The sequence below is a fragment of the Thermocoleostomius sinensis A174 genome (assembly GCF_026802175.1).
Classification (GTDB): Bacteria; Cyanobacteriota; Cyanobacteriia; order Elainellales; family Elainellaceae; genus Thermocoleostomius; species Thermocoleostomius sinensis.
Window position 1 is genome coordinate 3,341,677 of sequence record NZ_CP113797.1, and the last position, 461,373, is coordinate 3,803,049.

The window sequence follows — 461,373 nt, forward strand, 5'->3', positions numbered from 1 at the left end:
AGGCGGAAAGTTACTAGTTCCTCTGTTGCCATTTGGCTCAATTGTGCTTGGTTTGTTTCTTTACTTTAGAACACCATCTCTTTATGTTGGATATACCTGGTGCTACTGTTTCTTAGGAGCATTGATCCGCCGCATCATTGATTATCAAAGCGGATACATTACGCCAGGTAGATGGGGCTTAATCTCTATGTTGGTCTCATCTATATGCTTTATTACATTGGTACAACAGCTTCCCAAAGCTCATCGACAAGGCGGACTACCGTTCATTCTCAGTGCAATCAGTGTAATATACGCATATGTCATTGGAGTTGCCTATAGAAAGATCCATTTAGCATATCTAGTCAGTATCTTTGAGTGGTTAGGGCCAATCACTTTTGGATTTTATTTGTTTTCCAACTGGCGTCTTTACCCTATCTATCGGCAAGTTACTGAACGTGTCTTTGTCTGGGGAGTCTTAATTATGGGTATCTATGGCATATTTCAGTTTTTTGTTGTTCCAGATTGGGATCGTTTCTATCTCGAAAACTTGTCTGCAACCTCCTTTGGACACCCTTTACCGTTTAAAGTCCGAGTTTTCAGCACACAAAGCTCCCCTCAAAGTTTTGCCTCTGTGATGATGGCAGGATTAATTCTGCTATTTGGTAGTTCAGGTTCCTTACGTTGGCCAGCATCTGGTGTGGGATACTTATCGTTTTTGCTATCTATGGCGCGATCGGGATGGTTAGGCTGGGCAGCCGGAACTGTTGCATATTTTCCATTCTTGAAACTTCGTTTACAAATGCGATTTGTCTTAACACTGCTCATTATGGTGATGCTAGTTGCCCCATTAGTTAACATGGAACCATTCTCAGCAGGTATTAATGAACGTCTGGAAAGCTTGTCAGATCCTCAATCAGATAGAAGTTTTGAGGCCCGCTCAGAGGGGTACAGCACAATTCTTGGACTTGCTCTATCCGAATTTATTGGGAGGGGGCTTGGAAGTACAGGTCCTGCCAGTTCTCTAGGAGGGGGAGATAGTGGCATCATTCCCCTCTTATTTTCGCTTGGATGGTTTGGCTTAATCCCCTACATGGCAGGAATTGTTCTAATTGTATTTCGAGTACTGCAGAGTGGAGATGGAGGTCGCGATTCTTTTGTCAGTGCTACTCGCGCCATTGTGTTAGGAATGCTAGGACAGGTTTGGTTAAATAATATTTTTTCAGATGTTTTTGCACTAATATTTTGGGGTTTCTTGGGCATTGGAATGGCTGCTAGTAAGTATTATGCATATTATCAAAAGCATTTGTAGATCATTTAGATTAATTTAAGGAAATTTTTATGAAGCTCTGCATTGCAACTCAGACTGTAAACAAAGGCAATGGTCAAGGTCGAGTTAATTACGAAATCGTTCGAGAAGCCATTACTCGTAGTCACACGGTAACACTTCTTGCCAGCAGTATTGCCCCGGAACTACAAAAGCATCCCTTAATTGAATGGGTGCCAATTTTGACTGATCAATTACCAACAGCAATACTCAGAGATTTATTTTTTGCTTGGAAAAGTACTCGATGGCTGCATCAACATCATTCTTCAATTGATATCATAAAAGTAAATGGAGCAATTACTTTTGCAACCGCAGATATTAATGCAATTCACTTTGTACACAGTGCTTGGTTGAAGTCAGGTTTTCATACTATTCGTTATCGAAAAGATTTTTATGGACTTTACCAATGGCTCTACACAAATATCAGCGCTCAGTGGGAGGTTAAAGCTTTTTATCAAGCCAGGTTGTTGGTTGCAGTATCTGAACAAGTCAAGCGAGAACTAATAGAATTAGGTTTGTCTGCTAGTTCAATTCAGGTTATTCTCAACGGCGTCGATTTAGCGGAATTTCAACCAGGTGCAATTGATCGAGAATCCCTGGGATTGCCAAGAGACGTTCCTATCGCTTTATTTGCAGGTGACATCCGAACACCGCGCAAAAACTTAGACATGACACTGTTTGCATTGGCACGTGTTCCAGGTTTGCATCTTGCTGTTGCAGGCGATACGGTAGGTAGCCCATATCCTCAAATAGCTGCTGACTTAAAAGTGGACAAACGAACCCATTTCTTGGGATACAGGAGTGACATTGCAAAGATTATGCAAGGAGTGGATTTTTTTGTCTTTCCGTCTCGCTACGAAGCGTGTTCGTTAGTATTATTAGAGGCACTCGCCTCTGGTTTACCTGTTATTACAGCAGCAACAACGGGTGGATCTGAACTGATAACGTCAGAATGCGGAATAGTTCTAAGCAATCCAGAAAATGTTGATGATTTGACAAATGCAGTTGAGCATCTCGCTAATAATTCTGATATTCGTTCTGTTATGGGGAAACATGCTCGAAGATTAGCTGAGCAGTACGCCTGGAATAAGCAGGCTAAAAACTATGTTGATTTATTTGAAAAACTTAGTTTATCAAAGCACTGTTCAAAAAAACGTCACTCTACCAATGCTGTTTTAACAATCGACAAGTAACTGCCCATGATTGATAGAACAGAAATTGAACATTAAGGAGTTAGATTAAATAATGTTAAAGGGCACTCGTAACATTTTGTTAATGACAGCAACAATTACTCCGAAATCAGGTGTTCCAAATTTAAAGAGAATAGATCCTTCTACGCGCATGCAGGACTATAAGAAAGCACTTGAATTTTATCTTTCGATCGTTAACAAAGGTTGTGATGGTATTGTATTTGCTGAAAACTCGAATTCAGATATTACTGAATTGAAGAGTTTAGTTGAAGAGCAGGGTTTGACTGAGCAAGTCGAATTTATTGTATTTGATGGCTTAGATTATCCTCCTCACTACGATCGTGGCTATGGTGAATTTAAGCTACTTGACTATGCAATGGAGAATTCCAAGTTCATCCACAATCAAACTAATAGAACAGTGATTTGGAAGGTCACTGGCCGTTATATAATCAGCAACCTGCAACACATATTTTACAGTCAACCAAATCAATTTGATGTTTACTGTAATTGTCGTAACTATCCAAAACGTTGGGTTGACACCTATTTTATGGCATGGACACCAGCAGCGTATGAAACCTGTTTTCGAGATGTCTATCATCGTCTTAAGACCAACGTACCCGGCATTCCTCAAGGTATTGCTGCTGAAGAACTTTTAAGAAGTTGGCTTGACCAAAAATTTCTAAGACAAACCATTAAGTTTGTTTATCGTTTTTATATGACCCCTGAAGTTGAAGGGATTCGCGGTGCTGATAATAAGGGCTACTCAACTGATGAAATTTGGAAGCTTCGAATACGAAAAACTTTACAAAGAACAATGCCTTGGTTATGGGTTTGATTTCTCAGCCATCTGAGGTTGATAGATTAGGAGGCAGACTTGTATGAATCGATTGCACATAGCTATTTTTCAACCCCCGATGCACGGAAATGGACTCGATCGAGTTGTGTTAAACCTCGCAAAAGCCTTTGTCGAATTTGGCTTTTGTGTTGACCTTGTTACTCCCGAGATTAGCAAGTATCAAAAGCAGGCAACCCAGGGTTATCCGTCACAAATTCGTAACATACGACTACTAGATGTATCTATTACGAAACCTATCTTTCTGGAGAAGGTCATTAAACTCAGTCAATATCTTAAAGAAGTAAGACCAGATATTTTGTTAGCAAATAATGATTACGTTGGCGTGGCAAATCTCGCGAAATCAATTTCTAATAGTCCCACTAAATTAGTTCACGGAGTGCATATTAATGTTTCTCAATATTTTAGTAAACTTTCAGGCATTCGAGCTACTATAAGGCCTTTTTTACTGAAACATTCCTACTGCAAGGCTGATGGCATTATTGCAGTGTCTCAAGGCGTTGCCAAGGATCTTGCACAACTTATCAACATACCTACAGAGAAGATTCAAGTAATTTATAATCCAGTAGTTACACCTGATTTATTGCTCAAAGCTAACGAATCTTTGGAACACTTGTGGTTTGCGCCTAGTGAACCACCTGTCATTTTAGGCGCAGGAAGATTATTTCATCAAAAGGATTTTGTTACCTTGATTAAGGCTTTTGCTAAAGTAAGACAGAAACAAAATTGTCGACTAATTATTATTGGGGAATGGTCTCCTTACAAATTTGAGTTAGATACTCTAATTAATGAACTTAATCTAGGAGACGATGTTGATTTTCCAGGATATGTACACAATCCCTACGCATATATGGCTCATGCTTCTTTGTTTGTAATGTCCTCGAAATATGAAGGCTTTGGTAATGTGCTAGTGGAAGCTATGGCTGTTGGCACACCCGTTGTTTCAACTGATTGTGAAAGCGGACCTGCTGAAATTTTGGATCAGGGTAGGTATGGCAAATTAGTTCCAGTTGGCGATTCTGATGCTTTAGCGAGTGCTATTCTCAAAACTATTGAACATTCAATAGATGCTAAGATTCTTCAAGAGCGCGCTCAAAAATTTTCGCAAGAGAAAATTGCCCGGCAATACTTAGATTATTTTGAGATATTATCGAAGTAGATTTTCTGAAATCAAATTTAGTTTTAGAATTAGCCAAGGTGTAGATTCTTACAGAAATGCACGAGCTTGTTCATGAAGGTGTAAATTTTCCTCTGAAGAGTATACTTCAGACAACACATGAAATCCACAAAATTAAGTCTAGCGAAAGATTTTCTAAACAAACATTGGCTTACTAAGACATAAAGCTACGGTAATACTCTCTTCTTCAATTTATATTGTTGTAGTAGGACGAGTTATGTTTACAGTTTTTCCATTACTCATCGCGTTGTTACCTGCGAAATTTAAGCCATTCTTGTATAGACGTTTGTTGGGATGGCAAATTGGAAGCAATGTTCACATCGGACTAAGTTATATTAATGGACAACATGTAATAATTGGAAGCAACGTCACTATAGGTCACTTCAACATTCTTACAACTTTTCGTTACTTGAAAATCGGTTCCTATACCTTCATCAAAAATTTTAATCACTTTTCTGGTCGATGTGATCACCCGAAATGGCCAGGGTATTTGGAAATCGGTGAAGGTGTAAACATTATGAATCATCACTACGTAGATTCGCACGGAAAAGTTGAAATTGGCAACAACTCTATTTTGGCGGGAAGAGATACGCATATTTGGAGTCATAGCCTTAGCTATGAACAAGCTAAACCAATGCTGTCACCGCTCGAAATCACAGTTGGAGAGAACGTTTACGTTGGTGCCAGATCAACATTGGTACAGTGTTATATTCCTGATTACTCAGTCATTGGCGCAGGTAGCGTTGTCACACGAGACTTTCCGTCGGAGCCAAACTGTCGCTTGTTGATTGCAGGCAATCCTGCTTGTGTCAAAAAACGTTATCCTCTTAAGACACTAAACCGCGTTAGAGAACCCTTAAATAAGGATGCTTTCAGCAAGGACCCTAGTATAACCTTTAATGATGAGCAAAACAGATAGTCAAACGGCATCCATTGTATGTGTTGGAAATCGATGGTTCCCGATAGCTTCTGGCGGAGCAGAACGTTACATATATGAACTGATTCATTATTTGGTAGGAAGTGGCGACCTTGTTGAATTATGCGCCACTGACCTGCCAGCGTCTGAGGCTCACTCATCCCCTTTGTTAACCAAGCTGGCTTCTGCTGAACAAGTGCTTTTGCAGCGACTGTGGAGCTGTTATTTTCAGTTTCAGGAGAGGGGCTTTACTATACCTGATGCCATCAACATTCACTTCGCCCTTTACGGTCTAGCTGCGTTACCTCACTTACCCAAGGATATTCCCATTACTTTTACCTTTCATGGACCCTGGGCATTGGAAAGTCAGCAAGAAGGCGAAAAGAAATTTAGCATATTTTTCAAACAACAGATCGAGAACCGAGTTTATCAACGCTGCGATCGCTTCATCGTTCTCAGCAAAGCCTTCGGCAACATCCTACACAAACACTATCGCATTCCTTGGGATAAGATTCATATCATTCCCGGTGGCGTTAACACCACTCACTTTCAACCAAACCTATCGCGTGATCAAGCTCGTACTCAGCTAGGTTGGCCCACCGATCGCCCGATTCTCTTCACCCCGCGTCGATTAGTACAACGGATGGGAGTAGACAAACTCCTGGATGCTATGACACAGGTTAAACGTCAATTCCCAGAGGTTTGGCTGGCGATTGCTGGTAAGGGACTACAGCGAGATACTTTAGAGCGACAAGCTCAAGCGCTAGACTTGCAGCAGCATGTTAAATTCCTAGGATTTTTGCCAGACGAACAGTTGCCCATTGCTTATCAAGCTGCCGATCTCACCGTTGTTCCCAGCCAAAGCTTAGAAGGATTTGGGTTAATTTTAGTGGAGTCTTTAGCCTGTGGCACGCCTGCTCTCTGCACTCCCATTGGCGGAATGCCTGAAATATTACGTCCCTTCTCTCCCGAACTGATTACCGAAACCCATCACGCAGATGCGATCGCTCAACGCATCATTGACCTGTTAAATGGAGCTATTGCCTTACCCTCTCGCCAAGCCTGTCGCGACTATAGCTGCACTCGGTTTGACTGGAACATCATTGCACCTCAAGTGCGACAGGTATTACTACGCTGAGTGAGTGGGGTGTGAGTAACTGGTGTGATTCGCTCCGGGCTACATCCCAGTCAGGCTGAACGATTTAACCAGTAAAGCCATAACAAGCGAGTGACCTCAGTGAGTCTCTGAGCATAACACTTTCTCAAACTTTGCCATCGATCGTCCTCTCTGTTTTTACAATCAACACGGTGCACTACCTACGAAAGGAGCAACGATCAATTCATGATTGAACAAAATGCCACCATGCGAAAAGAACTCCTGACCGGGCTACAGGGCTTCATGGCGTTTGTGAAGAATCCAGGTGATACCGAATCAGTGTTTGATATTGCCGAAGCAATGGGACAAACCGAAGCCCAAGCAGCAGCCATGGAATATCTCAAATCGATTCCGGAAGTAGCACAGATAATTGCAGAACGCTACATTGCTCCTACACCCAACCTACAGAAATTGCTAGCCTTGCCCACCGATTCCTTGGGGTATGTGTACAGTTCGCACTTGACCGAAGCAAACTTTGACCCGGAGTTCTATCGCAAGGTGGTGATTCAAGATGACTTTACCTACATTGCGCTGCGGATGCGGCAAACTCACGATATTTGGCACACGGTGACGGGGTTTGGCGTTGATGTCATGGGTGAAATTGGGCTACAAGCATTTCAACTGGCACAAAACCGATCGCCCTTGGCGGTGATGCTGATGGCAGGAGCGCTGCTCAGCACGATTCGAACCTCCGGTAATCTCAATACCCTGATGCAAGTGATGGATCGGGGCTATCGCATGGGTGTCCAGGCAAAACCATTTTTGGCACAGAAGTGGGAAGAAGCCTGGGACAAACCTCTAGCAACATGGCGATCGGAACTGACGGTCGAAGCAATCAACGCTTAAGCTTAATACACTGAACCCTTGACAATTTCACATAGAGTTCATATCGCTCCGGATAAATCTCCTTTAAGTTGGTGGTAGTAACATAGAGACCCAAGCAAAAGTAGTATACTGAATGACTCTACGTAAGCCGCCATCTTCAGATTCTTCTTTCTATGGTCGTGCTCCCTCCAGCGGAGGACTGCGCCTATTTTCGGGAATTCGTACTCGTCTAGGATTGTGGCGAGGCAAGAAAAATCTGCGGGGCATTAATCTGCGAGGAGCCGATCTCACCCGAGTCGATTTTATTGGTAGTTTGTTGCTGTGGGCAAATTTTGTCTGGGCGATCTTGCTATGGACGATGCTCAGCCAAGCAGGAGTGATCGGCATTATCTTGATTTGGGCCAATCTGCTCTGGACAATTCTGGTGTGGATCAATTTGCGCGAATCGAGCCTGCGTCAAGATGACGATCGCAGCAAGAACCTCAGAAACGCCATCCTGGTTGGCATCATCTTGATTTGGGCGACACTGATCTGGTCAATTTTGATCTCAAATAGTTCCAACCGAGGAGCGCTGGTGTTATGGGCCAACCCGAATATGGCTTTTATTCTTTGGGCAATTTTTGGCCGCGTCGATCTGACGGACGCCGATTTGCGCGAAGCCAACCTCAGCAAAGCCAACCTCAGCCGGGTAGACTTCCGAGATGCCAATCTCAGTTATGCTAACCTGCGCGGAGCCAACCTCCGAGAAGCAATCTTGCGCGGAGCCAATCTCAGTTATGCAGATTTGTCTGGGGCCGATCTCAGTGATGCCGACCTACGCCAGGCAGTCTTGCGCGGAGCCAACCTCAACAGCGCCGATTTAAGCAGTTGTGATTTAACAGACACAGACCTGCGAGAGTCTACACTTAATCAAGCTAGTTTGAGTGCAGCCAATTTAAGTTGGGCTAAACTGAGTAGGGCTAATTTGAGCACGGCCAATTTAAGTTGGGCCAACCTCAGCCGAGCCAGGCTGCATGGTGCCAATCTGAGTCATGCGGATCTCAGTGGAGCCGATTTTCGTGAGGCCAATCTCAACGAAGCCAATGTCCAGGGAGTCGATCTCAGCGTTGTATTGGTTCGGGGTGCACGGTTTGGTCACAATGCTGGATTAGATGCAAGCGAAAAATTTAACCTGAAAGCGCGTGGAGCGATTCTTGATGAATCAGCAATTTCAGGGATCGAAAATTTGGAGAAGCAGTAGAATTCAGTATCACTATTTGATTGAGGGTAGAGATTTGATACGCAGTCAGGTGGAACATCTCGCCGAACCTATCATTTCCGACGATCGCGCAACCATGATCGCTGCTGCCGAAGCTTTCATGCCCGCCATGCGCGAATTGGTTCGAGCTTATCAAGCATTCGATTCTTATGCGGAACGGCACATTCGGCAGTTGGGTCTGACGCCACCGCAGTTTGATGTAATTGCCACGTTGGGTAATACTCCCGGTATGAGTATGGGAGAACTCGCCGAAAAAACATTGGTGACAAAAGGCACGCTCACGGGCATCGTCGATCGCCTTGAAGCGAAACAACTCGTGCGGCGGGAAGTGCCAGAGGGCAACCGACGCAGCTTTACGGTTGTGCTAACGCCTGAAGGTGAAGCGGTGTTTCGAGAGGTGTTTCCAATTCATGTGGCACATTTAAAGCAGCGGTTTGAACAATTAGAGCCGACGGAATTGGAACGGTTGCAGGTGTTGCTTCGGCGGTTGCGGGAAGTGTTTGATTAGGGAGTTGGGAGTTGGAGTTAGGGGTTGGGAAAGCGGGATTGACGATAGCTCAGGAGCCAGTTGACGATCGTGGCGCGGCGAGTTTTGCGGGGCACGAGTTCATCAACGGTGTAGCCGGCAAAGCCGAGTTCTTGTTTGAGTAGTTGCTTATGTTCTTTGGGAATCGATCGCGTTAGCTTCACCGTAGCAGGACGGCTATCAATAAAATTGGGCGGGGTAGGATAATCAATGCGCCATTCTTCTGCCACGAGGGTATTGTCCCAGCGATCGGTGGTTGCATCATGGCGATACCCTAAGCAATGCCACACAAGCTGATTCACTGTGGCATCATCGATTTCGTCTCTCAAAATTGCCCAAAGGGTGTCGTCGGTTAGGGGAAGCATCGTCAAGAATTCAAAACGAGGACTATGGCAACAGAATGGCAGCGGTGGATCGGTTTGGATCATCTCAGATTGTTAAAACCCAACACCGCTTTGAAGTCTAAACTTATCTGAATCATCCCTCATCCTGCTATAGAAGATTGCCATAATTGCCATAAAAGAAAATTGGGCCTTGCTGAAGTCAGACATGCCTGACTAATTTTGCTTTCAAGGGGTGGGGCGTTTCGCGAAACGCTCTGACGGGAGCCATCCATCAACTCATAGGTCAGGGAACACTGACATGAAAATATTGCTCTCTAGCCTTTAACCGTCAGCTTTTGACCTTTCCTCAATATGGACACTGAAGAAATCGTCACAAAGATAGAGGGCGATCGGAATTCCCTTCCACAAACTGGAATTAAGCGTTTAACTGTCCCTGCCCTGCAACTCAGTTGTGGGGCTTTTATTTTGTTGCACCTGCTTGGCGGATGATAGTAACCAATGTTGATATTTTGCAAAATGTTACAAAAGAACTCGATATTCTAGAAGAGTCAAGCTACAGTGCAGCAAGTAGCAGCGAGGTCAGCCATGAAGATTGTTTGGGAACAAAGCATTTATGTTGGCAATGCACCTGTTTTTTGTTCCATTTGCGGTTGTCAGTCTTATCCTGTGCGTAACCAAAACAATCAACTGTTGCTAGCGGTCATTTACAACAAACAAGGCGTTGCGCTGGGGGAAGCCTGTCGAGATTGTGTAGCATCGGGTTCGGTTGGGATTCGATCGCGGCTAGAAGAACGCATTCAATCGCTTCAAGCCAAAATTGCAGAACTTCAGACATTAGCTGAAACTGAGATCCAGACGCCTTCACTTGAGCAAGAGTTCCAAGCCTATCGTAGAGACACGGTATGAACGGAGATTTCATCCAGGTGGCGTCACGGTAGGGGCAAGCGCTACAATCGACGGCGCTGATTCAATAGCAAAACGACAATCAAGGCAAAGCTCCCGACCAGCAGTCCGATCGCCAGTGTACTGCCAACCACATCAAACCAATCAATTGCCACACTATCCATGCGTGTTCATCCAGGTGCGAGTGTCTTGGCTAGACCAGTGACTGGCAAGGGCAACGGCCACCAAGTTAATCAGCAGGCAAAGGCTACCCAAACCAGTCAGAATATAGGTTGGTAGCATCACCACCCCGATCGCTAACCAGGTCAGCACGTGTAGAATCAGCAATAGCGCATACAAGCTAGCTGCCAGTGACATGGCATAAATTTGTTTGGGCGATCGGCGGAACCAAATCAACAATAGGGTTTGCAAGGTAGCTAGCAAATTGGCGGGAACCAAGACCGCGCAAATTGCTACACAGTGAGTTCGAGAAAATTCAAATAAATCAGGCATTTGAAGTTCAATCCCTGTGGGTGGATGTCCCTAGAATACCTGTTTACAATCATTTTTAGTGTTCACTCACACGTTTCACTTGCTACTGTAATAAAACGCAATCTCTTTGTCTTTGAGAGGGGCAAAGTCGGCATCTACTAACATCTGGTTGAGTTCTGCTTGGGGAATATGCTTCGCTCCAATGCGGACAATACGAGAGCGCATGGTGTTGCTGACGCCACTGCGTTGCCGACCAGCTTCTAAGGCCATGACTTTGTTGTAAAGTTCAAGTTTTGCAGATGGAATGGGCGATCCGTCTAGGTCAATACCACGGGCGATCGCTTCATCGACGGCCTCTGCTCCTGTGGTGCTATCTAAGCCTGAATTTGCTTCCGTTGTCATATAACTGTTACAGACGTTACCACTACCTGTACAGGAGCATTGTATCAGGGTGAGTTTCGATCGCGAGTACGAGAGATGATTTGATGAGCAAAGTAACAAAGTGAGGTAACAATATTTCTCAACTTCCTAAACTTCTTAACCGATTCAAACGAAGGTAGCGTACGCTGAAATTAGAGCTTCAGGCAAATTCTGAGTATGAAACAATCCTGGCTCCACTGGCTTCCGCTGTGGCAACCTCCGAGTTTGGGTAAGAGCGCAATTAAAACTGCCCCCTCGGCTGGGTCTAGGACAACTCCTGATACACTTGTACCGATGTTGACTGGTGTGGCCTCCGGTGCAGCGATCGTGGCTAGTGGGATCACCATGCAGTTTCAGGCCGGTGAAGAGCGCTTTTGGATTTTGCAAGGCATCGATTTAGAGATTCCTTGCGGTTCGCTTCAGGTGTTGCTGGGGCCATCGGGTGTAGGCAAAACAACGTTGCTGTCTATCTTGGCAGGCATTTTGACGCCCACCGCTGGCACGGTCATCTTGTTGGGACGATCGATCACCGCCTTACCGGAATGTCAACGCTCTTCCTTGCGGCTGCAACAGGTGGGGTTTGTCTTTCAAGAATTTAATTTGATTTCAGCGCTGACGGTTTTTGAAAATGTGCAACTGGCGCTAACGATGAAAGGCATCCACGGCTCGATCGCTCGTCAACAAGCACGAGAGTTGTTGAACCAGGTGAATCTCAGTGACAAATTTGATCAATTGCCGCGCCGCTTATCGGGGGGTGAAAAACAGCGAGTGGCGATCGCTCGGGCCTTGGCGGGTAAACCACGCTTAATCTTTGCAGATGAACCCACGTCGGCGTTGGATTCCCAAAACGGCTATACGGTTGTGAGCCTGTTCCGACAACTCACACGCAATCATGGCTGCACGGTGCTGATGGCAACTCACGACCAACGCTTTATTCCCTTGGCCGATCGGGTGTTACAGCTAGAAGATGGGCGAATTGTGCAATAGAGTGAAACACACAGCGACGCAGGCTCATTGCGACACCAGTTCATTAAATAGCGGTTGATACCAATCTCCATCCGGTTGTACAGAATGCTGACCCCTCCCAACCTTCCCTTGGCAAGGGGAGGGGCCGCCGGCAGTGGGGGGAATGCGATGCCGCATGACCAAGAATGGGGATGAGATGTTCGCATCCATTTAGATAGCGTTGCTGATCGGATGGATGAATCACTGTTAGGACGTTTCGCGAAGCGCCATGACAGCCGGAATCAAGGTCAGCAAATCATGCTTGAATTCAGCCATACCTATTTGATGATTGCGACTGGATAATCAGGATTGGCTGGATTGGGAATCAGTTGTTGATTCTTGCAATCTACAAGCAAATCTAGCTTTTCTAGAATCACTTGCCCAATTAACACTTCATCTCCCACCCACCAGCGCCTCGTCGATCGTTTGTCTCCCTAAACACTCGATCATAATTGCCCCCGCCACCACACCCACTCTTTCTTCTCGACCATTGGCATAGTGAGCTATTGGTTGTCCTAAAGTCCGAATTCCTAATGCTTCAGCAACTGACTGAGGAATTGTCAACATCACAGCCCCCGTATCGACAAGAGCTTGAGTTTCCAGTTATCGTAGCAGCTTTGGCGCAAGTAGTTCTCGGCGCACTAGCTCATCATCGACGGTGTTGGTGAGTTTAATCTGTGGATGAACTGCTCCCATCGAATTCGCTGCCATTTGTCTCTCCCTTGACAAGATTTCCCTACTTGACGGATTTCCCCACCCTCTTCATCATTTGTAGCAACTTTGTTGCAAGATAGAATGAATTCAACGATCGTGCTTACTGGGTTAAGAGGCGAGGAGTATCGCAGCGCATGGGAAAAGTAGTCGGCATTGACTTGGGGACAACCAATTCAGTCGTCGCGGTGATGGAAGGCGGCAAACCTGTGGTGATCGCGAACTCCGAAGGGATGCGGACTACTCCGTCTGTCGTGGCGTTTTCTAAGGAGGGCGAACGACTGGTTGGGCAAATGGCACGACGACAAGCCGTTCTCAATCCGCAAAATACATTTTTTGGTGTTAAACGATACATTGGTCGGCGCTACAACGAAGTCAGTCCAGAGGCGAGGCGCGTTCCCTATACTATCCGCAAAGACGAATTTGGAGCCATTAAGATTAAGTGCCCACGCTTAGAGCGAGATTTTGCCCCTGAGGAAATTTCGTCGATGGTGTTGCGCAAACTGGCGGAAGAAGCGACTCGCTATTTGGGTGAACCCGTCACTGGAGCGGTGATCACCGTTCCTGCCTATTTTAATGATTCACAGCGCCAAGCCACCCGCGATGCCGGGCGCATTGCTGGGCTGGAAGTGCTGCGAATTCTGAATGAGCCGACGGCGGCTTCGCTGGCCTATGGACTCGATCGTCGGGATCAACAAACGATCTTGGTGTTTGACCTAGGCGGTGGTACGTTTGACGTGTCGGTGTTGGATGTGGGTGACGGCGTGTTTGAGGTGCGCGCTACCAGTGGTGATACCCAACTGGGCGGGAATGATTTTGATAAGCGCATTGTCGATTGGCTGGCGGAGCAATTTTTGGAACGAGAGGGTGTAGACTTGCGGCGCGATCGCCAAGCGCTACAACGACTCATGGAGGCGGCCGAAAAAGCCAAGATTGAACTTTCGGGAATGAATGTCGCCGAGATTAACCTGCCGTTTATTGCAGCCACTGAGGATGGGCCGCTACATCTAGAAACGCGCTTGAGCCGATCGCAGTTTGAAGGGCTATGTACGGATTTGGTCAGTCGCTTGCGCGGTCCTGTGCGGGAAGCCCTCCAAGATGCAGGCTTGACAGCCAACGAGATTGACGAAGTGGTGTTGGTGGGCGGTGCCAGCCGAATGCCAATGGTGAAGCAACTGGTGCGGTCTTTGGTCGATCGCGAACCCAACGAGAATGTGAACCCCGATGAGGTGGTGGCGGTGGGGGCTGCCATTCAAGCGGGCATTCTTACCCAAGAAGTGAAAGACATTTTGCTGCTGGATGTGGCTCCCCTGTCAGTAGGGCTAGAGACGATCGGCGGGGTGATGAAGAAACTGATTCCGCGCAATACTACGATTCCGGTGCGGCGATCGGACACGTTTTCTACCTCAGAGAATAATCAAACGATGGTAGAAATTCACGTGGTGCAGGGTGAGCGGGAAATGGCGGCAGATAACAAATCGCTGGGTCGCTTCAAACTGATGGGCATTCCCCCGGCTCCGCGTGGCATTCCCCAGATCCAAGTGTCCTTTGATGTAGATGCCAACGGCATTTTGCAGGTGACAGCACTGGACAAAACCACCGGACGTGAACAAGGCATCACGATTCAGGGCGCATCGACTTTGAGTGAAGCCGAGGTACAGCGCATGATTCAAGAAGCCGAACTGTATGCCGATGAAGATCGGCAAAAACGCGATCGGATTGAAAAACGCACCAAAGCCGAGGCCCTCACCTTTGAGGCCGAACGACAACTGCGGGAAGTGGCGCTGGACTTTGGTATGCAGTTTGCTAGCCCCTATCGCCGCAAGATTGAAAACCTGATTCAAGAATTGCGCGATTGCCTTAAGCAACAAGACGATCGCGGGATTGATATGGCTCAGGCCGATCTACGGGATGCCCTGTACGAGTTGCAGCAAGAAGTCTATCAAGTCACCAAAGAGGACGAAGACGAGAAAGATTTCTTTGGTTCGATTCGCCGCACATTGTCGAATTTGGGCGATGACTTGTTTGGCGACGACGACGAGTACTATGACGATCGTCCTTACAGCCGTGACCCTTATGCGCGTGACCCCTATGCCCGCGATCTGTACAATCGCGAGTACTCTAGAGATAGTTGGGGGGCTTCCTACGAACGACGCGATGTGCCGCCACGACGCGACTATTACGATCGCACTGATTACGATCGCAGTGATTATGATCGTGATCCTTATTCGAGCCGCGAGCCTTACCGAGACTCCTATTCGCGAGCCGACCGTCGCCCCGATCGCGATTCCGATCGTCGCAGCCCATCAGATTTCGATCGCGATCCTGTTCCGCCCCGGCCACAGCCTCGTCCAAATCCGGAACCTCGTCGCCCCGCTGACGAGTATGACGATTACAATGACTACAGCGATCGAGATACCTACAATTCCACGCGCGATCGCAATAGCCGCAATTCGTCCCCTCGGCGCAGTTCAAATTCCTACGATCGCGATCTCTATGATCAGGGTGGGTACGATCAACCCAACAATCGTCGAAGTGGCGATCGCAGCCGCAATCTCGATCGGCGTTCCTACGATAACGGCTATAGTAATGCTCCCGATGAAGATTGGGGCGATGATGATGAATGGCTGTAGCGGGCGGAGATACGCTCAAGGATAAAGGCTAAGATCCTACTTTCTAATCCCCTATCCCCCCAACTCCCAACTTCCTACCCCCAACTCCTACTCACTGACTTCTTCCATGCAGAACTTTCGTAACTATTACACTATCTTAGGAGTTACTAGAGACGCCACGATTGAAGAGATTAAGCAGTCGTACCGCAGGTTGGCACGAAAATATCATCCTGACTTGAATCCGGGCGATCGCGAAGCTGAGGAAAAATTCAAAGACTTGGGCGAGGCCTATGAAGTGCTGGCGGATGCTGAAAAACGCGCTCAATATGACCAATACAGTCGCTTTTGGAATAAGAGTGGGTTCCAAGAGGTGGCATCACGGGTCAAAAATTGGGGCGGGCGCAACGGCAGCCGGGACGATATGGACTATGGTCAATATCGTGACTTCAACTCGTTTGTGGATCAACTGTTGAATCGGCGTACCGAGAAAGGAAACGGAACTGCCGATCGCGATCCTTACCGACCGGGCACAACCAAAAAATCATATACGGTTCCTCGTGCCAATGCTGCACCGCGATCGAGTTCTCGTCCGGTGAACCCTCGTCATGCCGAAGCCGAACTCACAGTTCCCTTAGAACGGGCCTATACAGGAGGGCGAGAGCGCATCCGGCTTGAAGATGGGCGATCGCTAGAGGTGCAAATGCCCGCTGGAATGCTGACGGGACAAAAAATTCGCTTGAAGGGACAAGGGGTAAATGGGGGCGATCTCTATCTCACAATCACCGTCTCTCCCCATGACTTTTTCAGAATTGAGGGAGCCGATTTGTACTGCCAAATTCCCATAACCCCCACCGAAGCAGTATTAGGAGGACCGATCGAAGTGCCTACATTGGATGGGCAAGTTAAGATGATGATTCCCCCAGGGGTGCGATCGGGGCAGCGGTTGCGGCTGGGGGGGAAAGGCTATCCAATTGAAGGGGAACGAGGCGACCAAATTGTTGAGGTACAAATTGTGTCTCCCAGAGACCTGACGCCGCCAGAGCGAGAACTGTACGAAAAATTGCGGCAGATGGAAAGCTTCAATCCTCGTGCTCATTTGCTCTAAGCTGGATTCACTCGCATCAACACCTGTCCAAACTCCACTGGTTGGGCATTGTCAACCAAAATTTCTACCACTTCCCCTGAGACCTCTGCTTCAACTTCATTCATGAGCTTCATGGCTTCTACAATACAAACCACCTGACCCGGTCGAATGCGATCGCCCACATTGACATAGGACGGTTCATCCGGGGATGGGGCCCGGTAGAAAGTTCCCACCATGGGCGAAATGATATCCACAAGGCGATCGTTAGCCAGAGAAGCCACGGCTGGCGGCGCAGATGAGTTCACAGGACTGGGGGCTGGCATTGGGGCTGGCAAGGTTGAGATTGGCATTCCCTCAGTTCCAAGTGGCATGGATTGAGCACTACCAACATTAGATGATGCGCCTTTGCGCACAATTAACTCAAAATCACCGCTTTTTAAGGTAAATTCTGCAACATCGGTTTGATTAATCGCTGCAAGCAACTCACGGAGGGCATGAAAGTCTAATTCCACAATTGATAGACCTAGTTGTACAACTGAAACGCTTACAAAGAATTTTTATAGCTAAGGCTTGAGGAATGCCGTCAATCCTTGCTCATTAGTACCTGAAACCTTCAATCTTGACCATTGATTTGACCATTAATTTGACCAGATACCAGATAGAAGTAAACCTGATCGGATTTATTCTCGTCCTAAGTAACTATCCGTCCGCGTGTCGATTTTAATACGCTCACCGACGGAAATAAACAACGGCACCATTACCTGGGCCCCGGTCTCTACGATCGCAGGTTTGGTTCCCCCAGTGGCCGTATCGCCCTTCACACCTGGATCGGTTTGTGTCACCTCTAAAACTACAGAATTCGGTAATTCAACGCCCATGACCTGGTTATTCCACCGAACCACACTCACTTCCATCCCTTCTTTCAGGTATTTGACTTGATCCCCAATTTGATCGGCGCTCAGACGGCCTTCTTCATAGGTTTCCATGTCCATGAACACATACTCATCAGCGTCTTTGTAAGTATGCTGCATCGTGCTTTTCTCTAACACGGCTTGCGGCACCGTTTCTCCAGCGCGGAATGTGCGCTCTACCACATTGCCAGTTTGGACATTTTTGAGCTTGGTTCGTACAAACGCAGATCCTTTGCCAGGTTTAACGTGTAGAAACTCCACCACGCGCCATACCGATCCATCAAGCTCAATGCTGACACCGGGTCGAAAATCATTACTGGAAATCATGAATTTTGCTGTTATTGGGAGAACAATCGGCAATCCATTTTACCGCTACATCGGGTGCGGTATCACGATCGTCCAGTATTTTGTTGGGGATTGGGGTTAGGGGTTGGGAGTTGGAGAGAGGAGGGGAAGATGAGGAAGGTGCGTTTGTTGTGGGAAGATGATGAATGGGGTTTCTCCACGAATGAACTGCACGAATGAACTGGCTGATGCTGGACGAAGCGGTTTGAGAAATCCAGAGATGATTATTGCTGAGATCTGCGTGTACCTTCATGACTAGTCTTCTCGCGAACTGTATCAGCGCATTGCACAGAAGCCAATCAACGCCTTGGGGTCTGCCTGCGGTGAGGGTTGAATGGCTGAAGCTCCGTCTTTTTCGATCAATCGTGCTGACGGGATTGCTCTTGCTCTGCTTCACAGGGTGGAGCGCAATTGGTTGGATTCATCCAGCGATCGCCCTTCCTCCTGGCAATGCCATTACCGATGGCAAGGCCCTATTGCGCTACTCTCTCCCAATCGACAATAAACCTGTGCGCCAGATTCAGCGGGAACTGGAGGATATGTCGGACATTCTTCGTAGCCGTCGGAGAATTGGTGCTATTAATAACAGCCTCAACGCGGCAAATCGGGTACTGACCATCAAGCGTTCAGACTTGTTGTCCAGTGTTCCAGAGGCTCGCAAACCCGAAGCTGAGGCATTGATTGCTCAGTTACAGTCAGGGATTGAAGCGTTGCGACCAGCCGTAGATGCCAATGATAAGGAAGCGGTCTGGCAAGGACGATCGCAACTGCTCGACATCGTGGGAGAACTGGAAAGCTTAATGGTAGACAAGTTCCCCTTTGAGGTGCCGTCCGAATATAGCCATCTACCCCAACTGAAAGGACGAGCCACGATCGAAATAAATACCTCTAAAGGGCCCTTAACCGTGGTGGTCGATGGATATAATGCCCCGGTGACAGCGGGCAACTTTGTAGATTTGGTGCAGCGCGGCTTCTATGACGGGCTGGAATTTACACGAGTGGAAGATTATTATGTGGCGCAAGTGGGCGATCCACCCGGCAAAGATGACGGTTTTGTTGACCCAGACACGGGGAAATATCGTGCTATTCCCCTAGAAATTATGGTAGAAGGAGACGACAAGCCGACCTATGGTATTACCCTCGAGGATGCTGGACGCTTTCTAGAACAGCCAGTTTTGCCTTTTTCGGCCTTTGGCACGCTGGGGATGGCGCGTCCTGGAGATGATGTCAATGGTGCGTCGTCACAGTTTTTCTTTTTCCTATTTGAACCAGAACTGACCCCAGCCGGTTTAAATCTCTTAGACGGACGCTATGCCGTGTTTGGGTATGTCACTGAAAACAAAGACGTGCTTGACAAAATTGAGGTGGGTGACAAAATCCTTTCGGCAAAAGTTGTAGATGGACAGGAGAATTTAGTCGAACCGCGATCGACTTAACCATTACAATCGTTGACGTTCATTTCATCCGTAAAGCAGGGGCGCATTCGTGCGCCCTTACCAGTTTTATTCATGCAACCATGAGCAGTGAACCACAAGTTCGAGAACTAGGGGAACAAGCGTTACTCAAACGACTATATGCCTTTTGTCCGCCGGAGTTGGTGGGGGATGACGCAGCGTTGTTGCGGGTAGCGGAGGATCACTTTCTGGTGGTTACAACAGATTTGCTCGTCGATCGGGTTCATTTTAGCGATCGCACCACCTCGGCAGCAGATGTTGGCTGGCGAGCAACCACGGCTAATCTATCCGATCTAGCCGCGATGGGAGCAATGCCGCTGGGCATCACGGTGGGACTAGGGCTACCCGGCGAGTTATCAGTTGCTTGGGTAGAGCAGCTTTATCAAGGTATCGTAGCCTGCTTGCAACCGTTTAAGGCAGCGATCGTTGGTGGCGATGTTTGTCGCTCCTCGGTGACAACCGTATCAATCACTGCATTGGGGCAAGTTCCTACCAATCGAACCATCACCCGCGACCAAGCGAAACCGGGTGATGTCATTCTAGCAACTGGCGTTCACGGCGCATCCAGAGCCGGACTGGAACTGCTGCTGCACCCAGAGCAAGGGCAGTCTTTGGAACCACTGGAGCGATCGCGCCTGATTCAAGCCCACCAGCGCCCCTATCCCCGGCTAGATGTCATCAAAACTTTGGCGTGTCTTTATCCTGCGTTTCGTATCGCTGGTATGGATACCAGCGACGGCTTAGCTGATGCAGTGTTACAAATTTGCCAATCGAGTCAGGTCGGTGCCCAATTACAGCGCCGTCAAATTCCCTTGCCGCCTGGCATCACCGACTGGATTACAGAGACCCAAGCGATCGATTGGGCCTTGTATGGTGGCGAAGATTTTGAACTGGTGCTCTGTTTACCCATGCCGTTAGCAGAAACATTCGTTCAGCAATTTAAAGAAGCAGTTGTAATTGGTGAAATCGTGGAAGAACCGATCGTCGTTTTGCAGGATTGCTTGGGTCAATACCCTGACGAAATCCTCAGTCTTGACAAAGGATTTCAACATTTTTAGTCAGCAATAGAAGCGGCAGGATTAGTTTGACATCATAACTTTACGTTGTTATCAACACACAGCAATTTAACAAGGCATCCCTACGTCGGGCGGAAGCTATGTACTGTTCTCCCTCGGTATGGTTGAGAGTGAGTTTTGCAGACACCGTTTGTGCTGGTGGCTATCTTGTTCAGCTTTGTGTTCAAACAAGTTTTGTCCAATTGATTTTTGTCTAAATTATTCAGAGGAAACACGCGATTATGGCGTACACCAATAATCCCCAAGAGCGCATTGTCAGTAACGTACCTGTTATGGTTGACTATCACGATCGAGTGCGGTGGGGTCCGATTCTAGCGGGACTAGTTGTGGCTATCAGTACTCAGCTTGTATTAAGCGGACTGGGGGCTGCTATTGGTTTAACAGGATTGGCCAATTCGGGCACTCCTCAAGCAGATGCTGCCGGAACTGGCACGGCTGTCGGGATTTGGTCAATTATCAGTCTATTCATTTCGTTGTTTTTAGGTGGCTGGGTAGCGGCTCGTGTTTGTGGCCCGATGAATCGATCGACGGCCTTGTTGAATGGTGCCATTCTATGGGCAACCACATTGGCTGTAAGTGCTTGGTTGCTCACAACTGGAGTAGCTGGGGCATTTGGAGTGGTTGCTTCTAATGCAGGTGAAATTATTAACCAAGCACAAACTGGAGGAATCGCTGTACCGAACCAAGCCCAAGGATTGACGCCTGAGCAAACACGTCAATTGGCAGACAATGCAGCACGAGCAGGCTGGGCTTTTGCTTTAGGCTCACTGTTAGGACTAGTAGCGACGTTGATTGGTTCCTCTCTGGGAGCACGGCAACCGCATACTGCTGTGGCACAAGCACCAGCCGATCGCCCCTATGTGCGATAGAAACATTTAATTGGGCTATTTAGAGGCTGTAATTGCAAGTTCAACTGGGAGATGAGTCGCTAAATAGCCGTCACTGTTTGAGAGAATCTATAGCCACCTCAACCATCATTGCATTAAAACTCTACAGTTTCTGATTCAACAGGTGCTGATCGTTCGGCTGTGGCGGTCAAGTCCGCTGGAATCAATCCTTGCACTGTCAGAACAGAGCAGGGGGCATGATGCAGTACATAGTTGCTAACGCTGCCTAGCAGTAATTCATTGACGCCAGAGTGTCCCCGACGCCCCATCACGATCAAATCGGCTTGCCAAGCACGAGCAATCTGGCAAATTGTGCGACCAGGGCTACCAGGATTTTGAGTGAACTCAGCCGTCACACCAGCAGCATTGGCTTGCTTTGCGTAGGACCGTAGCAGTTCTAGGCAACGATTTTCATAGTCTGTCCATTGCTTTCGGTGTAATTCTGTCATTTCACTAGCCAGCATTGGATAATACTCCAATCCAATTAAAGAAAGAGTAGGGCTACCCTCTTCTTCACCAGACAACACATGCAGAATCATCAAGTTTGCGGCTGTTGCCTTCGCCAAATCAAGCGCCTTGTCAAACACAGCTTGGCTTCGTTCAGATGCATCGATCGCCACTAAAATTTTGTGAAACATGTTTACACTCCTATCAAAAATGATGTAAAAATTCAGCAACTAATGAATGCAATCAAGTAAAGGTTGCTACTTTGAAATTAAGAAAACAATTTGAGGAATTTGTGAGATTTCAATCAGGTTATCTCGGGTTGCAATTGATGAACAACAGCTTCACACGTTCCTCAGCTTTTTGCTCTATGCTGAAAATAGAAGCAGCAACGATTGCTTGGTTGACAATCTAACAATCTAAAGTGTTGCTACCTCTATTCCTTCGCTGTCAAGTGCTTTGAGTCAGGTGATGAAGCCATGCTGCAATCCGTTCGTTACTCGATAGATGCAATTCGAGACGAAGCTTGTGAACTAGTACGTCAAGGCAAAGTTGATCGAAAGCAACCCATTTACGTTTTGTGTCGCTACTTTCCGACGAGCACATGGGATGCCATTGAATGTGAACTTGAACAACATGATTTTTTGTTAAGAGACCAGATTTCAGATTTAATTGGCTGTGAACATTGGTGCGAAGATTGATGGTTCCAGAACGAAAACGTGTTTTCAGAGCTTCAAAAAGCTATCAGGGCACCTGATTGACTGAGAAACTGACTTAGTGATTTTGATGGATATTCCACCAGCTACGTAGAGGTAGTAGCTAGAGATAACTACTCATCTGTCGGTTAAACATAGTGTAATAGGCTCCTGCCTTATCCATCAGTTCTTCGTGATTTCCTGCTTCTACAATCTTGCCGTGCTCTAGCACAATAATTCGATCAGACATTTTGGCTAAAGCGAGGCGATGGCTGACTACAACTGACATTCGTCCTTTGGCAATCGATCGAAAAATTTGATAGATTTCGTGTTCATTTTTGGGATCGAGGGCAGCGGTTGGTTCATCAAAGACCAGTAATTCTGCTTGTGACAGCCGAATCAACGCCCGGGCAATTGCTACTCGTTGCCACTGCCCTCCGGACAGGTCAATGCCATGCTTTAGGTGCTTACCCAGCGGCGTTTCTAGCCCTTGAGTGAGTTCAGACATGAGGTGGGGTAATCCAGCTTCTTGAAGATTTGATTTCTACATAAATTGATGGGATTGCGGCTGCCATCAGCACGAGAGGAACCCACCAAGCGATCGAGGCTGAAACCGCCACAGAAGGAATAAACAAGAATACGCCGACTAAAGTGGCTGCCACAATGAAAGAAAGACGTTGCAGTCGTTGAATGCCCTTTTCGGTCAATTCCAGTAGATTTAATAATTCTGGGGTCTCAAATAGAGCAATGTCATCAAAATAAGCAACTTTGTGAAGAACCTGACCTTGAACATGTCCTTGAACACGCTCGCGCAATGCAGCAAACAAACTAGTTCCAATAGAATCGACTGAATCAACAAATAAATTGAGTAATACAACAGCAATCACGCTCCATAGCAGAATTGGTTGAGATAGTAAAAGTGCGATCGCCTCTTCTGTTGAACGAGTTCCTAATAATCGGGTGGTTTCATCAATCACAACTTTGCTCAATAACAGAGCCAGGGATGGCCCAGTACCTGTCACCAAATTCAGAAGTGCCAAATTTCGGAGTTCCTGTGGTGCTGCGCGTATCACCATCCATAAGCTCCGTCGTAACGCTTGCATCGGCGTCAATTCGGTAGGATTCATAGTGAAGAAACCATCTTGTTATTCTCTAATAAAAACACATTCAGGTTCTGCGATTTCTGAATGGTGAGATAGAAATAACAGATTTAGTACTGGGTCATTCACTACGATCGCCCATGTTGCGTTATGTAAGCCGTTTCATTTCAATCGTTTGCGGTAGCTGAAGGGGTTCTGACAAACCAGGAGCCATGAGTTTCCAGCCGTTAGCTAAACTGAAAACTCGTCCGTCACTTGTTTCAGACTCTGAGATAACTTCTTCTTCCAAATCTTTTTTAGCAACGTATACCAATAAGGTTCCTGACGAAGCACGACGCAGCATTACTTTCATAGCTAATCTCAACTCAACCGTTATCTGTTTGTATCAAGTTTCTATGTCAATTTGAAGGGTATCAGTCTGTGTCTCAACCCGTTCTAATTCCTTCCGCCGACAACCCACAACAAAACCTGTTTCCAGAAAATGCACTGCATAGATATAGGAGGATTGCAAAAATGTCCCAATGCTGACTACGTAACCAATCTCACCTTTTTTTACAAGCGTTGCGCCAATATCTTGTCCTGGAAATGTGCCGTCGTTGCGAATCAGTTTTCGTGTTTGTACTTTTTGACCAATTTCAAAGTAGGGAGGTAAATTTAGCTCTAATTCATCGGGTTGCATGGGCCGTATCCTTGACAGGCGTCACTAAACTCAATAATTCATCAGTGGTCAGACCGCGTTTGACTTGCATCGATCGATCGCGAATCGCTTGTAGTATCGTTTGCGTTTCATCTGCATTGAGAGTGATGCCATTCTGCTGTAAAACCTTCTGAACCAAATGTCGTCCCGAATGTTTTCCCACAACAAAATGATGCGTCCAACCCACTTCTGCTGGATCGAAGGGTTGATAGGTCATAGGATTCTTCAGAACTGCATCTGCATGAATTCCAGATTCGTGAGCAAATGTATTCTCGCCGACGATCGCTTTCCAAGGAGGAACTGGATAATTAGCGGCCTTGGCGACTAACCTAGATAACTCAAGTAAGCGTTTTGTATCAATTCCCAAAGACATACCATAAATTTGCTTCACTGCCATTACCACTTCTTCCAAAGCTGCATTACCAGCCCGTTCACCAAGTCCATTCACAGTTGTATTTACCGATAATGCGCCTGCTTGAATTCCAGCTAATGCATTGGCTGTTGCCAACCCTAAATCATTGTGAGTGTGCATTTCAACTGGAATAGACAGCGTTTGCACTAACTGCCTTACTTGGTGAAAAGTTGTCAAGGGATCGAGAATGCCAACCGTATCGCAGAAACGGAAGCGAAAAGCTCCCAAACTCTGGGCATAGTAAGCCACATCCAGTAGAAACAAAGAATCTGCCCTAGAAGAATCCTCACCCCCAACAGCAACAGATAAGCCGTGATCGAGCGCAACATGAATCACATCCCGTAACCGTCCCAGCATCACGCGCCACTGCCCATGAAATTTTGCTGCAATCTGAATATCGGAAACGGGAACAGAGACATGAACGCGCTTGAGTCCGCAAGCCACCGAAGCTTTAATATCGGCAATATTGGCTCGATTCCAGCCAATTAGTTCAGCCGCTAAACCCAACTCACCGATCGCCCGAATCGCTTCTATTTCCTGTTGCCCCATCGCTGGAATGCCAACTTCTAATTCCTGTACTCCGATCGCATCTAGAAATTGTGCAATGGCAACCTTCTCTTCAATGGTAAAGGCAACCCCTGCGGCTTGTTCACCGTCTCGAAGGGTTGTGTCGTTAATTTGGATGAGTCGGGCGGCAATAGAATTACTCATCGTATCTCCTTTTGAAGAAGTAAAATTCAAAGAATCTCAAGTAACAGCTCATAGATCATCTGAGTGGACTGAGTGAGAATACTTCGTTGGATAATTGGTTTGTTTGAACATACGATTGAGAAGATAGACATGAGCAAAATAATAAGCAGAGAACAGACAAAGCATCCAAAAAACCATTAGCATAGCGATAGACCTCTCAGTAGACGAACTGCACAGGAAAATGATAGGAGAGAGATAATGAAAACAAAACTTGATTTGAACCCAAGGCTATAACAATCGTTTTGTTTCGTTTCTAAGCTTTTTTACAAACCTTGAACCAAACTGTCCTCTGCCAAAAAATGATCAAGATGAAAAGCTCGATCCTCAGTTTTTAGTAAAATTTGCTCGTAGAGATAGCGAGTTGCTCGATCGCCAATACTTTCCGCCTGGACTGCCTGTCGTCGAATTAGATCAACAACAGCCTGCTCAGCCTGTAAGTCGTGCTCTACCATCAGCCGCGTCGCGAAGATTCCATCTGGTTCTGGGGTGAAGCAACACAGTTCCGACAGCTTGCTGAAGCTAGCCACAGGAACACCTCCTAGCCCGTTCAGTCGCTCTGCCAAATCATGCCCATGCTCCTTAACAGCCTCGTGAGCGGCTTGAAAAAATTCGTGCAATGAATAAAATTCTGCCCCCTTTACCACAAAGTGATGTTTTTGGTATTGCAAATACAGTGCTTGAAAACTAGCAAATACCAAATTTAACCCTTCACAAATGGGTAGTGTTACTTCTTGCGTTAAACCAACAGGATTATCTCCAACATGACCAAATTCTTGAACTGCGACTTGTAGCTGTGTCATTCTATATCTCCAGTTAAGGTGTATTGTTTGTATGAATGTTTACATCTCATCACATCGCGACTTATATCAACGGTGTAGACCAACATCGTTCTAACCAACTCACTAATTCCTGACGAGAAGCCGTGAACTGTTGAACAATACTGCGAACTAAAATTAACTCAGTGCTATCATTGATTTCTACTCGCAAAGAACCATCAATCGGACAAGAACAAGAAATCATAAGTTCTTGCAAACGATAGTAAATTCGCCAGCGATCGCATCGGGGAATGGCGATGATATGTTCTACGGGAAGGTTAAGATTAAGAGACGGTTGCATTGATGGGGTTCCTGGAGAATTCTAGAGATTGTTGTTTTAAGGCTTGTACTTGTTGTTCAAGCTGTTCAATTCGATGCACTATCCTATGTAAGGCAGTTGCATCTGGATCGGGCAATTGATTGTGCTCTAAACAATGGGTTTGTGATTTGGTAGAATCCTGCGGATTGGTTTGACAAAGGTTACGTCCGGGGACACCAACGGCTGTACAATAGGCAGGAACATCTCGCAGCACGATTGATCCGGCTCCAATCCGGGCGTAGCTGCCGATGTGAATATTGCCAAGCACCTTTGCGCCGGCACCAATTATGACATGGTTGCCAACGGTTGGATGGCGTTTGCCACTTTCTTTGCCTGTACCACCCAGCGTGACTCCTTGATAAATAAGGGTATAATCTCCAACGATCGCCGTCTCACCAATCACAACCCCTATACCGTGATCAATCACGATTCCTTTACCTAAAACGGCGGCTGGATGAATCTCAATTCCAGTAAATAATCGTGCTAGATGAGATATTAAGCGCGGAAAAAAGAAAACATTATGAAGATGCAGCCAATGAGCAAAACGATAGCAGAGGATGGCATGTAATCCCGGATAGCAGCATACAGCTTCTAACCAGTTTCGGGTGGCTGGATCGCGCTCAAAAATCATTTGAAAATCTTCAAACAGTGGAATCGCTGTCAATCTTTGTTGAAGCAATAAAATTGATTGGGTGAGAAGACGATCGCAAAACTGTAGCATTGCTATTTCGGATGAAGAACACGTTGTGTCTTCTGTATAGCAGATGCTGTTTAGCTGCAAGCTTAGGAATAGCAATTGAATTTATTAGAGTATTAGCTTTGCACTCAGCGCTTACAATACTGTTGCCATGGCTTTTTACAAATTATTTAGGGATAGGGGAACTAGAATTTTAGAACCCAGGGATTAGTATTTACAGTAAAGGGGACTTGCAATCTTACACTCAAGCTAAATCTGCCTAGCGCAGGTATTTCAAGAAATTTGAAAGTGCCTCTAGTATCGCTGCGATTTGCACTCAATGTTGTACTTGATCATTTCCATACGAGTCATGATCGAACTAGATTGTGTGTCTCAATTGAGCATCTTGAGTTTTGGGATTGCACAACGTTTCTGTCATTTATACTACCAACTAATTAATTTGATTAACTATTAAATTTAGCTAAAAGTATCCAAAGTTTCAAAAAAGTTGATAAGAATGCTAATTTAGATACAGAAACAATACTAGAGCAATTAACTAACTGCTTGATTCAACCATTGAAGATGGTTTGAGTACTCAATCAAGCTCACACTAAACTAATTTAAAAATGTCTGCAAGACCTTGCTGGTTCTGAGAACTGGCTGAGTGCAAAAAACAAGCCTCTCACCCCATAAATACTCATACCTGCTTCTAGAAATACTCAGTCCCCTACCCAAAAAAATACTTTAATGCAGATGATAAGGGGAATACAGCGGTTGAGTACCTTCCTAATAATTCAATAATTCTGAGCAGCCATCGTAGAGTAGTTCCTCAGCAAACGGCTGATATAACCCTATTAACGCCAGCCATTCAATCTTCCAACTGAGAACGTCTAATTATTCTCATCTCGGAGTTTAGGTAAGTGGAGTAATGCAGTAGCGTTTCCACAGTGGCGGATTGTTCACCTAATTCCTTAAAATTCGATGACATCACCCACTACTCTCCTAGCTTCAGCGACTGAACATATATCAGAGCATCGAGCCAACACGAGTAAAAGCAGCTGTGGATGTAGTTCTAGTCAAGCAGTAGACAATCTTGATGCGAACATACGGGCGCGGATTGAAAAACACCCCTGCTATAGCGAAGAAGCTCATCACCACTATGCTCGGATGCACGTTGCTGTGGCTCCCGCTTGCAACATTCAGTGTAACTACTGTAACCGCAAATTTGACTGTGCCAACGAAAGCCGTCCAGGTGTAGTAAGTGAGTTGCTCACACCTGAAGAAGCGGCACATAAAGTATTGGTCATTGCTGGAAAAATTCCACAAATGACAGTATTGGGTATTGCTGGTCCGGGTGATCCATTGGCAAATCCAGAGAAAACGTTTGAAACCTTCGAGCGAATTGCTGAGCAAGCACCAGATATTAAACTTTGCCTGTCTACAAACGGGCTGATGCTGCCAGATTATGTCGATCGGATTAAACAACTCAATATTGATCATGTCACTATTACAATCAACATGATTGATCCAGAAATTGGGACAAAAATCTATCCTTGGGTGCACTATAGACGAAAACGATATAAAGGACTAGAAGCTGCCAGAATTTTACATGAGCGGCAAATGGAAGGATTGCAAGCATTGAAGGAGTCCGATATTCTTTGCAAAGTTAATTCAGTGATGATCCCTGGCATCAACGACGAACATTTAGTAGAAGTTAATCGAATGATTCGTGAAAAGGGCGCATTTCTACACAACATCATGCCCCTAATTTCAGCGCCAGAGCACGGCACCTATTTCGGTTTAACTGGACAGCGTGGTCCTACTCCCAAAGAGCTTAAATCAATTCAAGACAACTGCTCTGGTTATATGAAGATGATGCGCCATTGCCGACAGTGCCGTGCTGATGCAGTGGGGCTTTTAGGCGAAGATCGTAGCCAGGAATTTACAAAAGACAAGTTCATGGAAATGATTCCACAATACGATCGTGAATTACGGCAGGAAATTCATGCAACTATTGAGAAAACCAAAGCAGCAATTCAGTTAGCGAAAGCTCAGAGCAAGCCTAGTCAACAGGTAGAAAACAGTCCCAAAGTTTTAGTGGCCGTAGCAACTAAAGGAGGGGGAATGGTGAACCAACATTTTGGTCACGCTAAAGAATTCCAAATCTTTGAGGTGGATGCGAACGAAGCAAAATTTGTAGGACATCGCAAGATTGATCAATACTGTCAAGGTGGTTATGGCGAGGATGCCACACTAGAGTATGTGATTCAAGCAATTGCAGACTGTAAAGCTATTCTCGTATCTAAGGTAGGAGAATGCCCTAAAGCTGAACTGAGGGAAGCCGGATTACAGGTAGTAGAAGCCTACGATGTAATTGAAACAGTAGCGAGAGCATTCTACAACCAATACATACAACAATAGTAAGTTTATTCAGGAGGTAAGTCATGGCTTACTCCATCACAAATCAATGTATTCAGTGCGATCGTTGTCTATCTGCTTGTCCAACTGGTGCTGTTCAAAAGCTTAATCAACTGTACAATATTGATCCATTAATTTGTAATCATTGTGTTGGTTACTATACGGTTGCTCAGTGCTGGTCAGTTTGCCCCACAAATATGGGTTGTATTTCTGGTATCACACTTTCTCGCCTGGTACCAATCAATTCTGAGGAGTATTGGCAACAATGGTTCGCCACCTATACCGCTTTAATTGCTCGATTGCATAGAACTAAAAATTCTAACTATTGGAGCAATTGGTTTGATCGCTATGCTCAAACGCTGTCTAGATTACTTCAAACTAAACATCAAGCAGTAGGAACAAAAGCGTGACTATTTACCTCGACAACAATGCCACCACAAAAATCGATCCTATCGTGTTAGAGGCAATGCTGCCTTACCTGCAAGAGTATTATGGTAATCCTTCCTCAATGCATACGTTCGGTGGACAGGTTAGTAAAGCGATTAGGAACGCTCGATTACAAATTGCAACCCTGATAGGGGCTGAAGAAACAGAACTGATCTTTACTAGTTGTGGTACTGAAGGAAACAACACGGCTATTCGTGCGGCGATTGCTGCTCAACCTAACCGTAAACACATCATCACTACTCAAGTTGAACATGCCTGTGTACTAAACGTGTGCAAACAGTTAGAAAAGCAAGGCTATACTGTCACCTACTTATCTGTTGACTCACAAGGTCAAATCGATTTGTTGGAGCTAGAAGCTGCCCTCACTGGAAATACAGCCCTTGTTTCTACAATGTATGCCAATAATGAAACAGGGGTCATTCTCCCGGTTGAGAAAATCGGTGCATTGGCAAAAGCCTACGATGCAATCTACCATGTGGATGCAGTACAAGCAGTGGGCAAACTGCCGCTAAATCTTCAATCTAGCCAGATTGATTTGTTAACGTTGTCTGGACATAAACTTCATGCTCCTAAGGGCATTGGTGCATTGTATGTTCGGCGCGGTTTTTGCTTCCGTCCGTTTCTTCTGGGTGGACATCAAGAGCGAGGGCGACGGGCAGGGACAGAAAATGTTGCTGGCATCATTGGCTTGGGAGCAGCCGCTGAGTTAGCCCAACAGCACTTCGGCAAGATCACTCAACAAACACAACTTCGCGATCGTCTCGAACAAGGATTACTGTCTACCATTCCTGACTGCCAAGTGAATGGAGATCGCACCAAGCGCTTGCCCAATACCACTAATATCGGCTTCAAATACATTGAGGGAGAAGCCATCTTGTTTTCTCTTAATCAGTATGGCATCTGTGCATCCTCTGGGTCTGCCTGCACCTCCGGTTCTTTAGAACCCTCCCATGTGTTGCGAGCTATGGGCTTACCTTATACCATCTTGCACGGTTCCATCCGGTTTAGCCTTTCTCGATATACCACCCTTAGGGAAATCGATCGAGTTCTTGAACTCATGCCAGCAATTGTAGAACGCTTACGGGCCCTTTCTCCCTTCAACACAGATCAAGCGGATTGGCTTCAAGACCGTGAAGAAGCAATCATTGTTGGTAGCAAGTGATTAGCAATGTTAATCAACAGTCATTAGATTGCACCCTCTTATTCACTCACTCCTCCTAAAAAGCTATGTGGGACTACACCGATAAAGTACTAGATCTCTTTTACAATCCCAAAAACCAAGGGACAATCGTTGATACGAACGAACCTGGAATTGCCGTAGTATTCGGCGAGGTTGGTAGCATTGCTTGTGGAGATGCATTACGTCTGCATCTGAAGATTGATATTACTTCGGATAAAATTCTAGATGCTCGCTTTCAAACCTTTGGATGTACCAGTGCGATCGCCTCCTCATCTGCTCTCACTGAATTGATTAAAGATTTAACACTAGATGAAGCCTTGAAAATTACAAATCAAGAAATTGCCGATTATTTGGGAGGATTGCCAGAAGCAAAAATGCATTGTTCTGTTATGGGACAAGAAGCACTGGAAGCTGCCATCTATAATTATCGTGGAATTAAAGTTGAACAGCATGAAGAAGATGAAGGCACATTAATTTGTACCTGCTTCAGCGTTAGCGAGAATAAAATTCGTCGAGTTGCGATCGAAAATAATTTAACGACTGCTGAACAAGTGACTAGCTATGTGAAAGCTGGTGGAGGCTGTAGCGCTTGTTTAGCTGCGATTGAGGATATTCTGACAGCGGTGCAGCAGGAGACAACGGCAACGTCTAAGCGATTGGCAACAGAAATTGCAATGGCTCAAGAAAAAGCTCTAGATCGCGATCGAACGGTAAAGCCGCTCACAACGGTACAGAAAATTACATTGATTCAGCGTGTACTAGAAGAAGTTCGCCCGCTTCTACTAGCAGACGGAGGCGATGTTGAACTTTACGATGTAGATGGTAACACAGTAAAAGTCTTGCTGAAAGGTGCATGCGGTTCCTGTTCATCCAGTACAGCAACCCTCAAAAGTGCAATTGAGGCTCGTTTGCAGGAGCAGGTTTTACCCACTCTGGTTGTCGAAGCGGTCGAAGCGATATAAGGCAGCATCAATCAATAGATATTAACTGGCTAGTTCAGTGAGCTTACTTACCTCAGTTATTACCGCTTAGTTATTACTTATTCAACCACTTAATGTTCCTTTGCTAATCTCCATTGCATCACCTCCCGCTTTCACGTTTAGCTCACTCACTGTTCTAATTCAATCAGCTTTCATGATGAACTCTACTACACTGATTGTTGAACGATCGCCTCCTGTTTCTAGGTTGTTCAATTTCCCCAGTCAGGATTGAAATATCTGAGTGACTGGTTGCTACCTCGTAAAAAACAACTTGAATCAATATTCCGACTCACTTATAAGGAGAATCTCCCATGACGGACAATATTAGACAGATTGCATTCTACGGCAAGGGTGGTATTGGCAAGTCTACGACTTCACAAAACACGATCGCGGGCTTAGCAGAATTGGGACAACGCATCATGATTGTTGGATGTGATCCTAAAGCCGACTCCACTCGCCTGATGCTACACAGCAAAGCACAAACTACGATTCTTCACTTGGCTGCTGAGCGAGGGGCAGTTGAAGATTTGGAGATTGAAGAAGTGCTGCTGACGGGCTACAAAAACGTGAAGTGTGTAGAATCTGGTGGACCTGAACCCGGTGTTGGCTGTGCAGGTCGCGGTATCATCACCGCCATCAATTTCCTTGAGGAAAACGGAGCCTATGAAGATCTAGATTTTGTGTCCTACGACGTTCTAGGTGATGTGGTTTGTGGTGGATTTGCCATGCCAATTCGTGAAGGTAAGGCACAAGAAATTTACATTGTTGTCTCCGGTGAAATGATGGCAATGTATGCAGCAAACAACATCGCGCGAGGCATTCTTAAATATGCTCATTCGGGTGGTGTTCGATTAGGTGGCTTAATTTGCAATAGCCGTAAAACCGATCGAGAAATTGAACTGATTGAAGCGCTAGCAGAGAAGTTGAATACTCAGATGATTCATTTTGTGCCGCGTGATAATGTGGTGCAACACGCAGAACTTCGTCGAATGACTGTAATTGAGTACCGTCCAGATCATCCTCAAGCGGATGAGTATCGTACATTAGCCAACAAAATTCTTCACAATGACAAGCTCACCATTCCTACTCCAATTTCAATGGACGAGTTAGAAGATCTGTTGATTGAGTTCGGCATCCTGGGCGGTGAAGAAGATTACTTAAAAGCGATCGCTGAAGATCAAAAGAAAGCTGCTCTTGCTGTGTAACACCAGTGGAATAGAAGGGAGACAAAAATCATGACCTAATTAGAACGTTGAATGGTTTTTTACTCCCTTTCATCTCTCCCGTTTACGTTCCACAATTTCCCTTACCTTTTTATCCTACAGCTTGAGAGGAAAACCATGACCTATACCGAAGAGACACAAGCACCTAAAATTGAGAAAAAGCAGATCATCAATGAAGTCCTAGAAGCCTATCCAGACAAGGCTGGGAAAAAGCGCGCGAAGCACTTAAATGTGCACGAAGAAGGTAAATCGGACTGCGGGGTCAAGTCTAACATCAAATCTTTGCCTGGGGTTATGACTACTCGCGGTTGCGCTTATGCCGGAGCCAAAGGAGTAGTTTGGGGTCCCGTTAAGGACATGATTCATCTTAGCCATGGCCCCGTTGGTTGTGGGTACTATTCTTGGTCTGGACGACGAAATTACTACATTGGTACAACTGGAATAGATACGTTTGGTACGATGCAGTTCACGTCTGATTTCCAAGAGCGAGACATCGTTTTTGGCGGAGACAAAAAACTGGCAAAGCTGCTGACCGAGATGAATGAATTGTTTCCACTTGCCAAGGGGGTTACGATCGAATCAGAATGCCCTGTCGGATTAATTGGAGATGACATTGAAGCCGTTGCCAAAAAGTCTGCTAAAGAAATTCAAAAGCCTGTCATTCCTGTCCGCTGTGAAGGATTTCGAGGTGTTTCCCAATCCCTTGGACACCATATTGCTAATGATACTGTTCGCGACTGGGCTTTACCGATCGCCGACAAGAAAGCCAAAGAAGGTACATTGAATTTTGAACCATCTCCCTATGATGTTGCAGTCATTGGTGATTACAATATCGGCGGTGATGCTTGGTCATCCCGAATCTTGTTAGAAGAAATGGGGTTGCGCGTCGTTACCCAGTTTTCTGGGGATGGCACCTGGAACGAAGTGTTGCTAACAACGCAGGTGAAGCTCAATTTGATTCACTGCTACCGCTCCATGAACTATATTTGCCGTCACATGGAAGAGACCTACGGCATTCCCTGGTTGGAGTTTAACTTCTTCGGTCCGACTCACATTGCTGAATCCTTGCGAGCCATTGCCAATCGATTTGACGACAAAATCAAAGAAGGCGCAGAGCGTGTAATTGCTAAATACCAAGCCCAAAGTGAAGCTGTAATCGCTAAGTATCGTCCTCGTTTAGAGGGCAAAACGGTCATGCTGATGGTGGGTGGTCTGCGTCCTCGTCACGTCATTCCAGCCTTCAAAGATTTGGGAATGCAAGTGATTGGAACGGGCTACGAATTCGGTCATAACGATGACTACAAACGCACTACCGAATACATAGATGACGCTACCCTCATCTATGACGACGTGACAGGCTACGAGTTTGAACAATTCGCTCATAAGCTGAAACCAGACCTCATTGCCGCAGGTATCAAAGAGAAGTACGTCTTTCAAAAAATGGCTCTTCCCTTCCGCCAGATGCATTCCTGGGATTATTCCGGTCCATATCACGGCTATGACGGATTTGCTATCTTTGCCCGCGACATGGATTTGGCTCTCAATAGCCCCACTTGGGGGTTGGTGAAAGCTCCTTGGAAGCAAGCTGAAGAGTAGATAGATCATTGGATTGATGGGTCGCTATCTACTTATCCACTCCATCTTCTACTTCCGACCCTCTATCCCCCGCCTATCCCCACAGGAGATAATCATATGGCTCAAAATGTTGACCAAATTAAAGACCACGTTGAACTATTCCATCAGCCAGAATATCAGGAGCTTTTTCAAGGCAAGAAGGAATTTGAAGACTGCCATAGTGCTGACGAAATTACGCGAGTAGCAGAGTGGACGAAAAGTTGGGATTATCGCGAGAAGAATTTTGCCCGTGAAGCACTCACAGTTAACCCGGCTAAGGCGTGTCAGCCACTTGGAGCAATTTTTGCAGCATCTGGATTTGAAGGAACCTTACCCTTTGTTCATGGTTCCCAAGGATGTGTAGCATACTTTCGTACTCATCTAACTCGCCACTTCAAAGAACCTTTTTCTGCTGTTTCATCCTCTATGACAGAAGATGCAGCCGTATTTGGAGGGTTGCAAAATATGGTGGATGGACTAGAGAATGCCTACACGCTGTACAAGCCCAAAATGATTGCTATGTGTACCACTTGCATGGCAGAAGTGATTGGGGATGACTTGCAAGCCTTCATCAAAACATCCAAAGAAAGGGGATCAATTCCAGTAGACTTTCCAGTTCCCTATGCGCATACACCTAGCTTCGTTGGTTCCCACATCACGGGCTATGACAATATGCTTAAAGGAATTTTAGCGAATCTTACTGAAAACAAACAATCAGAATCAAAAAACGGCAAGTGGAATTTCATTCCAGGATTTGACACTTATACGGTTAACAACCGTGAATTAAGGCGAATCTTGAATTTGTTTGGTATTGATGCCACGATCTTAGCGGATAACTCCGATACATTTGATTCTCCTAATGAAGGTGAATTTGTTATGTATCAGGGTAAGACAACGCTAGAAGAAGGTGCTGATTCTATCAATGCAGAAGGAACGATCGCTCTGCAAGCTTATTCCACCACCAAAACACGCGAGTACATTGAAAAGGAGTGGCAACAACCAACACTCGTATTGCGTCCCGTTGGCATTCGAGGAACGGACGCCTTTTTGCAAAAGCTATCTGAAATTAGTGGTAAACCCATTCCCAGAGAACTAGAAATTGAGCGAGGACGCGCCATTGATGCCATGACTGATTCTCAAGCTTGGATTCATGGCAAGAGCGTGGCTCTTTACGGCGATCCTGACCTAGTCTATGGATTAGTGAGCTTCTTACTAGAGCTTGGTGCAGAGCCAACTCACATCGTTGTCACCAATAGCAACGAAGTCTTCGAAGCAGAACTGCAAACTTTGCTCGATTCTAGCCAGTACGGAACTAACGCCAAGCTTTGGTCAGGCAAGGACTTGTGGCATCTTCGATCGCTCATGTTCACAGAACCCGTTGATTTGCTAATCGGCAATTCCTATGGTAAATACCTTTGGCGAGATACCGGCACTCCCCTAGCTCGGATTGGTTATCCTCTTTTCGATCGCCATCATCTGCACCGATACCCAACCCTGGGTTATACCGGAGCGTTGAACTTACTCAACTGGACAGTGAACACCATTCTAGATGATCTTGATCGTAAAACCATCGTTCCTGCCAAAACTGATATCTCCTACGATTTGATTCGATAAGGCTCCGCGTAGAGATGTTGCCTGCTCAACATCTCTACTTTCTTCCTTCACCCCTAAGGTGCTTTCTATGTTCATCAGAATCTACAATCATCTACCTCCATTATCATTTACTGGGCAATCAAAGTTTGACTTATTTGCTCCATTACGACGATGGATTAACAGTATCGAAATCCATCATCCCAAGACTGCTCATTATTTCTGCCAACTTATTCCTTGTCAATGTGCATTTGAGAGAGACATTCGAGTCTTTGGAAAGACCTATCATATTCCTGCACTTTGTAAACTCAACCCCCTTTACGAGGAATTAATCAGCTTGAGACTTCGATCTCTCACATACCTCACCGATGTATGTGCAGAGAATGTTAACAAATACATTTGTTAGGTAATCAGTAATTGCCGATCGGCAATTTGCGATCGTATCCTTCCCCTTTCCGACTTCCAACTCTCAACTTCCCACTCCCTCTTCCCGATTTCCTAATCCCTTACCCACTAGGACTTGAGCCATGAAAATGACCCAAGGCAAAGTTAAAGAACTACTGGCTGAACCCGGTTGTGAACATAATCAACATAAACACGGTGACAAGAAAAATAAGACTTGTACTCAACAAGCTCAGCCTGGTGCTGCCCAAGGAGGTTGTGCCTTTGACGGAGCCATGATTGCACTTGTTCCAATTACTGATGTGGCTCATATTGTGCACGGACCAATTGCCTGTGCAGGAAATTCCTGGGGCAGCCGAGGCAGCCTTTCTTCTGGTTCGATGCTTTACAAAATGGGCTTCACCACAGATTTAACTGAGAATGATGTGATCTTTGGTGGCGAAAAGCAACTGCATAAATCTATTTTGGAAGTACATCAGCAATATCAACCAGCCGCTATTTTTGTCTACTCTACTTGCGTCACCGCATTAATTGGAGATGATTTGGACGCTGTTTGCCAAAAAGCAGCCGAACAAACTGGCACTCCTGTCATTCCTGTCAATTCTCCTGGCTTCATTGGCAGCAAAAATCTGGGGAATCGAGTTGGGGGTGAAGCTCTACTAGAGTATGTAATTGGTACAGCAGAGCCAGAATATACCACTCCTTATGACATTAATCTGATTGGAGAATACAATATTGCTGGCGAATTATGGAACGTATTGCCCCTGTTTGAAAAGGTGGGAATTCGAGTTCTATCTAAAATTACAGGAGATGCTCGTTATCACGAGGTTGCCTGTGCACATCGGGCTAAGCTCAATGTCATGATTTGTTCCAAGGCACTGATCAATATGGCTCGCAAGATGGAAGAACGCTATGGTATTCCTTACATTGAAGAGTCATTCTACGGTGTTGAAGATATGAATCGCTGCTTGCGGAATGTTGCCTTAAAGTTAGGTGACGCTGCTCTCCAACAGCGTGTTGAACGCCTGATTACTGAGGAAGTGAACCAACTTAATGATGTGCTAGTGCCCTATCGCGATCGATTACAAGGAAAACGAGTTGTTCTATATACCGGAGGTGTAAAAAGTTGGTCAATTATTTCAGCAGCAAAAGATTTAGGAATGCAAGTTGTTGCAACTAGCACCAAAAAAAGCACTGAAGAAGACAAAGCCAGAATTAGGGAATTGCTTGGTCAAGATGGATTAATGTTGGAAAAAGGCAACGCCCAAGAACTACTGCAAGTCATTGCTCAAACCCAAGCAGATATGTTAATTGCAGGAGGAAGAAATCAGTACACAGCCTTGAAAGCTCGAATTCCATTCCTTGACATTAACCAAGAACGCCATCACTCCTATGCAGGGTACGCAGGTATGGTAGAAATAGCCAAAGAGCTAGAAGAGTCCCTTTATAGTCCTATTTGGCAGCAGGTGCGGCAGATGGCGCCTTGGGAAATGCAGCAGATAGGGAAAAATGAAGATAGGAAAATGCCTTGTAATAATTCGATTGCTCAAGTTGTCACCTCTAAAAAGGTAATTGCTGTTAATCCTCTCAAACAAAGCCAGCCTCTGGGTGCTGCACTGGCTTTTTTGGGACTCAAGGGCATGATGCCATTGTTTCACGGTTCGCAAGGATGTACAGCCTTTGCCAAAGTCATGCTTGTGCGACATTTCCGGGAAGCAATTCCGCTCTCTACAACTGCTATGACAGAGGTTAGCACGATCTTGGGAGGAGAAGAAAATGTAGAGCAGGCGATTCTTACCATTGTGGAGAAATTTCAGCCGGAAATCATTGGGCTTTGTACCACCGGACTCACTGAAACTCGTGGAGATGACATGGAAGGGATACTACGCAACTTTCGCAAGAAGCATCCTCAACTTCATCATCTACCGATTGTTTTGGTTTCTACAGCTGATTTTAAGGGAGCACTTCAGGATGGTTTTGCTGCCGCCGTTGAAGGACTAGTTAAAGAATTACCACAACTAGATGATGCTAAACCAGATCAAATTACGGTTTTAGCAGGTTCACTATTATCTCCTGGGGATGTCCAGGAATTGAAAGAAATCATTGCTAACTTCGGATTGACACCAATCATTATTCCAGATTTATCAGATTCTTTAGACGGTCACCTAGAAGATTCTTACAGTGCTGTCACTACTGGAGGCACAACTGTCACAGAGTTGCAGGAGATTGGGCGATCTGTCTACACTTTTGCGATCGGCGAAAGTATGCGAGAAGCTGCTGATATTTTAGAACGACGATTTGGAATCCCTTATGAAGTCTTTCCTCAATTAACCGGATTAACGGCTGTCGATCAATTTCTGCAAGCCCTCGCTGATTTAAGTGGAGTAGACATACCTGAACGCTATCGCCATCAACGTCGTCAGCTTCAGGATGCGATGCTTGACACTCATTTTTACTTTGGTCGGAAGCGAATTGCTTTGGCTCTCGAACCCGATTTGCTATACACCATTGCGGGATGGTTGAAGGTAATGGGAGCCGAAATTCAGGTGGCTGTTACAACAACGAGATCTCCCTTATTGGAGCAAATACCAATTGAAACAGTGGTGATTGGTGATCTAGGCGATTTTGAACAATTAGCCGTTGGCTCCGACTTGATTATTACCAATTCCAATGGAGCAGCGATCGCCCAGCGTCTCAATATTCCTCTGTATCGACTAGGTTTTCCAATCTTCGATCGGCTCGGCAATGGACAACGATGCACAATTGGTTATCGCGGAACAATGCAACTGTTATTTGATATTGGCAATCTGTTCTTGGAAGAACAGGAGAAGATGCTCCGTGCAGATAGAGCGAAATAGTTAGCTAGGTAATAAAGTATTAGCGATCGCTAGTAATCAATACTCTTTTTTGTTCTCTACAGCGTTACGCCATTACCTCTTCCCTTTACTTCCTTCTCAATGACAACAAGGAGGCTTACGATGAAAATTGCTTTCACCACCAATGATCTTGTTCATATTGACGCTCATTTCGGTTGGGCTAAGAAAATTGTAGTTTATGAGGTTACGCCAAACGGATACGAGTTTTTAGAAACATTGGAATTTTTTGGCAATCTTCAAGAAGACGGCAACGAAGACAAGTTAGTCCCTAAACTAAATGCGCTATCTGATTGCACCATTGTCTATGTTTCAGCGATCGGAGGTAGTGCAGCCGCTCGATTGATTCAGAGGAATATCACACCGATTAAAGCTCGATTCGAGGAGGAGAAAATTGATGAAGTATTGAACAAATTTGTAAAACTTTTGAACAGTAATCCACCCCCTTGGCTACGAAAAGCATTGCGAACCGATTTGGCAACCTTACCAAACTAGAAATCACTGCAAATTCTGTACTTTATCCAGAGAAGATTATCTTATGAGTGCAACTGAAATTACCACCTCTACAATTGTCACCGAACTGTTAGAGTCTGATTTTGCTAAAGCATTAGTACAACAAATTCGAGTGAATGATCCCTATGGCACTTATCGCCATTGGTCAGATGAATTACTGCTCAAACCTTTTGTTGTCAGCCGCGCTCAGAAACGGGAAATTTCTGTTGATGGAGACGTCGATCCAACAACAAAAGGCCGGATCTTAGTGTTTTATCGAGCGATCGCTGCTCGTATCGAGCAACAAACTGGACAATTGTCCCAAGTTGTCGTTGATCTGAGTCATGAAGGATTTGGTTGGGCTTTGATCTTTTCCGGTCGATTACTTTTGGTGGTTCGCACGTTACGAGATGCCCAACGGTTTGGATTTGATTCCTTCGAGAAACTCATCGCGGAAGGGGACAAATTAGCCAATATGGGGATAGAAATGGCAACACGCTATAGCGACGTTTGTAAACTCTAGCTAGTGAATAGCTGAGTTAAACAGCACCCAGTTATTCACCTACTTTCTACTGTCCTATGCAACTCTGTAGGTTACAACCAATGGAATCATCCTTTACTCAAGATGAACTGAAGATTCAGATTAAACGTCTCAATAGTAAAGCAGGTCAACTCAAAATGGACTTGCACGATCTTACTGAAGGATTACCTACTGACTTTGAAAATCTCATACCATTAGCCACTGAAACCTATAGCATCTATCAACAACTTAGTGAACTGAAACAACAACTGAAAAAACTGGAGTTGTGATCATGAGCAGAACACTATCAGAATTCAATCAACTAACCGATGCAGAACAATTTTTTGATTTTTTTGATTTGCCCTACGATCCCAACATTGTCAATGTCAATCGCTTGCACATTTTGCAGAAATTCTCGGCTTTGATCAAACAGTTGAATGATGATCAATTTAGTGAAATTGAGAAACTCGATTACTATCGATCGGCACTTCAGCAAGCATATACCCTATTCTTAACGTCTAATTCCTTGGAACAGAAGTTATTCAAGGTTTTTAACGACAAACCACAAAACCTTGTTTTGCTTTCAGACATTGGGTCTGATTGACGATCGATTTGAGATTTTTCTCATTCCCATCTTTGTTCAACCTATCTGTCAACTAACTTATTCACTAGAGAATAGCTATGTTCAATCTGACTCCTACGGAATTGGAACGCTATCGTCGCCAAATCATGCTTCCTGGCTTTGGAGAAGAGTCACAGCAACGACTGAAGGCAGCTAGGGTCTTAGTGACAGGGGTCGGTGGTTTAGGAGGTACGGCGGCGCTCTATTTAGCAGTGGCTGGTATTGGCAAATTGATTCTAGTACGAGGCGGTGAATTGCGGTTAGACGACATGAATCGTCAGATTTTGATGACCCATAATTGGGTAGGAAAGCCACGAGTGTTTCAAGCAATGGAGACACTTCGAGCAATCAATCCAGATGTTGAAATTGAAGCTATTTGCGAATATGTTACTTCTGAGAATGTCGATCGTCTTGTTCAATCCGTTGATATCGCACTTGATTGTGCCCACAACTTCGCCGAACGTGATCGACTCAACGCTGCCTGTGTTCGTTGGAAAAAGCCGATGGTAGAAGCAGCAATGAACAATATGGAGGCATATCTAACAACAATTGTTCCTGGACAGACCCCCTGCTTGTCCTGCATCTTTCCTGAGAAACCAGAATGGAACCGACGCGGATTTGGCGTGATTGGAGCCGTATCTGGCACATTAGCCTGTCTGACCGCTCTAGAAGCGATCAAACTCCTTACAGGGATTGGTCAACCTCTGCTGTCCCAACTGTTAACGATGGATCTCAACCAACTTGAATTTGCAAAACGGCGTCCTTATCACGATCCCAATTGTCCAGTATGCGGCAGAGTTAGTCAAGAGAGCGAGCGATCTGCTCCAAAACAGAAGAATCCTAGAGCAAATGCTCTGACGTTTACTAAGTAACTAAAAAAACATGATGGTTTCTCTGTTGATGTTGGGATTGACGCTTGTCTCGGTTCAACTGACAAATTGGGTTAAGGGTGAAATTGAGAAGATTATTCTTGCTCTGTGTGGGCTGTTTTTTCTGCTAGCATTCCTAGTTTCTATTTTCTGGTTTCTTCAGGCTTTGATTGTTATCGCTCTTTTCACGTTACCAATCTACTGCCAAAAGCAGTACCAAATGTTTCTCTGTCCTCGACTTTGTCTGTTGCGATCGCAGTGTTCAAGTCGGAAATAATGAACTACAAACAACTCATCAAATTATCCGGGAGATGATATGACAATTATCCTGACCGAAGTTGCAGAATTGCGTTTGCGTACTTTCCTTCAAGCTACTGGCAAAAGTGAAAATCTGGCTCAAGGAATACGAATTTCTGTAGAAGATGGCGGATGTAGTGGCTATCAGTATGCACTTAATCTCGTCTATGTTCCGAAACCAGGAGACTTACAGGTACAGCAGGGTAGAGTGAGTGTGTATGTTGATCCTGACAGCGCTCCTTTGTTAGATGGGGTTGTAGTTGATTACGTTGAAGGACTAACACAAAGCGGCTTCAAGTTTACCAATCCCAATGCAACAGATACCTGTGGATGTGGACAATCGTTTCGGACTGGAGATTGCACTCCCACAGGCGTTCCATGCAGTTAATCAAGCTCAAAATCTTCGCCTACCTACTCTCTATTTCGTCTAGTCAAGGTGATGAAAATGACAACCTATCAAGTTCGTTTAATGAACAAAAAACGTAATATTGATATTACTATTCCTGTCAATGATAATGTTACCGTTCTGGAGGCGGCCGAAAATAGCGGATTGGATCTACCTTTTTCTTGCCATTCTGGCTCATGTTCCAGTTGTGTTGGTAAGCTCGTCGAAGGAGAAATTGATCAATCAGAGCAAGTATTCTTAGATAACGAGCAAGTTGCAAAAGGTTTTATCCTGCTTTGTGTATCGTATCCCCGATCGGACTGTACGATTCGAACCCATCAAGAAGCTTACTTAGTTTAAGGCTAATGCAAATGCTACCACTACGATATTAGGAGAAAGAGATGTTCAATCGAGAGTTTTCTATTTCTGGTTCTTCGTTAAAGTTACTTAAGCTTGGAGAGCGAGGGGTTGTTTCTCGGTTGAACAATGTCAACGATCGCATCACGCAGAAATTAAGCGCAATGGGAATTTTCCCTGGTGTATCTATTAGTCTAGAGCAACGGTTCCCGCGCTTTATTATCAAGGTAGGATGCGATCGATTTGCCCTCAGTCAAGACTTAATTCAGGCAATTTATATTCGCATTCTCGATAGCTAAAAGGAGAACCCATATGGCCGTTTTAACAGGCTCAACCTTTGGACAAAAAACCTGGACTCCTCAATTTGTACAGGCAATCAATCATGCTAAATGTCTGGGGTGCGGTCGGTGTTTTAAGGTTTGTGGACGCAACGTATTACATCTGCAAGCCATGAATGATGAAGGAGAGTTTGTGGAAGATGAAGATGAAGATGAAATTGAGCGAAAAGTCATGACAATTGTTCATCAAGAAAACTGCATTGGATGTCAAGCATGTTCCCGCATTTGTCCTAAAAATTGCTACACTCATATCCCACTAGCTTTGAATTAAGCTTTGAAGAAGATTGATATGCTGATATCTTTGTCCCTTCATCCTCTACCTCCTTCTCTCAGATAGGGTGAAGGGAAGTCGAAACAACTGAGGGATTTAGGGTGAGGGCAGTGCGCGTTTTGTTAGTCAATCAGGATCAATATGACACATCCTATTGTTGGTCACAGATGGACGGATTATTATAATGCAGTTGCCGGACGTCCCCCTCGTGAAACACTACTGGTAGCATTGGCCGAATTTGAGATGGAACAGGAACCTACCTCTCCCCGCTTTGCCATAGATCTTGGTTGTGGAGACGGACGTGATACGATCGAATTACTTAGACGAGGATGGCGCGTCTTGGGAATCGATGCAGAAGCGCAGGCGATCGCCCGCCTCCGCAACCGTTCTGGTATTTACCACGAGCAATTAGAAACTCGCATAGAACGCTTTGAACAACTAACCTTTCCTCAAAACGTTGATCTAGTAAATGCCAGCTTTTGCTTACAATTTTGCCCACCTGAAGATTTCCCAAGCCTTTGGCAGGCAATCGTAATGGCAATTCGTCCAGGAGGTCGTTTTTGTGGACATTTGATTGGCGATCGCGATTCGTGGGCATCATTCCCGCATCTCAATCATCATCGTTGTGATCAAGTTACAGATTTACTTGTGCCCTTTGTGGTGGAATGGTTGAAAGAAGAAGAACACCCCGGCAAGACAGCTTTGGGCACAGAAAAATACTGGCATCTTTTTCACATTGTTGCGCGAAAAAATTCTTGAACGTTGTGTAGTTCCGGTAATAGCTTGGACAATTTCCCTGATGTGTCGCCTTTCCAGCCTTTGATTTATTGAAGGCTGGTTTTTTATTAAGAAAATTCATACTCAATAACGCTTTGGTTAAGAAAATTAAGAAAATATTGTTTCGCTCAATCCGAACAAAAAAGGATCTGGGTCTTCGTTAAGACTGTGACTAGTTAAGGTTATCAGCATGTTTCTAAAGCTAGATTGGTAGCTCTAAGTTTATAAAATTGACTCCTTAAAACAAGAACGATTGTCCGCAAAAGCTAGCAAAGAGTAGATGTTACTAGGATCAACTCAAGGTTGAGCAAGCTATGCCATACGCCATCACTAATCGCTGTATTCAATGTGATACATGTCTTCCGCTGTGCCCAACAGGGGCGATCGCTGTGATGGATGATCGTGAGTTTTGGATTAATCCAACTCTCTGTAATAATTGCGACGGTTACTATTCTCAACCACAGTGTGCTCTGGTTTGTCCAGTTGATTCTCCGATCCCATTCCAAGCAAAGAAAGGCAGATGCAAAGTCAACGAACAAATCGCTACAAGCCCCGATCTATTTGCCAATGGAAAAACTAACGTTTTTGCCTCTGCTATTGTTGTGTGGGAACTCTGTAACATTTTGGCGCAACGCCGATCGCTTCCCTGGCAAGTCGATGCAAAGGGGCAGTTGTATTACCAGCGTCAAGTTAATCAAGGACGTGGTTTAGTTACCTTTCATGTAACGGATGCGCTTGATTCTCCTCATCCTCCTCTGTTAAGAGCTACCGATGCCTTGGCCACGATCGATACCTTTGATATTCGCGCTGCTTGTCTACATCTAATTTATGCGGCCTACGCTTCCTCATTAGAGAGACCGTGGGAGCAAGAATTTGTGATTAACGATCGCCAAATCGAAGAATATTTAGGGTTGGACAAACGAAAAGATTTGAGCAAAACAGCCAAGCTTGCTTTGATCAAAACCCTAGTACAACAGCCCTGCAACCTCACAGTGAGTCTAGACTGGAATCAGCAGGGAAAAGTAAAAGGATTTTCTTCAGATGCCACGCATTTATGGCATTTGCTCAATATTCAACATCACTTTCAACCGGATCAGCGGGGATATAAGCACCTGACTGGTCTCACATTTAGACTGAAGGCAGGAATCTGGGCGAGTTATTTTTTGAATCGAACTGGTTATAAAACTCATACAGCCTTTTATCAATATGGAACCTTACCAAAATCGCTCTTGACAACAGTAATGAGTATTTGGCAACAACACGAAGGAGCAGCCAGAATCTTATTGTGGCTATTATTTAAGACTAAGATGGGACACGAACAACGCCTAACTATTCCTACTCTGATGCGAATTGCCTATGGTGAACCCAAATTAACTCAAGTGTCTTCCCAGGTAGAAGGGCGAAAGCGACTACTCCGTACCTTTGAAAGTGATTTGGAAGTACTCAATGAGTATGGCATTAAGCCAGTCTTTGATCCCGTTACTTATCCAACTGAGATTCAACCGCTGTGGGCTAAACTTGCGGAACTGCCGGACGATGCGGAAGCGGCATTGGAGTTTTGGACCAAGGATGGCAGCAGTGACTGTCGGTTAACGGATGCGGCTCCCAGAGGCAAATGGAATCGAGTCATCAATGCGCGTCTGCTCCATTTTCAACTACCCAATGATTGGCAGAAACCCATCTCTAAGAAACCGAAAACGAAACATCATCGACAATCTCATCAGCAAGTACCGTTTGCTTCGCATTCCACCCTTTCTGGGCAACAAATTCTTGCAGCGCGACAGAAGCTTCAGCTTAGCCAACGGGCACTGGCCCTTCGGATAGGGAAAAGTCAAAGCTGGGTGCGAGATGTAGAACGGGGACGATTTCGACCCGCTTCACAAGACCAAGCGCTTTTGCGCCAAGTTTTGATGATTGAAACGCTAGACTGATCTGATATTGGCTCGAATGCTCCACAAGACGGGAATGGCAGCGAGTTGGATCACTATTGAGAAACTCACCAACATGACTAGGGAGCGATCGTACAATATCCCCATCAACGCACTACCCAAAAACCAGGACAGGCCATAGCCAGTATTGAAAATCCCATAGGCCGATCCACGCCGCTCTGGTGGCACCATAGCCGCAACCACTGCCTTCAAAATGGATTCCTGTGCTCCCATACCAATGCCCCACAAAATCATGCCCACTAGCGCGGCACCAGTCCCACCCCAAAAAATCACCGGGGCAAACCCCAGAGACAGCACAACTGCCAAAATCAACGTGGCAATTCCAATTCGGTCAAACCAGTAACCAAAGATCAGAGCGGCGATCGCATCCACCCCCATTGCCAGTGCATACAGCAGCGGAATCTGAGTTGGCTGACTCAGTCCGGACTGTTGTAGGTGAAAAGCAATCAAGGGAAAGTCTACAAACCCAGCGGCAATCAAGGACACAGCAAACAGGTAAAGCCAGAAACGGCGCGGCAGTCCTTCTCCATGCAGATCTTGAGTCAGGGGTTCAAACTCACGCGGGTTCGGATAAATTTTTTGACCCACAAGCAACACTATCAGTCCCAGAAGGGCTGGAATCACAAGAACTGCAAAACTCGCTTGATAACTTCCCCAAACGGCTAAAACAACGGTCACTATCAACGGCCCCGAAACAGCCCCAATCTGATCCATCGCCTCATGAAGTCCAAAGCCAAACCCTTTGCCGACCCGGATAGCAGCATGGGACAGCAGCACATCTCTGGGTGGAGTCCGAATGGCTTTGCCTGTGCGTTCAGCAATCATCAGCCCTGCCAGTATCTCCCAACGTCCTGCTAGGGCCATTAGCGGAACAACCGCAGTATTAATCACATAGCCTAAGGTCGTGATGCGCCAATATTGGCGAGTGCGATCGCTCAAATAGCCCGTAATTAGCCGTAAGCCATAGCCAATTAGCTCTCCTAACCCCGCCGTTAAGCCAACCACTGTCCCACTGGCTCCCAAAACTGCCAGATAGGCCCCTGTGATGCTGCGTGCTCCCTCATAGGTAGCATCGGCACAAAGGCTGACAATTCCTAATAACACAACAAATCGGAGGGCTGCACGAGATTTAGCCATTAATAATCCTGGTTATTTTTACTGCTGACCTTGCTGAACGCAGAGATGAATTGCCCTCATCCCCAACCCTTCTCCCTAGAAGGAAGGAGAGCCGGATCGAGTTCTTCGCGCCTGGGTAAGGAATTTAGGTGAGAGCGGTAAACGTGACAGGCTCTCGATCGCAACTCTATCCACATGGAATCAATCCGTTGCAATCATGACATCTGACGCTTTCACAACAGCATAGACCTCTTTGCCCTCTGCCAGTCCTAGTCTCTCGGCTGAAGATTTAGTGATCACTGCCACAATTTCAATCCCCGGAGCCACTTCAACCGTCACTTCTGCATTCACAGCCCCAATCACTAGCGCTTTAACGTTACCCTTCAGAGCATTCCGTGCACTAACTTCCATTATTTGAGAACCTTCCTTGTTATGAACAAGCCAATTTCTAATCATTTGCTAACTCAGCTAAAAAATTTTGATGTTCAAGCTACAGAATATTGAGTAAGCATATTGGCATAGTGTTAATAATACTTGCCTAAAGCGTTGAGTTTGCCAAGGAGTTGTCAGGAGATGATCAAAAAGCGAAGGTGGTTTTGGGGGCTGGTTTTGGTGGGGCTGTTGACCACATGCAGCGTGGCTACAGTAGAGCGATCGTCTTCATCGTCTGGGACTTCCACGGCTGAGCCAATCACCTTAACAGTTTCTGCGGCGGCTGATCTGAATTACGTGTTTCCAGAGATCGGCAAACTGTGGGAGCAGGAAACGGGGCATCGGGTGACGTTTAACTTGGGTTCTACAGGGCAACTCGCGCAGCAAATCGAACGCGGTGCGCCAGTGGATTTGTTTGCGGCAGCTAATAAGAAATTCGTTGAGGATTTAGACGAAAAGGGGTTGGTGCATTCAGACACCAAGGAACTATATGGTGTGGGACGACTTACCTTGTGGCAACCGGAAGAGGGCACTCACGAAATTCAGGACATTAACGACTTGATGAAACCCGAAATCAAACGGGTGGCGATCGCCAATCCCGATCATGCCCCCTATGGCGTGGCAGCACGGGAGGCGTTGCAATCGGCAGGCATTTGGGAAGACATTCAACCAAAACTAATTCTGGGTGAAAACATTAAGCAAACTCAGCAGTATGCCCAAACTGGCAATGTGGATGTGGCGATCGCGGCACTCTCGATCAGTGTGGAGAAGCCTGGAAAATGGGTGCTGGTCCCTGAGGAACTCCACAATCCTTTAGAACAAATGCTAGCAGTTCCCCAAAGCGCCCTCCATCCAGAGGAAGCAAAACAGTTTGCTGCTTTTATTAATGGTGAGAAAGGAAGACCCCTCATGCGGAAGTATGGTTTTGTCCTGCCGGGAGAGGAGCCGGTGTCATAGGGCAAATGCCAATAGGAAAAGGATAAAAGGGAAACAAGCAAATGATTTGGGAACCAGCGCTTTTGTCATTGCAGGTCACAATTGTTGCCAGCATTTTGATTCTCGTCTTTGGTTTGAGTCTCGGAATTTTTCTAGCAAGAACACAATTTCTGGGACAGGTTTTTGTTTCCACTCTGCTCAACTTGCCGCTAGTTTTACCTCCCAGTGTGGTGGGCTATTTTTTACTCTTGGTGCTAGGTCGGGGTAGTCCGATCAAGGAATGGTTAGGTATTGATTTGCTATTTACTTGGCAAGCAGGCGCGATCGCCTCGGCTGTGGTAGCGTTACCTCTGATGGTGGAATCGACTAGAGCCGCGATCGCCAACGTTAACCCAGAACTGGAAGCGGCTGCACGTACATTGGGATCAACTGAGTGGGAAGTGTTACAGCGAATTACGATTCCCATCGCATATCGAGGCATCCTAGCAGGATTCGGACTAGGGGTGGCTCGCGGACTGGGAGAGTTTGGCGCGACACTGATGGTGGCAGGCAGCATCCCTGGACGCACTCAAACCCTTCCGTTAGCCATCTACGATGCTGTACAAATGCAGCGCTACGGACTCGCCAATGTCATGGTGCTGATTATGACCACGATCGCTTTTGTGCTGCTGTGGTGGGTCAGGCTGTTGGAACGGCAAAAAGCAAAAGGAAGAATAGAAAAGTTAAAGGAAAGAAGGCAAAAGGCAAAAGGGATACAGGATAGGTGGGAGAGGGCATTTGAATTTGCTGTGCGGATTATTAAAGCCTACTAGGTTTTGGGTGAGCAACCTGGAGCCAATCTCTCAACATGGGAGAAGGATTGAGGGTGAGGGCTACAATGAGGGCTAAAACTGTTGGCATGTCCAGGGAGTTCAACGTTTTCACACAACTGTCCAAAGGGATGCTCAAAGAAGCACGAGAAACTCATTATTGACTGAAACTATTAAGCGCCGCAGAAACAAGTGCCACAACAATTCTCCCGAAGCTGGTCTTAAATTTTTAAAAACCAAATCAGCAGAAATTACAAGAAATATAAAAAGTATCGGTGCAATCATCATCTCAAAAAATAAATATTTCTTTTTCTTTTTGCGTTAAATGCTTATCGTCGATATTCACAAACAGCTTCCCCAGTATGACCTAGAAGTCAGCTTTACCGTTGAAGGAGAAACCTTGGGATTGTTGGGCAGTTCTGGTTCCGGCAAAAGCATGACGTTGCGTTGTATTGCCGGAATTGAAACTCCGACTCAGGGAACGATCGTGTTGAACGATCGCATCTTGTACGATTCTCACAAAGGAATTAACTTGCCCAGTCGCGATCGCAAAGTCGGTTTTTTGTTTCAACACTATGCCCTGTTTCCTCATCTAACTGTTGCTCAAAATATTGCCTATGGGTTAAGAGGTTTGTCGAAACATGCCACCCACCGACAAGTCATCGAGCAACTGGAGCGGGTACAGTTATTGGGATTTGGCGATCGCTATCCGCATCAACTCTCCGGAGGGCAACAACAGCGAGTTGCTCTGGCTAGAGCATTAGCCACCCAACCCGATGTGCTGTTATTGGATGAACCCTTTTCCGCCCTGGATACCCATCTCCGGAATGAACTGGAAAAGCAACTGATCAAAACCCTCTCTAGCTATCAGGGACTGACGCTTTTCGTCAGCCACAACTTGGAAGAAGCCTATCGCGTTTGCCAAAAATTACTGGTACTCGATCAGGGAAAAGTGGCAGCGGCAGGAGATAAACAATCAATTTTCGATCGTCCTAGTACGCTCGCTGTTGCGCAACTAACAGGCTGCAAGAACTACTCTCGCATTCAGCCGATCGATCGCCATACTCTTCACGCTCTGGATTGGAACTGCACACTGCAAACCGCGGATTTCATCTCCCCTTCACACACTCACATTGGCATTCGCGCTCATCAAATTACCTTTTTGGATGCTTCTCAACATCTCCCTGATCAGACCAATACATTCCCTGCCTGGGTGGTTTGGACGAGCGAAACCCCTCACCGAATGACCATCTATCTGAAACTGGGAGAGTCGCCGATCGATACCGATGATTATTCCCTGCAAGCAGAAGTGTTCAAAGAAAAGTGGGAGCAACTAAAAGACCGGCCAATGCCCTGGTTTGTCAGTTTAGACCGATCACGACTGCTCCTGCTCTGCCAATGAAAACCCAGAGGCAATTGATAGCTGACTGATTGATAGCCGACTGGAAGTCATATACCAGTGACAATATTGCCCACTTCGTTCCTACCTGAGATTGCAGACCCTAGCCGCTTTACTTAGTCCCTTCGTGAAGCAGTCTGACAGCCGTACGGAGGCATGCTAGTTTTAAGACAAAATGAATGAGTGCCTTGAACTCCTTCCAGAGGATGATTACTTTGCTGCAAAATAATTGGTATCTCTTAAGAGAGAGGATTAACAAAACTAAATAATTCTCATCAAATTCTCATGATTGTTTCATTCACCTGCCTCTACGATACCTACAGCAAAGAACAAAGGGTTGTAGCGTTCGTAGCGCCAAGCTGATTGTATGGAATTGGCATTAGACGTGTTTTGTTTGTTCCGTTTGCTCCTTTCACTCTCATAGAAACGTGCTTAAATTAACCGCTATCTCTGTTGCAGTGGGACTCCTCTTGACTACTACAGGGTGTAACCTGCTGCCCAGTCAAGAAGCCCAAGCTCAGTCAGACGCTTCTGCTCAAGGTGAACGGGGTGCAGCGGCTGTGGAAACAGCGATCGCCGAGACGGGAACTCTGTCCGACCCAATTGAATACACTGGCACAACCGGGCCAGTGCGCCGAGTCTCTTTACGCTCCCAAGTCGAAGGGCGGTTGTTAAACCTGAATGCAGATGTGGGCGATCCAGTTTCTCAGGGACAACCCCTCGCTCAGTTAGACAATCGCCTCTTGACTGCTGCACTGAACCAGTCTGAAGCGGAACTGGCTGCTCTTCGATCGGAGGTCGTCCAAGCGGAAGCGGAAGTCAGCGATGCTGAGTCTCGCGTTGCCCAGGCGCAAGCAGAATTGCAGCAAGCTCAAATTGAGGCCGATCGGCTTCAGGGACTAGCAGCAGAAGGTGTGATCTCTCAACAAGAAGCTGAACGAGGGCGAACAGTTGCCATAACTGCCGAACAAGCGGTTCGTTCAGCACAGGAGCAGGTACGAACTCGCCAGCAGGCGGTCGTAGCGGCTCGGGGACGGGTAGAAGCACAGCGAGCCGTGGTAGCCGAGGAGTTAGAGCGGCGTCAGTTCAGTTCACTCACGGCTCCGATCGATGGCGTAGTTTTAGAGCGAGTGACAGAACCGGGAAATTTGGTGCAACCAGGTGATGAAGTGCTCTCGCTGGGAGATTTCAGTGCTATCAAGGTAATAGTACAGGTTTCCGAACTGGAATTGGCGACAATCCAAACTGGGCAAGCTGTGCAGGTTCGTCTGGATGCATTTCCCAACCAAACCTTTGAAGGGCGAGTGTCCCGCATTTCTCCGGCGGCTGATCCAACAGCGCGGCTGGTTCCAGTCGAAATTACGATGCCCAATCCGACAGGACAAGTAGGTAGTGGCTTGCTTGCCAGAGTTACTTTTCAATCAATGCAAGCGCAGCCTATTATTGTGCCAGAATCGGCGTTGACCACGGCTGAAGAAGAGAAGGCATCGACTCTATTTGTGGTGGAAACTCAAGACGGGGCGGCAACGGTTTTAGCTCGTTCGGTGCAGATTGGCGATCGCGCCAACGGTCAGGTTGAAGTTCGCGCTGGGCTGCAACCTGGAGAGACTTATGTGGTGCGGAGTAGTGCCCCACTTGAGGATGGACAATCGGTGCGGCTGAGTATTCTATCTGAAACAGCACCGCAATGACACTGCCATAGCCAAGGTATAGCGATGTGACGTGTTATCTTAGCGCTCCACCTTGGTGAATCTCACCTTTGTCATGTCTAACTTTCAGCAATTCAGACTGTTAGCCATTTCACCTGTGCACGATGTTTGGATGACCACTGCTAGAGGGACGTTAAAACCATGACCCAATCCGGAATGAGTGTGAGTTCCGTCGCCATTCGTCGGCATATTGGCACACTGATGTTGACGCTGACTGCGATCGTCTTAGGCGTCTTTTTCTTAGTAAGGCTGCCAGTTGATTTGCTACCCTCAATTACCTATCCCCGCATTGGTGTACGCTTGGCTGCTCCGGGGATTTCTCCGGAAGTGGCCGTCGATGAAATTACTCGTCCCCTAGAAGAAGCACTGGCTGCCACCGATGGCGTCGAGCAAGTGTACTCGCAAACTCGCGAAGGACAAGTCAGCATCGATCTGTATTTTCGACCCGGCGGCAATATTGACCAAGCACTGAATGACACGACGGCAACCTTCAACCGTGCTCGCGGCACGCTGCCGGATACGGTACAAGAACCCCGCTTGTTTAAAGTTGATCCGTCACAGTTACCTGTGTACGAATTTGCCCTGACCTCATCGCAGTTACAGGGAGTCGATCTACGAGTCTTTGCCGATGAAGAGTTGGCACGAGAATTGACGGTTGTACCCGGTGTGGCCAATGTGGATGTGTCGGGTGGGGTACGGGAAGAAGTGCAAGTCAACCTAGACTTGAATCGCTTGCAGGCGCTTGGAGTGGGCTTAACTGACGTCTTGAATGAGTTAACCGATCGCAATCAGGATGTATCGGGTGGGCGAATCAGTGGTGGCAGCAGCGAAGCCCTAACTCGCACAGTGGGTCGGTTTCAAGATGCCGAAGAAATTCGCAATTTGTCGTTTGAAGTCAACAGTCCCGCTTCAAGTCAGGCGTCGAATTCAGACAGCAGTGCTGCTGCGCGATCGTTGCAGTCTACCGCGCCGCGCCGAGTCTACTTGCGAGATTTTGCTGAAGTGGTGGATGGCACAGAAGACGAACGCGTGTTTGTGTCGCTGAATGGTCAACCTGCCGTCAAAGTCAGCATTCAGAAGCAGCCCGATGCCAATACCGTCACTGTCGTCGAAGGTGTCAAACAGCGGCTGGCAACTCTACAGTCCTCTGGATTAATTCCAGAAGACGTGTCGTTTATTACGACATTAGATGAGTCACGATTTATTCAAAATTCCATTCGAAATGTGGCGACGGCTGGGTTAATTGGTGCGGGGCTAGCAGCCATTTCGGTGCTGTTATTTTTGGGTTCGTTGCGGCAAACGCTGATTGTGGTAGTGGCCATTCCTCTGGCTACGCTGCTGGCCATTCTCTTAATGGGATTGTTTGGACTCTCGCTGAATGTATTTAGCTTGGGCGGGTTGGCCTTGGGGGTCGGAATTGTCGTAGACAATTCGATCGTCATGCTGGAGTCAATCGTCATGGGCGTCAATGAAGTACGACTCCGCCATCTTCATCAGAACAACGACCAGAATAATAGCCGAAATAACGGTCAAAATAACAGTCAAAATAACAGTCAAACCAGTAGTAATGGTAACGGGCATCATCCTACACCTGCTAATCACGATCATCATCCCGATCGCGCACACTTTAATCAGTCATCTTCTCAAGCCATCATTGGAGTTGCAGAACAAAGTAGTCAACAACTAGAATCGGCGCTGCTGGCTTCTACTACTACTAATCTCGTTGCCGTTCTCCCGTTTTTATTGATTGGTGGATTCGTCTCGCTGTTGTTTAATGAACTCATTCTCACCATCAGTTTTGCGGTTGCGGCTTCCTTGGTGGTTGCCCTAACAGTGGTGCCCATGTTTACCTCCCGACTGTTAGCGGTGCGCTGGTCAAGTGGCATTGGCAACTTTTGGCCGCTGCGGCAATTTCGGCTACGGTTACAAGGTCTCACCCGGCACTATCAACGGCTGTTACGTTGGGTGTTGCGGCGTCGGATTTGGGTTATTGCCTTAGTGTTAGTCGTGTTTGGCGGTGGTAGTTTCTTGATGGTTGGAAATATTCCCCAGGAAATTCTACCCAGCATTAACACAGGGCAGGCGCGGCTGTTTGCCCAATTTCCCCCCGGAACACCACTGCAAGACAATCGCAAGGTGATGCAGGCGATCGATCAACTGCTGCTGGAGCAACCCGAAGTAGACTATGTGTTTTCAACGGCGGGAGGGTTTCTGTTTGGCAACAACACCAGTGAAAATGCCCTGCGGGGTTCCAGCACGATTACGCTGAAGTCTGGCACGGATGTCCAAGCATTTACCGATCGCATGAACGGCGAGTTTAATCGCTTGAACCTTGTTAATACTCGCCTCCGGTTGACACCCGAATCTGTGCGGGGCCTAATTCTCAACAACTCTCCAATTCGCGGCGCAGAAGTAGATGTCGCGTTGCAAGGACCGGATGAACGGACTCTGAGGCAGGCAGGTGCCCAGGTGTTGGCTGCCCTCGATGAGCAGGCCACGTTGGCGCGCTATCGTCCTGATGCCGATCAACCCCAACCGGAAGTGCAAATTCGCCCCGATTGGGAACGAACCGCTGCCTTGGGGCTAACGGCTCAACAGATTGGCGATACGATTCAAACGGCGATCGAAGGCGACGTTCCCACCCAGCTACAGCGCGGCGATCGATTGGTGGATGTACGAGTGCAACTACGGCAAAATACGATCAAACAACCAGGGCAACTGCGCCAGTTGCCTTTGTTCACCCGCAATAATCAGCTTGTGCGTTTGGGAGATGTGGCGACAATCGAACTTGGGCAAGCACCAGGTGAAATTCAACGCATTAATCAGCGACAGGTCTATCTGATTGCGGGCAATTTATCAGATGGAGCCAGCCTAGGGGCCGCCTTGGAAGAAATGAACCGTATTGTCAATAGCATTGATTTTCCAGAAGGCGTTAGTTTACTGCCCAGTTCCAGTGCCGAAAGTAATCGCCAAATTCAGTCTTCCTTGGGGACGCTAGGCGGGTTAGCAGCTTTTCTAGTGTTTGTCGTCATGGCGGTGCAATATAATTCACTGATCGATCCGTTGGTAATCATGGTGACGGTCCCCTTTGCCCTTGCGGGTGGCATTTTGGGTCTATTTATTACCCAAACGGCGATTGGGGCAACGGTGATTGTGGGGGCAGTGCTGCTGGTGGGAATTGTGGTGAACAATGCCATCATCATGGTAGAGCTAGCCAACCAAATTCGATCGCAACACCAAGTTGATCACGCTACAGCAATCTTGCGCGCCGCACCCGAACGCCTGCAACCCATTCTCATGACCACCATTACGACCGTCCTGGGCATGTTTCCGTTGGCGCTTGGACTGGGCGAAGGCTCAGAATTTCTTCAGCCGCTGGGTGTTGTGGTTTTTTCTGGACTGTCGTTGGCGACGCTACTGACACTGTTTATCATTCCCTGCTTCTACACGCTGTTCCATGATCCTCGCTTGCCCCGACTAGTGAAACGCATGTCGAAGGAACCGCAAAAACTGCTGCGATCGAAACCCAAACAGAAAACCAACGTATAGGACCTAACCGGATACTGACAAAATCTGTGGATCGTCTTCCTTGGCGATACAGGGAAGGCTTTGGCTTTCTCGTAAAATGGAACAGGATACGACTAGCAATCACCTTTAACCACAAGAAAATTTTTATTACCACAAACATTTCTGGAGACTTATGCAAGAGTTTTTTGAAAACGTTTCTCGTTATCCCCGGTATCTCATTAGCTTCATTCTGGGAACCTTGTTGGTTGCCTTCAGCCCACTGTTGCCACTGTTTAAACGCCCGGTTACGGCTGTGGCTGCGATCGGATTTCTGATCGCTGGCTTTGCATTCATTGCCTTTACCTTGCGAGCGATGTTGGCTCTTGATGCCGTGTGAGTCGGAAGTCGGGAAGAGGGAATCGTCGGGAATGGAGTCGGAAGTCGGAAGGTTGATAAGGGGTGAATTTGGCAATTGACGGACTTCTGAGGTATTTCTAAAGAGAGTCACCAACCAATTGCCAATAGGACAGAATAGAATGATGAAGCAAGTTGCGTCACCTGATTGTGACAGGTAGTGGCTTGGATGAGTTGCATTGAGTTGGAGGAGTTTTATGGCTACCGATCGGCGAGTTGCCCGTGTTGCGGAACTGATCAAACGGGAGGTCAGCCAACTCCTGTTTTCTGGAATTAAAGATGAGCGTGTAGGCTTAGGCATGGTCAGTGTTACGGATGTAGACGTTTCGGGCGATCTGCAACATGCCAAAATCTTTGTTAGCATCTATGGCGATGACGCCACTAGGGCTGAAACGATGGCAGGCTTGAAGTCGGCCACGGGTTATGTCCGCAGTGAATTGGGGCAGCGCATTCGTCTCCGCCGTACCCCAGAAATCATCTTCCTGGAAGATCGATCGATCGAACGGGGAACCCGCGTTTTGTCGCTAATTAATCAACTGAGCCAAGAACGCAAACCCGACGAAGATGAGGTAGAATAGTGCTTCCGTCTTAAGCGAGAAAATAGAACTTGTGCGGGTAAAGGTAATAGGTAATCGACGAGCGAACAATCATCGAATAATAGAAAACGATCGATTCGTGACTCACACCCATTCCCAATTACCAATTACCGCTCCTTCCCAATTCCTATTCCCCAACCTCTAAACACGGCCTTGCTTCCTGACTGGTCAACCCTTCCCCTAGCTCAACAAGTTGCTCAGATGGTCGTTGTTCGCGCCTCTGGGCATTTGTTTGATCAGCAGATTGAGTATCCCATTTGGGAGCCGCCTGCCGAGGTTTTGCAACGCTGGGTGCAGGAGTTGGGGGTGGGTGGGGTGATATTGTTAGGAGGCAGCACCGTCGAGGTGAAGTGGCGTACCCAGCAGCTTCAAGCATGGGCCACAGTGCCGCTATTGATTGCGGCTGATATTGAAGAAGGCGTGGGACAACGGTTTGCTGGAGCAACGTGGTTTCCGCCACCATTGGCACTGAATGCAATCGCTCCGGTCAATTTCGATCGGGCTAGTCAATACGCTGAACGCATGGGAGCCGCGATCGCCCAGGAAGCTCTGGCGATTGGGATTAACTGGGTACTGGCCCCGGTGGTAGATGTCAATAATAATCCGGCGAATCCGGTAATTAACGTACGGGCGTTTGGCGAGACAGCCGCCACCGTTAGTCAGCTAACTACCGCATTTATTCGGGGAGCACAGCCCTATCCGGTCTTGACCACCGCTAAGCACTTTCCGGGGCACGGTGACACAGCGATCGATTCGCATTTAGAAATGCCTATCTTGCCGCATTCCCGATCCCGCTTAGCCAAACTAGAATGGGTGCCGTTTCAGGCAGCCATCGCAGCAGGGGTAGACGCCATCATTACCGCTCATGTGCAATTACCTGCCCTAGATGATACTTATCCGGCAACGTTCTCTTCTGCAATTTTGACGGAAGAATTGCGGCAAATGCTCGGCTTTGAGGGGTTGATTGTCACCGATGCGTTGATGATGGGCGCGATCGCCAACCGCTATGGCACTACCGAAGCTCCAATCCTAGCCGTCGAAGCCGGAGCAGATATTGTGCTGATGCCAGTCGATCCTGCTGCTGCAATCGCAGCTATCTGTCAGGCCGTGACCTCTGGGCGCATTCCTCTGTCCCGAATTCATGCTTCCCTAGCACGCATTTGGCGATCGAAACAAGCTGTCTGCTCGCCGCCGATTATAGAAAATGCAGCATCTGCCATTCACCCGCTGATTGAATCATTGACCCCTAAAGCCGAAGCGATCGCCACGGCGACGGCGATTGTCCGAGAGTCGTTGCAGGTACATCAGCCACTCGATCGAATCCATCCCTTGCAGGCTAGCATGTCAGAGGCGAGCCGACCGAGTCGAAATCTGATTCTGGTAGATGATGCCCTCAATAGCGCTTTTCTAGCTAAACAGGTTCCAGCCATCACCTATCCGAAGCATTGCGGATATGAATTACAACTGGTCGATTGCCACACTCCTTCTTTCCATCCCTCTATGTTGCCGGTGGAGCAACTGACGCAACCTACCTTACTGCAACTGTTTGTGCGCGGCACACCCTTTCGAGGAACATCGGAACTGATTCAGCTTGCCTACAGTTGGGTGCAAACGCTGGTGCAACGTGATAGCCTGCAAGCACTAGTCATGTATGGTAGTCCCTATGTCTTGGAATCATTGGTGTCATTGTTGCCAGCTAACATTCCCTATGTGTTCAGCTATGGTCAAATGCCGCTAGCACAATCGATTGCCCTAGAGACTTTATTCGCAATTTCTCCAATGTCATCGTCGGACAAGCAAACCAGCGATCGTAGATTTACGGATTAAAGTTCAAAGAATTCTATCCGTATCTGTAGATTTTCAATATCTGATAGCAATTCCTCAAGGCAATTGCTATACAAGCATTAGGGATGATTTCAATTTGTATGCGGCGTTAGTTGTTTGTCCAAATGTGGAACTCTAAGCGTATAAACGGATAGTCCGGTGTCGCTTCATCTCTAAATTCAGTAACTTTTCTGACTTCGAGTGGAGTTTGCCGATGCCTTCATTCAACTTCGACTTAAACTTCAACGTCTAAACAATCGTCTTACATGAGTATCACCAGCAGCCAGTTGGATGGATTACAAGCACTGGTCAATCTTGGTGTGAGTCAGTCCGCTAGCGTTTTAAATGACATCCTGGGAACTCCGATCGGATTGCAAGTGCCAGCGGTGCAAGTGCTTTCGCTGGCAGAAACCCATCAAGAATTAGATTATCGAATTGGCAAAATTGTGGTTTCAGCCATGCGTTTATCTTTCAGCGGACTTTTGGGCGGAAGTGCCTTATTAATCTTTTCGATCGACAATGCAGCACAGTTGGTGGCTGTTTTAATGGGCGAAGAAACCGATCTGCCAGATTTAGACGCTGTGAAGCGTGGCACCCTGACCGAAGTCAGCAATATTATTCTCAATGGCGTGCTTGGTGAAATTAATCGAGTTCTGCACCAGTCCCTACGCTATACCCTGCCATTTTATCTAGAAGCAACCGTTCGAGATTTACTCAATGCCGAACTAGACGACGAAACTTCTGTGCTGCTGGCTCAAACGTGCTTAAATTGCGCCCCCCTACAAATGGTAGGCAACTTGATTCTGGTGTTGACCGTTCAATCGCTCAACACTCTGTTACTGGCATTAGATCTAGCGTGAACACCTATGGATGAGCTATTTGTTCCGAGAGGACAGACCGTGATTGCTCTGCAAAAACAATTGAATCTCCTAGATCACATCCCAGTAGGAGCCTGTGTAGTTCGACGAGACGGTACAGTGTTGTTTTGGAATGCTTGTTTAGAAAACTGGACGCACATCTCCAGAGCGCAAATTGTAGGTCGCAAGCTCGATCACTATTTTCCTCATCTTAGCCAACCCAAATACACGCGCCGGTTCCAAGAAACCTTTGATGGTGGCTTCACCATTATTTTCTCGGCACAATTACATCCTCATCTAATGCCTTGTCAATGTGCCAACGGACAGTTGCGCGTGCAGCATACCATCGTCACAGCAATTCCAGCCGCCAGTGGTATTGGGTTTGATGCGTTAATGTCCATTCAAGATGTCAGCGATTTGACTCAGCAAATTCAAAATTACAAACAAATTCAAGCCCGCGCTTGGACGGAGGTAAAACAGCGCCAATCGATCGAAGAACAGTTGCGCACCGATCGCGATTTATTGAATACGATTTTGAATAACAGTGCGGCTGCGATCATCATGACCACGACGGAGGGCGCAATCGTGTTCGCTAATCGGCGGGGCGAGGACATTCTGCGGTTGCTGAAATCTGGTGTACCGGGGCAAGCTTATAGCCCCCCTCAGTGGCAAGTGACAGATTTTGCAGGCAATCGTCTGTCCGAGGAACCGCTACCCGTTGCGCAGGTGATGGCGGCTGGCAAGGCGGTGTTTGATCTGCAACGCTGCTGGGAATGGGCAGATGGCACGCGCTGTTTCTTATCGATTAATGCGGCTCCCCTTTGGCATAACCAACCGGATGATCAGATTACCCATCTGGTTTTTTCCATTAGCGATATCACGCTGCAACAGCACGCTGCCATTGAATTACAACATCGCTATGACAAGGATCGCTTAGTTGATCAAATTGCCCTACACATTCGTCAATCGCTAAACCTGCGCGACATTTTGCAAACCACGGTGTCAGAAATTCGCACATTTTTGGGAGCCGATCGGGTCTTAATTTACCGTCTCGACTCTACAGAGGGACATGGGCGAGTGGTGGCTGAAGCGTGCCATCCCGATTTTCCATCGCTGTTGGAATGGTCACGCCGATCGGACTTTATGGCAGCGAATGACGATGATTTCGCTTGGCTAGACCCGTATCGCCATCCTGTCATTCAAGCAATTGATGACATTCAGCAATCAGGGCTGAATCCCAATTACATCAATCTGTTACAACGCTTTAGCGTCAAAGCTAGATTGGCGATTCCAGTCTTCCTCAGTCGAGATATTTTGCCGAGCCATGGCCGTTCAAAACAAGATCTGACTTCTACCTTATGGGGATGGGTGATTGTGCATCAATGCCAAGATATACGACATTGGCAATCTAGAGAAATTGAATTGCTGCAACGTCTAGAGAATCAACTAGCTGTCGCGATCCATCAATCTGAATTGCTTCAGCAAGTGCATCATCTCAACATCAACTTAGAACGACAGGTTCATGCTCGCACTCTAGAACTACAGCAAGCGCTGACACTGGAAGCAACGCTAAAACGCATTACAGACAAAGTCCGAGATTCGCTAGATGAAAATCAAATTTTGCAGTCGGTCGTACGAGAACTGGGCGAAGCCCTGGAGGTTCACTATTGCAATACAACCCTCTATGGATCAAATTCAACAACACCCAACCTGCCCGGCATTCATTCTAACCGATGCATTGCTACTAACGTTAGTATTCAACATCAATACAGCAGCCCCAATATTCCTCGATCTAGTGAGTATAATCATCAGCTACAGGTTGAGGAGTTGTTTAACATTTATGACCAGTTGTTTCGGGGGCAACCTGTGGTGTTTTGTCAACTGGCTGTGCGATCGCCAGCTATTTCCCAATCGTTGCATGATTATCCCCATTTATCAGCCATCTTGGCGTGCCCAATTGTAGATGATCAAGGCGTACTCGGAGATTTGTGGCTCTTTCGAGTTTCGGCTTCCAGCTTCAGCGATCGAGAAATTCGGCTCGTACAACAGGTTGCTAACCAGTGTGCGATTGCCATTCGGCAGGCTCAGCTTTACAAACGTTCGGAACAAAAAGTGGAAGAACTAGCGCAGTTAAATCACCTCAAGGATGATTTCTTAAACACCATTTCCCATGAATTGCGTACACCGATTGTTAGTATTCGCATGACACTCCAAACATTGGAAATATTATTCAAGCGATCGGATGGACTACAAGATTTGAAGCAAGCACATCACTATTTCCATATCTTGGAAGACGAATGTAAACGAGAAGTTAACTTGATTGATAATTTACTCGATTTAACCCGCATGGAGGCAGGAACAGAACCGCTTGTCTACACGTCAGTCAATCCCAAGAACTGGATTCCGCACGTAGCCGAAGGGTTTGAGCGAAGAATGCAATTGCAGCAACAACATCTCCAGTTCAATTTACCGGATGATTTACCAACGTTAGTCACCGATTTAACCATCTTGGAACGAATTCTAACTGAATTGTTGAATAATGCTTACAAATACACTCCAGCTGGAGAAACAATTACGATCGCCGCGCAAGTTGAAGCAGAACGTTTCCCCGGCCAACACCAAGACAAGCGGGGCTGCCGGGCCCAGTTACCGAACCAATGGAATCACGAGAATGGGATGCCTGGTCATTTCTCTACCAGTCTGTCTGCCAATTTGACTGACCCGTCTCGCCCTACCGCCAAACTAGCGTTTGTTACGCCGACTCTGCCACAGTTCCGCATCAGCATCACTAACACAGGAATCGAGATTCCACGGGCAGATCTCGATCGGGTGTTCGACAAATTCTACCGCGTGCCCGGTATTGACGCGCGACAGACAGGAGGCACTGGACTGGGGTTAGCATTGGTCAAACGAATGGTGGAATATCTAGGAGGCAGAATTTGGGCAGAAAGCGAACAGAATTACACGCGCTTTGTGTTGGAACTAGCCCTCGTTGGTGAGTCAGGACAACCTTGACCACAGATAGCGAATCCTGCTCTGGGAAAGAAATTTAGGGTGAGGGCGGAAACCTTGGGTCAGTCAATCAGGATCGAGATCTCGAACCCCGCTCAAAAAGCAGTTGACCAGAACACTTCATTGAAACTAATGGGGTGTATTCTGGTAGGGGTGAGTTTTCGAACGCGCAGCCTTTCAGCCTGGCTTAACCTGCTGGAAACTAGAGCCGTTCATTGGTGAGGTGGTGGGGAAGCATGACGAATCCTCGAAACTCGGGACCTGACCCCGAGCACCGTTCGCAATCTCGACGACAAACGTTGCTTCGAGCTGGTGCAGCCGTGGGTAGTGTGGTATTAGTAGGGGCAGCAGCAGGAGGGTGGTGGGCCTGGCAATTTGTGCGCAATGAATTGGCACCGCTGGTTGCTCGCAATTTAAGTGACCTGTTCGATCGCCCAGTGGAAGTGGGTAATTTGGAGGGGGTTTCGCTCACCAGCATGACGTTTGGCGAATCGTCGGTTCCTCCAACTGCGACCGATCCCGATCGCTTGACAGTATCGCGGGTTGAGGTGAATTTCAACTTGCTGGAAATTCTTTGGGATCGAACCCTAAGTCTGGATGTCACCCTCGATCGCCCCGATGTTTACATTGAGCAAGATGAGGACGGACTGTGGGTCAGCACTACCATCCAAGAGCAAGATGATCCATCCGAACCGATCGTCAAAATTGAGTTAGACACGTTGCAGCTACGCGATGGGCGGCTGAGTTTAGCACCCTATGTTGAACCAGCCAACGACGCAGATACCTTAGAAATTCCCTCCAGCATCGAGATTGCTCCAGATTCTGAGGAAACCGACGCAGAGGAACGCACCACCGCTTCCGATACGCCGATTACGCCAATTTTGGTTGTGAATCAGGTGAATGGAGCCGTGACTTTCCGTGAAGATAACCAATTGATTGGGCTGGATATTACGGGCAATCCCCAGACAGGCGGCGATCTACAAATTGCAGGCACGGTTGATCTGCGTAACAATCAGGTGTCTTTGGATATTGACAGCAATGACATTCAGGCGGAGGATATTGGGCTGCTCATTCCCCTACCCATTACTCCGCAAGCCGGACGAATTGATACAGATTTAAATGTGCAATTTCCGGTCTCTACACAAGATGGCTCCGACGAAGCTTCAGCGTCTGAGGACGACCCCGATCCCTTTCTGTCGCAGCTATTTCTCAATGGCATGGTGCGGTTTCAAGATGCCACCGGACAACTGGAAGCCCTGCCGCAACCCTTCACCCAAACGAATGGCGTCCTGAATTTTCGCGATCAACAGATTATTTTTCAAAATTTACGCGGTCGCTACGGTGATATTCCTGCCATTGTCAGCGGTAGTCTCCATTTATTGGAAGGCTATGATCTAACGGTGCGTGCTCCCAATGTCACAGTTGCCAATCTGCTCAATACCTTTGAAGTTGAGGAAAATAGTATTCCGATCGAGCTAACTGGCGAATTTCGAGGCGAGTTGCAAGTTACGGGCGAAATTGAGGAACCTATCCTCACCGGAACGGCTGAAAATACCAGCAGGGTACAGGTCGATCGAGTCGCGTTTGATGCAACTTCAACGCGATTCACAATCACGCCTGATGCATTTACCATCAACCGGCTGGAAGCACTGCCTCAAGCGGGTGGCATCATTACAGGCACAGGCGAGGTGCGGTTCGGCGAAGCGGGCGGGCTGGTTTTTGATCTGGTGGCCGAAAATTTACCGGGGGATGCATTGGCCAGTGCCTACGGAGCCGCTCAACCTAACTTAGTGCTTGGCAATGTTGACGCGACAGCGCAAGTTTTCGGCTCGCTGGATGCTCCAAATGCAATTCAAACCGTTGTTCAGTGGCAAGCTCCCCAAGCGACCTATCCAGGGCGGGGGCAAATTGCGATCGGCGGCGACACGATTCGCTTTCAAGACACGTTGCTGTTGGTGGCGGGTGGGTTGGTTCGCGGCGAGGGGATTATTCAGCAAGGGCAATGGCAAGCGGATGTCCAGGGAACAGGGATTGCGCTCAGCCAGTTCAGCCCAGAGTTGCGTGGACTGTTGAGCGGTGATTTTCGGCTATCGGGCCGGTTAGACGATCTTAGTCCCGAAGCCATTCGGGCAGAAGGCGATGTGGCGTTTTCAGAAGGGTTAGCGGTGATCACCGAGCCGCTGACAGCTTCGGTGCGTTGGCTGGGCGATCGACTGCAAATTGTGCAAGCCACCGCCCCTGGGTTTGATGCCAGCGGTTTTGTCGGTATACAGTTTGCCGATGCGCCAGGCATTGCCGATTTGAATGTAAATGTGCGGCTGCAAGACTATGCTTTGACAGATCTGCCCGTCGAGATTCCGCCCACGGTTCAGCTAGCGGGCACCGCCGATTTGGATGGGCAAATTACGGGAACGCTGGATGCGCTGAACGTAGCTGGCAGTTTAGGGCTAAACAATCTAGCAGTCAATCAATTGGCATTTGAGCCGCGTTTGGCTGGTACGGTCACTTATCGCACGGCCCAAGGACTCAATCTAGATGTAGCAGGGACACAAGACCGCATTGCCGTCGTGTTAGACGATCGCAATCGACCTGTGTCTTTCTTTGTGCAGCAAAACGAAACCATTGCTGAAGGTCGCACGGAGGGCGATCGACTGTTGGCAACGCTGCAAAATTTTCCGCTGGAAATCTTAAACTTGACCCCGGCGGCGGATTTGGGTTTAGGAGCCGTGGGGGGTATTGCCAATGGGCGGTTTGATGTGAACATTGCCGATCTGTCGCGACCGATTGTTACAGGAGAGGTCGCGATTGCCAACCCATCGATTGATTACATCACAGCCGATACCTTGACGGCCCGCTTCCGTTATTTTGATGGGGTGGCTGTTCTTGATGAGGGCGAACTGCGGCGAGGCGGCAGTCGTTACCAATTAGCCGGAATCTATAACCCCCAAGCAATTACTCAGTTTCAGGGAAAAATCACCGCTGCACCAGGGCGGGTGGAAGACATTTTTGCAGCGCTGCAATGGTTTGAACTCGCTGATTTGGGTCGCGGCGTAGAGCGTCCTGTTTACGATGCGGCGGCCGATGTCCAGCCCCTTCCCATCGGAATGCCTAATGCCACCGTACTCAACCAACTGCGGCGCTATTCCGAGATTGTGGCACTGCACAATCAACAAGTTGCAGCCCGCGCAGAGGCAGAGATTTTGCCAAATCTGGCTACACTTCAGGGCGAATTTAGAGGCGATATTAATATCGAGTATTCGGCTCAAGCTGGACCGGATGTCAGCTTTGAGTTAGCCGGGCAAGATTGGGTTTGGGGAGACTATCAGGTGAATCAAGTGGTGGCACAGGGTGGTTTTGAAAATGGGATTCTCACCCTGCGACCGCTGTTACTTCAGTCTGACGATTCGTTCTTGCGATTCACTGGACAGGTGGGTGGCGATCAGCAATCGGGACAGTTAATCGCTGAAAATGTTCCGGTAGAGGCAATCCAGGAATTAGCTAGATTACCGCTGGATGTGCAGGGCGGTATCCTCAATGCTAATGCGTTTGTGACGGGCAGCGTTGCTAACCCACAAGTCATTGGTGAGATTTTGCTGGTAGACGTCACCTTGAATCAAGTCACGGCTCCTCCCGTGCGATCGTTGTTTGGTTATAGCAATGCGCGGCTGGAAGTAGAGAGCCGGGTGGTGGGTGATGAAGCGGATGACTTTCAGTTTACCGCCAGCATTCCCTACCAGTTTCCGTTCATGACCGTTGCGCCACAAAGCGATACATTTAGTTTGGATCTGAATATTCGCAACAACGGCTTAGCATTGATCAGTTTATTCACCGATCAAGTAGCTTGGCGCGGCGGCGAAGGGCTGGTGCAACTACAAGCCCGCGGCACACTAGATCCAACTAGTCAGGGGTTGGCCTTTGCAGGGCTAACCACGACAGGTAATGCTAGGTTTGAAAACGCAATCTTTTCAGCTAGTGCGTTACCTGAAAATATTACGAACATTACTGGTGATATTTTGTTCAATGGCGATCGCATCCAGGTTCAAACCCTAGAAGGACAATTTAGCAATGGGCAAATTACCGCTCAAGGAACCTTTCCGATTCTACAACCCCTTAATCTTAATGATCCCAATGAAGAAATGCCATTAACTATCAGCTTGAATAATTTAGGACTAGAATTAGACGATCTCTATGACGGTCGCGTAGATGGTCAAGTTATTCTACAACGCACTGCCTTGGCTCCGGTAATTACAGGCAACATCAGGCTTCGAGACGGACGGCTGTTTATCCCGGGAGGCGACAATCAAGCAACAGCAGAAGCGGCGCTTGTAACTCAGCCTGACGCTCCAACGCCAGGAGGCTTCAGTCCGCTTGAGTTTGAAGATTTGCAGTTGGTCCTGGGCGATCGCCTGCGCGTGGTACAACAACCGTTGTTGAACTTCTTAGTGGGAGGTGAGTTGTTGATTAATGGCACTCAAGATGATCTGCAACCCGAAGGCACTGTCCGGCTGCGCAGCGGTCAGGTGAATCTGTTTACAACAATCTTTAATCTCGATCGCGACTATGAGAACACAGCCGTATTTACTCCTAATCGCGGACTTGATCCTATCTTGAATGTGTATTTGGTGGCCTCGGTTCCTGAAGTAACCCGTGCGCCGATCGCCAGCACCTCCCCCTTTACCACCTCAGAAATTGCTGAAACTCCTAGCTTTGAGTATGGTGCGTTGCAAACAATTCGCGTGGAAGCTAGTGTCGTTGGCCCAGCCAGCCAAATTTACAATAACTTGGAGCTAAGCAGCAGCCCTCGCCGCAGCGAGTCTGAAATCGTGGCGCTGTTGGGTGGTAATTTCATCAATACCTTGGGACAAGAAAGCGGAGCACTAGCAATCGCTAACTTGGCTGGTTCTACCCTCTTGACCAACTTACAAAACCTGATCAGCAATGCCACTGGACTCACGGATTTTCGCCTATTTCCCACCAATGTTCTTTCAGATAACAATCGCACTTCAACCCTAGCCCTCGCCGCCGAACTAGGCTTCGATATTACCAACGATCTGTCGGTTTCTGTCTTGCAAATTTTAACCGTGGAAGCCCCTACTCGGTTTGGACTGCGATATCGCCTGACGGATGAATTTACGCTGCGTGGCTCTACTGATACCGAAGGCAATAGCCAAGCGGTGTTGGAGTTTGAGACAAGATTTTAAGAGCAAGGAGCAAGGACAAAGCGTGCAGGATAACGAATCTAAACATTGGTCGGATCATGATGTAGTTCAACCGATGACTCTGAGGGTGAATCGATGAAAGTTGTTTGCAGTCGATCGAGCACATCTTTCAACAGCAGTTCTTCAATCCAAGTCTTAGCCACAACGGCTAATGGCAGAGCCAAGATGAGTCCTAAAGGTCCTAAAAAGGTGGCGAAAAAAATTTGAGCAACCAATGTAGCGGCTGGCAGCAGCGACACTTGTTGTTTCATGATGAGGGGGCTAATCCAATAGCTTTCTAGCGTTTGAATCACAACATACAAAATAACAACTGCGATCGCTTTCCACACCGAATCTAATAGAGCTACCGAAACAGGAAAAATAACGCTCAATGTGGGGCCAACGTTTGGAATTAAATTAAAGACTCCTGCTAGTAACGCATGGGCAAACACAAAGGGAACGCCTAAGATTGTCAAGCCAATTCCACTTAGGGCCGCAACAAAGAATGAGCTAATGGATACGCCGCGCATCCAACTCAGTAATGTGGTTTCGCATTCTTGTAGGATTTCATCTGCTCGCGATCGGTAAAAAAACGGAAACAACCGCAGCAACAACTGGCGATAGGCAAGCGGATCAGCCAGAATCATCAGGGTTAATGCTAAAACTAACCCAAACTGGAGGGCAATTGTTAACGACCCAGAGAAGAAATCGAAGAAGTTACCAAAGATTTTACGAGCCAGTGATAAGCCCTGTTCCAAAAGATCAGGAAAGCGAGGTAATAAGGACGGATCAAGGTCTGGAAACCAATGGGGAGGCTGCTCAATCCATTCATTTGTCCAAAGCACCAAATTATCAAAGCCTCGAGGAATCAAAATAATCAGTTGTCCAAACTGCTCCACAAACGGTGGCACCACTAAACCAATAAACAAACCAATGACAACGAGGACCGTCAGAAACGCTAGTATAACCGCTCCAGACCGGGGTAGCTTAAACCAGTGCATGATTTGCCGCACTAAACTATTGAGTGCCAACGCCAGCACGATCGCCAAAAAGATGAGCAACAGAATTTCGCGAAACTGCCATAGTGCTAGCAGTATCACCACAATTCCAAGCAGAATCAACCAATCAATCAGTTTCACAGCTAAACGTGATCGCCTGCCAACACTCAAATATCATACCGCTTGCTCACTGTAGCGATCAGTCAGAGTTAACGACATCTATCAAACGATGGCTTTCAATTTGTTTTGATCACCTCAACTCAGCTTCAGGCTTTGATTCCGTAACCGTTAGCGATTTGATTTTGAGAGTACAGCGATCGTCCTGCCCCTCGGTTAGGCGTTGCACCCCTAGCTGTAAATACGCTGCACCGATGCCATTAAACTCAATCGTCAATGGAGCCGTTTGAATAAAATCAATCGATCGGGCAGGTTGGGTCGGACGCCCTTGTTCATCAAGCGGCGTAACGCTTACAACCGCATCCTGATAGGATTGGGGCATCACAACTCGCCCACGCACCAGGGCTTGATCCGGCAGATCTCCCACATACACTAGCGTTGTTTGCTCGGCTGAGGAGGAGGTAAGGGCCGGCAGTTTCACGGTATACTGACGCTGACCCTGGTGCTGAACCCTCGTTCCCGATCGCGGAGTGAGCACCACCCAGTCCAATTGCGCCCCTAAAGGCTTATTAACACGAGATTGCATCGTGTGCAAAGTACGAATGGCCCGATCGATCGATGTTGGATGAAGACGCTGATAAATGCGAGTGATTGCCCCCGTTTGCAGATCAAAAGCCTGCGGCAACAACTGAAAATCTTCGGCAATTTCCCACGGCTCCGTAAATGCAGCGAATGCGGTTTGAATAGCGTCCTGTTTACCTTCATGCCACGCTAAAAACGGATCAGTGACAACTACAAATTCTGCTTCCAATAACTCTTGAATTGGATAAAATCCGTTTGAATCGGTCAATGCGGCGCTTCTCAAATTTAATAGTTTGCCTTGAGTACCATATACGGTTCTTTCGGCGGCTGATACTAAATACGCTGGCAAATGACCTGAATACACCACAAAAATTGGCTCTTGATTAGGGGCGATTTGACGCAGAAAGTCAACCACTTGAATAACAGCGCCATAGTTTGTGCGCACAATAGGTGAGTAGCTAGCGGCAAAGGCCGATCGCAACCTAAATTGAGCTTTCCCAATCGGAGTCAGCCCCATCAGAATATTACTGAGTAAATACAGACTGATACAAGTTAGTAAAATGATTCTTTTTCGATTGTAAATCGTTAAAATAATGCTCCAAAGTAGCGCCGTTATTCCTAGCACAATCAACGGAACAAAATGAATGGCATAATAGGTTTCGGTATAGCGCAATTTCACAAGCCAAACAGTCAGCGACACCCCCCCAAAGGTTAGGATAAACAGCACGATGGGAACAGCCAGAATTCGCGTTAACAGTCCAGCCAAAAGTCCTAACCCTACCAATAACCAAACGCCCCAGCCATATAGCCTCACATAAAACGTCAACGCTTCTGCAAACGATCGGCTCCAAGATTCATACAGCGCTACATAATCCGAGGTGACAACCCGCTGGGCAAACTCGGTTGCCAACAGCACAACGATACTCACCGACGTAGCCAGCACTAACACCAGCCGTAGCCCAAACTGCCACAGGTGATGCCATGCTTGCTGAGGAGATTGACGTACCGCCAGCCCAAACCCAATCGCCGTGTGCACCAACAGCGCCACCAACAGCGCCACCACCGCATAGGCAAAATGCCGACGCAACAATATTGCCGTAGCCAGCAATCCTCCTAAAACTGGGACTTGCCACCGCTGAACTAATAGCGACTCAAACTGTGTCCCAACGCCTCGGAGTGCAACCCATATAGCCATTGATATAACTAGCGTACCGCTAATGTCGGGATAGCCTTGAAAAATCGTTACCCAGTTCGGCGTCAACAACACCGTGATCAAGGCAGCTGATGTGAATACAGCCTTGGAATGGATTGGAATGAGTTGGGTAGCAATGGCCCCCATAACTAACGCAAATGTCAGCAAATAAACGATCGCTAAAGCAATTACATACACTAAGTATGAATTACCAAACAACAGAAAGAACGGAATCAATGGCAAACTGAACAACTTATTGTAGTTTTGATTGAACGATTGATAAATTAATTGCAGTGCTGCGATCGGTGATTGCCGAAATGATTCTATGACTCGTAGCGTTAGTTGATAAAATCCATCATTAATATCCCCGCCTAGAAATACGCGCTGGCTCCGAAGATAGGGAATCGTCATCACCATTGTTAGCAAAACAAGGATGGCAATCAATTTAGTATAAAAACGCCAAGTTGTTTGAGAATTAGAGGCAAAAATTGTAACCTTCATTGTGGCATTTTCAATCTATTCAATTTAGTAGTTCAACGGTTCAACAAGTTGTCGCATGCATTTCCTATGATTCGGCGTATAAAACCGCGTCTTACCTTATCAAACTTAATGATTGATCTCAAGCTAAACAGAGCATGTTAAGTTGAATTTCACGTTGATTCCCTACAGGGTGAGGGGAATCGTGGTTTGTCAGTTAATCAGTTAATCAGCGTTGATTCCTCTCCCTGCCCTGCAACCGTAAAAGTATTTTCCATCACGTAATACAGACAAAACTAATAAAGGAGCAGCCCTATGAGGCTACTCCTACGACATCGATTCCAAACTAAATGGTGAGTCTTTATTCGTTATCCAGCCATGCGCTCAATAATTCGTTGCACAATTTGCATTCCGGTTACTGCTTGCCAACCAAACAAAACAACCAAAACTAGATTCAGCCCAATGTGGGTATATCTAGCCCAATCGTGCCCTTTCTGCAGAAAGGGCGTCAGAGACGCGGAAGTGGCAATTAACCCAGTCATTCCTAACCCAACTAGCAAATGCGGATTGACAAATAGCTTACCGCTATTGATATAGGTGACAGCCATCGCGCCAATGCTTCCCAACACCATGAGTGCCAAAAGCAACGAGCCAACCTGGTGATGTTTAACGTTATACCGTCCCTTGATCAATTCTTTTTTGACATCGCCCTCGGCAGTTCGCGTCCGACGAATTTGTATTCCCAGGTAAAGGGCATACAGAGTTGCTCCTAACAGCACCCACATCAGGACCGGATGGGCAAACTGACTCCAAACCTTGACGGACTCCGGAATTTCCAAATTCATAGTTTTTGGCAATAATAGACTCAAGACTTCATAAAAATTAGCATAGCGGCTATTCTGACGCTAGAAATTATCTTGGAGAAAAAGTATTAAGAAAATATAAAATTGCCCTAATAGCTGACCAAGGCTGCTTCCGAACAAGACAAGGCAGCCACGAGAGCACGGTAGCCCCAACGTCCGAATTTGCTTATGACGCCAGCAGAAGTAGAAGCATTGCTACAAGCCGCCTTTGCTGCCTGTGATGCAGCGGGACGATCGTTGGATACTCAGCAACGAGAAATTATTTTTCGGATACTCATTAGTCGGTTGACCGCCGGCCCCTTGGCAAGTGATTCTTCGGCATCAGGAGACTCGAGTTCCAACCGCTCAACCACAGCAACCGCCTCTACGGCATTCGAGTCGGCGAATGTAACCCGTGCGCTGAATACATCTGGCAACAATCGTGTCAATCCGCTAGATGCCCTCACTCCAGACCAACGTCAAGTTCTACTGCAATTTATTCAGGAGCAGAAGCGCCAAAATCGATCTTGGAAGGCACAACTGCTCAACGATTGGCTCTATGAGCGCTCCTCAAGTGTGCTTGAATTTGTTCGACAGCAATATGGGCTGGTGTGGCTAGAGCAGATCCAACCTGAAGATATTGCCGCCTATGCTGATGAAACCACAATGCTGCTGAAAGTGGGCGATCGCATTGAAATTTCCAACGGTCTATGGGAATGGGTGCAAGAGAACGGCCCATGCCAGCGAGAATGGTTTCCCTGCACCATTGTTCAAGTCGTAGAAGTGTCTGATGGAAGCGGCTCCCCTGGCACTGGATATAGTCGCCAAACAAACTGCATCATTCGATTTGACAACGGCATGGAGTATGAAATTCAAGGCGTGTATGAGTGGAATCGCTATAACTGGCGCTGGGCTAGGCATTAGGAGGCAGCGCACCAACAGAAGTACTGCCATACCACTCGATTAGTCGCTGTTGCAAAACAGCCTGAATTTGTTGAGCGACGCTTTGCTCATCGCAACTAGCATCAATGCGCACAATGCGATCGGGGTACTGCTGGGCTAGCTCTACAAAACCTTGTTGAACGCGACGATGAAATGCGAGTTGTGCCTGTTCCATCCGATCGCTCCTTCCCCGTCGTTGTGCTCGTGCCAGCCCAATTTCCACATCTACATCCAGCCACAGAGTCAGGTCACTGGTCAAACCCTGGGTTGCAAGGTGATTCAATTGGTCAATCACTGCTCGATCGAGTCCTCGACCATAACCTTGATAGGCAATGGTCGAGTCGGTATAGCGATCGCAAAGGATGAGTGCTCCTTGATTTAAATGAGGTTTCAAAAACCCTTCAACGTGTTGCGCTCGATCGGCTGCATAAAGCAACAACTCAGTGCGAAATTGCATTGGTTCATCGTCAACGGCATGATGCAGCAACAACCGCCGAATTTCCTGCCCCAATATCGTTCCGCCTGGTTCACGGGTCACGACCAGTGAAGAGAGAATTCCCTGCTTCTGCCCTGCTTCAATGAAGCCGTTGGTTTGAAGCCAATCCTGAAGCCGGGCAAGTTGAGTGGTTTTGCCACACCCTTCTACCCCTTCAAAAACGACAAACCGACCGGGTATTCCAGATGGATCTGATACGGCAAATTGACCGGACATATGCTTCACTCAAAGCTAAGTCTTTACGCGGAGACAATCTACAAAGATAAGCTCTATAGACGATAGCACCCTTTGCCGCTGTTGTTTGAAGCTCGCGATCCAGCCGCGGAGGAATCCCATTCACCGTTGTAGCAAGAACTACAAAACTGGTACGCTATTTCGGTGTCTGCATTGGATTCTTGAACGGCTTCTTGGAGGAGTTCTTAAACTGTCCTGATACTCGATCGCGTAGCAGTAATAAAGAAACTTGCTTGCTCTTTGTTCCTCGTGTTTTCTGGTAGGTTTGACGGTTGCTATCGGTTTGAGTTGGGTTCAATCTAAACGGTTCCATCCATCACTCGTGAATGAGAATGCCTATGGCTCGTTACACTAGTTTATTTAAAGTTGTAGTGCCGATCGATCGGTTCCAAGAATTATTGATCGACAGTTTGCAGTCCTGTAGTTTGGATGTCATTTATACATCCGAAGATTACTGGATGGCTCGCGAGATTCCGGGTCATGTTTCTTACGCCCAGTTAGTCACGGTAGAGGTGTTAATTGAACAGGCAATAACCCGCGACACGGAAGTCACGATGAGTTTTGTGGTCAAGAATGAAGAATTGCCACTACAAGCTAACAATCACTGCCGCCAAGTCTTCAACTTGGTCAATCAAGTTATGACCGAAAACCGACAGTGGCGTTTAATTGAAGGGGTGGCTACTTAAGGGACGCTCTTCCCCAAAGCCTTCATCCAGCGTGCTCTAGCATCGCAAAATTATTTCGGCAACGCTTAATTCGACACAACTCAGTCGTAAGAATAAGGAAAATAATGGGAGAAATAACTATGACTATCGAGCCATCAGCCCTCATCTACTTGCATGTTTTCCAGTCGCTTCTTTCGGTTCTTCCAACATCTTAATGTCAAGACTATTCGCAAAACGATCGTCGATGCAACCCGGCAGCGTCTTCCGGGGCTGGCGGCAGAAATGGCTTACAATGCCATGTTGTCTTTGTTTCCGGCTATTTTAACGGTTTTAACCGCGATTGGCTTGTTCGCCCCGCTAAACACCACGTTTCAAAGCTTGGCAGCACAACTGAGCGAAGTTGCCCCGGAAGAAGTGTTTGGATTGGTGCAAAATTTTGCTGAAGCCATCAGCACTGGACAAAATAGAGGCTTATTTTCCCTTAGTTTTGCCCTGGCGCTATGGGCTTCGTCAGGAGCACTGGGTGCGGCAATGGTGGCACTGGACCAGATTCACCAAACACCGACTGGGAAAGTACGCCCCTTTTGGCAAGCTAGATTGGTAGCACTAGGATTGACGATCGGTGCTGTGCTTTTGCTGATTGCCGCGGTAGGGTTAGTGTTTGTCAGTGATATCGTTGTTCGCAACATTGCTCAAAACAGTGGTACGTTTGAACGAGAACTCTTGCGGCTTTGGCAACTGCTGACGTTGCCCTTGGTTCTGGGCATCATGTCTACGCTATTTGCCTTTATCTATCGCTTTGGCCCAAGCCGTTGGAACAAGGGACAACCAATTATGCCAGGAGCCGTCCTAGCAGCAATTTTCTGGGCCATTCTGTCTAACTTGTTTCGGCTCTATGTACAGCATTTTGGCAATTACAACCAAGTGTATGGAGCCGTGGGAGCTGTGATTGTGCTGCTGCTTTGGCTTTATATGAGTTCGCTGGTGTTGTTGATTGGTGGACAATTAAATGTGACTGTAGGAAATGCAATGCAGCGATCGACCCAACCCAACCCAATCAAAATGAAGCGTTGATTTTTTCAACAATTACCCAACGAACAATTACTCAACGATCGATCGCAATCGTTTTCGGGAGTTAGGAGAGGCAAAATCAATCCACCTTACAAGATGCACGTTTGCAGCAATGCATCAATCGACTGAATTCGCCAAATTTTAGTGTCAAGTTGGCAGGCTAGCTCATCCACGGTCATATCATCCAAGAAGGTATCCTCGCCATGTTTCAGCATCAGCGTTGGCAGTAACAACCCATCACCCAAGTCGCGCTCGCGCAATCCTTGCAGCAAATCCTGTCCGGTCAATAATCCTGTAACGGTGATTTGTTGCCCCCAATAGTCGCTGCGCAAAGCCGCCATCGACACATCCAGCCCTTTGACTTGATTTAACCGTTGCACCACGGGCTGAAAGGCTTGTTCAACTGCATTACCCACGACCCACACCAGTTTGCGAGGAGGAGAAACATGCGTGGGTAAAGAGCTAGCGGCCGATCGAAATTCTTTCAAAAATTGTCGAATTGAACCGACGCCATTCCCAAGTTGCGGATAGTCTTCATAGTGCGATTCAGGCGGTAACGGTTGATTGCCAATCAAAAACCACTCGTCAGCTAGCCAAGCAAACATTGTGCCAAACTGCCGACGAAACTTTTCCTGAAGGACTTGAACCTGAGCAATCACCTCCCGCGCTTTTTCCGGCGTGACGGGAATCAGTTCATCCTCGGCTGGACGGAAGCGCGTTAGCCCCACTGGAACCACCGCTGCTGATATTACAGCCGGGATTTCGTCTTGGTGAAACTGGGCAAGATCGAGTAAGGTACGCTCCAGGTGGATTCCATCATTCATGCCCGGACACACCACTACTTGGGCGTGAATTTGCAGGCGATGTTCCTGAAACCAGTGCAGGCGATCGAGAATTTCTCCAGCACGTGGATTCTTCAACAAGCGATGGCGTACATTAGGTTCAGTGGCATGAACTGACACATATAGCGGCGACAAGCGCATTTGAGCAATGCGATCCCACTCGCGCTGTGTCAAGTTGGTTAAGGTTAAGTAGCTGCCGTAGAGAAAACTGAGGCGATAATCATCATCTTTAAGGTATAAGCTATCTCGCTTGCCAGGTGGCTGCTGATCGATAAAGCAGAACGGACAACGGTTGTTGCATTGAATTAGCCCGTCAAACAGAGCAGACTCAAACTCTAACCCTAAATCCTCGTCATAGTCTTTCTCGATCTCCACATGATGTGTCTTACCATGGGCATCTAAGACTTCCAACTGCAACACTTCATCGGCACAGAGAAATTGATAATCAATTAAATCGCGTGGACGCTGCCCATTAATAGACACTAGCCGATCGCCTGCTTCAAAGCCAATTTCAGCCGCGATCGAATCGGACAACACTTTGGTAATTAAAGCAGGACGAATGGAAGAGGCAGACATGGGAGAGGCTAGACGTTAAAGAAACGATACGAGTGAAGAACAGGGGAACACTATCCTTCGTATTCTCCATCTTTAGCGCAAAACCGCGAATTTGGCCGAGAAGATTGGGGACGAGCCAAACCGATGTAGCATGGAGAGAGTCTCGATCGCTTATTTAACTAAGCCAAACCCTTCCAACTTAGCTGGGTTTAAGAAATTGGTGTACTGTTGAGACATTTCAGGAGTCAGTAGCTCGATCATGAGCCGATTTTCGATCCAAAATTCGAGAACTTCAAAATACTCATTGCTGCTGCGTAGACCTCGTGTGCAATGTAAAACCCGCCAACCTTCACGCCGAGCAATGATTTCGACTTGTTCGCGGCTCGCAGGAACTGAAACCGCCGCATGAGTTGCTGTAAATCGAGATTGAGCTTGATTATGACGGGAATCTGCTTGATCAGTTCCTCTGCCAGGAATCAGTTCTGTTCCTAGCGGATAAACCTCAATCGCAGTTCCCTGACGATCGCGAGCAAAGGCAACATAGCTTCCTAACGCATAGCCACCGGAATTAGGTTGAAAGGGAATCACACAACCGTTCCAAAGTTCAGCTAACACAGTGGCCACATGGCGAGGATCTTCAGCCGGAATTGAAATGTGATGGATCATAAACAAAGAAGAAAAAAAGGAGTCAAGACTCAAAGAAACCGAGATCGCAGGAAACCTACAGCACTAGTAAAATAGCGGACAAGAATATTAAAAAAATCTTAAGCTGTAATTTGCAACCGTAGAATATCTGATGTATTCACTTACTAAATCTGGTACTGTGGGGGATTGAGAAGTTTTTAGCGAATGTGCTCCGATCGCCTCATCAAGCAGTTCTCGTCCCAACATTCATTGCCTTGACTGCCCGTTGAGTGAACTGATCGTGTTGACAATGTTGACAAACCCTCTAGAATCTCTAAACCATTGAGCCGTAGCGCCGACAAAATCTCTGACAACGTGCAGGTATTGAGATATTAACGTGCTCAGTGAATTGACCGTGTTGACAATGTTGACAAACCCTCTAGAATCTCTAAACCATTGCACAAAGAATTTTTCTAGGATGCAATGACCGGTTTTCAAAGAGCAAGCAAGATCAACCTACTTTTGCTCTAGAATTTGCAGACCATTGTTTTTTGTGTGCTGCTCATAGCAAGCCTTTTCAACACTGTTGACAATCTGATCGGGCGACGTAGTTCACCCTGTTGACAGCAACGGTGCAGTCACAAAGGGTGTGTTATCACAGATCGAACTTCAACTCCATTCTGTGTCTAGAACGGGGAGGTTTTGGCATGTCAACAACTCAAGTTCGATCGCCGTCATCATCTGTCTTTGCTGGAATTTGTGAATGGGACAACGAATTTTTGGCACTTTTTCCACACCGATTTGACTACATTTATGCCAACCATCCTGAACCGGGTTGTACACCTGCTTGGCAAACCGAGCGACGGCATCCTTTGTCCGATCGCTTGATTCAGCAGGGTGGGTATTTGTATGGTGTGCGGTTTGGCTCCTATACGCGCTATTGTCTGCTGGATATTGACGTGGGCAGTCCTTATCACCCCCAATCCGACCCACTGGCGATCGGGCGCGTTGTGGCAACCTTAGAAGCGATTGGGTTGGTGAAATACGTAGCCTGTAGCAGTTCCTACAGTGGTGGTGTGCATCTTTATTTTCCCTTTGATTTGGCCCAAAGCTCTTGGGAACTAGCGGGAGTAATCGCTGCACTGTTAGAAAATGCTGGATTTGCCCTACAACCTGGACATCTGGAACTCTTTCCCAATCCCAAGCCTTACAGCAGTCAACACCAACCAAGTCTGTTTAATGCCCATCGATTACCGCTACAAATGGGGTCTTATTTACTCAATGAAGACTTTCAACCAATCTGGAGTAGTCAGCAGCAATTTGTGCAGCAATGGCAATGGGCGCAAGCCCATAACACGATCGATTCACAGACCATTAAACGCCTACTCAAACAGATTCGGCGGCAATCCTATCAAATTTCTGGAAAAGCAGACAAATTCATTAACGATTTAAATGCAGAAATCGAATTAGGTTGGACAGGTTTTGGTCAAACCAATCGGTTGCTGGGGCGTATCACCATGAGGGCTTATATTTTTAACCATATCCTAACAGGAAGCAACCCCTTATCTGGACAAGCGTTAGTAACCGAAATTGTGAACGTTGCTCGATCGCTACCAGGATATCAAGACTGGTGCCGACATCAACACGAGATTGAACAGCGCGCTCTAGAGTGGGCCAGGTGTATTGAGAACAGTCATTATTATCCCTATGGGCAAGAACATGGAAAGCACAAAGCACCAAAAGTGACGAAAACAACAACGACTGCTATCAAAGAATTACCTAGTTGGAACCAACAACAGGCTGCTGGAGCTAGAGAAAGAATTCATCATGCAATCGCAGATTTACTTGAAAAGAATAGTCTCCCGATCAGTACAACCGCGAGATTCCGACTGTTAACTCAATATGGTATCGGAGGTGGCTCTCTCTATCGTCACCGCGATCTGTGGCATCCTAACTACCTAACAGAACATACAGCTGAATCTACAACCTCTGAGGTCTCGAGAACGCACAAAACGATCGAAGACTTTATGCCTAAACCTATCGACAAAGAAATTGAAGAGAAAACAATCAACGAGTCTCAAGAAGAGTCAACTGGACGACACAAGCAGCCCGATCGATCGATTAGCCCAGTACAGGATGTAGCATCTAGTTCAAGCACCAATCAAGCGTTGAAACAATCTCCTCATCAAGACGCAGAACACCCAGAAGGTTCAGCAGTATCCCCAAGCTTATTCCCTATCACAGGCGGTAATGTGGCTTGTGCGCTAGCGTTTGACCTGTTGTCCTTGATTGCGATCGATCGAATAGGCGGTAATGTCCGGCGTTGGTTAAAGTCCTCCGATGGCGACAGTTAAATATAAAGGGGCTGTAGCTTGGCAAGGTAGACAGCAATGCCCTTTTCGTAATAAGCCGCTTCGTTGATGAATACGGGATAGACTGTCAGTTCCCCTTTGTAGGCGATTGTTTGATTGTCAAAGGTAAGAAATAGAGGATCACCCGGACGGAGAGGTTCATAATCCTTGCCTTGCAGTTTAGGATGAATCATGGCTTGAATATCTCCCTTTTCGTCTCTGGGATAATCGATCGACCCAATGAATTGATACAGCGTCAGATTGCGGGCGATCGACGGTGGGTTTCCTTGATTCGTCCTCTCCAAATAATCCAAAATTTGGTGCACCAGCGCTTCGGTTCGCTGAAAAAATTCGGCGTGAAGAACACCCTGTGCCACGGGACCGACTTCAATGGCCAACCCTTGTTCGCATAACGATCGCAGTAAACTGCTGTCTTGACTGGATTGTCCCCAACTAAAAACCCTGATTTGTGGATCTAACTGACTGAGATAAGCTGCAAGTTGCAAGTTGAAGGGATGGTGGCTACTTAAAATCAGGGTGATCCCCATATTCGCTGTAGTGCTGTGCAAATCCAAAATGAGATCAACCGCTGGGTGTCCCTTGGGTCCAAGCAGGTGGTGGATGGTTTTGGCACGCTGGTCTTCGTAGGTGGAAAGGGTGGGATTCAACAAATCTTTGGTCAAGAAGCAGCGATTTAGGTCTTTGTCGAGATATCTCCGACCCATCTCAAATGCTCGAGGATTGCCAAATAGGGTAATGGTTTCAAACGTCGATCGCCTCACTAGTGCCGGAAATTGCTCGAACTTCTTGATTAGATAAGCACCTGTAAGCTCATTACCATGCGTTCCTCCAATGATGGCGACGCGCTTGATTGGTTCCATACTTCCCTCAATGCTTGGTTTAAAGCAGAAATTGGCGTGGCTGAATTCAAATCGGATTTGCCTTCATCCCCAATCCTTCTCCCTCCGGAAGCAGAGAGCCAGATCGCTAGGTTAGGGTGAGGAGGGGATCAACGTCAGATCTCGGATTCAGCCATGTCCAGCAATCTATAGAATGACTCTAACCGTGACGCCGCTGAATGAGTCATGCTTCAACTGTTCTATCGATATATTACGTAATTATAGAAAAAGGTAATAATAACGGCATTCGTTCTCGGTTCTGCGGTTTTACTGTTACGATAGCTAAAGCTTATTAAAGATTCGTTCAGGGCGGTCGCGCAGCCGCTCGTTGATATAGCCGACCTGGATCTGGTGTTCCTCACTGTTAAGGGTTCGATGAAGCATGCCGTCTTCACGAACTTTATTCTCTAGATCAGGTAAAACTCATGGCTTCTAATCTTGCGATCGCACATTCGTCTACTGTACGACAGTTCAAGTTCAGTCGTCGGGAACTCATACCTTCCGATCGGGTTGGTTTGTGGCAAATTCATGCGGGCTGGGTGCGGACATTAACTTGGAATGAAGACGGGGCTATTGTCACCCTTGGATTTTGGCATGCTGGTGATGTGGTTGGGCAACCATTGTGCAATCTGCATCCTTATCAAATTGAATGCCTGACTCCGGTAGAAGCTGCCCCCCTACCAGACGATTATCCATTTTGTCAACAAGCACTGGTAGCCCATTTACAGCAAACGCAAGAGTTGCTAAGGATCATTCATTACAGACGAGTGGAATTACGTCTGGCGGAATTATTAAGTTGGCTAGCTCAACAGTTTGGTCGCAAGGTGACCCAAGGATACTTGGTAGAACTGCGCTTAACGCACCAAGATATTGCCGATGTCATTGGCACAACGCGGGTTACGGTGACACGTTTATTAAACTTGTTTCAACAGCAACATCGAATCAATTGGTGCAAAGAAGGATGGATTTGGCAAGCCGATCGATTGGTTAGTTAGGGGCTATGCCCCACAGCCGCTAACGTTGCGACCAACTGATCCTTAAATAGCAAATAGCGCTAGAAAATCAGCCATTTGGATGGGACCTGCTCGATCGCAACCTAGCGTTTCCTTCGATAGACTAGGAGGGTAGATATTAAGTTATGTAACTATGAATGCCATTACCCTTGGTTCTAATGGCCCTACCATTGCGCCGTTGGGAATTGGTGCGTGGGCCTGGGGCGATAAGCTGTTCTGGAGCTATGGCAAAGATTACGACAAGGCTACGCTATACGATGCATTTAAAACGGCCCTAGACGTTGGCATTAGTCTGTTTGACACGGCAGAAATTTATGGTTTTGGCGAATCAGAACGACTGCTGGGCGAATTTATGCAGCAAACCGATCGCTCTCGTTCCTCGGTGCACATTGCCACGAAGTATTTTCCGCTGCCGTGGCGCTTTAATGCTCAGGCGGTGGCTGATGCTCTCACTGCTAGCTTGAAGCGGTTGCAATTGCCAACAGTGGCACTATATCAGGTACACCAGCCGTTTGATTTTTTGATGGGGCAAACAACGCTATTGAACGCGCTGGCCGATGAAGTGAAGCAAGGACGCACCTTAACCCTTGGGGTCAGCAATTACTCGGCTGAGCAAATGCGACAAGCCCATCGTATCCTAGCCGATCGGGGAATTGCACTGGCGGTGAATCAGGTGCCTTACTCACTACTAACTCGGCAAATTGAAAGCAATGGCGTTTTAGATACTGCTCGCGAACTTGGCATCACAATTTTGGCCTACAGCCCTCTGTCCCAAGGCTTGCTCACTGGAAAGTATACAGCCGACAACTACACTCCTCCTATAGGGGCCCGCCGACTAAATCCTCAGTTTAGCCAAAGCAGTTTGGAGAAGCTGGCTCCCACCATTCGCTTATTGACAGAGATTGGTGAAACCCACGGTAAAACCCCGGCTCAGGTGGCGTTGAACTGGCTGATTGCTCAGGGCAATGTCATCCCGATTCCGGGTGCTAAGAATGGCGACCAAGTGCGGCAAAATGCAGGAGCGCTGGGTTGGTCGTTGTCTCCAGATGAACGGGAGCAACTCGATCGATCGACTGCTACGAGTCGCTGAACTCATCGGGCAGGTTTCTCGCGTCTAGCTTCTAGCTGGTCACACCTGCCCTTATTCCGCTTCAGCCGGAGCGTTAGTTGAATTCTCTGCACCCAGATGAGCGGGGTTTACGCTCCTGAAATACCACAGCACCACCAGCAGCGGCAGCAAGTACTTGTCCCAGGGATAGGCTTTGATCATGAGTCCAGCGTTGATGAGAACCAGCCAGAACCCCAGGTTAAATCGTGAGAAGCGAATGACGGCTAGCAACCCTGGAATGTACAGCATGGGCAATTTAAGGATAAAAGCGGGCATGATGTTGACCACCTTGATCAGCAGTCCGTGGGCTTGAAACGGCGGGAAAATGATCAACAGCAATAGCAAGACAAACGCCAGCACGTAATTTTTTTCCCGTAAGAATCGATGCGGCTTCCATTGGCGATCGAAGAGAATCCACTCTGGAATCACAAAGTAAATCCCTAAACAAGCAAGAGAATATAAACTGGCGCTTAAGTCCACCAGCCATAGCTGTTTCTGTACGGTTGGAACGGGGATAGCTGTGTTGGAGATAGCACTGGCGGGCGTTAAGCCATTAAACAACAGAATCCAACCGCCGATTGTGGCACTAGCCAGCAACGGAGCTACCCACCTAAATTTGGGCCTGAGGCCAGTTTGCTTGACCGTCAGCAGAAATTCGTGGGTGGCGATCGCCACTGGAAAAGCCAGCATGTATTGCCGTGTAGCAATGGCCAACGCAAACATAACGGCGCTCCACCCATGTTGCTGGCGTTGATAGAACCAACAGCCGAAAAACACAAAAAAGGCTGCCATGATATCGGTGTACAGATAGCCACTCAGCAACAAATAATAGGGAAATATCAGTAAGCCAATGGCTGCCAGTAACGACGTGGTTTTCTGGATGGGATGGGAAGTGCCAATTAGCCACACGATGGTCAGCGACAACCCAACATTGAGCAACCGTCCCACGACAACGCCACCTTGAAAAAGGTATTCCAGCATACCAAATATCACAAACGGCAGCGGAGTATTGAGAGCGCCATAATTCTGCAATTGATCGATTGTAGGAAGCAGGCGGTGGCTGAATTGTAAGCTTACTTCCCAGAAATGAGGTTCGTCCCAAGTCAGCGGAAATTGAAGCCCTTCGAGATAGACGAGTAATCCACCATAGAGAGCAGCTAGCAAAACAACAAAGCAAAATCGAGGTTTAGACGCAATAGCATAAACCAGCTTCATACGTTAAAAGCCTGCCAGCTTCAAAGAACTTCGCTTCTACACAATCCTGATAAGATTTCGAATTTCAGGAAACATTTGAGGAGAGGTGCTTGCCGTTGGGGCGAGTCAAAGCACAAACCGCTCCCTCAATTAACCTCAGCCAATCAGAGCAAACTGAGGGAGATGGGACAACTCCAAGGATAGACATATTAAACGGAGAGGGAGGGATTCGAACCCTCGGTACGGACTTTCGAACCGTACAACAGATTAGCAATCTGCCGCTTTCGACCACTCAGCCACCTCTCCAGAGGTTAGAGCTTTATCATCATAGCAAAAAATTGCCTAGGAGCAAGATAGAAATACAAGAAGTGCGAGAAGCCGTGGACAAATCGATATAAAGAAAGATGGCACGGGCTGATTGACTGACACACCTCGTACTGCCTTCACCTCAATCTCTCCTGCGGCTATATAATGTAGATTAAGGTGTCAGATTGGGACGCAGGGCCGCGACGATCGAGGGGTTGATGCCGAGGTATTTCACCACTAATCGATTGAGCCACACGTTCCACAGGATCATCGATAGGGCAGTGGCCACGGCTGCGCCAAAGGTGCCCAGTATGGGAATCCCGATCAGGTTGAGGCTAACATTAATCAGCGCACTACAGGCAAATACAAAAGCGCATTGATTTTGATGTCCTGTCATCATCAGTAAATATCCGACCGAACCGGCACCTACGTTGACTAATTGCCCCAGCGACAAAGCCAGTAGAGACCATTTCGCAACAACAAATTCTGAGCCAAACAGCGATAGTAGTGGATCTGAAAAAACGAATAGACTGATTGTGACAATGAATGCTGGATAAAACATCCATCGAGCAATGATAGAAACCAACTGCTGAAGCGTGTGACGATCGCCTTGAGCATAGAGTGTACTAAACATTGGGGCTGCGATTGCATTGATAGACGCCAAAATAAAACTGACCCACGTTGCAGTTTTAAACGCCGCCCCGTAAATTCCGACTGCCTTTGTTCCTAGCAATGCTCCAATCATTAAGGTATCTGTTTGGTTTAACACAATAAAGGAACCATCAATAAACAAAAGTGGTAAAGATACTAACAGCCATTGCTTCAATCCAAAACTTGGAGGGCTACTTCGGATCGATGGTAATAAAGCACGTTGAAAAAACCACTGCTGACCGATTAGAATGAACACTAGTATGAATCCAGAAATAACGATTGCTGTAATACTGGTGAGTGATTGTTGAGTATAGACCCAGCCAAATGCAGTTCCTGTCAGCAGCAGTGGAAACATCACCAAGGAGGGAAAGTAGGCAAGTACTATTTGACGAATGCTTCTAGACATTTCTAGCTGTAGTTTTAATAGTGCCAACAGGGGAATTAACCAAACACCAAGTAATAGCGACGATCGTAAACTGTTTAAGCTTGTCGATCGACCGACGACTCCAATAATCACTATGGCGATCGCCGCCGTGATTAAGCCAGCGATGGCTGTTTGCCACCAACTGGTTAACAGTAAACCACGCAGCCGAGACCAGTCTTGCTTGACGGTGTATTCTGGCACAAAGCGCAACACCGCTCCCGATAATCCCAGTCCTGCCAGCAATGCCAGAATGGTACTCAACGTCATCACATAATCGTAGGTTCCATACTCAGCGGCCCCCATCCAACGAGCCAATCCAATTTGCATTCCATAGTTGATGCCTGCCCCGGCCGTTTGAATGAGAAGAGCCGCACTCGCTCCTCGAATCAAGGTGGCAATTAGGTCAGGGTGCTGAAGTTTCTGCCAAAGAGTTTCTAGCTGGATCAAATGCCACAGTTTCATGAATTCCCGACGTCGTTAAAGAGCAGATGGTACAGTCTATCTCTCAATGGATCAATTCTGCTATGAACCCGGCCATATTTGATCTTGCATTCCGAACCCCCCTCATCCCCCAGCCTCTGCTTCTAGAAAAGGCGCAGGGGGGCGGATCGGAAGTTCCTCACCCAAAGGGCGGGGGATCGAGGGTGAGAGGGCAGATGTCGTGACAACGGTTGCCGGGTTAATAGATGGTTGCCGGGTTAATAGATCGGTATTTCTTCTACCAAATTTCTTCCACCAAGATTAGCGGACGCTTGCAAGCGTTTGCTTATCTTCTACAATCAAAACTGGAAACGGACTTGTTTCTAATACGGCTTGAGACACTGACCCCACCAACACCTCAGCTAAAGACCGATGGCCGCGTTTTCCCATCACAATTTCGGTAACGTTATAGTCTTGAGCCGTGCGAATAATTTCTTCAGGAACTGAACCAGCAGTAGTGATAAATCGATGCCGAATATCTGCCAGAAGCTGTTGCGTTTGTTCCCGCAATTTCTCAACTCCTCGAGGATCATGAACTCGAATGACATGCAACACAATCACTTCACCATCTGCCCGTCGAGCTAAGTCAGCGGCTTTAGACAATACCTGTGTGGATAAGGAAGAGGTATCGATAGCAGCCAATAGAGTAATGCGACGAGCGATCGCCACTTTGGTAGGATCAACCTCACCCTTTTGCAGCAGCCTAGGGGCAAAGGTTGGAATGGCCCACGCCCCTAACGGGGCCGTCACCAAAATCGACAGAGCCGCCAATGCCAAGATTGTTTCACCCCCAGCAATGCCCTGTGCTAGCGGAATGGCACCAATTGCTGCTTGGACAGTGGCCTTGGCAGAATTTCCTGGCAGCAAAAACAACCGCTCTTTCCATGTCCAATTACTACCCAATGTCGAGAGATACCAACCTAACGATCGTCCCAACAGGGTTCCAATGGCCAATACTAACAATCCAATCCATGCTGTGTTGCCCAAAACATTCAGTTGAATACTAGCGCCCAGCAGCACAAACAAAATGATTTCGGCGATGACCCACACACTGTCAAAGCCACCGCGCAACCGTCGCGCCAGTGGGGTGTCTAACTCAATCAAGAAAAACCCGGTGGCCATCACCGCTAAATAGCCAGAAAAGATCGGTATGTCTTCGGCTAGGACCACCAACAGCAGCGCAAACCCGGCTGCTACTAAGGTATCTTGCACAGCATTTTGAGTCCAGTTTTGTTTGCCCAGCAGGGAAACCAACATTCGAGCCGTCAGCCATCCTAACAGCACTCCCAAAACAATTTGCAGGACGACCTGAAACGGCAACAACTGCAACGGACTCAGCGTCACTCCACCGGGAAGGGTGATTCCAGTGGCAGCCGTCTGAGAGAGAATTGCCAACAGCAGACTAAATACCAGCAGCAACAATACATCCGATAGAGCACTACCTGTCAAGATGGCATCGGGAATCCCTTTTTGCACGCCCCATCCTAAGCTTTTTAGCCGCAACATGCCAGGTACAATCACGGCCGGAGACTCTGCTCCCACAATGCATCCCAGTAACAAACCCGTCGCGAAATCAAACTGCAAAAGCCACATCGCTGCCAAGGCTACGGCGATCGCCTCAAACGCTGCTGGTAAAAACCCTAACCGTAGGGCCACACTACCCTGTTGAGCCAATTTCTCGCGATCTAGCCCTAACCCAGCCTTCATCAGAATCACCATGACGGCGATCGTTCGGAACGAACCCGCTGCTTCCAAGATGGCAGGACTAAGAATATTACCGACTTGGGGCCCCAAGAGAATGCCGACCAGCACCATCCCCACCAATGCTGGAGCCTTGAACCGTCGAGCAATTTGCCCAACAAAAAATCCCATCAGTAAAATCCAAATGATGCTTTCTAACATGTCATCCTTGCCAATAACGTCAGTTCCTCTATGAAGCTATGAAGCAATGTGACTGGCAGCAGAAAGCTTAATGAAGGCAACAATGACCCACCCTTCCGCTGCAAGTCGGAACAGTAGGAGCCATCAGCCTCTTCAACGTAATAGAAATAGCTAACAAAATTCCTTAACGCTGGGCGGTTTCGGCGAGCTCCATCGCCATCTCTATCACTTATAGCATCCTATAGCCGTACGGGGAAGAAGCGGTGGTGAAATACTCCAATGCAAATGGGCACATCAACAGCGGAGGCGGTTACGGCACGCAATCAAACAAGCTGTTAGTGTCCCCCCATCTGACTGGAACGATGCTGTCCATTCGCCGGAAGTTCGATCGTTAATAACTGATGCTTCTGCTACCTATCTACGCCATTGCTTCAGCGGCTCAGAGGTCCCCGCGTGACTCCTAACTGATTGTGCAACTTCAGTTCACGCCACAGTTGCGATCCAGTAATTTCGCCGCGCAAAAGCCGTTGATAGCGATCGATCGTTTGGCATACTTGAGTTGCAGTTTCATTGACAAATTCAATCCGAAATTGTTGTACGCCCAAGTCAATTAACCGTTGGACTGACTCGGCCCCAGTTTGCGCAATGCCGTTAAATACTGTATTGCGACAACCGACATCCGCTTGCAAAATATGTTCCGTTCCTACACGGTCTTTCAGGGTGACACGATGCTTCTCGCAGGGACGACCACAGTTGGTATAGTCAGTTCCCTCAGATAAGAACGCACAGAAGACGCAATGTTCCATGTGAAACATCGGCATGTGTTGGTGAATTGTGATCTCAAACCAGTGTGTCGGACAAAGGTTTAACAGATCTTCGAGTTGATGAATGTTCAAGTCATAGGAGACGGTTAAGCGCTCTAAGGAATATTGCTGAAAATGATTGGCGGTAATGGGATTCGCCACATTCAGCGAAAAGTCGCCAATGCAACGATCGCCTTTGAAAAATTCCAAGTGATCATAATTGCGAATTAAGTATCCGTCTGCTTGAGCCGATCGCACCTGTTGCAAAATCCAGGTTTCATTGGGTTTAGTGATGCGGGGTGGAGCAATGTAGACGGTTGGAGGTTGGGGGTTGGGAAGTAAAGAGTGGGACTTTGTCTGCGATCGAACCTGCTTAACGAGAGCGACGGCTTGGCGATAGTTGCGAGGATCTTCAAATTCGCAGTAAAGGGTTTGAATCCCAGCGTGGAGTGCGGCGTGAAGTTGGTCAAGGTTGCGAACGAGGACGATGAGGGTAGGGGTGAGGGAAGGGGAGGGGAGGGAAGGGCGCTGGGGAAGCAGGTCTTGGAAGGATACGTTCGATCGCAGTTGCCAGCGTTTGGGTTGGGTACGCTGGTGTTCAAGTTGCTGCACGATATCGCGGCGCAGTCGGTTCAGTTCGCTGACAGGTAACATAACGGCACCGTCTAAGGTATTGGTGAGGTGTTCTAGTGTGAAGGGGGTGTTGCCTAAACGCGCAAATTGGTCATGCAGGCGCTCGGTGGTCAGAGGTTGACGATGGGCTTCCACTAGGGGCATCGTAGATTCCATTTGCACAATATGTCCCAGTGAATCACGGGCAATGGCGACAAGGGGCTGTCCCACGGCTCCATGAATTTCGACGGTAATGGGGCGTTGAAACTGAGGAGTATCGCCAGCAAAGGTTTGCCGCAGTTGCCGATCGAGTTCTGGGTCGCTGGTTTTCCAGAGTTTGTCGCCCACTCGAACCCGTTGAAGATTGAGGTCGCGTTTACCAAAAGACAGTACAGCGTCAGAGCCATTCTGGTGCACCGCATACACTCGTCCCCCTTCCTCCTTAGCTTCGGGATGACCGCTGTCAAATACGACTCCATCGCCCGCTTTTACCGGAGCCTGAAGTCGTACCACAATCTGCTGGCGCTCAATTCGCTTCACCTCTCCCAGATAAACCCCCCGTTTTTTGCCAAACCGGGCGTGCACTAATTCCTGGTTATTAATGCCGCGAAACCAGCCGGTATAGAGACCGCGAGAGAAAGCCATTTCTAGGTTGTAGCGATTAGGGCTGGGGAGTGGGGAGTGGGGAGTAGGGGGTGGAGAGAGGGGAGGGGAAAGTGGAAGGGTGTTGACGATTTGATCGATGGCTTGGCGATAGACGCGGGTGACGTTGGCGACGTATTCAGGAGATTTTAAGCGACCTTCAATTTTGAGACAGTGAACTCCTGCTTTGACGAGATCGGGCAGAACGTCCAATCCGGCTAGGTCTTGGGGGCTAAGCAGATAGCGCCGATCGCCCAGATCTACAACGTTTCCATCGGCTATTAACTCGTAGGGCATTCGGCAAGCTTGGGCACATTCGCCTCGGTTGGCCGATCGGCCACCCAAGGATTCGCTGGTGAGGCACTGCCCGGAATAGGCGACGCACAACGCCCCGTGCACAAACACTTCCAGTGGAAGCGAAAGCTGGCGATCGGCAAGCTGTTGTTGAATTTTATTGATTTCTTTGAGGGAACATTCCCGCGCCAACACCACTAGTTGACAGCCCAGCGATTGGGCAAATTCGACTCCTGCTGCACTGGTGATTGTCATCTGCGTGGAGGCATGAATGGGAAAATCGGGCGACAAATGCCGAATCAGCCGACAGATGCCCACGTCTTGCACAATGACCGCATCCACACCAGCCGTAATGATTGTGCGCAGGTATTGCTCGGCTTCAGCCAGTTCACCCGAAAACACCAGCGTATTCAACGTCACATAGCCCTTGACACCCCGACGATGCAGAAACTCGATCAGACGTGGCAACTCTGCCTCGGTGAAGTTCTGTGCCCGCATCCGCGCATTAAACCGCTCTAACCCGAAATAAATGGCATCGGCTCCGTTTTCCACGGCTGCTTTGGCACAATCCCAGGAACCAGCCGGGGCCAAAAGTTCTGGGGCTGAGGGCACAACGGGAGCGATCGAGGGAGACGAGGAGAGGTGCGATGCAGTGCTCATAAAGGCAAGAGAGTAAGGGCGTGGGCGCTAAGTATCCCATTGCCTATGATATCGTTTCTCCTCTTTTCACTAGGCAGCACAAGCAACTGGGTTAACGCGGCTGATCAATGGCATAGGTAAAGCCGAACAGTTCTCGCACCCGCACCCGTTGGCCGCGTGGTGGATATAGCAATGTATCCCGCCGGCTAGAGGTGGCATAGCGATCGGCAGCGGTGATGATTTCCAGGGCTTGCGATCGAGAAATTCCGTTGGGATAACGGGCAAAAACCTCCGACAGACAATCACTGCGACGACCACTGCGCTTCAATCGCTGTGGGTCTTGGTACAGTTGAATCACATCTTCTAAGCAATTGCTGTAGGACAAAATATCAAAGAAATTGAACTGTGGCGCCACAGCCAGTGGCGTGGGATCATCAATCCGTGACTGGGCAGAATTAGTTGAAGTCGCTTGAGATGGGTCAGGGGGAGCGCTGCGCAGCGCATTGATTGCTGTCCCTAAGCGGATGGCTAACTGGCGGGCATTGTCGCGGCTACTGGCCGTCAAAATCAGTCCATCGGGATCACACACCCCCGGAGCGGTACCCGCGCACACGACGGGTAAATTCTGCAAGCGCCCTGCCGTAATGGCAAAATTGCGCCCTAATCGCCCATGCACCGTATCTAGATTACTGGCTACTCGGCGACAACGCTCAGCCGCCGACAAATTGGGCAAGGCCAAATCTTGTGTCCATTCAATGAGTGGACCCACTACGCCGTCTTTTCGGCGTGCTTTTGTGATCGGTGTGGTGCCGCTTTCATCGCAAAAATAACGCGGTAAAGCCGTCGAAGTAGCCACCGTGGGTGTTGAAGCGTCCGCCGCCTGTAGCTCAATTTGATAGCTTCCTGCTTGTCCAGTGGAGTAGGCATTGGCATAGACAGTATAGCGGCCATCAACGGGCAGCGTATACACAATTTGGGCATCTAAATTACCAGCGCTGTCATCATCCTGCACCAAACTGTTGCCGTTGGGATCGAGCAGTACTAGGTAGGAATCGAGTTGGGTGCTGGTCATGCGAATTAAAACCCGCTCTCCAGCCCTGCCTTCAAACGTGTAAACATCAAAAAAGCTACCATCGGCAGACAACTGACTATCGCCTTCGCCCAATGTTCCAGAGATAGGAGCATCAAACTCCAGAACTGTGGGTTCTTGTGCATTGACCGATCGGGATGTACCCACCGACAGCAGCATGATGATTGCAATCCCCGATGACAAAAGACTGAGAAACTTAGATGGCTTCATAGGTCGATCTCAAAAATCCATGCAATGGCTCAATGTTCTACGACGGCTCGATTATTTTATTAGTCTCAACGATCTGGAACCGGAAATAAAGCGATCCCCCTCGCCACTACGCCAATACGATAGAATCTAGCTATTAAGAAATGTAAATATAGAAATGAGTTCTACAAAACGTCACAGGGCGCCTAACAATTCATGCGCTTCATGCGCCGAGTCTGCTTCCCAAGCTCCTCCGTTCCCTCAGATAGGGTCTAAGAACTCTACCGTGATTGTTGTGGGAGCAGGCATAGGGGGGTTGACTACTGGAGCACTGTTAGCGCATCGAGGATACCAGGTGCGGGTGTTCGATCAGGCGATCGTTCCCGGCGGTTGTGCGTCTACTTTTAAGCGTAAAGGATTTACGTTCGATGTGGGAGCAACTCAGGTGGCCGGGTTAGAGCCAGGGGGTATTCACTATCGTATCTTCTCCGAATTAGGAATTGACCTCCCTACCGCAACGCCCTGCGATCCTGCCTGTGCTGTGTTTCTTCCAGGTGAAACCGAACCGATCAACGTCTGGCGTGATCCGCAACGCTGGCAAGCCGAACGTCAACGGCAGTTTCCTGGCAGCGAACCATTTTGGCAACTGATGGCAGCGTTGTTTCACTACAGTTGGGCGTTTCAGTCCCGCGATCCGGTATTGCCGCCGCGCAACCTGTGGGATCTGTGGCAGTTGATGCAGGCGGTTCGTCCCGATACGGTGCTCACCGTGCCGCACACTTTCTCTACGGTAGGTCAAGTCTTGCGTTGGTACGGCTTACAGGACGATCGGCGGCTCAAAACGTTCCTGGATTTGCAGCTAAAACTCTACTCACAGGTGGGGGCAGACGAAACGGCTCTATTGTATGCCGCAACGGCGCTGGGCGTATCGCAAGAACCCAGAGGGTTGCATCATTTGCACGGCAGTATGCAGGTGTTGAGCAATCAACTAGTAGAGGCGATTGAACGAGGCGGTGGTGAGGTGTTGATGCGTCACACGGTTCAACGGATTCACACGAAAGCTGGACGTGTCATTGCGGTGGAGGTTTGTCACCAAAAAACCGGACAGGTGTGGACAGAATCTGCTGATCATATCGTCGCGAATGTCACGGTGCAAGACCTCGTACGGTTACTAGGAGAGGATGTTCCCTCCGGTTATCGGCGTCGCGTTGACAAATTACCGCCATCTTCAGGTGCGTTCGTCATTTATCTGGGAGTGACGCAAGCGGCGATACCGCCCAACTGTCCGCCGCATCTGCAATTTTTGTTCGACTACGATGGTCCGATCGCTGAAAACAACTCGCTGTTTGTCTCGGTCAGCCGTCCGGGGGATGGGCGTGCTCCTGATGGACATGCCACGCTGATTGCTTCGACCTTTACTGATCCGGCAATTTGGTGGAGTGGGGAACAGGAAACCGGGGACAGAGAGTGGGAAAAATCACCCCTGTATGCGGGGCTGAAGCAGCGTTACACACAGGAGGCGATCGAACGGTTATCGTGCTATTTCACCCTGACGCCAGAGACGATCGTGCATGTGGAGGCGGCCACTCCGCGCACATTTGCCCGTTATACGGCTCGCGATCGGGGGATTGTGGGTGGCATTGGACAACGGTTAATCACCTTTGGCCCGTTTGGGTTTGCTAACCGTACCCCCATTCAGAACTTGTGGTTGGTGGGTGACTCAACTCATCCTGGTGAAGGCACAGCAGGCGTAAGCTATTCCGCCTTGACCGTGGCCCGACAGATAGAAGCTAGCTCTAGATAAAAAACTCCACCTGGGGCTGGGGTGGAATCAGTTGCCGCTGTTCCAGTTCTGCTAGCAGCTTGCAAATGCTTTGCGTTGGTGTTTCCTCGGCGGTATGACAAACTAGATCGGGGTGAAGCGGCGCTTCATAGGGATCATCGATTCCTGTAAATGCTAGCAACTCTCCGGCTCTGGCCATGGCATATAGCCCTTTTAAATCTCTGGCTTCGCAAACTTCCAGCGGTGCATCTAAGTAGACCTCAATAAAATCAGTGCTGCTCTGCTGGCGAATGGCGTCTCGGGCTTCGCGATAGGGGGCAATTGCCGCAACGATTGCAATCACACCGTTACGACTTAGCAGATTGGCGACAAAGGCAATACGGCGCATGTTCGTGATTCGATCGTCGCGGTTATAGCTCAGCCCCTTGGATAAGCTAGTGCGAATGGCGTCTCCATCTAGTACTTCTACCAAACAGTGCCGCGTCTTCAGTTCTTGCTCCAGCCCTTTGGCGATCGTCGTTTTACCAGATGCACATAGCCCAGTTAACCAAAGTATGCAGCCTTTTCTATCCATACCCTTGTGTCCTTAATCGACTCAGTCATGCACTCGTCTTGTTATCTTAGCTGTCCATCCTAGATTGTTTGTAAAATGGACAGTTACTTTGCCCAAACTTCATTCTCTATTTTCTAGATCAACCCCAGCGCCAACACAAATTCTAGAAGATCACACATCTAGAGAATGACATATGAAGTAGGCTACCTTCACGTACACAGTTTGAAGTGCGGCATGGGTTTCTGGAGATGAAGAAAATGATTACCATTCGTCAAGCAACGGTGTCCGATCTAGCAGACATTCTTGCTTTGTATCGGCAACCCGCTCTCGATGACAACGCAACCCTTTCAATGCCCCAGGCAGAAGAGCAATTCGCACGTATTCAAACCTACCCGAATTACCATCTCTATGTTGCTGAGTTCAATGGTGCAGTTGTAGGCACCTTTGCCTTACTAATTATGGATAATTTATTACACCTAGGGCGTCCATCTGGCATTATCGAAGCTGTGGCCGTTGCGTTGTCACACCAGGGTCAGGGAATTGGTAAAGCGATGATGCAAGTTGCGATGGAACAATGCCGACAGGCTAACTGTTACAAACTAACTTTATCAAGTAACCTCAAACGTTCCAGTGCCCATGCTTTCTATGAATCTCTAGGCTTTGTTAAACATGGGTTCAGTTTTGTTGTTGATCTCACACCCTAAACATCTCACGGCAAAAACTCCTCACTTCAACACTTCGGACAGTTTTTGTGGAAAGGCTGGGAATCCTTGCCACGCCGCAAATTTCGTCCTTCTCCCTCAATCCCTCCCTCGACGGGGGAGAGGCACGTCAATCCGGCTTCCCTTTGGTCTTTTTGGGGAGCAGAGGTTAGGGGATGAGGGTGGTTTGGCACAAAAGTGTCCGGACTATTATCACTGAATACCTGTTCCGTGGGTTCCCTCATTTTCCTGTTCTAAGCCCTCCACAACCATTACGGCTTCGATCGCCTGGATTTGCTCTTGCAATACGCTCATCTGCTGCTGAAGTTGACGCAGGGATTGGTGCATCTCTGGCAGGCGATTATACACTGCCGAGGCTTTGAGGAAGGTTTTGTATGGACTCGCCGGGTTCCCCATCATCACGCTGCCTGGTTCGATCGTACCGTGTAACCCAGCTTTGGCTCCTGCTTGCACCCGATCGCCAATTCGGGTTTGGTTAGCCACACCCACTTGTCCTCCCAAAATGACCCAGTTACCAACCTGTACCCCACCCGCTAACCCCACTTGGGCTGCCATAATGCAGTTTTCCCCCGTTTGTCCGTTATGCCCCACATGCACCAAATTATCTAGCTTGGAATTATGGCCAATCCGGGTTTCCCCCACTGCTGGGCGATCGATTGTAGTATTACAGCCCACTTCTACCCGGTCTTCTAGAACCGTGACGCCCGACTGCTCCATCTTCACCCAGCCGTCTGCGGATGGCACGAAGCCAAATCCTTCCGCACCAATCACGGCTCCGCTGTGGATCACACAGTCGGCTCCAATCTGAGTACGTTCATGAATGGTGCAGTTGGCATGAAGAATGGTTCGATCGCCAATTTGTACCTGTGGATAAATCACCACTTGCGGATGTATACAAACCCCGTCTCCGATGGTGACATCCGCTTGAATCACCGTATAGGCTCCGATGCTGACGTTTTGACCGAGGCGGACAGATGGGTCAATGATAGCTGTGGGATGAATGCCGATCGCCGGACGGTAGGGCTGATAGAACAACGGTACGGCTTTGGCAAACAACAACTTTGGATCGGGAGTGCTCATCCAAGCGATTTGTCGTTCGGTGGCTTTAGCTTGCAGCGTTTCATCCAAAGGCAAAATCAGGGCACTGGCTCCGGTGGTCTCGATGGTCGAGGCAAATTTGCCCCCATCAATGTAGGCCAGACTTCCCGATCGGGCTTGTTGAACCTGAGCAATTCCCGTAATTTCGGGATTGCACCCTGGTTTTACCCCCAAGCTGTGATGATGATCGATGCCCAACTGTTGAAGTAATTCACTGAATTTCATTTTCTCCTCACCCCTCTCACCCAGAACGCGCCAACCTGCGATCGCCCTCAGTGCACCACTTGCCAAAACGCTAGCATACTTTGTTGAGATTATTTAGAGTGTTGGGTGGTGATAAGCAAGCAAGTTTAAGGCGATGAAACTCCTGATTCTCTTGGCACTGCTCTGGGTTGTGTGGCTCTTGATGCCCCGCCGCTGGGGACGGTTTTGGCAACTGCCGCTGGTGGGCTTGGCGGGTGCTGCAATTCTGCTCACCTTTACCAAGGTAGATCTTGGGCTATGGGGACTAACGGCTTTCGTGCCGCCCGATTCGGGTGAACCGGCTGAAGCGATCGTGGTGTTGGGGCGAGGCGAAGCGTTTCGTGATTCGCGCGTGGCTGCGGTGAAAACCCTCTGGCAGTCCGATCGTGCTCCGCGCATTTTTGCCAGCGGTATGTCTGATGCTCAATCAATGATTCAAGCACTAGAAGCGGATGGAATTCCTTCAGAGAGCTTATTTGGGGAAGAATGTTCCCAATCAACCGAAGAGAACGCCGTCTTCACTCATGCCATTCTGCGTCCGCAAGGAATTCGATCGGTTATCCTTGTCACCGATCCGCCCCATCTGTTGCGATCGTTTTTGTTATTTCGTAGTTTTCGGTTTCATGTCATTCCCCATGCCAGCCCCATGCCTATTTTCTCATCTCCCCAAATTCAAGATCGGTTGGAACTGAGAGAATATCTAGGTTTGCTTAAGTATGCGGTAACAGGACAATTTTTTCCGCGTTCAACGGCGAGCCTGCGCCAACCGTCACCAGATGTGGTTCAAAAGCTCCAAAATTGGCAGTGCCTTAGAATGGCGAATTAAATAAAACTGGAGATCAGGTAATTTGCAATACTCAAATCTCGATCGAGACTTCATTGAAGCAATCTTAGCGATCAATCTAGTCTGGTTTGCAAATCGATGCTGTTGCTTGGGAGGATTGAGCAAAACTGAGTGTATGGGGGGGAATAGTCAAAGCTTTGGCATAGGAAGCTTTGAGATACAAAAAATAGGGTTCTTCTTCGGCAACGTGTGCCTTGAAAAAGGCCACGCTGAAGGCATTCTGATAGTTTTGAATAATGGTTCTCAACTGTTGCCAGTCTCGCTCTTGATTGGTCAGGCTGTTGATTAGATCGAGCGTTACCCGAGCGTGAGGTAATCCTTGCGCCACCACCAGATATTGATTAGGAGCCGACAACCAGCAAAAGGTTGGGAGTTGTTCAATAACTAATGGCGTGAGAAAATCTTCATTCGTTGCTTCCCACAAGACTGGAATTGTCACCTGACGGATTTGTGTTTCTCCAAATAAACTACGACCAAATGGTAAGAATAAATACGCTGCGCTAATCCGATCGTCTTTTAAGATTGGCGTCGATCGTGGTAATTCTAAAGCGCGACATTGGTACAGTAGTGAGATATTTGTAATCGCAATTTCAGTGTTGCAATCGTGCTGAAGCTGTTCAAAATCAAAGGTCGCTCCTGCCAAACTGAGGGCTGTTGTACCACCAAACGAATATCCAAATATCCCCACCTGATGGAGATTAAGCTGCTGCTGCCACTCGGTTCGATTGAGATGTTCTAACTGATCGAGCAAAAAGGAAATATCCAACGGTCGATCGATAAACTCCTCGGCCGCAAAATTCTCGCGATATAGCCCTCGATAAAAATCCTGTAGGCGTTGTCGATCGCTGCCAGGATGATCGGGAATAATCACCGCAAACCCATAGGAAGCAAGATGTTGGGCCAATTCCATAAATCGATCGCGCCGTGCTCCTAACCCATTGGACACCAGAATGGTAGGAATGCGAACTCGATCGGGCAGTTTCGGGAAATACACATCTGTCGTCAACGATCGATTGCGGCTGGCATCATAGAAAGTGAGCGTTTGCATTGAAACAGAGAAGTTGCCTGGTTGTCGTAAATCTGGACGAGCCGCATAATCGATCGATACTTCAGACGCCGCGAGGATATCGCTTTGTTGTTGCAACAGCGCTACTGATTGCTCGGTTTGTTGCAGTAGCGAGGCGATGTATTGTTGAAACTGCAAAACGTTGCCCAAATTGATCTGAATATCGGTTGGAAATAGCCGCATCCAATGGAGGATAGATAATCCCACTGGATTGGCGGCGGCCAAAATCGAAGCCGATCGAATGCCATAGAAGCCGTTTTGACGGGCAGGTGTTCTCACCAGTTCTCCGGCCTCTTGCAACAACTGTTCACCCGCTGAGGTATAGCTGAATTGAGCCACCGTAACGGGATCAAGCGGATAGCTAGTCTGCAATGCTGCACGAACCTGATTCTGTTGAGCAGTGCTTAACCGCCTGAGAATAAAATCAAGCGAGCCGTCTGCTTCACCTGTTTGGGCAAAACGTTCTAGATCTTCCACCGCGATCGAAAAGCCCAAGGGTCCATAGTTGAAATAAATTCGTTCTGCCGCTTGAACTGGGTGCATCGGTAAGAAAGCCGCAAGCAGGCTGATGCTAATCAATGGCAACCGCCAGTGGTTCCGATGAGTAGAGTGAGTCACCATTCGTCTATAACGTTTCAACTGATAGCCATTGCTAGGATCGCACAAATGAGCGCAAAATGCGTCTGAACCGGCCTTTTGATAGCGCCAGATATCGATACAAATGTGTTAGCGGGTTCAAGTAGTAGTGAATCAACGAGTGTATATCGCTGGGGCGATTATCGTCCGATTGCCATTCATCTAGCACTTCCAATTCTTGATTCAGAAACTTTTTCCGGCACAGATGTCGTTGAATTTTGCCGCTAGGTGTTTTCGGTAAGCTACCGGGCTTTAATAATGCAATCGCATATACATCTAAAAAATGTTCCTGAAACAATGCCCATCGAATTGATTCCACCACATCACCGATTGGTAATCGATCGCGGTACTGGCGTTCTATTTCTTGCACAACCACTAACCGATCATCCCCGTTGACAGAAATTGCAAACGCCGCTGCCCCGTGTTCGTGAAAACCTGGATGACAGGCTGTTACCGTGCGTTCGATTGCTTCAGGGTAATGATTAAAGCCCCAAAACACCAGCACATCCTTGAGCCGCCCTGTGATAAACAAGTGTCCGTCTTGCCAAAATCCTAGATCGCCTGTGCGCAAAAACGGCCCGTCCCCGGTGTCGGTTAAATAAGCGTGAAAGGTGCAATTGGTAGCTTCGGGTTGTTGCCAATAGCCCCGGCCCAAGCCACTGCCAGTCACCCAAATTTCGCCTACGGTTTGAGGCGGACAGACCGTACACGACTGGGGATCGGCGATTACAATCTGGTGATCCAGCCACGCCCGACCACATCCCACCATTGTCCGAACTCCACGATCGTTGGGTTGAGCCAGCACGACCCGATTTTCTTCCAATGCCGTCTCTTGAACATGAGCCACGGCCAGCGGTTTGCCCTTATCTCCGCCTGTGACAAATAGTGTCGCCTCGGCCATGCCATAGCACGGGTAAAAAGCTGAACGCTGGAACCCGCACGGTGCAAACTTGTGCACAAACCGCTCGATCGTCTCTAGACGCACAGGTTCGGCTCCTGAAAACGCCAAGTTCCAGCAGCTTAGATCCAAGGTTTGTTGTTGAGCCTGTGTCACCTGACGGCACAGCAAATCATAGGCAAAGTTGGGTGCACCGCTGGTTGTAGCCTGATAGCGGGAAATTGCTTGTAACCAACGCACGGGCTTCTGAATAAAGGCGATCGGCGACATCAGCACACAAGACGTACCCAAGTAAATTGCCTGCAACGCATTGCCGATCAAACCCATGTCGTGAAACAGTGGTAACCATCCTACACCAATCGAGTCGGATGTATGCCCAAACGCCTGCTGCAACATTTGCTGATTGTGCAGAATGCTAGTGTGGGGAATCAGGACTCCCTTTGGGGCACCCGTGGAACCTGACGTATATTGCAGAAATGCCAGCGTCTCGCCTTCGATCGAGGGTTTGACCCAGCGATCAGCTTGGGTTAACAAAATTGCTTCCGTAGTGCACCAATTCAGTGGGGTTGTCGTTGCCGAGGAACTCAGTTGCGCCGTCAGTTTTGCCGCTAGACCCCTTGTCGTTAGCCCGATCGCCGCTTGCGAATCTACCAACCGTGCTTGCAGATCACTCCAACCGAATCGATTGCGGGGCGGATGACAGGGAACCGCCACCACCCCTGCATACAGGCAACCCAAAAACGCTGCAATGAAATCCAATCCCGCTTCGTAGGGATAGACCAGCAGCGCCCGATCGCCAGGTTTTACCTGGGTTTGTAGGTATGCAGCAATCGCCTGTGCCTGCTGATTCAATTGGTGATAGGTCACTCGACCCGCTTCTGCCTCTCCATCTTTGAGAAAAATGAAGGCCGTGCGATTGGGTTGGTGCTGCGATTGGTGGCGCAACAATTCAACAAAATTAGCTGGTTGCATGGAGTCTTCCTGGGGGTACAACCGACGGTTTTGTTTGATCAACTTGCCCTAGAGATATCCAACTTAGGACGGGCAAAACGCCCATCCTAGCTAATATTGTTGGATTAGGAAACGTAGCGTTTATAAATTCGCATAATTTCACCCGGCGCTCTCACCGTGGCTTGCTGAATCTGGGCATAGGGCAAGGCCCGCGACCAGTGCTCCACTCGGCAAAACCCACAGTGATGCAGATGGGCGATCGTGTGCTCCACCTCTTCGGGTGGTCCAATCAGCAGCATTTTCACCGATCGCCGAGACGACGCCACGGGGCGATTGTCCCCTGTGGACACACTCATGAACTCATCAGTCATGCTTAAACTCCTTTAGGTCTAGGGTAAGAAACCCTAGAGACTCGCTCTCAGCAGACTCAGACAGCACCAGGCCGCACAAGCTGAAAGCAGGGGCGCTATAATGCACCCTAGCCTTTAGACTAGTGGACATAGTCTGAGGTTAGCTAGCTCAGGTGTTCAGCTTGCCCGGCAGACACCTAGCTAGCGCTAGAGAAGGGGGTCTCTAGGTAGCCAGGTTACTCTTCCTCTAACAGATGAATAACCATAGTCACCCACCCTAGCAGAAGCTGATTACAGAATCAAGTCATATTTGTTACCGTCTTGTCTGCATAGAATAAACCAGCCCCCCAACGCTTAAGGTGGCAACCTTGCTGGTCTGTGGTAATTCATCGCAAGATTTTGACAATACCACAAGAATTAGATAGCTGAAGCCCGTTCGATTATTTAGGCTTAAATGGTCATTAATATAATACCGGTGAACGCTATGGCTCATTTACTGCACATTGATGCTAGCCCACGTGATAAACGATCGCGATCGCGAAGCTTCACTCAAGAATTCGTTGAAATGTGGAAAAAAGTTCATCCTAGAGATATCATCACCTATTGCGATCTTGGTCATCATCCTGTACCTCATATCAATGAAGCCTGGATTGCAGCGGCGTATACACCTCCTGAACAGCGCACTCCAGAACTGTGGGATGCAATTCGTGTCAGTGATCAGTTGGTAGACGAATTTTTAGCTGCCGATGTTTATGTGCTTGGTGTTCCTATGTATAATTTCAGCATTCCGAGTATGCTCAAAGCCTATATTGATCAAATTGTGCGAATTGGTCGCACCTTTGAGTTTATGCCAGAGAATCTTGAAAATCCCTATAAACCCCTGGTTTTAGGAAAGCGAATGGTTATCATTACGGCACGCGGTTCGTCAGGTTATGGACTAGGAGAACGTTACGAGAGGTTGAACTATCAAGATCCATATTTGAGAACTATTTTTAGATTCATTGGCGTCACAGATATCACCGTTATTTCCGTTGAAAATGACGAATTGGGAGGTGCAGCGTTGGAACAGTCGATCGCCTCTGTGCGGGCCCAAATTGCTCAACTTGCAATCCGGTAACGAACGATGGTCATTCATTTCTTAGCCGCGATCGGCTGTGGGGTGATAGCAGGCGTTTTCTTCGCTTTCTCGACGTTTGTGATGAGTGCTCTAGCTCAACTTCAACCTAGGGAAGGCATCGCCGCGATGCAATGGATTAACCTCACTGCCATCAACCCGCTGTTCATGGGTGCTTTGTTTGGCACAGGAATAGCTTGTTTATTCCTGGTGGGTTCATTACTGCATAAGTGGCAACAACCCGGAATGATCTATCTGCTGCTTGGCAGCTTGCTGTATCTAATTGGCGCAGTTGGAGTCACGATCGTCTTCAATGTACCGCTGAATGATGCCCTCGCCACAGTCAAACCCGACAGCCCTGAAGGCGCAAATCTATGGAGCACCTATCTAACAAACTGGACACGCTGGAACCATATCCGCACGGTGACCTCCTTGGCGGCCGCTATCTTGCTGTCCATTGCTCTTGGCGCTCGATCGACACCGTAGCCATGTCTCGATCCCCAATCTCCAACCCCTAATCTCTAATTTCCGATCTCCTCTTGACATTCTCAACTAGTACATTTAACCTAATAGTTAATTAACTGCGCAGTTAAATAGAAGTTCCTCCATAGATGTCCACTGATTCGCTGAGCGTCACGTTTGCTGCCCTGGCCGATCCCACCCGACGAGCAATTTTAGCCTACCTCGCCAAAGGCGAAGCCTCGGTGTCGGAACTTGCTCAACCGTTTAAGATGAGTTTGCCTGCTGTGTCCAAACATCTCAAGGTGCTAGAGCGGGCCGGCCTAATTACGCGCAGTCGGGCAGCACAGTGGCGTCCTTGTCGATTGGAAGCGGAACCGCTGAAAGATGCCGCAGACTGGATTGATCTCTATCGCCAGTTTTGGGAACAGAGTTTTGATTGCTTAGATGAATATCTTCAGGAATTGCAAGCAGGAGAACATCAAACCGATCGCGAACCGTGAGTGGCGATTGTCCTACTTCTAGGAGAAATAACATGTTAAAACACAAGCTCTCCGTTAATACGCGAGGCGATTGCGATATTGTGATCACTCGTGTCTTTAATGCTCCGCGTTCACTAGTTTTTGCAGCATGGACTCAGCCAGAACACGTAAAGCGCTGGTTTAGAGGATGCCGTCAACTGGAGTTAATTATTTGCGACATCAATTTGTACGTTGGCGGAACGTGGCGCTATGTCTTGCACGATCTCAACACAGGTACCGATTTTGCGCTAAATGGAGAATACCGCGAGATTGTACCACCTGAACGTTTGGTTGCCACCGAACGATATGAACTGATTCCTAACAGCGATCGGTTGAACACGCTGACACTGACCGAACATGACGGCAAAACAACACTTTGTATCCACGTTCAACATGTGTCTAAAGAACAACGAGATGGGCATTTGCGATCAGGTTTAGAAATAGGCCTATACGGAACATTAAACCGTTTGGAAGAATGCCTTCAGACAATGATGTGAATATCTAGAAATATTTGTGCTCGATCGAGAATAAGATCATTAAATCTGTATTCTGAATATAGAAGGATATTGGTTGTACGAGGCTTTTATTCCATATCTCCTATGCCGTCGGAACGTGAATTAACAATCATTCGCGTGGTTAATGCTCCACGCAAACTGATGTTCAAGGTTTGGACTGAGCCAGAGCACTTTGATGACGTTCCATCAAGTTGCTTTCGAGTCGATGGAATTGCGGAATTTGCACCAATCAGGCTGGTCTGAATGTTTCGATCGACTAGTCGCGTATCTGGTGAATGTCATGACAGGAGAAAATCAATGAAAAAGACCTATAGAGGAAGCTGTCATTGTGGTGCAGTGCGCTACGAAGTAGACCTCGATTTGAGTCAAGGTACACTTAAATGTAACTGTTCGATTTGCACTAAGACACGGGCTTGGCTGACTACGGTTCAGGAAGATGCCTTTCGATTATTGTCTGGCTATGCAGATTTGACTGAGTATCAGTTCAATACTAAAACTATTCATCATCTATTCTGCAAGCATTGCGGAGTACGCTCATTTGGCTGGGGTGAAGATTCGGAGTCAGGCAGGTTCTATGCAATTCACATTAGTTGTTTGGATGATGTACTGCTTGATGATTTGATCAATGCACCAATCGGATATGTTGATGGTCGCCAAGATAACTGGAAAATATCACCGATCGCGATTCAACATCTTTAACCACTAATAACTCCACTTTGTAGATTTTCTCAACACAAAGCTTGCTAATTTGCTAGTAAAACAGTACAATTGAACTACTCAAAACAAGTGCATCTTTGTACGAAGTTTATTCAAGATTAGATTTCCATAACCATCGGTTCTCTATCTATCTCGCTTAACTCATCGAGTTCTGAATTCGTTTTTTGTTTATTCACATCTTCATGTGAAGGAGTTTGCTATGCAGTTAACCCCTTATCTAATGTTCAGTGGTCAGTGCGAAGAGGCATTCAAGTTTTATGAGCAGTGCTTGAATGGCAAAATTACAGCAAGGATGACCTATGCAGAGTCCCCTGAATCATCTATGCTTGATCAGATGCCGATGGAATGGCGCGATAAGATTATGCATATCGGACTCACGGTTGGCAATCAGGAATTGATGGGATCTGATGGCCCACCCGGCTGTGATGAAACCCCCAAAAGCTTCTCCGTATGTCTGAGCTTGAACGATCCAGCAGAATCAGAGCGTATCTTTCACACTTTGGCAGAAAACGGCACTGTGCAAATGCCTTTTCAACAGACTTTTTGGGCGTATCGATTTGGCATGGTGATTGATCAATTTAGTGTTCCGTGGATGATCAATTGTGATCAAGTCGTTTGAGTACAATTTTTGCTGAGAAATGGGTATGGGTTAGCCATGAAAGAGAGCTACAACTATCCGGTCATTTCAACCATTTAATGCTTGTAATAGAACTTGGAGGTAAATCATGGAAATGAACCAAGTGCCACAGGAAGCTATGCTCAATCCTGAACCTCAATCGGAACATCGTTGGCTACAAAAATTAGTGGGCGAATGGACATACGAGTCTGAGGCACTGATGGACCCCAATCAACCGCCGGAGCGATCAACCGGAACAGAGATTGTGCGATCGCTGGGTGAAGTTTGGATTTTGGCGGAAGGACAGGGCGAAATTCCGGGTTGTGGTAGTGCCACTACACTGATGACGATCGGCTATGACCTGCAGAAGCAGCGATATGTGGGAACCTGGATTGGTTCAATGATGACTCACTTATGGATCTATGATGGTGAATTGAATGCTGCCGAAAACGTGCTAACGCTCAACAACAAGGGACCGTCTATGAGCGGTGATGAAAAGCTGGCAACGTACAAAGATGTGATTGAGTTGAAGGATGACAATCATCGGGTCATGACATCGCATAGGTTAGATGAGAATGGACAATGGCATCAATTTATGACGGTAACCTATCAGCGCAAGCTGTAAATAGGAATCTGATCTAGTCATCGCCATTCAATTACCCTCACCCTCAAGCTCTCTCCCAAAATGGGAGAGAGACTTCTGCTCTGGTTCCCCTTTTCTGGTTGATAGGAGCAGAGGTTAGGGATGAGGGCGGTTGCTGATGCACGATCAACGGTTGCTAGGCTAATGGTTTACTCTAATGGGAACCAGATCACTAGCTAGATGAACAACCGCTCAACGAACATAGTTAAGTAATCAAGTTGAGAATTCGATTAGGAACATAGACGACACGGCGAATCTCCTGATTCTTGAGAAACCGTTGAATGGATTTTGTTTGATTTGCAATCTCAATCGCTTCTGCTTCAGAGGCGTCGGGCGCAAGCGTAATGGTGGTGCGAGTACGTCCATTGATTTGTACCGCGATCGTCACTTGCTCTGTGGTCAAGAATGTTGAATCAGCCTGCGGAAACCTTTGTCGATGAATTGACTCTGTTTCTCCTAACTGATGCCATAATTCTTCAGTGATATGGGGCGCAAACGGAGCCAACATCAGCAAATACGCTTTCACTTCTACCTCGGAAAGAAGGGGTTGATTCTGAAGCACATTGAGATACTCCATCAACGCTGCAATTGCCGTATTGTATTTGAGTGCTGCAATCGCTTGGGAAACTCGATCGATGATTGGGTGCAGTTGCCGTTGGGATACTTCATTGGGTGAACGAGAAAGGCTATTTTTATGAGTTATGACAAGTTGCCAAACTCGCTGCAAAAATCGTCGCACCCCAACAATGCCACGATCGGAAAAGACGCCGCCCTGATCAAAGGGGCCCAAAAACATCAAGTAGGTACGCAAGGTATCTGCCCCATAATCTTCGATATAGCGATCGGGATTTACTACATTCCCCTTAGATTTGCTCATTTTGATTCCATCTTTGGTGAGCAAGCCATGGGCATAGAAACGCTGAAACGGCTCTTCAAAAGAAATGTAACCCAAATCATGCAATACCATAGTGATAAACCGACTGTACAAAAGATGAAGTACAGAATGCTCAGCACCACCAATGTACATAGCGACAGGCAGCCATTTTGCTGTAATTTGTGAATCGAACGGAACATCGTGTCGATTGCTTGACGGATAACGAAGAAAATACCAAGCAGAATCCAAGAAGTTATCAAATACATCCGTTTCTCGCCGTGCCGAATTACCACACTGAGGACATGTAGTATGCACAAATTCTGAAATATCTGCCAATGGAGAATTTCCGGTTCCCTGGGGCAACCAATTGTCTGTTGCTGGTAAGAGCACTGGTAACTGATCGTCAGGAACGGGCACGATGCCACAGGCGTTACAGTAAACGATCGGAATTGGTGGACCCCAATAGCGTTGCCGTGAGATTAACCAGTCCCGTAAATGGTAATGTACCCCATCCTCCGTTTCAGAGCGACCGATCCAGTTGCGCTGGGCTACTTTTACCCTCTCTGACCAATCTAATCGATCGAGGTTTTCTAATAACCGTTGGGCATAATCAGTGATTTTGAAAAACCATTGCTGCAACTCGCGTTGTATCACTACGGTGTTGCAGCGTTCACATTCCCCCTGAATAACCTGCTCATCGGCAAGGACAGTTTTGCAGGACGGACACCAGTTCACTGGTGCTGTTTTGCGAATCGCCAATCCAGCTTTAAACAACTGCAAGAAAATCCACTGTGTCCACTTGTAGTAAGCAGGATCAGTCGTTTGTACTTCATAACTCCAGCAAAAACGGTTTCCGATGCGTTTTAACTGTGTTTCACGAAACCGTTCTACATTGCGTATTGTTAATTGGTTGGGATGAATTCCTTGTTTAATGGCAAAATTTTCGCTGTGAATCCCGAAAGCATCAAACCCCATTGGTTCAAATACAGAGTGCCCCTGCATGGACATGAAACGTCCGTAGATGTCGGCTCCAGTGAACGCATAGACGTTACCAACATGCAGTCCTTCAGCCGAAGGATAGGGAAACATCATTAAGTTGTAGAAAGGGTTTTGAGCCGTGGCTACATCTACGTCATAGACTTGATTCTGCTGCCACACTCTTTGCCAGCGGGCTTCTACAGAGCCATGATCGTAATTTGGCGGTGGTACAAAATGGTGTGAAATCTTGGCAGTAGCCGGATCACCATGATCCGGCTTTACAGGTCCCAGTGATTCATCTGAGTCTCCTTAAAATGTAGTATCAGTGTAGCACGAGAGGAGGCAACGTCAACCTTCCCCGATCGAATGACCCCGATTGACTTAAGAGCCGACTAGAGCAGACTCAATCAATTAACTGAGTAATTTGGCTGGGTACATTAAGAATGCTGCTGTATAAACGGCACAATCGCCTCAACAAAAGCGGCGGTTGATTCGTAGGGCAATACGTTACGTCCAGGAACAAATTTCCCCTCCGCTTGCGGCAGGTGCTTCAGATAGTCTGCCATGCGTTGATCGGGGGGTTCTGTTTTAGCCGATCGACTGATGTTGGAAGCGGTATTGCCAATCAACACTAAGGTCGGAGTCGTGAGGGACTCGATCGCCGTTTGCCAATCTCGTCGCCAAAAGCCAGCTAAAAAGGAAAACACCGCATAACGGCTGTCAAGATGGCGCGAGCCAGCCTCCAAGGCACTCAGCCATTCTGCATCTACCGCGTCGGGATCGGCAAAAAGTTGACGCACCGAGAAAGAGCGAATGAACTGCTGGCGACGGGCATAGCGATAAAACGCTTTTCCTAAGGGAGAAGCAAACAGGCTCCAACTCACCTGATCCTGCCAGTCTGCGGTTGGTTCACTCATAATCTTCCAGGCTGGCGGTCCAGCCAAGATCAAGCCTTGGATGAACACAGGTGCCTTTTGCCACAATGAGATAGCGATCGGAAAGGATGCACCCTGCACAATTAGAATGACGGGTCGTTGAATCACCGTTTGCAGCAAGACCAGGAGTTGATCAGCCCAGTCCTCTGGGCTGTAGGGACGTTGCGGCATGTCACTCTCGCCACAACCTGCCAGATCAGGATTGTAAATTTGATTTGGTTGTCTGGATTGCAACCAAGCACGGCAAAACCGATCCCAAAATCGGCGCGAAAGCCCCACTCCGATCGGCTGAATTAACAACAAGGGAGGTTTGTTGGCATCGGCACAGTCGTTGGACTGCACTTCATAGGCACAGTGCAGATGGTTCCAGGTGTAGAATTGAGTCTCGGACTTTGCAGGGGATTGGCTTTGCATCGGTGATACCAGTGGGCGTTAGGCTTCCATAGCAAACGATCAACTGTGGCTGGTCAACCGTGGATATTACTGTGGATATGATTTACTGGACAACATTCTATAGCTCATTCTAGTGTTCTCACTCTAGCGCTGATTCACCCTGTATTTATGCAGGCGTTGCTGACTGCACCTGTGAATAATCTAGATATGCTTGCTGTGTGTTGACAGCTTAGGGGCAGGAACAGGGAGGAGCGATCGCTGGGTAAAATAATGCTTCGCTTTCATCAAGTAGTTCATGCCAAAGCCCATCACTAAGTTACTGGTGCCTGTCTTCATCAATTAAAAAATTGTAAAAAAATTGGTACCAATGAAGTATAAAATTGGTGCTTTAGATGACAAACTCTGTGGCAAGGAAAAATAAACTTTGCCCTGAAGAGCTTTAATAGCAACACTTTCACACCTCTGGCTTGATCTGTTTTCGTTGCGAAAAACCCGATTGAAATAGTCACATTGTGATCACTTTGCGCTGCAAATATTTTGCCGGGATAATTCCATGCATTCTTATCCTTGCTTGATCCGGGTAAATAATCTCAGAGGAGAACTTAACGTGAATAGTAAACGGAGCCTACGTCAGAAATATTCTCGCCTTGTTCGAGGAGAAGGCAATTGGGAGCATACCTCTTCGGCACGATCGTTTGACAATGATGGTGAACCAATCTGCAATCGTTCTAATAATCGTCCCTTCTCATCGATCCTCAGTACCCGCTTGCAACGACGTCAAGTTCTACGTGGAACGCTGGCCGCTGCTGTGACATCAATGTTTGCTGGGCCTGTGCTAGATGGGCTAAAAGCTCGTCCTGCTCAGGCTAGTAGCCCGCTGCTAGGCTTTCGTGCCATTCCAGTCAGTGAGGCAGATGTGATCACTGTCCCAGAAGGCTACACGGCGCGTGTTCTGATTCCCTATGGTGAACCCATCACTGGTGATTTTCCCCGCTACAGCCTCAACAATACGGGGGAAGAACAGGGCATGCAGATTGGTCATCACCATGACGGAATGCATTTCTTCCCGATCGAAGGTGCTTCACCTTATGAAGGTAGTTCAACCGATGGGCTGCTAGTGGTCAACCATGAGTACATCGAGCCACGCTATACCCATGCGGCGGCGGTGGGGCAGCCCCTCAGTCCTGATGATTTTCCCAGGAAAGCCGATGGCACTCGTGAAGCCGATCAGGTGCTAAAGGAAATGAACGCGCATGGGGTCAGCGTTGTTCGGATTGCGCGCCAGAATGATGGCAGTTGGAGCGTTGTGCCCGATGAGCGCAACCGTCGCATTACTGCCTTGACTCCGATGGAAATTCAAGGCCCAGTGCGAGGATCTGAGTTGGTTAAAACAAAGTACAGTCCAGATGGAACGAGAACTCGCGGTACGATCAACAACTGCGCCCACGGGGTGACGCCCTGGAATACCTATCTCACCTGCGAGGAAAACTGGGCAAGATATTTCCTCAACAGTGATGAAGTAGTGCCTCGTGAGCTAGAGCGGTATGGCACCTCGACAGATGGCACGTCCCGCTATGGCTGGGAATTGGCAGATAGTGGTGCAGATGAATATGCTCGCTTTACCGCCTCTGCACTGGCTGGCAGTGCTACAGAAGACTATCGCAATGAGCCAAATAATTTTGGGTGGGTGGTTGAAATTGATCCGTTTGATCCTACCAGTACGCCCCAAAAGCGCACCGCCTTGGGACGATTTGCCCATGAAAATGTAATCTTTCAACCTCCTGTTGAAGGACAGCCGATCGTCTGCTATTCCGGCGATGATGCGCGATCAGAATACATTTACAAATATGTCTCGGCGCAACCCTACTTCCAGGCAACCGCTAGCGGCGCGCTACTGGATGACGGCACGTTGTATGTCGCTCGCTATCACGAAGACGGAACCGGAGAATGGCTGGCGCTGAAGTTTGGCGAAAATGGGTTAACGCCTGAAAACGGATTCCGCAATCAGGCTGATATTCTGGTGAATACTCGCACAGCCGCTGACTTTGTAGGAGCGACGCCGATGGATCGCCCAGAATGGGGAGCCGTTGATCCGCGTAATGGCATGGTGTACTTTACGTTGACCAATAATACCCGGCGCACTCCAGAGGAAGTTGATGCTGCCAATCCTCGGCCGGAGAACAATTGGGGGCACATCATTCGCTGGGACGAGGGAGCCGATTTGGCTGCGCCATCCTTCCGATGGGATTTGTTTGTGTTAGCTGGCCCAAAGGACGATAGCCGCAAGCTGTCCGGTCGTGCACTTAACGAAGACAACATTTTTGCTTGTCCCGATGGATTGGGGTTTGATGCGGATGGTCGCTTGTGGATTCAGACCGATATTGGTGAGTCGGTGATGAATCAGGGTGAGTTTGCTCAGTTTGGCAATAACCAGATGTTGGCAGCCGACCCAAATACGGGCGAGATTCGCCGCTTCTTGACAGGGCCGATCGGTCAAGAAATTACAGGCGTGACGTGGACACCGGATCAGCGCACGATGTTTATCAATGTGCAACATCCAGGTGCAACTACATCTGAAGAGGAATTTGCAGCGGGCAATGTTAACTCACGTTGGCCCGATCAAAACCCAGAGATCTATCCTCGATCGGCCACGGTGGTGATCACAAAAGACGACGGTGGCATCATCGGAACCTAATTCGTTGACGCTTGCGTTTACGCGATAGACTTTACGCGATGAACTAAGCCTGCCTATGTTTACTATTTGAGTGGTTGCTATTTGAGTGCACTCATGCCTATCAAGTAGTAAATATGGGCAGGTTTCTACAATTGCCCTTCAAGTGACTACGGTCAAATTCAGTTTGACGCAGTTGAACGTACCAGTCCAGGTACCGATCACAGCCCAACTGAGTAGAGTTGGTTCGGCTCCAAGACTAAATTAAACGCTGGGCTGCCGCTGCTCTAAAGTGTGTCGATCGTCAGTTCTATCCTAGATTTCTGTTTTCAGGCGAGTAATGCACTGAGCCTTCACCTCCCCAAAAATAGTCCCCAAACATAGTATTTATGTAATTTATTAGGACGTAGCTGTGCCACAAAATTTCCTAATTGGTTATCGCAATAATTCTCAATAAAGGTAGGGGTGTGGGTGACCATCCTTTGTTCGTCAGCTTGTTGCTATGCCAAAACGGGGCGAATGCGAGTCATCACAAGGTTATCTTTGGGCCGATGCCTCTGACAGGAATCATGAAATGAAACTCTTTGTTCACCAAAATGAGCGATCGACGTAACGAGCGACATCGGGCATAAGCAAGACTGAATCTGGCCACCACGTCATCCGATCTGAGTTTCTGTTACAAAACTTAAAATATACAAGCGCGAATTAATTTATATTTTGTTACATTTCTTGTAGAGCCACAGCTACTTGGCAAAACGCTTAGGTCAAAATTAGTAGGCATCCTGAGCAATTCTTAAAAAAATCTAAAATTTACAAATGGAAAAATCATCAACAAGAAATTCAAAGAAATATAACAAGCTGTGTATGCTTTTTGCGCTCAACCCATTGATTTCTAAAGGTTTCGTTGAATCTTCTATAGTCGTTGATACAACTAAACAACTCGTAACAAATAATGCTCCGACCACGTTGTATAAGAGTACCTGGAGGGTAAAAACAACAGACAAAAGTTATCCAAACGACTGGTATATCAAGACTTTTTGTTCTCTCATACAAATGTGAAATTTTCTCAGATTTCTCTAGATGTCAGTACTCCGCCTCAGGGGCACGCATCAGAGAGAGCGTCTTGAGCCAGGATGCGGATGTTTGTTGGTTGCTCCTTCAGGTTGCACCGAAGTATTTCTGAGCAGCTTGAATTTGGATCGTTAAAGTCTCAAGGTTTGAACCGAAACCGAACTTAACCAAAACAATTAGGAGATTGAGTCCATGCTAGACGCATTCGCTAAAGTTGTTTCTCAAGCCGATGCCAAGGGTGAATTTCTGAGCAATGCTCAACTGGATGCCCTCAGCAACATGGTGAAGGATGGCAGCAAGCGTTTGGATACGGTTAACCGCATCACCAGCAACGCTTCCACAATTGTTGCTAATGCCGCTCGTTCTTTGTTTGAGGAGCAGCCTCAGCTAATCTCTCCGGGTGGAAATGCTTACACCAACCGCCGTATGGCTGCTTGCTTGCGCGACATGGAAATCATCTTGCGCTATGTCACCTACGCTACTTTGGCAGGCGACCCCAGCGTTCTTGACGATCGTTGCTTGAATGGTCTGCGCGAAACCTACCAGGCTCTTGGTGTTCCCGGCGGCTCTGTGGCGGCTGGCGTTCAAAAGATGAAGGAAGCAGCGATTTCGATTGCCAATGATCCCAATGGTATTACCCAAGGCGATTGCAGCCAGTTGATGTCTGAAGTGGCTAGCTACTTCGATCGGGCTGCTTCTGCGGTTGGTTAATTTGTTTTCCACGTCTTTTGTTCTTTAGTAGTTGGTGATTGAGCCGCAGGTTATTATTCTGTAGCCGTTGGGTTCAATGACCTATAGCAAGTGACAAAGGGCAAACGAAGATTCCTTTTCAACGCAAACTTTTGAACGACAAAATTTAGGGAGATAACTCAACTATGAAGACCCCCATTACTGAAGCGATCGCTGCTGCTGATACCCAAGGTCGTTTTCTCAGCAACACCGAGTTGCAGGCTGTTAATGGTCGGTTTGAGCGTGCCGTTGCCAGCATGGAAGCTGCTCGCGCATTGACCAACAAGGCTCAGCAGTTGATTGATGGTGCGGCAAATGCTGTATATCAAAAGTTCCCCTACACCACTCAAATGCAGGGTGCTCAGTATGCAGCAGATTCTCGCGGTAAGTCCAAGTGTGCTCGTGACATCGGCTACTACCTCCGCATGGTAACTTACTGCTTGGTTGCCGGCGGAACTGGCCCGATGGATGAGTACTTGATTGCTGGTTTGGATGAGATCAATCGGACGTTTGATCTGTCTCCAAGCTGGTACGTGGAAGCTCTGAAGCACATCAAAGCAAACCACGGTTTGTCTGGTCAGGCTGCTAACGAAGCCAATACCTATATCGACTACGCGATCAACGCGCTTAGCTAATTGATCGTGCAGCCCGGAAAGGTATGCGGTTGCTGGAGGTTCTGGCAATGGTTTACTTTTCCGGGCATGTTTTATCCAAGTGCCCTTGGCGATCGGTGGATAGCAAAATTGCTCTCTGTCTGAGGTTCAGCGCTTGACACTGATTGCTGACTGCTGACCACTTCAAAATATTTTTAGTAGTCGATGGGGGAAATGCTATGGCTAGTCTAACTACGGCAAGCCGGTTAGGAATTGAGGCTTTCTCTGACTGCGAGCCGATCGAACTTCGCACAAATTTTACCGAAGAAGAACTTCAGGTTGTGATTCGGGCTGCCTATCGGCAGGTGCTAGGCAATGATCACCTGATGGCGTCTGAGCGCTTAGTAAGTGCCGAGTCCCTGCTCCGTCAGCAGGAGATTACCGTTCGAGATTTTGTTCGTGCCATTGCTCACTCCGAACTGTATCGAGAGAAGTTTTTCTACTCCAATCCCCAAGTTCGTTTTATTGAGCTAAATTACAAGCATCTATTGGGACGAGCGCCCTACGACGAAACTGAAATTAGCTTTCACGTCGATCTTTACAACACTCAAGGCTACGATGCCGACATTGACTCGTATCTAGACTCTCCAGAATATCGAGAGAGCTTTGGAGACTGGGTTGTGCCCTATTATCGCGGCTTTGAAAGTCAGCGTGGACAAAAAACTGTTGGCTTCAATCGCATATTCCGGCTCTACCGGGGCTATGCCAATAGCGATCGATCGCAGTTTGGCAAAAACCGGGCCCGCTTAACGCAGGAAGTGGCGCGCAATCTGCCGATGCCAATTCAGTTTCCAGCGAGTGGTGGTGGAATTGGTTCGTCTGCCATGAGTGCTAGCTTGGTAGGCGCCGTTGGAGGCGATCGGGACAAGCTTTACCGAATTTGTGTGGTGCAGCGAGGAACGCCTGGCTCCCCACAAGTACGGTTAAGCAACACCGAATACCTCGTGCCCTATGAGCAAATGTCTACAACGTTACAAAAAATTAATCGTATGGGCGGCAAAGTCGTGAGTATTACGGCAGCCTAAGCCCATTTGTTAGCTGTCGGCTATCGGCTTTTGGCTAACGAGATATTTTGGGTTTTAGATTTTAGATTCTAGATATGATTGCGTTGATTGTCGCGATCGAAACAAAGCTTTCCGTCGTGGCTCTGAGCGTGAGTAAATCCAGGATCTAGGATCACGAACTCTAAGATCACTTGGGGGCTAACTGCTGATAGCGGATGTCTAACTCCTATCTACTTACAATCTGGTTGACTACTCGTTGTTAGTTGGGAGAATTCACGTGCCTATCACAGCCGCCGCCTCTCGCTTAGGAACATCCGCCTTTAGCGATGCCGCACGAGTTGAGCTACGTCCAAACTATACCGAAGCAGACGTTGAAGCCGTTATTCGTGCGGTCTATCGTCAATTGTTGGGGAATGATTATTTGATGGCCTCCGAACGGTTGACCAACGCTGAATCGTTATTGCGCAACGGCAAGATTTCAGTGCGGGAATTTGTTCGATGCGTCGCTAAATCTGAGTTGTACAAGAAGAAGTTCCTGTACAACAATTTCCAAACTCGCGTCATTGAATTGAACCACAAGCATTTATTGGGGCGTGCCCCCTATGATGAGTCGGAAGTGATTCGTCATTTGGATATCTATGAAACTCAAGGCTTTGACGCTGATATCGATTCCTATATTGACTCTCAGGAATACCAGTCTGCCTTTGGCGAAAACGTCGTACCTTACTATCGGGACTTTCAATATCACACGGGGGCCAGAACGATCGGTTTCACTAATATGTTCCGGCTTTATCGCGGCTATGCGAACAGCGATCGGTCTCAAACCGAGGGAAACAGTTCGCGGTTGGCACGGAACTTAGCTCAAAACCGTTCCTCGTCAATTCTCAGCCCTTCTGGCAGTTCCGGTAGTTGGGCTCACTTCAGCGCTAGCAACGATGTGGCTCCGACGAAAGCGTTGGGTGGATCAGTCGCAGGCGAAAGCGATCGGGTGTACCGTATTGAAGTCGCAGGCATCAAGGCAGCAGGCTACCCTAACGTGCGGCGCAGCAGTGTCGCCTATTTGGTTCCCTACAACCAGTTGTCTTACAAGATGCAACAGATTCAGCGACAGGGCGGTCGAATTGTCAGTGTGTCGCCAGCCTAGCTGAAGTGGGCACTAGGTAATGGGTAATAGGTGATGGGCTTGATGGGCTATCTGGCAATCAGTCTCGATTACCAATCACCCATTCCCGCTGCTCCTGTCTAAGTGATTCACCCGTTGATTTAGGAGGCAATATCTAATGTTTGGACAAACAACTGTCGGCGGTGCGGCCAATTCTCCTTCCGGTAGCCGGATGTTTCGCTATGAGGTGGTTGGACTGCGCCAAAATCAGGAGACCGATCGCAACAACTATGACATTCGGCGGAGCGGCAGTGTTTTCATCACTGTACCCTACAACCGCATGAATGAAGAAATGCAGCGGATTCTGCGCATGGGTGGCAAGATTGTCAACATTGAACCGCTCAGCAGCGAAGACTAACAATATCTGCTCAATTCAGCCGTTGAGGGTGCCTTGTGCGAATCTACGGCTGAAGCACTGTGTTTAGACTGTGCTTTGTCGGTGCGTTGTCAAAGGTTACTTTTGTTGCTTTGGATACCTGTTTATTCTCTCAATGGAGTCATTTGAACCCCAGGACCGATCGCCATCGGATGAAGCCGCTGCTGCCCTAACCGTTGAACAAGCAGTGGCCAATTTAACTCATTCTGATTTGAGTTTGCGATATTATGCCGCCTGGTGGTTAGGCAAGTTTCGGGTGAAAGACTCAGCGGCTGTGGCTGCTCTGGTTGCGGCACTCGAGGATGAATCCGATCGCACTGAGTTGGGTGGGTATCCACTGCGGCGCAATGCGGCTCGAGCATTAGGTAAATTGGGCGATCGACGGGCAGTCCCAGGATTGACTCAGTGTCTGATGTGTGAGGACTTCTACGTTCGTGAAGCCGCTGCCCAGTCCTTGGGAATGTTAGCTGATGCAAGTTGCATTCCTGCCCTGTTGCCCTTGCTGCACGGAGGACTCGCTGCTGCCCAATCAGTTCCGGGGCGTCCTCATCTTGCTCAACCCTATGAAGCAGTGATGGAAGCCTTGGGGATGCTAGCGGCTGGTACAGATTGGCAGGCAGAGGCGATCGCCCTGATTCGGCCATTTCTAGAGCACCCAGTCGAACGGGTACAATATGCTGCCTCTCGAGCCATGTATCAATTGACCAATGAGCCACAGTACGGCGATCGATTAATACAAGCGCTGTCTGCCGATGATATCAATCTTCGACGGGTGGCGCTGTCAGATTTGGGAGCCGTAGGCTATTTGCCCGCTGCTGATGCCATTGCCACTGCGGCGGCTGAAAACAGCTTCAAGTTGTTTTCCCTCAAGGGCTTGCTCGAACGGCAAGTCGATCCGTCTCGGTCCGACCTGTCCGCCGATGCTGTGCGGCTAATGGATCTTATGGACCGTCTCCTGTGATCTCGAATGGTAATGACCCTGAGCCAACCCACTTTCCCCCTTTTGCTGTTTTGATGATGCCTGTGACCGACCTCTCTGTCTCCTCTCTCATTGATGCGGTTGAGCAAGCAGACTCGCCGGAACGACTGATTCAAGCGGTTCAGTCGTTGGCGGCGGCTCGATCGGAATTAAGCATTCCAACGTTAATTCGGGCGTTGGGGTTCAATAATCCTGCTGCTGCTGCTGCTGCTGTACAGGGGCTTATAGAGATGGGATCTCCAGCCGTTCGACCGTTGTTGGATTCCCTCGATGATTACAACTATGGAGCCAGGGCATGGTCAATTCGCGCCTTGGTGACAATTGCTGATCCAGAGGCACTGGCAGTCTTACAGGCAGCGGCGGCTCACGATTTTGCACCTAGTGTGCGGCGTGCAGCAACGAAAGGGTTAGGGGCACTGCGATGGTCGCTGTTACCCCTCTCCCAGCAAGTGGCGGCCCAACGCTCAGCAGCGGATATTTTGTTGACTGTGACTCAGGATACCGATTGGTCACTGCGATATGCGGCTGTCGTTGGGTTACAAGCGCTGGGTTTGGCCGCCGTTCAGCCCACCCTGCGGACTCAAATTGTTGATGCCCTTCAGCAGTTGGCTGAAACTGAATCAGACTTGGCGGTGCACGCCAGGGTTCGCAGGGCGATGGTGCAACTCGCGGACGTTCTTTCTCGCGATCGGGATCTAGACAATCTACCCCTGTTACCTTAACCGCTCCGATCTCTACTCATCCATCTAGATAGGTACCTACTGATGTCGATTCCCATTCTTGAAGTTAAGCCCAAAACTCAGAATCAACGAGTCGCTGGCTATGATGTGCTCGATGAAGATGATCCCCAGATTTATCGGTTGACAGACGCGATCGATGAGACGGATGTCACTGCGATTATTTGGGCAGCCTATCGCCAAATCTTTAGCGAACACTTAATCCTACAGAGCTATCGTCAGCCGCATTTGGAATCCCAGTTGCGTAATCGGGCCATCTCTGTCCGGGAATTTGTGCGCGGACTGGGTAAAACCGAGGTGTTTTGGGAGCAAATTGCTGAACTGAACTCTAATTACCGAGTCGTAGATCTGGTGTACAAGCGGTTTTTGGGACGCGCAACTTATGGAAAAGATGAGCAAATTGCCCAATCAATCGTCATTGCCACCAAGGGGCTGCACGGATTCATTGACTCAGTGGTAGATAGTGACGAGTACACTCGCAACTTCAGCGACGATATCGTGCCCTATCAGCGCCGCCGCATGGAAGGCCGTCCCTTTAACTTGGTGAACCCGCGCTACAGTGACTACTGGCGCAACCGTCAAATGGAACTGGGCTTATCAAGCCGATCGTACTATCAGGTGCGACAATATCAGGCAGGCGATCTCGATAAGAAAGTGATTCGCCAGGCGATTCCCAGCGCCTTTCTCAACATGGCGCAAAGCATGTTGATTCCGCAGCTAAACTCGCAACGAGATGTGGCGCGATCGACCTCAAGCAGCATCAAAATTCCTGACATGACCCGCGACGCCAGCACGGTCAAACCAACCGTCAAGCCTGTAGCTGTGGCACTGCCCTATCGCTATTTGCCATCCGATCCCAGGAAATAATTTCGATTCTAGTTTGGGTAGCTTTCCATATTAGCCTCGTCCAAGGCAGACCTACACACCTGCACCTGCGATCGAACAGTTCAACCAGCCCGATTGCCTTTAATCTCCATTTCGGATACCAATTATGTCTATTCCTCTACTCACCTACCGTCCATCCTCCCAAAACCATCGGGTAGCGGGGTATGAAGTTCCCAACGAAGATACTCCCTATATTTATCGCCTAGAAGACTGCACTGATAACAACGATCTCGAAGCGTTGATCTGGGCAGCCTATCGGCAGGTATTCAGTGAGCATGTGATTCTTAAGAGCAGCCGTCAACCAGACTTAGAGTCGCAACTGAAGAACCGATCGATTACCGTGCGCGATTTCATTCGGGGATTGGCCAAAACCGACACCTATCGCAAGCTGGTGATTGAAACCAACTCCAACTATCGGATTGTCGATTTGACCCTAAAGCGGCTGTTGGGCCGTTCTTCCTACAACGAAGACGAGCGCATTGCTTGGTCGATCAAAATCGCGACGGAAGGATTTGATGGCTTTGTCGATCAACTACTGGACAGTGAAGAATACAGCATCAACTTTGGCGACTTCACTGTGCCCTATCAACGTCGTCGCTTTAAAGATCGCCCCTTTAACCTAGTGACGCCACGCTATGGTAACTATTGGCGCGATCGGCTGGAAGAACAGCGCTATAAGCCAGGGAAAGTCAGCAACTTCCTGGATATGGCCCGATCGATCCAGATTAAACCCGTGGAATATCAGCCAGTCCAGACTGCCAACATTCAAATTCCCGATATGACCCAAACCGGCAAAACGGGAATTCCAGTTTCCATCAATCCAGTCGCCAGCTTTCCCGTGCGCTAAGTCGCTGAACGGTTGGCGATCGTTGCCTCACTGAAGCGACCAAATTACCTAACCCAAAGGGAGGTTTAGTATGACGTTGCCCTTACTGGAATACAAACCCACCACGCAAAATCAGCGGGTGCCAAGCTTCGGGATTGCTGATTTCAATGATGATACGCCCTATGTCTATCGCCTAGAAGATGCAACCTCCGCAGCAGATATGGACGAGTTAATTCAAGCTGCCTATCGCCAGGTGTTTAATGAGCAAGAAATGTTGCAATTTAATCGCCAGGTTGCGCTAGAAACTCAGCTAAAAAACCGCAGTATTTCGGTGCGCGATTTTATTCGCGGTTTAGCCAAGTCAGAGCGATTTTATCGCTTGGTGGTGGAACCCAACAACAACTATCGTCTTGTGGAGCTATCTCTAAAGCGCTTGCTGGGTCGATCGCCCTATAACCAGGATGAGGAGATTGCGTGGTCGGTTCAAATTGCTACTAAAGGCTGGAGCGCGTTTGTCGATGCGCTGATTGATAGTGCTGAATATGGACAAATGTTTGGAGACAACATTGTTCCTTACCAGCGCAAACGCATGAATGATCGCCCCTTTAGCTTTACGCCGCGCTATGGAGCCGACTATCGCGACAAGTTGCCTGTCGCTAAGCCCTATGTGCCTGAAGGTCGGTTTAACCTGAATTTCGATCAGCCGTTCCACCTACAAACCTTCCTTAAAACCACCCATTGGGGACGAGTGGCAGGCGTGTTGGTGTTGCTGACACTGGTATGCAGTTTCATGCTGACGATCGCCGCTTTCTCATCAAACGCTGGTGGTTAAACCGAGCCATGAAGTTGGATAAGTAAATGTAATTACCCGTCCCAATCCTTGAGATAATAAACCTTAAAGGATTTTTGCAACTATTAATCTGCCAATTCAACCAATAACAAGGGAGAAATTTGCATGGCACTGCCGTTGCTTGACTACAAACTATCAACTCAAAATCAAAGGGTTGCCAGCTTTGGTAAAGCGGATGAAGACGAAGATACGCCTTACATTTATCGCCTTGAAGACGCCGCTTCCAATCCCGAGATGGAAGAAGTCATCTGGGCTTGCTACCGGCAGGTGTTTAGTGAACACCAAACACTGAAATTTAACCGCCAGGCAGCGCTAGAGTCGCAGTTGAAAAACCGGGCTGTGACCGTGCGCGATTTCATTCGCGGTTTGGCCAAGTCTGAGCGCTTCTATAGCCAAGTTGTAGAAGTGAATGATAATTATCGTCTCGTGGAAATCTGCTTGAAGCGTCTTTTGGGTCGCGCCCCCTATAACCAAGATGAGAAGATTGCCTGGTCGATTAAAGTGGCGACGCTGGGCTACTATGGCTTCATCGATGCCCTATTGGACAGTGAAGAATACACCAATGCCTTTGGCGACTTCACGGTTCCCTATCAACGCAAGCGCATGGAAGGTCGTCCGTTTAACTTGGTGACGCCGCGCTACGGTGAAGATTTTCAAGAGAAAGTGGGTACGGTCAAGACCGATTGGCGATTTGTGGTGGAGAAGTTCTACTCGCGCAAATTCCAGGAACGTCAGCTTCCCGAAGGCGATCCCCGCAAGTTCCGCGAGATTGCTGCGTCGATCGCTCCCAAAGGCAATTATGCGCAAAGCATCCGTTCCTCTGAGATCGATTACCTCAACAAAGTGCCGTATCGAGGTAGACGGTAATAGAGAGTAGGGAATCGAGAATAGGAAATCGGGAGTAAGGTAGAGTCTCAAGCTAGTGGTTTGCTTCAATGCTTGGTGTATTGCTCCCTAAGACCTGACAACTGGCCCTAGAGCTTAGTTTCTCCACTCCCTAGACTGGATCTTGTGGCTGTTTCATCTGGCGTTTGCGATCGCTTCGCAATTTGTTAGTTGGGGCAGGGACAAGATCCAGTTGTTTTTGTTTTGTACTTTTTCTCCCATCATTTTGTTCACTCATTGGCGAAATGACACTTAGAACTTCACGGAGTTGAGATGAACGACTTGCTGAAACCCGACCCCGACATGCAATTCTGACTCATCATTATTGATAGCGTAATCTGTTAGTTTTCCATTCAGCTAAACCATGTCTGCTCCCCTCCCGACTTCCGACTTCCGACTTCCGACTCCCCGCACCTACGCCATTCTCGGTACGGGCGCACTCGGCGGCTTCTATGGCGCACGCTTGCAGCAGGCTGGCTGTGAGGTGCATTTTCTGTTGCGCAGTGACTATGAGCAGGTACAACAGCATGGATTAGTGGTGGAGTCGATCGACGGTGATTTCACGTTACCGCAAGTGAAGGCATACCGGACTGTGCAGGAGATGCCTACCTGCGATGTGGTCGTTGTGGCACTAAAAACCACTCAGAATCACCTGTTGCCAGAACTGTTGCCGCCGATCGTCAAACCAACCGGTGTGGTGCTAGTGCTGCAAAACGGCTGGGGCATTGAAACTCAGGTGGCAGAGCTTGTCGGAAGCGATCGCGTTATGGGTGGGTTGTGTTTTCTCTGTTCCAATAAAGTAGGACCGGGTCACATTCGTCACTTGGACTATGGGCAAATTACCCTAGCAGATTATGCGGCTGACTATGCGCCCTGTGGTATTACCGATCGCCTAAAACAAATTGCCAGCGATTTTGAGCAAGCAGGAATTGCGATCGAACTGGCGGAGGATCTATTGATTGCGCGCTGGAAAAAATTGATGTGGAATATTCCCTTTAATGGCTTGTCGGTGGTGCTGAATGCCACAACCGATGCTATGATGGCTCATCCGCAAACCCGCAGTTTGGCAAAATCGCTGATGCAGGAAGTTCAAGCAGGCTGTACGGCCTGTGCACGGTTTTTATCTGGCAGCGATCGATCGATCTCCTCAGACTTTATTGACACCATGTTGGACTACACGGCTAAGATGAAACCCTATCGAACGAGCATGAAGATCGATTACGATGCAGGGCAACCGCTAGAAGTAGAGGCCATTGTAGGTAATCCGCTGCGTATGGCTCAGCAAGCGGGCTTGGAACTGCCGCAAATGACTATGCTCTATCAGCAGTTAACATTTCTTGCTGCGCAGCAATCAAGCTAGTGGCGCATCTCCGTCCCTTTACAATTTGTCTTAGGATTTGTCATCTAGGGTTTTATCTTGGAAACCGCGCACAATCCGCGACAGTTCGTTCTTTTCATCTACCGAGACACGAGAGGGTGAACCACTGATAATCCGCTCGAAGTTGCGGAACGAGTCTCTGATTTCAGGTCCTTGATCGCTAATGACATACTCACGAATGCCCTTGTCATGCCAAGAGCCGCGCATTTTGAAGACGTTGATAGCCCGGGCCATTTCACCGCGAATTTCCACGTATTGCAGCAAAATGATAGTGTCGGTGATAGTGGAAATGTGAGAGTCGGTGATGGAGTGCGACCCCATGAACTGATCGGTAGTGTTGGTGAAGAATCCGGTAATTTCTTCCTGCTTAGCAAAGCCCGTCACGCCAATGACAAACTGCCGGAAGGCATTGTTACTGACCCCTCTGGCGAGGGCAGACAACGAGTCGATCGCAATCCGAGATGGCTTAAACTCAGAGATCTCAGACTTGATAATCTGTAAGTGATCTTCAAGTCCTGCCGATTCGGGATAAGCACAAATGATTTTGAGTAGGCCCTTTTGCTCCATATCTTCAAAATCAATGCCCCATGAGTAGGCATTGCGCGATAGCTGCGCCCGCGATTCTTCATAGGCAAACAGCAGGGCTCGTTCATTGATGATACAGCCGTCTTGCAGAAACTTGCTCACCAACAAGGTTTTGCCGGTTCCCGTTGCTCCGGTCGCCAAGATAATTGAATCTTTGAAGAAGCCACCGCCACACATTTCGTCCAAAGTTTTGACCCCAGACGACACCCGCACATTCGACGATCGCTGGGTGAGGCGCATGGCTCCCAACGGAAAAATATTCACACCCTGATTGGTGATAGTAAAGGGGTATTCGCCCTTCATGTGAGTGGTGCCGCGCAATTTCAAAATTTCGATTGTGCGGCGGCGGCGCTCCCCTTCTAGAACATTGCGAACAATCACGACATTATCCGAGACAAACTCTTCAACGCCAAACCGAGCCACTGGCCCATATTCTTCAACCCGCTCGGTGGTCATAATCGTAGTTGCCCCAACTTGCTTTAAGCGAGCCACTAGCCGAAAAATTTCTCGCCGCACCACCGACACCGCATCATACTGCTGAAACACCGCCGTCACCGAGTCGATCGACACGCGCTTGGCTTTATATTTGCGAATGGCGTACTGAATGCGTTCAATCAAGGCCGACAGATCAAAATTGCCGATGACATCCTGTCCTTCGGGATCAGGAGACGCATCTAAAATGAACAGCTTGCCTTCATCAACGAGTTTCTGAAGGTCCCAACCAAAGCTATAGGCATTCTTGATAATATCAGCGGGGGATTCTTCAAAGGTGACGAAGATCCCGGCTTCATCAAACTGAGTGATACCGTTATATAAAAATTGAACCGCAATGAGGGTTTTCCCTGTGCCCGATGTCCCACTCACCAGGGTGGTTCTGCCGACGGGTAATCCACCATGACTGATGTCGTCAAATCCTTCGATCAAAGTGCGGATTTTTTGGACACCTACTACCGTAAGACTTCGTTGCTGTCCATCCTGGTTTGCTTGGGTCATTTGTCGTAGCCTTTTCTGGAGAAGTGTTTAGATAGAAGTGTGCGATAGAATACAAATTGTGGATGCAAAGGTTGCTATAAGGCTGTAACAATTAAAGAGGGATGGTTGCTCGAAATGCTGAGAAAGGCTTGAACAAAGTTGCTTCATAGACTAAGTAGGGTCTGTCATCTAGTAGAGTTTTCAATAGGATGAATTAGCGTTGCTGGGGCATTTCTCGCCAATTGCACAGCCAAGCCATCATCTGCTCAACCAAGCGGGTTCATCCGTCAACGGAACGACTGCGATTGCCCATTCACCGGAACCAGAAGATTGGATAATTTACAAAAGGCTAGTTTAGCAGATGATTATGCCAATCAGATTCTTCTTAAATAACCAGGGCACTGGCTCTGGTTAACATAGCCAACACTAATGGGATTCAGTCATCAGAACCGAGCAAATCGCAAAATTTTATTGGTCTTGAAGTTCTTCTAATTCTTCCTCCTGTAACTCATCATAAAGAAGATCTAGACCAATTAAGACTCTTTCGCGATCGGAGAGATCCCCAATGATTTTGCGGACTGGCGGCGGTAGAATTTTAGCTAACGTGGGGGTTGCTAAAATCTTGTCTTCCTCTGCCAATTGCGGGTTTTTTAAAACATCAATAACCTTTAGCGCGTATACGCCTTGAAACTCTTTCTCCAAGATATTATTCAGCGTCTTAAGTGCCCGCACTGAGTTGGGTGTATTGCCAGCGACATAGAGCTTGAGAATGTAAGTTTTTTTTAATGGACTCATGGGTTTGGCGTAGACACCTTAGGTTGAGGATAAAGAATAAGCAGCGTCTTGGGGCATCATAATACTGTTTTATCGAGATCGCCGAATCACCACACTTTTTTGTAATACTTAGATGTGTAATTTCTTTGCTGGTAAGACGTAGTTGGATTGAACCGGCGAGTTATTGCTTAGAAGGTTTCCCTCTTATGATTCTCGAGGAATTGAACGTCGATACATTTCACACAGGTGGGCAATAGTATCAATAAGGGTTAGACGATAATCAAGAAGGATTTCTTCGCTACGCCCTTCTAGCTTGAGTTGCTTAGCAAATTCGTCCATCAAATCCATGTGAATTTCGACAATCTGTGAAACTGGAACATCGGCAAAAAACGCAACATTAACAAAGTTATCAATTTTTTGGTTTAGATCTGGTTCATCAGAGAAGTATGTCAGGATAATTTCGCGATACTCCTGTCTCAATTGCTGCAACAGTTCTTCTCGTTGAGGCTGAGCCATATGGCGAAGAAAGTTTTGCGGGTTTCTTTTGTAGTACACGCCAAGGTATCCGAGCCGTTCTTTTAGTTTTTCAGCTAGGCGTATTTGTTGAGCCTTTAAAGAAAGAGATTGTTGAGTAATCGATCGCTCTACCGAATCGGCAGCCGGGAAGGCAGCGACGGGTTGTTGGGTGGAGGAAAGCTGAATGAATTGACCAATGGCATGATTGATCGCCCAGCCTAGTTGATGCAGTTGAGTCTTGGAAAGATAGACCAGCGCGGAATGATATGTGGCTTGCAGCTTAGCCAAGAGTTCAGCATGAGATGAACCCGTCTCTGCTACCACCACCACTGGAAATAACAAAGCCTGATGTTGCAGATCAGCCAACAACTGGATTAGCTCAGCAGAGTCTTGTAGAATCAGACAGTCAATATGACGTGTGTCCCGTCCAATGAAGCGATAAAACTCCTGTGCCGATCGAAAAGACGTGATATGATAGCGCCCATCGTCTTGGTGCCCAGACGCCACACTCAAGAACTGAGGAAGGGATTGAACCAAGTCATCGGACGTATAGAAAATGCAAATTGACAGAGGAGAGCGCAAAGTCTTGACTTAGAAATGAACAGCAAACTAGACAACATGGAGACACAAGGTTGCACCGCACAACCCAGTTACAAATCTTTGCTATTTTAGAATACTTAACAACTATTGTAGTTGAAAAGTTACGGTTCTCTAGCGGAGATAGCCATAATTAAAGTAGCTCTCTACAATGAGGATCTACGCGATTGAAAGGAGATGAATCGAGAGCGGCTGATTCTATTGAGTGATGCTGTTGAATGGCAGTGTATCGGCACTGTACTTATATTGCACTGTTCTTGGGAGTTTGGGCTGGGCGCTAGAGCATTGAGTTTAAAAAAATTCTTCTACTCATTGGGTCAGGGTTGAGCATCGATCGGGTTATCGTCGATGGTCGCCATCCCAACGGCAACGTAGGGTGATTTCGCATTAATTTTGGATGCAATATTGGCTCCTGTACGAGCAACCACACACCATGAACACGGTCTCACTGCGGGAATTTGTTCTTTCTGTCTCAGCTTGTGTTGAGACGACATCTCTGATTGACGTGTGGCAGTTGTTTCAGGCTGGGCACCATCAGCTTGTGGTTGTTAATACCCAACAGCACCCTCTAGGAGTCTTCACGCTGCAACATTGGCTGCATTTTTGTTTGTCCGATCGGCCATCAAAGACCCTCCATCTTCAAGACACTGGGCTTCAAAACAGTCGAACTCGAAGAGTTGAACGCGCTGAACAGCTTACTAGGGACAGCAGGTTAACGGGTGTGCAGTCTGAAGTGGAATTATTTCGCTGTGTGCTTGATCCTAGCAGTACACTTGCCCTTGTTTTAGACTACTTAGATCCCGTCGTGGTGTTGCCGATGGACTGGCAACTCGAGCAACTTCAACCCTACTTTGCTGCCATCGATCAGCCTTGGGTGTTGATTGATGCCATTGGACAGTATGTTGGAATGGTCGATCGGCTGCGGCTTTTACAACGTTTGACGAGTCCTACATTATCACCTGGGTTTTCTTCAAAGTTAAGCCCAACCTCCCCCACTCCGATTGCGAGGGAGATGACCGTATCCCCATCGGCGATCGATCCTCCTGAAGCCCTTCACCCTTGTGGTTCAACAATGCCAGCGATCGATCCATTAATCGATCTACTAGAGCGCATTCCAGTTCCCCTCATGCTGCAAACGAGTAATGGGCGAATCATTACCCAAAATTTGGTCTGGCGGCAACAGGTGAGTAGTTTACAAGATCCCACCCACCTAGGGCGAGAGGTGGCGGTTGTGTTAGAGTCTACCCACTGGGAACAGTCTGATGCGCCTACCGATTCAATGGCTCATCCCCTTACCCATCTTCAGGATGCTGCCGTTGCGTCGGATTTGGACATGTTACAGCCGAGTAGTTGGCAAAAGCCGAGAGGGACTGCCGCTTCTCGTCATGTTGGGGTTTGTCGGCTGAGCAGCGAACCAAACGGCTGTGTCTGTGTGTGTCCGCTTAAAAATGGTCAAGAGCGTATCTGGAAATTCTTGAAAGTGCCGATGGGGTTGACCTCAGCCCGCACAACGGAGCATTCACTCGATCCTCAAGCGAGGGGCACTCAGACTGACAGCACCAATAACCTGACCCAATTTAAGCTGGCAACTTTAGGCTTTAATCCTGATCCGGAGTGGCGATCGCTGGCGCAGACTGAATTTTTGTGGCTAATTTTGGCGCATGACATTACTGAACAACATCAAATTGCTAGGGAACTGGCTGCCAAGAATGCCGATTTGGTACAACTGAATCGCCTCAAGGATGAATTTTTGTCGTGTATTAGCCATGAACTTAAGACCCCCTTAACGGCTGTGTTGGGGCTATCAAGTTTGTTAAAAGACCAGGCCTTGGGGAAACTGAATGAGCGCCAGTCTCGCTATGCCCGCCTCATTCACCAAAGCGGCCGTCACCTGATTTCGATCGTCAATGACATTTTGGATTTGACACGCATTGAAACCGGACAGATGGAGTTGACGCTGGAACCTGTGCGCATTGAAACCATTTGTCGCAGTGCTTATCAACAAGCTCGGCAACTTCATTCCGCCGGAAACAGCACCGATCCAGCCAATCCTACTGATACTGTCAGTCGGTTCCATTTGGAAATTTGCGATCAACTGGAAACATTAGTAGCCGATGAACTGCGCTTGCGACAAATGCTGTGCCATCTGTTGTCAAATGCCCTGAAATTTACGGCTCCAGAGGGAGAAATTGGGCTGCGTATTGAGAAATGGGAAGGTTGGATTGCCTTCACTGTTTGGGATACAGGTATTGGCATTCCAGTCGATAAACAGCATTTAATTTTTCAGAAGTTTCAGCAACTTGAAAGCCCCATGACACGCCAGTTTGAGGGAACTGGCTTGGGGCTAGTTTTGACGCAACGGTTGGCTCGCTTGCACGGTGGCGATATCACCTTTACTTCAATCGAAGGTCAAGGCAGTGAATTTACGCTGTTGCTGCCGCCTAGCCCCCCTCAAGCTACGGCAGAACAGAAGGAAGACGCCAAGCGCCACACGCCTTCTCCAAATCTCATCACTTCTCAAAATCGCTTAATGCTGGTTGTCGAAGCTGATCCATCGCTCATTGAATCAACCTCCCATCAAATTTTAGAGTTGGGCTATCGGGTGGCCATTGCCCGATCGGGAACGGAAGCTTTGGAGAAAATTCGTCGTTTACAGCCTGCAATTGTGTTTCTCAATCCATTGTTGCCGCTGCTGTCGGGTTGGGATGTGCTGACGCTGCTGAAAGCGGATGAAGAAACTCGCCATATTCCGGTCGTTATTACCGCAACACGAGCCGATCGTGAGCAAGCCTCTCAAAACGGAGCCAATGCGTTTTTAAGCTTACCCATCCGCGCCGAGGCATTGCAGCGATGCACAAATCGTCTAGTGGAACAGTTTACGGCTGAGCCGTCTGCTAACTCCCCCAGTTTGACCGTGTTGTATCTCAATGGCAATACCCTGCCGTCTTCAGAGGTATCTACGGTAGAGATCACCCCGGCGGCGTCTGATGATTCGCTTTCAGACTTGCAAGATCTAACCAGTTTGCTACATCCCTATCAATGTCGGGTTCTGGAAGTAGAAGATCTAGATCAGGCCGATCTGCTTGCCCAGGTTTGGAATCCTAATGTGATAGTGATTGGAGGTACGTTCGCTGAACCGCTGTTGTATATGCGACAACTGGTTAACTATCCCGAACTGGCAGCCTTGCCGATCGTCACCTTAACCGTCGAAATTACCCATGCAGCTAACGTTACTCCAGGGTTATCGGTATTCCCCTGCTTAGTCTCTGCTGAACGATCCGATCCGCCTACCCAACCCCAACCGATTCAACAACCTACCAGTTCAGCCTTGTGGCAAGTGATTCAGATGGCGGCTGGAATTCATTGGACACCGCACATTTTAATTGCTGATGTCTCAGCCTTAGAAGATGCGTGGGCCAGCGCCGCCCCTTCCGATTTGTACCCGCAGGCCCACTACAGTCCCAATCCACCTAGGTCTTTGAATTCAACCCAGGCGTTGGTGCACTATATGCAAATGGCTGGATTTCGCAGTTCCGTAGGGCATTCTTGGCAACAGGTCGTCCAACAGTTAGAACATCACAGTGTTGATTTGCTACTGCTTTGCGTCCATTCTTCCAGTAACTTGCATCCTCTGTTTCTCGACATCATTGAGACGATCGAACGTCTCAATCCGAAACCGCCAATTTTGGTTTGGAACTGCCGTTCGGATGCTGATCCTGCTAGCCGTGAAGACATGCAACAGTTTCAACAGCGTTGGAGTACGATCGCCACCGACATTTTGCCTGCGTCGCTGCCTGTTCCAGAGTTGCTTACCCGAATTAATCAAGTGCTCACCGAGCGGTAGGATGAGGGGAGGGAAATAGGGAACAGGGGAGATGAGGAATTAAAATCTATCCATTCCGCTACTACGTTGCTGGCTTTGTTTCAAGCTCACTTTTTCCACCACAATCCAGTTACCCGATCGATTCAGTCTACCCTGAAGTTGGAGGTGGTCTCCGGTGCGGTAGTGCTGTAGCTGCTGATTGATGTCATGCCATAGGGTGACTAAGCAAAAGGTATGCCCTGACCACTCGATTGGCTCCGAGAGCAGAATTGTATAGGACTGGAATGCTTGTTGTCGGAACACTCCGATGAAAGTTTGGACAGAAGCACTGAGGGGCAAGGTAGGGGCAGGAACGGCTGCTGGACACAGACCATCGGCTGGATAGCGATCGGGATGGGTAAGATAATACTGCTGCCACTGCAACCAGTCTGGATGATGGGGCGGTAAGTTAAACAAGGGTACGATCGCGGCCGGAGCAACTGGATCATGAAGCAGGGCCATTTGGAGGTCTTCCACGGGTAACGATCGCGGTTGGCATCGTCGTTCGACACATAGGGCGGCTGCCATACCAGCCGCTTGCCCGATCCCTAACACAACAGGCTGCAAGCGCGTTGCACCGTTGGCAATATGAGACACCGAAATATTCTTTTCGCCAACCAACAAGCCATCTATAGTGGCTGGAATCAGGCAACGGTAGGGCAGGGTAAACGGTGTGCCTGTCCAACGCCCTCCCCAACGAACGGATTTTGCGGTCAAGGAAAACTCATAGCCCGGATAGTGATGATCGTTAGCATAATTACCGAGGGCGATCGGCTCGGCTCGTCCTGAAGCGTCGATGGGTAATTCAGCAACGTGGCCGTTAGGCAAAGGCAAAATATTCTGTTCACATACTGTCACCAATCCTTGCACTCGTCGGCTTTCTCGGTAGTAGGGGTGCAGCGCAAAGGCTCCCCCTCCAATTCCGGTTGCCAATCTGGGGAAGGTGGTTTCCGCCAACCCATAGCGTCGCCCCAGTTGAGCTTGCAAAAACTGAGCATAGCGCTGGCTGTGCCAGTGGGCCTCTTGCAAAAAGTCTGCGCGGGCGGCTGTTGATTCGACTAACCGATCGAGCTTCACTCCATAGTCATTGCCGTGCTGCGGCCAGTTGATCATGAATCGATCGCTCGGCAACCGACCGTAATTGAGGAACTGCTCGGTTCCGTAGCCGTCCCAGGTCTGAGTAAACGATTGCAGTCCGAATGATTGCAACTCTGGCGGCATAGCGGGATCAAGAACTATAGCTGGAGCCTTATCCGTACTGCCAAAATCTTGTAGCACAAACACCCACGTTGGAGCTTGCACAGAATACTGTTGCGTTAAGTTGTTAGGTCCTGAAGGGGCACTGGGTTCTTGCCATTGCGATTGCCACTCCCATCCCCAACGATAGGGCACATCAGCCAGTGCCAGCACATCCCCCAGTTCTGTCGCATCGATCGTTAGTTTCGAGCGCACGACATAATCGGCAAACCGAACACCGACAATGCGATTGCCCGATGTCAAGACCTCTAGGGGAACTTGTCCTGAAATCCAATGTAAATTAGGTAATGCCTGTACCCAATCGGCAAAAATAGCCGCGCCAATCTGAGGCTCGTAGGTGAAGAAGCTCACCCATGCATGATCTAGTCCATGAGGCTGTCGCTGCTGTAATGCTTGTAAAAACGCTCCCCACAGTCCCGTTTGAAAGGCAGCTAGTTCATTGCCATCGGGAGCCGCTACGCCCGCCGCTGTTAACATTCCTCCCAACCAGGAAAATTCACTGACTAATATTGTGGTTGCTCCCCGACGCGCCGCTTGAATGGCTGCCGTCGTTCCTCCCGTTCCTCCACCCACAATCAGAACATCGGCTTCCAGTGCATTCATCTTGAGTCTGTGTTTTCAAACTTGTTGCGCTAAGCACGGCACACTGCTTTCTGAAGCAATGTAAAGCGCCAGAACCAAATTGGTGGCCCCAGCGCTCTACAGTTAGGTATTCACAGGGATTTATAATTAGGGTCTTTATATCGGCTGACCCCATTTGAACACTTTTAAGTGTGACAGAAACTTCGAGATTTCTTCGTTTTTTTAATGTTTCCTTAATTCGGGGCGATCGCTATCTAAACATAAGCTAAAACACCAGGGATCAAAGCAGAATGAGACAGCGACGATCGTTGTCAATCCCCAAAAAATCTCTCAAAGCGCAAGAATCCAAACCAGTTCTGGTTGATATGTTCTGCCTCGATCGGACAACAGAAACAACTAAACTAGAACAACAGCTAAACTAGTACCAACGCGGCAGGTTGCTTAGTTTCGCTGTCGATAGGAGTTGTTACTAACACGATGGGTCTCTGAGTGAAGAGCAGAGGGTTGGGGAGGTGAGGGCCAGAGCGTCGCACATCGTGGTAGGCGAGTTTTGATTGGATGGTTCATATTGCTAGGGTAGTTGGTTCTGAGCCAAGGGCTTGTGCAATAAAAGTTGTCGGGGACGCCCCAGCACCCAGCCCAACGGGTTCGCGTCGATTGACTTCAGTCGATAGCCCGCCTTCCAATACAGCCGTCGCGCTCGATGGTTATTTTCCAACACATGCAAATATAAATCGTGAAAGCCCCAGTCTGATGCGACCCGTTCTGAGGTCTGCAAAAGTTGTTGAGCCACTCCTTGACGCCGATACTCTTCTTGCACCGCCAAATTAGAAAGATACAGATAGCGATTACGACAAAATGGATTCAACGATGGGCGTCGCAGCGAAATTTCGACTGTGCCAATAATACGATCGCTTGCCTCTTTCACAATCTGGTGCGTCTCGGTCAGATCAGCGCTAGTCGAATACGTTCCATTCAAACTAGCTCCAATAGGCAACACTGCGACCAAGCAAGTGTAGTATCGCTTGGGTGCTTGCAAGCGAGTCCGCAAGTCTTCATAAATACCCACTCGCAGCACTGGATATAACCATCCCAGCACACCCTCTTGACGGTGAAAACTTTGCGCCAACAGTTCTGCCAAATGGAATAGGTCGGTATGGCGAACAGTTCGGACAAAAAAGGGTAACTTGAGAGGAGGCAACGGCTCCCACCTCTGGGGTAAGGGGAAAAGTGACAAGGCTTTGATAAAGGTGATGATCTGGCGATCGTGGGAAAACATAACCCTATTTTAATACTGACACTTCTCAGGTGGGGACGGGTTACTCGTTGCTTGAACATGGGTACTCTAACGTCAGAGAACCTCATGAACAGCATAGTCTACATGGGGAAATCCGCGGCTGTTCTTTAAAGATGCTGTTTTAGAGCTAAATCATCCAGTAACCCTAGGTGAAATCATTGGCGTGGCTTTATCCCTCCACCTCTTTGCCCAAGGAGGGCATTTGATTCCGGTGCTGCAATCTTGCTTGCTAGTGCAGTTTCAACGCACCTGCTTCGCGATCACCAAACTGCTCTTACCCTAAATCTCTCAGGTTTGGGAGAGACTTCAAACCTATTTGGCTCCCCTTTTCCAAAACTTAGGAGTAGGGGGTGGAGGATGAGGGAAAAATGCAGCTTGCACAACCGCTTTCCTGAAGTTTCACTAGGGGGGTGAAAGAAATCAAACCGATCGTTGACAACTTGGCTCTTAATAAAGCGCGGTTACTGGGGCGCAATGGTCATCCCTACTAGCTATTTCTGTTCGCTGTTTTTAGTTAGTTTCTGGTCGGTTGCACAGTTTTATCCCAGGTCATGAATCACTGGGCGTTGCTGCTACTCATGACCAATGCTTGGGTTGTCCCTCGGGTTGCATCACAATCAACTGTTCAAACCGTTATTTCAAGCGTAGTTGTGTCTTTGCTCAAACAATGGATAGATTGCATGACATGCCTGTCACCTCGTCCGAGCGAATTCAATCCTTCTATTTCCCCTCAGCCATTATCCTAACCCTCCCAGGGATGGCTTGCCTGAGACACACTTGTCTTGTCATTTGCCTGCCCCCAAGGAGAACGGTGCATGAAGCCATCAGATGACGAAAAACCAAAGATTTTAGTTGTAGACGATGAACCAGATAATCTCGATTTGCTCTATCGCACCTTCCACCGAGAGTTTAAAGTGTTGCGAGCCGAGAGTGGGCCCGTTGCCCTAGAAATTTTAAAAAATCAAGGTGAGGTGGCCGCCATCATTTCCGATCAGCGGATGCCCTACATGAGTGGGACAGAGTTTCTCAGCCTTACAGCCACGCAATACCCCGATACCATTCGCATTATTTTAACGGGCTATACCGATGTAGAAGATTTGGTCGATGCCATCAACGCTGGCAAAGTGTTTAAGTATGTCACCAAGCCTTGGGACGATAATGAACTGAAAGCTGTAGTACGGCAGGCCGTTGACACCCACAATGTTTTAAAAACTCGTACACAAGAGCTACGCCGCACTTTACGGCAAGAATCGCTGCTCAATGCTGTCACGAATACCATTCGCAGTGCCCCCAATTATCGGCAAATTTTGCAGACGATCGTCGAAACCGTTGGGCACATGTTTGAAGTCGATCGCTGTATTCTCCGTCCGTTTCAAGATGGACAGTTGGTTGATGAATGGTTTGTGTACACAGCCCGATCCACAACATCCTCTCCGCTATTGAAGCTAGACCCGGCGATCGACAGCGCAGCCTGCGCACCCGTGGACTCTCAACCAGATGGCGAACTTCATCAACTGATGCAAACGGTTTGGGAAACCCAGGATGTGCTGGTGATCCATGACGTGCAAACCGATGCCCACATCGATGCTGATCCGACTGGACGCCGTCGCCGCGCTTACGAGCACACACACATTTCCTCTAGTTTAATTGTGCCGCTATTACAGCAGGAACTTATGGCTGTTTTGGCGCTGCATCAGTGTCACCGACCTCGCCGTTGGCATGATGACGAAGTGCAACTCGTGGTAATGGTGGCCGATCAAGCCGCCTTGGCGTTATCACAAGCTCGTGCCTACGAACAAGTACGAGCGTTGGCCAAGCGGGAAGCGCTGGTTAATACCATTACCGCTGCTATTCGTTCTAGTCTAGACCCGCAAGAAATTTTTGCCGCCATCACGCAGCAATTAGGGCAAGCCTTACAAGCAGACGGTTGTGCCCTCTCGTTGTGGACCGCAGACGACGAGTTTGTTCATTGTGTTGGGCTACACGATGTTACTCCGGCGATCGACAAGCTCACCGAGAGCAGTGATTCCGTAGCATCGGTGACATCAGCCGCGTCTGTGGATTGGCTCTCTGCAATGCCCCAGCCGTCTAACCCGCAGACAATGGCAACCAATCATCTGCCCCAGTCGTTTGCTCCGATTGCGGGTAATCCCGTTCTTCAACAAGTGCTGCAAACCCAAGCCCCAGTTATGATTGCTGATTTAAGTCAGCATTCAGAGATGACCCTGCCAGACTTGCCCCTACGCTCACCCGCTCGATCGCTGTTGGTTGTGCCTCTGCTCTACGATGGCAAAATTATTGGCAGCATTTCGCTGCGACAAACCCACACGCCCCGTCACTGGCAACAAGCTGAAATTGAATTGGCCCAAGCGGTGGCCGCCCAAGCTGCTATTGCTGTGCAACAATCTCGTCTTTATCAAACTACTCGACAACAGGCTGAACAACTGCTGGAACTCGATCGCCAAAAAACTGAATTCTTTCAAAACATCTCTCACGAATTTCGCACCCCCTTAACGCTGACGATGGGCCCGTTAGAGTCTGCTGTTGCTCAGCAGCAAGGGCTTTCTTATGAACAATCAGTCATTGCGCTGCGCAATTCCCGACGTTTACTGAGATTGGTCAATCAACTGCTCGATTTACAGCGACTTGATGCGGGGCGGATGCAGCCCCAGTTTCGCCCTTGTCATCTCTTAGAATTGGTATCTGACATTGTCGATTCGTTTCAGCCCTATTGCGAGAAGAAACAAATTCAGTTAACGACGGCATTGCAAGAGTGTCCGTTAGTTTACTTAGATGTCGAGAAATTTGACAAAGTTTTGTATAACTTGTTGTCCAATTCCATTAAATTCACGGCCGCAGGGGGTAGCATTTGCGTGACGCTGACCCCATTTCCCGATCGCTGTTTGATTGAAGTACAAGACACGGGTATCGGGATTCGGGCCGATCAACTGCCTTACTTGTTTGAACGCTTTCGGCAGGCAGATGGTTCGGCGAGTCGTAGTCATGAGGGCAGCGGATTAGGCTTGGCGCTGGTCAAGGAACTGGTCGAGTTGCATGGTGGTAATGTCTGCGTAGAGTCTACCTACGGTTGTGGCACTCGGTTTACAATCGAACTGCGAATAGGCAAAGAGCATCTGCCCGTCGATCAAGTCAGCGAGCAGGGGCTTGGGATTGAACCCAATCGTGCCCCGATTGAATTAGCCGATATTGAAACAGACCTCCAGGAACTGACAACACACCCATCGCTAGGGTCTGTTGAGCCAATTCAACAAGTGGCTGAGGTAACAAGCCCATCTACTGCAACTGCGACTTCAGCGCTCAGCAAATCCAGTCATCAATCAACGAGCAAAATTCTGGTAGTTGAAGACAATGCTGATATGCGCCACTATGTTTCAAGTGTGTTGCAGCGATCGGGGCACGAAGTATATACCGCTCGACATGGTGCGGAAGGGTTTCAACTGGCTCAAACCTTGGCTCCACATCTAATTGTCACTGATTTAATGATGCCATTGGTATCCGGGTTGGAAATGATTCAAATGATTCGGCAACACGAAGTTCTTAGAGGAACACCGATCGTACTATTAACCGCCAAAGCTGACGAAGATACTCGCATTGAGGGAGCCGAGACAGGTGCAGATGCCTACTTGTCCAAACCGTTTAACGATCGCGAGCTGTTGGCCGAAGTGCGAAATTTGCTGGCGCTGAAGGAAAACGAACGCAAGGTGGCAGATTTAAACACCTATTTAACTAAATCGGTGCTGCGACGATTTTTGCCCCCGGTGTTGGTAGACAAGGCCAGCCGAGGAGAATTGTCATTGGATTTGCGCCCCGAACCTCGCATGATCACGATTCTGTTTAGCGACATTATTGGGTTTACCCAGCTTTCCAACACGTTGCGATCCCGCAAAGTATCAGAACTGCTCAATGAGTACCTAACAGACATGACCCATGCCATCTTTGAACATGGCGGCACGGTCGATAAATTTATGGGCGATGCGATCCTGGCAATTTTTGGGGCACCCGAAGAAATGAGTCCTAACGAACAAGTGAAACGCGCCATTGCAGCGGCTCGGCAAATGTATCGTACACTCGCCCAGTTAAACGATCGCTGGCAGGCTCAGGGCATTACTCAACGGGTGCAGTTTCGGTGTGGCATTCACCAAGGAACGGCTGTGGTTGGATTGTTTGGTGGAGAGGAACGGGCCGACTATACGGCGATCGGACCTAGTGTCAACATTGCGGCCCGCATTCAGGAAGCGGCTGAACCCAGCACGATTCTGGTTTCTGCGGCCGTTGCTGATTACCTGGAACTGGAAAAGGACGCCATTACAAAATGCAGTCCACTGAAACTGAAGGGCGTGGATGAGACAGTACTCACCTTTGCTATTCATCCTGACCCATTACAAAAGCAGACCATCGAACGCTCCAAGGCGTAAAGTACCCCAAGGTATAAAGTAAATGAGTAGATCTAAGTGGGCGGCGACTGATCTCCAGCAATCGTTTTTTGGCGGGATTTTGGGCGGGATTAGAAGATGCCTAGTAGTTGGGCTGCTATGACTTGTAGCAGAATTGCAATCACAATCGCTGCGATCGCCCCTAAAAAGGTATTGACAACATTGACCAATTCATTCGTTAACCAATCATATTTTGCTTGCAGGGTTGCTCCAATTACACTCTCTAAGTTAGTTGCAATAAAGGCGGCAACGATACAAATTACGATACTGAGATAGCCAATCAAACCTACCGCCCAACCCACAGAAGCAATTGCCGCAGACGCCACAATACCGGCAAGCGTGCCTTCTAAACTGACTGCACCTTCTGTACCTCGGGCTACTGGTTGCAGGGTCGTAATCAAAAAGGTGCGTTTTCCATAGGCTTTGCCTACTTCACTGGCGCAAGTATCTGACAACTTAGTGCTGAGACTGGCCACATAACCCAGCAGCAACAGAATCACTAGTTCGGGTGTCCAAGCAGAAGCGATCGTAGAAGCAAAGTAAGCACCCAAAGCACAGAGCATTGCTGTGAGAGCAGATCCCCAGACATTTTCTGGTCCTCTGGCTCCCGATCGTTTTTCGGCAATCCCTGCTGCCTCTTTTTCGGCCATGCCAATGCGCGTCACCGCTGACCCCACCAAGAAGTAAAACATCATGACCGTATACCCTCGCCACCCCAACGTGCCCCAAATCATGATGCCTAAGGCCCAGGCATGAAGTAGACCCGCAGGCGTCAGTAATTTTTTGGGTACAAACCAGGCGATCGCCAGCAATACGGAATTTAAACCCACTGCAATCAGCCAGGGCATGAGGACATCGAGAATTTCAATCGACATGAAGGTAGTCACAGATCTTAACCATAGGACTTGAGTTGTGCTTGTCTTGGTCTCAAGATACCCCTCGATCAGGGTATCTCGCTGAATGTTTATAAATAAGCTTTGTTGCGTTAGTTCAACTTTGATTGCAAAGTTTAGCGATACATCAAGAATGGGAAACCTAGCAGATACGCAATCAAGTAGCTGCACTATGACCATCTCGCCTTTGCCCAATTGCCAACTTCAGGTAGAGCAAGAAAATTTACTGCGTCACGTTACCGATCGAATTCGGCAATCTCTGGAATTACAAGAAATTTTGGATGCCACGGTTGTTGAAGTTCGGGCATTTTTGCAAACCGATCGCATTTTGATCTATAAGTTCTACCCCAATCACAATGGTCAAGTGGTGGCAGAGTCAGTCGATCGAACCCGATTGCCGTCCCTTTTAGGGCTAAATTTTCCGGCTGATGATATTCCCCTCCATGCACGAGAATTATTTATACAAGCAAGGGTGCGATCGGTGGTGGATGTGGAATCTGGTCAAATTGGGCAAAGTTCCGCTAATAACCTGAACGTAGGAGAATCTTCTCTTCAATATCGTTCGCTTGATCCATGCCATGCGGAATATCTCACAGCGATGGGAGTGAAGTCTTCGATGGTTGTGCCTGTGTTTTACCACGAACAACTTTGGGGATTATTAGTGTCCCACCATGCCGACTCAAAAGTTATCTCTGAAGCCCTGTTGCAAGGTATTCAACTAGTTGTCGATCAACTTTCAGTGGCAATTACTCAATCAATGTTGCTGCAACAGGTACGAGAGAAGGCTGACCGTGAAGCCACAATCAACCGCATTACTACCCTTCTGCATTCATTGCCGACGATCGAATTACAAAAAGCGTTGGATGAAACCGTGGCAGCCTTACAAGGCTCTGGTGGGAGATTGTTTGTGCAGGGTGGTTTTTTCAAAGGGCAGTATAACGCTGAGGGAATACTGGCAGGTTCCTCACCCAATTTGTATATCAGTGGTGCACAACCTACCCTTCCTGATCGAGCCAAGTGGCCATACATCGAGCAATATAGCGGTTGGACAAATCACTTTCAAACCGTTGGTGATTTTCAACCTTGGGCCATTACCGATCTGTATGAAACGCCTAGTCTGCGTAATCTGCAATCCTTTTTTCAAACGACCCCCATTCGATCGCTCCTCATTGTGCCACTGTGGATACGCCAACAATGGGTAGGCTATTTGAGTCTTTTTCGCAATGAAATTGAAACAGAAACCTTGTGGGCTGGACAGTTCGATCCCGATGAACGTCAACGCTATCCACGGTTATCGTTTGATGTTTGGCGAGAATCTAAGAGTGGACAGGTACACCCCTGGAGTGATGGAGATATTCAACTTGTAAAGAATTTAGGACATCAGTTTGCGTCAGCGATCGAACAAAATGAATTATATCAGCGCATTCAATCGCTCAATTTGACTTTAGAAACCCAAGTGCAAGAGCGCACAATAGAATTGCAGCAAGCAACCGAACAGCAAAAAATTCTGTTTGAAGTTGTCACTGAAATGCGTAAATCTCTTGATCTAAGTACAATTTTTGCAACGGTCACTCGGAGAGTAAGACGAATCTTACAGGTCGATCGCGTGGGAGTGTATCAGTTTGATTTAGATTCAGACTGTACAGATGGTAAGTTTGTCGCCGAAAAAGTATCATCTAAGTTTTCCTCAGCATTGGAAATCAGAATTCACGATCATTGCTTCGGTGAACTTTATCAGTCTCTCTATCAACAAGGTCGTTTACTGGTTATTAATGATATTCATCATGCAAATCTACAAAATTGTCATATCAGCATTCTCAATCGGTTTCAAGTAAAAGCCTTGATCGTTGCTCCGTTGCTGAAAGGAGAGTTCCTTTGGGGATTATTATGTATTCACCAATGTGCCCACGTCAGGGAGTGGAAACCCAGCGAAATTCAATTTGTCAGTCAAGTGGCAGAACAGCTAAGTGTAGCCCTTGCGCAAGCCGATTTGCTAGCTCAAACGCAATCTCAAGCGAACCAGCTAGCTCAAACACTGCGGGAGCTACAGCAAGCCCAAGCGCAACTGATTCAAACCGAGAAAATGTCGAGCTTGGGGCAGTTGGTGGCAGGTGTAGCCCATGAAATCAATAATCCTGTGAATTTTATTTATGGCAATCTCAACTACATTGCCAGTTATACAGAAGATTTACTAAGCCTGACCCAACTGCATCAGCAGCATTACAGTGAGATAGATACAACCATTCGGGAAAAAGCTGAAGCAATCGATCTAGATTTCATTAGCGAAGATTTGCCTAAAATTATTGCGTCGATGAAAATAGGAGCCGATCGGATTCGACAAATTGTGTTGTCGTTGCGCAATTTCTCTCGTCTTGACCAAGCTGAAATGAAATTAGTCAATATTCACGAGGGTATTGATAGCACGCTGTTAATTTTGCAACATCGACTGCGTGGTAAACCAGATGTTGCAGGAATTGAACTCATTAAAACCTATGGAGACTTGCCGCTGGTTGAGTGTTATGCCGGACAGCTAAATCAAGTATTCATGAATTTGATCAGCAATGCCATCGATTCACTAGAGGAATGGAATTTGCAGCGATCGCCTCAAAGCATTGCCCAGCAGCCAGCTATTATCCGCATTTGCACCGAGGCATTGAACAATGAGCGCGTTGCCATTCGCATTTCTGACAACGGCATGGGAATGTCAGAAGCGGTGCGGAGCCACTTGTTTGATCCATTTTTTACCACAAAACCTGTGGGCAAAGGCACTGGATTAGGACTCTCCATTAGCTATCAAATCATCACCGATAAACATGGTGGGCAACTTCGCTGTGTGTCGGCTCCGGGGCAAGGGGCAGAATTTATTATCGAAATTCCAATTAGGCAGCCGTCCCCCACAACTCTGATATAGGCAGTTCCCAACCTGGTAGTAATTCGGGGATGGTCAACAATTGGCCGTCCTCTAGCACAGATTCTGCGGCATTCGATCGATACACAGTCACAGTGCGCTGGTCTGGATCAATCAACAAGCCAATGCGGATACCTTGGTTCACAAACGACAGCACTTTTTCCCGCACAGGGGCAATTCGATCGAACGCCGACTTAATTTCCATAATCAAATCTGGCATCAACTCTGGGTAAGTCCGTGGTGCTCGCTTCAGGCGTTCCTTGAGAATAAACGAACAGCGCGGGGCCACCACTTCACCATTGGTCAAACGGTAGCCAACGCTGGAACTGAGCACATATCCTAACTGACGCGGCTCTACCCAGGCAAACAAGCGGGCACAAAAGCGGGTATTGATTTCACCAGAGGTAAAATCGGCTGGAGAATCCGTCATTGATTCGTCTGAGAGGATTGGAGCGGGCGTTGAAGAGGTCATCGTAGCGGAACCGGATGCGATCGGGGATAGTTCATTGAGTACCTGCTGCCTCAAATTCGATACGTTGACGCCTAGAGCCTCTAAAACTCTCACCGCCACTCCATCAGGAACCCGCAGCGTACCAAGCAGTAAGTGTTCAGTGCCAATGTAGCCTAGCCGCAGCTGCCGAGCTTCTTGTTTAGCGTAGTTCAAAACCATTTTGGCTTTTGGCGTAAACGGAATTTCAACTCTGTCTTCCTCGTTGCCCCGTCCAATGATTTTCTCGACTTCTCGACGAGCATCTTCTAGTTTGACACCAGCTGCTTTCAGTACTTTGGCGGCAAGTCCTGTGTTTTCGGCCATCAGCCCCAGCAAAATAAACTCGGTTCCTACAAAGTTATGCCCTAAGCGGCGAGATTCTTCTTGGGCAAGCGTGATTGACTGAATAGCTTTTTCCGTAAATCGCCTAAACATTGCATGATCCTCTGGAGTTTCAAGGGGGTCTGGAAGAAAAACGGTTTCGATCGAGCAATCAAACAAATGAGCAATTTTGATCGCTAGCGGCAAACTGGGATCATATCGTCCCACTTCCAGGGCGTTAATGGTTTGCCGACTGACTCCGAGACGTTTTGCCAGTTCTGCCTGCGACCAATGGCGATCGGCTCTAAGAATTCGTAAGCGATTGTGCATGGTTAGGGGAACTTTGCATCGATAGAACGGCTCTCCATCACCATAGTCGCATGGTAAAGTAAATGAAACAGTGTGTCAATCTTGCTTTACACGCATGTTGTAAACTAAGTTTGTCAAATTTTGACAAAGTTGCGGTGCCATTTCTGATGCCCGTCTAGCTGCCTACAACTGGTTTGGTTGCCTTGCTAACACAATCAGGCGAGTTCGTTATTCTATAACTACAGTTCTTATTTATAAGCCTGTCTTAACCAGGTTTTCATCAGTTGCTATGAACCACGTGCTATTTCACCTTGCCTTTCCCGTGACCGACATTGCCGCAGCCAAAGCTTTTTATGCCGATGGTTTAGGGTGCAGTGTAGGTCGAGAAAATGCTAATTCGGTCATTTTGAATTTGTATGGGCATCAGTTAGTGGCCCATCTAACGCACGAGACATTGACACCACAAAAAGGCATCTATCCGCGTCATTTTGGACTGATCTTTACCAGTGAATCAGACTGGGAGGATCTGCTAAGTCGAGCGCAACAACGAGGATTGAAATTTTATCAATCTCCAAAGTATCGCTTCACGGGTTTACCGTTAGAACATCGCACTTTCTTTCTAGAAGATCCGTTCCATAATTTGATGGAATTTAAGTACTACGCCCATGCCTCTGCGATTTTTGGTGAAGCGGAATATACTCAAATTGGCGATCGAGCTTAATGCTGCTATGTTTAAAAAATCTAGCTATTTATGAGTTCATTGTGGAATGTTTTTCTTCATGTGCAGGCGTATTTTTTCTATGCAATAAAGCAAAAAATTCAGTTTTATTTAGAGGATATTGAAACGCCAATCGGCCGATTGATAAATTTGTCGATCGCAGGTTTAGTATTGCTATCGTCTGCTATTTTTATTGCTGAAACCTATTCCATTCCTGAGACCATCAAAATTTACTTAGATACAGGCAATCAAGCAATTTTAGCTATTTTCACGATCGAATATCTTTTGAGGTTTTGGTGCGCTGAAAACAAAATTCGCCACCTTTTCAGCCTTTATTCATTAATTGATTTATTCGCTATTCTGCCCTTTTTGATTGTCCCACTTCATATTGATGTTGGTTTTTTAAGGATTTTTCGCTGGTTCCGCATTCTGCGACTGTTGCGCTATGTGGAAGGCAAAACAATTTTTGGATATGTCACTCGCGAAGATAGCGCGATTTTAGTGCGAATTCTGTTCACTTTATTTACGATTATTTTCATCTTTTCTGGATTAATTTATCAAGCCGAACACCCTAGTAATTCTGGACGTTTCAATACATTCTTGGATGCTATATATTTTTCGATCGCGACAATGACAACGGTCGGTTTCGGCGATTTGACCCCAACTACACAAGTGGGTCGGCTGCTAACCGTATTGATGATTTTGACTGGAATTGCACTCATTCCTTGGCAAATTGGAGAATTAATTAAGCAACTTTTGAAAACATCTAAACAGATCAATCAAGAAATTCTTTGCATCAATTGCGGATTGTCAATTCATGATACCGATGCTCGCTTTTGCAAAATTTGTGGAAAGCCACTGGTCAAAACAGGAGATGCCTGTGAATTACCAACATTGAATGAGGAATTGACCGTCCAACAAAAACGGCAGCTAGACTGAACTACCTACCTGCTAGACTGACAATCCTCGCACTGCCCTCACCCTAATCCCTCTCCCAGCGTGGACAAGGAGTGTTCGATCTAGGGTTTGGGGTTGCAGTCCCTTCGCCCCTGGAAGGAGGGAGTGAGGAATGAGGGGAATGGTTCAGTCAGCTAGTTAGAACAACTCTTCCAGCCTAAACATGGGGTAGGGGGTTGAGTAATTTGGTGGTTTTCAGCAGACTTCCCTTCCCTGCTCTGAATCTATAGCCCACGCAATCTAGCACGTAATCTAGACAGTGGGGAAATTTCTGCCTTTTCAGGTTTGCAATGCTTTTTTGAACACAGTAGGCTAAAGATAAACCTACATTCATTGTGCGTTATTCAAACTTGGAGTAGCGCCCTCAACGAGGACATTGAAGATGAGTCAAACTGTTACACCGCCCCAAGCGAATCTGGACGAATCGACCCGATCGTCTGGATCATCTACTGGAGCGATGACGACTTCATCACGCTTCAGCGAATTTACCCAAGAAACGTTTGCCCTTACGCGGCGGCTATTTATTCAGCTTCAGCGGCGCCCCTCCACGCTGATTGCGGGAATTATTCAACCTGTGATGTGGTTAGTGCTTTTTGGAGCTTTGTTCCAGAATGTGCCCCAGGGCTTGTTTGGCAGCAGTCAAAACTACGGACAGTTTTTAGCGGCTGGCGTCATTGTCTTCACAGCATTTGGCGGAGCACTCAATGCTGGCTTGCCAGTAATGTTCGATCGCGAGTTTGGGTTTCTAAATCGCTTGCTAGTAGCTCCGCTCACGTCTCGACTTTCCATTGTGCTTGCGTCTGCTCTGTTTATTGCCACTATGAGTTTGGTGCAAACAGCCGCAATTGTTGCGATGAGTTCTGTTTTGGGAGCCGGACTGCCGGGCGCTGCTGGTTTGGCGCTGGTGACGGCGATCGTGTTGCTGTTGGTGCTAGGTGTCACGGCTCTAAGTCTGGGGCTAGCGTTTGCCTTACCAGGGCACATTGAACTGATTGCGGTCATCTTTGTCACGAACCTGCCTTTGCTGTTTGCGAGTACAGCACTTGCGCCCTTGTCCTTTATGCCAACTTGGTTGCAAGTTGTTGCTAGCCTTAATCCTTTGAGCTATGCGATCGAGCCAATCCGCCATATTTATACCCATGCTCACTGGTCCCTGGGCGATGTGGTCATGCAGACCCCGTTTGCAGATATCACGATGGCGACGGCCCTGCTGGTTCTATTCGGTTTCAGTGCGATTGTCTTTTTCAGCATTCGCCCCTTGTTGCGTCGATCGATCGCTTAAAAATTTGGCAAAGGAATAGCCTAAAAGGTGAAACGTCCCGCCTGACAATGGTGCTGTTACGGAAATAACGCAATGTGCAAATATCTTGTTCTCCGCTCTGTTTCCTAATCTGCACGAGGAGGGAGCTAGAAGCAGGTTCGGTTCCCTCTTCTCCTATGCGCGGAAATAGGGGTGGGGATGAGGGTGATGCAGGATTCATCCACCTTGTTCAAACAATTACACGCCGCGTGAAATAGGTAATTGTGAAATAGGTAATTATTGATCTACTAAATCGTATTCGCACCAAATTATCCCTCACCTGCCTGCGGCACTTTTCTTAAGTCAGGGAAGGTTAGAGGGAGTCTCATCCATCGCGTTCACAACTGAAACTGGTACGAGTTTAGGCTGTGTCTAAGTTGTTATAGAGTAAGCTTGAGGCTTAATATCTCTACCTAACGTTAAAATCGATGTATTTCAGGAGCAAACAGGAGCAAATTGATTTGGTCAGTCGTCTTTAGGCGAAATTGCTTTAGTCAAATAAACTGAACTAAGCATCCATGTCACCGAGTGAAAAAATTAAGTGAAGATCAAATGGTAGTTAAGCCCTATTCTATGCAAGCTATGATCAAGCAAATTTATCAATCGGCTACTCGCCCTCAATGTATGTTGCGATCGGTTTCTATCCTTCTATCTGCGCTAACAGGAACCCTGTTGCTTTCGACAATGCCAGCAATCGCGCAATCTGCCAATAGCGATGCACTTCAACGAACGGGCAGCAGTGACCAAGATCCGAATGCCTTTGGAGACACGGGGCTAGATATGTTTGACTTGATCCATCGGGCCCAGCAGGGAGCGATTCGCAATCCCTACGAATTTTCGCGAGAACAGCAAACCAATATTAATAGCGAAGCCGAAAATTTTCGGACAAGGCAGCGAGAAGCGTTAGAGCAGCAGCCTGGAAATATGCCTACTACAGTTCCAGTCACACAACCTCAAGCTGATTAGAGTAGAATCAACTGATTGTGATGGCTCATTTACCGTCGTCGATCGAGTCCGTCTTGCAGTTTTGGTTTGGCATTCCGAACACGCCAGATGCGCACTACTCGCAACGACGCAGACTTTGGTTTGGCAAACATCCTGAATTCGATCGAGAAATCCGCGATCGGTTTCATTCTCTTTATGAACAAGCGGCGAATGGAGAATTAGAAGGCTGGCGAGACACGCCCCAAGGAAATCTAGCCTTGATTTTGCTGTTGGATCAGGTTCCTCGCAATATGTTTCGGAATATGCCTCGGGCGTTTGCGACGGATACTCAGGCTCTCATCATTGCAAAGCAGAGTATTGCTCAGCATGTCGATCGGGCGTTGGAGCCAATCCAGCGCATTTTTATCTATCTCCCTCTAGAGCACAGCGAGAACTTGGACGATCAACACCAGAGTGTTCAGTTGTTCGAGGCATTAGTTGCTGACACCCCCGACTTGGCAGATTGTCTGGACTATGCCCAACGCCATCAAGCGATAATTGAACGCTTCGGTCGCTTTCCTCACCGCAATCGCATACTGGGACGCCCTTCGACGCCAGCCGAAATAACCTTTCTGCAACAGCCCGGTTCTTCGTTTTGAGCTAGCATGTGAACCAAACAGACATACCCCAACGGACAAATACTCAAGACGGATATACACAAAAAAGGGAGGGACCCCTCCCGATGTCGTTTCAGTTTCTTAAATCGGTCTTTCCAAAATCTTCTCAGTTACTAAACTCTCGCGGGCCTTGGTATCCAGATGCATCTGCTAAAGCCTGAAGTGATTGAGTTCCCACTAGATATCGACCATTCACTTCCCAAGTCGGAAATCCAAATTCTCGCCCCGTTGCCGCTTTAATATCAGGGGCAACAGCTTGACAGGTTGAAGCTTGAGAATTTTGTCCGTCTGGGGCACACTCAATATAGGTAATCAAGGCTGCCGCCTCTTGCCCGAACAACTGCTTCTGGTCGTGACAGTGTGGACACCAGTAAGCTCCATACATTTTGGCACCAATATTGGTAAGATGCTGCGCAAGTGCAATTTCAGAAGCCCCCGATACGGTCGTAATTTGTGGCCCTGTCGCGCCTGCTACATCCGCCGAGGCAAGCTGTCCACCATTTCCACCAGAATAAACGCCTAATGTGCCAACGATCGTTACCATCGCCACAATGATGCCGGTGAAGAAAAGCTGTCCCCGATCCTCCCACGCGCGTCCCAGGAGAGTAAGCACAAATAATGCTAAGGCAAAAATTGCCGATGCTAAGCAATAGTAACAAATGCCTCCTGGTCCGTAGTTGGCTACAAACTGGGAAAACATAATGTACATGAGATAGGCGCTGAACACTAGCATGGCCGTAGAGCCAGCAAACAGCAGCATCCAAGTCCAATTTTCCAAATTCGTACGCAGTTGCTTGTTTCTATCTGGATTTACAAACAACGGTGCGAGCGCAAACGCAGCCATACTCAAATAGGCCAACAGCCCAAACAGAGCCAGCGGCACACCAAACACTTCCGCATAAGAGCTAGAGAGCACCTGCTTGCAACCATCTGTAGGGCAAGTGGTTTCTCCGCCAAACAGCTTTGTTGCAGTGAGATAGGCAGTATTTAGCGCTCCCAGACCTGCAACGCCTGCAATCAAATAACGAGACCGACGATGCATCCAAGGCGCTTGACGGCGACGGCTTCTCATAAACCCCACCCATAATTAAACTTCAATTGAACTTAAAAGTTCTGACGTTTCTATTCTGTCTCAAAGTGCCCAAAATGGTTGATTTCAAATTCAACAATTTTGATTAATTCCTTCAGTTTAGCCAACCGAACCGGGCAGCTACCAACTTTGATTGCCCAAGACAGAACTCTTCATGCCAATTAACCCGTTTGTGAAGGCACTGGATGCGACGTTCGCATAGGCGATGATTCTTTCACAGGTAGACTGCGCCGCATAGCTTCCACAAACTGACTCACGCGAATGGGATCGATCGGCTGCTCAATTTGCCCGCGACGTTTCAGAGAACTTGAAACAATTACCCCATCTGCTGCCTGAATTAAGTGAGGAATATTCTCCCAATTAGCCCCGCTGCCAATAAAAACAGGAGTACCATTAGCGGCAGCACGGGCAAGCTCTAGATCTTCAAGATTAGGTGGGCTACCAGTGGCCCATCCTGACAAAATGATGCCATCTGCCAAGCCCCGCTCGATCGTTTCTTGTACAGCGGTGGTCAGATTCGGCGAACCGAGTGGACGGGCATGTTTAACCAATACATCTGCCAGGATTTTGACATCACTGCCCAACTCGCGGCGATATCGTAGCAGTTGATGTGCTTGTCCTTCAATCAATCCCTGATCTGTGGCCATGACACCGGTCAGCACATTGACACGAATAAACTGAGCTTGGACACAGGTAGCGATCGCCATCGCGCTGTGGGCATCATTGCGTAATACATTGATCCCAATAGGTAACGTCACCAAATGCTGTAATCGTTGCACGACGAGACTAATGGCGCTGACCACCGCTGGATCAACACAGTCTTTCGGAAACGGAGCGTCAAAGAAATTTTCCACAATAATGCCATCAACGCCGCCCGAAGCCAGTGCGGTTGCTTCTTGTTCAGCCCGATCGATCACTGACTTCAAACTTCCTCCCCAGCGCGGAGAGGTTGGCAGCGGCAATAAATGAACGACTCCAACAATAGGATTAGTAGTTTTAAAGATTTGGTTTAAGTCCACGTGTTTAGCTAGGTCAAAACGGACTCACAAATAAACGGTTTCATACAACCGAGTACACAAGTGCAGGAAATTTCATGCAAAAACAGAATTTTCCTACCCTACTAAATGTACCTTAACAGCTTGTCGGTTTCCGATCGATCTAAGGCAGATTCCAGTTAGACGGTCTCGCTTTCTAGCTTAGACTAGAAAACAACCCCCTTTCTTACAGACCCGCGGACTACTTTTTGCCAGTTTGAGTCTTTGAGTCATTTCTATAACAGCACGGTTTTTGCTGATCCCAAGCTAGGAATCGCCCATTCTTGTCGAAACAAGTGAACAAAACCCCCCTGTTCCCCTCTAATTTTGCAAAGATGTGTAGGAATGTTACAAGAATTTGGGTGGGTTGTGTTAAGATAGTTAGCATCTCGTAGGAACGCGATTGCGATTGACGGTATCCGCTGGGCATGCGTCGGGCATACGTCGGGCAACTGTCAGGATTCGGACATATGTCGAGAAGCGTCGGAAGACGTTGTCGGGCACATTGTCGAAGCGGATGATGAGGCAAAGGTCTAGTCCGTTGATAACAGCGATCGCCACGGTTTCGCCAATTGACTACCATTTTGTCTCATTTGTAGAGCGGATATTTGCATGGGCAACAAGCCAACGATTGCCATCTCTCATTTAGGCTGCGAAAAGAATCGAGTTGACACTGAACATATGCTAGGACTGCTAGTGCAGGCGGGCTATCAAGTGGACTCGGATGAGGAACTAGCCGATTACGTTATTGTTAATACCTGTAGTTTTATTCAGGCGGCACGCGAAGAGTCGGTTCGCACTCTGGTTGAGCTAGCAGAAGCTAACAAGAAGATTGTGATTACGGGCTGTATGGCGCAGCATTTTCAGCAAGAATTGCTGGACGCTTTGCCCGAAGCAGTGGCCTTGGTTGGAACAGGAGACTATCACAAGATTGTTGAGGTCGTACAACGAGTCGAGGCTGGAGAACGAGTCCAAGCCATTTCGCAAGAACCAACTTACATCGCTGATGAAACCGTTCCACGCTACCGTACCACAACCGAGGGTGTTGCCTATCTGCGCGTGGCGGAGGGGTGTGACTATCGCTGTGCTTTCTGTATTATTCCCAAATTGCGTGGGAATCAACGATCGCGCTCGATTGAGTCGATTGTGTCCGAAGCTAAACAACTAGCGGCCGAGGGCGTACAAGAGATTGTTTTGATTTCACAAATTACTACCAATTACGGCCTGGATCTTTATGGAGAACCGAAACTAGCCGAGCTATTGCGGGCGTTGGGTGAAGTCGAAGTTCCTTGGATTCGGATGCATTATGCCTATCCAACCGGATTGACGCCCAACGTCATTGCTGCTATTCGCGAAACTCCTAATGTCTTGCCTTATCTAGATCTGCCACTGCAACACTCACATCCTGAGATTTTGCGGGCTATGAATCGTCCTTGGCAAGGTCAGGTCAATGACAACATCATTGAGCGGATCAAAGCGGCATTGCCCAATGCAGTCTTACGCACAACGTTCATTGTGGGTTTTCCTGGAGAAACAGAGGCACACTTTGAACATTTACATCGGTTTGTTCAACGCCATGCTTTTGATCACGTAGGTGTCTTCACCTTTTCTCCCGAAGAAGGAACCCCTGCTTACAATTTGCCCAATTCAGTGCCGCAGGAACTCATAGACGATCGGCGCGACACCTTGATGCAGGCGCAACAGCCGATCTCGTTGCGGAAGAATCAAGCCGAAATTGGTAAGGTCGTCGATGTGCTGATTGAGCAGGAAAATCCAGAAACTGGAGAATTGATCGGTCGTTCTGCTCGATTTGCCCCTGATGTTGATGGTTTGGTATACGTCCACGGAGAAGCCCGTTTGGGTGCAATGGTTCCAGTTGCGATCGATGATGCCGATGTATATGACCTGTATGGTCACGTTGTAGACTTCACACCTCCAGCCTTAACCTCTCATGTTCAAGGAGCGCTGAATCGCGTTTCTGTCCACACTCATTAAGGAGCCTCAATGACTCTTTCATTTCATAGCCTTGGTCTATCTGAAGCCAGAGTTCGCCACCTAGAAAAAGTTGGGTTTACTGTTCCAACCGCGATTCAGACACAGGCGATTCCACATTTGTTGTCCGGACGAGATGTCGTTGGACAAGCTCAAACGGGAACTGGCAAAACAGCCGCTTTCTCGCTGCCAATTTTAGAGCGCATCAACTTAAATAATGGTGCGGTTCAAGCTTTAATTCTGACTCCGACTCGTGAATTAGCTATTCAGGTTTATCAATCCATTCGGGCTTTTAATCACGATAAACGGCTGCATGTACTGCCAATTTATGGGGGGCAGTCGATCGATATTCAAATTCGGCGGTTGCAGCGTGGCTCTCAAATTGTAGTGGGCACACCAGGACGAGTTCTAGATTTACTCAATCGCGGTGATTTACGCCTCGATCAGTTGAACTGGATTGTGTTGGATGAAGCCGACGAAATGCTAAACATGGGCTTTATTCAAGACGTAGAAAAAATTCTTAGCCAAGCCCCAGCAGAACGGCAAACTGCGTTCTTCTCGGCCACCATGGACCCCTCTATTCGGGAACTGGCCGCTAAGTTTTTGCGATCGCCCGTCACGGTTACAGTTGAGCAACCCAAAGCGGCGCCAGCCCGGATCAACCAAGTTGCCTATATTGTGCCGCGTGGGTGGACGAAGGCTCGCGCACTTCAACCCATTTTGGAAATGGAAGATCCGGAATCGGCATTGATCTTTGTGCGCACTCGCAAGGCAGCGGCAGAACTAACGCGTCAACTTCAGGCGGCGGGACACAGCGTTGACGAATATCATGGCGATCTCAGTCAGTCGCAACGAGAGCGGTTGTTGTTAAGATTCCGGCAACGACAAGTGCGCTGGGTGGTTGCCACCGATATTGCGGCTCGTGGCTTGCATGTGGAAGATTTGACCCATGTGATTAACTACGATCTGCCTGATAGCGCTGAAAGCTATGTGCACCGCATTGGACGGACTGGACGAGCCGGCAAAGAAGGAACCGCAATCTCGATCATTCATCCATTAGACAAGCGTAAATTGCGCGATATTGAGCGACACATTCGCCAACGTTTGGAAATTGGTACAATTCCAACCCGGGCTGAAATTGAGGCGCGCCATCTACAGAAATTGCAAGATCGTTTGCGGGAAACGCTTTCTAGTGAGCGCATTGCCTCCTTTTTGCCGATTGTAGCCCAACTCAGCGAAGAGATCGAGCCTCACATGATTGCGGCAGCGGCTCTGCAAATGGCCTATGACCAAACACGTCCTACTTGGATGCGGTTGGAACCAAATTACGAAGAAGTGCCCGTCGATGAACCTCGTTCGTCCCGTTCTTATCCCTCTAAATCCAAGCCAATTAAGCGCAAAGCTCCTGTTTCTTCCTAGTGCAAACTGAAATCGGGATAACGGATAAAACAAGATAGAATTTGATTCCGAATCCCTCACCTTTCAGTTTCATGTTGTCTACTCAACTTCTAACTCACTACCGCCAGTTAAGTCAGCAACCCTTCACGGTTGTAGATGTGGAAACAACGGGTCGATATCCCAGCCACGATCGCGTGATAGAGCTTTCGGTTCTTCGCGCGACGCTGGTTGATGGTATTTTGCAACAACAAACCGATTTGGTTAATCCACAAATGCGCATTCCTAGCAATATCATTCAATTCACAGGGATTACGCAAAAAATGGTGGAGTATGTGCCAGCGGCGGCTGAAATCTTTCCCTCCTACTGGCCGCTGTTGAATGCTGGCGTGCTCACGGCCCACAACTTAGAGTTTGACTACCCCTTTCTGCAAGCAGAGTACGATCGCCTAGGGACTGTTTTTAACCGACCGGAATCGCAACAACTCTGTACAGTGCAGTTGTCGCGGCTAATGCTGCCCGATCTGCCCTCGCGCCGTTTACCAAAACTCGTCAAACATTTTCGATTCAACGTCGATACCTCCCATCGAGCAGAAGCCGATGCCTTGGCCTGCTGGTTACTACTAGAGCGGTTGCTAACCGAAATCTTAAATGAATCCGATGAGGTACTATTAGCTCGTTTCGCCAAGCAATGGATGCCGCTGAAATATGCTGCCAAGTTATTGGGTTGCTCACCTCAGGAAGGGCAAATTCGCTTAAATATGGCAGGTATCTCTTCTCGGTTTGTGGGGCGTGGCAAAATGGGGACGTTCATGTATCGTCGTGGCGAGGTAGAGCAAGTATTTTACGAACAACTAGGTAATGCTCAATTAACGTCTTTCTGAAGAAGTTTGAACATTCATGAGTGAACGGTGGTTGGAATGGGCCCAAAAGCTGCAAGCGATTGCCCAAAACGGTTTAACCTATAGCGAAAATCCTTTTGATATCGATCGCTATCAACAAATTCAAGCATTAGCGGCTGAGATTTTGTCTGCCCATACTGACGCAGACCCTGGTTATTTTTTAGATTTGTTTGCGCAAGAAACGGGATACGCTACGCCCAAAGTGGATGTACGTGCTGCCGTGTTTCAAGCAGACCAAATTCTGTTGGTGCAGGAACGGTTAGATGGAGGGCGTTGGACGTTACCGGGTGGTTGGGTAGATGTAGGTGAATCACCTAGCGTGGCTGTGGAGCGGGAAGTCTGGGAAGAAACGGGCTATGAAGTTAAAGCCTTAAAATTAGCGGCATTGTACGATCGCAGCCATCCCCGCCATGGTCATCCACCGTTTATTCATCACACCTATAAAGTATTTTTCCTCTGTGATCTATGGGGTGGCACCCCCACCGAAAGCTATGAAACTGGAAAATCAGCCTTTTTTAAGGAGTCCGAGATTCCAGAGCTTTCCTTGACGCGGGTTGTGCCTTCGCAAATCGCACGCTTATTTGAACATCATCGTCATCCAGATTGGCCCACTGATTTTGATTAACCCTGTATCAGGTGACATAGAAGCAGATTCAACCAGTAGATAGAGTGTGTCACCGATACAACTCTGATAAGTTGAATAACAACTTACACTTGCATTCATGCCTTAAATCATTATGTTGGGAATTAATCAACTTAAAACGGTTGCACTCTTGGGCTTACTGAGTGGTGTAATTGTTTTGGCCGGCTATTATTTGGTCGGTAATGAACAGGGATTAATCCTTGGATTAATTTTTGCCGCCTTCACGTCGATCGGCTCCTGGTATTATTCCGATCGAGCCGCACTTGCTTCGTTTCAGGCGCAGCCCCTCACTCGTGAACAAGCTCCTGATCTCTATGATATGGTGGCAAAGTTAAGCGATCGGGCTGGAATTCCCATGCCGAAACTGTTTATTGCACCAAGTAAATCTCCGAATGCTTTTGCAACAGGGCGCGATCCCAATCATGCGACGATCGCAGTGACAGAGGGAATTTTAGAACTGCTTTCGCCTGACGAATTGGAAGGCGTGATTGCCCATGAATTAACCCATGTCAAAAATCGCGATACTTTGATTCAGGCTGTAGCTGGAACTTTGGCGGGTGCGATTACTTTTCTGGGTCGGATTCTCACCTTTGGGGCGCTATATGGGCCAGTTGGGCCAGGCAACCGTCGGGGTAATAATCCGCTGGGGCTATTGTTTCTAATTATCTTAGCTCCGATTTCTGCAACCTTAATTCAGCTTGCCATTTCTCGGACACGAGAATATGCTGCTGACCAGGGTTCCGCTGAAATTACGGGTAATCCATTGGCTCTGGTTAGGGCGCTAGAGAAGCTGCAATCCATGGGGCAGAAAGTTCCAATCCACGGTAATCCTGCATTTTCGCCTCTATTAATCATCAATCCTCTTTCAGCCGACGGACTGCGATCGCTGTTCTTGACGCACCCGCCCACGGAGGATCGGATTCGCCGTTTGCAAGAACTAGCTCAGCAATTGCAGCAGCAGCCTCAAACGGCAGCAGCTTAAGTGTACTTGAGGTTAGTATGATTGAGGCTATTTATCAATTAAGCCTTGATGGGGCGGGATCATCTCGCCCTTCGCTGTTAGGATCAGATGACTGCCTTTTACCTATCTCTACGCTGAGGCAATGCCAGAAGGACCTGAAATTAAACGAGCCGCAGACGACATTACTGACGCGATCGGTCACGAAATTGTCACTGATATCTTCTTTGCGTTTGATCACCTTAAAGTCTATGAATCTGTTTTACAAGGTCAAACGATCGTTTCTGTAAAATCTAAAGGAAAGGCACTTTTAATTCGCTTCGATAATCAACTCAGCATCTATAGTCATAATCAACTGTATGGTAAATGGATCATCCGCAAAGCCCACTCCTATCCGAAAACCAATCGCCAGTTGCGGCTAGCCATTCACAATACTAAAAAATCGGCCCTACTCTATAGCGCCTCAGAGATTGCTGTGCTCACTGAGGCTGAAGTGGCTACCTATCCGTTTCTAAGCCAACTTGGATTAGACGTGCTAGATGATGCAACCACGGTAGACCAAGTGATTCAACGTTTTACCCTTAAACCGTTTTCGCGACGCCGCTTAAGTGGGCTTTTGCTCGATCAACGATTTCTCTGCGGACTAGGAAACTATTTGCGCAGCGAAGTGTTGTTCGTTGCTAAAGTGCCACCCATCCACCGCCCACTCGATTGTTCCTCTGAACAGATTGCTCAACTTGCTGCCGCCGCGATCGCCCTACCCCATCAGTCCTATAATCATCGTGGTATCACCACGGATTTGCAGCTAGCTCAATACTTGAAGGAACAGGGACACCCCCGCAAAGCCTATCGTCACTGGGTATTTAATCGTTGGGGCAAACCGTGCTACGTCTGTGGAACAGCGATCGTTAAGGAAGTCCTAAGTGGACGACGATTGTATTATTGTCCTTACTGTCAACGATCGGATGATGAGGGGTAATTATTAGTAGATCGTTTTAGTAGATCGTTTTAGTAAATCGTTAACCGGTAGCGCCCCCGTCCAGTAGCGTTGCGTGAGTTCACAATCACATAATATTGACCATCCTCAGGGAGTTCTATCGAAATGCGAGCGTTTAAATTACCGCCGCTGTTGTCGTCTTCGGCAATTACCTCTCCCTCTGCATTGACCAAGAAGATATAGGGGTCAAAGTCAGGGCTAGTGAGATTAATATGAACTGTTTGTCCACGATTACCAGAAAACTGAGCCGTACTGAAGGGGCTATTATCGATGTCAAGGGTCGCATTTTCGTCCGAAAGGACACCTGCGGTATCAACAAAGTAGCGCGTTCGATCGCGGCTGACTTGAAGTCCATAGCGTCCTTCCATGCCAGGGTCTGTATAAACCACAATGCCATACTCGCCCGTTTCTGGTAGCCGCAGGAAAAGCTGATTGTCTACTGGAATGAGGGGATTCTCAGTAGGAATGCGAGCCTCCCCAGGGGTGATTGTCCCACCAAGATACTGTTGGTCTTCAGGCGCAGACAGATTGAGCACTCGCATATAGGGGTTGAGGCTTAAGCCATTGGGACGCGGATCATTACTGTTCGTCAAGGTGATGACGATCGATTCGTTAGCACGACCGGTGAACTGATATACTTCGACGCGGCGATTTTGTTCATCCAGATAATCGGCTCGTCCCAACACTCCCGGCACCACGTCTCCAATGCTGATTTTGGTAAGAACTGGCTGACTGGGCGGGCCAGCAACAGGTCGCGGAGGAGGCTCTGGTGCAGGGGCAGCTTGAACAGGGGGCTGAACTGGTGCAACAGGCCCCGGATCAACGGGCGCTGGCTCAACAAACGCTGGCTCAATGGGGGCTGGTTCTGGAGGGAAATCAAACGTTTCAGCCGGTTGAATCGCTGGCGGTTCTGGGGGAATAATTTCTGGTTGGGGCGCGACTTCGGCGGGTGCTCGATCGATTTCATTGAATTCGCCGCCAAAGTCTTGAGCGATAACCCTGGGACTTGAAAGCCCTTGAATTAAAAGAACACTGACTGTCAGCCAAGATTGAAGTGTTGCATTCTTTAAGAGAAAGCCGTGAAGTTTGCAATTTTTATTTGGTTTTGGCATCGGCAACATCGAATTCTCCGCTATGGGTTTTTAGATCTGTTTCTGACTCTACAACACTCGATTGCATCATCGGTTGGCGACTTGAATCTGGGCCTTTAGCCGGTCTTGCAATTCAGCTAACGACCGTCCTGCTCCTTTCTCGGTGAGATAGGTTTGCCAGTAATCCGAGCGCAGGATTCCTTGTTGATCCCCTTGCCGAGGATAAATGACCAATTGAGTGAAATCTGTGTAGACAGGAGCTACCTCTTCCCCATTTCCTCTCAATAATTCCATCAATAGAGCGGTAGTTCGCCGAATTGATTCTGGTTCCGCCCGACGAGGGTTAGAAGCACTGTCATAGCTGACGGTTACTTGTTCAGATGTCACCTCTTCTACAGCCAACTTAAATGAAGGCAAGGTTTCTGAAAGCCTAGGATACCGTTGAGGAACCTCATTCTGTAAATAATTTTGCAGCACGTTTTTCTGCCAGCCGTGAATAAATTTCTCGGCATCTGGGTAAATCACAGAAGTCTCAGGAATTTCTCGGGCTTTGTCGATTGCCTGCTGCCAGTTTGGGTTGGCTTGAGAAGCAATATTGACAGCGGCTTGCAGCGTTGCTCGGTCTTGCGCCGACGCACACGTATTTGCAATCGATGTCACCTGAGCACGCAAATCTTCCGAAAAACCGCTTTGGACAGTACTTTGTAGCGATCGGGCTGCACTGAGACAGGACTGATAATCTCCCTGGGACTGAAACATCTCTAGTTCTTCCAGCTTCGCCTGCACTTGTTGCTGAGGCCGTATTTGTTGCAAGTAGTAATACAACCCCCCTGTGGAAATAGCAACCAGCGTCGCTGTCATTCCTGCTGCAACCAACGCTCGGGCAGATCGCTCTGAAGGACGGTCTGAAGCGGGGCGGACTTGGGTAGGTGGGACTGAAGGAGAGACCAGAGAAGTAGGCGGGGTTGATGGCAATGATGGAGATGGAGCTACGGGAGGCACGGACAAATGGGGATGGGTAGGCGGAATAGAAGCCACAGGAGGAACTGGAGTCACAGTTGCACCCGTTGGGGATACGACAACAACTGGAGCCATTACGGTCGCGGGAGCCATTGTTGCTTGTAGGGCTGCCAACATATCTTGGGCAGTCACAAACCGATCGCGGGGATGATATCGAATCGATCGGTCTAGAATTTCGGTTAACTGGTCGCTAACAGTAGGAGCATAGGTCCGCCACGCTGCAAACTCACCCGTGTGGTGATTAGTGGGCAACTCTTGCGGCTGTTTTCCGGTTAATAAGTAAATGCAAGTCAGCCCTAAGCTGTAGAGATCACTCGAGAACAGAGGGCGACCAACGCCTTGCTCGGGCGGCATGTAGCCGGGAGTGCCAATCACGATCGAGCTAACGGTTTGACCTTGGGAATTTACCATGGTTCCCACCGACTCTTTCACGGCACCAAAATCGATGAGAACAGGCAAGCCGTCGCTGTGGCGCAAAATCACATTATCCGGCTTGATATCTCGATGAATGATGCCGCGATTGTGAATATGCCCCAGTACGGGTAACGTTTTCTCTAACAGTTGTTTAACGGCAAACTCACTCACTACCCCTTCACGACGCACCTTGGAAGCAAGGGTTTGTCCTTCAATCCACTCTTGAACCAGATAAAATCGACCGGACTCCTCAAAATAAGCATACAATTCTGGAATTTGGCTGCTTGCTCGTCCTAGTTCTTCTAAAATTGCTGCTTCGCGTTGAAATCTTGCCTGAACAATCTCATAAACCTGCGAATTATTGCTCAGTAGTTTGAGTTGTTTGATGACACAAAGGCGCTTCGATGGCAAGAAGCTATCCTCAGCCAGAAAGGTGTCACCAAAACCACCGCTGGCTAAGACCCGAACAACTCGATATCGATGGTTCAGAATCGTAGGGGGCGTCATGTTAGAAATTCAGAGCATAACAACTAGAACAAGAGAGTGAAAGAGCGTGTCTTGGAGAGACATGCAGGTTCCATCCAAATATTGCCAGCCACCTCCTTGCTTAATCAAGACAGTTTTCAGACAAGTTGACAAACTATTTTCTGCCACATTTGGAAAAGTCCTCACAGGCGATCGGGCTACTTTCGTATACAGGCAAAAGAGGTCTAGCTCCAGAATTGACAGAAAATTACCGCTGTTTATCAGCCTTCCAAGTCCCGCCGTAGACATAGTACGGGTTATTTTGATACACCGTTGGCCAACAGTGTTTGCAAACAAACACCCATTTTGCCGATGCATCCTGACGGACTCGGTAAAGTGTCGAAGCGGGTTGAGCACAGCCATGACAGAGCTTCACACGGTTCGATCGCACAGCTAGCAGTTCTCCCCTTATCTCTCTGCTGCTATGCCATCACCGATGCTTCTGGACGAGCAAAAATCATGCGTCCAGCCGAGGTTTGTAACGCTCCAGTAACAATAACAGAGACTTCGTCGCCAATGTAGCTGCCGCCTTCCTCGACCACTACCATCGTTCCGTCTTCGAGATACCCCACCCCTTGAGCTGGTTCCTTACCTTGCTTAAGAATCTTGAGATCGATGAGGTCACCTGGCAAATATGCAGGTCGCATAGACTGGGCTAAATCGTTGATGTTGAGAACATTCACGCGCTGCAAACTCGCCACTTTGTTCAAGTTATAGTCGTTGGTTAACAAGGTCGCATTAATTTCTTGAGCAAGGCGAATTAGCTTGGCATCAACAGTCGCGACATCGTCGTAGTCTGCCGGATGAATAATAATCCGCTCTGGGAATGTGCTTTGCATCCGGTTTAAGATATCTAGACCGCGCCGTCCCTTGGCCCGCTTTTGGTCGTTTGAGGCATCGGCCACAGTTTGCAGTTCTTGTAGGACAAATTGCGGAATCAGAATTTGCCCTTCCAAAAATCCTGTACTCAGCAAGTCCTCAATGCGACCGTCAATAATGCAACTGGTGTCGAGAATTTTTGTGGTGGCTGGTTTTAAGGTTCCCTCGGCCACCAGCATACTCTCAACGCTATTGGGGTTGATTAAGCGCAGCAGGGTGCGTCCGTGGATGTCTGCCAGGTTAATTCCGGAAAAGGCAAACATGACGCTGCCTAAAATGGCAGCTAGCGGCTTGATAAAGGCAAATTCGCGTGGAATGGGAAGCAGAAAAATGGGGGCAAGCATCAGATTTGCCACCAGCAAACCCAATACCAAACCAACCGATCGGCTCAATAGAATATCGACTGGCATTTCTCGAACTTGGCGCTCTACTCGACGATAGGCTGTTTGAGCGACCAACCCCACAGCCAACCCAATTAATGCACCAAATCCCGCTGTCACGAAGCTTAGCCCTTCCAGGCTTGTCACCTGATTTAAAACATCACTGGGTAACAGTTCAACGCCATAAAAGCCGATTCCTGCCCCTGTTATGATGAATGACAAAATAATGATGGCATCAAGCATGATTCCAATCCAGATTGGATAAGGGTGCAGTTCTGGTCAAAAGCAAGACCGAATGTTAAGTTGAATCGATACGATTGAATAGTTCCTAGCAAACTAGTGATTCCTGGTGGACCTGGCGGAGGCTGGAAACCGATCGGAAAGACCTTAACAGTTGGGCTTGCTCAGCCTCATTATATCGCCCTACTACAAGAAGGATTTTGTAGTGGTTTTTCTACACAATTCCTTAAGCAAGAATTTCTTAACGAGCAGTGGATCGGACTGGTGATGAGTGATGGATCATGGATAAAGAGAGGGTTAATGGGGTGGGGCAAATGCTCGATCAGTCAATGTCACACCCAATGCAACTGCTGAGTTTTGACCGTTTAGAGCCATGGCAAGTCCCAACGGCTGCTTATGTCCATATTCCCTTTTGTCGGCGGCGTTGCTATTATTGTGACTTTCCGATTTCGGTGGTAGGCGATCGCCCGCCCCTGTCTCGTCGGCAAGCTCAAGCGGAGCAAGAATTTGGTACGATTGCTGAATATGTCGAGATGCTGTGCCGAGAGATTGCAATGGTACAAGCAGATGAACCCCTGGAAACGGTGTTCTTTGGCGGCGGCACGCCTTCGCTGTTGACGGTTGAGCAACTCGAAAAAATTTTGTCCACCCTTGATCAACATATTGGAATTACACGACAGGCAGAAATTTCGATTGAAATCGATCCTGGCACATTTGATCGATCGCGACTGCAAGGTTATAAAGCAGCGGGGGTCAATCGCGTTAGCTTGGGTGTGCAAGCGTTTCAATCAGAACTGTTAGCCGCTTGTGGCCGTACCCACACGCTCGATGATATTGAAACGGCGGTGGAGTGGATTCATCAAGTGGGGATAACAAACTTCAGCATCGATCTGATTTCTGGATTACCGCACTTGACCTTAGAGAACTGGCAGGATTCGCTGCAACGTGCCATTGCATTCGCCCCCACCCATGTTTCAGTTTATGACTTAACGGTGGAACCGGGAACTGCCTTCGATCGCTGGTATAAAGCAGGTACGGCTCCGTTACCTACGGATGAACTGACCGCGCAAATGTATCGCATTGCCCAAGCGACCCTTACTTGTGTAGGCTATGAGCATTACGAAATCTCGAACTATGCCAAACCAGGTTATCAGTGCCGTCACAATCGTGTCTATTGGGAGAATCGATCCTACTACGGCTTTGGCATGGCAGCGGCAAGTTATGTTAACGGGCAACGCTTCACCCGTCCGCGTAAACGACGAGAGTATTACGAGTGGGTTCAAGCCTTACAACAGCGCCAAGGGGCGATCGATTGTCCAGTAGTTTCTCTTGACGAACAACTGCTGGATACATTGATGCTGGGCTTGCGCCTTGCGGATGGATTGGCAATTGATCCGCTAGTGGTACGGTTTGGCAAAGACACCATTCAGCAAGTTCTAGATTGTTTGCAACTGTATCTTCAGCAAGGCTGGGTGGAGTTGCTAGACCAAACTGGACAGCCGATCGAGTTCACAAGGCAGAGCGAAAACCCATCTGGGGAACTACCTGAAATCGATCGAATTCGTCTCAGCGATCCAGAAGGGTTTCTTTTCTCGAACGTGGTGCTAACAGCGCTATTTGAGCAGAGAACCTAGGGTTATGACTTGCCGTGGAGTTGCTGTAACAAGTTCAGCAGTTGCGCGACGCACCCCTTCAGTAAACCTCATTGTGAGTTTCATATCGAGCAAAATAATGTTTGACAGTCCGTCATTTGACACAATTTCTCATCACGTAAATAATTGCTATGCCTCATAGTTCTAGCGTTCGACGCAGTCCGGTGTGAGTGTAGGTTTTGTGGGGTGTAGGAGTGCGCTTAAAATGAAATATTCAGTTTGTGTTGGCCCAGTAGGCACGGTGTGTTTGCTGCTGATTGCCCCTGCTTATGCATTTGAGACTCAGAGATTTAGCGAAGCGGAGATTGTTGGAGAGCAGACAAGAGAGCGTCGGTTTAGTATTGAAGATTCTTTCTTACCTCTAGATGTGTTCAGTTTTGATATAGATAAAGATACGCTCGATGAAGCAACTCTAGAAATAGGTACATCTGTCTCGCCTAATTTGCAGCTTGAATCAGAATACGCTGACTCGCCAACTGTTCAGCCAACTCAACTAAGCGAAATTGATCAACCCTACACAACGATCGGTGAATCACTGGAAGCTCAATCGGTGACTGTTATCACGAACGTTCGAGTCAACCTTTTTGGTGTAGGTGTTGATATTATCTTGGATGCAATTGAACCACTTCCTTCTACTACAACTTTTACCCTGGGCAATGCCCTGATTGTTGAGATTCCCAATGCGTTGTTAACAAACGAGTTTGAGCAAGTTAATCCAACAGAGGGAATCGCTCGAATCAGCGTCGAGAATTTACCAGGAAATCGTGTCCGGCTTGCAATCACCGGAACCGAAGCGGCTCCAATGGTAGCAGTGCGATCGGAAGCGCAAGCATTGGTAGTTAGTGTGACTCCTGAATCGGTCCCAACTGAATCAATCATTGAGGAGACGATTCGCGTCTTGGTGACAGCCGAGAAGACGCCAGAAGATTCGTTGAATGTGCCAATTAGCTTGACAGTACTACCAGAGCAACAGATTGAAGATGCACAAATCAATTCGATTCGTGACGTGGCAGCCAATACGCCTAATTTTTTCACAACTGTGGGCGATCGTGCCTTCAACTTCTATAGTATTCGAGGCATTAGCAACAGCAATTTCTTAACGCGAGACAGCGTTGGATTCTACCTCGATGATGTGCCGATCGAATATTTTCACCAGCTTTTTCCTGGTGAACTGTTCGATCTTGAACGAGTAGAAATTCTCAGAGGGCCTCAAAACCTCCTCTATGGCCGCAACAGCGTTGCAGGGGTTGTTAACATCATTAGTCGTCCTCCCAGCGAGTCTCTAGAAGCGCAGCTTGCAGCCGAGTATGGCACCTACAATCAACGCCGCATTCAGGCTTCCATTAGCGATACGCTAATTCCTGAGACGTTGGGGCTTCGCGTATCGGGGGCTTATAGTGCCCGCGATGGTTTTGCCGAAAATATCTTACTAGATGAATCTGCTAACGATCAGGCAGATATCGCTGGACGAATCAACTTAGTCTGGACACCCGCAGAGGATTGGAATATATCGTTGAATGTTCTGGGGGCGGCCTCTCAAGATGGTGGAGTAACTTATGTGGATGTGAACCAGGACAATCCCTTTGAAGTAGAAGAGAACGAGATTGGTGAACTGGATCTATCGGTTAGTGCTCAATCGCTCAGGGTTGCGTATGATGGTTCCGATTTTCGATTTACCTCAATCACTGCCCACAATTTCAGTGATGTCGGCTATCGCTCTGACGGAGATTATACTGCCGCAGATTTGTACAGCTTTAATTCACAAGTGATTTCCAATATTTGGAGTCAGGAATTCCGTTTCCACTCTCCAGAAGCCGCAGAGCGGTTGAGATGGTTAGTCGGAGCCTACTTTCAAAATCGCACATTTACCATCGATCAACAGCAAGTTGAGTACACTCCAGAGGGTGCGGCACTGTTTGGTATCCCCGATATTCGATTTGGTGAAACCTTTGCTGAGTATGAGCAAACCACCCTAGCCGCATTCAGTCAAGTTGACTTTAGACCGATCGACCCCTTAACTCTCACGCTCGGATTACGTTATGAATATTCTCGTGATGAACTAGAACGGAGTGAACGAACGGAAACGTTTGATGGGACCGTGACTACTAGCGGTGAAGTGGAGGATTCAACTAATGGAGATACTCTGCTGCCTCGGTTTGCTATTAACTATCGGTTTATACCCAATGCCGCTGTCTATGGCAGCATCACGCGCGGCTATCGACCTGCGACGTTGAATTATAGCATTGCTGATCCTACCCTCAACAATGTGCGGCAGGAAGAGTCCTGGAACTATGAGATTGGATTGAAATCCTCCTGGCTGAACGATCGTCTCTTCCTTACCTTGGCAGGCTTCATCAATGAAATCAATGACTATCAAGTGCTGCTGCCCAATGAACAGGGCTTCTTCACCGATATCACCAATGCCGATGTTAGAGTCGTGGGCCTGGAAGCCGAACTGCGAGCCATTCCAGCAGATGGACTAGAACTGATTGCGGGCTTTGGTTACGCGGATGCTGAATACACTGACTATACCAATCCCTTGACCGGAGAAGACTTCAATGGCAATCAACTCACTTATGCGCCGGAGTACACCTACAACCTGGCCGCACAATATCGCAGCCCCGGTGGGTTCTTTGGCAGAGTTGAATTGCAAGGAGTCGGATTATACTTCTTCGATGATGCCAATACAATCGAACAAGCTCCCTTTGCCTTGGTGAATGCTCGCATTGGCTACGAATTTGAAAATACGGGGATTTATCTGTTTGCCAATAACTTATTTGATACAGAATACATCACCGTGGCCTTTGTTCCAGCGGGTGTTGTTCGTGGTAATTTTGGCGATCGCCGCACAGTTGGTGTGCAGGTGCGAACCCGATTCTAAGATTTACGCCATCGAATTCTCATCCAATATTCTTCATTGATGGTTTTGGTATTTAGAGACAGCTATTTGCGTTTACCTCAGAAACGTACCAGACTTTGCTGAAGCTGGTTCTGTAACTGTTCGATCGATCGAGCAGGTTCTTGGCAGCTTAATCCTTGACACACGAAGCCAAACGTATCGAGAGGAAGGGCTGTTTCCAAACGATGCATCATTGTTGGCCAATAGTAGCGACTGAGGGATGCTAATTGTTCAGCCCTCGTTCGCAGTAACGTTGGGTGTTGAAACCAATCGAGTGCAGCAAATAAGCTGGGGCAGGTTTGAGGTAATTCGTTCATCGTGTGGGTAAATGATTGCAACGCTTGTTCTGCTCGATCGAAATAAGATAACTCTTCGGTGAGCAAGAATAGGCGCACCAAATTCGCGATCGCCACTCCATTGGCTGAAGGGGTGGCATTGTCATCAGCACTGCGTTCGCGCACAATCAGGTCGGCTCTGGCATCGGTATTGTAATAGCCACCCAATTCGATACTCCAAAGAAACTCGTCAAACTCCTGCTGCACCCGCACTGCCCAATCCAACCAATTTAACGACGGAGTGCTCGCCTCTTCCAAAACTTGTGTAGCTTGTTGGACATCTAACAGTGCTTTGATAAATAAGGCATAATCTTCGGCCTGAGCAATGACGTTCGGTTGACCATCATAATTAATGCGATGAAAGCGTCCCTTCACCCATTGCTGATTTAAGATGAACTCAGTTGCTTGCACGGCTAATTTAAGGTAGTCCGATCGGTTAAGCACTACCGCAGCCCGTGTCAACCCAGAAATCATCAAACTGTTCCACGCCACAATCATCTTAGTATCTGTTACAGGAGGAATTCGTCCCGTCCACGACTGTTGTCTTGCCTCTTGATTGGTGCGAGCAGGCGGAAACTCGGTGCAGATTTCCGGTGACGCCCCATAGCGAACCCTAAACAGCTTTGCAAGTGCAGCCTCTAGGGTATTGGAGAGTGCTCCAGGATAGCGGCGCTGTAACACAATTTTGCCTTCGAAGTTGCCAGTTGGTGAGATCATGAACTGTTCGGTCAGTTCAGCCAGTTCAGCATCGGTTAAATGGGTTTCTAGCTCAGCATAACTCCACACATAAAACGCACCTTCTTCAGGTTCCACATCTTCAGGCGTCACAAAGCTATCGGCATCTTGAGCCGCATAAAAATAGCCACCTGCTGCCGTCATCTCGCGTACTAACCATTGCACCGTTCCGACGATCGCCCGTTCAAATGCAGGATCAGGGTCGCCCGCTGCGATTAAATCGGCGAGATATTCCACAATTTGCCCGTTGTCGTAGAGCATTTTTTCAAAATGAGGAACTGTCCAAGTTGGGTCAACGGTGTAACGATGGAACCCCCCACCCACATGGTCATAAATCCCGCCTAAGGCTAGATCAATGCCTCGTTGTTTGCAAACCATCGCTGCATCAAAGCGAGCCTCTGTAAAACCAAAGCGCTTGGCTCTTAGAGCCGTCCCAGCATAGGGAATCATCGGAAACCGTGTGCCTGGGCCTTGGGTTGCTAAGATTCCAGTACTGTACTCCAAGCCTAACCGCAACAGGTGATGATTCAACTCTCCTCCTATTTTGGGAAGCGTCGGTTGTTGCAAGCGTTGCAAAATTTCATCTTTGACGGATTGCAACTTCTCTATTTCTGTATCGTAAAAGCGGCGAATGGCTTGCAGCACTTGTAGAAAACTTGGGCGACCATATTTCGGCTCTAGGGGGAAATACGTACCGCCATAAAACGGAACGCGATCGGCGGGGGTGAGAAAGATGTTGAGTGGCCAACCGCCCTGCCCTGTCATTAATTGCAAGGCTTGCATATAAATACTGTCAATATCAGGGCGTTCTTCGCGATCGACTTTAATTGGCACATAATTTGCGTTCATATAGTTCGCCACTGCCAAATCCGAGAAGGCTTCCCCTTCCATTACCGTGCACCAGTGGCAGCTAGAGTAACCGATAGAGAGAAAAATAGGTTTATTTTCTTGCTTGGCTTTGTCTAGGGCTTCGTCACACCACGGCCACCAGTCGATCGGATTTTCAGCGTGTTTGCGAAGATAAAGACTTTGAGAATGGACAAGGCGATTGGTCATGAGGGATACCTGTCAACGCATAGATACGTTCATCTGCCCTTTGATCCTAGTCGGTCGTTGCAAAGTACTGAGAAAACCTAGCTTGGATTTTAGATTTCAGCGATCGAGCAACCTTGCCATCTGTTAGAGGATGCAAGCGAGCAGTGGACGTACTTCGATGGTTTCATAACGATCGACCACCATGAGATGACAGCTACATCACAATTCCAAAAGTGGGAAAAGTAAGTAAGTACTGAACTTTACAAGCAGCGTTATAAACTTTACATGCTTTTTATAAAGTATAGCAATTTGCCATGTTAAATTTAACAACAACGTCCGGATATGTGTGTGCATCTACTTAGAGTGAGATATTTTGTGCCTAGCTTGCAGGTATTTTAGGTATTTTTATGGACTCAGTAGACGGTATATCACATATGGAGTCTAGGGATTTTTCTGAAGAAATCGATCTGCAAAAGTATTGGCTGGTTATAAAGCGGCGCTGCTTACCAGCGCTGGGAATTTTTGGAGCAGTCGTCAGTTTAGCTGTACTGTACGGTTTTTCACAAGAACCAGCTTATCGAGCGGAAGGAAAATTACTGTTTAAGACTAATCGAACCTCAGCGCTGACTGGGCTGGGTGAAGATTTGGGACGGCTAGAAGCACTTGGATATCAAAATAACCCATTAGATACACAAGCAGAAATTGTCAAGTCGTTATCAGTCCTAGAAGCAACGATTCAAGCGCTAAATTTGACCGATGAAGAAGGGGAACCAATCAAGCCTCAGGATTTAGCTGAACAATTGCAAGTGAAAGGAATTCCAGGCACAGACGTTCTGACAATTGCCTACGAATCAAATGATCCGGAAGAGGCAGCGTTAGTCGTCAACCGCATTATGGAGGTATACCTAAAAGAAAATGTGCAGTCCAATCGGGCGGAGGCAGCCTCTGCCCGTGAGTTTATTGTGTCGCAGTTGCCGAAAACAGAAGCGGCTGTTTTACAGGCGGATTTAAACCTGCGCCAGTTCAAGGAAGTAAACAATGTCATTGTTTTAGAGGAGGAAGCCCGATCGGCTGTTGAAACGATTTCCAAGTTAGAGGATCAAATTGCCCAAGCTCAGGCTCAACTGGCAGATTCAACGGCTCGTGTACAGCAGTTGCAAAGCCGAGTTGGGCTGGTTCCTCAGCAGGCGGTTGCGCTCTCTGCTCTCAGTCAGTCAACGGGTGTGCAAGATGTGCTGGTGCAGTATCAAGAGGTACAGCGCCAGCTTGCTGTGGAACAAACTCGCTATCGAGAAGGACATCCAGCGATTGACAATTTGCAGCGGCGCATTGATGCCTTAGAAGCGTTACTCCAAGAGCGCGTAACTCAGGTGCTTGGCAGCCGCCAGTCAGTCTCATTCGGTGATTTGCAGTTGGGTGATGTCAAACGAGAACTAATCACGGACTTGGTGCAAACTGAGGCAGAAAGATTAGGCATTGCGGGTCGGTTAAATGCGTTGCAGGGTGCTCAAGCTGTTTATAGAAGTAGAGCCAGTTCTCTCCCTCGCCTAGAGCAGACACAGCGCGAATTGGAACGAAAGTTGCAAGCAGCCCAGACCACCTATGAGGCCCTGTTGACACGATTACAGGAAATTCAAGTTGCAGAAAATCAGAATATTGGTAATGCTCGAATTGTTTCCCCAGCCATTATTCCCGAAGATCCAGTTGGCCCTCGAAAAGCGTTGATCTTAGCAGCAGGGGGAATGGCAGGCTTGCTATTGGCGATCGCCGCTGCGTTCGCTATTGACTTGGTCGATCGATCTGTGAAGACAGTCAAAGAAGCCAAGGAGCTATTTGGTTATACAGTTCTGGGAATTATTCCGGCATTAAGATCAACTGATAAAGCTCAACTGTATCAGGGGCAGACCGATTTATCGATTCCAAGCGTGATTACGCGCGATATTCCCAGATCACCCATCAGTGAAGCCTATCGGATGCTGCAAGCGAATCTGAAGTTTCTCAATTCAGACAAGCCGCTCAAGACGATTGTGGTGACGAGTTCAATTCCTAAAGAAGGAAAATCAGAAGTTGCTGCCAATTTAGCTACAGCGATTGCTCAGGTAGGGCGGCGAGTGTTACTGGTGGACGCAGATATGCGTCGTCCTGTGCAACATCATGTCTGGAATTTGACGAATTCAATCGGACTGAGTAATATCATCGTAGATCAAATTGATATTCGCAAAGCTGTACGAGAAGTTGTTCCGAATCTGGATGTACTGTCGGCAGGAGTAATACCGCCAAATCCTGTAGCTTTGCTAGATTCAAGACGGATGGCAGTTTTAGTATCAGATTTTGCGGAACAGTATGATTTTGTGATTTTTGATACGCCGCCGCTGTCAGGTACGGCCGATGCGGCTGTGCTAGGCAAAATGTCTGATGGAATGTTACTGGTTGTGCGTCCAGGTGTGATTGACTCAACTAATGCAGAGTCGGCTAGAGAGTTCTTGGTGCAATCCGGACAACGAGTTTTAGGTATGGTTATCAACGGGGTAGATGCAAAAACTGAACCCGATAGTTATTTCTATTACGTTAAAGAATTTGATGCTGCTAGCTTGAATGGTGGAAATACCAATGCGATCGAAGAAGCAGTAGAAGCTCGACGCTAATACGGTGCAGAACCAATCGTTGAGCAATCAAAAATATATTTGCCTATCTATTCATCACATTCTCTATAAATTGATGAGCATCAAGTATTTACTTTCAAGCATCGTTCTTGGAACGTTCTTGATCCAATCTCCAACCTGGAGCCAAATTCAGCCAACGCCATCATCTTCGAATTCTGAAACTTATTCCAGTTTCACCAATCCAAGTTATGTTCTAGGTCCGGGCGATCAGGTACAGATTAGGGTCTACGACTATGAAGAATACACTGGGCAAAAAGTGATTCTGCCAGACGGCACAATCGCTTTACCTCTGATTGGTTCGTTGAATGCCGCTGGTTTGACAATAGAACAGTTAGAGCAAGCATTAACAACTCGCCTGCAAACATTGTTGGTGAACCCTGTGGTGACAGTAGAATTGTCCACAACGCGTCCGGTGGTAGTTACCGTAGCAGGAGAAGTGCGTCGTCCTGGTCCAACTGAGTTGCAAGCATCCGCGACAGAGGGAGGGGTTCCGACTCTCAGTAAGGCGCTAAATGCAGCTGGTGGAATTACTCAAGACGCAGATATTCAACAGGTAACAATCAATCGACAAACCGCTAATAGTGGCTCACGGACAATCACGGTGAACTTGTGGGAGGCAATTTCTTCGAGTAATGCAGAATCAGATGTGATTTTGCTAGAGGGAGACTCGATTTATGTGCCGCGCTTGTCTGCGGATGCTCAGATCGATCGCCGATTACTCGCTCGTTCTAGTTTTGCTCCTGAAACGATTCGCGTTCGAGTTGTTGGTGAAGTGAAAAATCCGGGTGAAATTCAAGTACCGCCTGAGAGTACGCTTTCCAGTGCGGTAGCGATTGCAGGAGGCCCAACCGAGGATGCCAGACTGAGTCGTGTTGCCTATATTCGCCTAAATGAAGAAGGTAGAGTTGAACAAGAGACGATCGATTTGCGCAACTTAACTGATAATTATCAAATTCAAGAAGGAGACGTTATTATTGTGCCGAAGCGATCGGATGTTTCAGTGATTGATTTTGCAGGTCGCTTGTTTGGACCTTTAGGCGCGTTTTTAAACTTGATCAATGGTGCAAACAGTCTTTTTCAGAGTTTTTAAATTTAAGCAATGGTATTAACGGTATCCTTCGGGCTAATTTTTTATTCATCGCTAGGTGTACCATGAAAGAATCTAACTCAATTAGACTATCTTCTTTACATTCATTAAATAGTTCTATAAAATAGACCCAAACAAGACGATCCTTAATTCTGTTTTAGTTTACCTCTCTAGTTTTTGCTTAACGTAAAAGCTGGTTGCTAAATTGAATATTTAGAGTTAAATTTTCGGATTTTCTTTAAGGAGTTGGGCTTCGACGGTTGTTCAATCTCAGTCCCTCCCTCAAAGCCTTATCGTGGATAAATTGTACTATTCCAGGAGGCAACATTGCAGAAGAGGTGTGACCGAAATCGAAAACGATCGAAACGGCGAGCAATTTATTGTCCAATTCATCACTGTTATTTGGATAGTGTCAGTCAAAAATACCCGTTGTTTACCGATCGAGCCGGGCAACTCCAACAGCGGGGAATGAATCGTAGAGATGCGTTGCTGCTTATTGCCGATCGAACGGCTGTGCCATTACAGGGAGAATGGTTGGAAGCATTTTGGTGCAATCGATGTCAGAAAACGAAGTGGTATCATGTGTGTAAAAAAGGTGATTGCGCTTACACGGTAAGCACTGCGTCTAAAGAACTATGGTGCCAAGTCAGTGGAATAATTCATCCATCAAGTAATCCATCGGTGAGCGAATTTACCCAAAGGCAAGCTCGAGGAATTACATTTAATAGATCAAATAATTTTTAATTTGTTTATTAAGTAGTAGCAAACCTTCTGTAAAGAGTGAAATTGAATTATCTAATTTCTGATGTTTTGGCTAAAAATAACCTAAGAATAGCTCAATTTACTGAATCCTTCTTTAAGGAATTCCTTTATTCTTTGCCAAGAACTTCTCTTCTAAAAAGACATATTTGTCTTGTTTAAGCAGAGCAAAATGATCGAGCTATTTTTGAAAATTGCCAATACAACCTAGATCTTTGTTAAACAAAGTATCGCAAAACTGAACTTGATTTACAGATGGCTTGTTTTCTTAAATTGATTTGATCACTGATATTTAATTCTGTGTTGAGCGCTGGTATTTATGATGCAAGTACTGAGATACTGACAACGAAAATAATGTTTTTATGCAACAAAATTTCTGCTTAAATTGCCAAACTAGACTTTTTTATGTCTTTGGAGGTACGTCATCTCTATGCTGAAGGGAGAATCTTAGTGATTAGTAGGGTATCTGTGTTAGTACAGAAACTTAGTCCTAGTTTACGTAAAGCAGCAGGCAATGCAACATGGTTGTTAGTCGATCGACTATTGCGATTGTTTCTAAGCTTACTGGTTGGTGCTTGGGTTGCTCGCTATCTTGCTCCTTCGCAGTATGGACTTTACAACTATGGGTTTGCCTTCGTCAGTTTATTTCAAACCTTTACTGGCTTGGGGCTCCAACAAATTTTGGTTCGAGATCTAGTAAATAATTCAGAAGAAAAAGATGCAATTTTAGGTACTGCATTTTGGCTAAGAATAATAGCAGGGATGGTAACAGTGCCCCTCATCGTAGGACTAAATATATTGCTACGCCCAGATGATGCTATGGCACACTGGATAGTTGGTGCAATTTCATTAAGTCTTATTTTCCAACCCTTTGATGTTATTGAATTTTGGTTTGTATCTCAAGTTCAATCAAAACAGACGGTTATTGCCAAAAGTGCAGCATTTTTTATAATTAATGCTTGTAAAGTGATATTGATTGTTTTAAGTGCACCTGTTTTAGCCTTTGCCATTGCTGTATCTGCAGAAGTGGCACTAAACGCTGTAGGTTTGGTCATTGCGTATCGTGCTCAAAGCAACTTCATGAAAATGTGGTTTTTTAGTTGTCGATGGGCTAAGAAATTATTGAAGGATAGCTGGACACTCATACTGTGTGCAATGGTCATTTCTATATACATGCGCACAGATCAATTGATGCTTGCACAGATGTCAGGAGATGAAGTGGTAGGACTATATTCAGCAGCAGCGAAGGTATCTGAAATGTGGTTTTTTATTCCTGCAGCTCTAGTGCAATCAGCTACACCATCAATTATTGAAGCAAGACAATTTAATATGCGTTTATATTACAAACGCATTGAGAAATTATTGAAAGTTATTGTTTTTTTATCTTACTGCATAGCCATTATTGTAACCCTTGGCTCTAGTTATGTAATCATTCTACTGTTTGGTGAGGATTTTAGTGATTCTGCTTCTATTCTTTCCATTCATATTTGGACAGGGGTATTTGTTTCTATGGGACTCGTTGCAGGTGTTTGGACAACGACGGAAGGACTTATGATATTCTCATTTGTTGCAACGGCATCAGGAGCGGTGCTTAACATTTGCTTGAATTTGTTGCTTATCCCAATCTATGGAGGTATAGGTGCAGCAATTGCTACCGTTATTGCTCAGGTTATGGCTTCCTTCGCTGCGTTTTTAGTGTTTCCGCAAGCAAGATGCTTCTTCTTTTGCCAACTGAGAGCATTGTGCCCTAATCCATTTGTGCTTTTAAACAGATAACCACAAATAGAAAATGTGAATGTCGTGATGGTTTAGTCATAGTGAGTGTGCTGTTTATTTCACTGTTCCACTTAACTGTGATTGTTAACTGTGATTGAACAGATTTAATGATTCTGTTAATGCAAAAAAACTTTTGCATTAAATATGAAAATTTAGTATGTCGCAGTTTATTAAAACTAGAAATACCTTAAACTATAGATGTTGAATTTAGTTGATTCCCAAACGCTATGTTTGTATCTTGAGATGAGGTATTTGGTACTTAGTCTTTGTAACTACCTGTTCATTTCTAATACTTTTCTCTCTTTTTAGTTGCTAAATTTATAAATGTTATGAGATGTCCTAAATTAAGCGAATTACCTCCTCCTCCTCCTGGAAAGGAAGGTTGGCCATGGACTGAAGAAAGTGATGCTTTACCCGATCGAATGCTAAACGGTAAGCCTTGGCCTTTAATTAGCATTGTTACTCCTTCCTACAATCAAGGAGAATTTATCGAAGAAACCATTCGCTCTCTCCTGCTACAAGGTTATCCAAACCTGGAATACATTATTATTGACGGAGGTAGTATAGACAACAGTATCGAAGTGATCCGGAAGTATGAACCTTGGATAACCTACTGGACTAGTGAACCTGATCAAGGACAATCTAACGCTGTTAATAAAGGATTTCTCAAGAGTCATGGAACTATATTGGCATGGCTTAATAGTGATGATACCTATGAGAAGAATGCGCTGTGTTCAGTGGCAACGCTGATGGTGCAAAAGCCGAATGTTGATGTAGTGTATGGAAATGTGAAAGTGATAGATGAAGTCGGACAAACGCTAACTGAAGTTAGAACCGTTCCTTTTAATTCTCAAGCTTTTCTCTATGAAACTGTTCACATTGTTGCGCAAAGTGCGGTATTTTGGCGAAGTAAGTTGTTCTTTGAGGTAGGTAAGCTCAATGAAGAACTCCATTACTCAATGGATCGCGATTTGCTAGTCAAGTTTATGGAAAAAGGTGCTAATTTCGCTTTTCTAAGAGCACCACTTGGAACATATAGATGTCATCAGAGTAGCAAAACATTTGGAACGTCTAGTAAATCTCGTGCAGAGTTGTTGTCGTTAATACCATTTTCCAATGTGGTTCAACGTTCTGATTACACCTTTTGGCGATTGATTTATCGGTTACGCCAGATTGCTTATTTAAGCATTCAGGGTGATCTTCCTTATATGATTGCTCGACTGATTGCGCGATTTAAACCAAGCGCTTTTGACCGCTTGTGAATTCCTGTTGTATTCACGCAATATGGAGGTTAATTAATGAATTCTCTACCAGAAATTGATGTGGTTCTATTATCTTGGAACCGTTCTCAAATGACAATTGAAACAATCAAAAGCATTCTTGAACAACAGGGAGTTAATCCAAAGATCTGGATTGTTGATCAAGGCAGTAAACGAGAAGAGCTTCAGTACCTCAAAGCGTTTATTAAACCCTATTCCAATATTCACATCACTGAACTTGACCAAAATGTAGGTGTTCCTGGGGGGCGAAATATCGGTACTTATATGGGTAAGGCTCCCTATGCTGTTAGCATTGACAACGATGCGGTCTTTGAATCAAACGACGCGCTCGAGAGAGTTGTTGAAATTTTTGACAGTGAACCTGAGATTGGTGTTATCAGTTTTCGCATCAAGAATTTTTATACGGGTCAGGATGACGAGTTATCATGGGCGTTTCCCAAAAAATTGAAGGAAAATTGCGAGTCACGGTTTTTTGCAACTTGTTTTGTTGGGTGTGGACATGCAATTCGTCGTAACATTTTTGAAACGGTTGAAGGATATGATGATGCTCTGTTTTTCTATTGGGAAGAAACCGACTTTTCATATCGTGTGATTAATCTTGGGTATCGATTAATTTATGAACCGCACATTTCAGTGCTTCATAAGGTTTCTCCAGAAGCCAGAATTAGTTGGGAAAACAACCGTTTTTATTACCTAGTTAGGAATGCAATATATATTGACTACAAGTATTATCAACAGATACCTAGAGTTGCTATTATTGCTTTAGGTTATTGTACAAAAGGTATCTTTAACTTCTTGCCTAAACAAACCGTTTTGGGCATTATTGATGGAACTAAAATGTGTTTTTCTCTAAAGCAAAGAAGGAATTTATCTGAATTGAATCTTACAGAATCATCTCGGCAATATATTTGGCAACACAATCTTAGATATAGAGGAAGTTTTTGGCATCGAATTAGAAATGAAGTTCTGGTTAGCTTACCAGGACATAAATAATCATGAGTTCTATTAAAATCATCAGGGATAGTATTTAGTATAGTCTTTGAGTTGGAGAGAAAATAGCTTAACTCAAGTAAATTGAGCTACAAAATAAGCAAGTTTTGTCAGCCGACTTGTTGTAGTTTTTTCAAAGGCTTCTATGTTTGTGCGAGGCTCTTTTTCCATAGTATCTCTTCACGCACAAACTGTTGAACTTAAGCTTTGAATTGATGGGATTGAAAGCTTGAAAAATTGACTGAGCATTTTCTTACTCTAGTAAGCCATTGATTACGGTCTCTACAGTTACTTATTACCCTATCGCTCCTTAGCTTCGCTCCTTAGCTCGATCTACGTATCGCGCTGAGCGACCTATCTAGTTCTCTACAAATAACTTCTACACTAAATAATGCGAGGTTTCATTGAATTATGGGGTCAACTATACAAAAATATCCGGAAATCAAACTTCTTCACACACGTTTTCATCAAATTACTTGTTGCGAACTACTCGATTACATTACTGATGTGGCAAAGCAACGCAAGAAAACAGTAGTTGGTAATGTAAACATACGAGCAATGAACTTTGCCTACACACAACCTTGGTTCCAAGATTTTATTAATACATCTGACTTGGTTTTCTGTGATGGGTTTGGTGTTTTATTGGCAAGTAGATTGAGTGGATACAAGTTGGAATCGAAACATCGAACTACCTGTGCAGACTATCTTGACAAGCTGGCTAAAGCTTGTGAGAAGGAGAGTCTATCATTGTACCTGCTAGCAGGGAAACCCGGCGTTGTTGATCGAGCAATTGCTAAACTTAGTATCGTTGCACCTAACCTTAAAATAGGAGGACATCACGGTTACTTTGAGAAGGAAGGTCATGAAAATGAAGCAATTGTTGCCGAGATCAACCAGTTTAAGCCTGATATTCTTTATGTTGGTTTTGGAATGCCGATTCAAGAACGCTGGATTCTTGACAATATGCACAAAATTGATACCCGTGTATTTCTGCCGCTTGGTGCTTGCCTCGATTTCTATACAGGTACTCTGCCGCGTGCTCCTAAGTGGATTACTGATTCTGGGCTAGAATGGCTAGCGCGTTTGCTGACAGAGCCACGCCGACTTTGGGTGCGATATGTGATTGGTAATCCTCTTTTCTTTTACCGGATCTTCAAAGATATACTCTCTGAGCGTCTGAGAGCGTTAATGCAGCGCCCTGTCTCACTCTGATGTAGTTCGACTTGAAACATTAAGTGCCTCTCTTGATTAGACAGTATGAACAGCAGTAACCGATGTCTTAACATGACTAGACGGCAAACTTTGGGGTTAGGTATTGCCTCGCTCTTATCAACTTTTGCTGGGTATTCTGGTACTGAAAACTCCTCAGCTAAAAACTTTACTGAATTATCTGAATATGAACAGTCATCTTCTGAACTAACCGACTTGTGTTCAATTTCAGAGCCTACGTGTTCCCTAGGAAGTTACGCTAAAGAGCAGGGTATTCTATACGGCGCGGCTGCAAAACACAATACATTATCCTCTGATTCTGAATTTGCAACAATCTTTTCACAAGAATGTCGCGTTCTTGTTCCTGAAAATGATTTGAAGTGGGAAGTTGTACGCCGTGAACCTGGGCAATTTAACTTCTCTAAAGCAGACTGGATGGCAGAATTTGCTCAAAGCAATAATTTACAACTGCGAGGACATACTCTGCTTTGGCACCATTATTTTCCACAATGGGTTGAGCAAACTTTAGGAGCTGATAATGCAGAGGATATGCTGATTGAGCATGTTCAAACAGTAGTCAAACGCTATGCAGGGCGGATGCATTCCTGGGATGTTGTGAATGAAGCAGTTGATCACGAATCTTCACGGCAGGACAGGCTGAGAACGTCCCCATGGTTAAGTTTCATCGGCCCAGAGTACATTGATCTTGCCTTCTGGACTGCTCACGAGGCTGATCCTGAAGCAATCCTTGTCTATAACGACAATGGGCTCTGGTGGGATGCTCCGGAAGGAGAAGCAAAGAAAGCAGCTGTTCTTCAGTTGCTCGAAACTTTGAGGAGCCAAGGAACCCCAGTGCATGCTTTGGGCATTCAAGGTCATCTTTTGGGACATGAGATGCACCAGATGAATCCAGAAAAACTAAGGAAATTCCTATCAGATGTGTCAAGCTTGGGGCTAGAAATTATGATTACTGAGTTAGATGTGAATGACCATAACCTGCCCGACGATGTTGGATTGCGCGATCGTTTGGTAGCAGAGGCATACTATAATTTCCTATCGGTTGTCCTAGATGAACCTGCTGTCACAACAGTAGTAACTTGGGGATTGAGCGATCGTGACACGTGGTACTCTGGATGGGGGCGCAAAGAGAATGCTCGTCCTTTACCGTTAGATCGAGATTTGAATCGTAAACTGGCTTGGAGGGCGATCGTCGAAAGTTTTATTAGTACCTCTCACCAGGGTGATAACATCTACAGCTAAATCCTTTCCACATCCTACTTTCGTCAATGCCAGAATGTTGTGACTCTAGCATCAAAAGCTTTTAATTTTATGACGATTCAGTTTCTGCCACTTGTTAGCATTGGAGTTCCTACGTATAACCGTCCGAAAACCTTAGAAAAAACCCTGGCTAGTCTTGTTCGTCAGACTTATCCAAACATCGAGATTATTGTTTCTGATAACTGCTCACCAACTCCGGATACAGAACAAGTCGTTAGAGAATATATGGAAAGAGATTCTCGAATACGCTATTTCAAGCAAGAAAGAAATATTGGAGTGTTTTATAATTTTAAGTTTGTTTTTGATGTTTCTACTGGAGACTATTTTACCTGGGCTGCTGATGATGATACCCGTGCTGATAACTACATTGAGGCTTGCATGAACATATTTCAGCAGGCAGATCAATCTTCAGAACTATTACTAGTGAACTCCTATTCACAAATGGTTGATCCAAATCTTCAACATGTGCTTAAAGTTGATCGTGGCTGTACTACTGTAGGTCTGAAACCTTCACAACGCTACTATCGATACTTGTCTTCAATTTACACCGAGCAGGCTGCTATCGGTGATTTGATCTATGGTGTTATCAAATCTCAGCCTCTTAAAGAAGTGATGGAAAAGCAGCCAAACATCTTAGATTGGGATCACATTTTCTTGGCAACTCTAGCAATTGAAGGGGAATTTCTTTCAATCCCCGAGCCATTAATGACTTCTTCTCCTGGTGGTATGTCCACTTTGCAAGATGCAAAGAAAATGGCAAAGATACAACTAATTCAAAATCCCTTGTACATCAACAAGGCACAATGGGTCCGCTGCTTATTTCTACAGCAAAGGGTTTGGAGTTCTTCGAAAATATTTATATTTAACAAAATAAAATTATCAATTTGGGTGATATTTGATACGCTTGTCAAGCATTTCATGAGAAGTTCTTCTAAAATTAAAGTAAAAGTAAACAACTAAAACATCATAGACAAAAAACAAATAATTTACTGCTATATTTAAGTCAACTTGATTTTAAGGATTTATTTTTGACTGTATTCAAACACAGGGAGCCTTTCAAACTTTTTCGTCTACACTGAAGTTTAAACAGATAACCCATATGATGTATCTCGAAAACTAGACGAAAACTAACATGGAGTTGTTTATATAAAAACTGACTAAGACTACAAAAATAGTCGGAATTATGCGGCAAAATGGTACAGTGCAAATTTGTTCAAGGCTAATTTTGTAAGGGATTTGACTATCTTCTTAAATATTCTCCTAGTAGAAACTATTATCATGCGGAGTATTGCTAATGTCTCTGATAGAGTCAGATGATTTGAGAGAGAAATTTAGTAAATATCGTAAGGATTTTCTCACACTCAATCTACCTGCTATTGAGAACCATATTATTCGGAGAACTAAATTTCGAATTCATTACGAACCAAGCTCGATTCTATCCTACTTTATAGAATCTACTGTTCTTAGGAGTGTTGGTTGGGTTCCTGGATTGTTTGGCGCTTTGTTGCGCAATCTAATTTATCAACCTCTATTCGCAAAAATGGAACTATTAGCTTTTATTGAAGCTGGAGTAGAGATTAAGTCTGCCGGATCTATTGAGTTGGAGAAACAAGCGCTCATCCATAGAGGAGTTTACTTGAACGGTTGGCACAAAAACAGTAGAATTTGCTTGAAGGAACGTGCTTATCTGGATCGCAACGTTACAATTACAGTTCATGAGAATGGTTATATTGAAATTGGAAAACTAACCTATATCGGACCATCAACCTGTATAGCCGGTCCTGGACCTGTAAGAATAGGCAGCTATTGCTTAATATCCTCTGGTTGTGGGATTTATGGCAATAACCATGTGTTTGATGATCCAACGATTTTAATTCGGGAACAAGGATTTACCAACAAAGGAATTACGATTGAGGACGATTGCTGGCTTGGAACAGGTGTTAAGGTTTTGGATGGAGTTACGATCGGTAAGGGTAGTGTGATCGGCGCTGGTGCGGTAGTTACTAAGGATATACCTGCCTATTCTGTTGCTGTTGGTGTTCCTGCTCGAGTAATTTCTAAACGCGGCGTTAAAGGAAGTTCTCTTGAGAAGTAGTAAATTTCTGTGCTCAAGCCAGTTGTAGCTTCCAACGCAAAAAACACCGATGCTTGCTGGACGAAGGAGGGAAATCAGAGCTACTTCGGTTACAAAAAACATATCGGCATTATCGAGACAGACCCAAAGTACGCCCTCAGAGTCGAGTCAAATTAGTCTGTTCAGTAGGTTTAGTCCGAGTTAAGGCGACTCTGGGACTGAAAAATCTGACCCACAACTTGGTGCATCACACGTTTTTACAGACTCAATGTGCTTGCCAAGGCAGAACGTTGAAGCTCAAGAGTGCATTGGAGGATTCTGTTGACCTCATAAATTTGAGGTTGATGGAATGGCTCTAGTACAACATTGTTTTTCGGCTTATTTGAGCTCTAATCTCTCCTCAAAACAGGTTAATCGAGGGTTCCTGCGATCTGTATGAAAGTAGTCTATTTAATTCAAACATACTGGAATGCTCAACAAATATATCGACTGGTAAGAACGCTTAAGCAGGCAAGTCCGAATTGCTTCGTGTTAGTCTACCATGATGCTAGTGTTTTTGAACTGGATTCTGCACCTATTCAGAAATATGATGATGTTGTTGTAATTAATACTAAAATTCAACCTAGGCGCGGTCGATTTTCTTTAGTGCAGTGTTATCTAGATGCGGTTAATTGGTTGTTCCATCACCATATAGATTTTGATTGGCTTTGTAATCTTTCAGGACAAGATTATCCAATCCAACCTTTGTCTGAAATTGAAGAATATTTATTCACTACTTCGTACGATGGTTTCATCGAATATTTCGACGCTTTATCTACTGAAAATAGTAGCTTATGGCAACACCAAGAAGGGATAAGTCGCTACTTTTATCAATACAGATGGTTGTTTGATGTCTCAACAGACTGGCTAAGAACACTATCTAAACCTGTAAAGATAATAGTGAACCATGGGCAAACTTTTTTAAAGATTCAAACGACCTATGGTATCGCGGTAGGTGTTCGAGCTAACCCAAGCCCATTTGACTCTGATCTGATTTGTTATGTAGGATCGGACTTCAAAACACTTTCAAAAAAATGCGTTCAGTTTATTTATGAAACCTTTAAAGAAAATGGAAGTTTAGTTGAATACTATAGAAAGACATGCTTGCCTGAAGAATCTTTTGTTCAAACCATCCTAGTAAATAGCAAAAAATTTAACCTGCTCAACGACAATAAACGATTTATTAAGTGGGGAAATCAATCTCAGGGACATCCTCAGCTTTTAGTTACTACCGACTACTTGAGCTTAACTAAGACTGATGCCCATTTCGCGAGGAAGTTTGATTGTAACAAGGATAGTAACATCTTAGATTTGTTAGATTGCAAGATTCTGAGTTAACTTCTCACTTAAAGCTACATGAGTTAGTTACTATTAATTATTTAAATTTGAGTTGAGGTATTAATTCATAACTTGAAAAAATGCCTGTTTTCAAAAATTTATACGATAAAATTTTTAAGAATTTTTTCTTGGTAAGAACTAATTTTGTATGACTAAACTGACTCCTTTACAAGTTCCTGTTGTATTAATTATTTTCAAGCGACCTCATACTACTCAGCAAGTTTTGAATGCTATTCGAATCGTTTGTCCTAAAAAGCTAGTCGTCATTGCTGATGGACCTCGTTTGGATCGGGAAGGAGAAGCAGAAGCGTGTGCCAGAACCCGAGCTGTTATTGATCAGGTTGATTGGAATTGTGAGGTGATAAAACATTACTCTGAAATCAACCTTGGCTGCGGTGTGCGTCCAGCTACAGGATTAGATTGGGTTTTTGAACAGTTTGAAGACGCCATTATCCTTGAGGACGACTGCTTACCTGATCCAACTTTCTTTTATTTTTGTGAAGAGTTACTAGAGAAATATAGGCATGAATCTAAAATTATGTCGATTTGTGGTAGCCGATTTGTCCCCAGTACTACACCCTTCAGCTATTACTTTTCTCACTATGTTAGTTGTTGGGGATGGGCAACTTGGCGTCGAGCTTGGCAACATTTTGATTTTGAAATAGGACAATGGTCTAAGCTCCGTGAATCGGCATGGCTAGAACAGTACCTACAAAATCAGAAGGTTGCTGATTGCTGGAGTCAGCGGTTTCAGAGTGTTTACCGGTCAGGGCAAAATCATATTTGGGACTATCAATGGCAATTTGCCTGTTGGCTTAACAAATCTTTAAGTATTCGTCCCAATGTCAATCTAATTTCAAACATTGGAATTGGTGCAGATTCAACTCACACGCTCCAGAATTCTAGTGGGGCAAAAACTCGGAAGCTTGAAGCAATGTCTTTTCCCCTACGACATCCGGGCATAGTTGATCGGGATATACAGGCAGATTTACTTGTAGAAAAGGAATGTTTTACCAGACCTAGCTTTCTAACTCGTGCTTACCAAAAACTTTACAGATTATTAGCATAAGCAACATAAATTTTAACAAGTAAGCAATTATAATCGTGATTTAAAGAGTGCAGTTAGTACAAGCTTAGTTTACCGACGAAGGTTTGAATTTCATGCCTCGGCTGTGTTTACACCTATTTCCAATTGCTTTAAAGTCTGCGATCGATTTACGTTACTAGAAATATGAGAGACTTAGTAGTAGGGTTGGTGAGCAATCCTGTTATTGTAATCAGTAGTGGCATCTTTGTTGTTTTATTTTCAATGCTTGTTTTAGCTTGGACAAATAAGAGTAAAAAAAACTTAGAACAACTTGAATTTTGCTTTATTGTATTCATTTTTTTTTGTCTCACACCTATTAATTTAACTCCATTCATTCATTGGAGACCAAACTATTTTTGGGTGCCTCCTCCTAATGCCATTTTATCTAGTTTTCAAGTTCTTATTTATGCTTATATATTGCTTGTCTCACGTAAGAAATTATCCGCTTTTTTGATACGAGAACTAATTCCATATTTAAGATGCAGTATCATTCGAAATCCTTTTTTTTGGGGCTTGAGTTTCTTAGGAGTTGCTTCGTCTTTTTGGTCAGAAACTCCTTTAATCACCTTTAAAGCAGGGCTTATTTTACTAATAGCGAACCTTTCTTTTCTTGCTATTTGCAAGTATTCCGACTTTTGGCAAATTTCAACGTTTGTTCGTTGGAGTGCTGTGCCAATAGCAATCTTAAGCTTTATCATTCGTCGTAAAACCAATGATGGTACAACAGCTGGTGGAGGTCTAGCTGGTATCCTCTTCTCAAAAAATGAGCTAGGGGCTTTGATGGCTATAAGCATTATATTGTGGGTTTTGACCGCTATCTATGTTCCTAAAGCACGCCTTTTTTCTTGTCTAATCTCAATAGTGTTTACCCTTCTTCTTATTCAAGCTAAATCCGGAGGGGCAATCGTTCATTTGTTTATACTGTTCTTGCTAATTCTCGCCGTTCAATTTACTAAGAAACTGAGAGATAAAGTTGCGGTATTAAACATAATTTTCTGTATATTGGTTGCATGTATTGCTTTTTCATTTACTATTACTAATCTAGGGTTTATTCTACAGAGGTTTCTTGGCAAAGATTTGTCTTTTACAGGACGGACAAATATTTGGCCACCTGTTTGGGATGCAGTAACTCATCGAATGTGGACTGGTTATGGTTTACACGGCTTTTGGCAAGAGTGGCGTGGTGCGAACAATCCTGCATTAGATTGGTATAAAGGATTTTGGTATCCTCCTAATGCTCACTTTGGTTTTCTTGACGCCTGGGTACAACTGGGCGCATTCGGAGTCTTAATTCTAATTACTGCAATTTTGCTTAGTGTGTTTCAAGCGGTTTCCTATCTTATCCGCTCTAAATGTAAGCAAGCAGTGATTCCCATATTTTTTGTTACCTATTTTATACTAGCCAATCTTTCTGAAACCCGTTTGTTGGATTTTAATTTCGTGTGGGTTACATATAGCATTACATCGATTAAGTTATCTCTCGAATCAAACACATAATGTGTAAAACATACTTACTTTGCCACAAGGTCCTACCAGGAATTACTGGTCTTTGGCAAGTTTCAGGCCGATCGGATATTGACAACTTTGAAGATGTGCTACGGTTGGATATTCGCTACATTGAAAATTGGTCACTATGGCTTGATCTTCAAATTATTCTTAAAACTATTCAAGTAATTTTGAAAAAATCTGGAGCGTATTAGTTCCCACCTTTGTTTTGAACTTAATCTATTCCCTGTCCTAATTTGCTTAGCTAGCCCCTCAATAAAATCCGGCATCATTCACTTAAGTGTCTAAAAAGAGTCATTGATTCAGGGTGCTTCTCTACACAACTTTACAAATTATCCTTCATTGATACGTTAAGCTTAACGTCTATTGAAATATTCATTACGGATATTGTCTGTGGGCAACACATCTCTCAGTAAAGTCGATCGCCTAAAAACTCACCAGCCGCCAGAAAAATAGTTGTTCTATCCGATAAACTGAGTAAATCCCTAGAACAGCTATCCTGATTCTTCGAAGGATAGAAGTTATTCACTTCCTATGCGGCGTTCTTCCATGACCAACACGATCGCACTGATTGCCCACGACTCGAAAAAAGATGACATTGTTGAGTTTGCCCGCCAGTACACTCCCCTATTGGGACGCTATCGATTAATTGCAACAGGAACCACCGGGCAACGAATTGAAGTAGCAACAGGACTGCCCATTGAACGCCTGTTGTCTGGACCCTTAGGAGGGGATGCTCAAATTGCGGCAGAAGTGGCAACAGGCGGGGTACTTGCCGTCATCTTTCTAGTTGATCCGCTGTATGCACAACCGCACGAACCAGACATTCAAGCATTGTTGCGCATTTGCAATGTGCATAATGTGCCGTTGGCGACCAATCTGGCTACCGCGGAAGCTATCGTCGCTCGATTTGCTAAGACGCTGATTGCCCACCTCATCTACAATCCGGTGTCTGGACAAGGGAATGCCGAGCAGGATTTAGACCTGATTCGTCAGTTGCTAGAACCCCACTTACATTTGCATGTGCATGTCACTGAACCAGACGATGATCCAGGGGAATTAGTGCGGGCGGCGATCGCCGCAGAAGCCGATTTGGTGATTGCTTCGGGTGGAGATGGAACCGTCTCTGCCGTTGCCGATGCTTTAATTGGCACGGGTGTTCCCCTGGGGATTATTCCACGCGGTACAGCCAACGCCTTTGCCGTATCCCTTGGAATTTCCAGATTTTTGCCAATTCGTAATGCTTGTCAGGTCATTTTGGGAGGTCATACCCGTCTAGTAGATGCAGCGCGTTGCAATGGCTATCCTATGATTCTGCTAACGGGGGTGGGCTACGAGGCCGTGACCGTAGAAATGGCCAGTCGAGAATTAAAAAATCAGTGGGGTGCGCTTGCCTACTTTATGGCCGGGTGGCAAGCACTGGAAGGCCAAGAATTATTTGAAACTGAGATTGAAACCGAGGGGGATGTTTACACGTTTCAAGCCCATGCGATTACGATCGCCAATGCCGCCCCTCCCACCTCAATCTTGGCTCAAGGAGCTGGCGAAGTGGTATTTGATGATGGGCTGTTAGATGTCACGATCGCGTCGGCTGAAAATCGTTTACAGGGCATCACCACCATGTTTCGCATGTTGGGCGGAGCAATCACGCGAACCAACATTGAGCAACAAAACGTGGTGCATGTGCGAACGCCTCGTCTCAAAGTCACCACAACTCCTCCACAAAAAGTGGTGGTAGATGGCGAAATCGTCGGCACAACCCCGATCGAGGTGGAATGTATTCCAGCCGCACTGTCAGTCTTTGCACCTAAACCTTCCTAAATAGGGACAGATTTAACCAAAGCACTGAATCAATCGTTTACTCTGTTTCGACATCAGGTGGTATAGGTCGAGCAATGCTGACTCGTGCTCCTTCAAATAACTTGGCATATTGATTGCGTTGGCAGTCATAGTCATACATACAGTAGAGCAACCAAATCTTTTTCCACAGTTCATCTTTGGCATCCAAGAAGGTGACGGTTAGCCCTAGGCTCTTTACTTCTTCGGCATTGATAACGGCTCCATGAGAGGAATAGCTTTGGGCTGAAGAAATCTGATCAACCAAGCTGCTAATTTTATTCAGCGGCTCGCCTTGCAGCATTCCCTTACTCAACACTTGGTTTGCCAGTTTTCGAGTTCGCGCAATCGCGCTTTCAGCAATTTGGCGAATGGGGTACTGCTGGGCCGGGTCATCTCGAATATATTCGGCTGGAATCCCATTGAATTGAGGATCAATCGGCCCTAATTCAGAATTGACCCCCATAACGATTTCGCTGGCTGCCAACGCAATGATTGTACCTGCACTCTTAGCCCAGCTTGGAATCAACACTCGATAGGTATTGATTCTGAGTCGAAGTACGCTAATTACCTTTTCACAAGCATCAATAATGCCGCCGGGGGTTTGCAACAGTAAATCCACATCGCGGGTGCGGCAATCGTCTAAAATTTCCGAGATATCATCAGCGTCTCGAAAATCGATCATCCCTTCATTGGTAAAATAAACAATCAGTTCTCGTTGAGTAAGTTCCTGAATGTCTTCAATCAGTAATTGCCTAAGGTAACGATCTTTCTCCTTAACCCAATACTTAGGAGATTGCAGCGGTAACTGGTTGGTTCTAGGAAAGCTAAGATTTCTGACAACTAACGGTGTGGTAAATGGTTGGTTCTCTGCTGGGTTCATGAGGAAAGAGCGATCGGCTGTTTAGATCTTCTGGAACAGAAGATGGGTAGACCAGAGGAGTAGATAACAACCCTTTTTCCTCTAAATTTCGGACAACTACGTCATACTGAGAATTTCGTCGAACTGCCACTCGTTTTGTTCCAATCATCTTAAACATGCTCATTCACCGTTAATATAAATGACTTCAATTGTAAAATCTTGTTAAAGTTAAGTTCGTAGAGCTAGCCCTAAGACTAAGTTTTGCCTAGGCCGTTCAAGCTAATCTCCAGCGTCCTCACCTAGCTTGTAAAAAACACAAAATTGAAGCGGAGCGCTTGATTTGGATATTACTAAGCCCACGCTTTTAATTCTCAATTGCGAGTAATTTTTAGTAACTCCGGGCTACGGTCATTGCACCCTGCTAACGCGGCTCTAGCCATAGGAACATATAAAACTATAGCAAGAACCCCCTGCGGAACAACACCCCCATCCGATCAATCTTCATCGCTGATACTTCAATCGATCGCGACGCTGAAATCGTAGATGGTTAATCCTAATCCACTTCGCTGAAAGTGGGGGATCTATCGTTAGAATGAAAGCTGCTCCTATGTCATGCTAGGACATAGGGTAAAAATCCTCGTTAGCATTGATCGAAACCGATCGTAATTTACTGAGCGTACTCTATGTTGAAACGTTCCACTCTAGATACCACCCAACTCATGCGTCGTGCAGAAGATCTGATCAGCGCTGCTTCCAATCGATACCGCATCACAGTACAGGTGGCTAATCGGGCCCAACGTCGCCGCTATGAAGAATTTGATAACCTTGATGATCCAAAGATGAAGCCTGTGATTCGGGCCATTATCGAAATGTCCGATGAACTGACTCAACCCGAAATCATTGGTGAATAGGCTGCATCAATAGGATGTATTGGGGGGAAGCGAAAGTGGGGTAACGGTTGCAAATGGTGTCTAAACTGATGTTCAACCTTCAGCAAACGAGGAGCCAGCGAATGGCGATCGGGTTTGCTAGCCTAGGACTTATCTTGCTGTCCACCCTCATGCCCACCCCCCACCCATCTCGGCAAATTCCCCTAGGATTGCACTCGGTGACATCTCTGTTTTTGCCATTTGTACCTCAAGCAGCTCAGGCACAGCGCTTTGATCCCTTGACAGTATGGCAGCAGGTTTATCAACAGCTTGATCTGCCCCTAGAAAACCAATATATCGACCGTAGAACCGGAGAAGTTGCTGAAGATAACACGTTGGTTGGGCGCTTCATTCGCTACCACATTTATGTCCAAGGTCGTGCTCCTCTCTATCGGCTGGATTGGAAGCTAACCATGGCAGATTATTTAGGCGCAAACGAATTTATTGCGGCATCCACCTACCCCAGCAGCGATTCACTGACGGTGAACCCTATGGAGGGAGATATGGCAGCCATGAAAAATCTTAGCCGTGCTGAGCGAGATGCCTTAATTCAAGCGATCGTAGACATTTTCCGAGCCTCTTATCGTCCCTCTGGTGATTCGTCTGACCAGCGAACCGCTCCAACCGAATCTTCTCCAATTCCAGCGCCGCCGCAGTCGTCACCTAGCACTCCTGCATCCCCTAGAACGCCTCAACCAGGCGATGCTGATCTGTTGCTCCCCTAGCTGTTGCTGTCGGTGAATGTATGTCTCGTCAAGTGAAAAGCGGTCATGGTTGGCGATTGGGATGGAACCCACATGCAGAGCATTTCTGTGGTCTATTAGGGGGGGAAGAATGGGCGATCGAAGTGACCACTGCCGAACTAGATGATTTCTGCCGCCTTGTGGTTCAACTAGCTACAACCATGCAGCAAATGGCCCAAGAACTGATGGATGCAGAGCGAATCTGTTGTGAAGTTGAAAGCCCCTTACTTTGGCTAGAAGCCCAAGGCTATCCTCATGCCTATAGCCTCCACTTCATTCTATTAACTGGGCGGCGCGGAGAAGGAACATGGTCAGAAGCAGCAGTTCCTGGCTTGGTGCAGGCGGCTCAAATCCTTAAAGTCTTTTGATCTTCACAGTATTGCCACTTCTACAGGTTGAAATCAAACCTAGAGCAATGTGCTATGCTTGTAAAGCATTGAACTAAAACACGGGGCGTAGCGCAGCTTGGTAGCGCACCACTTTGGGGTAGTGGGGGTCGTGGGTTCGAATCCCGCCGCTCCGATCGCAGAGCAAAACAAGTAAATCGATGGATGACAACTTTGCATGGATAGCTGTAACTAGCCGTATTTTTCAGGAGTTGAATACGTTGTTTCAAAAGAATGTAAGTGACTGAAAAACGTATTTTTACGGTAGCTTCTTGAAGCCAAAAACTAGCACTATAGAATGAGTTGAAGCTGTTGAAAAATGGCATCCATGTCATCGATAGCCCATCTGCATCTATAGGAAATGCAAATTGAAGCCGTTTAGGTAAGCCTTCTGATTTCGATGCAATCGCTGGTTTGCCTACCAAATCAATCTAATTATTACTCAACTAACTGTTGATCTAGCCCAATTTAATCTACTGCTAGATTGTCTTCCCAGGCTAGCTTCGACTACCTCTTCTACGGTAGGTGGTCAATTTTTACATGCGTTTTTCTACGTTCTTTTTCCTTTCGGCAACTGTCCACCTCTCCCCTCACTCATCGGTGAACTTATGCGTATTCTGATTTATTCCTATAACTATCATCCAGAACCGATCGGGATTGCTCCCCTCATGACCGAATTAGCAGAGGGGCTGGTTGCACGCGGCCATGAGGTGCGAGTTATTACAGGAATGCCAAATTATCCTGAGCGCCAAATTTACCCTGAGTATCAAGGCAAATTTTACTGTACTGAGGAACGGAATGGAGTCATTGTTCAGCGAAGTTGTATATGGGTTCGTCCCAAGCCAGGACTGATAGACCGGATGCTACTAGATGGAAGTTTTGTCACCACCAGCATTTTTCAAGCGTTGAAAGGTTGGCGACCAGACGTAATTCTGCTTACGGTTCCGCCCTTGCCAGTCTGTTTGCCAGCATCGTTCTTGGGTTGGCTCTACTCGTGTCCAGTTGTACTAAATTTGCAAGATATCTTACCAGATGCCGCTGTCCATGTTGGATTGCTCAAAAGTCATGTGGCAATTCGTATGTTTAAACAACTGGAGCGATACGCCTATCACACAGCCCATACAATTAGCGTAATTGCCGATGGGTTCACCGAAAATTTGGGCAACAAAAACGTCCCTATCCACAAAATTCGGTGTATCCCAAACTGGGTTGATACAAAATTCATCCGCCCTCTACCCAAAGAAGCCAATGCATTTCGGCGAGTTCACCATCTAGAGAATAAGTTTGTGGTGATGTACTCCGGTAATATTGCCTTGACTCAAGGGTTGCAAACCGTGATTCATGCAGCCACTCAGTTGCAGCACATACCAAATATTATTTTTGTGGTTGTTGGCGAAGCAAAGGCTTTAGATACCTTGTGGCAACTGTGTGCTGAATATAAACTCGATAATGTCTTGTTGTTGCCATTCCAGCCAAGAGAACAACTTCCTGAAATGCTTGCAGCCGCAGATATTAGTTTGGTTATGCAAAAACGTAATGTGGTTGCCTTCAACATGCCGTCCAAAATTCAAGTGCTTCTAGCTAGTGGGCGACCAATTGTTGCATCGGTTCCTAGCACCGGAACAGCCGCTCGGGCGATTCGCCAAAGCAGAGGCGGAGTTGTGGTAGAACCTGAAGACCCGCAACTGTTGGCAGAAGCCATTCTAGATCTATACAACAACCCTGTTAAGGTAGAAATGATGGCCCACCAAGGGCGGCAGTATGCGGTCTCTCAGTATTCATTTGAACAAGCACTCAGCCGATACGAAGATTTGTTTTACGAGGTGACAGCCATGGGAATGCCAGCTAGGGCTTTACCTGAACTCAACTCTGAGAACTGATTGTTGCTCGCCTAGTGCTCGCCTTGTTTTTGACACTCTCTCTTTCCCAAGAGTGTCTTTTCCCTTTTGTAAAGATTTCTATTAATAAAAATCTCTTGAAAGAAAGGTTGCCTCCTTTGAAGAACGATTGAATAAATTTGATAAGTTAAAAAAGGTTGCAAAATACGCTTGTGATGATTTAATGATTGGTGTTTGGGCGATCGCGTTTTGTCAGCTTTCGATCTTATTGCTCTATCAGGTGCTAGGACGCATCAACCATGCTTAAAAACCAGCCAGCGATCTTGGCCCTCGATTTTGATGGTGTCGTTTGTGATGGACTCATCGAGTATTTTCAAACAGCGTGGCAAGCCTACTGCCAACTCTGGAAACCTGCTGAGACAGTTCCTCCCCAGGGCTTAGATGCCAAATTTTATCGCTTGCGCCCCGTTGTGGAATCGGGCTGGGAAATGCCAGTACTGATTCAAACAATCCTAGACGGTCTTCCTGAAGCGGAGATTTTGGCGCACTGGGGTACACTGGCTTCCTACAAGGCTCAGGAGGCGAACCTAACCCCGATCGAGATTGCTGCCACAGTCGATCGAGTGCGAGACGAATGGATCTCGCGAGATGTAGACCACTGGTTGTCACAACATCAATTTTACCCAGGTATAATTGCGCGAATCCAACAAATGCTTGCGGATTCAATTGATGTTGTAATTATTACAACAAAGGAAGGGCGATTCGTTCGCCAGTTACTTCAGCAACAACAAATTGATTTGCCAGAAAATTGCATTTTTGGTAAAGAAGTCAAACAGCCAAAATCACAAACGCTTCGAGATTTGCTGTCTGCTTTACAGCAGGGTGACGCTCCAACAACAGAGATTTGGTTTGTAGAAGATCGGTTAAAGACTTTACAAGCGATTCAAGCCGCCTCAGACCTCGATCGCGTTCAACTGTTTTTGGCAGATTGGGGCTATAATACGCCCTACGATCGGGAACTTGCTGACCGCACAACCGGTATTCACCTTTTGTCACTGTCAACCTTCGTACAAGCGTTCTCACAGTGGTATTAAAACCACCTCAGCAAAAGGATGATACGTGATCGACCACTCGTAGAATCACGGTTTATCGTTTGTAGTGCAAGGTGCCATTACAATACGGAGCAAAATACAGTTTAAGGCAGGTTGCTTTGAACGGTAGTCATCAAATAAAACTTAATTTCATTGTCTCAATTTGTACCTGTCTGTCTGTAGAATTGACTAGCAAATTTGTAGTTTTAATGACCGCAAGTAGAGCCTTAATATCAAGACTTTCTACCTCTCAGTATCTAAAGGCTATCTCCGTAATTATCTAGATCGATCGGGTAATTCATATGACTGAATACCGCTTAAAACAGGCAAAGCATTGGTGTTTAAAGCCCCTATGAAGGTCTCTCGAACTTCTCACAGAGAATTTATAAAAGAGCTTCTTTACGAATAGAGAAATGATGTTATTTATAGGATATTGAGAAATTTGGTAGGCGTGAATTCTTTGCGGCTAGATAGTGGATCTAATTTATTTTATGGGAATTCTAGGTTAGCCAGTATCAAACTAATATGCGTGCTGTGATGGAAGATCACCCATACCAAAAGAAATTCTCATTCGTCGAAACTCAAATAAAATCCAGCTAGTTTGTTCAACTAGTTAAAGGTGATTGATTGCAAAAATGCAGCAAATGCAGATAGTTAACCGTGTATTCTTAGTTCGCTCTTGACCTTTCTAGCACAGTAGGGGCTGGTACTTGTATGAAATCAACATCCTTAGAAGACTATCAAGCAGTTGATTCTGGATTTGCTGTTTATGATTGTGAAATTCGCCTCAAATTTAGGCTGATTGAAGAAAAGCGCGTCTTGCACGATCGTGAACAGCTTTTAGAGATGTTGCTTGATGCTTTCTCCTATGGTGCAGATGAGTATCTTGAATCGGTAGATGCTCAAGTTGAAACGTCAGAAGTCCCTGAAACAGATGCTTCGCCGCGAATGCGCCGTCAACTGATTCGGTTGCGCAACTCCAAAGACGTTGTCTAAGCCAAAGTTGTCTAAGCAAATTCCAAATCGTTTCACTCAGTATTTCCTTGCATGTTGTTTGCTTCGATTCCTGTCTAGGCACGATTAAGAATTTCTGCTAGAGCTTGTTTAACCGTTGGATACTGATATTCAAATCCAGAAGCCTGAGTTCGTTTCGGTAAAACCTGTTGTCCCTCCAAGACAACTTGAGCTGCATCACCCAACAGGATCTCCAATGCAAAATTGGGAACAGGCAACCATGATGGTCGGTTCATCAGTTGTCCTAGCGTTTGACAAAGCTCTGCCATCCGAACCGGATTGGGGGCAGTTGCATTAAAAACCCCTTCCCTATCAGGTTGTGTCAACGACTCAAGAATCAAGTTAACGAGGTCATCACGATGAATCCAGGAGAACCATTGCCGACCGCTTCCTAATGGCCCTCCTGCAAACATCCGAAAGGGAACTAGCAGTTTGGCAAGTGCACCTCCCATGCCTAGGACAATACCCGTCCGCAAGATTACCAAACGAGCACCGCTTTCTTTAACTTTTGTTGCTTCGGTTTCCCAAGCTTGACAAACTTGTGCTAAGAAATCGTTGCCGGGGGAACTGGTCTCATCAAAGGTTTGAGTTTCGCTAGTGCCATAGTATCCGATCGCGGAAGAATTGACGAGAACAGTAGGTTTTGGATTGACGTTGGCAATTGCCTCAACGATTTTTTGTGTTCCGATCGTGCGGCTTTCTAGAATCTCTTGCTTGCGCTCTGGTGTCCAACGGCTTTCGGCGATCGGTGCACCCGCCAAGTTAACAACTCCGTCGCAGCCAGCTAGGGACTGTTGCCAAACACCGGACTCCAAAGGGGAATAGCCAACGATTTCAATTTTTGGGAAAGCGGTCGCAGGAAAAACCTGTTGAGCGTGATCGGGCTTGCGGCTCAGTGCTAAAACGTTGTGCCCCTCCGCTTGAAGCCGTTCAACTAACCGTTTGCCGACGAATCCTGTTGCACCAGTGACTGCAATCTTCATGAGTTTTCTTCCTGCGGGTTGCCTGTTTCTCCGTACACCATGCCGTTTGCTTCGGCATAGCGGTGCATAAATCGCATAAATCGTTCCCAATGGTCTTCGCGATCAATCTCAAATTTGCATTCAACTCGTTGCAAATCGTCTCCTTCAGGGCCACCAAAGCGAAAAAACTGCACAGAGGAGGGTTCGATGTTGATTCTGCCTTCTTCATCGGTTAAACGCAGCGCATTGGCAAACCGAGTCGTGTAACTTCTGAAGCGTTCGATCGACTTTAGGGTTTTGAAGGTTAGGAGAACCGTGCGAACGCCAGTTGATCGATTGCGCCTTAAGCTGACATCACTCAGTTCTTCGGGAATGCCTTCAAAAAACTCAATTGCGGGAACCAAATCAGCCATGGAAAACTAGATGAACCTATGGAAACAGTATAAAACCGGATGGGACGGCTTCCACTTTCAGCCGATAGCGGCGATTGACATTTGTTTTTTTGTTTTTTATGGTTTCGACGGTTTGAATGTCCGACGCAGCAGCAGCGAATTGGTCACAACACTGACCGAACTAAACGCCATAAAGGCACCCGCCGTTGCGGGGCTGAGAACAATCCCCAAGGTTGGCAGCAGGAATCCAGCGGCGATCGGAATTCCTAGCAGGTTATAAGCAAACGCCCAAAACAAATTTTGACGAATTTTATTGAAGGTGGCTTGACTGAGGTGAATTGCCTCAACAACATCATGGAGACGATCGCGCATCAACACAATCCCAGCAGTTTCAATGGCCACATCGGTAGCTGAATGCAGGGCAATGCCAACCGTTGCTTGGGCTAACGCTGGAGCATCATTAATGCCATCGCCGACCATTGCCACTTGTTGCCCTTGCTGTTGTAGTTCAGCAATCATTGCCCCTTTCTGGGAGGGACGGACGTTTGCTAGAACGTCTTGTGTTGGTAAGCCCAACGAACTGGCAATAGCGTTGGCGGCAGCAGCGTGATCTCCAGTCATCATCATCACCCGCAACCCCATTTTTCGCAGGTGGTCAATCGTCGATTGAGCATCGGGACGCACTGTGTCTTGAACCGCAATCAGCCCTACTAACTTTCCCGCGACAGCAACATAAACCACTGTTTTACCATCAGCGGCTAACTGCTGCGCCTGAGCATCGGCAGTATCAACATCAATGTGATGCTGAGTCAGCCATGCCGGAGTTCCTAACACAACTGCTTGTTCACCCACTAATGCAGAAACGCCCATTCCTGCTTCTGTATGAAACTGGTGAGCCAGCAGAACCGGAAGCTGCTGTTGTTTCGCCTGGGCTTGGATTGCCTTTGCCACTGGATGCTGCGTTCCGCTCTCTACACTGGCGGCGATTTGCAAAAGTTCAGCACCAGTGAGGGTATCGGTAAGAACAATGCAGTCTGTAACCGTCGGGTTGCCCACTGTCAGAGTTCCAGTTTTATCGAATATGATTGTCTGGAGTTGATGCACCTTCTCTAATACATCACCACCCCGAATTAGCAACCCTTGCTCAGCCCCAATTCCCGAACTGACTAAAATCGCGGTTGGGGTGGCTAATCCTAAGGCACAGGGGCAAGCAATAACCAACACTGCGATCGCCAGTTTGAGACTGAGTAGGAGGGGTGTTGGGGAAAGTATTGGTACAGAGGATGGCATGGGCATGGCATGAGCACTACCCACCGACCAAGGATGATGGGCAAGAAGTTGATCAGACCAAAGCGGAAACCCGACGAAATACCAAAACAGAAATGTCAGAATGGCGATCGCGATGACGCCGTAGGTAAAATACCCAGCCACGACATCTGCTAGTTTCTGGATCGGAGCTTTCCGAGTTTGGGCTGCTTCGACCAGTGCAATAATTTGTGCCAAGGTTGTATCTGTACCCGTGCGGGTTGCTCTTAGAACAATCGCACTTGATAAATTCAAGCTGCCAGCCGTCAGTGAGTCTCCAGGCTGCTTGAGCACTGGCATAGATTCCCCAGTCAACATTGACTCATCCACTGTTGTCTGCCCAACCACCAGTTCACCATCTACCGGCACTTTTTCCCCTGGTAAAACCTGAAGCCATTCGCCAACTTTGACTTGATCGGCTGGGATTTCGATCGAGCTAGAGTGGAGCATGGCATTCTCGTTGGCGGGCTGTTGACCGCTGTTTGTTTGATGAGTTCTAACAATCTTGGCGGTTGTGGGCTGGAGAGCAATCAACGATTGAAAGGCGGCAGCAGCTTTACTTCTGGCCTGCTGCTCTAAGGCTCGTCCCAGTAGAATAAACCCGACCAACATGACGGGTTCATCAAAAAAACATTCCCACCCTAACTGAGGAAATAGCAGCGCAATGACGCTGGTGGTATAGGCAATTAATGCTCCCAATCCTACCAAGGTGTTCATAGTAGGAGCGTTGTGGCGCAGTCCTCGCCAGCCGTCTGTCAGGATCGATCGCCCTGGCCCTAACAAGGCCGAGGTAGCTAGCCCCCAGTGCAGCCAAATGTTGCCCAATCCTGGAATGGTTAGCCATCCAAACTGATCGAGATGCCCAAGGGTAGAGAAGAACAATAAGGCTACGGCGATCGTGGCTTGACGAATCTGTTGCTGAGTTTCTTGCCGCTGTTGCTCTGCTGGATTGAGTGATGGCCCTGCTGAACGGCGACTATCCACTGAGCGGGGTCGAGTGGGAAAGCCAGATTCTGTAAGAGCCTCGGCGAGTGCGTCCGGACGCACCGTTCCTGCCTCACACGTCACCAAGGCTACCTCTGTCACCAAATTGACCGTTGCTGACACGACGCCAGGCTGCTGAGTCAGTTGCTTCTCAACTGTCTTGACACAACCTGCACATTTCATGCCTTCTACATCTAACGCAAAACTCTCTAGCTCAGCTTTTGACAATGACGGGGATACGTCAAACTCAGGTGATTCTATCGACTTCGGAGCAATCTGCATACAATCGCACTTCCTGGGAACAGCTAGCTGAATGGCAGCCATACGAAAGTTGTATCACTTTGCAACAGTTCAGCCTCTTCTTTAGAGAGTAGGCGAAGAATTGTCAAATTGCCCAGAAGGTAAAGATTTTTCTAATAGGTGATTTAGCGTATTACGCATATACGCCCTACACAAGGAATGTATAGTTTCAGGACCCAATTTCCATTCTTCCTGCCAGTTACTTCCGGTGATCACTCGTCGCTAGAGAGTTGTAGTCCGAAAACGCTTTCATACGCTGCAATGTAAGTGCAGTAGCTGAGGGGAATGGTAATTAGCAATCCCAATCCGAAGGGCAATAGTCCAACCAGATTAATCAAAAACAGCAATAATCCTAGCCCAAAGAATGAAAACCAGCGCTTCGTAATCACGCGGCGACTAGTCTCCATAGCTTGCCAAAAGTCCATTTTGCGCTCAAGGATCAGCGGAAAGACAAGCCCATAAGCAACCGCCAAATAGATCCCTGGAATAATCAGCAGCAGAAAGCCGAGAACAATTAAAATCGAAGTGACGAGTCTAGCTAGCAGCAGGGGAAGAAAGTAGTGAAAGCCCCGAAAGAAGTCGCTAAAGCTTGTCAATCGCTGTTTGGCAAGCTTAAGGGCAACTAAATAAAACCCAGCTTCTAACGCTGGAGAAACAATAAAGCTCGCAGCATTCAGCAGAGGCGCAATGCCAGTTGAAGGACGATTAGTAGACGGATCAACCGAGGCGGGGTCCAGAATAGCGGCAATGATGGCGAGGGCGATCGGAATAACGAACACAAAAATCGCAGTAAAGCCAATGAAACTCCCTAGCTTTTGCTGCAACAGATCCCAGCCGCGCCCTAGATAGCTGCTGATGTCTGTCGCATATCCTTCTCGAATGAGAGAATCAATGCTTTTAGGACTCTCGTTAGGACTCTCGCGGTAGGACATGCCTAAACTCCCACTGGTTGCCCGAACCAACGCGCTCGACCAAATTATACTTCGCCGCTCACGGAACTGGAAGAAAAGTTCACATCTCAACAAGACGTTGATTCGGTGATCGATTCTGTTACTGCCCCAGAAATAGGAACAGATGAAACAGATGAAGATGTTTGCATTTCATGGAGTGGTTGCCATCCAGCTTGCCAGAGCGATCGTTTTTTCAATTGTTGAGCATTAATCCAAAATCGAACCGACGGATCACAAGCGGCCACCAGTTCAGCAAATACCCACTGTCCTTGATTTTTACGATTCATTACCTGAAAATGCCGCCATCCCCAGGTTGGTTGCTGTGCTGTCCATTTGGACCCAACTAAATGCGGGAACTTTTGCTTCTTAGACATTTGTTAACGTTTAAGGAATATTTGAATCTGCCTTATTTGTCATCTTAATCAATGCCAAAAATATCAGAAATTCGTGGGTCAATCAGTCCCCGATTTAGGTAATGTTCGGTTATGCTGAGTTCATTAGAATGGCTGAACTTGCTTGACCTGCAATCTAGCTACGTTAAAAATCAATTGAACTTGCTGCCTGACTTGTTGTGAAGCCTATATTTTTGTCGAATCCGTGCAACTACTCTACTTTGAGCTTATCCTGTACTCATGTGCCGTTTATTCGGGACATAAAACTGGAAAAAGTGATAGCAATTTTTGTGAGAAAAGTTACAATCGGAGAGGTCTCAACAAAATTCAGAGGCAGTGAAGTTCCGCACTGGTGCTTTTCCCAGTCTTTCTGGCGAGAAGCGATCGTGCCTCTTAAGGTTGATTGCAGGGAACTGAGGTTTTTGACGGATTGGCGTCCATTGGCAATTCAGTGATTGAATCAAGTTATTGGAACGCTATTGAGGTCGTGATATTCCCTAAATTAATACTGTTAACCTGATCGTTTGACACAAGGAGCATGAGGAGCGCGGCATGACCCAGGCTAACGACGTACTCGAAACCATTGACCCGTCTGAGAGTGATTTTGAGGGACTCTTAATAGATGAAGGAGATGATCGAGACGATATTTTTGATGCACAGCCTGACGAAGAGGACGGTAAAGAGGGAAAAGGTTCTTCTCGCCGTCGAACCCAAGCAAAGAAAAAGCATTACACCGAAGATTCGATTCGACTCTATCTCCAAGAAATTGGTAGAATCCGACTGTTGCGTGCCGACGAAGAAATTGAACTAGCTCGCAAAATTGCGGATTTGTTGGAGTTGGAACGGGTTCGAGATCGGTTGTGCGAACGCTTGGAGCGTAGCCCACAGGACCTTGAAAAGGAACTAGAGCTTTGGGCGAATGAGGTGAATCAACCTCTCCCTAAGTTCCGCAGGCGCCTGCATGAGGGACGACGGGCTAAGGAAAAGATGGTGCAATCTAACCTGCGGTTGGTTGTCTCAATCGCTAAAAAGTACATGAATCGAGGATTGTCCTTTCAAGATCTCATCCAAGAGGGCAGCTTGGGGTTGATTCGAGCCGCTGAAAAGTTTGACCACGAGAAAGGCTACAAGTTTTCAACCTATGCTACGTGGTGGATTCGTCAAGCTATTACTCGGGCCATTGCCGATCAATCTCGGACAATTCGGCTTCCGGTTCACCTTTATGAAACTATCTCTCGAATTAAGAAAACAACCAAATTGCTGTCTCAGGAAATGGGGCGTAAGCCGACTGAAGAAGAGATTGCAACTCGCATGGAGATGACAATCGAGAAGCTGCGGTTTATTGCTAAGTCCGCTCAATTACCGATCTCACTGGAAACGCCGATCGGGAAAGAGGAAGACTCTCGCTTGGGAGATTTTATAGAATCTGACGGTGAAACTCCAGAAGATCAAGTTTCAAAAAATCTACTACGGGAAGATTTAGAGAGTGTCCTGGGAACACTCAGTCCTCGCGAGCGGGATGTGCTGCGGTTACGCTATGGACTGGATGATGGCCGAATGAAGACTCTAGAGGAGATTGGACAGATCTTCAACGTCACCCGCGAGCGCATTCGCCAAATAGAGGCCAAGGCTTTACGCAAATTGCGTCATCCGAATCGTAACAGTGTTTTGAAGGAGTATATCCGTTAATTAGATCAACAATTTTATAAAGTTTATGGGGCAGGAATTTCCTGCCCTATTTTTGTTTGCCTCACTAATCTCTGATTAGGTCAAAGTTAAGTTTCCCATCGACCCACTATATGAATTGATTCACTGCTTCTCCATTCAACGGTTTTGGCAGTCGCACTGCCACACTTCTGCTTTCGTTTCTACTTTGCTTCCATCCAGTTTTCCCCAGCGCGTACTTCAACCTTGAGCGGCACACTCAAGTCCACTGCCGATTCCATCGTGTCTTTAATGTGAGGTTGCAACTGCTGCCAATCTTCCGGATGGACTTCAAAGACGAGTTCATCGTGTACTTGCAGCAATAGGTGAGCGCGATAGGATTTCAGCAGTTCGTGCAGTTTTACCATGGCAATTTTAATGATATCGGCGCTGGAGCCTTGAATGGGAGCGTTGGCAGCAGCGCGCAGTAGCTGCGCATCGTACTGATCGCGGAATTTAATTTTGCTTAGATCAATATCGTTGGGGTTCTTGCCCCGCAATGACTTCAGGTTGTTGCTGGCAAAGTTGAAATAGCGCCGCCGACCTTTGATTGTTGTGACATAACCATTGCCGATCGCTTCTCGTTGCATTTGTTGCAAATAGGCAAAGACATTGGAATATTCTTGGTTAAAGCGTTCAATAAAGACTTTGGCTTCAGAGGTAGACGAACCCGATTCACGGGCAAATCGCTGGGCACCCATGCCATAGATGACACCGAAGTTAATCACTTTTGCCAGACGCCGTTCCTCGGGTGTGATTTCGTCTTTTTGGAACAACAAGCGAGCCGTTAGTGCGTGAATATCCTGATTGTTTTTGTAGGTTTCTAGTAGCACGGGTTCTTGGCTCAGGTGGGCTAGAATCCGCAGTTCAATTTGTGAATAGTCTGCCGCCACGATGAGCCAATTTGGTTCGGGAATAAATGCAGCCCGAATCTGCCGACTAAATGCTGTGCGAATCGGAATATTTTGCAAATTGGGATTGGAGGAAGACAGTCGCCCGGTGGTCGTAATTGCCTGGTTAAAGTCTGTATGAACTCGTTGCGTGTCCGATCGAATCAAGTTGGGCAACGCATCTACGTAGGTAGACTTGAGTTTAGACAACGTGCGATGTTCAATCACACTACTCACGACTGTGTATTGCCGCTGTTTTTCTGTCAAAGCGTCTGATTGATTGCTCTGTTTTAGCGTTTCAATTTCTGCCTCAAGGCGATTTTGCAGTTTTTCTAATGTGGCTGCGTCGGTAGAATATCCAGTTTTGGTTTTGCGCGACAACTTGCGATCGAGTCCTAGTTTTTCAAACAGCAATTCTGCAAGTTGCTTGGGAGAACCAAGGCTAAATTTATCGCCGGCTGCTTCGTAGGCCTGTTGTTCGATTGTGTGGAGGTCTTGCTCTAGGCGCTTGGAAAACTGTTGAAGATAGGTGCGATCGACGCGAATGCCTGTGTATTCCATTTCGGCCAGAACAGGCTCTAGCGGTTGCTCAATGTCTAAGAGCAGTTCGTAGAGATGCGGAATTGCCTGTAGCTCCGATCGCAACTTGGGGACGAGTTGGAAGGCGACATAGGCATCCATGCCACAGTAGTTGGCCACAGACTGCACATCTAGATCGGCGATTGTTTTGCCTTTGGGGACTAAATTCTCATAGCTTTGAGACAGCAGATTCAGATACTTTAGGCCCAAATCTCCCAAATTATGGCTATTTTCTGGATTTAATACATAGCTAGCCAGCATCGTATCAAACACTACGCCACGCAGGGTAATCCCTTGACAACGAAGCACGAGGCGATCGAATTTGGCATTTTGTAGCACTTTGGGATAGTCGGCGCTTTCCAAAATTGGACGTAGGGCATCGAGCACCAACCCTTTGTCGAGGTTGGTGCCTTCGCGATGGTTGATTGGAATATAAGCCATGTCCGATCGCCCCGTTCCCCAACAGCAACCAATTCCTACCAATTCTGCGTCTCGGGGTTCTAGTGCGGTCGTTTCGGTATCCCAAGCAACCGGATTAGAAGTATCTTTGTGCGTGACAAGGGTGTTGACCAGAGCGGTTAGCTTTTCAGGAGAGTCAACAATCTGCGGCAAAATGGTAGCGGTGGTGGCTCGTTGGCTAGCTTCGGTTTCTTCAGCCGTAAAGAAGTCTAGGTCGTCGTCAACATCAAACTCAACTGCTTGGTTGGAATCAGTCCGAGTCGAATCGTCTGAGGAAGACTCTTCCTCCATGAGTTTTCCACCCAAAAGTTGCTGAATGTGGTTAATGCGGCTAGCAAATTGCCGAAATTCTAGTTTCTCTAACAGTGGGGCTAGGGCTTCTACATCAAAGCCCTTTAGTTTGAAGTCGTCTAAGCTCAAAATCACTGGCACATCCAAATGAATTTGGGCCATGTACTGCGAATGTAGGGCGGATTCTTTGCCCTCCTCCAATCTTTTTCTGACCGCACCTTTAATTTGATCCAATGAAGCATACACATGCTCCAACGACCCGTAGGTATTGAGGAGTTGCACGGCCGTTTTATCGCCAATGCCCTTGACACCGGGAATATTATCAGACGGATCGCCACATAGTGCTTTATAGTCAACCACCTGCGAGGGCAGGATGCCCATCTTTTGTTTGACTTGCTCTAACCCAAATTCCTTAGGAGGGGGAGTGCCTTTACCGAAGGTTGTACTGAGGTAGAGTACGGTAATGTGCTGCTGCGGATCAACTAGCTGGAATAAGTCTCGATCGCCCGACAGAATTTTGACTCGAAAGCCTTCAGCACTGGCCCGACGCGCAATTGTGCCAATCACATCATCCGCTTCATAGCCTGGAGCGGTGACAATGGGAAGCTGGAGCGCTGCCAGCAATTCCTGAAGGTTCTTCAAATCGGGAATAAAATCCTCGGGGGTTTCCGGTCTGCCGGCTTTGTAGGTTTCGTCGGCTTCGTGGCGATAAGTAGGACCACCTAAATCGAAGGCAATCATGACATGTTCAGGGCGTTCTGCTTCCAACGTATCCAAAAGGGCTTTGAGAAAGCCGTAGGAAACACTAGTAGGAATGCCAGTCTTGGTTCGCAGTCCCCCTTCTCGACCTTTGGCATACGCGAAATAGGCCCGAAAGGCAAGGGAATGCCCATCGATCAACAAAATTTTTGGAGAGGTTGGGGTCGGGGACATAGGCAAGGAGAATGAGTCGGTTGCCATCACTGACAGTATGTCTAACTGGCAGCATTGGCTCGTCAATTGACGATAGCCGTTGACAGGCAGTATTGACTATTGACTATAGAGACACAAAATTTCCGTCTCTGCAACTCAGTGTCCTTGACCTGATGATTCCCTTGATCACGAGATGACCTACATGAGATGACCTAGATGCGTCCTACGACTGCTTGGGTTTAGGTTCAAGCAGCTTGGCTGGAATGCCAACCGCCGTATAGCCGGCCGGGATATCTTTGACGACGACTGCATTGGCCCCGATCGCAGCATCATCACCAATGGTCACATCCCCTAAAATTTTAGCTCCGGCCCCAACATTGACTCGGTTTCCCAACTTGGGGGCGTCTAAGGGGCGATCGAGATAACGATTTCCCAACGTCACCCCTTGCCGAATGATGCAATCATCGCCAATGATGCAATGCCCATGAATAATAATCGCTCCCTGATGTTCAATCACTACGCGCCGCCCCAGTTGCACCGTATAGGGCAGATCGATGCCGTAGGTATTGCGAACCTTGCGATACAACATGCGATAAAACACGCTGAACGGAGCGCGTAGAAGCTTGGGTTCAAGGGTCATCCGCCATACGCCAAATCGTTGAATCGCAACGGCCCGAAATCCTGGCTTTGTCCAATCGCGACCGTGGGCTTCCCAGTCTTCCTTAATTTGTTGCCATAGACCCAGCGAACCTGGCTGCGTTGCGGTAGAACTATTAGAATTCGCAGAGGATTCCGAGTTGCTAGTGTCAGGTGCGATGGCAACCTGTCCATTGTCACGAGTGTTGAGAGGACTCAAATTTCTACCCCCTTTACAAGTACGCTATTGCGCAGGAAATCGATCAAGAAATTGGGTGGATCTTCATCGGGCTTGCGTTGAATGGCTCGCCGCAATCGCCACAGGCTAAAGCTAAATGTCCAAACAATTTCGGTCAGTAGTGCATACCACCAGCCATAGTTTTTAACAAAAAACCGTCGCCGCGAATCAAACCAATAGGTGGGACGACGTTTAGGTTTAATTTTAGTATCGGTTACACCGGAACTTTGCCCGACATAATGAATGACTCGGCTCTCGGGAACATACCAGCACGGCCATCCCGCCCGGTTGGCAGCCAGACAAAAATCAACTTCCTCGTAATAGAGAAAGTATTTTTCATCCATTAAACCCACATCATCAAACACTTGGCGGCGAATAATCATACTGGCCCCCGCCACCCAATCGGTTTGACAAGGCACGTCAGACACCGGAGGGGCTACAATCCAACGGGATAACAGCTTAGTCACAATGCCAAGCCGCAAGCCACCGTCCAACTCAGCTAAAAGATTGGGAAACCGAAACGCCGATCGCTGTGGGGTGCCATCTGGGTCTTCAAGCCGGCTACCGGCAATGCCCACCTCTGGATGCGCATCCATGAATGCGACTAGGGTTTTAACGGCACCTGGATAGACCACCGTATCGGGATTGAGCAGCAGAATATAGTCCGGAGGAGGATCAGTCGCCAAAGCCGGCCGAATCGCAGCATTGTTACCAGCGGCATAGCCGCCATTGTGATCAAGGGGCATAAAAGATACCCAATCACCCCAGTTTTCAGTCGCAATTGCCCGTTGAATTCGTTCGACTGAGCCATCATTAGAGGCATTATCCACTACTACTACCTGGGTATTGGGTAAAGCTGCCACTTCATCCACAAGCGATCGCAAACAATCAACGGTAAGATCAGGCGTTCGGTAGTTGAGAATTATGATTGTCAGACGAGGTGCACCTAACTTAATAACGTCAGTCATAGGGATGTCGTTGAGAAATTGTGATTTTCCTGGAGACAAGAACATTGTTCAATTTAGACAGGTTGCCCTCTTTAACCACACTAGTCACGATCCCTGAGAAAGATTGTGAAAGCTTGGGCAGTACTCTAATAAGTTATACAAAGATTTGAAAAAGAAATTGCTTTGAGTTGATTAAAAGCAGTGAGAGAGCGGCAATTTCTATCCCTTATGGCAAATTCTTGTGATAGCGTGGAACGATAATTCCACAGTTACTGTACAGGTAATATTTGGGATCTACCAATGAGTGCTATCACAGGGTGTCCGGATTGTTCTGGTTCAGAAAAGAACTAGAACATAGTTAGGGAACGATGTATCGGTTTATTTATACAATCTCCCATCTACCCTTCTCTACCCATGAACTTTGTTCAGTCAAGATCGTCAATCGAATCGAGCTTTGAAGTTAGTTAGCCCAGAGTGCTTCATTAGAGATGATAAGAACTATAGTGAAAGTTCGACCTGCTCGGTTGTATAGAGTGCAACAGAGCGTTGCTTCCTCTAAACGGGGTGGGATTGCTCAATTACCTATTCGATCGGTTTCGTCAACAGCGGGGTTGGTGCTTTCAACCTTGGCAACCATGGCTTATGCGCCTGCAAGTTTGGCGCAAGTTCCCGCGTCTGATCCATTGATTCCAATTAGTCCAACTGAAACGCCGATCGATATTCCCGTAGAATCGACACCTCGACCTAATACCCTCACAGAGCCACCAGGAGAAGGAGCGATTCAGGTGCCTGAGATTGTGCCGATTCCACCACGTTCGGTTCCCATAGAACCCCTGGCACCACTACCAGGTTCAGTGTTTGACTCTCCAGTGCGGGAAGAAGACACATATTTGTTGGGTCCGGGCGATCGCATTGTGGTAGATATTTTTGATGTGCCCGAATTCAGTGGTGAAAACGGCACATATACGGTTCTTGTCGATGGTACAGTAACGTTTCCGTGGATCGGGCGCATTCGGATGCAAGGGCTGACACTGGAAGAGGCAGGAGCGCTACTAGAACGAGAGTATGGTGGCAGAGGTCTGATTCTGGAACCCCTAATCTCGGTGAATTTGGCTACGGCTCGATCGCTCAAAGTCAGTGTGGTTGGAGAAGTAAAACGCCCAGGACCTTACGCCATTAGCCCAACTGGAGGAACAGCCGAACCCCTGCTGACGGCTACGGCCGGTGGTGTTGCCGTGGATCAATGGCCCAGTGTGGTAGATGCCATTCAAGCGGCTGGCGGTATTACCCAACTTGCCGACCTCAGAAATGTGCAAATTCGCCGACCGTCGCGCACAGGATCAGAGTCTCTTATTGATGTGAACCTCTGGGAATTATTGCGCAGTGGTAACTTAAATGAAGATATCACGCTACGGGATGGTGATACGTTGGTTATTCCAACCGCCGTTGCCTTAAGCTCGGATGAAGCAATTTTGCTGGGTTCTGCTAATTTTGCACCAGAGACGATCACCATTAATGTGGTTGGAGAGGTGATTTCACCGGGTCCCATCGAAGTTCCTCCTAACATTTCACTGAATCAAGCGATTCAAGCGGCCGGAGGATTCGATCGCCAACGTGCTCGCACCAATCGCGTGGATTTAATTCGACTGAACCCCAACGGCACGGCGGTGCGGCGTCGCATTCAACTCGATTTAGCCGCTGGGATTAATGAAGAAAATAATCCTGCGTTGCAACCGGGTGATACCGTCATTGTTGGGCGATCGGGCATTGTTTCGTTTGCCGATAGTGTGAGTCCTATCACAGGTACGATCGATAGCATTTTAGGGGTTTTCGATATCTTTACCGATTTATTTGACTAAGACTCACCCTGAGCCGACAAGGTAGGGATTGCGTCTTTGCATCTCTCGGCTAATTATCTAGACTTAGTGTTTTAACAAACAATCAGTGGTGTAGCTACAACGTCCAGTTTTGTGTCCAATTTTGTCAAAACCCTCCAACCAGCAAGCAGTTTATCGGTGGTTTAATCCAGCATACCAACGGCTCATTTGTTAGGGGTGAATAACTTAAGATACGTAGAGGTCAACATGGAGACAGAGCAAACATCCCAAGCTTTGACATCTAGTGTACGGAATCGGTCACTAATTCAACCGTCAGTTGTAGATTCTGATGAGGTTGACAATCAGTCTAATCGCGGATTAAATCTACGCTCCCTTGGCAGAACGGTTCAACGCCAGGCCCTTCTCATTGCTGGTGTTGCAACTCTGGTAGCCGTTGGTGCAAGCTACCTAGCAATGCAGGAAGCGCCCGTATATGAAGGGGATTTTCGCATCTTGGCAGAACCCGTTACCAATGTGGCGCGGGCCGTCGATCCATTCCTGGTCAGCCGTGGACGGGATGATTTGCCCGGACGAGATGCCTTTTCGCTGGACTACACGACGCAAATCCAGATTTTGCTGAGTCCAGGCATGTTAAATGACATTGTTCAAGAAGTCCAGACTCAATATCCCAACTTCAGCTTCGAGGATTTACAACGGGGGTTAGAGGTTCAACGATTAGCCGTAGAGGGGTCTACCGATCCGACTCGCATCATTCAAGTTACCTACGCTGGTGAAGATCCGGGTCTGGTTCAAAAGGTCTTGCGAGTCACCGCCGATCGCTATTTGCAGTACAGTCTAGAGGATCGGAAAACGCGCACGGGCGAAGGCATCAAATTCCTAGAAGATCAGCTACCAGCGCTGGAGCAACGAGTGAGCCAAATCCAGGATGAAATTCAACAACTGCAACAGCAGAATGACTTGATCGATCCCGATCTTCAGGGCGATCAACTTTCGACGCAGTTGAATGACATCACGACCTTGGCATTGGCTACCGATCGCGAGCTTCAAGAGCAACAGCAGTTGTATTCAAACTTACAGCAGCAAGTAAGGCTGAATCCAGAACAAGCGGTGGCAGCTTCTGCGTTAAGCGAAGATCCTAATTATCAGGCGTTGCAAACTCAGTTGGTGGAATTGCAAGGGCAAATTGCCGTTGAATCAGCCCGGTTTGGAAGCAACAGTCCGGTGCTGCGATCGCTGGAGGCCCGTCGAGCAAATATCGAAGCGCTGCTTGCGTCTCGGGCCGAAGCGGTTGTTGGTCCTGGCAACACAGGTAATCCGCAAGTCCAAGCGTTTCAAAACTCTGTTCGCCTTGACTTGATTGGGCAACTGATCACTGCCCGCAACCAAATTCAGGTTCTTGAGGTACGGAAGCGGGAAATTGAGCAGGCAAGACGACAGTATCAGCAGCAGTTCCAGCGATTTCCAGAAGTGGCTCGCCGTTACAGCGACCTGACACGAGAACTAGAGATTTCGGTAGAAACTCTTGATCGGCTGCGAACTCAGTTGGAAACGCTCCGAGTAGATGCGGCTCAAACTGAAGTTCCTTGGGAATTGATTTCTGAACCCTTGATTCCCCGCGATTCTCAAGGCGATCCAATTCCTGAACCCTCTAAAGCTTCACGAATTGTGATTGCAGGAGCCGCCCTGGGTCTGATTTTAGGGGCGTTGCTGGCGCTGCTGTTAGAACGCTATCGCAACGTGTTCTACACAGTGGATGACATTTACGAGTCAATTCCGTTACCGCTGGCTGGAGTGATTCCCTTCTCAAGAGGGGCAAAGCAGTCCTTTGATTTTCCATCTGCCTTTAGCGCCGAAGATATTGATGATAGTCGGTTAGGAACGGCTTCGTTCCGAGAGGCATTCACGGATCTCTATTCCAATATTCGGTTGGCCGAACCGCCCGTCCGATCGCTGATGATCTGCTCGGCCGAACCTGGTGATGGCAAAACCACGATCGCGCTTTACCTGGCTCAAACAGCAGCCGGGGCTGGGCAAAAGGTGCTGCTCGTTGACACGAACCTGCGGCTACCTCAAGTTCACCATCGATTAGATCTACCGAATACGCGCGGCTTGAGCGGTCTTCTGTCTGCTGATCACAAGCTAGAGGGCTTTATTCAACAATCGTCTCTGGCTGATACGCTCTATGTGTTAACTGCTGGCCCTTCCATTCCGGGTTCTGCCAGACTGCTAGGCTCCGATCGCATGAAACAATTGATGGAGAAATTTGAGAACGAGTACGATTTGGTCATTTACGACACCCCTCACCTCTATGGTCTGACCGACGCCAGCTTCCTGACCACCCAGGTTGACGAGATTTTGATGGTAGTTGCCACCAACAAAACCAATCGAACCGTTGTCGATCAGGTGCTCAACAAACTCACAACCGTTCGACCGACGGGTGTTAGCGTCGTTGCCAATTACCTCAAGGAAAATAATGCGAGTGGACCCTACACTCGCTATAATCCGCCGGGTGGACGACCACGCCGAGACGTGCAAATTGAAAGGGTGTGACTTGAACGCAACCACCGATTCAGACAGTTGAGGACAATCCGAGAATCTGAGACGAGGGCAACCCTTCAACTCGGTTTTCGGATTGCGCCTTTCGATTCGGGTTTTGCGTGATGCGTCAGTTCTTTCTACCTGCCTTAGGTGAGGGAATAAAAGAGACAAGAGAGACGGTATCCATCATAGGCTGACGGTTGGCTGAGCTAATGATGAAGGGCTAAGTTAAGGTGATAATAGTCACCTCAGGCGGACAAAACAGCCGCCCCGGATAGTACGTTCCCAGACCCCGGTTTACATACAGTTGATTACTTCCCACTCGATGAAAGCCTTGCGCCCACTCCCAATGGCGCATGACCTTGTGACAATCTTCCCGCATGTAGGGAACCCAACGGCGCAGACCCTTAGGAGTATACCGACGGATAGTTTGATACCAGGTTGGAAAGGGGCCCAATCCAGGAATGACGATTTGCCCTCCATGCGAGTGTCCTGAAAGCTGTAGATCTACACGCCAAGGCTGTAACCGAACAGCACTATCGGGATTGTGAGACAATACAATCCGAGGAATAGCCGGATCAAGATTATCCATTACAGGGGCAGGATTGAACTCTTTTGACCAATAATCAGCCAAGCCGACGATCGGTAACTCTGGGCCCAAAGGGTAAGCAATTTGATTCCACAATACGGAAATTCCACTTTCCATCAGGGCGGTTGTAATTTCTGTCTTTGCCCGGGGTGAGTAAATGTCATGGTTCCCCAAGACAGCAAACGTCCCAACTCGACTTTGTAACTTTTGTAACCACTGAGCTAGTCCGTGAATGGGAGAAGGATCGTCGGTGACATAATCCCCAGTCAGCATGACCAGGTCAGGCTGAGCTTGATTGCTGGCAGCGATCGCCTCAGCGAGTAGAGCCTCTGACAAACGCAACCCATCAAAATGTAAATCTGAAAGTTGTGCCAGTGTAGTTCCCTGAAGGGATGCGGGAAGCCCATCTATGTGAACGGTTAGCCTTTCAATGCTCAGCTTGCCTGACAACAGTCTGTGCATAGCTTTTTTTCCAAAAGGGCAACTTCAGCTTAGCAGAGCAACGAAGCAGTGGCAGTGTTAGCCATACAACACCTACGAGAAAATTGTTTCCTTTACCCTAGATCTTCACGGTTCCTTCTTATTGTTGACCCAGGCATCAAACCTAGCGACGAGCGTTTCCACAGCAACCTGATTAACCTCGAAGTTATCTAGCGTAGGACAGACAACCCAGTCTCTACCTCGGGGGCAAGCCTGTTTGTGCGCTAGTCAAGGATAAGGAGGATTGGCTCTAGATTAAACCCCGATCTGGGCGCTCTTTGCATCTGAAGAAGTTCGTAATTTTTATAAAAAAGTAGATGGATTCCTTCGTTTTGGCGACAAGATAAGGCATAGATAGGTTAAAAGATAGATGTTTAAACAGCGTTAAATCTATGAAAAGTTCATTGAAAATAGAGCAAAAATATGATAAGGGGAATTAATTTCTTTGTAACATTTCTTTAATAAATTGGGAAACTGTGCCAATTAAATTGGGGCAGTTTAAGTCAGGTGGCGAGACACGAAAATCCTTAGAATGTTGAGCTTAATAGAGTTAGATGACTGTAGTTCTACAAATTGGCGATCGCGCTATCACAGCCGAAGAACTGTTGCCCCTCATGGCGGGCTATCAGATGATGCCCCGCTTCATTCAAGAAATTTTGATCGATCAAGCGATTGCCTCGATCGAATGCACTCCAGACGAGGCGGCAGAGTCTACTCAGCAGTTCTATGCGCAAAACCAAATTGCTGAGGCGGGCGCTCGTCAAGCTTGGTTAGAGCGACATGGCATGACAGAAGCGCAACTTCAATCGTTGGCAACGCGAGAATTGCGCATCGAAAAATTTAAGCAAGAAACTTGGGGACCAAAGCTGGAATCTTACTTTTTGAGCCGAAAAGATCAATTAGACAAGGTGATTTATTCGCTGATTCGCACCCGTGATGTTGGCATTGCCCAAGAACTCTATTTCCGCATTTTGGAAGGAGAGCAGTCGTTTGCAGAATTGGCTCGATCGTACTCCCAAGGACCAGAAGCTCAAACCGACGGGCTGATTGGCCCCGTAGAATTAAGCGTGCCTCACCCAACGCTGGCACAGTTGCTGTCCCTCAGCCAACCCGGACAACTGTGTCCACCCACTCGGGTAGGTGAGTGGCTGGTGCTAGTTCGACTGGAAAAATTTATTCCAGCCCAATTGGATGAATCCATGCGTCGCCGCTTGTTAGATGAATGCTTCAACAACTGGTTAAAAGATCAGTTTGATAAGTTTGCTCCCTTTAAACTCACTGAATCCACTGCTGCCACTGCCCCATGACCTATACAAAAACCTCGGTTCAAGAATTTTTAGCGACAATCCCCCCGTTTGATCAACTCTCGCCGAGTGCTATTTCGTATCTAACGGAACGACTTCAGCTATTGCGCTATCGTATGGGGCAAGCTGTCCTGGTGCGAGACAAGCTTCCCGCCCAGATTTCAATTCTCTATGAAGGTCAAACCCGTCTGCTAGGTTATGACCCTCGCACTCAGAAACCAATCACGCTAGAACTTTTGCGGCCGGGTGTAGTGATTGGCTGGATTGGGCTGCTGCGCGGCGTTCCCTGCGAAACGGTGATTGCCTCGACTGAATCGATTTGTCTCACCATTGAAGCGGCAGATTTTTTGGCGTTGTTAGAACGGGAACCCCAGGTTGCTCTAGCATTGCGGCAACAGTGTCCGTTGATTGAGGTGTTTGATCTGTTGGGGGCAGAACTGCATCGACAGGCAATCGGCGATGCCGACTTAAAGGAACTGGCGGTTCGGGCCGCTTCGTCTGCGGTGGTCTGTAATTTACCGCCCGGTAGAACCCCACTCAACCAACTCGAAAAAGATCGCATTTGGCTAGTTAGTGGCGGCGAGATTACTCATTTTCCCGTTAACAGTCGGTTGAATGTCAGCGGTAAGTCGGCTGAAATGGGTGCGTATTTAGAAGTCACCAGCGATCGACCTGCCCGCGTCGTCGGATTTCCCCTGACGGTAACAGAACAGATGGCGGCGGCGGCGGAACCCGCCATGTCGTTGACGGAATCTCCAGCGCTGGAACCCGATGAACTCGACATTCCCTATGCGCCCGATCGCCCGCCGGAACTGGAACCGTCATTGCGAGCCAGTGGCAACCAAAAAAACCTGCAAAAATACCCATTTGTGCGGGGTAAAGGCCAACCAGAAGCAGCCATGGCCTGTTTTCAAATGCTGTGCCAACACCTGAATGTGCCGTTCCGCCGCGACATCATCAAGCGGGTGTTGCTGAACCAGATGCAGCGATCGGGCAAAATTTCCCTGGAACTGTGCGGTGCGGTATCGGAGATGATTGGTTTGAATGCGCAATTGGTCACGGTTCCAGCGAGTGCGATCGGGCGATTGGAAGCCCCGGCCTTGGTGGAATGGCAAGATAGCCTGGCGATTCTCTTCAGCATCAATGAGCGGGAACTGGTGATCGCGGTGCCGGAACTGGGCATTATTCGCCGCAAACCTGCTGACTTCATCGAAACCTGGGGAGAGCGAGGCGATGTGCTGCTGGTGCAGCCCACCCGACAAACTCCGCAAAAGCGGTTTGGGCTTCAGTGGTTTTTGCCATCACTCCAGCGCTATCGCAAAGTTTTGATTGAAGTGTTCGTGGCGTCATTCTTTGTGCAACTGTTCGCCCTGGCTAATCCACTGATGATACAGGTGATCATCGACAAGGTGATTGTACAGCAGAGCGTTAGTACGCTGCATGTGTTGGGCGTGTTTTTGCTGGTGATTGCCATCTTTGAAGCCATTCTCAGCAGTCTACGAACGTATCTGTTTGTCGATACCACCAACCGCATCGACATGGCGTTGGGTTCCGAGATTATCGATCACCTGTTCCGGTTGCCCTTGCGCTACTACGAACGTCGCCCGGTGGGTGAGTTAGCAACTCGGATTAACGAATTAGAGAACATTCGCCAATTCTTGACCGGCACCGCGCTAACGGTAGTCCTGGATGCTGTTTTCTCTGTAATCTATATCATCGTCATGCTGCTCTATAGCTGGGTGCTGACGCTGGTATCACTGCTGACCATTCCCTTATTTATTCTGCTGGCGGTAGTGGCTTCGCCATTAATTCGTCGCCAACTGCGAGTCAAAGCCGAGCGCAACGCTGAAACGCAATCTTACCTGGTTGAAGTGGTTTCAGGGATTCAGACTGTAAAAGCCCAAAACATGGAACTCCGGGCCCGCTGGCAGTGGCAACAACGCTATGCCCGCTATGTTAGCGCTGGTTTTAAGACGGTGTTGACCTCCACAACCGCTGGCTCGGCTAGTAATTTTCTAAACCAATTATCTGGCTTACTGGTGATTTGGGTCGGGGCTTACTTAGTTCTCGATAATCAGCTAACGTTGGGACAGTTGATCGCATTTCGGATTATTGCTGGGTATGTTACCAGTCCGTTGCTGCGGTTGGCCCAACTTTGGCAGAACTTCCAGGAAGTGGGACTGTCGATCGAACGCTTAAGTGATATTGTGGATGCCGCGCCGGAAGCCGATGAGATCGATCGTCAAAATATTCCCATGCCGGCCATTCAAGGAGCCGTTAAGTTTGACGATGTTTCCTTCCGGTTTGGCACCAGTGGACCCTGGCAATTATCGAATGTCAACCTAGAGTTTCCTGCTGGCTCGTTTGTCGGCATTGTGGGACAGAGTGGTTCTGGTAAGAGTACGTTGATGAAACTCCTGCCGCGTTTGTACGATCTAGAAATGGGTCGCATCTTAATTGACGGCTATGACATCAGCAAGGTAGAGCTTTACTCGTTGCGCCGACAGGTGGGGATTGTGCCGCAAGAACCCCTCTTGTTTGAGGGAACTGTGCAGGAAAACATTGCCATCACTTGCCCGGATGCCTCACCCGAAGAAATCATTCGCGCGGCTGAGATTGCTGTGGCCCACGAGTTCATCATGAAACTGCCCAACGGATATAACACACGAGTGGGTGAACGGGGTGCGTCACTGTCCGGTGGGCAACGGCAGCGAATTGCTATCGCTCGCACCGTGTTGCAGAATCCGAATTTGTTGATTTTAGACGAGGCTACCAGTGCCTTGGACTATGATTCTGAACGGCGCGTCTGCCTGAACTTGGCAGAAGCCTTCCGCGATCGCACGGTGTTCTTTATCACACACCGACTCAGCACCATTCGTAATGCGGATGTGATTCTGTTGATGGACAAAGGTTCGCCTGTTGAAATCGGGGTTCACGATGAATTAATGGCGCTGCGTGGGCGTTACTACTGCCTCTACCAGCAGCAGCAAGCCAGCGAAACCTAGATCTCCAAACCCAGATCTTTAACTTCCCAATTCCATTGACCCCAAACCAGTCTAAGGAGTCTTCTGTGATGAACCGACGAAATGGCGATCGTAATCACCCAGCCAAGCGAAGTGGCATCGATCCCCGACAATCTATTGTGTTAGCTTCGCGAGACGAATTAGAAGAAGTCCAAGAAGGAGAACTGATTGAAGGCAGTTCCAATGCGCTGGTTCGCACCGAAGCCTTTGATCAACCTGTGATTCTGCAACAGCCCAGCATTTGGTCGCGCGCGATTCTTTGGGGAATTGTCGGATTTGCCAGTGCTGGCATTATTTGGGCATCGGTGGCTCGGATTGAAGAAGCTGTTCCAGCCACCGGGCAGTTACAGCCACTCGCTCAAGTACAACCGATTCAGGCACCGGTCAACGGCGTAGTGCAAGAAATTTTGGTGCAAGAAGGACAGCGCGTTAAAAAAGGCGACTTGCTAATTCGATTTGACCCCACCACCGCTGAGGCAGAACGAGAATCGTTAGAGAAAATTCGCACGTCCTTGCAGCGTCAAAATCAGTTTTATCGATCGCAGTTGAGCGGTTCTAGCGCTCCAACGGCGGCTGAGGTGCAACAGTTAGATTTACCCCCTGAAATTGTTTCCCTTACCGCCAACCGAGCGGCGTTAATTTCCGAAATTCGCCTCTTTCAGGCTCAACTGAATGGAACAGCCAATGTCGCTGGACTGACAGCCGAACAAGCCGATCGCATTGAAACGGGTTTGAATGAATCGCGAACGCGGGAAGCGGCAGCCGAGCTAGAAGTATCTCAGTTGCAAGAGCAATTGAACCAGGTAATTACGCAGCTAGCTACAGCGAGACAAACCTTAGCCATTAACGAGCAAGTATTGGGAGACCTAAAACCATTGCTGGAAGAAGGTGGCATTCAGCGATTGCAGGTGACACGACAAGAACAGCAGGTATTAGAGTCTCGCTCGGAAGTAGAGCGATTGCAGCAAGAAGAGCAACGGTTGGTGTATGCCATTAACCAAGCTAGTCAAAAGTTAGACAATACGCGATCGACTACCCGCAATGATTTACTCAATAGAATTGCCGAGAACCAACAGCAAGTGGCGGCGATCGACAGTCAATTAAATCAAAGAATTTTAGATAACGAAACTCAGATTGCTGAAATTACCAGCAAACTCAGCCAAACCGAACAAACGTTGAGATATCAAGAGTTACGAGCACCCGTAGATGGCATTGTGTTTGATTTACAGGCTAAGGGGCCAGGATTTGTCGCCAACACCAGTGAACCCATCCTGAAGGTGGTACCAGCAGATGGACTGCTGGCAGAGGTATTTGTCACCAACAAAGATATTGGCTTCATCGAAGAAGGAATGCCAGTTGACATTCGGATTGATACATTTCCGTTCAGCGAGTTTGGCGATATTGAAGGCACGATCGTCAATATTGGTTCTGATGCGCTCCCGCCCGATCAGGTGCATCAGTTCTACCGATTTCCAGTCAAGATTGAAATGTCGGGCCAAACCATCCGGGCGAACGGTCGCGACATTCCCCTGCAAGCAGGCATGTCTGTGACAGCCAACATCATTACGCGCGATCGCACTATCATGAGCATCTTCACCGATCAGTTTACCCGCCAGGTGGACAGCCTCAAGACGGTACGATAAGTCAACTCAACTCACTTTAACCAAGAAACTATCGGGATAGTGCCCAACTGTTCCGATAGTTTTGTTTTTGCTCTAGGACGGTAATACTGATTTCTCAGGGTGTAAACACCGATCTTTGCGATTGCCCAGCAATCCCTACAATAGGAGCATTAAGAAAGGATGAAGAGAAAGCTAAAGGCTAAAAATCTACTCCCTATAACCCTCAATCCCTGACCCTTAACCCCCTAAAACGCCTATGCAACCATCTAATCCCAACCAATTTACCGAGAAAGCGTGGGAAGCGATCGTTCGCACCACGGATATTGCCAGGCAGGCTCAGCATCAACAAATTGAACCCGAACATCTCATGCTGGCGATGTTAGAGCAGCCAGAAGGATTAGCAACCAGTATCCTAAATAAACTTGGTGTGAACGTGCAGCGCGTGCGTGATTACACCGATGATTTTATTGGTCGTCAGCCGAAAGTGACAGGTGTGGGTAGCTCAGTGTACATGGGCCGATCGCTCGATACATTGCTCGATCGTGCCGATGCTTCCCGGAAAGAACTGGGCGACGATTATATTTCAGTTGAACACTTACTATTGGGCTATCCCAAAGACGATCGTTTCGGTCGAGCGCTATTTCAAGAATTTAAGCTGGATGAGAAAAAGTTAAAGACGGCTGTGGAACAGATTCGAGGGAATCAAAAAGTGACGGATCAAAATCCAGAAGGCAAGTATGCGTCGTTGGAAAAATATGGGCGAGATCTCACAGAAGCCGCGCGGCAGGGCAAGCTTGACCCGGTGATTGGTCGCGATGATGAAATTCGCCGCACCATTCAAATTCTGTCGCGTCGCACCAAAAACAACCCGGTGCTGATTGGGGAACCGGGTGTGGGTAAAACGGCCATTGCCGAGGGGCTGGCTCAGCGCATTGTCAACAAAGACGTGCCCGAATCATTGCGCGATCGTAAACTCATTGCCCTAGATATGGGTGCGCTGATTGCGGGTGCAAAATATCGCGGTGAGTTTGAAGAACGTCTGAAAGCGGTGCTGAAGGAAGTCACCGAGTCGGCGGGTCAGATTATTCTGTTCATTGACGAAATTCATACCGTTGTGGGCGCGGGTGCAACGCAAGGTGCGATGGACGCCGGCAACCTCCTGAAACCGATGCTGGCGCGAGGCGAGTTGCGCTGTATTGGGGCTACCACGCTGGATGAATACCGCAAATACATCGAGAAAGATGCGGCCCTAGAGCGACGCTTCCAGCAGGTGTATGTCGATCAACCCAGCGTAGAAGACACCATCTCGATTCTGCGCGGCTTAAAGGAACGCTATGAAAACCACCATGGTGTCAAAATTGCCGATACGGCCCTAGTAGCCGCTGCCACATTGTCCAACCGCTACATTTCCGATCGCTTCCTGCCAGACAAAGCTATTGACCTGGTAGACGAAGCGGCAGCCAAGCTGAAGATGGAAATGACCTCTAAGCCGGATGAACTGGATGAGGTCGATCGCAAAATTCTGCAATTGGAAATGGAGCGATTGTCGCTGGAGAAAGAGAGCAATGTCGCGTCCCGCGAACGTTTGGAGCGGCTGGAGAAAGAACTAGCCGATCTCAAAGAAGAACAATCGGCGCTGAATGCCCAATGGCAAGCCGAAAAAGACGTGATCACCGATATTCAAACCCTGAAGCAGGAGATCGATCGCGTCAATATTGAGATTCAGCAAGCCGAGCGCGACTATGACCTGAACCGTGCTGCCGAGTTGAAGTACGGCAAATTGACCGACTTGCAACGGCAACTGCAAGAAGCAGAAACCAAACTGGCACAGACGCAAACCAGCGGCAACTCTCTGTTGCGGGAAGAAGTCACCGAGTCCGACATTGCCGAGATTATCTCTAAGTGGACAGGTATTCCGGTCAGCAAGCTGGTGGAATCGGAAATGCAGAAGCTGTTGCACCTGGAAGACGAACTGCACAAGCGCGTGATTGGGCAAGACGAAGCCGTCACTGCCGTGGCCGATGCGATTCAACGATCGCGGGCGGGCTTGGCTGATCCCAATCGCCCGATCGCCAGCTTCATTTTCCTAGGGCCCACTGGTGTGGGTAAAACTGAACTGGCCAAAGCCTTGGCTGCCTATTTGTTCGACACCGAAGAAGCAATGGTGCGGATTGACATGTCCGAGTACATGGAGAAACACGCTGTTTCTCGCTTAATTGGTGCGCCTCCGGGCTACGTGGGCTATGAAGAAGGTGGACAGCTAACCGAAGCGATTCGTCGTCGTCCCTATGCCGTGATTCTGTTCGACGAGATTGAAAAGGCACACCCGGATGTGTTCAACGTCTTCCTGCAAATTTTGGATGATGGGCGTGTCACCGATGCTCAAGGTCGCACCGTCGATTTCAAGAACACGGTTATTATCATGACCAGCAACATCGGGTCGCAATACATTCTGGATGTGGCCGGTGATGATGCGCGCTATGAAGAAATGCGCAATCGGGTAATTGAGGCGATGCGATCGAACTTCCGTCCGGAGTTCCTCAACCGTGTCGATGAGTTCATCATCTTCCACAGCTTGCGGAAATCCGAACTGCGCAACATTGTCCGCCTGCAAGTCCAACGATTGCAAGAACGCCTGGCCGATCGCAAGATGGGATTACGCCTGTCGGAAGCCGCGCTCGATTTCCTCGCCGAAGTAGGCTACGACCCGGTTTATGGAGCACGACCACTGAAGCGGGCCATTCAGCGCGAACTGGAAACGCAAATCGCCAAAGCCATTCTGCGCGGCGAGTTCCACGACGGCGATACTATCTTTGTGGATGTAGGTGAAACCGAGCGTTTAGAGTTCAAGCGCTTGCCAGCAGAACTGTTAACCACGCAAGGCTAATGGCTGAAGGCTAAAGGCAACATTCAGAATATCAACAAGCGATCGTTCCTACCTAAAGGGACGATCGTTTTTGTTCTATAGGCTCTATCTGACAACGAGTCCAGGCAGGAAAAGCAGGATTGTGCCGCGCTTCCAGGGGAAATAGCTCGCAGGTATCAATCAGTTGACCGGCTTCGGTGTGGGCAACGGTCTGCCATTCTTGAATCAAACCTGGTGCAATGCGTAGCCCAATTGGATCGTGATTGACGATTGGTATTTCCAAGCGCAGGCGTTGAGTGGGTAATTGCTCCAAAACTGCCGCCAGATCATATTGACCAACCGTATCTAGCGTGGTGGACATCGCCGAAATTTCCTCCGATCGATCATCCAGCAACCAAGTGTGTTCTTGAATATCGCTGAGTCGCAGCGGTTGGGGATGGGCAATTTTGCCGCGATTGGGAAAGGCCACTAACCGCAACTGAATCGTTTCAGCCGTGCCGGGTTGCACTCGTTTAAAGGCAATTACCTGCCAACTATGGTGTTTGGCATCCCACAGTGTGCGGCGAGATTGTACCACGATCGCATCGGCAGTATCAGCCGTGTGCAAAATACTGGCCGAGGACGGGGACAGATGGCCGCCACCTAGCCATAACCAGCCTATTAACCCCAGTCCCAGTAACCAGCGCCATAACCGCCGCCATTCAAAGCCAATATCTTGTCTCTTCATATCATCTCCCTCGTCTATAGAGGAGCTTATCCCGTTTACCCAGCCTTTGCCTCAGTTGGGTTGTTTTCGCAATGAAATATCTTGATTTCTTATTTTTAGAAAGATATATATAGTTTTGACCTAATAAAAATAACTTTATGGATTTAGATTCTGTTGATTATAAGGCAATTCAACATTTGATGACACAAGGGCGCATCACTTGGGCAGAACTTGCAACCGTATTGGGGCTTTCAGCCCCTGCCACAGCCGATCGAGTACGGCGACTGGAAGAGAAACAGGTGATTACTGGCTATGCCGCAATCGTCAATCCCAGCGCGATCGGCTGTGATCTGTTGGCATTCATTGCCGTCACCTTGGAACATCCGCGTCATCGGGACCAATTTCTTGAAATCCTTCAGCGCCTTCCCGAAATTCAAGAATGTCACCACGTCACCGGCGACGACGACTACCTGCTGAAAGTCCGCTGTCGCACTACCCAAGATCTAGAGCATTTAATCAGCGAAGAATTGAAACGCTTACCCGGCCTCTTAAAAACCCGTACCACGATCGCCCTTTCCACCGTAAAAGAAACCACTGCATTACCCATCCAAACTCCCGATTCCCAACGCTCATGAACAGCACTTTTTTCCTACGCGGACTCCTGATCGGATTTTTCATCGCCCTACCCGTTGGGCCGATCGGGGTTCTTTGCATTCGGCGCACGCTGACCGATGGTGGCGCGATCGGGCTATTGTCTGGCTTGGGAGCGGCGTCTGCGGATGCCGTATATGGGATAGTCGCGGGCTTTGGGCTGACGGTGGTGTCGAATGTGCTAGTGCAAGCGGTTTGGCTCCGGATTGTCGGTGGGTTGTTTTTGTGCTACTTGGGCATCAGGACTTGCTTGAGCAAACCCACGGCCGATGCCATCAAGCCCGATCGCCAAGCAACTACCTCCCCGCGTCGAGGATATGCCGATGCCTATCTTTCTACATTATTTTTAACACTGACCAATCCCGCCACAATCGTGTCTTTTGCAGCAGTGTTTGCCGGATTAGGGTTGGCCAGTAGCGACGGTGATTATCTGACTGCGCTGAGTTTGGTGATGGGTGTGTTTGTAGGATCGGCGGCCTGGTGGCTCTTGCTCAGCAGTGGTGTGAATTTGCTTCGATCGCGCTTCAACCTCCATCGCTTATTGTGGCTCAACAGAATTTCAGGTTTAATTCTGCTGGGATTTGGCATAATGGCGCTCAGTCTTTCGAGATGAGTGGCTGTTGGTTGGGAAATAGATGTGAAATGATTGTGAAACATGCTACCTGTCGATCGCTTCGTTCCTGCCAATGCAGGAGCAGATTGCGTTTAACCTTCCGAAAAACGATTGGATGGTGCGGGGTATGGTTCAGCTTGTTGTTAATTAGTTTCTGGACAACCGGATTGGCCGTCCCCAGTCGAGCCGCGCCGGGCTACTCCAATTCGTCTCTAGTAGATATATATCTCGCAGAAGCTACCGAGTCGATCGAAGACTTGCAGCAACAGCAGAAGACGATCGATCAAACGCGATCAGGAGTGCAGCAAGAGCAGGAACGTTTGCAGACTCAAGAGCAATCGGCGCAAGAGCAGCTAGGCGGTTTGCAAACTCGTATTCAGGCGACGGCAGCCCAAATTGCTGAAAACGAGCAGAAGCTTGAAGAGGCGAACGGTCGGCTGAAGGATTTGCAAAAAAAGCTAGCGGTTGCCGAAGCCACTTATCAAGACAAACAGTTCTCAACGGTGGCCCGCTTGCGCTACTGGCAGCGGCAGAAGGGCAATCAGGGATGGGCGGTGTTGTTGCAGAGCGAAAACCTAAATGAATTTCTCGATCGTCGCTATCAGTTGCGCTTAATGTATCAAGCCGATCGCAAAATTCTGGCAGAGTTGCGGCAGGATGCGGACGATCTGGAAAAACAACGGCGCGGTGTGGAATCGCAGAAAAACCAAATCGCCTTGATTACACAAGAACTGCAAACCCAAAAGGCAGACTATCAAGCCCAAGCCAAAACCCAACAGGACTTGATTAAACGCTTGCAAGCCGATCGTCGCGCCCTGGAAGCGGCGGAAGAACAGTTGGCAAAAGATTCTGAAAATCTAGCGGCTCTGATTCAACAACGTTTGGCAGAACAGGCACGACAAAACAAAACCGCTCCCTATAGCACCGGGGCAATGGGGTATCCGTCGGGTGGCATAATTACCAGCGGCTTTGGCTATCGGGTGCATCCGGTATTGGGCTATTCGCGCTTTCATGCTGGCTTGGATTTTGGAGCCGATTATGGTAGCCCGATTTGGGCTGCGAAAGGAGGTGTGGTGCTATTTGCGGGCTGGTATGGCGGCTATGGGCAGGCGGTGATTGTCGATCATGGGAGTGGCATCACCACCCTGTACGGACACGCCAGTGAACTGTACGTCTCGGAAGGACAAACCGTGCAACGAGGACAACTAATTGCGGCGATCGGCTCTACGGGGCTTTCCACAGGACCACATCTGCATTTTGAAGTGCGAGCCAGCGGCGAACCGATCGATCCACTCAATTATCTTTGAATCCTGGAACAAATTCTTGACGAAAACGACACACAAATGTTCCACCAATTTCATACAAATTCGCTATCTTTAAATTAACTTTCACTTCACACTCCTCACACCAAGAGCTAGCCCGGCAATTTGTCGGGCTTTTTAATTCATTGCTTGCAAGACGTACTCATAATGAGTATGATATAGAAAGTATGACTTGCAGTAGGAAAAAGAGAAAAAGAAGAGACTCATGCGAATTCAGGAGATTCCTATTAAAAATATCCGGCGTCCGTTGTTTCGCCAAAACGATCAGGAAAAGGTAAAAGCGCTGATGGCGTCGATCGACGAAATTGGGTTACAAGAACCGATCGATGTACTGGAAGTGGACGGCGAATATTACGGCTTTTCCGGTTGTCACCGCTATGAAGCATGTTCTCGGCTTGGGCACGAAACTATTTTGTGTAAAGTGCGCCGTGCTCCCAAAGCAGTGTTAAAAATGCACCTAGCGTAATTTGCCTTTCCAATCAGCCTCTCAGCCCTTTCCACCTTCTCCCTCTTTTCCCACTACTCCCACTTCCCCTCCCCAACGCCGATCGCCTACCTCACCAGGACGGTCATGTATTTGCCTGCCGCAAACGGAGCCGGAATGATGGGGGTGAATTTCACCCGATCGTTGGTCATTTTGCGCACGTAAAACTCATTCATCTGGTGTGTCACTTGCTCGCGAGAACCGATAATCCAAATTTGTACCCGATCGTCGTCAACAATGGGCAATTGCTCGTTCCATTCTCCAGTCATGTTGGTATTCCTTTTTTGCGGATTGTGCTGCAAGCGCGATCGTGCTGAGACTTCAAGAATTGGGGGTTCCCCCACGCTCCCAGTGGAGGACGGCTGTATCTCCCGCACCCCCTCCAGAAAGGTAGAGTCAATGGGTAGAGTGGCAAGGCGGTTTGAACCCTCACACGACTCACCCATCACCGATTACCGATTACCCATTCCCCAAAGCTCGATCGCATCTCTAGAAAAAGCCCAAGGTGTGAGAGACGGCTCTCAAACTTAATTGCAGCATCAGCAAGGCCAGATGATACACTCATCAAAGCCTGCTTCCTGCTGGTGTCAGGAAGTTAGGTTAGCTGGTCGGGGTCGCTCGCAACTTCCCTGATCAGCGCTATACCTCACCTTGAACCGATGGGTCACTGGTCATCTCCGGGCTGGAAAAAACCAGTACTCGCCAGCATAAAACAAACGATCGAATTACACAAGCGTAAATGGCAAAAAAGGCGTTGCCGATCGGATGGATGAATCTCGTAGGGGCGTTTCGCGAACGGCCCTGACAGTCGGGTCAAGGGTGGCAAATCCTGCCTGAATTCAGCAACACGCCCAAAAAACTAGGCGATCGTTCAATGATGTAGAGCTATGGCTGGGTTGCGTTCATCTGTGGCTGTCACCGTTATTGCATGGGCGGCTGCGTTTGCTGCAATGGTTCACGCTTTTGCAAGATCGGTTGCTTCAATTACTTGATCAGCGACTCCATTTGCTTGATCAGCGGCTTCAATTACTCGATCGGCAGCTTCATTTGCTGTAATTGCGACAGCGTTTGCTACATTGGCTGATCAATTTGCTGTAATTGCGATAGCATTTCTAGCATTTGCCTGAGCCGATGCAACAATGGGTCAACCCAATGCAGCATTTGTGCCAGCCTTTGCAATGTTGGCGGCATCCGTTGCTGTATTTGCGTCCTTGGCTCAATCTTTGAAAAATTCCTAAACTCAGCGCGTGCAACGTTCGATCGCGGTAAGGTAGTCCAGGCACTATTTGCCGCAACGAGTAACAGTAACGAGTAACGAGTACATGGGTAACGCAGGAATGAAATGGCAGTGGCTTTTGGCTGGTAGCTTACTGTTCAGTGGAATTGGGCTGTTTAGTGGAATTGACATGGGGGCAGCCGTAGCACAACCAGTTCCAGATGACACGTTGGGTGAGGAACGATCGCGAGTGCGGGAATTGAATGGCACGATCGACTTGATTGAAGGCGGTGCAACACGAGGACGCAATCTCTTCCACAGCTTCCAGGAGTTCAACATTGATGCTGGACGGGGAGCCTATTTCATTCATCAATTGGGTATCGACAATATTTTCTCGCGGGTGACAGGCGGAACGCGATCGGAAATCAACGGGACGTTAGGAGTTCGAGGAATTGAGGGTGGAGCGTTCGTTAACTCTAGTGTCAACTTATTTTTGATTAACCCCAACGGCATTCTGTTTGGCCCAAATTCCAGCCTGGATGTAGGCGGCTCGTTTGTTGCCACGACTGCTAATGGCATTCAGTTTGGCGAACAAGGATTCTTCAGCGCCACCAATCCAGAAGTGCCCTCGTTGCTGACGGTTGATCCGTCTGCCCTATTTTTTAATCAACTTTCGCCACCCGCTAGCATTACGAATGATTCGATTGCTGCTGCCGGAACTCGACCTGATGGACAACCAGCCTTGGGACTGCGCGTTCCCGATGGAGAAAGCCTGCTGTTGGTAGGTGGCGATATTGACATGGGCAAAGGGGGAAACCTAAATGCCTACGGGGGCCACATTGAACTAGGGGGATTGGCGGCAGCCGGAACGATCGCCCTAGATACAACTAATCAGGCGTTTCGCCTCAGCTTTCCTGATAATGTGTCCCGATCGAATGTGCTGCTGGACAATGATTCCCGCGTAGGAGTGCGGGGTCTGGGTGGCGGCAACATTGTCGTCAATGCCGATCGCTTTAGTGCGTTGAATGGCGGTCGCTTGGTGGCAGGAACCGAAGGCAGTGGTGATGCGGGCGATATTGTCGTCAATGCCAATCAGGTAACGCTGTTGGGGGTGGGGTCAAGTGGCTTTCAGGCGGGTTTGTACAATATCCAAGCTGGATCGGTGGATGCGGCGACCCCTAGTAATGCAGGCGATGTCATTATTAATACAGAAAGCTTGGAAGCGGGAAGCGGGTCAATTATTTCTGCCTTCACAGGCGGACGAGGCAATTCGGGTGATGTTATGATCCGGGTCCGAGAGGCGGTCTCGTTGACAGGCGGACTGATTTTCACAGGGCTGGGCACTGGGGCGATCGGCGGCGAAGGAGATGTCACGATTGAGGCTAACTCAATTTCCCTCAGCAACGGTTCGCAAATCGATGCATCTACCTTTGGGCAAGGCAATGCTGCAACTATCACACTTAACGCTCGATCGGTGTCGCTAACAGGCAGCGGCGCTGCCCTCTTCAGCAATGTTGTGGAAGGAGCCACAGGCAATGGCGGCAATATTGTCATCAACGCCGAGACGGTTTCGATTCGCGATGGGGCACAACTCAATGTCAACACGAGTGGGCGTGGCAATGCGGGCAACATTCGTATCACGGCCCAAGATACGGTGACGTTGGATGGCGTCAGTGCCGACGGTCGAATTTCGTTTGCCGTCAGCCGGGTTGAATCCACAGGCAACGGCAATGGCGGCAATATTACGATCGACGCGGATTCCATCTTTCTGCGCAACGGGGCCCAACTGCGAACCGACACTGATGGACAAGGAGCAGCAGGAACCATCACGCTCAATGCCCGCGATACGGTGGCATTAAGCAGCACTACTGATCAAACCAGCCTAATCATCCACGGAGTACTCCCTAATGGTGTGGGCGATGGGGGGGCAGTGGTGATCAATGCCAATACTGTTTTGTTCAACGATGAGAGTCGAATCATTGCTAGTACCCAAGGAACGGGCAATGCAGGTAATGTCATCATCAATGCGGGCGATCGCGTAGTATTTCAGGGAGAATTTGCAGGGGTTTCTACAACCGTGAGTCGGTCCGGGATTGGGAATGCGGGCGATGTCAGGATCAATACTGGAACCCTGAGTTTGACTGAAGGAGCGGGAATTTTTGCGGGTTCTTTAGGGCAAGGAAACGGCGGCAATGTAGTAATTACGGCGCGAGATTCAGTTTCCTTAGACACCAGTCTAATTGGCGGAGGTCCTCTGTCTACAGCCGTGGGGCAAGCTGGAAATATTATCATCCGCACGGGTTCTTTTTCAGCCACCAATCGGTTTGGTTTGAGCGTCAATTCATCGGGACGCGGCAATGGGGGCAATATTGAGATCATAGCCCGTGATTCTGTCTCTTTTTCAGGAGGGGGCAGCGCTCAAAGCGGCATTTCGCAGGGCGGTGTGGGCAATGCAGGCGATATTATGATCCGGGCTGGTTCGTTGTCAGTTACCAGCGGGTCTCAACTAGCAACGGCGTCGTTTGGGCAGGGTAACGCTGGATCAATCCGCCTGCGCATCCGCGATACGATTAGGCTGTCAGGTCGTTCTGGATTGCTCACCTCGTTAGGCGAAACGGGTATTGGTCGAGGCGGGGATATTACCATTCGCACTGGATCGCTGCGGGTGTTGAATGGAGCTACCATCATCACTAGCACCTCTGGGCGGGGGGCTGCCGGTAACGTGGTCATTAATGCTAGCGATCGAATTGTCTTAGGTGGCAGACAGGGAACTTCACTCAGCGGCGTTTACAGCACTGTAGAACCAACGGGGATTGGCAGCAGTGGCAACATTACTGTGTCGGCGCGATCGGTGGCTGCGACCAATGGAGCGCAATTCCTAGCTACCACGTTTGGTCGAGGGGATGCAGGCAATATCACGATTAATGCAACAGATTCGGTCGTATTTGATGGGCGCAGTACTCGCTTTCCCAATGGCGGCTTTACCTACAGTGGCGCGTTTAGTACGGTGCAGGGCAACGCCAGAGGTAATGGGCAGGATATTCGCATCAATACGGGAACGTTGTCTGTGACCAACGGTGGGCGCGTCAGTGCGGCCACGCTAGCACGGGGTCGGGCCGGAAACTTGATCTTGAGTGCGCGGAATGCGGTGATTGTTGATGGCATTAGCAGAGATGGATTCTCTGGTGGATTATTTACGTCTGCTGAAAGTAATAGCCCGATTGGACGGGGCGGCACCATTCGCATCCATACCGATCGCTTTCGTGTCTCGGGTGGGGCCATTGTCAATGCCCGCACGCAGAATCGTTCTCGGGGGGGCAATATTGAGATTAATGCCAATACTTTTGAAGCGATCGGGGGTGGACAGGTAATCACCACAACCAGCCAAGCAGGACAGGCTGGAGCTATTACCGTGAATGCCAATCGGGTGTTGCTGTCGGGTACTGATGCAAACTATCGTGAACGATTACGAGAATTTGGTGAAGAGGTAGTATTTAACCAAGGTGCAAACAGTGGGCTATTTGCTAATACACGATCGGACTCTACAGGTGATGGCGGTAGAATTACCGTCAATAGCACAAATCTAATGCTGCAAGACGGCGCTGTTGTTTCCGCGCAAAGTCAAGGACGGGGAATGGCTGGTAACATTCGCTTGAATGCATCAGAGCGATTACAGTTAATCAATGGTGATATTACAACAACTGCCACTCGATCGTCCGGTGGAGATATCACCGTTAATGCCGATACTCCATCAGGGCTAGTGATTCTGCGTGGCGATAGTGACATTACCACGAATAGTTTGGGAAACGGTGGCAACATTACCCTACGCGGCTCTGGTATCATCGCTTTTGACGATAGTGATATTCTGGCCCGATCGCAAGATGCGCGGGGCGGCAACATCACCCTCGATGCTTTCTTTAGCCAATCTGGTGCGCTTGGCTCTAAACCTCCCTTTGATGGCAACGATCGGGTCGATGTGAATGCGGATGGAGAGTTGGCGGCTGGAATCATCACCACACCTGATACAACTGCGATTCAAAATAGCTTAACTGGCTTACCTGATACCGCGATCGATACTGATGCTTTAGTCGCAAACAGTTGTGTTGTCCGCAGCCAAGCAGAAATTGGTACGTTCATCATCACTGGTCCTGGGGGGTTACCCCGTCGCCCTGGCAATACTCCCCCCTCGTCCTATCCCACTGCCCCTGTTCGATCGATTCCTGACGAACCCAGCGATCGCTCTTGGCAGCTTGGTGATGAGATTATAGAACCGCAAGGAGCTTATCAGCTAGAGGATGGACGCTGGATATTAAGTCGTGAATGTTCAGCGACAGAGAGATGAAATTAGGTTTGATCATTCCAAGGAGACAGATTTGAGAAAATTGCAGAAGGCTTCAATATCCCGCTTGAAAACTGCAAAACACGCCGCTAATGCTTCAGCCAAGGCTACTACCCGATGTGGCTGCAAGTCAAATGTGTAAACGTTTCTGACTACACGGCGAAAGGCACGGAATTCATCGATCGTTTGACGGTTTTTTTTCAGCCTGCGCTACCTCTTCAATCGCCAACGGCGAAAGGCACGGAATTCATCGATCGTTTGACGGGTTGCTGTTTGAGTAACGGGCGGACGTAAATCAGGAAGTTCGGCTGACATTTGCCGCAGTAGACGATGCCAATCTGTACCCGATGGAACAGTTTCATCTAACTGGCGAGCGATTTCTTCAAAGCAACGCTCAACGCCAGTGTAAAACCCATACAGGTTCAAAGCTAAGGTTCCCACATAGTCTTCTACCGACAGGCGCCCCAATCATTTCTCGGGTATTGGCATCTAACGCGAGCCACACCCATTGCGGGTTGCCTTTGTTATCGACAAACGACCAGCGTTCATCGCACTGCACGGTTAACGGCCCCTTTTTTTGGGCGCTACCTCGGCCCGAGTCGCAGTTTGGGCCGCTTTGTCATTGACGTAATCCTGAAGCCATTGCTCAGACACCTGCACGGCTCGCGCGATACCTGCCATCGAGATCCGCTCTAACAACAGCCGGTCAATGAGTTCTCGCGTGGACTGGTCAATGCGTTTATCTGCCGGAGGCTCGACGAACTGGTAGCCGCATTGGCGGCAGAGATAGCGTTGCTTACCCGTGTGGATGTGGCCGTTTTTGACCGTACGAGTGGCTTGGCATTCAGGGTAGGTCGGCATGAGTCGTCAACGGTGGCTTCTTGATTATCTTAACAAACCCATCATTACCCTTGGGGCACTACCAATTAGCGAATAGTTTACGAAACTCGGTAGTAGTGCGCGACTTCACAGTGTCTCTGGGTCAAGTTCTTGGGTTTGACCTGCATGATATTCAGCCATTGCAGAAGCAGCCAGTTTTGCAAGAATATCTGGTGACTGAGAGAATGATTCATCCCAATGCCGATCGTCCTCAATTTCTTCCAAAATCATTGCAGCGATCGCATCCTGTTCGCTTTCAGGTAGGGCTTGTAACCTGGCGATCGCCGTCATTGTAGGTTTCAACTGGAGAGGGTTCCCGGTTGAGTAGTACAGCAGCGGAGCCTGCAAACGGCTCACAATAGTGGGTCGCTTGGGGCAATAAAGGAAGCAACCAGTTTAGGTGATTAAATTTTCCACCGTACCACCCAAATGCAATTACCTTGCCCATTTGCTTTCCCAACGTTGACTCTGGACAAGAAGTATACACGAACTAATGCCCTTGAGACGGGGGTCGCTTGAAAACTTTATGCTCAACCAGTGGTTTCAGATACCGTCCTACAGATAACTTGAAGCCAGCTAACGGTGAAGTGCAGTGGTGGCGGATCAACTTTGCTCCCCTACAGCCAGAACTCACCAATCCGTTGCAACAGCGTTGTTAGCTCAGCGACGCACCGTGCTGCTTCGCAGATACCGCAAGGGTCGCCCTTCAACTACGCCTCACTCACAATCTCCTGTCCGGTTTTGGGATCACCGATCGCCCCTCGCTATCGCCCTCACTAACCATGTTCTGGGTGCTTTCGCAATCACAGCTAACCCGCAAACCACGGCCTCAACTGACAACCTTCTGGGCGGTTTCGGGCTGACCGATCACGCTAAAGAACGAGTGCAAGGTCTGGCTTACCCTACCGATAATCCTCAAGTACGAAGAGGGTTCAAGGCTGAAAACGAAAGTTTTGAAGGGGACGCACTTGGGCAATGACTTCAAAGTCACGATCATTGTGAATCAGAAGCAAATTGTTTTCCAGTGCTGCTTGAGCAATACAGCAATCGATTGGGCTGCGAACAGTAAGTCCTTGACGGCGTAGATCAAAGTAGATACGGGCTGCTGATTGCCAAAACTGATTTGTAAGCTCAACGTAATCCTGTGTTTCGAGGTAAGTGGAAAGGAGATCTCATTCTTGCTCATTCAAGCTGCCTTGAAGCAGTTCAAGTTGAGTAAATCGAGTGAGTAAAACTTCTCGATTGGCAATCAGGGTTTTGAGTTGCTGGCGAACTTGACCACTGCGATCGCGGAAGAGGCTGATCCAAACGGATGTATCAATCAGCAACATGACGAGTTTCGCGCAGAGCTTTATGGTCGAAATCTGGAGTGAACTGAATTTGCCCCGCGAGGTCGAGAAGGTTTTTCTTGCGGCGCGATCGCACAAATTCTTGCAGAGCGAGTTTAATCAGTTCTTCTTGAGTGGTGAGATTGGTGAGTTGAAAGGCTTCGTTGAGAAGGGATTCGTCGAGATTGAGAGTGATTTGCATAGGGTAGCTATTGGGAAATTGGTTTCAGAGGCAATTAGTTTTACTCTAGTGTAGCTACCCTCATTGTTACTTTTCCTAATTACTCTTCCTACAGTCCATTAATTCACTACCGGCGGTGCTGGTGGCGGAATGAAACCTGATTCTATCTTAAATGTGGAGTCTTGGAACGAAACGGCATCGCCCAGCGGTTCAATGAACAGATGAAATTCTCTATGGCGTATAAATCGGTTGGGAAAGTTGAAACATGCAAAAGACGATGCGGCAACATCTGAGTTGCCTGGTCGCCAAAAGAAAGTTGCATCCTCTGCAAATAGTCGATCTTGTGTTCCACTAAGAGGAGGATTGCCTTCCTGCAACTTGAGCCGGAAATTTTGATGTCTTAAGTAATAGTTAGGGAAGTTATACTGATCTAAATGAAATGAGTCTATCATCCGCTAACCCTTGAACGATCTCAAACGTAGCATCGTTCTTATCCAACTCGCTGACAATAGGAGTGAGTTCCCCCAGAAAATTAGCATGACGTATAAAACGGTCAGAAAAATTAATTGAACGTAAAGAAATAGTTGCCATAGGTTCTTCCTTGCTAAAGAAAGATAGTGGATACGGAGCCAGGTACTAACCAGGATTGTTAGCAATTGCCAATCGTTCCGTCAGGACTTGATCTTCTTGTTGATAGATTGCCTTTTCTTTCTGAATAAACAAGCTGGCTAAAGCCTCATACGCTTCAGCCCATGCGGCAATCACCTCATCGGTTGCAGCATCTTGCAAAACATCCTTCATCGCCTGCAACAACTTTTCACCAATCAGGGGATACTGCTCTGGCAAAATGCGAGTTGCAACATGACGATGGGCAATGTGATCGACTGTCGCTGTTAATTTCTCCAAGCGATCGATGTGAGTGGCATAGGCATAAACAGCCGCTGCTAATTTGTGTGCCTGCCCACCGCCATCGAAATGCTGCATCCATGTATTTTCAAAACCCCGTCTGTAGTCAGGTCGCTCGGTAAAGGCAATTTCATACATTCGCCGCGTAATCTCTTCCCCTCTTTCTTTTAAAATCGGTGCCGTTGCTTTGACAATTTCGATCGTTTTTTGACTAACCATGACTGACTGCTGAATGGTTACGAACATATTTTTTCTAATCACCGAGGGTAACTAAACCCTTCGATGAAGTCGCACATTTTCTTGCCAAGTTAGAACAAAATCTTGCTATGACTTGGAAAAACTGGTTAAGCTTCGGCACTTCTCAAGAGATGGCTGCCCTATAGAGGTTCTTGACCTATCCCATAACCTAATCTACCCGCCTAACACAAATAGGCCATAGCCAAACAAGGCTGCGCCTGTACTACGATTGAGCCATTTCACTACAGTAGGATGAATGATGGGTTGAGATGTTCCGCAACGGACTCTTTTTAGCCAGATGTGTAATAGTGTGCAAGTGCTAGAGAGCAGCAACCACCATACTACCGAACCGCTAAAAACGCCTAAGCTTAATATCACAGCGTGAAGCGAGTGATGAGTAGACTTAATACCCGATAAAATCACGATTGCCAAAAAGATAGGAACAGGATCGGCAAGCGTCAACGCCAACATTGAACCGTAGCGATTGAGCAATTGCTTACCCTGAACTGAGGTTGGTTGAGATGTTGGCAATGTTAGGGCAATTTTGCAGGCGATCGCACAAAGCAAAATGCCTGCCAGAATTCGCAGCCCGTTTTGATACTGCTCTAGAAATGGCGCGATCGAAGCCGCTCCCATCCCTGCAATCAGACTATAGAAGCCGTCTGCTGTAGCAACTCCCAACCCAGAAACCACACCACACCACCAACCTTCTGCAAAGGTGCGCCGGATGCACAAAATGCTAATTCCCCCAATTGGAGCCGCTGCTGCTAAGCCGATCGCACACCCTTTGAAATAACTAAGACTCAGCATAAATTCATGTTGCTAACCCTGAGCAAGAAAGTAGATAGTATTGCTCAAGTTGCAATCACTTTAACCAACAGCTTCAGTGAAATCGCCCATTTTCTTGCGAAGTTAGAATAAAATCTTGCTACAACTTGCGAAACTGGTTCGGGTTCATCCCAGTGTATTGGCGAAAATACTTGGCAAAATGACTCTGATTGGCAAAGCCGCAATCCAAGGCGATCGCAGTAACAGTTCGCTCTGTTTGCTTGAGTAAACGCTTTGCCTGTTCTACTCGTTGGTGAATGAGATACTGATGAGGTGATACTCCAGTCGATCGCTTAAATAGATGACAGAAGTAGTACTGGCTCATGCCAAGTTCATTTGCAATGTCACTTAGAGATATGTCTTCACTTAAATGCGCCTGAATATACTCAATAGCTTGCCTGAGCTTTTGTTTCGACAACCCATCTTCATAGTCTTGAAAATGATGGCTACAGGTAGAGTAGTGACGCAGCAGATGAGCCGATAGCGCCGTTGCCATTGAATCAGCATAGAAACGACTACCTACTCTGTCTGCTTCTAAACCTGCCTTGAGTGCTAAACCAATGTGGTGAATGAGTGGGTCAGCTTTTTTCATTATCGGCAACAATTCGACACGATCGGGGTTCACCGATTCATGCGCGATCTGAGCCAGAAATACAGGCTCTAAATAGCACTGCATCCATTCCATTACTTGATAATGAGAATGAGAATGAAATCCATAAGGCAAAGTAGCGGGAAAGATCGCAATACAACCACCGCGATAATCTTTTTCTTGAAACGAAACTACTTGAGATCGTCCCTCCAGGACAATGTCGTAATTAACTGCCTTATTCTTTAATGGAATTATGATCAGGTGTTGAGAGTTGGATATTTCAGACAGACAGGCTAAGGGTTGGCGATAATGAATAAGCTGGATGTTGTTCCAACTCGATTGAAAACTGGTAAGCACCGGTGGGCTTGGCATCAACTTTATCCATTCAGCACAGTCAATAACCAAAGGTTGTTCTGGCATGATTGCCTCCAGTTCATGATTGATGCCTGTCCGCTGATATAGTTCTAGTTTCACCCTTAACTTGGAACTTCCACCCGCGAACCCCATTGCCATCCTACTAAAATTTCATCAGGAACAAAAAATGTTTTGGAGCTTGTAACTTCGCTTAACCTCTCGCGTATATCAACCACCAACCCCCAGCGATCGCCTCCTGCTAATTTTCGTACTCACTGACAACCTTTAGGACGAATGCACAGTCATATGTGGAGCTAGCTAACGGCTCAAATCAGCGGCGGCAGGCACGCTCGAACTCAACACTAGTAGCTCTCGACCGTCCGCTGCATTTGAATTATGGGGGGACAGGACTGAAGCAGAGGGTGTAAGCTCAGCCTCAGGACTGGGAGACAGGGTGGGAGACGACCATGCATCGCGTGACACTTGATGTCTACTAACATATCGACTCGCCCCACCCTGTGCTTCTCTCGATAACGAATCCTCAGAGGACGGTGCGACTACACCTGCCATAATCTTTTCGCCTGAGCAGAAGCAGTCCCAGTTGCATCACCAACTGTAGTTCGAGAATAACATCATGAATCAGAACGTGTACGCTGCCTACATCGGGATTGATTGGTCTGACCGCAAACACGACATTTATCTTTACGATTGCACCACAGGTGAAATAGAAGAGTCTGTCATTGGCGCACAACCGGATGCCATTGCTGCTTGGGTCAAGGGATTACGAAAGCGATACGGCAATGCTTTGTTGGCAGTGTGCTTAGAGCAGAAGCGCGGTCCACTGATTTATGCGCTCTGCCAGTACGAAAACTTGGTGCTTTATCCGATCAACCCACGCACCGTTTCCAACTACCGCAAAGCCTTTCAGCCGTCTCGTGCCAAGTCAGACCCAATTGATGCCCGCATCCTGGTCGAACTGCTGCAAAAGCACCAGGACAAACTTCCAGCCTGGCAGCCGGAAAGTGCTCAGATGCGAGCATTAAGGCAGTGGGTTGAATCCAGACGGATGTTGGTCGGTGAGAAGGTCCGTCTGAGCAATCGCAGGATTGCTGCGCTGAAGAATTACTATCCTCAAGTGTTGGATTGGTTTGAGGACAAGGATACTCAGGTATTTTGCGCTTTTGTTGAACGTTACCCCACGCTCAAGGACGCTCAAGCGGCGCCCCCAGAGGAATTAACTCAGTTTTTCCGCTCTCATCAAGTGATTCGTCGTAGTGCCATCACTCGTCGGATTGCACAAATTGCCGCCTCTGGCATTTCCTTAACCGAAGACCCAGGCATTGTCGAACCGATGCAATGGCTCGTGCAAACCTTGATCGGTCAGTTAAAGCCGTTACTCCTACGCTTAACGGAACTGACGCTCAAGATCGATCGTTGTTTCACGGCACTTCCCGATGCAGGTTGGTTTGCAGCCCTTCCTGGTGCTGGAGAACATCTGGCTCCCCGATTACTTGCAGCCTTTGGGGAAGAGCGATCGCGTTTTGACAGTGCCCAGCAGATGATGTGTTACTTTGGCATTGCCCCTGTTAGAGAGAGTAGTGGCAAGAAGAATTGGGTGCATTGGCGATGGAGTTGTCCGATCTTCTTGCGACAGACGTTTGTAGAGTGGGTCAATCAAAGCCGACATCATTGTGCTTGGGCACAAGCCTATTATCGAATGCAGCGAGCCAAGGGCAATTCTCATCCAGCAGCGATGCGGTCGTTAGCGTTCAAGTGGATACGGATTCTGTTTGGTTGTTGGAAGAATCGAGAGCCATATGATGAGGCGAAGTATGTTGCAGCATTACAGCGTAAGGGTTCGCCAATTGTAAAGTTGCTGGGGGCAATTTGAGAAGGAAATTCAGTTTTTATTGGAGATAAAGTAGGAAAGATTAAAGAGATAGAAAATGCAACAAAAATAGGAACGAATGGTTGATTCTGAAGCATACTATTATGCACATTTTCAGAGCCAACCTACAATCGTTTGTCTAAGTTTCAAAAGCCGAGAAGCCAACTGAAAAAGACTCAAAAACTTACTTGACCCCATCCTCCTCAGAGGCTATGTTAGACCGCGATTTTGAATTCTTCAACTGTGTCCGCTGTCTAGAAAACTCTGTGACTTCCTGATACGACCGGAATCGCTTTGCTTCTCTTACATCGGTAGGGCTGTTATAAGTATAAATTCCAAGTTCTGATTTCAACGATAGTTCCAACTGCGCCATCTTTTGAATGAACAAATGTCTAGTTTCTGAATCGTTAAAATACACTTGAATATCCTGATTCGATCTCCTCATTAAATTGAAAACTTCTTCACGAAAATGGTATAGCAACTTCCCAGTGTCTGATCCAAACAAAATAGAGTGCCTGCTATCCCATTCCTGCAATTTTTTTAAGAAGCCTACTATTCGTTCTTGAGTAACCTCCTCGTACTGAATTACTTTCTTAAATTCGCTCAAGTATTGGTATAAATCTGGATAGTGTTCAAGCCTCTTCTCAAATAGCCTCAAGCTAAAATCTTGATGAATTTCTGCGCGAAGCTTTTCTACCTCGATGTTAGCTTGCCTCCGGCTTGTAAAAAACGAGATCAGCACTGAAACGATAACTCCTATTAATGCTATAGATGCAGCAATGACCTCTTTACCCATGTTTTAGCTCCAATTAAGCTGAAATACTTATCCTCTTGTTCTACTAGTTCGGCATACTCAACCGAAAGCTCCGATGTATTTCTTTGCTTATACAAGCTCCATCTTAAATTAGAGCATTTTCACTGTGATTGCCTAGTCAGTAATTTATCGCAAGGCTGAACACTTTACCGATATTTCCTAACAATGCTTCGCCCAAAGACTAGCGGTCTAACGACAAAGCTCACCAGCGGCAGACAACTTTTGAGTCCCAGTCAAGATCTCTGCTCCGTCCGTTGCAGCGCAGTGTTGGGCTGCTTTCGGCACAAACTCAGAGGGGTTAGGAGCTTATCAAAACTTTAAATGCCAGTTTCAACGCTGAAAAGCTTGTGAGCTAGAATGAACAGCCAATCCTAATATCAATCTGACTTCCAAGCCGTTTTATGAGACAATATAGTACAAGTGGACTGAATCGAGATTGATAAGGTGCTAAACAGGCAAAAAGCTCTACTGATGATACTTCAGCAAGTTGGAGGTACAGCCTCTAGCGTGCAAATGATGAAGTGGGCTTTTTTGTTGTCTTGTGAAACTCCATCTCATGGAGGCAAGACATTTTATCAATTTATTCCATATCGATACGGTCCCTACTCTTTTACTCTCAATCAGGAAACTGATTCACTCATTCGCAATGGTTTTTTAGAAAAAGGGACTGACAATCGTTGGAAACTTACCCCTTTAGGAAAAGGTCTCGATTTAAAGTTGCCTAGTGATGTTAGTAAAGATATTTGTCAAATTATTGCAACCTACGGAAAGTTGTCTGGACAGAAGTTAATAAATTTAGTTTATGATAAATACTCTTGGTTCACAATCAATAGTGAACTTTCCGGTAGAAGAAAAGAACAACGTCCAGTCGCAAAGAAATATATTTATACTGCTGGCTATGAAGGGAAAACTGTTGATGAGTTTCTGAATCTCCTTATGGAGTCTGGTATATCTCGGTTAATTGATGTGCGATACAATCCTATCTCGCGTCGGTATGGTTTCCATAAGAGTACTCTATCTCGTTTATGTAGTTCCCTTAATATAGACTATCAACACTTTCCTGGCTTAGGAATACCGGGTTCAGAACGTGAATGCATAGGTTCCGAGAATCAATATATAACGTTGTTTGAGAATTACCGTTTGAACCTTTCTTCCCATGAAAAGGATCTAGCTAATGTAATTGGCTTTTTGCAATCGGAACCCAGCGTCTTAGTTTGTATGGAAGCTAATCCAAATTGCTGTCATCGCAATGTTTTAGCTCAACATTTAGCAACTTTAATTGATATGCCAATTAAACACTTGGGATATTCAACATGAGTAACCAAGCAATCAGAACCAAGGTTCTTATAACTGTAATGACCTACCCACATCCATCTAGGGGCTATCAAGAACTTGTTTGTACGGCTGGTGTGACTGAGCAGGGTGAATGGGTACGACTTTATCCAGTAGACTACCGTTACCGACCTAGAAATCAACAATTTCGTAAATATCAGTGGATAGAAGTTGATCTATTCCCGCATGGAGCCGGTAATGATCGGAGGAAAGAAAGCAGGAAACCGATTTTAGATACGCTTCGCGTTTTAGGAGAACCGCTCTCCACGAAAAATGGATGGCGAGAGCGTCGTCAAATTATTGATCAAATTCCAATTTACACGGTAAAGCAGCTACGAGAACTACATGAGTCTGAGCATGTATCACTCGGCATTGTGCAGCCTACAAGAGTAATTGATTTAAAGATTGAACCCTCTGACCCTGAATGGAAACCAGAATGGCAAGCTTTATTTGACCAATTGACCCTTTTTGGGCCTGTTCAAAAGCCTCTTCGGAAAATACCATACAAGTTCACCTATGTTTTTGAATGTGCTGACAGCCACAGACCTCACAATGCCATGATTGAGGACTGGGAGCTAGGAGTGCTTTGGCTGAATGAAGTGGCTCGTTTGGGCGATGAAGAGCAAGCAGCTTTGAGCGTTCGCCGCAAGTTCCTAGACGAGCTATGTAACGAGAGCAAAGATACTCGTTTCTTTATGGGTACAGTATTTCCGTACAATACATGGGTTGTACTTGGTGTTTTTTGGCCGCCTAAACCAAAAAACTCGCAACCAGAAGTAGTACAAGGAACTTTATTTTGAGGTATCGAAAAAACGGATCTGCTCCAAACTTTCAACGCCGCACCAGTATTCTCAAAGTATTGTCTCAACTGAGATCTGAAGCAGCCCAAAGAATCTATGTAAGTCGTGGGAAAGTAGAAGAAACCACTAAACCACCTTCCCACACCCGGAGGATAGCATGAAGATTCTGGCAATTGACGTGGGTAAATACAATTCCGTTGCCTGCCTATTCGATACCACCACTAACCGGAGTGAGTTCGAGACGATCGCCACCCAACGGTGGGCATTCGAGCAGCTTCTGAATCAAACCAAGCCTGACCAAATGGTAATCGAGACCAGTTCAATTACAGGCTGGGTACATGACTATTGCCGAAGCTTGGGGTATCAGGTTTTAGTTGCCAATCCCAATCCCGAAGCGTGGCAATGGAAAAACGTCAAACGCAAAACCGATAAAGATGATGCCCTCAAACTGGCGAAACTGACCGCCCTTGAGCAAATATCAGTCGTTCACATTCCGGTAGCAGAACGTCGTCAGCATCGCTTAGGCGTAAAGTACCGTAAGACTCTAGTCAATCGCATCAATCGCATTCAGAACCATATTCGCGCTTTATTTGACCATCAGGGCATCAGCATTCCCAGTGGACATCAAGCCTGGACTGCCGCAGGCATTGAAACCTTGAGCCAATACCGTAAACCTCTGGCAGAGTGTCAACTAGAGGAATTCTGGCGAGGTGAACTTGATCTGGAGTTACAGAGCCTGGAGTCCCTCTGGCAACAATTGCAACAAGTAGATGAGCAGCTTGAAAAAGTGGCTCAGCAAGATGAACAGGTTCAACTGCTGCAAACTATTCCAGGGGTAGGACGTAGAACCGCTGAGGTGATTGTTGCAGCATTAGATAATCCCCACCGCTTCAAAAATGCCCGTCAGGTATCTGCCGATGCAGGACTGGTTCCAGACCAAAGGCAATCAGGACAAACCAATCGACTGGGCAGAATTACCGGTCGAGGTTCTCGCATTCTCCGCAGTGCATTAGTTGAGGTGGCATGGGTGATGTTACGTTACAACCCGTGGGCAGAGAGTGTTTATCAACGAATTTGTGGGGGACAGAAAACGCGCAAGAAAATTGCCATTATTGCAGTGGCACGTAAACTGTTAGTGCGGTGCTGGGCGATGTTGAGGCACAAACAGCCCTGGCAGGATAGCACTACTTCATTCAGTGCCTCGATATCATCTAGCTGAGCCTTGAGTGGCTTGATCTTGAACCTGGGAGCTAACACGAAACACTGTTGATCTAATGAATGAGACAAGCTCCATGATGAGATGAAATGAATCAGTGAGTTGACTTGAAATGCGGTCAGATAAGTTTGTCTTGCTTGATCTTGAAGCTGGGAACTAACACGAAACACTGTTGATCTAACGAATAAGACAAGCAACTTTGTAGAGATAATTGAGACAATGCTCAGGTTGCCATTTTAGCAATAGAAAGCTACCTGCATTGACACCTCGGATAGTCGTTTAGAACTCAATCCGTCGCATTTTTAGAAGGCTTCCATAAAAGCTAACCCTCCCTCATCCAGTGGCTTGGATGATTGATATCGTTCGGCTAAATTACCGAATTATCTCACGTACAAATACCCAAACCCGCTTGACACTCCCCACGGCTTCATAGTCGTTCCCAATCACCCGCCGCAGATAACCTCTCGCTTTCCTCGACTACTGTCGTTCGGTCGGTGTGCAGCGGGATTGTTAGCCAGTGTGGTTCGGCGATCGCCCCCACCCAAATCTCTCGAAACCTCTCACTCTTGGCCATCGCTATCCTTGTACTCAACCTTTCACTCTCGTCGAAAAATGTTTCGGGACTTTTAATGTTTGCGGAAAATTGAGATGAACTCAGCCTTTCGGATGGAGCGATCGCACACCTACCGACAGTGTTGAGACTGCGGTTCGGAAAGCCAAGACTCTTCGGCGATCGCCCCCCAACACCTTTCGGGACGCTCAACGCTCACCCATAACGTTGATCAACTTAACCTCTGACTGACCTTGTTAATGCGGTGGGACGTATCACTTTGGACGTTGATTTTGATACACCGGATGCTGAAATTTGGGGGCGATCGCACTCCCACCAACATCGCTCAAACCACTCAAGCTTCAGCCTCGACTCGACTCAAAAACCTGGTTGCGAAAGCGGGCTAACGTTCCGGCTGAGCGGCTGCAAGTAACCTTTGCAACACCACCAAGATCTTACAACAGTCCGCTCCAGACGGATTGTTAGACAGCGCCACCTGCCGACCTGGAGTAAACAATCTGAACTACTTGGACTACAATACGACAAAACAGAATTGCCTTTATTACTGCCTTCAAGCCCTGTAATACTTGCTGCTAAACCCTACAGATAGCGGTGCCCCCTCATACTGGCGAGATACACCAATCTTTAATCTTCTCTTATGGTCATAGTAGGTGTGAAAGTGTGTCTGCTTATGGGCTAGTTCCAACTCGGCTGGGTTAATACTAAGTACTCCTAAAATTGCCGCAGAATCAAACGGGCGGCTCTGACTCCAAGGTGCAGTCTTTTTTAGTTCAATATCTACATAATTCACAAAATTTCCTTCTGCCTCTAACAGCATATGGGCTTGATCAGACTCAACGATGATATTGCCAACTTGATTGGGTTGACCACCAACGGTGCTTGCCGCATCTGCAATAGACATTCCCATATACTGAAAAGGACGATGAAAGGGTGTTCTCAGAACGTATAATCCGTAGTCAGTAGCCCTATCTATGGCATCTCCAAGTGTTAACGTTCCGAGATAATCGCCATTCCGAGGAGTAGCTGATGCATGTGAATTAACTATCGAGACTAATTGAGTGGGCAAATCATTTATATCTTGCTCGAAGCAATTCTGAACAGGAACTGGAATTGATACTGTGTTCTGCTCTTGCCAACTTTTATTGAGTGAACCGAGAAAGTCTTGAGGAAAAGACCAGTAAAATAAACCGTTTTTGCCATCAACAACAATTAGGAATGTTGGATTTGGTTGAAGGAGCCAGTAATTGAGAGTCGTGACTTTGATGGGAATTGTGATTGAATCACCTTCTACTTTGGCTTCTTCTTTCCCTTTACATTGAATATTAAACAATTTTCCAGTTGGGTGTTCTCCCCGCATGATTTCACAGATGAAGTCGATCCCGAAGTCTCTCTCTTGAGGGACAGGAATAACGTTGCAAAACTCGACAAAAACAGAACTGAGGAGATCAGCAGCACTCACCCCAATCTTTTGCGATTTAGAACGTTTGGGTAACTCGGTCATGACGGTACTACGGATTTTCTCAATCTTAACCCAACAGCTATTTAGAGAAGGAAATAGACATAAGCAGGAGGATTAATTTTAGCTGTCTAACTACTGTTTATGCTGACTCCCCTGCCTAAATTCCGCCTAACACCCTGTAGCAAGGTAGTTAACCAGAATCAAAGTTGCATATCACCTCCTCTGGGGGTAGTTATACCGAATACTATCCGCATAACTGCCCAAATCGGAATGTTATACAGAACTTTATCAGGCTATTTACTCAAATTCTGGGGTTATGCCGAATGGGATGGTGATAATTACCCTGATAGAGGTGTTTATCTGGATCTTGTTCTGCATAATACGCCCATTGAAGGGGATATGCCGATCGCTTCAGCAAATCTTCATGGTCAGTAGGCAGGCAAGAGATGTAGCATTTAGCACACAAGTGCTACTGTCATCTACCCGCCTCGCGATGGCATCCCGACCCAGAAAGCTGCTTGACCAAGTTTGCGATACGATTCGTCTGAAACATTATTCCTATCGAACCGAGCAAAGTTATGTTGGCTGGATTCGCAGGTACAGTCTCTTCCATATCTGCATGAAAGTGGGGTACAGAAAACGCTAAAGCAAGCGGTTCGTGTAGCGGGCATTGCGAAGCGAGTTGGGTGCCATACCTTTCGCCATAGTTTTGCCACCCACTTGCTGGAAGATGGCTACGACATCCGCACGGTACAAGAGTTGCTGGGGCACAAAGATGTGAAGACCACGATGATTTATACCCACGTGTTGAATCGAGGTGGCAGGGGTGTTTGCAGTCCCCTGGATGCGTGAAACTCGATCGCCCCCTCCTTGCCCTCATCAAAACTTTCTGACAAAAAATGGCTCGATACGCTTGTGCAGACCGATCGAGTTGGTTTATGCTATGGCGATGCTGGTTCTTTCGCAGGACGAGAGGAACGGCTGAACGGCTCAAGGTACTGGCGCTGATTAGGGAAGTTTGGCCGCAACCCTAACCAGCTAACCTAACTTCCTGTCGCAAGCAGGAGGCTAGGCTGTGTTGATTGTAGACCAGGTGTCTGCGATCGGCACACCTTGCTGATGCATGGTTGGGTGACCCCCATGCCTTGGGCCGTTCTTAACCCAATAGAAAACATCAGCAAGGAAACGAAGAGGAATACCACCATGACTGGAGAATGGAATAGTGAATTGCCCGTTCAGGAGACTGAGCGAGCACAGGTTTGGATTATCGGTAATCGTGAGCAGGTGACACATTTGATGAATGAGTTTTATGTCAAGCGGATTGCCACCGACCGGGTGCAGTTTACGCCGATCGTTCCGGCTCCGTTTGCCACAGGCAAGTACATGACGGTGTTGGTGCGGTAGGGGTTGGAAGATAGGGGGATGAGGGCGGTTCGGAAGGCAAGATTCAATGTTGCCAAGCTTGCAAAGCTAATATTTCTATCTATTCGGTTCGCTATATTCGATGCGCTAACCTCTTTGGCAAACTCACGCTTGGTAGGGAATCTGCACCGTAAACGTACTGCCCTTACCCACTTCACTGCTGACCGCAATCGTACCGCCATGCAACTCAACAACTTGTTTGACGATTGCTAATCCTAGTCCATTCCCCGGCGAAACGGGTAATGCATCGGCATTACTGGCTCGATAAAATCGATCGAAAATGCGATCGAGATCCTCGGCAGGAATGCCAATGCCTTCATCGCGTATCCGTATTAAGACATTCGTTGGAGCATGAACAAGTTCAAATAAAATCGTGCCTCCTTGAGGAGAATAACGCACAGCATTAGAAACTAAATGCGTCAGCATTTGCTCGAATAAAGCTTTGTCTATGAACACTTCACCATTGGCTTTGCCCCACATCACAAAGGAAATATGATAAGCAGGAACAGCAGGCAAAGGGTAGTGCTGAATAAAGATTTGGCAGAGGTGATTTAGATCGAGGCAGGTGGGGTTAAACGCAAGGGTATTCGCGTCTACATCGGACAGTAAAAGAGTGTCCCGCAGCAATTTGTGCAGTTGTTGAGCACTGTCTGCAATCATCTCCACATAGCGCCGATCGCTACTAGCTGATAAGCGCTCGGGTTTTAATAATCCAATCGCTGTTTGAATCATTGTGATAGGAGTCCGAAAATCCTGAGCGATCGTTGTGATTAATTGCGATTTAAGTTCGCTGAGGCGTTGTTCTTGAGTCAGTGCCTTCTGTAACTCTAATTGAAAATCGAGTAACTGTTTATTTTGCTGTTGAAGCTCAGCGGTACGCTCCTGAATTCTTGCTTCTAGTCCTTGATTCAGAATTTGCAAAGCAGATTCAGCCGCCGTGCGGTATTCAATTTCGTGTTGCAACTGCCGATTTCGGTGTTGCAATTCGTGTTGCAATCGACTAAGCTTAAGATGAGTTTCAATCCGTGCCAAAACTTCAACCACCTGAAAGGGTTTGGTGATGTAATCAATGCCGCCAATTTGAAAGGCTTGCACTTTATCCAGTTCTTCATCTAATGCACTTAGAAAAACAATGGGAATGTGCTGAGTACGATCGCTCATTTTTAGGCGTTCGCAAACTTTATAACCATTGGTTCCTGGCATCATGATGTCAAGTAAAATCAGGTCTGGTGGTTCTAAACGAGCCGCCTCTATTCCCAATTCGCCTGTAATCACTTTACGCACAGAGTATCCGGCTCTAGTCAATAGATCCGACAAGAAGCGCAAATTATCAGGAGTGTCATCAATGATGAGAATGTCACCGGGTGAATCTTTAGCGGGATCTGATGTAGCACTAGCATTCATAAGCTTTAGAACTGCGTGGAGGCTGAGTCAGTTGAATGAGATGGTCTAGTTGAAAGCTCTGCATCAGTTCGACGATCGCTTCCTTGAGATGGCTCTGAGATCCGGGAATGGCTTCTAAAAGCTGTAAAATCTCTCGCTCGTTGGCACGCCGCGCCGCATAGTTCAATTGCATTAACCAGTCTGTAGGCATTGACTGAAGGGCAGAAAGCAATAACGGATCGGTGGATTTGGCCAGGGTGACAAGTTGACTGCTGTAACCTTGACCGCCGTAACCGTTTTGCTGGTTTATTGCTGCTTTATCGTCATACAAATACTCTACGTGTAAATATTGAGCCATCTTCTCAAAAATAATGGCCTCTGAGCAAGGTTTGACAACAATATCATCACAGCCGACTGCCAAAATTCGGGGTTGTTCTTCCTCAAATACCGCGGCTGTAACCGCAATAATAATGGTTGGTAATACGGGTCGATCGAGCGAATATTGAGGCAACCCAGCCTCCGCTTGCTCGATTCGGTGTTCTAATTCCTCTGGTTCCCAAATTCCTAATGCTTGCTCTTGGCGACGAATTTGGCGTACTGCTTCAAACCCATCCATCACTGGCATTCGCATATCCATCCAGATTAAGTGAGGTGCGAATTGTTGCCATTGTTCGATCGCCTCTTGTCCATTACTCGCTTCTCGTACCTCGAATCCCACTAGTGACAACCACCGCACCAGCAGTTGGCGATTCGTGTCCGTATCATCCGCAACCAAGATTCGGTAGCGCGTTTGGGGATTGGCTAATCGAACGATCCGCCGCGAGGTATGTCCAACTTGAACGGTGTCCGCGGCCACTGGGCGCACCACAATATTGAACTGAAATGAAGTGCCTCGCCCTACTTCACTGGTCACTTGGATCTCGCCGCCCATTAGCTGCACAAAGCGACGGCTGATGGTCAACCCTAGGCCTGTTCCATACAGCGATTTGCGTCCTGATTCCGATTGCACAAAGGCATCAAACACAGTGGACAGTTCGGTCGCAGCAATGCCAACGCCTGTATCGGTCACGTCGAAGAGGAGATGAATGAGGGGAGTTGGGAGTTGGGAGTTGGGAGTTGGGGGGTGAAGCCGAACGCTGAGGGTAACGCTGCCCCGATCGGTAAATTTGAGGGCATTATCGAGGAGGTTAGTGATAATTTGCCGCAGCTTGCGTTCATCAGCGTAGATGAATTGTGGCACATCGATCGATCGCTGGCAGCTAAAGTACAGTCCTTTGGCATCGGCCCGCAACCGAAACATGCCTTCTAGGGTATCAAGCAGGGCATATAGATCGAAGCTGTGTTCTTCTAGGGTGGTGCGTCCTGCTTCAATCTTGGAAATAGACAGCACATCGTTGATTAGTTGCAGTAGGTACTCGCCATTGCGATTGATGATGGTGAGTTGCTCCTGTTGCAGGGGAGTGAGGTTGCGATCGCGGGTAATCAATTGAGTAAAGCCCAAAATAGCATTGAGGGGAGTGCGCAATTCGTGGCTCATGTTTGCTAGAAAGGCACTCTTGGTGCGGCTGGCGGTCTCTGCTACTTCTTTGGACGATCGCATTTCTTCTTCCACCCGTTTAAAGTCGGTAATGTCGGTCGAGGAACCGATCACCCCTTGCACCTGTCCTTCTGCATCTATGAACGGATTGATCACCGTTTTATACCAGCGAGTTTCGCCGTGTTGATTAGTCAGGGCTTCAGCCTGAATCACTTTGGGTTGCCGAGTTGCCATGACCTCGCGATTGCTGGCTAAAAATTGTGCCACTTGTGCTGTGTCAGGATTAAAGTCTCGATCGCGTTTTCCTAAAATCTCGTCGATTGATCTGCCATACATCTCTGCCCCGGCCCGGTTGACTACCAGATAGCGCCCGTCGCGGTCTTTGACGAAAATGCAGCTAGGGACAACGTCGATAATATTCCGTAAAAATTGCTGCTGTGCTCTCAGTTCAGCCTCGGCGTGTTTGCGTTCGGTGATGTCACGACCAACCGCATGATATTCCACCAATTGCTTGTGTTCATTAAAAATCGCCCGATCTGTCCATTGCTGCCAGCGTACCTCTCCGCTTGGTAAGATGACTCGATGTTCATAGGTGACAAAAGGATTCTCGATCGACAAGCTGGCAAAGTTGGTTTGAACAATAATCTGATCTGCCTCAGGAATTAAAGGCAGAAACGTTTGCCCAATCAGTTCTTCTGGCTGCTTGCCGAAATACTGACAATAGGTGCTGTTGACGAATGTGAGTGTGCCGTCGGGCAAAAATCGACAGACCAGTTCAGTTTGATCTTCCACCATCGCCCGATATTGGGCCTCACTTTGGCGCAAGGCGTCTTCGGTTCGTTTGCGATCGGTGATATCTTCGGCAAATCCCACAAATCGTAAAGGCTGCCCACTGGCATCCCGAATCAGAGTAACTTCATTGGAAATCCAGCGAATCGAGCCATCCGGCCGAATCATACGATATTGTCGCTTCACTGAGTGTCCTTGAAATTGCTGTTTGACCGAGGCTTCTACATAAGGGCGATCGTCGGGATGTACTGCCTCTAACCAAGAATCTGGATCTTGGTACAAACTCTCGCAACTGCGATTCCAAATGCGCTCATACGCTGGGCTGATATAAAGAAACTGTCCGGTTGTGGCCGATCGCGCAAAGAAAATTTGACTGACCGTCTGGGCAATTTCTCGTAGGCGTTCCTCACTGGCGCGCAGTGCTTTTTCGGCCAGGCGACGGGCCGTAACGTCGCGAATGATGAACATAACCGAGTTTTTGCCATACGGCACCACTCGTGCTTCTTCATATTGCTGGCGATCGCCAATCCAAACTTCTTGTTCGTAGGTTTGCACCGTTTGCGTAGAGAGAGCCGCGTGAATGGCTTGGAGTTTCTGTTCCACCATCTCAGGGGGCAATAGCTCACTCATGTGTTTCCCAATGGGGTTAACGGTATCCGGAACCAAACTCAAAAACGAGTTGTAGCGAATGGCATCTAGATAAATTCCATCACCACTGATGATTGTGATCAGGTCGGGAATGGCCGAAAGCACGGCTCGGTTGCGTGCTTCACTCTCCTGCAAGGCGCGGGTACGCTCGGCAACCTGGGCTTCTAAATCGCGGTTATAGTCCGACAGCATTTTTTCAGCCATCTTGCGATCGGTAATGTCTTGAAAGGTGTTGATCGAAGCGATGACATTCCCATAAGAGTCCAGCAGCGGCATCGAATGCACTTGCAACGGAATAATGTGTTGATTGCGACGAATTTCGATATCGTCAACCGTGACTTGTTCACCCCGCAAAGCACGAATGGGCGGCAATTGGTCGGCTGAATAGAATCGATCGCTGCCGCTGTAATAGAGATGATAGGTCTGCGGCATGGCTTCAATTGACGTGTCGGGAAACTCATCCGGAACATCCAACAACTGTCTGCCAGTTGTGTTGAGGTACACGATCGATCCATCCGATCGGTGCATTGAGACTCCAATCGGCAGCGTTTCCAGAATTTGTTTAATCCGATGTTCACTGTCTACTAACGCTTGGTTGAGAACGCGCAAACCGGCAAATGCACTTTTTAGTTGCAATACCATCTCATCGAACGATCGCGACAGTTCTCCTAGCTCATCTGGCCGATGACTGTTGATTGTGCTGTCAAAATCTCCTTGAGCAATTCGCTTAGCGGCCGCATTCAGCCGAGTGATGGGTCGAGTGATCCATTGGGCCAGATAGGCACTGAGAGCCATCGACAGCAGCAAGGTCATAGCACTGATGAACACGGCGTTCTCAGTATTTTGTGCAATGGTTCCTGTAAAGTCCGCTTCTGGCACGACCGTCACAATAGTCCAGTTCAATTGGTTATCATGGCGTAATGGCGTAACGTGCAAGAAATAGCGCTGTCGATCGAATGTAAAATGCGATGCTTGGGGCAACTCTAGCGAAGAAGATGGGATAGAGGAACTTGTTGGTTCAACTCCACGCCAACGCTCTCTGTGCTGACCTGCTGGTGGTTCTAAAAGCCATCGGGCCGCAGTTCGAGTCACCGGATCTTGACTATCAATTGCTCGCAGACGGTGGCGCTCTGGATCAAGCTGTTGCGCATCCCCCCAATTGATCTGGCGTAGAAATGGCACTTCTCCAGTTGAGGTGGCCACCAAAAACCCAGCTTGATCCACAATAAAGGCTTGTCCCGTTTGACCAATCTCTAGTTGTCCAAGGAAGTCGCCCATTTGAGTTAGGTAAAAGGCCGAACTGACAACTCCCTGAAATTGATTGCTGCGATCGTATACGGGCAGAAAATGCGCTACCTTCAAAATTGGCTGATTTCGCCCCTGCGCCGATGAAACTAGCAGCCGCCAAGTAGGGTGCTGACTGGCTTTGACGGCGGCATACCAGGACTTGCCAGGCGGATGGTTGTGGGGATCAAATTCGCTTTGGCTTTCTTGCAGTTGTTCGATACGCCCGTCGGTGCTTGCCGAATAATAGTTAAGTCGGTTGTTCGTTGTTTCATCAAATCGACGAATCACCAATCCGGTGGTGTTGAATTTGCCGATCGACAAAAATTTTCGTTGCTCGGTAGCGATGGTAATCGCGCTAGCATCTGGCAAAATTTGCAATTGCTTGACAAAGTGCTGCTCTAGTTGGCTGAGGTTTGTCCAATCGAGCGACCCGTCTTGAATCGCTGCCGCGTTGAGTTGATTAATTTGTTCAGGGGCTTTGAGGTAACCTTCAAGCGCTAAGCGAATGCGATCGCCTACTTCTTGGGTTAGCTCATTGGCCAACCCTTCAATCGTTGCTTGCGTTGTGCGATGGCAGAAATAGCAGACTAACGCTACCGTTCCCACTGTCTGTAGCATGAATGGGACGGCTAACATGAAGCGAAGAGGTACTTTAGGGGCCGAAAACCAGCGTTGAACCAGGGGCAGCTTCATTAGCTAGATCTATAAAATTTAGTTTTTATCTTGTTTTATCTTGAAATACTATATAGCGCTTATTGAGATCCTCCAATCCCAGGCTCAAAAAAAGGGCATGTTTGTGGCGATCGAAACTGGAGGGTTTTGCCCCTTCCTTCGAGATACAATCGCTGAAATCCCTGCGATATCTGCGTTTGTCGCCATGACTGCTAACAAAATCGGTGAAAAATTCTGAAAGTCTGAAATGAACTGTTTCACTTTCTACCTGGGTGTCAATCAGATTTTGACTGGCATTCATTCCCCTCCCCCCCCATAAATATGGGATAGAGCCGTTTGTCAATTCGTGAAGCGGAATCACCGTTGCCCATAGCGTGACGAGCAGACAGTCACTCAGTCGATCGTCGTAAAACCAGTCAGCGCTCGATTGGCCAAGTTCCAAAACAAAACTTGCTCGGTTCCCTGCTGTACCCATAGCTGCTGGCTGACGTTGACTTGACCAATCACCTCACACCACAGATCCCGGCGATGAAACCGCGATCGAACCGCTTCGACTTGCTCAGAACGAACACTTAGCAAAAAACCATAGCTGGGAAAGCAAAGCAGCCAAGTTTCCAGTGAACATTGACTCGGGCAGTCGATGACATCCAAATCGATCACGGCACCGCATCCAGACGTTTCTAGTAGCATCAACGCAGTGCCAAGAAGCCCTCCCATACTGATGTCTTTACCAGCGCTACATAACCCCGTTTCCGCTAATTGGGGCAAAATCTCTAGATCCCCTCGCAGTCGTTCTGGAGGCGCATCGATTGCCGCATTCCAAAAGGAATATCGAGGGTGTAGCGTCCCTCGTCGATCGATCACTGCCATCAAACTATCCCCCGGTTTGGCGTTGAAGCTGGTTAGCAATTGCTTGGCCCGACCTAAAATTGCCACCGATAGAGCATTGTAAGGGCTGTGACCGTTGGTATGTCCTCCAACAATTGGTACATTGTAGGCGCGGGCTGCTGCTTGCATTCCATCCAACAGCGATCGGCTCAAGTCAGTTGATTGGCTCCAAATTGTATCAACTACGGCGATTGGGCGGCCACCCATGGCGTAAATATCGCTGACATTGACCATGACAGCACACCATCCGGCAAACCATGGTTCTGATTCGACGAGAAACGGCATCATGCCCTCTGCGGCTAGTAGGAGGTAGCCGTCGTTGTCGGGAATGGTAGCACAGTCGTCACCAAGCGGGGGGGGTGAGACGGTGGGGCCTTGGGGCGATAGGGCGATGGGGGAGTTTAGGCATTGAGCCACCATCTGGATATCTTGCTTGTGCAAAATTCCTAGCGATCGTCTCAGTATGTCAGCCAGTTCCGTCAACACGTATGCTATTCACTCCAGCAATTTATCCTGCATTCTTTATTCTTCATCCTTCTTACGATGCTTCTTGAGATACCAGCGGTAAGGGCGGTCGGGGTTCGATGCCCGGTGGATAGTAGTCCAAATCAGCTTGCATCAGGTGATGTGGTCGATCGCAGACGGTAGTTTCTTGCAGCGATTGCCAGTGCAGCCGTTGAAAAAACCGGACGTTTTGCAGTTGCACAGTCGCCAAAAATTGTTGACAGCCCCAGGTGTTGGCAGTGGTGACAGCTTTATAAATCAGACCTTTGCCAATTTGCCAACCGCGTCGGTGGTCGGGATGGGTTCCCAATCTGCCGCCGTACCAAAGCCCTGGTTGCAATTCGTAAATTCGCACGACACCCACAATTTCATTGGTTTGTGGAAGTGTGGCAACAATCGGGTAAGCTGTGGCGTCTATATCATCCACATCACTGCCAGAAAACAAGGCTTGTTCTTCACAAAAAATTCGGTGTCGCAGTTGAAAGTAGGCCTCGACATCGGCCGCAGTTTGCGCCAGTTTAAAGCAATAACGATCGCTCATAGTCTCGTTGAAAAATTACTGCTCAAAGGTGGAAAGCGCAGAACAAGCGCCACACTTAGCACATCCGGCTTTAATGGCTTGCGATGTCATGCCCGATCGCCGCAAGACAGTACCGACTTGGTGATACAGATCAAACATAAACTCGCTACTAGGAGGCGCATGGTTTGCTAAGGGTGTCCCACCAATAGGAACAAACGGCACCACAAATGGGTAAACTCCCAGTTGCACCAATCGATCGCAGGTTGCAACTAATGTGTTTAAATCATCCCCTAACCCCGCTAAAAGATAGGTGCTAACTTGTCCCCAACCAAATACCTTGACGGCGGCGGCGAATGCCTGAAAGTAATATGCGATCGGCACTTCGGCTTTGCCAGGCATGATGCGTTGTCGCACTTCAGGAGTGACGGCTTCCAAGTGCATTCCCAAACTATCGACTCCAGCTTGCTGCATCCGATTGAACCAGGCAAAATCATCAGGTGGTTCACACTGCGCTTGAATCGGCAGATTGACGCGCTGCTTGATGGCTTTGGCACATTCAGTCAAATAGGCGGCCCCTCGATCGCTGGTATTGGGGGTGCCCGTCGTCATAATCATGTGCGTAACTCCATCTAGCCGTACGGCAGCTTCGGCCACTTCGGCCAACTGCGCTGGAGTTTTGCGGGCAATGGTGCGATCGGCCGCTAAAGATTGCTCGATTGCACAAAATTGGCACGCCGTGGCAGCATCTCGGTAGCGCCTACAGGTTTGCAGTACCGTTGTGGCCAGCACATCCCGACTGTGCAACAGAGCAATCTTCCAATAGGGAATGCCATCGGCAGTGGTAAGGCTGTAGAACTGCGGCTGATGTGGAAATTCGATCGCTGTCAGCGCCTGCTCTTGGTGATATAAAACTCCCGCTGTAGCCCCATGGGGTGCCTGTACTGTGTAGGGGGACTGACTAGCCGCTCCTGTATAAATAGGAACCATGACAGTCGTTCCATCGATCGTCACTGCCTTGTGATCCGATGGGCCCGCGCCTCCTCGTCGTCCAGCCGCGCCAACCTCTTCAACCAGTCTTAATCCACAGGACTGAAGTTCGGTAATCAATTGTTGCTTATTCATCGATTCTGAGGAAGTGAGTGTGGAACAGTCAGAGAAGCTTATGCCGAGGTGAGTACAGGTCTAGGTCTCAACTTGTCTAGGTTTCAACTTTGATGGTTTGGGCATCAGATCAGCCTGTGAGGACGTTTAAAGCTATTGAATATCTGGCAACAGCTTCTATGGATTATTCATTCAACCATTCAAGTAATAGTTCCAACGATGCCTCTAATTAATGTCTCTACTTAATTCTATTGTTCGATTGTTAGATAGGGAGAGGGCGTTTCCAGTGCATCATCTGTATTTGTACTCAATGTGGTGCTAGACAATCGATCGGAAGCAATAGGCAACGAATGCTGCATCACAGACCATGCTTGCGCATTCAGCTTTAGTTGCAGTAAATCTGGTCGTGAATAATGCCCCACACAATCCATCATGCGTTTCCGCTTTATAATCAAAGAGAAATCCAGATCGGCAACGACCAAGCCTTCTCCGTCGGTGATGGGGGTTCCCAGCAATGTTCCTTCCGGGCTGACGATCGCCGTATAGCAACCTCCACTTAGCACCCGCTGCAACTTTTCATCGGGCGTAATTTGCTGCACTTGTTCTGGCGATAGCCAACCCGTTGAGTTCACCACAAAGCAGCCAGACTCCAACGCATGATGGCGAATGGTCACTTCCATCTGCTCGGTGAAGATTGACCCCACCATAGAGCCAGGGAACTGGGCACAGTGTATTTGTTCATGCTGTGCCATTAAGGCAAACCGTGCCAAAGGATTGTAATGTTCCCAACAGGCTAATGCTCCCACCTTGCCAACAACCGTCTCTAAAACCGTAAGTCCGGCTCCGTCCCCTTGTCCCCAGACCATACGCTCATGATAAGTGGGCGTGATTTTGCGCCGCTTCAGCAACAGCGTTCCGTCAGCATCAAAAATCAACTGGGTGTTATATAGAGAACCCCGATCGCGCTCATTCACTCCCAACACTATCACCATGTTATGGGAGCGGGCAGCGCGGCTGATGGCATTTGTAACCGGACTAGGGACCTCTACCGCTTCCTCATACAACCGTATGTGCTCCTTGCCCATCAAAACTGGGGGTTGCACAAAGGAAAAATAGGGATAGTAGGGAATCAAGGTTTCTGGAAAAACAAGTAGCTGTACCCCTTGCTGGGCCGCATCGGCGATCGTTTGTAATACCTTCTCGGTAGTACCATCTCGGCTAAACAGCACCGGACTAATTTGGGCGGCGGCGGCGCGAACAATTCGTGCATTTTCCATCGGGTATTTCTCCGCTGCAAAAAGCTGAACAGATGGCAGGTAATGAGTGATAGGTGAGTAGATGAGTAGGTGGTGGGTGGTGAGTAATAAATCACAGAGAACAAACTGTATCTCTTTCCCATTCCCGACTCCCTATTCCCTATCCCCCATTACCGCCCTTAGCAAAATTCCGATCGACTCACAACTCAGTAGTCGTTAAAGAGTCCACGTATCGAGAATAAAGGCTCCATCTTTGCGATGCATTAGGATTAGATCTAGAACATCCAAGGGATTAATTGGACGAATGCCTGGAATCAACGAGGGTTCGCCATGACCATACAAAGCTTGCAGCGCAAATCGGCACGCATAGACTTTACCGCCCTCAGACATGAATTTGCTGAGTTGATTATTGAAGTTTTGATGACCGGGGAAGGCTTCGTCTCCAATCTTTGGAAAGCCGCGCTGCACACCCAGCGTTACACCGGGGCCATACAGCAAAACAGAGGTTTCAAAGCCTTTACGCTGAAGCCGCAGAGCTTGCAGCATGTTGACCAGACCGATCGAACCTTCAAACGCAACGGTGTGGAAGGTGACTAGTGCTTTTTCGCCCGGATCAGCTTTCACATCAGGAAAAACTTTTTCTTCATAGTCCACAAAGAAGTCGCCCATCTGATGAGCAGGAACTGTAACTTCTGGCATGGTTTTCTCCTTAAGTAGAGGGTAGTGCTGCGCCGCCTATGCATCATACCTTGGCGGTGTTAACTCAGCCAAAACTTCAACCAAAACAGTGAAGGTCTAACGACTTGAATTAGGCTTGTTGAATTAGGCTTGCGGGCAGATGGAGAAGCAGGTATTAAATTTCAACTCCCGCGTTCACCATTCGTTAATGCAGATTATTTGTAGTATCAACAAGCGCTTGTGTATTTCGCTACAGAATCAACAGGTCTAACACTATAGACAGGCTGTATATCAAATCAACCTAGCCGCCCTGATGGCTACTTCCAAGCTCCTGTCTATTCCGACAGGCATTATAACGAATCTCCACTCTCTTAAGGTGAAGTGATTCCGTTTAACGCTTGTGACGGTGGAAGTCGGTTGTCTTTACTTTATCATTGGCTTCCAGTCACTCGAAGCAATATCCTAGCGCGACGAGTTGCGCGTGCAATTTTTCACGAATTGTAAAAAAAGCGATTTATATCCAGAGAGGTTGTAAATTGATGCTGGTCAGCCAACTTCTTTGAATGGGTATCACTTCCAAACTGAGATAAAAGAGTTAATGTAGGCAAACAGTTTGGGTTCTAACCAATACAACTCGATTTCAGAACAGACTAGTCAGAAAAGACTAGAATGAACGATGAGTGATTTTAGAATTTGCGTGCAACAGGTGAATGATTCGCTGTGGCGCTAGCTTGCAAATCTAAAACTTACAATCGCTTGCCCTTTCATGTAATCGCTTGAATGCTCTATCTTAAAGATCTGGTTTATCATCCGGCAGCCACACCAAGCGCGATTCTCAAGTCGATCAACTTGGAACTGGGATCTCAACAAATGGGAGTCGTGATAGGTCCAAGTGGCTCTGGCAAAAGCACGCTATTAGAAATTCTGGCAGGGCTGGCGAAGAAAACGAGCGGAACGATTCTGTGGCGAGAACAAGAGCTAACTCCCGATCATCTTCAGCAGTTGGCAGGGTTGGTGTTTCAATTTCCAGAGCGACATTTTTGTGGCAGTACTCTTTTAGAGGAATTGCGATTGGGACACCCAGAGTTAAGTAAAGATCGCATTGATCAAGCGCTAGAAGCAGTGGGCTTATCTCATTTATCTCTTCATACCTCTCCTCGTGCCCTCAGTGGCGGGCAACAGCGACGCTTGGCATTAGCCGTGCAACTGATTCGCCAACCCTACCTGCTATTGCTAGACGAACCGACAGCCGGCCTGGATTGGTCAATGCGACGGCAGTTGATTCATGTTTTGGCCAAGCTGAAAGCCGAGTGGAGTTTACTAGTTGTGTCGCATGAACCAGGTGAACTAGTCTCAATTGCCGATCGCTGCTGGACTTTGAACCACGGAGAACTACAACCTGTTGACCCAACAACACTTGTTACAAAGCAAGCCGTTATTCAAAGTTGAAGGCATAGCAGAGTACCTCGCTGGAGCAGTCAACAGAGACTGCTTAGGATGGTGTATTGGTGGCGATTCAATTATGCCGCAGCTTACCACGTACAGTTTTATCTTTTAGTCAACACCCAACTAGTAGACAGGTTTCCAGTTTCTAAGTTAAAGTGGTAGTGAGTTTGCTTTAGCAGGCAATGTCTGGTAAGCCGATCGACGCAAATCTTTAGATTGGTATTGATTAGTAAGGATCATGTCATTCCTAATTGGCTATGAATCGGTGCTCTGTATGCAAAATGCAGTTGCGAAATCGATAACATAGAGGATATGAAAAGTAGTTTATATTACAGTTATTCGACGGGTTGAAGGTGGCAGAAATGCAAACGAGGGGTATAGGACGCAAACCCATCCAATCATTGGAGGATGCTTTAGAATATTGCCAAACGCTGGGGATGCGTTTAAGTAAGCAGCGACGATTCATTTTGGAATTGCTTTGGCAGGAAAAAGAGCATTTGTCGGCACGAGAAATTTACGATCGCCTCAATCAACAAGGCAAGGAGATTGGCCACACCTCGGTTTACCAAAACTTAGAGGCTTTGTCGGCTCAAGGTGTGATTGAATGTGTCGAACGATCGGATGGTCGCCTGTATGGTAATATCAGCGATCCCCACAGTCATGTAAATTGTTTAGACACCAATCAAATCATGGATGTTCATATTGAACTGCCCGAAGACATTATTCGGATGGTAGAAGAGCAAACGGGTGTGAAGATTACAAACTACTCGATCGACTTTTTTGGCTACCGTCAACCCCAAGGGGCTGCGGACAAGCTGTAGATTTGAACAACCACAATTCAACCCGTTAATGAAAGCTTCATCTGGTGTCAGGTGGAGCTTTTTGCTATCAGACATCGGTCGCATCGGTCGCATCGGTCGCATCCATTAGAATTCGGCACAGAGGCAGCATTGGAGCGCCTGAGCAACTCTCACACTTGATTTCTAGTTTCTAGCTCACTTTCTGGCTCTGATTCGATCCTCTGATTCGATCCAATTCGTCAGCCTCAACTTCAAGCTAGCTGTTTGTGCCACTTGCTCATGAGATTTAACTCAGATTTTTGATTCACGATCGAAATTTATCAGTAAGCTTATCTTGCGTTAATGCACGTAACAGTTGGACGCTAATGGTAGAGTCTGTGCCATACTTCTCTGCTAAATGTAGAGTTCAGCAAACGATAAGAGTGAATTAAGTGGGCTATGGGACAAAATCAGCTTAATCAGCCTGACGTTGACAAAAATCAAGTGGACAGAAATCAATTCGGATTGTCTGCCGCTAAACTGCGATCGCAGACTGGATCGCTGCCGATCACGCCTTTAAAATTACCGACATTTCCTCAGCCCACTCATTCAGAAGATAGCGTCCAACTTGATCGCACTAATGCATTGGACTCGTCGAATTCCACTGCCCCGCTAGCTCCGACCGAAACTCCCGGATTGCACCCGCCGTTGGTTGCAAATCTACCAAGCCCGCCGCCGCCACCATCTCAGCCCTTGTCTGCATCAAACGTGGGACAGGCAACTGAGGCTGCATTAGAGACTCAGGTCTTTGTCGAAACTGCTCCAGCCACCAATCCTTGTGAGCCGCCTCAGACTACTTCAGCCACCGATAAGTCAGTGAGTTGCTTGTCGAATCGGCTAGCATCGGCCCAGCAAACCGTTAGTACCACGACGCAAACCCTTTCTAAGTCTGCTGCTACGACTTACCAATCGCTGTTACCGTCGATCGAGCGATCAATTACATGGCTCAATCAGCGCAAAAAATCGCTGCAATGGCTTGTAATTTGGTTGGCAATTTTGGGATCATTTGGTGGCATTACTGGGTTGGCGTTTGTCTGGTTAACGAGTCCGCCTCCTTCGGCCGATTGCCGCAAAGTTACCACTGAATCCATGTCAACCCAACGTTTATACTGTGCTCAAGAAGTGGCGCGATCGGGCAAGTTGGCAGATTTGGCGGCTGGAATTGCGTTACTGGAAAATTGGTCGCCCCAGGCCCCCCTCTACAAGGATGCGCAGGCAGCTATTACTGAATGGTCGCGATTAATTCTGGTGATTGCTCAAAGTCAAACGGCTCAAGGCAAATTAAAGGAAGCCATTGATGCTGTGGGATACATTCCAGCCTCTAGTCCAGTCTATCTGGAAGCCCAAGAACTTGTGTCTGCTTGGCGACAGGAATGGCAGAAAGGCGAGTCTGTGGTAGCCGTGGCACAAGAGGCGATTCGGTCCCAAAACTGGAAATTGGCGTCTCAACAGGTGGGAGAACTTGGATATTTCGATCGGGAATATTGGCGGTTAGAGCGAGCAGACATGCTCTTCAAGCAGATTGTGCGTGAGAAACAAGCTAGGCAAAACCTAATCCAGGCTCAAAAGTTAGCAAAAGATCGACAGTTAGAGAAAATTTCAGAGGCGATCGGTCTGTTGCGCCAAGTGCCAGCTAATACCTATGCCTCTGCGGAAGCTCAGGCATTGCTGCAAGACTGGAGCCAAATGCTGATTTCAGCAGCGCTAGAGCAATGGCAAGCTGGCGATCGAGAGACTGCCTTGGCGCTGGCCTTTAAAATTCCCTTATCGCCGACGTTGCCTGCTGCTGGACTCGATCTGATTCGCCTCAGTCAAGCTAACCAACTGGTAGCAGCTAAGCTGCAACCTGACGCCACTCTACTGAACCTCAAGGAAATGTGGGCTTTGCTAGAGGCTGTATCAGCGGTGCGGCAAATTCAACCCAATAGCCCATTCTATGACGAGGCCCAAGCAGTACAACAAACCTGGCAAGCTCATTTACAGGATTTGACTCAATTGGGATTTGCAACTGTGATTGCGAATGCTGGCGATCGAGCCGCATTGGAATTGGCAGTATCTCAAGCTAGTCAAATTCAAGAAGATCGCCCACGTTATAGGCAGTCACAAGCTCTGATAGCGCAATGGCAACGCGATATTCAAGGGCTAGAAGATTTACCCTACTTGGCACTTGGGCAACGGTGGGCGGCGTCTGGTAAAATTGCAGGACTGCGTACAGCGATTGCCCAAGTTCGACAAATTCCCGACGATCGAGCGGCATGGCATCGGGCCCAAGAGCTGATTGCAACGTGGACAGCGCAAATTCAAACAATTGAGGATCAGCCAATCTGGAACCAAGCTCAAAAACTCGCCAAGCAAGGAAAGTGGAGTGACGCGATTGAAGTTGCCCATCGCATTCAACCCAATCGGGCCCTGTATGCTAGCGCTCAAGCAGAGATTGAGGAGTGGAAAGCCAAACTTCAGGCCGCCGAAATTGCTGCCGATCGTCCGATTCTCGATCGAGCCTATGCATTGGCAGCTAGCGAACGGTTGACGATGGCAATCGATTTAGCCTCTCAAATTGCCCCTGGTCGTGCGCTCTATTCCGAGGCCCAAGCGGCGATTGAAGCCTGGGTTGATCAACGGGATGCGATTTGGAAGGGTTGGGCAGATTCACCTCCCTCTGCCAGCGATGAATCAGAAACTAGCGAAATCGAAACGCCTGCTAGTGCTTCAGATGCCGAGTCTTTGGGAACCACCATTCCAGAAGTTGAAACTCCGACTGGCTCGCCAGTGGCAGGCTACTATGATGAGAGTGATGGAAGTAGCTCGCAGTAAGTCAGGCTAATTGTCTGACAACGTCTCTTTCTCCCAATCTGGGGGAAGGAGAGTCGAAGCGATTAAGGGGGTTTCGATATTCCTCTCCGACTCTGGTAGAGGGATGTCGGGTGACGGGAATCAAGTGGGGTCAGTCAATCAAGGCAACTACCTGCTAATCAGGGTTTGTGGATGACAATGCACCTGACGAGACGCACTGACCAATCGATTGCTGGTCTGCAATTTCGCATGATCATGAATATAGGTTCGTTGGCGATCGTCCAGGGAAGTTAATTTTCGTTGGCGATGCTGCCAGTCTTTCGTTATGGCACGATAATCTCGGAGCGTATTGCTCTCACACTCTACTTCCAGAAACTTTAGGAGATCTTGAAAGTACGCCTCATTACCCGCAAAAAATAGCTCATACTCGCAGACAAACAGCTTCATCGGGTTTTTGCTAAAAAATTTCCATGTCTTTGCTAAGGCGCTGTTCCAATGTTCCACAGCTTTTACATAATTATTGTTCTGCAACCATGAATCCTGTGGATTAGCAGCCCGAACATTATAAGACGCAGCGACTTGTTCAATATTACGCAACATAAAAATCCACTTAGTTTTTTTCATAGCGGCTTCCATTTGCTCGTAAACATTAAAGTAGAACGGATTCTTGTCACCCACTAATAGATCGCTTTGAGTCATAAACTTAGTCTCCATCTGCTGATAGAGCCGTGTCCAGTTACCTTGCGAAGGCAAAATGTTAGTTTCTTGCGGACAAAAGTTGAAAAAGTTTTCTGCTTCAAATAAGCTTGCATCGATGGTTTTGATGTTCCTATGAATTCGATACTTATATCGTTCCATGCCAATGGCGATCGTTGGATGGGTATTCAATAATGCCGTAATTGCCGTTGTTCCAGAACGTGGACAACCACAAATGAACAGATAGCGCTTATTCATCTTCTTGCTACTAAGATTATCAAGCGATTGGTTGCATGCTTCTAATATTCGTTTCTCGCAATAATCTGTTGTTTATAGCGTTATATCTTTACTAATGTCCAAATACCTGCTGCCTGCTCCAAGGTATCTGGAATGCTAGCGCGTATATCTTTTTCTGCTTGTTGTACCAATGATGGAAATTGCAATCGAATTTCATCATCTGATAGCTTTTCGTTATTCTGTCTGAATTCAAAGCCGGCATCGCGCCAGTAACATCCTCGAATGATCATTACTTCTTGTCCTAGATCGGTAAAGATACAATTCAAGTCGTCTGCACTGTAACCATAGCGATAATGCTCAAATTTCCTCCAAACATAGTCCTGAAGTTTAGGATCTGCTTTGATGTGAAGTGGAGCAAACGGAACTAGCGCAAATACATATTTTTGGGAAGCCAGACACATGTGGTCGATCGCAAGAATATCATTTTGAATATGTTCTAAAACTTCTATGGAGGCAACCAAATCGTAGCGGTTTTTTGGAGTAGCCAAAACATCATAGCGACCAACGGTGACATTCGACAGTGACCATTGCTTGACGATTCGCTCAGCCATAGTTAAGCGAGTAGTGTCAAAATCAGTTAAATGAAATTGCACGTCTGGAAACTCTAGTGCCAAGGCTAACTCTGCTAATCCTAGTCCACAGCCGATGCTGAGAAATGTTTCAACATCTTTGGTTAACAAAAAGGCTTGACGCTGATGCAAGTAACGAAGATAGGCCCATTTACGCCGTAACATCAGCCGGAGCTTTATCTCTGCTAATTTCTCTTCTAATTGAGCAGTATTAGCGGCATTGTTTAAGGGACAAGTTATCTCAGTGTTGCTGGGTACAGAGATAGTTGATAAAGGTAGAGCCGTTTGAGTGCTTTCCACATAAGTAGCCCCCACTGGGCTTGGTTCGCTATTTGTGAGCACCGCATGAAATAACGCAAGAATACTCAAGGCTGCTCGTTGTTTGGAATAGTTTGCTGCGGTCTCAATGCCATTTAATCGCAAGCGCTGTAATTCTTGGCGATCGGTTTGCACTAGTTCCAGTAGACAAGCAAGACACTGCTCATCGGAAGTTGTATCAATCACGAATGCGTTTTCACGATCGATCGCAAATTCATTCGTTCCGCCTCGCTGTGGAACTACTGGAACACAACCACAAGCCATGGCTTCCAGGGCCGTCCGTCCAAATGCTTGATAATCCGATAGGTCTAGAAAAATATCTGCCTGTTGTAGCACTGCGGCAACTTGGGGACGATTCAATATCCCTAGCACTGTTGCAGTGTTGGGAACTGGCATTCCATGCGCTTCAATTTCATCTGGTGTCGCTCCAAACAGAGTAAATTTTACTTGCGTTGAAACCATTTGGGCCAGCGTCTGAATAATGCGTAATGTACGGTGAGGCGCACGCCTTGGTGTTGAAAACCGTACCATCGCTGCAATATGAAGAATACGTTGCGATTGACTCACTGGTGTAGGGTTTGGATAGTAAACATGATGATCTAAACTTGGTTCTACTTTGTGAACATTGACATCGTGATTTTGATTCACTACCTGGCAAAGCCAGTGAGTTTTAGCAAACAAAATTGCATCAGCTATACGTCCATAGGAGCGCCATGCTTCTTGCCATTCAACCGTGCTTTGATCGAAGAAAAGTGGTTCATAATCTTGAATATAGTAAGCAGGAACAAGGGTAGGATTTCTGATAATTAATTGTTCTAGGAGCTTCACGCTGCTATAAATTGTGGCACAAACAACTAGAAATTGATCTGCAAGCTGCTGTAGCTCTGAAAGCGTTTGATAGCTAATGACAATTTCCGCTGCATCTGCAATGTCTGGGTAATGCTGCAAAAATCTGGAGTAATTCACCTGATCAACTGCAATTCTTGCATGAAGACCAGTGCGATGTAGTTCTAAACACTCTTGCATAATAGAATGCGCACCACCACTGCCACCTTTAACTGGAAGAAGAAAAAGAATGCTAATTTGATGTTTTTTGAGATTAGACCGATCGCCCCTAGGATGAGTAGAAAACTCAGTAACTGTCGGATAAGAATTACTTTGATCTCTCTTCAAAGTAGGATAAGACAAAATATTACATCGCGATTGTAATTCTTCAATGCGATAGTAAGCATTGGCAAAACTAGGGTTTAGCTCGATTGTTTGGGCATAGGCATTGATTGCTTCTTGCCAATTTCCTTGTTTTCTAAATATTTCTCCTAAGCGATATGAATATTGATAAGTTCTTGGATTGAGTTGCAATGCCTGTTGATAAGCTGCAATAGCTTCTTGGTAGCAATGTTGCAGTTCCAGTGCTTCGCCCAAGCGATAATATGCGGTTGGAAAACTAGGCTTCAATTGAATGGCTAGTTTGTAGCAAGCGACGGCTTCCTCTAAGCGATGTTGCTTTACCAAAGTATTACCAAGGTTGTGATGAAACCTAGCTGCATCGGGAGCTAGTTCGATCGCACGCTGATAAGCAAGGACAGCTTCCTCTAAGCGATTGGCTTGCTGTAAGACGTTTCCTTGCTTAAAGAAATAATTTGCAGATTCAACGACCTGATTTGTGAACAAAGATACCATATAGCTGCTACTTAATAGTACTTTGAAAGCTTTAGGCGAAGAGAGTTCAAGCTTCGATTGTGTTGCATTGCTTTGGTTAGAGCGCTGATATTGACATGCTCATACTTTTGCTTAAGTGCGATCGCACCCTGTTGACACAAAATTCGTCGCCGTTCTACTCCAAAGCTTTTAGACTTGGCATGATAGACATAAGCTTGATCTGCAATTGCTAACTTAAATCCTGCTGCTTGGGCCCGCAATGAGAAATCGTTTTCCTCTCCATAGCCCTCGGGAAAATGCAGGTCATCCAACAGTCCGATCGCTGCAATTACCTTACGTTTAATCAAATAGCAAAAGCCGTTGATAAAACTAACCTGCGGAAACGATCGGTCAGAGAGTACCTCAATCAATTGACTCCATTCGTCTAGGGAATAACCCAATGGCAATGTATTATTCTTCCAAGCACCATTACTATCTTGAAGCTCTGGAACTGATTGCCAACTGGCACAATTCGATAACGGCCCAACAATTCCGATTGCTTCATCAGAGTTTGCACAATCAAGTAACTTGTTAATCCAACCGGGAGTCACGATCGTGTCACTGTTGAGTAACACGACATAGTCACCTTGACTTGCAGATAAGCCAATATTGGCTGCCTTTGTGTATCCCAAGGCGGTCGGATTGCGAAAGAGTTGCGATCGCGGATGTTGCTTCACCCAAGTTGCTAGAAACTGCTCCGTCTCTAGACTAGAGCCATCATCCACGATAATCACTTGATGGTTGACGGTGTTATGCCGCAAAACGGACGCCAGACATCGTTTCACATCCTCCAAGGCATTGTGAACACAAATCACCACATCTACAGAATAGAGTTGCTCGGGGTTTCCCAATCTACCAGAACCTTGATTGGATGGGGTCTCCTCTCCCACAACTAGTTGCTCGATTGTCAAAGTTCGAGCAGGGGAATTTGCATAAAAATCCACAAATTCAGCTTGAGATTGTATCGCTTTGTCCTCAAAACCGTGTAAATCGATCGTGGATTGAGATAGCGCTGAATCTAATTTTTGAATAATTTCTGCATCGTTGGGTGTTAACTGTTGTGCCATCTGATAAAACACGATCGCACCCTCTAGCCGACCATTTCGCACCAATGCATCGGCAAGTTGCACATAGAGATCGGCGCAATTAGGCTGAATTTCGATGACCTTGTGATAGTTCGATAAATCCTCTGGCTGCTGCTGAATAGCCTGTTGGAAATACTCAAACGCCATAGCCGTATCTGCCTTAGCGCGTTGCCAGAGGGCGTTGCCCAACTTTTGTGGAAGCTCAGCAATTGTGGGTTGAAGTTGCGCTGCTCGACGATAAGCTGTGATCGCCTCATCCCAGTCCTGTAGAGAAGTCAGCGCTTCTGCTAAGTTATAGTGTGACCCATGAAAGTCAGGATTGAGGACGATCGCCTGTCGGTAGGCGGCCGCGGCCGATTGCCACTGTTGTAAGCGAAATAACGCATCTCCTAAATTGTGATGAGACCAAGAACAGTTAGGATTGAGAGCAATTGCTCGTTGAAACGCGAATGTTGCTTGTTGCCAATCCTGCTGTTGATTCCATAAATCTCCGAGCTTGTGATGAATTTGCCAATCATCTGGTTGTAAGTTAGACAGAGTTTGGTAGCAAGCGATCGCCTCCTGCCAACGTCCTTGCTGCTCTAACCAGAGCGCCAAAGTGAGGTAGTAGCTTGGCTGCGGATCAAGGGCAACAACTTGACGATAAACCGCAATAGCCAGCCGTCCCTGTTGCAGTTCTGCTAAGGCTTGTCCTAGTCCTACTAGATAGCTAACATTATTGGGTTCAGATTGAATCGCACGGCGATAATGAGTGATTGCCTGCTGCCACTGTCCTCGTTGAGCCAATAGGTCTGCCAACGCAACCTGAGCCACCGCACAAGTATCATCTCGCTGTAGGACCTGTTGATAGCAAGCAATTGCCGTTTCCTTGCCCTGCGATCGCAGCGTCTGACACAGCACTAGATGTTCTTCCAAACTTGCCCAACTTGGTTCCAGCGTAATTGCCCGAAAAAAGGCATCTGCTGCTGGTTCAGGCTGTTCCAAGCGCTCCCACACGCGCCCCAAGTTCCAGTGAGCACTGGCTAGGTTTGGGTCGAGAGCAATCGCCTGCTCATAGCAAGACAGGGCCACTTGCCACTGTTGTTGCTGAGCGTACAAGCTGCCCAAATTGATATGATCAGCGGCCGACTCTGACTCTAATTCCACAACCCGTTGATAGTAGCGAATGGCAGTATCCAAATCCTCCTTGGCGTAAAAAGCATTGGCAAGGCAGCGATACGTTTGAGCTATTTCAGGTTCAAGTTGCTTCAAAGCCTCAGTGCTGACTGCGATCGCTTGATCCCATTGCTCTTGGTGTAAATACGCTTCTACGTCTTCCAAGAACGCAGCTGTTACAACAGGAGCGAAATCAGTTGTTACGGTTAAGGAACCACCATCAGTTTCGCCAGTGACATAAGGGAGATCAAACGAAACTGAATTGCTAAACGCCTTGACCAACATTGGAGATAGTTGCATGGCTTGGTGATAACAGACGATCGCTTCTGCAATACGGTTTCGCTGAAGCAGCCAATTGCCAAAGTTGAGATGTTCTTCCGCCGGAATCTTTTCTGGTTCTAGCAGTAACGCTCGATGCCAACATTCTGTTGCTTTAGTTGCCTGATTCAAAGCTGCCCAAACCTTGGCGAGATTGCGATAGGCTCCAGCAAAGTTAGGATTCAACTCGATCGCCTGTTGATAGTGGTCTGCCGCTGTTTGCCACTGTTGTTGCTGAGCATACAAACTGCCTAAGTTAGCGTACCCGTCAGCAGAACTAGGAGCTAGCTCGATTGCCGCCATGTATGCAGACCGCGCCTCCGATAGTCGATACAACTGCTGAAGGGCGTTGCCCAATAGATTATAAGCTGGAGCCGTGGCTTGAAGATTCAATACCGCCTGACAACAAGCGATCGTTTCGTGCCACTGTCGTTGCTCATACGCATATTTAGCTTGAATCCAATGATCTTCTACCAACTGCTCTCTATGTGATGGACTGGAAGCACTGACTGATTTTTTTAATTCGGATATTTGTTCTCTACTTGAATTACTTAATTTATCGCTATTCAATGTAGAAAAACAATTAGAAGAATTCGCTTGTTGATGCGTGAGTTCAATTGCTTGACGGTAATAGATCGCTGCTTCTGCTGAGTTACCTGCCTGATTCAAAGCATCTGCCAGATAGGAATATGGGTCAATCCAAGTTGGATCAGCCGCTACTGCCGCTCGATAGTGGTCAATTGCTGCATTGAATTGACGATGTTGAAAACAGTCATGCCCCAACTGAAGCTGAGTTTTTGCCGTAGTTCGGGAAGCAACAGACGTAGCCATCGCTTCATCTTGTAGTTGCCCATCATGATCAGATTCGGCTACAGCTAGCTGATTCGGATCATTCGATTGATTAGGTGTTCTGCTGAGATACAGCTTGAGGTGTTTCAGCATAATCATTAGTTTGAATAGAAGGGAAATGCTCTATGGAACAGAGTGCAAACTTTTTTGAATCAGTATTTGACGATTTTGATAGAGAATTTTAGCTTCGGTAGCAATTAGAATGAGAACCCGATCGATTGTTGCTTTGAAATGTTGATTGTGTTGATCAATCCCATCCCTTACATTCTCTGGATTGCCTGAATCATCGATTAGATAGCCTTGACAGTACTCATCTACGAGCAAAATTCCGTTGGGCTTCAACGCTTGCCAACAAAGAGCAAGGCGCTGTTGTAAAGTCGCTAAATCATCGCTACCCACATGAATTAGGTCATAGGTGGCAGGAGGTAGCGTTGCTAGGTGGGTGAGGGGATTTCCTGATCGTTTGGTCACTTTGGTGCGCTCATCCGATCGATCGATGTTGAGATCAAAGCGTGCTTGAAACGTCCAATCTAAACAAACTATTCGGCTATCGTGACTAGTTAAAATATGATCGAGCAACCAACAAGTAGACCGTCCTTCCCAACACCCTAGTTCCAACGCTTGTAATCCGTGTTGATGGGCAAGATGACCCAAGTGTTCTTGCCAAATGGGAATGCGGTGGCTGAACCAGTCCCATGTAAATTCGTAATGCTTTTCGGAAACGTGCCGCCATCGTTGCAACAAATTAGCTCGGTCGCTGAGCGCGATTGCCTCATCCAAGTCTCCACACTCGGTCAACAGATTACTAAGCTGGCTGTACAGTTTGATCTGATGCGGATTTTCTGTCAATTGCTGCCGACGAGTGGCGATCGTCTTCTCTAGTTGCTTGCGTTTAGCAAAGGCGCGTTTTAGATTGGTGGCGGCGATTTCGTTTTCTGGCTGATGCCATACTGCTAAACGGTAAAACAAGATGGCTCCATTAAACTGCCGTTGTTTCAATAAGCGATCCCCAACATGCAGATAGAAAGTCAGCCCGTGCTCAGAACTTAAAGGACTCTGACGATAGTGAGCGATCAATTTGTGTAGCCCTCTCGGCTGCCGCGATTGCTGTTGAATGGCATGACCCAGCAGCCTGTAGATATCTGAGCAATTGGGTTGTTGCCGAATCACGTGTAGCGCCGTTGAAATGACCTCCATCCATTGCTGTTGCTCGAACAACGCACGGGTTAGATAGTAATAGGGTTCAGGTTGAGTAGGAGCACGATCGATGGCATGGCGAAATGCGGCGGTCGCCTGCGCATACTGCCGTTGGTTCAGCAAGGCAAATCCCAGATGGAAATACGCTTTAAAGTCCGCTGGCTGCAATTCAATCAGGCGACGATAAATCACCAAGCTCTCGTTCCACAGTTCCTGACATAACAGCAATTGCCCCAAGGCATAATGGGCTGCCACCGATTCAGGAGCTAGTTCAATTGCTTGCCGATACCAAGTCAGCGCCTCTTGCCACTGGTTTTGCTGCTCCAAAGCTTGCCCTAGTCCTAAATAGGCTTCAATCCGATCAGGCTCTAGTTCCAGCACACGGTGATAGGATGCGATCGCCGCCTCGTAGTTTTTCTGATTGCTAAAGATTACCGCTAGATTGTAGTGCGCAGGCGCAAAGCTAGCCTCTAAGTTGAGGGCCCGATGGTAAGCGGCTATGGCGGCTTCGATTTGATGGTTTGCCATCAAATCATTACCCAAACTGAAATGGCTTTGGCAGGTAGCCCAACGAGGAGATTGCTTGAGTGCTCGATGACGGTACTCTAACGCTTCAACAGGTTGATTTAGCAAGGCATAGATATTTGCCAGATTCCAACAGGTTTCTGCGTGAGTTGGCTGTAGTTTCAGCGTTTGACGATAGGCGGCGATCGCTTCATCCCAACGCTGTTGTTGGGCATACAGTGTACCCAGTCCTGAAAATAATTCCGCTCGATTGCCGCTTGTTTGTGTCGCACGGGCATGCCAATCTACAGATTCATCAAATCGTCCCAGTGCTTGCAAAATATTGCCCAAGGTTTGGCAAGCGCTAACGACCCCTTGCCCTGTCCAAAGCGCGTGATCAAAATCGGCAATGGCTTGATCTAGGTAACCTAACATTGGTAAGGAGCCAATCTAATAGAACACTTCAAAGTTTGCAGCCGTAATTTTCAGATTCTTGTCTAGCTGCATCAGAATAATCGTTGGGCCTTTCTCAGGATTGAAGTAAAGCAAACCCGATCGACGTTCATAGATAATTTTTGCATCGATATCATTCCTTATCTTTCGTACCGACTTGAAGTGTTCATCCTTGAGTTCACCTAAATTGACTTGTCCTTTTAGCAATCGACGATCTAATTCAATTGTGTCTTCTTGTGGATTGAAGTCCGTAATCACATCCACTCGTTTTCGCTTCTTGCTGCCTGTTGAACCTTTCTCAAACCGAAAACTATCCTTGCCAAGTCCACCTGTTAGTAAATCCTTGCCTGGGCCACCTTGCAGGCGATCGTCACCCTCCCCGCCAACTAAAACATCTCGCCCTGGTCCACCAATCAACACGTCATTGCCCGGACCGCCATCCAAATAGTCATCTCTTGAACCACCCACTAGCAAGTCGGTGCCGTTTCCACCTTGAAGCGTATCATTGCCATCGCCCCCCTGAAGAAAATCATTGCCATCTTCTCCTTGCAGCACGTCATTCCCAGTTCCACCGTCCAAGATGTCATCACCACTGCCGCCTTGCCCCACATCGTTGCCCCCGTCACCAGAAATGACGTCTGGCCCAGCAGCGCCAATTAACGTATCATTGCCATCACCCCCAGCCAAGGTAAAGATGGTTGTATTGTTCGGATCAATTGCGGCGATGTAGTCATCAACTGGGCTGCCAATTGCGGCGATCGTTCCTGCGGGCGTTGTGGGTGGGCGGCGTAGCACCACAGGTTGTTCACTAATTACTCGCAATCCATAGTCTGGATATAAACCACTACCAGGCGGGTCTCCCGACCCAGGTAATACGATAATTTCTGACATTGATCGTTCGATTCAGCAATATTCTAAAGTCCAAAGTCAGCTAAAATGACGCCTCCAAGCTGGGGCATCACAACCGAGGTTGGTGGTGCATCACAGCTTAAGGCGCTTGACATTCGGTTCATTCAAACCATAGAAGCGATCGTTCAACCTCCCGGTATCCTGTTGCTTTGTCGCCCGTGCAAACCCAAGGTTCTATCTTTTTGCGTTTACGAAGCAAAATTTTTGCTTCGAAGAATTATGCTGTGTGCCTTGTCCTTTTCAGAGTTCCCACTGGGAAGCAAAAAGTTACATCTCCTGAAAATTACTTGATCTGCCCCTTGATTGGGATGACATCCAACGGACTCTTCATACGATCTGTAATCTATCCCAACAAAACGTGCATTCCACTGTTGCCGATTTGCTCCTCATCCTTCCCTGCTTCTACGAAAAGCCATTAAAAATGAGGGCTAGGGTCATAACCGCAGAATGCATTTGTAATCAACGGACCGTCCTAAACCTATCGTTTTCGCTAGCTTCCCCTGCCGATAGAACTCAATTCACTTGTTCGGCAAGGGGTGGTGTTGGGCGATGGTTCGCCGTTGGTGATTGTGGTTCTGCTTTAGTGGTGTCGATCGCCAACAATGACTTGCCAGAATATTGAAAGATTGCCGGAACGGCCAGCTTTGGATCAACCTGAGCAACTTGCAACGAATGCACCAGTTGAGACAGTGCTTGCTCTAATACGGAACCCGCATCCATCACCACCCAGCCTTCTGGAGTTTGTTTGCGAAACTCGAAGTGCAAATGCGGTCCGGTTGATAGCCCCGTGCTGCCAACTCGACCAATCACTTCTCCTTGTTTTACCTCTTCACCAGGTTTGACAAACAACTCCGAGAGATGAGCATAGAGTGTTTGTTCCGTTCCTTTGTTATGTTGCAGCACCACCGTTAAACCATAGCCGCCCACAAAATCTGCAATTTCCACCTTACCGCTAAACGCTGCCAAAACTGGAGTGCCTTGCGGTGCACCCAGATCGGTTCCGGAGTGAAAGCGCATTTGATTCATCACTGGATGTACACGCCAACCAAAGGCAGAGGTAATAGCAGCGGGAATCGAGAGGGGGAAGAGCAAACTGACGTTGTTATTACTGAGGCGGGCAGGAGGACGAACTGTGAGGTTGTAGAAGTCCCGAGCAGATGCTGTTTTAGGCTCAAGGTTATAAACTGTCGGAGCAGAAGTGTTATAGGAACCTCCCCCTGTTATCCAACTATCACCAGCCGTGGTTGGAGCAACAGGACAGAGGGTAGACGGTACACTTTGTCCAGGGGCTAGCACCGTCTGACAACCCGTAGAGCGTTCAGACACGACAATATCAGGTTTCTGAGTAGCCCCAAGACTGTAGGGAGTGGGGTCAATGTAAGCGCCATTGCCATAGGTTCCATGGTCAATCGCCGGAGTTCCTGAGTCAAATGCTTCGGCGGCTTCTTCAGCAAGGTTGGGAGCGACGAGGACATCAATACTACTAGCTGGGGGGGCATCAAACGAACTAGGCGCTGATGCAGGCGGAAAAGTATCTGTTTCAGGGGAATGGAGGCTAGCTTCCGGTTCGATCGGTGTAATAGTAGCTGGCTCAATGATGGTTGGTTCAATCGGCTCGCTCGAATCTGTGACACCAGGAACCTGCGAAGGCGATGAAGACTGTAGATCCGGTCCAAGCAACTCTTCAGCATTGGGAACTAAAGAGGGTGAAACCGTTTGAGCAAGGCTGATATTAGCGCTGAGCAAGCTGAGGCTGCCGAACCAGCCTAATCCACCAGAGATTAACGCTGCCCGTGCCAAAGATCGCCGCACGGAGATTGAGTTACAGTTCTGATTCATCGCGCTTTGTCAGGTCGTAATGGGCTTACTTACAACTTGAAAGTAGGTTGAAGTGGAGAGGTCTACCATTTGGTAGATACAAATCCCCTAGCCATCATAGTCCAGATCGTTAAAGACTGTGTAGAGTAGATAAGCAATCAGCCAGTTTTAGAGCCAAACTACGACGTTAGAAGCAAATTTTGCAGAAAATAGCCAATCTAATGGTGGAGCGATGTGACGGGATCAAGTAGGAAGCCAATCGATTGAGCGGTCTATGATGATGATCAATCTACAAAACAGTAAAGTTTCAATAAACTTTATTTAAAGATTGGCAATCCATTACTTCAAACTTATACGATTTTCCGGCTGAAGTTGGCGTTGATCGAACGAATTAACTTAATAGATCGTTTCAAATAAAAGGAGGTTTTACACATTGCTTTTAAGCATTCTCTGTGGTTAGGATTAGGGCTTTATAGTCAACTTGCTTTGAGGCAATCTGCGAAAGTGCGAATCGGCCGATCGAATCCTATTTACTACTTGGTTTAGCTGTTGCCTCTGGCGGCGTTTGAGATTTAGGTTCAAGGTGTACCTAATAGATCAGGTCAATCGATAGATAGAATGATGCTTCAGCCCAGTGCTTCGCTGAGCTTGTATCCCGGTTAAACAGACTTCGTTTGTTTTCTAGTCCTGTTTTGGCGCAATGGCAGATATTTCATCTCCTTCTCAAGCAGAACTTTCCAGTCGGCGACGGCAGTTGCAGCGGCAGCGGCGTTGGCGCATGTTGCAAACAACGTGGCAAGTTCTGATGGTTAGCGCGCTAGCCGGAGGCTTACTCTGGTCATTGTCTCGCTCCGATTGGATGATCCGATCGCCACAGCAAATTAAAATTGAAGGCAATCAGTTTCTTTCCTCAGAAACCATTCGAGCGGTTTTGCCCATTCGTTACCCTCAGTCGCTGCTCAGCATTCAGCCCCAAGCGATTGTGCATCAGCTAGAAACTGAAGCTCCGATTGCAGAGGCGATCGTGACTCGTCGGTTGTTTCCGCCTAGCCTCACAATTCAAATTCAGGAACGATATCCGGTGGCTATTGCCTATTTAACCCATTCTGGGGATACAGCCTCAACCGCCAAAGGAGGACAAACTCCTAAATTGGCCCTGCTAGACGAAGAAGGGGCGTGGATTCCACACGAAATTTACCTTGCCTTGAATTCATCCCAGAGGTTACCAGACTTGAAGGTCATTGGAATGCGTGAGGAGTATCGATCGCAGTGGCCAGATCTCTATCAACAGGTAAGCCAAAGTCCCGTCAAAATTGCCGAAATTGATTGGCGCGATCCCAACAATTTAATTTTGTATACAGAATTTGGTGCGATCTATTTGGGTGCCTACAGTTCTCGACTGGAACATCAACTGCGGCGCTTAGACCAAATGCGACGTCTCCCCGAACAAGTTAATCCAGAGCAAGTTGATTATATCGATCTGCGTAATCCAGATATGCCATTAATTGAGATGAAAAACTCTGAAAATTGACCGACTGACCGTTGAAAAACATGACTGAATTCTTCCAATTGCTCAAGAAACCTATTAAATCTATCAAGAGAAGTAGAAAAAATTATGTAATTTGAAGTAAAAACAAATCATTTAGGATTTCAATTTATAAAATTGCCATCCTGCTTGACATAGGTACTTGAAATCGGTCTTCTTATTTTTTATAAAAATTAATTGTTGTCTCCCCGTTTCAAGCACTTATCTTAGTGGATGTTGCAATCGATTAGAGATTTGCCCGATCGATTGGTTTTTCAATCAACTTAGCCTATAGTTGACTAGAGTCGCCCAGCCTTAACCAGCCTTAAAAAGTCTTTGTATCAGTAGTTTCTAAACTCCGATGACACTTAATAGTAGATTAGTATCTACCCACACAAACTCTCCGGATGGAGATCAGGATCTTTTTTCGACAATGAACAGCACAAATCCTTTCACAAATTCTGGCATACACTTGGGTCAGCCTCGCGATCTGAAAGGGGCCGTGGCAGAGGACACCAGGAGTGATGAGATTGTGCCAAGCAATGTAGCAAAAATTAAAGTCATTGGAGTGGGTGGCGGTGGCTGTAATGCCGTGAATCGGATGATTGCCAGCGATCTAACCGGGGTAGAGTTTTGGTCGATCAACACCGATGCTCAAGCGCTTACCCACGCTTCAGCCCTAAACCGCCTACAGATTGGGCAAAAGTTAACCCGGGGTTTGGGGGCGGGTGGTAATCCTGCGATCGGACAAAAGGCAGCGGAAGAATCGCGCGATGAGATTGCGGCATCGTTGGATCAGTGCGATTTGGTTTTCATCACAGCCGGCATGGGTGGTGGTACGGGTACCGGGGCGGCTCCGATTGTAGCAGAAGTTGCTAAAGAGGTCGGCGCGTTGACTGTTGGCGTGGTGACTCGTCCGTTTACGTTTGAAGGTAAGCGTCGGACAAGTCAGGCTGATGAGGGCATTGCCGCTCTGCAAAGCCGAGTCGATACCCTAATTATTATTCCTAACGACAAGCTGCTATCGGTGATTTCGGAACAAACCCCTGTACAAGAAGCGTTCCGAGTGGCTGACGACATTCTGCGCCAAGGAGTTCAAGGCATTTCGGACATTATTACGATCCCCGGTTTGGTCAATGTGGACTTTGCCGATGTGCGGGCCGTGATGGCAGATGCTGGGTCGGCGCTGATGGGGATTGGGATTGGTTCGGGCAAGTCCAGAGCCAGAGAGGCTGCGATGTCTGCAATCTCTTCACCGCTGTTGGAATCCTCGATTGATGGAGCCAAAGGTGTTGTCTTTAATATCACTGGCGGCTATGACTTGACACTGCACGAAGTCAATTCGGCGGCTGAAATTATTTACGAAGCGGTTGATCCCAACGCCAATATCATCTTTGGGGCGGTGTTGGACGATCGCCTCCAAGGAGAAATTCGAATTACGGTGATCGCCACTGGGTTCTCTTCTCAGCCAGAGCCACCCGTGGCCCAAACCACCACGACACGGGTCTCGCCATTGAAGCGAACCCCCACCGTCCCCCCGCCACCGCCGACTTCTCAACCGCCAGTCTCACCTGCGTCTGAGCCGCGATCGAAACCCAATTTAGATATTCCCGAATTTCTCCAACGCCGCCGCCCACCTCGTTAAATTAGGGTTTATCAACTCAGGTGATGTAGTACTTGGGTTGTTCTATGTTGAGAATCGTTATCTGGATGCAGCGATTGTAGGCTTAAGAAGTGGATAGGGAACACTGCTAGGTAGGCTGCTCCCTACATCCACCTCTTGTCATGACTATTCAGAAATATTCTGTGAACCAGCACCCGATCCAAACGCTACTGGCTTGGGTTCGATCGAGCAAGATTGCGATTCCTGAAATTCAACGCCCGTTTGTCTGGAATGCCACCAACGTTCGAGATTTGATTGATTCTCTCTATCGACGGTCGAAGACTACACCGACTTCTTGCAAGAGCGGCGGAAGTTGATCGCTTATAAAATTCGAGATTACTACTTCCGTCTGTAGACGCTAGAGCGTCAATCAATCAATCAAGAGGTTAGCGCTGCCTTTGCCTGGTTTTGCAACAGCAAGCCATACTCCAGCCCTTCCACGACTGCTTGATAGGAGGCGTCGATGATGTTTCCAGAAACACCAACCGTTGTCCAGCGTTGATGTCCGTTGCTAGATTCCACCAACACTCGCGTTTTTGCCGAAGTTCCGGCGGCTCCATCCAAGATTCGCACTTTATAGTCTGTAAGATAAAATGCGGCAATTTCCGGGTAGAAGTTTATCAAAGCCTTGCGTAAAGCGGCATCCAGGGCAGCAACCGGGCCGTTGCCTTCGGCAGCTTCCAGGATGTCTTGACCATTGACGCCAATCTTGATCGTGGCCAGCGATCGCCCCCGCCATTCGTCCACGCCCCGAATTAGATCGCACGAGCCGCGAATCACATCACAGTAAATGTGAAACTCTTTGATTTCAAATAACGCCTGTCGTTGCCCCAGCGCTTGCCGCATCAGCAATTCAAAACTGGCTTCTGCCGCTTCAAACTGATAGCCTTCGTTTTCCAGCATTTTGAGATGGTGCAAAATTTGGCGACAGGTGGGGTCTTGCTTGTTCAACTCAATGCCGAAACTGCGGGCTTTGGCCAAAATGTTGCTCAGCCCTGCCTGATCGGAAATCACAATCCGACGACAATTGCCCACCTGCCCCGGACGAATGTGTTCGTAGGTTAATGGATTACGCTCTACCGCGCTGACGTGAATGCCGCCTTTATGTGCAAACGCCGACTGTCCCACAAACGGAGCATGATCGTTGGGGGCCAGATTCACGACTTCGCTGATCAGGCGACTGGTATCGGTTAATTTTGTCAGGCGATCGGCATCCAGGCAGTGGTAGCCCAGTTTTAGCTGAAGGTTAGGAATCAGCGTACAGAGATTAGCATTGCCGCAGCGTTCGCCATAGCCGTTGATTGTGCCCTGCACCATCCTAGCGCCTTCCATCACCGCTGCTAGTGCATTGGCAACGGCCGTCCCTGAATCGTCGTGGGTGTGAATGCCGATTTGGGGGTTAGGGGTTGGGGGTTGGGGGTTGCCAGCAACTGGGTTCTGCTTCCGAATTTCGGCTCTGTGTTCCACAAATTGCACCACATCCCGCACGATCGTACTCACTTCATGGGGCAAGGTGCCGCCGTTGGTATCGCACAGAACCAACCATTCCGCCCCTCCGTCGATTGCGGCTTGCAACGTGGACAGTGCGTAATCTGGATTACATTTGTAGCCATCAAACCAATGCTCGGCGTCATAAATCACCCGGCGCTGGTGGTGACGGAAAAAGGCGATCGTGTCGCGAATCATCGCTAAGTTTTCTTCCAGGCTGGTTTGCAATCCTTCGGTGACATGTAGATCCCAGGATTTACCAAATAAGGTGATCCAACGAGTTCCGGCCGTCAAAATCGCTTGTAGCATCGGATCAGCCTCAGCGGTTTTACCCGGTCGCCGCGTGGAGCAAAACGCCACAACTTCTGCATTCATCAGGGGTTCTTCCTGCAATTGCCAGAAGAACTGCACATCTTTAGGATTTGCGCCCGGCCAACCACCTTCAATGAAGGGAACGCCCAAGCGATCTAACTCGCGAGCAATGCGCAGTTTGTCGTCAATGGATAGCGATAGCCCTTCGCGCTGTGCTCCGTCTCGCAGGGTTGTGTCATAGACCCAAAGAAATTTTGAATGATTTAAGGCTTGAGTTTCTGTGAACTGGTCTGAAGTCATGGCAAAACAGTCATGGCAAAACAACGGTGGCGATACTAGCAACCCGATCGACCCTAGATCACACCCTAGCGAATTGGGATTCCCAAATGCATAAAGAAAGGTGAACTTCGGTGAATCCTTCGCGGTTTGTTGTGGTTGTCGAATGGTTAGGCGGACTGGTTTCTGGTGATGCCAGTCCCAAGTCGCTGACTATCGAAAGGTCGCCAGCGATGGTGTGTTTAGGCTTTTAGTTTGAGAGCATAAGTTTAGGTTGTGAAGCAAAACTGAGATAGAACCTCTGTCAATCGATAGAGACACTCCCGCGCTTCTCCCTCTATAGTTAGAGGAACTGTAGTTGGATAGCCTCTATCCCTAGCGAAATTACCGGATAAATCCACTAACTCTCGGCAACAAATGTCAGAATAGATTTACACCTAGAGTGTATCAGTTGGAATTTTGAACAGTTGTTGGGATGAGGAGCCGTGAGTGGATTATTGGGTTTTGCGATTGCAAGCGCCTTAATGGCTGTGATTGGTTCAACGTTGCGAGGCATTCTTCGTCCCATTAGCTGGGCGTTGTTGGCGATCGCGCTGGGGTTGCTTTTCTCAAATCAGCTTCGTACGGCAGCGGGGCAGGGAACAACAGGGGCTGTAGATGTGGCTCAGTCTCCCAATACTCCCAACACTCCCACTCCTACACCTGCTCCAGGTTCTCCCATACCATCGCCCGATCGTCCTATTGCCCAGGAAGGGTGGCAAGATGTAGCAGAGGCGCTAGCGCCAATTTTCTCAGATGCCATTGCCGACTCTGAAGTGCCATCCCCCCCGTCGCCTGACGATATTCTTTCTAGTCCTCAGCCTACGCCTGCGCCTACTCCCACTCCGGCTCCCACTCCCACTCCAGCCCCCACTGTTATCGTACCTGCCACTCCCACGCCCCCACTCTCGGCTGGCTCTTCTAGTACAGCGGCATCCCGACAAGTTGAGTCTGCCCCAGAACCAATCCAGGGATTTTGGTAAGCGTTCTCTGACTGCCGCATCTCATAGCCGCATTTCATAATTTCCTTGCATCGATCGCCCACAAACGATTTGCATCCGCGAAAACCTAAGCGATGATGGAAATGGTGGGTATGGAAGGGATGATTATGCCGGAGTGGTTGCTGATTGTTCTAGTAATTGCTGGAATTTTCTTGCTGGGAGTTTTCTTTGCAATTCTAGGGTTCTTTAAAAATCTAGCCCGGCTGTTATTTTTGGGGCTATTTGTATTTCTGTTGATTCTACTAACTAATCGGATTTTTCCTGCGATCGAATCCAGCCGTTTCCCAAATGGCACGCTATCGCCCGATGGAGGATTTCAATTACCGCGCGTCGATCCTGATTCAGAATTCTCAGAATCTTTACGAAATGCTGGGCGAGCGATTGATGAATTTATTTTTGGCTCTGGCTCAACTGAACCTGGAACCGCCCCCGCCCGTGACTTTGTTTATCCCATTCCAGCCCCACCATCGGCTCCCAGTACGGTCGCAGAGCAGCCCGTTCAACCGAGTCAACCTATCCGTCAACCTGTCAGCCAGCCCCCTCAGATTACCCAGCCTTCGACTCCTTCTACCCAAGTCTCCGATCAAACTCCTCTTCCCGCTTTGTGGTAAGTTGTAGCGTCTTTCCATGCATCAAACAAGGAATCAAACAAGCGATAGTCTCATTATTGGTGGCGGCGTGATCGGTCTGGCGATTGCCGTTGAGTTGAAACTGCAAGGAGCTAGGGTGACAGTCCTCAGCCGTGACTCTCAGCAAGCGGCCACCCAAGCGGCGGCTGGCATGTTGGCTCCCAGAGCCGAACAGCTTCCTCCAGGAGCGATGGCTGATTTGTGTCTCAAGAGTTTGTCGCTTTATCCCGACTGGATCAGCAAACTAGAAGATCTCAGTGGCGCATCAGCCCATTATTGGCCCTGTGGCATCATTGCCCCCGTTTATCGACTAGATAGCTCTGCGGAGTCCTCTCTTGTTTCGCCTTCATCCGGTCAGATTTGGCTCGATCGCCAGGCAATTCATCAAGCCCAACCAGGATTAAGCTCTGACGTAATCGGCGGTTGGTGGTTCCCCGAAGATGGACAAGTAGACAATCGCTCGCTCGCTCAGGTGTTGCGGCTAGCGGCTCAGCAACTTGGAGTAGAGATTCGCGAGGGCGTGACTGTGACCGCGATTCAACAGCAGCAAGGGCAAATTTCAGGTCTGAAAACCAGCGCGGGTGATTTTCAAGCAGGACACTACATTCTGGCAACTGGGGCATGGATGCAGGAATTGTTGCCTGTTCCGGTGCAACCCCGCAAAGGTCAGATGCTAGCGTTGCAGAGTTTGTCCCTAGAGCGATCGCACTTATCGCTACAGCGCGTGTTGTATGGCGAAGAGGTTTACATTGTGCCGCGCCGCGATGGGCGGATTGTGGTTGGGGCAACGGTGGAAGACGTGGGCTTTACTCCCCATAACACAGCCGTTGGCGTCCAAATGCTGCTCAATCAAGCTTTGCGGCTCTATCCGCCGCTGCAAACCCTACCGTTACAAGAATGCTGGTGGGGGTTTCGTCCTGCCACACCCGATGAACTGCCCATCTTGGGAGACAGCCATTGCCAAAACCTGACGTTTGCTACCGGACACTACCGCAATGGTATTCTATTGGCTCCTGTCACTGCTCAACTGATTGCCGATCGCGTTTGGAATCAGCAATGTAGCCCTCTCTTAGACGCCTTTACTTGGGAACGGTTTGTTCAGCCCGCTGCAACGGTGCAGTCTAGCCCTTCTGCGGCAACCCCTCCCACCCATACTCAACCTTCTTTCTCTGATTCAATCATGTTGCAATATTCCTCGGCTTCGATCGCCACCCTAGACCCCTCTGCCAATTCTCAGTTAACTCTTACCGATCCACAGCCCTTAGTGATTGCCGGACGCACGTTTCGATCGCGCCTGATGACGGGAACGGGCAAATACCGCAATTTTGATCAGATGCGCCAAAGCATTGTGGCGAGTGGCTGTGAGATTGTCACTGTAGCAGTGCGGCGTGTGCAGACCAATGCTCCGGGTCATGAAGGACTGGCGGAGGCGATCGACTGGGGCAAAATTTGGATGCTGCCCAACACGGCAGGCTGCAAGACGGCAGAGGAGGCTGTACGGGTAGCGCGACTGGGACGGGAAATGGCTAAACTGCTGGGACAGGAAGACAACAATTTTGTCAAGCTGGAGGTGATTCCCGATCCGAAGTATCTCTTACCCGATCCGATCGGCACGCTGGAGGCAGCAGAGCAACTGGTACAGGAAGGGTTTGCGGTTCTGCCCTACATTAATGCTGACCCGCTGTTGGCCAAGCGGCTGGAAGAAGCGGGCTGTGCTACGGTGATGCCGTTAGGATCTCCAATTGGTTCTGGGCAGGGCATCAAAAACACCGCCAATATTCAAATCATCATCGAAACCGCTCAGGTTCCTGTGGTCGTTGATGCAGGCATTGGTACACCCAGCGAGGCAGCTCAAGCAATGGAGCTAGGGGCAGATGCGTTGTTGATCAATACGGCGATCGCTCAGGCGGAAAACCCAGCCATTATGGCGCGGGCAATGGGCATGGCTACAGAAGCCGGACGCATGGCGTTTTTGGCAGGACGAATTCCCGTGAAAACCTACGCTAGCCCTAGTTCTCCTTTAACTGGGACAATCACAAACTAAGTTCAGCCTCCGATTGCGCTCCTTCTAATTCCCAACCCCTAAACGCTCATCTCTTGCTGCCGATCGCTCAACAGCTACACGGGGCAATCGATGCTTGAACCCGCAGAGAATTTCCCAGGAGATCGTCCCCAAGATCTCTGCCCAATCGTCCGCAGCAATTGCATCGTTGCCGTCCTGTCCCAACAAAGTAACAATTTCACCAGGCTGTAAATCAGGAATCTGGCTGACATCTAGCATCAATTGATCCATGGTAATTGCCCCAATTTGTGGCACTCGTTGCCCGCGGAGCAGGACGTTTATGCGATTCGAAAGATTGCGCGGAATGCCATCGGCATAGCCAATTCCTACCACTGCCACCAAAATTTCTCGATCGGCAATGTATTGATACCCATAGCTGACGCCAGTTCCGGGTTGAATCACTTTCACTTGCGTGACGCGGGCTTTTACTTGCATTACAGGCTTGAGGTCGATCGTGCCTTTTAAGTGAGGCGCAGGATACAATCCATAGGTAGCCAGTCCCACACGCACCAGATCGTAATGTAGCCTGGAATCAACCAGCGTGGCAGCAGAATTAGAGATGTGCAAGCGGGGGGGAGTCATGCCAAGGACATGCAGTTGGGCAATGGCCTGCTGAAAGCGATCGTGCTGTTGTCGCATGATGCTGGGATCAGGACTATCGGCCGTCGCAAAGTGGGAATAGATGCTGGCAATTTGCAGTTGCGGCAACCGCGTCACAAGTTGCACAAATTCGGTTGCCTGTTGCCACGGCATCCCTAAACGGGACATGCCTGTATCTAACTTGAGATGAACAGGTAATGTCCGTCGGTCGCCAGAAGCCGCTAATGTTTCCGCAAAAATCAGTGCTTGTTTGGGCGTGCAAAGGGTTGGTTGCAGTTGCCATCGCGCTACGGCTCGCACCTGTTCGAGGGTGTTGGTCGCTCCTAATAGCAAAATGGGCGCTTCAATGCCCGCCTTCCGCAGTTCAATGCCTTCTGGAATAGTGGCCACGCCTAGCCAAGTTGCCCCATGCTGTAAGACCGTCTGCGCCACCATCACAGCCCCGTGCCCATAGGCATCAGCCTTGACCACCGCCATCAATTCAGTAGAGGGAGCCAGAAGCTGCCGCAGTTGCTGCACATTGTGCGCCAGCGCTTGTAGATCAATCTCGACCCAAGCTCGATCGCGTTGCATGGTGGATAAATCGGGGGTCAAGTCCCAACTCAACATGACGATTCACTCCTCAATAACTCACACATTGAGGTAAGGATAAAGGATGAAAGCCGAGAGAGAAAGGTACAACGCGAATGGACTTTAGCAGAACAGCCTCGTTAGACTTCCTAATTGAGCAGAATTGTATAAAGTAGAAGAAAGCATCGAGAAAGTAATGGGTTCAATCTCGGTTGTGACAGTTTCAATTGCCTCCGTGAAATCACTGAACTCAGTTAAGCAGGTGCAGCCTTAACCCAGACAAATTCCTATTGAACAGAGATTCTGCCGGCTTTCTCGCTGCCACCTATGTTACTATCTGTAAAACCTATCTTCTCAGCAACATCGATGGGCAAGGTTCTGGTCTTAAACGCCTCATACGAACCCCTTAACATTACTAGCTGGAGGCGGGCAGTTGTTCTGTTAATTAAAGGCAAAGCCGAACAGGTAGAGCACAACGGCAAGGTCGTCTATGCGGAAATGCCATTGCCTACGGTTATTCGCCTGCGGCAGTATGTCCGGGTTCCCTATAAGGAAATTCCGTTGACTCGCCGGAATATCTTGCATCGAGATGCCCACTCTTGTCAATATTGTGGCTATTCCGGAGACGATCTGACCCTTGACCATGTTGTGCCTCGATCGCGGGGAGGTGGCGATAGCTGGGAAAATATTGTCACAGCGTGTGTGCGTTGTAATGTCAAGAAGGGCAACCGCACCCCCAAAGAAGCCAGTATGCTGTTGCGTCAAACTCCACACAAACCCCACAGCGGTCTCTATTTTGAAGTCACGAAACACATTAAAAGTGGGTTGCATCAAGAGTGGCAAAAATATGTGATTGGAATCTGACCCCCGGTGTAGCTATCTATCCGGGGGATTTTATTCGCGTGCGCCTAGTGAAGAAATCTTTGGTATTTATAAGGGGCAGTGACTGCACCATTCAGGCTATAGGGTGTATTGATAGCAAGAGACGGTTTGATGACCCTTGGATGGACGCAGATGGGGTCTGCCTAAAGGGAGAAACTTTTCCATAGTCTGTGCGTCTATCTTACTTTTTTGCCAAGATCGAGGTAGGTTGTGAATTGAATACGGCTAAAGAGAAACCCTTGAAGAGAACCCAGAGGTCTGTACGCTGCTACCAACTGAAGAGGGGGTTAGCCAACGATCGGCGATCGACGGCATGCATTTTCCAGATTTACTGTTGACCCCGCCTAGACAAATGAACGACATGAAAACCAATTCGCGTAAAACTCAAGATAGCTCGCTGCTTGTAGCAGATCCGTTGAAAGAGCCAAATCTAGAGACAAGGGTAACAAGCCCATCCGGTTCAATTGAGAAGCATTCAGACCTGGAGTCCAAGTCTGAGGAGTCGGAGCCTCAACCAATGTCGCCTCAAGCTTGGACAATGGCTAAACAGCGGGCTGAGGAGTTACGTCAACTGCTAGAACGGCATCGGGGCGATCGACAGTTGATCATTTTGCAAGATTTCCCTGATCCAGATGCATTATCTAGTGCTTGGACTTATAAACTCATTGCACAACAATTTGATATTCACAGCGACATTGTTTATGCCGGAACCCTCAGCCATCAGGAAAATATTGCGTTGGTGAAGCTAGCGGGACTGCCAGCCCAGCGATGGGCAGTGCAATCGGTTAAAGATCGAGGGCTGTCTGCCTATCAAGGCTGCGTTTTTGTTGATAACCAAGGAACCACCACTCAGCTACTTCATTTGGTGCAGCAGGCGCGATTACCAATTGTTGCCGTTATTGACCACCACACTAGTCAGGGCAGTCTGCAAGCCGAATTTGTTGATTTGCGTCCGCAGACCCGCGCTACTGCCACCATCTTCACCCAATATCTGCAAGCCGGACTGCTGAAATTTGATAGCAGCAACAGCGAACATGTAAAGTGTGCCACCGCTTTAATGCATGGACTGCGATCGGACACCAATCGTCTGATGCAGGCTCAAGAAGAAGACTTTATCGCCGCTGGGTATCTTAGTCGGTTTTATGACGCTCAGTTGCTCAATTCTGTTCTCCAGGCTTCTCGCTCGAAACGGGTGATGGATGTGATTGAGCGATCGTTGCGCAATCGGGTTGTGCGAAACAGCTTCTCAATTGCGGGGGTTGGATATCTGCGCTATGACGATCGGGATGCCATTCCACAAGCAGCGGACTTTCTGGTGACCGAGGAAAATGTACATACCGCAGTCGTGTACGGGATTGTCCATGATGAAGATGAAGATTTAGAGGTTGTCATTGGCTCGCTTCGCACGAGTAAAATTACCCTCGATCCCGATGAATTTATCAAAGAAGCTCTGGGACAAGACACCGACGGGCGCTTCTTTGGAGGTGGGCGATCGATGGCCGGTGGTTTTGAAATCCCGATCGGCTTTTTGTCGGGCTTCAATGAAAGCAGCGACTATACCCGACTCAAATGGGAAGTGTTTGACGCACAAATCAAGCAAAAGCTGCTGCGGTTGGTCAATCCGGAAGACGGTGTCATTGGCAATATTTGAGGAAATTCTTCCGAGTATTCTGTTAGCTAGAGTGGCTCATGAAGTTTTTATGGAGCTTTATCTAGATTTGAAAGGGAATTTAAACAGGAATGGTTTAATAGAGGCAAAGGTTGTTCAATCACAGATCAGCGAATTGAAGCATTGACGAGTTGAATCAACTGTGCATTCATGAGAAATCCGCTCTTGATCTTGATCATGACGATCGTCTCTCTGGTTCCAGGTTCCAGTAGTCGAGTGAGCCGTTCTGCTTTGATTCCATTGGCTTTAGCAGATGCTTTGCCCATTCGGCCCAAGGTGAACACAACTTATACCGTTTGTGGCATTGCCTCCTACTATGACCTCAGTGGTATCACTGCCAACGGTGAAGCCTTCAATCCTAAAGCACTAACGGCTGCTCATCGCTGGATTCCCTTCGATTCGTGGGTGACCGTCGTCGATCAAACGACGGGACGATCGGTAAACGTCCGCATTAACGATCGTGGGCCGTGGGTCGATCGCCATATCCTAGACTTAACACCAGCTGCCATTAATATGCTTGACCCCAATCGCACTCTCGATTTGCGCTCGGTTTGCATTCACTGGTAGGGTTGGCAACGGATGGTCGCTGAGGTACAGCAAAGTAGAGCCGGAAGAAGCAGCTCCTATTCCAAACAGTGCGATCGCTTCCTTTTAAAGTCGGTTTAAAATCTTAAAATTTTTTAAAATCGATCAACATGCGGGAACTGTTCATGAGCTTTGGCTCGTGCTGCTTCGCCACAGGTGCGGGGCGTGGGAAAAATTTTGTCAGGATTGGCCAATCGCTTGGGATCGATCGCACTGCGCACCAACAGCATCGTCTCCAAATCGACCTGGCTGAACATTTCTGGCATGTAGCAGCGCTTATCGGCTCCGATTCCATGTTCTCCGGAAATACTGCCACCGACCTGCACGCATAGTTTGAGAATATCTCCCCCTAAGGCTTCCACCGCTTCTAACTGCCCTGGAACAGCATTATCAAACAAAATCAATGGATGCAAATTGCCATCTCCCGCATGAAACACATTTGCCACCCGATAGCCGTGCTTTGCACTGAGTGACTCAATTTCGCGCAACACGTACTGAAGCTTGGTGCGAGGAATGACCCCATCTTGTACATAGTAATCGGGGCTAATTTTACCCATTGCGGCAAATGCTGCTTTCCGTCCTTTCCAGAGAGTGAGCCGTTCGATCGGATCGGTGGCAGTGCGAATGCAGCGTGCCCCATTTTGACGACAGATCGCCTCAATCTGCTGACTGTTCGCGGAAACTTCCACTGCTAAGCCATCTAGTTCAATCAGCAGAATTGCCACGGCATCGCGAGGATAACAATTCGTGGCCACCACATCTTCTACGGCATTGATGCTGAAGTTATCCATCATTTCCATGCCGGCCGGAATGATGCCAGAACGAATGATGTCAGACACAGCTTGGCCTGCGGCCTCGACGCTGGTGAAATCTGCCAGCAACACGTGAATCGCTTCCGGAGCTTTGAGGATGCGCAGGGTGACTTCGGTGGCAATGCCCAACGTTCCTTCTGACCCTACAAAAATTCCCGTGAGGTCATATCCGGGTTGCTCCGGAATTTTGCCGCCCACATCCACGATCGTCCCATCCGGCAGCACCAATTTCAGCCCCACAACATGGTTGGTGGTGACACCGTACTTGAGACAATGCACCCCGCCAGAATTCTCGGCGACATTGCCACCGATCGAGCAAATAATTTGGCTAGATGGATCAGGTGCATAGTAAAACCCAGCTCCGCTGACGGCTTGCGTTACCCAGTTATTAATCACACCCGGCTGCACCACCACTCGCTGATTGGGCAAATCAATCTCTAAGATTCGATTCATTCGTGCCGTAACAATCAGCACACAGCCTTCGACTGGTAATGCCCCTCCGGATAGCCCCGTTCCTGCACCACGTGCGATAAACGGCACTTGGTAGCGATCGCACACCTGTACGACTGCGGCTACTTCTTCGGTTGTTCGTGGCAGCACCACCACGTCTGGGCGCTGCCGATAACTTGTCAAACCATCGCATTCGTAAACCAATAACTCTTCCTTGCGCCGTACCACGCCATCCTTGCCAACAATCGCCGCCAGAGCGTTGACGATCGGCTGCCAGTCTCGTGGATGATTAGCACGAGGCGGATTGAGAACAACCATAGGAACTGAAGATTTAGCTACTACTGACGATCGTAATACTAAATCCATCCGCTTACGGCGCTAGCTACTATTTCTGGGCAGTGAGTTGCTTAAAAACAATCCATTCTGCTTCAACCAGGGCGATTGCACCACCTGGAAACGGATCGGTTTGGCTGCGATTAGGGGCTGTCAATAAGTTCACCAGTTTCTCAATGTGTTCAAAGCTAGGTTCTGTGGGCAGAAGCGATCGCAGCACGTTGCGCAGCACCCGTCGCTGCAAGGCCAATGGGGCGGTTTTCAAAATCGATCGATTCAGCGTGTGTCCCTCTCCCTTCACCCGCTGCCACCAGTCATTCGTCATCGCTTCCAAATATGCCACCTCTGCTTGCAGCAGTTCAGCGGTTTGGGCCAAAGCAGGTTCAACCTGAGGATTAAAGTGGGTTTGCAAATAAGGAATCAGTTCTTGTCGAATGCGATTGCGGGCATAACGCGAATCTTGATTGGTGGCATCTTCCCAGATTTGTAAGTGGGCCTCTCGGCAAAACTGTCCGGTTTCCGATCGGGTTATGTCCAATAGTGGCCGCACTAACCAAACACCAGGAACTAATAAACGCCGCCACGTCAGCGCTTGTAAACCATCGGCTCCACTACCCCGTACTAGGTTGTATAACAGCGTTTCAACTCGATCGCTCGCCGTATGCCCTGTCACCACATGACTGTACCCCTGCTGGGCTGCAATTTCAGCCAACTCGCAATAGCGCCAATCGCGAGCCGCCGCTTCTGTTCTGGGCAAGGCTTCAGGAGCCGTGATGCCATAATAGGGAAGTTGCCAGTCGTGGGCTAATTGTTCGACATAGGCAGCATTAGCTGGCGCATCCAAGCGCCAACCGTGGTTGCAATGAACGATCGCCAACTGCCACTGCCACTTCGGCTGTAAATCAAGTAATAGCCGCACCAAACACAAGGAATCTTGTCCACCCGAAACCGCTACCAGCAATCGCTGCTGTTTGGGAAGAAGTTGACGATGCCGCAAGGTGCGGTGCAGCCGAGCATGTAACGCAGTCCAAGTCAGGGACATGAAGGGCATGGCTGATGGCAAGGAGTTTGATCAAACTGAGTCTAGAAATCTTAACTTAATAATTAATCTTGATCTAATTCGGGATAAATGGGTTGATCCTCATTCCACTGTTCGGAATTGCGGCGGTAGAGGTCATCGCGGGGTGGACGGCGTTTTGATCCGCGCTCCGCTCGAGGCTCCGATCGGTAGCTCTCGTCTTGATAGATATCTTCTCTAGGGGAACGGCTTTCGCGCAACAGTTTTGGTGGGGGTTCTGGGCAAAACTCTAAGCGAATGCGCACCCGCCCACGCTGCCAGCCTTGATTGCCAAACCGCAACACCTCACAACGAGTTCCCCGATCGCTAAACCAACCTTCTTGTTCTTCAGACCAATCTTCTTCTTGATCGCTGACTAACTGGGCCAGCGCATCTAAAAATTCGCTGACTTTAAAGGTTGGGTTTGACATCAACACACGACCCGCTCGCACAAACATGACTTCATCGTCGCTAAGAGTGACAAAATTTTCGTTGGGCGTCGGGATACCGAAATCATTATTCATTGTTTAAAGTCCTGGAGTTCCGTTGCAAAGTCTACTTTTCCACTCGATCTTACTGCCCAGACAGACGACTCAGCCTGAGAGCTTCCGCTTTGCAGAGCAGACGCTATGACTCAAGCCCCGTGTTTGTGGTTGGACTCTAACATCCAGCTATCTCTTCAATCCGTTCAATCAGGACAGGCTTCGTCGTTTACGGCTGTAACTCCGTCAAAAAATTGGGCATTTCTAGAACATGAAAATAGACCAGAGCAGACACAACAAGCGTATACAGAGTGGCACTACCCAACCCTATCAGCAATTCTCGTTTCACATTGCGATTATCTTCAGCCCAAAACATATCAACGGCACCAAACTGCATCATCACCATACCCAGAACGTTTGAGAGCCAATAGCCGACGATTGTGCCAGGCAAAAACCAACTGGCATTAAGCCAACTGACTCCATAACCAAAGACCAAGGCGATCGGCAAATTAAAAAATAAATCATTCCACCACGATAAGGGAGACAACAGGTAGCCAATCCCCATTAAGGTGCTGCCCCGCAGTTTCTTGAGTAAATTGATCATTTCTATGGACTATCTCGATGGTTCACCAGAGGTGCTTTGGCTTAAGTTTCAGTTTAGTCTTTCTACACAGAATTATCAGCGTGTAACTTCCTAAGTAAGCTTAGATCTATACGCTTCTTCTCATAGGCTGCATGATGTTCGATCGAGTTTTTGATAATCGCCCCTTTGTCGAGCGACTGCTAGAGCCAATTTTCACTCCCTTACAAGAGTGGCTGGCGGTTCATCCACTGTGGAACTGGCTGCTGACACATCCTTTATGGCTGTTGGGGTTAATGGTGCTGATGTTGTTTTTATTGGCAGGACTATTGGGAGCAATTGCCCGCCTCACCGAAGCCGTATGGTTAGCCATTCTGCAAGCCCCTCTACGGCTTGTGCAACTGCTATTTTGGGTCATCGTCAAGCTGCTCAAACTGCCATTTACTCCCAGGGTTTTACCTGCAATGCCATCCAGATCTACCAGTGCTCCAGTTCCGCCCCTTGGGAATCAACTTGATATTCAAGCACGACTCACGGTGCTTCTCGATCGCTTAGATGGACTTAGGCAAGAACAAGACGAGTTGCTCCAAGAAGTCCGATCGATTTTGGCGATAAGCTCAGAAGCCGTTGAACCCCCCTCACCCCCCCTAGAGAAGTTACCGAGATGAGTAGATGGGTGAACGCAACTTTTGGTTCGTTGACCTTTTGTCCATTAGCCTTTCTTGTCAACTCTCAGCCCCGAATTCCCAACTCCCATCCCTAGCCATTCCCACTGCCCAAAATTAGCAATCCCAGCATTGTCACACTGTTCCACAGGCTATGCAGCAGCATGGGAGCCAGCAAACTGCGCGATTGGGTATAAATATAGCCCAATACTCCGCCCAGCATGGCGAGGGGCAAGACTTCCGACAGACTAAGGTGAGCCACGGCAAACAGTAGGGCACTGAAGCCGATTGCTGCCCACGGCGACACATACTTGGTAAGTGAGGGTAGCAGAAAGCCGCGAAACAATAGTTCTTCAAAAACGGGTGCGGCGATCGCGGCTGTGACAAAAAACAGCGTCAAGGCGACCCCATCCCCCTCTTCCAACACGGTTTGCAGCAGCGGATTACTGCCTCCCTGCCCTTGCCAAATCTGTTGGTTCACCAGCGATACCCCCAGCATCAGCGGCAGAGCGACTAGATAGCCGCCTACTCCCCAAACCAGCCAGTTGCGTTTTCCCTTCAGCCGAAACCAGTCTTCCGGCAAGGGAAAATAAGGTCGAATTGAAAGATATAGCACCAACAGCCCCGTTCCTGCCATCAATAGATAGTAGGTAAGGGTATAAACGGCTCGGGCACGGCTGCCAAAGGCCGAAAAGTTGAAGCCGAGTCCTCCTAACAGCAAAGGTAAGGCTACCTGTCCCACCAGGAAAAACCCAAGTATTAGCACTTGCAGGATGGTCTCCCAAGTCCAAGGAACTTGCCAGGACAAGTCTTCAGGGGTGTCTGTTGGCTTCCGCAACAAGCGCCGCACGGTGAATCCAATTAGCAAAATAAAGCCAGCAATGCCTCCTAGGGTGGGCAGCACACCAACCAAGGCTAGTTTCACGATCGTTTGTTGGGCAATCTCTTGTTCAGTGGCTTGCAGGGTGCTCAAGCTGTCTGATCGCTGCTGCAACTGATACAGCCGACTTAAGGCTCGATAGCGAAACCATCCTTCTAAATTCCTTTGAAGCAGTGACTCAGCATCAGGCAAAATTCGAGGAGGGGTACTCCATAGCCCCGTCAGTACCGTGGCTGTTTTACTAAGAGAGTTCTGACTTGTGGTCCGGTTGGCATCGTTCACATTCGCCCACGTATTCAAAGCAGCGTCTGAGTTGCCCTGCTCGGCTTGCAAAATGCCAATGCGCAGATCTAGCTGATTGATCAACAATTGTTGCTGTTGAATAGAATTACGAACTTGCTTCGTTTCGGCGGTATCTGCCAAACTGCTGACCGCTGGTGGAGCCGATTCGGTTTCTAGTTCCACATTAGGGGCGAGCCTAGCCAGTTGTTTCTCAAACTTATCTAGATTTGCTGCCGCAGACTGGCGTACTTTTTCGTACTGTTCCAGGGCATCATTAAGTGGTTGATCGCCCAGTAGGGCCCGTTGTGCCACCCCCAAATCGACCTCATCGGCAGAGTTGGGATCGCGCAGTTCTGTAGCTTGCAGTAATAAATCTGTTTGATATAGTTGAAGGCGATCGTTCACCTGGGGTTCGCCTAAGCTACCCAACAGCGAACCGCCGATCAGCAGTACCACTGCGATTGTCATTCCCACCAAAATAATCTGCTTGACTCGATTGGCTGTCATCCTATCTTTCCCTATGCCTGCAACTGCCCGCGCCACAAAATAGCATCTAGTTTATCCTTCCCAACAGCTTCTACCGGACTGTAGATATTGTAGAGTTTAGGAAAGCCCTAAGTTTGCGCTCGGCAACTTATTCACTAGGAAACAGTTGTGAATCCCTCTACCCTTCCCTTCACAATTCCAGACGTGATGAAAAAGCTTAAGACAAAATAGAAGCTGGTCAAGAGTCAGATTCTACCAGCGGGTTGGGGCTATCACTCCTTCGGATTAAGGCTCCGATTCCTGCAAACAGGCGATCAGTGTGGCAAGGTGCTGTTCGGCTGAGTCTACTGAGGGGGTTTATCATTCTTCTGAGATAGGCGAAGATAAGGCTGGTCTAGATTTTGGCTCAGTTGCGGTCAAAATCCTTCAATTAAATTAACGACGTGTGTGGTGTAAGCGAGTGAATGTGATCCCTTCCTTTAATCTAACGGAACAGTACAAATTAATTAGCGAAGAAATTAGTGAAGTTTCGCTAGAAATTCTGACCTCTGGGCAATATATCGGCGGCGATACCGTCAAGCAGTTTGAACAGCAGTTTGCGGGCTATATTGGCTCTGATCATTGTGTTGCGTGCAACTCAGGAACCGACGCGCTGTTTTTGGCCTTGCGATCGCTTGGTATTGGGGCAGGAGATGAAGTAATTACAACCCCGTTTACCTTTGTGTCCACTGCCGAAGTGATTTGTGCGTTGGGTGCAGTTCCGGTGTTTGTCGATATTGAACCGCAGACGTTCAATCTGGATTTAAGCCAAGTTGAAGCCGCCCTTACCAAGCGTACTAAAGCAATCATTCCAGTGCATTTGTTTGGCAACCCCGTCAATATGACGCCGTTGATGACCTTAGCGCAGGCACATCGGCTTTGGGTGATCGAAGACTGTGCTCAGGCAACGGGCGCAAAATGGGATGGTCAACCAGTAGGCAGCATTGGGCATCTTGGCTGCTTTAGCTTCTATCCCACTAAAAATTTAGGAGCTTGTGGAGACGGAGGGGCAATTACAACCAATGACGTTGCCCTTGCCGACAGGTTGCGAATGCTGCGAGATCATGGTCAGCGCCAACGCTATGTTTATGAAGAGATTGGTGTCAATAGTCGTTTAGATGCTTTGCAGGCAGGGATTTTGCAAGTTAAACTGCGCTATCTAGAAACCTGGAACCAGCAACGTCAAACGATCGCTCATCAATATCAGCAATGGTTAAGTCCTTTACCAGGAATCATCTTGCCACAGGAAATTGAAGGTGGCGAAAGTGTGTGGAATCAATACACCGTTCGTGTATTGACGCCAGAGGGGGCAGAAAATCAACGCGATCGAGTTAAACAACAGCTTCAAAAGCACGGAGTTGGCTCAACCATCTACTACCCTATTCCCCTGCATCTTCAACCCATTTATGCCACTCTTGGCTATCAAGCCGGACAATTACCCATTGCCGAACAAGTGGCGCAAGAAGTGCTGTCATTACCAATGTTTCCAGAGTTGACAATCGAGCAACAACAGCAGGTCGTGTATGCGCTGAAGGAAAGTATGGTGAAAACATGAGCGATGAGCGTTGAACTAAGACAATCACTTGGTTGGACTTGCGGCATCACTTGCAGCAGCAGAGATCTGTTAGAAGGGTCAGAGAATAATGCGATCGCTCTGTGGCTGAGTTGGGAACCTTACTTACTATTGAATTAACCATTGAATTACCTGAAAGTCGAGTTATGGCGCTGGTTCAACCCAAACCGTGGGAGAACTCCCAATCATGACCACAACCACACCCCCTTCAGACAACCCCAGGCTCGATCGCGTCGAACAAATTCTGGCGTCCCTTGCCGAGCGACAAGACCGTACCCAACACCAGCTTGACCAGCTAGAAGGCACGGTTGAGCAGCTTGGCGAGAAGATCGATCGCATCACGTCTGAATTGGGCGAGAAGATCGATCGCATCACGTCTGAATTGGGCGAGAAGATCGATCGCATCACGTCTGAATTGGGCGAGAAGATCGATCAACTAGCGGATGAGCTTGACCAGGAAGCTGAGCATGTAGGAGCTACCTTTCACCAAATTGAGCAACGCCAAAACCAAACCGATCGGCAAATTGCCCAACTTGTTGAACGCATGGATGCTTCCATTGCCCAAGCCGAGCGCGATCGTGTGCAGTTTCAAGGTGTGATAGAGCGCTTGCTGCTGGTGCTGACGCAGCAAATGAATGGCAGCAATGGAGGGTAGGAGGCATAACCAAAATTGTCCCTCCTCGGCCTGTGCTCAACGCCTTGAGCAGCATTGCGTAGCTAAAGCTCAGCAGGGCGTTAAACCGATCTTTGAGTGGGCGACGATTCCGTCCAGAAAACTGAAAAGCTGGATCTGTGTTGTCTGAGAGCAGGTGAGGTAATGCTCCAAAGTACAAAGCTCTCAGATTACCTTCCAGTCCCAATAGGGAGGCGATCGATTCAGCTTGAGGAGCTTGTTTAAGAACACGCTGCATCTTCAGGAAACAGTTGCATTGGGTGAGCCTTCTCTCCGTGTACCAGGCGCACTTCTTCAGGCAAACATACTGGAGCAAGAGAACAACGGATACAGAGCCGTTCGTTTGTAGTGACAGGAGGACGTTCGGTAGATTGCCGTAATTGTCGTGCCCGTTTTTATCGGAATGCTTGTCGAACAGTTAATTCCAGTCCTGGTAACAGCACATCGGTCAAAACCGTTTCACCTGTGTAGGTGCGCGGCGGCGCATCGGGATAAAATACAGTAATGCTCTTAGCTCTCGGATCAACCACCCAAACCCTTGATACTCCAGCACTCAGATAATCAGTGGCTTTTTCAGTCATTTCTCCAAAGGTTTGATCCGGCAAAATAATCTCGATCGCCAGCTCTGGTGGCACAGGGCAGGGGGCATCTTCTGCCCAGCTATCTGGAAGCCGATCGTAAGAAACATAGGTTAAATCGGGCACCGGCACCCAATCTACCTCGTTGCGCTTGAGGGTGATGCCCCACTCTGGGTAAACCTGCCCACACTGCTGCTGCTCACACCAATCATCCAACAGCCTCAGCAAAATTTTCTGACTGCCCGCATGAAAAAACTTAGGAGACACTTTCGCTATTGCTTGTCCATCGACTAATTCATAAGCCACATCCCCTGCCGGGATGGTCAGGTATTCTTGCAAGGTTAGAGCTTTGCTGGAGGATTGAACCATAGGAGGTGCTGCCCTCGTCAGGGAATGCTTCTAGTGTACCGTTCAGCGTTGAGGGTAATCAAAGGAGGAGGGAAAAACGCCTGGAGGCGATCGGAGGTTTGGAGCTACAGCAGCACGCCTATTGCCTTACAAAAAATCTTCAGTTTTCTAAGGTTCAAGCTTTGTTGATCTACCTTACTCAAGGTGGCATAGTTTGGTGCGGCATTCTAGTATTGCAATCGGGTCTTGCAAGTGGGTTTCGCACAGCCACTAAATTGGTAAAACCCTGCACAAGGTAGAATCACCTTATGGCATCGGGTGGTTTACCGAATGCTGTTCAACTGCGTTACATTTGCCTAATCTTGCTGGGCGATCGTTCCTATGATCGTTCCTATGATCAGTGCTTTTTCCAAGTACTGTAGGGGCGATCGGGTTTCATTGGCCGTCACCCCTACTGTCAGTTAATAGCTAATTTGCAGAGTCACACTTGCCTGCACTTCTTGTTCACCCCCGATCACCGGAGTAGGAACCGATTCAGCTGCTTGCACGGCTCGATCGGTCCGGAATAGAATCGGCGGAGAATAGGCGGCTCCATTGACTTGAATTCCAACAATTTCACCTCGTGTTAGACCCAACGCTGCGAAGGTAGCGTCTGCTTGGGCTTGGGCATCTTCCGTGGCTTCACGAATAGCTTGTTGGCGAGCTTGAGCCAAGGCAGCATCGTCAGCAACAAAGGAGATTCCATCAATGCGGGTGGCTCCAGCTTGAACCATGTCGTCGAGCAGTGCACCTGCTTGGGACGTAGGGACACGAAAACTGACCGTATTAACGCCAGCATAGCCCGTAATCCGAGCGGTGTTATTGCTGTAATCATAAACAGGATTCAAGGACAATCCTGCGGTTTGCAGCCGAGTGACGCCCTCTCGCGATCGCAACTGTTCCACAATCGCATTCGATCGACGTGCAACTTCTTGCTGTACTGCTTCTGCTGTCTCACCTTGCACTTCTACCCCTAGTGTCACCTGAGACAATGTAGTAGCAACTGTTTCTGTTCCTTGACCTGTTACTGTCAACGTCCGAATCAGTGCTTCTTGTGCAAACGCTGGAGACACCATAGCGAGACTCAAACAACTAATCATTACAGGAATAGCACGACGAATTGGTTCGATCGCAAAGGTCGATCGTTCCATCAAGGTCAATCCTTTCACAGAAATCTCCTCACAGAAATACAAATAAAAGAAACAAAAGGATATTTGGCACTGACATAAGTCATACTTGAAGCGGTAATAGGTGCTAGGTAATCATCTGAAAAACTTACCTATTACCCATGACAAAACCCTAGTATCACTTGTCGAGGCGCGTCTTGATATCCCATGACGGACAGTTGTAGCGAAAAGTTCTAACAGAACGTTTTAACCAACCGTCTGTCTTTCTAATCTGTCATTGCTGTGAGGTGAATGGAAACTAAGTTGCAAATTTTGCAACTAAACTTTATTGGATTGGCGCAGTCATTGTGATTGGTTGTATGAAACTATTGCATGGTTGACTCTGAAATTAGCGCTGCTCGTTCTTCAGGAGCTTGGGCAACCAAGTGGTTCTTGCCATGTAGGAAGAAGTAGAGGGTGGCAATCGCCAAAAAGACAGCAACTCCCCAGACACCAGGGCGATAGTCCGGAACAGCGAAACATGCGATTAAAGCCAACATGGCTAAAAAGGTGCCGATCGCCGCTCCCCAAATTCCTAACGGACTTTGGTAGGGTCTCGGTAGGTTCGGGTGGCTAAGCTTGAGCTTGATGTAACTGAGCATCACAAGCAGGTAGGAGATCACCGCTCCGAACACAGACATGTTCACGAGTACTGGCCCCACACCACTGTCTCCTGAGACGCTAATGAGTACGGCACAAATCAATGCCACGACGGCTCCTAAGCAGAGTGCTCTGTAAGGAGTATAGGTTTTACCCGTGACCGACAACCAGCGTGGTAAGTAACCTGCCCGCGACAGGGAAAACAAAATGCGACCATAGGCATAAACAATGGTGTGGAAGCTGGCAAACAAGCCACAAATTAAAGCAAAGGTCGTGATCAGCGTGGCTGTCGATCCAGGGCCAAAATATGCCTCCAATCCCAAAATCATGGGTGCGGCGGCTTCTCCGACGGCAACGGCTCCACCTCCGACGCCTGTATTCAAAATCAACGTGAAAATAGAGAGCACAATCAAGGTATAGATTCCCGTAATTAACCCGGCCGGCATACTTCTGTTGATATCTTGCGTCTCCTCAGCCGCTAGAGGAAGTTGCTCGATCGCTAAATAGAACCAGATACCATAAGGAATAGCTGCGAATACCCCTCCCCAGCCTTTCGGCAACCAAACTGATTGTCCTGGATTGGGAGGAATATTAAGCAAAAGGTCTGGGTTAAACAAGCCCGATAATAAGATACTGACTGAGAAAATCGCTAGCACTAGAATTGCGATCAGCGTAATGAACAACGCTACATAAAAGGTTAAGTCGGTTCCCCAGATATTAATCAGAACAAAAATGGCATAGACGATTAACCAAACTAGATAATTGGGAATGGCTGGAGCCAGTGGACTGATGTAGCTACTCACTGTAACCGCAACAGCGGCAGTAGCAATGAGGTATTCGATCGCAACGCAAATGCCACAAAAAAAGCCCAAGAATGGGCCGAAAGCGTGACGAGTAAAGGAATAAAAGCCACCTGCATGGGGAAGGGCTACAGATAGTTCTGCGATGCTGTAGACCATGCAGATGTACATGACGGCCATTAAAGCCGTCGCGATCGCCAATCCCCAAAAACCACCCACCGCTAGACCATAGTTCCAACCATAAAAGTCCCCTGAAATCACGGCTCCGACACCTAGTGCCCAAAGTAACCATGCATTAGCACTACCTCGCAGTTGCCGTTGCCTCAAATAGCTGTCGGGAACTTTTTCATAGGAGATGAATCCGCGAGACTTTTGCATAAGCTAGACAGTACTCCTTACTCGATCAGGAAGAGAATTCAGAACTTGAGATTTGCAGCAAAAGATACACAACAGTCTTGTAGAGGGTTTTCCGAGGTATACACGCTCGTTTACCCAACCTGTTGCAAACATCAGACAATAAAAGTAATTGAGTTGTCGCTATAAATTTGCCTCCGCATTACTGCGAAGGCTAGAAGCAATCTAATATACAGCGTAAATTTCTTACGCCCGGAAAGCTTCGGTACCTGAACTGACCGGTTGAAAACCCTCGACAAATCCTCCAAACTGGTAGGTAGCCAAACACAGCGGTGTGTCTCTAAAAGGAAGGAGGAAACTAGCATGGACGCAGACCAACAGCCTACTCTCTCGATTGCGTCCTCTAGTGGCGAGAATCATAACCCTGAGATGGGCGGAGGGCTACCTGTCATTCAGTACTGGGCTGAGCATACACTATCCCCCGAAGGGCCAAAGCTCTGGCAAACCTTAACTCATAAAAGCGCCTGTCTCTCTTGTGCGTGGGGAACGGGTGGGCAAAAAGGCGGCTTTACTAATGAAGCAGGCGAAACATTGCAACGCTGCATGAAAAGTGTGGAATCTATTTCGGCTGAAATTCAGCCAGCCGTGCCTGCTCAGGTGTTTGCCCAGAAACGAATTACCGAACTGCAAAGCTTAACCTCGCTCGAAGCCGATCGTCTAGGTCGCCTCAGCTATCCCATGATTCTGCGAGCAGGCAGTTCCTATTACAAACGCATTTCCTGGCATGAAATTTATGCCATTGCCGAAGCGGCATTTCGGAAACCGCCTGAGCGCATTGCCTCCTACAGTTCTGGACGTTCTTCTAATGAAGCAGCATTTTTGCTGCAACTGATGCTGCGGACGATCGGTTCCAATAATTTAGCTGACTGTTCGGATCTGTGTCATGCGCCTTCAACGGTGGGGCTAAAGCAAATGTTTGGCTCTGGTACGTCAATGGTCAGCCTGGAAAGCTTGAAGCAAGCTGATTGTGTGGTGTTGGTGGGGTCGAATGCGCCCGCGAATCATCCTCGCTTAATGAATGAGTTGATCAAACTGCGCGATCGGGGCGGCAAGGTGATTGTGATTAACCCAGTACTGGAAGTGGGACTGGTCAAGTTTGGGTCGCCTGCTTTTCCAGTGAAGTCGCTGTTGACTGGTTCTGAAATTGCCTCGATGTACGTACAACCAATTCCCGGTAGTGACACCGCCCTGTTTGTTGGTATTCAAAAAGCGCTACTAGAGCAGAATTTGGTGCAGTGGGATTATTTGAAAGCCCACACAGAAGGCTGGGAAGCTGTTGTTGAACAGGCTCGATCGACCCCTTGGGAGGCGATTGTCAATACTTGCGGTGTTTCTCAGGCTGAAATTGCCACCGTTGCCCAACTGATTGGTCACTCCAATGGCGTGGTGTTTGCCTGGGCGATGGGTATCACGCAGCACGATAACGGTGTCGATAATGTCTACAGCATTGCCAATACAGCCCTCCTGACTGGAAATGCCGGCAAAATTGGAGCGGGGACGATGCCGATTCGCGGTCATTCCAATGTGCAGGGCTATGGCTCGATGGGGGTAACGGTGCGACTGAAGCAAGAGATCCAGACGGCGATGGAAAAGCTGCTGGGGCGATCACTCAGTCGCGTTCCGGGTTATGACACTCGCGCTTTGATTGAAGCAGCGGATGCGGGTAAGGTAGATACGCTGATTTGCATTGGCGGTAATTTGTATGGAGCGAATCCCAACTTGGTCGAAGCCAAACGTGCCCTCGGTAAGATTGAAACCATTATTTATCTAGCCACGAAGCCCAACCTGGGGCATTTTCACGGCTTGGCTAAACAGAATACGCTGATCATTCCTGTATTCAATCGCTTTGAAAATCCTCACAAAACCACGGTAGAATCGGGTAACAATTTTGTCCGCCTCAATGATGAGGGCAAAACTCATTTGAAAGATGCTGATTTGATCGCTGAAGTAGATTTCCTCACAGAAATTGCCGATCGCGTCTTGGGTAATGATCCAGTTGAATGGCGGAATTTGCAGAACACTCAATATGTTCGGCAACTAATTGCCGATATTATTCCTGGATATGAGAAAATTGCGACGATCGATCAGACACAAGAAGAATTCACAATTGGTGGTCGTATTTTCACTAAACCGAGATTTGCAACGGAATCTGGCAAAGCCATCATGTTCACTACACCGTTACCTGACTTGTCTCTTCCTCAATTTCAGGACTTTGGCTTACCTGAATCTACGTTCGGTTTAATTCTGACCCTAATTACTGGACGCAGCTATTCACAGCACAACACTGTGGTTTATAAAGCGCACGATCGCTATCGCGGTATGCCACATCGAAACTGTATTTTAATGAATCAATTTGATGCAGAGCGAGCAGGACTGCAAGAACATCAGCCTGTGACGGTGCAAGGCGATGCGGGCAAATTGCAAAATGTAGAGATTATTTATGGATCGGTGCGTCGAGGTTCAGCCTTGATGTTTTACCCCGAAGTGAATGTAATCTTTAAAGCCAGAATCGACAAGCGCTGTGGTACACCCGCTTTTAAGCGCGTTCCGGTTGCCGTCTATGCTGAAACAGATGGAGGTAATTCTGTGTCGATCTAAGCTATAAGTCAAGCTAGCTAACTCTTAGTCTGTACGAGTTAACTGCATCAGTCATGCTGTGCTAGCTCATCCTACCTATAAGAACGTACCAGTAAAAACGTACCAGCAAATGTTCAGCGCAATGGCCCAGCCAAAATCACATTGGAGATGGCATCGGTAACATCGCTGGGTGGTTCAGAAGCCAACTGGTCGTACCATTGTTGTGTCACTTCTGGATCTTTGCCGTGAATTTGTTCGGCTCGCTTTCGGGCTTTCCGTACAACGGCATTGGCTCGTTCAATCCGTTCCGTTTCATAGCGCTTCAGCGCATACTCTACGCCCAGATTTGTGGTCATCAAATAGCGCCGCAGCACCAAGGCATCTTCCATAGCTTGGCAACCACCTTGCCCCATATCTGGACAAGTGGCATGGGCCGAATCGCCCAGCAGCGCCACTCGACCGCGCACATACCGATCGATGGGCCCCACATCATGAATCACCGGACGCGCCACTTCGTAGGGATTGAGGCGATCGATCAGGACTTGCACAGGCATGGCCCAGCCGCGAAAATGCTCGCGCAGTTCTGCCTGATAGGTCTCTGGATGATCGGGTGTCTCCTTGGGCAGCGGCACATCTAAAAAGAAATAAAACCGATCGCCCCCTACGGGCATGAGAGAAGCGCGTTTGCCATCTCCAACATAAATCACCCAACAGTCCTTAGGAGCCAGCGTTTCATCGGCGGCCACAAGTCCGTTCCAGTTGATGTATCCGGCGTAGGTTGGCGTCACTTCTTGTTCCGATACATAGGTGCGCAGAATCGATCGAATTCCATCTGCGGCAATCACTAAATCGCCTGTTGCTTGATGACCATTCTCAAAAAACGCCGTGACGCTATCTGCGGTTTCCTCAACTCCCACACATTGATGATCGAGTTTGACCTCACCGCCAAATGCCTCTAGCAGCATCGTCTGTAAATCTCGCCGCGCTACTGGATAAGGACGTTGCCCCACTTTATAAATTAACGGCATCAAGTCAATTTCATTGAGCCGCTCTCCAGTTTTTGTGCGATATTCCATGCGGTTCATCTGTCCGCCAATTTGGGCAATTTGTGGCCCTAATCCTAGATAATTCAGAACTTTCACGCCATTTGACCACAGCGAGATGCCCGCTCCCACTGGGCGCATTTCCTTGATGCGATCGTAAATTTCAACTTCATATCCGGCTTGTTTCAACGCAATGCCCGCTGTCAATCCGCCAATTCCGGCTCCAATGACTACAATCTTGAGCTTGTCCATGCTGCTTGTCTCCCGATCGCGCGGCTAGAAAATTCACAGAAATGCAGAATCAAATCTCAAAATTAATTTAAAGCTTGTTTGCCTCACTCTGCCACCGCGCCATGATCCCGTTTCCCTAAAGTGGCTCCCTAATGCCCTAGTCGGATTGTTCTTGGGGTACCACAGGTTTAGCAAATTGATGAAATGCTACCAAACTAATGCTGCATCCAATGCCACCCAACAGCGTAAATAGTCCACTTAATGACAAACCTTGAGCCAGTGGCTGTACTCCTGCCCCACCCAACGTCATGCCGCCATCAAACCCAGCTAAGAAAAAGCTGTAGACGCGCCCCCGTACCTTTGTGGGTGCCGAAAGAGAGACGATCGCCGACAACACTGGAAACAACGCACCAAATCCTAGCCCATACAATATCGACCACCATACAAGCTGTTGTGGCAATCGCGATAAACCAATCAACGCACTACCCGAACACAAAATCGCCATACTAATGATCCACCGTTGGGATACGACCCCTCCCCAGCGCCCTAGCCCAAACCGAACTAGCACTGCAATCAGAGCATTGAGGCTATAGAAAATAGCGGCATTGTCGATAAATAAGGGTAGAAACGTCACCACACTACCGTGAAGGAATGAACCAATAAAAAAGATAAACGTAGCGTCACGAATGGGAAATGTCAAGATATATTTCCAGAGAAATTGAATGGATTGACGGAGCGAATTTTGAGACGAATGAGATGATGCTTTTTGAGAGCAACGGAACAACCAAGGTAACGGTAGGCTAATTATTAATCCTAGAATTGTCAGACCCATCAATGTAAACAACAGCGCCGTGAACCCATTGGTGGCGTAGACATAAGCCCCCAGTAGTGGCCCCAAGGAAAACCCGATCGTGTTCGACATCGCCAAATACCCCATCATGGCTGTGCGCCGATCGACGGGTACGAGATCCGCTAGCATCGTTTGCGAGGCCGTCGCCAGCGCCGCTTGACTGATGCCATGCAGCACTCGTACTCCCATGAGCCACTGTGGGCTAGGCGACCAACCATACAGTGGCAAAATGCCTAACATCATCACTAATCCTAGCCACAGAATGGGTTTGCGTCCCCAGCGATCGATCAGGACTCCAATCCACGGACGAAACAACAATAGCCCGGCCGCCATTGCACCTACCACTAACCCAACTGGGGCGGTTTGTCCCCAGCGATGGGTGAGGTATAGAGGCAAAACGGGAAAAAATGCCGTCACTTGGGTAAAAAACAGCAACATCCCCACACAAATGCACACCAGCCACAGACGATATTGCCAGTGCGGAGATGCCAGCTTCAGAGATTCCAAATCTGAAGCAGATACCCGATCGCTTGAAGAAGCCATGGATTAGCCCTACGGTATTAATCAGGAAAGATACTTGCGCAAAAACGGTAAGATGCCATCTGCTAAGCGATCGGGATATTCTTCGTGTAATCCCAGCGAACCGGGCATTCGGTAGACCTGAACCCCGGTAAAATGGGCTAGAAACTCCATCTCAGCGAGGGACTTAGGTGGAGTTTGTTCACCAATCACTAACATCACAGGCAGGGGCGGCAGCGGCTGAAACTGCTCCACAAACTCGCGGCGTTGACGAACGGGATCAAGCGCTCCGGTGACAAAAGCGGCTGAGGCGTGTCTGGCTCCCCATTTTTGAGTTGTGCGCCACTTTTGAGCTATTAAGCTACGGGTAACGTGTTTGGGTTCAGCAAAAACATGACGACGCATCATAAAGCGCAGGAACGGCGGCAGAGTATTCAACAGATAGAGAAATTGTCCCAGTAACGGCAGCTTAATCAGCCAGCGCAGCAGCGTGTAGAACCAGCGGTTTTCCCCCATTGCCGTGGGCAAGGGACCGCGCCAAGTCGGAGCTACCAATACCACCCAAGACCAAGGAGCCGTCGATCGCTGCGCCAATTCCATCACATATCCAGCCGCATGACCCGCCGCAATCACCACCACGGGTTCTGCAAACACCGATCGCACAAAGTCCTTGAGAAACGATCGATAAACCGCTGGTTGATAATTTAAGGCTGGACGAGACGATTGCCCAAATCCTGGCCAGTCCACCAAAATCGCTTGATAGTGTGAGCAAAGATGCTCAGCCAGCCCGCGCATTTCTTCACGAGTGGATACACTGCTAAAAGCAGGCAGCAGCAAAATGGGTGGACCCTCTCCCAGCACTTCATAGATGGCCGTGATGGGTTTTTTCTGCCAACTCCAGTGAAACTCATGAATCGTACCGCTGATCGAGGTCATGATTGGCAATAAGGCTCCTGACGTTCGCTCTCGATAATAGATAATAACGGGTGTCAATGCTAGGGCGGTTGATTGAAACAGATGCCATCTTTTTTGCCGAACTTCGTGCGACTGGCGATCGTCAATATTCTTTCTAACTTGATGGTTCCCCTCGCTGGTTTGATTGATACCGCCTTTCTGGGACATCTAGACGAGATTCACCATTTGGCCGGCGTGGCGCTGGCAACGGTCATTTTTAATTATGTCTACTGGACGTTTGGGTTTTTGCGTATCAGCACCACAGGCATGACGGCTCAAGCGGTAGGACGGGATGATTCTAATGCGGTTTGGCTCGTCGCGCTGCGGCATATTCTGCTGGGCTTGGGCTTGGGTTGTTTGATTATGCTGCTGCAAGTGCCGTTGCGATCGATCGGGTTTACGCTGTTGAGTGCCACACCAGAGGTGAAAGCGTCCGGACAGTCCTATTACAATGCCCTGATTTGGGGTGCACCTGCCACCTTAATTGGCTTTGTTTTGCTTGGGTGGTTTTTGGGACGGGCCCAGGGGCACAAGGTTTTGCTGCTCTCGTTTATCAGCAGCAGCAGCAATGTGCTTTTAGATTACGTATTTATTGTGCGCTGGGGTTGGGGCAGTGCGGGGGCAGGCTGGGCCACAGCTATTAGTCAATACTTATTGCTGGTTGTCGGGTTGGGGCTGATGGTGCAAGAACCATGCCGTCCACCGCTAAAAACGATCGCTTCCCAATTGTATGATCCGCTGGCGTTGAAAGCGGCATTTACCCTAAACCGCGAAATCATGGTGCGGACGCTAGCCCTTGTGACAACTTTTTCGGTGTTTACCAATCTCAGTTCGCTGTTGGGAACGACGGTGCTCACGGCTAATACGGTAATGCTGCAAGTCGTTACCTTGGCGGCATACTTCATTGATGGCATTGCCTTTGCCACCGAAAGTTTTGCCGGCTTGTTTTATGGGCAACGGGCAACGCACTCCTTGCTGTACCTGATGCAAGTGGCGGGCGGAGCTAGTTTGGCGCTAGGACTGTCGGTTGCCGGCGGGTTCATTGTGTTTCCCGATCGCCTATTTGGCTTGCTCACCGATCATCAGTCTGTCCTCGATCGATTACATGACTACGTTCTTTGGCTGCTGCCTGTGTTGGGGTTTGGGGCGTTGGCGTACATGCTAGACGGGTACTTTGTTGGGCTAACGCAAGGACGAGTGCTGCGCGTAGCCAGTCTATATTCGTCGTTGTTGGGGTTTGCGCCCGTGGCGATCGTTGCTTGGCAGCTACACAGTGACCATCTGCTGTGGCTCGCCCTAGCTGTGTTTATGGCAGCTCGGACGCTGACACTAGGGGTTCGGGTACCAGCTACACTGGACTCGGATTCAATCAGCGATCCGAACTAACCCGCAACTGCCTGCACCGTTGACGGAGAAACCTCTGTAAACTGGATAATATCCTGACGCGGATCAGCATACGCTACTCGAATGTGCAGTCGATCGCCCACCTCGATCGGGCGGTTAAAGCGCATGGCCATCTCCAGTCCCAGTTCCTCCAGTAGCACCAACCCCAAGTTTTCGTGCTCACGCAGCCAACGTAACAGCAACGCTTGCCACACATCCTCGGAATGCCGCCGCAGAAACTCTAAGCCCCAATAGCGGTTCGTGTGCCGTTCCACTAGTGTGGCTTCATAGGCAGTGCTGCTGATGGTTTGAATGAGTTCTTGGGTTGTGGCGGTTGAGAAAGGCAGTGGCTCACCGCGCAAATGAGCCTTGATTTGAAAATGCGCCAACAAATCCGTGTAACGCCGAATGGGGGAAGTAACTTGAGTATAAGTATCTAACCCCAAACTGGCATGACGAAACGGCGTGATGCTCACTTCACTGCGGGGCATACAGCGTCGAATGGCACAATCACGCACTGGGCCAGGCGGTAACTGCAACAGTTCCCCTTCTGAGGGCAACTCTGGCTGAGCCTGTCCCCGGAACGGCAGCGCCAAATTGTGAGCTTCGCCATAGCGTCCCGCCACTTCGCCTGCCAAAATCATCATTTCGGCAACGAGATTGCGCGAGAGGGAATCTTCCAGCACTTGAATCGTGATTTCATCATCACACACTTTAATCGATGACTCTGGCATGTGAATGCTGATCGCCCCTTGCGACTGTCGCCAAGCTTGCCGTCGTTTTGCCCAGGTGGCGATCGCTTCCAGTTCAGGTTCTGCTTGAATCCCCAACTCTAGCATTTCGTCTACATCTTCATAGGTGAGGCGATAGGTAGGCTTTACCAAACTGGCATGGATTTCATAGTCTTCCACCTCCCCAGTTTCGTGCAGCACTACGCCAAAACTGAGCGCCGTACACACCTGCCCCTGATTGAGGCTCATTGGCCCAGTTGCCAATTCAGTGGGAAACATGGGGATCATTCCCGTAGGGAGATACACAGTCGTGCAACGGCGACGGGCTTCCAAATCTAACTCATCACCAGGTGTGACCCAGCGGGCCGGATCGGCAATGTGAATCCATAACCGCTGTTTGCCGTCAGCTAAAAACTCAACGCTTAGGCCATCATCAATTTCACGTGTGCTTTCGTCGTCGATCGTATATAGCTTAAGATGCGTCAGATCGAGCCGGTTCGTATCCGGATCAGGCGGCGGACAATTGAGGTGGCGTTGAGCCATTTCAAGCACCTTGCTAGGGAACTGAGTAGGAAGCTGACTGCGCCGCAAAAACAAGTTTTCGTGGGGACTCCACAATTGCAGATCCACTAGAAGTTGAAAAGCGGCTTGTGAGGTTTCTGGGCGACCTAGAGCAGACAATGTCTCGAGGGCGGGCGCTCGATGATTCGCCTCTTCTGCAAAGACAGCATAACGCTCTAGGGACTCAAGACGAGGACGATCGCTACTTTGCCATTCTACTGTTTCTCCTGACAAGGCGGCTTGCAGACGCTCTAAGAACCCTTGCCATTCCAGAAGTCGCTGCGCTTCCATGCTGGATTGATGCTTCAATTCCGTCACTTGGGCAGCCGAGCGAGGTTCATAGCGATCGCCTTTCTGCTTGAAGTAAAACTTATCTTCGGACAGCAAATAGTAAGCAGCGTAACAGAGTAATGGCGATTGTTCCGAAAACAGCAACATTGCCATTGCTGCTGGATCAACTGGCTCCCCATCTTCGACTAACAGTTCCCACGCAACTTCTAAACTGGAGGGATCAAGATAGGGTTGAATTGACTGCCAAAACCCAGCAATGTCCGTTGGTTTATACGACTGTCCAGCTATCACATAGCTAATTTGCCGTGGATGTAGAGTATGCGGCTGTCCGCGCTCATCAATCGCAATCCAGTGCTTCTTTCCTTCGGGGCGATCGACAACCGCTAACCGGCGAGGACGAGTTTTGTCTGAGGTATTATCACCTTGCAGTCGAAATTCAATAAGGGTTCCCTTCTCCATGGGAGTTGTGCAATTGTGAGGAACGGGGTGAACAGAGTGTGACAGGTTTGTGTCAGGACAATTATGTCAGCAAATTTGCTAAAACCGATTGTTAAAGCCAATAATTAAACCCTAGCAATCAGCTTCAGCGGTCAGCTTAGCAGTCAACGTTGGGTCACTTAAACAACCTCGATGGAAAATTTCACCGAGTGTACTCCTGTTGCCTAGGCTGACAGCCGAGCGCTAATCCTAACTACCTATCTTAAAGGTTCCCCATTTCCGATTCACACTGGCACCTTATCCCTCGCGATTGATGAAGGGTAACAAAGCAAGCAAGCGAGCGCGTTTGATGGATTGGGTTAAATCTCGTTGCTGTTTGGCGGTCAATCCGGTGATGCGGCGCGGCAGAATTTTGCCCCGTTCAGTAATGTATTTGCGCAATAGATCGACATCTTTGTAGTCGATAGGCTCACCGGGCTTAATAGGAGAAACGCGACGACGAAAATAAGTCATGGGTTTGGAGTTTAATTCAAGATGAACAATGAAGAATGGTAATGGGTGAAGTGTGGCGATCGGTCAATCAACGATCACGCTATTCAACCTTACTTAATTTCTTTGTGGACTGTGTGCTTATTGCAATGCGGACAAAACTTGCTCAGTTCCAGCCGATTGGTGGTGTTGCGGCGGTTCTTCGTTGTGGTGTAACGCGAAACCCCCGGCGATCGTTTGTCGAGATTCGTGCGGCACTCGGTGCATTCTAACGTAATAATAATGCGGACGCCCTTCTTGCTAGCCATAACTCTATCAGTTCACTTTCGCTCGTGCGTGATAATTAGACACAAATCCCTATTATTTCATAGGATTTCTCAGTTGTGCAAGCAACCTGAAAAATCACGACACTGATGTTTAGGTTTCGCTGTTGTTTTTTCATGTTCTTCTACTATTGTCGATGTTCGCTATGCTGCCTGCCCATCAAGTTGAAGCGCTGATTCTTGATCAGACACCCTGCCTAGATCCACAACAGGATGTAGAATTGCTGGATCTGCTTTCTGCCACTGGGCGCGTCTTGGCTCAATCTATCAGCAGCAAGCTCGATTTTCCCCATTGGGACAACTCCGCTATGGATGGCTACGCGGTTCGCTACACCGATGTTCAAAGTTGCAGCACCGATCGTCCCGTCACGCTAGAAATCATTGAAGAAATTCCAGCAGGCTATTGCCCTCAAAAAACCGTACAACCCGGACAAGCTGCCCGAATTTTGACTGGCTCGATGATGCCTCAAGGAGCCGATACCATCGTCATTCAAGAAGACACTCAGCGCCAAGGCAATCGCGTTACGGTTTTAACAGCACCAACCCCCCAAGCTTTTGTGCGACATCGGGGCGAGTTCTATCGGGCTGGAGCACCGTTGTTAGCTGCCGGAACCCGACTGTTGGCTCCGGATATTGCCGTCTTGGCAGCGGCGCAATGGGTGCAAGTACTGGTGTTTCGTCGGCCCAAAGTGGCAATTCTCTCGACTGGTAGCGAACTGATCTCGCCCGATCGGCCTCTGCAACCTGGTCAGATTGTTGACTCTAACCAATATGCCTTGGCCTCACTGGTAATGAGCGCTGGGGCAGACCCCATTTTGTTGGGGATTGTGCCCGATGATCCCGCTGCAATTCGTCAGGCAATTGTTCAGGCAATCTCCCAAGCAGACATGGTGCTGTCGTCGGGTGGTGTTTCTGTAGGCGATTATGATTACGTCGATCGCATCTTGGCAGACTTAGGAGCCGAAATCCACGTGCGAGCGGTTGCTGTCAAACCTGGTAAACCCCTCACTGTTGCTACTTTTTCCAACCCCCAACCCCCAACCCTCTACTTCGGGCTTCCTGGAAACCCTGTGTCTGCTCTGGTCAGTGTTTGGCGATTTGTTCAGCCCGCGTTGCGCAAATTATCTGGATTGTCTGAAGGCTGGAAGCCCACGTTTGTGAGAGGCATCACCCGCCACGACTTGCGATCAGACGGAAAACGTGAGTCTTATCTGTGGGGACGGGTTGAACCGGGAGAAAATACCTATGAGTTTTCCCTAGCAAGTGGATCGCCTAGTTCTGGCAACTTAATTAATTTGGCTCAAACTAATGCGCTAGCGGTTGTGCCGATCGGGCAAACCCATATTCCAGTCGGAGCACCTGTGCAGTTGTTGCTGATTTAATTGCTCTGTTGGAGGAGAACTGGAGTTCAGACTATGTAGAGATAGCACAGACTGAATAACAGGCTGAGGAGGGATCATGAAACGAAATGATGACCGTTTAAGTAGCAAACAGCGGTCAGAACGCCAGTGAATCAACACATGCCCCGTCTAGCTTCAACTACTGCTGTCGAAACACTCAACAATGGTTTTGTCTATTTTCCTTGCTGAAACTCACGTTACTCTAGCGAATTATCAAAGCTTGTTGCAGAAATGAGAGGAAGCATTGCGAGTGCGATAGCGTTGAAGTAAGGCGGTTCACCTAACTGGGAGGCGTTTTATGGGATTTCAAAAAATCTTGGCGGCGATCGATCATTCTCCCTTAAGCGACTTGGTATTTAATCAAGCGCTAGAATTGGCAAAAGCAAACCAATCCAAGCTCCTACTATTTCATTGCGTCACCGCAGATACGGTTATTCTGTCGCCCTCGTTTGCCGGAGAATTTGGCGTCCCTTCCCGGATCATGAGCCAAGCCTATCAAACGGAAGTGGTACGAATTGATCAGCAAATTCACCACATTCAAGCCCTACTCAAACACTATCGCGAACTGGCCACTCAACAACAGGTCGCTGTAGAAGCTGATTATAAAACCGCTGAACCAGGGCAAGGGCTATGTCAAATGGCTCAGCAGTGGGGAGCCGATTTATTGGTGTTAGGACGACGAGGCCGCAAAGGCTTAACTGAAGCACTGTTAGGAAGTGTCAGCAATTATGTGCTGCATCATGCGCCGTGTGCGGTATTGGTGATTCAAGCCCCCAATGGAGCATCCACTCGTTCTACTAGTTCGCATCCCGAAGCTGTGGCTGGATAGATGGAGAAAGCAGAGTTGGGTTAGAGACCTGTTTAATTTCCCATATCTTCAGCAGAATTAAGTATTCGTAGAACGCTTGCAGGGTACACCAAGCAAAGCCAGCCCGTCCATCGAAGCAACCACCCAAGATGAAATACATGTAGAAAAATCGCACGATCGGTCGTAAAGGTAGCCGCAAAGAGAGATCTTTCAGCGCTCGACGGCGCTCAACTTCGGTGGTTCCAAACAACAACTCCCGCCAGTTCACGCGGCCGGATTCTAGTTGCCGTAGGGTCTCGATCGCCTCATCGGTAGAATAACGATTATGCTTTTCTAACCAGCGGCTCAATCCTTTGCTACAGGTATAGTGCGGGTAGGTTTCGCGCAAAAAGCTGGTGTTGCCCTGACAAACTTCGCGTTCGGTGTGCCCGTAGTCGGTAAACCAAACGTTGCCGTGCCGCAACAGGCGCAATTGGTAGCGAGGATATTGCGTACTGCGGCGAATCCAGGTGCCCATGAACATGACGCGCTCGGCGGCATAATATCCCACATACTCAGTCGATTGAATTGCTTGTGAACACTCTTGAAACAAGGAAGGTGTCATGCGTTCATCCGCTTCCAGGATATAGACCCAATTGTGCTTGGGTGAAACTGCTTCCAACATCCAAGTGCGCTGTTTGCCATGACTTTCAAACTGATGTTGTACGACGCGAATAGGATAGCGCTCGGCCAGTTCGTTGGCAATTTCAATGGTGCGATCGGTACTGAAGGAATCAATCACAACCACATCGTCTGACAGCAAAGCTGATTCAATACAAGCTGCAATATCTAATTCTTCGTTATACGTCAGGATATAAATCGAGAACATAGGCAGAACCAAACCAAGATTAGCAAGTAACTAGCTTGAAGAATCTATTAAAGCTCAGCCCTACGCAAATTTCGCAACCCTAGCCAACCAATGACAATGAAGCCGATTGATAACAGCAGGCTGCTAATTCCTATGCGCAATCCAGCCTTCAGAGCTTGTGATTGAAGTCGTTGTTGGGCCTGTTCTCGACCAATCCCCAGTTGTTGTTGAGCCTGAGCAGTTAGTTGTTCGCGAGTTTGTTGTAAAAACGGTTCAATAGAATTCGGATTTTCTCGAAATTGCCGCACTCGCTGAGCATCTTCTTGGGATAATCGTCCTTGTTGCACAAGCTGATCTAGCTGTTCGTCTGTAGCAGTGACTAATAGATTAATTTGCTGCTGCCGAGATTGAATTTCAGTTTCAATTTGATTACCCAATTGTGTTTCAGTATTGGTGGCGTCTTGGGTAATTTCTTGGGATGAGGCTTGGTAAGCTTGCCGAACGTTATTAAGGTGAAGCGGAAACAAAATCAAAAATAACGCGCCCAAAATACTGGACAGCACCAGCGCCCAGAAGCGCGGCTCTTGCCAAAGATGTTTTCGCTCTGACAACAGCCCAACCGTGCTGTCTATCCAATAGCCAGTCAGAAATAGCACAATGCCGACCAGTGGCACAATGCCTCGATCGACCACTTGCGTCACTACATCAATTTGCCAGTTGCGATCGGTAAACTGATAGGGAATCGAAAGTACCAAGATATCTAGCAAAACAGACAGCGTGATCACAATTCCTACGATTTTTAAGGCACGGGCAGCAAGTGTGGCAATGGGGCGACTACCGGAGGCTTTTTTGGATTGCATGATAAAAACTCTAATCAGTTGCAAGTGCCCCGAATGCAAATTAGCCAATTCACATCGGGACAGTACAAGGGTTTATTAAACACGAAGCGAGGGGAGGTCGATCATGAAGATGCCAGAAAATCGATCACTAAACTCGACTCATTCAATCAGAGATCACCCAATTTTAGGAGAGTTCAACTATAGAATTCCCCGGAAGTTAAAAAAGGCAACAGGCTAACGAATTTCCCAGTCTACTTCTTCTCTATGTCTACATGGTCTACATGGGTCTTAGGGAAAGAATTTCAAATACGATTTGGGGCAGAATGCCTGCTTCTTTCCACTGCTGGTACGAGCCGCGATCGCCCTTCGCTCTATCAAATACCACCATCACAGCCAATACTGTGACGATCGTGTTGCTCCCTTCCACCGGATACCTAATGTCATGAGTGGCAAGCCTTAAAGCGTCATGAAACGCTGACACGAATGCCCGAATTGCGTGCCAATATAATAAGTTGTTTAATATACAGTGCTCTGCAACTGTTGGGGTGTGATTGCTGAATCCTGTATTTTTGCGGATCATGCCTCGACAATCATCCCCGTTCAGGAATAGACTGAAGAATTAATTATTTGTGCATCAGCGGATACAAATTACAAAGAATCTATGCGTAAACTCCTGCCTGCGCCTTCTCAAAATGCTGCTGCGAAACCCTCTCCTCTGCCAGCCCAGCCTGTGTCTACCATCCGAGCTACTGGCGCATTTGCCCTAATCGATAGCCTTCGACGCCATGGGGTTGAACATATTTTTGGTTATCCCGGTGGTGCAATTTTGCCTATTTATGACGAACTGTATCGAGCCGAAGCAGCTGGGTTCGTCAAGCATATCTTAGTACGACACGAGCAAGGAGCAGCGCATGCGGCTGATGGCTATGCTCGGGCAACGGGGCGCGTGGGTGTCTGCTTTGGCACCTCCGGCCCCGGAGCGACCAATTTGGTGACAGGGATTGCTACGGCCCAGATGGACTCAATCCCGATGGTGATCATTACTGGTCAGGTCGGTCGTGCGGCGATCGGCAGTGATGCCTTCCAGGAAACTGACATCTATGGTATTACCTTACCGATTGTGAAGCACTCGTATGTGGTGCGCGATCCGCAGGACATGGCACGAATTGTGGCAGAGGCGTTTCATATTGCCAGTACAGGCCGGCCGGGGCCAGTGTTGATTGATGTGCCTAAGGACGTAGGGCTAGAGACGTTTGATTATGTCCCCGTAGAGCCAGGGTCGGTGAAGCTAACGGGCTATCGTCCCACGGTGAAGGGCAATCCGCGTCAGGTGATTCAAGCGCTGAAGTTGATTCGTCAAGCAAAGCGCCCCTTACTTTATGTGGGAGGAGGAGCGATCGCTTCTGGTGCACATGCGGAAGTGGCAGAGTTGGCAGAGCGATACCAGATTCCGGTCACTACTACGCTGATGGGCATCGGCAGTTTTGATGAGCATCATCCGCTGGCGTTGGGAATGTTGGGAATGCATGGCACAGCCTACGCCAATTTTGCTGTCACTGAATGCGATCTGCTGATTGCGGTGGGTGCCCGATTTGACGATCGCGTCACGGGTAAGCTAGATGAGTTTGCGGCGCGGGCTAAGGTAATTCATATTGACATTGACCCAGCGGAAGTCGGCAAAAACCGCACTCCAGATGTGCCGATTGTGGGCGATGTGCGACAAGTGTTGATCGATTTGCTCAACCGCGATACAGAAGATGGACTCCGTGCAAATCCAGAACAGACCCAGGAATGGCGTCAGCGCATCGATCGCTGGAAACGGGATTATCCACTGATGGTATCAACTTATCCAGATTGTTTGTCGCCGCAAGAAGTGATCGTGGAAGTAGGACGGCAAGCTCCCCATGCCTACTACACTACTGATGTGGGACAACATCAAATGTGGGCGGCGCAGTTCCTGAAAAATGGCCCGCGTCGTTGGATTTCTAGTGCTGGACTGGGAACAATGGGCTATGGAATGCCAGCCGCAATGGGTGCTCAGGTGGCGTTACCCGATGAGCAGGTGATCTGCATCAGCGGCGATGCTAGCTTTCAGATGAACTGTCAAGAGCTTGGAACATTGGCGCAATACGGCATCAATGTCAAGACGGTGATCATCAATAACGGTTGGCAAGGCATGGTGCGGCAGTGGCAGCAGGCGTTTTACGAAGAGCGCTATTCGTCTTCAAATATGCAGCCGGGAATGCCAGATTTTGTGAAGCTCGCAGAGGCGTTTGGCGTCAAAGGAATGATGGTGGAGGATCGGGCTGAACTGTCCGATGCGATCGCCGAGATGCTGGCCCATGATGGCCCGGTGCTGTTAGATGTGCGGGTTAAGCGAGATGAAAACTGCTATCCGATGGTGGCTCCAGGAAAGAGCAACGCTCAGATGGTAGGCTTGCCAAAGCCCCCAGAAGCTGAAGCCTCAGCGGGCCCAATTGTGTGTGCCAGTTGTGGGGCTGAGAATGAGCCAAACAATAAGTTCTGTCCAGAGTGTGGCACGAAGCTCTAGGGATTAGGTGTTAGAAGTTAGGAGTTGGCAGATCAGCGTAATCCTTCCTCCTTTAGGCTTCAACTCCTGAGCGTATCGAACTCTGCTAAGTTGAGGGGAATGGGACAAGCGTTCCGTTCCTTTTTTATTGGCTAATGTGACATCTTTGTTGGCGCAAAACAGTGTATGGAAGCAACATTGCCTTTAACAGTCGGTGATCCGGCTCCTTGGTTCATTCTGCCATCAATCGCCAATTACTCTGCCCATCTTGATACGCTCATGGGCGGTTATCGAGCGGTGTTATTTTTCTTTGGTAGTGCTAAAAACTTCCAGGTCAAAGCTGTCCTCGACGCATTTTTAGCAATGCAGGAGCAGTTCGTTGAGTTAGACATCCCCTTCTTTGGTGTTGGGGTTGATCTGTCTGATCGCTCGTTAGAACAGCATGTCCGACAACCCAGCCACTTTAAATTTATTTGGGATGTGCAGGGAGAAGTCAGTATTCGCTATGGAGTTTGTCAACTCGATCGGGAGGGTCAAATTGCTTATGAGCCAACGACGTTTGTCCTCGATCGCAATCTGCATATTTTGAACATCATCCCGCTAGAGACGCACCGATCGCACGTATCACAGGTTTCAGAGATCCTTCAGCAATTGCCGTCGGTTACGCCACCACAGGTATTTTCGCAACTCGCGCCTGTGCTGATTGTGCCTAATGTCCTTTCTCCTGACTTCTGTCAACATCTCATTAGTCTTTACGAAGCCGCCGGCGGCACGGAATCTGGTTTCCTGAAACAGGAAGGAGATAAAACAGTGTTAATGGTTGATTCAACGGTGAAACGACGACGAGACTTGCTGCTAACAGATGCTGCGTTAGTGGAACAGGTGAATCGGCAAATTTGGCGACGAATTCAACCCGAAATCGAGAAATCTTTCCAATTTCGCATCACGCAGTTTGAACGCTACGTTGTGGCCTGCTACGAAGATACGCAGCAAGGATTCTTTCAGCCTCACCGCGACAATAGGTCCATAGGAACCGCTCACCGTCGCTTCGCCATGACCATAAATCTCAATGCGGGAGAGTATGAAGGTGGTTGTTTAAGGTTCCCTGAATTTGGTGATGCCCTTTATCGTCCTGAGACCGGTAGCGCGATCGTATTTTCCTGTTCCTTGTTGCACGAAGCCACCCCTGTCACCCAAGGACGACGATTTGCCTTGCTCTCATTCTTCTACAATGACGCGGATGCAAAATTGCGCCAACAAACTCAACCGCACGTGGTCCGGGAAGCCAATGCTGTTGCTGAGATTGTGAAGCATCGCACTTCCAAGCCTCCCCACAGATCACGAGGATTTCAGCCAAAGCCCCCGCGTTAGTGACGCATTGATTGATTGGCAACTAGCGTTCTCGCACTTTGCCATTTGCTGGACTAACTCCCTGAGTATTTGCTGGATGAACATAAACAGGCAGCACTACACTAAAAATAGACCCTTCTCCCAGTTTGCTTTTGACCGAAACAGAACCACCGCTGCGCAGCAAGAGTTGTTGAACGATCGACAACCCCAGTCCGGCTCCGCTGGTATCTTCACCTGTGCCTCGCACGCGATAAAAGCGATCGAAAATTTTGGGGATGTCGGCTTGGGCAATCCCTACCCCTGTATCGCGAAACTCAATTTGGATCGAGTCTCCCTGCTGCTTTGCCCGCACCCAAACCTGCCCTCCACTTTGAGTAAATTTGATACTGTTGTGCAGTAAGTTGATCACAATCTGCCGCAACCATTGATTAACACAAGACACGGGTGGTAATTCTTCCGGAATCATGTAGCCCAACCGCACTCCCTTCTCCTGAGCTAAGGGTTGATAGGTGCTGACTACGCCCGGCACAATGTCAGCTAACCGCAGAGGTTCCATCGGCATTTGCGCGATGGAGTTTTCCAGTTGAACCAACTCTAAAACACCAGTAATCAAAGAGCTTTGACGATCGCATTCTTGACTAATCATGTCCATATACCGCTGCCGCTGTGGCGGCTTAATATGCGGAGAAGATAACAGTGACAGTGCAGTCTTCATGGTGGTCAACGGAGTTCGCAGTTCTTGTCCAACTGTTTGCACAAATTCATCTTTTAGCCGTAGGGCAGTCAGGAGGTCTTCGTTCTGCTGGCGTAATATGGCGGCTTGTTCGGCGTGCTTTCGGTGTGACAAGCTATTGCGCCAAACTTCTTCTTGACGCTGCACTTGCTTAGTGAATAAATGTGCTAATATCAGTGGACTTAAGGTTGTTGCAACGCCTTGAGCGAGTAGATCGTCCCAATTGACTAAGATAGGCTCGATCGCAGCGGATGAATGGGCAAGCTGTCCCACACAAATAGCTTGATTGATACCTTGTAAAACTCGTTGTAGCAACGACGGCTCAAACGAACATACTCCCAACAGGGGATGTTTGTGTTCTAGGTTCTCTTCTAGTAACTGATTTTGCTTACTGGGCAGCGGTAACGATATCTCTGGCGGTGCACTGTCCGAGCGCGGGCGTCCTGTTCGAGGACGATGTCCCAACACCAAACCGCAGAAGTGAGCAGACGCCACCAATAGAAAAAATTCTCGTTTGAGTTGGCTTTCGGCTGCCAGTGAGATGGTGTGAATTGTGGAATTAGACGTAGGTGCAGGCTCTTTTTCGGGGATCAAGGCCAAAGGCTGAGGAGAAACGGCTGAATACAACCAATCGGCACTCAATTCTCTCCGTGAGTGCAACCCAGATTTTTCTGAACAATCGCGGTTACCATTAGTTCCATTTAAAGCGCTGTGTAGCTGATTGGGTTGAGACTCTTGATGAGTCTGTAAGTTGTAAATTGTGTACGGCGCCACCGCCGATCGATGTAACCGTTCCAATTCTGCTTGCCAAATCTCGCCTTTAGGCAACTTCAGCCAAACTGTAGCAGGAATTTGCTGCTCGATTAGAAGATCAATCACCGTGCTAATCAGTGATTTGAATGTAGTTGGGCTAATTTGTAAGGGTTGTGGCTGTGGCTCAGAACTAATAGCGAGTTCATACAGCGATACATCTAGGGGAGAAGATGAGGTCATAGATCCCAAAAAATAAGATGGGGTGGAGCTTAGCGAAAACAGGCAGCCAAAGAAGTGACAATGGCTGTATCATATGGCTTTTAAACTCGCTAAAAACCATTAAAACCACTGCCACTAACCTACTCACAAGAACTGAAAGGGTCATAGGTAATGAACCTTTTCAAGCAACTGGCTCAATGAACCAAACGCGATCAAAGCATAAACAACATCAGACTCAACCAAACTTCAACTAAACTTCAAACAGTCAACGAGGATTGGGTACAGCTTCTGGCTAGGATGCCATCAAACTCCAGCGAAGCGTTCATCTCTGTATACTTTAATCCGTAAAACTGAGTTTTTGATTCGCCTGGTTTCTAATGGAATTCTTTTGTCTTAATTTGCAAGGAAAGTAGCTTCAGATCGGAGCAAAAAGCTTGCTATAAGAGCCATTGAGACGAAAACTAATTTTATTAAAAATTCTTAAATCATGCTAATTCGTTATCAGTAATTTTACGGGGGTGTTGAATCTAGCTCCTCGATCGCCGCTGCAATTTGTTGAGATACAAACGGCAGAACTTTCTCATTGGCACTGTGGGCTGCTCCTTCGGTAAAAACGACTAGAAGATAAGGCCGGCGATCGGGCAATTCAATATAGGCAGCGTCATGGCGAACTTGGCTGGTATGCCCCGCTTTCGACCAAAGTTGAGCCGTAGGTGGCAAGCCACCACCTAAAAAGCCAACCACCTGATTTTCTGGATCAGCGGCTAACGCATGCGGATCGAGATTACGTTTCATCAATGCCATCATTGCTTGCGATCGAAGTGAAGACACCGCCACTCCGCCCACAATGCTATGTAATAACCGAGCAACGGCATTGGTAGTGAGCTTGTTGCGATTGGTCAATCCCTCTCCTAGGAAGGCTCGCTCGCGTCCATAAGCTCCATCACACCAAGTTTTTTGGTTGACGTTGATGCTCTCTAGTTCAGACCAACCCAGCGATTGGAAATAGCGGTTAACAATATTACGTTGCGATTTCCAGGTTTCAAATGGACCTGCCGATAATTCGGGCCCACTGGTGGTTCCGGTTAGGATATCCACAACTAGACTGGTGGCATCGTTGCTAGAATGCACAATCATATCGCGCACGGCTCGATCGAGTTCAGTTGAGGGTTGAATCATGCCTTTGTCTAACCATTCATGAACAGCGACCAAGTAGAACAGTTTGACCACACTGGCAGGATAAATTTGCTCAACGCCTCGGTAGGTGAATCCGCGCACAGAATACTTCCAAAATTCTTCTGGGGTTAAGGCTCCACCTGTGTTAACCGGAACTGGCGTATCGTAAACGATCCAGGTTAGAGCAATTTGAGTTTGTGCCAGTTTGGGAAATTCAGCCCATGTTGCTTCCAAAATTCGATCGCCCAATCGATCGAGTTGTTCATCGCGGCGGAAGAATGGCATGGATCAACCTCAAAAAGATGCTGTTTTTGGAACAAACAAGGGTGGTTTGAATTATAAGAGGAGATAAAAGTAGTGGTTTGAATTGGCAAAGGTAGGATTTGGCAATCGTGGTTTCTATGTCTGAGCTTCAAGCAGCACTCGATACGAATCAAAGGGTAGAGTATCAGTGTCAATCCAACATTAATCTATATGATTCAGCCACGCTTACAGGCTTAGTCACGCAAGCGGTTACAGGGCGACAGTTGACGGTATTACCCCTACCGCCTGAATATGAAGGAAAAGTGCGTGGGACTGGTATTCGCGTTCGGCTGTGTGAAGACGATTATACAGGGTGGTTGCCCGTTGAAGATTTAGATTTAATTGACGTAGCAGAGGCTCCTTACCAGCCAATTGTATTGTCTGAGTCCGAGATCCAGGCGCGGCTACCTCAGGTGATTGCCTACGCGCACATGGCAATGGCTCAGCCTAATCATTATTTGTGGGGGGGAACTGTTGGCCCCAATTATGATTGCTCTGGGTTAATGCAGACAGCCTTTGCCGCGGCAGGCATTTGGCTGCCTAGAGACTCCTATCAACAGGAGGCATTCACCCTGACGATCGCCATGACCGACCTGCAACCCGGTGACTTGATTTTCTTTGGCACACCAGAACGAACGAATCATGTCGGGCTATATCTAGGTGATGACTGCTATATCCACAGTTCTGGACGAGATAAAGGCCGTAATGGCATCGGCATCGATCGACTGACAGAAACCGAGGATGAAATCAGCTGCGCCTACTATCGCTTGCTGAAAGGGGCAGGACGAGTGGTCACTAGCTACCAACCAACCGGCAGCAGTCTTTCTGAAACGGGTCTTACCTGAAACGTGAAAAGATAACCAAAGAATCAGAAAGGGCACCGACGACTGACCGTGTTTCGTCTCGGTGCCCTCACTGGTTCGCTCCTCACACATGCAATACAATAGCAAACTTTACTGGAGTTTGTCACCAGATTGAAGAAAAGATTACATTGGTGTGACAAATTATCTTTTTTCAAACTATAAACAATCTTAATGACAATAGCATCGCATTTGACTATTAGTTTGACTATTACATCTGACTATTACAACTGATGCAATTTCATAGTTCGATTGGTGCTCTTAGGCACAGCCAATCTTCGAGCAGCCAACGCAGTAGTGCTTGAGTCAACAGTACTAAACCTAGCCGTACTTGTGCTAAAGAACGATCGGATTTCGCTGTGGCAAAAATAGAGCAATGAGCATAGAAAGTTTGAAAATCCTGGCTGAGGCACTGAGCCATTCGCCAAATTCGAGCGGCCGACGGGGAAGGAGTGACAAATAGTTCGTCGAGAATATTCACCATTTGCGAGATCAAGCGGCGCTCCGCAGGGTGATGACAGCGGAACTGGCGATCGACATACCAAGGAATGAAATCTGGCTCAGCTATTCGCCAAACCGCAGTTTGAGCCGGATCTGAATCCAGGTGCAGGAGGTTAGTGGATTCTCCTAATCGCAACAATCCGCAACAACGAGCATGAGTATACAAAACTTCAAAACTGCTGGTAGAATGGCGAAGTTCATAATTCTGGGTCAAGGGCTGTTTGCCGTCGCTTAATGCTTCTAGTGCATCTAGTTGATCAGGTTGTTGACTAATACCTGGATGTTTACATAGAAGTAACCACTCACTTAACATCTGGAGCCATGCTGCTAGTTCCTGATCGCTAAATTGGAAATGAATCCATCCCGATGTAGTCGATTGAATGACTGCATTGTGCCAAATGTCATGTAGAAGCGGTACTGGAATGTCTCTACTATCTGCTTGGGTGCTTTGAATCAGGTCATCAACTAGCTGGGTAGCAATACATATGGCTGCTTCTGGCGAAGCGGCTAGTTTCAATGCAATGGCTGAACGGTAGCAAATCTGGTCAGTTTGCTGCATCCGAATCAGGGGAATGTCATTGCCCTCCTCAGCTTGTAAAGAAACGTTCGATTGATCAGCAAATTCTAAGGTTGATCTAGACGAAGTTGGTTTTTTGTAGTCATGAAGGATTTTTTGTAGCCTATTGACTAGTATTGACTTAAAGGCAGGAGATACGATATTAGACAGAGGCATTCTTCCAGAATCTCCCTTGGGCTTTCTCAGCAATCTCGACCACAGATTTAGGGCTTTACCAAGTTGGCGATCGATCGCTTCTCGAAACTTCTTTTAAAGTTGAGACGAAGTAAAAGATTGTAAAGGTAAAGGAGATGTTAGAAAAAATATATAAGTTGACGTGTAAGATGAGTAACTCCGTAGTTCTCTCTGATTCGTTAAGAAAATAGCAAGATAAGCTGGTTCTAGCCAATTGAATTGCTTCGGTCTAGGGAGTTAAATCAACTTTACTCCTGTATATCTGTATTATCCTCAGTTCAGAGCACCCCATCTCTACTGACTTCTTAGTAGCTCCCCTGTATGTTTTCAGTGCCTACACAACCCGAAACTGCTCGACCTTTTCTAACCTGGCAACGGATTTTGGATTGGGCGCAAGACCATTATCGCTGCCGTACCTTCAACAAAGATGAAAAGATCCCAGCCCGCGCTGGGTTACTTTATCTGGTTCAGAAAGGGGCGGTCCGCCTCGTTGGAGAAGCTCAAGTAAGTGCCACTGCAAGTTCGTCTCGCGTCCCTCGAATCAATTCAGAAGAAGCCTTTTTAGGATTTGTAGGGGCTGGACAACCGTTTGAGATTGTGGCGCAATCGCCTTTCACCTTGCAAAGTTTTGCACATGTCGATCAAACGGCTGTGATTTGGCTCTATTGGCACGATCTTGACAATTGGCCTCACTTCCGCCGCGAAGTTCTTGATGCATTTCGCTATCAGCATCAGCGCAAGCTACTGTGGCTGAGTACCTTGGGGCAGCGTCGTACGATCGATCGGCTGCTGGGCTTTTTGACGCTGCTGATTGAGGAATTTGGCGAACCCTGTGAAGAAGGCTATTGCTTACCCTGGGCTTTAACTCATGCGCAAATTGGTAGTGCTATTGGATCGACCCGCGTGACGGTGACTCGGTTAATGGGTAAGCTGCGCCAGAAAGGATTAATTCGTACCTATGGCGATAACTTACTTTGTTTGCCTGCCGAAGCGGTCTCTCGAAATCAAGAGTCGAGTTGATGGCTGCTTGTTGTTAGTCTTGGTTAAGTCTAGTAATCTTGGTAAGTCTAGTCATCTTGCTGCTCTATGACGTGCGCTCATTGACGAAGTTTGATGAGGAGTCACCGGACTGGGACAAAATCAAAACCATATCCAGAGCGAGTGCCAGGTTGGATTACCGTTAGTTGCATGGGTTGGTTGCGATCGCCCGATGACAAAAACCGTACCATGCCTGTTGCACCTTCTACTTCGAAGCTTGGATCAGACAGGGCTTGCCGCAGTCCTTCACGGGTTGGGTTTTGCCGCAGTCCTTCAATTAATACAGCCGCTGCATCATAGGCCATAGCTGTACGCCAGTTGACATCGCCTCCCCAGAGTGACTGTGACGATTGCACAAATGGAGATTGGAGGTTAGACGAGATGATCCACGGGACGGCTACCACCATGCCTTCTGCATCAGCTTGCCCAACTTCCAGCACTCGGGGATTGTAGAGACTGTCGCCTCCGAGTAAGGGCAGTTGACGGTTGTTGGCTCGAATCACCTGGAGGGCTTGATCCAGTGTGGGTGTGTTGGTGGTTAAAACCAGAGCTTGGGCACCTCGTTGGGCTGCCTGTGTCAAGCTACGATCGGCATTAAACGAAGCATCCGACACGTCTACTTCCTCAACCACCTGTCCTCCACCTGTCGTCAATGCCGTCGTAAATTGGTTTTTTAGCGAGGTGCTGTAGTCGCTCCCGGCATTGTAATAGACGACGGCTGCCTGTTCGCCCGTTTCATCGAGTAAATAGCTAGCTAGGGCGGTGGCGGTGAAGCGATCGCTGGGTACGGTGCGAAAGGTGTAGTTGCCTTGTCCAGATAGCTGCACAGAGGTGCTGGTGGGCGAGATCATCACGAGTCCTTGCTGGTTGTAAATTTCTGCCCCGGCTAATGTAGCTTCGCTGCCAAAGTGCCCCACCACACCCAACACTGACTCATTCTGCACCAAAGACTCCGCCACTTGTCGCACGGTCTCCACATTGTTGTCGTCGCTGATAATTAATACCCGTAAAGGCACACCATTAATGCCTCCTTGTTGATTCACCTCCTCTTGAGCTTGGGCCACACCACGCAAAATTTCTAGGGCTGGCTCGATCGATGTAGCTAAAGGAACCGATACCGCGATCGTATACGCTGGTTGTTCGGCAATGCGGGCATTGTTGAGATACACCAACGCCTCTGGATCATTGCGTGTTTCGCGAAGTGACGCCTCGAACGCCCGCACCGCTTCGTTATAGTTCTGATTAGCGATCGCAGTCACTCCTGCTTCCTTGTCGCGGGAAGCCGTTTGAGTGAGCAGCCGTTCGCCCGTACTAAAACGATCCTGAAGGGTAGCCGGAATTCTGGCTTCTGTCCCATTCGACTGTGTAATGTCAGGAAGTGGGTTGATATTTAAACGTCGTCCCAACCACCACAGTCCTCCTCCAATCAGCGCAAGCGTGATGAGCAGAGATAATAGCAGAACCGGGGTTTCGTTTTTCTGAGACATTTTTGAGTGTGTGGAGATGCCAATCGATTGAGACGCCAGATTGAGACGCTTATTTCCCAAATCATCTTTCCCAAATTATCGCCTACAGCAACCGAGAGAGAAGGTTATATATTAAGCGAAATACAATAGCAACCACGATCGCTGCTAACCCAACAAAGGCTCCCACCAAGAGAATCGCAATCACTTTACTGCCCAAAGTGGTAATGATCGCTGGAGGTATGGCTTGATTCAGCGGTGCTACAAAGGTGACGATCGCGAAGGTGGCAACAGCAATGATCACTAGATCAACCCGCTCAATCCAACGGCGATTCTGGGCTAGAATCATGCCCCCTGTAATGCCCGCTAAAATTAGCCAAAAACTTGGCGTTAAACTCGTGCCTAACAGACTCAGCAGAGCCAGCGCCACTAAACCTCCCTCAAATCCGGTGAAGGCGGCTCCTCCCAGGAATTCTACTAAGCTGAAGCGAGACCGGGGTTGGATAGCTGGGGGGTGGGGTGTGGGGAGCGGAGATGGGGAATTAGGGGATGGGGATTGGGGGGTGGAGGGCGAAATTGGCGGGTTGACCGATCGGGGTGGAGTTTGCGGAGGGAAGGGGACTGTAGGCGGAATCGGCGGTGGCGGGGGAATTTTAGCGGGTGGAGCAGTTAGGGCATCTAGTACCTGCTCAGCCGATTGAAAGCGTTGATTGGGGGCGGCTAACAAGAGCCGATCGAGAATAGCGCCTAGGCGATCGCTGACTTGAATATGGGAACGCCATTGAAAGCTATTGCTGAGGGGATCAAACAAATCAGGGGGTTGTTTACCTGTCAGCAGGGTGATGCAAGTAACAGCCAGCGCATATAAATCAGTGGCAGGATAGACCACACTGCCAGCTACCTGTTCTGGGGGAGCGTATCCTTTGGAATAAATACCTGTCGATCGCCGCGCTTTCGGTTCGATAACAGATGTGGTTACTTGCTTAACGGCTCCAAAATCTAGGAGATAATAACGACCATCGCGATGACGCATGATATTGGAGGGTTTAATATCGCGGTGAATTGAGCCGTTTTCATGCACAAATTTCAGAACTTTGAGGATTTCTGTTAGCAACTCCGTTACTTCGGCTTCTGAAAACACCCGCTTTTGCTCCAGCAAGTCCTCCATATTCAGCCCATCAATGAATTCTTGCACTAGATAGAAAAACCGCTCGGTTTCACCAGGTGTGCGGCTGGGAACATCGAGTTCAAAAAAAGCTAGTAGGTTAGGAATTTGAGGATGGCGCGTTCCCAAGCTTTCAAGCACTTCGGCTTCCCGTTCAAACAGCCGTTGAGCTATTTCTAATTGGCTGGGAGTGAGGTTTCCGGCCGGTTGAAACTGTTTGACGACACACTGACGCATCATCGGCGTGTAGCGATCGCGAGCTAAAAATGCAGCCCCAAATCCTCCTCGCCCCAACAATCTCAGCGGCATATACCGCCCCACTAGAATTTGCGGCATCCCACAGGCTGTACAAAATTTTTGCGGCACCGCCTTAAGCTTGGCACTGTCATCTAAATCCGAAAAGCGATTAAGGGGACGGGGACAGGTGGGACGGGTGCAATAAAGTTCCATGAGTATTGCGACTATTTTCCGCCAGGATGGAAGGGAGTAGCCTCCAACGAACGGGATTCTACTGAATTAATGACCGATTTGTCAGCAGGATCGGTGTCAGAATGAAGCGGCGGGGAATAGGTGGAAAATTGCGGTAAAACTTCGCTCATAAAGGCATCAGCCGCCTTAGAACGATAGCGGTTGGGGTTGATGATGACAGAAAGCGTGCGGTTGACCACAACGCCTTCGATCTTCGCGCGATATAGCACCCCCATTTGTAACTCTTTCTCGATCGCAGAAATCGAGACGAAGGCGGCTCCCAAGCCAGCCTGTACCGCATTTTTAATGGCTTCAATCGTATTAAGCTCCATCTCAATCTTCAGTCGCCGGGTTTCAATGCCACAGCGCGTTAGCACTTGGTCAATTACCTTACGAATCGTAGATTGCGAATCGAGCGCAATAAATTGCAACTTGTACAAATCGTCCCGTTCCACTTGCGCGTTGCGCGTAAAGGGATGGAACATTGGCAGAATCAATGCAAGTTCGTCCTCAGCATAGGGAATAACTTCTAAAGAATCTTGTAGCTCCGGAGGAATTTCACCACCAATAATGGCTAAATCAATTTGCCCATTCGCGACACTCCAGGCGGTGCGACGAGTCGAGTGGACATGCAGTTGAACGGCCACTTCTGGATACTTCTGCCGAAACAAGCCCAACATCCTTGGCAGCAAATAGGTTCCGGTGGTTTGGCTAGCTCCCACAATGAGTGTGCCGCCCTGTAGGTTTTGGAGGTCTTCAATGGCTCGACAGGTTTCCTGGCACAGGCTCAAGATCCGATCGCCATAACTAAGCAGTAGATGTCCTGCTTCGGTAAGTTGTGCTCGTCGCCCCCCCCGATCAAACAACGGAACGTCTAGTTGACGCTCCAGGTTCTGCACTTGTAGGCTGACAGCGGGTTGGGACACATAGAGGCTATCGGCAGCACGCTTAAAGCTTCCCTCGGCGGCAATGGCTTTAAGGATGCGTAACTGATCCAGAGTGAAAGGAAGATCAGACATAGCTGCTATATCGAAAGGAGAAAGAGCCTGGGAATCAACATGATAGATAAAACTATCCAAGATGAGCGCATCACTGCCGAAAAATTGACTGAGCAGTACTTCTAAGCCTTAGCCTAGAAGCACTGCCCAAAACGGCATTGTCCATAAAGACGACTGAGTCAATTTTTGAAGCGTTTTAAACGCTGGCGAGATATGGACAGAAAATCATACAACTTGAACTATGGAGAATCATAATTGATCGGTAGATTCTAGGTCGAGAGAAGATCAGAAAACTCGATGCTTTCCTCTTGGATTTTCTAGCGATCGTTGTTAAACTCCCTTCTCTATGCTGGCATATATTGTGGCCAGCATATATTGTGATGCAAAACATAGTGCAGTGCGAAATATCACAAGGCAATACGGGAAAACTAGGGAATCAGAAAGACAGCCTCCCCTCTGCGCTAAATCCTTGTAGCAAAGTAGGCTAACTAGTCAGCTATGCCAGTTGGTCTCCACAGCAGTTGACGGGGGATTGAGGGGAGCCAAGCCGCGAATTCGACTCTTCACGTAAAGATTTCAGTTGAAACATTGACAAGTGTCACTCAATGTCTAATGCGCACCCTTTAAAGATGAATGTTACCTAATTTTTAAGAGATCTTGGAGCAGTATGAAGCGAGAAATCGTCCAAAATTTTCTGAATTTACCAGGAATTGCAGGACTCGCTCTTATGGGGAAACGATCGCGCCCCTATTTTTATGGAGTCGATCGCGCATTGAATTTCCAGCAGAAAGAAGTCCTAACTCAGGGGGTTCAGCAAATTATTGATACGACTCCCGCTAATTTTGAGACATTTGAGTTTCAGTTCAGTAGTCACCAAGTTTACCTCTATAAACTAGATGCCGGAACGAGCCTACTAGTTGTAACAACTAATTGCTTAACCGACATCTATGCGCCGATCGTGCAACAACTAAAGCAAGAGCTACAGCAAGATATGAGCACGACTCTGACCACCTTTCGGTTATTAGCAGGCAATCATACTTTATCCGGAGAAAACTATTGGAAACCGTCAAATGCAAGAACGAGCCATTCGGCAGCAACCTCGGCTGAACAGATAGACGCTGAACCTCGTTCCTCTCAAACAACTACTTCTGAGGCAGTAGGGCCGCAAATCCGCTGGCAAGAGATGATAGGTGCAATGAATGCACTGAGTCTATTCACGGCTCAATATTTGGGGACTGTCGTTGTGGCAAATTATTGGAAAACGACTCAACCTGAGTTGGAATGGCTCCAGGGTGCCATTACCATTGAGCGATCGGCTCAACTCGTTTATCGACCCAATTCGGACTTAACCGGATCTAGCTTGCTGACTCCTGTTCAACAAGAAACCCTACAAACCTGGGTGGCTGCATTTATCGATCGGTGTACTAAAGTAATTCGGGATTTCCCAAAAACGGTTCGTCAAAGGGTATTAGACACTCAACAAAAACAACTGCTGTTTCGGGAATAAAACTCATCTTTGGAGACAAATGCATGGCCAAGTTAATTCGCCTAGAGCCGATCGCCCAAGAAACGTCTGTGGAGACGAACGGCAATCTATTATCGGTACTCATTAGCCAAGACTTAGATGTTCTGAAAGAATGTGGTGGGCGCGGTATGTGCGCCACTTGCCATGTTTACGTGAAAGCCGGAATGGATGCGCTTTCACAGGTTAACCGTCGAGAACAACGGACGCTAGAAGTGATTACATCTTGTAAGCCCAATTCTCGACTGGCTTGTCAAGCCCGCGTATTGGGAGACGGAGTGGTGGTGGAATTGCCGCCTGGTATGTACATTAACTCGATCCAAGACATTGAAGCCCTAATTGGACGACGGGCTGAGCAACATCTTCTTCATCCACTCACAGGACAAGTACTAGTAGAGCAAGGCAAGCTAATTACGCGATCGATGATGAAACAGATTGAAAATACCACCAGTTTTAACCTTCGCTCCTTCTTCTCAAACAGTAGTGATGTTTAGAGAAGAAATAATGAGAACTACTGCTGCTCAAAGGTAGTACAAAAAGCCAGTACGATTTGTGTACTTGATAGCGATTGAGCTTTTATCCATATAGAAATAATCATGAAGCAAGCAACATCCAGAACGTAAATACTCGCTTCCATTTCAATAAAGAATTCTTAAAAACCGTAAAGACAAGATAAGTTTTGGCTGGTTAAAACATTGATGTTAGAACTATCCTGTTGTTTGGGGAATACTGAACGAAAGTTTGCTATCAGTTGAACGCTTATGTTAAGCCAACTTGATCGTTTGAAGTTTGAGGTGGATGGTCGCTATGCCACGGATGCTGAATTGCAATTTCTTGTCGATTATGTTCAATCGTTCCACTTACGATCGCAGACCTATATCAAGCTTCAAGAGTTGGAGGCTATCTTGGTGCAACAGGCTTATGAAAAAATACGATCGGATAATCCAGCCTTGTTCAATTACAAAAACGCAGATATTGGCGCTAAGTGGAAACAAGACACACTTCGAGTTCTACGCTATACGGCTGTTGCTGTGTTGATGAATGACCCCGATACTTTCAAAGAGCGGTTCTTGCTGTGGTTTCAAACCATCATGAAAGCGTTTGGCGCTCAACAAACTTGCGATGTGACCTATCAAGTTTTACAAACACTAGTTAAGCAACATTTTTCTTTACCTCAATCCCAGTTGATTTGCCCAATTCTAGAACTCACTCGTCAAACACTTGGAGCTAAAAGCTAGCTACGCAAGCGATAGTCAAAAGCTTGAGAATATCAACATTTCACTGATTAAAGCTGAGATGGTTATTGGTAGATAAGTTGCACATTACTGCACATTGTTGAATTTTACGCATCAAAGGTGATTGTTTAATTGCAAGTTATTAAGAACGAAGCAAACCCTGAATGGCTATAGTGGTGCATCCAATGTCGTTTGGTTTAAGTGTTGCAAGTTTTTAAGATTTAAGACCTTGTGTTGCAGTTGTTTTAAATCAGTAAATGATGCTTTCAATTAAAGTCGAATTGAACTTTTTTAGATTTGTTGTTTGTTTTCGCGTTGCTTAGAATTTATAAAGCATAGAGATCGCTGCTGTATGGTGACTATACCAGAACATTCAAACCCTGCTAAACGTAAGAATCCTAAGAAGCATAATCACTACGGCTTCCAAGATTTTTTTCAGTTTGATTCAAATCAAGGCACGATTATTGATTGGAATGGTAGTCAAAATGCCTTGATGACTGAGGATTTTATTATTGGGCTCGTGCAAGGATTAGAAGAGGAAGTTGGAGATGCTTCTGCGGCCACCATGTACACCATCGGATGTGAGTGGGGGCAAAAGGATGCTTTTTTCTTTGAAAAATGGTTTGAAAAAGAATTCGATCGTCCGATTCGCCAAACCAATTTGCTGTTTTTGTTAGAAACTTGGTGGTGGCCATTCACCTCTCAAGGGTGGGGACGTTGGGAGGTAGATATGGGCGATCGTAAGCAAGGGTTCATGTTTATTAATATCTTTGACTCGGCAGTGGCACGAACACTGGGGGATGTCGGTAAACCTGTATGTTTTCTCTATGCAGGGCTGTTTGCTGGCTTTTTTACAGAACTGGTGAAAAAACGATTGAGTTGTATTGAAATTCAGTGCTACTCCATGGGTGAGACCTACTGCAAATTTCTATTGGGTGGGCAAGATCGAATTGATGCGGCAGCGTTTTGGTTAAATGAAGGGGCAACCGCCAAAGACATCGAGAAACGCTTGCGGTCTGGAGATGTACTGAGATGACAGAAACAATGCTGCCTCGCATGAACGGATCACCGTTCCATTCTGCTCCCAATTGGATGCGGCAAAACGTCCAACAGTTCTTTTGCAATTTTAACTGGGATGATACTTCTCCTAGGATTCAGGCATGGATTCAAACCACGACAACGGATGAACAACCGCTTAGCCTCACGCTGAAGGTCAAGCAATTTTTTGAGATGGTGAATTGGGACGGAGGTGCGATCGGCGTAGTTGGACAATTTCAAGTCTCCCAACCTGAAACGGTTTCACCTCCATCTTCGCTGTTCACGCTAGATGACTTCTCAGAGTTGTTTTAGTCATTCAGTTAGTTCATATCCAGATCGAGTCAAATCACCTGCATCTTTCGTTCCTCAATTGCGTTTCAACCTATGCACCCACAGATTCAAGAGATCTTTGATGATGCCGAAAATCGCTACCTCAAACCCGAGGAGTTGAAATTGCTTGCACAATATGTTGACTCGCTGCCAGAGCGGATCGACCTTTACCGCACCTTACGCGATCGAGAACTTGAAATTATGCAGTGGGTTGTAGATCAGCTTCAAGCACAGTTTCCTCAAGAGCCGCAGGAAACGATTGAGCGCAGTATCAAAACTGCATTACTTATGTTGCGCTACTGTAGCATGGGCATGTTACTCAATGATGAAACATTAGTTCAGAAGCGGTTTTTGAGTTGGGTAAGCCAAAGCGTTAAGATCTACAATACTGAGAAAATTGATACTTCCCTCTATCAACTACTCAATCAACAGCTTCAAAGGATGCTAGGGGTGCAACAAATGAAATTTCTAAGTCCGATGTTAACTGCTACACAAACTGCACTGCTGTCAGCCGAGCCAAGTAATGAACTTGCAATCGGCTGGTAGAGAAGAGTTTGGGGGTTAGCGATTGGGAATTGGAAATCCATAAATACCACTTTCCTGATTTACCTTTTCCTTTCACCTAACCCCTACTCCCCAACGCCCAACGCCTAACCTCTACTCCCTCACCCCTAACTATGACTTCTGTTGCCGATCTCCTCACTAATGATCGCCTTCCAGGTAACTATTTTGCTGTTGATGCTTATGTGCGCGGCGACCTGGAAATGGGACTGCTGGAAAATCGCCAAGGCGATCGCTTAATTGCTTTGTCGGAAACGTTCATTCAAGCAATTTATTCGGGGCTTGACAAAGAAACAGGTCAGGCTGCCCGATTAGTATTGTTCAACTGTGGTCGATGGTGGGGGAAAAGTTTTTACACCCGCTTCTGCGAACAGTTGTCTGAGTATTACGAGATGGCGATCGCTGAGATGCCGATGCTCGAATTCCTGCAAGCGCTTCAACAATGCTGGATTACCCATGGTTGGGGGAAGGTAGATCTCGATCAAACCTATCAACATCGAGGGTTTCTGGTGATCAACTCCTGGAATTCTCCATTCGCTAAACACGCACCCCAATGGGACTATCCAGCGTGCTACCTGGAAGCAGGTGTCTTAGCTTCATTCTTTAGTCAGTTGACAGGTCGCGATCTTCACTGTGTCCAAACCACCTGTGAATCGTTAGGCGCAGACTGCAATCGCTTTATCCTTGGTTTACCTCAGCGTCTAGAACGAGTCGAGACAATGGTGCCAAATTCAGATCATGATGCTATTCTGCGTCAACTCTGTCATTAACTACCTCAATAATCCCTCAATAAAATCATTGCCTCATAAATTACATCAACGTTTGTAATTCTGTCTGTAATTCTCTCTTTTCGCCCCTGTTGCTGTGTCAAGCCAATTGGGAATTCAATCGAAACGCTCCAACTATCGCCTTCTTGGATTGGTTGGACAAGGGCAGTTTGGGCGAGTATTTTGTGCAGTCCATCGGCAGACCGGGCAAATTGTTGCGCTTAAAGAACTCGATCGTCAGCGGTTTTCAACGCATAAATTTCTCAGAGAACTACGGTTCTTGTTGAGCCTGCAACACCCCAACATTGTCAATTGTCAAGCGCTAGAGCACACGCCTACAGGACGCTATTTGGTGATGGACTATTGTCACGGGGGCACACTCCGAAAGCTGATGGCAGAAGATGTGCGTGTAGGTATGTTGCAGAGCCTGAAGCTAGTAGCCGATATTTTGCAGGGTTTAGATCATGCTCACAGTCATGACATTATTCACTGTGACATTAAGCCGGAAAATATCTTGCTTAACGTTGAACCAAATGGTTGGACTGCTCGCATTTCTGATTTTGGCGTTGCCCGGCTAAGTCAAGAAAGTGTAAGACAAGCATTGGGCAATACTGGCTCGCCTGCTTATATGGCTCCAGAGCGGTTTTACGGGCAGTATTCTCCGACCTCCGACCTGTATGCTGTTGGTGTCCTGCTATTTGAATTACTGGCTGGCTATCGTCCGTTTTCAGGTACTCCGGCGGATTTGATGTCAGCGCACTTGAATCAACCGCTAAAAATTCCTGAGACAATTCCAGCAATTTTGCATCCGCTGATCACAACGGCTTTGCAAAAGCTTTCTGCTCGTCGGTTTCAGACGGCGCAGGAGATGTTAGCTGCGCTACAAACAATTGTGCAAACGTCAACCATTACAGATGCTTCAAGCCGCTTGTTGCAATTAACTTCGCCTCAGCCAGTCTTACCGCTACAGGCTCCGCCCCAAGCATTTACTCATGATGGGGTAACGGCATTGGCGATCGTACCGCCTGTTTATCAGGATGCTACGAAAGACAACTCCACTACCACACTTAGGAATTTCTATATTTGTCACGCCCAGCAGCATCAGATTCATCTTCAGTTGGCTTCAGACATCAACGTGGAAGCCAGTTCAAAGACAAGCTCAGTCAATTCCACCGCGTTGTCATCCTCTTGGTCGTTTGCCTTCAAGGATGAAATTCGAGCACTATTGGCTCGGCCACAAGGTTGTTTTGTAGCCACGCTCCGATCGCTGTATTTGGTGACTGCACCCGTCACAGAGGCTGAGCTAGCGCCACAACTCATTTATCGATCGAAGCAGGAAGAAGAGATAGGGATTGACCTCCAGGGGCAGTGGCTGGCTACCCTGACCCGCTTACCTGCCACGAACCAATCATTGCAGATATGGCAATTAACCCCCACAGCTATGCTCTTGGCATCGTCGCCGCCAATCCCGTTTATTGTGGAACAATCAATTCAGAGAATAGACAATCGGCAAGCGATCGACTCTTACCAACTCCTTGTACTAGATTCTCGCCACATTGCTGTAATCGTAAATTTGACTAACGCTTCTCAACCAGCAAATTCGGGCCCTCCTGGCAGTCTCATCATCGTCATGACGCGACGTGGTACAGTGGTTGGAACCATCCCCTTACCAATCTGGCTTGGATCAGCCTGGTTAACAGCTAATCATGCTCAAATTGTGGCGATCGATCGCCTTCAGGCTGGTTTGATGGTTTTAATAGACCTAAAGCCCTACCGACTGTGGCGACTGAACATTGGTATTCAACCGACAACGATGGCAAGCATAGCCTGGGGATATGTTGTAGCCGATGCGGAGGGAAATCTTATGTTTTTCGATCGTCAGTGGCATCAGGTTGGACATCTTCTGGCTCCCGCACCAGTGACAGCCATCACGTTCCTAGACATCGATCGGCTATTACTTGCAACGTGGAATGGTCAACAAGGCACCTTACAGATACTGAATGTGAAAGAAGCTCCGGTAGAGCTTTTATTTTAAAACTTAGGAAACTTTAGACAGATGCAGAGCAACTATCATAGGCGACGATCGCTTCTAATACCATTTGGAGATCGCTCATAGCTAGTTGAAAATCATCTCGACTCTTAAAATGCTCCAATCGACATTGAAGATCGCCTTGGTCAAACAACATTACCGTTGGTAAATTCTTGAGTTTGTACAGCGTAGCGAGTTTCAAGTTTTCGTCAGCATTGATGTTGACGAGCTTAATGCGCTCTCCCCACTTTGACTTTAGTTCACTTAACATTGGACTAACTAATCGACACACGCCACACCAAGGGGCCCAAAAATTGACCAGAACGGGAACGGATGATCCTAAAACTTCGTGATTAAATGTCGTTTGATCAACTGCCAATGACATGTCGCCTCTAGTTGCTACTAAACAATTAATGTAAACTTTGGGATCATGCTACCAGCCTACGCTCCCCGTTGCACGAATTAATAGCGGATGTGCCCACCAAAATATCAAGACAAACCCTGCGACTCCAAGATAGGCAGGACGCAAAAACTCGCTTAGCTTCAGGGTTTGACGCTTTTGCCAAATCGCTAAAAATGGGATCACAGACGTGCGAGATTTCAAGGATTCAAAGGATTCACCATAGCGCAATCTCAACCGCCGATCGCCATGCCACACTGCAAACAGGTGATGGAGAATGAGTCCCAACGAGGTAACAACCATAAAACTTGTGCCGAGCCAAAGCGTATGAGCAACACACCAAATGATCTGACCAACCATCTGAGGATGACGGGTGATGCGAATAATTCCGGTTTCGTAGAGATGCACCTCTGGCTTCTGAATGGCGGCAACTTCTAGCAAGTTAAAGGTAGCTGGATACAGAAACAAGAAGGAAATTGCGGAGAGAATCCAAACAATTGTTGCAACGCCACCGATGCCCTGCAAATTCCAAAGTTGCACCCCATCGTAACGGTGATTGATAAAATAAACGATTAGCACAACTGCCAACGGCAAGCTGACCAAGGCAAATAAAACTCTATAGAGCCGCGCCCCGATTTGTTTTTCTCCCCAAGGACGCAAAGCAGCCAATCCACTGTGGGCAATAGCAAACCCCATTAACAGCCCAAACATGATGAAGTGGCTACTCATTGACCAATCATTAGTCATAAGTTTTGAGAACGCGATCGCATACAATCAAAGTTGCCATCTTAAACTGTAGCGTGTTGTCTGCCCCTAGACACCGCATCTCTCACCGCTTCAGTCGATTTCACCAAATTATGTAGGTTGCTGAACTGGGGGTTAAGGTAGTAGCATTATAGACTGTGCCAAAATACAAAAATTGCCATGCCTAAGCTCAAGTCTCGTAAAGCTGCTGCTAAACGATTTTCTCGGAGCGGTAGTGGAAAACTTATGCGCCGTAAGGCTTTTAAGAACCACATGTTGCAGCACAAATCGTCTGCGCGAAAACGTCGCATTACTGGTTTGACGCTGGTTCACGAGCGGGATGCAGAAAATGTGGAACTTATGCTCCCCTATCTCTAATTTTTTCTATCCCCTTGCTACATCCATCGCGAAATCAATAAGGAAACTGTTCTATGACCCGTGTTAAACGCGGCAATGTTGCTCGTAAACGCCGCAAAAAAATTCTCAAGCTAGCTAAGGGCTTCCGGGGATCTCACTCTCGGTTGTTCCGCACAGCTAATCAACAGGTAATGAAGGCGTTGAGAAATGCCTACCGCGATCGGCGTAAGCGCAAGCGTGATTTTCGTCGATTGTGGATTGTTCGCATCAATGCGGCCGCTAGACAGCATGGCATTAGCTACAGCAAGCTCATGGGTGGCTTGAAAAAGGCAAATGTCCAAATTAACCGCAAGATGCTCGCACAGATGGCTGTTCTAGATCCAGTAGGCTTCAGCAAAGTAGTTGAGTTGGCCAACCAGCCTTAGTTAAGCGACCAAATTGAATGAACCCATGGCTGTATGCCTCGTTCGATTCATTTTCTGAACGGGTCTTTGCATGAAACTGTGATGCTTAGCTCTTGCAGACTGCTGTTTTGTTGGGCTGTGATGCATGATCACTAACCTCTTGATCACAAAGGGGCGGACATCAGTTCGCCTCTTGTTGTAATCATGGCTAGGTGCAAAGCCAAATGAAAGCTTTTTATTTTTTAACAGCGCGATCGCAACGTTCACCGTGTTTGCGACTTGATGAATCAGCCTGTTAATTCATGTGTTTTATGCTCGATCGCCATCTCCTGCGCAAGCAACCGAATGTCTTAGTCAACCTGTCGCTGACACTGGCGGTGTTGCTGATGCTGAATGGGATGCTGAATGGGTTGATCCTCCGCAGCGAAGCCGCCGAACTTCAAGACATTCGACAGCGTGGTTATCTGGTTGTGGGGGTAAAAGACAATTGGCGTCCGTTGGGGTTTAGAGGACAAGACGGCGAATTACAGGGGCTAGAAATTGATTTGGCCCGCTGGCTGGCCGATCGGTTACTGGGTAATGCGAATGCCGTCGCATTGCAACCGTTGACCAATCAAGAGCGCCTTTCTGCACTATTAAACGATGAGGTAGATGTGGTAATTGCGGCAATGGCGCTAACCGCTTCTCGATCGCGTCTAGTAGATTTCAGTACTCCCTATTACTTCGATGGAACCACTTTAATTACTCGTCATGTGGCCTTACGATCGCTGACTGATTTGCGCCAACAGCCGATCGCCGTATTAACTGGGTCGAGTGCGATTGCCGTAGTGCGATCGTATTTGCCCTCGGCTCGACTGGTGGGTGTCGCCTCCTATGAACAAGCCAAAGAAATGCTGGATACCCATCAAGTGGCAGCATTTGCCGGAGATGCCAGTGTTCTGGCAGGTTGGGCTCAAGAATATCCAGATTATTACTTGCTGCCTCAGATGCTTTCGACTGAAGCCTTGGCGGTGGCAATGCCACGAGGTCGTCAATATACGGATCTGCGCCAACAGGTGAATCAAGCGATTCAACAATGGCAGTTATCAGGAACCTTAGAGCAGCAAATCCTGAACTGGGGATTGCCTGAAGCAGGCGTACCTCGCGTCAATTTACAAACTATCCCTGCGCCTTCTGAACCTTAAATTGAAGCCCATTCTCTCAAATTCAAAGACTTATAAGTGATGGGCTAAAGAGCTACCGTTGAAGTATGAAATCTGTTATGGATGGAATCTGCGCAATTTCTGTTCGATCGCCATCACTGGCTTGCACCCTGAAGCCAAGGGACATCAAATAGCGATTGCTCCGGAAATGGTAATCTCATATACTAAGTCGTTCTGCTAATTCCCGTACCTTAGGCGATACGCAACTCTATCGTTAAGATGGCGGTTTTCTTGTCCTGTCCTGACTCCAAAGGATATCTTCAGTTATGCGCCTGGAACAGTTGCAAGCTTTTTTGGCGGTGGCTGAAACCGGAAGTTTTCAGCAGGCGACTCAGCGATGTCGAGTGACGCAATCTACAATCAGTCGCCAAATTCAAGGACTGGAGGCGGAACTTGGGTTGCCGTTGTTTCATCGAACTTCACAGGCTAAGTTAACGGTTGCAGGTGAGCGGTTCTTGCTGCGCGCTCGCAAAATTTGTCAGGAGTGGCAAACCGCCATCACGGAATTAAATGATTTGCTGGAGGGCAAACAGCCGGAGCTTTGTGTAGCAGCGATTCATTCAGTTTCTGCTCAGTACCTTCCGCCCGTGTTGCAACAGTTTTGTCAAGATCATCCAACTGTGCAGCTACGCGTGACAGCGTTAGGCAGCGATCGGGCCTTGAAGGTCTTACGGGACGGATTAGTAGACGTGGCGATCGTCATGAATAATCGCTTTCTCACTGCTAGCCCAGAAATGGTGGTAGATGTGCTGTTTGAGGAACACATCGAAGTTCTGATGGCGACGGAGCATCCATTAACTCAGTATACGCAAGTTGCTTGGTCAGAATTGTCTCGATATCCACAGGTGGTATTCAAAGACGGTTATGGAATGCAACGACTCGTTCAAGAACAGTTTCAGCGGCATTCACTTGAGTTTAAGCCAGCCGTGGAGTTGAACACCCTAGATGGGTTTCGAGGCATGGTTCGTCAAGGAGAACTTGTGGCGCTTTTACCTCGATCGGCACTACTAGAAATTGATAACGATAGTTCACTAGCCATTCGACCAACTGAAGAGCCGGTCTTGAAACGCCAAGTTGTGCTAGTGACAACGCAAGATCGACTTGATATTCCTCCAATCCAACATTTTCGCAAGCTGGTACTGGAGTTGATTGCAAGCCGATTGAATACCGAAGCGCCCGAGGCCGTTGGGTATTAGGGCAGGAGAGGGGCACTCGACGCCCGGTTGTGTTTGTTTGGTTCGTTCTCGTTGCTCTTTATCCACCCATACCTTCAAATTCCAATGAGTGATGCCTTCCGTGACCTACTTCGTAAAGTTGGCAGTGGTTCCCACACCAGCGAACATCTAACTCGCGAAGAGGCAGCCAGTGCAACACGACTGATGTTGCAACAAGAGGCGACACCCGCTCAAATCGGTGCCTTCATGATTGCCCATCGAATTAAACGCCCAACTGGGGAAGAACTGGCGGGAATGCTAGATGCTTATGACCAGCTTGGCCCGAAGCTAAACACGATTTCGTCTATGACTTTGCCGATCGTGATGGGAATTCCCTACGACGGTCGATCGCGCACAACTCCGGTGAGTCCTTTGGTAACGCTGATCCTAGCAGCGGCTGGTTGCCCAGTGGTCTTGCATGGTGGCCGACGTATGCCTACCAAGGAAGGTATCCCTCTGGTTGAAGTTTGGCAAGCGTTGGGCGTTGATTGGACAACACTGTCTCTAGAGCAAACTCAAGCGGTTTTTGCAGAAACAAGCGTGGGTTTTGTGTACCTCCCTACGCACTTTCCCTTGTCTGATAACCTTGTTCCTTACCGAGAACAAATTGGGAAACGACCTCCTTTTGCCACGGTTGAACTGTTTTGGTGTCCCTACGCTGGCGAGGCGCTGCTGATATCTGGCTTTGTGCATCCTCCCACCGAAGAGATGGCCCGATCGGCCTTCGCGTTGCGGGGAACCCGCCAATTCATCACCGTTAAGGGATTAGAAGGAAGCTGCGATTTGCCCCGCGATCGCACCTGTATTGTCGGCATCAATCAGATGGTCAATGGAGAATCTACCTTTGAGCGATTGTTGTTGCATCCCCGCGATTATGGATTTGCTGCCGAAGAAGTGCCACTACTGCCTACACCTAAACTGCTTGCAGAAATGCAGGCTGTTTTGCAGGGCGGTCAAACTGAACTGAGTAAAGCCGCGATTTGGAACAGTGGATTTTATCTGTGGCGATCGGGACTGTGCCCTGATTTAGAAGCAGGATTTACAGTGGCAGAAGAATTGCTCACTACTGGCAAAGCGGCTCAAAAGCTAGCCGAACTGACCCAGGCTGTGCAGGTGATCGACGGTACTACTGGCAAAAATCTTTTAAAGACTTCTTTGTATTAATGAATTGTAGTAATCGATGCTGATACTTGGCATCAACACATGCTGCCTTGACGAGGTCTAGAACTGACTCAACAAGCACCGACTAGAATAGTGAGTAACGCGCCAATGCTTCAGGGATGCCTCAATGATCTTGTCCATCGAGCAATCACACAATCTGCCAGTGCTTGATCTTGGGCCTCTGCTTCAAGAAAGCGATCGCAGTGGTTTTAGATCTGTTCAGCGGTTAGTAGATGATTGGGCATCGGGCAAGAACCGATTTGATCAACCCGGTGAAGCTTTCTTCGTTGCAACGCAGGACGATCGCATAATTGGACTCTGTGGACTCAATCGAGACCCCTACATCAATGATCCGAGCATTGGTCGCATTCGCCGTCTCTATGTAAAGCAAGCCGAGCGCCGTCAGGGAGTGGGTCGAGCACTGGTACAACGAGTCATTGCCGAAGCTTGCCCTACCTTTAAGTGGTTACATGTGCGTACAGACAATCCGCTTGCCGATCGGTTTTATCAATCATTAAGATTTCTGCCCTGTGCTGATGACAAGCAGGTTACTCATAAACTGAAACTCGGTAACGATCGAGTTTATACCCTATGTGCTTGCCATCCTAGGTAACTGCCATTTGGTCAACAGCCGCTGAGCTACTGGAGAACTGCAATTTTATGAAACAGCCCCCCGCGTTGCAATCCCCTGCTTTTCTGAATCTAATGCAATGGATCATTCAACCTCTAGATTTGCTGGAGTATGGTGCAAAGCAGTATGGTGACTGCTTCTCGATTCGATTTAGTAAATTGCCGCCGTTGAGTTTCTTTAGTCATCCTCAGGCGATCGAACAGATGTTCACGGCAGGTGCTAGTCAGTTTGACTCTGGACGCGGGAATTGGATTCTACGAACAACGCTAGGCGATAATTCTCTGCTGCTGTTAGATGGTGAACGGCACCAACGTCAACGTCAACTGTTGATGCCACCGTTCCACGGAGAACGAATGCGGGCTTATGGTCAACTGATTGGTCAAATTACGGATCGTGTGATCAGCAATTGGCAAGTGGGAAACCCGTTTGCGCTACGCCCTTATACACAAGAAATTTCCCTTAGGGTCATTCTACGAGCCGTATTTGGCTTGGATGAGGGAGAGCGATATGAGGCAATTAAACAGCGCTTAGAAGCATTGCTGCGTGTAACGGCTAGCCGATTTGGCTTTGCAACCAGTTTCTTTCCAGTGCTACAGCGCGATTTTGGAGCCTGGAGTCCAGGTGGACGGTTTATTCGCTTTAAGCAACAAATTGATCAACTGCTCTATGCTGAAATTCAAGATCGGCGCAATCATCCCGATCCCAACCGCAGCGATATTCTGTCTTTGCTGTTAGCCGCCCGCGATGAAGCGGGTCAATCCATGACTGATGAAGAATTGCGTGATGAATTGATTACACTGTTGCTAGCAGGGCACGAAACGACGGCAACGGCGATCGCGTGGGCTGTTTACTGGATTCATCAAATTCCAACTATTAAAACCAAGCTGCTAGCAGAACTTGAGACTCTGGGCAATGAGTTTGAGCCGATGGCGATCGCTCGTCTTCCTTATCTAAACGCGATCTGCTCTGAAACGCTGCGCATTTATCCAGTTGCGTTCATTGCCCAAATTCGCATTACGAAAACCCCAGTTGAAGTCATGGGTTTTTCGTTTGAACCTGAAAATTATCTTGTTCCTTGCGTTTACCTCACCCATCATCGAGAAGATTTATATCCAGATTCAAAACAATTTAAACCAGAGCGGTTTTTAGAACGGCAATTTTCTCCGTTTGAATATCTGCCCTTTGGTGGTAGTAATCGTCGCTGCATTGGAGCCGCCTTCGCTCTGTTTGAAATGAAGCTAGTGCTGGCAACGATCCTTTCGCGCTATCAGTTAGCTCTCGCGGATGCTCGTCCTGTAATCCCAATTCGTCGAGGCGTGACAATCGCTCCTAAGGGTGGAGTTAATATGATAGTCACCGATCGCTTTCCATCTCCACACTCTTCTCAAACCACCCCTATTTCTGTCTAAGTTACTGTCTAGGTTATTGATATCGGTTGATAGGCGGCATGAGCTAGATTGCTTCTGTGGTAATTTGACAACAGCGATTGTACGCTAGGCATCATGTACGGCATCCATCAATGCTGCTGGCGTTGTTGAAACTCTGTTTCACTAAAAGCTCTTTTCATTAACCATTTATGTCGGTTTCTAATTACTTAACTGTTCCTGTAGCCCTGACGATTGCAGGCTCCGACAGCGGAGGTGGCGCAGGAATTCAAGCTGATCTTCGTACCTTTGCTTTTCATAAAGTGCACGGGACGAGTGCTCTCACTTGCGTTACGGCTCAAAATACACAAGGGGTCGATCGAGTGGATGCGTTGCCTGCCGCAGCAGTAATCGCCCAGATTTTGGCTGTAGTACGAGATATCGGGGTGCAGGCAGTTAAAACGGGCATGCTACTCAATCCAGAAATTATTGCAGCCGTGGCAGAACAGGCTATGGAAGAGCACCTGCCCAATCTCGTTGTTGATCCAGTGATGGTGTCTCGAACTGGTTCTCAATTAATTGCTGATGAAGCCATTCTGGCACTAAGGGAATGTCTGATTCCACTAGCTACTATTCTGACGCCCAATCGCTACGAAGCTCAGATTCTCAGTGCTTCAGAAATTGACACCTTGGAAAGTATGCAAGCTGCTGCCCAACGAATTTTCACCCTTGGGGCTAGGGCTGTTTTGGTCAAGGGAGGTGGCATGCCGGGTGAGTTGCGAGGTGTGGATGTTTGGTTTGATGGCAATCGCCTCGAAGTTCTCAAAACTGCAACGGTAGAAACGATTCATACACATGGCACAGGCTGTACTTTATCAGCAGCAATAACAGCAAATTTGGCACTTGGTCACGACATGTTTACTGCTGTTAAGCTGGCTAAGTCCTATGTCACCTCTGCCCTACACTATTCGCTGCAATTAGGACAAGGGCAAGGACCTGTCGGACATTTTTTCCCGCTTCTAGAATCATCTCAGCCTTAAAGAAAAATCGTCTTCATCATTTCAAGCGTATGCCTAAATTCGCAAATTCGATCGCATGGCAACAGGCTGAACTACTCATGCAGCCCGCCTTTATCCGAATCATTGACAACATTGGCAAACAACTTGAACAATCCTCATGGAAAGGTACATACCACGATATTCAAGTATGGGCAGAGGGCACTTCAGAAGAAACTAAAACTCAGGTTAAAAATCTTCAGCAACAGCTTACTACTGCGAAGCCTGAAGATGCAGAAGCAATTCAGGCTCAGCTTGATCAATTACCCAATCCTTATCCTGGCTATCAACTCTGTCTAGAGAAGGACGATCGGCGAATCACAGTCGATATCTGGCAACTCTGCTACCAAATTTGCTTCCGTAACTACAGCCCAATTCTCAATGCACTAGATAAAGACCTCATCGTAGAAATAGATACAAGCCTAATTGATAGCGGTGAGGTCGATTGGCTACGCCTAGAAGCAAAAACTAAAAATCTAATTGAACAGATTTTTTCAAACCTGCCGTAACCAACCATTCTTGAATCTCAAACCCTTATCCCGAAAGCACTTCAGGCATTCTCAAAATATTTTTTGGAAACCGTTGACAAATCTGAGCAGAGTTAGCTATCTTGGTAAAGCGGTCGAGAGGGGCGAAGCGAAGCGAGAGCGGAGCGAATGCCTTCAAGGCGCGCCGAACCTAGATAAATAAATAGTTTGAAAGCCAGAATAGCATCAAGAGCCTGTAAAAGTAAATGACTCTTCGGAGGGAGTTTCGAAGAGGGATTGAAAAGGAGCTACTGTTGAAGGGACTGGGTGAATAGCCAGTTCAGATAATTCAGCGGTAGTGGATGAAGAAGCCAACAAACTCAAGACAACATGGAGAGTTTGATCCTGGCTCAGGATGAACGCTGGCGGTCTGCTTAACACATGCAAGTCGAACGGGATTCTTCGGAATCTAGTGGCGGACGGGTGAGTAACGCGTGAGAATCTGCCCTTAGGAGGGGGATAACGGTTGGAAACGACCGCTAATACCGCATATGCCGAGAGGTGAAAGGATTTATTGCCTGAGGATGAGCTCGCGTCGGATTAGCTAGTTGGTGGGGTAAGAGCCTACCAAGGCGACGATCCGTAGCTGGTCTGAGAGGATGACCAGCCACACTGGGACTGAGACACGGCCCAGACTCCTACGGGAGGCAGCAGTGGGGAATTTTCCGCAATGGGCGCAAGCCTGACGGAGCAAGACCGCGTGAGGGAAGACGGTCTGTGGATTGTAAACCTCTTTTGATAGGGAAGAAGGACTGACGGTACCTATCGAATCAGCCTCGGCTAACTCCGTGCCAGCAGCCGCGGTAATACGGAGGAGGCAAGCGTTATCCGGAATTATTGGGCGTAAAGCGTCCGTAGGTGGTTGGTCAAGTCAGCTGTTAAAGCGCGGAGCTTAACTCCGTAAGGGCAGTTGAAACTGGTCAGCTAGAGTGCGATAGGGGCAAGGGGAATTCCCAGTGTAGCGGTGAAATGCGTAGATATTGGGAAGAACACCGGTGGCGAAAGCGCCTTGCTGGGTCTGCACTGACACTGAGGGACGAAAGCTAGGGGAGCGAAAGGGATTAGATACCCCTGTAGTCCTAGCTGTAAACGATGGGTACTAGGCGTTGTCCGTATCGACCCGGACAGTGCCGTAGCTAACGCGTTAAGTACCCCGCCTGGGGAGTACGCTCGCAAGAGTGAAACTCAAAGGAATTGACGGGGGCCCGCACAAGCGGTGGAGTATGTGGTTTAATTCGATGCAACGCGCAGAACCTTACCTGGCCTTGACATGTCCGGAACCCTTGTGAAAGCGAGGGGTGCCTTCGGGAGCCGGAGCACAGGTGGTGCATGGCTGTCGTCAGCTCGTGTCGTGAGATGTTGGGTTAAGTCCCGCAACGAGCGCAACCCTCGTTCTTAGTTGCCAGCATTCAGTTGGGCACTCTGAGGAGACTGCCGGTGACAAACCGGAGGAAGGTGGGGATGACGTCAAGTCAGCATGTCCCTTACGCCCTGGGCTACACACGTACTACAATGCTTCGGACAAAGGGTTGCCAACTGGCGACAGTGAGCTAATCCCGTAAACCGAGGCTCAGTTCAGATTGCAGGCTGCAACTCGCCTGCATGAAGGCGGAATCGCTAGTAATCGCCGGTCAGCATACGGCGGTGAATACGTTCCCGGGCCTTGTACACACCGCCCGTCACACCATGGGAGTTGGCCACGCCCGAAGTCGTTACTCCAACCGATTCTGTCGGAGGAGGACGCCGAAGGCAGGGCTGATGACTGGGGTGAAGTCGTAACAAGGTAGCCGTACCGGAAGGTGTGGCTGGATCACCTCCTTTATAGGGAGACCTCCCGACTCTACGCCTGAAAGCGACGTGCGATTAAGGTAAGAGTTGGTCATCCCAAGGTCGGTCAGGCAGTGGTGCAGAGGCTTTCAAACTAGCTGGTTCGGTTCATGGGCTATTAGCTCAGGTGGTTAGAGCGCACCCCTGATAAGGGTGAGGTCCCTGGTTCGAGTCCAGGATGGCCCACCTTGGCAAGAGGGAAGAGGGAAGAAGGGAAACAGAAGAGAGCCTGATTTTCTTTGGTTTTGAATCTTCCGGATTCAATCTTCGACATGGGGGTTTAGCTCAGTTGGTAGAGCGCCTGCTTTGCAAGCAGGATGTCAGCGGTTCGAGTCCGCTAACCTCCACTGGGATTACCGCCCAAGGTGAGTAGTTATTGAGTAGTTATTAGGAGACATTCAGCACCTGGTCTTGAGGCTTGAGGGAAGCGCGCAAGAGAGACTGCTGGATGCTATCCAGCCAGGACCTAGAAAACTGCATAGCAAGAAATAGTCAGGTAGCAACAACAGATACCAATGTTGACATGGTCAAGCTAGAAAGGGCTGATGGTGGATACCTAGGCACACAGAGGCGAAGAAGGACGTGGTTACCGACGATATGCGCCGGGGAGTTGGAAGCAAGCAGTGATCCGGCGGTTTCCGAATGGGGCAACCCTAGTAAACGGTCATCTGAATACATAGGATGACACGAGCGAACCGGGCGAATTGAAACATCTTAGTAGCCCGAGGAAGAGAAAGCAAACGCGATTCCCTTAGTAGCGGCGAGCGAAGCGGGAACAGCCTAAACCGATGGTTTTAACTGTCGGGGTTGTGGGACAGCAACAAGAGCGCGAGCGGTTAGACGAAGCACTTGAAAGGTGCACCAGAGGAGGTAAAAGTCCTGTAGTCGAAAACTTAACGCATCTAGCTGCATCCCGAGTAGCCCGGAGCACGTGGAATTCCGGGTGAATCTGCGAGGACCACCTCGTAAGGCTAAATACTCCTGTGTGACCGATAGTGAACCAGTACCGCGAGGGAACGGTGAAAAGAACCCCGGGAGGGGAGTGAAATAGAACATGAAACCATCAGCTTACAAGCAATCGAAGCCCGATTAAACGGGTGACGGTGTGCCTGTTGAAGAATGAGCCGGCGACTTATAGGCAGTGGCAGATTAAGACGAATATGTCGAAGTCAAAGCGAAAGCGAGTCTGAAGAGGGCGAGCGTCACTGTTTATAGACCCGAACCCGGGTGATCTAACCATGGGCAGGATGAAGCTTGGGTAAAGCCAAGTGGAGGTCCGAACCGACCGATGTTGAAAAATCGGCGGATGACCTGTGGTTAGGGGTGAAATGCCAATCGAACCCGGAGCTAGCTGGTTCTCCCCGAAATGTGTTGAGGCGCAGCGGTTGTGACTATAGCTGGGGGGTAAAGCACTGATTCGGTGCGGGCTGCGAGAGCGGTACCAAATCGAGTCAAACTCTGAATACCCAGTGGACACACAACCAGTGAGACGGTGGGGGATAAGCTTCATCGTCAAGAGGGAAACAGCCCAGACCACCAGCTAAGGTCCCCAAATCGTCATTCAGTGGCAAAGGAGGTGGGAGTGCCCAGACAACCAGGAGGTTTGCCTAGAAGCAGCCACCCTTAAAAGAGTGCGTAATAGCTCACTGGTCAAGCGCTCCTGCGCCGAAAATGAATGGGACTAAATGACGTACCGAAGCTGTGGGATTAGCGTAAGTTAATCGGTAGGGGAGCGTTCTGTAGTAGTGCGAAGCATCAGCGGAAGCAGGTGTGGACGAAGCAGAAGTGAGAATGTCGGCTTGAGTAGCGAAAACATTGGTGAGAATCCAATGCCCCGAAATCCTAAGGGTTCCTCCGGAAGGCTCGTCCGCGGAGGGTTAGTCGGGACCTAAGGCGAGGGCGAAAGCCGTAGTCGATGGACAATCGGTCAACATTCCGATACCGATTTGACGTTGTGCCGAGGGACGGAGAAGGCTAGCACAGCCAGAAGATGGTTACTGGTGCAAGCGTGCGAGGCGATGAGGAGCGGCGAAAACGCTCCGAGCTGAGGCGTGAGACCGAGGGGATACGTCCCCGAAGTGTGTGATGTCAGGCTTCCAAGAAAAGCTCGAACCACGTTAACGTCAAATTGCCCGTACCCGAAACCGACACAGGTAGGATGGTTGAGAATACTCAGGGGCGCGAGATAACTCTCTCTAAGGAACTCGGCAAAATGGCCCCGTAACTTCGGGAGAAGGGGTGCCACCGCGAGGTGGTCGCAGTGAAGAGGCCCAGGCGACTGTTTACCAAAAACACAGGTCTCCGCGAAGTCGCAAGACGAAGTATGGGGGCTGACGCCTGCCCAGTGCCGGAAGGTTAAGGAAGTCGGTCAGGCGCAAGCTGAAGCTGGCGACTGAAGCCCCGGTGAACGGCGGCCGTAACTATAACGGTCCTAAGGTAGCGAAATTCCTTGTCGGGTAAGTTCCGACCCGCACGAAAGGCGTAACGATCTGGGCGCTGTCTCGGAGAGAGGCTCGGCGAAATAGGAGTGTCTGTGAAGATACGGACTACCTGCACCTGGACAGAAAGACCCTATGAAGCTTTACTGTAGCCTGGTATTGGGTTCGGGCTTTGCTTGCGCAGGATAGGTGGGAGGCGCAGAAGCATCTCTTGTGGGAGGTGTGGAGCCAACGGTGAGATACCACTCTGGCAGAGCTAGAATTCTAACCCTTACCCGTGATCCGGGAAGGGAACAGTATCAGGTGGGCAGTTTGACTGGGGCGGTCGCCTCCTAAATGGTAACGGAGGCGCGCAAAGGTTCCCTCCGGCTGGTTGGAAATCAGCCTGAGAGTGCAAAGGCATAAGGGAGCTTGACTGTGAGAGTGACAACTCGAACAGGGACGAAAGTCGGCCTTAGTGATCCGACGGCACTGAGTGGAAGGGCCGTCGCTCAACGGATAAAAGTTACTCTAGGGATAACAGGCTGATCTCCGCCAAGAGTTCACATCGACGCGGAGGTTTGGCACCTCGATGTCGGCTCATCGCAACCTGGGGCGGTAGTACGTCCCAAGGGTTGGGCTGTTCGCCCATTAAAGCGGTACGTGAGCTGGGTTCAGAACGTCGTGAGACAGTTCGGTCCATATCCGGTGCAGGCGCAAGAGCATTGAGAGGAGTCCTCCTTAGTACGAGAGGACCGGGAGGAACGCACCGCTGGTGTACCTGTTATCGTGCCAACGGTAGACGCAGGGTAGCCAAGTGCGGAGTGGATAACCGCTGAAAGCATCTAAGTGGGAAGCCCACCTCAAGATGAGTGCTCTCATGGCACAAGCCAGTAAGGTCACGGGGAGAACACCCGTTGATAGGTTCTAGATGGAAGTGCAGTAATGTATGAAGTCGAGGAATACTAACAGACCGAGGGCTTGACCTTAACGTCGATAGGTTACTGTGGTCATGCTATCTGCCTTGCTATGCAGCCTTCTGGGTTGTGATTGAGCACAACGCCCATTCCTGGTGTCTATGGCGGTGTGGACCCACCCTCATCCATCCCGAACTGAGGAGTGAAACGCACCTGCGGCGAAGATAGTTGGACGGCTGCGTCCTGCCAAAATAGCTCGATGCCAGGTTCTTATTCACAGCCGAGGTCTGCTACACAGCAAACCTTGGCTGCTTTGGTGGTGACGAGAAATGAATTCGGACTTCTGCCCAGTTGGAATGATTGGCATTAGAATCAGAAATGGCTAACATATACTACTCGTGAGCAGTGGTAAAGAAGGGCAAATAGACTCGATACTCCCGCTCCGTTAACTCGATCAGGCGATGATAAAGAGGGTACTGACCCAAAGCTTGCTGGAAATCATATATTAAGCAATCGCCCGACAAAGCTTTTCACCTCTACCACAATCTTTTCGCTGCTTCGAGCATCGTGATGTAGCTGCGCTATGATTGTCGAACTGCCTTTTCTTAGAGGGGCCGTTGCTCTGATAAGATCGGCCTAATAGCCGATAGCTAATTAGCATTAGCTCATACACCATGCTCGATCGCGACGCTTAGAAGCTTAACGGATGGTCTTCTTGAATTTTTACCCCTAATTCCCAATCCCTTTCTTCGTTCTTCTTAGTTGCTGTTATGTCCCTATTTGACTGGTTTGCTAATCGTCGAAAAGCAGAACCCATTAGTAAAGAAAGGCAAGAGCGCGAAATTGCCGATGGCTTGTGGACAAAATGCCCAAAATGCAGCGTTCTCACTTATACCAAAGATTTGCGATCGAATCAGATGGTCTGTTTAGAATGTGGTCATCATCTGCGCATTTACGCCGAGGAGCGCATTCAACAACTGATCGATCCTGGTACTTGGACACCGATCGATGTAGATCTGCGTCCGGTCGATCCGTTGAAATTTCGCGATCGCAAATCCTATGGTGATCGGTTGCGTGAAGCTCAGGAGAAAACCTCTTTAACAGACGCTGTGCAAACCGGGTTGGGGTTAATTGAAGGATCGCGGGTTGGGTTGGGTGTAATGGATTTTCGCTTTATGGGGGGCAGTATGGGATCGGTGGTGGGTGAGAAGCTGACCCGCCTGATTGAGCGATCGACCCATGAGCAACGACCTGTAGTCATTGTTTGTGCCTCCGGTGGAGCCAGAATGCAGGAAGGAATGCTGAGCCTGATGCAGATGGCTAAAATTTCAGGCGCACTAGAGATGCATCGAGAAGCGGGATTGCTCTACGTTCCAGTGCTGACGCATCCTACAACGGGCGGGGTGACGGCGAGCTTTGCCATGCTGGGAGATATAATTGTGGCGGAACCGAAGGCAACAATCGGGTTTGCAGGGCGCCGAGTTGTAGAGCAGACGTTGCGCGAAAAGCTGCCCGATGATTTTCAAACTTCAGAATATTTATTAGCGCACGGTTTTGTGGATATGATTGTGCCGCGTACTCAGTTGAAGAAAACCTTGGCGCAACTTATTCGTTTGCATCAGCCCCATTCTCCTGCGGCTACTGATTCTGATGGAACGTCTCACTTTGTGCACGTGCCCGATTCCCTGCCGCTGAAACCAGTGCCCGATGCCTAGTCGAGGGCAATCTCCCGATCGCCCCTGCTACATTCGCTTTGCGTCTACATGCGCACAGCCGTTACTTCAATTTCTACTAGCCAGCCCGGATTGACTAGTCTGGCTACTTGCATTGTCGCTCGGGCGGGTAAGTTGGGCTGAGCGTCCGTGCCGAAATATTGCGTGTAGCCTTCCATAAAACCGGCAAAATCCATCTGTCCATCGAGGGAGGGGTCGCCTACCAAAAATACCTGCATTTTGACAACATCGCTCATGGTCAGATCCAGACTGGTCAAGATTTCGTCGATTTTTTCTAGGACTGTCATTGTTTGAGTTTTGGTATCGCCAAAAGCGGCGATCGAATTGGGGTCAGCATTTTCATCAACTACCGACGGCACTTGTCCACTGAGATACACGGTTGTCATGGTGGCTGGAACCTCGGTGGCAAGGGCAATTGGGAAGGTGGAATTGGGAATCGCATGACGAATCACGGTTTGAGCTTGCGCTAGCGACGACGGCGCGAACACAGTCAACGTTAGGGCAAGACCGATCGCCAGTAGGACAAAGAACGCCAGATTTTTCCAGATTTTAATCATCGTTCATTACTTGATAAGTTACTTGATCCGTTCAACTTGCTTGTCTGGACTGTATCTGAGCGGCAAGTCCTCGCACGGCTTCATGGGCCGACAACACCGCTCCTTCTTGCCATCCTGTGAGGTAGCTGAGGTGTTCACCTGCCAAATATATGGGGCCATCCGGTTGATTGAGAATGGGATAGACATCCGCACGAGTCGCCTCGTCCCATTCCATCCAGCCGCCTTGACTATAGGGAATTTTGCCCCACGCTACACTGCATCCTTGGGCCGGAGCAACTTCATCACGGTAATTGGGGTGAATAGTAGAGCCGTCCTCGATCGCCTTCACCAACCGTTCTTCTGGCGGTAGGGTATCCACGCGAGCCGCGATTTCGTTGTCCCAAATGTAGGCTCCTACAATCACACCTTTGGCACCGTGAAACCCGTTGGCGGGATACCAAATTTGGGTAATGTCACGAGTGGTCCAGGAAATGCCGCCGTAAATTTGATGGTCTTCTTCCCAAAAGCGTCGATCGGCTTGAAAAGCGTGTTTGACGGCATTGATGTACCCTTTAGATGCCCTATCGATCGCAGCTTTATAGTCGGTCGAAAAGTCGGCATCAATGCCCGCCAACACCGAAAGGGGAAGAGTGCAAATGACGAAATCGGCTTCCACCGCAGACTCTGCCCCGTTGCTGCGATCGGTGTAGACAATGCGAACGCCGTTGCCAAGTTTGCGAATCTGCGTCACTTCCGTGTTGAATTGAATCAAGTGTCCGACCTGTCGCTCAAAGGCTTTAACGATCTGATCCATGCCGCCAATTGGTTGCAGCATAGTGGCAGCTTGGTTGAACCCTTCGGCAAAGTTGAGCTTGAAGCGCCAAAAGTCAGAGTTGAGCAGTTCACTCAGATCAATCGGGTCATATTTGCTGCCAGACACCATCGCGGCTCCGGGTGGAGTTGTGTAACCTGCCCGTCCAGAGCCTTTATAAAGATAATCGGCATCGAGATCGCCAAAGCGGCTGACAAACTCCAGAATTCGCTCTTTGTCTTCTACAGTCAAATCATTCTCTAAAGCATGGTTGTGGATGGCTTTAGCTAGTAATTCCGCTATATAGCCCCGACTGTCGTTTAAGATACGCCGATTTAGCATGGGTTGTCCGCCAAAGGCTGCATCGTCTTGGAAATAGGCAGCGCGATTATCGTTGACAATCACCTCTAGCGGCACGCCCAACTCCTTGCAATAGCCGAGAATATTGGTGTGATGATGGGGCAAGCGTGCGGGGCCCGTATTGAAGTAGAGGTGGGGGTCTGCCTCAAACGGACAAGTTTGCTGAGTATCAGTTTCGCGGATGACATCGCCACCGCGTATCGTCCAATTGCGGCCACCCGCCCGATCGCGAGCCTCCAAAACCGTGCAGTCATAACCAGCCTTAGACAATTCATACGCGGCAGTCAATCCGGCAATACCAGCCCCCAAAATGACAACGCGAGTTCCGTCCCCCGACTGCGAGATCAAGTTAGGGCGCGTATTAGCCGTGGCTTGAGTATGCAGCAACCCCATCGCATTCATCGTCGTCAAAACCGCTGCCGCTCCGCCTGCCCTGCCGACAAATTTTAATAGTGTGCGTCGATTCATTAGCACTCCTGGACACAAAAAACTTTGCCCAACAGTCACACCAAGCCAACAGAAGGCAACCAACCTGTTGTGCAAAGTTAAGCGCGACCGCGAGCCACTTGATTAGATATGAGACCAAGTTGCACTTCAAACGGGAATTTTTGGGGATTAAAGTTAAACATTGGGTGCGATCAGACCGATCGCCATTCATTCCCGATTCCCGACTCCCTCGCCCCACCTCATTACTTCTAAACGCAACTGGTGTAAGACATTAACTTTCTTACACAGCCGGCAATGTATCGCGGAATGCACTTCCGCAATCATTCATCGATCGCCTGGAATAATCAACTGACGTGGACGCCGCGAGTTATCAGGTGGTGCAACTTCTTCCGGAGTATCAGGAGGGCTTTGAGTGTCCGGCGGCGACTTAGGCGATTTATTCGACTCGACTCCTGGGCGGCAATCAAGATAAGTAGCATCTGCAACAAACACACCGCCTCGCTCGCGACAGAGTTGTTCAAATTGCTGACAGTCTTGCCCACCCGTGGCTAAACACTGCTCATAGGCTTGAAGAAACACAGCATCTGGATCTTGTTGCTCTGCTTCTTGTGCTGCTTCTTGACGTTGACGTTCGGCTTCCATCGCGGCAATTTCTGCATCGGCCTCAGCCGTAATGTCTTCTCCTTGCTCTATCCAGTAGGGTGTAGTCAGAGTGGCAGCCTTCTCTTTGGCAGCATACCAATCTCTAGCTTCTAGGGCGTCTGTAGCCGCTTGTAACGTTGACTCATTGGTTTTCCATTCTGCTTGCCAGCGCTGGATCGTGTCTTCGGCTTGTGCTCCTGCGGCAGTGGTAGTGGGGATAGCACGAACGAGATTGATCGCCTCAGTAAGTTTGCCGTCGTTTTGATATAACCGAGTGGCTTGCTGTAACAACTGATCAGACCATTGCTGCATTAAATCTTGGGCGGTTTGTCCAGCGGTCGTGTCCGGGGGAATTTTTGCCACGGCTTGAAGGGCTTCTGGTAATTGACCATTGGCAGCAAGTTGATTCGCTTGGGTCAAAATCCCTTCAGCACACTGATTGAGCAGAACTTGCGCCTCCTCATAGGTAGGCTGAGCACGTTTCACAGCCGCCGCCCGATTCAAACATTCCTCATACTGCCGCTCATCTCGCAGTTGGGCCACGCTCGCTAAATCCGATCGGGCTTGTTGCTGCACATACCAAATCGCTGCCGCCGAGCCGACCAAAACGCTAGCGGTAATCACACTTGCTGCTATGACAAAGCGGGGAATGGGCGATCGATTTAGAGTGGCTGGTTGAGATGGCGTGACGACTGGTGGAGCTTGGACAGCAACAGTCGCAAAGTTCGAGCGGGGGGCAACCTCCGGACGGGTAGGAGCCGATGCCGACGCCGTAAAGGGCGGAACTTGGGGGGTTACAGAAGCATTGGGCTGAATGAAAATGCGAGGAGCGCTAGCAGAAAAGCCAATTGTTGGCAACATTTCTAACCACGCGGTCACCGATTGGGGGCGATCGTGGGCTTCAACAGCCATCCCCTGCAAAATTGCCTGATTGGTGCGATCGCTGATGCTGGCATTCAACTGTTGGGGTGGATCAAGCGGATCGCTGTGATAGCGCAGCAGGTTATAGGCCCGAATTTGAGCATCTTTGGGAATCTCACCCGTAAGCATAAAGTAAAGCGTAGCGGCTAGCCCGTAAACATCCGAGTAGGCTCCGCGTCGAGCCTGGGCTTCATATTGTTCGATCGGAGCATAGCCATTGGACAAAATAGCTGTGTGCACTTGGGTTGAATTCGGCGTAAATTCGCGAGCAATACCTAAATCTAGGAGCACCGCTTCGGCGCGTCCGGCACGCAGCATAATATTCTCTGGTTTTACGTCCCGGTGCAGCAAGCCCTGCTGGTGCACCAACGACAAGGCGTCTCCAATTTGCCGGACATAATGCAGTGCTTCCGCTTCTGACAAAATGCCCCGCTGTTTAACGCGGCTGGACAAATCTTCGCCTGCAATATAGTCCATCACCATGCACCATAGCCCCGATTCCTCGAACACTCGGTGAACCTGAACAATGTGCGGATGAGCACATTTGGCCAACCGTACCGCCTCATTGACAAAATCCTGTTGAAATTGCTTGAAGCGCGGATCTTGTAGAGCAGTGTCGTTGAGAGTTTTGATCACAACCAGGTTGCCCAGATTATCTCTAGCCAGATAGGTGATACCGAAGCCGCCCACCCCTAAAACGGACTCGATGCGATACTTACCCTCTTGTAGTTTCTGTCCAGATGCCCAAGCCATGATTGGAGCCTTTCGCGTTAGATAAACTCAGACTTGAAGACTTTCAATAAGACTTTAATCTTAGCCTCCTTCTCACTTATCGATTCATTCACCCAGCTTTCATCGCCTCCTACTTCAACGCTCAGCCCCTCCTAAACTGGCATCGAAGGCCGTTAAAACAGCATTTAAATTCTCCGGCTGGTTGAGGTTAATCATCGGCGGCAGCACAGGAGCAGACATTTGCAGAAACACCTCTTGAATGCCAAATTCTTGCTCTAAAGAAGTTCGCAATTGCACCAGTAACCGATCGCGGGCCTCTACTGGCGCTAGGGTGACGGTAAGTTGGGCAGAGAGGGCAATTTGACCGAGGGCGATCGACCAAACCCGCAACTGTTCCACCCGCACCACGCCCGCCATCTCTAGTAAGTGTTGGTGAATTTGATTCACATCCAAATGGTCTGGTGCTTTCTCTAGCAAAATATTGCAGCTTTGGCGAATCAGCGGCACGGCTCCAGCGGCAATCAGTACCGCAACGGCAACACTGATGGTACTATCCATCCAGTGCCAGCCAAACGCCCATACCAACACCGCTACGACAATGACCGCGACGGAACTGACTGCATCGGCCACCATGTGTAAAAATGCCCCTCGCACGTTGAGATCGGAGTGGCTTTCCTGATGCAGCAGGAATGCATTAATGGTGTTCATTACTAGCCCGATCGCCGCTGTCATCAACATCGGCCCACTCAAAATTTCCTCGGCTGGGTGATGCAGTCTTGTCACGGCTTCCCAGGCAATCCAGATCGCCACCAGCATCAATCCTATGCCATTGAATAAGGCTGCCAAGATTTCTACTCGACGATAGCCAAACGTGGCTTGATTAGAAGCTGGTAGCTGCGCCATCCAAACGGCTCCCAACGCCAGCCCCAGGAACAACCCATCGGACAGCATATGCCCCGACTCGGCCACCAAGGCCAAACTGTGGCTAAATAGCCCCACGCCTAACTCGACGATCGCAAACCCGACAATTAGCAAGAGGGCAATCCACAGCGATCGGGCTTTTTGAGGAGTGGCACTGTCTGGTGGGTGGGTGCAACCGGGATAGCAATAATGAGGCATATTTAACAAATTCAAGCGTCACAAATTTCGTCCGTCAACCTGAGTATTCAAGCTGAGTATTCAAGTCAATTCTGGGTAGGGTGGGCCATGCTCAACTTACTACGAAAGAGATTCCGCATCGAAACTGAATCACTAAGTTTTAAGAAACTCCGCTGAACCCATGAGTTCCCGACTAGCGTCTGCCTGCTTGATCGTAGTACGTTCTGATGAAGCGATCGTGCTGATGAAACAATGCTGCTTTCAAGGCAAAAAATGCAAAATAATGAAGGGGGTAGCGTAACACTAGCCCCCAGCGCGCTACTGCATTGAAAAGATTTTACCCATTTGATTTCAGGCGCTACCTGTAAACGTGACATCTGGAAACTTTGCTTGCGCTTCCGCCATCGGTTGCCGCTTACCTTCCTCTTGCCAGTAATTGATCACTTCTGTCGCTTTGTTTAGTAACTCAACGCGATCGATCTCAGAAATCCAATGTTTAGATTCTAATTCCGCCTTTAGCTGTTCCCAGGCATCATTGCGGGGCCAGAAAAAATAGGATGTTAAAGGGCTTGTTCCTTTGCCCACGACCTGATCAACCGCTAGGGCAACATTTTCTTCTAGCCAAAGCACCTTTAAAATAAATTTCGCCAAACCAACCTCCTGGACAGGCACAGCCGTTCCCGTTAACTTTACAATCCTCTATAATAGCCTATCCTTTCAAGGGCTAACTAGCGTGAAATTAGGAGTCTCTCTTACATCTACTGCCTATGACCTCGACCTCACTAACTCCGACGGCAATTCCGAGCACCGCAACAGCCATTGTCGTTTTTGATATTGATGGCGTCATTCGAGATGTAGGCAATTCCTATCGTCGGGCCTTGGCCGATACCGTGGAACAATTTACCCAAGGAGCGTATCGCCCTTCACAGGCTGACATTGATGCACTTAAAGCAGAAGGACTCTGGAACAATGACTGGGAAGCTTCCCGCGAATTGATTTACCGTTACTTTGAGCAACAGGGATCTGATCGATCGCAGCTTGACCTTGATTACGACGCGATTGTGGCTTTTTTTCAGCAGCGCTATCGAGGACCAAATCCAGACGATCCCGACAGTTGGACGGGGTATATTTGCCAAGAACCGTTGCTGTTGCAGCCTAGCTATCTAGAACAGTTGACAGCCGCCAACATTGCCTGGGGATTCTTTAGCGGAGCCACTCGTGGTTCAGCGACCTATGTCCTAGAAAGACGGCTCAGGTTAACGGCTCCTGTACTGGTAGCAATGGAGGATGCGCCGGGCAAGCCCGACCCGACCGGACTCTTTGCAACCGTGGCTGCGTTGCGATCGCGCAATCAAATTGACGCGCATGTTCCAGTCCTTTACGCTGGCGATACCGTAGCCGACCTACAAACCGTCGAGCAGGCCCGATCGCTGCAACCCCAGCAACGATGGATCGGTGTGGGAATTTTGCCACCCCATGCACAACAGTCACCCTCTTATGCGGCCGAGTACTCACAACGGTTACAAGCGGCAGGAGCAACGATCGTCCTTCCTAGCATCGAGCAACTAGATTCGGCACAAATCTCTTCGCTGATTCAGACATAGAAGTTGCCTCTCAGCGGCGGCAAACGATAAAGGCACACAACCAAGATGGACGGGTTGCTTTCATCAGTTCGGTTCGTAAACAGACGCTATCGACTGAGTTTTCCTTTCAATAGCAATTCAATCTTCAATAAAAATTCATGTAGCCACTCCAAGCCCATCGCGCTGATCCAGGAAGGGATGGTGGCAGTGAACTGCTCAGTTGGAGTCACGGTCAGATTGGCCTGATAGCCGCGCTGAAGCGGTTTCAGGGAAATCAATTCTTTATTCATAACTCAGTAATTCTACGGCGTCGTCTCTACTGGCATTATAGAAATGCCCTCTAAGGCTTTCTGTAAAATTACGGTAAAGATCACTAGATTCTCAATGCGAATTCGATGTTGCTGAGCGGGATCTTTGAGATACGGCCAGTGGGATCGTGTTGTGCTTCTAGCTACGGGTAGAGATCTGGTTTATGCACGAGGTGTTTCACGTATACCCGATCACAACGAGGGGTTTCAACTCCGGTGGCGGGTTGATAGCCACTGCGTTCATACAAGTAAATGGCCTCCTTAAGCGCCGTTGCCGTTTCGATCCAAATTTGCTTAAATCCTCGCGCGGCGATCGCGGTTTCAAGGGTTTGCAATAAAAAACGACCTAATCCTTGCCCTCTAGCGGTTGGCAACAAATACATCTTGCGGATTTCTACGGCGTTTGCTCCTCGCGATACGGGATAGTAGCCTGCTGTTCCGACAATTTGACCACCTTCCTCAACCACCCAGAATTCGCCACCTGTTGCCCAATACGCTGCCTCAACTTGCCACACATCACGATCGGTCCCCTCTGGTTCACAGCTCAACTGGTATTCCTGCAATACTGATGTAATTAACAGAGCCGCCGCTTGGCGATCGATCGGCTGCCAATCGCGAATTAAAAACTGACGATAGCGCGTTTGCATCGTGGAGTCACTCCAATTTATAAATGTGATACTCCATCAAGTTGAGGATAGTTCCACTCATACTGAGTTTCTCAAATGCTTGTACAGGAGTTCCTTTGAGGCTTTCTGGAATTTTGCGGCTAGACTGATTGCGCTGATCGACGGTATACACCAAATACTCGTAGTCTAGTTGAGCATCGAGCCATTGTTTAAGACAATGAATGGCTTCTCGACCATAACCATGTCCATGCGCGGCTATTTTCGTCCAAACTTCCAGTTCAGGTGTGGAAGTATGAAGCCGATGAACGCCACAGAGTCCCAAAAACTCTTGATAATCTTTGGTGAGAATGACCAGCGTTAGGTCTGTACCTCGATCGCGCTGATGCATGGCCTCTTTGATATAGCGTGCCGTTTCCCGAAGAGTTTCAGCCGGTTTTGGATACATATACCGGGTAATTTCGGCGGTAAATTCCGCAAAGATCTCCTGCTGATAGTCCAGCGAAATCGGCTTTAGTAATAACCGATCGCTCTCTAACTGAACCGTTTTCAAATTCTCCATTCTCGTAGCGCTTTAGTAAAAAATCCATTAGCTAGCTATGAATGCGGGGTTCTGGGTGCAGCGTTGAGAGTAAGGCGCTTTCTACAGTTGCCAGTTCTTGAAGACGTTGTGTAACTGTTTCGCGATCGAAATACGTTGTTGCCAATGTCCAATAAATGCCATAGTGCCGCGCTTCGGAAGCCATCAGCCCTCGGTAAAACTGGGCTAGCGCTGGCTCAGGGCAATGTGCCGCCAATAGCCCCAATCGTTCATGGCTGCGAGCCTCAATTAAACCAGACACCAGCAGCGAGTCTAACTGACGATGGGGTTCTTGGGGGCGAATGGCTGCTCTCAGTCCGGCTCCGTAAGGTGGAGGAGTCAAAGGAGCCAGCGCAATTCCACGCCGATCAAGCCACTGGTTCACCTGTTCAAAGTGCTCTAATTCTTCTTGGGCGATCGAGGTTAGCGTTCTCACCAATTTAGCGCTAGAAGGATAGCGAAATATGAGATTCAGGGCCACTCCTGCTGCTTTGCGTTCACAGTGGGAATGGTCGAGCAAAATTGTGTCAAGATTGGCGATCGCCTGATTAATCCAAGCCTCAGAAGTTGGCTGTTGAAGAAATTTAATCGTCTGCATAGCAATTTTTAAACAAGCACTAAGCTCACAGTTGTTCTGAACTGATCGAGCTTCTTGTACTGTACAACCCACGACCCGTTACGAGGTAAACCACCTCGGTTTCCAGCGAGATGATGGTCTGCCGATTGCATGAAGATCGATCGCATGAAGTCCATTGGCTCCTCATTCACTCATTCACTCGTTCACTCATCGACTTCCTATATCCTGACATCACATCCTTCGTTCTTCTCTCTAGACGCCGATCGCCCTGCCCTTTACGATGAAATACACCATCTACCCAGCCTTTATTTCACCATGACCTTCAACCTTGAGCAGGCCGATGCCGTTGGCACAGCAACCGCCGTTCTGAATGGAGAAATGACTGCAACGGCCGTCACCCAGTCCACACTAGATCGCATTGCTGCCCAGGATGGCAAACTAAACTGCTTCACCACGCTGTTGCATGAACAAGCCCTTGCACAAGCGGCTCATGTGGATGAAGCCCTTGCCGATGGTAGACAGACCGGAGCATTGACGGGTGTTCCTTTTGCCGTTAAAAATCTGTTTGATATTTCTGGACTGCCAACCCTGGCTGGATCAATGATTAATCGTGATCGTTCTCCAGCCGATCGCGATGCTACCGCTATCACCAAGCTGAAACAAGCAGGAGCCATTTTGGTGGGGGCGCTCAACATGGATGAATATGCCTATGGATTTGTGACAGAAAATCATCACTATGGAGCGACCCATAACCCGCATGATCTCGATCGGGTGGCGGGTGGTTCGTCGGGCGGATCGGCCGCAGCCGTAGCCGGAAGATTGGTTCCCCTCACGCTTGGCTCTGACACCAACGGCTCGATTCGCGTTCCAGCGGCTTTCTGTGGCGTTTTAGGACTGAAACCGACCTACGGGCGGCTGTCGCGGGCAGGTGCGTTTTTATTTTGCGCCAGTTTAGACCATATCGGCCCCTTTGCTCGATCGGTGCGTGACATTGCCCTTACCTTTGATTTGCTGCAAGGCGCAGATGTGCGCGATCCGATTTGCACCACATTGCCCCCAGAACCTTGTTTTCCGCAGTTAGGTCAAGGCATTGATGGCTTACGGATTGCTGTTGCCGATGAGTATTTTGCGACTGGCGGTGAACCGGAGGTATTTGAAGCTGTGTCTCAAGTGGCTGACGCCTTAGGCGCAACCGATCGTGTCATTATTCCCGAAGCCCATCGTGCCCGCGCCGCCGCTTATGTAATTACCGCTAGCGAAGGCAGCAATTTGCACTTCCATCGCCTCAAAACTCGCCCGCAAGATTTTGATCCAGCCACCCGCGATCGATTTTTAGCAGGAGCCATGATTCCTACGACGTGGTACACCCAAGCTCAGCGATTTCGTCGCTGGTATCGCGATCGGGTACGCGAAATTTTTCAACAAGTAGACTTAATTTTAGCGCCCGCTACCCCCTGTTTAGCTCCGCGCATTGGGCAACAAACAATGGTACTGGATGGAGAAGAGATTTTAGTACGTCCCAATTTAGGATTGTATACACAGCCGCTTTCGTTCATTGGGTTGCCGATTCTGTCAGTGCCCATTCAACGCCCCAATCAATTGCCGTTGGGTGTACAAATTATTGCCGCTCCATACAAAGAAGCTTGGATTTTACGAGCGGCAGCTATGTTAGAGGCGAAAGGAATTTTGACTACACCAATTGTCTGAGCGATTGTTCAATCATCACGTTCAATCATCTTCAATCATCGCGTTAGAAATACAGAGGGGCAGTTCATGACCACCCCTGCTCAACCCGTCAAAGGACAGTGGGAGAAGGGAGACATGAAGGGAAGGGACATCTGCTCTGATTCCAAGTCCCAACCTCCAATCCCTCATCCCCAACTCCCTACTTCTGCCAAATTCGCCAGCTTGCCCCGATCGCGGCACTGACACCTGCCATTAACCCCATGCTAATGCCTTCTACTTTCTTTTCCATTGGATTTTGCGTCAGACATTCAGTGCTGGGGGTGGCGTCTGTCAGACACTCATTGATCGCGGCTTGGCTGGTGGTTGCGCCAAGAACACTTCCAGATACGCCGCAGAGGATAACCAGTAACCAAAAACGTGAATTTTTACCCATGACAAGTGTGAGGTTAGTAATTCGGAGGAATAATCTAATCTGGCTTATCTTAATCTGCTCCTACAGTCGTAAGATCACAGAATAAAAAAAACAAAGCCATTGATTAACAAATCCCATTTACGTATAACCTCTGCCTATGGAAAGATCCCGAGATTTTTAGCAGCAATACTTAATCTTTAGAAAAATGGGAAGATAAGTTTAAGTTAACGATAGTTTACTGGAATGTGATGAGTATGGCTGAGATTCAATTTTCGAGAGGAATTACTGAACCGGTTGTTCCAGATGTCCGCCTGACTCGCGCCAAGGATGGCAGTAACGGACAGGCTATTTTTTACTTTCAGAATCCTCAAGCGCTAGACAACGATCGCACGGATGAAATTACCGGTATGTACTTGATTGACGAGGAAGGTGAACTGGTATCCCGGGAAGTAAAAGCCAAGTTTGTCAACGGTCAACCAGAAGCGATCGAAGCCACCTATACGATGAAAAGCGTTGAGGATTGGGATCGGTTCATGCGCTTTATGCAACGGTATGCCGAAGAAAACGGGCTAGGCTTTAGCAAGACTTAACCGTTTAGGGTTGGGTTAACCTTTGATGCCCCCATCCTCTATTCGGGTCTCCAGTTCTGAGAAAACCAAGCCTTATAGTCCCCCATTTTGGGGGATTCAGGGGACGGAAGCCGTTGAGGCTCAGCGCGATCGACGGCTGTGGTGAGCGTGGCAGCGCCGGAGGATTTAGGGGCAACATTGGCAATCTGCCGGGTTCATCCCCTGATTTAGCAAACGGGCGTCCTGGCTTTGATGACACTGAAGTTTCAAACTGAAGTTTCAAGACGATTCTGATTATGCTCCAGGTTCCCCATCCCGATATTGACCCTGTTTCCGTTGGCTGTGCAGTTCTAACAGCCAGCGATACTCGTTCTCCCGAAACCGATCGTAGTGGACGGTTGATTCGGCAACTGCTGCGGGAAAACGGACATCGGATCGAACAGTATGCGCTGCTGAAAGATGAACCCGCCCAAATTCGAGCGATGGTAGCGGAATGGGTGGCACAACCAGAGATCCAGACAATTGTACTGAACGGCGGTACAGGTATCGCCCCACGGGACACCACCTACGATGCGATCGAACGGCTGCTTGAAAAAACGCTGCCAGGGTTTGGGGAATTGTTTCGCTGGTTGAGCTATCAGGAAATTGGCTCACGGGCGATGGTGTCGCGGGCGGTGGCAGGGGTACACCAAGGTACGTTGATTTTCTCGTTACCTGGGTCAAGTAATGCGGTGCGGCTGGCAATGGAGAAGCTAATTTTGCCAGAACTGACGCATCTGGTCAAACAACTGAATGAAGGGTAAGGTCGAGACTGCTCTACAGTGCTGATCTAGATGTCTCTGTAATGGTTACTTCGTCTCGATCGCAACTGACAGAAACGACAGGGGATGCCTCATATCCGTCGCAAATCCTAGAATGGCACGATCGCGATGTTCATACAACAGTTCTCCTTGAGCATTAAACAGAAACGTGGCTCCGCGTTGCGTTAGATAGGCAGCATTGGGAACATAGGTTTTCCAATGGCTTAGTACTTCGGTCATGTTCCGCAGTCTGAGCGTTGCTAGTTCAAACGGACGCTGAAACCCTTTGCCGCCCGCCCATCGGAAGAATGACCCTTTGAGCGGGGGGAGGGGAAAAGCATTGATCGTTTCCTCATCCGCGATTAACTGGGGGGCTTGCCGATCGCCCCGATAGCCGCGCCACACTTCCGCTAATGTGCCAGGGCTACCAACGCCAGCACACATTAGCAACAGGTTAAATAGGGCATTCTGAGACGGGGATAAACCAGGTAGTTTAACCGATAGCCCTGAGTACAGGTTGAGCATTTGGTGCAGTTCCGCTGTTGGATCGACAAAGAGACAATCTGCCGGAAACCCAGTATAGGCGCAAAATTGCTGACCCGACGCCCGATCGCCAATGCCAACAGCACGAACCGCAATTCCCTTAGCGTCAAGTTGTTCAGACTCTCGCTGCAACCACCAGGCATATTCCAGATTGTCAAAGTCCCCTAACTGCGACCACAGCAGCACCAGTTGCCAAGCGGCAGACTCACAGTTGCTTAAGATGGGCACGATGGCTCCATCACTAACTCGCTGGCGATCGGTTTGGCTTAAGAGAGCGTAGAGATTCATCAGTGTCAGCGTCGTGTAAAAGCGTGCGTGAGACCAAAGGATTGCAGTCGTGGAAGTGATGACCGATGCGGCATCTTCATACGGTGCTGGAACATAGGCCATCTTACCAGTACGATGTCAATGGCAGGCCTACCCCCCTATTCCCAACCCCGAATGCCGCATCCTCGTCACTATCGCGTTGTTGCCTTGCCCGGTGAAGGCATTGGCCCAGAAGTCGTAGAATCAGCACTCACCGTTTTGCAACACCTCGCTCAGCAACATGGATTTTCGGTGCAGATTGATCGGGGTTTGATTGGACAACCTGCGTTGGTCAAACAAGGCAGTTACTTTTCAGAAGTAACAGCGCAGTTATGTCAGGGAGCCGACGGAATTTTGTTTGGGGCTGTGACTCAAGGGGGGCTATTGGAACTGCGCAAGCGGTTCGACTTTTTTGCTAACCTACGGCCTATTCGGCCGTCGCCGAGCTTATTGCAAGCATCGCCACTTAAACCAGAACGATTGCAAGATGTTGATATTTTGATTGTGCGAGAACTGACCAGCGGACTTTACTTTGGCCCCTGCGGGCGATCGATCGAGGTCGATGGTTCCTATGGCTATCACACGATGCGCTATACCGATAACGAGATTCGTCGCATTGCCAAGGTAGCCTTGCAAAAAGCCGCCGATCGCCGTCATCACCTCACCATTGCCCACAAAGAAAATGCGTTGCCCTGTTTGCCGTGGACGCGCCTTGTTCAGGAAGTTGCCCCCTCCTTTGCTCACGTCACCGTAGAGTCAATGCTGGTCGATAATTTGGCGATGCAACTGGTCATGAACCCTCAACGGTTTGATGTGATTTTGGCCGGGAATTTGTTTGGTGACATTCTCAGCGATATTGGCGGAGCCTTAGTGGGGTCGATCGGCTTACTAGGGTCTGCTAGCTTGAATGCCGATGGATTTGGACTCTATGAAGCGGTTCATGGCACGGCGTCTGATTTGGCTGGACGGGGAGTTGCGAACCCGTTGGGAACCATCGCGGCGGTAGAGTTGATGCTGCAACAGTGGGGAGAAACAAGCGCAGCCGATCGATTGCGGCAAGTTCAAGAACAGCTATTGGCCGCTGGCTATCGCACGCTCGATTTATCGCCTCAACCAGGTGATCAGATAGTGGCAACTCAAGAGCTAGTCGAGCTTTTTCTGCAAGCACTTTAGGTTCAGTTGGGTTGCCATTGATTCTTTTGATCTACTTGAGCTATCTAAGTTGTTAATTTAGGTGACAATTTTTTTCTCTAATGAGAGTCTTGCTAGAGTTTAGGGGCAATTTGCTGATAGAACTAAAGCTGTAATACTATATGCAGCGCTAGCAAGAGTTTTACGCGGGCTTAAGTGCTATTGACAGCGTATGACTCTGCTCATCTTGTCCGTTGTTCCTAGGGCCGATCATGTCTCAGACCATTAGATCTCAGAACGTTAAGCCTCAAACATTAGGTCAGGCTAGCCCCGATCGCTCGTCTCGTGCCCCTTCAACGCCAATTTCGGCAACGGGTTCGACCGAACAAGCAGCAAATTCTCAGTCTCAAGATGTTCCGAGCTTGGCGACAACGATGAATGTGGATGCGCTGCTAGACGAGGTGTTTGGTGACATTGAGCGCATGTTAGAGCCGGATAGTTCTCCGACTCGCCCTTTAGCAACAGATTCGGCTCCAGCAAACCCACATAGCACGGCGATCGCCCCATTTTCGGCGGCGACTCAGTCTCCTGAACCAGCTTCGGCGGATGCGACTGCTATACCCAGCACTATGACAAACGCGATGACCTCTACGTCTACGTCTGAAGCTATCTCGTCTAAAGCAACGTCATTACTATCCCCTCTAGCAGCAAACTTGACTTCCCCCTCCAGCAGTTTAGCTCTGTTGCCCAAATTATCGCCCCGCCAACTGAAACCCGATGATTCAATCGATCCGGAGGTTGAGTTGTTTCCAGATCTGCCTGAGGTTGTTGCTTCCCCTGCTCGCCCCCTTGACTTGCTGTTGATGTTCCTGGCGTTAATTTCCCTGATATCAGCTGCTGGGTTGTGGATTTTTGTGCGCACAAAATTACCACAATTGACGCAAGTCGCGAACACACCTTCGACAGCGGAAGTTCTCCAGGCTAAGCACGATGCTGAGTTTTTAGATTATGTGCGTCGATCGCTAGAAAGAATCGATCGCAGCAAACCAATGCAATCAACCGCTGACTCTCGTCCTGCCACTGCGCTTGACCCGTTGTTTGTGCCGCTGCCACCTCCACCCCCGATCGCGGTTGCCCCTCCCATTGCCGCTGTCCCCACTCCCAGCATTTCCGTTTCTCCTCTACCGATGGCTCCTGTTCCTTCTGTGGCTCCGGCGATCGCTCCGTCTAGTTCAGCCTTGTCTGCCTCTCCACCCACAGACTCGATCGCCGCTGCCCCTGTTCCTGCGACGCCATCCATCCCCAACATTGCCCCCTCTCCAACCCATACATTAATTGGGCTACTGGAATTGGGCGATCGATCGGCAGCGTTGTTTGAAATTGATGGTACTCCTCAGCGCATTCAGGTGGGCGAAAAGTTTGGGGCAAGTGGTTGGACGTTGATTTCTGTGTCCGGAGACGAAGCGATCGTGCGCCGCAATGGCGATGTGCGATCGGTGTTGATTGGGCAAAAGTTTTAAGAATTCGTGTAAGCTATTGCAAGATTTGGTTACAAGTGCCAATCCTTGCACAGGAGCCACGAAGCGCAGTGAAATTCTGTAAAGTCGCAGACATCACAGATTGGCAAGATCAAGAATTTCGATCGATCTCATCTCTGTTAGGTGTGGATGGTTTCCAAGATCGCAAGGTTTGGGAACATATTCAGGTCTATCGAGGGCTTCAGCAACTTGGTTTACTGAATGACAATACCTGCGCTCTGGGACTGGGAGTTGGCCAAGAGCGTTTAATTTATGCCTTTACCAATGTTTGTAGTGCGGTGGTGGCCACCGATCTCTACAATTCCTCGAACTGGTCTACGGCAGCGATGTCGGTAGAAGAGGTGTATGACCAAAGTCCATTCTCCTATCGCCGCGATCGTTTAACTGTACAACACATGGACATGACGCAGATCGAATTTCCCGATACCAGCTTTGATGTGGTTTGGAGTTGTTGCTCGATCGAACATGTCAATAGTTTTGCGGACTTACATCAAGTTTATCGAGAGATTCATCGTGTTTTGAAACCAGGTGGTGTTGCGGCTCTCACCACTGAATATAACCTCAGCAATCACCACAGCTATGATCCGAATATGCTGTTCACTGATCGCTATTGGATTGACCATTGGTTAACAGGCGAAAATCCGCTGATCCAAGGATTTGAATTAATCGATCAACCTGATTTAGTGCTGCAACCTGATCCGAATAATGAGCCTCAGCCCAGACGCTTGGCGATCAAAACTTCGATTCCGATTTACAGTCGCGATATTGTTCTTGATAGCGTTGCTTTTTTCTTGCGCAAAACGGGTGATTTTTCTCGTGATTATGACGATCGCTGGTTGCCTTTAGAGTGGAGACAGTATTTATCTGCTTGTGCTCAACTCCAGGCGAAAAATGTTGCTGTCTCCGAGTCCTTGCTGAAGCCACTAGTGGAAAGTGAAATAATAGAACCTCGGCTAAAAGTGGCAGCTCTACGGCGGTTAATGATAGCTTTGCGAGAGCAAAACAAAACGGATGAGATGATGCAGTATTGTCAATCGATCGTGTCACTGTGTGCATCGTCTCAAGATACAGATCATTTGTTGCCATTAGCCCATGTGTGCAAGAGATTGAAGCAGTGGGATATTGCCCAATTCTTATACGAAAAAACTGAAAATTCACCCGGCGCGCGTGATATTCAGGTGGTTCGCAGCCTTTTGGGACAAGCAGAATGTTTGGCTCAACAGAACCAGATTCAAGCAGCCCTAGAGCGTGCCAAGAAAGCGCAAGAGCAGTTACCGCCCTATCATCCAATTGATGAGCTAATTGCCAGCGTTCACCATCATCAAGGCATATATCATGAAAGGCTCGAGCAATTTCGAGAGGCGGTAGCTGCCTATCAGTTGGCATTAAACGCTGCACCCAATCCTAGAATGTGTCAAACTCTTACACAACGGTTAGATTACTGTCAAACAAGGTTAAAAGAACGATCGATTTCCTATCGTGCGAATGCTAAACTGCACAAATTTTTGAGCAAACTAGGAAACTCCATCAAACCCTAGCCTGAAATCTTCTTAGACGAGTGAATTCTGAATATCTTAATTCTAAATACTTTGATGTTATCTCTGGTTCCACCTTTTTCCCGTTATATACAGACTAATTCATGAATCAATTGAATGACCCTCAATGGATAAATGCCAAGGAATTTCTACAGCGATACCTAAAACCTGGCGAACGCATGGTTGCACCTCGCTACTTTAAGCAAGAAGCCTCTAAACTGTATCCTTATAAATTGACTCATGAATTAACGCCCGATTACTATGAGTGGTTGCTTCTTCACAAAGGCCAGTTGCAACAGATTGATCCCACTTTTTTGAAGCAGGCAGTGACTCAACTGAATCCTGTCTTTGCCAATGAAGTGTTTGTAATTTTAACGGCTCGATCGGATGTGCCAGCGTTGACTAATTCTGTGCATTTGCAACCGCTTTGGCAACAGGTGAACCCATCGCTAGAGGGAGGCTCGTCATTTGGATGGCGTCATACTCTGTCACAGCCCCTCGATCGCCTTAAACAACAATTGGCTGATCCTCGGATTGATGGGCTAACGCAACAATTGAATGCAGTCCTCGATCGCTTGATTCAGATAGAGCGAGCTATCAAGAAGCTGAACCAAGCTATCCAAGGGCAAACCGCTGCTCGTCCTCGTCCGAATGCCCCTCTCGCCACGTTGTCGTTGGAAGAGTTGCGATCGACCTGTCGTGCTTCATGCCAGACGGCTTACTTGGGGGATAACATCATTCTGTGCCGGGTCTTAGGAAACTATCTTGTCTACGGCGATACGAAAGATGTGGGCATTGTGCCACATCTAAGCTTGAACGGGTTTTGGGAACCTTGGGTGACATTGCTGATGATGCGCACGGTGAAACCCGGTTGGTATTGTTTAGATGTAGGAGCTAATCATGGTTATTACTCTGTGGTGATGGCCAGCCAAGTTGGCCCCGCCGGACGAGTGATTGCCCTAGAGCCAAATGTTCACTTGGTTAAGCTAATTTGTAAAACTCTGGAAGTGAATGGGTTCAACGATCGAGCCAAAGCATTGTGCAAAGCTGTTTCTGAAAAGGCAGGCGAGGTTGTGAAGCTAGTGGTTCCTCATGGGCAAACAGGCCATGCTTCGATTTATGGCAACGCTAGAGACTCGGATGAAGTCATGGACGTGGAAACGGTGACGATCGATCAACTCACCGCAGACTGGCCACAGGTCAACTTCATCAAAATTGACGTGGAAGGAGCCGAAGAAAACGTTTGGCGTGGAATGCAAGAAACGGTGCGGCGTAACCCTAACCTTGCCATTGTGCTGGAATTTGGCGCTAATCGGTATGCTAATCCCAGAGCGTTTTTAGAAGAAATTGTGGCGGCAGGCTTTATTTTGCGATACATCGACTATGATACCCATCCCAAGGAACTCTCGATCGAACGATGCCTCAGCGATCGATCAGATAGCTACTGGGATTTATTTCTTAGTCGCACCTGATGCCTTGCCCTAGATCGAATCATTCCCATACTGGTAAACCTCTAGGGGTACTCCTAATAGATTTCCTTTCCTCCTTCCTGCTTTAGCCTTCCTTCTTGACTGCCTGATAGGATGAAAGGGCACAGGTTGAATAGGAACACCAATGAGTTTATTCGAGGACTTCAGCGCCTTCCTAGAAAGTCGTCTGGAGGAGTTTTTGCGCAATAATCCCCACCTAGAACTACAAGCCCTAGAAGAACAACTGCGTGAGCAGGAAGCAGAAGCAATTAAGTTGCTTGGAGATTTGCGCTTGCGGGAAAAACGACTGCAAGATGAAATTTTGACAACGGCGCAAGAAGTACAGCGGTGGCATGTTCGGATTGAGAAAGCTAAGCAAGCCCAGCGTTTTGATCTAGTAAAACCGGCCGAAGAACGGGAAGCGGCCCTACTACGACAAGGCAATCAGCTTTGGGGACAAATGGAACTAGTTAAAAAACGTATCGAGCAGACGATCGAACTACAGCGGCAGATTCAGATCCGTCGGCAAGAAGTACGGCAGAAAGTGACCGAAGCCCAACAAGCTGCCCGCGCCAGTTACCAAACTCAGTCTGAACAGCAATGGCAAACTACTGGATGGAACCAGGGCTATCGGGTTGGCTATACCAGCGTTGCCGATCCCCTAGAACAAACGTTTCGACAGTGGGAAACGGATGAAGAATTGGAAGAATTAAAACGACAAATGGGGCGCTAAATGTGATAAACTCAGCGGAGTTTTTTGCAGATGCCGCAGCTATTCAGGTTATGGGGGTTTTCCACAGGAATCCTAGAGTTTTCCACAGGGCTGTTTCGGTTTTCCACAGGATGCCGAAAAGTTTTCCACAGGATGGGGAAGGATGTTTATTTTCCTCTAGTCCCTGATGATGTTTTGCATCTCCTCAGGAGAAACAGAGACAAGCCTGACTTGAAACACTTGCTCAAAAACGATCGCAACTTGCTGCTGCACCCGATCGAGACTAATTTGGGGAATAAATTGCGCTAAGCTGCCTACGGGTTTGTCGGCGATTCCACACGGCACAATTGACTGAAACCCCGTCAAGTCGGGACAGACATTGAGAGAAAAGCCGTGCATTGTAATCCATCGGCTGACTTTGATGCCGATCGCCGCAACCTTACAGCCCTCGACCCAAATGCCGGTCAATCCAGCAATGCGTTCACCCTTTAGCCCGTGGAGCGCCAAGACCTGAATTAACACTTCCTCAAGCTGTCGCAGATACCAATGGAGATCTGGCTGATAGTACCGCAAGTTGAGAATGGGATAGCCTACTAATTGTCCGGGGGCATGAAACGTCACTTCGCCGCCCCGCTCAATTCGGTGTACAGGATGGGGCGGATTGGCTGTATCAAACTTTAGGTGCTCTAAACGGCCGCCCTGACCCAACGTGTAGACGGGCGGGTGTTGCAACAGCATTAACACATCGTTCAATGTGGGCTGCTGACGACGGGCAGAAACCAACGATCGCTGCCATTGCCAAGCTACCCCATAGGGCACTAGTCCAGGTTCATAAAGCCAACCGCAACGAGAAGTCAATATCGAGACTCAATCGCGTTTCACACCTAATCAATCAGTCTATCCCATATCTCCCATGCGAGATCAAGCGTAATCTAGCCGAGTTCGAATCAAGAATTATCAAGGGATGCAAAACATTTTAAACGAGCCTGTCGTACAGAATACAAGGTGTTAGGGTGGGAGTATACACCCCAGTTGACACTGATCCAGCTATCCAGATCCAGTCACACAAGGGGGATGACCCAAAATGTTCTTAGGGGAGGAAGCTTTATGAAGCTTGTTATCCAGGGCAAAAATATTGAAATTACCGATGCAATCCGCGAGTATGTACATCAGAAAATTGAGAAGGCTGTTAACCATTTTCAGACATTGACGACGGAAGTTGATGTACATCTGTCGGTGGCCCGCAACCCTCGGATAAACCCCAAGCAAACCGCAGAGGTGACAATCTACGCCAATGGAACTGTGGTTCGTGCAGAGGAAAGCAGCGAAAATCTTTACGCCAGCATTGATTTGGTTTCTAACAAAATCGCTCGACAATTGCGCAAATACAAGGAGAAACGGCAAGACAAACAGCACGCACCCGTGAAAACGGCAGAAGTCCTAGCCGATGAGCCAGTTGCCCCCACGTTGGTAAGCGATCGAACTCCTGAACTGCCTACAGAAGTAGTGCGGATGAAATACTTTGCTATGCCGCCGATGACCATTCAGCAAGCGCTGGAGCAGCTAGAACTGGTAGATCACGACTTCTACATGTTCCGCAATATTGAAACTGGCGAAATCAACGTAATCTATGAACGCAATCATGGTGGCTATGGGGTGATTCAGCCCCGCAATGGCAATGGGCATACTAATGGCAAGCATCACAGTAAAGCGACTCACACGGCCCACGTAGAAGCAGCTAATGCAAGCCGAGGGTAGGGTTTTCTATCCTCACAGTAAAGCGACTCACACGGCCCACGTAGAAGCAGCTAATGCAAGCCGAGGGTAGGGTTTTCTATCCTCATTTCACACCGGGCCCAGTTTCCTAGTCGTTGATTTACTCATTTTGCAAAGATAGGAAACTGGGCATTTCTTATTTGTCCTTGCCTATGCAGAATAGAAATATAGAAAATTAAGGATGGCTCAACGCGTGACTTCTCTTTAGCATTTGATGTATACCTATGCATTCTTGCCCAACTCTGATGATCCGCTCGATTTGCCAGAAGGCATTTCGGGATCGTTACAGCTTGTTGCTGTGAATGGCATCGCGGCGTTAGTAGAGCCAGGTTTATCATTGGAAACCATTCAGATCAGCGATGATGTCCTGATGCAGGCAGTGCTCTGTCATGATCAGGTAATTCGAGAGATGTTTGAGCAAACGCCGTTGTTGCCCTTGCGGTTTGGTACTTACTTTGTCTCGCGGCAAGGATTAATGGAGCATCTAGGCGCACACTGGACTGAGTATTTAGATAAACTAGCAAAATTGCAAGGACAGGCAGAATACTTGTTGAAGCTCGTGCCGCTAGCAGCCCCAGAGTTTGCTGTACCGCCTGATCTGAAAGGGAAAGACTATTTTCTGTTTAAAAAACAGGACTATCAAACTAAGGTAGATTGGCAGCGACAACAGCGATCGGAACTGGAAAAAGTACTAGAAGCAATGGCTCAACGTTGCCCTCAGTGGACGTGCACAGAACCCAAAGATGGAGTAGAACGAATTTATATTTTGAGCGATCGGCAGTACGAGCCACTGTTGCAGGATTGGGTAAAAACGTGGCAATCGTTTTGTCCGCGATGGGAGCTCAGTTTAGGTGAAGCGTTGCCGCCCTATCACTTTGTGTAGACGATTGCCTAAGCTCGGCTCTATCTCCTTTATCTCTTATGAAGGCAATTTCTCATGAAGGGATTGACTAAAGTCGAGCTAAGTATGATTTCCTTCTCAGGTTCTAACTCGTGATTCTGCAAGTTTCCTTAATTTTCAGCCAAAAACTCGGCATCGCCACAATTTAACTCAGTTTCAGCCAGCAACTGTTTCTGTCAATCGGTTGATGACTGCGATATTCTGACCTTAGGGTATACTACAACCGACCGCATCTTCTCATGATTCAATTCGCTCAACGTTTGGCTCCGCTGCAATCAAATGTATTCGCCGATATGGATCACGCCAAGGCGAAGGCGAAAGCAACTGGAAAAGAAATTCTAGATCTGTCGCTTGGTTCCTCTGATTTGCCAACTCCAAATCATATCCTAGAGGCGATCGCTCAATCGCTGCCAGACGCCCGCACGCATGGATATTTGTTGTATCACGGAACGCGATCGTTTCGACAAGCCGCGGCACAGTGGTATACCCAAAAGTTTGGCATTGCCGTTGATCCAGAGACAGAAGTACTGCAACTGATTGGCTCACAGGAGGGAACAGCGCATCTGCCGTTAGCTATTCTTAATCCTGGTGATTTCGCCTTACTGCAAGATCCAGGATATCCCTCCCATGCCGGAGGCGTGTATCTGGCCAGTGGACAAATTTATCCCATGCCGTTGTTGGCAGAAAATGGGTTTTTGCCAGTGCTGGCAGATATTCCTGCCCCCGTATTAGCACAAGCACGGATGATGGTACTGAGCTATCCCCATAACCCCACGACGGCTGTTGCTCCATTGCGTTTCTTTCAAGAAGCCGTTGCCTTTTGTCAACAGCACAATTTAGTGCTGGTCCATGATTTCCCCTATGCCGATTTGGTATTCGACGGAGCAAAGCCGCCATCAGTGCTACAGGCTGATCCTGATAAAACGGTTTCGATCGAATTTTTTACCATGTCTAAGTCCTACAACATGGGCGGATTTCGGGTGGGCTATGCTATTGGAAATGCTGATTTGATTCGAGCCTTGCGCCAGGTGAAGGCTGCTGTCGATTTTAATCAATATCTTGGAATTTTGAATGGAGCAACGGCGGCTCTGACTGGACCTCAAACCCATGTGACGATGGCAGTTGAAACCTTTCGGCAGCGTCGCGATGCGTTTGTACAAGCCATGCATCGAATTGGGTGGACAGTCCCTATTCCCACAGCCACGATGTACATTTGGGCAAAATTGCCAGAAGCTTGGGGAGAAGATTCGATCGGGTTCTGCACCCAGCTAGTAGAGGCTACTGGCGTTGCCATTTCGCCTGGAGCCGGATTTGGTAAATCTGGCGAGGGATATGTTCGCTTTGCTCTGGTCCACGAACCAGCCGTGTTGGAAACCGCCATCGATCGCATTCACCAGTTTTTGCAGTGATGGTTCTGCCAACGGAGTGACGTTTGTTCAAAAGTTTGTTCTATTACAGTTGATCTTACAGTTGATCATTTCATTGTTGAGTTAGTTGACCGCTAGCCGCTATCAATGCAGGTCCTCAATTAATCGAAGAATTTGTAAAGATTCCGCTGCTTCATCAAAGCTTCACAAAAATCTCTAGCTCAAATTTCTCACAGTGCTTAGAAAGTCAACTTTCTAGGCATTTTTTATAGCTTTGTTTCAATTTTAGATGAGAAGATTCAGTGAAAACCACGAGATGATTACTGTCAATTTAATAGACAACTCGTTACAATCTGCCTCAATCTCGCCACGTGTTTCTCTGTGATTTAAAGAGCAATGAAGCTATAGATTTCATTGAAATCCCTAGATAGAGCTAATTTTTCTCCGGTTCATTGAGCCTGTCTAGGAATAATACTCTGGGTACAAATTCATATTTTTTGTATTAAAAAATACATTACTCTTGATGACACAGTTGTCTAAATCGCAACTAAAGTCTGATTTCACTCATTCCTAGCAAGCCATTCCTAGCAAACAAATATGTTCCCCATCACTTTCACCTTCTGGTTTCAGAGGGTACGCCATCGAACCCTCCTTCCACCGTTGTTTGGTTCATCTGTAGCGATCGCTTTTATATCAATCGCGGCTGACTCAGTACTGCCCACGTTCAACGGCCCAGGCAGCAATCCAGCAGAAGTTTTAGTGAGCGCTTCTCAAGCCTTGCTCATCAGTCCACCCTGATTCACGTCTTAGGAGAATTGACACGATGCATTGGACCGTGGCGGCCCCTTTCCTTGAACGAGATGATAATCATTGGTTAACGCCTTATGTTCCGGGCGAGCGGCATCAATTTCAACTGATTCCAAGTCAACAGCCTTCAGCAAACTGGCACAATCGCCACTCTTCAGTCAGTGGGTGGAAAGAATGGGTAATGTATTGGCAGCAGGGCAAAGCGGCGATTGAAGCAACTCAAGGCGGCGTAATTACGGTGTTTCCACAGCTAGCTGCTACTGTTGGCCTACAGCAGCAGAAAATGGGCAGACGAATTCCAGTTGTGGCGTGGTTATTTAACGTGGGCACTTGCAATCCGGGTATACGTCGATTAGCTGCCCAACTGAGTCTTCATCGCATCGATCGTTTCATCGTTCACACTCGGCGCGAACGAGTTTTATATAGCCAGTGGTTAAACTTGCCCGACAATCGATTTGAGTTTGTTCCCTATCAAGCGCCCGAAATTCCGATCCAGTACGAAGAAAACGAAACCCAACCCTTCATTGTCTCCCTTGGTTCCGCTCATCGAGATTTTCCAACATTGTTCAAAGCAGTAGAAGCGCTCAACTTACCTACGATCGTTGCTTCAGGAAAACGTGCTCTAGAAGGACTCCCGATTCCGGCGCAAGTGCAAACCCCCTTTGGCATCAGCCGCAGCGATTGTTTGCGGTTAGCCCAAGAAGCTCGGATTAACGTCATTCCACTTATGCCAAATCCCACAGCTACGGCGGCCGGGCAAGTCACCTTGGTAGAAGCAATGCGAATGGGACGAGCCATTATCGCTACTCGGTGCCATGGAGCAGACGATTATATTCAGCATGGAGAAACTGGCTTGCTGGTTGATCCCCAATCTGTAGACGACCTCAAGCAGGCGATCGAACAGCTTTGGAACGATCCTCAACTTCGCCAGCGCTTGGGGAACGCTGCCAAACAGTATGCCGCACAGCACTTTTCCGATGAGGCGGCTGGAATTGCACTGGGCAGAATTTTGGATAGCGTTGCAGATCAAATCAGCGTTCGTGGCGTCGGCAAAACTAAATGGTCAACCACCTAGCGAAACCTTCACCTTTGCCTTGATGGCTCACCTTGAGTTCTCAGTGGAATTCCAGTAGAGTAAGGGCGTATTTTTGGCGTCGATGAAGTTGAGTCTACTGTGATCATCCGATTGAACCAGGCAGGGTTGCTCGTGGTATTGTGCAGTTGGCTAGGGCTAGGAGCATTTCCTTCCAGCGCTCAAGACGCCGCAATCTGTACTAGCCAGTTGCGAGATTCGATCGATGCTGTGCTGAACCGTCCTGAACTGCGCCGAACTCGCTGGGGGGTTCTGGTTCAATCCTTGGGCGATCCACAGCCACTTTATAGCCACAATGCCGAGCAGTATTTCGTTCCCGCTTCTAATGTCAAACTGCTGACGACAGCGGCAGCCTTAGAGCAGTTGGGCCCAGACTTTCGGATTCGTACCTCGATTTACCATAGAAATTTTGCCAATCAGCAAACTCTATACATCGTTGGACGAGGCGATCCCAGTTTAACGGATGAGGATCTGGTTAGTTTGGCTCAGCAATTACGCGAGCGAGGGATTACAACGGTCGATCGGCTGATTGGAGACGACTCCTATTTTCAAGGAGACTCCATCAACCCTACTTGGGAATGGGAAGATATCCAAGCTGGCTATGGGGCACCTGTCAATAGCCTGATCTTGAATCAGAATGCCATTGGTCTAACAGTGATCCCGCAAGCATTAGGGCAACCCTTGGCGGTGCGATGGGATGATCCGGCTGAGTCCATTATGTGGCAGGTACAAAATCGATCGACCACAGTTCCTGTAGATGCGACGGAGTTTTTAACCGTGGGGCGCGATCTCAGTCGCTCAGTACTGTATGTGCACGGGCAGTTGCGGGTTGGGTCTGCGTCTGAGCCAGTTGCTGTCTCGGTGCCGCAGCCAGCCCAACGGTTCATGCAGCGGTTTGTGCAAATTTTGGTAACGCAAGGAATTCAAGTGCGACAAACGATTGTAACTACCCAATTTACTGATCCCCAAGGACTAGAAATTGCCGCCGTTGAGTCCCCTCCCCTCAGTGAACTGCTCGTAGAAACCAATCGAGAGAGTAATAACCTATATGCTGAAGTGTTGCTGCGATCGCTTGGAAAACGCAACGAAGAGGCAACTTCGACCTTGGAGGCGGGAATTGCTGCGTTAGAAATGACGTTCAATGGTTGGGGAATCAACCCAGACAGTTATGCCCTTGTAGACGGCTCAGGACTGTCTCGTCACAATTTAGTCAGTCCAGAAGCAATTGTGCAAACCCTACAAATAATGGCGCGATCGTCAAATGCATCCACTTATCGACATTCACTCGCACTTGCAGGAGTTAACGGAACGCTGCAAAATCGATTTCGTCAAACGCTGGTCGAACAAAAGCTACGGGGAAAAACCGGGCAATTGCGCAATGCAATGGCGCTTTCTGGGTATCTTGAACTTGGGCATCAATCAGCCCTTGTATTCAGTCTCCTGGTGAATCCGTTCCATCAGGCACCCAGTCAAGTACAAACCAGTCTCGATGCGATAGTAGAACAGTTAGCTCAAGTGCGATCGTGTTGAATTGGGCGATTGCTTCGACCGTCCGTATTGAATTGTGATTGGATAGTTTAACCCAATCACCCAATCACCCAGTTAGGAAGCACGGCCCACCATCAGGCGATCGGACGGTTGAATTTGGTACTTGATGAGATTGGCAAGCTCTTGAAGTTGGCTGATGGCTTCTGCTCCTTCTAGCTTCATCAACTCCCGATCGTCTCGCATCTCCGTCCAGGTAATTCCGTAGTCTGAAACCAAAAAACGAATCAAATGGTTTTCGCCCAAACTGACCATGAACGATGCACTACTCATCTGCCCACCACAGGTATAGCAAGAAGCCAAATAGCCTCGTTGCTCCAGCACAATGGCAAGCGCTTGAAGATTCATTACAAGGTCATGGACGAATTGGCGATGTTGTTCTGCAAGTCTAAGGAACATAACTTGACCTCCTATCACCACACATATCACACAATTTTAGACCTTTTTATAATTTCTTAAGTATTTAAATTCTTTACGTGTGATGCAGGAATATACTCCAGGTGGTGGTGTTGAAATGACGAAAACGAGCCGTTAACAAAGAATTAAAAGTTAATAATTAAGCGATGCAGACCAATGAGGGTTGTTACTGTAGAGTTGCTAGCTCAGGGTAACTGACTGCTGATTCGGATAAAAGTATCAGGCACAACAGTCAAGCTCATCCTAAGAAGCATTGAACTGTACAAACACCCTTTCAAACCAGCGTAGCCTTTAAGTTGAACTCCCTGCCAGTAGATAGTTAAATTTCTTATCGATTAGTGTGACGTTCTATAGAAATATTTAAATTCTGTGGCAAAAGACAATCCGTAGATATTAGTTAACCTGCCACCAACCAAAAGCTGGGCCGATGAAACGAATAACGATCCAGTAGGTTACAAGCAGACCAATCCCAATCCAAGCTCCTCGGGTACTCCAATCTACAAACTTTTGTGCCTGGCTTTTTTTGATGGGTAACCACGGAGCAATGTTGGGTTCCTGTCCATACTTCTCTCCCAAGACTTCTTTCCGTCGCTTTGAATCACCCATGGTTCGGCTCCTCCTGGTTTCCTTGTCTACTTTTTCAACGAGCACCCCTGTGTTTCAATCATACTGGTTTACGCCGCATTGACCTGTGCCTTTGTCCTTATCTCAGTCTCCAATCCCAAGTTCTTCAAAGGAGTTGAATAAACTGGCATCGACGTAGTTAATGCGGGCAAAAGGACTGAGGGCGGCTAACACTTGTTGCCCATAGCTACGATGGTTGACGCGATTGTCTAGAAGCGCCACAACCCCTTGAGATTCTCGGACAGGAGCGATCGCCCGTTGCAAATCGCTGAGTGCCTCTGGCAGCAAATATAGACGAAACCAGTCCTGTCGATTGCGTTTATAGTGAGCAACTCGTCCTGCTACTAGGGGATTTTCTAGAGAAGGCAACGGCAACGTCGCAATTACCAGCAATTGGGGAGCCGGAAGCACCCCTTGGTGTTGGCGCCAAAACTCCCAGCCTGTCACTAAGATGCCGCGATCGTCCAGGCACGTTTTTTCTACCTGCACGCGCGACCCAAACTCAGACGCCAGAACCGAGCCAATTTGAGCTTTTAGGGGCACATCTTCAATCAACAACACAGTTAAGCCTTGGTTAGCTGTATTGGTAGCTCCTAGTAGGGCCCGAATTTCTTGCATGAGCACTGGCTGAAACTGGGGCGTATTGGGCATTGGTAATCCGTCGGGCAGGTAAAGGTGAACTAGTTCGTGCTGGCGATCGAGCGTGAACTTTAGGCAAGTAATGGTATCTAACCCCACCCGCTGGCGATAAATTTTGGCATCTGCATCTAGATCCAACGATCCCCCAATGAGGACGACCGGTTGCTGTAACCAAACCGGTCGCAGGGCAGGTGCAACATCTACTGGGCAACTCAACAGCGTAAATTGTCCTTGCTGCCGCGCAACTTCTGTCCACAGCATTTGATCAGGCTGTTTCAGGGCTTGTCTAAAGTCTTCCCACGCAGTTGGCAATTGGGTCAACCGTTGATTGGCGGCTGTGGTGACGGGATCAAGGTGATCGACCCCGCCACGATCGCCCCTACCAAGGGGATCACGATGGGAATCAATGGTCGTTGCCTCACACTCCTGCTCTGGTTCATCTAGATCGGCTTCATCTAGATTGACCGATGGGCGATCGCGCTCACAGTTCGCCGCATCCGTTTTCTCAGAATCAAGCGATGTCAGGGAAGCCGCATCTTCTAATGACAATGGAACAGACAACGCTGCATACAGTCGCGTTAGGATCTCTCGCTCATCGGGATCAATTAGATAACAATCGTAGGGATTTGCAGGATGTTGAAAGATGGAACGAGTCAGTTGAACGCGGGCATCGCGGATGGTATCGGCACAGTGAGGATACGCTGCCATCAAATCGTCCCAATCCTGGGAGTGAATTTGGTGGGTTAACTGCTGCCGAGTCCATGTTTCTAGATCATCGGCTCCATCGATAATAGTTGGAATATGGTCAGGAAACCGTCCTGCCTGGGTGAGCCGATCGAACAACCAAGCTTGGGGTGTTGTCAATAGCAGCCCTTCAAAATCATCACACCAGCGATCGCCTGTCCGAATAGCTTTATGATCCGGAATCCACTGGCGCAAACGGGGGATTTCGACCATCAACAGGCGCTGCTGCACGGCGGCGGTTGTCACCAAAATCACTGATCCCTGCCAAATTAACAGCGGCATTAAGTAACTCAAGCGATAACGCCCGTGATAGCCCGAAGGAGCACCTGCTTGCAGCAATGCACTCCGCCCCAAGCGCAGTGCACGAGCAACTAGGCGCGCCATTGTCAGATGATGGTGCCAATAGGGTTCGCCCTGCTCTCGTAGGAAAGCCCGGAGTTGTTGATGAACTTCTACCTCAATCACAAGCGTTGTCTCGATTACTGAGCAGTGAATGTCTGAAGGACTCAATGAACTTCATTGTGACACAAACGCTTATAGGACTTAGTGAAGTTGGAGATCAGTTCGAGATCAAAAGTTGGAGGTCAGAGATTCAAACACAGTATTAAGACTTAGCCACTCAAGGCGAAAGGTCTGAACAGGTCTGACATGCCAAGGAAGTGTTCAGATCGATGGGTGCCAGAGTGAGCGTTTTCCTGTATAGTATTGCTTCCGATAGATGGCAGCGAACGGCAGCATCAAGCCCAAAAGATTCATGAAGATTGGGGTGATTGGACTCGGACTGATTGGCGGTTCATTGGCGATCGATTTGCGGGCACTGGGTCATACCATTTTGGGAGTGAGCCGACGCTCGGAAACCTGTGCTCAAGCCGTAGCTCAACAGATTGTGGACAAGGCTAGTCCTGATCTAGCTCTAATGAAGGCGGCCGACCTCATTTTTCTTTGTACTCCGCTAGGAGCTATCAAACCGACTGTAGAACAGTTAATTCCTCATCTCGCGCCCACCACGGTGCTGACGGATGTGGGATCGGTCAAAACGTCTGTGGTGAATACGATTGCTCCGCGCTGGCCAAACTTTGTGGGTGGACACCCGATGGCGGGAACGGCTGAAAGTGGTTTAAATGCGGCGGTGTCCGGCTTGTTTGTAGACCGGCCCTATGTATTAACACCGATCGACTCGACGCCCCAGGCGGCGATTGACCAGGTTACCGCCGTGGTTCAGTCACTCCGCAGCCGCATCTACCATTGTCATCCGGAGGATCACGATCGGGCAGTGGCTTGGATTTCGCACCTACCCGTCATGATTAGTGCAAGTTTGATTGCCGCTTGCCTAAACGAAGATGATCCGATCGTGCTAAAACTGGCGCAGCAGCTAGCTAGTTCTGGGTTTCGAGATACAAGTCGTGTGGGTGGCGGTAATCCAGAATTAGGAGTCATGATGGCAACTTACAATCAGCAAGCGCTACTGCACGCACTGTATTGTTATCGAGACCAATTAGATCAAACCATTCGATCGATTGAAGGAGGAGATTGGACAGAACTAGAAGAACTTCTGATACAAACTCAACAAGCCCGATCGGAATTTTTGCAATAGTAAAGTTTTACAACGGAACGCAGAACCTATGGCATTGCAACTTCTGGGTCCATCGACACGGGAAGTACCGATCGATGCTTGCGCTGAATGCGACGATGATCAAGAATAGCGAGAATGGGAGGAAACCGTAGGATGACTCGATTAGCGGCATCGAGTTCTGCGGCCCATTCTTGACGAGTTTGCTTGCGCTTCGTCCAGTGCACACCCGGACGCAAGTGATGTTCTTGGTGGTAGCCCTCGTTACAAAATAATAAATTATAAAGTTCACCATAATAGCTCGTGGAATTGGCATAGCGGTTTTCTGGAATGCCGCCAAAGTGCTCATAATAATTCTCTAGATGCTCTAAAAACCAACCAAGATAAAAAGTAGGAATAAAAATAACTAGAACATACTGCCACGAGAGGTAGAGGAAGCCGAGCAAACCAAGCATGCACGCTACCAGTTCAACACACAACTGATGTTTTTCGCCTCGCTTAATAATTTCTCTAAAGGCTGCAACTAAATTGGCTCGAAAGATGCCGAGCGCACAGTAAGACCAAACTGGTTCCGGTTCACCCTGTTGACCGTGGGCAAACAAAGAGGTCGGATCGTTCGTGTGACCATATGCATCTTGACGATCGTTAACATAGCGATGATGAAGCAAATGCTCGTAGCGATAGTAGATTTGGGGCAGCCCAATGTTAATCGAATTAATCACCAGATAGAGCTGATTTAACCATTCAGCCTTGAACCAAGGGGTATGAACAAAATTGTGGCTGGCTACGAGACCGTTGTACCAAAACAAGAAAACGCAAAGCGGCAGAAATAACAGGTTTTGTAGCAAGGTGCGATCGTACCACGTTGCCGCTATCCAGACATTGAGGGCTAGCTGAAACAATGTCACGCTCAGCGGAATACTGTCGCGCCAAGTATATTTCCAAAGCATAGTTGTGGGGCACTCTGTGAAGGGTTTGACCGCCCAGCATAACACAGCTTTTAAAGTTGAACGCCAGATATAGAGTTGTTTGTTCTTGCAGTTCCTATATTTAGGGTTCTATAGACAAGGTAGCCGTGAACCGAAGTGTCCTTAACTTGGTGCCCTAAATTACTGTTTCATCGCTACACAGCATAGACAATAGACTGCTACTAAATATAAAAACTTCGTAAAGGTGCAGATAGCAAATGAGCATTTCCACCGAATCGCAGTATGTCGATCGATCCCAATCTGGAGAAGACTATCCCCTTAGTGCAGTTCCTGCCGAATCTCGTAAGTCACTATGGTCATTAGCTCCACTATTGATGGGGTTTACGCTTTACTCGGGCACGTTGTTTGCGGGCGGCTTGGTGGGGCCACAGTTCCGGTTCTTCCCAGACTTGTTAGGTCTGATTCTAGTTGGAAATTTGATTTTGGGAATTTATGCCGCTGGTCTGGCCTATATTGCTGCCAACACCGGACTAACAACGGTTCTAATGTCGCGATTTAGCTTTGGCAACATTGGTTCGCGCTGGGTTGATTTCATTCTGGGGTTCACACAAATTGGTTGGTATGCATGGGGGTCTGCCCTAATTGCCGATTTGCTGAACAAGCTGTTGGGGGTTCCAGAATCCTTAAACTGGTTGACGATTTTGTTCTTCACCTATTTTTTCTGTTGGACAGCCTATATTGGCTATCGGGCGATGGACTGGCTAAGCCGGATTGCCGTCCCCGCGATGCTGATTTTAATGCTTTGGAGTTTGTCGATCGCCGCTGGTCAAGTGGGTGGCTGGCAAGGACTGCAAGCAATCACGCCCCAAGGTGAGATGACGATCGGCGCGGCCCTCACAATTATTGTCGGCACGTTTGTTTCTGGTGGAACCCAAGCCACAAACTGGAGCCGGTTTGCCAATTCTGCAAAAACGGCCACGATTGGCACATTGGCTGCCTTCTTTTTGGCTAATGGCTTTCTGATTTTTACGGGCGCCTTTTGTGCCTTGGTCTACTCTGGCGTCAGCGATGTGGCCGATAGCTCGGACATTGTGCAAGTGATGGCCTATCAAGGGTTGCTGTTTTGGGGCTTAGTGCTGCTGTTCCTCAATATGTGGACAACGCAAGACAACACGATGTATGCCTTTTCAGTGGCAGGAGCACACATGTTTCGCACCAACAAGCGCACATGGTTTGTGTTGGGAGGCGCGACGATTGCCCTAATTTTGGCATGGGCAGGCATTTATGAAGCACTGGTTCCCTATCTAATTTTGTTGGGTACGTTCATTCCTCCAATTGGGGGCATTATCATGGCAGATTTTTGGCTCTACCGTCGGGGTGCATTTCCACCGCTCGATCAACCCCAGCCTGCCTTCAATTGGGCAGGAATTATATCCTATGTTGTGGCTTCGGCCATTGCCTATTTTTCGTCTCAAGCCAATATTGGCATTGCACCTATTAATGGCATAGTGGCGGCGGTTATCATCTACTATGTTTTAGCTAAAGCTTTACCCACCCAGACCTCATAAGGTTACAGCAGTAAATCAGTGTTGCACCTAACCCGCGATCGAGCTAGCCCCGATCGTAAGTTGTTGATTGTCTTTATGACTTCTTTATTTTCTTTTTCTAGCATTAGAAATGAAGCAATTGAAGTCCTCTGCTCTAGCTGTCTCTGTTTCTTTCAGATTTAGCAGAACCGAATGACAGCAGCTTGAGATAGCTTGACAGAATTTGGACTTTCATTGCACACGGCTTTATTTCTAATGGCGATTGCTGCAACTATCCACTATGTCCCTACTTCATCGGCAAGCTCTATCGGTTTTGGAAACCCTCCATCAACAGATACAGACTGTATTAACCGATTTAGCCAATGAGTGTCCACAGTCCACCGTGTGGGTTGCTACGAATGACACAAACTGGATTTCGGAAATTAGAATGCACTACACCGAAACTGAAGTGAAGCTAGACGTTTGGCTATCGGATATTCCCTTTCAAGCATTGGAACTGCATATTTCCCCAGAAACGGCTGTGATTCGTGCCAAATCATTGTTGGATATGGTAGAGGGCTTTTTTAGTGCCGAGCACCTCGAAGGCATCATTCCCTTTCCTGTGGCGGTTCATCCAGAAACGGTGAATGCCAGTCTTCAACACAATTTATTATCACTGACGTTGCCTAAATCTGGTCAAATTGAGCGCCAGCGCCTTTTGGTTCGCTTCAACCAAGTGCTTGATCTGTCTCAATCTTCTTCGGTGATGCGCCGATCGCTCACGTTTAAAGGGGCTAAATCTTAGGCAGGTAATTAACAGGTAATTAATAAGTGCAATGAAGTGCAGTCCTTTATTGGCTTTAAACTAAATGGGTTTGCACCGTCTCAATCAATTCACTAAATCTGAAGGGTTTGGATAGATAGGCTTTGATGGTTTGATAGGTTTGGATAGATGGCTCAGGGGGTAGAACCTGAGCACTAACAATAATTACAGGCAGCGAGCAATGAGATTGCTGTAATTCGTCAAGCACAGCCCATCCATTTTTATCGGGCAGACCCAAATCTAATAGCAGCAAATCAAACCGATCGGCTTGCAGCTTTTGTAAGGCTTCGGCACCCGTACTAGCAACTTCAACGGTGTATCCATTTTTTAACAGACCCTTTGCAATAAAAGCAGCGATGCGGGGTTCATCTTCAGCAATTAAAATTTGGTTCATTGAAGTGCCATGACATCAGAAAGGTGTCTCCGCCTAGGAGCGGAATATGTCGAATTGATCAGGACGGATCTATCAAGTTAACTTGCCCCCAGCATTGAACCACTTCTTCATTCCCAAGTGAAGAAATCGAGATTGCTCGTCTCATGAGTTAGATGAATTGATTCGTATATTAATTCATGCAATCTAAATAGCAATAATGTTCTGAACAAATATTCTGAATTTCTCAGATTTGAAAACAGAAACGACCATACAGATCTTGCAATTCATAGCTAATCTAGATTCTAGATCGCCGAGCGCTATTTTGAATAGATTTCAGATGAAACTTTGATAAGAAAATTCTCATCCGACTCGTAAGTATGGTTTCGTTTCTCTCGACTTCCTACGATCGCATTCGATAACCAACACCCCGTACAGTTTCGATTAAATCATCTCCTAATTTTTTACGTAAATACCCAACATATACATCTACAATATTAGAGCCAGGATCATAGTCATAGCCCCAAACATGATTCAATAACTGTTCTCGGCTCATCACTTGATCGGGATGACGCAAGAAAGTTTCAGCCAGGGTAAATTCACGAGCCGATAATTCAACCGATCGATCGCCAATATATACTCGTCGAGTTCGTAGATCGAGACGTAGATTCTGCCGTTGCAAAACCATATCTGATTGCGCAGATGCCATTGAATTTTTATTAGTGCGTAGCCGTACTCGCACCCGCGCTAGCAGTTCATCAAAGTGAAAAGGTTTAGTGACATAATCATCTGCACCGTGCTCTAGTCCATTCACTTTGTCATTCACATCATCTCGTGCCGTTAAGATAATTATAGGCTTTTGAAAGCCTTGCCCTCTCAATTCTTCCAGTACCAGCAATCCATCTTTGCCAGGCAATCCCAGATCTAGAATTATGAGATCAAACTCATCTTCGATGGCGAAGCGGATCGCGGCTTGTCCGTCTTGAACGATGGCTGTGATAAACCCGTTTGCCCGAAATCCTTTTTCTAGAAAAGCGGCAATTCGAGGTTCGTCTTCAACAATAAGAATTCGATTCATCAAAACAACCTCGCAATAGGGGGTTCTAAAGGTAAAACTAGTGTGAAGGTGGAGCCAACCCCGACCTGACTCACCAACTCAACACGACCACCATGCGCCTCTGTAATGGCTTGAACAATCGCCAATCCTAAGCCAGCCCCATCCGATCGTCGTTGACGGTTACTGGCACGAGCAAAGCGCTCAAAAATTCGTTCTTGATCGAAAGGAGCAATGCCTTCGCCCGTATCGCGAACCCAAAGCTGTACTTCTCGTCTTCCGATACTTGCTCCAATTTCAATTAAATCAGAGGGCCGAGTGGATTGAATTGCATTTTGGATCAGGTTCAACATAGCTCCGGTCAAGCGCTGACGATCGCCCCTCATTTGCCCTTGCCCTAAACATTTAAGCTGCCAATTTCGATTGTCAAATGATGAACTTTTCAACGTTTGTGCTTTGACAAAGATCTCTTTTACAAAAGCTGAAACCTCAAGGATTTCAAGCTGCAAAAAATCAGGACGTTCTGCCTTTGCCAATAAAATTAGATCGTTGACAATTCGGCTCATGCGATCGAGTTCGTCCATCACTATCGACAGGGTTTCTTGCTGTTCTTGTGGGTCATCTCCCATCAGTTCCAAGTGTCCCTGAATGATAGTAATGGGAGTGCGAAGTTCGTGCCCTGCATCATTAATAAAGCTACGTTGGCTGGTGAAGGCATCTTGCAACCGGCTCATCATGGCATTAAACGTGGTAGCTAATTCAGCCATTTCACCCGAACCCTCTATAGTTGGCAACCGTTGCGATAGATCGGATTCGCCAATCGATCGAGCCGTGTCCACCAATTGCCGCACTGGGGTCAACAGTTGGGCAATGGCAAACCAAGCAATAATAGACGCAATCAACACTACCCCAACCGCTACGTGGGCAAACACTATCACGCTGTCGAGTGCTTCTTGCCTTTCTCCGACTGTTGTATGTGCAACAACAAACGCGCCCTGAATTCGCCCCTGCATAACCAACGGTTGAGCAATGTATAGAATATTCCCGATTTCAGAGTCGGTTGTTGCGTATTTACCTGAAATGGGATGTCCCAAGTTGCTCCACCGTTGAGATAAGGGGGAACCAGGCTGCAAAACCGCCGGTAAAACCATCGGATTTGATCGGTAAACCCGATCGCCGACTACAGCAATCAAAAAATTGTCATCTTGGGGCAATTGCTGCATCAAATATTGTTCTAAGAACGGCTGCAACTCAGCCGGATCTCGACGTTGCTCATGCTCCCATTGTCTGTACGTGCTGCGGAACGTTTGCATTTCTTGGTTTAAGTCACGCCGAACGCGCTCATCCACCTTATTGAACAGTAGAAATAGAAAAACTGGGATGGACGCAGCTGCAACCACCAACATCAACACTACATACATCAATAAAATACGAGTTCGCGTCTCTCCTAGAAATCGATGCCACCAATCGAACTTTCTGCCTAAATTGGGGGAGGCAATTCTCTTTGGAGGTTTGTTGAACGGAGTTGCCACTGCATCTATGGAGCGCGAGAAACGAGAGCACAAAAACGCGAAAAGCTACTAATCATTATTGTTAACTGCCTGTCATCGATCGGCTACTTCTATTAAACACAAGGTGATGAGGCTAAATCCTGCAAAGTTTCTTTCATGAGAAAACTCTCATGAAACTCTTAATTTTTTTTCATTTTTTACTCATGAAAAAGATCTCATTCCGGCTTCATGTCGCCTTCACAGACCGATGACAAAGTGTTAGATAGGCACAAGCTCCAAGCTAAGGAGGAATGTGTTCTTTTTGCTCGATCCCATACGGCACTCCCTGTTCTTGCGACCGCGAAGCCCAGACGCATACCTCATTACTTGCAACAGGAGAGGATAACAATGAGACTGATGGTTTACTCCCATGATGCTTTTGGATTGGGCAACATTCGCCGAATGCTGGCCATTTGTCAGTATTTAGTTCAAACAGTGCCAGATATTACAATCCTAGTTGTTTCTGGCTCACCAGCGCTGCACAGCTTACGTTTACCAAGCGGGGTAGACTACATTAAGCTTCCCTGTGTTGGGCGCGATCAAGCTGGTGAACTGACGGTTAAATTTCTAGAGACCGAAGTTCAAGAAACGATCAAGTTGCGATCGGAAATTATCTTGGCAGCCGCTACCAATTTTAAACCCGATCTGTTTTTGGTAGACAAGAAACCAGATGGGCTACAAGGAGAACTTAAAGATACATTAGCCTATGTGAAGGCGAACCATCCAGCAACGAAACTGGTATTACTATTGCGCGATATTCTTGATTGTTCAGATGTCACCATTCAACAGTGGCAACGATGCAATTATTACCAGCTAGTGGAATGGCTATATGATCAAGTTTGGGTAATTGGAACACGACAAATTTTTGATGTTTGTCAAGAATATGCCTTTCCCAAAGTTATAGCCGATAAGGTGCGATTTTGCGGCTACATTCGTCGATCGTCCAGCGGAATTTCTCGATCGACGTTGCGCTCTCAGCTTGGTATCCAGCCCCAAGACGCGTTTGTATTGGTTACGGCTGGTGGTGGTGGGGATGGGTTTGAGCTAATTGAAGCCTACCTAATGGGCTTAGCTGAAGAGAAGAACTATCCTGGTCAACTCAAAAGCTTGATTGTTTCAGGTCCAGAAATGCCATTGAACCAGCGGCAAGCCCTACTTCGCTTATCAACCAAGCATACCAATGTGCAAATTCGAGAATTTACGGATGATCTGATCAACTATATGAGTGCAGCGGATTTGGTGGTGTCGATGGCTGGACACAACACTATCAGCGAAATTTTGTCTCTGCGTAAACGGGCGATTGTCGTGCCGCGTGTGGCTCCAGTGGCAGAACAATGGATTCGGGCTGAACGCATGGCTAAGTTGGGATTATTTAAGGTGATCCATCCCCAGCACTTAACGGCTCATCGGTTAATTCAAACCGTTCTCGATGAGCTTGTTGCACCTGACCTAACCCAGTCACTCCAGGTAGATATGCAAGCCTTACCCCGTATTCTCAACTATCTTTCCTGGCTGTTGTCCGATCACCAAACTGTCGCTTGCTCTTTCCGTTCGTCGTTTCATAGTGATCAAATCCCGCACTTAGCCACTGCCGATCGGTGATTGTGACATTTCAAAATCTTCCAGAGAATCTTCCAGTCAATCTCTTAGGAAACCTTTCATGCGTTCTGTTGCTAATCACACTGTAATGATTGGATATCTACTGAAAACCTATCCAAAGTTATCAGAAACATTCATTCTCAATGAAATTCTGGAATTGGAGCGCCAAGGTTTACGTCTGCATCTCTTTTCACTACGTTCTCCTAGTGATAGTCAATGTCATCCAGGTGTGTCTCAGGTTAAGGCTGATGTTACATACCTTCCCACCTTGTTGCCTACATTCTCTTGGAAAGATGCGCGATCGCTACTATCGGCTCATCTGCAACTATTTTGGCAGCATCCGCTACGTTACATCCGCACACTATATTTTCATGGCAATCGCCTAGAAGAAAAACACTGGAATGAATTTTGGCAAGGTGGCTATTTAGCATTAAAAATGCAGCAGCTTGACATCGACTATCTGCATGTGCATTTCGCCAATATTCCAGCGGCAACAGCTGAAATTGCTAAGCATTTTTGTGGAGTGCCGTTCAGTATTACGGCTCATGCTAAGGATATTTATCTATCCGATTCAGCCACACTCGATCGCAAGTTTGCTACGGCTGAATTTGTTCTCACTTGCACAAACTTTAACCAGCAGTATCTTACAAAAATCGCAAACCACAATACTTCTATCCATCTGGCGTATCACGGCTTGGATTTACAGCAGTTTGCATTAAACGAATCAGATGTTTGTGTGGCTAATCTAGCTGATATGGCATCAGATTCTCTAGCTGCTTCTGTTCCCCATCTCCTCAGCGTTGGACGTTTCTGTGAAAAGAAAGGATTTTTTTATTTACTAGAAGCATGTCACTGGTTGAAGCAGCAGGGGTATGCGTTCCGCTGCACGATCGTCGGTTATGGGCCCTTGCAACCACAAATCGAGCGATTTATCCAAGAACATCACCTCACTCATATTGTGCATCTAGCCGGTAAACTCACCCAAGATCAACTGATTACCCTATATCATCAAGCCGATCTGTTCGTGCTGCCCTGCATTATCACTGAAGACGGCGATCGGGATGGTATTCCCAATGTCTTGCTAGAAGCAATGGCCATGCAGATTCCGGTTATCTCAACTCGGATCTCTGGAATTGCGGAACTAGTTGATTCTGGACGCACGGGAATTTTAGTACCACAGAAAGATGCGACCGCGTTAGCAGCCGCGATCGAGCAGTTGCTTTCACAGCCAGAATTGCGCAAGCAGTTGGGACAGGCAGGTTGCACAAAAGTACGCCAATGCTTTGCCCTTGATCGCAACGTTGAACAAGTTAAAAATTTGCTACTGCAAGCTTTGCAATTATCAAACACTGCTCGCTTACCCAAAGGATTGGGAGGCATTGGAGACTTGTCGCAAACATTGGAGGAAGCGATTCGATGAAACGGTTGATGTTCTATTGTCAGCATATTCTTGGTATTGGTCATTTGATTCGCAGCACAGAGATCGTGCGTGGATTGACGAATGATTTTCAAGTCTGCTTTATCAACGGTGGCGAAATCGTTAAGGGATTCGAGATTCCAGATAAAATTGAACTTGTGAACCTACCAGCCATCAAAACAGATACTGAATTTAGAGAATTACAGGTTCCAACGGGATTTCAAACAATTGACGAAGTCCTAGAATATCGTAGAGATCAGTTGCTTACTGCATTCAATCGCATTCAACCGGATGTGTTGATGATTGAATTGTTTCCATTTGGGAGACGCCGATTTTCTGCTGAACTGCTTCCCCTACTCGATCGTGCTAAAGCTCACGGTACAAAAATTGTGTGCAGTCTGCGGGATATTGTGGTGACGAAGCAAGATCAAGTGCGTCACGAAGAGAAAGTATGCAAGCTGATAAATCGTTACTTTGATCTGCTATTGATTCATGGTGATCCCGCCTTTATTCCTCTAGAAGCCAGCTTTTCGCGCACCCAGGATCTCAACTGTAACGTTCACTATACAGGTTATGTGGTGCAGCAAGGAGTAGGGATTAGGGAACAGAAAATAGGAAATGGGAAACAGGCAGCATCTACCCATCTGCCAACACCTCTAATTCTTACAAGTGTTGGCGGTGGTCGCTTTGGTCATGATTTACTCAAGTGCGTTGCAGAAGCTAGCAAGGTACTGGAAACTAAAATTCCACATCACATTCAACTGTTTACGGGTCCGTTTGCTCCTGATGAAGTGTTTGAGCAGTTGCAGACGATCGCCCAACATCGCCACAACCTAACCGTCGATCGCTATACCCCCAACCTACTGGCATACATGCAACAGGCAGATTTATCGATCAGCATGGCAGGGTACAACACCACGATGAATGTATTAACAACTGGGGTGCGATCGATGCTGTTGCCGTTTACAGGCAATGACGATCAGGAACAGACAATTCGATCGCAGCGGCTAGAGCAATTGGGGGTGGTGACATTGATTCGTCCGAGCGATCTTCACCCTGAAGCCTTCGCCGATCGCATTATTGAGTGCCTGCAAACATCTCCAACTTCAATGCAGTTTGATCTAGGCGGAGTTAAAAAAACAGCAAATTTGATTCGAGCGATCGTTCACAAACAGCCCGTGATTGTATAGAACGTCATTCACTGTAGAAATCTAACTAGGAATCTATTTATGAAAACACCGAAAGTTTGTATTACCACACTTGAATTTCCACCGGATGTTGGCGGTGTAGGCGAGTCAGTTCACCGCATTGCTCAAATTCTGTTTGATTTAGGGTATGAAGTGCATGTCGCTGTGTTTCACTCTAAACAACGAAAGGATGAGGGATTTCGGCGCTCATCCTGTTCCACCATGATTCAAGATAATGTCATTGTTCATAGACTGGAACCTGCGAATCGATCGCATCAACCCATTATGCAAGATTACCTCAGCGAGGTTTATTTCTTGCTGAAGAAACTACATCAAGAGCATCAGTTTGATGTGTTTCATGCCTTCTTTGTCAACGAAACGGGATTCTTAACAACCCTGCTGGCCCAAGAACACAACGTGCCAGTTATTAACAGCATCCGGGGCAGCGATCTCCACAAGCATGTATTCAATCCGAAGCAACATGGGCAAATTGCCTGGACGCTAGAAAACTCGGCTTGGGTAACGTTCGTTAGCCGCGATCTGCAACAGCGAGCCAGTTTGTTAGCACCTGGTATTCGTCGTAAATCCTCCGCCTTCTGGAATTCCATTCAACCGATCGATTTTCGGCAATTGCCCACTCCTTTTTTGGTCAACCAGCTGCGTGGGACGGTGATTGGCACAGTAGGACGGTTTCGCGACAAGAAGGGGTTGGAGTTTTTGTTCGATGCCTGTGCCAAGCTCAAACAACAATTGGAATTTACGCTGCTGCTGGTTGGAGACTTTGCCGATCGCGAACGAGAATACTGGCAACAGGAGGTAGAAACCAGCGGCATTGCCGATCGCATTGTCATCACCGGGATGTTGGAGCGGCAACAAGCGCTGGCCTTTTTACCTCACATGAATATCTTTACCGTGCCGTCGCTACACGATGGTTGTCCTAATACATTGCTAGAAGCGATGTTGGCGGGTCAAGCCATTATTGGCACCAATGTGGATGCCATTGGTGAAATTTTGGAGGATGGGCAAGATGCTTTAGTGGTCAACCCAGGATCATCCGACGAACTCGCTGAAGCCATTCACTGGTTAGCTCGATCGCCAGAACTGCGGCAGCAGTTGGGTCAAGCTGCTAAACGCAAAGTTCTTGAGCAGCTTTCTCCGACTGTAGAACAAGCCCATTGGAACGCTGTATATCAACGAGTTTTGCTTCCCCGCTTGGCTTCAGTGGCGATCGGGTAGTTAAACAAATGACTCAAGGAGGATACGCTATGACAAATCCGCAAGTAACCATTGTTGTTTCCCCCCGCGAACGATTTAGCTATGCTCGTGAATCCTTGGAGAGCATCTACGCGAATACAACTATACCTTTTCGATTGGTTTACGTTGACGGTGGTTCTCCAGCCTATGTAAAGGAATATTTGCAGGAGCAATCTCGTCTTCGCAACTTTCACCTGATTCGCACCGAGCATTATTTATCACCAAATAAAGCCAGGAATTTAGGACTGAAAGAAGTTGATACCGAGTATGTTCTATTTATCGATAACGACGTACATGTATCTCCGAACTGGCTCGATTTTCTCTTGGAATGCGCGAGTGAGACTCAAGCTGATGTTATCTGTCCTTTGACTTGCATTGGGCAGCCTCTGCATCAAAAAATTCACTTAGCAGGCGGCGAGGCTCGTATTGTGCTGGAGGTAAAGGGCGAGAAGAAGCGGCGACGAGTGCATGAAAAACACTATTTTGTGAATCGTTCCGTAGCGGAGGTTCAGGATCAGTTACAGCGCCAACCGTGCGAATTTGCTGAATTTCACTGCATGTTGGTGCGCTCCTCAATCTTTGAAAAAACCGGGCCGTTGGATGAAGCACTGCTGAGTACTCGCGAACACATTGACTTTTGCTTAAGCGTGGCACAGGCAGGTGGAACTGTCTACTGCGAACCTGCTTCTGTCGTCACCTATGTGCCCGATGTGGTGTTCCGTTGGTCTGATTTATCCTACTTTATGCTGCGCTGGAGCGATGCTTGGGAAATGCAAAGCTTACAGCATTTCCGTGACAAGTGGGATCTGAAGAAAGATAGATATTTCAAGAAACGGTACGGTCGATTAGGGCATCGTCGTCATCAAGCGTTCCTGAAACCGCTTATGAAAAAGCTCACGTTTGGTCAATCTGTCCCTTGGTTAGAATCGCTGCTGATTTTCCTAGAGCGACAGTTGAATCACCTGATTACCGATCGCTATGCTCACAAGTATCCGCAACTTGTGTCTGTTCACCCCCAAACTACTGTTACAGCGCCCAAAACTCTGGTTGCCTCCTCTCGTTAACTAGACTCAGGAGATTGCAAATCGTATCTAAATCCCCTCGCCCCTCTTATAGCCATTGCCAGATAAGCCATCACCACAGATAGACCAGCCCCAGGTAAGGGTAGTTCGCACACTGCCCTTACAGAAATTTGTGGTTTATGCGAGTGAGAACTCTTGTAAAAGGAAATCAAATCTGTGATTAAGCCACAATCAAGATTTGTATACACGGTAGCCTATTGTCACTGTCATTTATCACCATCATTCACTAATTTCAGCCGTTGAGAAACAACCATCATGGCAAAGCCTAAGAGTATCAAAGCCGCGTTACCTGGAATTGGGCGCATTCTTCATAAATTTGCGCCCCAGATCCGCAAACAGCAAGCCTTACTCTGCGTTTCATTCATTGCTCTGGTGCTGGAAACCGTGATGCGCTTGTTGGAGCCATGGCCCCTGAAATTTATTTTTGATCAGGTCATTTTGCCTCAATTTGAATCGGGAGCACCAGCTGTTGAAATCTTGGCCAATGTACAACCGATGGTGTTACTGACCGGGTTGTGTGTAGCGCTTGTTCTGATTGCGGGACTACGGGGCGCAACCGCTTATCTCAGTACTGTTGGGTTAGCGATCGCGGCCACGCGCATTGTTACAGATGTACGAGCGAATCTTTACAGTCATCTGCAACGACTATCGCTGTCGTTCCATAGCAAAGCCAAAAGTGGCGATTTAATTACCCGTGTCACCTATGATGTTGAACGCCTACGAGAAGTGGCGGTGGTGGCAGCGTTACCTTTGTTTTCCAACATGCTGACGGTGGTAGGCATGATTGGTGTCATGTTTTTTCTCAACTGGGAATTAGCGCTGATTGCGATCGCGATCGGGCCGCTTTTTCTGCTGTCGTCAGTACGCATGAGCCGCAAAATTCGAGAAGTGGCACGAGTTCAACGCAAGCGAGAAGGAGCCATGGCAGCCGTAGCTGCTGAATCGATGGGAGCAATCAAAGTTGTGCAAGCTCTATCGCTGCAAACTATGCTGGAGCAAAATTTCTCGACGCACAACCAGAAGAGTTTACGAGAAGCTGCACAGGCACAAAAGCTCAGCGCTGGTTTAGAGCGCACGGTAGAGGTGTTGGTGGCAATTTCAACCGCTTTGGTGTTGTGGCGAGGATCGCTGCTCGTGTTACGGCAAGCAGTAACACCGGGAGATTTGTTAGTTTTCACCACGTATCTTAAGGTGGCCTTCAAACCGATGCGGCAACTGGCCAAATACACGGGACAAATTGCCAAGGCTACCGCTTCGGGTGAACGAATTGTAGATTTACTGGATCAGGTGCCCGATGTGCAAGACCTGCGCGGAGCCAAAACAGCCCCCGACTTTCGCGGAGCGATTCGGTTTGAACGAGTCAGCTTTTTCTACGAAACCGAGCACAGTACATTACACAACATCAATTTCAAAGTGCAGCCGGGTCAACACGTTGCGCTTGTGGGGCCATCGGGTGGTGGTAAATCGACGCTAGTAAGTTTGCTGTTGCGGTTTTATGATCCGCAAGAAGGGCGAATTTTGATTGATGGGCACGATTTGCGCGAATACAAATTGGACTCTCTACGGCGGCAAATCAGCATTGTCCTACAAGATAGTGTATTGTTTGCTACCACCGTCCGAGAAAATATTGCTTATGGCTGTTTGGGAGCTAGCGATCGCGAGGTAGAAGCAGCAGCAAAACTGGCCAATGCCCATGATTTCATTCTGCGATTACCCCAAGGGTATAACACCATTTTGGGCGAACGGGGAGCTACCCTATCAGGAGGACAACGCCAACGGATTGCTATTGCCCGAGCCGCCATTCGCAAAGCCCCGATTGTCATTTTGGATGAACCGACAACTGGATTAGACAACGAAAGTGAACGATCGGTAAGTGAAGCGCTCGATCGATTAACCCAAGGTTGTACAACGTTTTTAATCTCACATAATTTACGAGCAACTGAACACGCCGATCAAATTTTCTATATCGAAAACGGCACAATTTTGGAACGCGGCACTCATTGCGAATTAATGCAAGCAGGTGGTTCCTATGCCAACCTCTACCAATTGCAAGCGATTGACTCTGTACTATCGGGAGGAACCGACCATGCTGTGGCATAGACCCGTCAGATGGAATACTAGATGGAATAACAGAAAGGCTGCTACAGAACGACTTCCTGACCAGCCATTCAACAGCCAGCACAGTGCCACTCCCCACTCCCCAACCCCCATCACTCAAATCCTCCTCGTTCGCCACGGACGCAGCACCTTTAACGAGCAAGGGCGCTTTCAAGGCTGTTCAGATCAGTCGGTGCTGACGAATGCTGGAAAACAAGCAGCGCATGTAGTTGGGGCATTGTTAAGCCGCGTTTCGATCGATGCTATTTATGCCAGCCCGTTGCAACGAGTGCAGCAAACCCTGGATGCCATTCTCGAAGAGCGATCAGCCGAGACACCCATTGAAACTATTCGCTTCGACGATCGCCTACGTGAAGTAGATCTACCCGCTTGGGAAGGGCTGCCATTTCAACAGGTGCGCGAACAGTTTGCGGCCGAGTATCACTGCTGGAAACAGCGGCCGCATGAATTTCAAATGGTCGATCGAGATACGGCTTCTCCCTTTTTTCCCGTTTGTGAGCTTTACGATCGCGCTCAAAGATTTTGGCAAGATCGACTGCCGCAACATCGCGGGCAGACCATTCTAATTGTGGGCCACGGTGGTTCCAATCATGCCCTAATTAGTACAGCTTTGGGGCTATCTCCAGCCCAGCATCACACCTTACAACAATCAAACAACGGATTAAGTGTCTTGGCCATAGGCGATCGATTGTCATCGGCTGAACTGCATGGACTCAACTGGACGCAATCGTTAGGAGAAACCTTACCCAAACTCAAAGAGGGCAAACATGGGCTACGATTACTGCTTCTACCCGCCGATCGATTATTTTCAACCCATATTCAGCCACTATTACCATTTCTAGCGCACATTGCTATTGACTTCAGCCTCAGCGCTTATGAGGATTCCCAAGATGTGGTCGATCGCATTCTGCTCAATCATCCGAACACGGTAAAGCTTCAGGTTTCAAGAAGTGACGTTCCCTATGTTTGGCAACAATCAATTTTACAACAGCAAGTAGAACTCAATCATTTACTCACTGGCTTGGTGATTGCACCCAATGATATGGTAAAAGTGCTGATTGCGCAAGCGATGGGATTAAAGCACACGCGATCATCAGCACTGTGTCTAAAATCAGGCACATTAAGTGTTTTACATTATCCATCTATTAATCATCCCCCCATCCTCCAAGCCTTCAACATTGACCCCAAGGATTGTTCAAGAATTCCTAACTCTCGTTCGGCAAAGCTCACGCACCCTCAATCCCTAATTCCCACTCTCTAACCCCCGCCAAGGAGTATTAACATGAGCAAAATTTTGATAACTGGAGTAGCTGGTTTCATTGGGTTTCACGTCGCTCAAACATTGCTTAAAGCGGGTGAAACGATCGTTGGATTAGATAACTTAAATGACTATTATGATGTCAATTTGAAGTACGGTCGATTAGCTCAATTAGAACCTTATGATCGCTTTCAGTTTCACAAGCTAGACCTGGCCAATCGCTCCGGCATGGAAGCACTGTTTGCCCAGTATTCCTTCGATCGAGTCATTCATTTAGCAGCTCAAGCTGGCGTTCGCTATTCGTTGCAAAATCCCCACGCTTACATCGACAGCAACATTGTTGGCTTCACAAACATCTTAGAAGGATGCCGACAAACACCAGTACAACATCTGGTATTTGCGTCGTCTAGTTCGGTCTATGGAGCTAATCGATCGCTACCATTTTCGGTTCACGATTCAGTCGATCACCCTCTCAGCCTCTATGCTGCTACTAAGCGATCGAACGAGTTAATGGCCCATACCTACAGCCATCTCTATCAACTTCCCACAACTGGGTTACGCTTCTTCACCGTTTATGGACCTTGGGGGCGTCCAGATATGGCCCTGTTTAAGTTCACCAAAGCAATCCTAGACAGACAACCGATCGAAGTCTACAACTGGGGACAAATGCGGCGAGATTTTACCTATATTGACGATATTGTAGATGGGATCATTCGTGTACTTCATTGCATTCCTCGATCGAATTCATCTTGGTCTGCCCATCCGCCTGATCCTAGCAGCAGCCATGCTCCCTACCGCATTTATAACATTGGTAATAATCAACCTGTGACGCTGCTTCACTTTATTGAAGTTCTAGAACAGGCACTCGGTATTGAGGCAAACAAGCGCTTGCTGCCCCTACAACCAGGGGATGTTCTAGAAACCTATGCCGATGTTGCTGACTTAACCGCAGCCGTTGGCTATGTGCCCACCACGCCGATCGAGATTGGCATTCCGCAGTTTGTGAATTGGTATTTGCAGTATTACGGTCAACCGTCAAGTTCCGATTCCGATGTTGAAATACGTCTCGCATCTCTTGCATCTAGAACTCAAGCTCAGTGATTTGCGTTTCCAGGCTATCGTTGGTCATTTCCATATGAATTAATTACGTCTAAGTGGGTAGGGGTCCAGGCGCTTGCTGCAAGAATGACGGCAGATCCACAGCCGCTAACGATCGCCGTTTCTTCGCTGAACGCGATGGATAAACCACAGGGGACGGCCAACCAGGATTATCGAACGCAGAAGCGGCTGGAGGGGTAGACACCTCCGGTAAATTTGATTCTACTAAGTTTGACTCTACGGCAGCTTGAGTTGGCTCGGCTTCGACCCAATCAGTAATGGACGATTTTTTGTCAGAAGCCTTGATCGGCTGATTCTGAGAGTCTGGTTCAAACCAAGGCGACAGGTCTGATTCTGAAGGTCTGTCTGCCGCTGTTTCCTGAAGCGCCTGAAAATCGATCGACTCAAATGCTGACAAATCTCCTGATAAACTCGCCTTCACAACTTCCTCAGTAGACACATCAATTAACCGTGCCAAGTCTTGCCAAAGTGCATCTTCCGCATCAGCCATGACCGAATTCAACAAATCATCAGCACTGCGGCTGGAACGCCCCTCTTCCGAGCAATCGGCTGTCGCATCATGCGCCTGTGTCACAGAAGAACGTGGCGGGCAAGGCTCAGGGGTAACATCCCAATGAGACACTTGCGGCGTTTCTCGTTGTTCAGCCTCTTGATTGTCAGACAACATGGCATCAGCAATCAAATCAGCTAAGGGTTGCACAACCGAGTCTAGTTTTTGCAAAAGTTGTTCGTCAGGGACCATCGATTCACGCGCAGGCTCCTGAGAGAGTTTTGCCACATTCTGATGCCCAGCCGGATGAACCTCAGTGTCCTTACCAGAGAGTTTTTGACCAGATGGGGCGATCGATGCCTTATCGATCGATTGAAACCCTGGCAATGTAACAGCCGCCAACCGCGATCGCCGCGATCGAACAATGGGGAGATTGCTCGGATCAAAGGCTTGACTCGTTTCCGCATCCGCATCAGGTGTTTCACTGTCCAAACAGGTTGCAGAAAGGTTCATCCACGGGAAGCGAGCCGGAGAAATATCTTTTGAAGAAACCCAGGGCTGAATATGCTGCACCTTAGGCACAAAGGAGCGATCACCAGCCGCCGCCATCGTCTCTGCCACCGATTCAAAGGCTGGAGTGGCTACATCCAAGCTTTTCTCTAAGGCTGCCTTGAACTGAAGAGTGTAGCGCTGCTGCCGATGTAATCGCGCTTGCAAATCTCGACAATTGTTTTCAGTTTGAATCAACCGTTGGGCTTGGTCGTTATAGCGCTGCTGCACCAACGCAGCTTCTCGCTCTAGTTGCGCCACTCGTTCTTGGCTAGATTCTAATTGCCCAGTGAGGGTTTCAATCAAAATCTGTTGCCGTTGACTCGTTTGATGAACAGCCTCAAGCTGTTGATATAAATCAATGGCTTGTCCTTGCGTCAGCGTGAAATCTAGAGCCGCTTCATTAGCCGCTTCATTACCCCATTCGGCAGCATTGTACTCAGCAGCAAAATCTGTACTATAATTCGTACTATGATGTTGAGATCGTTTGACTTCTGCCTTCAGTGCATTTTGGCTACGTTCAAGGGCCTGCTCAAGCTGCGCTACTCGATCGAGCAAGATACTATTGCACTGGTTTAACTCCTGAATCAAGCTGATAAGGTCAGACAAATCTGTTGAACCGGATGACTGAAGCCAAGTTTCCGCCGCCGTTGCCAATTCCTCGGACAAGTTGGGATGTTCTGCATGTTCCTCATGGCGATACTTTGGATTGCGCGCTAAATCGTCATGCTGAAGGCGGTTGGTCGCCGCTGCTGCCACATTTGCTTGATCTTTCTGCAAACCGTCCGTTAAGCTTTTGCTCCGATCGTCTTCAGATTGAGCTACTTCAGATTGAGCTAAACGATCGCACAAACCCGCTTGCTCGATCGAATCCTCGGTAAGAGGGTGGTTGGGTGGTACCGGCTGAGGTTCTGACCCAGACTCTGATCCAGGTTCTGACGGTTGGTTGGTTGGTAGGCGACCATTGTTTGTACGGCTTAGATGATTGGATGGAACGTTTGCTTCACTCATAGCTCTAACTCAAAGGCACACTCAACGTCGGCGGGTTGTCATTCTTGATGATTTAACTTCATTCGGCGGAAATCTGCAAGGATCGCTCTAACTTAACCGTGCTGTCTCCGCAGGCTACTTGGCAGTCCGCCAATTCAGTTCAATCTGTGAATCTTTGGCTCGTGAAATCAGTCTTTAATACTGACTCTCTTTGTTCTTGGGTTTGTTTTTGGATTCTTGATTTTGGGTGTTTGATTGGGTTTTTGATCCAGACAAATTTCCCACTAAAATTGGGGATCAAATAGGGGATCAGGGGATCAAACAGGGGATCTAAAGTTGTGGATCAAAACGATCCAGCCTGTAGACGCACTTGGCTGGTAAGCTCCTCTTTATTGAACACTTAACTTAGTAACACAGAAAATAGGTTTGGCGACAATCTTTAAGTTAGTTAATTTTTCGTTGTGGTCTTTGCTCACGCCCAATAACCCTTCACCCTAACACGGATTTCAAAAATCGCTACAGTTAGTTACGTTTCGATGCAATCAAAGCATCCCACAAGACGGATTGATGCAGTAACGCGCGATCGACAATCGCGGCAATTCGATCGCTAGACAGCGCTTCACCGTTGGCATACAGTTCCAACCAGTCTTGACTAATTTGTTTGGAACTTGTAGGCATTTGGTCTAGGGCCCAGCCAGCAAGATTGAGATCTTGCATTAATTGACTGACCTTGGGATCATAATTAACTGCAAAACAGCGACACTCAGATGCCGCCGCCATAATCAATCCATGAAACCGCATGGCGATTGTCATTTCCACTCCACGAAATACGCCCTTCAATTGACGAGGATTGGTGAACGTCAAAATTTTGCTGGTTTCAGGCAGGTGGGCATGAATGGATTGAGCGATCGGTAAATCTTGAACTGGCTGAAAAGGAATCAGCAGCAAATACGCTTGGCTAGCTTTTTGAAAATCAATCAGTGCTTGCGTAAAGATATCTAACCGCTGGGGTGTTAACTGGGGATGAGGACGTAGAGCCACCGCTACTCTAGGAGCCGGCAAATCCCACAATCCAGGAACGGGTTCAGACTCTAGCGCCCATACTGGATCAGGAGCCAGCATAAACGGTACATGCCAACTTGCAACCAAATTTGCCGACCCCACATCTCGAACGCTAATTGCCGTAGAGTGCGTTACAACTTGGCGAGTTAGCCAGCGGGTGAGCGGTCGCGTCAATGGACCAATCCCTTGGGCCCAAGCAATCGTGCGCAGTCCCATCTGTTGTGCCAATCCCATCACCCCGGCATAGTAGAGCGGACTGATGGCACTGGTAACATCTTGCATCAAACTACCGCCACCCCAGATCAACGCTTCTGATTGCCGCAACGCTTGCAAAACTGCCGTTACCGAAAATCGATCGCACGCCGCCACCCCATAGCGCGTTTGTGTTTCGATCGGATTGCCTGATAGCACCAGCGGCTTCACCTGAGGAGGAAGCATCTGCAACAGCGCCGCCAACAGGGCCTCATCACCGCCATTGCCTTTGCCATAATAGCCACATAAAACTGCCCGCATCATTTCTTCTCCAGTCCCTCAACCCTTTACAATACCGGAGATAAGGAATGAAGGATGAGGTAACTTGTCTTTCCCATTCTCCACTTCCGCCCCCCGACTCCCCCCTCCCCCCTCCCCCACCTATGCACGCTCTTTCAATTCCCACCTGGATCATTCATATTTCCAGCGTCATTGAATGGATCGCCGCTATTTGGTTAATCTGGACGTACAGCGAAGTCAGCAACCAACCCGCGTGGCGTGCTTTGTCCTGGGGGATGATGCCTGCTTTGGTCAGTGCCATGTGTGCTTGCACCTGGCATTTCTTCGACAATTTGCCGGCTCTTGGATGGCTCGTCACCCTACAAGCAGCCATGACGGTTGTAGGTAATATCACCTTGTGCTTGGCGGGCTGGTGGATCTGGCGATCGTTTCTTCCACAAAATCAAGCAAAAGATCAAAACCAAGCGAAAGAATAAGTGTTCCTGACCTAGTGTCCCAACATCATGACGAAAGAAACGCTGTTTGCTCTCTCGCTTTTTCCCTACCTAGGGTTTCTCTGGTTTCTGACTCGAACTCGGCAAACCCCCCGCTTAGCACTCATTGGGTTTTACATGACGCTGGTATTTGTAGCAGTAACAATCCCGGCAGGGATTTATGCTCAGGTTGTTTACGGCAAGGAACTGGCAAATGTGGATGCGCTTCACGGAGGAGCAGAGTTTTTTCTGACGCTGTCCAATATTTTGGTGGTGTTAGGGTTCCGACAAGCGATTCTGCAAACCCGATCGCCCGCCAACTCTACCATAGACCCTAGTCAGGATGTGTCTGAATGAGGCTCTAAGTCTGCTGTAAGGTCGGCTCTCAGTGAAGAAATTCCCAACCTCAGCTACAATCAAGCGCTGCAGAGGGAAGAATTTGATCATGCCATCGGCTGAGATCACCACTGTTTTGTGCGCTACCCAACATGATTTGCTGTCTCAATCCTCGTTGCCCAACTCCCCTCAACCTAGATCACGTGACCCATTGCCAAGCGTGCGGCAAACCTATGCACCTACTGCGAGGACGATATCGCACGGTGCAACCCTTGGGACAAGGTGGTTTTGGCAGAACCTATTTAGCGTTAGATGAAGATCGGTTAAATAGCCGCTGCGTCATCAAACAGTTCTCGCCACAGGTACAGGGCGAACAATCGCTAGAAAACGCAATTCGCTTGTTTAATCAAGAAGCAGTGCGCCTCCATGAACTGGGTGAACATGCGCAAATTCCTACCTTGTTAGCTTATTTTGAACAAGATGGATTTCTTTACTTGATTCAGCAATTTATTGAAGGGCACAGTTTATTACAAGAGATGCGACAACAGGGGTCCTTCAATGAACGGCAAATTCGTAATGTTTTATCCGAGCTATTACCCATTCTGCGGTTTATTCATCGTCACCAAGTCATTCACCGGGATATTACTCCCAATAATGTCCTGCGTCGTCCCGATGGACGATTAGTGTTAATTGATTTTGGCGTGGCCAAACAGCTTGCCGATGAACCGACGATCGAAGCTGGAACACGAGTAGGAACAGAAGGTTATGCCCCAATGGAGCAGTTTCGCGGCGGTAAGGCATTCCCGGCTAGCGACCTTTATAGTTTAGGGGCAACCTGTTTGCACTTAATGACGCAAACTCGACCCGATACTTTCTATGATCCGTTAAGCGGTCGCTGGACTTGGCGAGAGCACCTTCAACAGACCGGCTACATGATCAGCGATCAATTGGCGCATATTTTGGATCATTTACTCAAAGATTGGGTGGGAGAACGGTATCAGTCGGCCGATGAGGTCATGCGCGATCTCAACGCCGATTCATTTTTGCCCGCCACCCGATCGCCCAACCTTCCTCCAATTTCGTCTTCTCCAAAACCGTTGCCGCCTAGTGGGTCTCCGTCTTGTCCTCCCGTGCGTACTTCTAATCCACCTTCCCACCCACCCATTGCACCCCCCTCTGTTCCTCCGCCGATATCCCGTCCTCCTGGAACATCAGGAACGCCTGCTTCGGGACGGGCGCTCAGTCGATCGCTGCGGTGTTTGCATACCCTAGTGGGACACAGGTCTTGGGTTACGTCAGTAGCGGTTCATCCTAAGGAGCAGTTAGTTGTCAGCAGCAGCCTAGATGACACCATTAAACTCTGGAATCTTCAAACTGGCGAAGAACGGACAACGCTGATAGGACACTCTAAGGGAGTCAATACGATTGCTATCAGTCCTGATGGTAAACGGCTACTCAGCGGTAGTGATGACTATACACTCAAGGTGTGGAACTTGCACAACGGCAGCTTGTTGGGAACCTTGCACGGCCATGCTCGCGATGTGAATGCTGTTGCCATTAGCCCCGATGGCAAATTGCTCGTCAGTGGCGGGGAAGATCGCACTATTCGCCTGTGGAGTGCCACGACTGGAGCGTTGCTGAAAACGCTGCCTGGGGTGGGTATGATTAAAGCCATTGCCATCAGCCGGAATGGCTGCATCTTGGCCAGTGGTGGATTAGATAACAAGATCAAGCTCTGGAGTTTGCAAACTGGAGAACAATTGAGAACCTTGGTTGGTCATACCAATTCGGTGAATGCGATCGCGTTTACACCCGATGGGCAATGGCTCCTCACGGGAAGTAAAGATAAAACCGTGCGGTTGTGGAATGCGCAGACAGGAGAACTGTTCCGAACCTTTAGCGATCACATTCGAGAAGTCAGCGCTGTCACGGTTACACCGAATGGCAAAACGCTGATCAGCGGCAGCAGTGATACTACGATCAAGCTGTGGGACATGGCTACGGGTAAAGTCACCTATACTTGGACAGATCATGCAGATACGGTGAATGCGATCGCCCTTAGTCCCGATAGTAGGTTGTTAGTAAGTGGTAGTTCTGACAAAACCATCCGTATTTGGCAATTGCCACCAGTCTAACTAGCCTCTTGGTTCTGGTTCATAGGCTCTAAGCTGGGAGGCTCGGTCGCTGTAGAGGGCATCTTTGGCGAAAAGGGCAATCGTTCTAGCGGCAACGATACCTGCGAATTTAATGGCGGCTTTATCTGATGCAAGCTATCCAGCAAAGCACGACATACTGCTGGATCAGTTTCTCGATTCAGCATCAGTCGAAAACAGTCGGTTAAGTCCGCCACCGACAAAGGGGCCGATACTCCGTGAATGACCGCTTCCCGATCGTCAGTGGCCACTACGGACTGTTGCCGAACCCATTGCGTTAACCGCCGTACAGCCAGGAGACGTTTCAGAGCATCTGCATCTGATAACTCGTTTAGCAGCCGCTCTACAGTCCGATGACTTGCATGAGGAGTCGCCGAAGAATCGCCAGTTTCGCACCGAGTCACACGATCGATTGTTTGCCATCCCAACAGTACCAACACTGCTGTTGTAGCCATTCCCTGCAAAATCATGCCTTTAGCAACCCAGGAGCCATGAGTTTCGATCCACAGCGCGAGCGAAACATAGGTGCCCACACTGACAACGACTCCACTGCAAAGCGCAACTGTGACTGGACGCAAGGATGGGTGCCAAAGTCGCCATCTAATTGACAAATGCCACTGGCCTTGATAAATCAAATAAACTCCAACCAGTGCGCCCAATCCTGCACCACTCGATACTACCAATTGCCAGTTCCAAATACATAGCAACAGCCCGATCGCGAGGCACAACAACCAGCCTCTTTTTTGCTCAACCGCTTCAGTTACACGATTGAACGATTTAGAATGCCACAGGGAATCGAATTGGTGTCCAACTTGATTCGCCCATCGTTGCCATTGTGGAAAAGCCTGTGTCACAACGCTCTATCTGCCAACAAACTAAACGATACAACCACTCGCCATGCAGGTTTTCAGTGAGTTACCTTGAGCATACCAAGCTTCCCTATCCTACCTCCCAACCCCACACCTCCCAACCTATCTCAGCCTATGTCCACCTACAACTTGATTTATGCTGTAGTACGGCAAATTCCGAGTGGTAAAGTGGCTACCTATGGACAAGTCGCTGAACTTGCCAACCTACCAAGACAAGCGCGTTTGGTTGGCTATGCTCTCTACAAAGTAGACCCGCAATCGCCCGATATTCCGTGGCATCGAGTCATTAATGCAAAAGGAGAAATCTCTACCTCTCCCTTTCGCTATGGCACAGAATATTTGCAGCGATCGCTCCTGGAACAAGAAGGCATTGAATTTAGCCCCGATGGCAAAATAAACCTTCACCGCTATCGCTGGCAACCAGATTGGCAACCAGACATGCGAGAAGGATGGGAAGAGCGAGTGGGACGCGGCGGAGCTAGCCAACTTTGAACCTCGGCCGAAAATAAGACAAGCCTTGCCCGGTAGCTGAACCGAGACCGATGGTCAGCACCACTGAAAGCAAGCGCGATCGCAATTGTTAAGGCAGCCGCATGGAGGATGAAGACACCATGCATAACCGTCGAGCGTATCATGAAATCCTGGCAGGGAACAGCTTACCCTTGTTATACGGCGAGTGAGCGTAGCTAAAACAATTAAGCCAATGAGATGTAACGAAACGAAAAATAATGCAACCTTACTTTGCAACTTTTTAGTTGTGCCTCTATTCTATTCCCTATCTGCATTGACGCAACAGATAGGTCAATCAGCCTCCTTGATGATTGAAATTAGGCGTTGAAATCATCAAAATCATCATTCGGCAGTTTGATCATTGAAAATTCTCAAGATTAACAATTGTGTAGTTAATTGCTCCAAAATTCTCTCGTTTAACGCTTAAACTACTCCTCATTGTGTAAAGAAACCTGTACATTAGACAGGATAGCTTTCGTTAAAAACACGATACATGGTTGACCTCACCCCTGGAACAACCTCGTTGATTTCCACAATTTCAACAATGCCTATCTTTCCTATTGCTTTTCCAATTCCTTTGCTGGCTGCGGCCGAAGCTCAAGCTGGGCCAACTATTCTGGCAGGTGTATTACTCAGTTTAGTAGTCATCTACTTATCCTCCAAGCTAATCGGAGAACTGTGTGCTCGCATTAACCTTCCTCCTGTGTTAGGTGAACTAATTGGAGGGGTAGTGGTTGGAATTTCTGCCTTGAATTTACTGGTTTTTCCAGCAGAAGGCGGAGAAGCCCATTCAATGATTCTGAGTTTTCTGCAAACAACAGCAGGACTAGTTCCTGAAGTCACGCCCCATGTTGCCGATTCAATTCATGAAGTGATTTCAGTCCTCTCCGAAATTGGCGTCATTATCCTGCTATTTGAAATTGGATTAGAGTCTGATCTTGGAGAACTGATTCGAGTAGGTCCACAGGCAGCGGCCGTGGCGATCGTGGGAGTGGTTGTTCCGTTTGCGTTAGGCACAACGGGGCTAATTGCTCTATTTGGCGTACCAGCCGTACCAGCCATTTTTGCAGGAGCCGCGCTGACAGCAACCAGTATCGGAATTACAGCCAAGGTACTCTCCGAAATTCAGCGTTTAACTTCCCGGGAAGGACAAATTATCATCGGCGCAGCGGTATTAGATGATGTCCTGGGGATTATTGTTTTGGCTGTTGTATCGAGCTTGGCTAAAACCGGAGAAATTGTCATCGCCAATGTGATTTTTCTGATTGTGGGCGCTACGGTATTTTTGGTGGGTTCTATTTTAATTGGACGATTCCTCAGCCCCTATTTTGTGGCACTGGTCGATCGCCTAAAAACTCGAGGTCAGTTAATTTTACCGGCGCTAATTTTTGCCTTTGTACTGGCCTACATTGGAGCCGCGATTCAACTGGAAGCCATTTTAGGAGCCTTTGCCGCAGGGCTGGTGTTGGCAGAAACAGATAAGCGCAAGGAAATCGAAGAACAGGTGATTCCCATTGCCGACATGTTAGTCCCCATCTTCTTTGTGGTAGTGGGTGCACAAACCGATGTCAGTGTATTAAATCCATTTAATCCGGCCAATCGCGAAGGATTAATTATCGCCACCTTTTTGGTGATGGTGGCCATCATCGGTAAAGTGGTCACTGGGTTAGCGGTCTTCGGACAAGAGAAGGTGAATCGATTGGCGATCGGCATTGGCATGATTCCACGAGGTGAAGTGGGCTTGGTGTTTGCCGGAGTCGGAGCCGCAACGGGGGTTCTATCCGAGTCGCTTAACGCCGCCATTATCGTGATGGTAATTTTGACCACGTTCTTGGCTCCACCACTGCTACGCTTGGTTTTCCAGGAAGCACCTGAAGGCATGGAAACGCTGCAAGAGTCAGACTAGTCCCATGTTGCCAAGATTAAGAAATGACATGCTTGGGCAGGGGAAAGGCAAAACTCATCATTTGCACTAACTGATTCCGCGATTATGGTTTCCTTGAGAAAGTTTGTGCTAGACTCATCGCTCATGAATATGCTCTATAGGTAGAGTAAGATTCAGCAACGGTTCTATGTGTCACCAGCGCATGGTTCTACTGTCAATGAGTTTGACCAACGGCTGCTGTCTTCTCCAGAGGGTTTATTCTTCAGCCAGAGTGGGCGATCGTTTAGCTGTCCTCTGGGTACTTTGGACAAACGAAAGCAGCGCCTATAATTTTGCCAACCGAGTTCCCTACTGCTCTTACGTGTTTCGAGCTTTTGCTGATGCAGATTCCAGTCTCTAACCATTCTTCACCTGAAAGTCCACAGTCCATGTCGTTGTCTCAGGTTGTTGAGCCTACAGTTGTCCCTGGGGGGATGAATCATGCTCGCCACAATGCCAATGTTCAATTTCCCATCGTTGCTTCTACTGAACGACAACGAGCCAGAATTGGAATTTTTGACAGCGGCGTGGGTGGACTCACCGTGCTAAGAGAGGTCTACCGTCAACTGCCCAACGAATCGATCCTTTACTTTGGCGATACGGCCCGCCTTCCCTATGGCATTCGATCACAGGCAGAAATTCTACAGTTCGTCCGCGAAATCTTAAATTGGATGCTACAACAGGGCGTCAAGATGGTGATTATGGCCTGTCACACCGGATCGGCTCTGGCCCTAGAGACCGTACGATCGGAGTTCCCGATTCCCATCTTGGGCGTCATTTTGCCAGGAGCCCGAGCCGCCGTACAGCAGGGCAAGCGCATTGGGGTGATTGCCACCCCGGCCACCGCCAAAAGCAACGCCTTTCGCCAGGCCATTTTGGAAATTAATCCGGCGGTAAATGTTTGGCAGGTTGGCTGTCCAGAGTTTGTACCGCTAGTTGAAAATAATCGCATTCATGATCCCTATACCTACCGAGTCGCCAAGGAGTACTTGCAGCCCTTACTAGAACAGCAAATTGATACTCTGATCTATGGCTGTACCCACTACCCCCATCTAGCTCCGGTGATTCGATCGATCCTACCGCGATCGGTACGGTTGCTAGATCCGGCGGTGCATGTGATTCAAGCCGCCGCTCAAGAATTGGAACTATTGGGACTACGCAATACTCGTGCCGCCTTACCAACTCAGTTTTATGTCAGTGGATGCGCTACTACATTTGCTCAATTATCGGTGCAGTGGCTAGGTTGTGTTCCCAGTGTAGAACAGGTTAATATTACCGACTTATCCCAGGTTGTGCGGTGACAGATGCTTGGCCAAAAACAGCAAGCGAATCATAGTCTAATTCATCGAATAATTCATTCAAAGAATATTCCTACAATTTCACTTGCTGTGTTATGAGTATTGACTGAATCTTTAACAGGAAGGTAGATCAAGTCAAATTCTTGACGATCGTTGAGCTAATCGTAGAAGGAGATACACTGCCAGCACATATCCAGTCGCCAGAATAGGAATGATAAAAGGAATGGGGTCGTAAGCCATAGTGCAGATCCAAGCAGAAGATAAGAGGGCTAGGTAGCAGAATGCAGTGGAGTTTCAAAACTCACACAACAATGCACGCACAGAACCGTAGGCAGAAACACAGACAAACTAAATGGATGCCTGAACGACAAAGCTCCCAGCACCTTAGCCTGAGGCAACTGACACTGAGCCTCTACAGAGTTGTGGCGATGTCAGGAACACCAATACCCAACCCAAGCTTCGATCGCAATCAAAGCTTGCTCAGCCAACAGAGAACGGATAAGCCTCTCAAACTGAGAAGTGTCTCGCTCTCATACCGTCGCATCAGCACCTCAAGACCTTACTGCTCTACCCGCGCTGAATGTATGAAATTTTGAAATCCTTAGTTATAGACTAACACATTGATTCCTGCTTCGAGGGGGTATTTCCGTACTTTTTGCAGGTTTTTTTAGTCGTCAATATTAGATAAGTATAAATCGCTAGATTCGCGCCCTGCTGCGATTGAAGGATAAATCAATTCTCACCGTTTCTAAACCTTACTGAGGGATAGAAGCCGTCTAACGTTTTGTTTTTTGTATAAAAGATAACAGTATGCCAAAGCGGGCTAGAAAATCAGGGTGACAGATTGATCGATCGGATTGATCGATCGGTAATTATTCAATTCTTGTTCACTAAAAACTAAGATGAGGCGGAAACAGACTAAGATTTTTTGAACCGACTAATTTCGTATAAAACTCTTGCTGAAGGGCAGAAAACGGTGTTTTTGACCGATCGCTCGTTGCAGCTATTTAAAAACTCCGAGGAAGACATGCGCCTGATGTCGGAGCGTTAGCTTAGAATAAGTGTAAGATTATGTAAAATTTCGTAACTTAACGCCAGAGTCAGCTTATCCATGACCTCAGCCACCTCGCTCTTCTCCTCGATTGAAGCAGATTTGCGTCTACTCACAGAGAACCTCAAGCAGTTAGTTGGTGCTCGTCACCCCATACTCTATGCCGCTGCCGAGCATTTATTTGGAGCGGGAGGAAAACGGCTGAGGCCCGCGATCGTCCTGCTAATCTCGCGAGCGACCATGCCAAACCAAGATATTACACCAAAGCATCGTCGGTTAGCAGAACTGACAGAGATGATCCACACAGCTAGTTTGGTGCATGATGACATTATTGATGAATCGGAGTTGCGGCGCGGCGTTCCCACGGTTCATACCAGCTTTGGCAATCGCGTTGCGGTTTTAGCAGGGGATTTCCTGTTTGCTCAAGCGTCTTGGTATCTGGCTAATTTGGACAATTTAACGGTGGTGAAGCTGCTCTCGGAAGTCATCAAAGACTATGCCGAGGGCGAGATCCAGCAGGGGTTAAATCGCTATGATACTCAGTTGTCGATCGACGCCTATTTAGAGAAAACCTACTATAAAACGGCCTCACTGATGGCTAATAGCTCCAAAGCGGCGGGGGTATTGAGCGGTGTTTCACCAGAGATGGCAATCAAGCTGTATGACTATGGGCGTCATATCGGCTTAGCCTTTCAAATTGTCGATGATATTCTCGACTTCACCGGATCGAGCGACTCACTCGGGAAACCAGCCGGGTCTGATTTGAAAAGCGGCAATCTCACCGCCCCGGTGCTGTATGCACTAGAAGAAAAGCCATATCTGGAAACGTTGATTGAACGGGAATTTGCCCAAGCGGGAGATCTCGAGCAAGCCCTTGCGTTGGTTGAAGATAGCCAGGGAATTAATCGATCGCGGCAATTGGCTTCCCATCATGCGCAACAAGCCGTGCAGAGCCTGACCGATTTACCGCCGTCTGACTGTCGGCAAGCCTTGATTGAGTTAGCAGACTATGTGTTAAGTCGGCTCTATTAAGCGCTGATTCAAATTCTCTGTAGGGTAGGCAACTACTCTATATAATCCAAGAGTTGCTAGGTAAATCGGCGTTGCTGAATTCAGGTATGATTTGCCAACCTTGCTCCCAACTGTCAAGACGATTCGCAAAACGCCCTGACGAGATTCATCCATCCGATCAGCAACGCCGGTAAATCTACTGTCCTGGAGCGGCTAGATTACGAAACTGCGTAAATTGTGGATCGAACAATAATTTCACCGTTCCTACCGGGCCATTACGGTGCTTAGCAATGATTACTTCGGCTAAGCCGCGATCGGGGGTGTCGGGGTCGTAATAGTCCTCGCGGTACAACATCATGATCAAATCGGCGTCTTGTTCGATCGAACCACTTTCGCGTAAATCCGACATCATGGGGCGTTTGTTGGTGCGTGATTCCACTCCTCGGCTCAGTTGCGACAGGGCAATGACCGGAACGCTCAATTCACGGGCTAATCCTTTCAGCGATCGTGTAATTTTCGAGAGTTCTTGTACGCGATTGTCGCCGCCGCCTTCCATAAGTTGCAAGTAATCAATCAACACCAACCCCAACACGCCACCGTTCTCTGCTTGTAAGCGCCGTGCCTTCGATCGCATTTCCATCACCGAAATATTTGGCGTATCGTCGATGAAGATCGGCAAGCGCGACATAAAATCGATCGCCGATCCCAAGGCTTCCCATTCATGCGGGCTAATCCGCCCCGAGCGCAGGCGACCGCTTTCAATCCGCGATTCACTGGCTAGCAGGCGATACACTAACTGTTCTTTCGACATTTCTAGGCTGAAAATGGCGATCGGCAGTTTTTGAAAGGCCGCAATGTTGCGAGCAATATTGAGAACAAGGCTAGTTTTTCCCATTGCGGGGCGGCCAGCGGCAATAATTAAATCCGATCGCTGAAACCCTTGCGTCATTGCATCCAGGTCATAAAAGCCGCAGGCAATTCCTGGCGTCACCAGTCCCAAATGGCGCTGCTCAATATCCGAAAATGTCTGGGTCAGAATATCTGCTGTGGCCATCAGTCCTGGCCCGGTTCGTACTTGGGTAATGTTGAAGATTTTCTGCTCAGCCTGATCCAGAATTTTTTCCAGAGAAGCCGTATTATCGTAGGCTAGTTGTGCGACATCCGTACCCACATGGATCAGCCGACGCCGCAGATATTTCTCTGTAACTAACTGCGCATACTGGTCAATATTGACAGCGCTAATGGTGCGATCGACCAAGTCTGCCAAGCGCCCTTGTCCACCCACTTTATCCAGCAAGCCATGATCATGCAGCCAACTGGTGACACTCATCAGATCGGTGGGGCGACCTTGAGTTTGCAGGGTTAAAGCCGCTCGATAAATTTCCTGATGCGCACTAATATAAAACGCTTCCGGGCGCAAAATCTCCATCACTCGCCCGATCGCCTCTGGATCTAACAGAATGCCTCCCAAAATGGCTTCTTCTGCATCCACATTTTGAGGTGGCAGGCGATCGTTATATCCCTGAAAGTTAAGTTCTTGCACCATAAAAGGTTTAAGGGTTGAGGATTAGAGTGGCGAGAAACGAATAGAAAGAAATTGGTACAAAAATACTATAAACTGAGTTGTGCTGTGTATTGTAGCGTGCCAGCCGTTCAGTTTTTCGGGTTAGTGGCAGAATGTTTTAGATTCTTAAGTCAGTTGTTCAGATACGATTAACCTTTGAAGGAGTCTACTGGCACGATCGGTGTAGAGATGCCTCTCGTTATCCTGCTTCCACAAAGGCTTTGACGGCTTCGGCAACGACGCTGGCAACAGGATTTTTGAAGATGTAATCCAAAATTTGTTTGATGGCTTCTACCCCTCCGGCTTTGGTGGCTTGCAGGAGACGATCGCGGAATTGGGGGTTGCGGTTGGCTTCCCGTTTGACGGCTTCGATCTGGCGTTCGGTGGGGCTGGGGTAGGTTTGGGCGAGTTGGGCAAGGAGTTGCTGAATTTTGGCGGCGGCTTCGGCAAGGTCTTGTTCCTGAGCGTAGATGTTCATATCACCCTCAACGTTGCCAGCGGCGGCATTGACGGGGGCGTTGAAATTCATTTGAACTGTGGGTTTGGGTTTAGGTTGATTGGTCATGAATTAAGTTTCTGGGGGAGTTTCTAATCTAACTTTTTGAATATCGGTGAGGTCAAGGGTCAAGAGAGCAGTGGTTTTGCCATCTGAGCGAATGAATTCGACTTCAAAGGTTTGCCCATTTGGGTAGCAGTGAACCACTGCACCGCGATCGCCCGTTTTCAGTCCATGTTCCTGAACGTTATGGGTGAGGGTAACGACATCGAGTTCCTGAATTACTGTGTCCAGTCTCTGAATCATGGGTTGACCTCATAATGGGTAGGCAGTAACAAAACGAGGAATGCTGGCTCCGTTATCGATAATCCAAACGGTACGCAAGTGGACGGTTCACTTCTTGGGGAGTGGCGATTTTGCCTTCAATGATGTATTTCACGCCATGCGGTGTGTGGATAATTTCTTGAACGTCTTCAGCGTAGGCGATCGCTAAGAGTGCTTGTTCTACGCATAGCGACATTCTCTTCGTTGAAACCAATGGCTCTCAGCAGCTTGGCTGCTCAACAGTACATGATCCGCTGCATACTTGCGAATTCCGTCCAACACCGAAAACCGCTCAATTTTCTCCTGCTGCTCCCGGACTCCCTCCTGCTTCGGCTCTTTTCGCTCCACCGTTTGTGCCATCAATTCAAACTGAAACGGCATAGTTCATCTCACCGATGCAGGTTCCGGCTCTGGTTTCTCCTGCTCGATCGCATCCGTCAGCGTATACAGTCGCCACCAATCTCTGTAATAAGTAGACACCACCGATGCAAATATTCGCCCCAGTTTGGAGAACCTGCCATCACCCATGCAAAAACCTAGATTAGGTCGATTCTAATCCAGGTCATGGGGAATTTCCTTGGGTCGTTTTGTCAACCTCGTGCAACAGGATCGAGTTTCCCCCTCGATCCTTGATACAGTCCCTAGTTGAGGGGAACTACCTGAATATCAACGGTAGCGGTAACGTCTGGATGCAACTTGATGTCTACTTTATAGGTTCCTAGTTTGTGAATGTCGGGAACGGTGATACCACGGCGATCGATTTCCAGCCCGGTTGCCGACTGAATCACATCTGCCACATCTTGATTGGTGACCGTACCAAAAATGGCATCCTTTTCACCTGCTTGCTTCGAGATGGCCAGCTTGCCTGCCTTCTCCAGTGCAGCTTTTTGCGCTTCTGCTTCTTTCTTCAGTTCGAGCAGTCGTTGCCGTTCCTCTTCCCGACGGCGTTCAACCTGCTTCAAAATTCCTGGAGTGGTATGTACTGCCAAGCCTTGCGGCAGCAAATAATTGCGGGCATATCCTGGAGCCACCTCTACTAAGTCACCCGTGCGACCGAGTTTGCTAACGTCCTGTCTGAGGACTAGTTGAATACGCTTTGCCATGAGTCGTTCCCTATTGTGCGTTTGGCGGAGTTAATCTTGTGTGAATAGCCAGTCTACAATCGTAGCGAACTGTGTTGGACGATCGCAACCTTCTGTTGCGCTTGAGTTCGTGCAACTGCAATCGGAAGCTGTTGCTGGGGAATGGAGATAAGAGGAGGCTATTTCTTATAGTCAGTCTGAAACTCACGTCATACTACAATCTCTACTTCAATGCCTTCTCCTGCACCGAGATCATAGGTGTCATGGTCGGTGATATTAGTGTCGCTTAGCTCTAAATTGTAAAATTCGATCGCCTCCTGCTCAAAATACGGGCCGGCATGCCATGTCCCTTGTTCGAGCTTAATGAAGCAGTTACCAGGCACACGGAACGCCGCAATGTCGTCAATCACGGGTTGATTGGACTGCCCGGGTGGAGCCACTGCAATTAACCATTCTTGCCCTGCCAGTGAACCTAGACATTGCGTACAGCGTTGATGGCGAGTCATACGAGAAAATTTTCGTCCTCGGTGATGCAGCCGCATGATATAGAAACGCGGTGTGCCCTGATCGAGACATAGCTGGGCGTCGTCTGCATCGTAAGGTTTGCCATCGGCACTGGCGAAGATCACCTGACCATACGGACGAAACGTGTCTGGGGTGATAGGCTGAGCCACTCGTTTAACGATCGTGGAGGAAGACATAGGAGGAAGGAGGAAAAAAAGATAAGAGAGGAAGAATTAAGGGCAAAGCTATTGACGTTATTGACTTTTTAAGTTGCGCCAGTCTTTGGCAATGAGATCAATCCCATAGAAGCGTTGCCAAAAGACATCAACCAACCGGGTTGGCAACACTTTTGTCATCATCCAAACCGCAAACTTTCCGCCAGTTGCCGCTACATAGCGAGGTTTGGGACGCCGAGCGGATATGGCTTTGAGGACGACTTCTGCCACTTGTTCAGGCGTCCAAGCTTGGCGATCGACCTGTTGTTCCAACCCTTGAAGCTTACCAAAGGCAGCGCGGTACGGTGTCTGAGATGGATCGGAGACAGCTTGCTCCACCGACGTTCTAGCAACACCAAAAAAGTCTGTGCGTACGGGTCCTGGTTCAATGACGCTGACGGAGATATTGAATGGCTCAAGTTCCATCCGCAGCGCATCGCTCAATCCTTCTAGGGCAAACTTCGAGGCACTGTATAGCCCACCTAGGGGAAAGGCGGTGCGACCCGCAATCGAACTGATATTGATGATTCGTCCGCCTCCTTGGGAGCGCATGACCGGAATCAAGCTCCGAATGAGGGCAATTGGTGCGAGTAAATTTACCTTGAACTGTTGTTGAACAGCAGCATCGGAGATTAACTCGATGGGCCCCATCTGCCCATAGCCGGCATTGTTGACCAGCACATCAACACGCCCGAACCGATCGAGCGCCGTTTGCGTTAAGGTGGACACCTGCTCAGATTGGGTCAGATCTGCCACCACCACCAAGACTTCCGCCCCCGCCTGACGACAACGAGTAGCGAGCGTTTCTAATTTATCTTGACTACGAGCCGTTAGAATCAGTCGAATGCCTGGAAACCGAGCAGCCAGCAATTCAGCCAAGGCTGCGCCAATTCCAGCCGAGGCTCCGGTAATGAGAATAACCTGTTCTGCGATCGAGGAAGACATGAAATATCAGAAAGAAAAAGAATATGCTTCAAAAAAAGGAAGAGCATTGTGATGCGATCATATATCTATTTGCATGGGTTCGCGTCTAGCCCTAGTTCGACAAAAGCTCAATTCTTGAACCATCAGTTTCAGCAGCATGGTCTATGCCTTACCATCCCAAACCTCAATCAGCCCGACTTCTATAGCCTGACTCTGTCGCGGCAACTTCAGCAAGTTGCAACCATACTGCCCACTGATACGCCTGTAACGTTGATTGGATCTAGCTTTGGTGGATTGACGGCTGCGTGGTTAGGAGAGCGTCATCCTCAAATCGATCGTCTAGTGTTGCTTGCCCCTGCCTTCCAATTTCTCAACCATTGGCTTCCAAAATTAGGAGCGGCTCAAGTTGAACAATGGCAAAAGAACAATGCCCTACTGACCTATCACTACGGCGAGCAACGCCAGATGCCCATCAGCTATCAGCTTGTGACAGATATAGCTCAATATGATGAATCGGGATTACAACGATCGGTTCCTACCTTAATTTTGCATGGACAGCAGGATGAAGTGATTCCCATTCAGTCCAGCCGCTCCTATGCCGCCTTACGTCCTTGGGTCAGCTTGGTTGAACTCGACAGCGATCATAGCCTTAGCAACGCGCAAGCAGAAATTTGGCAAGCCATTTGCCACTTTTGTCATCTCGACGATCAGCGCGATCGCAAGATCACCGTATCCTAGAGACAAGTCATCCATCCCTTATTTTCGTTCCTCATCCTTTAGTCTTCCCCCATGCTGCCTTTTCTCCGTCCCGATTTAGCTCAGTTGGTTGCCTATACTCCTCATCCCGGTAGCATTGAGAGTTCAGATTCCTCTGGAATCAATGCGGCAACGCCGATTGATCGCTTGGACACGAACGAAAATCCCTTCGACCTCCCCGATGATTTGAAACAGAAATTGGCGTGGACGTATCAACAAGCAATTGAATCGAATCGCTATCCCGATGGTGAACATGGGGCGCTGAAGCAAGCGATTGCAGAGTATGTGGCGGAAACTGGGGAAGACACTCGTTTTGTGACGCCAAATCACATTTCGATCGGCAATGGCTCAGATGAGTTGATTCGGTCATTGCTGATTGCGACATGTGTGGGGGGGGCTGGAGCGGTGTTAGTGGCGCACCCAACTTTTTCCATGTATGGAATTTTGGCCCAAACCTTGGGCATTCCGGTGATGACCGTTGGCCGCTCTCCAACAACGTTTGAAATCGATCTATCAGCGGCAAAGACCGCCCTCAGCCAAACTGAAGCACCGATACGAGTCGTGTTTATGGTGCATCCCAATTCCCCGACTGGCAATCCATTGACCGCCGCCGAATTATCCTGGTTACGATCGCTGCCAGACCATGTTTTGGTGGTGATTGACGAAGCCTATTTTGAATTTAGCCAGCATACAGTGCTCAGCGAACTTCAGTTTCGATCGAATTGGGTCATTTTGCGCACCTTCTCGAAAGCCTTTCGCTTGGCGGCCCATCGCATAGGGTATGCGATCGCGCATGGGGAGTTGATCACAGCCCTGGAAAAGGTGCGATTGCCATACAATTTGCCTGCTACGACTCAAGCAGCGGCGCAGTGGGCCCTGACGCATCGCCAGACTTTGCTAAAGGTGGTTCCCCTGCTGCAATCAGAACGAGAGGCTCTGTTTCAAACCTTAGCAGCGCATCCACGGCTTCAGGTGTTTCCCAGTGATGCCAATTTTCTGTTTGTTCAACTCGCTGCAACGGTCGCAGATGCTTGGAACTGTGCTCCAGATGCTGCCCTTGATCGACTATTTCTGCAACTGAAAGCTCAGGGAACCCTGATTCGCAAAACAGGAAATGGCTTGAGAATCACCGTGGGTCGTCCTGAAGAAAATCAACGCACGATCGATCGCCTTCTCCAGCTTTTGCCAAGCTAATCGCTGGTCACTCCAAACTGCTGATGGGACGATAGTGTGAAGAGAGGATGAAGCGAATCAGAAGTTCCCCCCTGCGTCTGGACATGGGTCAGACCGTCCGTTTTTTCTCTAGTAGCGCTCAATTCACCCATAGCTTGAGGATTGGCACTAGGACTAGAGTTTGAGGCTAAATCGTTAGCGCATCCGGAGGAGAGTCTCCTTCAGCCAAAAGATGTAAATCCCTGATCGGTGCTGGAAGCAACCAGGAGAACTGAACTATAATTCAAAGTGTAAGAATTACACCTTCTTGGGAGGTGCAGCTATGGCAGTTAAGCTATCTTTGGCACTTGGTCTTGCTATTTCAGTGCTGGCAATGCCGAAAGCAATCACCTTCCTGCAACGAATCAGCCACTTCAGCGTTCAACAGCATCAACAATCCCTTACAGGTGAAGTCAAAGTTGAACCGGATCATTATGAAATGGCTCCGGAGTGTGATCCGGTTAATGATCCTTCTAGTTGTCGATCGAGCTAGTTTTATCGGGTTGCTGGGTTAGTGGTATAGGGTGAAGACATCAGACAGCACTAGCTTCTCTGCCTTGGCTAACCCTCCGGCGATCGTAAGGACATCGTAGTCACTGGTTCGGTCTGATCTGGCTGTAATCGACGACAATAGCGCCGTACCTCGCTAAGCGCATTGCTAAGTTGATTCGACTGGATTGCCGTAGGGTCATGTTGACTTGTGGTTAGGTAATCGTTCGCTAGATCACAGCCTTCTGCCAAAAACTGCGGCAGATCAAAATTATCGGTTAGCTGCCAAAGTAATACCCTGGCATCGTGACTGGTAGACGCCAACGTATCTCCTTGGGGACTAAACTTAACACTCGAGACTTCCCGGCGATGTCCGTTTAGGGTCGTAACCAAGTTGCCGTCGATCGTCCAGAGTTTGATCGAATCATCGCGGCTTGCGGAAGCAAGTAGTTGCTCATTGGGGCTAAAGTCTACTTTTAGCACTTCATCGCGGTGCCCTTGTAGGGTTTTAGCGGTCACCAGTATTCCGCTCAGGTTCCATAGTTTAACCGTATTGTCCTGGCTGGCAGAGGCTAAAACTTGACCATTGGGACTAAAGCTGACGCTATAGACTGGGCCAGTATGTTCTTGCAATGAGTGGGCTAAATTAACAGCCAGAGAATCCCCCGTTGGTTGAATCTTCCACACCCGCACAATGCCAGCTTGACCACCCGCTGCCAGCATTTGTCCATCAGCACTAAAACTGACGCTATAGGTTGGGTCTTGCGTCAGCAACGCTTTGGCGATCGTGCCACGATAGGTCTTGCCATCGGTAGTTAGCTGCCACAGTTTCACCGTTCCATCATTTCCGGCGGTTGCCAACAAGCTTCCATCGGGGTTAAAGGCTAAGCTACGCACCTTGCTTTTATGTGCTTGATGGATGCTCCCCGCCGATCGCACGGCGTAGCCTGTGGTGGTTCGCTGAAGTTGCCAAAACTTGATTGAACCATCCTGGTCTGCGGCTGCTAACAGTTGTCCATTGCCATCCATTGCGTGATGAGGGGCAAAACTGAGACTCTCGATCGAGCCTGGTTGTTTGATTGGTTCCGTCAACAGAGGGGTGCCATCATCTGTACGCCACAAGCGGATGGTTCCTTGACCACTAGAGGCCAAAATTCGACCATCTGCTGTAAAGCTGGCGTCAAACACTCGATTCGTGTGGGGCAACACTCGTACTGGGCTGTCTACGTTCCACAACCTGACCGTCTTGTCTTTACTAGAGGAGATGAGCATGTGCCCATCGTTAGAAAATTCGATGCTGAGCACTTCATCTTCGTGCCCCTCTAAGCTGTCTAGCAGCGTGCCATCCCACATCCAGAGCTTAATGGTATCATCATCCCCGGCTGTGGCGATCGTCTGACCATCAGGACTAAACTGTACACGATAGACCGAACCTAGATGCCCCCGCAGCCCGATTGAGCTTGGCTGCGATGCCCAGTTTGCATTGGTTTGAGACCATAGCCGCACCGACCCATCCTCACTAGCCGAGGCCAGCTTACTACCGTCTGGGTTAAAGGCGATTCGATAGATTCCTGCTTCATGTCCTTCTAGACGCTGAATCGGCGTAGAAGATTGCGCCGGGTTCCACAGCTTCACAACGGGATCTGCGTCTCCTGCCGACGCCAACATTTTCCCATCAGGGCTAAAGCTTACTTGCAAAACCCGGCTACCATGTTGCAGTTCTGTCACTTGATAGGTGTCAAACAAATCTTGGCTAGTCAGTACTTTGATAGTGCCTTCAGAATCTGCTGAGGCCAGCTTCTGTCCCCGTTGGCTAAATTGGCTAAAGCTGACGTTCAACACTGTGCGATCGGGTGCATGTTGCAGACTAGAGAGATACTGAAATTGCCCTGTTTCATTTCGTCGCCAAATCGTTACATTGCTGCCCGCACTAGCAGCCAGAACCTGTCCGCCCTGACTAAAACTGAGACTAAAAATGCGACTGGTTTTAGCGGAGTCCTGTTCAGCAAAAACATTGAGCGTTTGCGCCAATGCCGCTTGCCAACCCGTATCGGTATGTCGAATCTTCCAAAGATTAATCGTGCCACCATCCCCAGCCGAAGCGAGAGTATAAACATCTTGCTCTATACCCGGATTGAACAAAACTTGCACCACTGCCGCTGATTGACCAGGCATCGGTGCTTGGTCAAGACTTTGAATCAATTCGCCGCGCTGCGTCCACAGCCGCACCGTACCGTCTTCACTGGCAGAGGCAATCAGTTGACCGTCGGGACTATGAGTGACGTTGTACACCTGAGCATGATGCCCCACCAAGCGATTGCGCTCTCGTAGGGTATAGGTTTGCTGTTGCAAGGCTGTCACTACCCGCACCCGTAAGTCTGGCTCTAGCCGTTCGATCGCCCAACCCCAGCGTTCCAGTTCTTGTCCAGCTCGCAGTCCATTGACTAAAGCATCCAACTCGCGCACGCCCTCCAGCGACGACACCAGCACTTCAATTTCTCGGTTAAGCGCTTTGAACTGTCCAGCCACTGCCAGAGTTGCCAATCCCAAAAAAAACAGCATGGCGGCCAATAGGGCCCGAATACGAGCTTGACGGTTACGTTCCAGGCGGGTCAGTTCGGTTTCGGCCCGCACACTTTCATCGATGAATTCTTGCTGAAGTGGGGTAGGTAAAGGAATCGGCGGCAGCTTTTCAAACTTGCCTTCTTGTCGCCATTGTTGTTCGATCGTGCGGCCCTTTAAAAGTAACTGTTGTGCCGACACCAGTTCCGTTTTCCGCAGCAACAATTCTTCTTTGCGATCTTGGTTTTTCCACTCGATCGCTTGTAGCAATAGCCGCGTATGGGCTTTGACATAATCCAAATCTGTATTAACAGCCCGAATTAGATTGGAAACCGTTGTGCCAATTTTTTCAAACGTATCGCAATACAACCAGTTATAGCGTTTGATAGTCGCTAAAGCTGGCACATGATTAAAGCGCTCACGATCGTAGTTGCGTCTCCAGACAACAGCGATAATGCGTTTATTATTATTAACTGCTCTTGTCACCTCATCTTGACAATAAGGTGAGGCGATCGAATCGGGACTAATAACCAACAGAAACGTATGGGCTTTTTCAATCCCTTCTTGAATTTCTTGTCGCCAATCGGCCGCAACGGGAATATTTTCCCAATCCACCCAAAGATTTAATCCTGCAACCCTTAGGCGAGCACAAAGTGCTTCTACAAATTTTCGATCTTTGCGGGAATAGGATACAAAAATATCTGGTTGTTCTGGATTTAAATGTTTTCCAGAAGCACGAATACTTTCATCTAGGTATCGTCGTTGCAATGGGGTCAGATACGGCTTGCGTTCTTTATTTTGATCAAACCATTGCTTTACTGATTCTAAATCGGCTCCATACAACAAAAAATCCGATTTTCGCTCGCCTTCATACCATTCAATTACGCGATCGAGTAAGCGTTGATGAATATGGATATGCAGAATATTTTTAGCAATATCCTCAAACTTTTCGGTTAAATCATCCAGTTCGATTGAATCAATTACAATCCAAGTAATATCGCGTGCCCGGAACACATCAGGGATCAAGTCTGGCTCAACAGGTTGATACAAAACAGGAACCAAGCGCTTTTGGTATTGAATTGCAAGTTCAAGCTCTGCCTGATTGCGCTTTGAGTCAATCGACTTAGGGCTAATAATGAACACAAAAACATCAGCATTTTTGATTCCTGATTCAATATACGTCCAGGACTCTGGCATATCTGACTTTAAGCCAGGTGGCAAATCCTGCGTATCAATCCACGGATCACGGCTAAGTTTAATAATTGCTTTCTCTAATCGTTTAGCCACAAAATCATCGTGTGGCGAGTAGGAAATAAAAATGTCGTTCTCACGTGGGCTGTAGATTGGCTCAAAAATTTCAGACATGAACGATGGGGCTATGATTAAGGCTATTTAACGTGATTCAAATCATTACATTCGTCTTCCAGCGTGGCACATCCTGATAATGTTGACCGATTCCGCTAGGATTGCTTTTAAGACGTTGTGTTTCTTGATGAAATCTTAAGGATGACAAGGGGATTCCTCATTGCGCGATCGGGTGCGATACCATCCTTAATAATGTAAGCAGCAATACAAGACTATGGAGCAAGAGTCTCTACCAACAGAGGTTATTTTGAGCCACCCGCGCCAAACGATCGGAAATGTCCATTTAGACTGGAATCCGCAGCCGGGGGCTTACCTCGATCTTGAGGGCAAAACCTATGCAGTCTTAGAGCGACGACATCGATACCAATTTAAGTTTGGCAAATATCATCTGCAAAAGATTGCACTGTATGTACAGTCTGCGCAGCGTCCATTGGAACGCAGCCTAGTGGATGGGCATTGGGTGATTGGCGATGCAACCTGTCTCTATAATGCCAATTCTGAATTAGTACGGTGTGCGGTAAATCCGTCTGGGCCGTGTGAGGGTTGCCGATTTTATGAGAAGGGAGTTGGGGAATCGGGAATCGGGAATCGAGAGTAGGGAATCGAGAATCGGGAATCGAGAATCGGGATAGCTTATCCCACTTATCTACTCCCTGTTAGCTTCTAGCCTTGCTTTTCATCCTTCATCCGTGCCCCAGCGTTTCACCAATCTGCAATCGCGTGCCGTTGACGAAATCCCATCCTTGTTGCGATCGTTTGCCTGCCAGTTGGGCTTCTTGCAGCAGTAGGGCACCTTGTCCGGTTTGTACGACGGCTCCGTGTCCTTTTAGCAGCGCTACGATGGTTCCTGGAGCAGCGGCGGTTATATCGGTTGCGTCCCAGGCTTGTTGAATTGATTGTAAGGTCGCTGTGGAAGACAAATTTGCGCCTTCTAGGGGAACAGTGGCGGTAATTTTTAAGGGTGTGTTGCGTAGGGTGGTAACGCAGTTAGGGTAGAAGCCCCGAATTTGGTTATGCAATGCGAGGGCCGATCGCGTCCAGTCGAGTTGGTAATCTGACTTTTGAATCAACGGGGCATAGGTGGCTTGTTCGTTGTCTTGGGGGATCGCGTCGATCGTGCCTTGCTCTAGCCCCAACAGCGTCTCGACCAGCAAATCGGCGGCTTGTGTTGACAGAGTTTTGGCAACATCTAGGGCATTGTCTAGCAGGGCGATCGGCGTCGTAGCTTTCAGCAGCATCGCTCCGGTATCCATGCCCGCATCCATCAGCATGGTAGTGATACCCGTTTCTGTCTCGCCGTGGTAAAGGCTCCACTGAATGGGGGCGGCTCCGCGATATTTCGGCAACAGCGACCCATGGGCATTAATGCAGCCCAAACGAGGCATATCCAAGATTTCTTGCGACAGGATTTGCCCATAGGCCACCACCACAAAGGCATCTGCCTGAGACGAGCGCAACTGCTCCAATGCCTCCTCTTCTTTCTTAACCCGACGCGGCTGCCACACCGGAATCTGATGCGCCAGTGCGATCGTTTTCACCGGAGACGGCGATAAATCATTTCCGCGTCCACGTCGCTTATCGGGTTGTGTCACAACCGCCAGCACCTCAAACTCTGGATGAGCGAGCAACCGTTCCAAACTAGGCACCGCAAATTGGGGAGTACCGAAGAAAACAAGACGCATTGGCAGAAACGTAGATAACGGATGAAACGTAAAGGCCACGAGGCCAAAGAACAAAAAGGAATAGACGGGTATGTAAATGAAGAATACGCTATTCCCGATTCCCGATTCCCAACTCCCGAGCCTGATTGCCTAACTCGGATCAATGATGATTTCAATGCGGCGATTGCGCTGATGATTGATGGCGCTGGTATTTTCTACCAACGGCAGGCTACTGCCATAGCCAACTGTCACCCACTGATACCCCTCTCCAAGTTGGTTAGAGAGATACTGAGTAACGGCCGTGGCTTGCTCGAAGGAACGAGTGCGATCGCCCTGCGTCGATCCCTGGCTGTCGGTATGTCCAATCACGCGGATAGTGGCGTTGGGATAGCGCTGCAAATCAGCAATAATGCTATCTAAAATCGCGCTAGTTTCAGGACGGAGGGCATTTTCAGGCGTGAATAGTGCATCACTAGGCAACGTCACCTTCAAGAGTTCACCGTTGGCGATCGTACTGGTGCTAGGCGGGATCAATCCTGCTTCTGGAGCGGCGTCGGAGACTGCAACAGGCGGGGCAGTAGGATCAAGACGCTGCTGAATTGTTTGCAGGCGCTGTTCTATAGAGGCGTCAGTGGTCGGTGTGCCAACGCGAGTTTCTAGGCTGGCCGTGCGGTTATTGAGTTGCTGTAGATCAGTTTGCAGTTGGGCCAGTTCGGTTTGCACCTGCTGACGATCGGCTTCGGGCAATTGCAGCGGCGGCAGGGTAGTGATCGGTGGAGCCGGTAATGAGGGAGACGGGGAGACCGCATCAGAGGCTGCGATCGGCCGCCCCGATTCCTGATTCCAAACGTCTGGCAGCCTGGTGACGCTTTGCCAAAACGCCTGAGAACCCCGCAATAGCCGCTCTACTAACGGCGGCTCTTGAATTTGCCCCGGATAGAATTGAGCAACGGCAATACCTAGTAAACCAGCGATACTGCCCGATACACCCAACAACAGCAGCCGAAAGATGAACGTTAACACCGATCGACCACGACCCGGCGATGGGCGCTTTACAGGTCGTTGAGTAGGAACAGTTGGGGGAGTTGAGGATTGGGTCATACTCACCTCATAGTGCATCGTTGCCTTCCTGATGATGCTATCTCAAGTTGCACCAAAATCTGAATTTTGACTCAAAATTGGAACGCAGCCGATCGATCATTAAAACCTGGTGTACAATCTCGGTGTTGAACCTTACAGACAAATGTGCCAGGTGAGAACCGTTTTTCCGGTTATACCTCGATCGACGCGGTAAGGGTTCCCTGTATTTGTATCCTCAGCGAATTGAAAACTTTCGTGAGTTCGTTTTTGCAGTTGTTCCATTTGCTTGCTATACATAAAAGTAGCAGAGCCTTATAGCAGAGCCATTTGATTGTTCTCGTCCAGGTTGCTTTTGGCAAATAGTGGTCTAGGGCATCGCTATGGTCGCATAGGGGGCACTACGTATCTAACGGTGTCGAACCCTGTGTCAAATTAGACTTGAACCAGTTGGTTGTTTTGGAATGATTGCCGCTGCGATCGGCTTCGTTTGCATTCTCGTGACGGTGATGTTGCCGGATTGGTTCGCTGCAATATCGTCAAGTTCGATCCCTGCGTCGTTTGTCTTCTATTGCTGACTTTTTGATGGTCTACCCGGTTCAGAGAATCCTGCTCCAGAGTTGCTTCTGCTGAGCCAAATCGTCACTTCTGTTACCGCCATGATGCCTCCTTCATCGGTTCAAGTTGATCCGCTTAACAGTCCCTACCCTGTGCCCTGGAATTGGGTAATGGCTACTTTGTCCGATCGCCATTCTTTGTCTCAGTCTCGATCGTGCTACTACCGCAGTCAGTCACTAATTTCACCCGATGGGGAATATGCAGCTTACAGCCGGATTCAAGTACAACTTTCGCCTGAATATACCCGGAGCCAAGTTGCCAGTGTTTTGTTCCTAGAGAATTTAAAAACTCGCGATTTGCAAACGATCGCGGCTTCTTCTCCGTTTGCAAATCATCCCTTTGCACCTAACGAGATTCAAGACTACGCAGGAACCATTGCGATTTTGATTCCTGTTGCATGGTCTCAGTCAGGCGATCGGGTGTTGGCCCGCGAATTTGAATCCGTTTTTGGCAGCGATATTGCGTCCGATTTTGCCGTTGTCTGGGATCGTCATCTCAACAAAACTTACACAATCGCCCCCACACAGGTACATTACAGCCATGCTGTCGTTTTAGGATGGAGCCAATCTCATCCCGATCAGGTACTCTTTCGGGCTGGCATGATGGGCAATGAGCATTGGCCGCTCTATGTTGTCGATCTGCGTGGACGGACTGCTAGTGTGACCCACGATCAGCCAGTTGCCTTTGGACAGGTTGTCCATAGTCTGTGGGCCGGACCACAAGCGTATGGGCGATCGTAGGAAATTTAGGAAATTAGGGAGAAGGAGTTGGGAGGCGCTTGTCCACCCGTTTATCTCTACCTATGCCCTTCTAGTCTCTACTGCTTACCTTGATCCTTTCGCCTAACCCTGTGGCTCGGCTGCTTCACTGCCAGCGTCTGTATTACTCTCTCCTGGAGCAGGTGGCACTCCATACCACGGGCTAATCTCAACTACGCCTTCAGGACGGAAGACTACTAGGAACTGGGCGATCGAGGGTTCTCCGGTGGCGCTAGAGGCGGGAGCTGCGAGTTGCACATCGGACAGAGGAATTTCATTGACGTAGGTGAGGGCTGGATCGTTGGCGTATTTGTAGCCAATAATTTGCCCGTTTTCATCGACCCCAACTTGGTACTCTAACGGTTCGGCAAAGGTGGGGTCAGGTTTTTCGGCCCAGGCAGTATAAAGCTGGTCTTGCAGTTCGGCTGTCAGGCGATCGAGTTCGGCTGGATCAGAAATGTTCGTGGCAGTCTGTGCCAAGGTATCCAAATCAGTGGGCGTTGTGGTAGCGGTTGAATTCGTGTCCGTTGTCGGCGATGGTGGTGGGGCCGCGGGTGCAGTGGGCGTTGTGACCGCGGCGGGCGGCGGGCTGGTAACATCTGGGCTAGGAGAGGGAGAGGCAATCGGCGATTCGGGCGTGGCTTCGGAGGTTGTAGGGTCGGGGCGGCGCACTTCGGGGACGGGCAGGAAGAATAGGGCCGCTGCCGCTACGGCCAATCCAGATACCCCCAAAGCAGCAGGGAGCAATCGTTGAGCGGCGGGTTCTTTAGGAGCAACCGATCGCTTTGGCAAGGGAGTGAGATTAAATTCTAGGTCGGGCAATGTTTGAGCATCAGCATGAAACTGATCGATCGCCTCCACCAGATCAAATAACTGTACAGTGTTGAGATCGACTTCCATAGGCGGCGGAAAACTGGCTGCTTGTGTACCGTCGAGTGCTTGTGGCTGAATCGATAACCGATGCAAGTTTCGATCGATGCGGTGCAGTTGTACTGTTTGCAGTCGATCGCGACGATGCCGGTGAGAGACATGACTCAGGTAACTTTGAGCATATTCACTCACGCCTGCTACTAAGTGTTCTAGAAAATCCCGTCCGCCCACTAGGGGCTTTTCTAATCCGGTCAATCGACATTCTACCCGTGTCAACATTGACAACAGCGGTCGTGCGGCTCCACCGTCTACAGGATTGTCTGTCGTCAGTCCTTCGAGAATCAGCTTGCAGTTGGGCAGGCTGTATTGGCGTTGAATCGTCATACTACCTCTCCATCAAACAAACTACTCCAAAGACGCTGTACACCAGCGGTTCCTGTGCAAAACAGCAACTGCCCTAATAAGTTCAGAGCTAACTCATTCAGGCGTTCGTCTGACGTATACTCCATGACGGTAGCTCGTTTGGGATTCATCCGCGATCGAAAATGGGCACGAAACCGTTCTAGGTAGCGGGCTAGGCGCAAATGATGTTCAGGAGTCAATTGCTTTTCCAGGAGTTGATCGTAAGCTAGCAACAGTTGCCGCACAATCACGGTCAGTCGTCGTGACAAGTGACAAATGATAATTGTCAGGGCTTTGGCTTCGGCAATGCTAAGCGGACGACGCTGGCTGTTCCGCCGCAACGGGTTAGTAGCTCGCAACCGCCAAAGAGTAACGCGGTTTTTGATGATGCTTTTCAAGTCCAAGTCTCGTGCAGCAATCAAAATTGCTTCGGAACCGCCCAAATCTAGAGCCTCGATCGCCAGAAGCAGTAGATCAAGTTGCTGCCGTGTGCGTCGCGGGCAGGCCCCATCTGGCACATTGGGGTCAGGGAGTATATCCAAAATTGTAGGTTGAGACTGAGCGGGAGGACTATTAACTTGCATTACTCTTATAGACAAAGTCAGCAGAATTGTAGCAAACGAGCGCGTGAGGGTTCAGAGTTTTCGCGGCGATTTGGCTTCACCTTTCAAGCGGTTTCAAGCACTTGCTTCCAAGAACTTGTTAGGCGTTTAGACACTACTACCCTGCTTCTAGTATCTGCTCTTGGCACAGACACAGACAACTATGCCTCGCTCGACCGTTGAGCCAAGCGGGACAAAAAGGCGGTCTAGACAACCATTCTGTCAATTTCAGCCGTTTCAGTGTCTCCGCATAAAATACCCAAGATTCTAGGCTTCAACCTTCACACCGCGCCAAAAAGCAACATAGCCTTCAATATTCTTAGCCGCTTGCTTGGCTTCCGGATAATACCAAGCGGCATCTTTGTTGACTTGCCCGTTTACTTCCACAGTGTAATAGCTGGCAACTCCTTTCCACGGACAGGTAGTATGCGTATCACTAGGTTTGAAATACTCAGACTTAATGTCCTCTGGAGGAAAGTAATTATTTCCTTCTACGACTTCACAGCGATCGCTTTCAGCCAATACCGCGCCATTCCACGTTGCTTTCGGCATAAAAATTTCCTCGGAACCTCTAAAACTGTTGAGTGTCAATTGACAGATCAGTTTCCGTCATACCAATTGCCTATTTTAGTGTGCAGAAGCCTATGGTATGAGGAAGCACATCATTATTATTGAGTTTAATTTTTTTCGCTTTCAATCGTGGCTCTGGATGCCAAACTAGAGCAAAAGAGACTGTTCAGCGTGCAACTGAGGAGTAGGTCAATGACCCGATCGGCGGCTAACAAAAGTGAAGCTATTTATGGTCATGTACAGTCGTTACCAGAAGTATGGGCGATCGCCGCGCAACGCTTCGCAACCATTACAGCTGTGCATGACCCCCATTCCAAGCCAGAAGTTCGGTTCACCTATGCCGAGCTATACCAGCAGATGCAGCAGTTTGCCGCCGGGTTACAGGCACTTGGTATGCAGTCCCATGCCGCCGATCCATACCCTCCCCGCGTTGGACTAGTGGCCGACAATAGCCCCCGTTGGATGATTGCCGATCAGGGCATTATGCAATCTGGTGCGGTGGATGTGGTGCGAGGCGCACAAGCCGATGTAGACGAACTGTTGTTTATTCTGCAAGACAGCGGTTCGATCGGGCTAGTCGTTGAAAATCGGGCGCTATTGCAAAAACTACGGCCCGGTCTAAGCAATCTGCCCATCCAATTTGTGGTATTAATGACCGATGAAGCACCACCCGCCGATGAGACCCTGACAATCCTCAACTTTTCGCAACTGCTAGAACTGGGTACAAAATCAACACTACAGCCTGTTCAACAAACCCGCGCTCAATTGGCGACACTGATGTATACCTCTGGCACATCGGGGCGACCCAAAGGCGTGATGCTGAGCCACGGCAACCTGATTTCGCAAGTACTAGGTCCGCCGCATGTCGTACAACCCGAAGCAGGCGGACGGGTGCTGAGCATTCTTCCGATTTGGCACGCCTATGAACGGGCTTTTGAATATTTCATCTTTTCCTGTGGCTGCACACAAATCTACACCAACATTCGCCATGTCAAGAAAGATATTAAAGACTTTAAGCCCAACTACATGGTAGGTGTACCGCGCCTGTGGGAATCGATCTACGAAGGTATTCAGAAACAATTTCGTGAGCAACCGCCCAGTAAGCAGAAACTAGTCAAGTTTTTCTTAGGCACAAGCCAGCGCTACATTGAAGCCCGACGCATTGTGCAATCGCTGGATTTGGACAATCTCAATCCATCTCCTGTAGAAAAAGCCGTCGCCGCTATCCAAATGGTGATCCTATGGCCAATTCATCAATTGGGCGATCGTTTGGTGTACCACAAAGTGCGAGAAGGCATGGGCGGACACATCAAGTTTGTAGTCAGCGGGGGCGGCTCGATCGCCGATCACTTGGAAGATTTCTTTGAAATTGTAGGGATTGAAATTCTGGGCGGCTATGGACTCACAGAAACCTCCCCTATCATCAATGTGCGTCGTCCCTGGCGCAATGTGCGCGGAGCCGATGGCGAACCGATCCCCGGTGTCGAAATTCGCATTGCCGATCCAGAAACCAAACAACCCTTACCCCCCGGACAAAAGGGACTAGTGTTAATTCGAGGGCCACAGGTGATGCAGGGCTATTACCAAAATCCCACGGCTACTGCAAAGGCAATCGATCGCGAAGGCTGGTTTGATTCCGGTGACTTGGGTATGGTCACGACCGCTAATGATTTAGTGATCACCGGACGCGCTAAGGATACGATCGTGCTCACCAACGGCGAGAACATTGAACCACAGCCGATCGAAGATGCCTGTATTCGCAGCCCCTATATTGACCAGATCATGCTGGTAGGGCAAGACCAGCGAATGTTGGGGGCCTTGATTGTGCCTAACCTAGATGCGTTACAACAATGGGCCGCTTCGCAAAACCTTCAGCTAGCACTGCCTACCGAATCTTCATCGAATCATGAACAATCTCCTTCCCCTGGGCAGCAACGCATTACTTTAGAGAGCAAAGTAGTGCAAGATCTAATTCGAAAAGAATTGACGCGGGAAGTGCAAAACCGACCGGGGTATCGTCCAGACGATCGGATTGGGCCGTTTCGCCTGCTATCAGAACCCTTCTCCATGGAAAACGGGCTGCTGACTCAAACGCTAAAAATTCGCAGAGCCGTTGTGATGGATCGCTATCGCGATATGATCGACGAGATGTTCATGTAATGTTGACATGTGATGTTGACATGATGCTCTGCCTCCATTAACCCTATTGCTAGCCCTGCATGGAAGTCTCCAAGTCTCATTTACTCCTTAAACGAGTTATTAATATTAAGGTGGTTGTCACTCCTCGCTGGAAGGAGGACATGCAACAGCAATTGCAAAGCCAAATCAATCAATTTGACAGCCAAGTGCAAAAGATAGAAATTCAAGGTCAGCAAGCCGAAGCCGAAATTCAAAAGCAAAGCTTGAATCCGGCTGAGCCCATGGTTGTTCAACAACTCAACAACATCCGTGTGCAAGTGAATCAAAAGAAAAGCGAGCTGTTAGAGAAGAAAAACCAGATCTTGCAACAGCTTCAGCAAATTCAACTTCTGGAAATGGAACGCGAAGTCAACTATGGACAAATTGAAGGCTTCTTCCGAATTGAAACTGGGGATAACCTATTTCGTAAGCTGCAAGTAGAAATTCTATTGCGGGATGGCGTTGTTGAAGAAATTCGGGGAGATTTGTAGCCATGATTAATGATATTTTTATGCCTGCCCTCAGTTCCACCATGACCGAAGGCAAGATTGTCTCGTGGGTAAAAGAACCGGGAGACAGAATTGAGAAGGGCGAAACCGTTGTAATTGTTGAGTCTGATAAAGCTGACATGGATGTGGAATCGTTCCATGAAGGCTATTTAGCTGCGATCGTTGTTCCAGCGGGGGAAACGGCCGCTGTCGGAGATACGATCGCCTTAGTTGCAGAGACCGAAGCCGAAATTGCCGAAGCCCAGGCAAAAGTCGGATCGTCCGGTTCGTCTGCCGCTCCTGCCCCGGCTCAAATATCTCGCGAAGAAGGCTCGTCTCAAGGAACGACCAAGCCTGAACCCGTAGCGGCTACTGCTGTTGTTGAACCTGATAGCCCAGCCCGCAGCAACGGTCGCACGATCGCTTCTCCCCGGGCCCGAAAGCTTGCCAAAGACCTGAAAGTGGATCTGTCTACGCTGAAGGGCAGTGGTCCCTACGGTCGAATTGTGGCAGAAGATGTAGAAGCGGCGGCAGGTAAAGTCAGCGCTCCCAAGGCTCCGTCTACTCCAGCAACTCCTACGCTTGCTCCAGCAGTTACGGACGCTTCCAAAGCTCCAGTTCCGGTAGCTCCTCCGGTTCAGCCTGGTCAAGTGGTGGCCCTGAACACGTTGCAACAAGCGGTCGTACGTAACATGAACGCCAGCTTGCAAGTACCTGTGTTCCATGTGGGCTATACCATTACCACCGATAGCCTAGATAAGCTGTATCAGCAAATTAAATCCAAGGGGGTGACAATGACTGCCCTGTTGGCCAAAGCGGTGGCCTTGACCTTGCAAAAGCACCCAATTCTCAACGCTTTCTATACCGAGCAAGGAATTAACTACCGCTCTGGGATCAACGTGGCGATTGCGGTAGCCATGCCGGATGGTGGCTTAATTACTCCGGTGTTGCAAAATGCCGATCAGGTTGATATCTACTCCCTGTCGCGCACCTGGAAGGACTTGGTCGATCGATCGCGCTCGAAACAACTCCAGCCAGAGGAATATAGTACGGGCGGGTTTACAATCTCGAACTTAGGAATGTTTGGGGTCGATCGCTTTGATGCGATTCTGCCACCGGGTCAAGGTGCAATTTTAGCTGTGGGGGCATCTCATCCGCAGATGGTGGCCACCGCCGATGGCATGTTTGGCGTTAAGACTCAAATGCAAGTCAACATGACCTGCGATCATCGGGTCATTTATGGGGCGCAAGCAGCGGCGTTCTTGCAAGATTTAGCCAAGCTGATTGAAATGGATGTTCAGTCGCTGACAATGTAACCACTGAAGACAGCCTGTTTTTGCTGGCTTCCTCTGGGGAAGGCGGATGGTTTATCAATAACGTGAGTTTGGGTTAAGCAGCAGGCAGTAAGTTGTGGTTAACGGCAATGGCAAGCTTTTGGGGCTAGTGACCGTCAACCATCAATACACAGATGATAATGATATTGATCCAATCGCTGATCCCCTATCAAGTGATAGGGGATCAGGCTGACGATCAGAAAAATTGCCTCAGCCCCTTCCCCCTCCTGACTTCCCACTCCTCAACAATGGTAGAGTTGACCCAGGAATTGTAACAAAACACAAACTATGAAAGCGCAGGTTTTTAGAGGGGTTAAGCAACTCAGTTATGAAGATGTGCCAGTGCCAGAACTTGGTGCAGATGAAGTACTGGTGCAAGTCCGAGTCGTAGGACTATGCCAATCTGATATCAAAAAGATTCTTTATCCACTATATGAACCACCGCGTATCTTTGGACATGAAACGGCTGGGGTCATTGCTGCAATCGGTTCTGATGTGACGGGCTGGCAAGTAGGACAGCGGGTGGTGGTGCTACATCACATTCCCTGTATGCATTGCGCCTACTGCCTGAATGACAATTTTTCCATGTGCGATGTCTATAAAAACATCACTACCACAGCAGGCTTTGCACCCAGCGGCGGTGGCTTTGCCGACTATGTGAAAGTGCCGGGTCATATTGTGCGGCATGGGGGTCTGATTGAAATTCCGAAGGACATTACCTTTGAACAAGCCAGCTTTGTCGAACCGACCAACTGTTGCTTAAAAGCTGTCAAAAAGGCGCAGATTCAACCAGGACAAACGGTTTTAGTCACGGGGGCTGGGCCGATCGGGCTGATGTTCATTATGCTGGTCAAGTATTTTGGTGGACGGGCGATCGCCACCGATCTGATTCCTTCTCGAATTGACAAGGCCCTCAGTGTTGGAGCAGAGGCAGCGTTTGATGCACGTGATGCAGATTTGCCTGCCAAAATCCAAGCTATGACTGGCGGTATGGGCGTTGATGTTAGCTTATTGGCCGTTCCCAGCGAAAAGGCTTTTTTTCAAGCGCTAGACTGTACGCGCAAAGGTGGCAAAATTCTATTTTTTGCAGAATTTCCCGACGAAGTTGAGATTCCCATCAATCCCAACATCCTCTACCGCCGCGAAATTGATTTGTTAGGTAGCTACAGTTCGTCCTATCGGGTGCAATCGCTGGCGGCTGATATTGTCTTCAACAGGCGCATTGATGTGGATGCCCTGGTGAGCGATCGCTATCCGTTGTCCGAACTATCGAACGCAGTTGAAAGGGCCGTTTCGCCAACCCCAGACACGTTCAAGATTTTAATTTATCCTGATCTGACTTCCACTGACTCGATCGTCTGATACCTAGGCAACCCACTGTCGGGTTGACGGACTGAGCAGATCCGGCGTCTCTGGCGGCTGATTAATCTTCTGAGCGGCTCATCCCTCTTGCAGCCTCCTCTGTCGGTCAGACTAATTCTGAGTTATTATGAACGGTGAGATGACCAATTCGGTGCTTAGTTGTGCTCACACTCGATTGACAAACAACTATCCGATTGATTCTCTACAATGTCCACCTGGGGTAGTTCATGTCAATCTATATCGGAAATTTGCCCTATCAGGCAAGTGAAGAAGACGTTACCGAAATTTTTGCAGAGTACGGAACCGTCAAGCGGGTACAACTACCAACCGATCGCGAAACAGGGCGTCCGCGCGGCTTTGGATTTGTGGAAATGTCGTCTGATGACGAAGAAACGGCTGCCATCGAAGCGCTAGACGGAGCAGAATGGATGGGGCGCGATCTCAAAGTTAACAAAGCTAGACCTCGGGAAGAACGCCCAGCCCGGGGCGATGGTGGATGGGGCGGTGGTGATCGGAAGCGAAGCGATCGTCGTTACTAAACCTCAAGCTTAAAACTCATCAATGAGGAGCTTTCAGCAGATCGAGCGAACTGCCTTGCTCTGCTGAAATTTTTCGTCATTAGATGATTTGTGTGATGTTGCTCATAGAAGGAGTTGTTGAATGGCTCAAATTATTTTGGGTGAAAACGAAGGAATTGAATCAGCCTTGCGTCGCTTCAAGCGTCAAGTATCCAAGGCGGATATTTTTGCCGATATGAAGAAAAATCGTCATTTTGAGACTCCGTTACAGAAGGCAAAACGGAAGGCGCTAGCTAGACGGAAAAAGCGGCGGTTCCGTTCTAAACCTTAGTGCATTTCTGAGCCAGACTTTCAATCGTAGTTTGACTAGATATCCCCGGGTTACTGATTTGTTTTGATTGAGCTGTTCATCCCCTGTTCTTTCGATAGAACACATAACAGCGTCGCTGAATTCACGTACGGTTGACCGAGCTTGATCCCGGCTGTCAGGGTGTTGCGCGCAACATCCTGACGAGATCTTATATCTAATCAGCGACGCCCAAACAACTTTCACCTTTAAAGAGTAAAGGCTGAGCAAATCCGATCGCCGTTCCTGTAAAAGAAATGCTTCGTGTTTTCCGTTGACGGTACTAATCCATTCCGGGTCAAGCTACTCTTTATTCTCAGGCTTCAGATCCCGCTCCATGAGTGCTTCGACCGCTTGTTGGGCTGTGATCTTACCATTTAACAATAGGTAAACCTGATGAGAAACAGGAACTGGGATTGCTTCACGGCTTGCCAGATCAATTAATACATTTGTGGTATTTACACCTTCAGCAGTGCCTTGTAGTTTCTGCAAGATTTGCGATAGCGGTTGCCCTTGAGCCAAAGCATACCCTACCTGATAATTGCGGCTGAGAGCACTGGTGCAAGTAGCCAGCAGATCGCCCAGCCCAGATAAACCAAAGAAGGTTTCTGGGTTCCCCCCTAGATGCGTACCAATTCGAATGAGTTCGGCTAGGGCACGAGTAATGAGAGCCGATCGGGCATTTGTCCCGAGTTGCAACCCATCACACACCCCGGCAGCAATGGCAATGACATTCTTTAAGGTTCCACCCAATTCGGTTCCTAGCGGATCGGTATTGGTGTAGACCCGAAAGCGATCGGATGAAAAAATGGTTTGCACTCGTTGGGCCGCTGCTAACTGATGACTGGCGGCAACTGTTGCCGCAGGCAATCCTCGGCGAATTTCGTCAGATAAATTCGGCCCTGACAACACCACAACTGAATGATCGGGAAAGGCAGCTTGCCAAATTTGGGCTGGCGTCCAGCGGGTAGCTGGATCTAGTCCCTTTGTAGCGCTGACTAGAATTGCCGACGTCGGGAAAGAGAGTGATTGCAGGCGCTCGATCGTTTCTGGTACGCCTTTCATGGAAATAGCTGAAAGCACGAGATCAGTTTTGTCTAACGCTGCCTCCAAGCTCAGTTCCCCGCGTCGCGACCACAACCGCACCTGATGACCCCGCGCCTGTGCCAATCCGGCCAAAGCCGTGCCCCAAGCGCCTGCCCCCAAAATGGTGACGATTGCAGAGGTGGTTGAATCAGATGCCGTAGCCACAGTAGAAATAATCTCTTAGGTAGACGATCGCAGTGAAGGTGAGCAATGCCCACAAGTCGGGTCAGGCCGCCAACCCATTATGTCGCAGCAAGGCTACAGTGTCTGGTTCGCGTCCTCGGAAGGACTTAAACACCTCCATCGGATGTTTGCTACCACCCAACGCTAAGACTGTATCGCGGAACCGCTGCCCCACTTGGGCGATTGACTGCTCATCCTCCAGTCCAGCTTCTTCAAAGGCCGAGAAAGCATCGGCACTCAGCACCTCTGCCCATTTATAGCTGTAATAGCCTGCGGCATAGCCACCGGCAAAGATATGCCCGAACGCACATAAGAAGTTATCTTCGGGGAGCGGTGGTAATACCGTTGTTTTTTCGGCAATCCGGCGACGCACCTGCTCTGGCGTTTCAGATCCGCCTGGTTGATAGCGATGATGCAATTCCAAATCGACCCAGCTAAAGTGAATTTGCCGCAACATGGTACTACCACTCATATAGGTGCGGGCTGCCAGCAATTTTTGGTAGTAGTGCTCTGGTAAGGGTTCCCGGGTTTCATAGTGCCGACCCAAACTCAGCAGGGTCGATCGATGGTAGCACCAGTTTTCCATAAACTGACTGGGTAGCTCCACTGCATCCCATTCCACGTTGCGGATACCCGATGCGCGAGAGTAATCCACCTTGGTTAACATGTGCTGTAGTCCATGTCCAAATTCATGGAACAGGGTTTCCACCTCATTGAAGGTCATCAAACTGGGTTTTCCGTCTACGGGTGGGGTTTGATTGCACACCAGATAAGCCACAGGCAATCGAATTGCGGACCCAGCAGTCGTTTCCACCTTAGCGCGACCAATGCACTCATCCATCCATGCTCCCCCCCGTTTCTCGGCCGGACGGCTATAGGGATCAAGGTAAAAATGGGCGATCGTTCCAGTTTCATCGGCAACTTGAAAGTAGCGTACATCCGGATGCCAAACTGGAGCCTCACCGTCAGCAGGAGTAATAGTGACGCCAAAGATCCGCTGTGACAAGTCAAACAAGCCCTGGAGTACCTGTTCTAAGGGGAAATAAGGACGCAATTCTTCTTGATTGAAGCTAAATTTCTCTTCGCGCTGCCGCTCTGCCCAGAAGGTAATGTCCCAGTGTTGTAGAGGCTCAGTTACACCTTTAGAAGCAGCATAGGCTTGCAGTTGTTGCAGCTCGTCAGTAGCAGCCTCATAGCTGGCTTGCCGCAATTCTTCCAACAGTTGCTCAACCGCATCGATACTCGGAGCCATCTTCGCGGCCAGGCTCACCTCCGCATAGCTGTTGTATCCCAGTAATTGAGCTTGCTCTTGTCGCAATTCCAAAATGCGCTCGATCAAGGGTGTGTTGTCAAACTCACCCGCAGCCGCCCGACTGATAAAAGCTCGATATAGCGTTTCTCGTAGGTCCCGACGGCGGCTATGCTGCATAAACGGCAGATAACTGGGCATATCCAGCGTAACGCGCCACGGGCCAGATTCGGCGGTGGCAGATTCGGCTCCGGTCGATCGAGCAGCTTGCGCCGCTAGGGCTAACCAACTAGGGGGCAGTCCTTCCACCTCTTCGGGCTGCGTCAGCGTTAGACTGAAAGCTTTTGTTGCATCCAGAAGATGATTGGAAAACCGGGTCGAACATTCTGCTAACTCTAGACGAATGGCATTGAATCGCTCTTTAGCTTCTCCGGTTAACCCAACCCCCGAAAGCTCTGCTTCCCGAATAGCCGAGTCCACGATGCGCTGTTGACTAGCTTCTAGCTCATGCCAAGCATCACTCTGCTTCAGTGCTTTAAAGCCCTCATAAATTGGCTGACTTTGACTGAGGCGATTAATAAACTTCACTACCTCGGGCTGCATCGTCTCATAGGCTTGCCGTAGTTCAGGGCTATTTTTTACGCCCATCAAGTGGCTAACCACACCCCAACTCCAGGAGATCCGCTCTTCTAGTTGCTCTAGAGGTTTCACCAATCCATCCCACGTGGACACAACCTGTGTTTCTAAGTGCGTCAGGCGCTCTTCTGACTCTGCCAATAGTTGAGTCATGGCAGGTACGACATGGGCTGGTTGAATCTGTTCAAACAGCGGTAATCCTTGACCCTGTAATAGTGGGTTATCGATGGTAGTCGCGATCGCAGTCATGAAAATCCTTAAACAGAGAGTTGAGAAATGAAGAAACCAGTTGAAAAACCGATCGCCCCTCGAAGAATAGGCAAGAAAATGACGGTTCTTTATCAACTGTAGCACTGAGCACAAGGAAGCTTCGGATTAAGGTTGCGGGTTGGGTAGTTGGGGAGTGAGTAAATTTATAAAACGTTTTTCCACAAAATGAAGAATATTTTGTAACTCTAGATACAGAATATTTTTTGAAAATGACCATTCAAGTTTGTGACATGGAACGCTACTTAAAACCAATGCCGATCGACTCCTGGCGATCGGTTTCTTCTGCGGCTCTTGCTCAACCGTCTTCTACTCCGCCAGTTTGGGTGCAACTTGCTGCGTTGCCCAATCCCTACAGTCACGATCAGGGATTGGTGTTGTGTCGGCATTCTGATGACGAGTGGTTGGTTTGGGTTCCTGAACATGGGGAGACCATTTTGCATCGCAGCGAGTTCTTTGTTGATGCAGATTGGAACTAACGATCTGAGAATGGAAATAAGCCAAGTGGAACGAAATCTGCTAAAACCGTTCTGACCCTATAGCATGTTGCGGCAAAGGCAGAACTTATGGTGGAACGGATTTTGAGAATTACGCGGGATACAGTATTTAAGCTGCGCCCAGAGCCAACACCATTACTTGCTCCAGAGGAAATCTATGCTGTGATGGCCGGGCAAACCTACGAAATTCAGTCCTACGCCTATGCCGATGCCAGTGGTGACTTTCGCGGTCATATCAAGTTTGCTCTGCAAAATCAATCGATTCGTGGGCTGAATACTTGGTTTGTGGGTACGCTGTATGCCCAGGTAGAGTTTGATGGAGAGATTGTGTATCCGCTTGAAGATCAAGTGTCGATGCCCATTCTACGAGTGACACAAAATACGATATTTAAGCAGCGTCCGCTGCAATCATCTCAGTTACCTGACCGCGAGAAGTATTCGGTTTCCAGAGGGCAAAGCTTCGATCTTCAGTCCTATGCCCATTCCGATAGTCGAGGTGATTTCAGTAGCCACATTCGTTTTGCACTGCGCAATCCGCAAGATTTTATTCAGGGACGCAGCACCTGGTATGTGTACGATCGCCACGCCTATGTAGAGTTTGACGGGCAGGTGGTTTATCCTCCCGAAGATCCCAATATTTTCACACTACGAGTCACTACCAATACTGTATTCAAACGACGACCGCTGCAAAGTACACAACTGGCTCCCAACGAGATTTTTCCAGTGCAGCAAGGAACCACGTTAAAGCTGCAATCCTATGCCTACCGGGACGCCCAAGGAACGTTTAATAGTCATATCAAATTTGCCATCAAGTACGAAAAAGACTACATTGAACGCCTCAGCACGTGGTACGTGTACGATCGCCACGCCCAAGTTGAACAGCGTGGCAGAGTGGTCTATCCACCGCGTCCGTCGCCGTCGCCATCTCCCTCCCCCATTTATACCGGCACCCCCATCCGCCTACCCGGTAACGTCAGCACCTTTTATACCGATCAGCCCATTATTCCCGGCGGCAATTTTACCTGGGGAGAAGCCACAAAAGACGGAACCCGCATTCCCGATACAGTAACGATCGTCAATAACATCATTGCGCTAGCCAGGCAAATGCAGCGAGCTAGAAACGAACTGGGCAGACCGTTTCTGGTCAATTCTTGGTATCGCCCGCCTGCCATTAACGATGCGGTTGGTGGTGTGCCAAATAGCCAGCATTTATTTGGTCGAGCCGCTGATGTTCAAGTCATTGGTTTAAGCGGACGACGAGTTGCTAATGCCATTTTGCTATGGTGGCCAGGAGGAATCGGCATCTACAGCAACCTACCGGATGTGGTGCATCTAGACATTGGTCCCAAACGCACCTGGGGATTTTAGGGTAGGGGCAAGCCACAATCGAGACTCTGCTCCTGGAAGCCTGGATAAGTCCTGGGGAGCCGGAAGCATCTCGCCCCGAAGATCTAAAAACTGCACAATCAACAAATAGGCAATGCTCAAAATGATGGCGATCGCTCCTGTCACCACCGCGACCCACTTCGATCGATCCATAGAGTTCTAACCGTTTTTTGAGGTTTACTAGCTCAAGCGTTTTGTGATTTCTCTGCTCTAGCCTGACACAAAAATGGGCAATATCAAAAGTGGGGAATTGGGGGCTAGAGGTTGGAGATTAGGGACTAGAGGCAACGGACTCATTCATCCACCCATTACTTATCCCAATTACTTATCCGCTTTTTACCTTTTGTCCTTTAGCTTTTGATTCTTTCACCTTTCATTTCATCCTTGTCTTATGGATATGGATACGGTTTCTCTATCTTCGATCGCACCTATACAATCCGAGCGGCCGGTACTGGTACAAACCTTCCAGTTGCGAAAGGTCTATCACACCGGATTTTGGCTCAATCAGAAAGTTGTGACGCTACAAAACTGTTCGCTGCAAGTGCATCAGGGCGAAACCTTCGGATTACTCGGACAGAACGGGGCAGGCAAAACAACGCTGCTGAAAATTTTGCTGGGCATCATTCGCCCCACCTCTGGGCACGGTCAACTGTTAGGCAAACCGTTGGGCGATCGTAGCGCCAAACAACGGGTGGGCTATTTGCCGGAAAACCCTTATTTCTATGACTATCTAACTGGGTGGGAATTTTTGCAGTACGCGGCTGATCTGTTCCAAATTCCTCGTAACCTTCAGCAAACCCGGATTTCAAACCTGTTGGATCTTGTCGGAATCGCTCGATCGGCAGCCCGCCACAAGCAATTGCGCCACTACTCTAAAGGCATGTTGCAGCGCATTGGCATGGCCCAAGCCCTGATCAACGATCCAGAGATTGTGTTTTTTGATGAACCCATGTCAGGTTTAGACCCACTGGGACGCTATCAAATTCGAGAAATTATTCTTTCGTTGAAATCGCAAGGAAAAACCATTTTCTTCAATAGCCATGTGCTTTCTGATGTTGAGAAAATTTGCGATCGTGTTGCCATTCTAGCCAGGGGTGAATTGCTTTGTGCTGGAGCACTCGACGACCTCCTTGGACAGCCCGATCGCTACCAAGTCAGAATTCGGGGGGGCAACCCAGAACTCCTGAAACAGTGGATTCCAGACCTAAACTTTATCGATAGCAGTTGGCAAGGCCATCTCAAGACAGGTTCTCCAGAGTTTGTTGCTAGTTTGGAGGACATGAATGCCCAACTGTTGACGATGACTCTAGCTCGAACTACCCTCGAAGATTTTTTTGTCCAACAACTGCGACAACGCGGCATCTACACGAGCCAATAGTGCCGAAAGTAAGCAATGAAGTAAGCAATGAATTGGTTCACCAAATCTTCGCGTTTTTTCTTTCGCACAACCCGCTCCCGTTTCTTCCTCCCTAAGATATATTTGTAACAATGACTACTATATTTCTTCTTATTTCTTCGCCTCATGACTGCGATCGCAACCCAATGGCAACACCACTTCGTTGAAACCAACCAGATTCGCCTCCACTGTGTGGTTCAAGGAGAAGGAGATTTGGTTGTTCTGCTACATGGCTTTCCAGAATTTTGGTACTCTTGGCGACATCAAATTCCGGCTTTGGCGAAACACTTCAAAGTCGTGGTTCCCGATCTACGCGGCTGTAATGACTCCGATAAACCAGCTAGCGGGTATGATTTAGATACGCTAACAACCGATATTCGTGGTTTGATCGAAAATCTGGGCTATGCCAAAGCGCATGTGGTCGGTCATGATTGGGGTGGAGCCATCGCCTGGAACTTGGCTCATCAATTTCCGCATCTGCTCGATCGCCTAGCCGTTCTTAATGCTCCACATCCCCATCGTTTTCTGCAAGAACTGGTTGGTAATCTCGATCAACTACGCCGAAGCTGGTATCTTTTAGCACTTCAGGTGCCGGGCATTCCAGAGTGGCTGATTCGGCAAAACCTTCGTAGCATCATTACCAATTTGTTTCAAGGACAAGCAGTTCGCAAAGGAGCCTTTACGACCGAGGATACAGCCATTTACCAAGCGGCTCTAGAAAAACCCGGTGTGCTATCAGCCGTCTTAACCCACTATCGACAATTGCTGGCTCCCCAAACTTGGTTGTCTAGTTGGGGGAAGTCACTGGCTCCAATTACGGCTCCTACGCTGGTCCTGTGGGGCGAGGAAGACTGTTTCTTTAGCCAAACCCTGGTTGAAGAAATGGAAAACTTGGTGATGGCTCCGCTCAGGCTCAAGCTTTTAAGACATTGTGGGCATTGGGTACAACAAGAAGTTCCACAAACCGTCAACCGTGAACTTCTAAGTTTCTTGCGGACCGCTTGAGGATATGAGTCGATCGTTGGGAACACTAATCTGAAGTTGGCAAAAATGGCACAGTTCCTGGTCGATTTGGTAAGTCAATAGGGTCAGTATGACATTCATGGATCACCGGGTTCCATCGGCTTCAGAGTTTATGGAAACTCAAGACGGTGAAGAACTACTACAGCGTTTACAGTTATATCAGGTTTTCTCAAAACTCTATGAGCATCATCGGGGCTTGCTGGATGAAGTACTGAGCTTGGAGTATTCACGCAGTCACGCTCTCATCAACACCCCGTTAATCTACCTTCAAGGTGTCACCCTTGGTTCAGAAGTTTACCTGGTGACAAACCTGGTAGCGGGAAGCACACAGAGCTTGATGCAAGCGCAACAAACTTGGGTAATCGGACGCGATCCGCAGCGCGTTGCCATCGCCATCCCTGATGATCGCCTTTCCCGGTGTCATGCTGCTATTAAGTATGTGCATGAGCAAGGGTTTTATCTCATTGATCTCAATAGCCGCAATGGCTCGTATGTCAATGGCGAATTAGTACGACAATTTCGTCTTCTTCAAGATGGCGATCGGGTCCGCTTGGGAAGCATTATGTTTATTTTCTTCCACTGTCGATCGCACCAATCCCTACCTGCCATAGCCGATGAGGTCGAGAGCCTACTACACTGCTGGAATCCTCTAACAACGGCAGTCACTCGTCTGATAGTTCGTGAGTTAGCAGCGGATGAACCAACGACCAAGCCGTTAGACGCCCCCTTAGATGCCACCTCTAGGTTTCTGCGAACCGATCCATCAATTGATTAATTGATTAATGCTAGGCAAAATTTGACAAGCAGCCTATCAATTTAATCATCGATTCGGATGATCGTGAATCCCTGACACCTGCTAGAATATCTCCGTTGTTTGTCAGTTACATCTTTGAGTCAGTCGATCGATTTACCCAGGGTTGATGAATTTCTGCAAGAGCTAGCCGCAATCCAACAAACCGGCTCGAAGCGAATTGCTCTGCTAGGCTCGCGCCATGTCCCGATTACGCACCAGTACTTGATTGAGTTGATGAGCTATGCCCTGGTGTTGGCAGGCAACCACCTGTTGACCTCTGGCGCAACCGGAACGAATTCGGCCGCCATTCGCGGTGCGATGCGGGCTGACCCAAATTTGCTGACGGTAATCTTGCCCCAAAGCTTGGAACGGCAACCGCGTGAATCGCGAGATCAGTTAGAGCAAGTGATGCATTTAGTAGAAAACCCTGCGAATGATACATTGTCTTTGGCAGAAGCCAGCGCTGTTTGCAACCAGGAAATTATTTCGCGCTGCCAGCAACTCATTTGCTTTGCCTTTCACGATAGCCACACGCTTTTGAAAACCTGTAGTGATGCTGAGGAACAGCGCAAGCTCGTCACTTTGTTCTATTTTGATTGAGCAAGGGTAGCGGCCCGAACGCAAGAGAACCAAACTGCTTGTTTAACTCCCTACCCCCTATCTCCTAAGACTCATGGAATTTCTACAGCAACTCTCGGTTCCATCAACCTTGATTTATGGTATTGCGATCGCGGGTATATTAGTCTATCTTCCGTTTCTACTGGTGGCGGCTGGACGCTTGCAAGCCGGGTATGATCGAGCGGCAATGGCTGCCCCCAGAGCCATGTTTGATAAGCTGCCGGGGTATGCTCAACGCGCCACTTGGGCCCATCAAAATTCATTTGAGTCGTTTGCTTTGTTTACCGCTGCGGCACTGATGGCTTACGTTACAGGAGTTGAAGCTCCAATAGCCGCCACCGCCGTGCTGGTCTACATAGTGGCTCGCTTGCTGTATTCGGTGTTTTATATTGCCAATGCTCCTATTCTGCGATCGCTGATGTTTGCAACCGGATCGCTCTGTATTGGCACACTAGTTGTATTAGCCTTACTGCGAACGAGTTCATGACTCAATCTCACGATTAGCCATGTTGCTAGAGTATGATCCGATGGCTGAGCCAGAGATCCTAGACTAGAAAGATTAGAGCGATGAGTGGTAGTCGCATGTTTGGTGACTGTCTCATGGCTAGACGCCCTTTAGTTTTAGTTTTAAATTCATTTGCCTATGGCTTCCACATATTCCTTTGACATCGTCAGCGATTTCGATCGGCAAGAACTGGTCAATACAATTGACCAAACTACTCGTGAAATTGGTGCTCGGTACGATTTGAAAGACACTAAAACCACGGTGGAATTAGGAGAAGAGGCGATCGTGGTCAACACCGACAGCGATTTTACCCTGCAAGCGATTCACACCATTCTGCAAACGAAAGCGGCAAAACGGAACCTATCTCTCAAAATTTTTGACTATGGCAAGGTGGAATCGGCCAGCGGCAACCGCGTTCGTCAAGAAATTAAATTACGCAAAGGCATCAGTTCTGAATTAGGCAAGCAAATCTCGAAGTTGATTCGGGATGAATTTAAGAAGGTGCAAGCTTCAATTCAAGGGGACGCGGTGCGAGTATCGGCAAAATCGAAAGATGAGTTGCAGCAGGTGATCCAACGCCTAAAACAAGAAGATTACCCAGTGGCTTTGCAGTTTACCAACTACCGGTAATCATACCGCTTTCCTGTCACTGCTCACGAAGTCGCGCTTGCAAAACGAACCAAACGCTTGGAGCGTCCCCATTCGTGGCATGATATTGAATGAGAATTGCTCAATCCTGCTCAGTCCGTGCACCGCTATTGGGGGATGCCGATTCATCCCATTCCATCGTCCCAGTTATGATTGGTGGCTTCTGGTCTGCCCCCAACGTTTTCAACAGGAGAATTCTCCTGGTCTATAGTCTTGCGCCTATAGGTTTGTGGTAGTTAGACATCGAGAGATTGAGCCTCGCTGTGTTGAACTGATGTATGAATGTCAGATAACTGAGTCACTGAGGACGTTTTTAAGGAGAACCATGTTTAAGAAATACATCTGGCTTGTTGCGATCGCCCTTTTCTTTGCTTTTCAAACCTTCGCAGGGGGAGCGATCGCTGCTGAACTAGATGAAGCCACTCGAACAGTGCCACTCAATGAGGATGGAGATACGATGGTGCTCAGCCTTCAACAGGTGGCCCAAGGAAAGCGCTTATTCAACTACGCCTGTGGTCAATGCCATGTGGGTGGAATTACCAAAACCGATCCAAATGTGGGGCTTGATCCAGAAACGCTAGCGAAGGCAACCCCACCTCGCAATAACATTGAGGCTCTCGTTGATTATCTGCACAATCCAACAACCTATGACGGCATGGAGTCGATCGCTGAACTGCACCCCAGCACTCAAAGCACCGACATTTTTCCCAAGATGCGCAACCTAACCGAAGAGGACTTGGTTGCCATTTCGGGTCATATTCTTACTCAACCCAAAGTCGTTGGTGCTAAGTGGGGCGGTGGTAAGATCTACTACTAATCCAATTGTTGCTCGATCGTGTTCCAGGAACATAGATTGAAGTTAGAGAAGCAGGGCACTGCATCACCCATAGCAGTGCTTTTTAAGCATCGAGGGTTTTGGTTTAACTCGCTCAGCAACTTGCTAGTTAAAGACTGTTTGAGGGCTGATTTGTGATGTTTTGCCTTCAAGGGTGGAACTCCATTTTTTGCTAGGCAGCGTGAAATCCACCCAAGGATGACAACTTTCCGGTAAAACATTCCGCTAGAATTTGTTAAGAATGGAATCCAACTTAAATCTCCTGAGGTATTTCATGAAATTGATGACGTTTGTTTTCCGGAGTTTAAGTCTTGCCCTATGCGTGATGGCATTCGTCGCCAGCAGTTTCTTCATTTCCGCTGCGCCCGCGGCGGCTGGAACTGCCACCGTTAAGATGGGTACAGACAGCGGACTGTTAGCATTTGAGCCGTCAACAGTCACGATTAAAGCAGGCGATACTGTCAAGTGGGTTAACAATAAGCTTCCTCCTCACAATATTGTGTTTGAAGGATCTGCGGCTAATAAGTCTCATCAGCAACTGATGTTTTCTCCTGGTGAATCTTATGAAGCGACCTTCGATACTCCTGGAACCTACTCTTACTACTGTGCTCCTCACCGGGGTGCAGGTATGGCAGGCAAAGTCGTTGTTGAATAGATGCTTAACTCGTCTGGTTTAAATTGATCGCACTAATTGGTCGATTGTAAACAATTTGTTTCTAAATGGAGGCACCGGCAACCGCCTCCATTTTTTATTGCGGTACAATACATTTGTACTATACGGTGCGGGTCATGAGCGAGTCAGATCGATCGGACGATGTGCTGCGGCAATTGCAAGCATTACAGGAATGGCAACAACGTGAAGCAAAGGGTTTAACTGGTTTGGAGGATTTCTCACCCGTTGATGGAGCATTACCGATCGATCCATCCCTGGAACTAGCCGTGATGGCGCTGGTTCGATCGCGCTATCGGGGTGTGGCTCAATGGCGAATTCATCAAACCTACAGCTTTACCTGTGAGGGGGTATTTCTCAAAACCTATGTGGAATCTTGGGAACCAGGATTACCGATTCGGTTTACCCCCGAAGAGGCGATCGTGATTGCGCGACATTTGAGTGATTCTCCAGATGCACCGCATTAATCAGTGATTTTCTACAGCAAGAATCCAACCATGAGGAGAGTCGCTCAAGTTGGCTGCTTATCCGTCATGAAGTTTAACGGTGTTGAATTGTCCTCCGATTGTCATTTGTTGCCATTGCAGTGTGCTTTCTGTCATTGGTTGGAAGTCAGAATGCATCAAGCAGGCTAATCTTCCTTTAGGATTTACGTTATACAAGTTTTTGCGCAAATTACTGAGGTATTGCCTGTGGTTCCCCTAAATGATGAAAATCCAGTGCGTCGCCGCTCCTATGTCACGTACGGATTGATTATCTTAAATGTTCTTGCCTTTCTTTATGAAGCAAGCCTGATGGGTGGTCCGGCACTCGAACAGTTCTTCCGCACTTGGGCGATCGTGCCAGTCGAGCTAACCTCTAGTTTGGTTGGAGACCCTAACTACTCGCTTGCTGGTGAAGGACTGAGCCTGATCACCTCCCAATTTCTTCATGCGGGCTTGCTGCATCTAGGCGGCAACATGTTGTATCTGTGGATTTTTGGCAACAATGTGGAAGACCAAATGGGGCATGTCCGGTTTTTAATCTTTTATCTACTTTGTGGGGTTCTGGCTGGGCTAGCTCAGTGGTATTTCGCTCGCTATTCTGATATTCCATCATTAGGGGCGAGTGGGGCGATCGCAGGCGTGATGGGAGCCTACATTCTGCGATTCCCACAGGTGCGAATCTTAACGTTGCTACCTATTTTCTTGTTTATTACTGTCGTTCGGATTCCCGCTATTTTCTTCTTGGGGCTATGGTTTGTACAGCAAGCATTCTACGGAATTGCTAGCTTAGGTGCACCTGCCAATGTGGGTATGGAAAGTGGTGGTGTTGCCTATTGGGCCCATGCAGGTGGCTTCCTATTTGGAGCCGTTCTTGGCCCCATTTTTGGATTATTTCCCGGTGGAACCGCTAGCCCTGAAAGTTCCGAAACGAAAGACTACATTTGAGCAGCTAACTTGATGACACCAGTGGGGACATTGTGCGTCCTCATTGGTGTCATACGTTTAAGACATGATCTAAGACATTATCAGTCGGAAAAACTCAGTCAGGAAAACTCAGTTAGGAAAACAGAGATCAGGGGCACAGAGATCGGGAAACGATAGTGTTGTGACAGCCAGCGTTTCTAAATTCACTCGACGAATGGCGTGGTTATTGGTGTCGGCAATATAGAGAAACTCTCCGGCAAGACTCAATCCCGATGGTTCGGCAAATCGTGTTGTCTGTCCTCGTCCATCTAACCATCCTGACAGTCCATCACCCAATATAGTTTGACAATCGCCAGAGTCAGTATTGACCCGCTTAATTTTGTGGTTGTAGGTATCCGCAATCCAGAGTTGATGATTTCCAGCATAGGCAACTCCCAAACAGTGCTGTAACCGCACGGCTTCGCCTTGACCATCGACATCGCCAAACCCAAATAAATCGCCACTGCCACAGATCGATCGCACTTGGGCGTTTTCTCCTAGTCCAACCGCCCGAATTGTACTACCCTCGCTATCGGCTACAAACAGTTCTTCCCCATCTGTGGCAAGGCCACTGGGTTGGGCGAAAGTCGCTTCATCGAGAGAACCATCTACACAGGCTTCTGCACCAGTACCAGCATAGGTTCCAATCAAGCCATCGTTCAGATCCAGTGCCCAAATTTGGTGCGATCCTGCCATGGCAATAAACAAAAAGTGATCGATTTTAACCAAATCCCACGGTGAGTTAAGCGCTAGTTCCAGAGCTTGCCCATTGTGTGGGCGCATCACGCGGCTTTGCTTGCCCGTTCCGGCGATTGTCTCTATGGTTTGTTGCTTTAGGTTGATTTGTCGAATGGCATGATTTTCCGTATCCGCTACATAGAGGATTTGCTGAGAGCGATCGAACGCTATGCCCTGGGGTGCAAAAAACTGAGCCTCATCAAACCGACCGTCTCGGAGACCCGCTTCTCCAGTGCCAATCCCATGTTTCAAGTCACCACTCAAGCTGGTGACTACAAGACGATGATGACCAGAATCGGCAATAAACAGCAGATTTGATTCGGCATCCGCTAACACTTTGCCTGGAAACGCCAGTCGCGAGGTCAGTGGGTGCTGTTGCTTTTCCAACTTCAAGGACAATGCTTGAAAATTCACCGTACCCTTTTGGCGATGCTCCTGTACCAGTTTGCCAATCAACTCATCGAGTCGATCGCGCTTGCCTTCCCCCGACGCCGCCCCAATCACATACCCTTCTGGATCAATTACGATCAGCGTTGGCCAAGCTCGCACTGCGTACTGTTGCCACACCTGAAAACCACTGTCCACTAGTACCGGATGCTCAATGTCGTAGCGCAAAATTGCTTGCCGAATGTTTTCCGTTTCTTTTTCGTTGTCAAACTTGGCGGAATGAACTCCAATTACCGTCAAGCAATCGCGGTATTTTTGCTCCAGGTATTTCAAATCGGGCAAAATGTGCAGGCAATTGATGCAGCAATAGGTCCAAAAATCTAAAATTACTACCCGCCCCTTCAGGTCTGTGAGCGAAAGTGGGCGATCGGTATTCAACCAAGCATAATGTTGGGGCAATTCGGGCGCTCTAATGCGAGCCATAGGAAAGAGTTAGAGAAGAGAACTTCTCCTACCCTAACGAATTCCGGTTTATGTATGTTCGTAAAGAAGCAGTTCTGTCGAGCCAAATTGAAGGAACTCTAATCTGACTCGTTTTAATCTTTATTTTGTAACAGTAGCTTCAACTGCTGCGCCAACGCCGCTTTACCAAACAAATCGATCGCCTGTTGCCTCAACCATTCACCATTGCAGCGACGATCGTGGATTTCACCCCGCAATAAAGCCTGTTTTGCCTGAAGGATTTCAATACAGGCGGCAGCGACGGCAGATGGATCACGGTGGGGCACTTGCCAGCCCAACGTTCCATCCTGAAGCGGATCAGCAGAACCATCAGCATCTCCAGCCAAGACAGGAATGCCGCAAGCCATCGCTTCTAGATAAACAATGCCAAATCCTTCTTGCGATGGCATGACATAGGCATCGGCTAGGCGATAGTGTTCTGTTAAATCTTCGGTGGGCACAAATCCAGCAAACACTACGCGATCGGCCATGCCCAATTCTTCAGCCAGTTTTGCCAGTCGTGGCTGATCATCACCCCGTCCAATCACGAGATATTTCACCGTGGGAATGGCTTGGGCGATCGTGGGCAACGCCCGAATCGTCACATCCACACCTTTGTAGATATCACCCGACCACAACCGGGCCACGGTGACTAATACCAATGAGTTGGCTAGTCCGTATTGTTCGACTAATTCTGAAGATTTGGGAGCGGGAGTGAATCGATCGCCATCCACAGCACACGCCAACAGCTTGATTCTCTCAGGATTGAGTTGATTAGATGCGCAAGCTCGATCGCGGCTATAGCGGCTAATTGTCCAGATGCGATCGGCCTGTTGCAGGGCAAGCTGCTGAAATTTTGGCAGCGGCTCCCACACCTCTTTGCCGTAGGTGAGCACGGTGTAGGGAATGCCCAAGGGTCGGCAGATTGCCCATACTAACGGAGCTAGATTGATGTGCCCACAAAATACTCGTTGCGGTCGGTGTCGCAGCACATACCCCAGCACTGCCAACATCAACTGCATCCGTCCCACTGCTGAGAATTTGGTATGAAAGTAGCGAAAGTTCAGCAAAGGGGACTGAAACGAGTGATTACAAGGTCGATCGCGCAACAAAAACACAGCAGCAGCAGGCACATTGTCCAAGCTAAGATAGCTACGAAAAATATCCTGAACATAGGACTGAATGCCGCCCTCACCGGAAAAGATTTCTAGGAACACGAACAGATAAGAGGCTCGAGCGGTACTAGTTGAGGTAATAGCTTGAGCGATTGGTTGGGGGATGGATGGTTGAGAAGGAAGTTGCATAGCTCAATCAAGTCTGGGAGTTTCGCCTAGTATCGACACAACGATTACAAAACTCTCAGCTAGATCGTTTTCACCCGGTTGGAGTATCCGTCAGCAGGATGGGCAGAACTTTATCGCCTCGTAAATTAAAGATATAGAAAAGATATAGAAATCGTTCATCTCCAGATCATTCTCTTCGGAAGCTGGAAGACGGAAGTAGGGATTATCCCCAAGGAACGCGCCTCATCCATTCAACTTGCTAGGAGGCAACTGTGATGAAATTGTTTTATCGTGGTGTTCGCTATGACGCTCAGTATACGGAAGTGACAACCAAAGAAAGTGCGATCGTCATCAAGTATCGGGGTTTAATGTACAAACTCCGCGTCACTGCATAGATTCATTTTGCTCAAAAAATTTAACACTTGAGACATGGCAGGTTTTAAGTTGAGAGACAAACACATTGCCCCGGCTTGACCGGGGTTTTTTCTATTTGGTAATGCTCTCGAACCCTTCTACATTTGCATGTTTAATTCAAGATTTTCATATCTGTCTAAAGATAGTAGACATAAAACCAACTATAACTAACGTATACTTCTATTGCTTCAATGGAACTGGCTATTTGCTATCTTGACACATTAATGGAGTTATCTTCAGTGTTATATCAAAGCATTGATTAAAGCATTACTGACTACCAATCTCGTTGCGATCGTCCACTTGCTAAACAAACAGATTTCACTCTAGAGTATGAATGATGGCTCCAGACAGGAAGTTAAACTTAGCGTAAGAAATTGATGAGAAAGTCTTCATCAGTGTTGAATACATCTCAAATAACCTCTATTTTGAAGAAGTAAAGATGAATTGGTCAGTGAATGCTGCTTCATCTTAAGCAATGTGTACGTGTTGGAGATCGTTGAAATGGATACGAATTCAATTGCTGATATTCGCCCTACAGGTTTAGCTCTTTTCTCAGATAGTGAAAGCTTTTTAACAGATTTAACAGAAGAGGACGAATCACTCATTTCTGGAGGTAGAAGGCGGTCTAATACTAACACTCGTCGCCGTCGCCGCCCAGCAAGACGTCCTCGACGCCGGGTTGTGCGTCGTAATCGCAGACGCAACCGTAGCAGAACCTAGGTAACAGTGCGATCACCTTTGTATTCCAATATCTAAATTGGAACTAAAAGTTGCAACTGTTTAGTTAGGCAGATTAGTTAGGCAGAGAGCCGGATTCGCTATGTTTCTGGCTCCTGTTTCTTTGGTAAATCCTTTAGGACAGACATCTGTATGGCTAGAATGACGAGCGCAACTTCCGCTAAAATCACCCCGTTCCTATTAGGAACTCATAATGTTATTGATTATCTATCTCGCTATCATTCCTTTTCTTTTCAATCTAATCAGTTACAAAAGATTGAATTAAAAGCCTGCAAAAACTTTAATTTAGTGGTAGAAGTTTCGCCCGATCGTCATATTTTGGTCAAGCAAGAACCGCACGATGAACGAGGACAAACTAAAGGAGATTTAAGCTACGAATGGTTACTATATGAGTCACTTCAAGAATCTCCTACCGCTGGTCAGATTCTTAACTTAATGTCAGAGTTTGTAGCATTTGACCAAGCACGATCGATCGCCATTTTTAACTACTTAACAGAGTATTCTGATCTCGACCAGTTTTACACCAATCACCAGCAGTTTCCAACGAGTATCGCTGCTGCTTTGGGCTACGGGCTTGCTTCTATTCATTACTCAACATTTGGTGATGCAACGCTGCAACAAACGCTAGCTGAACAGGCTGATTTCGATGCGAGTTTACCAGATTTTGGTCAGGAGCTTCGGTATCTTAGCCCGGATATTTTTGGCAAAACGACGAGTGATGGGCTGAAATTCTATGAACTGTATCAACGCTATGATAGCCTGGCACAAGCGATCGATCGGTTGTCTGCCTCCTATCACGCTTGTTGTCTGACGCATCAAGATTTAAAGTTCAACAATATTTTATTGCATACTGAATGGCAGAATTGGGCAGCTTCTGTTCAACCAAAGGCACTACACTCCATTGCGCGATCGACTCAATCAGCTTCATTAAGGATGCCTTTACCCATTCTGTATCACGATCAAACAATCATTCGCTTCATTGATTGGGAGAAATGGGCGTGGGGCGATCCAGCCTTCGACGTGGGAACGATCATTGCTAGTTATCTAAAAATCTGGTTGAAAAGTCTAACCCTTAGCCCCGATATTTCAATCGAAACGGCATTGCGGTTGGCAGTAGTTCCATTGGATGTACTGCAACCTTCTATGAGGCTGTTTGTACGCAGCTATCTGGCTCATTTTCCCCAGATTTTACAAGAGTTTCCCGAGTTCTTGTCGCGTGTGATGCAGTTTGCCGGGCTGGCACTGATTGAATCTCTGCAGGCCCATATTCAATACTACGAACCCTTCGGAAATGTGGGAATTGGGATGATGGAGGTGGCCAAAGCTTTATTGTGTTCACCGGAAGCAACAATTACCACAATCTTTGGGTTAAGCGCCGCAGAATTGACAAGATGCGAGGACGTTTCGCCTGAAACCAGTGCCGATGAAGCGATTTGGAGCCTTCCACCTCTTACCATTCAGTCTCCTCAACCAGTGGATGACCAGAAACCTTCAATGCCAGCAAAAAGCTGTGAGCCGGGTCTACAGAACAACAAAATGGAATCCGTGGACGACGTGTTACAAGATATTGCTCACCATTTACACCTCTCATTCGATGGAGAATTTGATCACGATCGCTTCAACCCAATGGAATTGTCTCTGGAACTTCGCGCTCGGTTCAATAAATTTCCACCGGATTTGAAACAAACCTTATTAACGACACACCTACGCAACTATTTGTACGATCTTTACTACAGTGGTGAACATTTAGCCTGTTGCGAATCAAACAATGATTTATCGGGTGATGCTCATAAAAACGATACCATTCGCGGAATCAATCTTGATTTCTTTCAAGCGATTGATCAGGCTAACACAGGCAGAGGGTATTTTGATCCGGACTGGCGTATTCAATCCCGCACGCAAGATAAAAAATTGATTGTTCAGAAGAACGGTTTAGTTCTGCATGTTCGTCGTCAACAGCTTGCGCCGGAGCAATTTTCCAAGACAATCGGTGATTTAGTAGCAATTTATCTGCCCCACAATTTGCTAGAGAGTGATTTCTATGTTGCGGTGAGTCAGTGTGGCCCGATTAAAGATAGTCAACCCACCCTAGAAATTTGTTTTAATGTGACTTCGACTGGCGCGATCGAGTTGATGAGACGGCTAACCCACGGTTTAAACCGCCTCACTATTCCATTTACATTTAAGGTGCTTTTACATTTAGATCAATATCATCGATACGATACAGGAGTTTTACATATAGAGCGTCAACATTATTCTCTGATTTTTCCCTTATTACAGCACATCTATTTAGCTACTCAATCTCAGTTTCGTTCCAAAACTCCATTTCTGACAAAGCAATTAGCTCCAGGAATCGGCTTGGCTGAGGAACCCCTAAACGGACTGGAGTTCGGATTACATCGCTGCCAGATTTTGGCAGAAGCGTTGTTAACTGCAAAGACACAGGGCAAAAACACACCTAGCGATCGGTTAGCTGAAATTGAGCGATTGTTTAGCCAGCATGGCATTTCGTTGCAGTTTCCTTACCTTAATGAGGCAACAGGCACAAATTCTGACCCTTACATACCATTAGATAGATGCTAAAGATTCAATTTTTTGAGACATCCTATCTAAGTAACGTTATTTCTAGCAACTTACCTTCTATCGATTGTTCGTATTGTAACTGTTATTTCAATGAGATATCCGCTGGTTCTACAGCATAGTGAGGAAGATTGTGGGGCGGCGTGTTTAGCCTCGATCGCCAAGCATCATGGACGAACGTTCTTGCTCAGCCGCATTCGAGAGGCAATTGGGACAGGACAACTGGGCACAACGCTATTGGGGTTGCGACGAGGGGCCGAGTCGTTAGGACTCTTTGCCCGATCGGCCAGTGCTTCGCCGAAAATTCTCGATCATCTCGATCGAATTCCCTTGCCTGCAATTATTCACTGGCGCGGTAAGCACTGGGTGGTGTTGTACGGTAAACGTGGCCATCGCTATGTGGTAGCAGATCCAGCGATCGGTCTGCGTTACTTAAGCGAAGATGAGTTGACCGATGGTTGGAAGGATTGGGTCATTTTGCTATTGGAACCCGATCCCAGTCGCTTCTATGCTCAATCGAGCGATCGAGTAGATGGTGTGGCACAATTCTGGACGCGAGTTTTGCCCTACCGTCACATCTTGCTGGAAGCAGTGCTCTGTGCCAGTTTAATTGGGTTACTCTCGTTAGCATCTCCGGTGTTTATTCAGATACTAACCGATGATGTGCTCATTCAAGGCGATACGCGATTGCTATTTGGAGTGGTGATTGCAGTTGTGGTCATGTATCTGATTCGGAGTGGGTTATCTTTGGTTGCTGATAACCTGATTGCACATTTCGCTCAACGATTAGAACTGGGATTCATTTTAGAATTCGGTCAGCAAATCTTACGATTACCATTAACCTATTATGAAACACGTCGCAGCGGTGAAGTTGTTAGTCGATTGCGCGACATTGAAGAAATCAACCGTCTAGTCTCGGAAGCGGTTGTGAGTTTGCCAAGTTCCATCCTGATTGCATTCGTCTCATTGGGATTAATGCTGTTTTATAGCTGGAAACTGGCACTTGTGGCATTGCTTGTGGCGCTGGTGATGACGATCTCAACGATCGGGTTCCAGCCGATTTTGCGGCAGAAAACACGGCAAGCAATGGTACTGGAGACAGAGAATCAGGGCGTGTTGGTAGAAACATTTAAAGGTGCATTGACTCTAAAAACTACGACGGCTGGTCCCCAATTTTGGGAAGAACTACAAAGTCGATTCGGTCGTCTAGCAAATCTGATGTTTCGCACAACGCAAATTGGTATTATTAACAGCACCTTTAGCAGCTTGGTTTCAGATATTGGTCGCGCAATTTTGCTGGGCTTGGGCAGTATGTTAGTGATTAATCAAGAGTTATCGATTGGGCAATTATTGGCGTTTACGACCCTCAACAGCAACGTGGTCGGGCTGATTGACGAATTAGTAGATTATGTCGATGATTGGATTCGGGTACAAACGGCTAGTGCTCGATTGCAAGAGGTAATTACTGCCACACCTGAAACGCAGGACGACGATCGCAAACCCTGGGCCACGCTTCCCGATGACGCTACAATTACCTGCGCAAATTTGAATTTTCATTATCCTGGTCGCACAGAATTACTGCAAGATTTCTCGCTGACCCTACCCGGCGGACAAACGATCGCCATCATTGGACGATCGGGCTGTGGTAAAAGTACCTTGGCAAAGGTAATTGCCGGACTATATTCCATTCAGTCTGGCAATATTCGCATTGGTATGTACAATTTGGATGATTTATCGATCGAGTGTGTCCGTCAGCAAATTGTACTGATTCCTCAAGAGGCACACTTTTGGAGCCGATCGATCATTGAAAACTTTCGTATGGGCAATCCGCATCTTAGCTTCGAGGAGATTGTAAGCGCTTGTCAAATCACCGGAGCCGATGAGTTCATTAGCCGACTGCCCGAAAAATATCAAACCATTTTGGGCGAGTTTGGTTCAAATTTGTCGGGCGGACAGCGACAACGACTGGCGATCGCTCGGGCGCTATCCAGTCAGCCGCCGATTCTAATCTTGGATGAATCGACTAGCGGGCTTGATCCAGCCAGCGAAGCAGACCTGCTTGATAAATTGCTGTGGCATCGGCAGGGCAAAACCACCATTTTGATTAGCCATCGCCCCAAAGTGATTCGACAAGCCGATTGGATTGTGTTTCTGGAAGAGGGCAAACTCAAACTCGAAGGTACCCAGATGGATCTGCAAGCTCAAGTAGGCGACCATTTAGATTTTCTAGAGGTTTAGAGCAGGAAGTGACAGCAAACCGCGAGAGCAGGCGTAAAACAATGACACAGAAACCGCTACGATTCTTTGATCAACCTGTTCAACCGAGTCGTCCCGTCAACGTTGACGAGTTTTTACCGCCGATCGGCCGCTGGGCTATGTTGGGCGGACTGATCTTAATAGGTAGTGTGGGGGTGGCGATCGCCCTTGCAGCGGTGATTCCTTACAACATCACGGTGAGGGCCGCAGCAACAGTTCGTCCAGATGGGGACGTGCGGCTAGTGCAGGCAGGGATTGATGGCACGATCGAGGCGATCGAAGTCACCCCCAATCAAACCGTGCAACAGGGAGATGTAATTGCCCAACTCGATCGATCGCAACTGGAAACTCAGAGAGATCAACTCGTTGCCTCAGTACGTCAATATCAGTTGCAACTAGCGCAAATGGACGCGCAAATTCGATCGTTGGATACGCAAATTGCCGCAGAGTCTCGATCGGGACAACAAGCTGTTGCGGCCGCCCAAGCCGAACTGCGCCGCGATCAACGGGCACTGAGCGAACAACAAGCCACCACTCTAGCTGACTTAGCTGAAGCAGAAGCTGCCCTACAATTTGCCCGCAGCGAATGGCAGCGCTATCAACAGCTAGCCAACACAGGAGCCGTTTCACAACTGCAAGTTGAAGAAAAGCAAGCCGCGGTACAAACGGCAGAAGCACAGGTGGCACGGGCCCAGGCGGCATTGAATCCTACCGATGCAACTGTGGCCATTGCCCAAGAACGCATTGCTCAAGAACAAGCCAATCGCACTGCAACGGTAGCTAACTTAACACAAGAACGCGAATCCTTGGTGCAACTGCGGGCTGACCTGCAAAACCAACTCCTGCAAGCGGAAACCCAACTCAAACAAACCGACGACCAACTGCAACGCAGTGCGATTCGGGCCACTACCGATGGCACGATCTTGCGGTTAAATTTACGCAATCCGAATCAAGTGGTGAATGCTGGCGAGACGATCGCCGAAATTGCTCCTACTAACAACCAACTGGTGTTGAAAGCCAGAGTTGCACCCCAAGATATCAATAATATTCAAGTTGGACAATCAACGATTTCTCGTATTAGTGCCTGTCCCTATCCAGACTATGGAACACTACAAGGAACTGTCATCGCCGTTTCACCCGATGCGATCGCGACTCAATCCACGGCATCAAGTTCGTCTGCCCCCACCGATAATTACTTTGAGGTCACCATTCAACCGAATGCGACAGCCCTGATTCGTGGCAATCGGCAGTGTCTGCTGCAAGCAGGCATGGAAGCCCAGTCCAATATCATTGCTAGGCAAGAAACGCCGCTCCGCTTCATCTTGCGACGGGCAAGAATATTAACGGATTTATAAACTTCGAAGAGCGATTGGTCTCTTGGCTCGTTGCCAAGTTGATTGATAAAGCGTTACAAGAACGTCAAAACCAGCCAGACTCCGCAAAAGTAATGAATCTGCGATAGACCCACTCCATAACCCACGTAATCAAGCGATCGAGAGTTGGCGGCGGCATTGATCAGTGGGGTGATTCTAATGACAGGATGGCGTTTCAGTATGTCCGACGGCTTAAAGCAGTTGTTAAGTGCCTTGTCACTATTGCTTTTAAATTTAGTAATCCTACCGTTGCACAAATTTTCCCTAATGGGAAGAGCTTAAGTAACTTTTAACACGCGCAACAGGGTTTGGAAAAGAAATTTTAACTCGTTCCAAAACGCTCAATTTTATCCGGATGGTTTCACGATCGCGTAGAAGCAATGAAAGGTAAGAATCGCTACGATTTCGGTTGCAACCGAATGAAACACGACTAGCCTCTACCCAGTTATTTTTTATACCGAAATTTACCCGTGCGATTATTTGATCGTACAACTGATCCGGTTGCAAGGGTGACTAGGGCTAAGGGCTAGTTTAGTGATGCTTACCTACGCCAACAGCGTGGTTTACCTTTACTTCGCAAGAAGGTATCTAAAGCACAAGGAGATAGAATTCAATGGCTATTTTTAACGGTACAGAAGATGATGATTTCTTTTTAGGTACGCTTCTAGATGACATATTTTTTGGCAATGGTGGCAATGATGAGATTTATGGTGGAGGTGGCAACGACATAGCCAATGGCGGCGCTGGAGATGACTACATTGAAACTGGCGATGGCAATGACACCATTGACGGTGGCGCAGACAACGATACGGTGTTTGGGGGGGCAGGAAACGATTCCATTTTGGGTGGACTAGGTGACGATTCGCTGTTCGGTGGCGATGGCAACGACTTCATCAACGGTGAAGAGGGTGATGACTTCATCAATGGTGCTTCCGGCGATGATGTTCTCCTAGGCGGTGCTGGGGCAGACACCATCGTTGGTGGTGGTGGTTCTGATTTCCTGTCTGGCGGCGCCGATGATGATGTCATTAATTCCCACAATGGCATTCAATCTGGCAACCTGTTTGAGCGCGAAGAAATGTATGGTGGTGCAGG

396 protein-coding genes, 4 tRNA genes, 3 rRNA genes, 8 pseudogenes and 2 riboswitches (2 of these 413 cut by a window edge) are annotated in these 461,373 nt (G+C 48.1%); of the genes and pseudogenes, 246 read left to right on the forward strand and 165 right to left on the reverse strand.

Going from position 1 to position 461,373, the window contains the following annotated elements; translation table 11 throughout:
- From OXH18_RS14455 to OXH18_RS14495, 9 genes are all read left to right on the forward strand, one after another.
- Positions 1 to 1,288 carry the 3' portion of an O-antigen ligase domain-containing protein gene (locus tag OXH18_RS14455; protein ID WP_268607799.1) on the forward strand. The gene continues 131 nt to the left of window position 1, outside the view, so the window shows 1,288 of its 1,419 coding nt (coding positions 132-1,419); the start codon falls outside the window, past its left edge; the stop codon is at positions 1,286 to 1,288.
- Positions 1,289 to 1,317: 29 nt separating this feature from the next.
- On the forward strand, positions 1,318 to 2,496 hold the full coding sequence (locus OXH18_RS14460) for a glycosyltransferase family 4 protein (protein ID WP_268607800.1): 1,179 nt from the start codon (positions 1,318 to 1,320) through the stop codon (positions 2,494 to 2,496).
- An 82-nt stretch (positions 2,497 to 2,578) separates the two neighbouring features.
- Positions 2,579 to 3,328 (forward strand): hypothetical protein, encoded by a 750-nt coding sequence (locus tag OXH18_RS14465; protein WP_268607801.1) that lies wholly within the window; start codon positions 2,579 to 2,581, stop codon positions 3,326 to 3,328.
- Between the two features lie 43 nt (positions 3,329 to 3,371).
- Positions 3,372 to 4,505, forward strand: coding sequence for a glycosyltransferase (locus tag OXH18_RS14470; RefSeq protein WP_268607802.1), 1,134 nt, complete (start codon positions 3,372 to 3,374; stop codon positions 4,503 to 4,505).
- 235 nt (positions 4,506 to 4,740) lie between these two features.
- A complete protein-coding gene (locus tag OXH18_RS14475) occupies positions 4,741 to 5,442 on the forward strand; it encodes an acyltransferase (RefSeq protein ID WP_268607803.1) in 702 nt (233 codons plus the stop codon).
- Positions 5,426 to 6,577 carry a glycosyltransferase family 4 protein gene (locus tag OXH18_RS14480; protein WP_315874728.1) on the forward strand — a complete coding sequence of 384 codons (1,152 nt, stop codon included), beginning with the start codon at positions 5,426 to 5,428 and terminating at the stop codon, positions 6,575 to 6,577. The genes OXH18_RS14475 and OXH18_RS14480 overlap by 17 nt, the downstream gene beginning before the upstream one ends.
- 204 nt (positions 6,578 to 6,781) lie before the next feature.
- Positions 6,782 to 7,441, forward strand: a complete 660-nt coding sequence (locus OXH18_RS14485) for a Coq4 family protein (protein ID WP_268607805.1) — start codon at positions 6,782 to 6,784, stop codon at positions 7,439 to 7,441.
- A gap of 112 nt (positions 7,442 to 7,553) precedes the next feature.
- Positions 7,554 to 8,660: a pentapeptide repeat-containing protein gene (locus tag OXH18_RS14490; protein ID WP_268607806.1), complete on the forward strand. Its 1,107-nt coding sequence runs from the start codon at positions 7,554 to 7,556 to the stop codon at positions 8,658 to 8,660.
- A 34-nt stretch (positions 8,661 to 8,694) separates the two neighbouring features.
- A complete protein-coding gene (locus tag OXH18_RS14495; RefSeq protein ID WP_268607807.1) occupies positions 8,695 to 9,186 on the forward strand; it encodes a MarR family winged helix-turn-helix transcriptional regulator in 492 nt (163 codons plus the stop codon).
- A 17-nt stretch (positions 9,187 to 9,203) separates the two neighbouring features.
- Here OXH18_RS14495 and OXH18_RS14500 read toward each other — a convergent pair whose 3' ends face one another.
- Entirely contained in the window at positions 9,204 to 9,569 is a 366-nt protein-coding gene (locus OXH18_RS14500) for a DUF1823 family protein (protein WP_268613190.1), read from the reverse strand.
- A gap of 564 nt (positions 9,570 to 10,133) precedes the next feature.
- On the opposite strand from OXH18_RS14500, the gene OXH18_RS14505 reads away from it, so the two are divergent.
- The gene (locus OXH18_RS14505) at positions 10,134 to 10,454 is read left to right on the forward strand and encodes a hypothetical protein (RefSeq protein ID WP_268607808.1); all 321 of its coding nucleotides are present in this window, start codon (positions 10,134 to 10,136) and stop codon (positions 10,452 to 10,454) included.
- 153 nt (positions 10,455 to 10,607) lie between these two features.
- Here OXH18_RS14505 and OXH18_RS14510 read toward each other — a convergent pair whose 3' ends face one another.
- Positions 10,608 to 10,943, reverse strand: a complete 336-nt coding sequence (locus OXH18_RS14510; RefSeq protein ID WP_268607809.1) for a hypothetical protein — start codon at positions 10,941 to 10,943, stop codon at positions 10,608 to 10,610.
- A 75-nt stretch (positions 10,944 to 11,018) separates the two neighbouring features.
- Positions 11,019 to 11,324 (reverse strand): small RNA NsiR4-regulated ssr1528 family protein, encoded by a 306-nt coding sequence (locus OXH18_RS14515; protein WP_268607810.1) that lies wholly within the window; start codon positions 11,322 to 11,324, stop codon positions 11,019 to 11,021.
- A gap of 195 nt (positions 11,325 to 11,519) precedes the next feature.
- Here OXH18_RS14515 and OXH18_RS14520 point away from each other — a divergent pair, with 195 nt between their 5' ends.
- The gene (locus OXH18_RS14520; protein ID WP_268607811.1) at positions 11,520 to 12,329 is read left to right on the forward strand and encodes an ABC transporter ATP-binding protein; all 810 of its coding nucleotides are present in this window, start codon (positions 11,520 to 11,522) and stop codon (positions 12,327 to 12,329) included.
- Positions 12,330 to 12,740: 411 nt separating this feature from the next.
- On the opposite strand, the gene OXH18_RS14525 is transcribed toward OXH18_RS14520, so the two are convergent.
- Complete coding sequence (locus tag OXH18_RS14525; RefSeq protein WP_268607812.1) at positions 12,741 to 12,914, reverse strand: hypothetical protein; 174 nt, start codon at positions 12,912 to 12,914, stop codon at positions 12,741 to 12,743.
- 281 nt (positions 12,915 to 13,195) lie between these two features.
- Here OXH18_RS14525 and dnaK point away from each other — a divergent pair, with 281 nt between their 5' ends.
- Positions 13,196 to 15,691 carry a molecular chaperone DnaK gene (gene dnaK, locus OXH18_RS14530; RefSeq protein WP_268607813.1) on the forward strand — a complete coding sequence of 832 codons (2,496 nt, stop codon included), beginning with the start codon at positions 13,196 to 13,198 and terminating at the stop codon, positions 15,689 to 15,691.
- Positions 15,692 to 15,797: 106 nt separating this feature from the next.
- Positions 15,798 to 16,775, forward strand: a complete 978-nt coding sequence (locus OXH18_RS14535) for a J domain-containing protein (protein ID WP_268607814.1) — start codon at positions 15,798 to 15,800, stop codon at positions 16,773 to 16,775.
- On the opposite strand, the gene accB is transcribed toward OXH18_RS14535, so the two are convergent.
- The 3 genes from accB to OXH18_RS14550 all read right to left on the reverse strand — a co-directional run bounded on the left by accB (position 16,772) and on the right by OXH18_RS14550 (position 18,263).
- The gene (gene accB / locus OXH18_RS14540) at positions 16,772 to 17,266 is read right to left on the reverse strand and encodes an acetyl-CoA carboxylase biotin carboxyl carrier protein (protein ID WP_268607815.1); all 495 of its coding nucleotides are present in this window, start codon (positions 17,264 to 17,266) and stop codon (positions 16,772 to 16,774) included. The two genes, OXH18_RS14535 and accB, sit on opposite strands and share 4 nt — an antisense overlap.
- Positions 17,267 to 17,434: 168 nt before the next feature.
- Positions 17,435 to 17,992 (reverse strand): elongation factor P, encoded by a 558-nt coding sequence (efp, locus tag OXH18_RS14545; protein ID WP_268607816.1) that lies wholly within the window; start codon positions 17,990 to 17,992, stop codon positions 17,435 to 17,437.
- Positions 17,979 to 18,263 (reverse strand): hypothetical protein, encoded by a 285-nt coding sequence (locus OXH18_RS14550; protein WP_268607817.1) that lies wholly within the window; start codon positions 18,261 to 18,263, stop codon positions 17,979 to 17,981. The genes efp and OXH18_RS14550 overlap by 14 nt, the downstream gene beginning before the upstream one ends.
- Here OXH18_RS14550 and OXH18_RS14555 point away from each other — a divergent pair.
- The 3 genes from OXH18_RS14555 (at position 18,262) to OXH18_RS14565 (ending at position 21,409) form a co-directional block, all read left to right on the forward strand.
- Entirely contained in the window at positions 18,262 to 19,446 is a 1,185-nt protein-coding gene (locus tag OXH18_RS14555; protein ID WP_268607818.1) for a peptidylprolyl isomerase, read from the forward strand. The genes OXH18_RS14550 and OXH18_RS14555 overlap by 2 nt on opposite strands.
- 80 nt (positions 19,447 to 19,526) lie before the next feature.
- Positions 19,527 to 20,522, forward strand: coding sequence for a thiamine-phosphate kinase (gene thiL, locus OXH18_RS14560; protein ID WP_268607819.1), 996 nt, complete (start codon positions 19,527 to 19,529; stop codon positions 20,520 to 20,522).
- Between the two features lie 239 nt (positions 20,523 to 20,761).
- Positions 20,762 to 21,409: a hypothetical protein gene (locus OXH18_RS14565; RefSeq protein ID WP_268607820.1), complete on the forward strand. Its 648-nt coding sequence runs from the start codon at positions 20,762 to 20,764 to the stop codon at positions 21,407 to 21,409.
- A 113-nt stretch (positions 21,410 to 21,522) separates the two neighbouring features.
- Here OXH18_RS14565 and OXH18_RS14570 read toward each other — a convergent pair whose 3' ends face one another.
- On the reverse strand, positions 21,523 to 22,065 hold the full coding sequence (locus OXH18_RS14570; protein WP_268607821.1) for a universal stress protein: 543 nt from the start codon (positions 22,063 to 22,065) through the stop codon (positions 21,523 to 21,525).
- 285 nt (positions 22,066 to 22,350) lie between these two features.
- On the opposite strand from OXH18_RS14570, the gene OXH18_RS14575 reads away from it, so the two are divergent.
- On the forward strand, positions 22,351 to 22,572 hold the full coding sequence (locus OXH18_RS14575; RefSeq protein WP_268607822.1) for a DUF4327 family protein: 222 nt from the start codon (positions 22,351 to 22,353) through the stop codon (positions 22,570 to 22,572).
- Positions 22,573 to 22,690: 118 nt separating this feature from the next.
- Here OXH18_RS14575 and OXH18_RS14580 read toward each other — a convergent pair whose 3' ends face one another.
- The 8 genes from OXH18_RS14580 to cysE all read right to left on the reverse strand — a co-directional run bounded on the left by OXH18_RS14580 (position 22,691) and on the right by cysE (position 27,380).
- On the reverse strand, positions 22,691 to 23,074 hold the full coding sequence (locus OXH18_RS14580) for an ATP-binding cassette domain-containing protein (RefSeq protein WP_268607823.1): 384 nt from the start codon (positions 23,072 to 23,074) through the stop codon (positions 22,691 to 22,693).
- A complete protein-coding gene (locus OXH18_RS14585) occupies positions 23,067 to 23,693 on the reverse strand; it encodes a hypothetical protein (RefSeq protein WP_268607824.1) in 627 nt (208 codons plus the stop codon). The genes OXH18_RS14580 and OXH18_RS14585 overlap by 8 nt, the downstream gene beginning before the upstream one ends.
- Positions 23,694 to 23,814: 121 nt before the next feature.
- Positions 23,815 to 24,018 carry a putative nitrogen fixation protein NifT gene (gene nifT, locus OXH18_RS14590; RefSeq protein ID WP_268607825.1) on the reverse strand — a complete coding sequence of 68 codons (204 nt, stop codon included), beginning with the start codon at positions 24,016 to 24,018 and terminating at the stop codon, positions 23,815 to 23,817.
- Between the two features lie 33 nt (positions 24,019 to 24,051).
- The gene (locus OXH18_RS14595; RefSeq protein WP_268607826.1) at positions 24,052 to 24,345 is read right to left on the reverse strand and encodes a nitrogen fixation protein NifZ; all 294 of its coding nucleotides are present in this window, start codon (positions 24,343 to 24,345) and stop codon (positions 24,052 to 24,054) included.
- Positions 24,332 to 25,486 (reverse strand): homocitrate synthase, encoded by a 1,155-nt coding sequence (gene nifV / locus OXH18_RS14600; protein ID WP_268607827.1) that lies wholly within the window; start codon positions 25,484 to 25,486, stop codon positions 24,332 to 24,334. The genes OXH18_RS14595 and nifV overlap by 14 nt, the downstream gene beginning before the upstream one ends.
- 302 nt (positions 25,487 to 25,788) lie before the next feature.
- On the reverse strand, positions 25,789 to 26,325 hold the full coding sequence (locus OXH18_RS14605) for a DNA starvation/stress protection protein DpsA (protein ID WP_268607828.1): 537 nt from the start codon (positions 26,323 to 26,325) through the stop codon (positions 25,789 to 25,791).
- A gap of 61 nt (positions 26,326 to 26,386) precedes the next feature.
- On the reverse strand, positions 26,387 to 26,641 hold the full coding sequence (locus OXH18_RS14610; RefSeq protein WP_268607829.1) for an Asr1405/Asl0597 family protein: 255 nt from the start codon (positions 26,639 to 26,641) through the stop codon (positions 26,387 to 26,389).
- Positions 26,625 to 27,380 carry a serine O-acetyltransferase gene (gene cysE / locus OXH18_RS14615; RefSeq protein WP_268607830.1) on the reverse strand — a complete coding sequence of 252 codons (756 nt, stop codon included), beginning with the start codon at positions 27,378 to 27,380 and terminating at the stop codon, positions 26,625 to 26,627. The genes OXH18_RS14610 and cysE overlap by 17 nt, the downstream gene beginning before the upstream one ends.
- Positions 27,381 to 28,316: 936 nt before the next feature.
- Between cysE and nifB the strand changes: the two genes are divergently transcribed.
- The 20 genes from nifB (at position 28,317) to OXH18_RS14715 (ending at position 46,921) form a co-directional block, all read left to right on the forward strand.
- The gene (gene nifB / locus OXH18_RS14620; protein ID WP_268607831.1) at positions 28,317 to 29,756 is read left to right on the forward strand and encodes a nitrogenase cofactor biosynthesis protein NifB; all 1,440 of its coding nucleotides are present in this window, start codon (positions 28,317 to 28,319) and stop codon (positions 29,754 to 29,756) included.
- Between the two features lie 23 nt (positions 29,757 to 29,779).
- Positions 29,780 to 30,163 carry a 4Fe-4S binding protein gene (locus tag OXH18_RS14625; RefSeq protein ID WP_268607832.1) on the forward strand — a complete coding sequence of 128 codons (384 nt, stop codon included), beginning with the start codon at positions 29,780 to 29,782 and terminating at the stop codon, positions 30,161 to 30,163.
- Positions 30,164 to 30,219: 56 nt separating this feature from the next.
- A complete protein-coding gene (gene nifS / locus OXH18_RS14630) occupies positions 30,220 to 31,362 on the forward strand; it encodes a cysteine desulfurase NifS (RefSeq protein ID WP_315874730.1) in 1,143 nt (380 codons plus the stop codon).
- 65 nt (positions 31,363 to 31,427) lie between these two features.
- Positions 31,428 to 32,342 carry a Fe-S cluster assembly protein NifU gene (gene nifU, locus OXH18_RS14635; RefSeq protein ID WP_268607834.1) on the forward strand — a complete coding sequence of 305 codons (915 nt, stop codon included), beginning with the start codon at positions 31,428 to 31,430 and terminating at the stop codon, positions 32,340 to 32,342.
- A 329-nt stretch (positions 32,343 to 32,671) separates the two neighbouring features.
- Complete coding sequence (gene nifH / locus OXH18_RS14640) at positions 32,672 to 33,565, forward strand: nitrogenase iron protein (protein WP_268607835.1); 894 nt, start codon at positions 32,672 to 32,674, stop codon at positions 33,563 to 33,565.
- 135 nt (positions 33,566 to 33,700) lie between these two features.
- Positions 33,701 to 35,179 (forward strand): nitrogenase molybdenum-iron protein alpha chain, encoded by a 1,479-nt coding sequence (gene nifD / locus OXH18_RS14645; protein ID WP_268607836.1) that lies wholly within the window; start codon positions 33,701 to 33,703, stop codon positions 35,177 to 35,179.
- Between the two features lie 96 nt (positions 35,180 to 35,275).
- On the forward strand, positions 35,276 to 36,811 hold the full coding sequence (gene nifK, locus OXH18_RS14650; protein WP_268607837.1) for a nitrogenase molybdenum-iron protein subunit beta: 1,536 nt from the start codon (positions 35,276 to 35,278) through the stop codon (positions 36,809 to 36,811).
- Between the two features lie 67 nt (positions 36,812 to 36,878).
- Positions 36,879 to 37,193: a Mo-dependent nitrogenase C-terminal domain-containing protein gene (locus OXH18_RS14655; RefSeq protein ID WP_268607838.1), complete on the forward strand. Its 315-nt coding sequence runs from the start codon at positions 36,879 to 36,881 to the stop codon at positions 37,191 to 37,193.
- A gap of 121 nt (positions 37,194 to 37,314) precedes the next feature.
- Complete coding sequence (locus OXH18_RS14660) at positions 37,315 to 40,047, forward strand: bifunctional nitrogenase iron-molybdenum cofactor biosynthesis protein NifEN (protein WP_268607839.1); 2,733 nt, start codon at positions 37,315 to 37,317, stop codon at positions 40,045 to 40,047.
- Positions 40,048 to 40,167: 120 nt separating this feature from the next.
- Positions 40,168 to 40,557 carry a nitrogen fixation protein NifX gene (nifX, locus tag OXH18_RS14665; protein WP_268607840.1) on the forward strand — a complete coding sequence of 130 codons (390 nt, stop codon included), beginning with the start codon at positions 40,168 to 40,170 and terminating at the stop codon, positions 40,555 to 40,557.
- Positions 40,558 to 40,600: 43 nt separating this feature from the next.
- Positions 40,601 to 41,077, forward strand: a complete 477-nt coding sequence (locus OXH18_RS14670) for a NifX-associated nitrogen fixation protein (protein ID WP_268607841.1) — start codon at positions 40,601 to 40,603, stop codon at positions 41,075 to 41,077.
- Positions 41,078 to 41,157: 80 nt separating this feature from the next.
- A complete protein-coding gene (locus tag OXH18_RS14675; protein WP_268607842.1) occupies positions 41,158 to 41,364 on the forward strand; it encodes a CCE_0567 family metalloprotein in 207 nt (68 codons plus the stop codon).
- Positions 41,365 to 41,366: 2 nt separating this feature from the next.
- Positions 41,367 to 41,678 carry a nitrogenase-stabilizing/protective protein NifW gene (gene nifW / locus OXH18_RS14680; protein WP_268607843.1) on the forward strand — a complete coding sequence of 104 codons (312 nt, stop codon included), beginning with the start codon at positions 41,367 to 41,369 and terminating at the stop codon, positions 41,676 to 41,678.
- Positions 41,679 to 41,755: 77 nt separating this feature from the next.
- Positions 41,756 to 42,568: a HesA/MoeB/ThiF family protein gene (locus OXH18_RS14685; RefSeq protein ID WP_268607844.1), complete on the forward strand. Its 813-nt coding sequence runs from the start codon at positions 41,756 to 41,758 to the stop codon at positions 42,566 to 42,568.
- Between the two features lie 313 nt (positions 42,569 to 42,881).
- A complete protein-coding gene (locus OXH18_RS14690; protein WP_268607845.1) occupies positions 42,882 to 43,250 on the forward strand; it encodes a HesB/IscA family protein in 369 nt (122 codons plus the stop codon).
- A 57-nt stretch (positions 43,251 to 43,307) separates the two neighbouring features.
- Positions 43,308 to 43,607, forward strand: a complete 300-nt coding sequence (locus OXH18_RS14695; protein WP_268607846.1) for a 2Fe-2S iron-sulfur cluster-binding protein — start codon at positions 43,308 to 43,310, stop codon at positions 43,605 to 43,607.
- Positions 43,608 to 43,648: 41 nt separating this feature from the next.
- Positions 43,649 to 43,903 carry a ferrous iron transport protein A gene (locus OXH18_RS14700; protein WP_268607847.1) on the forward strand — a complete coding sequence of 85 codons (255 nt, stop codon included), beginning with the start codon at positions 43,649 to 43,651 and terminating at the stop codon, positions 43,901 to 43,903.
- A gap of 13 nt (positions 43,904 to 43,916) precedes the next feature.
- Positions 43,917 to 44,213: a ferredoxin III, nif-specific gene (gene fdxB / locus OXH18_RS14705; RefSeq protein WP_268607848.1), complete on the forward strand. Its 297-nt coding sequence runs from the start codon at positions 43,917 to 43,919 to the stop codon at positions 44,211 to 44,213.
- Positions 44,214 to 44,354: 141 nt separating this feature from the next.
- The gene (locus tag OXH18_RS14710; protein ID WP_268607849.1) at positions 44,355 to 44,972 is read left to right on the forward strand and encodes a class I SAM-dependent methyltransferase; all 618 of its coding nucleotides are present in this window, start codon (positions 44,355 to 44,357) and stop codon (positions 44,970 to 44,972) included.
- A 332-nt stretch (positions 44,973 to 45,304) separates the two neighbouring features.
- Complete coding sequence (locus OXH18_RS14715; protein WP_268607851.1) at positions 45,305 to 46,921, forward strand: helix-turn-helix domain-containing protein; 1,617 nt, start codon at positions 45,305 to 45,307, stop codon at positions 46,919 to 46,921.
- On the opposite strand, the gene OXH18_RS14720 is transcribed toward OXH18_RS14715, so the two are convergent.
- Complete coding sequence (locus OXH18_RS14720) at positions 46,913 to 48,076, reverse strand: MFS transporter (protein ID WP_268607852.1); 1,164 nt, start codon at positions 48,074 to 48,076, stop codon at positions 46,913 to 46,915. The two genes, OXH18_RS14715 and OXH18_RS14720, sit on opposite strands and share 9 nt — an antisense overlap.
- 180 nt (positions 48,077 to 48,256) lie before the next feature.
- The gene (locus tag OXH18_RS14725; protein WP_268607853.1) at positions 48,257 to 48,466 is read right to left on the reverse strand and encodes a TOBE domain-containing protein; all 210 of its coding nucleotides are present in this window, start codon (positions 48,464 to 48,466) and stop codon (positions 48,257 to 48,259) included.
- Between the two features lie 162 nt (positions 48,467 to 48,628).
- On the opposite strand from OXH18_RS14725, the gene modA reads away from it, so the two are divergent.
- The 11 genes from modA (at position 48,629) to OXH18_RS14780 (ending at position 68,751) form a co-directional block, all read left to right on the forward strand.
- Complete coding sequence (modA, locus tag OXH18_RS14730) at positions 48,629 to 49,444, forward strand: molybdate ABC transporter substrate-binding protein (RefSeq protein ID WP_268607854.1); 816 nt, start codon at positions 48,629 to 48,631, stop codon at positions 49,442 to 49,444.
- Between the two features lie 41 nt (positions 49,445 to 49,485).
- Positions 49,486 to 50,235, forward strand: a complete 750-nt coding sequence (modB, locus tag OXH18_RS14735) for a molybdate ABC transporter permease subunit (protein WP_268607855.1) — start codon at positions 49,486 to 49,488, stop codon at positions 50,233 to 50,235.
- A gap of 322 nt (positions 50,236 to 50,557) precedes the next feature.
- Positions 50,558 to 51,634, forward strand: a complete 1,077-nt coding sequence (locus OXH18_RS14740; RefSeq protein WP_268607856.1) for a sulfate/molybdate ABC transporter ATP-binding protein — start codon at positions 50,558 to 50,560, stop codon at positions 51,632 to 51,634.
- Between the two features lie 467 nt (positions 51,635 to 52,101).
- The gene (locus OXH18_RS14745) at positions 52,102 to 53,322 is read left to right on the forward strand and encodes an efflux RND transporter periplasmic adaptor subunit (protein WP_268607857.1); all 1,221 of its coding nucleotides are present in this window, start codon (positions 52,102 to 52,104) and stop codon (positions 53,320 to 53,322) included.
- A gap of 159 nt (positions 53,323 to 53,481) precedes the next feature.
- Positions 53,482 to 56,889, forward strand: a complete 3,408-nt coding sequence (locus tag OXH18_RS14750; RefSeq protein ID WP_268607858.1) for an efflux RND transporter permease subunit — start codon at positions 53,482 to 53,484, stop codon at positions 56,887 to 56,889.
- A gap of 151 nt (positions 56,890 to 57,040) precedes the next feature.
- A complete protein-coding gene (locus OXH18_RS14755; protein ID WP_268607859.1) occupies positions 57,041 to 57,244 on the forward strand; it encodes a DUF751 family protein in 204 nt (67 codons plus the stop codon).
- A 214-nt stretch (positions 57,245 to 57,458) separates the two neighbouring features.
- Positions 57,459 to 57,839 (forward strand): 30S ribosome-binding factor RbfA, encoded by a 381-nt coding sequence (gene rbfA / locus OXH18_RS14760; protein WP_268607860.1) that lies wholly within the window; start codon positions 57,459 to 57,461, stop codon positions 57,837 to 57,839.
- A gap of 219 nt (positions 57,840 to 58,058) precedes the next feature.
- Entirely contained in the window at positions 58,059 to 59,684 is a 1,626-nt protein-coding gene (locus OXH18_RS14765; protein WP_268607861.1) for a glycoside hydrolase family 3 N-terminal domain-containing protein, read from the forward strand.
- Positions 59,685 to 59,947: 263 nt separating this feature from the next.
- Positions 59,948 to 60,541, forward strand: coding sequence for a chemotaxis protein CheC (locus OXH18_RS14770; RefSeq protein ID WP_268607862.1), 594 nt, complete (start codon positions 59,948 to 59,950; stop codon positions 60,539 to 60,541).
- Between the two features lie 6 nt (positions 60,542 to 60,547).
- Positions 60,548 to 63,553: a sensor histidine kinase gene (locus OXH18_RS14775; protein WP_268607863.1), complete on the forward strand. Its 3,006-nt coding sequence runs from the start codon at positions 60,548 to 60,550 to the stop codon at positions 63,551 to 63,553.
- A gap of 233 nt (positions 63,554 to 63,786) precedes the next feature.
- Positions 63,787 to 68,751: a translocation/assembly module TamB domain-containing protein gene (locus OXH18_RS14780; protein WP_268607864.1), complete on the forward strand. Its 4,965-nt coding sequence runs from the start codon at positions 63,787 to 63,789 to the stop codon at positions 68,749 to 68,751.
- A gap of 38 nt (positions 68,752 to 68,789) precedes the next feature.
- Here OXH18_RS14780 and OXH18_RS14785 read toward each other — a convergent pair whose 3' ends face one another.
- The 3 genes from OXH18_RS14785 to OXH18_RS14795 all read right to left on the reverse strand — a co-directional run bounded on the left by OXH18_RS14785 (position 68,790) and on the right by OXH18_RS14795 (position 72,959).
- Positions 68,790 to 69,887 carry an AI-2E family transporter gene (locus OXH18_RS14785; RefSeq protein ID WP_268607865.1) on the reverse strand — a complete coding sequence of 366 codons (1,098 nt, stop codon included), beginning with the start codon at positions 69,885 to 69,887 and terminating at the stop codon, positions 68,790 to 68,792.
- A 109-nt stretch (positions 69,888 to 69,996) separates the two neighbouring features.
- Positions 69,997 to 72,138 carry a hypothetical protein gene (locus tag OXH18_RS14790; RefSeq protein ID WP_268607866.1) on the reverse strand — a complete coding sequence of 714 codons (2,142 nt, stop codon included), beginning with the start codon at positions 72,136 to 72,138 and terminating at the stop codon, positions 69,997 to 69,999.
- Between the two features lie 344 nt (positions 72,139 to 72,482).
- Positions 72,483 to 72,959, reverse strand: coding sequence for a DUF4079 domain-containing protein (locus OXH18_RS14795; protein WP_268607867.1), 477 nt, complete (start codon positions 72,957 to 72,959; stop codon positions 72,483 to 72,485).
- 186 nt (positions 72,960 to 73,145) lie between these two features.
- On the opposite strand from OXH18_RS14795, the gene OXH18_RS14800 reads away from it, so the two are divergent.
- Positions 73,146 to 73,880: a hypothetical protein gene (locus tag OXH18_RS14800; protein WP_268607868.1), complete on the forward strand. Its 735-nt coding sequence runs from the start codon at positions 73,146 to 73,148 to the stop codon at positions 73,878 to 73,880.
- Here OXH18_RS14800 and tmk read toward each other — a convergent pair.
- Complete coding sequence (gene tmk, locus OXH18_RS14805; protein ID WP_268607870.1) at positions 73,870 to 74,610, reverse strand: dTMP kinase; 741 nt, start codon at positions 74,608 to 74,610, stop codon at positions 73,870 to 73,872. The two genes, OXH18_RS14800 and tmk, sit on opposite strands and share 11 nt — an antisense overlap.
- Positions 74,611 to 74,966: 356 nt before the next feature.
- Between tmk and OXH18_RS14810 the strand changes: the two genes are divergently transcribed.
- Both OXH18_RS14810 and OXH18_RS14815 read left to right on the forward strand, forming a co-directional pair.
- Positions 74,967 to 75,314 carry a hypothetical protein gene (locus tag OXH18_RS14810; RefSeq protein WP_268607871.1) on the forward strand — a complete coding sequence of 116 codons (348 nt, stop codon included), beginning with the start codon at positions 74,967 to 74,969 and terminating at the stop codon, positions 75,312 to 75,314.
- 153 nt (positions 75,315 to 75,467) lie between these two features.
- Positions 75,468 to 76,367: a YihY/virulence factor BrkB family protein gene (locus OXH18_RS14815; RefSeq protein ID WP_268607872.1), complete on the forward strand. Its 900-nt coding sequence runs from the start codon at positions 75,468 to 75,470 to the stop codon at positions 76,365 to 76,367.
- Positions 76,368 to 76,453: 86 nt separating this feature from the next.
- Here the strand turns inward: OXH18_RS14815 and OXH18_RS14820 are convergent, their stop codons facing one another.
- Complete coding sequence (locus OXH18_RS14820) at positions 76,454 to 77,782, reverse strand: TIGR03279 family radical SAM protein (RefSeq protein WP_268607873.1); 1,329 nt, start codon at positions 77,780 to 77,782, stop codon at positions 76,454 to 76,456.
- A gap of 150 nt (positions 77,783 to 77,932) precedes the next feature.
- Positions 77,933 to 78,427 (reverse strand): hypothetical protein, encoded by a 495-nt coding sequence (locus OXH18_RS14825; protein WP_268607874.1) that lies wholly within the window; start codon positions 78,425 to 78,427, stop codon positions 77,933 to 77,935.
- A gap of 665 nt (positions 78,428 to 79,092) precedes the next feature.
- On the opposite strand from OXH18_RS14825, the gene OXH18_RS14830 reads away from it, so the two are divergent.
- Complete coding sequence (locus tag OXH18_RS14830) at positions 79,093 to 80,739, forward strand: hypothetical protein (RefSeq protein ID WP_268607875.1); 1,647 nt, start codon at positions 79,093 to 79,095, stop codon at positions 80,737 to 80,739.
- Here the strand turns inward: OXH18_RS14830 and OXH18_RS14835 are convergent.
- Entirely contained in the window at positions 80,736 to 81,617 is an 882-nt protein-coding gene (locus tag OXH18_RS14835) for an aspartoacylase (RefSeq protein ID WP_268607876.1), read from the reverse strand. The two genes, OXH18_RS14830 and OXH18_RS14835, sit on opposite strands and share 4 nt — an antisense overlap.
- 443 nt (positions 81,618 to 82,060) lie before the next feature.
- Here OXH18_RS14835 and OXH18_RS14840 point away from each other — a divergent pair, with 443 nt between their 5' ends.
- Complete coding sequence (locus OXH18_RS14840; RefSeq protein WP_268607877.1) at positions 82,061 to 82,630, forward strand: Crp/Fnr family transcriptional regulator; 570 nt, start codon at positions 82,061 to 82,063, stop codon at positions 82,628 to 82,630.
- 151 nt (positions 82,631 to 82,781) lie between these two features.
- A complete protein-coding gene (locus tag OXH18_RS14845) occupies positions 82,782 to 83,738 on the forward strand; it encodes an aldo/keto reductase (protein ID WP_268607878.1) in 957 nt (318 codons plus the stop codon).
- Positions 83,739 to 83,789: 51 nt separating this feature from the next.
- On the opposite strand, the gene OXH18_RS14850 is transcribed toward OXH18_RS14845, so the two are convergent.
- From OXH18_RS14850 to OXH18_RS14865, 4 genes are all read right to left on the reverse strand, one after another.
- Complete coding sequence (locus tag OXH18_RS14850) at positions 83,790 to 84,971, reverse strand: hypothetical protein (protein ID WP_268607879.1); 1,182 nt, start codon at positions 84,969 to 84,971, stop codon at positions 83,790 to 83,792.
- A gap of 193 nt (positions 84,972 to 85,164) precedes the next feature.
- Positions 85,165 to 85,256: transfer RNA gene (locus tag OXH18_RS14855), tRNA-Ser, on the reverse strand.
- Positions 85,257 to 85,428: 172 nt separating this feature from the next.
- Positions 85,429 to 86,793 (reverse strand): oligosaccharide flippase family protein, encoded by a 1,365-nt coding sequence (locus OXH18_RS14860; RefSeq protein ID WP_268607880.1) that lies wholly within the window; start codon positions 86,791 to 86,793, stop codon positions 85,429 to 85,431.
- Positions 86,794 to 87,072: 279 nt separating this feature from the next.
- Positions 87,073 to 88,713 (reverse strand): cation:proton antiporter, encoded by a 1,641-nt coding sequence (locus OXH18_RS14865; protein WP_268607881.1) that lies wholly within the window; start codon positions 88,711 to 88,713, stop codon positions 87,073 to 87,075.
- Between the two features lie 107 nt (positions 88,714 to 88,820).
- A riboswitch (Fluoride riboswitch) is annotated at positions 88,821 to 88,919 on the reverse strand.
- Positions 88,920 to 88,958: 39 nt separating this feature from the next.
- Between OXH18_RS14865 and OXH18_RS14870 the strand changes: the two genes are divergently transcribed.
- A complete protein-coding gene (locus OXH18_RS14870) occupies positions 88,959 to 89,087 on the forward strand; it encodes a hypothetical protein (RefSeq protein WP_268607882.1) in 129 nt (42 codons plus the stop codon).
- 36 nt (positions 89,088 to 89,123) lie between these two features.
- On the opposite strand, the gene OXH18_RS14875 is transcribed toward OXH18_RS14870, so the two are convergent.
- Positions 89,124 to 91,703 (reverse strand): U32 family peptidase, encoded by a 2,580-nt coding sequence (locus OXH18_RS14875; RefSeq protein ID WP_268607883.1) that lies wholly within the window; start codon positions 91,701 to 91,703, stop codon positions 89,124 to 89,126.
- Positions 91,704 to 91,794: 91 nt separating this feature from the next.
- The gene (locus OXH18_RS14880) at positions 91,795 to 92,982 is read right to left on the reverse strand and encodes a COP23 domain-containing protein (RefSeq protein ID WP_268607884.1); all 1,188 of its coding nucleotides are present in this window, start codon (positions 92,980 to 92,982) and stop codon (positions 91,795 to 91,797) included.
- Positions 92,983 to 93,244: 262 nt separating this feature from the next.
- On the opposite strand from OXH18_RS14880, the gene crtD reads away from it, so the two are divergent.
- Entirely contained in the window at positions 93,245 to 94,762 is a 1,518-nt protein-coding gene (gene crtD / locus OXH18_RS14885; RefSeq protein ID WP_268607885.1) for a C-3',4' desaturase CrtD, read from the forward strand.
- Here the strand turns inward: crtD and cysC are convergent.
- Positions 94,755 to 95,315, reverse strand: coding sequence for an adenylyl-sulfate kinase (cysC, locus tag OXH18_RS14890; RefSeq protein ID WP_268607887.1), 561 nt, complete (start codon positions 95,313 to 95,315; stop codon positions 94,755 to 94,757). The two genes, crtD and cysC, sit on opposite strands and share 8 nt — an antisense overlap.
- Positions 95,316 to 95,551: 236 nt before the next feature.
- Between cysC and OXH18_RS14895 the strand changes: the two genes are divergently transcribed.
- Positions 95,552 to 95,998, forward strand: a complete 447-nt coding sequence (locus tag OXH18_RS14895) for a GNAT family N-acetyltransferase (protein WP_268607888.1) — start codon at positions 95,552 to 95,554, stop codon at positions 95,996 to 95,998.
- Between the two features lie 210 nt (positions 95,999 to 96,208).
- Here the strand turns inward: OXH18_RS14895 and lpxD are convergent, their stop codons facing one another.
- Positions 96,209 to 97,339 carry a UDP-3-O-(3-hydroxymyristoyl)glucosamine N-acyltransferase gene (gene lpxD, locus OXH18_RS14900; protein WP_268607889.1) on the reverse strand — a complete coding sequence of 377 codons (1,131 nt, stop codon included), beginning with the start codon at positions 97,337 to 97,339 and terminating at the stop codon, positions 96,209 to 96,211.
- Positions 97,340 to 97,472: 133 nt separating this feature from the next.
- Here lpxD and OXH18_RS14905 point away from each other — a divergent pair, with 133 nt between their 5' ends.
- The gene (locus OXH18_RS14905; protein WP_268607890.1) at positions 97,473 to 98,183 is read left to right on the forward strand and encodes a YdcF family protein; all 711 of its coding nucleotides are present in this window, start codon (positions 97,473 to 97,475) and stop codon (positions 98,181 to 98,183) included.
- Positions 98,184 to 98,259: 76 nt separating this feature from the next.
- On the opposite strand, the gene OXH18_RS14910 is transcribed toward OXH18_RS14905, so the two are convergent.
- From OXH18_RS14910 to OXH18_RS14920, 3 genes are all read right to left on the reverse strand, one after another.
- Positions 98,260 to 99,888 carry an alpha/beta hydrolase gene (locus OXH18_RS14910; RefSeq protein WP_268607891.1) on the reverse strand — a complete coding sequence of 543 codons (1,629 nt, stop codon included), beginning with the start codon at positions 99,886 to 99,888 and terminating at the stop codon, positions 98,260 to 98,262.
- Positions 99,889 to 99,919: 31 nt separating this feature from the next.
- Complete coding sequence (locus OXH18_RS14915; protein WP_268607892.1) at positions 99,920 to 101,773, reverse strand: fatty acyl-AMP ligase; 1,854 nt, start codon at positions 101,771 to 101,773, stop codon at positions 99,920 to 99,922.
- Between the two features lie 104 nt (positions 101,774 to 101,877).
- The gene (locus tag OXH18_RS14920) at positions 101,878 to 102,123 is read right to left on the reverse strand and encodes a hypothetical protein (RefSeq protein ID WP_268607894.1); all 246 of its coding nucleotides are present in this window, start codon (positions 102,121 to 102,123) and stop codon (positions 101,878 to 101,880) included.
- Between the two features lie 463 nt (positions 102,124 to 102,586).
- Between OXH18_RS14920 and OXH18_RS14925 the strand changes: the two genes are divergently transcribed.
- The 8 genes from OXH18_RS14925 (at position 102,587) to OXH18_RS14960 (ending at position 106,669) form a co-directional block, all read left to right on the forward strand.
- Complete coding sequence (locus tag OXH18_RS14925; protein WP_268607895.1) at positions 102,587 to 103,219, forward strand: FMN-dependent NADH-azoreductase; 633 nt, start codon at positions 102,587 to 102,589, stop codon at positions 103,217 to 103,219.
- Positions 103,220 to 103,225: 6 nt separating this feature from the next.
- Complete coding sequence (locus OXH18_RS14930) at positions 103,226 to 103,702, forward strand: anthrone oxygenase family protein (protein ID WP_268607896.1); 477 nt, start codon at positions 103,226 to 103,228, stop codon at positions 103,700 to 103,702.
- Positions 103,703 to 103,827: 125 nt separating this feature from the next.
- Complete coding sequence (locus tag OXH18_RS14935; RefSeq protein ID WP_268607897.1) at positions 103,828 to 104,178, forward strand: ArsR/SmtB family transcription factor; 351 nt, start codon at positions 103,828 to 103,830, stop codon at positions 104,176 to 104,178.
- 32 nt (positions 104,179 to 104,210) lie between these two features.
- Entirely contained in the window at positions 104,211 to 104,693 is a 483-nt protein-coding gene (locus tag OXH18_RS14940) for an SRPBCC family protein (RefSeq protein ID WP_268607898.1), read from the forward strand.
- Between the two features lie 102 nt (positions 104,694 to 104,795).
- Positions 104,796 to 104,954, forward strand: coding sequence for a hypothetical protein (locus OXH18_RS14945; protein ID WP_268607899.1), 159 nt, complete (start codon positions 104,796 to 104,798; stop codon positions 104,952 to 104,954).
- Positions 104,955 to 105,008: 54 nt separating this feature from the next.
- Positions 105,009 to 105,410 carry a GFA family protein gene (locus tag OXH18_RS14950; RefSeq protein ID WP_268607900.1) on the forward strand — a complete coding sequence of 134 codons (402 nt, stop codon included), beginning with the start codon at positions 105,009 to 105,011 and terminating at the stop codon, positions 105,408 to 105,410.
- Positions 105,411 to 105,627: 217 nt separating this feature from the next.
- The gene (locus OXH18_RS14955; protein ID WP_268607901.1) at positions 105,628 to 106,047 is read left to right on the forward strand and encodes a VOC family protein; all 420 of its coding nucleotides are present in this window, start codon (positions 105,628 to 105,630) and stop codon (positions 106,045 to 106,047) included.
- A 106-nt stretch (positions 106,048 to 106,153) separates the two neighbouring features.
- A complete protein-coding gene (locus OXH18_RS14960) occupies positions 106,154 to 106,669 on the forward strand; it encodes a DUF1579 domain-containing protein (protein WP_268607902.1) in 516 nt (171 codons plus the stop codon).
- A 223-nt stretch (positions 106,670 to 106,892) separates the two neighbouring features.
- On the opposite strand, the gene OXH18_RS14965 is transcribed toward OXH18_RS14960, so the two are convergent.
- Both OXH18_RS14965 and OXH18_RS14970 read right to left on the reverse strand, forming a co-directional pair.
- Positions 106,893 to 108,719 (reverse strand): class I tRNA ligase family protein, encoded by a 1,827-nt coding sequence (locus OXH18_RS14965; protein WP_268607903.1) that lies wholly within the window; start codon positions 108,717 to 108,719, stop codon positions 106,893 to 106,895.
- A 257-nt stretch (positions 108,720 to 108,976) separates the two neighbouring features.
- Positions 108,977 to 109,888: an alpha/beta fold hydrolase gene (locus tag OXH18_RS14970; protein ID WP_268607904.1), complete on the reverse strand. Its 912-nt coding sequence runs from the start codon at positions 109,886 to 109,888 to the stop codon at positions 108,977 to 108,979.
- Between the two features lie 586 nt (positions 109,889 to 110,474).
- On the opposite strand from OXH18_RS14970, the gene OXH18_RS14975 reads away from it, so the two are divergent.
- From OXH18_RS14975 to OXH18_RS15035, 13 genes are all read left to right on the forward strand, one after another.
- Entirely contained in the window at positions 110,475 to 112,562 is a 2,088-nt protein-coding gene (locus tag OXH18_RS14975; RefSeq protein ID WP_268607905.1) for a PhoX family protein, read from the forward strand.
- Positions 112,563 to 113,801: 1,239 nt separating this feature from the next.
- Positions 113,802 to 114,320 carry a phycocyanin subunit beta gene (locus tag OXH18_RS14980; protein ID WP_268607906.1) on the forward strand — a complete coding sequence of 173 codons (519 nt, stop codon included), beginning with the start codon at positions 113,802 to 113,804 and terminating at the stop codon, positions 114,318 to 114,320.
- 164 nt (positions 114,321 to 114,484) lie between these two features.
- Positions 114,485 to 114,973, forward strand: a complete 489-nt coding sequence (gene cpcA / locus OXH18_RS14985; protein WP_268607907.1) for a phycocyanin subunit alpha — start codon at positions 114,485 to 114,487, stop codon at positions 114,971 to 114,973.
- A 197-nt stretch (positions 114,974 to 115,170) separates the two neighbouring features.
- Positions 115,171 to 116,016, forward strand: coding sequence for a phycobilisome linker polypeptide (locus tag OXH18_RS14990; RefSeq protein WP_268607908.1), 846 nt, complete (start codon positions 115,171 to 115,173; stop codon positions 116,014 to 116,016).
- 256 nt (positions 116,017 to 116,272) lie between these two features.
- Positions 116,273 to 117,139 (forward strand): phycobilisome linker polypeptide, encoded by an 867-nt coding sequence (locus OXH18_RS14995; RefSeq protein WP_268607909.1) that lies wholly within the window; start codon positions 116,273 to 116,275, stop codon positions 117,137 to 117,139.
- A 136-nt stretch (positions 117,140 to 117,275) separates the two neighbouring features.
- Positions 117,276 to 117,515, forward strand: a complete 240-nt coding sequence (locus tag OXH18_RS15000; protein WP_268607910.1) for a phycobilisome linker polypeptide — start codon at positions 117,276 to 117,278, stop codon at positions 117,513 to 117,515.
- 133 nt (positions 117,516 to 117,648) lie between these two features.
- Entirely contained in the window at positions 117,649 to 118,494 is an 846-nt protein-coding gene (locus OXH18_RS15005) for a HEAT repeat domain-containing protein (RefSeq protein WP_268607911.1), read from the forward strand.
- A 62-nt stretch (positions 118,495 to 118,556) separates the two neighbouring features.
- Positions 118,557 to 119,234 carry a HEAT repeat domain-containing protein gene (locus tag OXH18_RS15010; RefSeq protein WP_268607912.1) on the forward strand — a complete coding sequence of 226 codons (678 nt, stop codon included), beginning with the start codon at positions 118,557 to 118,559 and terminating at the stop codon, positions 119,232 to 119,234.
- A 42-nt stretch (positions 119,235 to 119,276) separates the two neighbouring features.
- Positions 119,277 to 120,116 (forward strand): phycobilisome rod-core linker polypeptide, encoded by an 840-nt coding sequence (locus tag OXH18_RS15015; protein ID WP_268607913.1) that lies wholly within the window; start codon positions 119,277 to 119,279, stop codon positions 120,114 to 120,116.
- A 124-nt stretch (positions 120,117 to 120,240) separates the two neighbouring features.
- Positions 120,241 to 120,981, forward strand: coding sequence for a phycobilisome rod-core linker polypeptide (locus OXH18_RS15020; RefSeq protein WP_268607914.1), 741 nt, complete (start codon positions 120,241 to 120,243; stop codon positions 120,979 to 120,981).
- 70 nt (positions 120,982 to 121,051) lie between these two features.
- The gene (locus tag OXH18_RS15025) at positions 121,052 to 121,792 is read left to right on the forward strand and encodes a phycobilisome rod-core linker polypeptide (RefSeq protein ID WP_268607915.1); all 741 of its coding nucleotides are present in this window, start codon (positions 121,052 to 121,054) and stop codon (positions 121,790 to 121,792) included.
- Between the two features lie 123 nt (positions 121,793 to 121,915).
- Positions 121,916 to 122,677, forward strand: a complete 762-nt coding sequence (locus OXH18_RS15030) for a phycobilisome rod-core linker polypeptide (RefSeq protein ID WP_268607916.1) — start codon at positions 121,916 to 121,918, stop codon at positions 122,675 to 122,677.
- Positions 122,678 to 123,059: 382 nt separating this feature from the next.
- Positions 123,060 to 124,055 (forward strand): putative 2-dehydropantoate 2-reductase, encoded by a 996-nt coding sequence (locus tag OXH18_RS15035; protein WP_268607917.1) that lies wholly within the window; start codon positions 123,060 to 123,062, stop codon positions 124,053 to 124,055.
- Positions 124,056 to 124,085: 30 nt separating this feature from the next.
- On the opposite strand, the gene kaiC is transcribed toward OXH18_RS15035, so the two are convergent.
- The 3 genes from kaiC to OXH18_RS15050 form a co-directional block, all read right to left on the reverse strand.
- A complete protein-coding gene (gene kaiC, locus OXH18_RS15040; protein ID WP_268607918.1) occupies positions 124,086 to 125,651 on the reverse strand; it encodes a circadian clock protein KaiC in 1,566 nt (521 codons plus the stop codon).
- Positions 125,652 to 126,098: 447 nt separating this feature from the next.
- Positions 126,099 to 126,425: a circadian clock protein KaiB gene (gene kaiB, locus OXH18_RS15045; RefSeq protein WP_268607919.1), complete on the reverse strand. Its 327-nt coding sequence runs from the start codon at positions 126,423 to 126,425 to the stop codon at positions 126,099 to 126,101.
- A 183-nt stretch (positions 126,426 to 126,608) separates the two neighbouring features.
- Entirely contained in the window at positions 126,609 to 127,502 is an 894-nt protein-coding gene (locus tag OXH18_RS15050; protein WP_268607920.1) for a circadian clock protein KaiA, read from the reverse strand.
- A gap of 448 nt (positions 127,503 to 127,950) precedes the next feature.
- Between OXH18_RS15050 and OXH18_RS15055 the strand changes: the two genes are divergently transcribed.
- Positions 127,951 to 131,361 (forward strand): ATP-binding response regulator, encoded by a 3,411-nt coding sequence (locus OXH18_RS15055; protein ID WP_268607921.1) that lies wholly within the window; start codon positions 127,951 to 127,953, stop codon positions 131,359 to 131,361.
- 39 nt (positions 131,362 to 131,400) lie between these two features.
- Here OXH18_RS15055 and OXH18_RS15060 read toward each other — a convergent pair whose 3' ends face one another.
- Entirely contained in the window at positions 131,401 to 133,239 is a 1,839-nt protein-coding gene (locus tag OXH18_RS15060) for an FAD-dependent oxidoreductase (RefSeq protein WP_268607922.1), read from the reverse strand.
- 550 nt (positions 133,240 to 133,789) lie between these two features.
- Positions 133,790 to 134,497, reverse strand: a complete 708-nt coding sequence (locus OXH18_RS15065; protein WP_268607923.1) for a GNAT family N-acetyltransferase — start codon at positions 134,495 to 134,497, stop codon at positions 133,790 to 133,792.
- 833 nt (positions 134,498 to 135,330) lie between these two features.
- Between OXH18_RS15065 and OXH18_RS15070 the strand changes: the two genes are divergently transcribed.
- Positions 135,331 to 138,951, forward strand: a complete 3,621-nt coding sequence (locus OXH18_RS15070) for a response regulator (RefSeq protein ID WP_268607924.1) — start codon at positions 135,331 to 135,333, stop codon at positions 138,949 to 138,951.
- Positions 138,952 to 139,040: 89 nt separating this feature from the next.
- Here OXH18_RS15070 and OXH18_RS15075 read toward each other — a convergent pair whose 3' ends face one another.
- Positions 139,041 to 139,844 (reverse strand): TIGR00297 family protein, encoded by an 804-nt coding sequence (locus OXH18_RS15075; protein WP_268607925.1) that lies wholly within the window; start codon positions 139,842 to 139,844, stop codon positions 139,041 to 139,043.
- A 190-nt stretch (positions 139,845 to 140,034) separates the two neighbouring features.
- On the opposite strand from OXH18_RS15075, the gene OXH18_RS15080 reads away from it, so the two are divergent.
- Positions 140,035 to 142,773 (forward strand): GAF domain-containing sensor histidine kinase, encoded by a 2,739-nt coding sequence (locus OXH18_RS15080; protein WP_268607926.1) that lies wholly within the window; start codon positions 140,035 to 140,037, stop codon positions 142,771 to 142,773.
- Here OXH18_RS15080 and OXH18_RS15085 read toward each other — a convergent pair.
- The 3 genes and pseudogenes from OXH18_RS15085 to OXH18_RS15095 form a co-directional block, all read right to left on the reverse strand.
- On the reverse strand, positions 142,742 to 143,200 hold the full coding sequence (locus tag OXH18_RS15085; RefSeq protein ID WP_268613191.1) for a Uma2 family endonuclease: 459 nt from the start codon (positions 143,198 to 143,200) through the stop codon (positions 142,742 to 142,744). The genes OXH18_RS15080 and OXH18_RS15085 overlap by 32 nt on opposite strands.
- Positions 143,201 to 143,206: 6 nt before the next feature.
- Positions 143,207 to 143,695, reverse strand: a pseudogene (locus tag OXH18_RS15090) (Clp protease N-terminal domain-containing protein); the annotation flags it as partial.
- A 99-nt stretch (positions 143,696 to 143,794) separates the two neighbouring features.
- Positions 143,795 to 143,911 (reverse strand): annotated as a pseudogene (locus OXH18_RS15095) (helix-turn-helix transcriptional regulator); the annotation flags it as partial.
- A 268-nt stretch (positions 143,912 to 144,179) separates the two neighbouring features.
- On the opposite strand from OXH18_RS15095, the gene OXH18_RS15100 reads away from it, so the two are divergent.
- The 5 genes from OXH18_RS15100 (at position 144,180) to OXH18_RS15120 (ending at position 148,448) form a co-directional block, all read left to right on the forward strand.
- Positions 144,180 to 144,611 (forward strand): VOC family protein, encoded by a 432-nt coding sequence (locus OXH18_RS15100; protein ID WP_268607927.1) that lies wholly within the window; start codon positions 144,180 to 144,182, stop codon positions 144,609 to 144,611.
- 30 nt (positions 144,612 to 144,641) lie between these two features.
- Positions 144,642 to 145,547, forward strand: a complete 906-nt coding sequence (locus tag OXH18_RS15105) for an ion transporter (protein WP_268607929.1) — start codon at positions 144,642 to 144,644, stop codon at positions 145,545 to 145,547.
- 475 nt (positions 145,548 to 146,022) lie between these two features.
- The gene (locus OXH18_RS15110) at positions 146,023 to 146,847 is read left to right on the forward strand and encodes an ABC transporter permease (protein ID WP_268613192.1); all 825 of its coding nucleotides are present in this window, start codon (positions 146,023 to 146,025) and stop codon (positions 146,845 to 146,847) included.
- 600 nt (positions 146,848 to 147,447) lie between these two features.
- Positions 147,448 to 147,831: a hypothetical protein gene (locus OXH18_RS15115; RefSeq protein WP_268607931.1), complete on the forward strand. Its 384-nt coding sequence runs from the start codon at positions 147,448 to 147,450 to the stop codon at positions 147,829 to 147,831.
- A gap of 20 nt (positions 147,832 to 147,851) precedes the next feature.
- Complete coding sequence (locus tag OXH18_RS15120; RefSeq protein WP_268607932.1) at positions 147,852 to 148,448, forward strand: DUF924 family protein; 597 nt, start codon at positions 147,852 to 147,854, stop codon at positions 148,446 to 148,448.
- Between the two features lie 124 nt (positions 148,449 to 148,572).
- On the opposite strand, the gene OXH18_RS15125 is transcribed toward OXH18_RS15120, so the two are convergent.
- Together OXH18_RS15125 and btpA are read right to left on the reverse strand one after the other, a co-directional pair.
- Positions 148,573 to 149,538, reverse strand: a complete 966-nt coding sequence (locus OXH18_RS15125; protein ID WP_268607933.1) for a vitamin K epoxide reductase family protein — start codon at positions 149,536 to 149,538, stop codon at positions 148,573 to 148,575.
- 179 nt (positions 149,539 to 149,717) lie between these two features.
- On the reverse strand, positions 149,718 to 150,575 hold the full coding sequence (gene btpA / locus OXH18_RS15130; RefSeq protein ID WP_268607934.1) for a photosystem I biogenesis protein BtpA: 858 nt from the start codon (positions 150,573 to 150,575) through the stop codon (positions 149,718 to 149,720).
- A gap of 627 nt (positions 150,576 to 151,202) precedes the next feature.
- Here btpA and rimO point away from each other — a divergent pair.
- The 6 genes from rimO (at position 151,203) to nei (ending at position 157,459) form a co-directional block, all read left to right on the forward strand.
- The gene (rimO, locus tag OXH18_RS15135; protein ID WP_268607935.1) at positions 151,203 to 152,585 is read left to right on the forward strand and encodes a 30S ribosomal protein S12 methylthiotransferase RimO; all 1,383 of its coding nucleotides are present in this window, start codon (positions 151,203 to 151,205) and stop codon (positions 152,583 to 152,585) included.
- 9 nt (positions 152,586 to 152,594) lie between these two features.
- Positions 152,595 to 154,001 carry a DEAD/DEAH box helicase gene (locus OXH18_RS15140; RefSeq protein ID WP_268607936.1) on the forward strand — a complete coding sequence of 469 codons (1,407 nt, stop codon included), beginning with the start codon at positions 152,595 to 152,597 and terminating at the stop codon, positions 153,999 to 154,001.
- Between the two features lie 71 nt (positions 154,002 to 154,072).
- Complete coding sequence (locus OXH18_RS15145) at positions 154,073 to 154,861, forward strand: 3'-5' exonuclease (RefSeq protein ID WP_268607937.1); 789 nt, start codon at positions 154,073 to 154,075, stop codon at positions 154,859 to 154,861.
- A gap of 16 nt (positions 154,862 to 154,877) precedes the next feature.
- Positions 154,878 to 155,504: an NUDIX hydrolase gene (locus OXH18_RS15150; protein ID WP_268607938.1), complete on the forward strand. Its 627-nt coding sequence runs from the start codon at positions 154,878 to 154,880 to the stop codon at positions 155,502 to 155,504.
- Positions 155,505 to 155,616: 112 nt separating this feature from the next.
- Entirely contained in the window at positions 155,617 to 156,504 is an 888-nt protein-coding gene (locus tag OXH18_RS15155; RefSeq protein WP_268607939.1) for a M48 family metalloprotease, read from the forward strand.
- A gap of 121 nt (positions 156,505 to 156,625) precedes the next feature.
- Positions 156,626 to 157,459, forward strand: a complete 834-nt coding sequence (gene nei, locus OXH18_RS15160; RefSeq protein ID WP_268607940.1) for an endonuclease VIII — start codon at positions 156,626 to 156,628, stop codon at positions 157,457 to 157,459.
- Positions 157,460 to 157,488: 29 nt separating this feature from the next.
- On the opposite strand, the gene OXH18_RS15165 is transcribed toward nei, so the two are convergent.
- From OXH18_RS15165 to OXH18_RS15180, 4 genes are all read right to left on the reverse strand, one after another.
- Positions 157,489 to 158,598 carry a PPC domain-containing protein gene (locus OXH18_RS15165; RefSeq protein ID WP_268607941.1) on the reverse strand — a complete coding sequence of 370 codons (1,110 nt, stop codon included), beginning with the start codon at positions 158,596 to 158,598 and terminating at the stop codon, positions 157,489 to 157,491.
- A 57-nt stretch (positions 158,599 to 158,655) separates the two neighbouring features.
- On the reverse strand, positions 158,656 to 160,509 hold the full coding sequence (locus OXH18_RS15170; protein ID WP_268607942.1) for a serine/threonine protein kinase: 1,854 nt from the start codon (positions 160,507 to 160,509) through the stop codon (positions 158,656 to 158,658).
- A gap of 226 nt (positions 160,510 to 160,735) precedes the next feature.
- Complete coding sequence (locus OXH18_RS15175; RefSeq protein ID WP_268607943.1) at positions 160,736 to 160,918, reverse strand: hypothetical protein; 183 nt, start codon at positions 160,916 to 160,918, stop codon at positions 160,736 to 160,738.
- 31 nt (positions 160,919 to 160,949) lie between these two features.
- Complete coding sequence (locus tag OXH18_RS15180) at positions 160,950 to 162,029, reverse strand: PIN/TRAM domain-containing protein (protein WP_268607944.1); 1,080 nt, start codon at positions 162,027 to 162,029, stop codon at positions 160,950 to 160,952.
- A 338-nt stretch (positions 162,030 to 162,367) separates the two neighbouring features.
- Between OXH18_RS15180 and hemW the strand changes: the two genes are divergently transcribed.
- Both hemW and OXH18_RS15190 read left to right on the forward strand, forming a co-directional pair.
- Complete coding sequence (hemW, locus tag OXH18_RS15185) at positions 162,368 to 163,660, forward strand: radical SAM family heme chaperone HemW (protein WP_268613193.1); 1,293 nt, start codon at positions 162,368 to 162,370, stop codon at positions 163,658 to 163,660.
- A gap of 223 nt (positions 163,661 to 163,883) precedes the next feature.
- Positions 163,884 to 166,559 carry a TonB-dependent receptor domain-containing protein gene (locus OXH18_RS15190; protein WP_268607945.1) on the forward strand — a complete coding sequence of 892 codons (2,676 nt, stop codon included), beginning with the start codon at positions 163,884 to 163,886 and terminating at the stop codon, positions 166,557 to 166,559.
- 77 nt (positions 166,560 to 166,636) lie between these two features.
- On the opposite strand, the gene OXH18_RS15195 is transcribed toward OXH18_RS15190, so the two are convergent.
- The gene (locus OXH18_RS15195) at positions 166,637 to 168,703 is read right to left on the reverse strand and encodes a thioredoxin domain-containing protein (protein ID WP_268607946.1); all 2,067 of its coding nucleotides are present in this window, start codon (positions 168,701 to 168,703) and stop codon (positions 166,637 to 166,639) included.
- 413 nt (positions 168,704 to 169,116) lie between these two features.
- On the opposite strand from OXH18_RS15195, the gene OXH18_RS15200 reads away from it, so the two are divergent.
- The 15 genes and pseudogenes from OXH18_RS15200 to mgsA all read left to right on the forward strand — a co-directional run bounded on the left by OXH18_RS15200 (position 169,117) and on the right by mgsA (position 187,589).
- Positions 169,117 to 171,327 (forward strand): GumC family protein, encoded by a 2,211-nt coding sequence (locus OXH18_RS15200; protein WP_268607947.1) that lies wholly within the window; start codon positions 169,117 to 169,119, stop codon positions 171,325 to 171,327.
- A gap of 118 nt (positions 171,328 to 171,445) precedes the next feature.
- Positions 171,446 to 172,435 carry a polysaccharide biosynthesis/export family protein gene (locus OXH18_RS15205; protein ID WP_268607948.1) on the forward strand — a complete coding sequence of 330 codons (990 nt, stop codon included), beginning with the start codon at positions 171,446 to 171,448 and terminating at the stop codon, positions 172,433 to 172,435.
- 324 nt (positions 172,436 to 172,759) lie between these two features.
- Positions 172,760 to 173,176, forward strand: a complete 417-nt coding sequence (locus tag OXH18_RS25340; protein ID WP_315874592.1) for a hypothetical protein — start codon at positions 172,760 to 172,762, stop codon at positions 173,174 to 173,176.
- A gap of 483 nt (positions 173,177 to 173,659) precedes the next feature.
- On the forward strand, positions 173,660 to 174,967 hold the full coding sequence (locus tag OXH18_RS15210; RefSeq protein ID WP_268607949.1) for a flippase: 1,308 nt from the start codon (positions 173,660 to 173,662) through the stop codon (positions 174,965 to 174,967).
- Positions 174,968 to 175,296: 329 nt separating this feature from the next.
- Positions 175,297 to 176,229, forward strand: coding sequence for a glycosyltransferase family 2 protein (locus OXH18_RS15215; RefSeq protein WP_268607950.1), 933 nt, complete (start codon positions 175,297 to 175,299; stop codon positions 176,227 to 176,229).
- A gap of 36 nt (positions 176,230 to 176,265) precedes the next feature.
- Positions 176,266 to 177,240, forward strand: a complete 975-nt coding sequence (locus tag OXH18_RS15220) for a glycosyltransferase family 2 protein (protein WP_268607951.1) — start codon at positions 176,266 to 176,268, stop codon at positions 177,238 to 177,240.
- A gap of 408 nt (positions 177,241 to 177,648) precedes the next feature.
- Entirely contained in the window at positions 177,649 to 178,449 is an 801-nt protein-coding gene (locus OXH18_RS15225) for a WecB/TagA/CpsF family glycosyltransferase (RefSeq protein ID WP_268607952.1), read from the forward strand.
- A 72-nt stretch (positions 178,450 to 178,521) separates the two neighbouring features.
- Positions 178,522 to 179,706, forward strand: a complete 1,185-nt coding sequence (locus tag OXH18_RS15230; protein ID WP_268607954.1) for an endo-1,4-beta-xylanase — start codon at positions 178,522 to 178,524, stop codon at positions 179,704 to 179,706.
- A 69-nt stretch (positions 179,707 to 179,775) separates the two neighbouring features.
- Positions 179,776 to 180,684 (forward strand): glycosyltransferase family 2 protein, encoded by a 909-nt coding sequence (locus OXH18_RS15235; protein WP_268607955.1) that lies wholly within the window; start codon positions 179,776 to 179,778, stop codon positions 180,682 to 180,684.
- 334 nt (positions 180,685 to 181,018) lie between these two features.
- Positions 181,019 to 181,819 carry an acyltransferase gene (locus OXH18_RS25345; protein ID WP_315874593.1) on the forward strand — a complete coding sequence of 267 codons (801 nt, stop codon included), beginning with the start codon at positions 181,019 to 181,021 and terminating at the stop codon, positions 181,817 to 181,819.
- Between the two features lie 414 nt (positions 181,820 to 182,233).
- Positions 182,234 to 183,175 (forward strand): beta-1,6-N-acetylglucosaminyltransferase, encoded by a 942-nt coding sequence (locus OXH18_RS15245; protein WP_268607956.1) that lies wholly within the window; start codon positions 182,234 to 182,236, stop codon positions 183,173 to 183,175.
- A gap of 148 nt (positions 183,176 to 183,323) precedes the next feature.
- Positions 183,324 to 184,244: a glycosyltransferase family 2 protein gene (locus OXH18_RS15250; RefSeq protein ID WP_268607957.1), complete on the forward strand. Its 921-nt coding sequence runs from the start codon at positions 183,324 to 183,326 to the stop codon at positions 184,242 to 184,244.
- Between the two features lie 162 nt (positions 184,245 to 184,406).
- Positions 184,407 to 185,759, forward strand: a complete 1,353-nt coding sequence (locus OXH18_RS15255) for an O-antigen ligase family protein (RefSeq protein ID WP_268607958.1) — start codon at positions 184,407 to 184,409, stop codon at positions 185,757 to 185,759.
- 26 nt (positions 185,760 to 185,785) lie between these two features.
- Positions 185,786 to 185,962: pseudogene (locus OXH18_RS15260) on the forward strand (sugar transferase); the annotation flags it as partial.
- 355 nt (positions 185,963 to 186,317) lie between these two features.
- Entirely contained in the window at positions 186,318 to 187,589 is a 1,272-nt protein-coding gene (gene mgsA, locus OXH18_RS15265) for a methylglyoxal synthase (RefSeq protein WP_315874734.1), read from the forward strand.
- Positions 187,590 to 187,626: 37 nt separating this feature from the next.
- Here mgsA and OXH18_RS15270 read toward each other — a convergent pair whose 3' ends face one another.
- Complete coding sequence (locus OXH18_RS15270; protein ID WP_268607961.1) at positions 187,627 to 188,487, reverse strand: SDH family Clp fold serine proteinase; 861 nt, start codon at positions 188,485 to 188,487, stop codon at positions 187,627 to 187,629.
- 662 nt (positions 188,488 to 189,149) lie between these two features.
- Here OXH18_RS15270 and OXH18_RS15275 point away from each other — a divergent pair.
- The 7 genes from OXH18_RS15275 (at position 189,150) to OXH18_RS15305 (ending at position 194,449) form a co-directional block, all read left to right on the forward strand.
- Positions 189,150 to 189,377 carry a DNA-directed RNA polymerase subunit omega gene (locus OXH18_RS15275; RefSeq protein WP_268607962.1) on the forward strand — a complete coding sequence of 76 codons (228 nt, stop codon included), beginning with the start codon at positions 189,150 to 189,152 and terminating at the stop codon, positions 189,375 to 189,377.
- Between the two features lie 53 nt (positions 189,378 to 189,430).
- Entirely contained in the window at positions 189,431 to 190,120 is a 690-nt protein-coding gene (locus tag OXH18_RS15280) for a hypothetical protein (RefSeq protein WP_268607963.1), read from the forward strand.
- A gap of 20 nt (positions 190,121 to 190,140) precedes the next feature.
- Positions 190,141 to 190,506 carry a DUF1818 family protein gene (locus OXH18_RS15285; RefSeq protein ID WP_268607964.1) on the forward strand — a complete coding sequence of 122 codons (366 nt, stop codon included), beginning with the start codon at positions 190,141 to 190,143 and terminating at the stop codon, positions 190,504 to 190,506.
- Between the two features lie 81 nt (positions 190,507 to 190,587).
- Positions 190,588 to 190,661: transfer RNA gene (locus OXH18_RS15290), tRNA-Pro, on the forward strand.
- Positions 190,662 to 191,132: 471 nt separating this feature from the next.
- A complete protein-coding gene (locus OXH18_RS15295) occupies positions 191,133 to 192,404 on the forward strand; it encodes a glycosyltransferase family 4 protein (RefSeq protein ID WP_268607965.1) in 1,272 nt (423 codons plus the stop codon).
- A gap of 257 nt (positions 192,405 to 192,661) precedes the next feature.
- A complete protein-coding gene (locus OXH18_RS15300) occupies positions 192,662 to 193,456 on the forward strand; it encodes an HAD family hydrolase (protein WP_268607966.1) in 795 nt (264 codons plus the stop codon).
- A 711-nt stretch (positions 193,457 to 194,167) separates the two neighbouring features.
- Positions 194,168 to 194,449: an Npun_R1517 family heterocyst differentiation transcriptional regulator gene (locus OXH18_RS15305; RefSeq protein WP_268607967.1), complete on the forward strand. Its 282-nt coding sequence runs from the start codon at positions 194,168 to 194,170 to the stop codon at positions 194,447 to 194,449.
- 74 nt (positions 194,450 to 194,523) lie between these two features.
- On the opposite strand, the gene thyD is transcribed toward OXH18_RS15305, so the two are convergent.
- The 5 genes from thyD to OXH18_RS15330 form a co-directional block, all read right to left on the reverse strand.
- A complete protein-coding gene (gene thyD, locus OXH18_RS15310) occupies positions 194,524 to 195,450 on the reverse strand; it encodes a thylakoid membrane protein ThyD (RefSeq protein WP_268607968.1) in 927 nt (308 codons plus the stop codon).
- Entirely contained in the window at positions 195,447 to 195,842 is a 396-nt protein-coding gene (gene psb28, locus OXH18_RS15315; RefSeq protein ID WP_268607969.1) for a photosystem II reaction center protein Psb28, read from the reverse strand. Before psb28 (OXH18_RS15315) ends, thyD begins: the two co-directional genes overlap by 4 nt.
- A gap of 96 nt (positions 195,843 to 195,938) precedes the next feature.
- On the reverse strand, positions 195,939 to 198,392 hold the full coding sequence (locus OXH18_RS15320; protein ID WP_268607970.1) for a heavy metal translocating P-type ATPase: 2,454 nt from the start codon (positions 198,390 to 198,392) through the stop codon (positions 195,939 to 195,941).
- Between the two features lie 230 nt (positions 198,393 to 198,622).
- Positions 198,623 to 199,342, reverse strand: a complete 720-nt coding sequence (locus OXH18_RS15325; protein ID WP_268607971.1) for a hypothetical protein — start codon at positions 199,340 to 199,342, stop codon at positions 198,623 to 198,625.
- An 86-nt stretch (positions 199,343 to 199,428) separates the two neighbouring features.
- Positions 199,429 to 199,734: a TIGR02450 family Trp-rich protein gene (locus OXH18_RS15330; protein ID WP_268607972.1), complete on the reverse strand. Its 306-nt coding sequence runs from the start codon at positions 199,732 to 199,734 to the stop codon at positions 199,429 to 199,431.
- Positions 199,735 to 200,304: 570 nt separating this feature from the next.
- On the opposite strand from OXH18_RS15330, the gene rpoD reads away from it, so the two are divergent.
- Positions 200,305 to 201,441, forward strand: coding sequence for an RNA polymerase sigma factor RpoD (gene rpoD, locus OXH18_RS15335; RefSeq protein ID WP_268607973.1), 1,137 nt, complete (start codon positions 200,305 to 200,307; stop codon positions 201,439 to 201,441).
- Between the two features lie 179 nt (positions 201,442 to 201,620).
- On the opposite strand, the gene polA is transcribed toward rpoD, so the two are convergent.
- From polA to OXH18_RS15350, 3 genes are all read right to left on the reverse strand, one after another.
- Entirely contained in the window at positions 201,621 to 204,608 is a 2,988-nt protein-coding gene (gene polA / locus OXH18_RS15340) for a DNA polymerase I (RefSeq protein WP_268607975.1), read from the reverse strand.
- 202 nt (positions 204,609 to 204,810) lie between these two features.
- Entirely contained in the window at positions 204,811 to 205,332 is a 522-nt protein-coding gene (locus OXH18_RS15345) for a serine O-acetyltransferase (RefSeq protein ID WP_315874735.1), read from the reverse strand.
- Between the two features lie 107 nt (positions 205,333 to 205,439).
- Positions 205,440 to 206,429 carry a glycosyltransferase family 2 protein gene (locus OXH18_RS15350; RefSeq protein WP_268607977.1) on the reverse strand — a complete coding sequence of 330 codons (990 nt, stop codon included), beginning with the start codon at positions 206,427 to 206,429 and terminating at the stop codon, positions 205,440 to 205,442.
- Between the two features lie 482 nt (positions 206,430 to 206,911).
- On the opposite strand from OXH18_RS15350, the gene OXH18_RS15355 reads away from it, so the two are divergent.
- Together OXH18_RS15355 and OXH18_RS15360 are read left to right on the forward strand one after the other, a co-directional pair.
- Positions 206,912 to 208,267 (forward strand): polysaccharide biosynthesis/export family protein, encoded by a 1,356-nt coding sequence (locus OXH18_RS15355; RefSeq protein WP_268607978.1) that lies wholly within the window; start codon positions 206,912 to 206,914, stop codon positions 208,265 to 208,267.
- A gap of 225 nt (positions 208,268 to 208,492) precedes the next feature.
- Entirely contained in the window at positions 208,493 to 210,796 is a 2,304-nt protein-coding gene (locus OXH18_RS15360) for a GumC family protein (protein WP_268607979.1), read from the forward strand.
- A 211-nt stretch (positions 210,797 to 211,007) separates the two neighbouring features.
- Here OXH18_RS15360 and OXH18_RS15365 read toward each other — a convergent pair whose 3' ends face one another.
- On the reverse strand, positions 211,008 to 211,835 hold the full coding sequence (locus OXH18_RS15365; protein ID WP_268607980.1) for a metallophosphoesterase: 828 nt from the start codon (positions 211,833 to 211,835) through the stop codon (positions 211,008 to 211,010).
- A gap of 572 nt (positions 211,836 to 212,407) precedes the next feature.
- Here OXH18_RS15365 and OXH18_RS15370 point away from each other — a divergent pair.
- The 4 genes from OXH18_RS15370 to clpB all read left to right on the forward strand — a co-directional run bounded on the left by OXH18_RS15370 (position 212,408) and on the right by clpB (position 220,689).
- Positions 212,408 to 213,160, forward strand: coding sequence for a peptidylprolyl isomerase (locus tag OXH18_RS15370; protein WP_268607981.1), 753 nt, complete (start codon positions 212,408 to 212,410; stop codon positions 213,158 to 213,160).
- A complete protein-coding gene (locus OXH18_RS15375) occupies positions 213,157 to 216,162 on the forward strand; it encodes a peptidase domain-containing ABC transporter (protein ID WP_268607982.1) in 3,006 nt (1,001 codons plus the stop codon). Before OXH18_RS15370 ends, OXH18_RS15375 begins: the two co-directional genes overlap by 4 nt.
- A 68-nt stretch (positions 216,163 to 216,230) precedes the next feature.
- Positions 216,231 to 217,823, forward strand: a complete 1,593-nt coding sequence (locus OXH18_RS15380; protein WP_268607983.1) for an HlyD family efflux transporter periplasmic adaptor subunit — start codon at positions 216,231 to 216,233, stop codon at positions 217,821 to 217,823.
- 235 nt (positions 217,824 to 218,058) lie between these two features.
- Complete coding sequence (clpB, locus tag OXH18_RS15385; RefSeq protein WP_268607984.1) at positions 218,059 to 220,689, forward strand: ATP-dependent chaperone ClpB; 2,631 nt, start codon at positions 218,059 to 218,061, stop codon at positions 220,687 to 220,689.
- 52 nt (positions 220,690 to 220,741) lie between these two features.
- Here the strand turns inward: clpB and OXH18_RS15390 are convergent, their stop codons facing one another.
- Positions 220,742 to 221,395: a DUF3122 domain-containing protein gene (locus OXH18_RS15390; RefSeq protein ID WP_268607985.1), complete on the reverse strand. Its 654-nt coding sequence runs from the start codon at positions 221,393 to 221,395 to the stop codon at positions 220,742 to 220,744.
- Positions 221,396 to 221,532: 137 nt separating this feature from the next.
- Between OXH18_RS15390 and OXH18_RS15395 the strand changes: the two genes are divergently transcribed.
- The 4 genes from OXH18_RS15395 (at position 221,533) to OXH18_RS15410 (ending at position 224,426) form a co-directional block, all read left to right on the forward strand.
- Positions 221,533 to 222,009, forward strand: coding sequence for an Lrp/AsnC family transcriptional regulator (locus OXH18_RS15395; RefSeq protein WP_268607986.1), 477 nt, complete (start codon positions 221,533 to 221,535; stop codon positions 222,007 to 222,009).
- The gene (locus OXH18_RS15400) at positions 222,006 to 222,638 is read left to right on the forward strand and encodes a LysE family translocator (protein ID WP_268607987.1); all 633 of its coding nucleotides are present in this window, start codon (positions 222,006 to 222,008) and stop codon (positions 222,636 to 222,638) included. The genes OXH18_RS15395 and OXH18_RS15400 overlap by 4 nt, the downstream gene beginning before the upstream one ends.
- Before the next feature lie 86 nt (positions 222,639 to 222,724).
- Positions 222,725 to 223,945 (forward strand): murein hydrolase activator EnvC family protein, encoded by a 1,221-nt coding sequence (locus OXH18_RS15405; protein ID WP_268607988.1) that lies wholly within the window; start codon positions 222,725 to 222,727, stop codon positions 223,943 to 223,945.
- A gap of 220 nt (positions 223,946 to 224,165) precedes the next feature.
- A complete protein-coding gene (locus tag OXH18_RS15410; RefSeq protein WP_268607989.1) occupies positions 224,166 to 224,426 on the forward strand; it encodes a sulfiredoxin in 261 nt (86 codons plus the stop codon).
- Positions 224,427 to 224,512: 86 nt separating this feature from the next.
- On the opposite strand, the gene OXH18_RS15415 is transcribed toward OXH18_RS15410, so the two are convergent.
- On the reverse strand, positions 224,513 to 224,890 hold the full coding sequence (locus OXH18_RS15415; protein ID WP_268607990.1) for a hypothetical protein: 378 nt from the start codon (positions 224,888 to 224,890) through the stop codon (positions 224,513 to 224,515).
- An 876-nt stretch (positions 224,891 to 225,766) separates the two neighbouring features.
- Here OXH18_RS15415 and OXH18_RS15420 point away from each other — a divergent pair.
- Complete coding sequence (locus OXH18_RS15420; RefSeq protein WP_268607991.1) at positions 225,767 to 230,002, forward strand: two-partner secretion domain-containing protein; 4,236 nt, start codon at positions 225,767 to 225,769, stop codon at positions 230,000 to 230,002.
- Positions 230,003 to 230,014: 12 nt separating this feature from the next.
- Here the strand turns inward: OXH18_RS15420 and OXH18_RS25520 are convergent.
- From OXH18_RS25520 to OXH18_RS15440, 4 genes and pseudogenes are all read right to left on the reverse strand, one after another.
- Positions 230,015 to 230,440: pseudogene (locus tag OXH18_RS25520) on the reverse strand (ribonuclease toxin HepT-like protein).
- A gap of 4 nt (positions 230,441 to 230,444) precedes the next feature.
- Positions 230,445 to 230,860 (reverse strand): annotated as a pseudogene (locus OXH18_RS25525) (IS1 family transposase); the annotation flags it as partial.
- A 105-nt stretch (positions 230,861 to 230,965) separates the two neighbouring features.
- Entirely contained in the window at positions 230,966 to 231,169 is a 204-nt protein-coding gene (locus OXH18_RS15435) for a hypothetical protein (protein ID WP_315874594.1), read from the reverse strand.
- Positions 231,144 to 231,326, reverse strand: a pseudogene (locus tag OXH18_RS15440) (DNA adenine methylase); the annotation flags it as partial. The pseudogene OXH18_RS15440 and the gene OXH18_RS15435, both read right to left, overlap by 26 nt.
- Positions 231,327 to 231,473: 147 nt before the next feature.
- Here OXH18_RS15440 and OXH18_RS15445 point away from each other — a divergent pair.
- The gene (locus tag OXH18_RS15445) at positions 231,474 to 231,857 is read left to right on the forward strand and encodes a hypothetical protein (protein WP_268607994.1); all 384 of its coding nucleotides are present in this window, start codon (positions 231,474 to 231,476) and stop codon (positions 231,855 to 231,857) included.
- Here the strand turns inward: OXH18_RS15445 and vapC are convergent.
- The 8 genes and pseudogenes from vapC to OXH18_RS15475 form a co-directional block, all read right to left on the reverse strand.
- Positions 231,811 to 232,209, reverse strand: a pseudogene (gene vapC, locus OXH18_RS25350) (type II toxin-antitoxin system VapC family toxin). The gene OXH18_RS15445 and the pseudogene vapC overlap by 47 nt on opposite strands.
- Complete coding sequence (locus tag OXH18_RS15455) at positions 232,196 to 232,408, reverse strand: type II toxin-antitoxin system VapB family antitoxin (RefSeq protein ID WP_233748806.1); 213 nt, start codon at positions 232,406 to 232,408, stop codon at positions 232,196 to 232,198. The pseudogene vapC and the gene OXH18_RS15455 overlap by 14 nt, the downstream one beginning before the upstream one ends.
- 98 nt (positions 232,409 to 232,506) lie before the next feature.
- Positions 232,507 to 232,839, reverse strand: a complete 333-nt coding sequence (locus tag OXH18_RS25530) for an AbfB domain-containing protein (RefSeq protein WP_390904330.1) — start codon at positions 232,837 to 232,839, stop codon at positions 232,507 to 232,509.
- Positions 232,808 to 232,978 (reverse strand): AbfB domain-containing protein, encoded by a 171-nt coding sequence (locus OXH18_RS25535; RefSeq protein ID WP_390904331.1) that lies wholly within the window; start codon positions 232,976 to 232,978, stop codon positions 232,808 to 232,810. Before OXH18_RS25535 ends, OXH18_RS25530 begins: the two co-directional genes overlap by 32 nt.
- A gap of 45 nt (positions 232,979 to 233,023) precedes the next feature.
- Positions 233,024 to 233,512, reverse strand: a complete 489-nt coding sequence (locus tag OXH18_RS15460) for a globin domain-containing protein (RefSeq protein ID WP_268607996.1) — start codon at positions 233,510 to 233,512, stop codon at positions 233,024 to 233,026.
- A gap of 192 nt (positions 233,513 to 233,704) precedes the next feature.
- Positions 233,705 to 234,340, reverse strand: coding sequence for a LysE family translocator (locus OXH18_RS15465; RefSeq protein ID WP_268607997.1), 636 nt, complete (start codon positions 234,338 to 234,340; stop codon positions 233,705 to 233,707).
- Between the two features lie 118 nt (positions 234,341 to 234,458).
- Positions 234,459 to 235,367: an AraC family transcriptional regulator gene (locus tag OXH18_RS15470; RefSeq protein ID WP_268607998.1), complete on the reverse strand. Its 909-nt coding sequence runs from the start codon at positions 235,365 to 235,367 to the stop codon at positions 234,459 to 234,461.
- Between the two features lie 252 nt (positions 235,368 to 235,619).
- The gene (locus OXH18_RS15475; RefSeq protein WP_268607999.1) at positions 235,620 to 235,871 is read right to left on the reverse strand and encodes a hypothetical protein; all 252 of its coding nucleotides are present in this window, start codon (positions 235,869 to 235,871) and stop codon (positions 235,620 to 235,622) included.
- A gap of 64 nt (positions 235,872 to 235,935) precedes the next feature.
- Between OXH18_RS15475 and OXH18_RS15480 the strand changes: the two genes are divergently transcribed.
- The gene (locus OXH18_RS15480; protein ID WP_268608000.1) at positions 235,936 to 237,192 is read left to right on the forward strand and encodes an IS110 family RNA-guided transposase; all 1,257 of its coding nucleotides are present in this window, start codon (positions 235,936 to 235,938) and stop codon (positions 237,190 to 237,192) included.
- 181 nt (positions 237,193 to 237,373) lie between these two features.
- On the opposite strand, the gene OXH18_RS15485 is transcribed toward OXH18_RS15480, so the two are convergent.
- Positions 237,374 to 237,985, reverse strand: coding sequence for a hypothetical protein (locus tag OXH18_RS15485; protein WP_268608001.1), 612 nt, complete (start codon positions 237,983 to 237,985; stop codon positions 237,374 to 237,376).
- A 489-nt stretch (positions 237,986 to 238,474) separates the two neighbouring features.
- On the opposite strand from OXH18_RS15485, the gene OXH18_RS15490 reads away from it, so the two are divergent.
- From OXH18_RS15490 to OXH18_RS15500, 3 genes are all read left to right on the forward strand, one after another.
- Positions 238,475 to 239,320 (forward strand): DUF488 domain-containing protein, encoded by an 846-nt coding sequence (locus tag OXH18_RS15490; RefSeq protein WP_268608002.1) that lies wholly within the window; start codon positions 238,475 to 238,477, stop codon positions 239,318 to 239,320.
- A complete protein-coding gene (locus tag OXH18_RS15495) occupies positions 239,317 to 240,135 on the forward strand; it encodes a hypothetical protein (protein ID WP_268608003.1) in 819 nt (272 codons plus the stop codon). Before OXH18_RS15490 ends, OXH18_RS15495 begins: the two co-directional genes overlap by 4 nt.
- Positions 240,136 to 240,292: 157 nt before the next feature.
- The gene (locus OXH18_RS15500) at positions 240,293 to 241,354 is read left to right on the forward strand and encodes an IS110 family RNA-guided transposase (protein ID WP_268608004.1); all 1,062 of its coding nucleotides are present in this window, start codon (positions 240,293 to 240,295) and stop codon (positions 241,352 to 241,354) included.
- A gap of 424 nt (positions 241,355 to 241,778) precedes the next feature.
- On the opposite strand, the gene OXH18_RS15505 is transcribed toward OXH18_RS15500, so the two are convergent.
- A complete protein-coding gene (locus tag OXH18_RS15505) occupies positions 241,779 to 241,925 on the reverse strand; it encodes a hypothetical protein (RefSeq protein ID WP_268608005.1) in 147 nt (48 codons plus the stop codon).
- A gap of 547 nt (positions 241,926 to 242,472) precedes the next feature.
- Entirely contained in the window at positions 242,473 to 243,423 is a 951-nt protein-coding gene (locus tag OXH18_RS15510) for a DUF4365 domain-containing protein (protein WP_268608006.1), read from the reverse strand.
- Positions 243,424 to 243,709: 286 nt separating this feature from the next.
- On the opposite strand from OXH18_RS15510, the gene OXH18_RS25540 reads away from it, so the two are divergent.
- The 3 genes from OXH18_RS25540 (at position 243,710) to OXH18_RS15520 (ending at position 244,785) form a co-directional block, all read left to right on the forward strand.
- On the forward strand, positions 243,710 to 244,027 hold the full coding sequence (locus OXH18_RS25540; protein ID WP_390904332.1) for a phage integrase N-terminal SAM-like domain-containing protein: 318 nt from the start codon (positions 243,710 to 243,712) through the stop codon (positions 244,025 to 244,027).
- Complete coding sequence (locus tag OXH18_RS15515) at positions 243,910 to 244,233, forward strand: tyrosine-type recombinase/integrase (RefSeq protein WP_268608007.1); 324 nt, start codon at positions 243,910 to 243,912, stop codon at positions 244,231 to 244,233. The genes OXH18_RS25540 and OXH18_RS15515 overlap by 118 nt, the downstream gene beginning before the upstream one ends.
- Before the next feature lie 351 nt (positions 244,234 to 244,584).
- A complete protein-coding gene (locus OXH18_RS15520; protein ID WP_268608008.1) occupies positions 244,585 to 244,785 on the forward strand; it encodes a hypothetical protein in 201 nt (66 codons plus the stop codon).
- A 123-nt stretch (positions 244,786 to 244,908) separates the two neighbouring features.
- On the opposite strand, the gene OXH18_RS15525 is transcribed toward OXH18_RS15520, so the two are convergent.
- From OXH18_RS15525 to OXH18_RS15555, 7 genes are all read right to left on the reverse strand, one after another.
- Positions 244,909 to 246,207: a hybrid sensor histidine kinase/response regulator gene (locus OXH18_RS15525; protein ID WP_268608009.1), complete on the reverse strand. Its 1,299-nt coding sequence runs from the start codon at positions 246,205 to 246,207 to the stop codon at positions 244,909 to 244,911.
- Positions 246,197 to 251,065 (reverse strand): PAS domain S-box protein, encoded by a 4,869-nt coding sequence (locus OXH18_RS15530; protein ID WP_268608010.1) that lies wholly within the window; start codon positions 251,063 to 251,065, stop codon positions 246,197 to 246,199. Before OXH18_RS15530 ends, OXH18_RS15525 begins: the two co-directional genes overlap by 11 nt.
- A 447-nt stretch (positions 251,066 to 251,512) precedes the next feature.
- Positions 251,513 to 252,493, reverse strand: coding sequence for a sll0787 family AIR synthase-like protein (locus OXH18_RS15535; protein WP_268608011.1), 981 nt, complete (start codon positions 252,491 to 252,493; stop codon positions 251,513 to 251,515).
- A 52-nt stretch (positions 252,494 to 252,545) separates the two neighbouring features.
- A complete protein-coding gene (locus tag OXH18_RS15540) occupies positions 252,546 to 253,052 on the reverse strand; it encodes an MSMEG_0567/Sll0786 family nitrogen starvation N-acetyltransferase (RefSeq protein ID WP_268608012.1) in 507 nt (168 codons plus the stop codon).
- A gap of 15 nt (positions 253,053 to 253,067) precedes the next feature.
- Positions 253,068 to 254,153 (reverse strand): MSMEG_0568 family radical SAM protein, encoded by a 1,086-nt coding sequence (locus OXH18_RS15545; protein WP_268608013.1) that lies wholly within the window; start codon positions 254,151 to 254,153, stop codon positions 253,068 to 253,070.
- 227 nt (positions 254,154 to 254,380) lie between these two features.
- The gene (locus OXH18_RS15550) at positions 254,381 to 255,409 is read right to left on the reverse strand and encodes a Nit6803 family nitrilase (protein WP_268608014.1); all 1,029 of its coding nucleotides are present in this window, start codon (positions 255,407 to 255,409) and stop codon (positions 254,381 to 254,383) included.
- 195 nt (positions 255,410 to 255,604) lie between these two features.
- A complete protein-coding gene (locus tag OXH18_RS15555; RefSeq protein WP_268608015.1) occupies positions 255,605 to 256,087 on the reverse strand; it encodes an MSMEG_0572/Sll0783 family nitrogen starvation response protein in 483 nt (160 codons plus the stop codon).
- 759 nt (positions 256,088 to 256,846) lie between these two features.
- Here OXH18_RS15555 and OXH18_RS15560 point away from each other — a divergent pair.
- The 3 genes from OXH18_RS15560 (at position 256,847) to OXH18_RS15570 (ending at position 261,165) form a co-directional block, all read left to right on the forward strand.
- A complete protein-coding gene (locus OXH18_RS15560; RefSeq protein WP_268608016.1) occupies positions 256,847 to 257,515 on the forward strand; it encodes an ABC transporter ATP-binding protein in 669 nt (222 codons plus the stop codon).
- Between the two features lie 359 nt (positions 257,516 to 257,874).
- Positions 257,875 to 258,333, forward strand: a complete 459-nt coding sequence (locus tag OXH18_RS15565) for a Fur family transcriptional regulator (RefSeq protein ID WP_268608017.1) — start codon at positions 257,875 to 257,877, stop codon at positions 258,331 to 258,333.
- A 417-nt stretch (positions 258,334 to 258,750) separates the two neighbouring features.
- Entirely contained in the window at positions 258,751 to 261,165 is a 2,415-nt protein-coding gene (locus OXH18_RS15570) for a hypothetical protein (RefSeq protein ID WP_268608018.1), read from the forward strand.
- A 147-nt stretch (positions 261,166 to 261,312) separates the two neighbouring features.
- On the opposite strand, the gene OXH18_RS15575 is transcribed toward OXH18_RS15570, so the two are convergent.
- The 6 genes from OXH18_RS15575 to OXH18_RS15600 form a co-directional block, all read right to left on the reverse strand.
- Positions 261,313 to 262,098 carry a sulfotransferase gene (locus OXH18_RS15575; protein WP_268608019.1) on the reverse strand — a complete coding sequence of 262 codons (786 nt, stop codon included), beginning with the start codon at positions 262,096 to 262,098 and terminating at the stop codon, positions 261,313 to 261,315.
- A gap of 80 nt (positions 262,099 to 262,178) precedes the next feature.
- The gene (locus tag OXH18_RS15580; protein WP_268608020.1) at positions 262,179 to 264,704 is read right to left on the reverse strand and encodes a tetratricopeptide repeat protein; all 2,526 of its coding nucleotides are present in this window, start codon (positions 264,702 to 264,704) and stop codon (positions 262,179 to 262,181) included.
- Between the two features lie 11 nt (positions 264,705 to 264,715).
- Positions 264,716 to 268,222 (reverse strand): tetratricopeptide repeat protein, encoded by a 3,507-nt coding sequence (locus OXH18_RS15585; protein ID WP_268608022.1) that lies wholly within the window; start codon positions 268,220 to 268,222, stop codon positions 264,716 to 264,718.
- Positions 268,223 to 268,252: 30 nt separating this feature from the next.
- Positions 268,253 to 270,265 (reverse strand): tetratricopeptide repeat protein, encoded by a 2,013-nt coding sequence (locus OXH18_RS15590; protein WP_268608023.1) that lies wholly within the window; start codon positions 270,263 to 270,265, stop codon positions 268,253 to 268,255.
- Positions 270,266 to 270,280: 15 nt separating this feature from the next.
- Positions 270,281 to 271,174: a calcium-binding protein gene (locus OXH18_RS15595; RefSeq protein ID WP_268608024.1), complete on the reverse strand. Its 894-nt coding sequence runs from the start codon at positions 271,172 to 271,174 to the stop codon at positions 270,281 to 270,283.
- 531 nt (positions 271,175 to 271,705) lie between these two features.
- The gene (locus OXH18_RS15600; protein ID WP_268608025.1) at positions 271,706 to 273,004 is read right to left on the reverse strand and encodes a M23 family metallopeptidase; all 1,299 of its coding nucleotides are present in this window, start codon (positions 273,002 to 273,004) and stop codon (positions 271,706 to 271,708) included.
- 706 nt (positions 273,005 to 273,710) lie between these two features.
- Between OXH18_RS15600 and OXH18_RS15605 the strand changes: the two genes are divergently transcribed.
- From OXH18_RS15605 to OXH18_RS15615, 3 genes are all read left to right on the forward strand, one after another.
- Positions 273,711 to 274,541: a cell division protein FtsQ/DivIB gene (locus tag OXH18_RS15605; RefSeq protein WP_268608026.1), complete on the forward strand. Its 831-nt coding sequence runs from the start codon at positions 273,711 to 273,713 to the stop codon at positions 274,539 to 274,541.
- A 355-nt stretch (positions 274,542 to 274,896) separates the two neighbouring features.
- Positions 274,897 to 276,180 carry a cell division protein FtsZ gene (gene ftsZ / locus OXH18_RS15610; protein WP_268608027.1) on the forward strand — a complete coding sequence of 428 codons (1,284 nt, stop codon included), beginning with the start codon at positions 274,897 to 274,899 and terminating at the stop codon, positions 276,178 to 276,180.
- A gap of 140 nt (positions 276,181 to 276,320) precedes the next feature.
- Positions 276,321 to 276,515, forward strand: coding sequence for a DUF262 domain-containing protein (locus OXH18_RS15615; RefSeq protein WP_268608028.1), 195 nt, complete (start codon positions 276,321 to 276,323; stop codon positions 276,513 to 276,515).
- Positions 276,516 to 276,576: 61 nt separating this feature from the next.
- On the opposite strand, the gene cimA is transcribed toward OXH18_RS15615, so the two are convergent.
- Positions 276,577 to 278,298 carry a citramalate synthase gene (gene cimA / locus OXH18_RS15620; RefSeq protein ID WP_268608030.1) on the reverse strand — a complete coding sequence of 574 codons (1,722 nt, stop codon included), beginning with the start codon at positions 278,296 to 278,298 and terminating at the stop codon, positions 276,577 to 276,579.
- Positions 278,299 to 278,759: 461 nt separating this feature from the next.
- On the opposite strand from cimA, the gene OXH18_RS15625 reads away from it, so the two are divergent.
- The 3 genes from OXH18_RS15625 (at position 278,760) to thiO (ending at position 281,987) form a co-directional block, all read left to right on the forward strand.
- Positions 278,760 to 279,296: a hypothetical protein gene (locus OXH18_RS15625; protein ID WP_268608031.1), complete on the forward strand. Its 537-nt coding sequence runs from the start codon at positions 278,760 to 278,762 to the stop codon at positions 279,294 to 279,296.
- 92 nt (positions 279,297 to 279,388) lie between these two features.
- A complete protein-coding gene (locus OXH18_RS15630) occupies positions 279,389 to 279,925 on the forward strand; it encodes a hypothetical protein (RefSeq protein WP_268608032.1) in 537 nt (178 codons plus the stop codon).
- Between the two features lie 16 nt (positions 279,926 to 279,941).
- Entirely contained in the window at positions 279,942 to 281,987 is a 2,046-nt protein-coding gene (gene thiO / locus OXH18_RS25355; RefSeq protein ID WP_315874595.1) for a glycine oxidase ThiO, read from the forward strand.
- Positions 281,988 to 282,011: 24 nt separating this feature from the next.
- On the opposite strand, the gene alr is transcribed toward thiO, so the two are convergent.
- A complete protein-coding gene (alr, locus tag OXH18_RS15645; protein WP_268608033.1) occupies positions 282,012 to 283,214 on the reverse strand; it encodes an alanine racemase in 1,203 nt (400 codons plus the stop codon).
- 327 nt (positions 283,215 to 283,541) lie between these two features.
- Here alr and OXH18_RS15650 point away from each other — a divergent pair, with 327 nt between their 5' ends.
- The 3 genes from OXH18_RS15650 to OXH18_RS15660 all read left to right on the forward strand — a co-directional run bounded on the left by OXH18_RS15650 (position 283,542) and on the right by OXH18_RS15660 (position 286,293).
- On the forward strand, positions 283,542 to 284,039 hold the full coding sequence (locus tag OXH18_RS15650) for an HNH endonuclease (protein WP_268608034.1): 498 nt from the start codon (positions 283,542 to 283,544) through the stop codon (positions 284,037 to 284,039).
- 379 nt (positions 284,040 to 284,418) lie between these two features.
- Positions 284,419 to 285,708, forward strand: coding sequence for a DHH family phosphoesterase (locus OXH18_RS15655; RefSeq protein ID WP_290428413.1), 1,290 nt, complete (start codon positions 284,419 to 284,421; stop codon positions 285,706 to 285,708).
- A gap of 168 nt (positions 285,709 to 285,876) precedes the next feature.
- Positions 285,877 to 286,293: a septal ring lytic transglycosylase RlpA family protein gene (locus OXH18_RS15660; RefSeq protein WP_268608035.1), complete on the forward strand. Its 417-nt coding sequence runs from the start codon at positions 285,877 to 285,879 to the stop codon at positions 286,291 to 286,293.
- Positions 286,294 to 286,406: 113 nt separating this feature from the next.
- On the opposite strand, the gene glcD is transcribed toward OXH18_RS15660, so the two are convergent.
- The 4 genes from glcD to OXH18_RS15680 form a co-directional block, all read right to left on the reverse strand.
- Positions 286,407 to 287,891 carry a glycolate oxidase subunit GlcD gene (gene glcD, locus OXH18_RS15665; protein ID WP_268608036.1) on the reverse strand — a complete coding sequence of 495 codons (1,485 nt, stop codon included), beginning with the start codon at positions 287,889 to 287,891 and terminating at the stop codon, positions 286,407 to 286,409.
- A 67-nt stretch (positions 287,892 to 287,958) separates the two neighbouring features.
- On the reverse strand, positions 287,959 to 288,942 hold the full coding sequence (tilS, locus tag OXH18_RS15670; protein ID WP_315874736.1) for a tRNA lysidine(34) synthetase TilS: 984 nt from the start codon (positions 288,940 to 288,942) through the stop codon (positions 287,959 to 287,961).
- Between the two features lie 68 nt (positions 288,943 to 289,010).
- The gene (locus OXH18_RS15675; RefSeq protein WP_268608038.1) at positions 289,011 to 289,487 is read right to left on the reverse strand and encodes a KGK domain-containing protein; all 477 of its coding nucleotides are present in this window, start codon (positions 289,485 to 289,487) and stop codon (positions 289,011 to 289,013) included.
- 187 nt (positions 289,488 to 289,674) lie between these two features.
- Entirely contained in the window at positions 289,675 to 290,049 is a 375-nt protein-coding gene (locus tag OXH18_RS15680) for a hypothetical protein (RefSeq protein WP_268608039.1), read from the reverse strand.
- Between the two features lie 131 nt (positions 290,050 to 290,180).
- Between OXH18_RS15680 and OXH18_RS15685 the strand changes: the two genes are divergently transcribed.
- Positions 290,181 to 290,693 (forward strand): hypothetical protein, encoded by a 513-nt coding sequence (locus OXH18_RS15685; protein WP_268608040.1) that lies wholly within the window; start codon positions 290,181 to 290,183, stop codon positions 290,691 to 290,693.
- 91 nt (positions 290,694 to 290,784) lie between these two features.
- On the opposite strand, the gene OXH18_RS15690 is transcribed toward OXH18_RS15685, so the two are convergent.
- Complete coding sequence (locus OXH18_RS15690) at positions 290,785 to 292,359, reverse strand: CPBP family intramembrane glutamic endopeptidase (protein WP_268608041.1); 1,575 nt, start codon at positions 292,357 to 292,359, stop codon at positions 290,785 to 290,787.
- Positions 292,360 to 292,798: 439 nt separating this feature from the next.
- Between OXH18_RS15690 and OXH18_RS15695 the strand changes: the two genes are divergently transcribed.
- Both OXH18_RS15695 and OXH18_RS15700 read left to right on the forward strand, forming a co-directional pair.
- Complete coding sequence (locus OXH18_RS15695) at positions 292,799 to 293,932, forward strand: DegT/DnrJ/EryC1/StrS family aminotransferase (RefSeq protein WP_268608042.1); 1,134 nt, start codon at positions 292,799 to 292,801, stop codon at positions 293,930 to 293,932.
- A 205-nt stretch (positions 293,933 to 294,137) separates the two neighbouring features.
- On the forward strand, positions 294,138 to 294,605 hold the full coding sequence (locus OXH18_RS15700; protein ID WP_268608044.1) for a hypothetical protein: 468 nt from the start codon (positions 294,138 to 294,140) through the stop codon (positions 294,603 to 294,605).
- Between the two features lie 43 nt (positions 294,606 to 294,648).
- Here OXH18_RS15700 and OXH18_RS25545 read toward each other — a convergent pair.
- The 4 genes and pseudogenes from OXH18_RS25545 to OXH18_RS15720 form a co-directional block, all read right to left on the reverse strand.
- A pseudogene (locus tag OXH18_RS25545) lies at positions 294,649 to 295,018 on the reverse strand (CRISPR-associated endonuclease Cas1); the annotation flags it as partial.
- Positions 295,019 to 295,570 (reverse strand): Uma2 family endonuclease, encoded by a 552-nt coding sequence (locus OXH18_RS15710; protein ID WP_268608045.1) that lies wholly within the window; start codon positions 295,568 to 295,570, stop codon positions 295,019 to 295,021.
- Positions 295,571 to 296,010: 440 nt separating this feature from the next.
- A complete protein-coding gene (locus OXH18_RS15715) occupies positions 296,011 to 296,757 on the reverse strand; it encodes an SIMPL domain-containing protein (protein WP_268608046.1) in 747 nt (248 codons plus the stop codon).
- Between the two features lie 323 nt (positions 296,758 to 297,080).
- A complete protein-coding gene (locus OXH18_RS15720; protein ID WP_268608047.1) occupies positions 297,081 to 298,532 on the reverse strand; it encodes an amino acid permease in 1,452 nt (483 codons plus the stop codon).
- 339 nt (positions 298,533 to 298,871) lie between these two features.
- On the opposite strand from OXH18_RS15720, the gene OXH18_RS15725 reads away from it, so the two are divergent.
- Positions 298,872 to 301,166 (forward strand): FdhF/YdeP family oxidoreductase, encoded by a 2,295-nt coding sequence (locus tag OXH18_RS15725; RefSeq protein ID WP_268608048.1) that lies wholly within the window; start codon positions 298,872 to 298,874, stop codon positions 301,164 to 301,166.
- Positions 301,167 to 301,279: 113 nt separating this feature from the next.
- On the opposite strand, the gene hpxO is transcribed toward OXH18_RS15725, so the two are convergent.
- The 3 genes from hpxO to OXH18_RS15740 form a co-directional block, all read right to left on the reverse strand.
- Positions 301,280 to 302,440, reverse strand: coding sequence for an FAD-dependent urate hydroxylase HpxO (gene hpxO / locus OXH18_RS15730; protein ID WP_268608049.1), 1,161 nt, complete (start codon positions 302,438 to 302,440; stop codon positions 301,280 to 301,282).
- A gap of 136 nt (positions 302,441 to 302,576) precedes the next feature.
- Positions 302,577 to 303,812, reverse strand: coding sequence for an MFS transporter (locus tag OXH18_RS15735; protein ID WP_268608050.1), 1,236 nt, complete (start codon positions 303,810 to 303,812; stop codon positions 302,577 to 302,579).
- 21 nt (positions 303,813 to 303,833) lie between these two features.
- A complete protein-coding gene (locus OXH18_RS15740) occupies positions 303,834 to 304,724 on the reverse strand; it encodes an alpha/beta fold hydrolase (protein WP_268608051.1) in 891 nt (296 codons plus the stop codon).
- Positions 304,725 to 304,805: 81 nt separating this feature from the next.
- Here OXH18_RS15740 and gntT point away from each other — a divergent pair, with 81 nt between their 5' ends.
- The gene (gntT, locus tag OXH18_RS15745) at positions 304,806 to 306,128 is read left to right on the forward strand and encodes a guanitoxin biosynthesis MATE family efflux transporter GntT (protein ID WP_268608052.1); all 1,323 of its coding nucleotides are present in this window, start codon (positions 304,806 to 304,808) and stop codon (positions 306,126 to 306,128) included.
- Here the strand turns inward: gntT and OXH18_RS15750 are convergent.
- From OXH18_RS15750 to rpmG, 3 genes are all read right to left on the reverse strand, one after another.
- On the reverse strand, positions 306,125 to 308,167 hold the full coding sequence (locus OXH18_RS15750; RefSeq protein ID WP_268608053.1) for a ribonuclease catalytic domain-containing protein: 2,043 nt from the start codon (positions 308,165 to 308,167) through the stop codon (positions 306,125 to 306,127). The genes gntT and OXH18_RS15750 overlap by 4 nt on opposite strands.
- Positions 308,168 to 308,443: 276 nt before the next feature.
- A complete protein-coding gene (gene rpsR, locus OXH18_RS15755) occupies positions 308,444 to 308,659 on the reverse strand; it encodes a 30S ribosomal protein S18 (protein ID WP_268608054.1) in 216 nt (71 codons plus the stop codon).
- Positions 308,660 to 308,748: 89 nt separating this feature from the next.
- On the reverse strand, positions 308,749 to 308,943 hold the full coding sequence (gene rpmG, locus OXH18_RS15760) for a 50S ribosomal protein L33 (RefSeq protein ID WP_268608055.1): 195 nt from the start codon (positions 308,941 to 308,943) through the stop codon (positions 308,749 to 308,751).
- Positions 308,944 to 309,104: 161 nt separating this feature from the next.
- On the opposite strand from rpmG, the gene OXH18_RS15765 reads away from it, so the two are divergent.
- Both OXH18_RS15765 and OXH18_RS15770 read left to right on the forward strand, forming a co-directional pair.
- Positions 309,105 to 310,340, forward strand: a complete 1,236-nt coding sequence (locus OXH18_RS15765; protein WP_268608056.1) for a molybdopterin molybdotransferase MoeA — start codon at positions 309,105 to 309,107, stop codon at positions 310,338 to 310,340.
- A 316-nt stretch (positions 310,341 to 310,656) separates the two neighbouring features.
- Positions 310,657 to 311,187, forward strand: coding sequence for a universal stress protein (locus tag OXH18_RS15770; RefSeq protein ID WP_268608057.1), 531 nt, complete (start codon positions 310,657 to 310,659; stop codon positions 311,185 to 311,187).
- Here the strand turns inward: OXH18_RS15770 and OXH18_RS15775 are convergent.
- The 3 genes from OXH18_RS15775 to OXH18_RS25360 form a co-directional block, all read right to left on the reverse strand.
- Positions 311,156 to 312,034 carry a glycosyltransferase family 2 protein gene (locus OXH18_RS15775; RefSeq protein ID WP_268608058.1) on the reverse strand — a complete coding sequence of 293 codons (879 nt, stop codon included), beginning with the start codon at positions 312,032 to 312,034 and terminating at the stop codon, positions 311,156 to 311,158. The genes OXH18_RS15770 and OXH18_RS15775 overlap by 32 nt on opposite strands.
- A 47-nt stretch (positions 312,035 to 312,081) precedes the next feature.
- The gene (hpsJ-B, locus tag OXH18_RS15780) at positions 312,082 to 312,873 is read right to left on the reverse strand and encodes a hormogonium polysaccharide biosynthesis protein HpsJ (RefSeq protein WP_268608059.1); all 792 of its coding nucleotides are present in this window, start codon (positions 312,871 to 312,873) and stop codon (positions 312,082 to 312,084) included.
- Positions 312,874 to 313,129: 256 nt separating this feature from the next.
- Positions 313,130 to 313,333: a hypothetical protein gene (locus OXH18_RS25360; RefSeq protein WP_315874596.1), complete on the reverse strand. Its 204-nt coding sequence runs from the start codon at positions 313,331 to 313,333 to the stop codon at positions 313,130 to 313,132.
- A 180-nt stretch (positions 313,334 to 313,513) separates the two neighbouring features.
- On the opposite strand from OXH18_RS25360, the gene ilvB reads away from it, so the two are divergent.
- Positions 313,514 to 315,403: a biosynthetic-type acetolactate synthase large subunit gene (ilvB, locus tag OXH18_RS15790; RefSeq protein WP_268608060.1), complete on the forward strand. Its 1,890-nt coding sequence runs from the start codon at positions 313,514 to 313,516 to the stop codon at positions 315,401 to 315,403.
- A 165-nt stretch (positions 315,404 to 315,568) separates the two neighbouring features.
- The gene (locus OXH18_RS15795) at positions 315,569 to 316,753 is read left to right on the forward strand and encodes a redoxin domain-containing protein (protein WP_268608061.1); all 1,185 of its coding nucleotides are present in this window, start codon (positions 315,569 to 315,571) and stop codon (positions 316,751 to 316,753) included.
- A gap of 22 nt (positions 316,754 to 316,775) precedes the next feature.
- Here the strand turns inward: OXH18_RS15795 and OXH18_RS15800 are convergent, their stop codons facing one another.
- Positions 316,776 to 318,458: a DICT sensory domain-containing protein gene (locus OXH18_RS15800; RefSeq protein WP_268608062.1), complete on the reverse strand. Its 1,683-nt coding sequence runs from the start codon at positions 318,456 to 318,458 to the stop codon at positions 316,776 to 316,778.
- A 489-nt stretch (positions 318,459 to 318,947) separates the two neighbouring features.
- Positions 318,948 to 319,898 carry a serine hydrolase gene (locus OXH18_RS15805; RefSeq protein WP_268608063.1) on the reverse strand — a complete coding sequence of 317 codons (951 nt, stop codon included), beginning with the start codon at positions 319,896 to 319,898 and terminating at the stop codon, positions 318,948 to 318,950.
- Positions 319,899 to 320,014: 116 nt separating this feature from the next.
- Between OXH18_RS15805 and OXH18_RS15810 the strand changes: the two genes are divergently transcribed.
- Positions 320,015 to 320,761: a C40 family peptidase gene (locus OXH18_RS15810; RefSeq protein ID WP_268608064.1), complete on the forward strand. Its 747-nt coding sequence runs from the start codon at positions 320,015 to 320,017 to the stop codon at positions 320,759 to 320,761.
- Between the two features lie 256 nt (positions 320,762 to 321,017).
- On the opposite strand, the gene OXH18_RS15815 is transcribed toward OXH18_RS15810, so the two are convergent.
- Positions 321,018 to 322,010, reverse strand: a complete 993-nt coding sequence (locus OXH18_RS15815) for a DALR anticodon-binding domain-containing protein (protein WP_268608065.1) — start codon at positions 322,008 to 322,010, stop codon at positions 321,018 to 321,020.
- Positions 322,011 to 322,349: 339 nt separating this feature from the next.
- Here OXH18_RS15815 and OXH18_RS15820 point away from each other — a divergent pair, with 339 nt between their 5' ends.
- Positions 322,350 to 323,048 (forward strand): Crp/Fnr family transcriptional regulator, encoded by a 699-nt coding sequence (locus OXH18_RS15820; RefSeq protein WP_268608066.1) that lies wholly within the window; start codon positions 322,350 to 322,352, stop codon positions 323,046 to 323,048.
- 101 nt (positions 323,049 to 323,149) lie between these two features.
- Here OXH18_RS15820 and OXH18_RS15825 read toward each other — a convergent pair whose 3' ends face one another.
- The 3 genes from OXH18_RS15825 to OXH18_RS15835 form a co-directional block, all read right to left on the reverse strand.
- Positions 323,150 to 324,553: an ABC transporter substrate-binding protein gene (locus tag OXH18_RS15825; protein ID WP_268608067.1), complete on the reverse strand. Its 1,404-nt coding sequence runs from the start codon at positions 324,551 to 324,553 to the stop codon at positions 323,150 to 323,152.
- Between the two features lie 82 nt (positions 324,554 to 324,635).
- Entirely contained in the window at positions 324,636 to 326,144 is a 1,509-nt protein-coding gene (locus tag OXH18_RS15830; RefSeq protein WP_268608068.1) for a serine/threonine-protein kinase, read from the reverse strand.
- An 11-nt stretch (positions 326,145 to 326,155) separates the two neighbouring features.
- The gene (locus tag OXH18_RS15835) at positions 326,156 to 327,181 is read right to left on the reverse strand and encodes a LysR family transcriptional regulator (protein WP_268608069.1); all 1,026 of its coding nucleotides are present in this window, start codon (positions 327,179 to 327,181) and stop codon (positions 326,156 to 326,158) included.
- 646 nt (positions 327,182 to 327,827) lie between these two features.
- Here OXH18_RS15835 and OXH18_RS15840 point away from each other — a divergent pair.
- The 8 genes from OXH18_RS15840 (at position 327,828) to OXH18_RS15875 (ending at position 334,648) form a co-directional block, all read left to right on the forward strand.
- On the forward strand, positions 327,828 to 328,667 hold the full coding sequence (locus OXH18_RS15840) for a hypothetical protein (RefSeq protein ID WP_268608070.1): 840 nt from the start codon (positions 327,828 to 327,830) through the stop codon (positions 328,665 to 328,667).
- A 23-nt stretch (positions 328,668 to 328,690) separates the two neighbouring features.
- Positions 328,691 to 329,176 carry a 2Fe-2S iron-sulfur cluster-binding protein gene (locus tag OXH18_RS15845; protein WP_268608071.1) on the forward strand — a complete coding sequence of 162 codons (486 nt, stop codon included), beginning with the start codon at positions 328,691 to 328,693 and terminating at the stop codon, positions 329,174 to 329,176.
- A 267-nt stretch (positions 329,177 to 329,443) separates the two neighbouring features.
- Positions 329,444 to 329,920 carry a globin family protein gene (locus OXH18_RS15850; RefSeq protein ID WP_268608072.1) on the forward strand — a complete coding sequence of 159 codons (477 nt, stop codon included), beginning with the start codon at positions 329,444 to 329,446 and terminating at the stop codon, positions 329,918 to 329,920.
- A 349-nt stretch (positions 329,921 to 330,269) separates the two neighbouring features.
- Positions 330,270 to 330,953 carry a V4R domain-containing protein gene (locus OXH18_RS15855; RefSeq protein WP_268608073.1) on the forward strand — a complete coding sequence of 228 codons (684 nt, stop codon included), beginning with the start codon at positions 330,270 to 330,272 and terminating at the stop codon, positions 330,951 to 330,953.
- Positions 330,950 to 331,267, forward strand: a complete 318-nt coding sequence (locus OXH18_RS15860) for a hypothetical protein (RefSeq protein ID WP_268608074.1) — start codon at positions 330,950 to 330,952, stop codon at positions 331,265 to 331,267. Before OXH18_RS15855 ends, OXH18_RS15860 begins: the two co-directional genes overlap by 4 nt.
- 72 nt (positions 331,268 to 331,339) lie before the next feature.
- Complete coding sequence (locus OXH18_RS15865) at positions 331,340 to 331,831, forward strand: globin family protein (RefSeq protein WP_268608075.1); 492 nt, start codon at positions 331,340 to 331,342, stop codon at positions 331,829 to 331,831.
- A 131-nt stretch (positions 331,832 to 331,962) separates the two neighbouring features.
- A complete protein-coding gene (locus OXH18_RS15870) occupies positions 331,963 to 332,616 on the forward strand; it encodes a V4R domain-containing protein (RefSeq protein ID WP_268608076.1) in 654 nt (217 codons plus the stop codon).
- Between the two features lie 94 nt (positions 332,617 to 332,710).
- On the forward strand, positions 332,711 to 334,648 hold the full coding sequence (locus OXH18_RS15875) for a serine/threonine-protein kinase (protein WP_268608077.1): 1,938 nt from the start codon (positions 332,711 to 332,713) through the stop codon (positions 334,646 to 334,648).
- 13 nt (positions 334,649 to 334,661) lie between these two features.
- Here OXH18_RS15875 and OXH18_RS15880 read toward each other — a convergent pair whose 3' ends face one another.
- Both OXH18_RS15880 and OXH18_RS15885 read right to left on the reverse strand, forming a co-directional pair.
- Positions 334,662 to 335,027: a thioredoxin family protein gene (locus OXH18_RS15880; protein WP_268608078.1), complete on the reverse strand. Its 366-nt coding sequence runs from the start codon at positions 335,025 to 335,027 to the stop codon at positions 334,662 to 334,664.
- Between the two features lie 48 nt (positions 335,028 to 335,075).
- On the reverse strand, positions 335,076 to 335,789 hold the full coding sequence (locus tag OXH18_RS15885) for an NnrU family protein (RefSeq protein ID WP_268608079.1): 714 nt from the start codon (positions 335,787 to 335,789) through the stop codon (positions 335,076 to 335,078).
- A gap of 177 nt (positions 335,790 to 335,966) precedes the next feature.
- Between OXH18_RS15885 and rpmI the strand changes: the two genes are divergently transcribed.
- The 14 genes from rpmI to rrf all read left to right on the forward strand — a co-directional run bounded on the left by rpmI (position 335,967) and on the right by rrf (position 349,130).
- Positions 335,967 to 336,164 (forward strand): 50S ribosomal protein L35, encoded by a 198-nt coding sequence (rpmI, locus tag OXH18_RS15890; RefSeq protein WP_268608080.1) that lies wholly within the window; start codon positions 335,967 to 335,969, stop codon positions 336,162 to 336,164.
- Between the two features lie 53 nt (positions 336,165 to 336,217).
- Complete coding sequence (rplT, locus tag OXH18_RS15895) at positions 336,218 to 336,568, forward strand: 50S ribosomal protein L20 (protein WP_268608082.1); 351 nt, start codon at positions 336,218 to 336,220, stop codon at positions 336,566 to 336,568.
- A gap of 290 nt (positions 336,569 to 336,858) precedes the next feature.
- Positions 336,859 to 337,731, forward strand: a complete 873-nt coding sequence (locus OXH18_RS15900) for a transporter substrate-binding domain-containing protein (RefSeq protein WP_268608083.1) — start codon at positions 336,859 to 336,861, stop codon at positions 337,729 to 337,731.
- A 284-nt stretch (positions 337,732 to 338,015) separates the two neighbouring features.
- On the forward strand, positions 338,016 to 338,945 hold the full coding sequence (locus tag OXH18_RS15905; RefSeq protein WP_268608084.1) for a LysR family transcriptional regulator: 930 nt from the start codon (positions 338,016 to 338,018) through the stop codon (positions 338,943 to 338,945).
- A gap of 84 nt (positions 338,946 to 339,029) precedes the next feature.
- Positions 339,030 to 340,127: an anthranilate phosphoribosyltransferase family protein gene (locus OXH18_RS15910; protein ID WP_268608085.1), complete on the forward strand. Its 1,098-nt coding sequence runs from the start codon at positions 339,030 to 339,032 to the stop codon at positions 340,125 to 340,127.
- A gap of 124 nt (positions 340,128 to 340,251) precedes the next feature.
- Entirely contained in the window at positions 340,252 to 340,737 is a 486-nt protein-coding gene (locus tag OXH18_RS15915) for a GNAT family N-acetyltransferase (RefSeq protein ID WP_268608086.1), read from the forward strand.
- Positions 340,738 to 340,784: 47 nt separating this feature from the next.
- Positions 340,785 to 342,164: a cytochrome P450 gene (locus OXH18_RS15920; protein ID WP_268608087.1), complete on the forward strand. Its 1,380-nt coding sequence runs from the start codon at positions 340,785 to 340,787 to the stop codon at positions 342,162 to 342,164.
- 167 nt (positions 342,165 to 342,331) lie between these two features.
- A complete protein-coding gene (gene thiD, locus OXH18_RS15925) occupies positions 342,332 to 343,159 on the forward strand; it encodes a bifunctional hydroxymethylpyrimidine kinase/phosphomethylpyrimidine kinase (protein ID WP_268608088.1) in 828 nt (275 codons plus the stop codon).
- 29 nt (positions 343,160 to 343,188) lie between these two features.
- Positions 343,189 to 343,683 carry a hypothetical protein gene (locus tag OXH18_RS15930; protein ID WP_268608089.1) on the forward strand — a complete coding sequence of 165 codons (495 nt, stop codon included), beginning with the start codon at positions 343,189 to 343,191 and terminating at the stop codon, positions 343,681 to 343,683.
- A 345-nt stretch (positions 343,684 to 344,028) separates the two neighbouring features.
- A 16S ribosomal RNA gene (locus OXH18_RS15935) occupies positions 344,029 to 345,522 on the forward strand.
- Positions 345,523 to 345,640: 118 nt separating this feature from the next.
- A tRNA-Ile gene (locus OXH18_RS15940) sits at positions 345,641 to 345,714 on the forward strand.
- Between the two features lie 88 nt (positions 345,715 to 345,802).
- Positions 345,803 to 345,875: transfer RNA gene (locus OXH18_RS15945), tRNA-Ala, on the forward strand.
- Between the two features lie 178 nt (positions 345,876 to 346,053).
- Positions 346,054 to 348,934 (forward strand): 23S ribosomal RNA (locus tag OXH18_RS15950).
- Positions 348,935 to 349,013: 79 nt separating this feature from the next.
- Positions 349,014 to 349,130: ribosomal RNA gene (rrf, locus tag OXH18_RS15955) — 5S ribosomal RNA — on the forward strand.
- Together the 16S, 23S and 5S rRNA genes with 2 tRNA genes alongside form the textbook arrangement of a ribosomal RNA operon.
- Positions 349,131 to 349,254: 124 nt before the next feature.
- On the opposite strand, the gene OXH18_RS25365 is transcribed toward rrf, so the two are convergent.
- Positions 349,255 to 349,386 (reverse strand): element excision factor XisH family protein, encoded by a 132-nt coding sequence (locus tag OXH18_RS25365; RefSeq protein WP_315874597.1) that lies wholly within the window; start codon positions 349,384 to 349,386, stop codon positions 349,255 to 349,257.
- 246 nt (positions 349,387 to 349,632) lie between these two features.
- On the opposite strand from OXH18_RS25365, the gene accD reads away from it, so the two are divergent.
- Entirely contained in the window at positions 349,633 to 350,577 is a 945-nt protein-coding gene (accD, locus tag OXH18_RS15960; RefSeq protein ID WP_268608090.1) for an acetyl-CoA carboxylase, carboxyltransferase subunit beta, read from the forward strand.
- 44 nt (positions 350,578 to 350,621) lie between these two features.
- Here the strand turns inward: accD and OXH18_RS15965 are convergent, their stop codons facing one another.
- The 5 genes from OXH18_RS15965 to OXH18_RS15985 form a co-directional block, all read right to left on the reverse strand.
- The gene (locus OXH18_RS15965) at positions 350,622 to 351,152 is read right to left on the reverse strand and encodes a RidA family protein (RefSeq protein WP_268608091.1); all 531 of its coding nucleotides are present in this window, start codon (positions 351,150 to 351,152) and stop codon (positions 350,622 to 350,624) included.
- Between the two features lie 31 nt (positions 351,153 to 351,183).
- Positions 351,184 to 352,770, reverse strand: a complete 1,587-nt coding sequence (locus tag OXH18_RS15970; RefSeq protein ID WP_268608092.1) for a flavin monoamine oxidase family protein — start codon at positions 352,768 to 352,770, stop codon at positions 351,184 to 351,186.
- A gap of 303 nt (positions 352,771 to 353,073) precedes the next feature.
- Complete coding sequence (locus OXH18_RS15975) at positions 353,074 to 355,065, reverse strand: serine/threonine protein kinase (protein WP_268608093.1); 1,992 nt, start codon at positions 355,063 to 355,065, stop codon at positions 353,074 to 353,076.
- Positions 355,066 to 355,179: 114 nt separating this feature from the next.
- Entirely contained in the window at positions 355,180 to 356,163 is a 984-nt protein-coding gene (locus OXH18_RS15980) for a cation diffusion facilitator family transporter (protein WP_268608094.1), read from the reverse strand.
- Between the two features lie 330 nt (positions 356,164 to 356,493).
- Complete coding sequence (locus tag OXH18_RS15985) at positions 356,494 to 356,793, reverse strand: 30S ribosomal protein PSRP-3 (protein ID WP_268608095.1); 300 nt, start codon at positions 356,791 to 356,793, stop codon at positions 356,494 to 356,496.
- A 116-nt stretch (positions 356,794 to 356,909) separates the two neighbouring features.
- On the opposite strand from OXH18_RS15985, the gene OXH18_RS15990 reads away from it, so the two are divergent.
- Positions 356,910 to 357,746 (forward strand): TIGR01548 family HAD-type hydrolase, encoded by an 837-nt coding sequence (locus OXH18_RS15990; RefSeq protein WP_268608096.1) that lies wholly within the window; start codon positions 356,910 to 356,912, stop codon positions 357,744 to 357,746.
- Positions 357,747 to 357,832: 86 nt separating this feature from the next.
- Here OXH18_RS15990 and OXH18_RS15995 read toward each other — a convergent pair whose 3' ends face one another.
- The 4 genes from OXH18_RS15995 to miaE form a co-directional block, all read right to left on the reverse strand.
- Positions 357,833 to 358,015, reverse strand: coding sequence for a hypothetical protein (locus OXH18_RS15995; RefSeq protein WP_268608097.1), 183 nt, complete (start codon positions 358,013 to 358,015; stop codon positions 357,833 to 357,835).
- A 161-nt stretch (positions 358,016 to 358,176) separates the two neighbouring features.
- The gene (locus OXH18_RS16000) at positions 358,177 to 358,680 is read right to left on the reverse strand and encodes a GNAT family N-acetyltransferase (RefSeq protein ID WP_268608099.1); all 504 of its coding nucleotides are present in this window, start codon (positions 358,678 to 358,680) and stop codon (positions 358,177 to 358,179) included.
- A gap of 7 nt (positions 358,681 to 358,687) precedes the next feature.
- On the reverse strand, positions 358,688 to 359,218 hold the full coding sequence (locus OXH18_RS16005) for a GNAT family N-acetyltransferase (RefSeq protein ID WP_268608100.1): 531 nt from the start codon (positions 359,216 to 359,218) through the stop codon (positions 358,688 to 358,690).
- 31 nt (positions 359,219 to 359,249) lie between these two features.
- On the reverse strand, positions 359,250 to 359,834 hold the full coding sequence (miaE, locus tag OXH18_RS16010; protein WP_268608101.1) for a tRNA-(ms[2]io[6]A)-hydroxylase: 585 nt from the start codon (positions 359,832 to 359,834) through the stop codon (positions 359,250 to 359,252).
- A gap of 294 nt (positions 359,835 to 360,128) precedes the next feature.
- Between miaE and OXH18_RS16015 the strand changes: the two genes are divergently transcribed.
- Positions 360,129 to 361,520: an AtzE family amidohydrolase gene (locus tag OXH18_RS16015; RefSeq protein WP_268608102.1), complete on the forward strand. Its 1,392-nt coding sequence runs from the start codon at positions 360,129 to 360,131 to the stop codon at positions 361,518 to 361,520.
- 178 nt (positions 361,521 to 361,698) lie between these two features.
- On the opposite strand, the gene OXH18_RS16020 is transcribed toward OXH18_RS16015, so the two are convergent.
- Positions 361,699 to 361,932, reverse strand: a complete 234-nt coding sequence (locus OXH18_RS16020; protein WP_268608103.1) for a hypothetical protein — start codon at positions 361,930 to 361,932, stop codon at positions 361,699 to 361,701.
- A 233-nt stretch (positions 361,933 to 362,165) separates the two neighbouring features.
- Between OXH18_RS16020 and psb28 (OXH18_RS16025) the strand changes: the two genes are divergently transcribed.
- Both psb28 (OXH18_RS16025) and OXH18_RS16030 read left to right on the forward strand, forming a co-directional pair.
- The gene (psb28, locus tag OXH18_RS16025) at positions 362,166 to 362,501 is read left to right on the forward strand and encodes a photosystem II reaction center protein Psb28 (protein WP_268608104.1); all 336 of its coding nucleotides are present in this window, start codon (positions 362,166 to 362,168) and stop codon (positions 362,499 to 362,501) included.
- A gap of 275 nt (positions 362,502 to 362,776) precedes the next feature.
- Complete coding sequence (locus OXH18_RS16030) at positions 362,777 to 363,283, forward strand: MogA/MoaB family molybdenum cofactor biosynthesis protein (protein ID WP_268608105.1); 507 nt, start codon at positions 362,777 to 362,779, stop codon at positions 363,281 to 363,283.
- A gap of 45 nt (positions 363,284 to 363,328) precedes the next feature.
- Here OXH18_RS16030 and OXH18_RS16035 read toward each other — a convergent pair whose 3' ends face one another.
- Positions 363,329 to 364,111: a peroxiredoxin-like family protein gene (locus tag OXH18_RS16035; protein WP_315874738.1), complete on the reverse strand. Its 783-nt coding sequence runs from the start codon at positions 364,109 to 364,111 to the stop codon at positions 363,329 to 363,331.
- A 120-nt stretch (positions 364,112 to 364,231) separates the two neighbouring features.
- On the opposite strand from OXH18_RS16035, the gene OXH18_RS16040 reads away from it, so the two are divergent.
- From OXH18_RS16040 to OXH18_RS16060, 5 genes are all read left to right on the forward strand, one after another.
- On the forward strand, positions 364,232 to 365,302 hold the full coding sequence (locus OXH18_RS16040) for an isocitrate/isopropylmalate dehydrogenase family protein (RefSeq protein WP_268608107.1): 1,071 nt from the start codon (positions 364,232 to 364,234) through the stop codon (positions 365,300 to 365,302).
- Positions 365,303 to 365,532: 230 nt separating this feature from the next.
- The gene (locus OXH18_RS16045; RefSeq protein ID WP_268608108.1) at positions 365,533 to 366,780 is read left to right on the forward strand and encodes a hypothetical protein; all 1,248 of its coding nucleotides are present in this window, start codon (positions 365,533 to 365,535) and stop codon (positions 366,778 to 366,780) included.
- Positions 366,781 to 366,848: 68 nt separating this feature from the next.
- On the forward strand, positions 366,849 to 368,336 hold the full coding sequence (locus OXH18_RS16050) for a methyltransferase domain-containing protein (RefSeq protein WP_268608109.1): 1,488 nt from the start codon (positions 366,849 to 366,851) through the stop codon (positions 368,334 to 368,336).
- 101 nt (positions 368,337 to 368,437) lie between these two features.
- The gene (locus OXH18_RS16055; RefSeq protein WP_268608110.1) at positions 368,438 to 369,805 is read left to right on the forward strand and encodes an FkbM family methyltransferase; all 1,368 of its coding nucleotides are present in this window, start codon (positions 368,438 to 368,440) and stop codon (positions 369,803 to 369,805) included.
- A 142-nt stretch (positions 369,806 to 369,947) separates the two neighbouring features.
- The gene (locus tag OXH18_RS16060) at positions 369,948 to 370,535 is read left to right on the forward strand and encodes a TIGR04376 family protein (RefSeq protein ID WP_268608111.1); all 588 of its coding nucleotides are present in this window, start codon (positions 369,948 to 369,950) and stop codon (positions 370,533 to 370,535) included.
- A 156-nt stretch (positions 370,536 to 370,691) separates the two neighbouring features.
- Here OXH18_RS16060 and lipB read toward each other — a convergent pair whose 3' ends face one another.
- Positions 370,692 to 371,372 (reverse strand): lipoyl(octanoyl) transferase LipB, encoded by a 681-nt coding sequence (lipB, locus tag OXH18_RS16065; protein ID WP_268608112.1) that lies wholly within the window; start codon positions 371,370 to 371,372, stop codon positions 370,692 to 370,694.
- A 249-nt stretch (positions 371,373 to 371,621) separates the two neighbouring features.
- Here lipB and hpf point away from each other — a divergent pair, with 249 nt between their 5' ends.
- The 6 genes from hpf (at position 371,622) to dacB (ending at position 377,988) form a co-directional block, all read left to right on the forward strand.
- A complete protein-coding gene (hpf, locus tag OXH18_RS16070; protein WP_268608113.1) occupies positions 371,622 to 372,272 on the forward strand; it encodes a ribosome hibernation-promoting factor, HPF/YfiA family in 651 nt (216 codons plus the stop codon).
- A gap of 232 nt (positions 372,273 to 372,504) precedes the next feature.
- Complete coding sequence (locus tag OXH18_RS16075; protein WP_268608114.1) at positions 372,505 to 373,173, forward strand: GvpL/GvpF family gas vesicle protein; 669 nt, start codon at positions 372,505 to 372,507, stop codon at positions 373,171 to 373,173.
- A 260-nt stretch (positions 373,174 to 373,433) separates the two neighbouring features.
- A complete protein-coding gene (locus OXH18_RS16080; protein ID WP_268613196.1) occupies positions 373,434 to 374,600 on the forward strand; it encodes an LL-diaminopimelate aminotransferase in 1,167 nt (388 codons plus the stop codon).
- 555 nt (positions 374,601 to 375,155) lie between these two features.
- The gene (locus tag OXH18_RS16085) at positions 375,156 to 375,356 is read left to right on the forward strand and encodes a hypothetical protein (RefSeq protein WP_268608115.1); all 201 of its coding nucleotides are present in this window, start codon (positions 375,156 to 375,158) and stop codon (positions 375,354 to 375,356) included.
- A gap of 25 nt (positions 375,357 to 375,381) precedes the next feature.
- Positions 375,382 to 376,440 carry a glycosyltransferase family 4 protein gene (locus tag OXH18_RS16090; protein ID WP_268608116.1) on the forward strand — a complete coding sequence of 353 codons (1,059 nt, stop codon included), beginning with the start codon at positions 375,382 to 375,384 and terminating at the stop codon, positions 376,438 to 376,440.
- 99 nt (positions 376,441 to 376,539) lie between these two features.
- Positions 376,540 to 377,988 carry a D-alanyl-D-alanine carboxypeptidase/D-alanyl-D-alanine endopeptidase gene (gene dacB / locus OXH18_RS16095; protein ID WP_268608117.1) on the forward strand — a complete coding sequence of 483 codons (1,449 nt, stop codon included), beginning with the start codon at positions 376,540 to 376,542 and terminating at the stop codon, positions 377,986 to 377,988.
- A gap of 72 nt (positions 377,989 to 378,060) precedes the next feature.
- On the opposite strand, the gene OXH18_RS16100 is transcribed toward dacB, so the two are convergent.
- The 3 genes from OXH18_RS16100 to OXH18_RS16110 all read right to left on the reverse strand — a co-directional run bounded on the left by OXH18_RS16100 (position 378,061) and on the right by OXH18_RS16110 (position 380,892).
- A complete protein-coding gene (locus tag OXH18_RS16100) occupies positions 378,061 to 378,402 on the reverse strand; it encodes a DUF1815 family protein (protein ID WP_268608118.1) in 342 nt (113 codons plus the stop codon).
- 411 nt (positions 378,403 to 378,813) lie between these two features.
- On the reverse strand, positions 378,814 to 379,026 hold the full coding sequence (locus tag OXH18_RS16105; RefSeq protein ID WP_268608119.1) for a DUF2839 domain-containing protein: 213 nt from the start codon (positions 379,024 to 379,026) through the stop codon (positions 378,814 to 378,816).
- Positions 379,027 to 379,128: 102 nt separating this feature from the next.
- Positions 379,129 to 380,892 carry a helicase C-terminal domain-containing protein gene (locus OXH18_RS16110; protein WP_268608120.1) on the reverse strand — a complete coding sequence of 588 codons (1,764 nt, stop codon included), beginning with the start codon at positions 380,890 to 380,892 and terminating at the stop codon, positions 379,129 to 379,131.
- Positions 380,893 to 381,181: 289 nt separating this feature from the next.
- Between OXH18_RS16110 and OXH18_RS16115 the strand changes: the two genes are divergently transcribed.
- Positions 381,182 to 382,021, forward strand: a complete 840-nt coding sequence (locus OXH18_RS16115; protein ID WP_268608121.1) for a prephenate/arogenate dehydrogenase — start codon at positions 381,182 to 381,184, stop codon at positions 382,019 to 382,021.
- 26 nt (positions 382,022 to 382,047) lie between these two features.
- On the opposite strand, the gene OXH18_RS16120 is transcribed toward OXH18_RS16115, so the two are convergent.
- A complete protein-coding gene (locus OXH18_RS16120) occupies positions 382,048 to 382,947 on the reverse strand; it encodes a fatty acid desaturase family protein (protein ID WP_268608122.1) in 900 nt (299 codons plus the stop codon).
- A 236-nt stretch (positions 382,948 to 383,183) separates the two neighbouring features.
- Here OXH18_RS16120 and codB point away from each other — a divergent pair, with 236 nt between their 5' ends.
- Positions 383,184 to 384,494, forward strand: coding sequence for a cytosine permease (codB, locus tag OXH18_RS16125; protein WP_268608123.1), 1,311 nt, complete (start codon positions 383,184 to 383,186; stop codon positions 384,492 to 384,494).
- Between the two features lie 259 nt (positions 384,495 to 384,753).
- A complete protein-coding gene (locus OXH18_RS16130; protein ID WP_268608124.1) occupies positions 384,754 to 385,257 on the forward strand; it encodes an Hsp20/alpha crystallin family protein in 504 nt (167 codons plus the stop codon).
- Between the two features lie 55 nt (positions 385,258 to 385,312).
- On the opposite strand, the gene OXH18_RS16135 is transcribed toward OXH18_RS16130, so the two are convergent.
- The 3 genes from OXH18_RS16135 to OXH18_RS16145 form a co-directional block, all read right to left on the reverse strand.
- Entirely contained in the window at positions 385,313 to 385,669 is a 357-nt protein-coding gene (locus OXH18_RS16135; RefSeq protein WP_268608125.1) for a response regulator transcription factor, read from the reverse strand.
- A gap of 379 nt (positions 385,670 to 386,048) precedes the next feature.
- Positions 386,049 to 386,723 (reverse strand): response regulator transcription factor, encoded by a 675-nt coding sequence (locus OXH18_RS16140; RefSeq protein ID WP_268608126.1) that lies wholly within the window; start codon positions 386,721 to 386,723, stop codon positions 386,049 to 386,051.
- On the reverse strand, positions 386,723 to 388,231 hold the full coding sequence (locus OXH18_RS16145; protein ID WP_268608127.1) for a sensor histidine kinase: 1,509 nt from the start codon (positions 388,229 to 388,231) through the stop codon (positions 386,723 to 386,725). Before OXH18_RS16145 ends, OXH18_RS16140 begins: the two co-directional genes overlap by 1 nt.
- A 366-nt stretch (positions 388,232 to 388,597) precedes the next feature.
- On the opposite strand from OXH18_RS16145, the gene OXH18_RS16150 reads away from it, so the two are divergent.
- From OXH18_RS16150 to OXH18_RS16185, 8 genes are all read left to right on the forward strand, one after another.
- Positions 388,598 to 389,851: a glycosyltransferase family protein gene (locus OXH18_RS16150; protein WP_268608128.1), complete on the forward strand. Its 1,254-nt coding sequence runs from the start codon at positions 388,598 to 388,600 to the stop codon at positions 389,849 to 389,851.
- A 58-nt stretch (positions 389,852 to 389,909) separates the two neighbouring features.
- Positions 389,910 to 391,268 carry a glycosyltransferase gene (locus tag OXH18_RS16155; RefSeq protein WP_268608129.1) on the forward strand — a complete coding sequence of 453 codons (1,359 nt, stop codon included), beginning with the start codon at positions 389,910 to 389,912 and terminating at the stop codon, positions 391,266 to 391,268.
- Positions 391,265 to 392,455, forward strand: a complete 1,191-nt coding sequence (locus tag OXH18_RS16160) for a glycosyltransferase family protein (protein ID WP_268608130.1) — start codon at positions 391,265 to 391,267, stop codon at positions 392,453 to 392,455. Before OXH18_RS16155 ends, OXH18_RS16160 begins: the two co-directional genes overlap by 4 nt.
- A 39-nt stretch (positions 392,456 to 392,494) precedes the next feature.
- Positions 392,495 to 393,688: a glycosyltransferase gene (locus tag OXH18_RS16165; RefSeq protein ID WP_268608131.1), complete on the forward strand. Its 1,194-nt coding sequence runs from the start codon at positions 392,495 to 392,497 to the stop codon at positions 393,686 to 393,688.
- Between the two features lie 29 nt (positions 393,689 to 393,717).
- Positions 393,718 to 394,770, forward strand: coding sequence for a glycosyltransferase family 2 protein (locus OXH18_RS16170; protein WP_268608132.1), 1,053 nt, complete (start codon positions 393,718 to 393,720; stop codon positions 394,768 to 394,770).
- A gap of 273 nt (positions 394,771 to 395,043) precedes the next feature.
- The gene (locus OXH18_RS16175) at positions 395,044 to 396,888 is read left to right on the forward strand and encodes an ABC transporter ATP-binding protein (protein ID WP_268608133.1); all 1,845 of its coding nucleotides are present in this window, start codon (positions 395,044 to 395,046) and stop codon (positions 396,886 to 396,888) included.
- Positions 396,875 to 398,167: a histidine phosphatase family protein gene (locus OXH18_RS16180; RefSeq protein ID WP_268608134.1), complete on the forward strand. Its 1,293-nt coding sequence runs from the start codon at positions 396,875 to 396,877 to the stop codon at positions 398,165 to 398,167. Before OXH18_RS16175 ends, OXH18_RS16180 begins: the two co-directional genes overlap by 14 nt.
- Before the next feature lie 21 nt (positions 398,168 to 398,188).
- Positions 398,189 to 399,265: an NAD-dependent epimerase gene (locus OXH18_RS16185; protein ID WP_268608135.1), complete on the forward strand. Its 1,077-nt coding sequence runs from the start codon at positions 398,189 to 398,191 to the stop codon at positions 399,263 to 399,265.
- 49 nt (positions 399,266 to 399,314) lie between these two features.
- Here the strand turns inward: OXH18_RS16185 and OXH18_RS16190 are convergent, their stop codons facing one another.
- On the reverse strand, positions 399,315 to 401,333 hold the full coding sequence (locus tag OXH18_RS16190; RefSeq protein WP_268608136.1) for a hypothetical protein: 2,019 nt from the start codon (positions 401,331 to 401,333) through the stop codon (positions 399,315 to 399,317).
- 501 nt (positions 401,334 to 401,834) lie between these two features.
- Positions 401,835 to 402,887, reverse strand: a complete 1,053-nt coding sequence (csaB, locus tag OXH18_RS16195) for a polysaccharide pyruvyl transferase CsaB (RefSeq protein ID WP_268613197.1) — start codon at positions 402,885 to 402,887, stop codon at positions 401,835 to 401,837.
- Positions 402,888 to 403,009: 122 nt separating this feature from the next.
- On the opposite strand from csaB, the gene OXH18_RS16200 reads away from it, so the two are divergent.
- The 3 genes from OXH18_RS16200 (at position 403,010) to OXH18_RS16210 (ending at position 405,810) form a co-directional block, all read left to right on the forward strand.
- The gene (locus OXH18_RS16200; protein WP_268608137.1) at positions 403,010 to 403,342 is read left to right on the forward strand and encodes a DUF2499 domain-containing protein; all 333 of its coding nucleotides are present in this window, start codon (positions 403,010 to 403,012) and stop codon (positions 403,340 to 403,342) included.
- 27 nt (positions 403,343 to 403,369) lie between these two features.
- Complete coding sequence (locus tag OXH18_RS16205; RefSeq protein WP_268608138.1) at positions 403,370 to 403,696, forward strand: DUF3593 domain-containing protein; 327 nt, start codon at positions 403,370 to 403,372, stop codon at positions 403,694 to 403,696.
- A 131-nt stretch (positions 403,697 to 403,827) separates the two neighbouring features.
- Positions 403,828 to 405,810 carry a protein kinase domain-containing protein gene (locus OXH18_RS16210; protein WP_390904333.1) on the forward strand — a complete coding sequence of 661 codons (1,983 nt, stop codon included), beginning with the start codon at positions 403,828 to 403,830 and terminating at the stop codon, positions 405,808 to 405,810.
- Here the strand turns inward: OXH18_RS16210 and OXH18_RS16215 are convergent.
- Positions 405,807 to 406,682: a hypothetical protein gene (locus OXH18_RS16215; protein WP_268608140.1), complete on the reverse strand. Its 876-nt coding sequence runs from the start codon at positions 406,680 to 406,682 to the stop codon at positions 405,807 to 405,809. The two genes, OXH18_RS16210 and OXH18_RS16215, sit on opposite strands and share 4 nt — an antisense overlap.
- Before the next feature lie 129 nt (positions 406,683 to 406,811).
- Here OXH18_RS16215 and OXH18_RS16220 point away from each other — a divergent pair, with 129 nt between their 5' ends.
- The 5 genes from OXH18_RS16220 (at position 406,812) to sds (ending at position 412,512) form a co-directional block, all read left to right on the forward strand.
- The gene (locus tag OXH18_RS16220) at positions 406,812 to 407,189 is read left to right on the forward strand and encodes an MGMT family protein (RefSeq protein WP_268608141.1); all 378 of its coding nucleotides are present in this window, start codon (positions 406,812 to 406,814) and stop codon (positions 407,187 to 407,189) included.
- A 562-nt stretch (positions 407,190 to 407,751) separates the two neighbouring features.
- On the forward strand, positions 407,752 to 409,113 hold the full coding sequence (locus OXH18_RS16225) for a cation:proton antiporter (RefSeq protein WP_268608142.1): 1,362 nt from the start codon (positions 407,752 to 407,754) through the stop codon (positions 409,111 to 409,113).
- Between the two features lie 168 nt (positions 409,114 to 409,281).
- Positions 409,282 to 409,422 (forward strand): hypothetical protein, encoded by a 141-nt coding sequence (locus tag OXH18_RS16230; protein WP_268608143.1) that lies wholly within the window; start codon positions 409,282 to 409,284, stop codon positions 409,420 to 409,422.
- Positions 409,423 to 409,565: 143 nt separating this feature from the next.
- Positions 409,566 to 410,432: a glutamate racemase gene (murI, locus tag OXH18_RS16235; protein ID WP_315874740.1), complete on the forward strand. Its 867-nt coding sequence runs from the start codon at positions 409,566 to 409,568 to the stop codon at positions 410,430 to 410,432.
- 1,108 nt (positions 410,433 to 411,540) lie between these two features.
- Positions 411,541 to 412,512, forward strand: coding sequence for a solanesyl diphosphate synthase (gene sds / locus OXH18_RS16240; RefSeq protein ID WP_268608145.1), 972 nt, complete (start codon positions 411,541 to 411,543; stop codon positions 412,510 to 412,512).
- A gap of 175 nt (positions 412,513 to 412,687) precedes the next feature.
- Here sds and dnaB read toward each other — a convergent pair whose 3' ends face one another.
- From dnaB to OXH18_RS16285, 9 genes are all read right to left on the reverse strand, one after another.
- On the reverse strand, positions 412,688 to 414,037 hold the full coding sequence (gene dnaB, locus OXH18_RS16245) for a replicative DNA helicase (RefSeq protein ID WP_268608146.1): 1,350 nt from the start codon (positions 414,035 to 414,037) through the stop codon (positions 412,688 to 412,690).
- A gap of 217 nt (positions 414,038 to 414,254) precedes the next feature.
- Entirely contained in the window at positions 414,255 to 414,620 is a 366-nt protein-coding gene (locus OXH18_RS16250) for a hypothetical protein (RefSeq protein WP_268608148.1), read from the reverse strand.
- Positions 414,621 to 414,623: 3 nt separating this feature from the next.
- The gene (locus OXH18_RS16255) at positions 414,624 to 414,857 is read right to left on the reverse strand and encodes a DUF4926 domain-containing protein (RefSeq protein WP_268608149.1); all 234 of its coding nucleotides are present in this window, start codon (positions 414,855 to 414,857) and stop codon (positions 414,624 to 414,626) included.
- 52 nt (positions 414,858 to 414,909) lie between these two features.
- The gene (locus OXH18_RS16260) at positions 414,910 to 415,071 is read right to left on the reverse strand and encodes a hypothetical protein (RefSeq protein WP_268608150.1); all 162 of its coding nucleotides are present in this window, start codon (positions 415,069 to 415,071) and stop codon (positions 414,910 to 414,912) included.
- Complete coding sequence (locus OXH18_RS16265; protein WP_268608151.1) at positions 415,056 to 415,256, reverse strand: hypothetical protein; 201 nt, start codon at positions 415,254 to 415,256, stop codon at positions 415,056 to 415,058. The genes OXH18_RS16260 and OXH18_RS16265 overlap by 16 nt, the downstream gene beginning before the upstream one ends.
- Before the next feature lie 3 nt (positions 415,257 to 415,259).
- Positions 415,260 to 415,403, reverse strand: coding sequence for a hypothetical protein (locus OXH18_RS16270; protein WP_268608152.1), 144 nt, complete (start codon positions 415,401 to 415,403; stop codon positions 415,260 to 415,262).
- A gap of 113 nt (positions 415,404 to 415,516) precedes the next feature.
- Positions 415,517 to 415,978, reverse strand: coding sequence for a 50S ribosomal protein L9 (gene rplI / locus OXH18_RS16275; protein ID WP_268608153.1), 462 nt, complete (start codon positions 415,976 to 415,978; stop codon positions 415,517 to 415,519).
- 188 nt (positions 415,979 to 416,166) lie between these two features.
- Positions 416,167 to 416,658 carry an ureidoglycolate lyase gene (locus tag OXH18_RS16280; RefSeq protein WP_268608154.1) on the reverse strand — a complete coding sequence of 164 codons (492 nt, stop codon included), beginning with the start codon at positions 416,656 to 416,658 and terminating at the stop codon, positions 416,167 to 416,169.
- A 57-nt stretch (positions 416,659 to 416,715) separates the two neighbouring features.
- On the reverse strand, positions 416,716 to 417,621 hold the full coding sequence (locus OXH18_RS16285; RefSeq protein ID WP_268608155.1) for an SDR family NAD(P)-dependent oxidoreductase: 906 nt from the start codon (positions 417,619 to 417,621) through the stop codon (positions 416,716 to 416,718).
- Between the two features lie 51 nt (positions 417,622 to 417,672).
- On the opposite strand from OXH18_RS16285, the gene OXH18_RS16290 reads away from it, so the two are divergent.
- The 3 genes from OXH18_RS16290 (at position 417,673) to OXH18_RS16300 (ending at position 420,061) form a co-directional block, all read left to right on the forward strand.
- Positions 417,673 to 418,338, forward strand: a complete 666-nt coding sequence (locus OXH18_RS16290) for a YqiA/YcfP family alpha/beta fold hydrolase (protein ID WP_268608156.1) — start codon at positions 417,673 to 417,675, stop codon at positions 418,336 to 418,338.
- Between the two features lie 51 nt (positions 418,339 to 418,389).
- Positions 418,390 to 419,550 carry a histidinol-phosphate transaminase gene (locus OXH18_RS16295; protein WP_268608157.1) on the forward strand — a complete coding sequence of 387 codons (1,161 nt, stop codon included), beginning with the start codon at positions 418,390 to 418,392 and terminating at the stop codon, positions 419,548 to 419,550.
- A gap of 301 nt (positions 419,551 to 419,851) precedes the next feature.
- Complete coding sequence (locus OXH18_RS16300; RefSeq protein WP_268608158.1) at positions 419,852 to 420,061, forward strand: hypothetical protein; 210 nt, start codon at positions 419,852 to 419,854, stop codon at positions 420,059 to 420,061.
- A gap of 68 nt (positions 420,062 to 420,129) precedes the next feature.
- On the opposite strand, the gene OXH18_RS16305 is transcribed toward OXH18_RS16300, so the two are convergent.
- Entirely contained in the window at positions 420,130 to 423,984 is a 3,855-nt protein-coding gene (locus tag OXH18_RS16305; protein ID WP_268608159.1) for a TIR domain-containing protein, read from the reverse strand.
- A 214-nt stretch (positions 423,985 to 424,198) separates the two neighbouring features.
- Here OXH18_RS16305 and OXH18_RS16310 point away from each other — a divergent pair, with 214 nt between their 5' ends.
- Positions 424,199 to 424,582, forward strand: coding sequence for a DUF6464 family protein (locus OXH18_RS16310; RefSeq protein WP_268608160.1), 384 nt, complete (start codon positions 424,199 to 424,201; stop codon positions 424,580 to 424,582).
- Between the two features lie 85 nt (positions 424,583 to 424,667).
- On the opposite strand, the gene fmt is transcribed toward OXH18_RS16310, so the two are convergent.
- Positions 424,668 to 425,666, reverse strand: coding sequence for a methionyl-tRNA formyltransferase (fmt, locus tag OXH18_RS16315; protein WP_268608161.1), 999 nt, complete (start codon positions 425,664 to 425,666; stop codon positions 424,668 to 424,670).
- Positions 425,667 to 425,795: 129 nt separating this feature from the next.
- A complete protein-coding gene (locus OXH18_RS16320; RefSeq protein ID WP_268608162.1) occupies positions 425,796 to 426,764 on the reverse strand; it encodes an OmpA family protein in 969 nt (322 codons plus the stop codon).
- A 617-nt stretch (positions 426,765 to 427,381) separates the two neighbouring features.
- On the opposite strand from OXH18_RS16320, the gene OXH18_RS16325 reads away from it, so the two are divergent.
- Positions 427,382 to 428,080 (forward strand): hypothetical protein, encoded by a 699-nt coding sequence (locus OXH18_RS16325; RefSeq protein ID WP_268608163.1) that lies wholly within the window; start codon positions 427,382 to 427,384, stop codon positions 428,078 to 428,080.
- Between the two features lie 102 nt (positions 428,081 to 428,182).
- On the opposite strand, the gene OXH18_RS16330 is transcribed toward OXH18_RS16325, so the two are convergent.
- The 3 genes from OXH18_RS16330 to OXH18_RS16340 all read right to left on the reverse strand — a co-directional run bounded on the left by OXH18_RS16330 (position 428,183) and on the right by OXH18_RS16340 (position 430,524).
- Positions 428,183 to 429,352 carry a DUF4335 domain-containing protein gene (locus OXH18_RS16330; protein ID WP_268608164.1) on the reverse strand — a complete coding sequence of 390 codons (1,170 nt, stop codon included), beginning with the start codon at positions 429,350 to 429,352 and terminating at the stop codon, positions 428,183 to 428,185.
- Complete coding sequence (locus OXH18_RS16335; protein ID WP_268608165.1) at positions 429,349 to 429,954, reverse strand: DUF3038 domain-containing protein; 606 nt, start codon at positions 429,952 to 429,954, stop codon at positions 429,349 to 429,351. Before OXH18_RS16335 ends, OXH18_RS16330 begins: the two co-directional genes overlap by 4 nt.
- 285 nt (positions 429,955 to 430,239) lie before the next feature.
- Complete coding sequence (locus tag OXH18_RS16340; RefSeq protein WP_268608166.1) at positions 430,240 to 430,524, reverse strand: DUF427 domain-containing protein; 285 nt, start codon at positions 430,522 to 430,524, stop codon at positions 430,240 to 430,242.
- Positions 430,525 to 430,734: 210 nt separating this feature from the next.
- On the opposite strand from OXH18_RS16340, the gene OXH18_RS16345 reads away from it, so the two are divergent.
- From OXH18_RS16345 to rpsU, 6 genes are all read left to right on the forward strand, one after another.
- A complete protein-coding gene (locus OXH18_RS16345) occupies positions 430,735 to 432,702 on the forward strand; it encodes an AMP-dependent synthetase/ligase (protein ID WP_268608167.1) in 1,968 nt (655 codons plus the stop codon).
- Between the two features lie 59 nt (positions 432,703 to 432,761).
- Entirely contained in the window at positions 432,762 to 433,211 is a 450-nt protein-coding gene (locus OXH18_RS16350; protein ID WP_268608168.1) for a YlqD family protein, read from the forward strand.
- A 2-nt stretch (positions 433,212 to 433,213) separates the two neighbouring features.
- Positions 433,214 to 434,524 (forward strand): dihydrolipoamide acetyltransferase family protein, encoded by a 1,311-nt coding sequence (locus tag OXH18_RS16355; protein ID WP_268608169.1) that lies wholly within the window; start codon positions 433,214 to 433,216, stop codon positions 434,522 to 434,524.
- A gap of 306 nt (positions 434,525 to 434,830) precedes the next feature.
- Positions 434,831 to 435,904, forward strand: coding sequence for a zinc-dependent dehydrogenase (locus OXH18_RS16360; RefSeq protein ID WP_268608170.1), 1,074 nt, complete (start codon positions 434,831 to 434,833; stop codon positions 435,902 to 435,904).
- Positions 435,905 to 436,131: 227 nt separating this feature from the next.
- Positions 436,132 to 436,443 (forward strand): RNA recognition motif domain-containing protein, encoded by a 312-nt coding sequence (locus tag OXH18_RS16365; protein WP_268608171.1) that lies wholly within the window; start codon positions 436,132 to 436,134, stop codon positions 436,441 to 436,443.
- A 121-nt stretch (positions 436,444 to 436,564) separates the two neighbouring features.
- On the forward strand, positions 436,565 to 436,753 hold the full coding sequence (gene rpsU, locus OXH18_RS16370) for a 30S ribosomal protein S21 (protein ID WP_268608172.1): 189 nt from the start codon (positions 436,565 to 436,567) through the stop codon (positions 436,751 to 436,753).
- 318 nt (positions 436,754 to 437,071) lie between these two features.
- Here rpsU and OXH18_RS16375 read toward each other — a convergent pair whose 3' ends face one another.
- A complete protein-coding gene (locus OXH18_RS16375) occupies positions 437,072 to 438,019 on the reverse strand; it encodes an NAD(P)H-dependent glycerol-3-phosphate dehydrogenase (RefSeq protein ID WP_268608173.1) in 948 nt (315 codons plus the stop codon).
- Positions 438,020 to 438,080: 61 nt separating this feature from the next.
- Positions 438,081 to 440,171: a M3 family metallopeptidase gene (locus OXH18_RS16380; RefSeq protein WP_268608174.1), complete on the reverse strand. Its 2,091-nt coding sequence runs from the start codon at positions 440,169 to 440,171 to the stop codon at positions 438,081 to 438,083.
- Positions 440,172 to 440,401: 230 nt separating this feature from the next.
- Between OXH18_RS16380 and OXH18_RS16385 the strand changes: the two genes are divergently transcribed.
- Together OXH18_RS16385 and OXH18_RS16390 are read left to right on the forward strand one after the other, a co-directional pair.
- Complete coding sequence (locus tag OXH18_RS16385) at positions 440,402 to 440,668, forward strand: hypothetical protein (RefSeq protein ID WP_268608175.1); 267 nt, start codon at positions 440,402 to 440,404, stop codon at positions 440,666 to 440,668.
- 87 nt (positions 440,669 to 440,755) lie between these two features.
- On the forward strand, positions 440,756 to 442,054 hold the full coding sequence (locus OXH18_RS16390) for a YcbK family protein (RefSeq protein WP_268608176.1): 1,299 nt from the start codon (positions 440,756 to 440,758) through the stop codon (positions 442,052 to 442,054).
- On the opposite strand, the gene OXH18_RS16395 is transcribed toward OXH18_RS16390, so the two are convergent.
- Complete coding sequence (locus OXH18_RS16395; RefSeq protein WP_268608178.1) at positions 442,019 to 442,225, reverse strand: hypothetical protein; 207 nt, start codon at positions 442,223 to 442,225, stop codon at positions 442,019 to 442,021. The two genes, OXH18_RS16390 and OXH18_RS16395, sit on opposite strands and share 36 nt — an antisense overlap.
- Positions 442,226 to 442,469: 244 nt before the next feature.
- Between OXH18_RS16395 and OXH18_RS16400 the strand changes: the two genes are divergently transcribed.
- From OXH18_RS16400 to OXH18_RS16445, 10 genes are all read left to right on the forward strand, one after another.
- Complete coding sequence (locus OXH18_RS16400) at positions 442,470 to 443,450, forward strand: ABC transporter ATP-binding protein (protein WP_268608180.1); 981 nt, start codon at positions 442,470 to 442,472, stop codon at positions 443,448 to 443,450.
- Positions 443,451 to 443,594: 144 nt separating this feature from the next.
- Positions 443,595 to 444,473, forward strand: a complete 879-nt coding sequence (locus tag OXH18_RS16405) for an alpha/beta fold hydrolase (RefSeq protein WP_268608181.1) — start codon at positions 443,595 to 443,597, stop codon at positions 444,471 to 444,473.
- A gap of 97 nt (positions 444,474 to 444,570) precedes the next feature.
- Positions 444,571 to 445,266: an FHA domain-containing protein gene (locus OXH18_RS16410; RefSeq protein WP_268608182.1), complete on the forward strand. Its 696-nt coding sequence runs from the start codon at positions 444,571 to 444,573 to the stop codon at positions 445,264 to 445,266.
- Between the two features lie 114 nt (positions 445,267 to 445,380).
- Positions 445,381 to 445,884 (forward strand): DNA recombination-mediator protein A, encoded by a 504-nt coding sequence (locus tag OXH18_RS16415; RefSeq protein WP_268613198.1) that lies wholly within the window; start codon positions 445,381 to 445,383, stop codon positions 445,882 to 445,884.
- Positions 445,885 to 445,957: 73 nt separating this feature from the next.
- A complete protein-coding gene (locus OXH18_RS16420) occupies positions 445,958 to 446,389 on the forward strand; it encodes an MAPEG family protein (RefSeq protein ID WP_268608183.1) in 432 nt (143 codons plus the stop codon).
- Positions 446,390 to 446,545: 156 nt separating this feature from the next.
- Complete coding sequence (locus OXH18_RS16425) at positions 446,546 to 447,037, forward strand: YajQ family cyclic di-GMP-binding protein (protein WP_268608184.1); 492 nt, start codon at positions 446,546 to 446,548, stop codon at positions 447,035 to 447,037.
- 343 nt (positions 447,038 to 447,380) lie between these two features.
- On the forward strand, positions 447,381 to 447,872 hold the full coding sequence (gene psbV, locus OXH18_RS16430; RefSeq protein WP_268608185.1) for a photosystem II cytochrome c-550: 492 nt from the start codon (positions 447,381 to 447,383) through the stop codon (positions 447,870 to 447,872).
- 292 nt (positions 447,873 to 448,164) lie between these two features.
- Positions 448,165 to 448,545 (forward strand): plastocyanin, encoded by a 381-nt coding sequence (petE, locus tag OXH18_RS16435; RefSeq protein ID WP_268608186.1) that lies wholly within the window; start codon positions 448,165 to 448,167, stop codon positions 448,543 to 448,545.
- Between the two features lie 134 nt (positions 448,546 to 448,679).
- The gene (locus OXH18_RS16440; RefSeq protein WP_268608187.1) at positions 448,680 to 449,027 is read left to right on the forward strand and encodes a hypothetical protein; all 348 of its coding nucleotides are present in this window, start codon (positions 448,680 to 448,682) and stop codon (positions 449,025 to 449,027) included.
- A gap of 225 nt (positions 449,028 to 449,252) precedes the next feature.
- Positions 449,253 to 449,990, forward strand: coding sequence for a rhomboid family intramembrane serine protease (locus tag OXH18_RS16445; protein ID WP_268608188.1), 738 nt, complete (start codon positions 449,253 to 449,255; stop codon positions 449,988 to 449,990).
- Between the two features lie 108 nt (positions 449,991 to 450,098).
- Here OXH18_RS16445 and OXH18_RS16450 read toward each other — a convergent pair whose 3' ends face one another.
- Complete coding sequence (locus OXH18_RS16450; RefSeq protein ID WP_268608189.1) at positions 450,099 to 451,616, reverse strand: thioredoxin-like domain-containing protein; 1,518 nt, start codon at positions 451,614 to 451,616, stop codon at positions 450,099 to 450,101.
- 50 nt (positions 451,617 to 451,666) lie between these two features.
- Here OXH18_RS16450 and OXH18_RS25550 point away from each other — a divergent pair, with 50 nt between their 5' ends.
- Entirely contained in the window at positions 451,667 to 451,723 is a 57-nt protein-coding gene (locus OXH18_RS25550) for a hypothetical protein (RefSeq protein ID WP_390904396.1), read from the forward strand.
- Positions 451,724 to 451,729: 6 nt separating this feature from the next.
- Here the strand turns inward: OXH18_RS25550 and OXH18_RS16455 are convergent, their stop codons facing one another.
- Positions 451,730 to 452,938 (reverse strand): glycosyltransferase, encoded by a 1,209-nt coding sequence (locus OXH18_RS16455; RefSeq protein ID WP_268608191.1) that lies wholly within the window; start codon positions 452,936 to 452,938, stop codon positions 451,730 to 451,732.
- Between the two features lie 150 nt (positions 452,939 to 453,088).
- Positions 453,089 to 453,160: riboswitch (Glutamine riboswitch) on the forward strand.
- Between the two features lie 32 nt (positions 453,161 to 453,192).
- On the opposite strand from OXH18_RS16455, the gene OXH18_RS16460 reads away from it, so the two are divergent.
- The 5 genes from OXH18_RS16460 to OXH18_RS16480 all read left to right on the forward strand — a co-directional run.
- A complete protein-coding gene (locus tag OXH18_RS16460; protein ID WP_268608192.1) occupies positions 453,193 to 453,312 on the forward strand; it encodes a DUF4278 domain-containing protein in 120 nt (39 codons plus the stop codon).
- 898 nt (positions 453,313 to 454,210) lie between these two features.
- Positions 454,211 to 456,652 (forward strand): T3SS effector HopA1 family protein, encoded by a 2,442-nt coding sequence (locus tag OXH18_RS16465; protein ID WP_268608193.1) that lies wholly within the window; start codon positions 454,211 to 454,213, stop codon positions 456,650 to 456,652.
- A gap of 90 nt (positions 456,653 to 456,742) precedes the next feature.
- The gene (locus OXH18_RS16470; RefSeq protein WP_268608194.1) at positions 456,743 to 458,887 is read left to right on the forward strand and encodes a peptidase domain-containing ABC transporter; all 2,145 of its coding nucleotides are present in this window, start codon (positions 456,743 to 456,745) and stop codon (positions 458,885 to 458,887) included.
- Between the two features lie 41 nt (positions 458,888 to 458,928).
- Positions 458,929 to 460,260, forward strand: a complete 1,332-nt coding sequence (locus OXH18_RS16475) for an HlyD family efflux transporter periplasmic adaptor subunit (RefSeq protein WP_268608195.1) — start codon at positions 458,929 to 458,931, stop codon at positions 460,258 to 460,260.
- 631 nt (positions 460,261 to 460,891) lie between these two features.
- A protein-coding gene (locus OXH18_RS16480) for a calcium-binding protein (RefSeq protein WP_268608196.1) crosses the window boundary here: on the forward strand, positions 460,892 to 461,373 show its 5' portion. The gene runs 307 nt beyond the window's last position; 482 of the gene's 789 nt are visible here — the first part of the coding sequence; its start codon is at positions 460,892 to 460,894; the stop codon falls past the right edge of the window.

Bases quoted from the DNA above. Each gene is read 5' to 3' on its own strand.
- OXH18_RS15165 (WP_268607941.1), bottom strand. From the start codon at position 158,598: ATGTTGCCGATGCCAAAACCAAATAAAAATTGCAAACTTCACGGCTTT.
- petE (WP_268608186.1), top strand. From the start codon at position 448,165: ATGAAATTGATGACGTTTGTTTTCCGGAGTTTAAGTCTTGCCCTATGC.
- OXH18_RS15840 (WP_268608070.1), top strand. From the start codon at position 327,828: ATGAAGCGAGAAATCGTCCAAAATTTTCTGAATTTACCAGGAATTGCA.
- OXH18_RS15200 (WP_268607947.1), top strand. From the start codon at position 169,117: ATGGAGTCTAGGGATTTTTCTGAAGAAATCGATCTGCAAAAGTATTGG.
- OXH18_RS15735 (WP_268608050.1), bottom strand. From the start codon at position 303,812: ATGGCTTCTTCAAGCGATCGGGTATCTGCTTCAGATTTGGAATCTCTG.
- OXH18_RS15230 (WP_268607954.1), top strand. From the start codon at position 178,522: ATGACTAGACGGCAAACTTTGGGGTTAGGTATTGCCTCGCTCTTATCA.
- OXH18_RS15025 (WP_268607915.1), top strand. From the start codon at position 121,052: ATGACGTTGCCCTTACTGGAATACAAACCCACCACGCAAAATCAGCGG.
- OXH18_RS15110 (WP_268613192.1), top strand. From the start codon at position 146,023: ATGACGACTTCATCACGCTTCAGCGAATTTACCCAAGAAACGTTTGCC.
- OXH18_RS14690 (WP_268607845.1), top strand. From the start codon at position 42,882: ATGACAATTATCCTGACCGAAGTTGCAGAATTGCGTTTGCGTACTTTC.
- OXH18_RS15145 (WP_268607937.1), top strand. From the start codon at position 154,073: ATGTTGTCTACTCAACTTCTAACTCACTACCGCCAGTTAAGTCAGCAA.
- OXH18_RS15420 (WP_268607991.1), top strand. From the start codon at position 225,767: ATGGGTAACGCAGGAATGAAATGGCAGTGGCTTTTGGCTGGTAGCTTA.
- OXH18_RS14465 (WP_268607801.1), top strand. From the start codon at position 2,579: ATGACAGCAACAATTACTCCGAAATCAGGTGTTCCAAATTTAAAGAGA.
- OXH18_RS14595 (WP_268607826.1), bottom strand. From the start codon at position 24,345: ATGCAACCCGATGAATTAGAGCTAAATTTACCTCCCTACTTTGAAATT.
- OXH18_RS15795 (WP_268608061.1), top strand. From the start codon at position 315,569: ATGGAAGCAACATTGCCTTTAACAGTCGGTGATCCGGCTCCTTGGTTC.
- kaiC (WP_268607918.1), bottom strand. From the start codon at position 125,651: ATGACCCAAGCAAACCAGGATGGACAGCAACGAAGTCTTACGGTAGTA.
- cpcA (WP_268607907.1), top strand. From the start codon at position 114,485: ATGAAGACCCCCATTACTGAAGCGATCGCTGCTGCTGATACCCAAGGT.
- OXH18_RS15370 (WP_268607981.1), top strand. From the start codon at position 212,408: ATGACTGTAGTTCTACAAATTGGCGATCGCGCTATCACAGCCGAAGAA.
- OXH18_RS14710 (WP_268607849.1), top strand. From the start codon at position 44,355: ATGACACATCCTATTGTTGGTCACAGATGGACGGATTATTATAATGCA.
- fdxB (WP_268607848.1), top strand. From the start codon at position 43,917: ATGGCCGTTTTAACAGGCTCAACCTTTGGACAAAAAACCTGGACTCCT.
- OXH18_RS16440 (WP_268608187.1), top strand. From the start codon at position 448,680: ATGAGCGAGTCAGATCGATCGGACGATGTGCTGCGGCAATTGCAAGCA.
- OXH18_RS15560 (WP_268608016.1), top strand. From the start codon at position 256,847: ATGCTCTATCTTAAAGATCTGGTTTATCATCCGGCAGCCACACCAAGC.
- OXH18_RS15830 (WP_268608068.1), bottom strand. From the start codon at position 326,144: ATGGAACTTTATTGCACCCGTCCCACCTGTCCCCGTCCCCTTAATCGC.
- rimO (WP_268607935.1), top strand. From the start codon at position 151,203: ATGGGCAACAAGCCAACGATTGCCATCTCTCATTTAGGCTGCGAAAAG.
- OXH18_RS16395 (WP_268608178.1), bottom strand. From the start codon at position 442,225: ATGGATCGATCGAAGTGGGTCGCGGTGGTGACAGGAGCGATCGCCATC.
- OXH18_RS14815 (WP_268607872.1), top strand. From the start codon at position 75,468: ATGTTTTCCAGTCGCTTCTTTCGGTTCTTCCAACATCTTAATGTCAAG.
- OXH18_RS15360 (WP_268607979.1), top strand. From the start codon at position 208,493: ATGGAGACAGAGCAAACATCCCAAGCTTTGACATCTAGTGTACGGAAT.
- OXH18_RS15825 (WP_268608067.1), bottom strand. From the start codon at position 324,553: ATGTCTCAGAAAAACGAAACCCCGGTTCTGCTATTATCTCTGCTCATC.
- OXH18_RS14875 (WP_268607883.1), bottom strand. From the start codon at position 91,703: ATGAGCACTGCATCGCACCTCTCCTCGTCTCCCTCGATCGCTCCCGTT.
- OXH18_RS16150 (WP_268608128.1), top strand. From the start codon at position 388,598: ATGAGACTGATGGTTTACTCCCATGATGCTTTTGGATTGGGCAACATT.
- OXH18_RS14490 (WP_268607806.1), top strand. From the start codon at position 7,554: ATGACTCTACGTAAGCCGCCATCTTCAGATTCTTCTTTCTATGGTCGT.
- clpB (WP_268607984.1), top strand. From the start codon at position 218,059: ATGCAACCATCTAATCCCAACCAATTTACCGAGAAAGCGTGGGAAGCG.
- alr (WP_268608033.1), bottom strand. From the start codon at position 283,214: ATGTTGAGTTGGGACTTGACCCCCGATTTATCCACCATGCAACGCGAT.
- OXH18_RS15350 (WP_268607977.1), bottom strand. From the start codon at position 206,429: ATGACTGACGTTATTAAGTTAGGTGCACCTCGTCTGACAATCATAATT.
- OXH18_RS15590 (WP_268608023.1), bottom strand. From the start codon at position 270,265: ATGTTAGGTTACCTAGATCAAGCCATTGCCGATTTTGATCACGCGCTT.
- OXH18_RS15805 (WP_268608063.1), bottom strand. From the start codon at position 319,898: ATGCCATTCTTCCGCCGCGATGAACAACTCGATCGATTGGGCGATCGA.
- OXH18_RS15660 (WP_268608035.1), top strand. From the start codon at position 285,877: ATGAGAAATCCGCTCTTGATCTTGATCATGACGATCGTCTCTCTGGTT.
- OXH18_RS15505 (WP_268608005.1), bottom strand. From the start codon at position 241,925: ATGGCCAAGAGTGAGAGGTTTCGAGAGATTTGGGTGGGGGCGATCGCC.
- OXH18_RS14470 (WP_268607802.1), top strand. From the start codon at position 3,372: ATGAATCGATTGCACATAGCTATTTTTCAACCCCCGATGCACGGAAAT.
- OXH18_RS14845 (WP_268607878.1), top strand. From the start codon at position 82,782: ATGAATGCCATTACCCTTGGTTCTAATGGCCCTACCATTGCGCCGTTG.
- OXH18_RS15675 (WP_268608038.1), bottom strand. From the start codon at position 289,487: ATGAATAATGATTTCGGTATCCCGACGCCCAACGAAAATTTTGTCACT.
- OXH18_RS16115 (WP_268608121.1), top strand. From the start codon at position 381,182: ATGAAGATTGGGGTGATTGGACTCGGACTGATTGGCGGTTCATTGGCG.
- OXH18_RS14520 (WP_268607811.1), top strand. From the start codon at position 11,520: ATGAAACAATCCTGGCTCCACTGGCTTCCGCTGTGGCAACCTCCGAGT.
- rpsR (WP_268608054.1), bottom strand. From the start codon at position 308,659: ATGACTTATTTTCGTCGTCGCGTTTCTCCTATTAAGCCCGGTGAGCCT.
- OXH18_RS16220 (WP_268608141.1), top strand. From the start codon at position 406,812: ATGTCCACCTACAACTTGATTTATGCTGTAGTACGGCAAATTCCGAGT.
- OXH18_RS16285 (WP_268608155.1), bottom strand. From the start codon at position 417,621: ATGTCTTCCTCGATCGCAGAACAGGTTATTCTCATTACCGGAGCCTCG.
- hpsJ-B (WP_268608059.1), bottom strand. From the start codon at position 312,873: ATGCAATCCAAAAAAGCCTCCGGTAGTCGCCCCATTGCCACACTTGCT.
- OXH18_RS15815 (WP_268608065.1), bottom strand. From the start codon at position 322,010: ATGCCTCTGTCTAATATCGTATCTCCTGCCTTTAAGTCAATACTAGTC.
- OXH18_RS16325 (WP_268608163.1), top strand. From the start codon at position 427,382: ATGATGCCTCCTTCATCGGTTCAAGTTGATCCGCTTAACAGTCCCTAC.
- OXH18_RS15630 (WP_268608032.1), top strand. From the start codon at position 279,389: ATGATGGAAATGGTGGGTATGGAAGGGATGATTATGCCGGAGTGGTTG.
- OXH18_RS15865 (WP_268608075.1), top strand. From the start codon at position 331,340: ATGCACCCACAGATTCAAGAGATCTTTGATGATGCCGAAAATCGCTAC.
- OXH18_RS14740 (WP_268607856.1), top strand. From the start codon at position 50,558: ATGCTTATCGTCGATATTCACAAACAGCTTCCCCAGTATGACCTAGAA.
- codB (WP_268608123.1), top strand. From the start codon at position 383,184: ATGAGCATTTCCACCGAATCGCAGTATGTCGATCGATCCCAATCTGGA.
- OXH18_RS14795 (WP_268607867.1), bottom strand. From the start codon at position 72,959: ATGAATTTGGAAATTCCGGAGTCCGTCAAGGTTTGGAGTCAGTTTGCC.
- miaE (WP_268608101.1), bottom strand. From the start codon at position 359,834: ATGCAGACGATTAAATTTCTTCAACAGCCAACTTCTGAGGCTTGGATT.
- OXH18_RS16365 (WP_268608171.1), top strand. From the start codon at position 436,132: ATGTCAATCTATATCGGAAATTTGCCCTATCAGGCAAGTGAAGAAGAC.
- OXH18_RS14720 (WP_268607852.1), bottom strand. From the start codon at position 48,076: ATGGCTAAATCTCGTGCAGCCCTCCGATTTGTTGTGTTATTAGGAATT.
- OXH18_RS16155 (WP_268608129.1), top strand. From the start codon at position 389,910: ATGCGTTCTGTTGCTAATCACACTGTAATGATTGGATATCTACTGAAA.
- OXH18_RS14510 (WP_268607809.1), bottom strand. From the start codon at position 10,943: ATGCCTGATTTATTTGAATTTTCTCGAACTCACTGTGTAGCAATTTGC.
- OXH18_RS15390 (WP_268607985.1), bottom strand. From the start codon at position 221,395: ATGAAGAGACAAGATATTGGCTTTGAATGGCGGCGGTTATGGCGCTGG.
- OXH18_RS14825 (WP_268607874.1), bottom strand. From the start codon at position 78,427: ATGATCCATCACATTTCAATTCCGGCTGAAGATCCTCGCCATGTGGCC.
- modB (WP_268607855.1), top strand. From the start codon at position 49,486: ATGATTTGGGAACCAGCGCTTTTGTCATTGCAGGTCACAATTGTTGCC.
- OXH18_RS15650 (WP_268608034.1), top strand. From the start codon at position 283,542: ATGGGCAAGGTTCTGGTCTTAAACGCCTCATACGAACCCCTTAACATT.
- OXH18_RS15900 (WP_268608083.1), top strand. From the start codon at position 336,859: ATGCTCGATCGCCATCTCCTGCGCAAGCAACCGAATGTCTTAGTCAAC.
- OXH18_RS15415 (WP_268607990.1), bottom strand. From the start codon at position 224,890: ATGGGTGAGTCGTGTGAGGGTTCAAACCGCCTTGCCACTCTACCCATT.
- OXH18_RS15255 (WP_268607958.1), top strand. From the start codon at position 184,407: ATGAGAGACTTAGTAGTAGGGTTGGTGAGCAATCCTGTTATTGTAATC.
- OXH18_RS16040 (WP_268608107.1), top strand. From the start codon at position 364,232: ATGGCAGGCCTACCCCCCTATTCCCAACCCCGAATGCCGCATCCTCGT.
- OXH18_RS15975 (WP_268608093.1), bottom strand. From the start codon at position 355,065: ATGGCTTGGGCATCTGGACAGAAACTACAAGAGGGTAAGTATCGCATC.
- OXH18_RS16135 (WP_268608125.1), bottom strand. From the start codon at position 385,669: ATGAACCAAATTTTAATTGCTGAAGATGAACCCCGCATCGCTGCTTTT.
- rpoD (WP_268607973.1), top strand. From the start codon at position 200,305: ATGACCCAGGCTAACGACGTACTCGAAACCATTGACCCGTCTGAGAGT.
- OXH18_RS16210 (WP_390904333.1), top strand. From the start codon at position 403,828: ATGATTTGCTGTCTCAATCCTCGTTGCCCAACTCCCCTCAACCTAGAT.
- OXH18_RS15525 (WP_268608009.1), bottom strand. From the start codon at position 246,207: ATGAATGCTAGTGCTACATCAGATCCCGCTAAAGATTCACCCGGTGAC.
- OXH18_RS15585 (WP_268608022.1), bottom strand. From the start codon at position 268,222: ATGCTGAAACACCTCAAGCTGTATCTCAGCAGAACACCTAATCAATCG.
- OXH18_RS15000 (WP_268607910.1), top strand. From the start codon at position 117,276: ATGTTTGGACAAACAACTGTCGGCGGTGCGGCCAATTCTCCTTCCGGT.
- OXH18_RS15605 (WP_268608026.1), top strand. From the start codon at position 273,711: ATGGCAGATATTTCATCTCCTTCTCAAGCAGAACTTTCCAGTCGGCGA.
- OXH18_RS15850 (WP_268608072.1), top strand. From the start codon at position 329,444: ATGTTAAGCCAACTTGATCGTTTGAAGTTTGAGGTGGATGGTCGCTAT.
- nifD (WP_268607836.1), top strand. From the start codon at position 33,701: ATGACCTATACCGAAGAGACACAAGCACCTAAAATTGAGAAAAAGCAG.
- rpmG (WP_268608055.1), bottom strand. From the start codon at position 308,943: ATGGCTAGCAAGAAGGGCGTCCGCATTATTATTACGTTAGAATGCACC.
- OXH18_RS14460 (WP_268607800.1), top strand. From the start codon at position 1,318: ATGAAGCTCTGCATTGCAACTCAGACTGTAAACAAAGGCAATGGTCAA.
- cimA (WP_268608030.1), bottom strand. From the start codon at position 278,298: ATGACTTCAGACCAGTTCACAGAAACTCAAGCCTTAAATCATTCAAAA.
- OXH18_RS14610 (WP_268607829.1), bottom strand. From the start codon at position 26,641: ATGCAACCGTCTCTTAATCTTAACCTTCCCGTAGAACATATCATCGCC.
- OXH18_RS14480 (WP_315874728.1), top strand. From the start codon at position 5,426: ATGAGCAAAACAGATAGTCAAACGGCATCCATTGTATGTGTTGGAAAT.
- OXH18_RS15465 (WP_268607997.1), bottom strand. From the start codon at position 234,340: ATGCTGAGTCTTAGTTATTTCAAAGGGTGTGCGATCGGCTTAGCAGCA.
- OXH18_RS14765 (WP_268607861.1), top strand. From the start codon at position 58,059: ATGGTCGTTGTTCGCGCCTCTGGGCATTTGTTTGATCAGCAGATTGAG.
- OXH18_RS14660 (WP_268607839.1), top strand. From the start codon at position 37,315: ATGAAAATGACCCAAGGCAAAGTTAAAGAACTACTGGCTGAACCCGGT.
- ilvB (WP_268608060.1), top strand. From the start codon at position 313,514: ATGCGTAAACTCCTGCCTGCGCCTTCTCAAAATGCTGCTGCGAAACCC.
- OXH18_RS14835 (WP_268607876.1), bottom strand. From the start codon at position 81,617: ATGGAACCAATCAAGCGCGTCGCCATCATTGGAGGAACGCATGGTAAT.
- OXH18_RS16120 (WP_268608122.1), bottom strand. From the start codon at position 382,947: ATGCTTTGGAAATATACTTGGCGCGACAGTATTCCGCTGAGCGTGACA.
- OXH18_RS14755 (WP_268607859.1), top strand. From the start codon at position 57,041: ATGCAAGAGTTTTTTGAAAACGTTTCTCGTTATCCCCGGTATCTCATT.
- OXH18_RS16045 (WP_268608108.1), top strand. From the start codon at position 365,533: ATGTCTCAGACCATTAGATCTCAGAACGTTAAGCCTCAAACATTAGGT.
- OXH18_RS14550 (WP_268607817.1), bottom strand. From the start codon at position 18,263: ATGAAGGTACACGCAGATCTCAGCAATAATCATCTCTGGATTTCTCAA.
- OXH18_RS15995 (WP_268608097.1), bottom strand. From the start codon at position 358,015: ATGAATAAAGAATTGATTTCCCTGAAACCGCTTCAGCGCGGCTATCAG.
- OXH18_RS15500 (WP_268608004.1), top strand. From the start codon at position 240,293: ATGAAGATTCTGGCAATTGACGTGGGTAAATACAATTCCGTTGCCTGC.
- OXH18_RS15270 (WP_268607961.1), bottom strand. From the start codon at position 188,487: ATGAACCCAGCAGAGAACCAACCATTTACCACACCGTTAGTTGTCAGA.
- OXH18_RS16030 (WP_268608105.1), top strand. From the start codon at position 362,777: ATGCTCCAGGTTCCCCATCCCGATATTGACCCTGTTTCCGTTGGCTGT.
- OXH18_RS15280 (WP_268607963.1), top strand. From the start codon at position 189,431: ATGGTGTCTAAACTGATGTTCAACCTTCAGCAAACGAGGAGCCAGCGA.
- nifK (WP_268607837.1), top strand. From the start codon at position 35,276: ATGGCTCAAAATGTTGACCAAATTAAAGACCACGTTGAACTATTCCAT.
- OXH18_RS14880 (WP_268607884.1), bottom strand. From the start codon at position 92,982: ATGAAGCCATCTAAGTTTCTCAGTCTTTTGTCATCGGGGATTGCAATC.
- OXH18_RS15680 (WP_268608039.1), bottom strand. From the start codon at position 290,049: ATGATCAATTTACTCAAGAAACTGCGGGGCAGCACCTTAATGGGGATT.
- rplI (WP_268608153.1), bottom strand. From the start codon at position 415,978: ATGGCAAAGCGTATTCAACTAGTCCTCAGACAGGACGTTAGCAAACTC.
- OXH18_RS15480 (WP_268608000.1), top strand. From the start codon at position 235,936: ATGAATCAGAACGTGTACGCTGCCTACATCGGGATTGATTGGTCTGAC.
- OXH18_RS14850 (WP_268607879.1), bottom strand. From the start codon at position 84,971: ATGAAGCTGGTTTATGCTATTGCGTCTAAACCTCGATTTTGCTTTGTT.
- OXH18_RS16105 (WP_268608119.1), bottom strand. From the start codon at position 379,026: ATGGGTGATTCAAAGCGACGGAAAGAAGTCTTGGGAGAGAAGTATGGA.
- OXH18_RS15725 (WP_268608048.1), top strand. From the start codon at position 298,872: ATGGACGCAGACCAACAGCCTACTCTCTCGATTGCGTCCTCTAGTGGC.
- OXH18_RS16175 (WP_268608133.1), top strand. From the start codon at position 395,044: ATGGCAAAGCCTAAGAGTATCAAAGCCGCGTTACCTGGAATTGGGCGC.
- OXH18_RS15005 (WP_268607911.1), top strand. From the start codon at position 117,649: ATGGAGTCATTTGAACCCCAGGACCGATCGCCATCGGATGAAGCCGCT.
- OXH18_RS16340 (WP_268608166.1), bottom strand. From the start codon at position 430,524: ATGCCGAAAGCAACGTGGAATGGCGCGGTATTGGCTGAAAGCGATCGC.
- OXH18_RS15565 (WP_268608017.1), top strand. From the start codon at position 257,875: ATGCAAACGAGGGGTATAGGACGCAAACCCATCCAATCATTGGAGGAT.
- nifX (WP_268607840.1), top strand. From the start codon at position 40,168: ATGAAAATTGCTTTCACCACCAATGATCTTGTTCATATTGACGCTCAT.
- OXH18_RS25345 (WP_315874593.1), top strand. From the start codon at position 181,019: ATGTCTCTGATAGAGTCAGATGATTTGAGAGAGAAATTTAGTAAATAT.
- OXH18_RS16185 (WP_268608135.1), top strand. From the start codon at position 398,189: ATGAGCAAAATTTTGATAACTGGAGTAGCTGGTTTCATTGGGTTTCAC.
- OXH18_RS14950 (WP_268607900.1), top strand. From the start codon at position 105,009: ATGAAAAAGACCTATAGAGGAAGCTGTCATTGTGGTGCAGTGCGCTAC.
- OXH18_RS15835 (WP_268608069.1), bottom strand. From the start codon at position 327,181: ATGTCTGATCTTCCTTTCACTCTGGATCAGTTACGCATCCTTAAAGCC.
- OXH18_RS15065 (WP_268607923.1), bottom strand. From the start codon at position 134,497: ATGTTTTCCCACGATCGCCAGATCATCACCTTTATCAAAGCCTTGTCA.
- OXH18_RS16335 (WP_268608165.1), bottom strand. From the start codon at position 429,954: ATGCAAGTTAATAGTCCTCCCGCTCAGTCTCAACCTACAATTTTGGAT.
- nifT (WP_268607825.1), bottom strand. From the start codon at position 24,018: ATGAAAGTAATGCTGCGTCGTGCTTCGTCAGGAACCTTATTGGTATAC.
- OXH18_RS15460 (WP_268607996.1), bottom strand. From the start codon at position 233,512: ATGGTTAGTCAAAAAACGATCGAAATTGTCAAAGCAACGGCACCGATT.
- OXH18_RS14820 (WP_268607873.1), bottom strand. From the start codon at position 77,782: ATGTCTGCCTCTTCCATTCGTCCTGCTTTAATTACCAAAGTGTTGTCC.
- OXH18_RS14700 (WP_268607847.1), top strand. From the start codon at position 43,649: ATGTTCAATCGAGAGTTTTCTATTTCTGGTTCTTCGTTAAAGTTACTT.
- OXH18_RS15615 (WP_268608028.1), top strand. From the start codon at position 276,321: ATGACTATTCAGAAATATTCTGTGAACCAGCACCCGATCCAAACGCTA.
- OXH18_RS15275 (WP_268607962.1), top strand. From the start codon at position 189,150: ATGTTGAAACGTTCCACTCTAGATACCACCCAACTCATGCGTCGTGCA.
- OXH18_RS14830 (WP_268607875.1), top strand. From the start codon at position 79,093: ATGTCAACAACTCAAGTTCGATCGCCGTCATCATCTGTCTTTGCTGGA.
- OXH18_RS15250 (WP_268607957.1), top strand. From the start codon at position 183,324: ATGACTAAACTGACTCCTTTACAAGTTCCTGTTGTATTAATTATTTTC.
- nei (WP_268607940.1), top strand. From the start codon at position 156,626: ATGCCAGAAGGACCTGAAATTAAACGAGCCGCAGACGACATTACTGAC.
- OXH18_RS15085 (WP_268613191.1), bottom strand. From the start codon at position 143,200: ATGACGGATTCTCCAGCCGATTTTACCTCTGGTGAAATCAATACCCGC.
- OXH18_RS15055 (WP_268607921.1), top strand. From the start codon at position 127,951: ATGAACACGGTCTCACTGCGGGAATTTGTTCTTTCTGTCTCAGCTTGT.
- accD (WP_268608090.1), top strand. From the start codon at position 349,633: ATGTCCCTATTTGACTGGTTTGCTAATCGTCGAAAAGCAGAACCCATT.
- OXH18_RS15580 (WP_268608020.1), bottom strand. From the start codon at position 264,704: ATGGTATCTTTGTTCACAAATCAGGTCGTTGAATCTGCAAATTATTTC.
- OXH18_RS16205 (WP_268608138.1), top strand. From the start codon at position 403,370: ATGACGAAAGAAACGCTGTTTGCTCTCTCGCTTTTTCCCTACCTAGGG.
- OXH18_RS14695 (WP_268607846.1), top strand. From the start codon at position 43,308: ATGACAACCTATCAAGTTCGTTTAATGAACAAAAAACGTAATATTGAT.
- OXH18_RS14715 (WP_268607851.1), top strand. From the start codon at position 45,305: ATGCCATACGCCATCACTAATCGCTGTATTCAATGTGATACATGTCTT.
- OXH18_RS16410 (WP_268608182.1), top strand. From the start codon at position 444,571: ATGGATCACCGGGTTCCATCGGCTTCAGAGTTTATGGAAACTCAAGAC.
- psb28 (WP_268608104.1), top strand. From the start codon at position 362,166: ATGGCTGAGATTCAATTTTCGAGAGGAATTACTGAACCGGTTGTTCCA.
- OXH18_RS15550 (WP_268608014.1), bottom strand. From the start codon at position 255,409: ATGGAAAATGCACGAATTGTTCGCGCCGCCGCCGCCCAAATTAGTCCG.
- OXH18_RS14725 (WP_268607853.1), bottom strand. From the start codon at position 48,466: ATGGAAGTTAGTGCACGGAATGCTCTGAAGGGTAACGTTAAAGCGCTA.
- OXH18_RS16160 (WP_268608130.1), top strand. From the start codon at position 391,265: ATGAAACGGTTGATGTTCTATTGTCAGCATATTCTTGGTATTGGTCAT.
- OXH18_RS15155 (WP_268607939.1), top strand. From the start codon at position 155,617: ATGTTGGGAATTAATCAACTTAAAACGGTTGCACTCTTGGGCTTACTG.
- OXH18_RS14780 (WP_268607864.1), top strand. From the start codon at position 63,787: ATGACGAATCCTCGAAACTCGGGACCTGACCCCGAGCACCGTTCGCAA.
- nifB (WP_268607831.1), top strand. From the start codon at position 28,317: ATGACATCACCCACTACTCTCCTAGCTTCAGCGACTGAACATATATCA.
- ftsZ (WP_268608027.1), top strand. From the start codon at position 274,897: ATGACACTTAATAGTAGATTAGTATCTACCCACACAAACTCTCCGGAT.
- OXH18_RS16055 (WP_268608110.1), top strand. From the start codon at position 368,438: ATGAATCAATTGAATGACCCTCAATGGATAAATGCCAAGGAATTTCTA.
- OXH18_RS16265 (WP_268608151.1), bottom strand. From the start codon at position 415,256: ATGCCGTTTCAGTTTGAATTGATGGCACAAACGGTGGAGCGAAAAGAG.
- OXH18_RS15195 (WP_268607946.1), bottom strand. From the start codon at position 168,703: ATGACCAATCGCCTTGTCCATTCTCAAAGTCTTTATCTTCGCAAACAC.
- OXH18_RS14775 (WP_268607863.1), top strand. From the start codon at position 60,548: ATGGATGAGCTATTTGTTCCGAGAGGACAGACCGTGATTGCTCTGCAA.
- OXH18_RS16225 (WP_268608142.1), top strand. From the start codon at position 407,752: ATGCCTATCTTTCCTATTGCTTTTCCAATTCCTTTGCTGGCTGCGGCC.
- OXH18_RS16165 (WP_268608131.1), top strand. From the start codon at position 392,495: ATGAAAACACCGAAAGTTTGTATTACCACACTTGAATTTCCACCGGAT.
- OXH18_RS14940 (WP_268607898.1), top strand. From the start codon at position 104,211: ATGTTAAAACACAAGCTCTCCGTTAATACGCGAGGCGATTGCGATATT.
- OXH18_RS14895 (WP_268607888.1), top strand. From the start codon at position 95,552: ATGATTACCATTCGTCAAGCAACGGTGTCCGATCTAGCAGACATTCTT.
- OXH18_RS15215 (WP_268607950.1), top strand. From the start codon at position 175,297: ATGAGATGTCCTAAATTAAGCGAATTACCTCCTCCTCCTCCTGGAAAG.
- modA (WP_268607854.1), top strand. From the start codon at position 48,629: ATGATCAAAAAGCGAAGGTGGTTTTGGGGGCTGGTTTTGGTGGGGCTG.
- OXH18_RS14810 (WP_268607871.1), top strand. From the start codon at position 74,967: ATGGCTCGTTACACTAGTTTATTTAAAGTTGTAGTGCCGATCGATCGG.
- OXH18_RS14625 (WP_268607832.1), top strand. From the start codon at position 29,780: ATGGCTTACTCCATCACAAATCAATGTATTCAGTGCGATCGTTGTCTA.
- OXH18_RS16360 (WP_268608170.1), top strand. From the start codon at position 434,831: ATGAAAGCGCAGGTTTTTAGAGGGGTTAAGCAACTCAGTTATGAAGAT.
- OXH18_RS14955 (WP_268607901.1), top strand. From the start codon at position 105,628: ATGCAGTTAACCCCTTATCTAATGTTCAGTGGTCAGTGCGAAGAGGCA.
- OXH18_RS15490 (WP_268608002.1), top strand. From the start codon at position 238,475: ATGATACTTCAGCAAGTTGGAGGTACAGCCTCTAGCGTGCAAATGATG.
- OXH18_RS14790 (WP_268607866.1), bottom strand. From the start codon at position 72,138: ATGAAGGTTACAATTTTTGCCTCTAATTCTCAAACAACTTGGCGTTTT.
- sds (WP_268608145.1), top strand. From the start codon at position 411,541: ATGACCTCAGCCACCTCGCTCTTCTCCTCGATTGAAGCAGATTTGCGT.
- dnaK (WP_268607813.1), top strand. From the start codon at position 13,196: ATGGGAAAAGTAGTCGGCATTGACTTGGGGACAACCAATTCAGTCGTC.
- OXH18_RS16075 (WP_268608114.1), top strand. From the start codon at position 372,505: ATGTATACCTATGCATTCTTGCCCAACTCTGATGATCCGCTCGATTTG.
- OXH18_RS16405 (WP_268608181.1), top strand. From the start codon at position 443,595: ATGACTGCGATCGCAACCCAATGGCAACACCACTTCGTTGAAACCAAC.
- OXH18_RS16015 (WP_268608102.1), top strand. From the start codon at position 360,129: ATGACCTTCAACCTTGAGCAGGCCGATGCCGTTGGCACAGCAACCGCC.
- OXH18_RS15690 (WP_268608041.1), bottom strand. From the start codon at position 292,359: ATGACAGCCAATCGAGTCAAGCAGATTATTTTGGTGGGAATGACAATC.
- OXH18_RS16190 (WP_268608136.1), bottom strand. From the start codon at position 401,333: ATGAGTGAAGCAAACGTTCCATCCAATCATCTAAGCCGTACAAACAAT.
- OXH18_RS16460 (WP_268608192.1), top strand. From the start codon at position 453,193: ATGAAATTGTTTTATCGTGGTGTTCGCTATGACGCTCAGTATACGGAA.
- OXH18_RS16300 (WP_268608158.1), top strand. From the start codon at position 419,852: ATGGCAGTTAAGCTATCTTTGGCACTTGGTCTTGCTATTTCAGTGCTG.
- OXH18_RS15190 (WP_268607945.1), top strand. From the start codon at position 163,884: ATGAAATATTCAGTTTGTGTTGGCCCAGTAGGCACGGTGTGTTTGCTG.
- OXH18_RS16280 (WP_268608154.1), bottom strand. From the start codon at position 416,658: ATGTCTTCCTCCACGATCGTTAAACGAGTGGCTCAGCCTATCACCCCA.
- OXH18_RS15685 (WP_268608040.1), top strand. From the start codon at position 290,181: ATGATGTTCGATCGAGTTTTTGATAATCGCCCCTTTGTCGAGCGACTG.
- OXH18_RS14840 (WP_268607877.1), top strand. From the start codon at position 82,061: ATGGCTTCTAATCTTGCGATCGCACATTCGTCTACTGTACGACAGTTC.
- OXH18_RS16320 (WP_268608162.1), bottom strand. From the start codon at position 426,764: ATGCACTATGAGGTGAGTATGACCCAATCCTCAACTCCCCCAACTGTT.
- OXH18_RS15570 (WP_268608018.1), top strand. From the start codon at position 258,751: ATGGGACAAAATCAGCTTAATCAGCCTGACGTTGACAAAAATCAAGTG.
- rpsU (WP_268608172.1), top strand. From the start codon at position 436,565: ATGGCTCAAATTATTTTGGGTGAAAACGAAGGAATTGAATCAGCCTTG.
- lpxD (WP_268607889.1), bottom strand. From the start codon at position 97,339: ATGAAATTCAGTGAATTACTTCAACAGTTGGGCATCGATCATCATCAC.
- OXH18_RS15765 (WP_268608056.1), top strand. From the start codon at position 309,105: ATGCTGCCTGCCCATCAAGTTGAAGCGCTGATTCTTGATCAGACACCC.
- OXH18_RS14570 (WP_268607821.1), bottom strand. From the start codon at position 22,065: ATGTTTCACAAAATTTTAGTGGCGATCGATGCATCTGAACGAAGCCAA.
- OXH18_RS16425 (WP_268608184.1), top strand. From the start codon at position 446,546: ATGGCTTCCACATATTCCTTTGACATCGTCAGCGATTTCGATCGGCAA.
- mgsA (WP_315874734.1), top strand. From the start codon at position 186,318: ATGACCAACACGATCGCACTGATTGCCCACGACTCGAAAAAAGATGAC.
- OXH18_RS16260 (WP_268608150.1), bottom strand. From the start codon at position 415,071: ATGTCGCTATGCGTAGAACAAGCACTCTTAGCGATCGCCTACGCTGAA.
- OXH18_RS14525 (WP_268607812.1), bottom strand. From the start codon at position 12,914: ATGTTGACAATTCCTCAGTCAGTTGCTGAAGCATTAGGAATTCGGACT.
- OXH18_RS15905 (WP_268608084.1), top strand. From the start codon at position 338,016: ATGCGCCTGGAACAGTTGCAAGCTTTTTTGGCGGTGGCTGAAACCGGA.
- OXH18_RS15720 (WP_268608047.1), bottom strand. From the start codon at position 298,532: ATGCAAAAGTCTCGCGGATTCATCTCCTATGAAAAAGTTCCCGACAGC.
- OXH18_RS16470 (WP_268608194.1), top strand. From the start codon at position 456,743: ATGAGATATCCGCTGGTTCTACAGCATAGTGAGGAAGATTGTGGGGCG.
- OXH18_RS14515 (WP_268607810.1), bottom strand. From the start codon at position 11,324: ATGACAACGGAAGCAAATTCAGGCTTAGATAGCACCACAGGAGCAGAG.
- OXH18_RS15060 (WP_268607922.1), bottom strand. From the start codon at position 133,239: ATGAATGCACTGGAAGCCGATGTTCTGATTGTGGGTGGAGGAACGGGA.
- OXH18_RS16130 (WP_268608124.1), top strand. From the start codon at position 384,754: ATGTCCCTACTTCATCGGCAAGCTCTATCGGTTTTGGAAACCCTCCAT.
- OXH18_RS15880 (WP_268608078.1), bottom strand. From the start codon at position 335,027: ATGTCATTGGCAGTTGATCAAACGACATTTAATCACGAAGTTTTAGGA.
- OXH18_RS15395 (WP_268607986.1), top strand. From the start codon at position 221,533: ATGGATTTAGATTCTGTTGATTATAAGGCAATTCAACATTTGATGACA.
- cysE (WP_268607830.1), bottom strand. From the start codon at position 27,380: ATGCTACAGTTTTGCGATCGTCTTCTCACCCAATCAATTTTATTGCTT.
- OXH18_RS16380 (WP_268608174.1), bottom strand. From the start codon at position 440,171: ATGACTGCGATCGCGACTACCATCGATAACCCACTATTACAGGGTCAA.
- OXH18_RS14800 (WP_268607868.1), top strand. From the start codon at position 73,146: ATGACGCCAGCAGAAGTAGAAGCATTGCTACAAGCCGCCTTTGCTGCC.
- thiL (WP_268607819.1), top strand. From the start codon at position 19,527: ATGAGCAGTGAACCACAAGTTCGAGAACTAGGGGAACAAGCGTTACTC.
- OXH18_RS16310 (WP_268608160.1), top strand. From the start codon at position 424,199: ATGGAGCAAGAGTCTCTACCAACAGAGGTTATTTTGAGCCACCCGCGC.
- fmt (WP_268608161.1), bottom strand. From the start codon at position 425,666: ATGCGTCTTGTTTTCTTCGGTACTCCCCAATTTGCGGTGCCTAGTTTG.
- OXH18_RS15770 (WP_268608057.1), top strand. From the start codon at position 310,657: ATGGGATTTCAAAAAATCTTGGCGGCGATCGATCATTCTCCCTTAAGC.
- OXH18_RS14750 (WP_268607858.1), top strand. From the start codon at position 53,482: ATGACCCAATCCGGAATGAGTGTGAGTTCCGTCGCCATTCGTCGGCAT.
- OXH18_RS15365 (WP_268607980.1), bottom strand. From the start codon at position 211,835: ATGCACAGACTGTTGTCAGGCAAGCTGAGCATTGAAAGGCTAACCGTT.
- OXH18_RS14990 (WP_268607908.1), top strand. From the start codon at position 115,171: ATGGCTAGTCTAACTACGGCAAGCCGGTTAGGAATTGAGGCTTTCTCT.
- OXH18_RS14860 (WP_268607880.1), bottom strand. From the start codon at position 86,793: ATGAAACTGTGGCATTTGATCCAGCTAGAAACTCTTTGGCAGAAACTT.
- OXH18_RS15965 (WP_268608091.1), bottom strand. From the start codon at position 351,152: ATGATTAAAATCTGGAAAAATCTGGCGTTCTTTGTCCTACTGGCGATC.
- OXH18_RS15775 (WP_268608058.1), bottom strand. From the start codon at position 312,034: ATGTTCTCGATTTATATCCTGACGTATAACGAAGAATTAGATATTGCA.
- OXH18_RS15485 (WP_268608001.1), bottom strand. From the start codon at position 237,985: ATGGGTAAAGAGGTCATTGCTGCATCTATAGCATTAATAGGAGTTATC.
- thiD (WP_268608088.1), top strand. From the start codon at position 342,332: ATGTCGGTTTCTAATTACTTAACTGTTCCTGTAGCCCTGACGATTGCA.
- hemW (WP_268613193.1), top strand. From the start codon at position 162,368: ATGCAACTGCTGAGTTTTGACCGTTTAGAGCCATGGCAAGTCCCAACG.
- OXH18_RS15930 (WP_268608089.1), top strand. From the start codon at position 343,189: ATGCCTAAATTCGCAAATTCGATCGCATGGCAACAGGCTGAACTACTC.
- OXH18_RS14655 (WP_268607838.1), top strand. From the start codon at position 36,879: ATGTTCATCAGAATCTACAATCATCTACCTCCATTATCATTTACTGGG.
- OXH18_RS15455 (WP_233748806.1), bottom strand. From the start codon at position 232,408: ATGCAAATCACTCTCAATCTCGACGAATCCCTTCTCAACGAAGCCTTT.
- OXH18_RS15655 (WP_290428413.1), top strand. From the start codon at position 284,419: ATGAAAACCAATTCGCGTAAAACTCAAGATAGCTCGCTGCTTGTAGCA.
- OXH18_RS15915 (WP_268608086.1), top strand. From the start codon at position 340,252: ATGATCTTGTCCATCGAGCAATCACACAATCTGCCAGTGCTTGATCTT.
- OXH18_RS15885 (WP_268608079.1), bottom strand. From the start codon at position 335,789: ATGACTAATGATTGGTCAATGAGTAGCCACTTCATCATGTTTGGGCTG.
- OXH18_RS15225 (WP_268607952.1), top strand. From the start codon at position 177,649: ATGGGGTCAACTATACAAAAATATCCGGAAATCAAACTTCTTCACACA.
- OXH18_RS15070 (WP_268607924.1), top strand. From the start codon at position 135,331: ATGAAGCCATCAGATGACGAAAAACCAAAGATTTTAGTTGTAGACGAT.
- OXH18_RS16305 (WP_268608159.1), bottom strand. From the start codon at position 423,984: ATGTCTGAAATTTTTGAGCCAATCTACAGCCCACGTGAGAACGACATT.
- OXH18_RS15180 (WP_268607944.1), bottom strand. From the start codon at position 162,029: ATGCTTGATGCCATCATTATTTTGTCATTCATCATAACAGGGGCAGGA.
- OXH18_RS15980 (WP_268608094.1), bottom strand. From the start codon at position 356,163: ATGCCTCATTATTGCTATCCCGGTTGCACCCACCCACCAGACAGTGCC.
- OXH18_RS15475 (WP_268607999.1), bottom strand. From the start codon at position 235,871: ATGGCAGGTGTAGTCGCACCGTCCTCTGAGGATTCGTTATCGAGAGAA.
- OXH18_RS15030 (WP_268607916.1), top strand. From the start codon at position 121,916: ATGGCACTGCCGTTGCTTGACTACAAACTATCAACTCAAAATCAAAGG.
- OXH18_RS14565 (WP_268607820.1), top strand. From the start codon at position 20,762: ATGGCGTACACCAATAATCCCCAAGAGCGCATTGTCAGTAACGTACCT.
- OXH18_RS15845 (WP_268608071.1), top strand. From the start codon at position 328,691: ATGGCCAAGTTAATTCGCCTAGAGCCGATCGCCCAAGAAACGTCTGTG.
- OXH18_RS15035 (WP_268607917.1), top strand. From the start codon at position 123,060: ATGTCTGCTCCCCTCCCGACTTCCGACTTCCGACTTCCGACTCCCCGC.
- OXH18_RS16400 (WP_268608180.1), top strand. From the start codon at position 442,470: ATGGATACGGTTTCTCTATCTTCGATCGCACCTATACAATCCGAGCGG.
- OXH18_RS15140 (WP_268607936.1), top strand. From the start codon at position 152,595: ATGACTCTTTCATTTCATAGCCTTGGTCTATCTGAAGCCAGAGTTCGC.
- OXH18_RS15495 (WP_268608003.1), top strand. From the start codon at position 239,317: ATGAGTAACCAAGCAATCAGAACCAAGGTTCTTATAACTGTAATGACC.
- OXH18_RS16140 (WP_268608126.1), bottom strand. From the start codon at position 386,723: ATGAATCGAATTCTTATTGTTGAAGACGAACCTCGAATTGCCGCTTTT.
- OXH18_RS16355 (WP_268608169.1), top strand. From the start codon at position 433,214: ATGATTAATGATATTTTTATGCCTGCCCTCAGTTCCACCATGACCGAA.
- nifW (WP_268607843.1), top strand. From the start codon at position 41,367: ATGAGCAGAACACTATCAGAATTCAATCAACTAACCGATGCAGAACAA.
- OXH18_RS15170 (WP_268607942.1), bottom strand. From the start codon at position 160,509: ATGACGCCCCCTACGATTCTGAACCATCGATATCGAGTTGTTCGGGTC.
- OXH18_RS14910 (WP_268607891.1), bottom strand. From the start codon at position 99,888: ATGGTGACTCACTCTACTCATCGGAACCACTGGCGGTTGCCATTGATT.
- OXH18_RS14535 (WP_268607814.1), top strand. From the start codon at position 15,798: ATGCAGAACTTTCGTAACTATTACACTATCTTAGGAGTTACTAGAGAC.
- OXH18_RS15750 (WP_268608053.1), bottom strand. From the start codon at position 308,167: ATGGAGAAGGGAACCCTTATTGAATTTCGACTGCAAGGTGATAATACC.
- OXH18_RS14605 (WP_268607828.1), bottom strand. From the start codon at position 26,325: ATGACACAGCTACAAGTCGCAGTTCAAGAATTTGGTCATGTTGGAGAT.
- OXH18_RS15540 (WP_268608012.1), bottom strand. From the start codon at position 253,052: ATGAGCGATCGTTATTGCTTTAAACTGGCGCAAACTGCGGCCGATGTC.
- gntT (WP_268608052.1), top strand. From the start codon at position 304,806: ATGCCATCTTTTTTGCCGAACTTCGTGCGACTGGCGATCGTCAATATT.
- OXH18_RS16390 (WP_268608176.1), top strand. From the start codon at position 440,756: ATGGTGGAACGGATTTTGAGAATTACGCGGGATACAGTATTTAAGCTG.
- OXH18_RS14670 (WP_268607841.1), top strand. From the start codon at position 40,601: ATGAGTGCAACTGAAATTACCACCTCTACAATTGTCACCGAACTGTTA.
- OXH18_RS15740 (WP_268608051.1), bottom strand. From the start codon at position 304,724: ATGACCTCGATCAGCGGTACGATTCATGAGTTTCACTGGAGTTGGCAG.
- OXH18_RS15300 (WP_268607966.1), top strand. From the start codon at position 192,662: ATGCTTAAAAACCAGCCAGCGATCTTGGCCCTCGATTTTGATGGTGTC.
- efp (WP_268607816.1), bottom strand. From the start codon at position 17,992: ATGATTTCCAGTAATGATTTTCGACCCGGTGTCAGCATTGAGCTTGAT.
- OXH18_RS15520 (WP_268608008.1), top strand. From the start codon at position 244,585: ATGACTGGAGAATGGAATAGTGAATTGCCCGTTCAGGAGACTGAGCGA.
- murI (WP_315874740.1), top strand. From the start codon at position 409,566: ATGAATCATGCTCGCCACAATGCCAATGTTCAATTTCCCATCGTTGCT.
- OXH18_RS15080 (WP_268607926.1), top strand. From the start codon at position 140,035: ATGACCATCTCGCCTTTGCCCAATTGCCAACTTCAGGTAGAGCAAGAA.
- OXH18_RS16100 (WP_268608118.1), bottom strand. From the start codon at position 378,402: ATGTTCCTTAGACTTGCAGAACAACATCGCCAATTCGTCCATGACCTT.
- OXH18_RS14580 (WP_268607823.1), bottom strand. From the start codon at position 23,074: ATGTCTGAACTCACTCAAGGGCTAGAAACGCCGCTGGGTAAGCACCTA.
- OXH18_RS14575 (WP_268607822.1), top strand. From the start codon at position 22,351: ATGCTGCAATCCGTTCGTTACTCGATAGATGCAATTCGAGACGAAGCT.
- OXH18_RS14915 (WP_268607892.1), bottom strand. From the start codon at position 101,773: ATGCAACCAGCTAATTTTGTTGAATTGTTGCGCCACCAATCGCAGCAC.
- OXH18_RS15150 (WP_268607938.1), top strand. From the start codon at position 154,878: ATGAGTGAACGGTGGTTGGAATGGGCCCAAAAGCTGCAAGCGATTGCC.
- nifS (WP_315874730.1), top strand. From the start codon at position 30,220: ATGCTGCCTTACCTGCAAGAGTATTATGGTAATCCTTCCTCAATGCAT.
- dnaB (WP_268608146.1), bottom strand. From the start codon at position 414,037: ATGGTGCAAGAACTTAACTTTCAGGGATATAACGATCGCCTGCCACCT.
- OXH18_RS14920 (WP_268607894.1), bottom strand. From the start codon at position 102,123: ATGACTGATGAGTTCATGAGTGTGTCCACAGGGGACAATCGCCCCGTG.
- OXH18_RS14485 (WP_268607805.1), top strand. From the start codon at position 6,782: ATGATTGAACAAAATGCCACCATGCGAAAAGAACTCCTGACCGGGCTA.
- OXH18_RS25530 (WP_390904330.1), bottom strand. From the start codon at position 232,839: ATGATAGACTCATTTCATTTAGATCAGTATAACTTCCCTAACTATTAC.
- OXH18_RS16290 (WP_268608156.1), top strand. From the start codon at position 417,673: ATGCGATCATATATCTATTTGCATGGGTTCGCGTCTAGCCCTAGTTCG.
- OXH18_RS14475 (WP_268607803.1), top strand. From the start codon at position 4,741: ATGTTTACAGTTTTTCCATTACTCATCGCGTTGTTACCTGCGAAATTT.
- OXH18_RS15870 (WP_268608076.1), top strand. From the start codon at position 331,963: ATGACTTCTGTTGCCGATCTCCTCACTAATGATCGCCTTCCAGGTAAC.
- OXH18_RS15075 (WP_268607925.1), bottom strand. From the start codon at position 139,844: ATGTCGATTGAAATTCTCGATGTCCTCATGCCCTGGCTGATTGCAGTG.
- OXH18_RS16250 (WP_268608148.1), bottom strand. From the start codon at position 414,620: ATGACCAATCAACCTAAACCCAAACCCACAGTTCAAATGAATTTCAAC.
- OXH18_RS15810 (WP_268608064.1), top strand. From the start codon at position 320,015: ATGTCTGAGCTTCAAGCAGCACTCGATACGAATCAAAGGGTAGAGTAT.
- OXH18_RS15820 (WP_268608066.1), top strand. From the start codon at position 322,350: ATGTTTTCAGTGCCTACACAACCCGAAACTGCTCGACCTTTTCTAACC.
- OXH18_RS15510 (WP_268608006.1), bottom strand. From the start codon at position 243,423: ATGACCGAGTTACCCAAACGTTCTAAATCGCAAAAGATTGGGGTGAGT.
- OXH18_RS16255 (WP_268608149.1), bottom strand. From the start codon at position 414,857: ATGATTCAGAGACTGGACACAGTAATTCAGGAACTCGATGTCGTTACC.
- OXH18_RS16270 (WP_268608152.1), bottom strand. From the start codon at position 415,403: ATGGGTGATGGCAGGTTCTCCAAACTGGGGCGAATATTTGCATCGGTG.
- glcD (WP_268608036.1), bottom strand. From the start codon at position 287,891: ATGGTTGTTCTCAATCCGCCTCGTGCTAATCATCCACGAGACTGGCAG.
- OXH18_RS14930 (WP_268607896.1), top strand. From the start codon at position 103,226: ATGGTCATTCATTTCTTAGCCGCGATCGGCTGTGGGGTGATAGCAGGC.
- OXH18_RS15120 (WP_268607932.1), top strand. From the start codon at position 147,852: ATGGCTCATTTACCGTCGTCGATCGAGTCCGTCTTGCAGTTTTGGTTT.
- OXH18_RS16000 (WP_268608099.1), bottom strand. From the start codon at position 358,680: ATGCAAACGCGCTATCGTCAGTTTTTAATTCGCGATTGGCAGCCGATC.
- hpf (WP_268608113.1), top strand. From the start codon at position 371,622: ATGAAGCTTGTTATCCAGGGCAAAAATATTGAAATTACCGATGCAATC.
- OXH18_RS14675 (WP_268607842.1), top strand. From the start codon at position 41,158: ATGGAATCATCCTTTACTCAAGATGAACTGAAGATTCAGATTAAACGT.
- kaiB (WP_268607919.1), bottom strand. From the start codon at position 126,425: ATGAGTCCATTAAAAAAAACTTACATTCTCAAGCTCTATGTCGCTGGC.
- OXH18_RS15100 (WP_268607927.1), top strand. From the start codon at position 144,180: ATGAACCACGTGCTATTTCACCTTGCCTTTCCCGTGACCGACATTGCC.
- OXH18_RS15435 (WP_315874594.1), bottom strand. From the start codon at position 231,169: ATGACGGCGATCGCCAGGTTACAAGCCCTACCTGAAAGCGAACAGGAT.
- OXH18_RS14980 (WP_268607906.1), top strand. From the start codon at position 113,802: ATGCTAGACGCATTCGCTAAAGTTGTTTCTCAAGCCGATGCCAAGGGT.
- OXH18_RS15920 (WP_268608087.1), top strand. From the start codon at position 340,785: ATGAAACAGCCCCCCGCGTTGCAATCCCCTGCTTTTCTGAATCTAATG.
- OXH18_RS16475 (WP_268608195.1), top strand. From the start codon at position 458,929: ATGACACAGAAACCGCTACGATTCTTTGATCAACCTGTTCAACCGAGT.
- OXH18_RS16085 (WP_268608115.1), top strand. From the start codon at position 375,156: ATGTTCCCCATCACTTTCACCTTCTGGTTTCAGAGGGTACGCCATCGA.
- OXH18_RS15575 (WP_268608019.1), bottom strand. From the start codon at position 262,098: ATGAATAAGCGCTATCTGTTCATTTGTGGTTGTCCACGTTCTGGAACA.
- OXH18_RS15105 (WP_268607929.1), top strand. From the start codon at position 144,642: ATGAGTTCATTGTGGAATGTTTTTCTTCATGTGCAGGCGTATTTTTTC.
- OXH18_RS14505 (WP_268607808.1), top strand. From the start codon at position 10,134: ATGAAGATTGTTTGGGAACAAAGCATTTATGTTGGCAATGCACCTGTT.
- OXH18_RS14500 (WP_268613190.1), bottom strand. From the start codon at position 9,569: ATGCTTCCCCTAACCGACGACACCCTTTGGGCAATTTTGAGAGACGAA.
- OXH18_RS14770 (WP_268607862.1), top strand. From the start codon at position 59,948: ATGAGTATCACCAGCAGCCAGTTGGATGGATTACAAGCACTGGTCAAT.
- OXH18_RS15320 (WP_268607970.1), bottom strand. From the start codon at position 198,392: ATGCAGATTGCTCCGAAGTCGATAGAATCACCTGAGTTTGACGTATCC.
- psbV (WP_268608185.1), top strand. From the start codon at position 447,381: ATGTTTAAGAAATACATCTGGCTTGTTGCGATCGCCCTTTTCTTTGCT.
- OXH18_RS16295 (WP_268608157.1), top strand. From the start codon at position 418,390: ATGCTGCCTTTTCTCCGTCCCGATTTAGCTCAGTTGGTTGCCTATACT.
- OXH18_RS25540 (WP_390904332.1), top strand. From the start codon at position 243,710: ATGGTGATAATTACCCTGATAGAGGTGTTTATCTGGATCTTGTTCTGC.
- thiO (WP_315874595.1), top strand. From the start codon at position 279,942: ATGCATCAAACAAGGAATCAAACAAGCGATAGTCTCATTATTGGTGGC.
- OXH18_RS16170 (WP_268608132.1), top strand. From the start codon at position 393,718: ATGACAAATCCGCAAGTAACCATTGTTGTTTCCCCCCGCGAACGATTT.
- OXH18_RS14865 (WP_268607881.1), bottom strand. From the start codon at position 88,713: ATGTTAGAAAGCATCATTTGGATTTTACTGATGGGATTTTTTGTTGGG.
- OXH18_RS15710 (WP_268608045.1), bottom strand. From the start codon at position 295,570: ATGGTTCAATCCTCCAGCAAAGCTCTAACCTTGCAAGAATACCTGACC.
- OXH18_RS15555 (WP_268608015.1), bottom strand. From the start codon at position 256,087: ATGCCAGAAGTTACAGTTCCTGCTCATCAGATGGGCGACTTCTTTGTG.
- thyD (WP_268607968.1), bottom strand. From the start codon at position 195,450: ATGAAGATTGCAGTCACTGGTGCAACAGGATTCGTCGGCAAACGGTTA.
- hpxO (WP_268608049.1), bottom strand. From the start codon at position 302,440: ATGGACAAGCTCAAGATTGTAGTCATTGGAGCCGGAATTGGCGGATTG.
- OXH18_RS15470 (WP_268607998.1), bottom strand. From the start codon at position 235,367: ATGCCAGAACAACCTTTGGTTATTGACTGTGCTGAATGGATAAAGTTG.
- OXH18_RS14905 (WP_268607890.1), top strand. From the start codon at position 97,473: ATGAAACTCCTGATTCTCTTGGCACTGCTCTGGGTTGTGTGGCTCTTG.
- OXH18_RS14685 (WP_268607844.1), top strand. From the start codon at position 41,756: ATGTTCAATCTGACTCCTACGGAATTGGAACGCTATCGTCGCCAAATC.
- OXH18_RS15235 (WP_268607955.1), top strand. From the start codon at position 179,776: ATGACGATTCAGTTTCTGCCACTTGTTAGCATTGGAGTTCCTACGTAT.
- OXH18_RS15115 (WP_268607931.1), top strand. From the start codon at position 147,448: ATGATCAAGCAAATTTATCAATCGGCTACTCGCCCTCAATGTATGTTG.
- OXH18_RS15330 (WP_268607972.1), bottom strand. From the start codon at position 199,734: ATGTCTAAGAAGCAAAAGTTCCCGCATTTAGTTGGGTCCAAATGGACA.
- cysC (WP_268607887.1), bottom strand. From the start codon at position 95,315: ATGGATAGAAAAGGCTGCATACTTTGGTTAACTGGGCTATGTGCATCT.
- nifH (WP_268607835.1), top strand. From the start codon at position 32,672: ATGACGGACAATATTAGACAGATTGCATTCTACGGCAAGGGTGGTATT.
- polA (WP_268607975.1), bottom strand. From the start codon at position 204,608: ATGTCCCCGACCCCAACCTCTCCAAAAATTTTGTTGATCGATGGGCAT.
- OXH18_RS15125 (WP_268607933.1), bottom strand. From the start codon at position 149,538: ATGAGAAGCCGTCGCCGTCAAGCGCCTTGGATGCATCGTCGGTCTCGT.
- OXH18_RS16420 (WP_268608183.1), top strand. From the start codon at position 445,958: ATGGAATTTCTACAGCAACTCTCGGTTCCATCAACCTTGATTTATGGT.
- rbfA (WP_268607860.1), top strand. From the start codon at position 57,459: ATGGCTACCGATCGGCGAGTTGCCCGTGTTGCGGAACTGATCAAACGG.
- OXH18_RS16330 (WP_268608164.1), bottom strand. From the start codon at position 429,352: ATGACGATTCAACGCCAATACAGCCTGCCCAACTGCAAGCTGATTCTC.
- OXH18_RS15410 (WP_268607989.1), top strand. From the start codon at position 224,166: ATGCGAATTCAGGAGATTCCTATTAAAAATATCCGGCGTCCGTTGTTT.
- OXH18_RS16020 (WP_268608103.1), bottom strand. From the start codon at position 361,932: ATGGGTAAAAATTCACGTTTTTGGTTACTGGTTATCCTCTGCGGCGTA.
- OXH18_RS15595 (WP_268608024.1), bottom strand. From the start codon at position 271,174: ATGTCAGAAATTATCGTATTACCTGGGTCGGGAGACCCGCCTGGTAGT.
- OXH18_RS15305 (WP_268607967.1), top strand. From the start codon at position 194,168: ATGAAATCAACATCCTTAGAAGACTATCAAGCAGTTGATTCTGGATTT.
- OXH18_RS16455 (WP_268608191.1), bottom strand. From the start codon at position 452,938: ATGCAACTTCCTTCTCAACCATCCATCCCCCAACCAATCGCTCAAGCT.
- OXH18_RS15020 (WP_268607914.1), top strand. From the start codon at position 120,241: ATGTCTATTCCTCTACTCACCTACCGTCCATCCTCCCAAAACCATCGG.
- OXH18_RS15400 (WP_268607987.1), top strand. From the start codon at position 222,006: ATGAACAGCACTTTTTTCCTACGCGGACTCCTGATCGGATTTTTCATC.
- OXH18_RS15700 (WP_268608044.1), top strand. From the start codon at position 294,138: ATGACCACAACCACACCCCCTTCAGACAACCCCAGGCTCGATCGCGTC.
- nifU (WP_268607834.1), top strand. From the start codon at position 31,428: ATGTGGGACTACACCGATAAAGTACTAGATCTCTTTTACAATCCCAAA.
- OXH18_RS15245 (WP_268607956.1), top strand. From the start codon at position 182,234: ATGAAAGTAGTCTATTTAATTCAAACATACTGGAATGCTCAACAAATA.
- OXH18_RS15325 (WP_268607971.1), bottom strand. From the start codon at position 199,342: ATGTCCTACCGCGAGAGTCCTAACGAGAGTCCTAAAAGCATTGATTCT.
- OXH18_RS14945 (WP_268607899.1), top strand. From the start codon at position 104,796: ATGCCGTCGGAACGTGAATTAACAATCATTCGCGTGGTTAATGCTCCA.
- OXH18_RS16350 (WP_268608168.1), top strand. From the start codon at position 432,762: ATGGAAGTCTCCAAGTCTCATTTACTCCTTAAACGAGTTATTAATATT.
- OXH18_RS16200 (WP_268608137.1), top strand. From the start codon at position 403,010: ATGCACGCTCTTTCAATTCCCACCTGGATCATTCATATTTCCAGCGTC.
- OXH18_RS15855 (WP_268608073.1), top strand. From the start codon at position 330,270: ATGGTGACTATACCAGAACATTCAAACCCTGCTAAACGTAAGAATCCT.
- OXH18_RS15800 (WP_268608062.1), bottom strand. From the start codon at position 318,458: ATGACCTCATCTTCTCCCCTAGATGTATCGCTGTATGAACTCGCTATT.
- OXH18_RS14960 (WP_268607902.1), top strand. From the start codon at position 106,154: ATGGAAATGAACCAAGTGCCACAGGAAGCTATGCTCAATCCTGAACCT.
- OXH18_RS15285 (WP_268607964.1), top strand. From the start codon at position 190,141: ATGTCTCGTCAAGTGAAAAGCGGTCATGGTTGGCGATTGGGATGGAAC.
- OXH18_RS15380 (WP_268607983.1), top strand. From the start codon at position 216,231: ATGAACCGACGAAATGGCGATCGTAATCACCCAGCCAAGCGAAGTGGC.
- OXH18_RS16035 (WP_315874738.1), bottom strand. From the start codon at position 364,111: ATGAATCTCTACGCTCTCTTAAGCCAAACCGATCGCCAGCGAGTTAGT.
- OXH18_RS15910 (WP_268608085.1), top strand. From the start codon at position 339,030: ATGAGTGATGCCTTCCGTGACCTACTTCGTAAAGTTGGCAGTGGTTCC.
- OXH18_RS15545 (WP_268608013.1), bottom strand. From the start codon at position 254,153: ATGAATAAGCAACAATTGATTACCGAACTTCAGTCCTGTGGATTAAGA.
- OXH18_RS16345 (WP_268608167.1), top strand. From the start codon at position 430,735: ATGACCCGATCGGCGGCTAACAAAAGTGAAGCTATTTATGGTCATGTA.
- OXH18_RS15860 (WP_268608074.1), top strand. From the start codon at position 330,950: ATGACAGAAACAATGCTGCCTCGCATGAACGGATCACCGTTCCATTCT.
- OXH18_RS14555 (WP_268607818.1), top strand. From the start codon at position 18,262: ATGACTAGTCTTCTCGCGAACTGTATCAGCGCATTGCACAGAAGCCAA.
- tmk (WP_268607870.1), bottom strand. From the start codon at position 74,610: ATGTCCGGTCAATTTGCCGTATCAGATCCATCTGGAATACCCGGTCGG.
- OXH18_RS15990 (WP_268608096.1), top strand. From the start codon at position 356,910: ATGACCTCGACCTCACTAACTCCGACGGCAATTCCGAGCACCGCAACA.
- OXH18_RS14970 (WP_268607904.1), bottom strand. From the start codon at position 109,888: ATGCAAAGCCAATCCCCTGCAAAGTCCGAGACTCAATTCTACACCTGG.
- OXH18_RS15220 (WP_268607951.1), top strand. From the start codon at position 176,266: ATGAATTCTCTACCAGAAATTGATGTGGTTCTATTATCTTGGAACCGT.
- OXH18_RS16385 (WP_268608175.1), top strand. From the start codon at position 440,402: ATGACCATTCAAGTTTGTGACATGGAACGCTACTTAAAACCAATGCCG.
- OXH18_RS15015 (WP_268607913.1), top strand. From the start codon at position 119,277: ATGTCGATTCCCATTCTTGAAGTTAAGCCCAAAACTCAGAATCAACGA.
- OXH18_RS16060 (WP_268608111.1), top strand. From the start codon at position 369,948: ATGAGTTTATTCGAGGACTTCAGCGCCTTCCTAGAAAGTCGTCTGGAG.
- OXH18_RS25535 (WP_390904331.1), bottom strand. From the start codon at position 232,978: ATGGCAACTATTTCTTTACGTTCAATTAATTTTTCTGACCGTTTTATA.
- rplT (WP_268608082.1), top strand. From the start codon at position 336,218: ATGACCCGTGTTAAACGCGGCAATGTTGCTCGTAAACGCCGCAAAAAA.
- OXH18_RS14925 (WP_268607895.1), top strand. From the start codon at position 102,587: ATGGCTCATTTACTGCACATTGATGCTAGCCCACGTGATAAACGATCG.
- OXH18_RS15530 (WP_268608010.1), bottom strand. From the start codon at position 251,065: ATGCTACAGACAGTGGGAACGGTAGCGTTAGTCTGCTATTTCTGCCAT.
- OXH18_RS16180 (WP_268608134.1), top strand. From the start codon at position 396,875: ATGCTGTGGCATAGACCCGTCAGATGGAATACTAGATGGAATAACAGA.
- OXH18_RS15295 (WP_268607965.1), top strand. From the start codon at position 191,133: ATGCGTATTCTGATTTATTCCTATAACTATCATCCAGAACCGATCGGG.
- OXH18_RS16465 (WP_268608193.1), top strand. From the start codon at position 454,211: ATGACGAGCGCAACTTCCGCTAAAATCACCCCGTTCCTATTAGGAACT.
- csaB (WP_268613197.1), bottom strand. From the start codon at position 402,887: ATGCGGGCAGTTTTATGTGGCTATTATGGCAAAGGCAATGGCGGTGAT.
- OXH18_RS15970 (WP_268608092.1), bottom strand. From the start codon at position 352,770: ATGAATCGACGCACACTATTAAAATTTGTCGGCAGGGCAGGCGGAGCG.
- OXH18_RS16090 (WP_268608116.1), top strand. From the start codon at position 375,382: ATGCATTGGACCGTGGCGGCCCCTTTCCTTGAACGAGATGATAATCAT.
- psb28 (WP_268607969.1), bottom strand. From the start codon at position 195,842: ATGGCTGATTTGGTTCCCGCAATTGAGTTTTTTGAAGGCATTCCCGAA.
- rpmI (WP_268608080.1), top strand. From the start codon at position 335,967: ATGCCTAAGCTCAAGTCTCGTAAAGCTGCTGCTAAACGATTTTCTCGG.
- OXH18_RS14935 (WP_268607897.1), top strand. From the start codon at position 103,828: ATGTCCACTGATTCGCTGAGCGTCACGTTTGCTGCCCTGGCCGATCCC.
- OXH18_RS16450 (WP_268608189.1), bottom strand. From the start codon at position 451,616: ATGGCTCGCATTAGAGCGCCCGAATTGCCCCAACATTATGCTTGGTTG.
- nifV (WP_268607827.1), bottom strand. From the start codon at position 25,486: ATGAGTAATTCTATTGCCGCCCGACTCATCCAAATTAACGACACAACC.
- OXH18_RS14585 (WP_268607824.1), bottom strand. From the start codon at position 23,693: ATGAATCCTACCGAATTGACGCCGATGCAAGCGTTACGACGGAGCTTA.
- OXH18_RS15375 (WP_268607982.1), top strand. From the start codon at position 213,157: ATGACCTATACAAAAACCTCGGTTCAAGAATTTTTAGCGACAATCCCC.
- OXH18_RS16005 (WP_268608100.1), bottom strand. From the start codon at position 359,218: ATGGAGAATTTGAAAACGGTTCAGTTAGAGAGCGATCGGTTATTACTA.